Origin of the sequence: Paractinoplanes maris (assembly GCF_023544465.1) — a bacterium.
Classification (GTDB): domain Bacteria; phylum Actinomycetota; class Actinomycetes; order Mycobacteriales; family Micromonosporaceae; genus Actinoplanes; species Actinoplanes maris.
In genome coordinates, this window is sequence record NZ_JALPVL010000001.1 from 227,141 (window position 1) to 682,779 (window position 455,639).

Genomic DNA, 455,639 nt, shown 5'->3' on the forward strand with positions numbered 1-455,639 from the left:
CGCGACCTCGACGCCCACCCCGACCCCGACCGAGTCCACCCCGGGTGAGGGTGGCGGCCTCCCCGTCACCGGTCCGGTCGCCGGCAGCATCGCCGGTGGCGCGGCCCTCCTGCTGGCCGCCGGGGCCGTGCTCTTCATCCTGGCCCGTCGCCGCAAGGTGAAGTTCACCGCCTGATAGCAGCAAACGAGAAAGGCGCGCCGGCTCCGGTCGGCGCGCCTTTTCTTTTGTGTCCGGGTGCTCAGAGCCGCGGCGGTGCGAACGAGCCGTCCGGCTCGGGGCGGTATTCCTTGATCGCCGCCACCGCGTCGAGCGGGAGGGGCGCGTACAGGTGGGGGAAGGGGCTGCCGTCGGCGGCCGGTGGATCGCCCTGCTCCCAGGTGATCGGGACCGGCAGGCGGGACTCGTCGATCACCAGCAGCAGGAGGTCGTCGCGGCCCCGGAAGAGAGCCGTGGCGGGCAGGTGGGCCTGGTGCTCGGTGGAGCAGTGGATGAAGCCCTGGGTGGCCAGGGTGTCGCCCTCGTAGACGCCGGCTTGCTGCGCGGCCTCCCAGGTGGCGCGGGGAACGATGTGCAGGATCAACCCTTCTCCAGGTATTCGGCTCGCTCTTCGTCGACCAGGGCGGCCACGGAGGCGGCGAGGGCGGGGTATTTCGTCAGATCGGGATCGTCACCGACCAGCTCGCCGGCCTCGGCGCGAGCCTCGGTGATCAGTTTCGAGTCGGTGATCAGGGACAGCAGGCGCAGGTGCGAGTTCTTGCCGGACTGGGAGGCGCCCAGCACGTCACCCTCCCGGCGCTGCTCGAGGTCGATCTCGCTGAGCTTGAAGCCGTCGGTCGTCGACGCCACGGCGGCCAGGCGCTCGCGGGCCGCGGTGCCCTCGACCGACTCGGTGACCAGCAGGCAGATGCCCGCCGCGGAACCCCGGCCGACCCGGCCCCGCAGCTGGTGCAGCTGGGAGACACCGAACCGGTCGGCGTCCATGATGACCATGACGGTGGAATTGGGCACATCGACGCCGACCTCGATCACCGTGGTCGCCACCAGCACGTCGAGGTCGCCGGCGGCGAACTTGCGCATCACCGCGTCCTTCTCGTCGGCCGGCAGCTTGCCGTGCAGGATGCCGATGCGCAGGCCGTGCAGCGGACCCTCCTCGAGGATCGGCGCGACCTCGAGCACGGCCAGGGGCGGGCGCCGGGCCGGCTCGTTGTCGCCCGGTGGCTCCTCCTCGTCACCCTCGGCCGTGCCGATGCGCGGACAGACCACGTACGCCTGATGGCCGGCCTGGACCTCCTCGCGCAACCGGCGCCAGGCCCGGTCGAGGAAGGCCGGCTTCTCGGGCGGCACGACGTGCGACGCGATCGGTGAGCGGCCCCGCGGGAGCTGCGACAACACGGACGTCTCGAGGTCGCCGTAGACGGTCATGGCGACCGTCCGGGGAATCGGGGTGGCCGTCATGACCAGGACGTGCGGCGGTTGGGCGGCCTTGGCCCGCAGGGCGTCCCGCTGCTCGACGCCGAACCGGTGCTGCTCGTCGACGACCACCAGGCCCAGATCGTGGAAGTCGACGCCCTCGTAGAGCAGGGCGTGCGTGCCGATGACGATGCCGGCCGTGCCGTCGGCCACCTTGGCCAGCGCGGCCCGCCGAGCGGCGGCACCGAGCGAGCCGGTGACCAGGGTGAGCTGGGTGCCGGCCGGGTCGCCGTCGATCTCACCGGCCCGGCCCAGGGCGCCGAGCTGCGCGCCGATGCTGCGGTAATGCTGTGTGGCCAGGACCTCGGTGGGAGCGAGCAGGGCGGCCTGGCCCCCCGAGTCGACAACCTGGAGCATTGCCCGCACCGAGACGAGGGTCTTGCCGGAACCGACCTCACCCTGCAGGAGGCGGTGCATCGGGTGCGGCTGGGCCAGATCGGCGGCGATCTCCGCGCCGACCGTGGCCTGGCCCTCGGTCAACTCGTACGGAAGGCCGGCGTCGAACTTGGCCAGGATGCCGCCGTCGACCCGCGGACGGGCGCGGCCGGGAGCGGCGGCGGCCCGGGCGCGGCGCTGCACCAGGGTCAGCTGGACGGCGAAGGCCTCGTCCCACTTGAGGCGGTATTTCGCCCATCGGAGGGCTTCCTCGGTGCTCGGCCGGTGGATCTCGCGCAGCGCCGAGCCGATGCCGACGAGATTGCGTTTGGCCCGGACGGTGGCCGGCAGCGGATCAGCCGGCGGGTCGAACCTCTCGAGCAGCGTGCGGACACAGCGGGCGATGACCCACGTCGGCACGGCCTGCGACGCCGGATAGACCGGGATCAGCGCGCCCGCGAACTCCTCGATCTCCTCGGCCGCCTCGTCCTGCGTGGCGTCGACGCTGAGCAGCTGATAGGACGGACTGACCAGCTGGAGCTTGCCGCGGAAGTCGGACACCTTGCCGGCGAACAGGCCCCAGCGGCCGCGCTTGAGCTCGCGCTCGCGCCACGCCTGGCCGAAGAAGGTGCAGGTGAGAGTGGCGCCCGAGTCGTCGCCGAGGATGAGCTCGAGGATGTTGCCCCGGCGCTGGCGCATCGGCTTGACGGTGACCGCCTGGACCTGGGCCAGCACGGTGGCCTGCTCGCCGATCTCCAGGCCGTGGATGGCTGTCTCCTCACCCCGCTTGTCGTAGCGGCGCGGGAAGTGGTAGATCAGGTCGCCCGCCGTGTGCAGGTCGAGGTGGGTCGCGAGCGCCTTGGCCTCGTTCTTCTTGAGCACCTTGTCGAGCGGGGTGTCCGTCGTGATCCTGGTCTCGGTCTCGATCTCGGTCATTCCACTCCAACCAGCAGGTGGTAGCGCGGTTGCCCGCCCGTGTAGCAGTGCAGCTCGACGAACGGCCACAAGCGGCCGACGTGCGCACGGAGGGCTTCCTCGAGCGCGGGCGGGGCGTCGGCCCCGAGGACGAGGGTGGCCAGCTCGCCGCCGCCGCCGAGCATGCGGTCGAGCAGGTGGGCGCTGACCTCGGCCAGGTCGTCGCCGATCACGTGCACCTCGCCGTCGACCAGCCCGAGCAGGTCGCCGGCCCGGCACGGCCCGGCGACGGTGAGCGAGTCGCGGCGGGCGGTGCAGACCTCGCCGTAACGGCAGGCGCCGGCCGCCTCGGCCATGGCGATCACATCGTCGGCGAACGGGCGCTGGGGATCGCGGACGGCCAGGGCGGCCAGCGCCTGGACCGGGGAACGGGTCGGCACCACGCTGACCCGCAGGCCGGCGGTCTCGGCCTCACGGGCGGCGGTGACGGCGACGGCCTGGGTGTTGGCGTCGTTGGGCAGGAGCACGACGGAGCCGGCCCCGGAGGCGTGGACGGCCTCGAGCATCTCGCGGGTGGACGGGTTGCGGCCGACGACGAGGGCGCCCTCGGCTTCGAAGATCGCGGTCAGCCCGTCACCCGCGGCCACCACGACAGCGGCGCGCTCGCTTTGCGCGGCGGTGCGCTCGCGTTGCCGGGCGGTGTGCTCGCGTTGCGGGGCGGTGTGCTCGCGTTGCGGGGCGGTGTGCTCGCGTTGCGGGGCGGTGTGCTCGCGTTGCGGGGCGGCGTGCTCGTCCGGCGGGTGATCGTGCTGGTGGTCGTCGAGCGGGGTGACGGTGATGGCGTGCGGGCGCCCGGCCCGGATGCCGGCCTCCATCGCGGGACCGATGGCCGCCGCCGCGACGTGGACGTGCACATTCCAGGTGGCCAGGCCCGGGTCGCCGGTGCCGACCACGACCAGCGAGTCACCGAGGGCGGCCAGATCGGCCCGGAGCCGCTCGACCGCCGGGGCCTCGGCGTCGAGCAGGTATTGGACCTCGTAACCCCAGAGGCCCTCCCGCTCGCGTGCCGGGCTGATTTCGCCGTCTGGGCGCGGGGCGTCGGACCCGGCCGCGGGAAGGGGGCGGCCGGTCGTCGGGGACAGGGCCTCGACCAGAGCCTCCAGCAGGACGACCAGGCCGCGGCCGCCGGCGTCGACCACCCCGGCCCGGGCCAGAGCGGGCAACTGCTGCGGGGTGCGGGCCAGAGCCTCGGCGGCGGCCCGGGCGGCCGCGCGGGCCACGGCGACCAGGTCGTCGGACTTGAGGCGGGCCGCGGCGTCGGCGGCAGCCGCGGCGACGGTCAGGACCGTGCCCTCGACCGGGCGGGCGACCGCGGCATAGGCCGCCTCGGAGGCGGAACGCAACGCCCGGGCCAGCTCGGCACCCCGGACGGCGGCCACGGCGCCGACGCTGTCGGCCATGCCCCGCAGAATCTGCGAGACGATCACGCCGGAGTTGCCCCGGGCGCCGAGCAGGGCCCCCCGGGCCATGCGACGCAAGGCATTCGCCGGGGCGGCCGCCTCGGCCGTGCTCGCCCCGGTCGACGCCGGGTCGAGGTCGGGCCGCTCGAGAGCCTCCTGGGCCGAAGTGAGGGTGAGCACCAGGTTGGTGCCGGTGTCGCCGTCGGGCACGGGATAGACGTTCAGCTCGTCGATCTCGCGCTGATGAGCCCGCAACGCCACCAGCCCGCCACCGCACCAGCGGCGGACGGCTGCGGCGTCCAGCGTCTCGAGCACGCGAAAATCGTACTAACCAACACTGACAACTTCTCGGTACGAACACCGGACCGCGCTGTCGTACCTGCGGACAACAGGCCTCGGCGGGGGGTGTGCGGGGGCGATTCGCTGTTCGGGGCCGGCATCGGGTAACCTTGCCGGGTTGCCTGCGCGGCGGTGTTCGCTGGGCGCCTTCAGTTTCGTTTCGACCCAGGAGTTATCCCGTGGCTAGCGTGTGCGACGTCTGTGGCAAGGGACCGGGCTTCGGCCACAACGTGTCCCACTCGCACCGGCGGACCAACCGCCGCTGGAATCCCAATATCCAGTCGGTGCGCACCCCCGCCGGTGGTGGCACGACCAAGAAGCTCAAGGTTTGCACTTCGTGCATCAAGGGCGGCAAGGTCGTCCGCGCCTGATTCAGGCTTTTTGACCAACCCCCTCGGCCGCCTGGCCGAGGGGGTTGGTTCTGTTGCGGCCGCTTGTCAGACCGGCTTGGCGTAGGACAGGACGCCCTCCTGGCCCCGGTAGTAGCCGAAATCCTCGATGCGGACGTAGCCGGCCGATTCGTAGAGCGCGATCGCCTCGGGCTGCTTGTCGCCGGTCTCCAGGATCACCCGGGGGCAGCCGGCGGCTCGGGCCGACTCCTCGATGGCCGCCAGCATGCGGCGGCCCAGGCCCTGACCGCGGACGGCCCGGGCGGTGAACATGCGCTTCAGCTCCGCGTCGCCCTGGTGGCGGCGCCAACCGGCACACGCCACCAGACGCTCGCCGTCGTCGGCGACGAGGAAAGCGCCGTTCGGCGGGGTGAAGTCGTCGTCGGCGATGGGCGTGTCGTCCCCGGAGCCGCCGTAGCGCTCCGCGAGCTCGGCGAACACATCAACCAGCAGCGCCCGGACGGCCGGATCGGCGTAGTCGGCCTGCCTGATCTTGATTTCTGGCACGACAGACAAGACTAATCAGCGGAAGTGGTCCCAGCCCAGCGGGCCGCTCCACGGCTTGCGGTCGACGGTGACGCCGGTGCCCTCGTGGACCACGCCGATCGCCTGCCAGCCCTCCGGAAGCTCGACGCCGGACGGGAACGTCGCCACCAGCGCGTGATCGTCGCCACCGCCAAGGATCCACTGCAACGGGTCGACGCCGAGAGCGGTCGCGGCGTCGCGCATCTGCTGGGACACCTCGAACGCCTCGGTGCTGACGTCCACGCCGACCACGCTGGCCGTCGCGATGTGCCCCAGGTCCTGCAGCAGGCCGTCGGAGACGTCGATCATCGCGGTCGCGCCCGCGCGGGAGGCGGCCGGCCCGGCGGCGTACGGGACGGAGGGGCGCCGATACGCCTCGACCAGCGCCTTCGGCGTACGGAAACCGCGGGACAGCACCGTGTAGCCCGCCGCCGCGTGACCGAGACGCCCGGCCAAGGCGATCACGTCACCGGGCTCGGCCCCGCTGCGCAGGACGGGCTTGCGGCCGCCGAGATCGCCCAGGGCGGTCACGGCGATGGTCAGGGTGGGGCTGGACGACATGTCCCCGCCGACGACGCTCGCGCCGACCAGGGACGCCTCGGCCGCGAGACCGTCGGCCAGATCCTCGGCCCAGCTCACGTCGAGATCGGCCGGCGCGCACAGGCCGACGAGCAGGGCGGTCGGCGTCGCCCCCATGGCCGCTATGTCGGCCAGGTTGGCGCCGGCCGCCCGGTGGCCCACGTCGGCCCCGGAGGACCAGTCGCGGCGGAAATGGTGGCCCTCGACGAGGACATCGGTGGAGGCCACGATCCGTCCGTCGGGCGCGGCGACGATGGCGCTGTCGTCACCGGGACCCAGCAATGTCGTCGGACCATTCTCCAGCCGGGCGATCACCCGGGCGATCAGCCCGAACTCCCCGGCCTCGGCGATGCTCACTTGTGTGGCCTTTCGTTCCGGATGCGTCCCGCTGTCGGACGGATTCTTACGGTAGTTTCACGTTCGGGTTACGGCGGAGGCGGAATGGAGTCGGAGCGTGGTACAGGCATACATCCTGATCCAGACCGGGGTCGGAAAGGCCCATGACGTGGCCGCCGCGATCGGCAAAATTCCTGGTGTGGTGCGCGTCGACGCTGTCACCGGACCCTATGACGTGGTGGTTCTGGCCGAGGCGCACACCGTCGACGACCTCGGTGGCCTCATTGTGAGCAAGGTCCAGTACGTACCGGGCATCATGCGGACGCTCACCTGCTCCGTGGTAAACCTCTGAGCATGGTCGACGTGGAGACTCCCCCGGCGAACGCCAAGAAACCGGATCCGGCGACGCGCAGCGCGGCCCTGTGGGCCACTCTGGTCGCCGTTCCGGTGGCCGTGATCGTGGGTCTCGTGGCGTTCTGGCAAATCACCCCGGAGGACGCCGGGACGCAGGCCACGCCGTCGGCCTCGGCGCCGGCCGCGGTGCCGTCCACGCCCGTACGGATGGCCGCACCCAAGCTCGACGAGCGCACGACCCAGGTGTGCCTCGCGGTGACCTCGCAGCTGCCGACCGAGTTGCGGGGGCTGGCCGGTCGTAAGGTGACCGCCGGCCCCGAGCAGAACGCGGCCTGGGGTGAACCGCCGATCACCCTCGCCTGTGGTGTGACGCAACCGACGATGTGCGAGCGGATCGACGGCGGCCACGACGGTTGCGTGCCGCTCGACTCCACGATGCTCGCGATGGACGGCGTCTGCTGGTGGGCCGCGGACGGCCCGGCCACCGACGTCTTCACCACGATGGACCGTGAGGTCGCCGTGCAGGTGAGCGTGCCGGGCAGTTACGACCAGACCGGGCAGTGGGCCAACGAATTCTCCGAGCCGGTGGTCAAGACCGTCAAGTCCACCACCAAGGGCGTCCCGTCCGGCTGTAAGGGCTAGGAGCTTTCTCCCTGGCGCTTGGTCCCTGGCGCTTCGTCTCTAGTGCAGGCCTGAACCGCGACGCAGGGCGGTGCGGATCAGGCGGTCGACCACCTTGGGGTATTCGAGGCCGGTGGCCGCCCACATCAACGGGAACATCGACGTCGGGGTCATGCCGGGCATCGTGTTGATCTCGTTGAGGTAGACCTGATGGTCGGCGGTGACGAAGAAGTCGACCCGGGCCAGGCCGGCGCAGTCGAGCGCGGTGAAGGTGCGGCGCGCGTACTCCTGCACCTGGCGGGTCACCTCGGCGGGCAGGTCGGCCGGGATGTCGTAGCGGCCGCCGCCCAGGTACTTAGCCTCGAAGTCGTACCAGTCGTGGTCGCCGACGTGGATCTCGGCCAGCAGGGACGCCTCCGGCGTGCCGCCGGCCTCGCCCTCGAGCACACCGCACTCGATCTCGCGGCCGACGATCGCGGCCTCGACGAGCACCTTGGGGTCGATCCGGCGGGCGGTGGCCACCGCGTCGTCGAGGTCGGCCCAGTCGGAGACCTTGGTGATGCCGTGCGACGAGCCGGCCCGGGACGGCTTCACGAAGACGGGCAGGCCCAGGCGCTCCTTGTCGGCCTCGCTCAGGGAGACGCCGGCGCGCAGCACAGCGTACGGGCCCACCGGGATGCCCTCGGCGAGCGCGAGCTTCTTGGTGAACTCCTTGTCCATGGCCGCCGCCGAGGCGAAGACGTTGGCGCCCACATAGGGCAAGCCGGCCATTTCGAGCAGGCCCTGGATGGTGCCGTCCTCGCCGTAGGCGCCGTGCAGCACCGGGAAGACCACGTCGACCCCGGCCAGCGACGAGAAGCCGTCGGTGGGCTCGCGGACGATCAGCTCGGTGGCCGTCGGGTCGGCGGCGAGCACGACCCCGCTGCCGCTGGCCGCGGTGATCTCGGGCAGCGTCCGGCCGGTGATGGCGAAGGTGGACGGGTCGTCCCCGGAGAGCACCCATCGGCCCTCACGGGTGATGCCGACCGGGAGCACCTCGTACTGGTCCGGGTCGAGCGCGCGCAGGATGCTGCCGGCGCTCACACACGAGATCGCGTGCTCGCTGCTGCGACCGCCGAAGACGATCGCGACGCGGATTTTTCGAGGGGTCGTCACTTTCTTTGGGCCTCTCGCTAGCGGGCTTGCCGGGGGGAACCCTACTCTGCGTTAGCCACTCGCGGGATCACCCGGCCTCGGGGCCGGGACAGGGGAACGGGCAGTTCATGAGAGCAGCACTCCACGTGATCGCCGGGCCGGGGCCCGGGCAACTCGCGACCATCGCGCACCCGCGCGCGGACGCCTGGCCGGTCGAGCATTTCGGTGCTCTCGCCCGCGCCGGGGTGAACGTCCTCGTCTCGGCGCTGACCGCGAACGAGCAGTACCGGCTGGGCTTCGGCGACACCGCCACGGCGGCCGCCGCGTACGGCCTCGAGTTCGTCTCGTTCCCGGTGCCGGACGGCGGCGTCCCGCGCGACGAGGCGGTCCAGGTGGTCGCCCTGGCGAGCAAGCTGGCCGGCGAGGTGCGGTCAGGCCGGTTCGTCGTGACCCAGTGCTTCGGCGGGATAGGCCGATCGACGCTGCTGGCGTGCACCACCTTGGTGCTGCTCGGCATCGCCCCGGGCGAGGCCCTGAGCCGCGTCACCGGCGGCACCGAGATGCCAGTGACCCAGGACTGGCTGTACGACTTCGCCGCCACCCACCCCTCCCTCCTCGCCGACTCCGCCTGAACCAGCCGCCCCTCAACCGGCGACCGGCTCAACCGGCCGCGGCTCAACCGGCCGCGGCTTCACCGGCCGCGGCTCACCGGCCGCGGCTCAACCGGCGGCGGCTCAACCGGCGGCGGCTCAACCGGTCGCTCGGCGGATGGCGACGTCTCGCATGAGGCGGTGGGTGGCGAGGCCGCCGGCGACTGTGGCCGCAAGCGAAATCGTCAGCGCGATCGCGAGCGGCAGCCGCTGCGTCAGGTGGCCGAACTCGTCAATCTTGATCAGCCCCTCGGCGACGCCGGCCGGCACCGCCCCGGGGATGATCAACAGCACGCCGGTCCACGGCCGGAAACGGTAGAACCCGGCCGCGATCAGGATGCCCGACGTGAGATACCCCGCCGTGCCCGGCAGCACGTGGAAGAACTCGGACGCCGCCTCGCCGAAGCGGAACACGGGATAGCCGTCACCCCGCTGGTCGAGCAGACCCAGCACGACGCTCTCGGCGGCATGCCCCAGAACCACCAGGGCCGCCACCACGAAGATGATGCCGAGCCAGAAGACCGCCAGCCCGCGGAGAAACTCGTGGCGGGTGATCCCGTTGGACGCGAAAAGCCGGAAATACATGCTGACGAGCAGGATCCCGGCGACGAGCGGCCAGTATTTCGCCGCCGCGCCGAAGACGACCAGCCAGAAGCTGAACTTGATCGGTCCGACCGACAGGATCGCGACCACGGCGATGACCTCGACCGCGGTCAGGATGGCCAGCACCCAGAGCACGATGGGCTTGAAGAGCCGGAGCAGGACAGCGGTGACGCTCATCGCGACGCCTCCAGGGGCTGCTGCGAGGTGAGGTGGACGAACAGGTCCTGCAGGCCGAGCGGGCCGAACGTGAGGCCCTCGCGCTCGCCGAGCAGGATGTCGCCGGGGTCGAGCCGGCCGTCGAGTGTCAGGGCCCGGACGCCGCCCAGACTCTGCTCCCCCAGCACGGTGTGCCCGGCCGCGAAAGCGGTGACCCGTTCGGCCTGCCCGGTCACGGTGACACCCCGGCCGCGCAGGGAATCGGTTTCGTCGTGCAGCAGGATCCGGCCGCGGTCCATGATGATGACCCGCTCGAAGAGGTCGGCCACCTCGTCGATCAGGTGAGTGGAGAGGACGATCGTCCGCGGGTGGGCCAGATAGTCGGCCAGCAGCTCGCGGTAGAAGAGGGTGCGGGCCACAGCGTCCATGCCCAGGTAACTCTCGTCCAGGATGGTCAGTGCCGCCCGGGACGCGAGACCGAGCACCACGCCGAGCATCGAGCGCTGGCCGCGGGAGAGGCTCGAGACGCGTTTGCGGGTGTCGAGCTGAAAGACGTCGACCAGCTTCGCCGCATAGTCCGCGTCCCACGTCGGTCGCAGCCAGGAGGCGATGTCGAGCGCGGTCCGGACGCGGTCGGAGTCGTTGAGATCGAGGGTGTCGCGGATGAAGCTCGTCTGCCGCACCACGCGCGGGTTCTCGAAGGCCGGCTCGCCATCCACGAAGACCGCGCCGGCCGACGGCTTGCGGTAGGACGCGAGAGCGCTGAGCAGGCTGGTCTTACCCGACCCGTTGCGGCCGAGCAGTCCGTAGATCTTGCCCGGCGGCAGCTCGAGATCGATCGCGTCGACCGCCACGGTTTCGCCGTAGCGGACGGTCACCCCGCGCAACTCGATCATCGACGGCTCCCCAGGTAGTGCGTGATCTCGTCGGTGCTGATGCCCACCCGTTCCGCCTCGTCGAGCATCGGCTCGACCACCTCGGCGAAGAACCGCTCGCGTCGGGCCGCTCGCAACTTGCCGCGGGCGTCGGGGCTCACGAACATGCCGATCCCCCGCTTCTTGTAGAGGACCCCCTCGTCGACGAGCTGGGCGAAGCCCTTGGCCGCGGTGGCGGGGTTGATCCGGTAGAAGGCCGCGTACTGATTGGTGGACATGACCTGCTCGTCCTCCTCGAGTGAGCCGCCGAGGATGTCGTTCTTGATGCCGTCGGCGATCTGCACATAGATCGGGCTCCGGTCGTGAAACACCCGAGCCTCCCTACTTAGGGGGTTCATTACTCATGCAATGAACCGTAGGACCTTCGGAGTCAGGGCGTCAAGCCTTCGTGCAGCCCTCGAAGCCTGAGTTCAGATGGTGGATGTCGATCTCCTCGGCCGCTGCCGTGGGCCAAAAATGTCGTACGTGTGTTCGAAGATGGTCCCCATGTTGGTCGACGTGCAGCAGCTCGGTGAAGACGCGGCGAAGCTCGCCGCGGCTTCGGTGTGGCCGCTGGCCGACGACGAGCTGACCGGCACGCTGCGAGCGGCCTACCGCCTCGAGCAGGCCGCCGCAGCCCTGCAGGTGCGACTGGTGCAAGAGGTGACCGCCCGCGATCTGCCTGCCGCGCACGGCCACCGCGGCACGGCCCGATGGCTGCGCAGTCTGCTCACCCTCGATCCGCAGCCGGCGCGGGAGCTGGCCGACCGCGCCGCCACCCTCGACCGGCATCCCACCGTGCAGCAGGCGGTTCTGGACGGCCGCACCGATCTGCGGCAGGCCACCGTGATCGCGGCGACCATCCATGACCTGCCCGAGGCCCTCGCCGAGATCGACGAGATCAGCCTGGCCGACGCCGCCGCGCTCGCCCGGCAGGCCGAGGACACGATGATCGAGATGGCCGGCCGCTTGTCGGCCTTCCAGCTGCGCCGGGTCGGTGAGCGGATCGTCGCGCACGTGGCCCCCGCTCTGGCCGAGCGGGTCGATCAGGTTGCGCTGGCCCGGCAGGAGACCCGCGCCCGCCGGCACCGTGGCCTCACCCTGTCGCTGCCGGTCGACGGCCTGGTGCGGCTGTCCGGGATGCTCACCGTGGAGGACGCGGCCACAGTGCAGGCTGCTCTGCACCCGTTGTGCGGACCGATGCCCGCCGACGACCGATCACCGGCGCAGCGCCGCGCCGACGCCCTGACCGACATCTGCCGGTTGGCCTTGAGCACCGCGACCCTGCCCGCCGACGGTGGCGAATTGCCGCAGCTGGCGATCACGGTCGCGTACGACCCACTCACGCGCACCCTCGGCACCGCCACCACCGACACAGGTGTCCGGTTGCCGGCCGAGGCTGCCCGCCGGTTGGCCTGTGACGCCCGGATCCTGCCGATCGTGCTCGGTGGCGCCGGGCAGATCCTCGACGCCGGCCGCACCCGCCGACTCGCCGGCGGTCCGCTGCGACGGGCCCTGCACATCCGTGACCGCGGCTGCGCTTTCCCCGACTGCGATCGGCCGCCCCGATGGACCGACGCGCATCACATCACCGCCTGGACCGACGGCGGCCCGACGAGCTTGGACAACCTGGTCCTGCTCTGCCGCCACCACCACCGCGTGGTTCACCATCCCACCGCCGGCTGGCGGATCCGCCTGGGCGAGGACAGCCTCCCCGACTTCATCCCTCCGCCCACGATCGATCCTGAGCAACTCGCCCGCCGCAACCTGTTCCACCGACGCCAATGACAACCACGCCGACCGCACCCGTTCGCCGCAGCGCCCGTTCACCACCCGGATGCCGGCTACCCGGATGCCAGTACCCGGCCGAACCAGCACCGGCCAACCCCGCATGGTTTCCGGGATCAGGCGGCGAAGGTCTGGGGCAGGACGCCGTCGTCCCAGAGGGTGTCCAGATGGTCCAGGAATCCGACCAGGCTGCGTTCGAGCTCGCGGCGCTCGCCGGCCGGCAGGGCGGCCAGCGGGTCGCTGAAGACGAGGCCCTCCGGGTGTTTGGCCCGGGTGCCGACGAACTTGCGGCACGACGAGCACCAGACGTAGCTCACCAGGGTGGGCCGGCGGGCGTTCTCGGGGGCGTTGACGTAGGCCCGCAGGGTCTTCTCGCCGCACGCGGGGCACTCGCGCTCGCCGGGGGACGCGAAGAAGCTCTCGCCCTGCGTCATGGCCGCCACCTGGTCACCGGAGAAGCTGTCCCAACTCACCCCGGCACCGTATCCCGCCGGGGACGGCATGGGGGTCAGGCCTGGTCCAGTGCCGCGGTCAGGTCGGCCAGGAGGTCCACCGTGTCCTCGATTCCGCAGGACAGGCGGACGAAGCCGGGTGAGGTGTCGTCGCCCCACTGGGCCCGGCGGTCGGCCGTCGTGTGGACGCCGCCGAACGACGTGGCCGCGAAGACGAGGGCGGCCGCGGTCAGGAAGCGGGCCACCCGCTGGGCGTCGCCCAGGTCGAACGAGACGACCCCGGGGATGCGGCGCATCTGGCGGGACGCCACGTCGTACGACGGATCCGAGTGCAGGCCGGGCCAGCGCACTCCGGTCACGTCCGGGCGACCGCTCAGGAGGGCGGCCACGGCGGCCGCGTTCTGGCTCTGGCGGGCCAGGCGCAGGTCGAGGGTGGCGATCGAGCGGTGGGCCAGCCACGCGTCGAAGGCGCCGGGGACGGCCCCGGTGTGCTTGCGCCAGGTCTCGATCTTGTCGTACACCGCGTCGTCGTTGGTCGAGACGTAGCCCAGGAGCACGTCGGAGTGGCCGGTCAGCGCCTTGGTGCCGGAGGCGACGACCAGGTCGGCCCCGAGGGCCAGCGGGTTCTGTCCCAGTGGCGTGGCGGTGGTGTTGTCCACGGCGACCAGCGCGCCGGCCGCGTGCGCGGCCGCGGCCACCGCGGTGATGTCGCAGACGTCGAGGCCGGGGTTGGCCGGGGTTTCGAGCAGCACCAGACGTACGCCGGTGAAGTCCGGATACGGTCCGGCGGTGGGGGCCACGACTGTGGTCACCCCGAGGTCGCGCAGGGTGCTCTCGGCGAAGCTGCGCACCGTGAAGTATCCGTCGGAGGGCAGGACCACGGTGTCGCCACTGCGCAGCACCGAGAGCAACAGGGCGGTGATCGCCGCCTGGCCGCTCGCGAAGGCCAGCGTACGGCCGCCTTCGAGCTCGCCGATGGCCGACTCGAGCAGGCGGCGGGTCGGGTTGTCCGGACGCCCGTACCCGTTGTCGCCGATCTGCCCCTGCTCGGGGTCGAGGTGATAGGGCGCCGCGAAGACCGGCCCGGGCAGGAACGGATCCCCCGCCTCGGCCTCCGGCAGTCCGGCGTGCACAACCCGCGTTCCGTCCGAGTAGCTCATCTTGTTCTCCGTAAAAGGAACGGGCCGAGGCTCATTCCGGCTTGATCTCGCGGCCCATCAGCAGTTTGACGGCCACCCGCGGGTCCACTCCCTCGTGGCACACGCGCTCGACCTGCTCGGTGATCGGCACCTCGACCGCGTGGGCGCGGGCCAGATCGCGGATCGCCAAGCAGCTCTTGACTCCCTCGGCGGTCTGCCGGGCGGCCGCCTGAGCCTGCTCCAGAGTCTTACCCAGGCCCAGTTGCTCGCCGAACGTGCGGTTGCGCGACAGTGGCGACGAACACGTGGCGACCAGGTCGCCCAGCCCGGCCAGACCGGCGAAGGTGAGCGGGTCGGCACCGAGTGCCACGCCCAGACGGGCGGTCTCGGCCAGGCCGCGGGTGATCAGGGACGCTTTTGTGTTGTCGCCCAGTCCCATGGCGGCGGCCATCCCGTACGCGAGGGCGATCACGTTCTTGACGGCGCCACCCAGTTCGCAGCCGACCACGTCCTCGCTCGTGTAGGGACGCATGTAGGGCAGCGCGATCGCGTGCTGCACGGCCCGGCACCGGTCGTGGTCGGTGCCGGCCACCACGGTTGCGGCGGGCTGCTCGGCGGCGATCTCGGGCGCCAGGTTGGGGCCCGAGACGACCACCACCCGGCTGGCGTCGACCCGGGCGGTCTCGACGATCACCTGGCTCATCCGCTTGGTGGTGCCGAGCTCGATGCCCTTCATCAGCGAGACGATCGTCGAGCCGGGCTCGAAGGCGCCCGCCCACTCGGCGAGGTTGCCGCGCAGAGTCTGTGACGGCACCGCGATGGCCACGATCTCGGCCCCGGCCACCGCCTCGGCGACGTCGCCGGTGGCGGTGATGCGCTCGGGCAGTTTGAGCCCGGGCAGCGCGCCCTCGTTGAGGTGGTGGTCGCGGATCGAGGCGACGACGGCCTCGCGCCGGGCCCACATCGTGACCTCGGCCCCGGCCTCGGCCAGCATCTTGGCGAAGGCCGTGCCCCAGGCACCGGCCCCGATCACCGCGGCCCGGCTCATCCGAGGTCCTCGGTGCGCGACAGGCCCTCGGTGCGCGAGATCGGGCGGCGCGGCCGGTCGTAGAGGACGGCCGGCGGCTTCTCGCCGCGCAGGTCGCCGAGGAGGACGCTGATGTCCTGCATGATCGCGTCGGTCATCTGCTCGAGCACGGCCCGGGTCGGGGTGGCCCCGGCCCACTGGCTCAGGTCCACCGGCCGGCCGGTGGTGACGGTCACCTGCGTACGCCGGAAACGCAGTTTGCTCGTCCGCGGGTCGAAGATCTGCTCCGCTCCCCAGTTGGCCATCGGGATCACCGGAGCTCCGGTGACCAGGGCCAAGCGGGCCGCCCCGGTCTTGCCGCGCATCGGCCACAGGTCGGGCTCGCGGGTGGTCGTGCCCTCGGGGTAGATGACCACGACACCGCCCTGCTGGAGGGCGTCGACGAGCACGTCGAGGGACTTCACCGCCTCGACACTGCCGCGTTCGACGGGGATCTGCTGGACCTTGCGGAGAAAGCCGCCGAGCAACGGCACCTTCCACAGGCTGGCCTTGCCCAGGAAGCGGGGCCAGCGGCCGGCACTGAAGATGTAGTAGCCGACGACGACCGGGTCGAAGTGTGACACGTGGTTGGGCGCGATGATGACGCCGCCGGACGGCGGGATGTTCTCCTTGTTGAGCCACGTCCGCTTGGTCCAGACCTTCAGCGTCGGGATCACCAGGAACGCCGCGAAACGTCGCCAGAATCCGAGCCTGCGGTGTGCCACGGCTCCCCCTGCCCCCTGCTCGGGCGGCGTGTCCCCGCCACTCCGTCGTCGTACCTGCGACGAAATCATGCCTGCTCGAAGCCTGCGGTACCAGGCAGGGGTCCTTACCGAGGGCGGCCGGGCCCAGCAGGCCAGGGCCGCACGAGCAGGCCAAGTAGGCTCGGCGCAATGAGGCGGGACTGGACGGCAGTCATGCCGGTCAAGCGGCTGGGTGTGGCGAAGAGCCGGCTGCGGGGTGCGGTGCCGGCCGCCCGGCACAGCGACCTGGCGCTGGCGATGGTGCGCGACACCGCCACCGCGGTGCTGGCCGCCCGCGCGGTGGCCGAACTGCTGGTGGTGACCGACGACCCGGTCACCGCCGCGGCGGTGACAGCCCTGGGCGCCCGCGTCGTGCCGGACCGCCCGGCGGCCGGGTTGCCGCCGGACCGCCCGGCGGCCGGGTTGCCGCCGGACCGCCCGGCGGCCGGGTTGAACGCAGCCATGCGGTACGGCGCGGACGAGGTGGCCGGCACCGGCCGCCACCGCTTCGTGCTGGCCGGCGATCTGCCCGCCCTGCGCGCCGAGCAGCTCGACGCGGCCCTGGCCGGAGCTGAGGCGCCGGCTGAGGCGCCGGCCGAGGCGGGCCGCAGTTTCGTGGCGGACGCCGCCGGCAGCGGCACCGTGTTGCTCGCGGTGGCGCCCGGCGGGCCGCTCGACCCGCACTTCGGCGTCGGCTCGGCGGCGGCGCACGCGGCCTCCGGCGCGCACCCGCTGGACGGCGACTGGCCGGGCCTGCGGCAGGACGTCGACACCCCGGCCGACCTGCTCACCGTCCTCGGGTTGGGGGCCGGACCGCACACTTGCGCGCTTCTGCGTGATGTGGGACTCAAGGTGGCCTGCGTCTCGGCCGCGTGACCGGTAGCGTCGGGGTATGCAGGGAACCATCGCGACCTTCGACCCGGGCTCCCGCAGCGGCACACTGCTGCTCGACGACGGCACTGAGCTGGCCTTCGACGCCCCCGCCTTCGACGGCTCCGGGCTGCGGAAACTCCGCCTCGGCCAGCGGGTGGACATCGACGGCGGCGAGGACGGCCAGGTCCGCCAGGTGAGAATTCCGGGGGTCCGCTGAATCGCGTGAGCCGTGCTCGTTTCACGTTTCGCGGAAAACGGCAATGATGGTGCGATGCAGACCTCGCCCCGGAGCCCGGAGACCCGCCGGCGTGGCCCGAACGGCCGCTTTCTTCCTCGCCCGACCCCCGACAATCCGGCCGATCCGGCGCCCGTGAGCGAGAACGTGGTGGCCGCAACGGAAGATCTGATACCGACGGAGCCAGTGGTGACCACCAGCATCGAGACACCCGACCTGATCGAGCAGCCCGAGCGGCCGGAGCTGCCCGAGGACCGCTTCCTCAACCGGGAGCTCTCCTGGCTCGACTTCAACGCCCGCGTGCTGACGCTGGCCGAGGACCCGGGGACCCCGTTGCTCGAGCGGGCCAAGTTCCTGGCCATCTTCGCCAGCAACCTGGACGAGTTCTACATGGTGCGGGTGGCCGGCCTGAAGCGGCGGCTCAACGCCGGCCTGCCGATGCGCGGCGGTGACCGCTCCTCGCTGCGCAACCAGCTCGAGATGATCTCGCAGCGCACCGCGGATCTGGTGACCCGGCACTCGGCCTGCTTCTCCGACGAGGTGCGGCCGAAGCTGTCGGCCGAGGGCATCGAGATCGTGACGTGGGCCGACCTCGACGCCCCGGAGCGCGAGCGCCAGCGCACCTATTTCCGTGAGCAGGTCTTCCCGGTGCTGACGCCGCTCGCGGTCGACCCGGCGCACCCGTTCCCGTACATCTCGAACCGGTCCTTGAACCTGGCGGTCGTGCTGCGGGACCCGGACGACGCCGGGGGCGAGTTGTTCGCCCGGATAAAGGTTCCCAACAACGTGCCGCGGTTCGTGACCGTGCAGAACGACAGCCGGGCGGCCCGTTTCCTGCCCGTCGAGGAGCTCATCGCGGTCCACCTCGACCAGCTCTTCCCGGGCATGCAGCTGCAGGAGTGGCACCTGTTCCGGGTCACCCGCAACGCCGAGCTCGAGGTCGACGAGGACCGCGACGAGGACCTGCTGCAGGCGCTGGAGCGCGAGTTGGCCCAGCGCCGCTTCGGTCCGCCGGTGCGCCTCGAGGTGGCCGCCTCGATCAGCGACCACGTTCTCGACCTGCTCGTGCGCGAGCTCGACGTGGTCGGCTCGGACGTGCAGCGCGTGCCCGGCCTGCTCGACATGTCGGCCCTCTGGCAGGTTTTCGGGGAGTGTGACCGCGATGACCTCAAGGACCGCCCTTTCGTCCCGGCGACCCATCCGCAGCTGGCCGACGGCGAGGTGCCGCGGAGCGTATTCAACCGGCTGCGCGAGAGTGACATCCTGGTCCACCACCCCTACCACTCGTTCTCGACGAGCGTTCAGCGCTTCATCGAGCAGGCCGCGGCCGACCCCAACGTGCTGGCCATCAAGCAGACGCTCTACCGCACCTCGGGCGACTCGCCGATAGTGGACGCGCTAGTCGACGCGGCCGCCGCCGGCAAGCAGGTGGTGGTGCTGGTCGAGGTGAAGGCGCGCTTCGACGAGGTGGCCAACATCGCCTGGGCGCGGACGCTGGAGCGGGCCGGCTGCCACGTCGTCTACGGCCTGGTGGGTCTCAAGACCCACTGCAAGACCGCTCTGGTCGTACGCCAGGAGGGCAACCAGATCCGGCGCTACTGCCACATCGGCACCGGCAACTACCACCCCAAGACCGCCCGGCTCTACGAGGACTTCGGCATGCTGACCGCCGATCCCGAGGTCGGCGCCGACGTCACCGACCTGTTCAACGTCCTCACCGGCTACAGCCGTCAGCGGTCCTACCGCCGTCTGCTGGTGGCCCCGCACGGCGTACGCCAGGGTCTGATCGAGCGGATCGAGGAGCAGGCCCGCGTCGCCCGGGAGGGCGGCCCGGCGCTGGTGCAGATCAAGGTGAACTCGCTGGTCGACGAGGAGACCATCGACGCGCTTTACCGGGCCTCGCAGGACGGCGTCAAGGTCGACCTGATCATCCGCGGCATGTGCGCGCTGCGGCCCGGCGTGAGCGGCCTGTCGGACAACATCCGGGTCCGCTCGATCGTCGGCCGCTTCCTCGAGCACTCGCGGGTGTTCCGGTTCGGCGCCGGGGACGACGCGGAGTACTGGATCGGCTCGGCCGACATGATGCACCGTAACCTCGACCGCCGGGTCGAGGCGCTGGTGCGGGTGACCCTGCCGACCGCGCGCGAGGAGTTGCGCTATGTTCTCGACCTGTCGATGAGCGACGGCACCGAGGGCTTCGACCTGGCCGGTGACGGCACCTGGCACCGCAACCCGGGCAACCTCACCGACCCGCACGTCCACCTGCAGGAAGCCCTGCTGCGCCGGGTCATCGGCAAGCCGGTCAAGTGAGCCTGGGAGATCGAGTGACCGACACCGTCCGAGCCGCCGGCGGCGTGCTGATCCGCGACGACCGGGTGTGTCTCGTGCACCGTCCGCGCTACGACGACTGGGCGCTGCCCAAGGGCAAGCTCGACGGCGACGAGCACCCGATTCTCGGCGCCGTGCGAGAGGTGCGGGAGGAGACGGGCTGGAACGCCCGGGTGCGGGCCGCGCTGCCCCTGGTGGCTTACACGCTGCCCGACGGCCGCCGCAAGACGGTCGACTACTGGCTGATGGAAGCGGTCGGCGAGGGCGGACCGGTGCTGGACACCGACGAGGTCGACCGGGTCGAGTGGCTGCCGTTCGACGAGGCCGCGGCCCGGCTCAGCTACGACGACGAGCGGGCCGTGCTCCAGCACGCCGCCGCCCTGCCCGCGATCACCTCGGTGGTGGTGCTGGTGCGGCACGCGCACGCCGGCGAGCGCAAGAAGTGGTCGGGCAACGACGCGCTGCGCCCGATCGACGCGCAAGGGCAGTCCGAGGCCGAGTTGTTCGCCGCGCTGTGCGGCCCGATCGGCCCCGAGCGGCTCGTCTCGGCGACGCCGTTGCGGTGCAAGCAGACCCTGGAACCGCTCGCCGCAGCGCGCGGCAACCTGCCGATCGTGGTGGACGGCGCCTTCGCCGAGCCGGCCGAGGCCGACGAGGCCCCGGCCAAGGCCAAGCTGGCCGCGCAGCGCCTGCTCGATCTGCGTTCCGGCGGCCTGCCGGCGATCTGCAGCCAGGGCAAGATGATCCCGCACCTGATCGCCGCCCTGCTCGACGAGGCCGACGAGACGCCCTACAAGACGGCCAAGGGCGAGTCCTGGTTGCTCACCTGGGCCGGCGAGCGGCTGCTCGAGCCGGCTCGGCTCTGACCACCGGGACCGGGTCGGCCCGCCAGTAGCCGAGCAGGTCGCCGGTGAGCCACCGGGCCCGCCAGAGCTCGTCCTCGCGCGGCTCCCAGTCGCGCAGGGGCAGCAACGACAGCCGCCAGCCGAGCACACAGACCAGATACCAGTTGTAGAGCGGGATCAGACCCAGCCACGCGTCCCGCCGCCGGTACGAGGTCCACGGTGCCAGGACCCGCACGGCGAGTGCGGCCCAGGCCCCGGTCACCAGCCAGTCGAGCAGAGGCGACCCGGTGTACCGCTCGGCCAGCCCGCCGAGCGTCCAGCCCGGCACCACCGCGGCCGCGAAGACCAGCGCGGCGATCAGTGACCGGCCGACCAGCCCACGCGGCGATGCGTCACGCCCCATGTCCGCAGACGCTAGGCGGGCCACGGCATCCATGACCGGCACACGCGAAAGGCGTCCACCGTTCGGGTGGACGCCTTATCGGCCGTGCATGGAGCTCTCCAGGGGGATCTAGCGGGACTTACGGGCCGTGCTCGTGGCACGAGCCCGAGCCGGAGTCGCAGCGGTCGCCGCGGTGGTGGTCTTGCGGGCGGTCGTCTTCTTGGCAGCCGCCGTCTTGGTGGCGGTGCTCTTGGCCGGAGCCGCCTTGGTCGCGGCCGTCTTCTTGGCGGCCGTCGCCTTGGTGGCGGTGGTGGCCTTGGCGGCCGTCGCCTTCGTGGCGGTGCTCTTGGCCGGAGCGGCCTTGGTCGCCGCCGTCTTCTTGGCCGCCGTCGCCTTGGTGGCGGTGGTGGCCTTGGTGGCGGTGCTCTTGGCCGGGGCGGCCTTGGTGGCCGTCGTCTTCTTGGCCGCCGTCGTCGTCTTGGCGGCGGTGCTCTTGGCCGGAGCTGCTTTGGTCGCGGCCGTCTTCTTCGCTGCGGTCGACTTCGCCGCGGGGGTGGTGGTGCTCTTGGCCGGAGCCGCCTTGGTCGCGGCCGTCTTCCGCGCCGTGGTCGCCTTGGCGGCGGGCGCGGTGGCGGTGGCGGTGGCGGTGGCCTTGGTGGCCGTAGCCTTCTTGGCCGGGGCGGCGGCCTTGGCGACCTTGCCACTCGCGACCATCTCGCGGAAGGCCGTGCCGGGCTTGAAGGCCGGCACAGACGTTTTCTTCACTTTCACCGGCTCGCCGGTGCGCGGATTACGTGCCGTCCGCGCATTGCGTGCCCGCTTCTCGAAGACGCCGAAGCCGGTGATGGCCACTCGGTCGCCCTTGGTGACTGCGTTCTCCACCTCGCTGATGACAGCTTCAAGAGCGGCCGTAGCCGTCTTGCGGTCACCCAGTCGGGCTGCGAGCGCCTCGATGAGCTCGGCCTTGTTCACGATTTTCCTCCCGAACGTGAGAACTGAGGCTCGTAGGGGTCTTCTCCGTCGATTCGAGCCCCACTGGCCCAATGCGAGCCATTCTGCGCGCACCGTATGCCCTCTGACCAGCGGACACAAACATTCGTGTCAAAAAACCCCTTGTGTTGCAACGAATTCGCCCCCACCGGGGACCCGGTGGGGGCGAAAAAGCCTGTTCTGGCTTGGGAATCGAGGATCAGGCGACAACCGGCTTGTAGGACGGACGACCCTTCTCGTACGTGGTGATGGCGCTCTCGTGGCGCAGCGTCAGTCCGATGTCGTCGAGGCCCTCCATGAGGCGCCAGCGGCTGAAATCGTCGATGGGGAACGACCAGGAGGCGTCGTCGGCGACCACTCGGCGGCCTTCGAGGTCCACCGTGATCTGCTTTTCCGGCTCGCTTTCGGCCAGATCCCAGAGCGCCTCGACGGCCTTCTGATCGAGCTGGACCGGCAGCAGGCCCTCCTTGAGGGCGTTGCCCCGGAAAATGTCGCCGAAGCGGGCCGCGATGACCACCTTGAAGCCCCAGTCACGCAGCGCCCAGACGGCGTGCTGACGCGACGATCCGGTGCCGAAATTGGGGCCGGCGACCAGGATCGTGGAGCCCGCGTGAGCCGGGTTGTGAAGCACGAATCCGGGATCCTCGCGCCAGGCGCTGAACAGACCGTCCTCGAATCCGGTGCGGGTGACCCGCTTCAGATACACGGCCGGAATGATCTGGTCGGTGTCCACATCAGAACGGCGCAGCGGCATCACTTTGCCGCTGTGGCTGACGAACTTGTCCATCTCTCGTCCCTCGATCTAGAGGTCGGCCGGGGCGGCCAGCTTGCCCACCACGGCGGTGGCGGCGGCAACCTGCGGCGAGACCAGGTGGGTACGCCCGCCCTTGCCCTGCCGGCCCTCGAAGTTGCGGTTGGAGGTCGACGCGGCGCGCTCGCCGGGGCTGAGCGTGTCCGGGTTCATGCCCAGGCACATCGAGCAGCCCGCGAACCGCCACTCGGCGCCCGCCTCCGTGAAGATCTTGTCGAGCCCCTCGGCCTCGGCCGCCTCGCGCACCTTGTAGGACCCGGGCACGATCATCATGCGGACGCCGTCGTGCACCTTGTGACCGCGGATCACGTCGGCCGCAGCCCGCAGGTCCTCGATGCGGCCGTTGGTGCAGGAGCCCACGAAGACCACGTCGACCGCCACGTCCTTGAACGGCGTGCCGGGCTCGAGGGCCATGTATTCGAGCGCGCGGCGGGCGGCGCTGCGGTCGGTCTCCTCGACGAACTCCTCGGGATCGGGCACCACGCTGTCGAGCGGCGCGCCCTGCCCCGGGTTGGTGCCCCAGGTGATGAAGGGGCTGATGGCCGAGGCGTCCAGCACGATCTCGGTGTCGAACTCGGCGTCCTCGTCGGTCACCAGCGTCTGCCAGTAGGCCACGGCGGCGTCCCAGTCCGCACCCTGGGGCGCGTGCTCGCGGCCCTTGAGGTAGGCGAACGTGGTCTCGTCGGGCGCGATCATGCCGGCCTTGGCGCCCCACTCGATGCTCATGTTGCAGATGGTCATCCGGCCCTCCATGGAGAGCTTGCGGATGGCCTCGCCGCGATACTCCACGATGTGGCCGTTGCCGCCGCCGGTGCCGGTCTGCGTGATGAGCGCGAGGATCAGGTCCTTGGCGCTCACGCCCGGGCCCAGCTCGCCCACCACGGTGACCGCCATCGTCTTGGGCTTGGCCTGCGGCAGCGTCTGGGTGGCCAGCACGTGCTCGACCTCGCTGGTGCCGATGCCGAAGGCGAGCGCGCCGAACGCGCCGTGGGTCGCGGTGTGCGAGTCGCCGCAGACGATCGTCAGGCCGGGCTGGGTCAGGCCCAGCTGCGGGCCGATCACGTGCACGATGCCCTGATTGACGTCGCCCAGCGGGCGGATCTGGACACCGAACTCCGCGCAGTTCTTGCGCAACGTCTCGATCTGCGTGCGCGAGGTCGTGTCGGCGATCGTGAAGAGCTCGCCGCGCCGGGTGTTGAACGCCGGGTCGGCGTAACCGGTCGGCGTGTTGTGATCCTCGGTCGCGAGCGTGAGATCGGTGCGGCGCACCGGGCGGCCGGCCTGACGCAGGCCGTCGAAGGCCTGCGGGCTGGTCACCTCGTGCAGCAGGTGCAGGTCGATGTAGAGCAGATCAGGCTCACCCTCGGCAGCACGCACGACATGGTCGTCCCAGACCTTCTCGGCCAGGGTCCTCGGAGTGACTCCCACCATCTGGACATCCTAAATTCTGGGAGGTATGTTTCGGCTTGTGGGACACAGTATGAGCGGTGTCGGCGTTCTCGACAAGGCAGTGGTCATCCTGGCGGCCTGTGTCGACGGCGCCAGCCTGGCCGAACTCGTCGACCGTACGAAGCTGCCCCGGGCGACCGCACATCGCCTGGCCCAGGCCCTGGAGATCCATCGGATGCTGGTGCGCGACACCCAGGGCCGCTGGCGTCCGGGCCCGCGCCTGGGCGAGCTGGCCAACGCGGCGCCGGACGTGCTGCTGACCGCGGCCGAGCCCCTGCTTTCCGCATTGCGGGACGCGACCGGGGAGAGCGCGCAGCTCTACTTGCGCCGGGCCGACGAGCGCATCTGCGTGGCCGCGGCCGAGCGGGCCAGCGGTCTGCGCGACACCGTCCCGGTCGGTTCGGTGCTGCCCATGGTGGCCGGTTCGGCCGCCCAGATCCTGCTCGCCTGGGAGCCGCCCGAGGCGGTCATGCCGCTGCTGCCCCGGTGCAAGTTCACCGGCCGGACGCTGGCCGAGGTGCGCCGGCGCGGCTGGGCCCAGAGCGTGGCCGAGCGCGAGCCCGGTGTGGCCAGTGTCTCCGCCCCGATCCGGGACCGGACGGGCCGGGTGATCGCCTCCATCTCGATAAGCGGTCCGATAGAGCGTCTCGGCCGCCGTCCCGGTGAGCGTCACGCGATGGCCGTGGTGCGCGCGGGGCAGCGTCTGTCCGGCCTCTGACGCCGATCCCCGCGGCGTGCCGGCCGGTCTTTCGCGCACCTGATACGGCTTTTCGCGCAGGCTGATCGGCTCTCTGTGCACCCGCTCCGGCCCTGACTGCAGGCCGGTCCGCAGCCCGTGACCCACGGCCCCGGCGCCGATATGGTCGCCGCGTGCGGTTGATCGGCCGGGAGAACGAGTGCGCCACGCTCGACGCCATGCTGGCGAAGGCGCGACGCTCCTGGAGCGCGAGCCTCGTTCTGCGGGGCGATGCCGGGGTGGGCAAGACCGCGCTTCTGGCGTACGCCATCCGTGCCGCACCGGAGGCGCTGAGCCTGCGCGGCATCGAGTCCGAAGCGACCTTCCCGTTCGCCGCCCTGCACCGGTTGCTCATTCCCCTGCTGCCGCAGCGGGACCGGCTGCCGGCCGGCCAGCGCGCGGCCCTCGAGGTGGCGTGCGGCCTGGCCGACGGCCCCCCGCCCGATCTCTATCTGGTCAGCCTGGCCGCCCTCACGCTGCTGGCCGCCTCGCCCCGGCTGTGCGTGGTGGACGACGCCCAGTGGCTCGACCAGGAATCGTTGCGGTCGCTGGCCTTCGTGGCCCGACGCCTGCACGCCGAGGGCGTGGTGCTGCTGTTCGGCCTGCGCGGGGCCGGGCATCCCGATCTGACCGGCGTCCCGGCGCTCGACATTCCGGGGCTGGGCCGCGACGCCGGTGTGACGCTGCTGGGTGAGGTGGTCGGTGGGCCGCTGGACCGGCTGGTGGCCGTCTCGATCGTCGACGCGACCGGCGGCAACCCGCTGGCGCTGACCGATCTCGGTCGGGAACTGACCACCGGCGAACTCGTCGGGGGCACCCCGCTGCCCGACCCGATGCCGATCGGCAGCCGGCTGGAGGCGACCTATCTGGCTCGCGTGAACGGTCTCCCGGCGGCCACCCGCACCTGGCTGTTGCTGGCCGCGGCCGAGCCGCCCGGCGACCCCGGCCGCCTGACCGCGGCGGCCGCCGCCCTGGGCCTCTCCCCCGACGACGCCGAACCGGCCGAGTACGACCGTCTCGTGGTGGTGGGTCGCTCCGTCTCGTTCCGCCACCCGCTGGTGCGTTCGGCCGTCTACAACGGCGCCTCCGCCGCCGAACGCCGCCGGGTGCATGCCGCCCTGGCCGCGGTGACGATCGATCCGCAGGACGCCGATCAGCGGGCGTGGCACCGGGCCGCCGCGGCGACCGGACCGGACGAGCAGACGGCCACGGAACTGGCCCGCGTCGCCGACCGGGCCGGCGCCCGCGGCGGACATGCCGCCCGCGCCTCGTTCCTGGTGCGCGCGGCCGAACTGACCGGCTCGCCGGGCGCCCGGGCGGGACGGCTGCTGGCCGCGGCCGGTGCGGCGTTGCTGGCCGGTTCGCCGGTGCGGACCCTGGCCCTGCTCGACACGGCCGACGGCACGGTGCTCGGACCGGTCGGCCGGGGCGAGGCGCTGCTGCTCCGGGCCGTCGCCGGGACGAGCACCGGCGATCCGCAGGCGACGCGGGAGGCCTCGGCGATGTGCCTGGCCGCCGCCGCGTCGTTCGGGGCCGAGGCCCCCGTGCGGGTTCGCGATGCCGTGCTGCAGGCGGCGGACCACTCGATCGCGGTGGAGTCGTCCCTGCGGGGCACCACCCAGCGCGAGATCGCCGTGGCCGCCCGGGCCGTGCCCGCGGCTGACCCGCCGTCGGTGCCGGATCTGCTCCTGTCGGCGTACGCGAACTTCTTCGACGGCGGCTACCGGCAGGCCGGGCCGCACCTGCGGCGCGCGGCCGAGGCGCTGGCCGGCGCCGAGGCCGACGACGCCGAGGTGGTGCGGCACCTTACGCTCGGCGTGACGTTCTGCATGCTCACGTGGGACGACGTCAACCGTCTGACCATCCTGCGGCGGGCCGAGGCCCACGCCCGGGCCACCGGTGCTCTGCAGATGCTCGACCTGGTGATGTTCCTGACCGCGATGACCGAGACCTCGTTCGGCCGGCTGCTCGAGGCCGACCGGTTCGAAGCGACCGGCCGCCGTGTGCGCGAATCCATCGGGTCGACCACGGATCAGGAACAGATCTGGCGGCACCCGGAGCTGCTGGCCTGGCGGGCCGGTGACGGCGTGCACGAGGCCCTCCAGGGGATCCTGCCGGCCGCCGAGGCCCTCGGCTTCGGCTCGATGGTCTCGATCATGCGACAGAGCCTGGCCCTGATCGCCGTCGGTCGCGGCGACTACGCCGGTGCGATGGACGAGCTGGGCCGGCTGGTCGATCTGGGCACCCCCGGGCTGTACGCGCGGGTTCTGCCCGACCTGATCGAGTGCGCCCTGCGGGCCGGTGACCGGCGGATCGCCAAGCTGGCCGCCGCCGACCTCGAGGTGGCCGTGCGGTGCAGCGGGACACCGTGGGCGAAAGGTCTGCTGGCCCGGTCGCGGGCGCTGCTGGCGGCCGGGGACGCGGCTGAACCGCTCTACCGGGAAGCCGTGGAGCTGCTCTCCGACACGCTGGCGGTGGGCGATCTGGCCCGGGCCCACCTGCTCTACGGCGAATGGCTGCGCCGCCGCCGGCGCCGGGGTGACGCGCGGGTCCAGCTCGCGGCGGCGCTGCGCATCTTCGAGGCGGAGCGGGCCGGCGCGTTCGTCGAGCGGGCGTGCCGGGAGCTGGACGCGCTCGGCGGGAGCGTGCGGATCCCCGTACGAGAAAACGAAACGGCCCTGACCCCGCAGGAGGCCGCCGTGGCCCGCCTGGCCCGGGCCGGAGGCACCAACGCCGAGATCGCGGCGCACCTCTATCTGAGCGCCAGCACCGTGGATTACCACCTGCGCAAGGTCTACCGGAAGCTCGGTGTGCGCTCCCGGCGGCAGCTCCGCGAAAGTCTGCACGACTGACTACGCGCCGCACGGGATGCGCGGATGGGTGCGCTCCCAGAACGATCGGCGCATGGCCTTCGTGAGAGCCGCCGACGGTGCGGAGATCTTCTACAAGGACTGGGGGGCCGGACGGCCGGTCGTGCTCAGCCACGGCTGGCCGCTCAACGCCGACAGCTGGGAGTCGCAGCAGCGTTTCCTGGCCCGGCACGGATACCGCGCGATCGCGCACGACCGCCGCGGGCACGGGCGGTCCAGCCAGACGTGGCACGGCAACGAGATGGACACGTACGCCGACGATCTGGCCACGCTGATCGACACACTCGATCTGCGGCGGGTCACGCTGATCGGCTTCTCGACCGGGGGCGGCGAGGTGGCCCGCTATGTGGGGCGGCACGGCACCGCGCGGGTCGCTCAGGTGGTGCTCGTCTCGGCGGTGCCACCGTTCATGCTGCGGACGCCGGGCAATCCGGGCGGGCTGCCGGTCGAGATCTTCGACAGCCTCCGGGCCGGCTCCTTGGCCGATCGCTCGCAGCAGTACCGGGATCTGGCCGACGGGCCGTTCTTCGGCTACAACCGGCCGGGCGCCGACGTGTCGTCCGGCATCCGCCACGCCTTCTGGCTGCAGGCGCTGCAATCGGGGCACCACAACGCGTACGAGTGCATCGCGGCCTTCTCGGGCACCGATTTCCGCGCCGATCTGGACGCGATCGACGTGCCCGTTCTGGTCATTCACGGCGACGACGACCAAGTGGTGCCGTTCGCCGTCGGCGGGCAGGCCTCGGCCGCCCGCCTCAGATACGCGCGGCTGACCGTCTATCCGGCGGCGCCGCACGGCATCACCGACACCCATCGAGACCGACTCGGCTCGGATCTTCTCGCTTTCCTGAAGGAGTACGGCACATGACGCCCATCGTCCTGGTCCACGGTTTCTGGGTGACCCCGCGCAGCTGGGAGAACTGGAAGGCACACTACGAGGCCAAGGGTCATCAGGTCATCGCCCCGGCCTACCCCGGTTTCGAGGTCGAGGTGGAGGCGCTGAACGCCGACCCGACACCGATCGTGAACGTCACCGTGCCGCAGATCATCGCGCACGTCGAGGAGGCCATCCGCGCGCTGCCCGAGGCGCCGATCATCATCGGGCACTCGGCCGGCGGCGCGTTCACCCAGATTCTGCTCGATCACGGGTACGGGGTCTCGGGTGTGGCGCTCAACTCGGCGCCCACCGAAGGCGTACGGGTCGTGCCGCTTTCGCAGTTGAAGTCGACCTTCCCGGTCCTCAAGACGCCGGCCAACCGGCACAAGGCCATCCCGCTCACCTTCGAGGAGTGGAAATACGCCTTCACCAACACGTTCCCCGAGGACGAGGCGCGGGCCCTCTACGAGCGCTACGCGATCCCGGCCAGCGGCGGCATCCTGTGGGGCGGCGTGCTGGCCAACTTCCAGCCCGGCCACCAGGACACGTGGGTCGATTACCACAACGACAACCGGGCCCCGCTGCTGTTCGTCTCGGGCTCGGAGGATCACATCATGCCGCCGGCCATCCAGGAGTCGAACGCCAAGCACTACAAGTCCGCGACGATCACCGAGCGCCGCCAGTACGAGGGCTACGCCCACCTGTTGCCGGCCCAGAAGGGCTGGGAGCAGATCGCCGACGAGGTCCTCGACTGGGCCCTGACCCACGCTGTCGCCCGGCCGGCACAATGACCGCGCTGACCATCACGCACATCGGCGGACCGACGACCCTGGTCGAGCTGGGCGGGGTGCGGCTGCTGGTCGATCCGACCTTCGACGCCCCCGGCCGGCGATACTCGTTCGGCTGGGGCACGTCGTCGCGCAAGACCACCGGCCCGGCCGTGCCGGCCGCTTCGCTCGGGCGGATCGACGGTGTGCTGCTCACCCACGACCAGCACGCCGACAACCTGGACGACGCCGGCCGCGCGCTGCTGCCGTCGGTGCCGGTGGTGGTGACCACCGTGGCGGCCGGGCGGAAGCTCGGCGCGACCGGCCTGGCTCCCTGGGAGACCACGAAGATCGACAGCTTGGAGGTCACCGCCACCCCGTCCCGGCACGGTCCATCGTGGAGCGTACCGATCGTCGGCCCGACAACCGGTTTCGCCCTGCGAGTGCCCGGCTCCCCCTCGGTGGTCTGGATCTCGGGCGACACCGTGCTCTTCCCCGGCGTGCTGGAGGTGGCCGACCGCTTCACCGTCGACACCGCGATCCTGCACCTGGGCAAGGTTCAGTTCGGCCTGACCGGCCCGGCCCGCTTCACCATGACCGGCCGCGACGCGGTGGCCCTGTGCGATCGCGTCAAACCGCGCCGGGTGGTGCCCGTGCACTACGAGGGCTGGTCGCACTTCCACGAGGGACGGCCGCAGATCGAGGCCGCCTTCCCGCCGGGCACGCTGACCTGGCTCACTCCGGGGGAACCGACAACCCTGGCCTGAGCCGCTGGGCCCGGCTCAACAGGTATTGCCGCTCCACCGTGTCGGCGGTCAGTCCGGCCGCCGCACGGTAGAGCCGCGCCGCGGGCCGTACGCCCGGGCCACCGCGACCGAGATCGGTGCCCTCCCGGATCAGTCGCCCCGGTCGAGACGGTCGCCGCTGATGGCGATGTAACCCTCGTTGAAGACGAGATAGAGCGCCCGCCGGACCGTGTCCGTCCGGGCCGCCCGATCGGCGTCCACCGGCGGTGTGAAACGGGCGCCGGCGCTGAGCAATCGCTGCTTGGCCCGGCTGATCCGGGCGCTCGTGGTGTTCTCGCCGATGCCGTACGCGTGGGCGATCTCGGCGGTGGTGAGCCCGCCCACGGCGCGCAGGGTCAGGGCCACCTGGGCGTCGGCGGCGAGCGCGGGGTGGCAGCAGAGAAGCAGGAGGGTGACGCTGTCGTCCACGGTGGACACCGGTCCGGGCGGCCCCGCCGTGGCCGCCTCGTGCTCCCGTCGCCGCCGGGCCTGGTCGGAGCGCAGCAGATCGACCAGACGGCGGTAGCCGATCCGGGGCGAGCATCTGGACGAGGCACGAGATCACGAAGAAGGGTCCGGCCCTCAGGAGGGTGTCCAGACCGCGTTGTCGTGGGCGAAGAAGATCTGCTTCGGGTCGAAGGCGAGCAGCCGGTCGAGCCAGGCGGGCTGCGCCCCGACTTCGGCGTGCCGCCCCAGCACGTCGCCGGTGAAGAGCGTGGCGTTGTCATGGCTCTGACCGGCCACGATCACCGTGCCGTCGCCGCGCCGCACCACCAGCGACTGGTGTCCCGCGGTGTGCCCCGGCGTGGGCACGATGTGCACACCCGGCGCGATCTCGGCGTCCCCGTCCAGCTCCTCGATCCGAGCCCCCGGGTGGTCGACCAACTCGGGCAGGGTGTGGCTCTCGACGGCCCGGGCCAGTGCGAGTTCGGCCCGCTGCGCGAAGACCGGCCGCCCGGTCAGCTCCACGTTCCCTCCACAGTGATCAAAGTGGAGGTGGCAGTTCATCACCGCCCGAACATCGCTGACCTCGGCCCCCGCGGTCTTGAGGGCGGCGCTGAGAGCAATCCGTTTCGGCCGATACCAGGCGTCGACCTCCTCGTTGCCGCCCATACCGGTATCAACCAGGATCAGCCCGGCCGACGGATGCTCCACGAGATACCCCAGAGTCGGCTCGACGCGAGCCATCCCGGTCCCTGTCTCGTCGGACGGCCGAACGAAGTAGCCGTAGTTGATCCGCCGCACAGTCGCATAGCTCACACCGCCAAGCTATCCCGCCACATCCACGGTCATCCGCGGGCCCGCCCGGTCGGCATTCACCAGGAGACGAGCTCGGTCAATGTGGCGTTGAAGCCCCCCACCCACCAGCGGCACCCAACGGCACCCAACGGCACCCAACGGCACCGTGATAGCCGGAAGGTTCGGCCGCGCCAGCGGCCGGAAACATGCGCACCCACCCACCAGCAGTTACCAACCGCACCGTGGGGGTCTGGGGGCTCGGCCCCCAGGCAGAATGCGAAATGACCCCGTTCGCGCTTTCTGCGAACGGGGTCACCCGGAATGTAGCCCCGAAGGGATTCGAACCCTCGCTACCGCCTTGAGAGGGCGGCGTCCTAGGCCGCTAGACGACGGGGCCAGGACTTGCTTTGTACTACTTTGTGCTTCCGCTCTCGCGTTTGCGACGGGCCGAACTCTATCAGAAGTCCAGCGCCGCCCCTCGCGGGAGTGGTAGCGCTGGGGTACCAGGACTCGAACCTAGACTAGCTGAACCAGAATCAGCCGGGCTGCCAATTACCCCATACCCCATTCGGCCCGGTTCCCCGTGCCGAGAGAGAACTTTACCTGACGCCCTGGGGGCAACCAAATCGGGTTACCTCATCGGAAGAGGGCGGCGTGGGTGCGGGCCCACTGCTCGTACGTCGTGGCGGGCCGTCCGAGCAGGTCGGCGACCGTGGTGAGGGCCGCTTGCGGATGCTCGGCCAGCAGCGCCGCGCCCTCCAGGTACCACTCGGCGTACTCGCCCATGACCGGCCGCAACTGCTCGACCGCCTCGGCGGGGCCGAGTTCTACGTAGCGCAGTTCCCGACCCAGCGCGCGTCCGATGGCCTCGACCTTCTGCCGCCGGGTCAGCGACTCGGGGCCGGTGAGCTCATACGACTTGCCCTCGTGCCCCGGTTCGACGATCACCCGGGCCGCGACGGCCGCGATGTCCTCCTGGGCGATGGCCGCGTTGGCCGAGTCGGCGTAGCCGTCCCGCACGTCGTCACCGGCGCGGATCTGGGCGGCCCAGAGGGTGGAGTTGGCCATGAACTCGCCCGGTTCGAGGTGGGTCCAGGGCACACCGGAGGCTTCGACGCCGTCCTCGATCGCCTGCCAGTGGTCGCCTTTGGCCCCGGCCAGGTCGACGATGCGCCCGACGCCCGCTTCGGCGGCCAGCCGGCACGCTTCGAAGACTGTCGGCACGTGCGGCGCGAGATACATCACGTCGACCCCATCCAGGGCCGGCCGGAGGGTCGAGGGACGGCCGACGAAGCCGCGCACCACCTCGACCTCGTCGGGCAGTGCCGCCTTCGCCGGGTCGACAGTGAGGGCACGGACATCCGTCGCGCCCAGCGACAGCAGCTCGTCGACGACCATCCGCCCCACGTTGCCGGTGGCTCCGGTCACCAGGATCTTCATTCCCGTACCCCCAAAGGAAAGACTTCCCGTAGGGTATACGGAATAATGGAGGAGTTCAGCCCCCGGATTCTGCCGTTGCTGTGGCGGCGGTCGGTCCCGGCTCGCCGGGCGGTCGGCCGGCCGCCCCGGCTCAGCGTCGACATCGTGGTCACCACGGCGATCCGCCTGGCCGACACGGAGGGGCTCGAGGCGGCCTCGATGGCGCGCGTGGCGGCCGAGCTCTCAGTGGCGACGATGAGCCTTTACACGTACGTTCCGTCCCGCCCCGAACTGGTCGACCTCATGGTCGACGAGGTGCTCTGGGCGCGCGGCCTGACCAGCGACGGCACCTTCCGCGAGCGGGTGCTGCTCTACGCCGAGCGCACCTTCGCCATGTACCGGGCCCATCCGTGGCTGGCCGAGGTCCCCCGCGCTCGTCCACCGGTCGGGCCCGGGATGCTCGCCGAGCAGGAGTACGTGCTCGCGGCGGTGGCCACGCTCGGCCTGCCGGTGCGGGAGCTCAACCGCGCCGCCGCCGGCATCACGACCTGGGTCACCTCGGCCGCCCGGCACGAGGCGGAGAGCGCCCTGTTGCGCCGCACCACCGGGCTCAGCTCGGACGAGTGGTGGCAGCAGCGCGGCGAGCTGTGGGAGAACTGGTTCGACGTCGGCTCGCACCCCACGATGACCATGATCTGGAACGCCGGCGCCTTCGACCGGGGCGCCGACCAACAGGCCCAGGACGCGTACGAATACGGCCTGGGCCTGCTGCTGGCGGGGATCGAGCGGTCAGTCGAGGGAGACGACCGGGTTCCGTAGCTCGCCGATGCCCTGGACGCTCACCGACACGGTGTCGCCGGGGGTGATCTGGCTGACCCCGGCCGGCGTGCCGGTCAGGATGATGTCGCCCGGCAGCAGGGTCATGACGTGCGACACGTAGGACACCAGGGTCGGGACGTCGAAGACCATGTCCTTGGTCCGGCCGAGCTGCACGGTCTCCAGCGCCTCGGGGTTGCGGCCCACCTCGGCGCGGATCTCGAGGTCGCTGACGTCGAGGCCGGTGACGATCCACGGACCGATCGGGCAGAACGAGTCGAAGCCCTTGGCCCGGGTCCACTGCGGGTCACTGCGCTGCAGGTCACGCGCGGTCACGTCGTTGCCGATGGTGTAGCCGAAGATCGCCTTCTCGGCGCCGGCCCGGTCGACGCGGCGGGCGCCGGTCGCGCCGATCACCACGGCCAGCTCGCCCTCCTCCTCGACCCGCTGCGACTGCGGGGGCAGCCGGATCGCGTCGTTCGGCCCGATCACCGAGGTGGAGGGCTTGATGAAGATCAGCGGCTCCTTGGGCACCTCGTTGCCGTGCTCAGCGGCGTGGTCGGCGTAGTTGCGGCCGACCCCGATGACCTTGCTGGAGAAGATCGGGGCGAGCAGGCGGACGTCGGCCAGCGCCCAGCGCTGACCGGTGAACCGGACCTCCTCGAACGGCAGCGAGCTGATCTCGGCGACGGTCAGGCCCGACGCGTCACCCTCGACGACACCGAAAGACACTCCTCCGGCATGAACAAAACGGGCGAATCGCACGGCTAATCCCCTCTTCACGGCTGACAGCTCTCGGCAGGAAATCTACGCCGAGCCAGCGGGCCGGCCCCAGTGACGTACGGCAGACCGGCGCACCGATCAAGCCGGGCCGCCGCCGTTGGCCGCCGCGCCGTTCGCGGTCGCTCCCAGCCGGGGGAAGGGATCGAGCGAGAAGATCACCTCGACCGGCACCTCGAAGTAGCGGCTCAGGCGCAGGGCGAGATGCAGGCTCGGGCTGAACTCCCCGCGCTCCAGGTAGCCCACCGTCTGGTAGTGCACACCCAGGGCGTCGGCGAGTTCCCGCCGCGAGATGCCACGTTCGGCCCGGAGCATCGCGATCCGGTTGTAGGTGACCTCGCCGTTGCTCATCTGCTCTCTCTCACGCGACTCCTTCTCCGGCGGCCTAGCGCACCACGCTGGTCAGGGCCCGCTCGCGCCGGGCGGCGACCGCGGAGCCGGACTCGCGCCGCGCCATCCGCCGAAGCAGCACCGGGGCCAGCGCCAGCCCGGCGATCGCCCAGACCGCGAGCACGCCGAATGTGGCTAAGTGGCGCCAGGAGCCGCCCAGCTCGACCGCCGCAAGCGAGTCGGGCAGGAACGCCGACCGCATGCCCAACCCTAACCAGTAGATCGGGAAGAGCTGCCCGATCCCCTGCAGCCACCCCGGCATCGCGCTGAGCGGATAGAAGATGCCGGAGATCGCCACGACGCCGAAGATCGGCAACATGATCAGGCCGAAGCTGCGCGGGTTGTCGAAGAGGGAGCCGATCGCCGCGCCGATCGGCACGGTGGCCACGACCGCGAGCGGGAGCAGCCAGAGCAGTGTCAGAGTCCCACCGAGGTCGACCGCCAGACCGTCCACCAGAAACAGACCGGGCACCAGCACGACCAGTACGGAAGCGAGCGTCATGCCACCGACGCCGACCACCTTGCCGATCAGATAGCCGTTCATGCCGTTCGGCGTCGCCTTCGCCCGCAACAGCGTGCCGTCCTCGCGGTCGACGATCAGGTATTGAGCGATGGTGATCAGGCCACCGAAGGCCACCAGCATGCCGATCGAGCTCGGCAGCGTGCTGGCACCGAGCGAGAAATCGGTGCCCGGCACGCGGGCGTCGTCCATGAAGAACAACGTGACGAGCAGCCCGATCGACGGGAAGAGGTAACCCCACAGGTCCATCGCATTGGTCAGGGTGTGGCGGAACTCGATGAGGCCACGGGCGACGCCGACCCGCAGTGTCTCGATCATTTCGGGCCTCCCTCGAAGTCGTGCACCAGGCGCATGTATGTGTCCTCCAGACTGTTGCGCCGCACCTCGAGGTCGGCGATGTCGTCGCCGTACTGCTGGAGCAGCTCGCGCAGGTGGGGAACCGGGTCGGCCGCGGAGTGCACGAACCGCTGCCCGTCGCGGGTCCAGCGGATCTCGCTCTCGCCGGCCACCCGGCGCGACAGCTCGTCGGCCGAGCCGTCGGCGATGATGCGACCACCGGACAGGATGAGGATGCGGTCGGCCAGCTTCTCGGCCTCGTCGAGGTCGTGCGTGGTGAGCAGGATCGTGGTGTCGTCCACATCGGTCAGCCGGTGGACCAGGTCGTGGAAGTCGCGCCGGGCCTCGGGGTCGAACCCGACCGTGGGCTCGTCGAGGAAGAGCAGGTCGGGGCGGCCGACGATGCCGATCGCCACGTCGAGCCGGCGGCGCTGCCCGCCGGACAGCCGGAGGACCCGCTTGTCGGCCGAGGCGGTCAGGCCGACGACGTCGAGCAGGTCGTCGACGGGCCAGGGGCGGACCCGGGCCTCGGTGGAGTAGCGCCCGTAGTAAGCGCCGAGGTGGCCGAGCAACTCACGGACCCGCCACTTGCCGTGGTCGCGCCAGGACTGGAGCACCACGCCGATCCGAGCCCGCCACGCCTCGCCGGCCGACGCCGGGTCGGCGCCCAGCACCGTCACCTCGCCCGAGGACCGGACGCGAAAGCCCTCGAGGATCTCGATCGTGGTCGTCTTGCCCGCACCGTTCGGCCCGAGCAGGGCGAGCACCTGCCCGCGCCGCGCGGCGAAGGTCACACCTTGCAGCACGTCCTTGGCGCCATAACGCATGCGCAGGTCACGGACGTCGATGACCCGCTCGGCGGGCGGCACCTCGGTGCCGGCCTCGAGCGCCGGAGTCAGAGTCATTCCTTCCATGTCGTGCACGCTATCAAGGATGTAGTAGGTGTACTACATACTTAAGTAGGTGTTCGGCATTCGACAAAGTCCGGTCGAAATGGAGGTAAATGCCGGGAACGAGCGCGACGCCGATGCATTCGCGCCCCACGGTGATCGTGTTGATCGCTTCGGCTGGATACGCTGGGCCCATGGGGATCAAGCAGGTGAGGGCACTCACCACCACGCTGCCCTCGGTCACCTGGATTCCCCTGGCCCGGGCGCACGCCGAGCGGGCCGACGAGATGACCGCGGGCCACCGCGTCCGGCGCGCCTCCGGCGAGAAGCATGCCATCGAGGATTTTCTCTACGACTACTACGGCACCCGGCCCTCGGTGCTACGGCGCTGGCACCCCGGCGTCGGCACCGGACTGTCGCCCGCGCCCGACGGGCTGGCCGAGCACTCGGCGTGGAAGTTCTACATGACCTATCCCGACGGTGTGGTCACCCTCGACCAGGATGCCTACCTGCACGCCCGCGGTGAGAGCGTGCGCTACATCCACGGGCTGCTCACCGCGACGGCGTCCCGCCCCGTCTTCTCGGGCTGTTTCGGCCTGCACGAGTGGGCGATGGTCTATCGCGACCCTGAGCACCGCCACCCCCTGCCGCTGCGCCTCGGCCAGGCCGAGACCGACCGGGTGGTCGAGCAGAACCCGATCCGCTGCACCCACTTCGACGCGTTCCGCTTCTTCACCCCCGAGGCGGTGGGGCTCAACCGGTTGCAGCCCACCCGGGCCACCCAGGTCGACCTCGACCAGCCCGGCTGCCTGCACGCCGCGATGGACGTGCACAAGTGGGCGACCAAGCTCGGCCCCGCCGTGCCGGGCGCGCTGGCCCTCGACTGCTTCGCGCTGGCCATCGACATCCGCCTGCTCGACATGCAGGCCAGCCCGTACGATCTGAGTTCCTACGGCCACCCGCCGGTGAAGATCGAGACGCCCGAGGGCAAGGCGGAGTATGTGGCCCGCCAGCGCGAGTTCGCCCGCCGGGCGGCCGGCCTGCGGGCCCGCCTGATCCGTGTCTGCGAGGAGTTGCTCGGCTCCGAGAACGCCGCGCAGAACCGTGAAGCCGTGGCTCCTTTCAACCACCGCTGACAAAGTCGACGACCAACCGGGCCGTCTCCTCCGGAGCGTCCAGGTGCACGTCGTGCCCCGCGCCCGGCACGACGACCTGGCGGGCGGCGGTCATCCGGCCGGCCTCCTCGGCCGGGATCGAGCCGTGCTCCCCCAGGATCTGCAGCACCGGCACGGTCAGGCTGTGCCACTCGGTCCACCGGGCCTCGGCGGCCACCCCGGCGATCGCCGCTTTCATGACGTCCGGGTCGAACCGCGGCCACAGTCCGTCGTCCCGGCGGTCCAGGTCGGCGATCCAGGCCTCGGTGATCGTGCGCTCGCCCAGAAAGGCCCGGGCCGCGTCCGCGTCGGCGAAGGGCAACGGCCACGAGGCGAACCAGGCTCGCAGCCGTTCCGGGTAGTCGTCGGTCGAGCCGCCCACACCGCCCTCGATCATCACCAGGCCCCGGACCATGCCGGGCCGGGCCGCGGCGGCCAGCATCGCGGTGTGCGCCCCCATCGACTGACCCACGAGCCAGGCCGGCTCCCCGGTCAGGGCGAGCACATCACCCACGTACGCCGCCCGGGACACCTCAGCCGGTCGGCGCTCGCTGTGCCCGTGGCCGCGCTGGTCGGGCACGACGACCCGGTGACCCGCGGCGATCAGGGCCTCGGCCAGGGGCGCCATCTCGGCCGCGCTCCCGGCCAGCCCGTGCAGCAGCACCACCAGTTCGCCGGCCGCGCCGCCGTGCAACACGGAGAGCCCGGCCCGGACGGAACGCTCCAGCATCAGTCGCCGGGATCCGGGCGGCGGTTGCGCTTGGTCTGACCGCGGCGCTTCTTCTCGGCGATGCGGCGTTCGACCGAGCCTCGCGAGGGGCGGGTGGCTCGTCGCCCGCGTGGCGGTGCCGCGATCGCCGAGGCGACCAGACCGGCCAGGCGGGCGGCCGCGGCCTCACGGTTGCGCAGCTGCGAGCGGTGCTCCGAGGCGGTGACGGTGAGCACACCCTGGACGAGGCGGTGACCCAGCCGATCGGCCGCCCGCTCCTTGAGCATCGGCGGCAGCAGCGCGCTGCCGCCCAGGTCCCAGGAGAGCTCGACCCGGGAATCCGTGGTGTTCACGCCCTGACCGCCGGGGCCGCTGGAGCGCGAGAACCGCCAGGCGAGCTCGGCCGCCGGAATGATCAGGCGCTCATTGACCCGCACATCGTCCACCACGCCGCCCATCCTGGCATGCCGGCAAGGCAGTATGGACGGGTGACGTCACCCAGCGCGCCGGTCGTCGAGACCGGCTATCCGTGGCCCATCGAAACGACGCGCCTCGACAACGGCCTCCGGGTCGTGGTCAGTGAGGACAGGACCGCCCCGGTGGTCTGCGTCAATCTCTGGTACGACGTCGGCTCGCGCCACGAACCAGCCGGGCAGACCGGGTTCGCGCACCTCTTCGAGCACCTGATGTTCGAGGGCTCGCAGCATGTGGCCAAGACCGAGCACATGCGGCTGGTGCAGGGCAACGGCGGCTCGCTCAACGCGACCACCAACCCCGACCGCACCAACTACTTCGAGACCATGCCGGCCGAGCACCTGGAGCTGGCGCTCTGGCTCGAGGCCGACCGGATGGGCGGCCTGGTGCCCGCCCTCACCCAGGAGACGCTGGACAACCAGCGCGAGGTCGTCAAGAACGAGCGCCGCCAGCGCTACGAGAACGTGCCCTACGGCGACGCCTGGCTGCGCCTGCTGGCCCTGCTCTACCCCGAGGGCCACCCCTATCACCACGCCACGATCGGCTCGATGGAAGACCTCAACGCCGCGAGCCTGGAGACGTTCAAGGCGTTCCATCAGCGCTACTACGCGCCCAACAACGCCGTGCTGACCGTGGCCGGCGACACCTCACCGGCCGAGGTGTTCGCGCTCGCCGAGAAGTACTTCGGCGTGATCGAGCCGGTCGCCGAGATCCCGCCCGCGCCCAAGAGCCACCTGGCCGGCCCGGCCACCTCGCCGGTCCGCGAGACGGTCACCGCGGACGTCCCGGCGCCGCGCCTCTATCTGTCGCACCGCACCCACCCGTTCGGCACGGCGGGGTACGACGCGATCACCGTGCTCGCCGCGGTGCTCGGCAACGGCCGCGGCAGCCGGCTCTACCAGCGCCTGGCCGACGGCTCGCGGATCGCCCAGCCCGACTTCATCGGGGCCTACGGCGTCGACCTGGCCCACGCCCCGGCTCCGCTGATCATCACCGCCACGGCCAAGGACGGCGTGTCGATCGAGACGCTCGAGGAGGGCGTGTCCGAGGTGATCGCCGGTCTGACCACCGAGCCGGTGACCGAGGAGGAGCTGTCGCGGGCCAAGGCGCTGCTGACCACCGCGTGGTGGCGGCAGGTGTCCACGGTGGGCGGCCGGGCCGACACCCTGGGCCGGTACGCCACCCAGTTCGGCGACCCGGCGACCGCGGCCTACCGCCTGCCGCAGTGGCTCGCGGTCACCGCCGACGACGTGACCGAGGCCGCCCGGTATGCCCTCCAGCCCGAGTCCCGGGTCACGCTGACCTACCTGCCCGAGGCCCAGAACGGGGAATCCGCATGACGCTCATCGCCACCCGCCCCGATCCGGGCGAGGCCCGTCCCTACACGTTCCCCGACCTGCAGCGGGTCACCGTGGCCGGCGGCACGGTGATCGCCGCCCACCTGCCGGGGCAGGCCCTGGCCAGCGCCATGCTGCTGCTCGACGCGGGCGCCGCCCGGGAGACGTCCGGCCGCGAGGGCACGGCCACCGTGCTGGCCAAGTCGCTGGAGGAGGGCACGGCCGAGCGCGACTCGGCCGCGTACGCCCTCGCTCTGGAGAGCCTCGGGGCCGAGCTGTCCCCCGGCATCGACTGGGACACGTTCCGGGTCGGCGTCTCGGCGCCGGTCCCGCAGCTGCTGGGTGCCGTGCGGCTGGCCGCCGAGGCGACGCGCACCCCGCGGCTCGACCGGGACGACGTCAACCGGGTGCGCGACGACGAGGTCACCGCGCTGCGGATGGACTGGGCCCAGCCCGGGCCGCGGGCCGACGCCGCCCTGCGGGCCGACCTGTTCGGGGCGGCCGAGCGGTTCGGCCGTCCGATGCACGGCGACCCGGCCTCGGTGGCCGCCGTCTCCGTCGACGACGTGCTCGCCTTCCACCAGGCCTGGCTCCGCCGCCCGGGTGTGCTGCTGGTCGCCGGCGACCTGGACACGCTCGACCTCGAGGCGCTGGGTGAGGCCGCGTTCGCCGGCACCGGGGGCGAGCCGCTGGCCGTCGAGCCGCCGCTGGGCGTGCCGGTGCGCGACCAGCGCCGGATCCTGCTGGTCGACCGGCCCGGCTCGGTGCAGTCCACGCTGCGCCTCGGGCACCGCGCGCCCGAGCGGGCCACACCCGACTACGTGTCGATGACACTGGCCGCCACGGTGCTGGGCGGCGCCTTCACCTCTCGCCTCAACCACCTCATCCGCGAGGTCAAGGGCTACACGTACGGCATTCGCGGCTCCTACGCGATGAGCCGGCGCTTCGGCCGCTTCGAGGTGGCCGCGGGCGTGCAGACCGCGGTGACCGTCCCGGCCATCGTCGACACGCTGGGCGAGATCGACCGCACCCAGGAGTTCGGGGTGACCGAGGACGAGCTGGCCGTGGCCCGGTCGTGGCGGGCCGGGCAGCTGTCGGTCGAGATGCAGACGCCGGGCTCGATCGTCGGCGCGCTGAGCACGCTGGTCGTGCACGGCCTGCCCGACGATTACTACGCGACGCTGCGCCGGCAATACCTGGAGACCCCGCTGGCCGAGGTGTCGGCGGCGGCCGCGGCCCACCTGCGGCCGCACGGGCTGACCCTGGTCGTCGAGGGTGACGCGGCGATCATCCGGGACGAGCTGGTGGCGGCCGGGATCGGCGACGTGGTCGACGCGGAGATCTGAATCACCCGGAGTTCCCAGAGTGCGGCCAGGTGGGACCGATAGCTTTGCCGCCATGACGATCACCACGACGCCGGGCGAGGTCCGGCCGGGCCGGCGGGTGCGGCGCACTGTGCTGCTTCTGCTGCTGGCCCTGCCGGGCCTAGCCTGGGCGGCGGTCCGGCTCCTCGGCGCCGAGCGCGGCGTCCTGGTCCAGCTGGTCGCCTTCACGCCGTACGCGGGTCTGTGGTCCTTGATCGTGTTGATCATCACACTGTGGGCCCGCCGGTGGCTGGTCGCGGCGGTGGCCGGCCTGGCCGCCGTGATGTTCGCCGTCGCCGTGCTGCCCCGGGCCCTGCCCGACGCCGACCGGGGGCCGGCCGGCGGGATCCCGATGACGGTCATGACGGTCAACATGTTCATCGGCGCGGCCGACCCGGCGGCGGTCGTGCGCCTGGTCCGGGAGCACGACGTCGCGGTGCTGGCGGTGCAGGAGTTCACGCCCGAGTCGGCCGCCGGGCTGAGCGCGGCCGGCCTCGACGACCTGCTGCCCTTCCACGCGCTGGCCGACGAGATCGGCACCACCGGGTCGGGGCTCTACTCCCGCTATCCGATGACCGATCAGGCCTCGCGGCGCGGCGACGGGGGCGGGCTGCAGGACGGCAATCTCCAGGCGTACGCGACGATTCAGCCGCCCGGGGCGGGCCCGGTCTTCGTCGAGTCGGCCCACCCGCTCGCGCCGTACGCCCTGCGGGCCGAGGACGCCTGGCGGAGCGACCTGGCCGCATTGCCGCGGGCCGACCAGAGCGGGGTGCCGAGGCTGATCCTCGGTGACTTCAACTCGACGCTCGACCACGCCCCGCTGCGTGAGGTCATCGCGCACGGTTACCGCGACGCGGCCGACGCGGCCGGCCGGGGGCTGATCGGCACCTGGGGCCCGTACGCCGGTCTGCCGATCCCACCGGTGACGCTCGACCACGTGCTGGCCGACCGGCGGATCGGAGTGCGGGAGGTCTCGGTGCACGGGGTTTCCGGTAGTGACCATCGCGCGCTTGTCGCTTCGGTCACCCTTCCGCCCGCGTCATAGTTGGTCTGGCGCAGGGTCGCTAGCCTCGCCGCCATGACGATCACCAGCGCGCCGCGCGCCGGTCGCGAGACCGGCCCCCGACGACGACGAAAGGCCGCGCTGACCGTGCTGTTCTGGCTGTTGATCCTGCCGTTCCTGGCCTGGGCCGTGATCCGCCTCGGTGGGTGGGAACGGGGCCCGGTGGTCCAGTTGTTCGCGTTCACCCCCTATGTCGCGGCGGCCGCCTGGGTCCCGGCGCTCCTGGCCCTGGCCACCCGCCGGTGGACCGTGGGCGCGGTGGCCGTGATCGTCGCCATCCTGCTGGCCTCGGCCGTGCTGCCCCGGGCGATCCCGAGCCGCGACAAAGGCCCCCGGCTCGGCGTCCAGCTGAACGTGATGACCTCGAACATGCTCTTCGGCGGGGCCGACGCGGCCACGATCGTCAAGCTGATCAGCGAGCACGACGTCGCCGTGCTGGCGGTGCAGGAGTTCACCACCGAGGGCCGGCAGGCGCTGGCCGACGCCGGGCTGGGCGCCCTCCTGCCGTATTCGTCGCTGGCCGACGAACCCCAGGCGGACGGCTCGGGGCTCTACTCGCGCTACCCGATCACCTCGCCCGGGGCCGACCGCAACGGCGGGGGGTTCATGCAGGCGTACGCGACCGTGCAGGTGCCCGGGGCCGGGCCGGTCATCGCCGAGTCGGCGCACCCGCTCGCGCCGTACGCCCGCTCGGTCCTCAAGCAGTGGCGCACCGACCTGCTGGCCGAGCCGCGGGCCGATCAGAGCGGCACCCCGCGGATCCTGCTCGGCGACTTCAACGCGACGCTCGACCACGCCCCGCTGCGCGAGCTGATCTCACGCGGCTACCGCGACGCGGCCGACACCGCGGGCCAGGGACTGATCGGCACCTGGGGTCCGTACGACGGCGACCCGATCCCGCCGGTGACGATCGACCACGTGCTCGTGGACCGGCGGATCGGCGTCCGCGAGGTGACCGTGCACCCGATCCCCCGCAGCGACCACCGCGCGATCATCGCCCGCCTCACCGTCCCGGCCGAGCGGTGACGACCACCACCAGGCCGATAATCGGATGCTCCCGCGGCGGCAGTGGCCTACCGTCGACGGCATGAGCTTCAGGCAGCTGTGCACGACGACGCCGGGACGTCCCGGCGTGCGTTCGCGCTGACCTGATCAAGCGCTGACACGGCCCCGGGCGGGATGCCCGGGGCCGTTTCGTGTGCCCGGACGTCTCGCCCTCCTCGTCGAAGGAGACCTCCGATGCACATCGACCACCGCAAGCTCGGGCGCGAGCTCGACCTGTTCGACTCCGACCCGCTGATCGGGGCCGGGCTGCCGTTCTGGCTGCCCGCCGGGGCCGCCGCCCGGCACGCGGTCGAGTCCTATCTGTGCGACCTCGAGCGCCGGCACGGATATCAGCACGTGTATTCACCGGCGCTCGGCAAACGGCAGCTCTTCGAGTTGTCGGGGCACTGGCGCAACTTCGCGGACGACATGTTCCCGCCGATGCCGATGGGCGGTGACGACCTCGTGCTGCGGCCGAGCATCTGCCCGCACCACGCACTGATCTACAAGTCGCGCGGGCGGTCGTACCGCGATCTGCCGTTGCGCATCGCCGAGCTCGGCCCGATGTACCGCTCGGAGCGGTCCGGGGTGCTGGGCGGGCTGTCCCGGGTGCGGGCCATCCAGCTCAACGACGCGCACATCTTCTGCGGTGAGGCGCAGGCCGGCGAGGAGGTGGCCGAGGTGCTGCGGCTCATGCGGCAGGCCCACGCGGCGCTCGGCATCGCACCGTCGTCATTTCAGCTCTCGCTGCGGGGTGAGGGCAAGAAGTACGGCGGGGACGCGGCCGGTTGGGCGTCAGCCGAAGGGCTGCTGCGCCAGGCGCTCGACGCGGCCGGCGTGGATTACGCCGAGGCGCCGGGCGAGGCGGCCTTCTACGGCCCCAAGATCGACGTGCAGGTCGCCGATCGGGCCGGCCGGGAGTGGAGCCTGGCCACCATCCAGATCGACTATCACCAGCCGGCCGCGTTCGGGCTCGAGTACGCCGACGCGTCGGGTGGCCGGTCGCGCCCGGTGATGGTGCACCGCAGCCTGGCCGGGTCGATGGAGCGGCTCTTCGCCCATCTGATCGAGGTGCACGAGGGGGCGTTCCCGCTCTGGTACGCCCCGGTGCAGCTCGCCGTGCTGCCGGTCTCGGCGGCCGAGGACGCGGCGGCCGGCGCGCTCCAGCGGGCCGGGCTCGAGGCCGGGCTGCGCGTCGAGGTGCTGCGCGACGGTTCGCTCGGGGCGCGCATCCGCTCGGTGGCGGAGCGCAAGATCCCGTACGCCGGGGTGATCGGAAACCGCGAGGCGCCGGACGGTCTGGTCGCCCTGCGGCATCGCGACGGGCGGCGGCTGGAGCCGATGCCGATCGCCGCCGCCGTGCGGCTGCTCAGCGACGAGGCGCGACCGTAGCGTCGACCTCGATCTCGATGCGCATCCGCGGGTCGGCCAGGCCGCACACCATCATGGTGGCGGCCGGCCGGACCTCGCCGAACGCCCGGCGCAGCACCGGCCAGCACGGCTCGAAGTCGTCCCGGTCGGGCAGCAGGTAGCGGACCCGGACCACGTCGCCCAGCGTGCAGCCGGCCTCGGCCAAGGCCGCCTCGATGTTGCGCAGGCATTGTTCGGCCTGCTCGACCACGCCGTCGGGAATGGTCATCGTGGAGTAGTCGAAGCCCGTGGTGCCGGAGACGAGAACCCGGTCTCCGGCGACCACGGCCCGGGCGTACCCGATCTGCTCCTCGAAGGTCGAACCGCTGTAGATCCTGGTCACTCGGCCAGACCGTAGGTCAGCGCGTCGACCAGGGCGACCCAGGAGGCCTCGACGATGTTCTCGTGGACGCCGACGGTGGTCCAGTCGCGCTCGCCGTCGCCGGTCTCGAGCAGGACGCGGGTGATCGCGTTGGTGCCGTGGCTGCCCTCGAGGATGCGCACCTTGAAGTCGGTCAGCTCGAAGTTCTTGAGCTGCGGGTAGTACTGCGTGAGGGCCGCCCGCAGGGCCTCGTCGAGCGCGTTGACCGGGCCGTTGCCCTCGGCCGTGGCGATCACCCGCTCGCCGCGTACGCGGACCTTGACCGTCGCCTCGCTGACCACCGAGCCGTCCTCGCGGTGCTCGACCTGCACCCGGTAGGACTCCAGGCTGAACGGCCGGGCGAACCCGTGGCCGGGCAGCTCACCCCGGACGAGCAGCTCGAACGAGGCGTCGGCGGCCTCGAACGACCAGCCGCCCGCCTCCAGGTCCTTGACCCGCCGGGTGACCGTGCTGAGGGTGTCGGGGTGGCCGGCCAGGTCGATCCCGAGCTCGCGGCTCTTGAGCTCGATACTGGCCCGGCCGGCCATCTCGGTCACCAGGATCCGCATGTCGTTGCCTACCACCGACGGATCGACGTGGTTGTAGAGCAGCGGATCCACCTTGATCGCGCTCGCGTGCAACCCCGCCTTGTGGGCGAAGGCGGCGGCCCCGACATAGGCCTGGTGGGTGTCGGGGGCGATATTGGCGATCTCGGCGAGCGCGGTCGACACCCGCGTCGCCTTCTCCAGGCAGCCCTCCGGTAGGACCGGCAGCCCGAGCTTGAGTTGCAGATTGCTGACGACGGCGAACAGGTCGGCGTTGCCGGGGCGCTCGCCGTAGCCGTTCGCGGTGCACTGGAAGTGCTTGACCCCGGCCTCGACGGCGGCGACGGTGTTGGCCACGGCGCAGGAGGTGTCGTTCTGGCAGTGGATGCCGAGCCGGTCGGGGGTGACGCCGGTGCGCTCGACCACCTCGTTGATCGCTTTCGTGATCATCGAGGGGAGCATGCCGCCGTTGGTGTCGCACATGACGACCCGCTCGGCGCCGGCGTCGATCGCGGTCTTGACGACCGAGGCGGTGTACGCCGGGTCGTGGCGGAAGCCGTCGAAGAAGTGCTCGCAGTCGACGAAGGCCCGGCGGCCGTTGGCCACCAGATGCCGCACGGTGTCGCGGACCATGGCCAGGTTCTCGTCGCCGGTGGTGCGCAGCGCCCGCTCGACGTGCCGGAGGTCGCTCTTGGCGACCACGCAGACGACCGGGGTCTCGGCGTCGAGCAGGGCCTTGACCTGCTGGTCGGCGGCGACGTCGACGCCCGCCTTGCGGGTGGCGCCGAACGCCACCAGCAGCGCGTTCTTCAGGTCGAGCTCGGTGCGGGCACGGGCGAAGAACTCCGTGTCCTTGGGCATCGCGCCGGGCCACCCGCCTTCGATGAAGCCCACGCCGAACTCGTCCAGCAGCTTCGCGACCGCCAGCTTGTCGGCGACCGAGTAGCTGATCCCCTCCCGCTGCCCGCCGTCGCGCAGCGTGGTGTCGAAGACCTGGTACTCCATGGCGCGTTCCCTTCAGGATTTGGCGTGACCAACAAAAAGACCCCCCGCGGATGCGGGAGGTCGGCACGTCGGCGGAAAGTCAGCCGGCGCGCTAAGTGCGAATAATCAGCACGGAGTGGGTCACGTTCCGAAGCATGCCACGGGTGCGACCGAATGAGACCGGAAATCCACCAGATGAGATACGGTCCCTCGATCGGGTGCCGGCGCGCTGCCCGCTGCGCAAGATCACGTCACAGCGGAAATCGAGCGCGGCGGTTACCTTGGCTGCGTGGCTGTGGAACAACATCCCCGGAATCTCGGCTTCTCGGCGACCTACAACTTCCGCGACGTCGGCGGCTATCCCGGCCTCGACGGGCGCACCGTGCGCTGGCGGCGGCTCTTCCGGGCCGACGCGCTGCACCGGCTGGGCGAGCAGGACACCGCGGCCTTCGCCGCCCTCGGCGTGAAGACCGTGATCGACCTGCGCCGGCCGCACGAGATCGAGAAGTTCGGGCGGGTGGCCGAGCGCTACGGCCTCGACTACCGCAACCTCGTGCTCGAGCACGTCGACTGGGAAGAGGTCGGGCACCCGGAGGAGACGGTGCACGAGCGCTGGCTGGCCGACCGTTACCTCAACTTCGCCGAGGACGGCCGCGCGGCGATCCTGGCCTCGCTGCGGGTGATCGCCGACCCGGCCCAGGCCCCGGTCATCGTGCACTGCATGGCCGGCAAGGACCGGACGGGCACCGTCTGCGCCCTGACCCTGGCCCTGCTGGGGGTGTCCGACGAGGACATCGCGGCCGACTATGCCCTGACCACCGACGCCATGGCCCCGCTGACCGCCCATCTGCTGGAGAAGCACCCGTCGGCCGTCCTGGGCAAGCAGCACATGTGGAACTCGCCGCCGGCCGCCATGCGGATGTTCCTCGACGACCTGCGCGCACTGCACGGTTCGATCGACGGATACACCCGGGAGATCGGCCTGACCGACGCCGAGATCGCCTCGATGCGGGCTCACCTGCTCGAGTAAGCCAGTCGGCCATCCGTCAGCCATGGGCGAGCCGGACCATGCAGGCTGCATGCTTGAGTCATGCAGATTTTGATCGGGATTGCCGAGGGTGGGGCCGACGCGGAGCGGCGCGACTATCTGATCCACGGCGTCCGCTCCGAGCTGTTGCAACTCGACGTGGACGCCGTGGAGCCGATGCCCGGGCCCGGGGGCACCCTGCTGGTGTCGCTCGGCGGTGCGGCCGAGGCGCTCACCCAGGTGATGACCGCGCTGCGCTCTTGGGTGGGGCGCAACCCGGCCCCCCGCGCCGTGGAGATGACCGTCGGCGGCAAGAAGCTGCGGATCTCGGACGCCTCACTCGCCCAGCAGGACCGGATGATCGACGAGTTCGTCCGAGCTGTCCGCGTGCCCTAGAGAACCCGGTGGACCCAGCCGAACGGGTCCTCGGCCCGCCCTCGCTGGATGTCGACCAGCTGCTTGCGCAGCTCGGTGGTGACCGGACCGGTGCCGCCGTCGGCGATCACGAACTCGCCGTCGGCGCTGCGCACCTGCCCGATCGGCGTGATGACGGCCGCGGTGCCGCAGGCGAAGGCCTCGCGGATGCGACCGGAGGCGGAGTCGGTCCGCCATTCCTCGAGGCTCACCGGGCGCTCCTCGACCTTGCGGCCGGCCCGCTCGGCCAGCTTGATCACCGAGTCGCGGGTGATGCCGGGCAGGATCGTGCCGGTCAGCGGCGGCGTCACCAGCGTGTCGTCGTCGAGGACGAAGAACACGTTCATGCCGCCGAGCTCGTCGATGTATTTGCGCTCGATCGCGTCGAGGTAGACGACCTGGTCGCAGCCGTGCTCGATCGCCTCGGCCTGGGCCGACAGCCCGGCCGCGTAGTTGCCACCGCACTTGGCCGCACCGGTGCCGCCCGGGGCGGCCCGCGTGTAGTCGGGGGTCACCCACACCGAGACCGGCTTGACGCCACCGGAGAAATACGGCCCGACCGGGGAGGCGATGACCAGATAGAGATACTCCATCGAGGGGCGCACCCCCAGGAAGACCTCGCTGGCATAGGCGAACGGGCGCAGGTAGAGGCTGCCCTCGTCGCTGGTCGGCAGCCAGGCCCGGTCGATCGCGATGATCTCGTGCAGGGACTGCAGGAACGTCTCGACTCCGAGCGGCGGCATGGCCATCCGCTGCGCCGACTGGGCGAAACGGGCGGCGTTGGCGTCGGGACGGAACATCGCCACGCCGCCGTCGGGCAGCGTGTAGGCCTTCAGGCCCTCGAAGATCTCCTGCGCGTAGTGCAGGACGGCGGACGCCGGGTCCATCGGGATCGGGGCCCGCGCCTCGACGCGAGCGTCATACCAGCCCTTGCCGTCGGCGTAACGGATCGTGACCATGTGGTCGGTGAAGATGCGGCCGAAGCCGGGGCTGGCGAGCATGGCCGTGCGCTCGGCGTCGCCCACGGGTGCCGGGTTCGGACGGATCTCGAACTCGAGGTTGTCACCACCGCTCATGACAAGTGGACCTACTTTCTGGCAAGACGAATGGAGGCATGCGGAAGCACCCGTAGTGCTTCATGAACTTACCCGAACGGTCGTTCAATCCCCAGACCGAACCGGGTGAAGAGAGCCCCCGCCGCGGGTCTAGAGCGCGGCGGCGACGCGGTCGCCGACCTCGGCGGTACGCAGCGGGGCGCCCGTCGTGCGGGACGCCACCTCGGCCGCGACCGCCTCGGATACTCGGCGGGCCTCGTCGTGGTGGCCCAGGTGCTCGAGCAGCAGCGAAGCGGAGAGAATGGCGGCCGCCGGGTCGGCGATGCCCTGACCGGCGATGTCGGGCGCCGAGCCGTGCACCGGCTCGAACGTCGACGGGTACTTGCGCTCCGGGTTGACGGAGCCGCTGGCCGCCATGCCGATGCCGCCGGTAACGGCAGCGGCGATGTCGGTGAGGATGTCACCGAAGAGGTTGTCGGTCACGACGACGTCGTACCGCTGAGGGTTGCTGACCATGAACATGCTGGCCGCGTCGATGTGCTGGTATTCCGTCGTGACCTCGGGGAACTCGGCCGCGACGGCGGCGAACGTGCGCGCCCACAGGCCGCCGGCCTTGGTCAGCACATTGGTCTTGTGCACCATCGTCAGGTGGCGGCGGTCGCGGCGCTGGGCCCGGGCGAAGCCGTCCCGGATGACCCGCTCGACGCCGAACCGGGTGTTCAGGCTCTCCTCGGTCGCGATCTCGGCGGGGGTGTCCTGGTGCAGGACGCCGCCGGCGCCGACGTAGAGGCCCTCGACACCCTCGCGCACCACGACCATGTCGATCTCGCCGGGCTTGACGCCGGCCAGCGGGCTGGTGGTGCCGGGATAGAGCTTGGAGGGGCGCAGGTTGACGTACTGGTCGAAGTCGAACCGCAGCTTGAGCAGCAGACCACGCTCGAGCACGCCGGGCGGGACGCTGGGGTCGCCGATGGCGCCGAGCAGGATCGCGTCGTGCAGCGCGAGCTCGTCCTGGATGGCCTGGGGCAGGACCTCGCCGGTGCGGTTGTAGAACCGGGCCCCGAGGTCGTAGTCGTCGAACTCGGTGCCGGGAAGCACGGCCTCGATGACCTTGCGAGCCTGGGCGGTAACTTCGGTTCCGATGCCGTCGCCGGCCACGACCGCGATACGCGCCACGCTCACGTCTGCTCCTTCAGGGTTGAATGTCCGCGCCTCAGGCTAGCGCGCCCTTCCCGATCTTCGGTACAGCGGTCCCACGTACTGAACGGTTGATAAGTCCCCAGTAGGCGAACAGCCCCCGGATCGCGGCAAACGATCGCGGGGGCTGTTGCGACGAAGACGCGTGGCTCGGTCCCGCCGGAATACTTCGCCGGCTGCGGAACGAAGGCAGACTCGTCACCCGAAGACAAGCCCACCGGCGGTCCGCGCGGCAGGGACAACGCTAGCGATGCGGACTAAAGACGCGCAAGACGCATCCCCCGCGTGTCGGCGCCGATGTTCCGGCCCGCATGGCACCATGCGCCGGTGAGTTTCGACCTCGTGGTGTGGGCCATGGACAAGACGGACCTGCCGGACGCCGTGCGGGCCGCCAACGCGCGGTGCGCGCGCGGTGAGCACCCGCAGCGCCCGGCCGATCCGCGCGTCGTCGCCTTCTATGACGCCCTGACCAGTGAGTATCCCGACCGGGGGCCGCGCTCCTCGGTGCCCGGCTCGCCGTGGGCGCACGCCCCGCTGCACGCGGCGGCCGATCACATCCAGATGCGGCTCGACGAGAACTGCCCGGACGAGGTGCTCGAGACGATCGAGCGCCTGGCCGGCGAGCTCAACCTCGATCTGCTGGATCTGCAGGACGGGACGGTCTACCCGCCACCGGTGCGGGCTGCCCGTTGATCCTGAGGTCGACCGCGCTGCCCCGCTCGGCCCCGATCTCGGCCGCGACCGTGGAGAGCAGCTCGGCGCCGACCGACGAGTCGACGGTGAGCGTCATCAGCGCCTCGCCGCCGGCCTCCCGCCGGGCCACCTGCATGGCGGCGATGTTGACCCCGGCCTCGCCGAGCAGGGTGCCGATCGCGCCGACGACGCCCGGCCGGTCGCTGTAGCGGAAGAACAGCAGCACCCCGTCGGCGTTGAGGTCGAGGTCGAAGTCGTCGAGACCGGTCAGCTTGGCGACCTCGCGGGTGCCGTGGACGGCGAGGGTGCCGGCCACGCTGACCGACCGGCCGTCGGGCAGGGCGCCGCGCACGGTCACCAGGTTGTGATCGGCCGGCTCCTCACTGACCACGAGCTCGACCTCGACCCCCCGCTCGGCGGCCAGGCGCGGGGCGTTCACGTACGTCACCCGCTCGTCGACCACCGAGGCGAAGAGCCCCTTGGTGGTGGCCAGCCGCAGCACACCCACGTCGTGCGACACGATCTCGCCGCGCACCTCCACCGTCACGTTCGCCGCCACATGCCCGGCCAGCGCGGTGAAGACCTTGCCCAGTTTCTCGGCCAGCGCCAGCAGCGGCCGCACGTCCTCGTCGACCACGCCGCCGGCCTGCACGTTCACCGCGTCGGGGACGAACTCGCCGTCCAGGGCCAGTTTCACGCTGCGGGCCACCGACAGGCCGGCCTTGTCCTGCGCCTCGGCCGTGGACGCACCCAGATGGGGAGTGACCACGACGTTGTCGAAGGCGAAGAGCGGTGACTCGGTGATCGGCTCGGTGACGAACACGTCCAGCCCGGCGCCGGCCACCCGGCCCTCGCGCAGGGCCGCGGCCAGTGCGTCCTCGTCGATCAGCCCCCCGCGGGCCGCGTTCACGATGCGTACGCCGGGCCGGACCAGGCCCAGCTCCTTCTCGCCGATCAAACCCACGGTCTCCGGCGTACGAGGCATGTGCACCGAGATGAAGTCGGACTCCCGCAGCAGCTCGTCCAGGCCGACCAGCCGCACGCCGAGCTGGGCCGCCCGGGCCGGTTGCACGTACGGGTCGTAGGCGATCAGCCGGGTGCCGAAGGCAGCCATCCGCTGAGCGAAGAGCACGCCGATGCGGCCCAGCCCGACCACCCCGACCGTCTTGCCCTGCAGCTCGACGCCGACGAACCGCGACCGCTGCCACCGGCCGCTCTTGAGCGAGGCCGAGGCCGTCGCCGTGTGCCGGGCGGTCGCGAGCAGCAGCGCGATCGCCTGCTCGGCGGCCGACACGATGTTACTGGTCGGCGCGTTGACCACGAGGACGCCGCGGGCGGTCGCGGCGGCGAGGTCGACGTTGTCGAGGCCCACCCCGGCTCGGGCCACCACCCGCAGGTGCGGGCCGGCCGCGAGGACCTCGGCGTCGACCCGGGTCACGCTGCGCACGATCAGGGCGTCGGCCTCGGCCACCTGGGCCAGCAGTGCCTCCCGATCACCCCCGTCGACCTGGCGGACCTCGTAGTCGTAGGCGAGAACGTCGATGGCGGACGGCGCCAACGGCTCGGCGATCAGGACGACGGACGTCACGCGGCACCCTCCGGGGATCGCTGTCGATCGATGCGATCGTAAGCGGCCCCGGTGGCTCCCGTCACTCCCTCAGCGGGTCGGGATCGTCGCCCGGTCGATCCGGACAGCACTCGGCCCGCTCTCCCAGCTCGAGCCGGGAAGCGGGCCGAGGGAAAAATCAGGCAGTCTCGGTGATCGGGCGGTCGACCCAGCTCATCATGTCGCGCAGCTTCTTGCCGGTGACCTCGATCGGGTGCTGGGCACCCTGCTCGCGGTACTTGGCCAGCAGCGGGCCGCCATTCTCGTCGTCCTCGATCAGCTGGCGGGTGAACTCGCCGGACTGGATGTCGGCCAGGATCCGCTTCATCTCGGCCTTGGTCCCGGCGTTGATGACCCGCGGGCCGCTGACGTAGTCACCGAACTCGGCGGTGTCCGACACGCTGTAGCGCATGCGGGAGATGCCACCCTCGTACATGAGGTCGACGATCAGCTTGAGCTCGTGCAGGCACTCGAAGTACGCGATCTCGGGCGCGTAGCCGGCCTCGGTGAGCACCTCGAAGCCGGTCTGCACCAGCGCCGCCGTGCCACCGCAGAGCACCGCCTGCTCGCCGAAGAGGTCGGTCTCGGTCTCCTCCTTGAAGGTGGTCTTGATGACGCCCGCGCGGGCCCCACCGATCGCCTTCGCGTAGGAGAGGGCGAGCGCCAGGCCCTCGCCGGTCGGGTCCTGCTCGACGGCGACCAGGCAGGGCACGCCCTTGCCGTCGACGTACTGCCGGCGGACCAGGTGGCCCGGACCCTTGGGGGCGACCATGGCCACGGTCACGTCGGCCGGGGGCTTGATGAGCTCGAACCGGATGTTGAGGCCGTGACCGAAGAAGAGGGCCTTGCCCGCCGACAGGTTCGGCGCGATCGACTCGGCGTAGATCTTGCGCTGCGCGGTGTCCGGCGCCAGCACCATGATCACGTCGGCCCAGGCCGACGCCTCGGCCGGCGTCTTGACCTCGAGGCCCTGCTCCTCGGCCTTGGCCCGGCTCTTCGAGCCCTCCTTGAGGCCCACGACCACCTCGACGCCCGAGTCGCGCAGCGACAGCGAGTGGGCGTGGCCCTGGCTGCCGTAGCCGATCACGGCGACCTTCTTGCCCTGGATGATGCTCAGGTCGGCGTCGTCGTCGTAGAAAACTTCCGCGGTCATTGAAATCCTTGAGTCTTTAGTCCGGTTAAGGGCGGTGGTGGGGAGGTCGGACGGGCTTTCCGGTAGTGCTGAGCGCCGTCTCAAGCGGCGCGGAGCGCCGGGCCGGTCGTGATGGAGCGGGAGCCGCGGCCGATGGCCACGAGGCCCGACTGGACCATCTCCTTGATGCCGTACGGCTCGAGGTCGCGCAGCAACGCGTCCAGCTTGTCGGGGTTCCCGGTGGCCTCGATCGTGAGGGTGTCCGGAGCGACGTCGATCACCTTCGCCCGGAACAGCTCGACCGTCTCGAGCACCTGGCTGCGCTGCGCACGATCGGCGCGCACCTTGACCAGCAGGAGCTCGCGCTGCACCGACTGCTGCGGGTCCAGCTCGACGATCTTCAGGACGTTCACCAGCTTGTTGAGCTGCTTGGTCACCTGCTCCAGGGGTGAGGAGTCGGCGTTGACCACGATCGTGATGCGGGAGACGTCCGGGTTCTCCGTCTCGCCCACCGCCAGCGAGTCGATGTTGAAGCCGCGCCGGGAGAACAGGCCGCTGACCCGAGCGAGCACACTCGGCTTGTTCTCGACCAGCACAGACAAGGTGTGCTTGTTCATCAGAGGTCATCCTCTTCGAATTCGGGACGCACGTCCCGGGCGAACATGATCTCGTCGTTGCTGGTGCCGGCCGCGACCATGGGCCACACCATGGCGTCCTGGCCGACCGTGAAGTCGATGACCACCGGCGCGTCGTTGATCTCCATGGCCTGCTTGATGATCTTGTCGACGTCGTCCTTGGACTCGCACCGCAGGCCGATGCAGCCGAGCGCCTCGGCCAGCTTCACGAAGTCGGGGATGCGGTGCTTGTGCGTGCCCAGGTTGGTGTTGGAGTAGCGGCCCTCGTAGAACAGGGTCTGCCACTGCCGGACCATGCCCAGGTTGCCGTTGTTGATGATGGCGATCTTGACCGGGATGCCCTCCAGGGCGCAGGTCGCCAGCTCCTGGTTGGTCATCTGGAAGCAGCCGTCACCGTCGATCGCCCACACCGCCGTGTCGGGCCGGCCCACCTTGGCCCCCATCGCGGCCGGGACGGCGTAGCCCATCGTGCCGGCGCCGCCCGAGTTGAGCCACGTGCCCGGCTTCTCGTAGCTGATGAACTGCGAGGCCCACATCTGATGCTGGCCGACGCCGGCCACGTAGATCGCGTCCGGACCGACCAGCTCACCGATCCGCTGGATCACGTACTGCGGGGCCAGGCTGCCGTCGGTCGGCTCGTCGTAGCCCAGCGGGTAGCGCTCGCGCAGCTCGTTGAGCGTGGACCACCACGGCTCGTACTGCCCGGCGCCCTCGGCCGAGGCGGAGACGGCGGCGATCAGCTCGTCGATCACGTGCCGGGCGTCGCCGACGATCGGGACGTCGGCGTGCCGGTTCTTGCCGATCTCGGCCGGGTCGATGTCGGCGTGCACCACCTTGGCGTCCGGCGCGAACGAGTCGAGCTGGCCGGTGACCCGGTCGTCGAAGCGCGCGCCGAGCGTGATCAGCAGGTCGGATTTCTGCAGCGCGTAGACCGCCGGGACGGTGCCGTGCATGCCCGGCATGCCCAGGTGCTGCGGGTGCGAGTCGGGGAACGCGCCGAGCGCCATCAGCGTGGTGACGACCGGGATGCCGGTGGTCTCGGCCAGCTTGCGCAGCCCGTCGGTGGCGCCGGCCTTGAGCACGCCGCCGCCGACGTAGAGCACCGGGCGCTTGGCCGCGGCGATCAGCCGGGCCGCCTCGCGGATCTGCTTGCCGTGCGGGTGCAGGGTCGGCCGGTAGCCGGGCAGGTCGAGGACGGGCGGCCAGGAGAACGTGGTCGGCGCCTGCTGCACGTCCTTCGGGATGTCGACCAGGACCGGGCCGGGGCGGCCGGTGGAGGCCAGGTGGAACGCCTCGGCGAGCACCCGGGGCAGCTCCTCGGGCGTCTGCACCAGGAAGTTGTGCTTGGTGACCGGGAGCGTGATGCCCTGGATGTCAGCTTCCTGGAAGGCGTCCGTGCCGATCGCCGGCCGGGAGACCTGACCGGTGATCGCGACGATCGGCACCGAGTCCATGTAGGCGTCGGCGATCGCGGTGACCAGGTTGGTCGCGCCCGGCCCGCTGGTCGCGATGCAGACTCCGACCTTGCCGGTGGCCTGCGCATAGCCGGTGGCGGCGTGGCCGGCGCCCTGCTCGTGCCGGACCAGGATGTGGCGCACCTTCGAGTCGAACAGCGGATCGTACGCCGGCAGGATCGTGCCGCCGGGGATGCCGAACGCGACCTCGACGCCGAGTGCCTCGAGCGACCGCACGAGCGCGCCGGCGCCCGTGGTGGAAACCGGAGAGACTACTGCCGGGGCCTGGTTGGCGGCCGCCGCGACAGTGGCCGGGTTGGCTCGATGGGCGAGAGTCTCGGGAGTGGGTCTCGTCATGGCACTTCATACCTTTTCGGGTTGGGCGTTCCGTTACTTGAGCAACAAAAAAGGCCCACGTGCCGGGAAGCACGGGACCTGGCGCACTCTCGCCGCTATCGGTGCGGCTGGAGTGCGCTCACATAAGTACTCGGGACGCGAAGCACATGCTGCCAACCTTGCCCCATCCCAGGCGGTGAGTCAACTGATCCCACATTTTGATCACTGGTCCCGTTCACCCTTAGGAGCACCGAAGCCGGGGTCGCTCGGCAGCAGCGCCCTGAGCTGCCGCATCCCGGGTCCGAGCATGACCACCTGGCTGCGCGGAGCGGCGTCGACCGGCGGGGTCGAGCGCGGCGCGGGCAGGGGCCGGGAGGTGCCCAGGCGCAGGGTCTGCAGCTGGGCCTCGAGGTGCTCGGCGGGCACCCCCCAGCCGAACAGCGAGCCCTGGCCCAGCCGGCAGCCCGCCTCCTCGACCACCGCCCGCTGCGCCGGGGTGCCGATGCCCTCGGCCAGGACCTCCAGCCCGAGCCGGTGGCCCAGCCGCACCACGACATCCACCAGGGGCGCGGCCGTCCCGGTACGGGACTCGGGCTCGGCCACCAGCGCGTGATCGATCTTGAGGATGTCGACCGGGAGCGTCCGCAGCTGACCGAGTGACGAATAGCCCGCGCCGAAGTCGTCCAGCGCGATCCGGACGCCGGTCGCCCGCAGCTCGGCGAGGCGGCTGATCAACTCCTCCATGTCGGTGGCGACGGCGTGCTCGGTCACCTCGAGGACCAGGCGCTGGGGCGGGACACCGTGCCGCTCGAGCACGTCGGCCACCTGGCCCGCGTAGTCGGCGGCGTGCAGCTCCTTGGGCGAGAGGTTGACCGACACCCAGACGTCGTGGCCCCGGGAGAGCCACGCGGCGAGCTGGACGCAGGCCTGCTCGAGCACCCACGAGCCGATCCGGTTGATCAGCCCGGACTCCTCGGCGACCGGGATGAACTCGTCGGGCCGCACCGCGCCGAGCGTGGGGTGGGTCCAGCGCAGCAGCGCCTCGGCGCCGACCGGCCGCATCGAGGGCAGCGCCACCACGGGCTGGAAGACGAGCCGCAGCTGGTCGCGGTCGATCGCGTGGCGCAGCTCGTTCTCCAGCGTGCCCCGGCGGCGCAGCAGCTCGTCGTAGCGCTGCTGATAGCGCTCCACCCGGTTTTTGCCACGCTGCTTGGCATAGCGCAGGGCCAGGTCGGCGTCGCGGATGATGTCGCCGGTGTCGGCCGGGTCGGGCCCGGTGTAGGCCACGCCCAGGCTGGCCGACAGGAACACCGAGCCACCGTCGACCTCGTACGGCTCGCCGAGGACGGCCAGCAGCCGGTGCGCGGTCAGCATCGCCTCGTCGGCCGTGCCCCGCATGAGGATCGCGAACTCGTCGCCGCCGAGGCGCGCGGCCACGTCGCCGTCGAGCAGGTTGCGCCGCAGCCGCTCGCCGACCTCCTTGAGCACCGCGTCGCCGACGTCGTGCCCGCGCATGTCGTTGACCGTCTTGAAACCGTCGAGGTCGATGCCGACCAGCACCAGCGGCTCACCGTCAGCCCGCAGCGCCCGCTGCAGGCCGCGCCGGTTGGCCAGGCCGGTCAGCGGGTCGGTGTGCGCCAGCTCGCGGAAATGGGCCTCCCGCGACCGGAGCTCGAGGGTGTAGCGCCGGACGTCGCGCAGCGCCAGGTATTGCCGGCCGACCAGCGCGAAGCCCTCGACGGCGGCGCCGGCGAAACCGTAGAGGTCGAAGGTGCCGCCGCGGGCGAGGTGATAGCCCAGGGCGGCGACCATGGCGACCATCGGGACCACCGCGTAGGCCGTGCTGCGGTCGGTGACGTCGCCGACCACCGTCACCGGGCGGTCGGCCACCTTGACGGCCCGCGCGATGACGAACAGGCCGACCGGCAGCAGCAGGGCGCCGGTCAGGGTGGCACCGTCCCAGTCCTGGCAGATGCCGCCGGCCAGCGCGACCGCGGCCCCGGCGACCAGGGTCACCCCGCCGGCCACCCGCACGGTGGTCAGCCGGGGCCGGTGGGCGTGCAGGGCGAGCACGATGGTGAGCCCCAGCGAGATCACCGCGAGGCCGGTCGGGATCAGCACCGACGGGCAGGCCATCGGGGTGGCGTCGCCCAGCAGGCGGGTCGGCTCGGTGATCAGCACCCAGCCGACGAACCAGATCGCGGCCGCGATGACCAGGCCGTCGAGCAGGTGGCGGAGGGCGGCCCCGGGATTTTCGGCCGCGCCCGGCAGCATGGCCGTGCCGACCAGCAGGATCAGGATGCCGATGGCCGTGCCGGCGGCGACCGCGCTGCCCAGCGCCATGCGGGGTGGCTCGACCGTGGTGATCAGCACACTGAGCATGCCGGCCAGGGCGGCCCCGGTGGCGATGGCGCCGCCCGCGGCCAGCGCCAGGTGCGCCCGGCGGGCCGCGCCCGTGTGCCGGCGCCCGGAATTGCCCAGCACGGCGACGGCCGGGACCGCGACGAGCAGGCTCGCGAGGCCGGCCAGCTCCACGCCGGACGGTGATTGCACGAGGACACTCTGCCCGATGCCGATCTATTTAAGTAGCCCTCAAATCCCGGCTTGTGGACAGACTTGGCGGTCCTTACCGGCTGCGGTGGCACACTGAGGGAATGCCTGACCTGCGTTCCCGGACCTCGACCCACGGTCGGACCATGGCCGGCGCGCGTGCCCTTTGGCGCGCCACCGGGATGACCGACGACGACTTCGGCAAGCCCATCGTGGCGATTGCCAACAGCTACACCCAGTTCGTACCGGGTCATGTGCACCTCAAGGACATGGGTGGCCTGGTCGCCGAGTCGATCGCCGAGGCCGGCGGGGTCGGGCGCGAGTTCAACACGATCGCGGTCGACGACGGCATCGCGATGGGCCACGGCGGCATGCTCTATTCGCTGCCCAGCCGCGAGCTGATCGCCGACGCGGTGGAGTACATGGTGAACGCGCACTGCGCCGACGCCCTGGTCTGCATCTCGAACTGCGACAAGATCACCCCCGGCATGCTGATCGCCGCGCTGCGGCTCAACATCCCGACGGTCTTCGTCTCGGGCGGCCCGATGGAGGCCGGCAAGACGGTGGCCATCGAGGGCATCGTGCACGAGAAGCTCGACCTGGTCGACGCGATGAGCGCCTCGGCCAACGAGAACGTGACCGACGCCCAGCTCGACACGATCGAGCGGTCGGCCTGCCCGACCTGCGGTTCCTGCTCCGGCATGTTCACCGCCAACTCGATGAACTGCCTGACCGAGGCGATCGGCCTGGCCCTGCCGGGCAACGGCTCGACGCTCGCCACCCACGCCTCCCGCAAGGCGCTGTTCGAGAAGGCCGGCGAGCTGATCGTCGGCATCGCCAAGCAGTATTACGAGAACGACGACGAGTCGGTGCTGCCGCGCAGCATCGCCAGCCGGGACGCCTTCGAGAACGCGGTCGCCCTCGACGTGGCGATGGGCGGCTCGACCAACACGGTGCTGCACCTGCTGGCCGCCGCGCGCGAGGCCGAGCTCGACTTCAGCGTGGCCGACATCGACGCGATCTCGCGCCGGGTGCCCTGCTTGTCCAAGGTCGCGCCCAACAGTCCGAAATACCACATGGAGGACGTGCATCGCGCCGGTGGCATCCCGGCCCTGATGGGCGAGCTCCACCGGGGCGGCTCACTCAAGACGAATGTCCGCTCGGTGCACTCCCCCGATCTCGAGTCGTGGCTCGGCGAGTGGGACATCCGGGGTGGCTCACCGTCCGAGGCGGCGCTCGAGCTGTTCCACGCGGCCCCGGGTGGCGTGCGCACCACCCAGCCGTTCTCCACCGAGAACCGCTGGGCGACGCTCGACACCGACGGCGAGAAGGGCTGCATCCGCTCGGTCGAGCACGCTTACACGGTCGACGGCGGCCTGGCGATCCTCTTCGGCAACCTGGCGCCCGACGGCTGCGTGGTCAAGACGGCCGGCGTCGACGAGTCGATCTGGAAGTTCACCGGCCCGGCCCGGGTCTTCGAGTCGCAGGACGACGCGGTCGACGGCATCCTGGCCAAGCGGGTGGTCGAGGGCGACGTGGTGGTCATCCGCTACGAGGGTCCCAAGGGCGGGCCGGGCATGCAGGAGATGCTCTATCCGACGAGCTTCCTCAAGGGCCGGGGCCTGGGCAAGGCGTGCGCGCTGATCACCGACGGCCGCTTCTCGGGCGGCACGAGCGGGCTGTCCATCGGCCACGTCTCCCCCGAGGCGGCCGCGGGCGGGCTGATCTCGCTCGTCGAGACGGGTGACGAGATCACCATCGACATCCCGGGCCGGAGCATCTCGCTGAACGTCAGCGACGAGGACCTGGCTCAGCGCCGGCACGAGCAGGAGCGGCGGGCCAAGCCGTATTCGCCGGTCGACCGGCAGCGCCCGGTGTCGGCGGCCCTGCGCGCGTACGCGTCGATGGCCACCAGCGCGAGCGACGGCGCGTACCGCAAGGTCCCCGAGTAGGTCGCTGCGAGACGAGGCCGCGCACCCACCGGGTGCGCGGCCTTTTTGATCTTTCCCGGAGGGCAACTTCGGAGGGGATGCGTCGTTGGTCGATACGTGATGGACACTGCTCAGCTGACCGACGACCCCGAGACCGCCGCGGCCGGCCGCGGTGAGGCGATCGTCCGCGGCCGCATCGACGGCCCGGGCGGGCTGCCGCTGCCCGGCGCCACCCTGACCATCACCGACTTCGACGGGAAGCAGCTGGCCCGGGCGGTGACCGGCGAGGACGGCACCTACCGGATGGTGATGCACGCCGGCGGCTCGTTCCTGCTGATCTGCGCGGCCGACCGCCACCAGCCCGCCGCCGCGGTGATAAATGTGGCCGCCGGCGAGATCCGCCGGGTGCTGTCGCTGGCCGGCGCCGGCCAGATCACCGGCCGGGTCACCGACCGGGGCGGCCGCGGCCTGCCGGGCGCCACGCTGACCCTCACCGACCACCGTGGCGAGGTCGTCGCGACCACCACCGCGGGCCCCGACGGCCGCTATCAGCTGCCCGGGCTCGACGGCCCCGAATACACGCTGACGGCCACCGCCCCGCACGCGCGCCCGGCGTCTCGTACGGTCTCCCCCAACGAGCCGGGTCCGGTCGACCTGGCCCTGACCGTGGGCGGCACGCTCACCGGCAGCGTCCGGGCGGCCGGCTCCGGACACCCGATCCCGCAGGCGTCGGTCGTGGCCGTCGACCGCACCGGCCGGGTCGCGGGCGCCGCCACGACCGACCACGAGGGACGCTACGAGCTCCGCGACCTGCCCCCGGGCGTCTACACCGTTGCCGCCAGCGGCCACGCCCCGGTCGCCACCCGCGTCGAACTGACCGGCGACCACGCCGCCCACGACATCACCCTGGGCACCCTGGCCACGGCAGCCACACTGCACTGAGTCAGACGAGGTCGTTGACGCAGCGCAGGACCGGACGTGTGGTCAAGGCCGTCGCGTCGAGCGCTTGTCCGGAGTGGACGGTGAACGTGACCGAAGCGCCGGGCAGGACGGTCACCGCGGCGCGGTCCGGCTCGGCGGCCGGGTCCAGTCGGTCGGGGAAGAGGGTCAGGGAGCGCAGCAGCGAGTTCGCCCGCACGGTGACGCGTGTGGTGGTGCCGTCGCGCTCGGCGGTCGCGGTGTAGTCGGCGGCCGGCCACGGGATGTCCTTGTCCAGCGACCAGAACCACGTGGTGCCGGTGTCGGTGGCGAGGAACTCGGTGGCCGGGTCGCCCGGGGTGGACAGCTCGGCGGGCAGGGTGAGGGTGGCGTTCCGGCCGGGGGCCACCGTCGTGGTCAGCTCGGCCTCGGCCAGGACCTTGCCGGTCAGGTCGCGGCGGGTCACGGTGGTCGACACGACCCAGGGCGTACGGCTGTCGTTGGCCGCCACCAGGGCCGGTGCGCCGTCGGGCGGGACGACCGCGCCGGGCTCGAGGCCGGTGCGCGGGCCGCCGGCGGTCAGCGGGGATTCCGTACGCGGCTGGAAGGTCAGCAGTCGGTCGGCGTAGGCGTCCCGCATCGCGAACCAGAGGGGTTTCTTCCGCCCGTCGCCGTCGATCGCCGCCCACGAGGTGACCGGCCAGCAGTCGTTGAGCTGCCACATGATCGTGCCCTGGCACAGCGGGCGCAACGACCGGAAGTGCTCGATGCCGAAGGCCACCGCGCGCGCCTGGTTGAGCTGGGTCAGGAAATGCCAGTCGTCGAAGTCGCGGGGCGCGGGCAGGTGGTTGGCCAGACCGCGCTCGAGTTTCTGGTCGCCGCCGATGGCCTTCTGGTGGTGGGCCATGCCGGGCGAGTCGGGGGCCAGCCGGTCGTCCGAGACCGAGCGGCGCAGCGTCGAGAACGTGGGCGGGGCCTGGAAGCCGAACTCGGAGACGAAGCGCGGGCGGTAGGCGGCGTATTTCGTGTAGTCGTCGGTGTTCCACACGTCCCAGATGTGCGTGGTGCCGAATACCGGGTCGTTCGGGTAGTGGCCGGGCGAGCCGGAATACGGGCTGCCGGGCCAGTAGGGACGGGACGGGTCGAGCTCGCCGACGATGCGGGGCAGCAGGTCGTAGTAGAAGCCCGAGCCCCAGGTCCGACCGTTCAGCTCGGACTTCCAGCCCCAGTCCTCGTAGCCCCAGAGGTTCTCGTTGTTGCCGGTCCAGATCACCAGGCTGGGGTGCGAGGCCAGCCGCACCACGTTCTCGCGGGCCTCGGCCTCGATCTCGGAGCGGAACGGCTCCTCCTCGGGGTAGGCGGCGCAGGCGAACAGGAAGTCCTGGCCGACCAGGAAGCCCATCTCGTCGGCCAGGTCGTAGAAGTCGAACGACTCGTACCGGCCGCCGCCCCAGATGCGCAGGTAGTTGACGTTGGCGTCGGCCGCCTGGCGGAACCGGGCGGCCAGCCGGTCGCGGGTGACCCGGTCGGCGAAGACGTCGTCGGGGATCCAGTTGATGCCGCGGACGAACACCGGGACGTCGTTGACGACCACCGTGTAGCCGCCGCCGGTGGTGTCGATCCGGACGCTCCGGAACCCGATCCGGCGGTTCCAGGTGTCCTGGGTCGCGCCGCCGGCCGAGGTGAGCGTCACCGACAGGTCGTATCGGGCCTGGTCGCCGAACCCGCGCGGCCACCACAGCTCGGGGTCGTCGACGGTGAGGATGAGCAGCGCCTCGATGCCGTCGACGGTCGCCTGGGCGCGGCGGCCGGCGACCTCGGCGGTGATGGTCACCGGCTCGTCGGCCGCGCGGTCGAGGCGTACGCGAAGCTCGACCCGCCCGGTGCCGCGCCCGACCGTCACCTGGGGCCGCACCTCGGCCAGCCGGGCCACCGACCAGGTCTCGAGGCCGATCGGTTGCCAGATGCCGGCCGTCACCAGCGTCGGGCCCCAGTCCCAGCCGAAGTTGCAGGCCTGCTTGCGGATGAAGTTGAACGGCTCCGGGTACGCGTTGGGGCGGTTGCCCAGGCGCTGCTGCTGCGCCTCGGCGTACGCGTACGCGCTCCGGAACTTGACCTTGAGTTCGTTGGTGCCGTCGCGAAGCAGCGAGCCGACGTCGAAGCGGTAGCCGCGGTGCATGTTGGCCGTCTCGCCGACGAGCGAGCCGTTGAGCTCGATCGCGGCGACGGTGTCGAGGCCGGCGCAGACCAGGTCGGTGCGATGGCCCGGCGTGGCGGTGAAGGTGGTCTCGTACTCCCAGTCGGTGCGCCCGATCCAAGCGAGCTTGGTCTCGTTCTCATCCAGGTACGGGTCCTCGATGCGACCGGCCCGGAGCAGGTCGGTGTGCACACACCCGGGCACGGTGGCCGGCAGGCCGCTCACGTCGGCTCCCGAAACGGTCCAGCCCTCGTGGAGCGATTGGTACGAGCTCACTGTTCTCCTTCGTCGCCACGCCGGTCCCCGGTCAGGACTTGACGGCGCCTTCCATAATCCCCCGGACGATCTGCCGGCCGCCGATCAACAGCAGGACGATCAGCGGAACAGTGGCCAGGAACGCGCCGGCCAGCACCCGCCGATAGATCACGTAGTTGCCGCTGGCCAGGTCGGACAGAGCGACCATCGAGGTCGGGAAGTCGGTGCCGTTGAGCTGGATCAGCGGCCACTGGAAGTCGTTCCAAGCCATCACGAAGGTCAGCAGACCGAGCACGGCCAGCGCCGGGCGGATCGCCGGCAGCACGATGTTCCAGTAGACCCGCAGGGTCAGCGCGCCGTCGATGCGGGCCGCCTCGACCAGTTCGTCCGGTACGGCGTGCGCGATGAACTGCCGCATGTAGAAGACGCCGAACGCGCTGACCAGGCCGGGTGCGATGACCGCGAGCAAGGTGTTGTTCCAGCCGATCTTGCCCATCACGATGTAGAGCGCGACGATGCCGAGCTGGTTGGGCACGGTCAGGGTCAGGATGACCACGACCATCAGCGCGTTGCGGCCCTTGAAGCGCAGCTTGGCGAAAGCGAACCCGGCCAGCGAGCAGAAGAACAGCGTCGCCGCGGTGATGATGCCGGCCACGAGCACGCTGTTGATCAGGGACGCCGCGAAGTACACCTCGTTGAGGGTGAAGACCTCGCGCACGTTGACCAGGAACTGCGAGCCCGGGAGCAGGGCGGGCGGCGACGCGGCGACCGCTTCGTCGGTGCTCGTCGAGATGACGAACATCCAGTACACGGGGAAGGCCGAGAACAGCAGGACGAGCGAGAGACCCAGGTAGGTCATCCAGGTGCCCCGGGTGTCTTGCGGGGCTCGATTCGCGTACGTGGTCATCGGCCACCTCCGATGCGCCGGGTCAGGGCGAAGTTGATCCCGGCCACGACCAGGATGATCAGGAACAGGGCCCAGGACATCGACGCGGCGTACCCGAGATCGAGGTCCTTCCAGCCGACCTTGTAGATCAGCTGCGCGATGGTCTGGAACTGGTGGTCGGAGCCGCCGCCGGCCGACTGCGGGTTCTCGTCGAACATCATCGGCTCGTTGAACAGTTGCAGCCCCCCGATGGTCGACAGGATCACGGTGAACACCACGACCGGCTGGATCATGGGCACGGTGATCTGCCACAACTGCCGCCACGGGCCGGCACCGTCGACCGCCGCCGCCTCATAGACGTCCTTGGGGATCGACTGCATCGCCGACAGGTAGAGCAGCGCGTTGTAGCCGATCCACTTCCAGTTCACCATCGTCGCGATGGCGATCCAGGCGCTCCACTTCTGCGCCCGCCAGTCGAGCGGGGTCTCCTGGCCGAAGCCGACCAGCGACAGGAACCAGTTGGCCAGCCCGTTGTCCCGCGAGAAGAAGATCGCGAAGACCAGGGTCGAGGCGACGACCGGGGTCAGGTACGGCAGCAGGATGCCGATCCGCCAGTACGTGGTCCCCCGCAGCTTGCGGTTGAGCAGGTTGGCGATGATCAGCGCGGCCAGCAGCTGCGGCACCGAGGAGAGGATGAAGATGCCGAACGTGTTGCCCAGCGCGTTCCAGAAGTCCTCGTCGGTGAACAGCCGCTCGAAGTTGGCGAAGCCCGCCCAGCCGGTCAGCGTCGGGTCGTCGAGCCGCCAGTTCCGCAGCGCGACAACCCCGTTGAAGATCAGCGGGAAGACGCCGAAGATCGCGAAGAGGATGAAGAAGGGCGAGATGAAGATGTACGGGATGGTCTTGGTGTCGAACCGGTAGAGCCAGTGCTTGGTCTTGCCCGGGCCCGGCGGCGGGGCCTGCCGATGCGAAGCCGGGCGGAGCTCGGTGAGGGACACGGCCACTCCTAAAAGGAGGCGGGGCGGCCCACGAACCGCCCCGCCATCGAATGGGTCAGGCCTTACCGGTCTTCGCGACCTTCTCGGCCTGCTTGACCGCCTCGGCCCAGGCCGCGTCCGACTTGAGCCCGCCCTGCTGCACGCGGGTGATCACGTTCTCCACGGCCACCCGGGTGGGGCCGTTCTTCTTGCCCAGGTACTGCGGCTTGAGGCTCTCCGCGGTGGCCGCGAAGATCTGGCCGGTGGGCGCGTCGCTCATGAACTCCTTCTTGTAGTCGAGCACCGCCGGGTCCTTGTAGAGGGCGGGCTGCGACGGCAGGTTGCCGACGGTCTTGAAGACCTCGATCTGCTGCTCCGGCTGGACCATCCACTTCACGAAGTCGGCCGCGGCGTCGACGTTCTTGCCCTGCGACGGGATGGTCCACCAGGAACCGCCCCAGTTGCCGCCGCCGCCCGGGATCGCGGCGATGTCCCACTTGCCCTTCTGGTCGGGCGCGGTCTCCTGGATGTGGCCGAGCATCCACGCCGGGCAGGCCAGCACGGCGAACTGGTCCTTCTTGAAGCCCTGGTTCCAGTTGGGCTGGAAGCTGGCCAGGTTGGCCGAGATGCCGGCGTCGATCGCCTTCATGCTCACGTCGAACGCGACCTTGGGGCCGCCGTTCATCTGCAGCTGCTCCTGCTCGTCGTAGAAGCCGACGGGCTGCTGGGCGAGCACCGGGTTGAACATGTTGGTGCCGGAGTCGATGAACTTCTTGCCGGTCTTGGCGGTGTACTGCTTGCCGACGTTGATGAAGTCGTCCCAGTTCGTCCACAGCTTGGAGACGGCGTCGCGGTCCTTGGGCAGACCGGCCTTCTGGAACAGGTCGCTGCGGTAGCACATGGCCAGGCCGCCGACGTCGGTGCCGAGGCCGATCTGCTTGCCGTCGGCCGACATGGACGCCTTCCACTTCCAGTCCAGGTACTTCGACTGGAAGTCGGCGCCGCCCTTGTCGAGCAGGTTGACGAACTTGTCGGACTGGTTGCGGAACTGGACGATGAAGCCCTCGTCGACCGCCGAGATGTCGGGGGCGCCCGAGCCGGCCACCAGCTTCTTCTGCAGGTCCTCGTGCTGGGCGTTGAACTCGCCCGTGTTGAGGGCGATCTTGATGTTCGGGTGTTCCTTCTCGTATTTGGCCTTGAGCGCGTCCAGGCCCATGTCACCCCAGAAGTTGACCTTCAGGGTGATCTGCTCGCCACTCGCGCCGTTGCTCGTGTCGTCTTTGCCCTCGAGGCTCTGCCCACTGCAGCCCGCGATCAACAGCGTCGCCGCCACACCGGCGACAGCCGCCCGCACAGTCCGTCTCATGACGCCTCCATGGAGGAGAGAAATTTACTGAACCGGATAAGTTGTGGAGACGCTATGACGGGTCTTGATGACTGTCAATACCGTGTTACAAGGTTGATCTGGCATCGTTGTCAGTACTCGTAAAGCCGGAGAATTTGGACTTTCCCGGTCATCGTTGTTTACAAAGCGTGGTGTGTCCGCCGACACTTAACCGTTCAATGAGCACCGTCGCCGACTGTTCATCTCAGCCAAGATCCGTGTGAGAGCGCTCTACCGATTCCGGCACCGGTAAACTCCGCCGGTAGGCTCGGCGGGAACAGAGGAGACCGAGTGAAGCGGCCCACGATCGCCGACATCGCGCGGCGGGCGGGCGTGTCGAAAGGCGCCGTGTCGTACGCGCTGAACGGCCAGCCCGGCGTCTCGGAGGCGACCCGTCAGCGGATCGTGGCCATCGCCCAGGAGATCGGCTTCAATCCCAACAGCGCCGCCCGGGCGTTGTCCGGGGCGAGCGCCCGGGCCGTCGGCCTCACCCTGAGCCGGCCGGCGCGCATCCTCAGCATCGAGCCGTTCTTCATGGGCCTGATCAGCGGCTTCGAGGCCGAGCTGGCCGCCCGCTCGTACGCTCTGACGCTGCAGGTCGTCGCCACCCCGGAGCAGGAGATCGACGTCTACCGCCGCTGGTGGGGCGAGCGCCGGATCGACGGCGTGATCGTCACCGACCTGCGGGAGGACGACGTCCGCATCCCGGTCCTCCAGCAGCTGCAGCTGCCCGCGGTCGTGATCGGCGGGCCCGGTGACACCGGCAAGATCGCCCAGGTCTGGTCGGACGACGCCGGTGCGATCACCGAGACGGTGCGCTACCTGGTCGCGCTCGGCCATCGCCGGATCGCCCGGGTCGGCGGCCTGCCCGACCTGCTGCACACCCAGACCAGGACCAGGGCGTTCAACGACGTCTGCACCGCGCTCGGGCTCAACGAGGCGGTCACCATGCCGTCCGACTACACCGGCGAGGAGGGCGGCCGGGCCACCCGCCGGCTCCTGATCGGGGCCGACCGGCCCACGGCGATCATCTACGACAACGACGTGATGGCGGTGGCCGGCCTGGCCGTGGCGCAGGAGATGGGTCTCGCCGTGCCCGGCGACCTGTCCATCGTGGCCTGGGACGACTCCCCACTGTGCAGCCTGGTGCACCCGCCGCTGACCGCCCTGTCGCGCGACATCGCCGAATACGGCGCCCACGCCGCCCGCGAGCTGCTGGCCGCCATCGACGGCAAACAGGTCAACAACGTCGAGGCGGGCACGGCGCACCTGACGCCCCGAGGGAGCACCGCCCCGCCTCGCTAAGCGCGGTGGCTCTCGAGGTAGGCCTCGATGCGCTCGGCCGGGCCCGGGCGGCCCAGCACGAAACCCTGGCCGTAGAGGCAACCGGCCTTGGCCGCCCGCTCGCACTGCTCGGTCGTCTCGAGTCCCTTCGCGACGATCTCCAGGCCGAGGCGGCGGCCCAGGCTGACCACGACGTCGATCACCGCCGGGCCGCCGCCGGCCGTGGACCCGGACGACGTGTTGGCCAGCGAGGCGTGCAGCTTGAGCATGTCGACCGGGAGGCGCCGCAGGTGCGACAGCGAGGCCTGGCCGGCGCCGAAGTCGTCCAGGGCCGCGCGTACGCCGAGTTTGCGCAGGCCGGCCAGGGAGGCCACGATCGCCGGCACGTCCTCGGCGATCCACTCCTCGGCCACCTCGACCACCAGGCGCTCGGGCGCGATGCCATACCGCTCGAGGGTCGACGCCACCCGGTCGGGGAAACGCGCGGTCAGCAGCTCCCGCGGCGAGACGTTGACCGAGACCCAGAAGCCGTTGTCGCCGCCCGTCCAGGCCGACAGGTGCTTGCACGCGGCGTCCAGCACCCACTCGTCGAGCTCGGCCGAGATGCCCACGGCCCGGGCGATCGGCAGCAGCTCGTTCGGCAGGATCGTGCCGAGCTGCGGATGCCGCCAGCGCAGCAGCGCCTCGACCCCCACCGGCTGGTTGTCGCGCAGGTCGACCACCGGCTGGAAGACCAGGTCGAGCTGGCCCCGGTCGGCCGCGCCGAGCAGCTCACGCTCGAGATCCATCCGGCGGTTGAGCTTCATCTCGACGTCGGGGTCGTACCACTCCACCCGGTCCAGGCCGAGCTGGCGGGCCCGGCGGCGGGCCAGGTCGGCGTGCCGCAGCACCTCGGTCGAGTCCTCGCCGCCGGCCAGCTCGGCCAGCCCGATGCTGGTGTGCAGCTCGACGATCGTGCCGGGCAGTTGCAGCGGCTCGGCCACCGCGGTGGCGATGCGGGTGGCCAGCGCGTACGCCAGCACGGCACCGTCGGCGGTGAGGACCGCGAACTCGTCACCGCCGAGCCGGGCCGGCAGGTCCTCCTCGGTCAGCAGGTTGCGCAGGCGGCGGCCCACCTCGATCAGCACGGCGTCACCGGTCTCGCGGCCCCGGCTGTCGTTGATCTCGGCCAGGCCGTGCAGGTCGATCACCAGCAGGGTGCCCTGCTGCCCGGCGCGGCGGCGATGGGCCAGCAGGTCGCGCATCAGAGCGCGCCGGTTGGCCAGGCCGGTGAGCTGATCGGTGGACGACATCTTGTGCAGCGCCTTCTCCAGATGCCGCCGGTCACCGATGTCGCGCACGTGCACCACCAGCGCGGCCACCTCGGGAACGGCGCGCTGGTCGGAGATGGTCGACTCGGTGTCGCGCCACAACGCGGCGCCGTCGCGCAGCCGGGCGGTGACCAGCGCGGGCGGCCCGTCGGCGTCCTCCCCGGCCAGCACCACGTCGATCACCTCACGGGCGTCCTCGACGTCGTCGGGGTGGATCAGGTCGGTGAAGGCGCGGCCCACCACCTCGTCGTCGGTGAGCCCGAACAGGCGCGACGCGGCCGGCGACTGCCAGGCGATCCGCAGATCCTGATCGAGCACCAGGGTGAGGTCGGTGGCCCCGGCGACCAGGGACCGGAAGTGGGCCTCGGCGGTCTGCAACTGGCCCGCATACCGCCGGATGTCGTGCACGACGAGCAGCTCACGCATCGCCAGCACGGCGACCATCGCGATGCCCAGGATGATGCTGGTCGAGTCGAACTCCCGGACCACGATCAGGTGCCAGACCGCGGCCACCACGCCCACCCCGGCCGGCACCGCGAGCAGCGGATAGCTGGCCAGATACTGGTCGGGGTTGCGCGGCTCGAGCGGCGGCGCGGGCAGATCGCGCCGGGTGCCGCCCTCCACGGTCAGGGCCAGGCCGGCCACGATCGGCAGTCCGGCCAGCGCCACGGCGGCCCCGCTCACGCCGATCGCGAGCGCACCCAGCCCGACCAGCACCAGCATCGCGCCGATGCCGCAGCGGACGGCGGCCCGGCGGACCGGGCGGCCCCGCAGCATCGCGACCAGGATGATGGCGGCACCGGTGGCCCCGATGGAGATGACCGGGAGGGCGCCGGGACGGGCCACGTCGGCCGGCGTGAGCAGATAGCCGGCGAAGGCCAGGCTGACGCCCAGGCCGAGGCCGTCGAACGCCCGCCGTGAGTGCACCATCCATCCCGTACCGGTCGAGGGCAGCAGCAAGGTGCCGGTCGCGTAGCAGGCGGCGGCGAGTCCGAAGGCGATCGTCACCCACACGCCCTCGGCCGGCGGTGAGAGCAGAGTGAGCAGCACCGCGGCCACCGAGGCCAGCGCACCCAGGCCGACGAAGCCGGCGCCGCGGCAGGCCACGAAGGACTGGTCGGCGTGGTGGATCGAGAGCGCGGCCCGCACCAGCTGGAAGGTGGCCCAGAGGCCGCAGCCGCCGGCGCCCACGGCCAGCGCGAGCGGGGGCGAGACCAGACCGGTCAGGCCGGCCAGCAGCACCACGATCGCGGCCGCGGGCACGCCGAGCGTCATGGCCCGGCGGCGAGGCCGGGCCTGGTGCGTGCGCGTGGGGGGCGGCACTGCCACGTCGACGGATCCTCCGGGATTCTCGTCGGATCAGGGGTCTCGCGGGGTTGATGGGGGTCGTTGCATCGGACAACGACCGTCCCTCGAACAGGTTACGGCTGGGTAATGCTCCTCCGCACGTCCGGACCGTCGGCTATGGACGCCACTCGGTCATAGTCAGTCATGGTCAGCCGCCGGCCACTGAGGGCAGGACCTGGATCTCGGAGGTCGGTGCGACCGCGGTCTCGAGGCCGGCCTGCTCGCCGTCCACAAAGACATTCACGTAGCGGCGGACCGCGCCCTGCTCGTCGCGGATGCGCCGGGCCAGCATCGGCCAGCGCTCCCCCACCTCGGTCAGCACAGCGCCGAGCGTGCCGGCCGCGGTGACCTCGAGCCGGGACGCGCCGCCGGCCTCGGCCCGCAGCACACCGGGCACCAGCACGACCGGCATCAGACCGGCACCGCCCGGACCGAGAGCACATCGGGCAGATGTGCGGCCACCGTCATCCAGCTCTCGCCCTCGTCGTTGGTGGCGAAGACCTCGCCGGCCCGGGTGCCGAAATAGACGCCGGCCGGATCGAGACGGTCGGTGCACATCGCGTCGCGCAGCACGACCGGGTAATAGGGGCCGTCGGGCAGGCCCACGTGCTGCGGCTCCCACCGGTCACCGGCGTCGGTCGAGCGGTAGACGCGGCAGCGCAGCTCGGTCGGGTGGCGCTCGCTGTCGGCGGTGAGCGGGAAATTCCAGATCGTGCCGGAGCGGCTCGGATGGGCGACGATCGGGAAGCCGAAATCGGAGGGCAGGGTGGCGGCGATCGACTGCCAGCTGTCGCCGCCGTCGGTCGAGCGGTAGACGCCGTGGTGATTCTGCGCGTAGAGCTGGTCGGGATCGCCGGCGTCGCGGGTCACCCGGTGCACACACTGGCCGAACTCGGGCCACGGATCGGGGAAGAAGTAGGCCTTGATGCCCTTGTTGGCCGGTGACCAGGTCTCGCCGCCGTCGCCGGACCGGTAGACCCCGCCGGTCGACATCGCCACCAGCAGACGGGACGGGTCGTCGGGGTGGGGCAGGATCGTGTGGATCGCCTGACCGCCGAAGCCGGCGCCCCACTGCGGGCGGTGCGGGTGATCCCACAACCCGCGGACCAGCTCGAACGATCGGCCGCCATCGGTCGAGCGGAAAAGCGCGGAGGGCTGGGAGCCCGCGTAGACCACGCCGGGCTCGGCGGCCGTGCCGGGCACGATCTGCCACACCCGCTCGACCGCCGCCCCCGCATCCTCGGGGAAGGCGATGGGCGCCGTCTCGGGCTCCTGCCAGGTCTCGCCCAGATCGTCGCTCACCGCGACGCTCGGGCCGAAATGGGAGCTGTCGACAGCGGCCAGCAACCGGGGGCGGGGACCGCGAGTGTCCACACCGATCGTGTAGACCGCCGTGCCGGGGAAGTGAGCCGGGCCGACCTGCCAGGTCCGGCGCTCGTCGTCGCCGGCGGCCAGAAACAGGCCTTTCTGCGTGCCGATCGCGAGAAGCACTGTCATGGCCCTGAGTATGCGCCCGGGGTCCGACAGAAACGACGCACAGAGCGGGTGGGAGGATGGGCACGTGCGTTCGAAACCCCTGCTCCGCGTCCGGAAGTCCGGCGGTCTGATGGTCGCCGCCGTGCTCGGTTTCGTCAGCGGTGTTCCGCTCGCCAGTGTGTCGTGGGCCTGGGCCCTGATCCTGTTGATCCCGATCGCGTTCTTCCTCTGGGCCTGGCGGGCCGGCACCGACGTCTACGCCGACCAGCTGCGGGTGCGGGCCCTGCTGGGCAGCACCGAGGTGCTCTGGGACCGGATCGACGAGCTCGCCCCGGACTCCAGCGGGCAGATCTCCGCGCTGCTCGACAACGGCAACGTCATCCGCCTGACCGCGGTCACCACCGACAATCTGCCGAGGGTGCTGGCCGCCGGTGGGCAGGAGATCGGCCACTCCGACTGATTCCCAGCTGATCTCGCTACCCTGGGGTGCGTCGAATCTCGAGGAGGTCGAGTGATCGTGCGTTCCCGCCGGGCCCGGGCCGCCACCCTGGCGCTCGCCGCCGTGCTGGGGCTCGCCTCGGCGTGCAGCTTCGGCCCGCCCGATCCCGATCAGCAGGGTGCTCCGCCCAACCTGCCCACCCCGTCGGCCGACGAGCCCTCCGCGGGCCCCGAGGACCCGAGCGGCGGCAGCCAGGAGGTCGCGATCACCGTCCTGGCCAAGGACCTGGACGTGCCGTGGGGCATGGCCTTCCTGCCCGACGGGTCGGGTCTGGTCACCGAGCGCGACACCGGCCGCATCCTCAAGGTCGGCCCCGAGTCCGACGCCGACGGGCTGACCGTCACCGAGGCGCAGCGGCTGGCCGAGGTGCAGGCGTCCGGCGACGGCGGCCTGCTCGGCATCGCGGTCTCCCCGCAATACAAGACCACCAAGACGGTGTACGTGTATTACTCCACCGCCAAGGACAACCGCATCGGCAAGCTGGTGCTCGGCGGCAAGCTCCAGCCGATCCTGACCGGCATCCCGCGCTCGAGCGACTTCAACGGCGGCGCGCTCGCCTTCGGTCCCGACGGCTTCCTGTACGCGGGCACCGGCGACGGCACGACGAACGGGGCGCAGGCGCAGAACCCGAAAAGCCTGGGCGGCAAGATCCTCCGGATGACCGTGGCCGGCAAGCCCGCCCCCGGCAACCCGGTCAAGACCAGCCTGGTCTGGAGCTCCGGCCACCGTAACGTTCAGGGCCTGGCCTGGGACAAGACCAAGCGGATGTACGCCAGTGAGAGCGGCCAGACCAAGTCGGGCGAGCTCAACGTGATCACCAAAGGTAAGAACTACGGCTGGCCCAAGGCCGACGGCGCGGGCACCGACACCAAGCTGACCGATCCGATGTTCAGCTGGCCGGCCGCCGAGTCCGGCTGCGCCGGGGTGGCCGTGCTCGAGCAGACGATCGCCACCGCGTGCCTGCTCGGCAAGCGGGTCTATCTGCTCGACGTGACCGGCAACGGGACCGTGCTGGGCACCCCGCAATCCGTGCTGACCGGCGAGTACGGCCGGCTGCGGAGCCTGGTGACCGCGCCCGACGGGTCGTTGTGGGCCGGCACCTCCAACCAGGAGGACGCGGGCGACCCCGGCCCCGAGGACGACCGGATCATTCGGCTGGTCTTCTCGGACGGCGGCGCCGGCCGCAGTTGAGAAAGTGCCACTCTTCTCGGGCGGCGCCGCCGCGGCTGAGGGCCACGGTGGGAGGGCACACGGTTTGACGCACAACGGGGCAGGGCAGGTGAGGCGGCGATGACCTCGATAACCTCGACGGCTCGCCGCTGGTTCGGTGCGGTCCGCGGCAGCCGGTGGACCCGCCGCTCCCTGGTCGGGGCGATGATCGCTCTGGTCAGCGTGGCCGGCGCGGTGATCGGCACGATGCTCTTCGCCCACGCCAACGTCGCCGTCGGGCCGTTCCGAGCCGAGATGTCGATCAGCCCGTCGGTCTTCGGCGGCACCGAGGTCGACCTGCCGCCACTCGGGTCGCTGCACCTCGACAGCCACGACGGCCCGCTCCACCTCAAGGTCAACCTGGCCGCCCTCGACCAGAGCCGCACCGAGGCCCTGATCGACGACCCCACCGCGATCAGCCGGGCCGGCGAGAACGCGGTCGACGACGTCCGCGACGGCGTGATCCGGCTCGGCGTGCGCACCCTGGGCATCGCGGTGCTGAGCGCGATCGTGCTCAGCGCGCTGATCTTCCGCAACGTCCGCCGGGTGGCCGCCTCGGGCCTGACGGCGCTGGTGGTCACCGGCGGGAGCCTGGGGCTGGCGGCGGCCACGCTGCGACCCGACTCGATCGCCGAGCCGCGGTACGAGGGCCTGCTGGTCAACGCGCCCGCCGTGGTCGGTGACGCGCGCCGGATCGCCGACAACTACGGCCGCTACTCCGAGCAGCTGCAGCAGATCGTCAGCAATGTGAGCCGGCTCTACACAACCGTGTCGTCCCTGCCCGTGTATGAGCCCGAGGCCAATACGACCCGCATCCTGCACGTCTCCGACCTGCACCTGAGCCCGCAGGCGTTCGGTCTGATCCGCACGGTGGTGCAGACGTTCGAGATCGACGCCGTGATCGACACCGGCGACCTGGTCGACTGGGGCAGCACCGCCGAGACCGGATACGCCTCGTCGATCCCCTCGGTCGGCGTCCCCTACATCTGGGTCCGCGGCAACCACGACTCGGCCTCGATCCAAACGGCGGTGGCCCGCCAGCGCAACGCGGTCGTCCTCGACAACAAGATCACCACGGTCGACGGCCTGACCATCGCGGGCATCGGCGACCCGGAGTTCACCCCGGACAAGAAGGAGACGCCGGCGGCGAACCCGGACGACCCGGCGCAGTCGCCGCTGCTGCGGGCCGGTGGCCAGCTGGCCGAAACGATCCGAACCTCCGGCAAACCCGTCGACATCGCCCTGGTCCACGACCCGGCGATGGCGCCGCCGCTCTCCGGGGTGGTGCCGCTGGTGCTGGCCGGTCACAAGCACCAGCGTGAGGTGAGCCTGCTGCCCGCGCCGGCCCCGGCTCCTTCGGCGTCACCCACGCCGGCCCCGTCGGCCGCCGGCGACGAGCCGCCCGTGGCGACCCGCCTGATGGTCGAGGGCTCGACCGGCGGTGCGGGCCTGCGCGGGCTCGAAAAGGAGGAGCCCACGCCGCTGAGCTTGTCGGTCCTCTACTTCGACGAGAACAGGCAGCTCAAGGCCTACGACGACATCCAGCTGGGCGGCACCGGCCAATCCAATGTGGAGATGCAGCGCAACGTCGTCGGCGCCGAGCCGGAGGAGACACCGTCACCCTCCGGCTCACCGACGCCGCAGTCCGAGCCCAGCCGCTGAGCTCAGGCTTCGTGCTTCGTCAGCTGAGGCGCTCGAGGATCAGGTCGCGGACGGTCTTGGCGTCGGCCTGGCCCCGGGTGGTCTTCATGACCGCACCGACCAGCGCGCCGGCCGCGGCCACCTTGCCGTCGCGGATCTTGGCGGCGATGTCGGGGTTGGCGGCGATCGCCTCGTCGACCGCGGCGGTCAGCGCGCCCGTGTCGGAGACGACGCCGAGCCCCCGGGCGGCCATGACCGCCTCAGGGTCGCCCTCGCCGGCCACGACGCCCTCGAGCACCTGGCGGGCGAGCTTGTCGTTCAGCTTGCCGCCGTCGACCAGTTTCTGCAGTGCGGCGACCTGGGCCGGGGTGACCCCGACGGCCGACAGCTCGACGCCGGTCTCGTTGGCCCGGCGGGCCAGCTCGCCCATCCACCACTTGCGCGCGCCCGCGGGCGAGGCCCCGGCCGCGATGGTCTCCTCGATCAGCTCGACGGCACCGGCGTTGGCCACCGACTGCATGTCGAGCGCGCTGATGCCCCAGTCCTCGGCCAGCCGGGCGCGCTTGACGCTCGGCCGCTCGGGCAGGGCGGCCTTGAGCTCGGCGACCCAGGACGCCTCGGGCGCGATCGGCACGAGGTCGGGCTCGGGGAAGTAGCGGTAGTCGGTCGCCGTCTCCTTGGACCGGCCGGGCCGGGTGTCGCCGGTGGTCTCCTGGAAGTGACGCGTCTCCTGGAAGATGCGGACACCCTCGTCGAGCAGGCTGGTCTGCCGGATGATCTCGGAGCGGACCGCGCGCTCGACCGAGCGCAGCGAGTTCACGTTCTTGGTCTCGGTGCGGGTGCCCCACTCCTCGCCGGCCTTGTTGAGCGACGTGTTGACGTCGCAGCGCAGCGAGCCCTGCTCCATGCGCACGTCGGAGACGCCGAGCGAGCGGATGATGTCGCGCAGCTCGGCCACGTAGGCCTTCGCCACCTCAGGCGCGAGCGCGCCCAGGCCGGGCACCGGCTTGGTGACGATCTCGACCAACGGGATGCCGGCGCGGTTGTAGTCGACCAGCGACTCGGTCGCGCCATGGATGCGGCCGGTCGCGCCACCCACGTGCAGCGACTTGCCGGTGTCCTCCTCGAGGTGCACCCGCTCGATGCCGATCCGGTATTCCTTGCCGTCGACCTCGACGTCGACATAGCCCTCGACGCAGAGCGGCTCGTCATACTGCGAGGTCTGGAAGTTCTTCGGCATGTCGGGATAGAAGTAGTTCTTCCGCGCCATGCGGCACCACGAGGCGATGTCACAGTTGAGCGCGAGGCCGATCCGGATCGTCGCCTCGATCGCCGCCCGGTTGGACACCGGCAGCGCGCCCGGCAGGCCCAGGCAGACCGGGCACACCTGAGTGTTCGGCTCGGCGCCGAACTCGGTGCGGCAGCCACAGAACATCTTGGTGGCCGTGCCCAGCTCGACGTGGGTCTCGAGGCCGATCACCGGCTCGTAGCGCGAGACGGCGTCCTCGTAGGTGGGCAGCGCGGTGGTGGTCATGGCACAAGAATAGTGGGCCCGGCGATCAGAATTTCGGTGACCCACAGCCCCCCGGAGTTATCCACAGGCGCCCCCACAGCTGAAGATCGTTCGGATACGGTCCCCGCCATGCACCGCGCACTCCTCGTCGTCGCCGCCCTCGCCGCGACCACCTCCATCGCAGCTTGCGACGACTCCCCGTCCACCGAGACTCCCCCGACGGCCTCGGCGGCGCCCGCCGCCCCCGCCGTCGACTACACGGCCTGGCAGGCCGGCAGCTCCAAGCCGGTGGCCGACAAGCTCTATCCCAAACACGGCACCGCCACCCTCGACGTCCTGCACTACAACCTCGTGCTCGCCTGGCAGCCGTCGGCCAAGACCCTCAAGGGCACCGCCACGCTGCGCATCCGGCCCACGGCCGATGCCACCCAGCTCAAGCTCGACTTCAAGCCCTACACGCTGGACAAGGTCACCGTGGACGGCAAGGCAGTCCAGGCGACCGTCACCGGCGAGAAACTGGTCGTTCCGGCTCCCGTCGTCGCCGACCAGCCGGTCACGCTGGTGGTCGCCTATCACGGCAAGCCGGCCACCACACCCATGCCGTCGCACCGCTCCGACGTCGAGCCGCTCGGCCTGACGATCACCAAGGAGGGCGGCCTGTGGACCATGCAGGAGCCCTTCGGCGCCTATACGTGGTATCCGGCGAACGATCAGCCGTCCGACAAGGCGCTCTACGACGTCGCGGTCACCGTGCCGACCGGCTGGTCGGCCATCGCCGCCGGCAGCTATCTGGGTCAGCGGGGCTCGACGTTCCGCTTCCGCAGCACCGACCCGATGGCCAGCTATCTGCAGACCCTCGCCGTCGGCAAATACAAGAAGGTCGTGGCCAAGGGTCCCCGTGGCATCCCGCTGACCTACTGGTATCGCCCCGGCCGGGACGAGAGGTTCCTGCCCTCGCTCAAGAAGTCGCCGGCCATGCTCAGCTTCCTCGAGAAGCGGTTCGGGCCCTACCCGTTCCCCAGCGGCGGCGCGGTCATGGTCGAGTCGGAGTCGGCCATGGAGACCCAGCAGATGATCACGATGGGCGGCAAGAAGAAGAAGTTCGACAAGGCGCTCTTCGAGGAAGACCTGCTGCACGAGTATTCGCACCACTGGTTCGGCGACACGGTCACCCCGTCGACCTGGACCGACCTGTGGCTCAGCGAGGGCTGGGCGACCTACGTGCAGTTCCTCTACTCGCAGTCGGTGCTGAAATACAGCGACAAGGAGCTGGAGGACTACCTGCGCCGGGCCGACGCCGACCTGCGCAAGAAGCTGGGACCGCCCGGCAAGCCGAAGGCCGGCAACTTCGCCGAGAGCAACGTCTATCTCTGCCCGGCGGCCATGCTCAAGGAACTGCACGACGCACTCGGTGACGAGAAGTTCTTCGCCCTCGGTAAGGCGTGGGTGCAGACGCAGAAGAACACCCAGCAGACCCGGGCGTCCTTCACCGCCTTCGTCAACAAGCAGACCGGCCGCGACTTCACCAAGCTGATCAACAGCTGGCTGGACTCGAAGTCCACGCCGCGGCCGGCATAGCTCTCGCTCGTTACAGGGCCGGCGGCGTCAGGGTCCCCACCGAGGACTCCAGCGCCGCCGCCACCCGGTACATCCGGTCGTCGGCCAGCGTCGGGGCCATCACCTGGAAACCGACGGGCAGACCCTCGGACAGCCCGCACGGCACCGAGATCGCCGGACCGCCGTACAGGTTGGTCGGGATCGTGAAGAGGTCGGCCAGATACATCTGGTAGGGATCCGAGGTGCGCGACCCGAACGGGAAGGCCACGAACGGCGTGGTCGGTGAGACGAGCACGTCGACCCGCTCGAAAGCCGCCTCGAAGTCCCGCGTGATCAGCGTGCGGACCTTCTGAGCCTGACCGTAATAGGCGTCGTAGTAGCCGCTGGACAGCGCGTAGGTGCCCAGGATGATGCGCCGCTTGACCTCGGGGCCGAAGCCGGCCTCGCGGGTCAGCGACATGACCTCCTCCAGCGAGCGGTTGCCGTCGTCGCCGACACGCAGGCCGTAACGCACACCGTCGAAGCGCGCCAGGTTGGACGACGCCTCGCTGGGGGCGATCAGATAGTAGGCCGGAAGCGCGTACTGGAAGTGCGGGCAGGAGACCTCGACGATCTCGGCGCCCAGCTTGACCAGCGCCTCGAGCGACTCGTGGAAGGCGCTCAGCACGCCCGGCTCGGACCCGTCGCCCGCGAACTCCTTGACGACGCCCAGCTTGACGCCGCTGAGGTCGCCGGTGGCGCCGAGCCGCGCCGCGCCGACCACGTCGGGCACCGGCTGCGGGATCGAGGTGGAGTCCCGCCAGTCGTGGCCGGCGATCGCCGCGTGCAGCAGCGCCGCGTCCTCGACGTTGCGGGCGCACGGGCCCGGGGTGTCGAGCGACGACGAGAACGCGATCAGGCCGTAACGCGAGGTGCCGCCGTACGTCGGCTTGGCCCCGACCGTGCCGGTGACCGCACCCGGCTGGCGGATCGAGCCGCCGGTGTCGGTGCCGATGGCCAGCGGCGCCTCGTAGGCGGCGATGGCGGCGGCGCTGCCGCCACCCGAGCCGCCCGGGATGCGACCGAGATCCCACGGGTTGTTGGTCGCACCGTAGGCGGAGTACTCGGTGGACGAGCCCATCGCGAACTCGTCCATGTTGGTCTTGCCGAGCATCACCGTGCCGGCCGCGCGCAGCCGCTCGACGATCGTCGCGTCGTACGGCGGGCGCCAGCCCTCGAGGATCTTGGAAGCGGCCGTGGTCGGCACGCCCTTGGTGGCGATCACGTCCTTGACGGCGACCGGCACACCGGCCAGCGGGCCGGTCACCTCGCCGGCGTCGACCGCGGCGGCGGCGGCCAGCGCGCCCTCCCGGTCGACGTGCAGGAAGGCGTGCACCCGCTCGTCGACGGCGTCGATCCGGTCGAGGTGAGCCTGGGCGACCTCGACCGCCGAAGCCTCTTTGCCGGCGATCGCCTTGGCGAGCTGAGCCGCCGACATCTTCGTCAGGTCAGACACGGCGTCAGTCCTCCTCGTCCAGGATGCGCGGCACGCGGAACCGGCCCTCGAACGCGTCCGGAGCGCCCGAGAGCGCCTCCTCCTGCGTGAGGCACGGCACGGGCACGTCGTCGCGATAAACGTTGGTCAGCGGAACGGAGTGCGAGGTGGGCGGGATGTCGTCGGCCGCCACCTCGCCGACCCGGGCCACGGACTGCAGGATCACGTCGAGCTGCCCCGCGAACCGGTCCAGTTCCTCCTCGGTCACGGCGAGCCGCGACAGGCGCGCCAGATGCGCGACCTCTTCGCGGGTGATGGCGGCCATCCTGTCCTACTTTCTCGAATGCGACTCGGACCCGACGAGTCTATTTCGCCCTCGCCCGACCCCGATCGCCGGGCGACGATTGTGCCCGTCCCCCTCGGACACCGGGTGCCGGGTGTCAGCGGGAGTGTCCCTCGGACGGTGGAATTCGGGTTCAATGCGCGACTGAAGGCTTATGCCGATTTGATAACGGCAAAGATGTTTTGCGGTGGAATGACCATGTGGATCTATCGTGGGAACGGTCGGTTGATCGAGGCCCTGGTGGAGGTCGCATGGACGCCGCACGGCAGGACCTGCGACGGCGACGGGCACTGTTCGTCACCGGGGTTGTGGTGGCCTCGGTCGACGGGCTGTTGTGGGCGGTGCAGCACGAGACGTTCGGCGAGCTTCCGAGCGCGTACTGGTTGATGGGCTTTCTGGCCGTGGTGGTCGACGCGCGGCCCTATGTGGTGGCCAACCGCCGCGCCAGCTCGGTCATCCTGCCGTCCATCTGCTTCACCTTCGCGATCGCCCTGGCCTGGGGATTCGGGCCGGCGCTGGCGGTTCAGCTGATCGCGGTCACGGTGGCCGGCATCCGGATGCGGCACACCGCCCGGCGGACGCTGCACCTGGCCGTGCAGCACGCGGTCGCGCTGGGGGCGGCCGCCCTGGTGACCTCGCTGGTCTCGCTGCGGGTCGGGCCCGGGCTCGACTGGGGGGACGCACTTCTGACGGTGGCGGCGGCCGGGGCCTGGATCCTGGCCCGCTACGGCCTGGCGGCGGTAGTCGCGCGCTCGATGGCCGACCGGCCGGGACCCCGGCTGCGGCGTCTCCAGCGGCTCCGGCGGCTGCGCCGGGCCGGGGTCGAAGTGCTGGCCACCGGCGCATTGCTGCTGCTCGGGCCGGTGGTGCTGGCAACCGCGCAGGTCGGACTGGCCTTTGTGCCACTGGTGTTGCTGGCGCTGCACGCCGTCCATCGGATGGTCCGCTCGGCCGGCGAGTTCGAGCGCGCCGCCCGCGTGGACGCGCTGACCGGACTGCCGAACCGGCGCGCTCTGCACGCGGCCGTGCTGTCCCAGGCCAAAGGGCGGCGGCTGGCGCTCCTGGTCCTCGATCTCGACCGATTCCGTACGGTGAACGACGCGCTCGGCGACGGCGTCGGCGACCGGCTGCTGGCCGAGGTCGGCCACCGCCTGGCCGAGGTGGTGCCGGCCCACGACCTGGTGGTCCGGCTCGGCGGCGACGAGTTCGCGGTGCTCGCCACCCGGGTCGACGGCGCGCCCGCGGCCCGCCGCGTCGCCGACCACCTGGCCGAGGCACTGAACCACCCGTTCGCCCTCGACGGCATGCCGGTGGACGTCACTGCCTCGATCGGGATCGCCCTGCAACGCGAACCCGGTGGCGATGGCGCGACCCTGCTGCGCGAGGCGGAGGCGGCCATGTACGACGCCAAGCAGCGCGGCGACCAGGTCTCGCTCTACAGCCCCGACGCCCCGCACCACACCCCGGACCGCCTGACGCTGCTGGCCGACCTGCGGCAGGCGCTGCACGAGGACTCGCCCGACGACGGGATCACGCTCTTCTACCAGCCGCAGATCGCCATCGCGACCGGCGAGGTGGTCGGCGTGGAGGCGCTGCTGCGCTGGCGGCACCCCGAGCGCGGTCTGGTCGGCCCCGAGGAGCTGATCCGGGTGGCCGAGCCGACCCCGGTGATGCGCCTGCTCACCAGCCGGGTGCTGCACGAGGTGATCGCCCAGCTGGCCGCGTGGCGCGACGCCGGCCGCCCGTTGCGCGCGGCGGTCAACGTCAGCGTCCGCGACCTGCACGCCGGCGACATCGCCGACCGGGTCGACGGGCTCCTGCGCGAGTACGACGTGCCGCCCGACCTGCTCCAGCTCGAGATCACCGAGAGCGCCCTGATGGCCGACCCGCACCGCGTCCTCAGCACGATCACCCGCCTGGACCGCATGGGCATCGCCATCTCGCTGGACGACTTCGGCACCGGATACTCCTCGCTGCAGCACCTGCGCCGCCTCCCGCTGGCCGAGGTGAAGATCGACCGCTCCTTCGTCCTGGGCATGGCCACCGACCGTGGCGACGCCGCCATCGTCCGCTCGGTGATCGACCTGGCCGAGGCCCTGGGCCTGCGCGCGGTCGCCGAAGGCGTCGAGGACGAACGCACCTGGCGCCTCCTGGCCGAAGCCGGCTGCCACGCGGCCCAGGGCTGGTTCCACGCCCGCCCCATGCCCGCCCCCGACCTGGCCGACTGGCTCTCCCGCTACCGCCCCGTCCGCCCCGCGGCGCTCCGCTAGCCGCCCGGCACTCCACGCCCGGCCCCCGCTCGGGCTCCACGCCGGCCCCGCCCGCGCTCCACGTCCGGTTCCGCTCGGGCTCCACGTCCGGTTCCGCTCGGGCTCCACGCCCGCCCGCGTCGTCAGCCGGCGTCCGAGCCGATCTCGGCGACCTCTCGGGCGGCGTCGGGGCCGTCGGAGAGCAGGACGGCGAAGCCCTGCTCGTCGAGCACCGGGACCTTGAGCGCCAAGGCCTTGTCGTACTTGCTACCGGGGTTGTCGCCGACCACGACAAAGGCCGTCTTTTTCGAGACCGAGCCGCTCACTTTGCCGCCGCGGGACGTCACGGCCTCGGTGGCCTGGTCACGTGAGTGGGAGGCCAGCGTGCCGGTGACCACCAGCGTCAGACCCTCCAGCGGGCGCGGGCCGTCGTCGACGCGCTCGTCGGCCATGCGGACGCCGGACTCACGCCACTTGCGGACGATGTCGCGATGCCAGTCGACGGCGAACCACTCGCGCAGACTCTCCGCGATGATCGGGCCGACACCCTCCACAGTCGACAAGACGTCCGGCGCCGCCTTGGCCTTTTTCCCCGAAGCGGCGGCGTCGACGGAAGCCGCGGCGGTGTCAGCGGAAACGCCGGCGTCAGCGGAAACGCCGGCGTCAGCCGTAGCGGCGCCGTCGGGGGAATCGGCGCTGTCGGACGGGGCGGTGTCGGGTGAGACTTGGGCGGCCAGGACGTCGGCGGCGGCGGAGACGACTGAGCTGTCCAAGGCGGCGGCCTCGACCGCTGCGGCCTCCTCGGCACTGCCGGGTGGGGCGGCGACGATGGCCTCGATGGCCTCCATCGAGCCGAACTGGCGGGCCAGTGCCTCGGCGGCCGTCGGGCCCACGTGGCGGATCGAGAGGCCGATGAGCACCCGGGCCAGCGGGCGCTCCTTGGCCGTCTCCAGGTTTTCCAGCAATTTGACGGCATTGCTGCCCAGGCTGCCGTCCTGGTTGACGAAGAACGGCGACCGGCGCAGATCATCCTCGGTGAGAGCGAAGAGGTCACCCTCGTCGGTGATCACCTGGGAGTCGAGCAGGGCCTGACCGGCCTTGTAACCCAGGCCCTCGATGTCGAACCCCGAGCGGCCGGCCAGGTGGAAGACCCGCTCGCGCAACTGCGCGGGGCACGACCGCGTGTTGGGGCAGCGGATGTCGATGTCGCTTTCCTTGGCCGGCGCCAGCGGGGTGCCGCAAGCCGGGCAGTGAGTCGGCATCACGAAGGGGTGCGCGTCGTCGGGGCGCAGGTCGATGACCGGGCCGAGCACCTCGGGGATCACGTCGCCCGCCTTGCGCAGCACGATCGTGTCGCCGATCCACACACCCTTGCGCTCCACCTCACGCGCGTTGTGCAGAGTGGCCAGCGCGACCGTCGACCCGGCCACCTTGACCGGCTCGAGCACCGCGAACGGGGTGACCCGGCCGGTGCGGCCGACATTCACGTCGATGTCGAGGAGCTTGGTCGTCACCTCCTCGGGCGGGTATTTGAAGGCGATCGCCCAGCGCGGCGCGCGGGACGTGGAGCCCAGCCGGCCCTGGATCGCCACCGAGTCGACCTTGATCACCACGCCGTCGATCTCGTGCTCGACGTCGTGGCGGTGCTCGCCGTAATACTCGATGTAGTCGTGCACGCCGGCGATGTCGTCGACCAGCTTCCACCGCGAGCTGGTCGGCAGGCCCCAGGCCTTCAACGCTTCGTAGGCGTGGGACTGGGACGTGGGCGTGAACCCCTGCCGCGCGCCGATGCCGTGCACGACCATGCGCAGACCCCGCGAGGCGGTGATGCGCGGGTCTTTCTGCCGCAGGCTGCCCGCGGCCGCGTTGCGCGGGTTGGCGAACGGCGCCTTGCCCTGCTCGACCAGCGACGCGTTGAGATCGGCGAACGCGGACACCGGGAAGTAGATCTCGCCGCGCACCTCGAGCAGCTCGGGCACATCGTCGCCGGCCAGCCGCTCGGGGATCTCGCGGATCGTGCGGACGTTGGGGGTCACGTCCTCCCCCGTGCGGCCGTCGCCCCGGGTGGCCCCCCGGACGAGGCGACCCTTCTCATACGTCAGGTTGATCGCCAGACCGTCGACCTTGAGCTCGCAGATGAACTCGACGGGACCGCCGGCGTCGCGCACCGTGCGCTCGACCCAGGCGCCGAGCTCCTCGTCGTCGAAGACGTTGTCGAGCGAGAGCATGCGCTCGGCGTGCTCGACCGGGGTGAACTGGGTGGAGAAGGTGCCGCCGACATTCTGCGTCGGGGAATCGGGCGTGCGCAGCGCGGGGAACTGCGTCTCGAGCGCCTCGAGCTCGCGCAGCAGCCGGTCGAAGTCGGCGTCGGAGATGGTGGGTGAGTCGAGCACGTAATAGCGGTATTGGTGACCGCGCAGCTCGTCGCTCAGCTCGGCGTGCCGCTGGCTCGCCTCGGGCGTCGGATCCTGGCCGGCGGCCGCCTCCTGCTCGGCGGTGGGCTGGGCGTCGACGACATCGTCGCGCTCGGTCTGCTGAGACTCCGCCTTCTTGGACACCGCCACCTCCGTGCTCGAGAACTAGGACGAACGGTAGTCGTCACCCCTGACATTTTCGGCCCTGGCGCGCCTGGGCGGCCGTCGTCCACAATTCGGAGTTGTCCACAGGGCCGGTCGCGGGAACCTGCGGGTCTTGCCACACTTATGGCAGTGGCGGGGGACCCCCTGGGGAGGGCGGGCCCTGCGTTGTGGCGGGGGGCGAGGGGCGAGGGCGGGGGCGGCGTTCTTCGCTCGGCCTGCGTTGCTGTGGTGTGGCCGGGGTTGTGGTGTGGCTCAGACCTCGGCGAGTCGGCGGGCGGCCTCGTGGCAGGCGGTCAGGACTGCGCGGGCGTAGGACGGCGATGCGCCGGCCAAGCCGCAAGCCGGAGTGATCACCACTTGCTGCGGGAGTTGCGCTGCGGGGAAGGCGAGCCGCTTCCACATCGTCGAGACGCGGTCGGCGACCATTTTGCCGTTGATCCGGCCGTCCGGTGGCGGGGTCGTCGGCGCGGCGCCGGCGAACAGGCCCAGCCCCGCCTCGATCGCCTCGCCCAGTGGGTCGAGGTCTTTGAGCAGCGACAGGTCGAGCGCCACCGCCGCCACCCGCGCGTCGCGGAAGACTTGGAGCGGCACGTCCGCGGCGCAGCAGTGTGCGATGACCGGCACCCCCACCGCCTCCACCACCGTGCGCAGGGCCGTCGCCGCGTCGGGGCCGGGGATCGTGCGGTAGACGCTGAATCCGCTTTCCGTCGAGATCCGACCGGCCAGGACGGCCGGCAGTGACGGCTCGTCGAGCTGGAGCAGCACCTCGGCCCGCGGCAGCCGTTTGCGGACCTCGTCCACGTGCCGCCGCAGCCCCTCGGCCAGCGAGTCGGTCAGGTCGCGGACGGCGCCCGGGTCGCGCAGCAGCCGCCCGCCGATCGGCCGGTCGATGTTCGCCGCCAGCGTCCACGGGCCGGCCGACTGCAGTTTGAGCGGGCCGGCGTAGTTCTGACCCTGCTCGGTGAGCTGGTCGAGATCGCGTTCCAGCAGGTCGGCTGTGCGGCGCATGTCCTTGCCGGGGCGGGGCGCCACCTGCCAGCGGCCGGTGTAGACCTGCACCGGCAGCTCGACCAGGAAGCCGGCGCCGCGGCCGATGAGGTCGGCTCCCGGCCCGCGCGCGGGCAGCTCGGCCAGGTGGGGCAGGGTGGGCAGCTCGCCGAAGACGACGCGCTGGGCCTCGGCGATGTCGGTGCCGGGCAGTGACCCGATGCCGGTGGCCGAGCCGGCCGCCCAGGGGAAGTCAGGCACGCGCCGCCACCAGGGCCTCGGATGCCACACCGGCCGTCATGGTGGCCGAGCCGAGCACGATGTCACCGTCGGCCGAGCGCTGGTAGGCCACGATCGCCTGACCCGCCGCGACGCCCCGGGCCGGGGTCGCCAGCCGCGCGGTCAGCGTCTCGCCCTCGACGGTCACCACCGCCGGCACGACCTCGCCGTGGGCCCGCAGCTGCACGTCGCACTCGACCGGGGTCGGCGTGCCGTGCCAGATCACCCGGGACGCGGTCACCGTGTCGACCTCGAGGTCTTCCTTGGGGCCGACGGTCACGGTGTTGGTCACCGGGGTGATCGACAGGACGTAGCGCGGGCGGCCGTCGGCGGCCGGCACGCGCAGGTCGAGGCCCTTGCGCTGGCCGATCGTGTAGCCGTAGGCCCCGTTGTGGCCGCCCAGCCGCTCGCCGGTGCGGCCGTCGACGATGTCGCCCGGGGCGTCACCGAGCTGCCGCTGCAGGAAGCCCTGGGTGTCCCCGTCGGCGATGAAGCAGATGTCGTGCGAGTCGGGCTTGTCGGCCACCGCGAGCCCGCGGCGGGCCGCCTCCTCGCGCACCTGGGCCTTGGTCGAGTCGCCGAGCGGGAAGACGGCGCGGTCGAGCTGCTCGCGGGTGAGCACGGCCAGAACGTACGACTGGTCCTTGCCGTGGTCGACGCTGCGGCGCAGCCGGCCGTCGGCGCCGAGGCGCGCGTGGTGACCGGTGACCACGGCGTCGAAGCCGAGCGCGACGGCCCGGTCGAGGACCGCCTCGAACTTGATCTTTTCGTTGCAGCGCAGGCAGGGGTTGGGCGTGCGGCCGGCCGCATACTCCGCGACGAAGTCGTCGACGACGTCGGCGTGGAACTGCTCGGCCATGTCCCACACGTAGAAGGGGATGCCGATCACGTCGGCGGCCCGGCGCGCATCGCGGGAGTCTTCCAGCGTGCAGCAACCGCGCGCACCGGTGCGGAAGGTCTGGGGGTTACGCGCCAGCGCCAGATGCACCCCGGTGACGTCGTGGCCGGCGTCGTGGGCGCGCGCGGCGGCGACGGCGGAATCGACCCCGCCCGACATGGCCGCAAGAACTCGCATGGGTCCAGCCTATCCGGGGTCAGCGCGGGGTTTTCCAGGCCGTGGCCCGGCGGGCCCGCTCGACCGCACCGGGCAGCGCGGCCAGCAGCTCGTCGACGTCGCCGAGGGTGCTGGTGTGGCCGAGGGTGAAGCGCAGCGAGGAGCGAGCGCGGTCGTCGTCGGCGCCCATCGCGATCAGCACGTGGCTGGGCTGGGCGACCCCGGCTGAGCAGGCCGAACCGGTCGAGCAGCAGACGCCCTGGGCGTCCAGGAGCAGCAGCAACGCGTCACCCTCGCAGCCGGGGAAGCTGAAGTGCGCGTTGCCGGGGAGCCGGTCGGCCGGGTCGCCGTTGAGGATCGCGTCGGGCACCGCGGCCCGGACCCGGGCCACGAGCTCGTCGCGCAGGTCGCCGACCCGCTGGGCGGACGCCGCCTGGCTGCTGACCGCGGTCTCGACGGCCACGGCGAAGGCCGCCACCCCGGCCGTGTCGAGGGTGCCCGAGCGCACATCGCGCTCCTGACCGCCGCCGTGCAGCAGCGGGGTGCAGCTCACCTCGCGGCCGAGCAGCAGTGCGCCGACCCCGACCGGGCCACCGACCTTGTGCCCGGTGATCGTCATGGCGGCGGCGCCGCTGGCCGCGAAGTCGACCGGCACCTGCCCGAGGGCCTGCACCGCGTCGGTGTGGAAGGGGATGCCCGCGCCGGCGGCCAGCCGGGCCAGCTCGGCCACGGGTTGCACCGTCCCGACCTCGTTGTTGGCCCACTGCACGCTGACGACGGCGACTTCTTCGGCGTACGTCTCGAGGACCGTCGCCAGTGAGGCCGGGTCGACCCGGCCCGCGCTGTCGACCGGCAGCCAGCTCAGCTGGGCCCCCTCGTGCGCGCCGAGCCAGTCGGCCGAATCCATCACGGCGTGGTGCTCGACCGCGGAGGTGACCACCCGGCTGCGGTTGAGCGAGCCGGCCCGCCGCGCCCAGAACAGGCCCTTGACGGCGAGGTTGTCGCTCTCGGTGCCGCCGCTGGTGAAGATCACCTCGGAGGGCCGGGCGCCGACGGCCGCCGCGATCCGCTCGCGCGACTCCTCGACCAGGCGCCGGGCCCGCCGCCCGGCCGCGTGCAGGGACGAGGGGTTACCGACCTCGCGGGCCGCCGCAACATATGCCGCCAGGGCCTCGTCGAGCATCGGCGTGGTCGCAGCGTGATCCAAGTAGGCCATCAGTGCCCAAGCTTATGCCTCGCACCGGAAACGCCGAACGGCCCGGCGCCGGGGCACCGAGCCGTTCGTCACACCAGCGGAGTTACTTGCGCTTGCGGATCTCGTCGGCCGCCTGGGGTACGACCTTGAACAGGTCGCCCACCACGCCGTAGTCGGCCAGCTCGAAGATCGGCGCCTCGGCGTCCTTGTTGACCGCGACGATCGTCTTCGAGGTCTGCATGCCGGCCCGGTGCTGGATGGCGCCCGAGATGCCGAGGGCCACGTAGAGCTGGGGCGACACCGTCTTGCCGGTCTGGCCCACCTGGAACTGGTGGGGGTAGAAGCCGGAGTCGACCGCGGCGCGGGACGCGCCCACCGCCGCGCCGAGCAGGTCGGCCAGCTCCTCGACCAGCTTGAAGTTGTCGGCGTTGCCGACCCCACGGCCACCGGAGACCACGATCGAGGCCTCGGTGAGCTCGGGGCGGGAGCCCTTCTGCTCGGACACCCGCTCGACGACCTTGGTCAGCTTGTCGCTCTCGGAGACCGTGACGGCCAGCGGCTCGATCGCGGGCGTGGCCGGGGCCGGCTCGGGCGTCGTCGAGTTGGGGCGGATCGTCACGATCGGCAGGCCACGGGTGACCTTCGACTTCACGATGCCGGCGCCGGCGAAGACGACCTGGGTGGCGGTGCCGTCGGCGGCCACGTCGACCGCGTCGGTCAGCAGCCCGTTGTCGAGCTTGACGGCGAGCCGGCCGGCGATCTCCTTGCCCTCCTGGGTGGAGGCCAGCAGCACCGCGGCCGGCTGCACCTGCTGGACGAGCGCGGCGACCGCGGTGGCCTTGGGGGCCACCAGGTAGTTCTCGACGTCGTCGCCGGTGGCGTTGTAGATCTTCTCGGCGCCGTACTCGGCCAGCTTGTCGGTGAGCGCGGCGGCGTCACCGAAGACGACCGCGCTGGGCGAGCCGATCGTACGGGCGATGGTCAGCATCTCGAGGGTGACCTTCTTGACGCCGGCAGCCGGCGAGGCCTCGACGACGACCAGGACTTCAGCCATGTCTCTCTGTCCCCTCAGACGAATTTCTCGGTGGTGAGGTAGGCGACCAGCTGCGCGCCGCCCTCGCCCTCATCGGTGATCTTGGTGCCGGCCGAGCGCGGCGGGCGCTTCGAGTACTCGAGCACCTCGCTGGTCGCGCCGGCCGCGCCGACCGAGGAGGCGTCGATGCCCAGGTCGGACAGCGAGAGCGCCTGCACCGGCTTCTTCTTGGCGGCCATGATGCCCTTGAAGGACGGGTAGCGCGGCTCGTTGATGGTGTCCCACACGCTGACCACGGCCGGGGTGGGCGCGGTGACGACCTCGTAGCCCTCGTCGGTCTGCCGCTCGGCGGTCAGCTGCGAGCCCTCCACGGTGAGCTTGCGCGCGCCGGTCAGCGCGGCGATGCCCAGGCGCTCGGCCAGCATGTGCGGCATGACCTGCACCCGGCCGTCGGTCGACTCGGCGCCGCAGAGCACCAGGTCGGCGTTGAGCGTGCCGAGAGCGGCGGCCAGCACCTTGGACGTGGCGACGGCGCACGAGCCGTGCAGGGCGTCGTCCTGCACGTGGACGGCCTTGTCGGGGCCCATCGAGAGCGCCTTGCGGATCGACTCGGTCGCGCCCGCCGGGCCCATCGTCAGCACGGTGACCTCGCCACCATGCGCTTCCTTGATCTTCAACGCCTCTTCGATGGCGTACTCGTCCATCTCGTTGATGACGTTGCTGGCCGAGGCACGCTCGACCGTGTTGTCCGAAGAGCTCAGGGTGCGCTCGGCACCGGAGTCGGGCACCTGCTTGACCAGTACGACGATATTCATCGAGCTCCTACGACCTCCTGTTGTCAACGCACCGTTGCGGCCGGACGCCTCCCGACAGGTTACCCGTCGGTAGCTTTCGCGTGCCGGCCACCCAGAGTGACTCACCTCACCCGTCGCGACTGCTCACTGGCTACAGTCGATACCAGGAGGTGTACGAAATGTCCGGCTCAATCGCTCCGGTGGCCGACGGGTTTTCCCCGTCCGCCTCACATCGTCTACCACGCGGACCCGCCCCCGCGCTGAAGACCCATGGCCGGGTGAGCGCCGACTCGCCCTATTGCCGCTGCGGACGGCCTCGCGAGGCGTGCGTGAGTGACGAAGTCCGCTTCCTGTGGGCCCGCCATCTTGACCGAACCGGTCGATAATCGCTGGGTGTTCGGCGCGCTGCGGTTGTGGATCGACCCGGAGAAGACTCCGACGGTCGGCCGCACCCCCGACTACCGTTTCTCGCTGGCCAACGAGCGCACCTTCCTGGCCTGGATCCGCACCGGCCTGGCGCTGATCGCGGGCGGACTCGGGGTCGCCCAATTTTTGCCGCCCCTGCCCGTCCCGCACCTGCGCGAGATCATGGCCATCGTCCTGCTCGTGCTGGGCGGACTGGTCGCGTTGCGCGCGGTCGACCACTGGGCCCGCACGGAGCGTGCCATGCGCCTGGGCCAGGAGCTGCCGGGCTCGCGGTTCCCGGCCGTGCTGGCCGTCGCGGTCGCCCTGGGCGCGGTCGCGCTGATCGTCGCGGTGCTGATCCAGGCGGCCGGATGACTGAGCCACCGGATGACTGAGCTGTGGACACCCGACCACGGGGCGGCCGCCGAGCGGACCCGGCTCGCCTGGCGGCGTACGGTCCTGTCGGCCTCGGTCGTCGGCCTGCTCGCCGCCCGCCCGGCTTTCCATCCCGACGCCGGCCCCCGAGAGTGGGTCACCGCGGCGCTCAGTGCGCTCGGCTGGACGGTGCTGGTCGCGCTCGCCTACCGCCGTGCCCGCGGCCTGGGCCGGCGTCCGCCGCACCCCGGTCGGCGCACGATCGCGGCCTACGCGCTGACCACCATCGCCCTCGCCGTGCTCGCCAGTTCGGTTGTCATGCTCTGATCGTCGCCGGATCGCTCGGCGCGCGTCATCATTGCCACATGGTCCGGTTGTTCATCCTTCTCGCTGCCGTGCAGCTGGTGCTCTTCGTGCTGTCGCTGATCAGCTGCCTGTCGGCCGCCCGCGTGCGTAACGCGCCGCGTCTGGTGTGGGTGCTGGTGATCCTTCTCATCCCGCTGCTGGGCCCACTCGCTTACTTCCTGTGGGGCCGTCCGCTGCCCGCGCCCGAGGAGGGCACGGTGCCGCGCCGGCGCCGCGCTCCGGCCGCGCCGGACGACGACCCCGACTTCCTGCGCTCGGTCGACACCGAGCAGTCCCGCCGTGACCGCGAGACCCTGGCCCAGTGGGAGAAGGATCTCAACAACAACCAGGAGCCGGACAAGCCCTGATCGACAAGCGCTGACCGGCCGGCTCAGGCGAGGTTCGAGGAGCGGGGATAGGCGTCGCCCGGGTCGGTCAGCACGTTGACCAGATAGGGCACCCCGGCGGCGAAGGCACGCTCGAGGGCCGGGCCGATCTCGGCCGCCTTCTCCACGGTCTCCCCCGCGCCGCCCAGCGCCTTGACCACGTCGTCGTACCGGAGCCCGGGCTGCAGGTCGGCCGCGACGTCATAGCCGTACATGGCCCGCATGGGGTGTTTCTCGAGCCCCCAGATGCCGTTGTTGCCGACCACCATGACGACCGGGAGCCCCTGCCGGACCAGGGATTCCGCGTCCATCAGCGAGAAGCCGGCGGCCCCGTCACCGAGGAGCACGCAGATCTGGCGATCGGGGTAGGTGACCCGGGCCCCCATCGCGTAGCCCATGCCGGTGCCCAGACATCCGTACGGCCCCGGGTCGAGCCAGGTGCCGGGCTGAGCCGGCTCCAGGAACCGTCCCGCGTACGAGACGAAGTCACCGCCGTCGCCGATGGTCACCGCGTCCGGTGCGAGCACCTTGCGCAGCTCGCCATAGATGCGGGCCGGCTTGATCAGGTCGGTCTCGGCCGCCATGGCCTCGGCGTCGCGCGCCTTGCCCGCGTCCTCGGCCGACCGCAGCCCGGCGATCCACTCCGTGTGGTCGGCCCGGTCACCCGGGTGCTCGGCGATGGCGGCCAGGATCCGGCGCAGGTCACCGGCGGGCGACACCGCCGTCTCGACGTGGGTCGCGCGCTGAGTCGGCGCGTCGACGATGTGCACGACCTGGGCCTCCCCGAACTCGCCGAAGCCGAGCCGGAAGTCGAGCGGGGTGCCGATCACGCAGACCACGTCGGCCTCGTTGAGCGCGGGCCGGCGCGCCTTGGCGAAGGCCAGCGGATGGGTCGGCGGCAGCGCGCCGCGACCCATCCCGTTGGTGAAGACCGGCACCTGCAGCGCCTCGGCGGCCGCCCGCAGCTCGGCGATCGCGTCGCCGCCCCACACGTCCGACCCCGCGATGATGACCGGTCGCTGAGCCGAGGCGAGCAGGCCGGCGGCCCGGGACACCTCGTCGGGGTCGGCCTCGAGCACGGGCACGGCCGGCTCGCCGGGGGCGGACGCCTCACCGGTCGAGAAGACGACCTCGAGCGGCAGGTCGAGGAAGGCCGGACCGCGGTGGGCGGTGAGCGCGGCGGTCAGGGCGGCCCGGACCTCGCCCGGGATGGCGTCGGTGTCGCCGACCGTGGCCGCGTACTTGGTGACCGGGGCGACCAGCGGCACGTGGTCGAACTCCTGCAGGCTGCCCGAGCCCCAGCGGAACGCGGGCGCCCGGCCGCCGAGCACGAGCACCGGTGAAGCGTTGAAGAACGCGCTGGTCAGACCGGAGATGCCGTTGGTCACACCGGGGCCGGCGGTGAGCACCGCGAGGCCGGGCCGGCGCTGCAACTTGGCGACCGCCTCGGCCGCGAAGACCGCGGTCTGCTCGTGCCGGACGTCGTAGATCGGAAAGCCGCTCTTGTGCGCCGCGTCGTAGAGCGGGAACACGTGCCCGCCGGAGAGGGTGAACATCTCGTCGACCCCGAAGGCGCGCAGCGCCGCCAGTGCCAGCTCGCCGCCGTGTCCCTCGACCACCTCGGTCATGCCACTTGCTCCCCTCGCCCGCGCCTGCCGGTGTAGGCACGCTACCCGGCACGACCGGAAAGATGAATGGCTCTCAGATCCCTAGCAGCTCGCCGATGTCCCGGATCAGGTTCTCCGCGTCCTGCTGGACCGAGGAGCCGTTGCCGTAGCCGTACGCCAGGAGCAGCGCGAGCAGCGGCACCGCGATCATCATCAGGATGCTGACCAGGATCTGCAGCGTGCGCAGGAATCTGTTCGGGCGGCGCTTGGTGCGCCGGACGGCCTGCGAGACCTGGGTCGGCGGGCGATAGGTCGTCGGCGAGGCGGAGACCGGCCGGGGCGTGTGCTGGGGCGGGGAGACCGGTCGCGACGAGACCGGCGACGGCGTGAACACCGGTTTCGGGGTTGGCACGGTCGCGTGCGGGTCGGCCACCCAGTTGCTGTGGTCGGCGTCGGGCCAGGGGTCGACCGGCGGTTGCAGGCCGGTGGTGCCCGGCACCCGCACGGAGGCGGTGGCGACGCGTACGGTGGCCGACTCGGCCCGCCCGGTCGACACCAGCCGGAGCTCGGAGGTGGGGCCGGGCGCCCCGGCCCCGGTCGCCAGCATCGCCGCGTCGGCCAGGATGCTGCCCTCGGCCACCACCAGCTCGGGCTGCTCGATCACCACCGGGGCCTCGCCCAGCTCGCGGTGCAGCAGGGTGGCCACCAGCGGGATGCGGCTCGCCCCGCCGACCAGGAAGACCCCGGCCAGCCGCCCGTCGGGCAGGTCGGCCCAGTCGAGCAGGCCCTTGGTGACCCGGACGGTCTGCTCGAGCACCGGCCGGGCCAGTTTCTCCAGCTCGTCGCGGGTCAGGTGCACCTCGGTGTCGAGCAGCGGCACCACGAAATCGGCCGACTGGGCGCGGGACAGGCGCTCCTTGGCCACCCGCACCTCCTCCCACAGCTGGCGCTGGGCGCGTCGCTCCTGGGCGGTGGTCGGCTCGAGCAGCCGCTGCCACTCGCTCGTGCGCAGATGCTCGACGATGGCCGCGTCCACGTCGAGGCCGCCGATGTCGTCGCGGCCGTCGACCGCCATCACCTCGAAGCCGGACGCCGTGCGGGCCACCACGCTCGCGTCGAAGGTGCCGGCGCCGAAGTCGTGCACCACCACGACCGAGCCGATCGGCACGTCGCGCCCCAGCACCTCGGCGAAGTAGGTGGCCGCGGCGACCGGCTCGGCGACCAGCCGGGCGCCGGTCAGCCCGGCCCGGGCGGCGGCGTCGGCCAGCATCGAGCGGCGGGCCGCACCCCAGGTGGCCGGGCAGGTCAGGGTCACGTCGGGAGTGACCTGACCCACCGCGCGCCGCCACTCCTCGGCCACCCGGGCCAGGACGGCCGAGATCAGCTCGACCACCGGGAACTCCCGCTCGCCCAGCAGGACCAGCCCGTCGTCGATGCGGCGTTTGGGGTTGGGCTCGAAACGCACCGGATCGATGCGGGCACTGTGCACCGCGTCCCGGCCGACCACCAATGTGCCGTCGAGCTCGGCGAAGACGGCCGAGGGCAGCAGCGGCGATCCGTCGAGCAGGATCGGCCGCGCGCGACCGTCCGGCCAGCGCGCCACCGCGACGGTGTTCGAGGTGCCGAAGTCCACTCCCAGGGCGTGCTTCGGCTCACCTTGGTCGATGGCCATCCCCTGAGTCTAGGGGGTGCCGGTGGCTACACGATCTTCCAGCGCGGCCGCTGACCCCACTCGCGCAGGCAGCGCACCAGCTCGCCCTTCAGGGTTCGTCCGTAAGCACCCGCGGGGCGGCATTCGTCCCCCACGCGGACGGGCTGTTGCACCGGCGCGGACGACGTGCTGGGCACCGGGGTGGCCGTCGTGGTGATCGGCGACGGCTCGGTCGACGGGGCCGGCGGCACGGGAGGCGGCGGCGGGATGACGATCGCCACGGGATCGGGCTGGGCCGGGGTTGTCGAGGGCGGCGTCGTCGGATCGGGCGATCGGGACGCGGCGGTGGTCGTGGCGGCCGGGGGCCGGCGCGGAGCCGTCCGGGTCGTGGCCGGCACCGGCTTGCGGGCCTGCGCCGTCGACGCGGCCGGCGTGGTGGCGGCGCGTGAGGTGGGCGCCGCCGGAGCGATCAGCGGCGGCGCCGCCAGCTGGTCGACCACGGCGGAACCGGGGGCGCGGGTCGGCTCGGACCGGCCCGGGCCGAGAGTCAGCCAGCCGATCACCGCGCACAACATCGCCTGGCCGACGACCAGGGCGACGGCCATGCGCACGATGCGTCGCACCTTACGCGTGACCGGAACCGGTTCCACCTGTCGGACTTTATGGCAAGTGGTCGATGTGGTCGAGAGCTAACGCCCCGTAAATGTGGGCTTACGCTTCTCCACAAAAGCGGTGGTGCCTTCGATCCGGTCGTCGGTGGCGAACAGACCAGCGAAGAGCTGCGACTCCAGGGCCAGACCGGAGGCCAGATCGGTGTTGAGGCCACCGTCCACGGCCAGCTTGGCGGCCCGCAAGGCCAGGGAGGGTCCGGACACGTACGGGTGAACGAGCGCGACCGCCGCCTGATGGACCTCGGCCGCGGGCACCACCCGGTCGGCCAGTCCGATGCGCAGCGCCTCCTCGGCGTCGACCATGCGGCCCGAGAAGATCAGATCCTTGGCCCGGGCCGGGCCGATCAGCCGCGCGAGCCGCTGGGTGCCGCCCGCGCCCGGGATGATGCCCAGCTTGATCTCGGGCTGGCCGAGCTTGGCGTCCTGCGCGACCACCCGCCAGTCGCAGGCCAGGGCCAGCTCGCAACCGCCGCCCAGGGCGTACCCGGTGATCGCGGCCACGACCGGCTTGGGGATGCGGGCCACGGCGTCGAACGCACTCGACAGGGCCGCCGCCCGGACGGCCATCTCCGGATAGCCGACCTGGGTGAACTCGGTGATGTCGGCCCCGGCCGCGAAGACCTTCTCCCCGCCGTACACGATCACGGCCTTGATCTGCTCGTCGCCGGCCGCGGAATGCGCGGCCGCCCGCAGCTCTTCTTGAAGCTGGGTGTTCAGAGCGTTCATCGGCGGCCGGTCCAGCCGGATCATGCCGATGCCGTCAGTGGTCTCCAGCGTCACGAACTCGCCCACGCACGCCTCCCTGAGTGTTGGTTCAGGTCAGCCTACGACGGGTACAACAATGACGATGACCACGTACTACCGGGACCCGGACGTACAGATCACCTCGGCCGGCGTCCGGATCAACGGCCGTGAGCTGCGCCTGGGTGAGCTGCTCCAGGTGTGGCACACGCGTGGCCGGCGGTCGTGGGGCACGATCGCCGGGCGCGGCGCCGTCGGCCTGGCCATCCTCACCCCCGTCGTCGTCGGGCTGCTGGCCGTCGGGATCGCGCTGATCATCGACGCCTCCACCGCCACCACGATCGCCCTGATCGGCGGCGGGGTGCTGGTCGGCCTGGGGGTGGCCCCGCTGGCCGACGTGCTGCTCGAGCGGGTCGACCGCTCCTATGACCGCGGCTCCCGGGTCCGCGAGATCTGGGCCCGGACCCCCACCGGCGACCTGCTCCTGCTGAGCACGCCCGACGCGGCCCGGTTCGGCCGCATCTACCGGGCCCTCCAGCGCGCGCTCGAGCCGGCTACCCGCCGGTAGGCTTCGCCGATGAAGAAGGACGCCGCCGCACTGGCCGGGATGCTCGCGACCATGGGGGTGCTGCACTTCGCCGTGCCCCGCCCGTTCGACTCGATCGTGCCGCGGTCGTTGCCGGGCCGCCCCCGCACCTGGACCTATCTGAGCGGGGCAGCCGAGCTGGCCGTCGCCGCCGCGATCGTCCACCCGCGGACCCGCCGGGCCGGCGCCCTGGCCGCGGCCGGGCTCTTCGTCGGCGTCTTCCCGGCCAACGTCAAGATGGCCGTGGACTCGCGGCGGGCACCCGGGGCGCGGCGCGCGATGGCTTACGGACGGCTGCCGCTGCAGGTGCCGCTTGTGCTGTGGGCCCGCCGGGTCGCGCGCTGAAGCCCGGGGCCTAGCCGGCCCGGAAGACCTCGTCGATCTCGTCGCGGGTGGGCAGCGCGTTGGAGGCACCGACCCGGCGTACGCAGGCCGCCCCGGCCGCATTGGCCCAGCGCACCGCCTCGACCAGGTCACGGCCCTCGCCCCAGGCCACGGCGAGCGCTCCGGTGAAGGCGTCGCCGGCCGCGGTGGTGTCGGTGACCTCGACCGGGAAGGCGGGCACCGTCTCGTCCCGGCCCTCGCGATCGGCGTACCGCGAACCGGCGCCGCCGAGAGTGAGCACCACCCGCGGCACGAGCGAGAGCAGCTTGGGCACGTCGATCGTGTCGCCGCCGGCCACCATCAGCGCCTCGACCTCGTTCACCACCAGCAGGTCGACGTTCTCCAGCAGCTCGCCCGGCAGCTCGCGGGCCGGTGCCGCGTTGAGGATCATGCGGGTGCCGCCGGCGCGGGCCGTGCGGGCCGCCGTCACCACCGTCTCGACCGGGATCTCCTGCTGGCACAACAGCACGTCACCGGCGGCGATGGCGGCCTGCTCGGCCTCGGTCAGGCCGACGAAGGTGTTGTTGGCGCCCGGCGCGACCAGGATCGAGTTCTCCCCGTCACGGTCGACCATGATCACCGCGACCCCGGACGGGCCGTAGCTGGTGCGCACGTGCTGCATGTCGACGCCGGCCCCGTTGAGCCGGGCGTTCAGGTTGACGCCGAACGCGTCGGAGCCGATGGCACCGAGGAAGACTGTCTGACCACCGGCCCGGGCGGCGGCGATCGCCTGGTTGGCCCCCTTGCCGCCGGCCATCATCACGAAGTCGTCGCCGAGCACCGTCTCGCCCGGCCGGGGCAGACGCGGGGCCAGCCCGACCAGGTCCATGTTGGCGCTGCCGACGACCACGATCCGCGGTGCCATGGCGTCAGGCCGCCCGCGCCGCGTAACGGTCGCCGAACCGGTCGACGACCAGCGGCAGACCGAACGTCTTGCTGAGATTTTCGGCCGTCATCACCTCACCCAGCAGCCCGGACGCGACGATCGTGCCCTCGCGCAGCAGCAGGCCGTGGGTGAAGCCGGGCGGGATCTCCTCGACGTGATGGGTGACCAGCACCATGGCCGGCGAGTCGGGGTCGAGGGCGAGCTCGGTGAGCCGGGCGATCAGATCCTCGCGGCCACCCAGGTCGAGCCCGGCGCCGGGCTCGTCGAGCAGCATCAGCTCGGGGTCGGTCATCAGCGCCCGGGCGATCAGTGTGCGCTTGCGCTCGCCCTCGCTCAGCGTGGTGAAGTCGCGCTCGGCCAGCGGGCCCATGCCGAGCTGCTCGAGCAGCTGGCGGGCGCGGGCCTCGTCCTGCGGATCGTACGACTCCCGCCAGCGCCCGACCACCGACCAGGCAGCGGTGACCACGACGTCGAGCACCCGCTCGCCCGCCGGCACCCGCTCGGCGAACTGACCGGTGGCGAGGCCGATGCGGGTGCGCAGCTCGTTGATGTCGGTGCGGCCGAGTCGCTCGCCGAGCACCCAGGCCGTGCCGCGGGACGGGTGCAGACGACCCGACGCCAGGTTGAGCAGCGTGGTCTTGCCGGCGCCGTTCGGCCCCAGGACCACCCAGCGCTCGTCCAGCTCGACCTGCCACGACAGGCTGCGGACCAGATGGCTCCCGCCACGGATCACGCTGACCCGGTCGAAGGCGATCACGGTGTCGTCGTCGGGCTGTGTCACGGCAGGCTCTGGCACGCGTCCATCCAACCACGCACCGCCGCCGGTCTCAGCCGGTGGTCGAACCAAACACCTCATCGCGTACGGCGGCGAGCGCGGTGTGCAGAGCTCCGTGCAACACCGGTTCCGCCGCCACGCCGGTGATGACCACTTTGGGATTGACCAGCGTGATGGTGGCCACCTCGTTCTCGACCCGGGCGGCCAGCGCCGGGCCACCGGCCTGGGACACCTCACCGGCCAGCACGACCAGCGGTGGGTCGAGGACCACGCAGGTGGCCGCCACGCCGAGGGCCAGCCGGCCGGCCAGTTCGTCGAGCACCGGCTCGCCGGCCGGTCCCGCCTCGACGGCGTTACGGACCACGTCGGACGCCTCGGCGCCGCGGAAGCCGTACTTCTTGCCGATCGCCTTGACCGCGTCGGCGCCTGCGATGCTCTGGAAGGCCCCGCGCACCCCGCCCTTGGAGGCCTTGCGGGCCAGATGCCGCGGCACCTCGGCCCCGGCCACCGGCAGATAGCCGATCTCACCGGCGGCACCCGTGTGGCCCTGGTGCAGGCGGCCGTCGATGACGCTGGCCAGACCGACGCCGCGGCCGGCCCAGATCAGCACGAAATCGGTGACCCCGGCGGCGGCGCCGGTGCTCGACTCGGCCACGGCCGCCATGTTGACGTCGTTGCCGAACACGACCGGGGTGTGCAGGTCACGGCGCAGGTCGTCGAGCAGGCCGCGGTGCCAGCGGGGCAGGTCCCAGGCGAACGAGATCTCGCCGCTGGTCGGGTCGACCAGGCCGGGGGTGCCGAGCACGACCCGGCGTACGGAGGACATGTCGGTGCCGGCGTCGGTGGCCGCCTGGACCACCGCGTTGTGCACCACGCCGACCGGGTCGTCGGTGTCCTTGGTGGACTGCTCGACCCGGCCGATGATGGATCCGGTGATGTCGGCGCAGGCCGCGACCACCCGATCGGGGCCGACGTCGACGCCGATGACGTGGGCGCTGCCGGGCGTCACCGCGTACAACTGGGCGTTGGGGCCGCGGCCACCCGCCTGCTCACCGACCCGGCGCACCAGACCCCGCTGCTCGAGACGCTCCACCAGCTGGGACGCGGTGACCTTGCTCAGCCCGGTCATCTCGCCGAGCTGGGCCCGGGTCAGCGGACCACGGTTGAGCAGCAGTTCCAGCGCCGCGCGATCGTTGAGCGCGCGCAGCAGCCGGGGTGTGCCGGGAAGGCGGGTGGAGGCCATGGCAGGTTCCCCTAGTATTTAGGATTGTTTCCTATTAGGTTAGCGGCGCCCGTAACGGAACCGGCACCGAGCGATCATGGCAGCTCGCGGGGTGTACAGACCAGACTTACGTCACCGGAAGGACACCATGGCGATCGACCCCGGACTCCGCCGCCTCGCCCTCGGGACCCTGCTGGCCGCCTTCCCGGGTGGCACCGCACCCGATTGGGCGGTCACGCTGCTCACTGAGGGTTTGGCCGGTCACACGCTGTTCGGCACTAATGTGACCGACCCCGCGCAGGTCGCCCGGCTCACCGCCCGGCTGCGCGAGGGCCGTCCGGACGCGCTGATCGCGATCGACGAGGAGGGCGGGGATGTCACCCGGCTCGCCCATCGCACGGGTAGCCCGTACCCGGGGAACGCGGCCCTGGGGGCGGTGGACGACGAGGATCTCACCCGCGCGGTGTACGCGGCGATCGGCGCCGACCTGGTCGCGGCGGGCATCAACCTCGACCTCGCCCCGACCGTCGACGTCAACACGGCCGAGGACAACCCGATCATCGGCACCCGCTCCTTCGGCGCCGACCCGCGGCTGGTCGCCCGGCACGCCCGCGCCGCCGTCGAGGGCCTGCAGTCGACCGGCGTGGCCGCCTGCGTCAAGCACTTCCCCGGCCACGGCGCGACCGTCAGCGACTCCCACCTGTCACTGCCGACCGTCGACGCCTCGCTCGACGTGCTGCGCGGCCGCGACCTGCCGCCGTTCGCCGCGGTGGCCGCCACGGCCCAGGCCGTGATGTCGGCCCACATCCGGGTGCCCGCCCTGACCGGGGACGACCCGGCCACGTTCAGCCGCGCGGCACTGCACGGCCTGCTGCGCGAGGAGTTCGGCTTCCGGGGCGCGATCGTCACCGACGCGCTGGAGATGGCCGGTGCCGCGGCCTCGGCCGGGGGCATCCCGCAGGCGGCGGTCCGGGCCCTGACGGCCGGGGCCGACCTGCTGTGCATCGGCGCCCAGGTCGACGCGGCGCTGGTCGAGGCGGTCGTGGCCGGGATCGTCGCCGGTGTTCCCCGGCCCCGCCTGGAGGAGGCGGTCTCCCGTACGGCTGCACTGGCTGCCTGGACCGCCGAGCACCGCACCCTGCTGAGCTACGACGACGAGCTCGGGCTGGTCGCCGCCCGCCGGGCGGTACGGGTCGAGGGGTCGCTCACCGAGCTGTCGTCGCCGCTGGTGGTGCAGCTGGTGTCGGGCTATTCGATCGCCGAGGGGCGGGTGCCGTGGGGGCTGGCGCCGCACCTGGACGGTGTCGAGCAGGTCGAGATCGTCGCCGACGACGCCTCGGCGGCGGATCTGGCCGCCCACGCCGGGGCCCGGCCGATCGTGATCGTCGGGCGGCACACCCACCGCAAGCCGGCCAGCCGCGCGCTGGTCGAGCAGCTCGCCGCGGACCGCGCGGTGGGCCTGGTCGAGATGGGCTGGCCGTCGGACTGGCGGCCGGCCCGGGCCCGGGCGTTCGTCGTGACCCACGGCGCGAGCCTGGCCAACGGGCGCGCCGCGGCCGAGGCGCTCGGGCTCACCCCCGCGTAGCCGGCTTCGCTCACCACGGCCGGTCCGCTCAGCGCGGGCCGGCCGTTCTTGTCACACCACTTGAACATGTTCAACTAGCAGGCCTAGTCTGGGGAGACAAAGTTGAACACGTTCAGAAAGGTGGTCCGATGGACCCGAAGGTGTGGATGTACCTGGTGTATCTGACGGTCAGCGTCGGGCTCACCGTGTGGGTGGCGACGACGCTGTCCCGCAACGGGCTGCTCTTCCTGGCCGACGTCTTCGCCGACGAGAAGCTGGCCCGGGCGATCAACCAGCTGCTGGTGATGGGCTTCTACCTGCTCAACCTCGGCTACGTGACGGTGACCATGCGGTCGAGCCAGACGGTCACCGACACCAGCCAGGCCCTGGAGACGCTGTCCGGCAAGGTCGGCCTGGTGCTGCTCGTGCTGGGCGTCCTGCACTTCCTCAACGTGTTCTTCCTGGGTCGCTACCGGCGTGGTCGCCTGCGCCAGCAGCAGCCGGTACCGCCGATGCCGCCGGCCGGTCGGCTGCCGTTCCACCCGCAGCAGCCGCCACCGCCGGCCCGGGCATGACCGAGGGGCACGCTCCATCCGTCCGGCCGATCACCGGCTTCACCGTTCTCTACGACGCGGGGTGCCCGATCTGCCGGGCGGCGCGCCGCTGGCTGGAGGGGCGGGCTCAACTCGTACCGCTGGAATTCGTCCCGTCCGGGTCCGAGGCGGCCCGGCGGAGGTTCCCGGGGCTCGATCACCGGGCGACACTGCGGGACGTGACCGTGATCGGGGACGACGGGTCGGTCTATGTGGGGGACGGCGCGTGGGTGGCCTGCCTGTGGGCGCTCGCGGACTACCGCGGGATGGCCGAGCGGATCAGCTCACCCGCGCTGCTGCCGACGGCCCGGCGGTTCATCGCGGCGGCGTCGGCGGTCCGGGAGCGTACGCGGTCGACCGGGTTTGACGAGGGCGCCGCCGAGCCGGGGTACTACGGTGACGGGTGTGACGACCGCTGCCGCTGAACCCGCCGAGCCGCAGCCGGGCGCGCCCGCGGAGAAGCCTCGCCGGGCGCGCGGGGAGCAGACGCGGCAACTGATCCTCGAGACCGCGCTGCGGCTGTTCCGCGAGCGGGGGTACGCCGAGACGACCATGCGGGCGATCGCCAAGGAGGCCGGGGTCGCGGTCGGCAACGCGTATTACTACTTCGACTCCAAGGAACACCTGATCCAGGGGTTCTACGACCGCAACCAGACCATCCACCGCGCCGCCGCCGAGCAGATCCTGGCCGGCGAGAAGGACCTGGCGCCCCGGCTGCGCGGGGTGTTGCACGCGGGCATCGACGTCAACGCGCCCTACCACTCTTTCGCGGCGACGTTCTTCAAGACGGCGGCCGAGCCGTCCTCGCCGCTCAGCCCGTTCTCGCGGGAGTCGTCGCCGGCCCGGGAGGCGGCCATCGCGATCTTCCGCGACGTGGTCGACGGCTCGACCGCGAAGCTCGACCCGGAGCTGCGCAAGGAGCTTCCCGAGCTGCTCTGGCTCGGGTGGATGGGTGTGATCCTGTTCTGGGTCTACGACAAATCACCCGGGCAGCGGCGCACCCGGCGGCTGATCGACGGGGCGGTTCCGCTGATCGACCGGCTGGTGTCGCTCTCCCGGCTGCGGGTGTTGCGGCCGGCGCTGCGGCAGGTGCTCGCCCTGATCGAAACCGTCCGCAAGGATGACTGATCACGGTTGGTAATGCATGGTCAACGTTACGCTGAGTAGTTGCTTGTTGGGCTTTATGCCTCTGTGTCCGGGAAAAACCGGATCTGTCGCCCGATCGGTGCTACCCGAACGGCCATTTCGCTCACCGGAATCTTCCACCGTCCGCCTGCCGGCACGTAGCGTCATGTCCGCAGGTGGGTCTGGGGACGTCGCGAATCGACTCGGCCTTCGGGACCAGTTCGAGTCCTCGCGACGCAGACAGTGAGCCGGGCGCGGCACAGGATTTCGGGAGCAATCCGCCGCGACCCGGCTCACGCTGCGTTCCGCCCGGTCGGGCGTTCAGGCGTTCAGGCGTTCAGGCGTTCGGCCGCCCGGAAGCTTCGCAGGCGCAGGCTGTTGAGCACGACGAAGACCGAGCTGAAAGCCATCGCCCCGCCCGCGATCATCGGGTTGAGCAGGCCGGCCGCGGCCAGCGGCAGACCGGCCACGTTGTAGGCGAACGCCCAGAACAGATTCCCGCGGATGATCCCGAGAGTGCGCCGGGACAGCCGGACGGCGTCCACCGCGGCGGTCAGATCCCCGCGGACGAGCGTCAGGTCGGAGGCCTGGATGGCGACGTCGGTGCCCGCGCCCATCGCGAGCCCGAGATCGGCCTGGGCCAGCGCCGCCGCGTCGTTGACACCGTCGCCGACCATGGCCACCGAGCGCCCCCGGGCCTGCAACTGCTTGACCACGTCGACCTTGCCCGACGGCAGCACCCCGGCCTCGACCTCGGTGATCCCGACCTCGGCCGCCACGTGCGCCGCCACCGCCGGGGAATCCCCCGTGACGAGCATCGGCGTGAGCCCGAGGCGGCGCAGGGCGGCCACCGCGGCCTTGCTCGTCGGCCGCACCGAGTCGGCCAGCGCGATCCACCCGAGCACCTGCCCGTCCGCGCTCACCGAGACCCAGGTCGCCGCGTCGTCCGTGCCCTCCGGGGCGCCCGCCGCCACCGCGATCCGGCGCCCCTCGACCATCCCGTGCACCCCGACCCCGGCCGTGGCCCGGAAGTCCTGGACGGCCGGGAGCGATGGCGCCGGCACGGCGGCGGCGATGGCCCGGCCGATCGGATGCTCCGACGCCGCCTCGACCGCCGCCGCCAGTCGCAGCAGCTCCGCCTCCGACGTCCCGGCGGCGGTGGCCGGCACGACCGACGACACCGACATCTGCCCGGTCGTCACCGTGCCCGTCTTGTCGAGCACGATCGTGTCGACCTTGCGGGTCGACTCCAGCGCCTCGACCCCGCGGATCAGGATGCCCATCTGGGCCCCGCGCCCGGTCCCGACCAGCAGCGCGGTCGGCGTGGCGAGCCCCAGAGCACACGGGCAGGCGATGATCAGCACGGCGACCGCGGCGGTGAACGCGTTCGTCGCGCCGCCGCCCGTGCCGAGCCAGTAGCCGAGCGTCCCGAGGGCCAGTGCGATCACGATCGGCACGAAGACACCCGAGACGCGGTCGGCCAGGCGCTGCACGGCCGCCTTGCCGTTCTGCGCCTCCTCGACCAGCCGGGCCATCTGCGCCAGCTGGGTGTCGGCGCCGACCCGGGTGGCCCGCACGAGCAGCCGCCCGCCGGCGTTGATGGTGGCCCCGGTGACCGGGTCACCCGGGCGTACCTCCACCGGCACCGACTCGCCGGTCAGCAGGCTGACGTCCAGGGCCGACGCGCCCTCCTCGACCACACCGTCCGTGGCGACCTTCTCCCCCGGGCGTACGAGGAAAAGCGCACCCGGCGTGAGATCGCCCGCGGGGACGACCCGCTCGATGCCGTTCTCGACAACCGTGACGTGTTTGGCCCCCAGCTCGAGCAGCGACCGCAGGGCGTCGCCCGCGTGCCGCTTGGCCCGGGCCTCCAGATAGCGCCCGGCCAGCAGGAACGTGGTGACACCGGCGGCCGCCTCGAGATAGATGGCGTCGCCCTGGCGCGCGGTCAGCGAGAACGGGTGCGTCATGCCGGGCATGCCCGCGTCGCCCAGGAACAGCGCCCACACCGACCAGCCGAACGCGGCCAGCGTGCCCATCGAGACGAGCGTGTCCATGGTCGCCGCGCCGTGCCGCAGGTTGACGAAGGCCGACCGGTGGAAAGGCCAGCCGCCGTAGACGACAACCGGCGCGGCCAACGTCAGGGACAGCCACTGCCAATAGTCGAACTGCCAGGCGGGCACCATCGCCAGCACGATGACGGGCACACTGAGCGCCGCCGAGATCAGCAACCGGTCGCGAAGCGTGTCCCGCCCCGGCGCGGCGGCGGTCTCGGCCGGCTCGGGCATCGGCTCAGCCGCCGTGTATCCGGTCTTCTCCACCACCGCGATCAGGTCAGCGGCGCCGAGCGCGGCCGGGACGGTCGCGCGGGCCTTCTCGGTCGCGTAGTTCACCGTCGCGGTGACCCCGTCGATCCGGTTCAGCTTCTTCTCGATGCGATTGGCGCAAGCCGCACACGTCATCCCACCGATCTCCAGCTCAATCACCCGCTCCATACCCCTACCCTATACCCCTTGGGGGTACCTGCCGAGCAGACGGGTGGGGATCGGCCAGAAAGACGGCGATCGCCTGGGCAACCTCGGTGGGGGCGGTGCGTTCGGCGGTGGCCCTGGCGGGGCAGGACCACGCGGCTCGCCCGCGGCAGCACCCGCGCCAGCGCGTCGAGTCGTTCGTGCAGGTGTTGTGGGCTGCGTTCGCCCTCGAGCAGCAGGACTGGCACCGCGATTTTCCCGTACGCCTCCAGCCGGCACCCGAGCGCGTCGATGGCGTCGTTGTCGTCGAGTTGCCGCTCCACCAGCGGCCCGACCCGGTCGCCCTGCCGGTTCATGACGAACTTCGCCATCCCCACCATCGGCGACCGCAGACCGGCCACCTCCCGCAGGAAGATGGCGAACGCCGTGCCCGGCTTGCCGGCCTCGATCGCCACCCGCGCCCGCCCCATGCTCTCCCCGCCCAGCGGCGAGTCGAGCACGATCGGCGGCTCGTAGAGCACCGCCGCCGAGTAAAGCTCCGGATCGGCGACCAGCGCCTCGAGCGCCAGCACCCCACCCGACGAATGGCCCACCAGCACCGGCCGGTCGAGGACCGCCGCGACCTCGCGCACCGCGGCGACCTCCTGCGCCATGGTGACCCGGCCCGGCTCGTCCAGCCGGTATTGCCGCCGGAGGAGCCGAGCGACCCGGAACCGGTCGTGCAGCCGGTCGGTCACCCGGGCCCAGCTGTCCAGATCTCCCATCCCGCCGTGCAGCACCAGAATCGACCGACCTGAACCCTCGACCACGACATTGCCCACGCTTCGCCGCACAGTGCGCCTCCTTAGCAGTCCCTGCTTTCGCACCGCGACGGCGCCCGCCTGATCACCTCGGCCCGGCGCGCACCCGGGGCCCTGCACGGCTTCGAGGAGGAACTGGCGGCCATGGTCACACTGGGCTTCACGCCGGCCCAGGCGCTGCACACGATCATGACCATCGGCGACTACACCAACGGCTTCGTCCTGCAGGAGCAGGCCACCATCGGGCCGCCCACCGAGGCCGAGGAGAAAGCCCTCCCGCACCTGCCGACCCTGCTCGCCGCCCTGGCCGAGAGCAACGGCTACCGGGACCCGGACGAGGCTTTCCACCACGGCATCCGGGTCCTGGTGGCCGGCACCCGCTCCCTCCTGGGCCTGCGCTGAGAGGGCCGCCCGGGGGCGGCCCTCCCGGCGTCAGGCGGCTGAGGTCTTGACCAGGGTGCGGATCTGGCGGAGCAGGACCGACAGGGCGGCCAGCTCGGCCGGGGTGTCGGCCACGTCACCCATGGCGTTGGCGGCCCGGGCGATCGAGGCGGCGTTGACGCGTTCCCACTCGGAGACCCGTTCGTCGGCCGTGGCGTTCGACGGGGTCGACTGGAGCACCTCGGCGGTCAGGGCGGCCAGGGCCGCGTACAGGTCGTAGCGCAACGCCATGCGGGCCAGCGTCTGCCAGCGGTCGCCCCGCGGCAGCTGCGAGATGTGCGACAGCAGCTGATCGATGTGGAAGCGCTCGGACAGGGCGAAATAGACGTTGGCCACCTCGAGCGGGGGCCGGCCGGTCAGGGCGCCGGTCTCCAGGATGTCGAGCAGGCCGAAGCCGTAGTTGCACCAGGTCACCCGCTCGGCCAGCTCCATCGGCACGCCCTTGTCGACCAGCGTGGCGATGTGCTCGTCCATCGACCGGCGCTCGAAGCCCAGCAGCACCTCGGGCAACCGCGGGAGCAGCGACTGCACACCCTCGCGCAGCTTGGCGATCTCGGCCGCCACGTCGATCGGTGAGCGGCGGGTGCTGACCAGCCAGCGCACCGCCCGGTCGAGCAGCCGCCGGGACTCCAGGAAGACCAGCGTCTGGGCCTCGGTCGGGACCTTGTTGTCGAGACCCTCGGCCGCCGCCCAGATGCCGGCCAGACCGTACGCCTCGCGGACCACCGTGAAGGCCCGGATCACGTCGGCCGCCGAGGCGCCGCTCTCCTCCATGGCGCGGAAGACGAACGACGTGCCGCCGCGGTTGACCACCTCGTTGACCAGCGACGTCGTGATGATCTCGCGGCGCAGCCGGTGGCCGGTCATGCGGCCCGCGCACCGCTCGCGCAGCGGGGTCGGGAAGTAGCGGGACAGCACCTCGTTGGTCCACGCCTCGTCCACGATCTCGTCGGCCAGCACCTCCCGTTCGAGGCTGATCTTGACGTAGGCCAGCAGGACCGCGAACTCGGGTGCGGTGAGCCCCTCGCCCGCCTCGTGCCGCGCGGCCAGCTCGGCATCGGTGGGCAGCGCCTCCAGCTCGCGGTTGAGCCGGCCGCCCGCCTCGAGTTCGTTGAGCATCCGCCGGTGCACCGGCAGCAACGAGTAGGCCTGGGCCCGGGCACTGCCCAGCGCCGTGGCCTGCTCATAGTTGTCGCGCAGGACGAGCGCGGCCACCTCGTCGGTCATCCGGGCGAGCAACTCGTCACGCTCGGGCCGGCTCATCTCGCCGTCGGCCACCGCGCCGCCCAGCAGGATCTTGATGTTGACCTCGTGGTCGGAGCAGTCGACCCCGGCCGAGTTGTCGATGAAGTCGGTGAACACGCGGCCGCCCGCTCGCGCGAACTCGATGCGGCCGCGCTGGGTGAGCCCCAGGTTGCCACCCTCGCCGACCACCCGGCACCGCAGCTGGGAGCCGTTGAGCCGGATGGCGTCGCTGGCCTTGTCGCCCACCTCGGCGTGCGTCTCGGTGGCCGCCTTGACATAGGTGCCGATGCCGCCGTTGAACAGCAGGTCGACCGGCGCCCCGAGAATCGCCCGCATCAGCTCGACCGGGCTGACCGTGGTCGCCGGCCCCAGGTCGAGGGCCGCGCGGACCTCGGGCGACACCGGGATCGATTTCGCCGTCCGCGGATAGATCCCGCCCCCGGCGCTGATCAGCGACCGGTCGTAGTCGTCCCACGACGAGCGGGGCAGCTCGAACAGCCGGCGACGCTCCGCATAGGAGGACGCGGAGTCGGGCGTCGGGTCGAGGAAGATGTGCCGGTGGTCGAACGCGGCGACCAGGCGGATGTGCTGGGAGAGCAGCATGCCGTTGCCGAACACGTCACCCGACATGTCACCCACGCCGACCACGGTGAAGTCCTGCGTCTGGGTGTCGACGCCCAGGTCGCGGAAGTGCTTCTTGACCGACTCCCAGGCTCCGCGGGCGGTGATGCCCATCTTCTTGTGGTCGTAGCCGGCCGAGCCGCCGCTGGCGAACGCGTCACCCAGCCAGAAGTCCTTGGACACCGAGATCTCGTTGGCGATGTCGCTGAACGTCGCCGTGCCCTTGTCCGCCGCGACCACCAGGTAGGGGTCGTCGCCGTCGTGGCGCACCACGTCCCGCGGCGGCACGATCTTGCCGCTGAGGATGTTGTCGGTGACGTCGAGCAGCGCCGTGATGAAGCGCTTGTAACACTCCACCGCCTCGTCCCGGTCGCCCGGTTTCTGCTTGAGGACGAAGCCGCCCTTGGCACCGACCGGCACGATCACCGCGTTCTTGACCTCCTGCGCCTTGACCAGGCCGAGCACCTCGGTGCGGAAGTCCTCCCGCCGGTCGGACCAGCGCAGACCACCGCGGGCCACGGCGCCGAACCGCAGGTGCACGCCCTCGAAGCGCGGCGAGTACACGAAGATCTCGTATTTCGGCCGGGGCTGCGGCAGGTCGGGGATGGCCTGCGGGTCGAGCTTGAAGGCCACGTACGACTTGGGGCGCCCGTCGGCCCCGCGCTGGAAGAAGCTGGTGCGCAGGGTGGCCTGGATCAGGGTCAGGTAGGAGCGCAGGATCCGGTCCTGGTCGAGGCTCTCCACGTCGTCGAGCAGCGAGGTGATCCGCTCGACGAGCTCGGTGGCGATGCGGCCGCGCTCGGTCTCGCCGGCCTCGAGCCGGGGCGAGAAACGGGTCTCGAACAACCGGACGAGCAGGCGGGCGATCTCGGGATAGGCGATGAAGGTCGATTCGAGATACCGCTGGGAGAACACCGACCCGGCCTGGCGCTGATATTTCGCGTACGCCCGGAGCACCACCACCTGACGCCAGGTGAGCCCGGCCCGGAGCACCAGCTCGTTGAACCCGTCGACCTCGGCCTCGCCACGCCAGGCGGCCGCGAAGGCGTTTTCCACCTGGGGACGGACCTCGGCCAGCTCATGGTGCGACTCCGGCGGCTGCAGCCCGAAGTCGTAGAGGTAGATCCGGCCGTCGCTGCGGCGGATCTCGTACGGCCGCTCGTCGACCACCTGGACGCCGAGCGAGTGCAGCACCGGCAGCACCGCCGAGAGCACCATCGGCTCGCCGTACCGATAGACCTTGAACCGGACGTCGTGATCGTCGGGTTCGCGTTGCCCGGTGCGCCCGAGCCGCCGCTTGCGGTAGAGGTGCATCTCGAGCTGCCCCTCCTCCTCGAGGAGCTCCAGCTTCGACAGGTCCTGCATTCCCTCGTACGGGGTGTGACCGTCCTTGTAGCTCTCGGGGTAGGCCGTCGCGTACCGGGCGAAGAGGTCACGCGCCGCCTCCTCCCCCAGCTTGCGCTCGAGCACCAGCGAGAAGTCGTCGTCCCACATGCGGGTGGCGTCGGCCAGCATCTCGGCCAGCGCGTTGGGGTCGACCTGGCCCGGCGGGTCGGCCGGGTCGGTGCGCACGATGAAGTGCACCCGGGCCAGCATCCGCTCGGTCACCCGGGTCGTGTAGTCGACACCCACCCCGTTGAGCTCGCGCAGCAGGATCTCCTGCATGCGCAGCCGGTTGCCGGTGGTGAACCGGTCGCGGGGCAGATAGATCAGGCACGAGATGAACCGGCCGTATCCGTCGCGCCGCAGGAACAGGCGGAGCTGGCGGCGCCCGGCCATCCGCAGGACACCGATCACCGCCTCGTACAGGTCGTCGGTCTTGATCTGGAACAGCTCGTCGCGCGGGTAGGTCTCGAGGATCTGGAGCAGGTCCTTGCCCGAGTGACCGCGGGGCGAGAGACCGGAGCGGTCGAGCACCTCGCGGACCTTGCGCTTGACCACCGGCAGCTCGCGCACGCTGGTGCGGTAGGCCGACGAGCTGAACAGGCCCAGGAACCGGCGCTCGCCGATCACCTCGCCCGCCTCGTCGAAGAGCTTGACGCCGATGTAGTCGAGATAGGCCGACCGGTGCACGGTGGCCCGCGAGTTGGCCTTGGTGATGACCAGCAGACGCTTCTCGAGGGCGCGCTGGAACGCCTCGTCGGTCATCGTGGACAGCTGGCGCGGCTTGCTGTCGCCGCGCAGGATGCCCAGACCCGAGCCGGCCACGCCGGTGAGCACGTCACCGTCGAGCCGGTACTCCCGGTAGCCCAGGAACGTGAAGTGGTCGTGGGCCAGCCACTTGAGCAGCTCGATCGAGTCGGTGACGTCCTTGTCGGGCACCGGCAGCCGGCGGTCGGAGCCGCGATGGGCGGCCAGCTCGTCGGCGATCACCAGCGCCCGCTGGCGCATGCGGGGCCAGTCCTCGACCGCGTCGCGCACGTCGGTCAGCACCCGGCGCACCTCGTTGAGCAGCTGCTCACGAGCCTCGCCGTTGCGGATCGGGTCGATCTCGATGCGGATCCAGCTCTCCACCAGATCGCCGTCGATCGCGTCGTCGGGCTCGACGTCGGCGGCCAGCTCGGCCAGCGCGCCCAGCGGTTCCCGGCGCACCACGATCAGCGGGTGCACCAGCAGGTGGACCGTCTGCTGGTGGGCGGAGAGCAGGGCGATCACCGAGTCGACCAGGAACGGCATGTCGTCGGTGACGATCTGCAGGATGGTGTGGCACTGCGAGCCGATCGGCGGGGTGATCGCGAGCTTGAGCTCCCCGGGCAGTCTCGTCGCGGCCAGCTCACGGTGGCTGATCGCGGCGTCGTACATCTCCTGCGGGGTCAGCCCCACCAGCTCTTCGTCCGGCGCGAACCTCCAGAAACGCCCGACCAGCAGGGCAGTGGCGTGGTCGTCGCCCGCCACCTCCACCGCCTGGGCGATCAGCCGCTCCCCGTTGGGAAGCGTCTCGTCGAGCTCACCCTCCTCGGCGCTGGCGCCGAGCCGGCCGGTCAGGGCGAGGCCCGGTCCGGCGATGAGATCGTGCTCGGCCTCGGATTCGTTCGCTGCCTCATCGGCGACAGCCATGGCTCTGGCGCTCCCCTCACCCACGACACTGTGGGTTCGAACGTGTCGAGGACAGACTAGAACCCCGCCGGGGGCGCTAGGACAGGCGCGGTACGAACGGACCGTTGGGCGGCAGTTCCGACCTGACCCGCCGGGTCCGGGTCAGCAGAACGTGCATTCGTTCACTACCGTCTCCTACGCTTCATGCGATACCCGGCGAAAGGGGTTCCCATGCACCGCGGTCCGTACCGGTCCGTGCGCCGCGCGACTGCGGCTGCCGCCACGTTGGCGCTGATGACAGGCGTTCTGGCGGGGTGTTCGGGCGACGGTCCCGACGGCACGCTGGACGACTTCCTGGCCGGGTGGCGCGGGGGTGACCTGAGCAAGGTCGGATTTGTCGGCGCCGATGGTGGCAAGATCGCCGCGTCCGAGGTGCTCCAGCAGATCAAGACGGTCTCCGGCGACCTCGCCCAGCAACCGCTCACGGTCACCGCCGAGGGTGAGCCCAAGACCACCGGCGACGACGCGACCAGCGCGGTCAAACTCGACTGGACCCTGCCCGGCGACGCCAAATGGTCCTATCCGAGCACCGTACGGCTGACCAAGCGCAACGCCGACGGCTGGCGGGTGGTGTGGGAGCCGACGATCCTGCACAGCGACCTGGAAAGTGGCAACAAGCTGGGCGTACGGCGATTGGCGGCGGACCGGGCGAGCATCCTCGACGCCGCCGGCAAGCCGATCGTCACACCGCGCACGGTGATCACCATCGGGGTCGAGCCGCAGAAGGTCACCGACCTGGCCAAGCTGCGCACCGGGCTGGCCGCCCAGTTCAAGAAGATCGGCGTCACGGTCGACACGGCCAATCTGGGCGACCGCATCAAGAACGCCGACCCGCAGTCCTTCCTCGAGCTGATCACCCTGCGCGAGCCCGACTACAACAAGATCCGTCCGGGCCTGCAGGCGCTCGACGGCACCGTCTTCAACAAGCAGCAGCGGCCGCTGGCCCCCTCCCGCGTGTTCGCCCGGGCCCTGCTCGGCACGGTCGACGAGGCCACCGCTGAGGACCTCGAGAAGAACCCGCAGACGCTGGTCCAGGGCGACACCGTCGGGCACGGCGGGCTGCAGCAGAAGTACGACGCCACGCTGCGCGGCACGGCCGGGGTCTCCGTCGTGATCACCGGCGGCACCGCCGAGACCACCGAGGGCGAGGTCGCCCAGCCTCGCGAACTGTTCAAGACGGCGCCGGTGGCCGGTAAGCCGGTCAAGACCACGCTCGACGTGCCGGCCCAGCTCGCGGCCGACCAGGCGCTGGCGGCCGAGAAGCAGGCCAGCTCACTGGTCGCCATCAAGGTGAGCGACGGCTCGGTGCTGGCGGTGGCCAACGGTCCCGAGGGCGGCACGGTCAACACCGCGCTGACCGGCAAGGTGGCGCCCGGCTCGACCTTCAAGGCCGTCTCGGCGTACGGCATCCTGCAGAAGAAGGTGGCGACGGCCGACACCCCGGTGAACTGCCCCAAGACCGCGGCGGTGGCCGGTCGCTCGTTCAAGAACTCGCACGACGAGGCGCTCGGGTCGGTGCCGTTCCACGTCGACTTCGCCAAGTCGTGCAACACGGCGTTCGTCGGGCTGTCCGGCAAGCTGGGCGCCGACGGCCTGCGCTCGGCCTCCGAGGCGCTCGGGCTGGGCGGCACGTGGGATCTGGGCGTGGACGCGTTCAGCGGCAAGCTGTCCCCGGCCGACACGCCGACCGAGCTGGCCGCCGCGACGTTCGGCCAGGGCGCGACCGCGGTCAGCCCGCTAGCCATGGCCAGTGCCACGTCGGCGATCGCCCGCGGCCAGTTCAAGCAGCCGAAACTGGTGACCGACCCGGCCCCGGCCGCGCCGGCCGCCGACGGCGCCAAGCTCGACCCGGCGGCCGTCACCGCGCTCCGCACGATGATGCGCGAGGTGGTCACGGCGGGCACGGCGACGGCCCTGCGGGACGTGCCGGGCGGCGCGGTCCACGGCAAGACCGGCACGGCCGAGTTCAGCGAGAACACCGAGGACACCCACTCCTGGTTCATCGGCTACCAGGGCGAGGTCGCCTTCGCCGTGATGGTCCAGAAGGGCGGCGCGGGCTCCGAGGCCGCGGTGCCGGTGGTCAAGCGCTTCCTGCAGAACCTGGCCAAGAACTAAAGCCGCGTTTTATGACTGGGCCTCGGCGCAGGTCGGGGCCAGTCATGAAACGCACCCCTAGGCGATGTCGGCCGGCTCGTCGGAGCCGAGTTCGAACGCGGGCCGCTGGATCGGGAGGCTGAAGCTCTCCCGATCGTCGGCGGCGCGGGGACGAAGCATGCCGGGCCGGGTCGCCGGCAGCGGCTCGGAGTCGAGCATCGGCGCCTGACCGAGCGGACGCGGCACCCTGGCCGCTGTCTCCTCCTCGGAGCTCGCCGCGGCCACACCCGAATCCAGGAAAGCGTCGCGGGCTGCTTCACCGTCGTCGGCGTCGGCCCCATCGGCGTCATCCGGGTCGGTCCACGCGGCGTCCGCGTCATCCGGGTCGGCCCATGCGGCGTCCGCGTCCTCCGGGTCGGCCCGAGTGGCGTCCGCGTCCTCTCGGTCTGCTTGCGGGAATTTCGCGTCCTGTCCGCCGGGCTGCTCGGCGGGCACCTCGTCCGCTTCCTCGACCCCGAGCAGGGTGGAGGCGGGGATCGCGACCTCGTCCGGGGTGCCGGGCAGGCCGTCGGACATGCCCGCGGCGGCGAGCGTCACGCTCTCGGCGTCCGCCGTGGCCCGCCGGCGCTCCCACTCCCGTTCGTGAGCCTCCCGGCCGTGGGCTTCCCTGTCCCGCGCTTCATCGTCGTCGCCGACGGACGAGAGGTGCCGATTCAGACGGGCTGCCGGCTCCGGGCGGTTAAGTCCCCCTGGAAGGCCAGAACGTTTCAAGCCGTCGGCCAGGCCGCCCCGGTTGAGCCCCCCGGCCGGCTCAGCCCGATTCAGACCGTCAACCCGCTCAGCGCGGTCCACATCGCCAACCGGCTCAGCGCGATTCAAGCCGCCAACCCGCTCAGCGCGGTTCGGATCATCGTCGGGGTCGGGCCGATTCAGCCCGGAGGATGTCGAGCGGTTGAGGCCGGCGGCGGACCCCGAGCGGTTGAGGCCGGCGGCGGACCCCGGGCGTTTGAAGCCGGCGGTGAGGTCCAGATCGTTCAGGCGGTCCGCGAGCCGGGGCCGGTTCAGGCCTCCGACGGCCCGCGGGCGAGCGGCGGGCTGGGGCTCCTCGACGTCATCGTCGTCGACGGTCGGCGCGGGGACTTCGTCGAGCGATTCGGACACGTCGGCGTCGTCGAGGTCGGCGGCGGGCTGCTCGGGCTCACCAGCGGAACGAGCCGGATCAGCGGGATCAGCCGGATCAGCGGGGTAGGCACCCTCGGCGGAGTAGGCGGGCTCGACGGAGTGAGCCGGCTCGGCGGAGTCGTCTGGCTCGAAGGGCCCCGCGTCGTCGGGGGCGAAGGGAGCACCATCGGCCGGGTCGAAGGGAGCAGCGTCGGCCGGGTGGGCGCGGGTGAAGGGGGCTGCGCCTTCGGGGCGGGCGAGGTCGGCTCGGGCCGCGATCAGGTCGGGGCGGGCGGTCACCGTGTGGGCGGCGGCCAGGCCGGCGGTCACCGCGCTGACGATCTCGGCCGCGTAGGAGCCGTCCGTGTCGTAGTCGGGATCGAAGACTGTGATCTCGACGCCCAGGCAGTGCGGCGACTCGACCAGCCCGGCCAGCAGGATCTCGAGCTCGGGGAACGCGATGCCCCCGGGTGACGGCGCGTCGACCGCCGGCATCACGGCCGGGTCGAGGACGTCCACGTCGACGTGCACCCAGTAGCCCGCGCAGTCGACCAGCTGGTCGCGGGCCCACTGGGCGCTGCGGGCCGCACCCTCGGCGCGCAGGGCCGGCACCGGGCGGGTGACGATGCCCGCGGCCTGCAGGTCGAGGCGGTACTCGTCCTGGGCCCGGATGCCCATCACCACCACGTCGATGTCGCGGAAGTAGGGCCGGCGGCCCTCGATCGCCGCCAGGTCGGCCTGGCCGCGGCCGGTGACCAGGGCCAGGTCCTCGCCGGCGGCCGCGCCCACATACGAGGCGTTACCGGGGTGCCGGAAATCGGAGTGGCCGTCCACGAAGACCAGGCCGATGCGACCGCCCACCGCCTCGCCCAGCCTGTTCATGGCCAGGCCGGAGCCGAGCACGATGGAGCAGTCGCCGCCGAGCACGACCGGGAACTCGCCGGCGTCGAGGATGGCGCCGATCCGGTCGGCCAGCGCCCGCGAGTAGGCCGCGATCTGGGGTGCCATGGCCACCCCGTCGCCCGGTCGCCAGTCCCCGGCGTCGTAGCGCGGCGGGGTCAGGCAGCCGGCGTCGCGGGCGTTGAGCTTGGCGATCAGGCCGTGGTCACGCAGGGCCCCGGGCGCCTTGGCACACCCCGGCACCGATGTCACGGTCGGCGGGCGCAGACCGAGATTGGACGGTGCGTCGAGGACGGCTATGCGGCGCACGGGGCGGCTCCCTGACTAGAAGAGGGCGCTGGCCAGGGCGCGTCGGGCTCCGGCCACCGCGGGATCGTCGGGGCCGGCCACGCTGAACAGCGAGAGCAGGTGCTTGCGCACGGCTTCCCGCTCGTCGCCCGCGGTCCGCCGGACCAGGGCGACCAGCCGGGCGTACGCCTTGTCGGCCTCGCCGCTGAGCACCTCGACGTCGGCCGCGAGCCGCTGGGCGTCGATGTCGTCGGGCGAGGCGTCGGCCTTGGCCACCGCGGTGGCGGCATCGGCGCCACCGATGCGGCGGTAGAGCTCGACCTGGGCCAGGCCGGACTCGGCGGCCGCGTCGGCCGGGTGCTCGGCCAGGATCTTGCGGTAGGCCGCCTCGGCCTCGTCGAGGTCGCCGACCATCAGCGCGTCGTCGGCCGCATCCAGGCGCGGGTCCTCGGGGGCCTCGACGGTGAGGCCGCCGGCCTTGAGCACCGCGTCGACATATTGCTTGACCTGGGCCTCGGGCAGCACGCCGGTGAAGCCCTCGACCAGCTGGCCGTTGACCACGGCGACGACCATCGGGATGCCCTGCACCCGCAGCGCCTGGGCGAGACGCGGGTTGGCGTCCACATCGACCTTGCCGAGCACCCACGAGCCGCCGCCGGCCTCAGCCAGCCGCTCGAGGATCGGCGACAGCTGCTTGCACGGCTCGCACCAGTCGGCCCAGAAATCGATGATGACCGGGGTGCTGAGCGAGCGCTCGAGCACGGTCGTCTGGAAGTTGGCCTCGGTGACCTCGATGATCGTCTCGGGGCCGGCACCGCCGGGCAGGCCGCCGGGGATGCTGGCGGACGGGCCGTCGTCGGCCTTGCGCGAGGCACTGGTGTCGGCAGCCGGGGACGACGGGGCCGGGGCGCGCAGCGCGCTGAGATCGACCGCGCCGCGGGTGAAGATCGACGGAGTGGTCCGTGGGTCGCTCATGGTTACCTAGTCTCGCACGCTGACGAGGCGCGCCGCCGCGCCGCGGGGCAGCTCATATCGGACGTCACAGGAGCATGTTCCGCTGATCCTCGACGGCGGCGCGCGGTTACGCAAGGCCCGGCCACCGACCTGCGGTAAACGGGCCAGTTCATCCCCTTCGGGAAGCTGAGCGCCCTAGAACCGGGCGGGCTCGCGATAGATCCCCCACTCGGCCTTGAGCGCGTCGCAGATCTCCCCCAGCGTCGCCTCGGCGCGGGCGGCGTCGAGCATGGCGGGAATCATGTTCCCGCCGGAGCGGGCGACCTCGATCATGCGGTCGAGACAGGCCTTCACGCGTACGGGATCACGCCCGCTGCGCCGTGAGCCGAGCACCCGGTTCTGCTCGATCTCGACCTCGTGCGACACCCGCATGATCTCGAGTTCCTTGGCCACCGTGCCGGTGTGGGCGTTGACCCCGACGGTGCGTTTCTCGCCCTTCTCGACCGCCTGCTGATAGACGAAGGCCGCCTCGGCGATGTGGGCCGTGAACCACCCGTCCTCGATGCCGCGCAGGATGCCCGCGGTGATGCTGCCGTCCTCGCCGAGCTCCCGGATGCGGGCGAAGATCTCCTCCGCCTCGGCCTCGATGCGGTCGGTCAGCTCCTCGAGATACCACGAGCCGCCGAGCGGGTCGGCCACGTTGACCACGCCGGTCTCCTCCATCAGCACCTGCTGGGTACGCAGGGCGATCTCGGCCGACTCGTCGGTGGGCAGCGCCAGCGTCTCGTCGAGGGCGTTGGTGTGCAGCGAGTTGGTACCGCCGAGCACCGCGGCGAGTGCCTCGACAGCCGTCCGGACGACGTTGTTGACCGGCTGCTGGGCGGTGAGCGAGACGCCGGCGGTCTGGGTGTGGAATTTCAGCCACAACGCCTTCTCACTGGTCGCGCCGTAGTCGTCGCGCAGGTGCCGGGCCCAGATGCGGCGGGCCGCGCGGAACTTGGCGATCTCTTCGAAGAAGTCGATGTGGGCGTCGAAGAAGAAGCTCAGCCCGGGCGCGAACTCGTTGACGTCGAGCCCCCGGGACAGGCCGAGCTCGACGTAGCCGAACCCGTCGGCCAGCGTGTAGGCCAGCTCCTGAGCGGCGGTCGAGCCGGCCTCGCGGATGTGGTAGCCGCTGACCGACAACGGCTTGTAGCGCGGGATCTCGCGCGCGCAGTACTCCATCAGGTCGCCGATCAGGCGCAGGTGCGGCTCGGGCCGGAAGAGCCACTCCTTCTGCGCGATGTACTCCTTGAAGATGTCGGTCTGCAGCGTGCCGTCAAGCTTGTGCAGGTCGGCGCCCTGCCGCTCGGCGGCCACGAGATACATGCAGAAGACCGGCACGGCCGGGCCCGAGATGGTCATGCTGGTCGTGGTCTGCTCGAGGTCGATGCCGTCGAAGAGCACGTCCATGTCGGCCGCCGAGTCGATCGCGACCCCGCAGTGGCCGACCTCGCCGATCGACTGCGGGTCGTCGGAGTCGCGGCCCATCAGCGTCGGCATGTCGAACGCGACGCTCAGCCCGCCCCCGCCGGCGGCCAGGATCATCTTGTAGCGCTCGTTGGTCTGCCGCGCGTTGCCGAATCCGGCGAACTGCCGGATGGTCCAGGTCCGGCCGCGATAGCCGGTGGGATAGAGACCTCTGGTGTACGGGAACTCGCCGGGCCAGCCGATGCGGTCGAACCCGGGATAGCCGGCCCCGTCGGGTGGCCCATACACGGGCTCGACCGTCGCACCGGAGAGAGTCGTGAAGTCGGCGTCCCGCTTGCGCGCGGCGTCGTAGCGCCGCTGCCAGCGCTCCCGCCCGGCCGCGATGTCGGCTGCGTCCATGCCCGACATCCTAGAGGCATTCCCTGAACGATCGCTAAGGTCAATCCCGCTGGATCTGACCGAACTCCTCGAGCGTGTCCTGAACCAGCCGGAGGTCCCAGGTCAGCGTGCCCGAGTCCAGATCGGCGACCACCCCGCGCAACCAGGCGATCTCCGCCGTGAGCACGGCCGTGCGGTATTCGTCCTCGATCAGGAACAGCCTCGGCAGGCCCGGCGGCGCCGTCGCCCGGATGGCCGCGACCTTTTCGGTGAGCGCCGCGGCCCGGCGGTCGAGCAGGTCGCGGACCTCACCGGGGGCCAGCACGGCGAGGAAGGCCAGCGCGGCCGGGAACTCGGGGAACTCGCGGGCCGGCGTGGGCAGGGCGCTCGCCAGCCAGCTCTTCATGACCGCCGCGCCCTCGTCAGTGATCTCGTAGACCGTCCGCTCCGGGCGACCGGCCTCCCGGACGGTGCTCGCCCGGCGGGCCAGCCCGTCCCGCTCCAGGCGGTCCAGCGCCTGATAGACGCTGTTGCGCTGAGCCACGTTGACCAGCTCGTCCTGACCTCTTTCCTTGATCATCTGCTGCATCCGGTAGGGGTGCATGGGCGCCTCGATGAGCAGCGCCAGCAGCAGCATGCCCAGCGTCGAGCGCCGAGGTTCGGAGGAGGCCACCGAGCCAGCCTAAGGGGTTGACGGGCCATAGTCATGAGATGGATAGTCATGTCATGACTAAGCCCATCGCACTCATCGCCGGCGGCGGCATCGCCGGTACCGTCGCCGCCCTGGCTCTGCATCGAGCCGGCTGGGCGCCCCGCGTCTTCGAGGCCCGCGCCCCCGGCGCCGAGGAGCAGGGCGCCTGGCTCACCGTGGCCGTCAACGGCCTGGCCGCCCTGCGTGCTCTCGACCTCGACCCGGCCGCCGTCACCGCGGCCGGATTCCCGACCCCCCGGCTGACGATGGTCAACGGCGCCGGGCGCGAGCTGGCCGTGCTGCCGCTGGGCGGCCCGGCGGCGGACGGCACGACGACCACCACGATCAAGCGGTCCGATCTCTTCGCGGCCCTGCGCGCGGCGGCCGTCGAGCGCGGCATCCCGATCGAGTACGGCAAGCCGCTGAGCGACTTCACCGAGCAGCCCGGCGCGGTGGCGGTCACCTTCGCCGACGGGTCCACCGCCGAGGGTGAGCTCCTGGTCGGGGCGGACGGGATCCGATCGCGTACGCGGGAACGGCTGGACCCCGACGGCCCGGCGCCGAAATATCTGGGCCTGCTCAACGCGGGCGGCTTCACCGACGGACCCGTCGCGGCGGCCGCGGGCCAGGCGCCCGGCATGGTCCACATGGCGTTCGGCCGGCGGGCGTTCTTCGGCTGGACCACGGCACCGGACGGCTCGGTGTGGTGGTTCGCCAACCCGCCCCGCAAACAGCCGGTGCGGCCGGGCGAGTTCACCGCAGAGTCCTGGCGGGCCCATCTCGTCGAGCTCTTCGCCGGCGACGCCACTCCGGCCGCGGCCATCATCCGGGCCACCCCCGAGGTGCTCGGCCCGTGGAACACCGACGATCTGCGACGGGTGCCGGTCTGGCGGACCCGGCGGGCCGTGCTGATCGGCGACGCGGCGCACGCGGTCGCTCCGTCGTCGGGTCAGGGCGCCTCGATGGCGTTCGAGGACGCGGTCACCCTCGGCCGGTGCCTCGATCCCGGCGCCGATCCGGCCGACGGGCTGGCCCGGTACGAGCAGCGGCGCCGCCGCCGGGTCGAGCGCATCGTCGCGGCCGGCCGGCGCAACGGCAGCGGCAAGACGGCCGGGCCGGTCGGGGCGGCGATCCGCGACGCGATGTTCCCGCTGGTCATGAAGCTGGCCTACCGCAAGGGCGACCCGCAGGCCTGGATCCTCGAGCATCGGATCTCTTGAGACTTTTTCGGTCACTCTTGGTGAGATTTCGACCGACGGCCGTTCCGGTGGCCCGGAGACCCCCGTTCACCCGGTCGGCAACCGCCCGGCAACGCCCTAAGCTGGGAACACGTCATCAGCACGAGAGGAGGGGCAACATGGTCAACCCCATCACGTTCCCCCGGGCGACCGGCACTACGGCCACCTATCTTCACCCTCTGTTGCAGTCGACGGTGCTGCAATCGACGGCACTCGCGGCCGCGGTGAAGCCGTCCGAGGCCGCGCCGAGCGTGGCGCAGACGCAGCCGCCCGCGGTGCCGGCGGTGGCCGCGGTGCAACCGACCGCGGCGTACGCCGAAAGCCTCGCGCGGGACGCGGCGACCGCGGTCCGCACGGCGACGATGACCGTCAAGACCACGCGCCGCAGCGAGCAGCCGGCCGAGGCCGACCCGTTCGCCGACCTGGCCCGCCAGGCCGTGCTCGACCGCACCTCGTCCCAGGTCGGCATGCTGCTGACCCGGGCCGCGGCCGAGCGCCGGGTCGCGGTGACCTCGGGCCTGCCGGCGGCCCGCCTGGCGCAGATCGACACGACCACGTCGCGCCTCTACCACGCCCTGGACGTCCTGGTCTGAGGCGGCGTCAGAGTCCCTTGACCAGCTCGTCGGCCGCCGCGTAAGGGTCGAGCTCACCGGTCGCGACGGCGGCCGCGAGCGTGGTCAGGGCGGAACCTTGGCGCAGGTCGCCGATGCGGGCGCGCAAGGTGCCGAGGGCGATCGCCTCGACCTCGACGGCGGCCCGCCGCTCGCGCCGGGTGGCCAGGCGCCCCGACGACTCGAGCCACTCGCGGTGCTTGCCGATCGCGGCCACCACGTCGTCGATGCCCTCGCCCTGGACCGCCGTGGCCCGCACGACCTGGGGCCGCCAGTCGCCCGGGGCGCGCTCGCCGAGGCCGAGCATGCCCTGGATGTCGCGGTAGGTGGCGTCGGCGCCGGGCCGGTCGGCCTTGTTGATCACGAATACGTCGGCCACCTCGAGCACGCCGGCCTTGACCGCCTGGATGGCGTCGCCCATGCCCGGCGCGAGCAGCACCAGGGTGGTGTCGGCCAAGGACGCGATCTCGACCTCGGCCTGACCCACGCCGACCGTCTCGACCAGGATCACCTCGCAGCCGGCGCCCTCCAGAACCCGGACGGCCTGGGGGGTCGCGGCCGCGAGACCGCCCAGTTGACCGCGGCTGGACATCGAGCGGATGTAGACGCCGGGATCGGTGGTGTGATCCTGCATCCGGATGCGGTCGCCGAGGATGGCGCCGCCGGTGAACGGGCTGGACGGGTCGACCGCGAGCACCCCGACCCGCCGGCCGGCCGCCCGCAGCGTGCGCACGAGCTCGTTGGTGGTGGTCGACTTGCCCACGCCGGGCGAGCCGGTCAGACCGACGACCTGCGCGTGACCGGCGTACGGGGCGAGCGCCGCGGCCACCTCGGGCAGCGCCGGGTCGCCGTTCTCGACCAGGCTGATCAGCCGGGCCACCGACCGGGCGTCCCCGCCCCGCGCCTTGGTCACCAGCGTGGCGACATCGGGCCGCCGGCGTGCTCGCGGCGCCCCGGGCCGGGAGTCGCCGCCGGCCGCGACCGGAGAACTCCCGGTCACGCCGAGGCGGCCTTGATGATCAGGGCGTCACCCTGCCCGCCGCCGCCACAGAGCCCGGCCGCGCCGTAGACGCCGCCGCGGCGCCGCAGCTCCAGGGCGAGGGTCAGCACGAGCCGGGCGCCGGACATGCCGATCGGGTGGCCCAGCGCGATCGCCCCGCCGTTGACGTTGACGATCTCCTCGTCGACCTTGAGCTCGCGCATCGACTGCAGCACGACCTGGGCGAACGCCTCGTTCATCTCGATCAGGTCGAGGTCGTCGACGGTCAGCTCGGTCTTGCCGAGCGCGTGCTTGATGGCATTGGCCGGCTGCGACTGCAGCGAGTTGTCGGGGCCGGCCACGTTGCCGTGGGCGACGATCTCGGCCAGCCAGCTCAACCCGAGCGCCTCGGCCCGCTCCTTGCTCATCACGACGACCGCGGCCGCGCCGTCCGAGATCGGCGACGAGCTGCCCGCGGTGATCGTGCCGCCGGGGGTGAACGCCGGCCGCAGCTTGGACAGCGACTCGGCCGACGCGTCGGGACGCACCCCCTCGTCGGTGTCGACGACCGCGTCCTCCGCCCGCTGACCGGCCTTGACCGGCACGATCTCCTCGGCGAAGCGGCCCTCGCGCTGGGCGGCCGCGGCCCGCCGGTGGCTGAGCGCGGCGAACGCGTCCTGCTCGGCCCGGGTGATGCCCAGGTGGACGCCGCTGCGCTCGGTCGACTCACCCATCGAGGTGCCGTCCCACGGGTCGATCAGCCCGTCGTACGCCGTGTGGTCGCGCACCAGCACGTCGCCGAACTTGATGCCCTGCCGCTGGGTCATCAGCAGGTGGGGAGCGTTGGTCATCGACTCCATGCCGCCGGCCACGATCACGTCGAACTCGCCGGCCCGGATCAGCTGGTCGGCCAGCGCGATCGCGTCGAGGCCGGACAGGCACACCTTGTTGACCGTGAGCGCCGGGGTGGTCATCGGGATGCCGGCCGCGACCGCCGCCTGGCGCGCCGTGATCTGCCCGCCACCGGCCTGCAGCACCTGGCCCATGATGACGTATTGCACCTGGTCGGGGCGGATGCCGCCGCGCTCGAGGGCGGCCTCGATGGCGTAGCCGCCGAGAGCGGTGGCCGGCAGGTTCTTGAGGTTGCCGAGCAAGCGGCCCATGGGGGTGCGGGCGCCGCTCACGATCACCGAGCTGACCACGGTCTTCGCTTCCGATCTGCCGGGGCGGGCGAGGGACGTCGGGGGGACCCCTCGATGGCCTTAACGGCCGTTTAGGCAAGACTAATAGGATGAGCGAGCTTCCACCTAGTGCCCGTACCCCCGAGAATCTCACATCCGGCGAGGTAGGGCTGCTGCGCGTTGATCACGTCGGCGTCGCCGTGCCCGATCTGGACGAGGCGATCCGGTTCTACGCCGACACGTTCGGCCTGCGGGTCGTGCACGAGGAGACCAACGAGGAGCAAGGCGTACGGGAGGCCATGCTCGCGGTCGGCGACGGCGACGGTCCCCGCATCCAGCTGCTGGCGCCGGCCCGGCCGGACTCGGCGATCGCCAAGTTCCTCGACCGCGCCGGCCCCGGTCTGCAACAGCTGGCCTACACAGTGGCCGACATCGAGGCGACCTCGGCTGCCCTGCGCGCCCGCGGCCTGCGGCTGCTCTACGACACCCCGCGCCGGGGCACGGCCGGCTCCCGGATCAACTTCGTCCACCCCAAGGACGCCGGTGGCGTTCTGGTGGAATTGGTGGAGTTGGCCGGTTTTCATGCCCCTAAAGGATGAATCATCCTGACGCGGCGGCGGCAGGCTGGCAGGATCGCGGAGCAGAGCGGGCCGCGCCGGCGGTCCTCGTGCGACGATCATCTGCCGGACCCCGGATACAGCAGGTGACGACGGGCCGAACCCGGGCCGCCGCCCGGGTGGCGTGCTCCGGCCGAACGGGGGACCCGCACCGTCGCGGGCCTGCTCAAAGCTGATCTACGTGTCTTTTCCGATGCACGCCCGGTCTTGCGTGGCTCGGGCGTCTTCGCCAGGATGGCCCAATGCCCCAGCAGCAGGATCAGAATCTGGCGTTCTTCGACACCGCGAACTCCCAGCACGACTTCACCGTTGTGCTCCGCGGGTACGACCGCGGGCAGGTGGACGCCCACCTCGGCCGCCTGGTCGCCGCGCTCAACCAGTCCGAGCAGGCTCGTGGCGAGGCCGAGCAGCGGATGAACGACGCACAACGCCGGCTGCGCCAGGCCGAGCAGCGGCTCAACGCGGTGGAGCAGAAGCTCGCCGACAGCAACAAGCTGCTCGAGGAGAACAATCGGCCGACGCTCTCCGGGCTGGGCACCCGGGTCGAGCAGATCCTGCGGCTGGCTGAGGAACAGGCGAACGATCACCGGAGCGAGGCGAAGCGAGAGTCCGAGGGCATCCTCTCCGCCGCCCGCCTGGAGGCTCGCGAGATCACCGACAAGGCGCGCGCCGAGGCCGCCGCGATGAAGGCCACCGCCGAGCGCGAGGCCGGCCAGGTGCGCACCCACGCCGAGCGGGAGGCGGCCGAGGCCCGGGTGCAGGCCCGCCGCGAGGCCGACACGCTGCGCTCCGACGCCGACCGGGAGACCAAGCAGTTGCGCACGGTCACCGCGCACGAGGTGGCGGAGCTCAAGTCGACTGTCGAGCGCGAGGTGGCGTCGCTGCGCAACACGGCCGAGCGCGAGATCACCCAGCAGCGGGCCAAGGCCTCCCGCGAGGCCGAGGAGAAGCGGGCCGAGGCGACCAAGCTGCTGACCGACGCCCGCGACAAGCGCGAGAAGGATCTGCAGGCCCTCGCGCTCGAGATCGCCGAGCGCCGCGAGAAGGCCGAGCGCGAGGAATCCCAGCGCCACGCCGCCCAGGTCAACGCCACGCAGAAGATGGTGGCCGAGGCCGAGGAGCGCGCCCGCGCCGCCGAGGACCGGTCCAAGGAGATCTCGCAGCGCGCCGAGCAGCGTCGCGTCGAGTCCGAGCGCAGTGCGGCCGAGACGACCGACAAGGCCCGCGCCCTGTCGGAGAAGACGATCGGTGAGGCCCGCGCCGAGGCGCAGCGCCTGCTCACCGAGGCCCGCTCCGAGGCCGAGCACGCCACCCAGACCGCCCGCCGCGAGGTCGAGGACCTGACCCGGCAGAAGGACGCGGTCACCAACCAGCTCGGCCAGATGCTCTCCGGCCTCTCCGGTCTGGTCCCCGGCGTCGGCCCGGCCAAGGCGGCCGAGGCTGTGGCGAAGGCGACTGAGGCTCCCGCCCCGCGGGCCGCCGAGCAGCCGAAGCCCGAGGCAGACGGCAAGCCGGTGCCGGCGAAGACGAATTCCTGACCTTCCGGCCGCGACGTCTGCGGTTGCGACCTTCTGCCGGGTGCGCGACCGTAGTTGTCGGCCGGCAGTCTGACTATCGATGCGGGCCGTATCGGAGTTTCTCCGGTGCGGCCTGACTCGTTCACGCTTCGCAACCCGGGTCAGACAAATCACAACTAGCCGCATACTCCGCTCGGAGGGTGTGTATCCCCCCGAGGCCGGACACTGCGTATGTGAGGATGGACAGCATGTCGCACGGCGGTGAGATCCTTGGCCTTGGCGGAGACGCGGCCACCGAACCCAGCTTCGACATTGCTATACGGGGTTACGAGAAAAAGCAGGTCGAGCGTTACGTCGCCCGGGCCGAGAACGAGATCGCCGCGCTCGCCACCGAGCGCGAGCAGGCGTATTCGCAGATGCAGGCCATGAACGCGCAGATCGAGCGCCTCCAGCAGGAGGTCGTCCAGGTCCGCAAGCAGAACGGATTGGGTGCCGAGGTCTCGTTCCGTCACCTGGGTCCGCGGGTCGAGCAGATCCTCGCGCTGGCCGAGGAGCAGGCCGAGGCGATCAAGGCGTCGGCCACCGACGACATCGCCGGCCGTCTGGCCGAGGCCGAGCGGGTGCGGGCCGAGGCCGAGGCGCACGCGCACAACGGCATCCGCGACTTCGAGATCGCGCTGGCCGCCCGCCGGGCCGAGGAGGAGCGGGCCGACGCCGCCAAGCGCGCCGCCTCCGAGAAGGCGCTGGCCGCCGCGCGCCAGTCGGCCGAGCAGATGCGCACCGAGGCCGAGAACACTCTGGTGCGCGCCCGGGCCGACGCCCAGCAGCTCACCGACCAGACCGCGCAGCAGGCCATGCGGGCCCGGGCCGAGGCCGACGGCTACGTGAAATCGACCCGCATGCAGGCCGAGCAGGAGATCAAGGCGCTGCGCGACAAGACCCAGCAGGAGATCAACGCCCAGCGCGCCGCGGCCGAGCGCGAGCACGCCAAGCAGAGGGCCGCCATCGAGCAGGATCTGGCCCAGAAGCGTCAGGCCGCCGCGCAGGAGCTGGCCCAGATGCGGGCCGGCGTCGAGAAGCAGTGCTCCGACCTGCGCAGCGAGGCCGACCGCTACGCCGAGGAGGTGCTGCGCCGCTCCGACGAGCAGGCCACCGCGGCCCGCAACCAGATCGCCGGCCAGCAGGAGAAGATCGCCGAGGCCGCCCGCCGGCTCGAGGCGGCCCAGGCCCAGGTGGCCGACGCCGAGCGCGACCTGGCCGCCGCCCAGGGCCGTGCCCGGGCCGGCGCCGACGAGGCCGACGAGGTGCAGAAACGCCTCGCCACGACGCGCCAGGAGCTGGAGATCGAGCAGGCCCGGCTGATCGAGGCCAAGAAGGCCGGCGAGGCCGCCGAGCGGCACGCCACCGACGTCCGCCGCCAGGTGCAGCGCGAGGCCAAGCGGGTGGCCGAGCTGGCCGCGGCCGCGGTGATGGCCGCCGCCGCCTCGCCCGAGGACGACGAGCCGGACGACGAGGCCGGCACCGACGGCCCGGTCGGCGCCCACGCGGCCGACAAGCCGGCCGCCCAGCCCACCGGCCAGCCCACCGGCCAGCCCGCCCAGCCCACCGGCCAGCACGCCGCCGCTCCGGGCAAAGTCACCGCGTCGGCCAAGGTGACCGTTCCCCCGGCGTCGCGAGTGGGCGTCGAAGCGGAGTAGGGCCGGCGTGCGATAGCGTCGCCGCCGAGACTGTGCGGCCGGCGGTGAATACACCGGCTCCCACCCCTGTGGAGGAACCGGTGGCGAGGGACGAGGATCTGCCGGTGGAGACGCCGGAGCCGGACGACGACACCCTCGGCGACGTCGCCGAGGATCACCTGGAGGGTCGTTTCGGTCGCCCCGGGCCGCCCCTCGACCGGCGCAACCCATTCATGATCGGCCTGCTCGGCGGGCTGGGCGTCATCCTGGCCTACGCGCTCTTCCTGGGTCTGCGGAACGCGGCGTCGATCCTCGTCCTGATCTTCATCGCGCTCTTCCTGGCGATCGGGCTCAACCCGGCGGTGGTCCGCCTGCGCACCTGGGGCATCCCGCGCGGGTTCGCCGTGGCGATCGTCGCGCTGGCCGTGGTCGGGCTGCTCGCGGGCGGCATCATCGCGCTGGTCCCGCCGCTGATCAGCCAGACCACCGAGCTGATCCAGAACGTGCCCGGCTACATCCAGAGCCTGCAGCGCAGCGAGACGATCAACGAGCTGGTCCAGCGGTACGACGTCGTCAACCGGGTGACCAGCGCGCTCAACGCGGGCACGGTCGGCGGCGCCGTCGGCGGTGTGGTGGGCGTCGGCCGGATGCTCGCCGGCACGGTGTTCAACCTGCTCACCGTGCTGGTGCTGACCATCTATTTCATGGCGTCGTTCGACCGCATCCGGGAGACCGGCTACTCACTCGTGCCGGCCTCCCGACGGGTGCGGGTGCGGCTGCTCACCGACGAGATCCTGACCAAGGTCGGGGCGTACATGGTCGGGGCGATCTCGATCGCCGTGCTGGCCGGGGCCAGCACCTGGCTGCTGGCCGTCATCCTCGGCCTGGCCTACCCGTTCGCGCTGGCCGTGGTCGTGGCCGTCACCGACCTCATCCCGCAGATCGGCGCCACGCTGGGCGCGGTCATCGTGAGCCTGGTCGGGTTCGCCTCGTCGCTGACCGACGGCATCGTCTGCGCCGTCTTCTTCCTGCTGTACCAGCAGATCGAGAACTACCTGATCTATCCGAACGTGATGCGCCGCTCGGTCAAGGTCAGCGACGTGGCGGCCGTGGTCGCGGCGCTGCTCGGGGTCGCCCTCTTCGGGGTGGTGGGCGCGCTGGTGGCGATCCCGATGGTGGCCGCCATCCAGCTGATCATGCGCGAGGTCGTGGTGCCCAGCCAGGAGGCGCGTTAGTCGGCGCGGGGCATGGGGACGTCGGCGAAGGCGGCGGTCGTGCGGTTGGCGTAGGCGTTCATGTCGCCCGTCTCCATCGGACCGTCCCAGGTGCGCGGCAACGGCACCTCGACCGACGGTGCGACCCGGCTCACGATCTCGTCCAGCACCTTTTCGGCGTCGCCGACCCAGAGGTGCTTGCCGCCGGCGATCGGCACCACCTCGGCGTGCGGCACGGCGGCGAACCGCTCGGTGGCCTCGGCCGGGCGCAGATAGTCGTCGAACTCGGGCACGATCGCGGTCAGCGGCTTGCCCTCGGTGGCCCACGCGGCCAGGTGCTCGGGCTGGGAGAAACGCAGCGGCGGGGAGAGCAGGATCGCCCCCGCCACGGCCGGGTCGAGGCCGTGCATCAGGGTCAGGTCGGTCCCGAACGACCAGCCGAGCAGCCAGACGTGGGGCAGGTCGGTGAACTCGGCGTACTCGATCGCGGCGGCCACGTCGAACTTCTCGTCGACCCCGCTGGAGAACGCGCCCTCGCTGGTGCCGCGCACGCTGGACGTGCCGCGGGTGTTGAAGCGCAGCACGGCCAGGCCGGCCAGCGCGGGCAACCGCCACGCGGCCTTGCGGAAGACGTGACTGTCCATCATGCCGCCGTGGGTGGGCAGCGGGTGCAGGCAGACCAGCGTGGCGACCGGCTCGCGGTCGATCGGGCGGGCCAGCTCACCGACGAGGGTGAGCCCGTCGGCGGTCTGCAGCTCGATGTCCTCGCGCCGGGCGGGCAGGATCGAGTTCGCTCGGATGGGGTTGCTCGGCATGGAGGCCTTCAGTCCTTCTTCGGGTGGGACGGTCGGACGGCGTTACCCATAGCGTGGCGCGTTGCGGGAGCGCTCCACCCCTGGACCGCGACGATCGCGCGCCTTCCAGCAGCCGGTGTGCCAGTGGCGGCGGTCGGTCTCGTCACCCCGGCCGTCGATCGGCCACGCCACCACGTGGGCCACGCCGGGGCGGATCTCCTGCATGCACCCGGGGCACCGGTACGTCTTCGAGGCCGCGCCGCCGAAGATCGAGCGCACCATCCACTCGCCGTCCTGCCACTGCTGGACGCCCTCGATGCCCTTGCGGACCCGCTCGTCGGTCAGCGCCCGGAGCGGCTCGGGGCCGCCCCGGCGGCGTGCGTGGTTGCGGCGGGGACTCACATTTACCAGCGTACGGGTAACCCCGATCACGCCTGGCTGGTGACTCCCGGGTAACAAGCGAATTAGACTCGCGTTCATGACCGCCACCCGAGCGCCTGGCCAGCCGGTTGTCGAAGACGGCGTCCTGATCTCCACCAACCCCGCCTCGGGCGCGGAGGCCGGCCGGGTGCCGGTGGCCGGCGCCGAGGCGGTGAACGAGACCGTCCGCCGCGCGCGGGAGGCCGCCCTGTGGTGGCAGGCGCTCGGTTACGACGGCCGCCGCGAGCGGCTCCTGCGCTGGCGCTCGCTGATCGTGCGCCGCATCGAGGAACTGGCCCGGCTGACCACCCTGGAGACCGGCAAGCCGGACGCCGACGCCGTCGTCGAGGCGACCGCCGCGGTCGAGCACCTCGACTGGGCGGCCCGCAACGCCAAGCGGGTGCTCGGCCCGCGCAAGGTGCGCACCCGGCTGCTGCTGGCCGAGCACTCCGGCCACTTGGAATACCAGCCGTACGGCGTGGTCGGCGTGATCGGCCCGTGGAACTACCCCATCGTCACGCCGGTCGGCCCGATCAGCGGCGCGCTCGCGGCCGGCAACGCCGTGGTCTTCAAGCCCAGCGAATACACCCCGATCGTCGGCCAGTGGCTGGTCGACACGTTCGCCGAGGTGGTGCCCGAGCAGCCGGTGCTGCAGGCGGTGCACGGCCTGGGCGACACCGGGGCCGCGCTGTGCCGCTCGGGCGTCGGCAAGGTCTCGTTCACCGGCTCGACCGCCACCGCCAAGAAGGTGCTGGCCGCGTGTGCCGAAAACCTGGTCCCCGCGGTCATCGAGGCCGGCGGCAAGGACGCGCTGATCGTCGACGCCGACGCCGACATCCCGGCCGCGGCCGAGGCGGCGGTCTGGGGCTCGATGACCAACGCCGGGCAGACCTGCATCGGCATCGAGCGGGTCTACGCGGTCGCCCCGATCTACGACGCCTTCGTCAGCGCGGTGGTGGAGAAGGCGGGCAAGCTGCGGACGGGCGAGGAGATCGGGCCGATCACCATGCCCGGCCAGCTCGACATCATCCGTGACCACATCGACGACGCGCTGGCCAAGGGGGGCACGGCGGTGCTCGGCGGATCCGGTGCGGTGCAACCTCCGTACGTCTCGCCGACCGTCCTGGTCGAGGTGCCGGCCGACTCCCGGGAGATGCGGGACGAGACCTTCGGGCCGACGCTGACCATCACCAAGGTGGCCGACGCCGACGAGGCCGTGCAGAAGGCCAACGACACACCGTACGGCTTGGGGGGTGCCGTCTTCGGCAAGAGGAACGCGCTGCGCATCGCCCGCCGGCTGCGCTCGGGCATGGTGGCCGTCAACTCGACGCTGACCTTCGTCGGCATGGGCAACCTGCCGTTCGGCGGCGTGGGCGACTCCGGTTTCGGGCGCATCCACGGCGAGGACGGGCTGCGCGAGTTCAGCCGGGCCAAGTCGATCACCGTACGCCGGGGTCCCTCGCTCCTGCCCGCGATGACCTTCGAGCGCACCCCGGCCCAGGTGGCCAACATCGTCAAGACCTTGCGGGTTTTGTACGGCCGTAAGTGAGCCCCCGGAACCCGGCTGCTAGCGTCCGTGAAGTGGTGGATCACCCCGCTGTCGAGGTCGACGGCCTGCATGTCGGTTACGGCTCCACGCCCGTCCTGCTGGGGGTCGACCTGACCGTGCCGGCCGGCACGGGCGTCTGCGTGGTCGGCGAGAACGGGATCGGCAAGTCGACCCTGCTGCGCTGCGTGAGCGGCCTGCAGCAGCCCGACCAGGGCACCATCCACGTCTTCGGCGGTGATCCCGGCGCCACCCCCGAGTTCTGGCGGGCCGTGGTGACCACGGTCGAGCCGCCGACCTGGTATCCCGGGCTCACCGCCCGCGAGCACGCCGAGCTGGTCTGCCGCGCGCACGGCCAGGATCCGGAGGAGGCCGGGGTCGACGAGGCCCTCGAGCGGTTCGGCCTGGCCGGGCACCTCGACGCCATCCCGCCGTCGCTCTCGTCCGGTCAGAAACAACGGCTCGTGCTGGCCATCGCCCTGCTGCGGCCCAGCTCGCTGCTGATCCTCGACGAGCCCGAGCAGCGCCTCGACCGCGAGGGCCGGGCCGACGTGGCCTCGCTGCTGGCCGACTACGTCGCCGGCGGTGGCTCGCTGCTGATGGCCAGCCACGACGACGGCTTCGCGGCCGCCTCGGGCGCGGCGATCACCACCATGGAGTCGCTCAGCTCGGTCGCGCCGTGACCGCCGTCCCGCTCGCTCCCGTCCGGCGCTGGATCAGCCGCACCCAGTCGTCGCACCGCGAGCGCGGCGCCACGCTGAACAGCCTGTACATCGGCGTCCTGACCGTCGCCATCATCGGCGGGATGCTGCACCGCCAGCTCGCGAGGATCTTCTGGCCGGCCGCGCCCGACGCGTCCGCGCTCGCCGCGGGCTCGCTGGTCGCCGTCTGCTACGGGTTGCTCTATCTGGCCCTGCGCCGGTTCGGCCCGCTCGCGCTGAGCCGCCCGGCGGCCTCCTGGCTGCTGCCGGCCCCGGTCAGCCGGCGCCGGCTGCTGCTGCCTTCGCTGCGCATCGCCGGCCTCGTCGCCGCGGTCATCGGCGCCCTGGCCGGGCTGGCCATCGTCGGCCACGCCGCGCCCCGGGCCGAGGCCGGTGACGAGGTGGCGCTGCTGGTCGCCGGGGGTGGGCTGGCCGGGCTGGCCCTGCTGCTGGTCGCCACGGCGGCCCAGGCGGGCGGACCGTGGGGCACCGCGCTCGACCGGCTGGCCGGGCTGATCTTCGCGGCCGGGCTGGCCGGGCTGGTCACCAGCACGACGCTCGACCGCCCGCTGACCATCGAGCAGTGGCCCGCGGTCACCACGCTGACCCCGATCGTGGGCGCCTTGGCCGCGCTCGTGGTGGTCGCGCTGGCCCTGGTCGTCCGCGGGCTCGCGGCCACGCCGAGCGACCGCATCCTGGAGGCCTCGCGCACGGCCGGCACGCTCTTCGACACGGCTTTCGGCATCGAGCCGTCGTTCCTGACCGACATGATCGAGCGCCGTTACTGGGCCCGCCGGCGCCTGCGCTCGACCCGCCTGTTCCCCCGGCTGCCCGTGCTGGTCGCGCAAGACCTGCTGCTGGCGCTGCGCCGCCGCAGCCGGCTGATGTGGCTGGTGCTCGGGGCCGCGCTGCCGGTGCTGCTCGGCGGGGCTCCGGGCTGGGTGCTGGGCGCCGCCGTCCTGCTCGGCTGCCTGATCGCCGGCATGACGGCCGGCGGCAACGTGAAGACCGACGCCGGCAACCCGGTGCTCCTGCGGCTGCTCGGGCTGTCGTCCCGGCAGGCCGTCTTCCAGCGGCTGTGGGTCCCGGGCGTGCTGGCCGGTCTGTGGGCCGCCCTCGCGCTGACCGCGCTCGACGTCCTGGGCGACCTGCCGGCCGGACCGTGGTGGGCGCTGGGCCTGGTGCTCGGCCCGATCGGGGCGGCCGCCGCGGTGCACCGCGCCCGGGTCGGCTTCGTCCGCAACGAACTGCTGCCGCTGGACACCCCGATGGGCACGCTGTCGACCGGCCCCCTGGTCAACGCGGTGATGGGGCCCGACCTCCTGCTGCTCGGCATCCCGGCCTGGATCGCCATCGCCCAGGGCACGCTCTCCTGGACGACGGTGCTGCTGCAGGCGATCATCGGCGTGGCCGGCGCCCGCTTCTATCTGTCCGGCACCACCGGGGACGACCGCACCGAGCTATCGCACTAGAAGAGGGTCAGCTCGTCGCGTTCCATGCCGCGCAGCTTGTCGTAGTCGACGACCAGGCAGCGGATGCCCCGGTCGGTGGCGAGCACGCGGGCCTGGGGCTTGATCTCCTGGGCGGCGAAGACACCCCGCACCGGGGCCAGCAGCGGGTCGCGGTTCATCAGCTCGAGGTAGCGGGTGAGCTGCTCGACGCCGTCGATGTCGCCTCGGCGCTTCACCTCGACGGCCACCGAGCCGTGGGTGGCGTCCTTGAGCAGCAGGTCGACCGGGCCGATGGCGGTCATGAACTCGCGGCGCACCAGGGTCCAGCCCTCGCCGAACGTCTCGGGGTGGGCGGCCAGCAGCTCCTGCAGGTGCGCCTCGACGCCATCCTTGACCAGGCCGGGATCGATGCCCAACTCGTACGACGTGTCCTGGAAGATCTCCTCCAGGGTGATCCGGAGCTCCTCGCCGGCCTTGTTGACCACCTTCCAGACGCCCGGCGCCTCCTGCAGCTTGCAGGGCGGGCTCATCCAGTTGAGCGGCTTGTAGGCCCGGTCGTCGGCGTGAATCGAGACCGAGCCGTCGGCCTTGACCATCACCAGCCGGACGGCGGTGGGCAGGTGGGCGGACAACCGGCCGACATAATCGACCGAGCACTTCGCGATGACCAGGCGCACCGGACGACAGTACCGTCACGCCGGACGCGCGAGCCAAGCGGCGTTCGCAGGGGTTTGTCATCCTGGAGCCGTGCTCGAAGCGCTCACCGGCACCGGCCTGGCCGCATCCGCCGGGCTCAATGCCTACATCCCCCTGCTCACCATGGGCCTGCTGGCCCGCTACACCGACACGATCGACCTGCCGACCGGTTGGAGCTGGCTGTCCAACGGCTGGACCCTGCTGATCCTGGCCCTGCTGCTGGCCGTCGAGGTCGTCGCGGACAAGGTGCCGGTGGTCGACCACGTCAACGACGTGGTGCAGACCGTCGTCCGGCCGACCGCGGGCGGCCTCGCCTTCGGGGCCGGGTCGTCCTCCGAGACGGTCACGGTCAGCGACCCCGGCTCGTTCTTCGGGTCGCACCAGTGGATCCCGATCGCCGCCGGGGTGGTGATCGCGCTCGTGGTGCACGGGGTCAAGGCGACCTCCCGGCCCGTGGTGAACGCCACAACGGCCGGGTTCGGCGCCCCGGTGGCCAGCACGGCGGAAGACATTGGCAGCGTCGTGATGTCCGTTCTGGCCATCCTGTTGCCGGTGTTGGTCCTGGTCGGACTCGTGGTGATGGTGCTGGCCGGGTTCTGGGTGGTGCGCCGGCGCCGGCGGCGCAAGGCACTGTCGGGTTCCGGCGCGCCGCAGCTGTTTGGTTGACTCTCCGGGTGCCCGCGATCGCCGTACCCGCCTTCGCCCTGACGTGGTGGGCCGCCTGTTACCTGGCCGGCCGCGATCCGGCCCGGCCCGCCGCGGTACGGGCAGCAGGGGCACTGCTGGCCTACGCCGCCGGGGTAACACTGTGGACGGTCGACCCCGACGGCACCGCCACCCAGGTCCTGCTCTGCGTCCCGGCCCTGCTCTGGGCCGGGGCCGCGGTCGCGTTGCTGCCCTCCTCGGTGGCCGAGCGGCGCCAGATCAACCTCGGCTGGATGGTGCTGACCGGCGTCCTGCTGGCGATCACGATCGTGCTCCCGGCGGCCGGCCGGCTGGTCGTCCTGGCCCCGCTCCTGGGCGGCCTGGTGCTGCTCGGCCGGTTCCGCGACCAGGTCCGGCCGCCGATGCTGACCGCGGCGCTGGCGGTCGCGGCCACCCTCTACGCCCTCGCCCTGGCCGCCCTGCTGCTGCCGATCGACCTCGGGGCCTCCGGCCTGGTGGTGGGGGCGATCGGGGTCGATCTGCTGATGCTGGGCTTCCTGGTCGCGGTGTCGGACGCGATCGACGTCGGCGAGCGGCTGCGGCCCGATCTGGTCCGCTCGGCCACCGCCGCCGCCGTGGTGACCGTGCTGGTGGGCGGTCCGGTCGCGGTCACGCTGATCGCGGTCGACGACGAACCGGTCCTCACGTTCCTGCAGTTCGGCCTGCTCGCCGTGGTGATGACGATGACCGGGCTGGCCGGTCCGGTGCGCCGCGGGCTCGACCTGCTGGCCGTCCGCGACGAGCGGCTGCGCCGGAGCCGGTCGGCGCTGTCGCTGCTGGCCGACGCGCTCCCCCGGCATCAGTCGCGCCGCCGTCTGCGCACCACCGCCGAGGAGGACTTCCTCCGGTACGCGCGGCAGGCGCTGGACAACTACGGCAACCTGGGCCGGCTGATGCGCAGCCCGCTCACCGACCTGCCCGCGGTCGACCGGCGGCTGACCGGGGCGCTCGACCAGCCGCTCGAAAGGGCGACCGAGCTACGCGCGGTGCTGCGCGACAGCGTCGACAGCCTGCGCCCGGCCGGCTCCTTCGAGACCAGCGACGAGTGGCGGCACTACAACACGTTGCACTTCGGCACGGTGCTCGGCCTCAACCCGTACGCGCGACGGCTGCGCACGGACGGGCTCGAGCGCGACGCCCGGCAGGCGGTCGAGTGGATGCGAGGTTACGTGCCGCGCGGGACGCTGCGGCGGTGGCACAACGAGGGCGCCGACCTGGTCGCGGCCCGGCTGTGGGCCGAGTTGACCAGCACCGACGCGCGCGGCGTGGCCCGTCCCCGGGGTAACCGGACCGCGCCGACACGCAGCACATAATCGGCCGATACGGGCGCAAATCAGTAAAATCCCCCATCGTGCGATACGGGGGTTCGAGTGGGTAGCCATCGCAACGCGCTGGTGGCCGCCGTCCGGCAGGAATTGGCCGAGGCGCGCGGGGCGGCCCGGGCCGTGCTGGCCGAGGCGGAGTCGGCCCGGGGTGAGACGCAGAATCGGCGGCGGCTCGTCCGGGACGCGTACTCGACGTGCCTCAACCAGCTCGCCGAGGCCCGCGACGCGGCCCGTCGCGACGTGCAGCGCCGCTTCCAGTTCGAGTCGTCCCGGCTCGCCGGCAACGTCCGCCACCTGGCCGCGCTGAGCGCGAGCGGGGCGGCCGGGCTGCCCTGGCGCATGTGGTCGCCGACCGAACCGGAACCGGGCACCCGTCCCGGCCTGCTGCGGATCGGGACGCTCACGGTGGACGACACCGCCGCCCTGCCGGCCCTCGTCCCGTTCCTCGACGCGGCCCACCTCAACGTGTCCGGCCCGGCGGCCGAGGCCGACGCGGTGATCACCGGACTGCTGCTGCGCGCGCTCGGCACGACCCGGCCCGGGGACGTGCAACTCACCGTCTACGACCCCGAGCACCTGGGCGGCACGCTGGCGTCGTTCGCGCCGCTGGGCATCTCGTTCATCGGGCCGGGCAGCCTCGGCGCGACGCTGGACGAGCTGGTCGAGCACATCTGCCGGGTCAACGAGACGGTGCTGGCCGGCGAGCACCAGTCGCTGGCCGACCTGACCGCGGCCACGGCCGGGCCGCGCGCCGAGCCGTGGCGGGTGGTCGTGATGCTGGCCGACGCCGCGACCGCGGGCGAGCTGACCAACGCCCAGCGCGCCCAGCTCGACCGGATCGTGCGCACCGGCGTCTCGTGCGGGGTCCACCTCGTCGTCCGCGGTCTGGACCTGGCCGAGCACCCGAGCGTGCGCCGCCTCGAGGTGCGCGACCGCACCGCCACCTGCGACCTCACCGGCGACCTGGAGATCCGGCTCGACCCGCCGCCACCGGCCGAGCGGGTGACGGCCTTCTGCCGCGGCGCCGCCGAACGGCTGCGGGCCGGACCACCCCCGGCCCGGCTGTCCGACCTGGAGCCGCGTGAGCTGTGGGCCGAGTCGTCGGCGCACGGGCTGGTCGCGCCGATCGGGGACAGCACCGACGGCTCGTTCGTCGAGGTGCCGCTTGGCGACGACCCGCCGCACGCGCTGATCGGCGGGCCGTCCGGCTCGGGCAAGACCAACCTGATCTACGCGTGGCTGGCCGGCCTGGCCACCCGGTACGGGCCCGACGAGCTTGCCCTCTACCTGCTCGACTTCAAGGAGGGCGTGTCGTTCGCCCGCTTCGTGCCGGGTCCGCGCGACCCCGGCTGGCTGCCCCAGGTGCGGCTGGCCGGCATCAACGTCAACGGGGACCGCGAGTTCGGCCTGGCCATGCTTCGCCACCTGAGCGAGGAGCTGCGGACCCGGGCGCAGGCGGCCAAGCGGTTCGACGCGTCGAAGCTGGCCGAGCTGCGGGCCGAGGACCCGACCGGGCACTGGCCGCGGATCGTCGCGGTGATCGACGAGTTCCAGGTGCTGCTGTCCGGCCGGGACGCGGTGGCCGACGAGGCGGTCACCCTGCTCGAGGATCTGGCCCGCCGCGGCCGCTCGCAGGGCATCCACCTCATCCTGGCCTCGCAGGACGTCTCCGGCATCGAGGCGCTGTGGGGCCGCTCCGGCCTGATCGGACAGTTCACGCTGCGGATCGCCCTGCCCAAGGCCCGCCGCATCCTGGCCGACGACAATCTGGCCGCCGCGGTCATCCCCCGCTTCCACGCGGTGGTCAACACCCAGTCCGGCGCGTCCGGCGCCAACCAGATCGTGCGGCTGCCCGACGCGGGCGACCGCCTGGTCTGGCGCAGCCTGCAGCGGCGCCTGTGGCGTGACCGGCCCGACGGCTGCGAGCCGCCCCGGCTCTTCGACGGCGACGCGGTGCCGCGGCTGCCCGAGACATGCCGCCCGTCCGGTCCGGTGCCCACCGCCGCCACCCCGGTCGGCTCGTCGCCCGGCGCCGTGCTCGGTGAGCGGATCGACGTCGCCGCCCGCCCGGCCCGGCTGCGCCTGGGACGCATGCCCGGCCGCAACCTGGCCGTGCTCGGCACCCGCACCGACGAGGCGTGCGACGTGCTCGCGGCGGCGGCGCTGTCGCTGGCCGCGCAGGGCCCGGCCCACTTCAGCCTGGTCTGCCTCGACGCCGACGCGGCCCACCCGGCGGCGCGGCTGATGGCCGAGCTGCCGTCGGCCGACTGGTGCGACTCGCTGCCGCCGCTGACCGACAGCACGATCCCGCACTACGTGATCGGCTACGCCCTCGACGCCACGGCGGACGTCTCGCTGCGGTCGCTGCTGGCCGAGGGCCCCGAGCGGCGCACCCACGTCCTCGGGTGGTGGCGCTCGGTCAGCCGGCTGCGCGACTCGCTGGGCGGGATCGGCGCCCGCCTCGACCCGATCGGCGCCTGGGTGGCCCTCGACGTGCAGGGGGCCGACCTGGCCCCGCTCCATCCCCAGCCCGGCGGCCCGGTCTGGTATCCGCGCACCCGGCGGGCCCTGTTCTTCGACCGCTCGGTGCACCGCACCCCGGAAGTCATCGTCCCGTACGAGGTGAACAGTGACCACACGTGACCGCCAGCCGATCGGCCGCGACTACCAGTTGATGGTCAGCGCCCTGGCCGAGGCGACCCGGCGCCGCGACGCCGCCCTGGGCCACGCCGAACAGGCCTACCAGGAGAACGCCGCTCAGGCGGCCGGCGAGCTGGCCCGGGCCGAGGGCGACGCGCTGTCGGCCGACCGGTGGGCCGGGGCCGCGGCCGCGCAGGTGCTCGAAGTGGACCGGGAGGCCGCCCGGCTGTGGGACCAGCTGCGCCGGGCGCGGGGGATGCGGGTGGGCCGGTCACTGGGCGACCTGCCCGAACCGGTGCCGGTGGAGTCGCTGCCGCGGGCTCTGCCGAGTGCCGGGGCGTCGTCGAGCCCGTCGGCTCCGCGGCAGTCGCCCCGGGTGCTGCTGGCCCAGGCGGCCGAGCGCATCGACTACACGATCCGGCCGGCCGGGCGGCGGTCGCTGCCGCGCTGGGCGCTGCCGCTGCTGCCGCTGCTGGGAGCGCTGATCGCCGCGCTGGCCGGTCTGGTCGGCTCGGGCCTGGTGACCTTCGGCAGTACGGGGGTGTGGGGCGGCCCGGCGATCCGGATCATGGGCTGGCTGGCGTTCCTGGTGGCGCCGTCGGCGGGGGTGCCGGTGGCGGCGTTCTTCGCGCATCGGCGGTTGCAGGCCCGGCTGGACATCGGCGGCATCGGGCTGACGTTGCTGGGCGGCATGATCGCGGCGACGCTGATGTCGCTGGCTTTCGCGTCGAGTCGCTGAGGTCGTCCGCGGACAGCGTGATCCGGACCGGGCATCTACGGTCGTACCCATGGAATCGGCGATCCGGGTGCGAGGCCTGCGTAAGACCTACGACGGGGCTGTGGCCGTCGACGGGGTCGACCTCGACGTCGCGCCCGGTGAGATCTTCGCGCTGCTGGGACCCAACGGTGCGGGCAAGACGACCACGGTGGAGATTCTCGAGGGCTATCGCAAGCGCGACTCCGGTGAGGTCAGCGTCCTGGGTGTCGACCCGGCCGTGGCCAACGGCGGCCGCGGCACCGGCGTGCTCCAGGAGGCGCAGCGGTGGCGCAACCGCGTCGGCATCGTGCTGCAGGGCACCGGCGAGTTCGACGAGCTGACCGTCGGTGAGGTCGTCCGCCACTTCGCCCGCTTCTATCCCGGGCCCGACGACCCGGTGTCGGTGATCGAGCGGGTCGGGCTCAAGGACAAGGCCAAGGCCCGCACCCACACGCTCTCCGGTGGACAGAAGCGCCGCCTCGACGTCGCGCTCGGCATCATCGGGCGGCCCGAGGTGCTCTTCCTCGACGAGCCGACCACCGGCTTCGACCCCGAGGCGCGGCGCGAGTTCTGGCAGCTGATCCGCGACCTGCAGACCGGCGGCACCACGATCGTGCTGACCACGCATTACCTGGAGGAGGCCGAGGCGCTGGCCGACCGGGTCGGGGTGATCGCCCGGGGCCGGCTCATCGCGGTCGACCCGCCGGCCACGCTCGGTCATCGCGAGTCGGCCCAGGCCACAGTCTCCTGGCGTACGGCGGAAGGGGTCCTGAAAAGCACCCGGACCGCCACCCCGACGCAGGTGGTGAACGAGCTGGCCGGCGAATACGGCGGCGAGGTGCCGGCGCTGACCGTGGCCCGCCCGACGCTGGAGGACGTCTACCTCGAGATGATCGGAGACGTGGCGTGACCTCGCTCGGCTACCACCAGGGCGTCCTGGAGGTCAAGCAGTTCCTGCGCAGCCGCGAGCAGGTGGTCTTCACGCTCGCGTTCCCGGCCATCATGATCGTGGTCTTCGGCTCGATCTTCACCGGGGACATCGGCGCCGGTGTCGGCTTCACGCAGTATTTCGTGACCGGCATGATCGGCACCGGGCTGATGACCGCCGGTTTCCAGGCCCTGGCCATCCAGATCCCGGCCGAGCGCGACCGCGGGGTGCTCAAGCGCTTCCTCGGCACCCCGATGCCCAAGTGGGTGTATTTCGGCGGCAAGGTGCTGATGGTCGGCTTCATCGCCGTGCTGGAGACGGTGATCCTGCTCACCGTGGCCACCCTCTTCTTCGGCCTCGACCTGCCCAGCTCCGGCGCCAAGTGGCTGACCTTCCTGTGGGTCTCGGCGCTCGGCATCACCGCCTGCACGCTGTGCGGGGTCGCCTTCTCGTCGGTCGCCCGTACGGGCCGCAGCGCCCCCGCCGTGGTCACTCCGGTCGCGCTGATCCTGCAGTTCATCTCCGGCGTGTTCTTCGTCTTCACGAGCCTGCCCGGCTGGATGCAGACGGTGGCCGGACTCTTCCCGCTCAAGTGGCTCTGCCAGGGTCTACGCTCGGTGTTCCTGCCGGAGTCGTTCGGCGCGCAGGAGCCCGGCGGCTCGTTCGACCTGCCGAGGGTCGCGATCGTGCTCGGTGTCTGGTGCGTGCTCGCGCTGGTCCTCTGTCTGATGACGTTCAAGTGGACCACCAAGCGCGACGGCTGAGCCGGGCAGGCTTGACCGCACCCCTTTTCGGGTAGAACGGGCGGGATCCTCAATCGCAGAAGGAGTTGGTCGCCGCCATGGGCGGATATGGCTGGCAGATCGTCCTCGTCGTCGTCCTGGTGCTGCTCAACGCGGCCTTCTCGGGCAGCGAGATGGCGCTGATCTCGCTGCGGGACAGCCAGCTGCAACGGCTCGAGCGGCAGTCCCGCACCGGTCGCACGCTCGCCAAGCTGGCCCGCGACCCCAACCGATTCCTGGCCACCATCCAGATCGGCATCACGCTGGCCGGCTTCCTGGCCTCCGCCTCGGCCGCGGTGTCGCTGGCCAAGCCGCTGACCGGCCCGCTGGGGTTCCTCGGCAGTGCCGCCAACCCGGTGGCGATCGTGCTCGTGACCATAGTGCTGACCTTCTTCACCCTGGTCATCGGCGAGCTCGCCCCCAAGCGCGTCGCGATGCAGCGCTCCGAGGGCTGGGCCATGGCCGTCGCCCGTCCGCTGGACATGCTGGCGTCACTCTCCCGCCCGGCGGTCTGGCTGCTCGGCAAGTCGACCGACCTGGTCGTCCGCGTCACCGGCAACGACCCGCAGGCCGGCCGCGAGGAGGTGACCACGGAGGAGATCCGCGACCTGGTCACCCAGCAGCAGGAGTTCACCCCCGAGCAGCGCACGATCATCAGCGGCGCGTTCGAGATCGCCGACCGGATCCTGCGCGAGATCCTCGTCCCGCGCCGGGACGTCCTGGTCGTCTCGGCCGAGGCCGAGTCGCGCGACGCCCTGCACGAGCTCATCACCGGCCGGCACTCGCGGGCGCCGGTCACCGGGCCGATGGGTCTGGACGACGTGCTCGGCGTGGTCCACCTGCGCGACCTGGTGGACGCCGAGGGCCCCGTGCGCAACCACATGTACGCGCCGCTGTTCCTGCCCGAGACGCTCAAGGTGTCGGACGCGATGCGTCAGATGCGCGTGCAGCGCCAGCAGCTGGCCCTGGTGGTCGACGAGCGGGGCGCGATCGACGGCATCATCACGATGGAGGACCTGGTCGAGGAGGTCGTCGGCGAGATCTACGACGAGACCGACCGCGACGTGCAGTCGGTCGTCCGCGAGCCGGACGGCGCGATGCTGCTGCCCGGCACCTTCCCCATCCACGACCTGCCCGACATCGGCGTCGACGTGGAGCGCCTGGACGAGGGTGACTACACCACGGTCGCCGGCCTGGTGCTGGCCCACCTCGGGCACATCCCGACCGAGGCCGGCGAGCAGGTGGAGATCGACGGGCACACCGCCGAGGTCGCCGAGGTCACCGGCCGCGCGATCACCCAGGTGCGGCTGCGGGTAGCCGAGCGCGACCGCGAGGAGCAGGAGCAGAGCTCCTAGCCGGCGTCGTTGTAGGCCACCGACAGGACGGCGTGCGCGACCAGCACGGCCTGGTCCATCGACTCGTACGGACCGACGCGCAGCTCGACGGTGTGGGTGCCGAAGACGGCGCGCACGGTCCAGCTGTTGGGGTGCCGGTCGTCCTCCCGGCTGTGGTTGACAACGACCTGGGTGGCCGACCGCACGTTGATGGCCGACCACCGATCCTCCGTCGTGCCCCACGACCGGAACCAGCCCGGGGCGACGGCCAGGGCAGCCTTGCTGGCCTCGGCCAGCGCCCACTGCATGTCCTCCGGCGCCGGAGCAACCCGTGTCGTCATCCCCACCCCCATGCCCGAATTGTCGCTAAAGGCATGGTAGAGCAGGTCAGTACGTGTAGAAGCCCTTGCCGCTTTTACGACCGAGGTCACCGGCCTGCACCATGCGCTGCAGCAGCTCCGGCGGGAAGAACTTCTCGTCCGCGGTGTCGCGGTAGATATTGGTGGCCGCGTTGAGCATCACGTCGAGACCGGTCAGGTCGACCGTGGCCAGCGGGCCCATCGCGTGGCCGAAGCCCAGCTTCATCACCGTGTCGAGGTCGGCCGCGCTGACCACGCCCGACTCGACCAGCTGGATCGCCTCGACCAGGATGGCCGAGAAGAGCCGGTTGGAGACGAAGCCGGCGACATCCCGCTTGACCTCGACACAGGTTTTGCCGACCTCCTCGGCGTAGGCGCGGGCCGCGGCCAGCGTCTCGTCGGAGGTCTGGTAACCGCGGACCAGCTCGACCAGCTTCATCATCGGCACCGGCGAGAAGAAGTGGATGCCGACGACCGACTCGGGCCGCGCGGTGACCGTGGCGATCTGGGTGATCGGGATGGCCGAGGTGTTGGTGCCGAGCACCGCGCCGGACTTGCAGATCTTGTCGAGCGTGCGGAAGACCTCGTGCTTGGCCTCCAGCTTCTCGTAGATGGCCTCGACCACCACGTCGGCCTCGGCGGCGGCGTCGAGGTCGGTGGTGGGAGTGATCCGGGCGAGGGTGGACTCGGCCTCCTCCTCGGTGATCTTGCCCTTGGCCGCGAACCGGCTCAGGGAGTCGCGGATCGCCGCCATGCCGCGGCCGGTCGCCGCGTCGTCCACGTCGCGCATGGTGACCTGCCAGCCCGCCTGGGCCGAGACCTGCGCGATGCCGGAACCCATGAGTCCGGAGCCGATGACCGCCAAACGACCCGCCATGAAAGTGCACCCCTTTGTGACGCCGGAAACAACAGGTTCACCCTAGCGGGGCTCCTGAACGGAGACTCAGGCCAGGGGTGTGACCCGATCGGGGCAATTCCACGGAAAAAGGTCATGCCCCGATGCGAGACTGTGCCCATGGCGTCAGGTAACGGCTGGTACCTCGTCGGGCCGCTGATCGCCGTCGGCCTGGTCGGCTTCCTCGGTGCGATTTTCTGGCGGATGGGCCTGCAGTGGACAACCGCGCGCGAGCCCGACGTCGCCGGGCTCTCCATTTTCAGCGAACCGGAGTACGGCGACCACGCCGACTACGGTCTGCTCTGCCCGGCCGCCGTGACCGCCGACGCCGAGATCGCCGGCGACATCCGCCGGCGGCTGGGTGACGCCGGGATCAGAGCCACCCAGACGTACGACCGGGACGGGCGCACCGTCGTGCTGGTCTTCGCCGAGCAGCTGGAAGAAGCGCGGCGACTGGCTCTCTAGAAGTCGAAGGTCGGCTCGGGCACGTCGGCCCGCTCCACCTCGACCCCCAACCCGGCCAGGTCGGAGACGAAGTCGGGATAGCCGCGGTCGATGTGGTGCACCTCGCCGACCTCGGTGACCCCCTCGGCGCACAACCCGGCGATGACGAGCCCGGCCCCGGCCCGGATGTCGGTCGCGCGTACGGGAGCCCCGGAAAGCCGGTCCCGACCGTTCACCACCGCGTGGTGGCCGTCGGTGCGGATGTCGGCGCCCAGGCGCACCATCTCGTTCACGAACATGAAGCGGCCGTCGAAGATGTTCTCGGTGACCAGCGACGAGCCCTCGGCCACCGACGCCAGGCCGAGCGCCATCGGCAGCAGGTCGGTCGCGAAACCGGGGAACGGCAGAGTCACGATGTCGACCGCCTTGGGACGGTCGCTCATCCGTACGCGGAACTGGTTGTCGCCCGGCTCGACGGTGGCCCCGGCGGTGACCAGCTTGTCGAGCGCGATGTCGAGGAACTCGGCCCGCACCCCCTGCACGGTCACGTCGCCCCGGGTCATCGCCGAGGCGAACGCCCAGGTGCCGCCCACGATCCGGTCGCCGATGGTGCGGTGCCGCACCGGGTGCAGCTCGTCGACGCCCTCGATGGTCAGCGTGGAGGTGCCGGCGCCGTCGATCTTGGCACCCATCGCGGCCAGCATGTCGCAGATGTCGACGATCTCGGGCTCACGGGCCGCGTTGTCGATCTCGGTGACGCCCTTGGCCAGGACGGCCGCCATCAACAGGTTCTCGGTGGCGCCGACGCTCGGGAAGTCCAGCCAGATCTTGCTGCCGCGCAGGCCGCCCGGGGCCGAGGCGATGACGAAACCGTGCTCGCCGGAGATCTGCGCGCCCATCCGGGCCAGGCCGGACACGTGCATGTCGAGGCCGCGCGAGCCGATCATGTCGCCGCCGGGGAGGGCGACCCGGACATATCCCGTACGCGCGAGGAGCGGGCCCAGCACGCAGATGGACGCCCGCAGCCGCCGGACCAGGTCGTAGTCGGCCTCACTGCCCGGCGCCTCGGGCACGTCGATCGTCGCCTGACCACCCTCGAGAGTGACCTGGCAGCCCAGCCGCCGCAGCACCTCAGCCATGATCGCGATGTCGGTGATGCGCGGAACGTTCTCGACGACGCTGCGGCCGGGCGCGAGCAGCGCCACCGCCATCAGCTTGAGCGCCGAGTTCTTCGCACCGCCCACAGCGACCGCACCGGTCAGCGGCGTGCCGCCCTTCACCCTGATCACATCCACGCGGGCCATGGTATTGGCCTGGCTTCCTCGGTGCCCGCCTAGGGTGTCTTCATGGCCGTTCACCTCACCCGCATCTACACCCGTGCCGGCGACGCCGGGCAGACCCGCCTCGGCAACAACGAGGTCGCCGACAAGACCGATCCGCGCATCGTCGCCTATGCCGACACTGACGAGTGCAACGCGGCGCTGGGCGTGGCGCTGGCCCTCGGTGACCTGCCCGCCGACCTCCGGAAGGTGCTCACCGCCCTCCAGAACGATCTCTTCGACGTCGGGGCCGACCTCTGCAACCCCGAGACCGAGAACCCGCCGTACCCCCCGCTGCGGATCACCGAGGACTACGTGACCCGCCTCGAGGGCTGGTGCGACGAGTTCAACGAGCGCCTGGCCGCCCTCGACAGCTTCGTCCTCCCGGGTGGCACCCCGGGGGCCGCGCTGCTCCACGTGGCCCGCACCGTGGCCCGCCGGGCCGAGCGCTCCACCTGGACGCTGCTGCGCGCCGACCCCGGCCGGACCAGCGACCTGCCCGCGAAATACCTGAACCGCCTCTCCGACCTGCTCTTCATCCTCTCCCGCGTCGCCAACCCGGGCGGCGACGTGAAGTGGGTTCCTGGCGGCGGCGCGGCCTGATGCTGAAACCCCGATGACGTACGCCGCCAGAGGTGCCACCATCGACGCATGACCTCACGCGCAGTCGTCTTCACCCGGCCCCTTCCGGCGGCCGGCTGACCTTCGCGTCCGAGTTTCACGGCCGTCCCACCGGGGCGGCCGTTCTCGTTCCGGCTTCCCCCTGACCTCCAGGAGCAAGCCGATGTCCCTCGCATCCGACCTCGCTGTCCGCGACCTCACCGACCCGGCCCAGGGCCCGCACGCGATCCAGGCGATCGTCCGGGCCGTGCTCGACGCCGCGACCACCCGATGGCCCGGCGCCGAACTGATCGTCCACCGCGGCGACCGCATCGTCGACGTGGCCGACAACTACGACCGGCTCGGCTACTCCGCCGAGGCAGCGACCCGCGACGGCCGCTACAGCCGCTACGTCGACGAGCGGCGGATGTTGCGCTCCCAGACGTCGGCGCTGATCCCGGGTGCCCTGCGCGCGCTGAGCGCCCCGGACGCCCTGATCGCGTGCCCCGGCGTCGTCTACCGCCGCGACTCCATCGACCGCCTGCACACCGGCACACCCCACCAGCTCGACCTGTGGCACATCGCCCGCGCCACCAGGCCGGACCAAGACCGTGACGGCCCGCCCGCACTGACCAGGCCGCGGCGCGACAGTGGCGGGCCGACCTCGTTGATCGACCTGGTCGCGACCGCGGTGGCGGCCGCCCTGCCCGGCACGGCCTGGCGGACCCGCCCGGCCTCCCACCCCTACACGACCGACGGGCTCGAGATCGAGGCGTGGTCCGGCGACGCGTGGGTGGAGATCGGCGAGTGCGGGGTCGCCGCGGTCCCCGTGATCGGCCCGGACCGGCGCGGGCTGGCCCTGGGGCTGGGCCTCGACCGCCTGCTGATGCTGCGCAAGGGCATCGACGACATCCGGCTGCTGCGCTCGGCCGAGCCGCGCATCCGGCAGCAGATGACCGACCTGACGCCGTACCGCCCGGTGTCCGCGCAGCCGGCCGCCCGCCGTGACCTGTCAGTGGCTCTGCCCGCGGACGTGACCGCCGAGGACCTGGGCGACCGGGTCCGCTCCCTGCTCGGCCCGGACGCCGCCCTCGTCGAGGAGGTGACCATCAAGTCGGCGACACCACCGGACGCCCTGCCCGCAGCCTCACGGGCCCGGCTGGCCATCCGCGACGGCGAGGTGAACGTCCTGCTCCGCGTCGTCCTGCGCGACCTGCACCGCCCACTCCCCCCGCGAGCGAGCCAACGCCCTCCGCGACCGCCTCCACGACGGCCTGATGGAACGGAGGGTTACACCAGCAGAGAGCCGTCGATCACCGTGACCGCCTGGCCGGTCAGATGGGCGCGGTCGCCGCGCAGGGACACCCGCACGAAGCCGCCGCGGGCCGAGGCCTGGTAGCCGACGAGTTCGGTGCGGCCGCCCAGCTTTTCCGACCAGAACGGGGCCAGCGCGGTGTGCGCGCTGCCGGTCACCGGGTCCTCCCCCACCCCGGCCGCCGCGCCGAAGAAGCGGGACACGAAGTCGTAGCCGCCGTCCGGGTCGTCGGCCCGGGCGGTGACGATCACGCCGCGTTGCTCATAGCCGGCCAGCGCTCTCAGGTCGGGTGTCAGATCCCGTACGGCGGTCTCGTCGAGCAGCTCGAGCAGGAAGTCGTCGGTGTTGGGGCCGGTGTGGTGCACCGATACCGCTTCGGCGCCGAGCACGTCGAGCAGCTCGGGGTCGGCCGCCACGGGAGCCAGCGGCGCGGTCGGGAAGTCGAGCGTGAACCAGCCCTTGTCACCGGCGGTCGCGGTCAGCACGCCGCTGCGGGTGGCGAACCGCACCGTGCCGTCGACCGCCAGCACGTGTGCGGTGGCCAGCGTGGCGTGCCCACACAAGTTGACCTCGACCGCCGGGGTGAACCAGCGCAGCGCGTAATCGGCCTCGCCACCGGGCGGAAGCGGGTGGACGAAGGCGGTCTCGGAGAGGTTGACCTCGGTCGCGACCCGGCTCATCCACTGCTCGCCGGGGAACTCTGGCTGGTCGAGCACGACCACTCCGGCCGGGTTGCCGGCGAACGGCTGGTCGGTGAAGGCGTCGACGATTCGGATGCGCATGCCCCGACGGTAGGAGACCGAGCCTTACCGGGCGAGAGCCAATCGGCGCCGGGCGGCTGTCACTGCTCGATCGGGTCGGGACGGATGGCCGGGCGGGGCGCGACACTGCCCGGCTGGCCCGGCGGCGCGGCCTCGAGCCAGGAGAGGAAGCCGGTCACGGTCGACTCGGCCATCGCGATCTCTAGCTCGTCGAGGGTGGTGGCCAGGCGCAGGATGACCCAGTGGCCGGGCATGGTGAGCCGCTCGGGCCCCTCGGGATCGCGGCGGCCCTCGACCGTGGTCGTCGCGCGGTCGAGAATGCGTTTGGGGCGGAAGGCGAAGCTGAACATGCGGTGGATCCGGAGCTCGCCGCCGGCGAACTGACCGATCGCCGGGGACCAGCCGCGGCCCGGCACGAGGGTGCTGACCCGGATCTGCAACCGGATCGTGCCGCCGCCGAATTTGAGCACCCGGCGGCGGAAGAAGACCAGTAACAGGAGCACGAGCAGCGCGACGACGCAGATTCCGAAGATTTCCAGAACCCGCATCGCCGGCGTCAGCGGGACTCGGGGGTGGCGGGCGTGGCGCTCTCGGCCAGGACGGTCACACCGTCGGCGTCGATCGAGAGGAAACCGCCGGTCACGTCATAGGTCAGCTGCTCACCACCGGCGAGCTTGACCCGCACCTGCGACGGCTCCTTGAGCAGGCCCAGAAGCGGCGAGTGACCCGGCAGCACACCGATCTCACCCTCGGTGGTGCGCGCGACGAGCATTTCGGCCTCGCCGGACCAGACACGCTCCTCGACGGCGACGACCTTGACGGGCAGCTGGTTGGCCACGCTGTCTCCCTGTTCAGGCTGCTTCAACTATTGGGTGAAGTCTAGACGGAGCCCCTCCCGGCCGTGGCCGGGGGTGGTGACCGCCACGTGATCAGCTGTTCGTGTTGATGTATTGCGGGTTGCGGAAGATGAAGGTACGCACCTGGTCCTGCCGCACCGAGGCGAAGAAGTCCTTCGCGGTCGAGTCGAGCTCCTCGCCGCGGTAGTCGCCGTTGACGATGACCGAGCTGCCGGGCAGCTTGATCAGGGTCATGTCGTCGGAGCGCAGGTTCTTCATCGCGAAGGCCCAGTCGACCACGCTGTGCCCGCCGCCGTCGAAGATGAGCGCCTTGCCGGCCGCCTTGAGCACCGCGTCGAGTTTGGCCGGGTTGGTCACCACGTTCTTGCTCAGCGCCTGCTTGGCCATCGCCTTGATGAATTGCTGCTGGTGGCGCTGCCGGTCGTAGTCGCCGCGGGGCAGGCCGTAACGCTGCCGCACGAAGTCGAGCGCCTGCCACGCCTGGAGGTGGTAGGTGCCCTTCTTGTATTGCGCCTGCGGACCGTAATAGGGGTGCGCGCAGGAGTTGTCGGCGCAGCGGGAGAGACGCGGGCGGGGCTTGCCGCTGGGCTGCAGGTGCTCCGATTTCACGTTCTGGTCGATCGTCATCGTGACGCCGCCCATGGCCTCGACGATCGCCTTGAAGCCGTTGAAGTTGATGATCGCGCCGGCGTCGAATTTCTGGATGCCGGTGAGCCGGCCGACCGTCTTGGCCAGCAGGTCGAAGCCCTGCACCACGTCGTGCTTGCCGTTGCCGACGGCGCTGCCGTAGCCCATCGCGGCATTGATCTTGGAGCGGCCGCCCTTGAAGCCGGTCTTGGCGAACGGCGGGATGTCGACGATCAGGTCGCGCGGGATCGAGAAGAGGTACGCCTGGCTCAGGTCCCGGGGGATGTGGGCCACGATGATCGAGTCGGACAGCGGGGTCTGCTCGTCGGAGCGCGGGTCGATGCCGACCAGCAGGATGTTGAGCGGTCCCTTGATGTCCGAGACCTTCTCGGGCGCGCCGGCCACGGCCGGGTCGCCGAAGAGGTTCTGCGTCTCGACGGCGCCGGCGTAGCGCGACACCAGCACCTGCTGGGTCACCAGGGCACCACCGGCGATCACCATGAGGACGCAGCCGAAGAGCGCGCAGAGCCGCGCCCACAGCGGCGTCCGCTTGGAAGACTTCGCCACGCGCTCCCCTTAGTCGGCGGATCAAGAGCAGGATCGATGGTCAAGAGTAACCAGTGCCGACCGGCCCCGCTCGGCACTACCCACACAAAACGGACAAAGCTGGCGGGAGAAACGGCGAAGCCGCGCCTACCTTTACGGTCGGCGCGGCTTCGGCAACGTTGAGGCGATGGGGGGCTCGAATCAGCCCTTCATCAGCTCGTGCGCGTTCTTCTCGAGGTCCTCGAGGCCACCGCACATGAAGAAGGCCTGCTCGGGGAAGTTGTCGTACTCGCCCTCGCTGATCTTCTTGAACGCCTCGATGGTCTCCTTGAGCGGGACCGTCGAGCCGGGAACGCCGGTGAACTGCTCGGCGGCGTACGTGTTCTGCGAGAGGAAGCGCTCGATGCGGCGAGCCCGCTGCACCGTGACCTTGTCCTCCTCGGAGAGCTCGTCCATACCGAGGATGGCGATGATGTCCTGCAGGTCCTTGTACTTCTGCAGGATCCGCTGCACCTCACGGGCGACCGCGTAGTGCTCGGCCCCGACGAACTCGGGCGCCAGGATCCGCGAGCTGGAGGCCAGCGGGTCCACGGCGGGGTAGATGCCCTTGTCGGAGATCGACCGCTCGAGGTTCGTGGTCGCGTCCAGGTGGGCGAACGTGGTGGCCGGCGCCGGGTCGGTGTAGTCGTCGGCGGGCACGTAGATCGCCTGCAGCGAGGTGATCGCCTTGCCCCGGACCGAGGTGATCCGCTCCTGCAGCTCGCCCATCTCGTCGGCCAGCGTGGGCTGGTAACCCACGGCCGACGGCATGCGGCCGAGCAGGGTGGAGACCTCGGAACCGGCCTGGGTGAACCGGAAGATGTTGTCGATGAAGAGCAGCACCTCCTGGTTCTGCACGTCACGGAAGTACTCCGCCATGGTCAGCGCGGAGAGGGCGACGCGCAGGCGGGTGCCCGGCGGCTCGTCCATCTGGCCGAAGACGAGGGCGGTCTTGTCGAGAACGCCACCCTCCTCCATCTCCAGGATGAGGTCGTTGCCCTCACGGGTGCGCTCACCGACGCCGGCGAACACCGACGTACCACCGAAGTTGCGGGCGACTCGGATGATCATCTCCTGGATGAGCACCGTCTTGCCCACGCCCGCGCCACCGAACAGGCCGATCTTGCCACCGCGCACGTACGGCGCGAGCAGGTCGAGCACCTTGATGCCGGTCTCCAGCATCTCGGTCTTCGGCTCGAGGTCGGCGAACGCCGGCGGCTTGCGGTGGATCGACCAGCGCTCCTGGATGTCCAGGGTCGACGGGTCGGCGTTGAGCACCTCGCCGAGGGCGTTGAACACGTGGCCCTTGGTCACGTCACCGACGGGCACCGAGATCGGCGAACCGGTGTCGGTGACCTCGGCGCCCCGGATCAGGCCGTCGGTCGGCTGCATCGAGATGGCGCGGACGATGTTGTCACCCAGGTGCTGGGCGACCTCCAGCGTCAGCACCTTGGTGCCCTCGGACAGGGTCACCGAGACGTGCAGCGCGTTGAAGATGTCGGGCATGGCGTCGCGGGGGAACTCGGCGTCGACGACCGGGCCGATGACCCGGACGACGCGGCCGACGCCCGTCGCCTCTGCCCTGGTGGGCTCAGCTACAGCAGTCATCACATATCACTTCCTGCCGAGGACAGCGCCTCGACGCCGCCGACGATCTCACTGATTTCCTGGGTGATCGCGGCCTGCCGCGCGGAGTTCATCTCCCGCGTGTACCGCTTGAGCAGGTCGTCCGCGTTGTCGGACGCGCTCTTCATCGCCCGCCGGCGCGACGCCGACTCGCTCGCCGCCGAGGACAGCAACGCCGCGTAGATCCGCGTGTTGAGGTACTTCGGCAGGAGCGCGTCGAGCAGCTCGTCGGCGTCCGGCTCGAACTCGTAGGCCGGACGAAGACCGGGCTCGACCTCACGCTCCTCGACCTGCATCGGCGCCAGGAAGTGCGCCTCGGCGCTCTGCGTCATCAGCGACTTGAACTGCGTGCTGACGATGTGCAGCTCGTCGACGCCCTGGATGCCGTCCGGGCCGTAGGTCGACTCGGTGTCGTCCGCGCCGGCGACGAACGCCTCCAGCAACGCGTCACCGATCGCCTTGGCGTCGGTGAACGACGGCCGCTCGGAGAAGCCCGTCCAGCTGGCCTCGATCGGCCGGTTGCGGAACCGGTAGTAGCCGACGCCCTTGCGGCCGACGACATACAGCACCGTCTCCTTGCCGTCCGCCTTCAACCGCGAGATCAACTGCTCGGCGGTACGGATCGCGTTGGCGTTGTAGGCGCCGGCGAGGCCGCGGTCGCTGGTGATGAGCAGGACACCCGCCCGCCGGACCCGCTCACGCGGGACCAGCAGGGGGTTGTCGATCGACGCGTTGGACGCCAGGGCGGTCAGGACCTGGGTGATCGCCTCGGCGTACGGCTTGGAGGCGTTGACCCGCTCCTGAGCCTTGGCGATGCGGCTGGTGGCCACCAGCTCCTGCGCCTTAGCGATCTTCTTGGTCGACTTGACGGTGCGGATGCGCCGCCGGAGAGCCTGTACCTGACCGGCCATGGCTACTGGCCTTCGGCCGGACGGGGAACCTCGCGGGTCACCGTCTCACGCGTCTGGCGGCCGTCCTCGAGCGGCTCGGCCGGGTCCTCGTTGACCGAGGAGCCGGTCTCGCCGCGCTTGAAGAGCTCCTTGAACTCGGTCACGCCGCTCTTCAGGTTCTCCACGTCGTCGTCCGACAGCAAGCCGGTCGAGTCGATCGCCGTGTAGGTGTCGCTGCGGTGCCGCTTGACCCAGCCCAGGAAGTCCTGCTCGAAGCGGCGGACGTCGCCGACCGGGATGTCGTCGAGCTGGCCGGTGGTGCCGGCCCAGATCACGATGACCTCGTCGACCACCGAGTACGGCGAGTACTGCGGCTGCTTGAGCAGCTCGACCAGGCGGACGCCCTTCTCGAGCTGAGCCCGCGACGCGCGGTCCAGGTCGGAGGCGAAGGCCGAGAAGGCCTCCAGCTCACGGAACTGGGCCAGGTCGAGGCGGAGGCGGCCGGAGACCGAGCGCATCGCCTTGACCTGCGCCGAACCGCCGACCCGGGACACCGAGGTGCCGACGTTGATCGCCGGGCGGACACCCGAGGCGAACAGGTCGGTCTCCAGGAAGATCTGGCCGTCGGTGATCGAGATGACGTTCGTCGGGATGTAGGCCGAGATGTCGTTGGCCTTCGTCTCGATGATCGGCAGACCGGTCATCGAGCCCGCACCCAGCTCGTCGGAGAGCTTGGCGCAGCGCTCGAGCAGGCGGGAGTGCAGGTAGAAGACGTCACCCGGGTAGGCCTCACGGCCCGGCGGGCGGCGCAGCAGCAGCGAGACCGCGCGGTAGGCCTCGGCCTGCTTCGTCAGGTCGTCGAAGACGATCAGGACGTGCTTGCCGTTGTACATCCAGTGCTGTCCGATGGACGAGCCGGTGTACGGGGCGATGTACTTGAAGCCGGCCGGGTCGGACGCCGGGGCCGCGACGATCGTCGTGTACTCCAGCGCGCCGTTCTGCTCCAGCGTGCCCCGGATGGAGGCGATGGTGGTCGCCTTCTGCCCGATGGCGACGTAGATGCAGCGGACCTGCTTGGCCGGGTCGCCGGACTCCCAGTTCGCCCGCTGGTTGATGATCGTGTCGATCGCGACCGTGGTCTTGCCGGTCTTACGGTCGCCGATGATCAGCTGGCGCTGGCCACGGCCGATCGGCGTCATGGCGTCGATCGCCTTGATGCCGGTCTGCAGCGGCTGCTTCACCGGCTGGCGGTTCATCACGTTGGGTGCCTGGAGCTCGAGCTCGCGGAAGCCCTCGTTGGCGATCTCGCCCCGGTCGTCGATGGGCCGGCCCAGCGGGTCGACCACCCGACCGAGGAAGGCGTCGCCGACCGGGACCGAAAGGACGCGCCCGGTCCGCTTGACCTGCTGGCCCTCCTCGATGCCGGTGAAGTCACCGAGGACCACGACGCCGATCTCGCGGACGTCGAGGTTCAGCGCGACACCGAGGGTGCCGTCCTCGAATTCGAGCAGTTCGTTCGCCATCGCCGAGGGCAGGCCCTCGACGTGGGCGATGCCGTCGCCCGCATCGGAGACGATGCCGACCTCTTCGCGGGTGACCTCATTGGTAGCGGACGAGACGTAGCGCTCTAGCGCCCCCCGGATCTCGTCCGAGGAGATGGTCAGCTCGGCCATCCTCTGCCTTCTCTGTCTAGCTCGGGACGTTCCCGCCACCGAGGGGCCTGCTCGATCCGCGTCGCCGCCGGACCGAGTTCAAAACTTCATCGCAGTACGGCGAAGCCGTTTTGGCAGCTCAGTAAAGCTACTTCGCGAATGCCTGCTTGGCGGCGTTGAGCCGGCGCAGGATCGTGCCGTCGTACAGGTCGGAGCCGACCCGGACACTGACGCCGCCGATGATCGCGGGATCGACGTCGATCTTCAGCGAGACCGACCGGCCGTAGATGTCGGACAACTTGGCAGCCAGCGCCTGCTCGTCGGCGTCGGTCAGCGGCCGGGCAACCGTCACGTACGCGACCTCACGGTCCCGCTTGGCTGCGGTCAGCTCGACCAACCGGATCAACGACGCCTCGAAGCCACGACCGCCGAAGCCCTCGAGAGCGATCTCGGCGAGCCGCAGCGTGGCCGGCTGGGTCTTGCCCTTGAGCAAGTCCTGCACCAGCTTAACGCGGCGTTCGATCGGCGCACCTGGATCGCTCAGCGTGGTCGCGAGCCGGCCGTTGCCCGAGACGATCTGCCCGAAGCGGAACAGCTCGTCCTCGACCTCGGCCAGCTTGTCGTCCTTGGCCGCCGAGTCCAGCAGGGCGTCCGCGCCCAGCCGCTCGACGCTGTCGAGCACCTGGGAGGGCCGGGAGAACCGGCCCGCGACCAGGGTCGCGAGAGTGTCGAGGACGACCGGGGAAACCTTGCCGGACAGCAGCGAGCGAACCAGTCCGCCCCGGTCGGCGCCGGAGCGCGACGGGTCGGTCAGCGCCCGGCGGAGCCGCGGCTGAGCCCGGAGCAGGCCGGCCACCGACAGGATCTCGTCGGCGGCCGTGGCGACCTGCGCGGCCGAGGCCGTGGAGGTGCCGGCGGCGAACTTCTCGCTCGCCTCGGCCTGCGCCTGCTGGCTGACGCTCGACGCCATCAGCGCCGCCCGCCCGCCGAGCCGGCCGGGCCGAGCTCGTTGATGAAGCGCTCGACGGTGCCCCGGCTGCGCGCCTCGTCGGCGAGGCTCTCGCCGACGATCTTGCTGGCCAGGTCGACCGCGAGCGTGCCGACCTCGGCGCGGAGCTCACGCACGATGCTCTCGCGCTGTGCGGCGAGCTGCTCCTGGCCGGCGCCGATGATGCGGTCCGACTCCTCGCGCGCCTTGGCCAGGACATCCTGACGGATGCCCTCGGCGTCGGCCCGGGCCTCGTCGCGGATGCGCGCGGCCTCGGTACGAGCCTCGGCCAACTGGGCCTTGTACTGCTCGAGGAGCTGATTGGCCTCGGCCTGAGCGGCCTCGGCACGCTTGATGCCGCCCTCGATCGCGTCCACCCGCGCCGCGAAGGTCTTCTCCATCATGGGGAAGACGAACTTCATCAGCACGAAGCAGAGGATCGAGAAGGCGATCAGGCCGAGGACGACCTCCTGCCAGAGCGGGATGATCGGGTTGTGCTCCGTGGCGCCCTCTTCGGCGGCGACGGTCAGAATCTCGGTGATCATGGACACCTCCTAACGAGGCTGCACGTCAGAGTTCGCCGGCCCAGATGAAGCCGAAGGCGATGCCCAGGAGGGCGAGCGCCTCGATAACGGCGAAGCCGATCCAGACGTACGGCAGGGTCAGGCGGGAAGACTCCGGCTGACGAGCGGTCGACTGGATGTAGGCCGAGAAGACCAGACCAACACCGATGCCGGGGCCGATGGCGGCGAGGCCGTAACCGATGGCAGCGGTGCTACCGACAACTTCGGCGAAAAGCATTTCAGGATCCTCCTGGTATCTCGCGTGACTATCACGCGGGACGACAAACGGGGTGAAGCGGGTTGGTGCGGGGAACAGCTCAGTGCTCGTCGGCGAGCGCGCCCTGGACGTAGCTCGCGGTCAGCACCGTGAAGACGTAGGCCTGGAGGCAGATGACCAGGAACTCCAGGAAGGTCAGCGCGATGGTCATCACCCAGGAGACGAGCGAGAACGGCGCGAACCAGAGGTTGGCGTTCAGCATCGCGAAGCCGCCCAGCGTGAACACCAGCAGCAGCATGTGCCCGGCGAACATGTTCGCGAAGAGACGGACGGCGAGCGAGAACGGCCGCACGAGGAAGGTCGAGAAGAACTCGATCGGGATCAGCAGCGGCAGGATGAACCACGGCGCCGGCGGGATCAGCGCGTGCTTGAAGTACTTCAAGCCGCCGTGGTGCTTCATGCCGATGTAGATGAACATCACGTAGCTGATCACCGCGAGGATCGCGGGGAAGGCGATGTGCGAGTTCGGCGAGATCTGCGCGAACGGCACGATGGCCCAGAAGTTCATCAGCAGGATGAAGACGAACAACGTGGTGAGGTACGGCGCGAAGTTCACGCCACGCTTGCCGAGCATGTCGACCGCGATGTTGTTGCGCACGAAGCCGTAGATGCTCTCGGCCAGCCACTGCTTCTTGGTCGGCACCAGCTGCGGCTTCCGGTACGTGACCAGGAAGAAGATGATGATCGCCGCCACCGAGACCCACATCAGAGCGGTGATCTTGGTGAACCAGTAGCTGTCGTGCGCGCCCCACGGCACGATGCTGGGCAGATAGAAGTCCTCGACGCTCGGGGGGAATGGAACTTCCGAGGCGAGGACCAACGACTGACCGATCACCGTAGCCCTTTCCTGTCAGGCGCCGAGACGGCGCACGATGAGGTAGACACCGCCGCCGACACCGACAACCGCACCGATTCCGGTGAAGATGCCTGACGTGCCGACCCAGTGATCAACCAGCCAACCGATCGCTCCCCACACCAACATGCCCGAAATGAGGTAAGCGACCGCAGTCATACCCATGCCCGTGTCGGGTGGGGGCTGGTCGTCGTCGTTACCGCTGGGTTTCCTGGGAGGTTCTTGACCGGTCATGACGGCCCGAACGATATCAGCAGGAAAGACGAGGCTAAGCGGGACCCCCCGCACAACCGAAGCTGTTCAGGCGTCAGGGGTCTCGCAACTGGAAGGACACGGTACTCCCCCTTCGCCATAACCCAGCAAGCCATAAGCGTTCACGTCACCGTTTCGTGGTCAACAAACCACGAATAGTGCGCTGACGAGGCGAAACGGCTACTAGACGATCAGTTCGGGCGACTCAGTTTGTGCAACCACCACGCCTGGACGGAGGTCCAGACCACGACGCCGGAGACGATTCCCCACCCGAGCGCGTTCTTACCCGCCCAATCCGTCGAGACCCCGAATGCCAGGACGACGCCGAGCGCGCTGTATTTCAGGACGTAGGTGAACAATGCCAGCGGCATCAACAGGGCCGGCCGCACAGTATCGGCCCAGGCAATGACGAGCGTCGACATCGTATAGCTGACCGTCACGATGAGCACGCCGGAAGCGGCGCCGAGTGCCGCCGGTGCTCCCCCGCTGAGGAAGCCGGCCGACGCGGCGCACAGCAGCAGCGCGAACGACACGGCGGTGAGGAAGGGCAGATGGGCCACCCGCCACCGCGGGTCGGCCGGCAGCGGCGGCAGATCGGGCAGCGGACGGTCGTCGTCGTCGTCCTTCGCCTGCTCCCGCTGGAACTCCAGCGCGCGCAGCCGCTCCCGCTCGAACTCGTCGACCTCGGTACTCAAGCCATCACCTCCTGCCGCCCGTACGCCGGGAACCGCCGCACCAGTGCGGCCACCTCGTCCGCGGCATCGGCCAGGCGGGACGCCCCGGCCACCGTGTCCGGATCGCACCGCACGGCGAGGCCGATGAGACCGGCGATCTGCCGCATCTCGCCCTCGCGCATGCCCTGGGTGGTCACGCTCGGCGAGCCCACCCGGATGCCCGAGGCCACCGCGGGTCGCTCAGGATCGTACGGGATGGCATTTTTGTTGAGAGTGATGCGGGCCAGGTCGCAGCGCGCCTCGGCGTCGCGCCCCGACACCGCGAGGTCGCGCAGGTCGGCCAGGACCAGGTGGGTGTCGGTGCCGCCGGAAACCGGCCGCAGCCCCTCGGCGGTCAGACCCGCGGCCAGCGCCTGCGCGTTCTTGACGACCTGACGGGCGTACGTCCGGAAACCCGGCAGCGAGGCCTCACGCAGAGCCACCGCCTTGGCCGCGATGGCATGCATCATCGGGCCACCCTGGCTGAACGGGAAGACCGCCTTGTCGATGCGCTGGGCGAGCTCGGCCCGGCACAGGATCAGACCGCCGCGGGGACCGCGCAGCACCTTGTGGGTGGTGCAGGTGACGACGTCGGCGTGCGGCACCGGCGACGGGATGGCCCGGCCGGCCACCAGCCCGATGAAGTGCGCGGCGTCGACCACCAGATAGGCGCCCACCTCGTCGGCGATCTCGCGGAAGAGGGCGAAGTCGATCAGTCGGGGATACGCCGTGGCGCCGCAGACGATCATCTTGGGCCGGTGGGCCAGCGCCAGGTCGCGGACCTCGTCGTAGTCGATCTGCTCGGTGTCGGCCCGGACCCGGTAGCCGATCGGGTGGAACCACTTGCCGCTGAAGTTGACCCGGCTGCCATGGGTCAGATGGCCGCCGTGCGAGAGCTCCATCGTGAGCACCGGGTCGCCCGGCTCGGCCAGGGCCGCGTACGCTGCGAGGTTGGCCGCCGTGCCCGAGTGCGGCTGCACGTTGGCGTGATCGGCGCCGAACAGCTCCTTGGCCCGCTCGACGGCCAGCAGCTCGGCCCGGTCGGCCTCGAGGCAGCCACCGTAGTAGCGCTCGCCCGGATAGCCCTCGGCGTACTTGTTGGCCAGGGTCGAGCCGAGCGCGGCCAGCACCGAGGACGAGGTGAAATTCTCGCTCGCGATCAGCTGGAGCCCGCCGGCCTGACGCTCGACCTCGGCCAATAGGACATGGGCGATCTCCGGATCGGCACGCTCGAGCGCCCGGAAATCCGGCCCCCAGAAGGTGTCCACGTGCCCTCCCCGAGTAGGCAACGTCGCCGGATTCGAGCATATGGCTTATGAGGGGCTCTCCGGGGGCACAGTCTGCGTTTATGCGGTGCTTGGTGACCGGTGCGACCGGATACATCGGCGGGCGGCTCGCGCCCCGCCTGCTCGAGGGCGGCCACGAGGTGCGGTGTCTGACCCGTGGTGCCGGCCGTCTGCGCGACGTGCCCTGGGCGCCTCAGGTCGAGGTGGCCGAGGGCGATCTGAACAAACCGGAGACGCTGACCGCGGCCTTCGAGGGCATCGACGTGGCCTATTTCCTGATGCACTCGCTGGGCCGCAAGGACTTCGAGCAGCTGGACCGGCAAGCCGCGGAGAACTTCGCGACGGCGGCCAAGGCGGCCGGCGTCTCGCGGATCGTCTATCTGGGTGGCCCGGAGCCGCCGCCCGACGAGCACCCCTCCCCGCACCTGCGCTCGCGGGCCGAGGTGGCCCGGATCCTGCTGGCCTCCGGGGTGCCGACAACCGTGCTGCGCGCCCCGGTCATCATCGGTTCCGGGTCGGCCTCGTTCGAGATGCTCCGCTATCTCACCGAGCGCCTGCCGGTCATGGTCACCCCGCGCTGGGTCAGCAACCGGATCCAGCCCATCGCCGTCCGCGACGTGCTGCGCTACCTGATCGCCGCGGCCGAGATGCCGCCGGAGGTCAACCGCGGGTTCGACGTGGGTGGCCGGGACGTCCTGACCTACGCCCAGATGATGCAGGGCTACGCCCACGTGGCCGGACTGCGGCGGCGGGTCGTCCTGCCGTTGCGCCCGCTGAGCCCCTGGTTGTCGGCCCACTGGGTCGGCCTGGTCACCCCGGTGCCCAACGCGATCGCCCGGCCGCTGGTGGCCAGCCTGATCCACGAGGCCGTGGCGCACGAGAACGACATCGCCGAGTACTCGCCGGAGGAACCGCTCGGCTTCGAGCAGGCCGTCCGGGTCGCGCTGGGCAAGGTCCGCGACGCGAACGTCGAGACCCGCTGGTCGAACGCGGCCGGCCGGGACGCGGCGGCCGAACCGCTGCCGTCGGACCCGGACTGGTCCGGCGGCAGCATCTATGTCGACGAGCGCACCCGCGAGGTGAAGGCGCCGGCCGACGCGCTGTGGCGGGTCATCGAGGGCGTGGGCGGCGAGAACGGCTGGTATTCGTTCCCGCTGGCCTGGTCGGTCCGCGGCTGGCTGGACCGGCTGGTCGGCGGGGTCGGGCTGCGCCGGGGCCGGCGCGACCGCCACCACCTGCGGGTCGGTGAGGCCCTGGACTGGTGGCGGGTCGAGGAGATCGAGCCCGGCCGGACGCTGCGGCTGCGGGCCGAGATGCGGGTGCCGGGGCGGGCCTGGCTCGAGATGCGCGCCGTCCCGGACGGCAACGGCGGCAGCGTCTATCGCCAGCGGGCCATCTTCCTGCCCCGCGGGCTGGCCGGGCACGCGTACTGGGCCTCGCTGGTGCCGTTCCACGGCGTGATCTTCAACGGCATGGCGCGCAACATCGCCCGCGGCGCCGAGACCCCGGCTACTTAGTGGCCGCGCGAGCCAGACGATCCCGGACGGCCAGCCAGTCCTCGGTCGGTGGCGGTTCCCGCACCAGGATCGTCGCCACTCCGGCGTCGTCGAGGCGGTGCAGGGCGGCGTAGAGGTCGGCCGCGTACTCCCGGGGGTCGGCCGAGAGGACCTCGGCCCCCTCGACGGCGGCCGTCTCGTAGGTCAGCACGCCGACCGAATCGTCGCGGTCGGCGTCTCGTACGTCCTCGACCAGCACCACCGTCGCGCGCGGCGCATAGTGCCGGCGGCTCATGCCGGGTGACGCCCGGACCGCGCCGTCGGCCGGGCCCTCGCCGGGCAACGTGATCGGGCCGGCCACGTCGCGCAGGGCCCGCAGGGACAGCGCGCCCGGGCGCAGCAGCCGCACCCCGGAGCCGGTCAGGTCGACCACGGTCGACTCGATGCCCCAGGACGCCGGACCGCCGTCGAGCACCAGCGGCACGTCGGGCAGGCTGCGCAGCACGTGCTCGGCAGTGGTCGGCGAGATGCCCTCGGAGCGGTTGGCGCTGGGCGCGGCGAGCGCGAGCCCGGACGCCTCGAGCAGTCTCAGCGCGACCTCGTGGGCCGGGATGCGGATGGCGATGGTGTCGTTGCTCGCGCCGACCCCGTCGAGATGGCGGGCCCGGGGCAGCACCAGGGTCAGCGGTCCGGGCCAGAACTGGGCGGCCAGCTCGTTGGCCTCGTCGGGCCACGACTCGGTGAGCTCGCGGGCGGCTTCGACGTTGGCCACGTGCACGATCAGCGGGTTCCAGGACGGCCGGTTCTTGAGCCGGTAGATCTCGCCCACCGCCTTCTCGGAGAACGCGTTGGCGCCCAGGCCGTAGACGGTCTCGGTGGGGAAGGCGACAACCGAGTCGGCTCGCAGCACCTCGACGGCGCGGCGGAACCCGTCGGCGTCGGGCCGGACGATCGTCACGGGAGCAGGAGCACGGCGAACGGGACGGTGGTGTCCTCGATCTCGTCGCCGATGCGCTGGAACGTCTGGTCGCCGCGGCCCCACGGGTCGTCGAGGTCGTCGGCCGGCCGCGGACCGGAATCACCGCGCAGCCGGCGCACGGCCTCGACGATGGCCGCCCCGCGGGCGCGCACCGCGTCGGGCTTGGGCTCGCCCGGGGGGAGCTCGCTCGCGTCGACGCCGCTCAGCAGTCGCCCGAACTCACCGGTGACGAACGTGCGGCCGGCCGCGTCGGGACGCAGCGCGACCACGTAGTCGAACTGGTCGGCGGTCGCGGTGAGGATCAGGTCGGCCTCGTCGATGAAGTCGCCGCGCAGCTTGCGGGCCTCGAAGCCGTCGTCCGAGCCGCCCCGGGCGAGCACCTGCCGGGCCGCCGGCGGGTTCATCTGCTCACCCTCGTGCCAGCCGCCGGTGCCCGCGCTGACGCTGCGCACCAGCTGCTCGGACTGCTCGCCGGCCCGGTCGCGGACCGCGCGGGCCAGCAGCCGCTCGGCCATCGGCGACCGGCAGATGTTTCCCATGCAGATGTGCAGGACGGTGAAGGGCGCCACCTCAGGCCTCCGCGGCCAGGATCTCGGGGACGACGTCGCGCAGTTTCTCCAGCGAGACGGCGCCGGCCCGCAGCAGCTGAGGCACCTCGCCGCTGACGTCGACGATCGTGCTCGGGGCCGGGTCGTGCGCCTCGCCGGCCTCCAGGTAGACGCGAACCGCGTACTCCAGCTGGTCGCGGGCCGCCTCGGCGGTGGCCGGGGCGGGCTGACCGGCCTTGTTGGCCGTGGTGACCGCCATCGGGCCGACCGCGCGCAGCACCTCGAGTGCCACCGGATGCAGCGGCATGCGCACGGCCACCCGGCCGCCGGTCTCCCCCAGATCCCACTGCAGGCTGGGGGAATGCTCGACGTAGAGGGTCAGTGCGCCCGGCCAGAAGGCGTCGGCCAGCTCGCGCGCCGCCTTGGGCAGCGAATAGACCAGCCCGTCGAGTGTGTGGCGGGAGCCGACCAGCACGGGCGGCGGAACGGGATCGGTCACGCTTCGCGCATGGTGCAGCGAGGTGATCGCGTGCGCGGTGAACGCGTCGGCCCCGACGCCATACACCGTGTCGGTCGGCATGACGACCAGCTCACCGCTCTTGACGGCCTCGACGGCGGCGGCGATGCCGCGATCACGGTCGGCGGTGGTCCGGCAGTCATAGAGCATCACATCGTGCAGTCTGCCATGCGGCGCGCCGTATCGATCAGGTGCGGCGGGCGGTCGCATAGCGGGGGCGACCGGTGAGGTCGTCATGGGCCGTCACCGCGGTGAACCGGCCGTCGGCCCGCAGCAGCGCCGGGACCGCCTCGCCGTGCCCGTCGTCGTGCTCGATGCCGACCACCCCGCCCGGCCGGAGCAGGGCCGCGGCCAGCGCGACGACCGGCCGGATAACGGTGAGCCCGTCGCCGCCGCCGAAGACCGCCTCGGCCGGGTCGTGCCCGGCCACCTCGGGCGGCACCGGCGTCCCGTCGGGCACGTAGGGCGGGTTGCACAGCACCACGTCGGCCTGCCCGCGCAGGCCGGCCAGCAGGCCGGGGTCGGTGACGTCGCCCTCGGTCACCTCGACCGCCGGGAACCCGGCGGCGTTGCGGCGCAGATAGGCCAGCGCGGCCGGCGACCGCTCGACCGCGACGACCCGGCCCGGCTCGGCCTCGTCGGCCACGGCGAGCGCGATCGCGCCCGAGCCGCTGCACAGGTCGACCACTGTCGCGCCGGGCGCGGTGTGCTCGATCCCCCAGCCGGCGAGGAGCTCCGTCTCGGGTCGTGGGACGAAGACGCCCGTCCCGACCTGAAGTTCGAGATGCCGGAAGGCGGCCGTGCCCAGCAGGTGCTGCAACGGGATCCGTCTCGCCCGCGCGGCCACCAGCTCGGTGAACCGGCTCAGCTCATCGGGCCGCATCGAGTCCACGAGCAACAACCGCCCACGTGGGATGCCCAGCGCGTGGGCGGCCAGCCACTCCGCATCGACCCGGGGCGATGGCAGCCCGGCCGCGGCGAGATCGGCTACCGCGCCGGCGAGCGCCCGGCTCAACGACGATGATCGGGAGGTGTTTTCCAAGTCGGGCACGGCATAATCATCGGACGTCACGTGCGACGTCGACCGGCCGGGTCGGCGGTCCGACGCGCGGCACGGGTGGGAGGCGCCTGGTGAGTTGGTTGGACCGACTCGCGGAGAACGTCGACGAGCTGCGCCGGGCCGGACGCCTTCAGCAGCACGGCCGCTCGGCCGAGGCGCTGCCGATCCTGGACGGCGTGCTGGCCGTGGCGACCGATCCCACCACCCGGGCCTACGCTCTGGTCCAGCGTTTCGGCGTGCTCATCAACCTGGGCCGGGCGGCCGATTTCGCGGCCGCCATGACCAATGCCGACAACGCGGTGCGCGAGATCCCCGACCCCTACCTGCGCGGCCAGATGCACGCCTTCGCGGCCCTCGGCGCCCACCTCGAGCGCAATCTGGACCGGGGCGTGACCCATCTGGTGCAGGCGTCGCGGGCCCTGGCCGCGGTGCGCGAGCACGACTCCGAGACCGCCTGGGGCTGGCACGACCTCGCGATGGCCTATTCCTATCTGGGTTTTCACGGGCACGCGCTGACCGCGATCGAGCAGGCCCGGCAGGTCGGCCTGGCGGTCGGCATCGCTCCCGAGATCTTCGCGGCACCGGGCATCCGGCTGCGCAACGCGGTCTCGCTCGACCACCAGGGCGACACCGACGGCTGTCTGCGCGTGCTGCGGGACATCGACGCCGAGCTGGTCCGATATGTAGCGATCGGCGCCGAGCACCTGCGCCCGGGCAGCCGCGCGGCCTACGGCTACTCACTGGCCCGGCGGGCGGCCCTGGGCGAGGAGACCGGGGCCGACGCGGCCGGGTGGCTCACCGGTGGGGGCGACAGCATCCGCACCCGCGACCTGCGCCACCTCGGCACCGTCTGCCTGACCCTGGCCACCGGCAAGCCCGAGCTCGCACTGTCCATGCTCGACTCCGTACCGGTCTCGGCCGAGATCCTGGGCGCGGCCGAGCCGGCCCGGTTGCGCAGCATCTGCCACGCGGCCGCAGGCGATCACGCCGCCGCGCACGCCGCCGATCGCTACGCGTTCCGCCTCGCCGCCCAGCGCATCGACCGGCTCCGGGACGGCTATCTGGACGGTGTCGCGGCCCGGCTCGACGCGCAGGAGACCCAGCGGGACGCCGGCCGCTACGGCGACGAGACCCTGACCGACCCGCTGACCGGCCTGCCCAACCGTCGCCAGCTCGAGCGTTACGTGGCCACGATGCTGGCCCGGGGCGAGCGCGCGGCCATCGGGGTCTGCGACCTGGTCGGCTTCACCGAGGTCAACGCCCGGCACGGCCGGCACTGCGGCGACCTGGTGCTGCAGCGGATTGCCGGGGTGCTGAGCCGGGTGATGCGTCGCGGCGACTTCGTGGCCCGGTTCGCCGGTGACGAGTTCGTGGTGGTGCTGCCGGGAGCGGCGGCGGCCCAGGCGGCCGAGGTGTCGCGTCGCATCACCGCCGCCACCAAGGCCGAGAACTGGCAGATCCTGGTGCCGGGGACCCCGATCAGCCTGGCCGCGGGATGGTCCGAGGTGGGCGCCAACGGACGTACGCTGAGTGCCGCGCTCGCCGCCGCCGCGGCGGCCCGGCTGCCCAGCCGGCCCCTCACCGAGATGATCTGACCATTGTCATGAGCACCATCGAGCTCGGCGAGATACCCACGGCCGACGGCGAGCAGCCGGCGCCCGCGAGCTCGGTCCGGCTCGACCGCCGGCTTCTCCGCCAGGTCGCTCTCGCCCTGACCGTGGTGCTCTGTGCGGTCGGTCTGACCGGCTCGATCGTGCCCCGGGCCCACGGTATCCGTCCGCTGTGGAGCGTTCCGCTGGCTGAGGCGCAGGGCACCGCGATCAGCCGCGACGGTCTCTTCGTGCACCGCACGACCGGTACCACGACCACGATCACGGCCTACGAGCTGGCCACCGGCGCGGTCCGGTGGCGGCGGAACCTCGACGGGGCCATCGGCTACGTGCAGTCGGCCGATCAGGCCGGGCTGCTGCTGATCCCCGTGCAGGCCCAGCTGCTCACGTTGCCGTCGGCCGACGACGGATCGGCCTTCCAGGCCGAGGTCCACGAGAAGACCGTCGCGATCTCGGCGGCGACCGGGGCCGAGGTCTGGCGCACCACCGGCGAGCCCTACCTGATAACCGGCGACACCGCGCTGCTCACCGAGTACACCTCCTCGGCCGGGCTGGCCCGGATGCGGCTGATCCGGCTCAGCGACCAGGGCACGATCTGGAGCCACGACACCCCCGGCGTCCGGAGCCAGGTCGCCATCCCGTCCGACGGCCCGCCCGAGAACATCGTCACCGCCACCGACACGGGCGAGATCAAGGTCTTCGCGTACGACTCGGGTGCGCTCGTCACCGCGGCCCGGATCCCGTGGGTGACGCCGCGTCCCGAGGAGGGCTTCTTCAACGATCTGTTCGGGATGTCCGACGTCGTGGTGGTCAACCGGTCACAGGCCAACGTCTTCGACATGAGCGTCTACCGCACCGGGACGATGGCCGAGCTCTGGAAGGCGTCCGACACCGACGGCTACGCGTCGCCGTGCGGTGTCCTGATCTGCATCAACAACACGCGCGGCGTCGAGGCCTACGACCCGGCCACCGGCACCCGGCGCTGGCAGGTGGCCGGCGTGACCAACGCCTGGTCGCTCAGCCGCGATCGGGTGGTGCTCAGCGACGGCACCGAGGAGGGCAGCCTGCGGCTGGTCGACGCGGGCACCGGCCGGCCGGTCGGCGAGCCGGCCGAGGGCAATCTGGCCTGGGACGAGAAGCAGACCGGCTCGGCCATCGTGTTGCGCGGGACCCGGTCGCCGGCCGGCCGCACCGCGGTGACCCGGTGGGATCTGCGGACCGGCCACCAGTGGTTGCTGGGCACGATCGCGCCCGTGGCCGGGCCACCCTGCTCGGTCCGGGCCCCGTTCCTGGCCTGCATCCGCGGCGACAGCTACGAGATCGTCGCCCTCAGCTGAGGCAGGGCCGGCGCTACGGCCGGCGGCTGATCTCCGACCCGCCGGCCAGGCGGGCCGCCCGGTCGGCCTCAGCCAGCGCGTCGAGCACGGCGTCGAGCTCGCCGCCGAGCACCAGGTCGAGGTTGTAGGCGGTGTAGCCGATGCGGTGGTCGGTGATGCGGTTCTGCGGGAAGTTGTAGGTGCGGATCCGCTCGGAGCGGTCGACCGTGCGCACCTGGGCCTTGCGCGAGTCGGAGGCGGCCGCGTTGGCCTCCTCCTGCGCCATCGCCAGCAGCCGGGAGCGCAGGATGCGCAGCGCCGACTCCTTGTTCTGCAGCTGGCTCTTCTCGTTCTGGCAACTCACCACGGTGCCGGTGGGCAGGTGCGTGATGCGGACGGCGGAGTCGGTGGTGTTGACCGACTGACCACCGGGCCCGGACGACCGGAACACGTCGATCCGCAGGTCGTTCGGCGCGATCTCGACGTCGACGTCCTCGGCCTCGGGCAGCACCAGCACGCCGGCCGCCGAGGTGTGGATGCGGCCCTGCGACTCGGTGACCGGGACGCGCTGCACCCGGTGCACGCCACCCTCCCACTTCATCCGGGACCAGACGCCGTGACCGCCCTCGGGCACACCCTTGGTCTTGACCGCCACCGAGATGTCCTTGACGCCGCCCAGGTCCGACTCCTGGGAGTCGATCACCTCGACGATCCAGCCGTGCCGCTCGGCGTAGCGGGTGTACATCCGCAGCAGGTCGCCGGCGAAGAGCGCGGACTCCTGGCCACCCTCACCCGCCTTGATCTCGACGATCACGTCCTTGGCGTCGTGCGGGTCGCGCGGGATCAGCATCTCGCCGAGCTTCTCCTCGAGCGGCGCCAGCAGGGCCGCGACCGCCTCGACCTCGGAGGCGAAGGCCGGGTCCTCGGCCGCGAGCTCCTTGGCCGCGACCAGGTCGGCCCGGGCCGCCTCGAGCTCGGCGTTGGCGGCATAGAGGGGGGCCAGCTCGGCGAAGCGCCGGCCGACCCGGCGCACGAGGGCCTGGTCCGAGTGGATGGAGGGGTCCTCCATCCGCTTCTCGAGATCGGCGTACTCCTCGAGAAGGGTGGTCAGCCGATCCGTGCTCATTTCTTCTCCCGGCTGGTGAAGGCGGACACACATGCGAACGGCGCCCGCCCCCGGAAAGCCGGGTGCGGGCGCCGTTGGAGCAGTTACTTCTTCTTCGCGGCGTTGATCTTGGCGTACTTCGCCTGGAACTTCGCGACCCGGCCCGCGGTGTCGAGGACGCGCTGCTTGCCGGTGTAGAACGGGTGGCAGGCGCTGCAGGTCTCGACGCGGATCTCGTCGCCCTTGGCGGTGCTGCGGGTGGTGAAGGTGCTGCCGCAGGAGCAGATGACCTCGGTGGTCGTGTACTCCGGGTGAATGCCGCTCTTCATGAGAACTCGGTCCCTCTCGATAAAAATGGTCGCCGGGTCGCTGTCAGCACCGCGCCGCCCCGCCAGGGCGGTGAGCTCGGGCGTGAACCGGAACCTTCTGGCCGATGTACCAGTCTGCCATGCCGCCTCGTCCAGACGAAATCGGCGTGACCTGAGCTCCAACAAGACGCCCCAACCGGGCATTCCCGCGACTTTACGACCGTTTTGACCGAGATCATTATGGCGCCGCGCCCCGGTATTGTCTGCTCGGGGGCGCGGAGACATGACGAGACTGCTGATCACGCGGGGACTGCCGGCGTATCTCGCGGGCCGTATGCTTCCGCTGCCCGTCCCGGGCGCCGCACCCATCCCGTACGGCGATCCCCTCCCGTACGGCGATTTCCTCCTGTACGCCGAGACCGGAGACCCCGAGCGGTGACGTACCCGCGCACCCACCACCTGCCCGGCTCGCCCGGGGCCACCGGCGACGATCCGGTGCAGTCCGATCTGTCGTGGTTGGACCGGGAGCTGGTGGTCACCGAGAAGCTCGACGGGGGCAACCTCACCTTCACCCGGGACGCGATGTACGGGCGGTCACCCGGCGCCGAATCGCAGCCCTGGGCGCTCCCGGCCAAGGCGTTGTGGGCCATGACGGCGTACCGGATCCCGGACGACTGGCGGGTCTGCGGCGAGTCGATGTGGGCGCGGCGCAGCATCGCCTACTGCGACCTGCCCGGCGTCTTCATGCTCTTCGGCATCTGGGACGAGACCGACACCCTGCTGGGCTGGGACGACACGGTCGACTGGGCGCAACGGCTGGAGCTGCCGGTGGTGCCGGTCCTCTACCGCGGTGGCAGCCTCTCCGAGGCCTGCGCGGCCTGGGCCACCCAGCGCACCGCGCAGACCTCCGAGGGCTATGTCGTGCGCGCCGCCGGCCGCATCCCGGCCGCCGAGTTCGCCGTCAAGGTGCTGGCCTGGGTCCGGGCCGGGCACACCCGGGTCCCGGCCGGCTGGCACGAGCGCGACGACTTCGGCGTCAACGAGTTCGCCTGACCGGGCAGCCCTCCCGGGCCAGCAGAGCGGCTTCCTGGTCGAGATAGAAGGCCGGCCGCAGATCCATCTCGTCGTAGTAGCGGTGGAAGACCGGGGTGATCCCGCCCGACATCGGCGGCACGATCCACGTCCAGTCGGCGGGCACCCGGCGGCCGGCCCTCTCCTCGTTGCTGAGGTGCTTGAGGAAGCGGTGCGATTCCGTGTGGTGGTCGCTCATCTTGATGCCGGCCCCCTCGAACGAGTGCAGCACCGCCCGGTTGAGCTCGACCAGCGCCCGGTCGCGCCACAGCGTCGACTCCCGGCTCATGTCCAGGCCCATCCGCGCCGCCACCGTGGGCAGCATGTCGTAGCGGTCGGTGTCGGCCAGGTTGCGCGCGCCGATCTCGGTCCCGAGGTACCAGCCGTTGAACGGGGCCAGCGGGTAGTGCACGCCGCCGATGGTGAGCCGCATGTTCGAGATCGCCGGGACGGCATGCCACCGCAGGCCGAGCTCGGCGAACCAGCCGTACTCGGGGTGGGTCAGCGGGACCTCGCGGATGGCCCGTTCGGGCAGCTCGTAAAGGCGTACACCCTCGGCCGGGGTCTCGATCGCGAGCGGGAGAACGTCGAACTGGTCACCCTTGCCACGCCACCCGTAGCCCCGCATCGCTTCGGTGAACCGCTCCTGCCGCGGGTCGCCCATCGAACTGCCGTCGGCCCCGCGATAACCCGCGTACCGGATGAGCTGCTCGTTCCAGACCCGGGCGTACGGCTGGCCGGGCTGAGCCGGGGCGAAGACGCTGATCACCGGGCGCAGCGGGCCGTCACCGGCCGTCTGCAGATGGTTGACCAGCAGCGAGAAGATGTCGTCGGCGGTCCTCGCCCGGCGGCGGTCGAGGACGACCAGGCTGCGCCAGTAGAGGCGGCCGATGCACCGGCTCGCGTTGCGCCAGGCCAGCTTGGCGCCGTAGGCGAGCTCCTCGGTGGTGTGCACATAGGTGCCGGTGGCGGCGATCTGGGCCCGGACGATCGCCAGGCGCGGCTCGACCGGCCCGAGCCGCAGGTTCTCGGTGTAGCACTGCCGCAGGAAATCCTCGGCCTCACCGGGATCGGCGGGCGCGGCCGGGTCCCACGATTCGATCGGTATATCCCGATATCCGGGCACGTTCATCAAGCGCCTCCCACGATCCGGCCAGGTAAGAATGGGAGGTTCGCACGGCGATGACCGGTATCGGACACACAGTTTGTGCGAGAAAACGGCGCGGTCCCTCGTTGCCGAGGGGCCGCGCCGTCGTCTGGCTTTACTCGCCGGGCGTGGACTTCGCGATCTGCATCAGGAACTCCACGTTCGTCCGGGTCTGCTTGAGCCGGTCGAGCAGCAGGTCGAGGGCGGCACCCGAGTCGAGCGAGTGCAGCACCTTGCGCAGCTTGTGGATGATCGCCAGCTCTTCCTTGCCGAGCAGGATCTCTTCCTTGCGCGTACCGGACGGGTCGATGTCGATGGCCGGGAAGACCCGCTTGTCGGCGATCTTGCGGTCGAGCTTGAGCTCGGCGTTACCCGTGCCCTTGAACTCCTCGAAGATCACCGTGTCCATCATCGAGCCGGTCTCGACCAGCGCGGTCGCGAGAATGGTGAGCGAGCCACCGTTCTCGATGTTGCGCGCCGCGCCCAGGAACCGCTTCGGCGGGTAGAGCGCCGTCGAATCGATACCACCCGACATGATGCGGCCGGAGGCCGGCGCGGCCAGGTTGTAGGACCGGCCGAGACGGGTCACCGAGTCGAGGAGCACGACCACGTCGTGGCCCAGCTCGACCAGGCGCTTGGCCCGCTCGATGGCCAGCTCGGCGACCGTGGTGTGGTCCTGCGGCGGCCGGTCGAACGTGGCCGCGATGACCTCGCCCTTGACCGAGCGCTGCATGTCGGTGACCTCTTCGGGCCGCTCGTCGACCAGCACGACCATCAGGTGGCACTCGGGGTTGTTCTCGGTGATCGCGTTGGCGATCGCCTGGAGCACCATCGTCTTGCCGGCCTTGGGCGGCGAGACGATGAGCGCCCGCTGCCCCTTGCCGAGCGGCATCACCAGGTCGATGACGCGCGTGGTGAGGATGTGCGGCTCGGTCTCGAGACGCAGCCTCTCCTGCGGATAGAGCGGGGTCAGCTTGTAGAACTCCGGCCGGCGCCGGGCCTCGTCCGGTTCCATCCCGTTGATGGTGTCGAGCCGCACGAGCGGGTTGTACTTGTCCCGCCGCTGGTCGCCGGTGCTCTCGCGGGCAGCGGCCCGCACCGCACCGGTGACCGCGTCGCCGCGGCGCAGCCCGTGCTTCTTGACCTGCGACATCGACACGTACACGTCGTTCGGGCCGGACAGGTAGCCGGTGGTCCGGACGAACGCGTAGTTGTCGAGCACATCGAGGATGCCGGCCACGGGGACGAGCACGTCGTCCTCGTTGACGTGCGGCTCCCGGCCGCTGTCGCGACCGCCGTCACGCTGGCCACCCGTCTCGTTGCCGTCCCGGTCACGGCCGCGGCGACGGTCACGGAAACGGCTGCGCCGGCTGCGCCGGCCGCCGTCGCTGTCGTCGTCCTCGTCGTCGGTGGTGTTGTTGCGGCCCTGGTCGTTGCGACCCTCGTTACGACCGTCGTTGCGCTGGTCGTTGCGACCACCACGGTCGTCACGGGGGCCACGGTCGTCACGGGGGCCACGGTCGTCACGGGGGCCACGGTCGTCACGGGGGCCACGGTCGTCACGGGGGCCACGGTCCTCGCGGGGGCCACGGTCCTCGCGGGGCCCCCGGTCCTCGCGGGGCCCACGGTCGCCGCGGTCGTCGCGGGGGCCGCGGTCGTCGCGCTGGCGGTCGGTGCGCTGGCGGTCGCGGTTGCGCTCGCCCCGCTCCGGACGCTCGGTGCGCTCGGCCGTCTCCGGCTCGACGGCCGGAGTGACCGGGGCCACTGTGGTGGCGGCCGGGGCAGTCGCCGTCTCGCGGGACTCACGGGGCTCGCGAGCCTCCCGGGACACACTGTCACGGTCCCGGCCGCGGCTGCGGCGGTTGGTGCCACCCTCGGTGGCCGGAGCCGTCTCGGGCTGCGCGGCAGCGGTCTGCGGCACCTCGATCGGCCCGGTCGGCGCCTCGGACGGCGCCGCCGCGGCGGGCGCCTCGACCTTGGCCGTCGCGACCACGGGAGCCGTGGCGACGACCGGTGCCGGGGCCTCGGCCTTCGCCTCGGCGGCGGCCTGGCTGCGCGGACGCGGCGCGCTCTCGGCGGATGCGCCGCCGCTCTGACGCTCGGTGATCGCGGTGATCAGTTCGCCCTTGCGCATCCGGGCGGTGCCGGAGATGCCCAGGGACGCGGCGAGGCTTTGCAGCTCGGGCAGCAGCATCGCCGACAGCCCGGTACCGCCTCGGCGGCGCTTCGTGGCGGTCGCGGTGGTGCCGGCGCCGGCGTCAGCGACGTCAGAAACACCCGACGTCACGTCGGTGGTGTCGCTCAATGGATTCCTTCCGTCGGAAAAAGCCCGGGACTCCCGGTTCTGCAGCCTGGTGGCCGGGTGTCGCGGTACCCGCCTCGCATGAGCAACGCGGGAGTTTGTGCAGCACGGCAGCTCGACGGTGTCCCTGCTCGTCAAGGGGATGACGAGTAGGTCTCGGCGAGTGCAGCGACCTTACGGTTGCCGCTCGGCGTGTGCCTTTGAGGAGGTGAGACGGCCAGAAGGCCACAGGGGTCTCGGGGGTGCGCGCCGAACCGCAGAAATCGCCTTGCGGCTGTGTGCTTGGTCGCTTCGCGGCTGTGTGCTCGGTCTTGAGCCTAATCAACTCGTGCGACCTGCGGCAACAGGGCCCCGCTAGGCGTGTTCCACCATACTCCCTTTGACAAGAGCACCGCCGCCATCCACGCCCAACGACTCGGCGCGCCATGCTGTTCCCGGATGGAAATCGGCTGGGACCTCGGTCAATGCCAGCACCGACGGCCCGGCCCCACTGACCACGGCGGCCACACCGACCGAGCGCAGCGAGGCCACGAGCGACGCCGTGCCCGGCATCGCCTCGGCCCGGTAACCCTGGTGCAGCCTGTCCTCGGTGGCCGGGAAGAGCAGACTCGGGTCGCTGGTCAGCGCATGGGTGAGGAGAGACGCGCGGCCGGCGTTGAACGACGCGTCGGCGTGCGGCACGGCCGACGGCAGAGCCGCGCGGGCCGACGCGGTGTAGCCCCGCTCGGCCGGGACGAAGACTGTCGGACGCACGGCCTCGGCGACCGGCAGCCGCACCGCGCGGGCCCCCGTGCCCTCGGTCCAGGCGATGGTGAAACCGCCGAGCAGGCAGGGCGCGACGTTGTCGGGGTGCCCCTCGAGCCGGGCCGCGATGCGCAGCGCCTCGTCGTCGCCCAGCTCGTGGCCGGACAGGCCGCGGGCCAGTTGCACGCCACCGACGATCGCGGCCGACGACGAGCCGAGGCCGCGCGCCTGCGGGATGCGGTTGACACACTCCACGGCCAGGCCGGGCGGCCGCTCGCCGAGCTCGTCGAAGGTGGCCAGCATCGCGCGCAGCACGAGGTGCGACTCGTCACCGGGCAGCTCGCCCGCGCCCTCACCGGTCACCGTCACGGTGAACCCACCGCCGGTGACCCGGGCGGTGAGATCGTCGTGGAGCGTCAGCGCGAGGCCCAGGGCGTCGAACCCGGGACCGAGGTTGGCGCTGGTGGCCGGGGTGCGAACGGACACCGGCCCGGAGGCGAAGGTCAAGCCCATCGCCACATGCTAGGCCTTGATCATGCGCCGGTGGCCGGTAGGTTCGGCGGCGTGATTGCCTTGGGCTCGTTCCTCAGTTTCTTCGTGGTGCAGATCCCGGTCCTCGCCGTGCTGGTCACCGGCCTGGTCCTGCTGTCGTCACCGGCTCGGCGGCTGCCCGGGCGCAGCCATCTGCTGGCCCGGGCCGGCCTGGTGGTTCTAGTGGCCGAGACGCTGACGTCCGTCGCCTGGAACATCGCGTTCACCCAGCTCATCGCCCGGTCGGGTTTCTCGGCCACGCAGTTCGGCCTGGCCGGCAGCATCGTCGGATTCATGCTGGCCGTTCTGTTCGCGGCCGGCCTCGGCCTGCTGGTCGCCGCCTTCGCCACCGTACGGTCGTTCAGCGCCGATCGGTGAGGGCCTCAACCGCCGCGTCGCGACCCGCCAGACGACGGCATAGACCACGGTGACGAACCCGCAGCCGGCCAGGATCACCCGCTCGTCGACGATGTCGACCACCGCGGTCGCGCCGAGCTGGCTGAGCGCGATGGCCAGCGTCGCCAGCATCAGGTCGGTGGAGAAGACGCGCCCTCGCAGCCGGTCGGGGACCTCACCCTGGAGCGCGTAGTTGGACAGCACCCAGTTGGCCCCGCCGGCCAGGTGGGCCACGAAGACGAGCAGGACCACCGCCGGGAACCACGGCGTCACCGACACGCCGAGATAGCCGACGCCGTAGAGGGCCATCGAGAGCGCCAGCCCCGGAAAGAGCCACGATCGGCGGCGGATCACCGGCCCCAGCACGAACGGCCCGGCCAGCGCGCCGGCGCCGCGCACTGCGAAGAGCAACCCGGCCCCGAGCACCCCGGCGCCGTGCAGACCGGCGATCAGCGGAAAGACGGTGAGCACGCCGTTGCCGAGCCCGGCGGCCATCTTGACGGTCACCAGCGCCCGGATCCGGGGATTGGCGCGCAGGTAGCCGAACGACTCGCGCAGCGCGTGCCGGGTGCGGGGCGCGGGCACCCCGGCTTCGCGGCCGGCCTGCAGCGGGCGGCGGATCGTGGCGGTCAGCGCCGCGCCGAGCAGCAGCAGCCCGGCGGTTACCCCGAAACAGACGTACGGCCCGAAAGCCGCACCCACCACACCGCCGAGCGACGAGCCGACGATCGTCATCGTGCCCCAGGCCGAGCCCGAGACCGTGTTGGCCGCGGCCAGATCCGGCGGGTCGACCACGTTGGGCAGCGCGGCCGAGGCGGCCGGTGAATAGAAGGCCTTCGCGATGGCGACCGCACCGATGGCGACCAGGGCCAGTGGTGCGGTCGCGGCCGACCGGACGGTGAACAGCAGCAGCACCGCCGCGAAGGCCGCGAGATTGGCGATGATCAGGATCTTCCGCCGGTCGAACCGGTCGGCGATCGTGCCCGTGTAGGGCAGCAGCAGCGCGTTGATGCCGGTGTCGGCGGCCAGCACGAGGCCGCCCCAGACGCCGCTGCCGGTGAGCTCGGGCAGCAGCACCAGCAACGGAACCATGACAAACCAGTCGGCTCCGAAGACGACCAGCTCGGCCGCGAAGAGCCGCCGGAAATCACGGTTACGGGTAACGACCGAGAACGCTGTTGCCACGTACCCGGACGTTACTGCCCGGGCGACCGGTGGCGGCCGGCCGCCCGGGCAGTTCGCGTCATTCCTTGGCCGTCTCCGGGCCCTTGGGCAACTTCAGCACCTCGAACTGATCGGTGTAGCCGCGCAGAGCACCGCTCGGCTGCGGCTGCGGCCCGTCCTCGGGCACGTCGTCCGCCTCGGGCTCCGGCGGCGGCGGCGAAGCCACCTCGCCGCGCTTGGCCAGGCGCTTCTGGCGGCGCTTCTCCTTGCTGTTCTCGACCATGGTGTAGAGCGTCGGCACCAGCACCAGGGTGAGCAGCGTCGAGCTGACCAGACCGCCGATGACCACAATGGCCAGTGGCTGCGAGATGAAGCCGCCCTCGCCGGTCAGGCCCAGGGCCATCGGGATCAGCGCGAAGATGGTCGCGATGGCGGTCATCAGGATCGGCCGCAGACGGTGCCGGCCGCCCTCGATCACCGCCTCCTGCACACCCATGCCACCGGCCCGGTAGTGGTTGATCAGGTCCATCAACACGATGGCATTGGTCACCACGATGCCCACCAGCATCAGCACACCGATCAGGGCGGGCACGCCGAGCGGGGTCCCGGTGATCAGCAGCAGGCCGATCGCGCCGGTCGCCGCGAACGGGATGGAGACCAGCAGGATCACCGGCTGGATGAGGCTGCGGAACGTCGCCACCATGATGATGAAGACGATCGCGATGGCCGCCAGCACGGCCAGGCCCAGCTGCTGGAACGCCTCGGCCTGGTCGGCGCTGGTGCCGCCGATGGTCGCCGTGGCACCGGCCGGCAGGGTCAGCGCGTCGAGCTTCTTCTGCAGGTCGCGGGTGGCCGCACCCAGGTCGGAGCCGGTGTTGGTGCCGGTCACGGTGACGGTGCGGTCACCGTCGACCCGGGTGACCTCCTCGGGGCCGTTGACCTCCTTGACGTCGGCCACGGTGCTCAGCGGCACCGGGCCGCGGGCCGTGGTGAGCGGCAGCGCCCGCAGTGCGGCCGGGTCGGCCGGCGGGGTACCGAAGGAGATCACCACGTCCTGGCTGGCGTCGTCGACCGTCATGCGGCCGGCCGGCGCCGCGCGGAACGCGCCCGCGACACTCTGCGCGATGGCCGCCTCGGTCAGTCCGGCCCGGGCCGCGGCCTCCCGCTTCACGACCACGTCGAGGCGTGGGACGCTGGCCGCCAGCGAGCTGCTGACCTCGACCAGGCCCATCCCGGTCATCGTCTTCAGCACCTGCTCGGAGGCGTTGCTGAGCGACTCCGCGTCGGCCGATTTGACCTGCACCGAGAGTTCGTTGCCGCCGCCCAGCCCGGACGAGTCGGCCCCGATGCTGACCTCACCGATGCCGTTCATCGCGGCGAACTCGTCGCGCAGCTCGTCGGTGATCTTCACGGCGTCGGCGTCCTCGTCGAGGCCCACGTTGAAGCTGGCGGTGCTGGCGCCCCCGCCGCCCACGAACGGGTTGAAGTCGCCGCCGCTGCCCAGCGACACCTGGTAGGTCTTGACCCCCTCGGTGTCGGCCAGCACGCCCTCGACCTGCTTGGCGGCCGCGTTCGTGGCCTGCAGATCGGTGCCGACCGGGAGTTCCTGGGTGATGCTGAGCGAGTCCTGGCCCGACTGGTCGAGGAAGTTGGTCTCGAGCCGGGTGGAGAGGCCGAGCGTGCCGATCAGCACGACCAGGCCGATGGTCAGCGTGGTCCAGCGCCGCTTGGTCGCGAACCGGATCACCGGCAGATAGCCGCGCTGCAGCCGGCTGCGCCGCTCCTTGGCGTCGGCCGCCTGGCGGATCTCCTCGGTGTCGGCGTCCGCGGGCGGCGGCTTGAGGAACCAGTACGCCAGCACGGGCACCACGGTCAGCGCCACGAACAGCGACGCCAGCAGGGCCACCGTCACGGTGATCGCGAAGGACGAGAAGATCTGGCCGACGAACCCGCCGACCAGGGCGATCGGGGCGAAGACGGCGACCGTGGTCAGGGTCGAGGCGGTCACCGCGCCGGACACCTCGCGGACGGCCGCGATGATGGCCTGGCGCTTCGGTTCGCCGTATTCGAGATGTCTCTTGATGTTCTCCAGGACGACGATCGAGTCGTCCACCACCCGGCCGACGGCGATGGTCAGCGCGCCCAGGGTGAGCAGGTTGAGCGTGTAGTCGCCGACCCACAGCGCGATCAGGGCGATCAGCACCGACAGCGGGATCGACACGGCGGTGACCAGCGTCGAGCGGATCGAGAGCAGGAAGACCAGGATGACGATCACGGCCATGACCAGGCCCAGCAGGCCCTCGGTGGTGAGGCTCTCGATCGACCGCTCGACGAACGGGGCCTGGTCGACCACGACGGTCAGCTTGGCGCCGGACGCCTTCTCCAGGTCGGCCAGCTGATCCCGGACGGCGTGGGAGATGTCCACCGGGTTGCCGTCGGGCCGGGCGGTGACCGCGATGCCCAGGCTGTCGACGCCGTCGGTGCGCGTGTACGACGTGGCGGCGGGAAGCTTGCTCTCGACCGTGGCTACCGAGCCGAGCTGCACCGGGCCCTTGCTGCCGGCGAGATAGACCTGCTTGAGCTGGTCGATCGAGGTGAGCGCGCTGCCCACCTGCACGGTCAGCGACCGGCTGCCCTCGGTGACCGCGCCGGCCGGCACCGAGATGCCGTTCTGCTGGAGCACCGTGGTGATGGCCTGCGGGCTGACCCCGGCCGCGGTGAGCTTGGGCAGGTTCGGCGTGATCACGACCTGCGCCGCGCGGGCGCCGGTGATCTGGGTGTCGCGCACACCGTCGATGGCGTTGAGCTCGGGTACGACCGTGTCGTTGAGCTGGTCGAGCAGTGCGCTCTCGTCGCCACCGCCCGACGCGGCGAGCACGATCGCCGGGATGTCGTCGGTACCACCCGCGAAGATCGTCGGGGTGACGTCGTCGGGCAGGGTGGGCTGCACCCGGTTGACGGCGGTCGTGAGCTGGTTGACCGCGGCGTCGATGTCGGTGCCGAAGACGAAGGCGACGGTCACCGTGGCCACACCCTCACGGGTGGTCGAGGTGACGCTGTCGATGCCGTCGAGACCCTTCGCCGCGTCCTCGAGCGGTTCGGTGATCTGGTCCTGGATGACCTCCGGGCCGGCGCCCGGCAGGGTCGCGGTCACGAAGGCCGCGGGGAACTCGATCGACGGGAACAACTGCTGCTTGAGAGACGGAATGGCGACGATGCCGAAGCCGGTGATGACGATGGCGATCAGGGCGACGAGGCCTCTGTTGGCTAGGCTCAGCCGGGTCAGGAAGGACATGGGCGCTCCCCCGGTAAAGTTTCGTCCTGCACTGATAGTTTGCCTGACGCGAACAAATGGTTTTCTGCTGGGGCGCTCGGGTACGGTCCGTCATCAGATGGACGCGGAATGGCCATCAGCGCGTCACAGAGAAAGGGACCGCGATGGCCGACGAAAGTTCGCCCGGCAAAGCACGACTCATCGCGGACATTATGGGCGCGCAGAAGCGGCTGCAGGACCTGATCGCCGAGGACCGGGCCGACCCGCTCTTCTCCTCGCACCTGACGTTGTCGCAGCTCAAGATCCTCATGCTGCTGGCCCGGCACGGCTCGGTCTCGGGCAGTGAGCTGGCCGGCATGCTCGGGATCGGGGCGGCCACGCTGACCGGCATGATCGACCGGCTCGTGGTCCAGGACCTGGTGGCCCGCGCGGAGGACCCGCACGACCGGCGGGTTCGCCGGATCGCGCTGACGCGTGCGGGCCGTGATCTCATCGGGAGCATCTTCAATGCCGGCGAGGCCCGGATGCGTACGCTCCTCAGCCGTCTCTCAGCCGAGGAGCTCGACCTGATCGCTCAGGCCACGACGCTGATCATCAAGGCCGCCGAGTCCAGCGAGGCTTGATCTGGCCGGCCTGGATCAGGCCCGGCTGGATCAGGCGAGGCCCAGCTCCCGCGCGGCGATCAGCACGTCGTTCTGGATGGTGGTCGGGGACGGGGCGGTGGAGATCGCCCACTCCGGGTCCTTGAGACCGTGCCCGGTGACCGTGCAGACCACTGTCGAACCAGCCGGGATCTTGCCCTCGGCCGCCTGCTGGAGCAGGCCGGCCACGCTGGCCGCGCTGCCCAGCTCGACGAAGACACCGACCTCGCGGGCGAGCAGCCGGTAGGCCGTGAGGATCTCGCGGTCGGTCACGGCGGCGATCAGGCCATCGGAGGAGTCGCGCGCGTCCAGCGCCTTGGTCCAGCTGGCCGGGTTGCCGATGCGGATCGCGGTGGCGATGGTGGACGGCTCGGGCACGACCTGACCGGTCACGATCGGCGCGGCACCCGACGCCTGGAAGCCGAACATGCGCGGCAGACGGGTGCTGTTGCCCGCCTCCTTGTCCTCCTGATAACCCATCCAGTACGCCGAGATGTTGCCGGCGTTGCCGACCGGCAGGCAGTGGATGTCGGGCGCGTCACCGAGCGCCTCGACGATCTCGAAGGACGCCGTCTTCTGCCCGTGCAGGCGGAAGATGTTGACCGAGTTGACCAGCGAGACCGGGAAATCCTGGGAGAGTTTCGAGGCGAGCGCCAGGCAGTCGTCGAAGTTGCCGTTGACCTGCAGCAGCTTGGCCCCGTGGACGAGGGCCTGGGCCAGCTTGCCGAGCGCGATCTTGCCCTGCGGCACGAGCACCGCGCAGGTGACGCCGGCGCGGGCCGCGTAGGCGGCGGCCGAGGCGCTGGTGTTGCCGGTGGACGCGCAGATGATCGCTTTCGCGCCCTCCTCGACGGCCTTGGACACCGCCATGGTCATGCCGCGGTCCTTGAACGAGCCGGTCGGGTTGGCCCCCTCGACCTTCAGGTAGACCTCCGCACCCGTACGCGAGGACAGCGCCGGCGCCGGCACGAGCGGCGTGTTGCCCTCGTGCAGCGTGACCACCGGGGTCTGGTCGGTGACCGGCAGACGGTCCCGATACGCCTCGATGAGACCCCGATACATGACTGCGCTCCTCTACCTTGTGCCGACCCGGCTCAGCGTGCCGCAGATTGCCGAATCTTGAGACCGGATGTCCATTGACTGGGACTTCAGGCGCCGCCCTCGACGCGCAGCACGCTGGCGATGGACCGGACGATGTCCAGCCCCGACAAGTCTTCGACCGTGGCCGCCAGGTTCGCGTCCGGCGCGCCGTGGGTGACGATCACCAGCTTGGCGTCCTCCTCGCGGCCGGACTGGCGGACCGTCGCGATCGACACCTCGTGCTGGGCGAAGACCCCGGCCACGGTGGCCAGCACACCCGGGCGCTCGGCCACGTCGAGGCTGATGTGGTATCGCGTCATGGCCGCGCCGATCGGCCGGATCGGCAGGTGGGCGTAGTTGCTCTCGCTCGGCGCCCGGGTGCCCGAGAGCCGGTTGCGAGCCGCCGCCACGATGTCGCCGAGCACCGCGCTGGCCGTGGGCATGCCACCCGCGCCCCGGCCGTAGAACATGAGCTGCCCGGCCGCGTCGGCCTCGACGAAGACGGCGTTGAAGGCGTCGCCCACGCCGGCCAGCGGGTGGCTGCGCGGGATCATCGCCGGGTGCACGCGGACGCTGACCGACTCCTGACCGGAGGCGTCCGGGCCGCGCTCGGCGATGCACAGCAGCTTGATCGTGCAGCCCATCTCCTTCGCGCTGGCCATGTCGCCCGCCGTCACGCCGGTCATGCCCTCGCGGAAGACGTCGGCCGCGGTGACCCGGCTGTGGAAGGCCAGTGAGGCCAGGATGGCCGCCTTGGCCGCGGCGTCGAAGCCCTCGACGTCAGCCGTGGGATCGGCCTCGGCATAGCCCAGCTCGGTGGCCTCGTCGAGGGCCTCGCTGAAGCCGGCCCCGGTCGAGTCCATCGACGACAGGATGAAGTTGGTCGTGCCGTTCACGATGCCGGTGACCCGGGTGACCCGGTCGCCGTGCAGTGACTCCCGCAGCGGGCGCAGCAGCGGGATGGCGCCGGCCACGGAGGCCTCGTAATAGAGGTCGGCGTTGCCCTCGGCGGCCGCGTCGTGCAGCGCCGCGCCGTCCTCGGCCAGCAGCGCCTTGTTGGCCGTGACGACGCTCTTGCCGGCCCGCAGTGCCTCGACCAGCCAGGAGCGGGCCGGCTCGATGCCACCCACCACCTCGATCACCACGTCGATGTCGTCCCGCTTGACCAGGCCGAGCGCGTCGGTGGTGAACAGGTCCGGGTCGACCGGCAGATCGCCGCGCTCGCGGCCCATCCGGCGCACCGCGATCCCGGCGATCTCGAGCGGGGCGCCGATCCGGGCGGTCAGGTCCTCGGCCTGGGCGTGCAGCAGGCGTACGACTTCGGACCCGACCGTGCCGCAGCCGAGCAGGGCCAGGCGGATCGCCTTGTGTGACGTCATCCAACATCCAATGCGAGCAGGTCGTCCTCGGTCTCCCGCCGCACGATCACGCGCGAGGCGCCATCGCGCACCGCCACCACGGGTGGCCGAGGGACGTGGTTGTAGTTGCTGGCCATGCTCCGGCAGTAGGCGCCGGTGCCGGGCACGGCGAGAAGATCTCCGGGCTGCACGTCGGCGGGCAGGAATTCATCCTTCACGACGATGTCCCCGGATTCACAATGCTTTCCCACCACGCGGGCCAGAATCGGCTCGGCGGCGCTGGCCCGGCCGGCGATCGTGGCCGAGTAGGAGGCGTCGTAGAGCGCCGTACGGATGTTGTCGCTCATCCCGCCGTCGACGCTGACATATGTCCGGATGCCGTCGACGTCCTTGACCGTGCCGATCTCGTAGAGCGTCAGCACCGACGGCCCGACGATCGCCCGGCCCGGCTCGATCGAGAGCTTCGGCTTGCGCAGCGACGCCAGCTCGCACTCCGACTCGACGATCTTGTTGATGCGCTTGGCCAGGTCGCCGGCACTGCTCGGATCGTCCTGGGTGGTGTAGGCGATGCCGAAGCCGCCACCCAGGTCGAGGTCGGGCAGCTCGACGCCGCGCGCGTCCCGGATCTGCGCCTGCAGCTCCAGCACCCGGCGCGCGGCGACCTCGAAGCCGTTGGTGTCGAAGATCTGCGAGCCGATGTGCGAGTGCAGGCCGCGCAGCTCGAGGACGTCCTCGTCGAGAATCTTGATGGCGGCCTGGAACGCCGCGCCGCCGGCCAGCGAGAAGCCGAACTTCTGGTCCTCGTGGGCGGTCGCGATGAACTCGTGGGTGTGCGCCTCGACCCCGACCGTCACCCGGACGAGAACTTGCGGCTTTTGTTGTTTTTCGGCGGCCAGCGCGGTCAGCCGGTCGATCTCCTGGAACGAGTCGACGATGATCCGGCCCACCCCGGCGTCGAGCGCCCGGGTCAGCTCGCTCACCGACTTGTTGTTGCCGTGGAAACCCATCCGCTCGGCCGGGAAACCGGCCGCCAGTGCCACCGCCAGCTCACCGCCCGAGCAGACATCGAGGAAGAGGCCCTCCTCCTCGATGACCCGGACCACGGCCTTGCAGAGGAACGACTTGCCCGCGTAGAAGACATCGGCCTCGGCGAACGCCGACACGAAGTCGCGGCAGCGGGACCGCAGGTCGTCCTCGTCGAGCAGGTAGGCCGGAGTGCCGTACTGCTCGGCCAGAGCGGCGACGCTCACCCCGCCGATCTCCAGGTGGCCGGCCTCGGCCCGGGACACCGTGCGCGGCCAGAGCTGCGGCACGAGGGCGTTCACGTCGTGGGGCGTGCGCAACCAGGCCGGCCCCCGCTGTCCGAGGTCGCCGTGCAGCGCCCCGGCCTCATGAGCTCGCATCCCTACATCCTTTCGGGCGCCGAGACGCCGAGCAGGCCCAAACCATTGGCGATCACCGTACGGGTGGCGTCGTTCAGCCAGAGGCGGGCGCGATGGACATCGGTGATCGGCTCGTCGCCCATCGGCAGCACCCGGCAGTTGTCGTAGAAGCGGTGGAAGTTCGCCGCCACGTCCTCCTCCAGGTAACGCGCGACGTGGTGCGGCTCGCGCAGCGCGGCCGAGCGGGCCACCACCGCCGGGAACTCGCCCAGCGCCCGGAGCAGGTCGTTCTCCTTCTCGTGGGTGAGCAGCTCGGGGTGGAAGTCGCCGGGCTCACCCCGGGTCAGCCCCACCTCGGCCGCGTTGCGGGCCACGCCGGCGGTGCGGGCCGCCACGTACTGCACGTAATAGACCTTGTTGTCCTTGGTCGCCCGGGTCCACTCGTCGATGTCGATGTCGATCGGCGAGTCGGACGAGTAGCGGGCCAGCGCGTAACGGGTGGCGTCGACCCCGATGGCGTCGACGAAGTCCTCCAGGGTGATGACCGTGCCGGCCCGCTTGCTCATCCGCATCGGCTCGCCGTCGCGCACCAGGTTGACCAGCTGGCCGATCAGAATCTCGAGGTTGACGGCCGGGTCGTCGCCGAAGCAGGCCGCCATTGCCTTCATCCGGCCGATGTAGCCGTGGTGGTCGGCGCCCAGCATGATCACGACCCGGTCGAAGCCGCGCTTGCGCTTGTCGAGGTAATAGGCGCAGTCGGCCGCGAAGTAGGTCCAGTCGCCGTCGGACTTGCGGAGCACCCGGTCCTTGTCGTCACCGAACTCGGTCGTCCGCAGCCAGGTCGCGCCGTCGGCCTCGTAGACGTGGCCCTGCTCGCGCAGCCGGTCGAGAGCCTCCTGCAGCTCGCCCCGGTCGTGCAGGTCCTTCTCGTTGAAGTACGTGTCGAACTCGACGCCGAACTCGGTGAGCGACTGCTTGATCTCGGCGAACATCAGCTCGACGCCGACCCGCCGGAACGTCTCGAGCGCCTCGGGCTCGCCGATCTTGAGTACATCGGGGGCCTCGGCGGTCACGGCCGTGGCGATCTCGGCGATGTAGGCGCCGCCGTAGCCGTCGTCGGGGGCGGGCTCGCCCTTGGCGCTGGCGTAGAGCGACCGGGCGAACCGGTCGATCTGGGAGCCGGCGTCATTGAAGTAGTACTCCGTGCCGACCGTCGCCCCGGACGCCCGCAGCAGGCGGGACAGCGCGTCACCGACCGCGGCCCACCGGACGCCGCCGACGTGCACCGGGCCGGTCGGGTTGGCCGAGACGAACTCGAGGTTGATCCGCTCGCCGGTCAGGGTGGCAGTGTGCCCGTACGCGGGACCGGCCAGCACGATGTCGCGAGCCAGCACACCGGCGGCAGCCGCGTCGAGCCGGATGTTGAGGAAGCCCGGCCCGGCGATCTCCACCGACTTGACGCCCGGCTGCCGGCCCAGCTCCTCGGCCAGCGCGGCGGCCAGCTCACGCGGCGGGACGCCGGCCTTCTTACCGAGCTGCAGCGCCAGCGTGGACGCGTAGTCACCGTGCTCCGGGCTGCGGGGTCGCTCGACCGTCGTGGTGGCGGGCAGGGCCGAGAGGTCGAGGCCGCGGGTCTCGAACACGGCACGAGCAGCTGAGAGAACGGTGGCAGCAAGCTTGGCGGGAGTCACTCAACCATGCTATCGGGGGTAGACTTCGACGCTCGGCGGCCACCCGAGCCCCGCCATCCTTCTCCCCAAGAATCGACGAGGCACGATGAGCATGAGTTCGCCGGGTCCCGAACGGGTCCCGTCCTCCGTCAAGGTCAGCAAGACCTCCGGCCAGGGCAAACCCCCCACCGCCGCCAAAAAGGCGACGGCCGGTGGTGCGGCCGGCAAAGGCGCGGCGGGCAAGGGCAGCGGCAAGGGCCGCAAGCAGATCACGCCGGTCAAGGTCGCGGGCAGCCGCAACTGGGGGCCCATCGCGGTCGCCGGCGTGGTCGTGCTGATCGCCGTCGGCATCATCGGCTACGGCGTGTTCGCCGCCGTCCAGGGGTCGCGCGGATGGGAGGACAAGGTCGCCGACATCGCGGGCGTGACCAACTACCGCGAGCAGAAGAACGCGGCGATCGACGCCCGCGACCACAAAGACGGCCCCCAGACCTACGTGACGAGCCCGCCCGTCGGCGGCGCCCACAACAGCACCTGGCAGAACTGCATGGGTGACGTCTACGACCAGCCCATCGCCAACGAGCACGCGGTGCACAGCCTCGAGCACGGTGCCGTCTGGGTGACGTACAAGCAGGGTCTGGCCGCCGACCAGGTCACCAAGCTCAAGGAGAAGGTGCAGGGCAAGGAGTACACGCTCATGTCGCCCTACGCGGGCCTCGACAAGAACGTGTCCGTCCAGGTCTGGGGCTACCAGCTCAAGACCGACGACGTCAACGACCCCCGCATCGACCAGTTCATCCAGGACACCCGCCTGGTCTCCAGCATGGAGCCCGGCGCCGCCTGCTCCAGCGGCAACACGTCCACCGGCCCGCTGGCCGCCGCCGGCGCCACGCCCCCCAGCGGCAGCTGATGCCGGTCACCACCAACCCGGGAGCGGCGGCCACGGTCGCCGCCCCGGGCGGGGGCACCACGGGCCACAGCAAACGGTCCTGGCTGGCGGCCGCCGCCCTGATCCTCGGCCTGGCCCTGGGCGTCGCCGCCGGCCTGGTCATCCCCCGCTTCACCCACCCCGGCACCGACTCGGTCGAGGCCGGCTTCCTGCGCGACATGTCGACCCACCACGCCCAGGCCGTGGAGATGTCGATGCTGGCCCACGCCAACTCGGCCAACCCCCGCATCGTCACCCTGGCCGGTGACATCGCCCTGACCCAGCACGGCCAGATCGGCTACATGCAGGCCTGGCTGCGCGACTGGGACCTGAGCCCCACCGGCACCGAGGCCCCCATGGCCTGGATGCCCAACTCAGCCGGCTCGATCGTCAACGGCCTGATGCCCGGCATGGCGACCCCCGAGCAGCTCGACAGCCTGCGCAAGGCCTCCGGAAACGCCCTGGACATCCAGTTCCTGACGCTGATGAGGGCCCACCACCTGGGCGGCATCCACATGGCCCAGGAGGCCCTCAACCTCTCCGACGACAAGAACATCGACTGGCTGGCCCAGACGATGGTGTCCGGCCAGCAGAGCGAGCTAGGCCTGATCGACACCCTGCTCAAAGAGATCCCGCCGGCGTAGGTGCCCGCCCCTCGCGACGGCGGGGGCGCCCCGGATACCGGTTGGCGGTCGCTCTTGGGGGCCTGCTAGGCTCTGAAACCACTGAGCCCCCGTAGCTCAGGGGATAGAGCGTCGCCCTCCGGAGGCGAAAGCGCAGGTTCGAATCCTGCCGGGGGCACGATGTGATGTCTCAGGACATCGGAATAGCCTGAACCTGCGTTTCGCAGGTTCAGGCTTTCTGTTTTTTGGGCGTTGGGCCGGGTGGTCGGCCGGTGGGCTGGTAGTCGCGTCGTGGGTCGATGGTCAGTTCGCGGAGGAGTTCACCGGTGGCGGCGTTGATGACGCGGACGTGCAGGTCCTGGACGAGGAGTAGGACGTAGGTTCCGGCGTAGGTTCGGCCGATGCCGATGTGGCGGAGCCGGCCGTGGACGCGCAGCGTGACGCTGCCGGTTTTGCTGATGGTGTCGTGGCGGACCCGGTCGTGGGTGTCGCCGGTGCGGTCGGTGCTAGGGCCGGCTTTCGGCCGGGTCTGGTAGGCGGTGGCCGGGGTGGCCCGCTGGGGCAGCGACCGGTGTGGTCGGCGGTGGTTGTACTCGTCGGTGAAGGCGTCGATCAGGGCTTGCAGCTGGGTGATGGTGTGCGGCTGGCGGGGTTGGGCGTGGAGCCATTTCTTCATCGTTTGCTGGAAGCGTTCGACCTTGCCGCAGGTAGTTGGATGGTTGGGTCGGGAGTTCTTCTGCGCGATGTTCTGCCGGCGGAGTTCGGCTTCGAGTTTGGTGCGCCCGCCGCGGCCGCCGGCGAAGCGGGCGGTGTAGACCAGGCCGTTGTCGGTGAGCGTAGAGGCGGGGTATCCGTGCAGTTCGGCGGCTTCCTGGAAGGTGGCGTGGGCGATGGCGCCGGTGATTCGGGGATGCGCTGAGATGTGCAGGGCGTAGCGGGAGTGGTCGTCGAGCCAGGTGATGATCTCGACGTCGAGGCCGGACCGGGCGTCAGCTCGGGTGAGCCGGTAGTGGGTGAAATCGGATTGCCAGGTCTCGTTGGGCTGCTCGGCTTGGAAGCGGATGTAGGAGCTCTTCGGCCGTTTCGATGGCTCTGGGACTACCTGTCCGGCGCGGGTCAGGATCCGGTTGATCGTCGCCCGTGACAACGTGACCCGGTGGTGGTGTTGCAGGTGCCAGCCGATGGTGTCGGCGCCGGCGTCCAGGCCGGCTTCGCCGAATTGTTTACGTAGCCGCAGAACGAGGTCGACGGTCGCTGGGGCGGTGGCACCGGGACGGGTGTTCGGGGCGCGGGAGCGGGCCTCGAACGCGGCCTCGCCCTCGACGTTGTAGCGGGTCATGAGCCGGCTGATCCAGCCTTGCGAGACGCCGTACGTGCGGGCGGTCTCGGCCTGCGACGCGCCGCTCAGCACGGCGGTGATGACGAGTCGACGTGTGGACACGCCGCAGCCTGCAACCAGCCGGACGAGCCGCTACGATGCCATGCCGATGTCGTGAGACATGCCTATTCCGATGACGCGAGACACCCTATTCCGATGTGCTGAGCCAGGACACTGCCGGGGGCACGAGCCGGAGCCCTCTGTCCGCTGATGAGCGCGGACCGGGGGCTCGTGCGTTTCTCCTGGGGCCCGAGCCCCAGACCCCACGCCGGGGACACCCCGGACCCCATGCGGTGGTTGCGGTTGGCGACTTGGTGGCGCTTTCGGGGGTACGGGCTTTGGGCTGGCTCTTTGAGAGCGGATGACCATTATCGTGGAAGACAACCCGGATGGGTGACCACGTGAATGTTGGTCGAGACGTTGGGGTCAGCATGTTCCACGTTGAGCGTGACGGTTAAGTCCTGGGCCTCCGCATAACAGCGCCGTGACGGCTTTTCTCGGGTTACAGCCGCCGCCGTCAGCATCGGTGAGCAGCCTGGCTTGGGAGGCTGTAGGGGATCGCCGCGATCCAGGCGTCCAGTGCGGTGGTGAGCCGCATCTGACCTACAACGCCCACTTTGGACGAGCGTGGCTAGCCGTTCGGAGTGAGCTCCGGCGGCGAGGTCGCTCCGCTTCTGGTGTAGTCGGGTCAGTTCGCACTGGAACAGCCGAACACGCCATTCTTACGAGGCCGCGGAGGGCGTGGCGACTGGAATCCGTTGCGCGGCAAGGGGATCGATGAGTCGGAGATCAGCCGTGTCGAGCAAGCTCAGAGCCACCATCCATGCGGCACGTCTGCGGTGATCGGACGGAACCGTCAGGTGGTGGGTGGGAGTGGGTTTCCGGCGGCGGACAGCAGGGCTTCGGCTATGGGGGTGCGGGCGTTCAGGATGGCTCGGCCCTGGCGGTGTGCTGTTACCAAGCCGGCGGCGCGCAGCGTGGTCAAGTGGTGGGAGACGCCGCCGGGGGTAATGCCGGTGCGGTGGGCCAACTGGGTGGTGGACAGGGGCGACGTCAGTTCGGTCAGCAGGCGGGCCCGGCCTCGGCCGACCAGGGCGGTCAGTGCGCTCGGCGGCTGGGTGGGTTGCTCCCAGAGCGTCGCCACTCCGCGGGCCGGGTAGGCCAACTGCGGGATCGGGCCGGCTGAGACGGTCATGACCGTCGGCCAGATGAAGACCGACGGGATCAGGATCAGGCCGGTGCCGGTGGGGACGTCTGCTGCTGTGCAGTGGGGCTGGTTGATGTGCAGGATGCCGTCCTGCCAGACGACCTGGGGGTGCAGGTCGGCCAGGACGCCGGCGGTGCCGTCCTCGGCCAGGCGGCGGGCCCGGCGTTGAACCTCGGCGTCCAGCAGGGATTTCATGCGGGGCCAGTCGGGGGCCACCGTGGTCGACCAGAAGGACTCGATCTCTTCGCACAGTTGGGCCAGGCCGGTGGGCGGGTCGGCGTACAGCTGGGCCGGCGCGCCGCGCCGGGGGGCGGGCATCAGATCCAGGTGGTCGCGGACCACGCCGGGTGGGGTGGCGCGTAAGGCTGCCAGTTCGGTGGTGAGGTCGGCGACCAGGCCCACCGGAGGCGGGGTCAGGAAATCGGGTGTGTAGCTGCCGGTGGGGGCCACCAGGGCGGCCAGCAAGCCGTCCGGCGGCAGGTGAGCCTCGGCAGCCCAACCGCGGTAGAGGGCGGGCACGCCGGGGCTGCGCAGGAGGCGGGCGGCGGCCAGGACCTCCCACAGGGCCGAGACGGCGAATCGGATGTGGGTGGCTGAGGTCGCCGTGAGGGCTATCGAGACCAAGGTCGGCTCCATGGATTTAGCTGCGGCTCAAACTTTACGGGTCGCCCGGCCCGGCGCGGAGACTGAGCGGGTGACGAACAAAGCTGAGGTCTTTCGCTCGCTGCACGTGCCGGGGAAGCCGCTTGTGCTGGTCAACGCCTGGGACGCGGTGAGTGCCCGGATCGCCGAGCAGGCGGGGTCCCGGGCGGTTGCCACCACGAGTGCGGGGGTGGCCTGGAGTCTGGGGGCGCCGGACGGCGACGTGCTGGGGCGTGACGATGCCATCGCGCTGGTGCGGCGGGTCGTCGCGGCGGTCGGGGTGCCGGTGACCGCGGACATCGAGTCGGGCTACGGGGTGACCCCGGACGAGGTGGCGGCGACCGTGCGGATGCTGACCGCGACGGGGGCGGCCGGCGTCAACATCGAGGACGGGGTTCGCGGCGTCGAGGAGCAGTGTGCCCGGCTGTCGGCGGCTCGCGCGGCGGCCGGGGACGGCTTGTTCATCAACGCGCGGCTCGACGCCTACCTGCGCGGCTCGGGGGAGGTGGCCGAGGTGGTGGCTCGGGCCGAGGCCTTCCTCGAGGCGGGGGCCGACGGCATCTTTGTGCCGGGCGTGAGCGACCCGGCGGTCATCGGGGAGCTGGCAGCCAAGATCCCGGCGCCGCTCAACGTCATGGCCGGGCCGGGGGCCCCGGACGTGCGGGAGCTGGCCCGGGTCGGGGTGGCGCGGGTCAGTCTGGGATCGGCGGTCGCGCAGGCGGCGTACGCGGTGGTCAAGCGCGCCGCGGAGGAGGCGCTGACCGCGGGGACGTACGCCGCCGTCGATGATGCTCTGGACTACGGGTGGATCAACGGGCTCATGACTCGGCGTAGCGCGTAGGCGGGAACGGGTTGTCCGCGCTGAGCGGGACGTTCTCGCCCTCGGCCTCCTGGCGGGCGGTGACACTCTCGATGTCCTGCTCGTCGTTGTCGGCCTGCGGGTCGAACGGCACCGGGTCGTCCGTCGCCGCCGGGATGTCGCCCGCGTCGTAGTCGGTGACCCCGGCGTCGGCCCTCTCCTCCTCGGTGCGGCGAGCCAGCTCGTCGTCGTCGAGGTGTGCGGGGGCGCCGCCGTGGAACCGGCGATCGCGGTGTCCCTCGGCCGCCTCGGTGTTCACGTTGTCGTCAGCCATCTCGCTTCCCTTCCCTCCGGGCTCGTGCCCGCGCCTGTCCTACCCGGGCCCGCGTCGTGGTTAACCGAAGCGTGCGCTGGATCGCACCCCGACGCCAGAGCGTGCCGGTGCGGATGGCCGCGACACAGTGGATCGCCGCGACATGCCAGATTCCGACACGCGCTGTGCCGACTTGCCACCCGGAGCGTTACGCCGTAGTCATTCTGGGGTAGTCGGGCCGCCCCACGCGGCAGCGAAAGGGAACCAAGTCATGGCACTCATCGCAAGACCGGAACGGATCGACGTGCGGACCCGCGACCGCGAGGTCGCCGCCGAAGCGATCAACCGGATCGCCGCGCACCGCGCCCGCATCTCGTTCAGCGACCCGGCCGGGGTCGACCTGCGGGTGCACGAGAGCCGGTACGGCGACATCGACACCGCGCTCATCCGGTTCGGCGGGGTGCGATACCACGCCGACGCCGAGCCGATGACCAGCCTGCTGGCCGGGTTCGTGGCCGAGGGTGCCGCGCGCGTCGTCGTCCACGGCGAGACCGTCGAGCTGCCCCGCATGCAGGGCATGCTCTTCCCGTTCGGCACCCGCACCTCCGGGGAGTACGGGGACTCGGTGTTCGTCCTCTTGCGACTGCCGTTCGGTGTCGCGGCCGAGGTGGCCGAGGCGACCACCGGCCTGCCCGCCGAGAAACTGCGCTTCGACGGCATGACACCGGTGTCCGAGGAGTCGCGCCGGCTCTGGGTGCAGACCGCCGATTTCGTCTGGCGGCAGCTGAGCACGCCCGGCGCCGAGCCTCCGCCGTTGGTGACGGACCAGCTCGTACGATTGATCGCCTCCACGTTGATCGCGGTCTTCCCCAACACCGCGATGACCGAGATGCGGTCGGGCGCCGGCGGTTTCGTCGCCCCGGCCGTGCTCCGGCGGGCGACCACCTTCATCGAGCAATACCCGGAGAGCCCGCTCACGGTCGGCGAGATCGCGGAAGCGGCGGGTGTCGGCATCCGCGCCTTGCAGACCGCGTTCCGCCGCCACTTGGACGTCACGCCGATGACCTACCTGCGACAGGTACGCCTCGACCGGGTGCACCGCGACCTGCTGGCCGGCGACCCGCACGGCGGCGTGACCGTGCAGGAGACGGCCCGGCGCTGGGGTTTCGCCAACCTGGGCCGGTTCGCGGCCGAATACCGCGCCGAATACGGCCAGTCCCCCAGCCGGACCCTGCGGGGCTGATCAGAGCGGCAGGACGACGGGGGTCGGGGTCTGCCCGACGCAGGTCACGGCCATCCGGTATTTCGACCGGGCGCCGAGGAAGAGCACCCGGGCGGTGATCGCGGGCCCCGGCTCGAGGGTCTCGGCCGTGAAGCCGTCGGCCGGCTCGGTGCCGGTCAGCGACACCCGGCCCCGGTCACACGTCGCGAAGGCCACCCCGCCGGGCGACTCGAGCCGCCGGCCGGCGGGCGGGGCCACCGACGGTGACGCCGGCGGCTCACTCGACGTGCTCGGCTCGACCGGCTCGCTCACGCTGGGCGGGACCGAGTGCGCCGCGGAGGGTGCGATGGTCGGCGCCGGCCCGCTGCCGACGATCACTCCGGGGGCGGGCGCGCGAGTGACCGCCCCTACACCCGGGACCTCCCGGACCGGGGCGCCCGCCGAGGGACGGGCGGGGGCACTGGTCACGGTGGGGGCGACCGAGGCGGGGGCGTCGGCGATCCGCTGCCGTTCCTCGGTCTCCGGGTCGGGGAGCAGGAACCAGGTCACCAGCGCGGCGACGGCAACGGCGGCGACGGCGCCACCGGCCACGAGATACTTCTTCCGGACGCCGGGGCTGCCCGAGGCCTCCTCGGGACGCCGTCGCGAGGAGTGGGCCGGCCGGTCGAGCGCCGTGGCCGGCCAGACCGAGTTGGGCGGCCGGTCGAACCGGGACGACTCCCCCAGATTGCCGCGGGGCGCCGGGGCACCGGCCACGATCGGCCGGTCGTTCGGCCGGGCCACGACGGTCGGCTGGGCCAGGTAGCGGGGCGCTTCCACCGGCGGTGCGGGCCTGGGCACCCGGGTCCCCGTCGGTTCGTCATCGCGTACGGCATCGGCCTCGGCCGCCTCGGCCGCGTCACCCAGCGTGGCCGAAACCTCGCTCGCGGTCGGTCGCGCGGCCGGATCCTTGACCAGGCAACGGTTGATCAGATCGGCCACCGGGCCGGGCACGCCCGGCAGCTCGGGCAGCGGAGCCGGATCGACGTAGACGTGGGCCTCGAGCATCTGGGTCGTGCTCTCGACACTCCAGGGTGACTCGTGGGCCAGCAACCGATAGAGCAGGACCCCGAGCGCGTAGACGTCCGACGCGGCCACCACCGCGTCGCCGGTCAGCCGCTCGGGGGCCAGGTAGGCCGGGGTGCCGACCAGCCTGTCCTCGGGGGCGGCGGGACCGGCCGCGGCCGCGATGCCGAAGTCGACCACCTTGACGCCGGCCGGGGTCACCATGATGTTGGCCATCTTGATGTCGCGGTGGACCAGGCCGTCCTCGTGCGCGGCGGCCAGCGCGGCGGCCACCTCACCGCAGATCCGGAAGATCGTGCGCGGCGGCAGCGGCGAGGACGACACCCGTTGCTGCAGGGTCGGCCCGTTCACCAGCTCCATCACCACGTACGGAAGGGGGTTGCCCTCCTCGTCGGCCTCGCCGTAGTCGTAGACCTGCGCGATGTTGGGGTGCGAGAGGGTCGCCGCCGATCGGGCCTCGTCGCGGATGCGGGCACGGGACTGTGGATCACCGGCGAATCCGCGGGCGAGCACCTTTACCGCGACCGGCCGGCCGAGCACCTCGTCGCGGGCACGCCAGACGACAGCCATGCCCCCTCGGCCGAGCTCGCTGAGCAAGGTGTAGCGGCCGCCGAGGGCCTGCCGGACTTCCACCGTGGCAGTGTGCCTGTCCGGCCGGAAATTCGCACATCCGAGTAAGCCTCGAATAGCGCTCGCTTTCGCATTACGCCTATGGTTTTCGCGGCACCGGAAAAATTGATCTTCCCGGCGCCGGCACATCGATCAAGGAGCGACATGGCGAACTCGATCCGGCAGCGAATCGCCGATGCCACGCTCGGCCGGCTGCTGCGGCAGGGCGCGGCGGTCAACGACTACGTGGTGGCGGCGGTCCGCACGCCGATGCGGGACGGCGTGGTGCTGCTGGGCGATCACTTCGCGCCGGTCACCGCCCGGCCGCGGGGCACAGTCCTGATCCGTACGCCGTACGGACGCGGTTTTCCCTCGTCGGCGCTGAACGGGCGGATGTTCGCCGCGCGCGGTTACCACGTGCTGATCCAGAGCGTGCGGGGCACGTTCGGGTCGGGCGGCCGGTTCGAGCCGATGGCGCAGGAGACCGCGGACGGCCACGACACCGTCGCCTGGCTGCGGGAACAGTCATGGTTCGACGGGCGGCTGGCCACCCTCGGGGCGTCCTACCTCGGGTGGGCACAGTGGACGCTGATGCAGGATCCACCGCCGGAATTGCGGGCGGCCGTCGTTTATGTCGCTCCGCACGACTTCCGCGAGGCGGTGTTCGGCACCGGCGCCTTCACCGTCGGCGACTTCCTCGGCTGGAGCGACATGATCGCCCATCAGGAGGACGGCGGGTTGCTCCGCCGCGGGGTCAACGAGGCCTCGGCGACGCGGCGGCTGCGGCCCGCCCTGCACGGTCTGCCGCTGCCCGAGGCGGCCGACCCGGTGCTGCGCGGCCGGGCGCCCTGGTATCGCGACTGGCTCTCCCACCCCGACGGCGACGATCCCTGGTGGGAGCCGTACCGGGCGGGCGAGGCGCTGCGCCGCGTGGAGGCGCCGGTCCTGCTGATCGGCGGCTGGCAGGATCTTTTCCTCGAGCAGACCCTTCAGCAGTACGAGGCCCTGAGCGCCCGCGGGGTCGAGGTGGGCCTGACCGTCGGCGGCTGGACCCACCTGTCGATCGGCATCCAGGGCGCGGCGACCGTGGCCCGCGAGAGCCTGGCCTGGCTCGATCAGCACCTGGCGGGCAGCCCGCGGGCCCGCCGGTCGCCGGTTCACGTCTTCCGCACCGGCGAGCGCCGCTGGCACGGCCTGGCGTCCTGGCCGCCGCCCTCGGCCCCGGCCGTCTTCCAGCTGCACGCCGACCGCACGCTGACGCTCTCGGCCACACCCCGGCCGGCCACCGGTGCTCCGCCCGCCCCACCGGCTGCCGCGCCGCCGCTGCCCGCCACCGGCGAGACCGTGAGCTTCCGCTACGACCCGGCCGATCCGACCCCGACGGTCGGCGGGCGCACGCTCACCGGCTCGATGGGGGTCAAGGACAACCGGGCGCTCGAGGCCCGGCCGGACGTGCTCGTCTTCACGACCGATCCGCTGCCCACGGCCGTCGACGTGATCGGGTCACCCGTACTGGAACTGGCCCTCGGGGTGGAACCGGCACACGCGGACGTCTTTGTGCGGCTCTGCGACGTCGACCAGCGCGGCCACTCGCGCAACTTCTCGGATCGGCTGCTGCGCCTCGACCCCACTGTGCCCGCCGGTCAGGTGCAGCGGCTGTCGCTCACGCTCGACCCGTGTTTCCACCGGCTGGCGGCCGGGCACCGCCTGCGGCTGCAGATCTCGGGCGGTTCGTTCCCGCGGTTCGCCCGCAATCTCGGCACGCCGGGCGACCCGGCCGTGGCGCACACGCTGCGGCCGCAGGAGCACACCGTCCACTGTGCGGAATCGCGCCTCACCGTCCCCGTCGCGGCCGAATGATCATTTTTCACCGGGGTGTTTCATCCACCACTCGGTGAATTGACGAGCCTGGCCGGAATTGTCGAGCCGGAGCACCCACAAATTGCTGTACGTGTCGTCGGGATAGGTCGTTGTCGCCTCGATGATCGCCAGATCCTCGGTGACGATCAGCGGGTGCCACTCGAATGTCGTGCTGCCCGGATCGTCCTTGATCTTCAACCACTGTTCGACGATGGTGTCGCGGCCGAGCCACGGTTGGGCGAACGGCTCGGTGAAGTAGGCCGCGTCCTCGGCGAAGAGGCCGGCGATGTGCCGCGGATCGTTGGACTCCCACGCTTGGCGATAGTTGGCGATCCACGCCGTCACCGCGTCGAGACTGGTCATCATGCCTCCCCAGGCCTTATTTCGCGTACGCCAGCTTGCTGAGCTCGGGCAGAGCCCCGTTCCACAACAGGTCGCTGACCTGGCTCAGCACGATGAAGATCAGCCCCTCCCGCGGGTCGTTGAACCAGTCGGTGCCGAAGCCGCCCGCCCAGCCGTAGCGCCCGGGCCCGCCCACCTCGTCGTCGGCCACGGTGACGGCCATCCCGTAGCCCCAGCCGGAACCGTCGAGGAAGACGCCGCCGGCCGCGATCTGCTCGTCGGTGAGGTGATTGGTGGTCATCGCGGCCACCGATTTCTCGGAGAGCAGCCGGGTGCCGCCGTGCACGCCGCCGTCGAGCAGCAGGCGGGCGAAGGCCAGGTAGTCGTCGGCCGTGGAGAGCAGCCCGGCCGAGCCGTTGGGGAACACCGGCGGCCGGGACCACACGTCGAGCGGCTCGATCTCGGAGCGGCTCAGCCGGCCGGTGGCACCGTCGGTCTGGTAGTGGGCCGGCAGCCCGGTCAGCCGCTCGGCGGGCAGCCAGAACCCGGTGTCCCCCATGCCCAGCGGGGCGAAGAGGCGCTCGTGCAGCAGATCGCCCAGCGACGAGCCGGACGCCCGGGCGAGCAGCACGCCGAGGACCGTCGTGCCCGCGTTGTACATCCACTTCTCGCCCGGCTGGTGGATCAGCGGCAGCGACCCGAACCGGCGGATCCACTCGTCGGGCCCGAGCCGGGTGCGCGGCTCGGGCTCGGCCAGCTGCAGGTCGAGCTCGCGCCAGGCCCGCACGATCGGGTACGGCGGATTGAACTCGCCCTCCGCGTCGACCACGAAGCCGAACCCGAGCGTGAAGGTCAGCAGATCCTCCACAGTGACCGGCCGCTCGGGCCGGACCGTCTCGTCGAGCGGCGCGTCGGGGCGGGCGAGCACCTGCTGGCCGGCCAGCTCGGGCAGGAAGTGGGCGACCGGCTGCTCGAGGTCGAGCACGTCGTCCTCGGCCAGCATCATCGTGACCGCCGCCAGCACCGGCTTGGTCATCGACGTGATGCGGAACGGGGTGTCCCGCCGCATCGGCACGTCGCCACCGAACTCGGTGACCCCGGCCGTCTCGACCCGCACGTCGTCGCCCCGCGCCACCAGGGTCACGAGACCGGGAAAGTCACCGCGCTCGACGCGCGCGGCCATGGCTTGCTCGAGTTGACTCGACATGGGTCCCAGACTGCCAGTTCTTGTCGGTGGCCGCCGATAGGGTCGTCGCATGATTCACCACTGGCGGCATCTGCCGGCCCCGGCCCGGCCGATCGCGGCCGCCGCCTCGGCCGCCGTGGCCGCGGCCCAGGCGCATGACCGCGAGGCGCTCGACGCGGCGACCGCCGAGCTCACCGCCCTCGACGCGGCCCAGACCGGTCTGGTCCTCGGCACGGCCACCCGTCTGCTCCTCGAGCAGGCCCACCCCGACGGGCTCGACAGCGACGCCGTGCGCGAGGTGCTGGCCCACTGTGTGCGCTCGGCCGCCGCCTGGCATCCCGACGTCGACCCGCAGGTGGTGCTCTATCTGCTGGCCGCCGCGCTCGGTGTGCTCGACGAGCAGACGCCGGCCCCCGACCCGGGCGTGCTGGCCCGCCACACCGCCCTGCTGCTGGCCGATCAGCTCGGCTCGCGGCCGCCCCGCGAGATCCTCACCGCCGCCCTGACCGAGATAGAGCACACCCAGCTCAACGATTGAGTCGTTGAGCCTCGGGCGAGAGGGAGGAGGCGGCGATGACACCAACGGACCCGAGGCTGCTGCTTCGCCCGATGCTGCACGTGGACGATCTGACCGCGTCGATCGCGTTCTACCGGCAGCTGGGCGGCGAGGTCATCCACGGCGGCGAGGACAGCGACTGGGTGCTCATGCAGCTCGGCACCATCCAGATCGGCCTGCTCGCCCGGCCGCCCGACCGCACCCGGGGCGAGGACACGGTCGAGCTGACCTTCGACGCGTCGATGCCGCTGGCCGAGCTCGAGTCCCACCTGCACCGGGCCGGCATCCCGGTCGACGAGGTCGGCACCGACCGCGACTTCGGCGAGCAGCTCCACGTGCGTACCCCCGAGGGCCTGCTCCTGAAGATCAGCAGAAGCCCCTAGCCCGGGTGCTGCGCGGCCCAGCGACAGATCGCGGCCAGCGGCTCCTCGAGCGTGCGCCCGAGGGCGGTCAGCTCGTATTCGACGTGCTGGGGAGCCGACTCCTTGAGCACCCGCCGCTCGACCAGGCCGTCGGCCTCCATGCCGCGCAGGGTCTCGGTCAGCATCTTCTGCGTGATGCCGGGCACACGCCGCCGCAGCTCGGCCGGGCGGCGCGGGCCGGGCAGCAGCGAATAGACCAGCAGCACCCGCCATTTCGCGGCCAGCCGCTCCAGCGCCTGCCGGGTGGTGCAACTCTCCTCGAGCACGTCGGGCACGACCAGATCCACGGACTCCCCCGCCTATGGGTACGCGGAAGTGCCTTCTGTCCCCTCCGCCCGGTCGCAGCCTAACGTCGCCCCGTGACCGAACGCGTGACCATCCACAGCGAGGGCCTCGCCCTCTCCGGCGTCCTCCACCGCTCCCCGGGCCCGCGGGCGATCGTCCTCACCGGACCCTTCACCGGCGTCAAGGAGCAGGTGACCGGCCTCTACGCCGAGCGCCTGGCGGCCGAGGGCTTCACCGTGCTGGCTTTCGACCACCGCGGCTTCGGCGAGAGCGAGGGCCGCCCGCAGCACGAGGACAGCCAGGGCAAACTCGCCGATCTGCGAGCCGCGGTGACCCTGCTCGCCGACTACCGGGTGGCCCTGGTCGGCATCTGTCTGGGCGGCGGCTACGCGATGCGCGCGGCCGCCGCCGATCCCCGGGTCGTGGCCGTCGCGGGCATCGCGGGCGCCTACAACAGCCCGCGCTGGTTCGCCGAGCGGATGGGCGCCGCGACCTACCGGAAGTCCCTGGCCGACCTGATCGAACGCTACGACGAGTTCCTGCCCGCCGTGTCCCGCGACGGGGAGGCCGCGATGCCGGGCGAGGAGCCCTGGTCCTATTACTCGGCGCACCCGGCCAACTGGACCAACCGGGTCACCCGGGGCTCGCTGCACAGTCTGCTGACCCTCGACGTCCTCGGCGTGCGGCCGTTGCTGCCGCCGAGCCTGGTCGTGCACGGCCGCCGCGACGACTACTGCTCCCCCGAACTGGCCGAGGCGATGGCCGCTGACCAGACCGTCTGGCTCGACGGTGAGCGCCACACGGACCTCTACGACGTCGACCCGTACGTCTCGGCCGCTGTGACCTCGACAGCAGAGTTCCTCCGCCGGTTCTGAGCGTCCGGCACCATTGGCGGTATGGCGTCGGTCGCGATTTTCCACTCCCTCCACGGGCTGCGACCGTCCGTGCTGACCGCGGCCGAGCGTCTGCGGGCGGCCGGGCACACCGTCGTGACCCCCGATCTGTACGGCCTGCCGTGCGCCTCCTCGGTCGAGGAGGTGCCGCGCTGGCCGACAAGGTGGGCTGGCCCAAGATCGTCGACCGGGGACGGGCCGCGCTCCGCGATCTGCCCGCGCGCACGGTGCTGGCCGGCTTCTCCCTGGGTACGGGCGTGGCCGACGCGCTGCTGCCGGAGCGCCCGGATACCGCCGGGCTGTTGCTGCTGGCCGGCGCCCCGATCACGGTCGCCCGGATCCGGCCCGGCCTGCGCGCCCAGCTGCACGTGGCCGACCCCGATCCCGAGTTCGTGCCGGCCGCGGCCGTCGAGCGCTGGACCGACGGCATGGAGTCGGCGGGCGCGATCTTCGAGGTCTACCGCTACCCCGCCGTGAGTCACCTGTGGATGGACGAGGACCTGCCCGATCACGACCCCCTGGCCGCCGAGCTGGTCTGGGACCGCTGCGCGGAGTTCCTCCGCTTCTCGTAACCCTCATCACTGCAGTCAGTAAAAGTTTGCAGCGGCTGCAAGTACGGCTCTAACCTGCCGGTGTGGTGGAGACCGAAGCCGCGGCGCCGACCCGCCGCGATCGCAAGAAACAACAGACCCGGGCCGCGCTGATGGCGGCCGCCCTGCGTCTGGTCGACGAGCGCGGCCTCGACCATGTCACCGTCGAGGACATCAGCGAGGCGGCCGACGTCTCCCCGCGGACGTTCTTCAACTACTTCGCCACCAAGGACGACGCCCTGCTCGGCGGCCCGCTGCCGCACGGGCCGTCGATGCACGACCGGCTGCTGGCCGTGCCGTCCGGCGTAGCGCTGGTCCCGGCGCTGCTCGAGGCGATCAGCGCCGACATCGCCGAGATCCAGGATCAGCGCGACTTCTGGCTGCTCCGCCTCCGGGTGATCAAGGACAACCCGTCGCTGGTGTCGATGCTGGTGGCCCGGGGCGAGTGCGCTGAGGCCGAGACGATCGTCGCCGTCGCCGCCCGCACCGGGCTGCCCGCCGACGACCTCTTCCCCCAGCTCGCCGCGACCCTGACCGGCGCCGCGTTCCGCACCGCGATGATGCGCTGGGCCACCGCCGGCGACGGCCGCGACCTCCTCGACCTCGTCCGCGAGGCCTTCGCCGTCCTGGCCGAGGGCCTGGCCCGCTCCGCACCCCCCGCACCTACCCACGACGCAACCCCCGCACCTACCCACGAGAAAGTCCTGCGATGACACTCACCAGCCCGTCCGACCGACCGGATCCGGCGCTCTCCGCCGAGGCCACCGTCGCCGAGGACGCCGTGGCCCTCGGCGGTTCGCCGGTCGCCGCGGAAGCGGTCGACCAGGCCGTGGCCACCGGCGGGGACTCCGGCCGGATGTCGCGCGGCGAGGTCCTCCAGGCCCTGTCCGGCCTCATGCTCGGCATGTTCGTGGCGATCCTGGCCTCGACCGTCGTCTCCAACGCGCTCCCCCGGATCATCGCCGACCTCGACGGCAGCCAGTCCGTCTACACCTGGATCGTCACCACCGAGCTGCTCGCGATGACGGCCACCGTCCCGCTCTGGGGCAAGCTGGCCGACCTCTACAACAAGAAGCTGCTCATCCAGATCTCGCTGCTGCTGTTCGTGGCGGGTTCGCTGATCGCCGGCTTCACACCGGACGTCGGCGTGCTGATCGTCAGCCGCGTCGTGCAGGGCATCGGCGCCGGCGGCATGACCGCGCTGGCCACCATCGTGCTGGCCGCGATCATCCCGCCGCGCGAAATGGGCCGTTACTCCGGCATGTTCGGCGCGGTCTTCGGCGTCGCGACCATTGCCGGCCCGCTGATCGGCGGCGTCATGGTCGACACCGCCTGGCTCGGCTGGCGCTGGTGCTTCTTCATCGGCGTGCCGTTCTCGGTGGCCGCCATCGCGCTCCTGCAGAAGACGCTCCACCTTCCCTCCGTACGCCGGGCCGGGGTCAAGATCGACTGGCTGGGGGCCTTCCTCATCACGGCCGGTGTCAGCACCCTGCTGATCTGGTCGACTCTCGCCGGGCAGCACTTCGACTGGGCCTCCTGGGAGACCGTGGCGTTCGTGGCCGGTGGCGTGGTGCTGCTGGCGCTCGCGGTGTGGGTCGAGTCCCGCGCCGAGGAGCCGATCATCCCGCTGCGCATCTTCCGCAACCGCACCGTCACTCTGACGATCGTGGCCAGCGTGCTGGTCGGCGTGGCGATGTTCGGCGGCACGGTGTTCCTGTCGCAGTACTTCCAGGTCGCGCTGGGCAAGTCGCCGACGGTGGCGGGCCTGATGAGCCTGCCGATGATCTTCGGTCTGCTCGTCTCCTCGGTGGTGGCCGGAGCGCTCATCACCAAGACCGGCCGGTGGAAGATCTACCTGGTCGCCGGGGCCATCATCATGACGATCGGCATGCTGCTGTTGAGCACGATCGGCGCGAACACGAGCGTCGTGGTGATCTCGGTGCACATGGCGGTGCTGGGCATCGGCGTCGGCATGCTGATGCAGAACCTGGTGCTGGCCGCGCAGAACGACGTCCCCGCGGCCGAGCTGGGCGCCGCCACCTCGACGCTGACGTTCTTCCGCAGCATGGGTGGCGCGATCGGCGTCAGCGCGCTGGGTGCGGTCCTGGCCAGCAAGGTGACGTCGGGCTTCGCCGAGAAGTTCGGGGCCGCGGCCGGCGGCAGCGGCACGGCCGAGGTGCCCGACGTGAGCACGCTGCCTCCGCAGGTGCTCGCCGTCGTCAAGGACATCTACGGCACCGCGACCGCCGAGCTGTTCCTGATCGGCGCCCCGATCGCCGCCCTGGCCGTGATCGCGGTGCTCTTCATCAAGGAGAAGCCGCTGTCGAACCTGAGCGGCGACGAGCGCCGGGCCCAGGAAGAAGCTGCCGCCACCGGCATCCCGCTGCACTGACCGCCCGCCGGCCGGGGTCGTCCCCACCGGGGCGGCCCCGGCCCGCGTTCACCCAGCGACGGGACCGACGACAAGCGGCGAAAGCGGCGCAGAGCCGACGACGACCGGCAACAGCGCCGCGCAAAACGGCGACAGAGCCGACGACAAGCGGCAAACGGGACCGCGTACGGCGACAGAGCCGACGACAAGCGGCGACAGGGCCGCGTGAGAACGGTGACGGCGCGGCCGTCAGGACGGGCGCAGGCCGACCGACGTGCGTGGTGAGGGCGGCTCGGCGCACCCCAGCAGACCGACCAGGCCGGAGACCCAGAGCTGCCGGTAAACCGTGGGGCTCGGGTGGCTGACAACCAGCTTTATGCCGCTGGCGGCGGCCGTATGGAAGCAGGCCACCAGGATGCCGATGCCGATGCTGTCGATCAGCATCACCCGTTGGAGATCGAGGCAGATCTTGCCCGGCGTGGAGGTGGTCAGCACGTCGTTGACGGCGTCCCGCATCACGTGGGCATTGTCGAGATCGATCTCGCCACTGGGTGCGATCTCGACGGTGCCATCAGCCAACTGGCGCGTGGTGATCGGCAGATACACGGCTGCCCTCTTCCTGGCATCGAGCGGGCCGACGCCGACCTTCCGCGTGGAGGGCGCTCCGCCGGCCACAAATAGCCTTGGTGGGCGTCGGACGCCTCGCCCGAGCGCCGCTCTCCGACCGCGTTGCTTCAACAATCCGCTGGTCTGCAAGTTACGCCACGTAGGCGCGGAACGCCAGAGTAGTTCATATGGCCTGAATGTGCTGGAACGGTCACTGCGTGGCGCCAACGTTGACGTTCAGCGTGCCGGGTCGAATACTCACCGTATGCATTGGGACAAACTTCGGCATGGCTGACCGCCACTCGAAGTCCGTCCACGTTTTCCCGGAAATGCCCGAAGTAGCCCACTTAAATAGGGCGGATATCGACGAAGCACGGCGGGTGCTAAACCGTTTTTACTATCCCGTGGCCGTCGGCATGCCGGAGGACGTGGCTGACTTTCAGCTAGGTGTGGGAGTGATCCAACTCGGACCTCTGACGGTCGGACAATTACGTTTCGCCAGCCCCGTCACGCTGCTGGTGGCCGAGTTGGACGCCTATCACGTCACCATGCCGACCTTGGGCCGCCTGCACGCGCGGCACGCCGGGCACGAGGTGTTCGCCGGCCCGTCGTCGGGGGTGATCTTCGGCCCGGGCAGTCCGGTCTACACGTCCCGGGAGGCCAATTCCGCCGAGCTGGCCGTGAAGGTGGAGCGGAGGGCTCTCGAGGAGGAACTGGCCGGACTGCTGGGTCACCCGATCGAGGGACCCCTGCAGCTCCCTCCGGAGGTGGACCTTTCCACCGGACCGGGTGACAGCTGGCGCAAATTGATCCGGCTGCTGTGCGACGAGCTCGTCTACGACAGCAGCCTCTTCTACGAGCCGCTGATCGCCGAGCAACTGCGCAGCACCGTCCTCAACGGGCTGCTGCTGAGCCTGCCCCACCGCTACCACGACGAGCTGACCGGTCCGATCAGTGCCAGTCCGCCCCGGGCGGTCCGCCGGGTGATCGAAGCCATCCAGAACGAGCCCGAGCGGCCGTTCACGGTCACCGAGCTGGCCCGCGTGGCCAACATGAGTGTCCGCTCGCTCCAAGAGGGCTTTCGGCGCCACCTCGGCATGGCCCCCATGACCTACCTGCAAGACGTACGCCTGGGCCGAGCCCACGAGGCTCTGCGGCAAGCCGACCCCGCACGGGTGACGGTCGCGGCCGTGGCGCACCGGTGGGGATTCGCCCACCTGGGCCGTTTCGCCTCGTCCTATCGGAGCCGTTTCGGGGAGTCGCCGTCGGAGACCCTGCGATCCCCGCGGTGACCTCAGCGGCATCACTCGCCCGGGTCGCTCCGGCGGGGCTGCGGAACCTCGTTCGGAGCGGCGGGGCGCGCGGGAGCCAGGCCGAAGATGTGGCCGCGCGGAGGCACCCACTCGCGCCACGGGCCCAGCCGCATCGGAACCATGGCCAGGTCACCGTCGCCGGCTCCCCGCTGGGTACGCAGATAGGCCAGCACGCGAGCGGCGGCCTCGCCGCCGTCCTCGGCCAGGCTGAGCAGCAGACGGCGAGCGTCGTCGGCCGCGGGGTCACCCGGGTCGACTCCCGGCACGTCCGCGACGGAACGGCGGAGCAGCGCGGCCAGGCCGGCCAAGGCCTGCATCACGTCACACGCGTCCCGTTCGGCATCGGACAGGCTGGTCACGACCGCCCTCCCCGACTGTCGGTCATGCGTTTCCCCCTTACAGGCCCGTACGGGCGAAGACCCGGCATACCCCAACCGGACCGCCCTGAACGGGAAGTCAGCCGAAAATGTATTCGGCCCACTACTAAGCGTCCATCCGTAACGCGCAGGTCCTGTCCAGTTCGCGCTCAGTTCGACCGATGGACAGCATGATCGTCCCTTTCGGCACCCCGGCCGACCGGCGGAGACGGGCCGATCCAGTCCGATTCGCGCGGCGCCCTCCGGTCCGCGCGGCGGATACTCCAGCCGGGACGCACGCCACACAATCGGTCGGAACGCGCATCGACGGGGTACACGGTCGATCAGCCGACAATTGTGGGAGGACATCATGAGCGACGACGAGATTCGTCAGCCCCTGGAGGAGACGCCGGAGGTTGCCGACGCCATCGAGGACGACGTCGCGGTCGACGCGTTCATCACCGGGGGCGGCGCCGACCGTGACACCCCCGAGTTCCTGCAGCCGGGTGAGGAGCCGGTCGTGCGCACCGGCGCCGACCAGCCGTGGGACCCGGAGGACCTGGCCGTCGCCGAGGGCCGCGACCCGACCCCCGAGAACGTCGAGCGGGCCCGGCAGGAGCTGGAGCGCGACGGCGCCGCGGCCATCGAGCGCACCGTCCCGTAAAGAGCGGGACTAGGCGACCGTCACGCTGATCGTGTGCCACCCCGTGGCTCCGCTGGGGAACGGGGTGGCCCGGTCCTGCGTCTGCACGGCCCCGGTCCGATCCGTCGCCCGTACGGCGATCGAGTGCGGCCCAGCCCCGGCGCGCCACGAATATCGCCACTGCACCCACGTGTCCACCGATGGCACCGGCAGCAACTCGGCCGGCGCCCACGGTCCGTCGTCGATCCGCACCTCGACCGTCTTGATCCCCCGCCGCTGCGCCCAGGCCACGCCGGCCACGGTCACGACACCCGCCTCGAGCCGGGTGAACGGCTTGGGGCGGTCGACCCGCGACCCGGTCTTGACCGGCGCCTCGGCCGCCCAGCCGCGCTCGACCCAGTACGGATCGAACCGGTCGAACGTCGTCAGCTCCAGCGAGTCCAGCCACTTGCACGAACCCGCGTAGCCGTACACCCCCGGGGTCAGCATGCGCACCGGGAACCCGTGCTCCAGGGGCAGCGGCTCCCCGTTCATGCCGACCGCCAGCATCGCGTCGCGGCCGTCCAGCAGGGTCTCGACCGGCGTGCCGATCGTCATCCCCTCGACCGAGCGGGCCACGAGCTGCTCGGCGCCGGGCTTGATGCCGAGCGAGCGCAGCAGCGGCGCCAGCGGCACCCCCAGCCACTTGGCCGTCCCCATGTAGGGTCCGCCGATCTCGTTGGACACGCAGGTCATGGTGACCGGCCGCTCGATCAGCGGCATGTCGAGCAGATCCTCGAACGAGACCCGCAGCTCGCGGTCGACCATCCCGTGCACCCGCAGCGACCAGCTGTCGAGGTCGATCCGCGGCACGGTGAGCGCGGTGTCCACCCGATAGAAGTCCTTGTTCGCGGTGAGGAGCCCGGCGTCGACGGCCGGTCCGGTGTCGGCCGCGGCCGGCAGGCTCACCGAGGCCCGCGCCCGGGCTCGCGCTCCGCCGGCCGAACGCCGGACGACCACGGCCCCGGCCGAGGCCGCGACCGCTCCCCCGGCCACCAGGGCCGCGGCTCGCAGAAAGCTCCGGCGATCCACCTGTACGTCCGGTGAGCCGGCCCGGGAACGCAGCAACCACCACAGCGCCAGCCCGGCCAGCGCCGCCCCGACCAGGGACGGCACCACGTCGTAGGCCTCGGCGGCCGGACGCGACAAGGCCGCTCCCGCTCCCATCAGGCCGAGCAGGGCCGGCCCGCCCACCGCGACCACCCGCCGCCGCCGGCCGGCGATACCGGCCGTCGCGGCCAGCGCCGCCACCACCAGCCCGATCACCCCGAGGAGCACGGGCTTGTCGGACGTTCCGAGCTCGCGTACCGCGAACTCCTTCACCGCTGTCGGCGTCGCGTCGATGACCGCACCGCCGACCGCGACCAGCGGCCCGGCCGCGGGTCGGGTGGCGGCCGCCAGCACCTCGGCCACCGCCACCCCGAAACCCGCGGAAACCAGTCCGGCGACCGCCCCCGCCAGGGCTTTCATCAGCTCTTCGGCATCAGGACGGAGTCGATGATGTAGACGGTCGCGTTGGCCGTCTGCACGTTGCCGCAGATCACCGACGCGGCGCCGTTCACCTTGAAGTCCTCGCCGCTGCCGCTGACGGTGAGCTCGTCACCCTGCAGCGTCTTGTGGGCACCGGCCAGCGCCTCGGGAGCGAGCTTCCCGGGCACCACGTGGTAGGTCAGGATGCTGGTCAGCGTCTTCTTGTCGGCCAGCACCTTGTCCAGGTCAGCCTTCGGGATCTTGCCGAACGCGTCGTTGGTGGGCGCGAAGACGGTGATCCCGTCGGCCGAGTTGAGCGAGTCGACCAGGCCGGCCTTCTTGACCGCGGTCACCAGCGTCGACAGCAGCGGGTTGCCCGAGGCGGCAGTGGCCACCGGCACCTGCGCCATGGCCTGGAAGCTGCCCGGGTTGGACGCGTCGGTCGGTACGGCCGAGCAGCCGGCGCCGAAGGTCGTCATCATGTCGGCCGGCGCCGAGCTGGCCGGGGCGGCGCTGGTGGCCATGGTGGTCGGGGCCGCCGCCGAGCCGGAGTCACCGTCCGACGAGTCACTGCCGCAAGCGGCCAGCGAGATCGAGAAGAGGGCGGCGGCGGTGAGTGCCGTGAGCTTCGTTGCACGCATGATTCGTCCCTTACTAGGATTTTGTACCTTCAATCCTGATTCGGGGCGAACCATGCGGCGGATTGGTCGAATCTCAGACGAGTTTGACGTCGGCGATCATCGGCAGTGTCGGTGTCACCGAACCGTTCGGCGGCTCGACGGTCAGACCGACGTCGGTCGCTCCGGGCAGGCCTTCGACCACTACGACATCGGCCGCCTGGCCCTCGTGCAGCACCCCGGCGCTCTGCGGCGCACCGCCGGGCCGGATGGTCCACAGCTGATAGACCCGATCGGTCGGCGCGCGGTCGGCCGAGAGCATCACGACCCCCGCGTTGTGCAGGCGCGAGCTGGCCACCGTGACCCGGCCACCGGTCGAGACCTCCTGCTTGCGCAGCACCACGTCGGGCGACGAGAGGATCGCCCGGACGCGCACCTCCTCGGCCCGGGCCGCCTCGGCGACCTTCTGCTGCTCGCGTACGCGCTGGTCCTGGACCACATAGACGGCCGAGCCGGCGCCGATCGCCGCGACCACCGCAGCCGCCGCGGCCGTGAAGCGCCACCGGCGCGGGGTCGTCCGGGTCGCCGTGGTGGCTTCGGTCGTCAGCGGCAACTGCCGGGTGCGCCCGATCTCGTTCAGGACGTTCTCGCGGAGCCACGGCGGCGGCACCGACCAGGTGTTGTCAGCCAGCCGGGCCGCTGTCTCACTCAGCTCGCCGACCTCCACGCGACACGCGTCGCACTCGCGCAGGTGCCGCTCGAACGTGGCCCGTTCGATGTCGTCCACCGCGTCGAGCACATAGGCGCCGACCAAGGTATGGATCTCCGTGGTCATGCCGACACCCCCGTTCCCATGCAGTCGCGCAGGCGGATCAGCCCGTCGCGCATCCTCGTCTTCACCGTCGGCAGGGGCGTATCGAGCAGCTCGGCCACCCGCGGATACGAGTGGCCCTGGTAATAGGCCAACGTCACGGCCTGGCGCTGCAGTTCGGTCAGATCGTCCAGGCACCGGCGCACCTGCTGGCGCTCGAGCTTGCCGTGGACCTCGTCCGCCACCGCGTCGTAGGGCGTGTCGACCGACGCGATTCCCGCCTTGATCGTCCGCTCGGTGGCCGCCTGCTCGGAGCGCACCCGGTCGACCGCCCGCCGGTGCGCGATCGTGAAGATCCAGGAGGTGGCCGAGCCGCGGGCCGGGTCGAAGCGGGCCGCCATCCGCCACACCTCGACGAGAGCCTCCTGGGTGACCTCCTCGGCCTGGGCCGGGTCGCGCAGCACCCGCCGGATCAACCCGTAGACCCGGGGTGCGACGAGGTCGTAGAGCTTGCCGAACGCCTTCTCGTCACCCCGCGCCACCTCGCGCAGCAGGTCACTCGCCTCCGCCGGGGGCGGTCCTGTGCTCGGGACCGCCGCCAGATGCTCCGGGCGTCGGCCGATACCGCGCTCCGCCATGGATCCGCCTTTCGCCGTTGCAGCCATTCAAACCCGGATTCGGTACGCCGGGAGGGCCGGACTGGTCACGCGGTTCAAAATTCCTCTACAACCTCGGACGAGAAGCCCGCGTCTATTGATGGACGACAGGACGGAGCGGGGATGAACGACGATTCGGATGCCGGCTACCTCGAGTACGTCTCCGGGCGGATTCCGGCGCTGCGGCGGGTGGCCTTCCTGCTCGGCGGCGACGAACACCAGGCGGACGACCTGGTGCAGGAGACGATCACCAAGCTGTACGCGAAGTGGCCGCGGATCGCCAAGGTCGAGAACGTCGACGCCTATGTGCACACGATGCTCGTGCGCGCGTTCCTCGACGAGAAGCGCCGGGGCTGGTGGCGGGTGAGCCTGCGGGACAAGCCACCCGAAAGACCGGCTCCGGCCGACGCGTCGGAGGAGAAGGCGGTGTTGCGGGCCGCCCTGGACCGGATCCCCGCCCGCCAGCAGGCCGTGCTGGTGCTGCGCTTCCTGTGCGACCGCTCGGTGGCCGACGTGGCCCAGCTGCTCGGTTGTTCGGAAGGCACCGTCAAGAGCCAGACCTCGCACGGGCTGACCGCCCTGCGCCGGATCCTGGGTGACCGCGTCGGAGGTGCGCTGTGAACGACGACGACTACGTCACCGCGCTGCTGCGCCCGCTGGCCGGCGAACCGTCCGGCCCGCCCCGGATCGATGTCGTGAAGGCGATGCGCGACGGCCGGCGCCGCCGCCGGCGCTGGTGGGCGACCGGCTCGCTGGCCGCGGTGGCCGTCACCGCGGTCACCGGCGGGGTGCTGGTGGCGGCCCGGCCACCGGCCCCGCGCCCGCTGCCCGACCTGCCGCCCGACCCGGTCGTGCCGGCGTCGTGCACGGCCGCCCCGCTGCCGGCCAAGAGCTACCGCAGCGCCGAGGTGACCGCGGGTGACTCGTCCGGCCGCTGGCTGATCGGCCGGGCCGAACCCGACGTGGGCACGCCGTCGATCTCGAAGTCGCACCTCGTATGGCACGACGGCAAGCTGGTCGCGGACGTCGTGCCTCCGGTCGGCGGGATGACGATGACCGACATCAACGCGTCGGGCGTCGCGGTCGGCATCAGCGACAGCCGGGCCGACCACCCCTGGACCTACCGGGACGGGACGTTCACCCGGCTGAAGGGCGGCACCGGCTTCGCGGTCGCGATCAACGACAGCGGGGTGGTCGCCGGCCAGCTGGGCCGCGACCAGAAGGAGAAGCCGGTGCGCTGGTCGTCCCCGGCAGCCGCTCCCGAGCCGCTGGCGGCGCCCGACGGCGTCCGGGCCGAGGTGCGCGACATCGCCCCGGACGGCACGATCGCCGGTGTCATCGGCGACTTCCAGGGCTATCTGTGGCTCCCGGACGGCACCGCCCGGCCGATCCCGGCGCCTCATGTCGACGGAAAGCCGGCGCTCGGTTTCGAACCGCTGGTCTTCCGGTACGGCTGGCTCTACGGCACCGTCGCCTTCCCGGTCACCGGCGGCCCCGGCTCCGAGCAGATCGACTACCGGTACGAGCCCCGCACCGGCACCTGGCAGGAGGTCGGCGCTCTGGCGATGAAGACTCAGGTCGCCGGGCCCGGCCGGTGGCGGTTCGGCCAGGACAACCCCGAGATCTACGTCGGGCCCAGGACGCTGTCGTTGCCGGCCTACCTGCCCGCCGTGGACGCCTATCTGGGTTCGTTCGTCGTCGAGGGGATCAGCGACGACGCGCACGTGGTCAGCGGGATCGCGATGAGCGGGCCCGCCGACCTCACGCTGCCGATTCAGCCGCTCATCTGGCGCTGTCGATAGACACCGTACGACCCGAGGTGATCGCCTCCTGCGCGGCGACCAGGACGGCGGTCACCTCGGCGCCGAAGCGGACGTCGAGCTCGACCGGCGGGCCGCCGGCGGCCGCGGCGATCAGCTGGTCGATCGCCCGGCCCAGGGCCTCGGTCGGCGACCACGGCGCGTCCGGCACGGGGCGGACGCCGGCCTCACCGGCGAACTGGGCGTCCTCGCGCTCGGCGGCGGCCGGGGCATCCACCGAGAGGGTGAGGTTGCTGATCGTGCCGCTCGCGTGCCGCAGCAGCAGGTGGGTCATGTCCCGGGGACCGGCCAGACCGGCCACCTCGGTCACCGCGCCCAGCACCGGCAGCACCAGCGCCAGCGCGTGCGGGCCGACGTCCCAGAGGCCGCCGCTCTGCTTGCGCCAGGCCGAGGCGCCGAACGGGTTGTCCTCGGTGAAGATCGAGCCGAGGTGGTCGACCCGGGCCTCGGTCCAGCCGCCGGTGGCCGCCGCGTCCGCGACGAACTCGGCGATCTGCGGGAACAGCCGGCGGGTGAAGAAGACCACCGAGGCCAGGTTGCGCTCGGTGACCGCGGCGACGATCTCGGCCGCCTGCTCGTTGGTGAAGGCGATCGGCTTGTCGAGCAGCAGGTGCTTGCCCTGCCGGGCGGCCCGCAGCGCGAGCGGGGCCTGCACGTCGGGCGGCAGGGCGATGGCCACGGCATCGACCTCGGCCAGCAGCTCGTCCTGGTCGGTGCAGGCCCGGACGCCGTACTCCCCGGCCAGCTCGGCGGCCTTGCCGGCATTGCGGCCCCAGACGCCGACGAACTCGGCCTCCGGATGGGCGGCCAGCGCCGGAGCGTGCGCCAGATGCGCCCAGGGTCCCGTGCCGAACAGTCCGAAGCGCATATTGTCGCCTGCCTCTCTGGAGAATCAAGGCGCAAGCTACCAGGCCGACGTCGATCAGTACGCTGTGCCGAGTGAACGGTCCTCTGTCGGTGGCGACCATCATCGCCGCCCTGGTGCTGGCGGTGTGGTATCTGCTGCGCACCGCCCTCAACCGCGCGCCCAGCCGATACGACCTGCTGGCCGCCGCGGTGCTCAGCGCGCTAATCGTGGTCCTGGTCGTGGTCGCGGTGATCGGTCTCTTCGACGGCTCCCGCCCGAGCGACACGGCCACCTTCGCCGGCTATCTGATCACGACGATCGCCTTCGTCCCGGTGGCCGGCTATCTGGCCCGGCTCGAGCCGACCCGGTGGGGCAGCCTCATCCTCGGCGTCGCCTGCCTGGTGATTCCGGTTCTCGTGCTGCGGCTGCAGCAGATTGCGTCGGTGACCGGTGCCTGAGTCCTCGACCCGCCCCCGCGACGCCGCGCTCGGCACCGGCCTCGGCCGGGTGTTGCTGCTGGTCTACGGCGTCTTCGCGCTCTCGGCCAGCGCCCGCGCGCTGGTGCAGATCACCACACACTTCGGCGAGGCGCCGCTGGCCTATCTGCTGTCGGCGTTCGCCGGCCTGGTCTACCTCTCGGCGACCGTGGGCCTGGCGATCGGGGGCACCCGGGGCCGGCTGATCGCGCTGGTCAGCTGCAGCATCGAGCTGATCGGCGTGCTCGTGGTGGGCTTTCTGACCCTGGCCGACGCGGGCGACTTCCCCGACGACACGGTGTGGTCGCACTTCGGCAGCGGCTACGGCTATGTGCCGCTCGTGCTGCCGTTCATCGGCCTCTGGTGGATCTGGCGCCACCGCCCGCGCCCCGGGGATGCGGTTTAGTCGTCCGCCTCGATGGTGTGCGGCACGAAGAAGCTGGTGTCGTTGGTCACCAGACCCTGGGTGCCGAGACCCTCGCGGATGCCCATGCCGGCCGGCTCGCCGTCGATCAGCCATGAGCCGATCACCGGGTGGACTGTGCCCTCGAGGCCCTCGAAGGACGGCAGCTCGCACAACTCCTGCACGATGAAGCGCCCGTCCGATCCGTACTCGGAAGGGTTTTCGACGATCGTCTGCCCGTCGCGCACCAGGGTGACCGAACCGCCCTCGCGGCCCCAGATCGGCTTCTTGGCGTAGCTGGTCAGCGAGGCGGCCTTGGAGGACTCGGCGAAGTAGGCCGGGAGCAGGTATTTGCTGCGCTCGGGGTGGTCACCGAAGAGCATCCACAGCACCGGCAGCAGGGCTTTGTTGCCGAGCAGCGCGGCTTTGTAGGGCGGCTCGATCCAGACCGTGCCGTGCTTGGTGGGGTCGGCCATGTTGCGGAAGAAGGCTTTGCCGCCCTCCTCCGACCAGAACCACTCCCAGGGATAGAGCATGAAGATGATGTCGATCGGCTCGGCCTGGTGCTCCTTGCCCGGGGCGGGCACGAAGACCACCCGGTCGCCGGCCACGTCCCAGCCGATCTGGCTCATCGCGATCAGCTCGACCGGGTAACCGGCCTCCTCGGCCGTGGCCATCAGGTAGGCGACGTTCATCCGGTCCTCGCCGGTGCGCTCGGACGTCTCGTAGGCGAAGAAGATCTTCGGCTTCTCGGGCAGCCAGGTGCGGGCCTCGCGCAGCTTGCCGATGTTGCGCCGCCAGGCGCCCGGGTCGCCGGGCTCGCCGGGAGCCGCGGGCCAGCCGGCCAGGCGGTCGTGGATCGAGTTCCACTGGCGCCACGGGTGCTTGGTCAGGTTGGTCTGGTCGGCCCAGTGCCACTGGATGACCGCGCTCTCGACCAGGGCGGTGGGCGTCTGCGCGTTGAACTCGAGAAGCTTGGGCGTGCTGCCGGCGCCGTTGTACCAGAGGTCGAAACGGCCGTAGACGCTCGGTGAGTAGTCCGGCGTCTCCATCGGCAGACGCATCTCGGGGTCTTTGTCGTAGTGCGTCCACGTCTCGGCGTCACCGTCGAACCAGGTCCGGATGATCTGCTCGTGGGCGAACTCCGGGATGCCGATCTTGGCGAGGTAACACGTCGAGGGGTTGCAGACGGACGCGAAATAGCCGTCCTTGCGGCCCTGGACCGTGTGGCGCGGGCACTGCTTCACCATCCAGTCGCCGGCCTCGAGGCTCATCTCGAAGAGCGCCGCCGTGGCCGTCTCGAGCTCCTCGATCTCGGCTGCGGTGAAGTCGTAGAACGGCCCCTCCTGCCAGTACGACACCATCGTGCCGTCGGGCAGCTCGGTGTCGTTGTAGGTCAGCCCGAGACTGAAGTTGGTGAGCTTCCAGCCGTCGCGGATCGGACCGTGCGGGATACGGCGCACGCTCAGCCGCCCGAGCTCTTGCCGGAACCGCGGGCGGCACCGCCCTTACCCACCACGCTGGTCTTCACCGTGCCGTTGCTGATCTTGCCGGAGGCGGGCAGCCCGAAGGACTGCCGCGCGGCCCGGTCGTTGTAGGCGAACCTGTTGCCCCCGGCCGGCAGCACGCTGCCGACCGGGTAGCCCGGCCGGAAGGCCGACGAATACCAGATGAAGAAGGGCAGAGCGCCGAGACCGGAGCCGCCGTTGTTGTCGTTGTCGTCGCAGTAATCCTCGTCGACGACCGTGCCGTTGGCGTCGGCGCAGTAAAAACTGGCGTCCTGGTAGTCGTCGTCGTTGTCGCACGCCGCCGCACCGCCCGCCGCCAGGAGCAAGAACGTGCTGGTCAGCGACACACTGCGCGAGCTCATGCGTCGGTTCATCATCATATATTTGTAGCGCCTCCCAGCAACCACCGGCTACGCCCGGGGCCCTCCAGCAACATAGATGACCTGACCCGAGACGAAGCCGGCACCCTCGCTGACGAGGAAGGATACGGTGTTGGCGACGTCCTCGGGGCGACCCGCCCGGCCAACGGGAATCTGAGCGACCGCGGCCTTCTCGAACTGGGCGAAATCGACACCGACCCGGGCCGCCGTGGCCGCCGTCATGTCGGTGACGATGAAACCGGGAGCGACCGCGTTGGCCGTGATGCCGAACCGGCCCAGCTCGATCGCCAGGGTCTTGGTGAAGCCCTGGAGACCCGCCTTGGCCGCCGCGTAGTTGGCCTGACCGCGGTTGCCGAGTGCGGAGGTGCTGGAGAGGCTGACGATGCGGCCCCAGCCGGCGTCGACCATGTGCTTCTGCACCGCGCGGCTGAACAGGAACGCGCCGCGCAGGTGGACCGCCATCACGGTCTCCCAGTCGTCGTCGGTCATCTTGAAGAGCAGGTTGTCGCGCAGGACGCCGGCGTTGTTGACCAGCACGGTCGGCGCGCCCAGCTCGGCCGCGACCCGATCGATGGCGGTGTTGACCTGGATCGCGTCGGAGACGTCCGCCCCCACCGCGAGGGCGGTGCCGCCCGCGTCGTGGATCGCGGTCACCGTGTTGGCGCAAGCACCCTCGTCGAGGTCGACGACCGCCACGGCCATGCCGTCGGCGGCGAGCTTGCGGGCGGTGGCCTCACCGATGCCGCGGGCGGCTCCGGTGACGATGGCTACGCGGGTGGGGGCGGACTGCGACACTACGGCCTCCGGCTGAGTTAACTAACGGCGTAAGTTTTAGGCTCGGAGTGCACAATAACCCGCGATCACGGCGTACGCCGCAGGCGGATCCACCGGTATCCGTAACCGGCCACCTCGACCTTGCCGAAATCGCCCAACTCCGGATATTCCTGGTCGGCCAGGACATCGTTGGGCAGATCCGCCTCGGCGGCGAGCGAACTGAGATCGAGGGTGACCGTCTCGGTGCCCAGGTTGTGCACGAAGACCATCGTGCCGGTCTCGCCGTCCGCCCGGTGGACCAACACACTGGTCGGGGCCGGAATATCGACATGCGTGCAGCTGCCGGTGCCGACCTCGGGGGCCTCGCGGAGGGTCCGGATCATGCGCTCGAACCAGGACAGCAGCGACTGCGGGTTGTGCCGCTGGTGGGTGACGTTGACCGTCTCCCAGCCGTAGTCGCCGCCGGTGATCGCCGGGCGCACCAGGTCGCCGGCCTTGGCGCTGGAGAAGCCGCCGTTGGGCTGCAGCGACCACTGCATGGGCGTCCGGATCGCGTTGCGCCCCTTCTGGGTGAGGTCGTCACCCATGCCGATCTCCTCGCCGTACCGCAGCACCGGAGTGCCCCGCAGGGTGAACTGCAAGGAGTAGGCCAGCTCGATGTGCCGGCGGTCGTTGCCGAGCATCGGAGCCAGCCGCCGCCGGATGCCCCGGCTGTAGAGCTGCATGTCTTCATCGGGCCCGAACTTGGCGAACACCTCGGAGCGCTGCTCGGCGGTCAGCCGGGACAGGTCGATCTCGTCGTGGTTGCGCAGGAAGGTGGCCCACTGGCCGCCCGGGGGCAGCTTGGGGGTGTCCTTCAGGCCGTCGATGATCGGCTCGGCGTCCTCGCGGGCCAGGGCCAGGATCAGCCGGCCGTTGAGCATGAAGTCGAACAGCATGTGGATGCGGTTGTTCGACCCACCACCGTCGCCGAAGAACTTCACCAGCTCATCGGGCTCGACGTTCGCCTCGGCCAGCAGCACCGCGTCGGCCTTGCGCCACTGCACGTGCTGCCGCAGGTCGGTGAGGAAGTCGAGGTCCTTGGGCGAGTTGGGGTTGCCCGGCTCGGTCTGCTCGATGATGAACGGCACCGCGTCCATGCGGAACCCGGAGACGCCCAGCTGCAGCCAGAACGCGCAGATCTTCTTGATCTCCTCGCGGACGGCCGGATTGTTGATGTTGAGGTCGGGCTGGAACTTGTAGAACCGGTGGTAATACCAGGATTTCGCCGTGCGGTCGTAGGTCCAGGTCTCGTCCTGCTCGCCGGGGAAGACCATGCCCTGCTTGCGGTCGGCGGGCTCGGTGTCGGACCAGACATACCAGTCACGGTATGGCGAATCGGGTGACGACCGGGCCGACTGGAACCACGGGTGCTGGTCGGAGGTGTGGTTGACAACCAGGTCGATGATCACCTTGATGCCCAGGTTTCCCGCCTGGTGCAGCAGCTCGGCGACGTCACCGAGGTTGCCGAAGCGCGGGTCGACGTTGTAGAAGTCGGTCACGTCGTAACCGTCGTCCCGGTCGGGCGTCGGGTGGATGGGGTTGAGCCACAAGCAGTTCACCCCGAGCCGGGCCAGATAGTCGAGCCTTCCGATCAGCCCGCGAATGTCACCGCACCCGTCGCCGTTCGAGTCGGCGAACGTGTCGATGTCGGCGCAATAAACAACGGCTTTCCGATACCACCGGTCAGTCATGTCCCTCTACTTCACCGTGGCCTCGCCGGGCCAAACCGCCGATCAGCGCGTCGCCGCCGCCGTCACCCGGCCGCGGCGGTCGAGAACGGACGCTCCCACGAAGGCCATCGCCGGCACCAGCACGAGCACCGCCCACTGCAGCGGGCTGATCATGCGGGTGGACTCGGGGTGACCCATGTTGTAGACGATGAGCTCGCCGAAACCGAACTCGACCACCGGCACCGTCGCGATCACCGGGGCCGCCCAGCACAGGAGCCGGGCACGCAGTCGCGGCTCCTGCCGGAAAATGGCCACCGCCGCCAGCACCGCCGCGAACAGGACCAGGATCCACTGCAGGTCATAGGCTCCGAACTGACTGACGGGGGCCAGCACCGTCCCCAGGACAAGAACCACCCCGCCGGCCACGACCCACAGCGAGCCTTTCGGCCGGACGGCACCCCGATCGGCGATCAGTCCGGCGATCAGCACCAGGGCCGCGGAGACGATCAGCCAGTAGGCATACAACACCGTGGCCGGAGTGTCCACGTAGGAACGCGCCGGCACCAGGATCTCGCCGGCCAGCCCGGCCGCGGCGCCGGCCACACCGAGCAGGCGCCGGCCGAGGAGGGCGGCCACCAGCACGACACCCCAGGCCGCCAACCGCAGCGAGCTGGTCACCTCGAGGTATTGCCAGCCGACCTCGTCGAAGTGGCGGACCGTGACGAACAGCTCGCCGGTGACACGGCGCAGCGCGACCGCGAAGAGCAGGATCGCCCCGAAGATCTGCACCACCCGGGCGGCCCGGCTCTCCCCGGCCCACAAGCCGCGGAAGTGCGCGGCGACCGCGCCGCGGGCGACGTCGGCCACCTGGGTGAGGCCGGGACGTGGGTCGGCCATCAGGACGCCGAGCATCTCCTCGCCATACTCCTGGCGGAAGTCGCGCGGGTAGAGCGCGAGCAGGCGGCGATAGCGGATCTCGGTCACGCGGTGGCTCCCCCGAAGTCGGCGCGGCGGGCACGCAGCCGCCGCTCAGCGATGGTGGCCTGCTCCCGCAGGCGGTCGGTCTCGGTCGCGAGGCTCTGCTCGCCGGCCGCGGTGAGCCGGTAGTAACGCCGCAGGCGGGACTGGACGACCTCTTCCCGATCGACCTCGATCAGGCCCTCACCCCGCAGCCGGTCGAGCGCGGCATAGAGCGTGCCGGCCCGCAGACGGACCCGCCCGCCGGTGATCCGCTCGACGTCCTCGATCACGGCATAACCGTGCTGGGACTCACCGGCGAGCGCGGTGAGGATCAGGAAGGTCGGCTCATTCACGCCGGAAGCATATACCGACGGTCGGCATATTCAAGGCCGCGCTTCAGGTTGGTTTCAGATTCGCCGGGTAGGAAGGGGCGATGGCAGAGTCGGGTCTGAGTCAGCAAGGCGGGCTGACAGGGTGGGTGGCGTCCGTCATCGAGTCGCTGGGCGAGCTCGGCGTCGGCCTGCTCGTCGCCCTGGAAAACGTGATTCCGCCGATCCCCAGCGAGATCGTGCTGTCCCTGGGTGGTTATCTGGCGAGCGAGGGCCGGGTCAACCTGGCTCTGGTCTTCGTCGCCGCCACCGCCGGCTCGGTCGGCGGCGCGTTGTTGCTCTACTGGCTCGGCTACGGCCTGGGCGAGGAAAGGCTGCGGCGCTGGCTCGACCGCATCCCCCTGGTCGACGCCGACGACCTCGACAAGGCCGACACCTGGTTCGAGCGGCACGCCAAAGCGGCGGTCCTGTTCGGGCGGTGCGCGCCGGTCGTCCGCAGCCTGATCTCGATCCCGGCCGGCGCCAACCACATGCCGCTCGGCCAGTTCGCGATCTTCACCACGATCGGCAGCGGTGTCTGGAACGCCATCTTTGTCGGCGGCGGCTACGCGCTCGGCTCGCGCTGGCAGGACCTGGAGAAATACAGCCAATACTTCGACTACGCGATCTGGGCGCTGCTCGTGCTCTCGATCGGCAGCTGGGTCGTCAAAAAGGTGCGCAAAAGGCGACGCGCGGCCGCTGGACGGAGCGGCCGCGCGTCTAGTGAGCGATAGATCTTCTAGAAACCGGCGCTGATCCTCGTGAAAGCCCAGTCGGCCTGCGCGATGCCGGAGCAGTTGGAGACCACGCCGCCACCGGCGCAGCCGCGGTCGCGGTTGACCGCCCAGAAGGTGAAGCGCGACAGGTTCTTGCTCTTCGCGTAATCGCGGATCCGGGTCCACGTCTCCACGCTGGTGAGCTCCTGCTGGTCGGAGAGACCGTTCATGCCCGAGATGCCGACGTGGGAGTAGGCCTGCGCGTCGGTGTAGCCGAAGGTGGTCTTCAGCAGGTTCTTCAGGCCCTCGGTGGCGCCCACGGTCGAGCCGTACATGTCGGCACCGCCGCTGAAGTCGAACGGCATCTGGGTGAAGATGTCGATGTTCGCGTTGAGCGCCTTGGCCTGCTGCACGAGCCGGGTGCCGTAGTAGTTCGGGCCGGTCGGCGAGGTGCCGAAGGTCAGGATCGTCTTCACCGACGGGTTCTTCTGCTTGACGATCTTCAGCGCGTTCAGCACCCGGTCCTGCACGACGGTGTTCTCGAACTCGTCGGAGTTCTCGATGTCGATGTCGATGGACTTCAGCTGGAACGCGTCGATGATCTTCTGGTACGCGCCGGCCAGCGCCTCGGGCGTCGAGCAGTTCGGGCCGAGCTTGTTGCCGCTCCACCCGCCGACCGACGGCACGATGTCGATGCCGGCCGCCCGGGCCTGGGCGATGTAGCTGGCGTGCACGCCGCCGGTCAGGCCGCTCTCGCCGTCCCAGGCCGGGTTGCAGCCGTTGCCGGCGAGCACGAAGGCGATGGTGAACGCCTTGACGCCGGTGCCGGCGAGCGCCGACGGGGCCGGCGGGTTGCCCCAGCCCGGGTAGACGTACGGCGCGGACACCATCTTGGTGCCGGTCGACGGCGGCGTGGTCGGGGGGTTGGTCGGCGGCGTGGTGGTGGGCGGGTTCGTCGGCGGCGTGGTGGTGGGCGGCGTGGTGCCACCGCAGACACCGCCGTCGGCCCAGACGTCCCACTGTCCACTGTGGGTAGCCGGTGCCTCGTTCTGGGTCCACCACTTGGCGGTGTAGTTGTGGCCGTTCTGCGAGGCGCTGTTGTCCTTGACGTAGACGGCGCTCGAGCTCCACGCGGGGGCACAGGCGGCGGCCGCGTTCGAGGTGGCCATCGGCAGCACCGCGGCAGCCGTACCGGCGGCGGCGACCGTGCCGAGGATGAGCAACTTCCTGCTCAGTTTCACGGGGGATTCTCCTGCTGAGGGGGGTGGGGGTGGATCAGGGGAGGGTGGCGAGGTGCGGCTTGACGGTGTTCGCGAAGCCGTTGCCGTTGGTGACGTCCCAGTTGATCGACCAGGTCATCGCGCCCCGGATGCCCGGGTAGGTGGCCGGCGGCCGGAAGGAGCCGCAGTTGGTCGCCTTGGCCAGGCAGTCGAGCGCGTTGTTGACCACGGCCGGGGCCACGTAACCGCCGCCGGCGGCGCGGGTGCTGGCCGGCAGGCCGAGCGCGACCTGGTCGGGTCGCAGCCCACCCTGGGTCTGGATGCAGGCCAGCGCGGTCAGGAAGTTCACCGTGCCCTGGCTGTACGCGGCGTTGTTGTCGCAGCCGAGCATCGAGCCCGAGTTGTAGAACTGGGTGAACACCACGGTCAGGATGTCTTTGATGCTCAGCGCCAGCGCGAAGTAGGACGACTGCGGCGACTGCATGTCGATGGTCTGCGGGGCCATCGTGATGATCAGATTGGCCCCGGCCTTGGCCCGCAGGCTGCGCAACGCCTGCGCCATGAAGGTGGCGTTGAGGCCGTTCTCCAGGTCGATGTCGACCCCGTCGAAGCCGTACGTGGTCATCAGGCGATACACCGAGTCGGCGAACGCCGTGGCGGCCGAGCTGCTGCTGACGCCGACCGTGCCCTTCTCACCGCCGACCGAGATGACGACCTTCTTGCCGCGTGAGTGCAGGGTCGCGATGTCCGCCTTGAACTGCGCGTCGGTGTAGCCGCCGACCGCAGCGGCCAGGCCGGGGTCGAGGTTGAAGGTGACCGCTCCCGGCGTCGAGGTGGCGTCGGCGAAGGCGACCGCGATGAGGTCATAGTTGTTCGGGACCGCGGCGAGCTTCAGCGGGGCGGCGCCGTTGTCGAAGTTCTGCCAGTAGCCGGTCAGGAAGTGCTTGGGCAGCTGCCCGTTCGACGGCGGGGTCGTCGGCGGCGCGGTGGTGGTGGGCGGGGTCGTCGGCGGCGTGGTGGTGGCGGGCGGCGTGGTCGGCGGCGCGGTGGTGGCGGGAGGCGTGGCCGGCGGAGTGGTCGGCGGCGTCGTGCCGCACGCGCCGTCGCTCTTCCAGACGTCCCATTGTCCACTGTGGGTGGCCGGCGACTCGTTCTGTGTCCACCACTTGGCGCTGTAGTTGGTGCCGTTCTGCGAGGCGGTGTTGCCACCCACGTAGACCTGCGAGGCGCTCCACGCCGGCGCGCAGGCCGCGGCGGCCGAGGCCGAGCCGGTGAAGTAGGTCGCCGCGCCACCCGCGACGAGTGCCGTGACGGTAGCCAGGATTACCGATCTGGAGCGCCTCATGGCTCTCCCCTCCACCCGAACCCAATGAGATGTATCAATCATTAGGACTGTTAACAGTAAAAGTCCAGAGGGCCGGACCTTAAACATCCTTAAAGGTCCGGCCCCCGGGTCCCGGGTCGAGTCAGCGACGGAACTGGATCCAGTTGACGTTGGCGAAGTCCGCCGGCTGACCGCTGGCGAAGGTCAGGAAGACGGTGTGGGTGCCGGTCACGTTCGACACGTTGCCGGGAATCGACTGCCAGTTCTGCCAGCCACCGGTGCTGCCGAACGCGAAGCTGCCGATCGGCGCGCTGGTGCGGCTGTCGACGCGTACCTCGATGAGGCCACTGACCCCGGAGCCGGCGCCCGAAGCGACCCGGGCGACGAAGTCGCGCACGCCGCCCGTACCGAAGTTGACGTTGTTGAATTGCAGCCAGTCGCCGTTACCGATGTAGCCGACGTCCTGGCCACCCTCGGAACACGCCTCGACCTGCACGCCGGCCGACGAGTTGAACGACTCGGCCTCGATCCGCGAGAAGGCGTCCCGCGTGCCGCCCGGCGGCGTGGTGGTGGGCGGCGTGGTGGTCGGCGGCGGCGTGGTGCTGCCGCCGCCCCCGCCCTGCCAGACGGCCACGTAGTCGACGAGCATCGGGACGCCGGGCTGGGTGGCCGCGGTCGGGCCGCCGCCGAAGGCCGCCGGGAACCCGCCACCGATGGCCACGTTGAGGATCACGAACATGCCGTGGTGGGTGGCGTTGTTCCAGGTGGTGGCGTCGACCGCGGTCGAGCTGAGCGTGAAGTAGTTGTTGCCGTCCAGATACCACCGCAGCTGCTCGGGCGACGTGCTGCGGTCGTACTCGATCGCGTACGTGTGGAAGCCGGTCTTGCAACCACTGCAGGCCCGCTCACCGCTGCCGATGCCGGTGGTCTCGTTGCAAGGCCCGCCCGGGTTGGTGCCGCAGTGCAGGGCGGCGAACACCGATTCACGGCCGTTGATGTTCTCCATGATGTCCCACTCGCCGATGCTCGGCCAGTTCGTCGCGCCGACCGGGCGGGCGGCCGCACCGAGGGCCCAGAACGCCGGCCAGTAACCGGCGGCGGCCGCCCCGCTGACGTTGGGCTGCTGGATCCGCGCCTCGATGCGCACCTTGCCGCCGGCGGGCGCGGCGAAGTCGGTGCGCTGGGTCTCGACCCGGCCCGAGGTCCAGTTGCCGGCCGAGTCGCGCAGCGGCTTGATCACCAGGTTGCCGCCGCCGTCCTGGTAGACGTTGCTGGTCGAATCGGTCATGTACTCGACCTCGCCGGTGCCCCAGTTCGACGCGCCGCCGGGGTAGCCGTGTCCGATGTCGTAGAGCCAGTTCGACCGGTTCAGCCCGGTTCCGGCGCCGCCGGTGAAGTCGTCGCTGAAGACCAGCGACATGCCGGGCGGGGCACTCGGAACGGCTGCGTTAGCGTTAACAGCGAAGAGAGTAGTGGCCGTGACTGCGAGCATGGCGGCCGCCGCCGCAAATGCTCCGCGTATCCGTCGAGACATTGTGCGCCTTCCTTCGGGGGTAGGTGAGAGCGCTCTCACGGATTTCACGCTTGTTGACAACTCGCTGTCAACATGGACAGCCATCAATTGCCCGTCCATACCAGCAGTTTCCGTGCGGCAACTACCGGGTAAGGCGCGCGCATGGACACCGCGGACTCGACGACCATTGACCCGGAACTGGCCCGGAGGGCCGAGTCGAACGATCTGCTCACCCTCGGCGTCGAGGAGGAATACCTGCTGGTCGACGCGGTGGAGCCGCGCGCTGTGGAGTCCGTCGAGGAGGTCTTCGACCACATCCCGGCCGAGATGCGCGAGGTCGTCCAGCACGAGTTGATGCGCAGCCAGATCGAGGTGGCCAGCCCGCCCCAGCTGGAGCTGGCCGCGCTGGCCGAGGCGCTGAGCGGGCTCCGCGCGACAGTGGCCGAGGCGGCCGAGGCGGCCGGGGCGCGTCTGATCGCGATGGGCACCGGGCCGGCCGCCGGGCCGCAGATCCGGTTCGTCGACAAGCCGCGCTACCACCGCATGCGGGAGCGCTTCGGCGACCTCTCCCCCGGCCCGGGCATGTGCGGCACCCACGTGCACGTCAGCGTGCCGGACGACGAGACCGGCGTGCAGGTCCTCAACCACCTGCGGCCCTGGCTGCCGATCTTCCACGCGGCCACGACCAACTCGCCGCTGGCCGTCGGGCGCGACACCGGCTACGCCAGCTGGCGATCGCTGCTCTGGGAGCGCTGGCCCACCGTGGGGCCCACGCCCTATCTGCGGTCCTTCGACGAATACCAGACGCTGATCGCCGACCTCGAGGCGAGCGGCGCGATGCTCGACGAGGGAATGCTCTACTGGTACGCCCGGCTCTCGGCCAACTACCCCACCGTCGAGCTGCGGATGGGCGACGTGATGCCGACCGCCGACGACGCGGTGCTGATGGCCGCGCTGGCCCGGGCTCTGGTCGCCACCCTGCTGGGCGAGATCGGGGAGGGCAAGCCGGCCCCCGACGTGCCGCACCCGCTGCTGATGGCCGCGCACTGGCGGGCCGCGCACGACGGTCTCGAGGGCGTCAACATCGACATGGCCACCCGCGAGCCGCGTCCGGCCTGGCGGCTGATGCGCCAGCTCTTCGACTACGTGCGGCCCGAGCTCGAGCGGCACGGCGACCTCGAGATGGCCACCACGCTGATGGGCCGGCTGCGGGCGCACGGCACCGGGGCCGCGCGGCAGCGGGCGATCCTGGCCCAGGGTGGCTCGGTCTCCGACGTGGTCGACCGTTTCGCTCAGCTCACTCGCGGCGGGCCGGCGGAAAAGTAGGCTGGGAGCCGTGAAGCTGGTGGTCATCGGCGGTGACGCCGCCGGGATGTCGGCCGCCTCCCAGGCCCGCAAGCGCCTCGGCCAGGGCGAGCTGGACATCGTCGTGTTCGAGCGGGGCGACTTCACGTCGTACTCGGCCTGTGGCATTCCCTACTGGATCGGCGGCACCGTCGAGGACCGGGACGCACTCGTCGCCCGAACTCCCGAGGAGCACCGCAAGGCCGGCATCGACGTGCGGCTGCGCCACGAGGTGGTCGGCATCGACCTCGACCGCCGCGAGGTGCTGGCCCACGACCTCGACGGCGGTGGCGAGGTGCGCGAGCCGTTCGACCACCTCGTCTACGCCACCGGTGCGGTCCCGTTCATGCCGGAGTGGGCGCGGGTCCGCGACGAGGGTGTCTTCGGCGTGCAGACGCTCGGTGACGGCGAGGCCATCCACGCCTGGCTCGACCGTGCGCCCGAGCCCCGCACCGCGGTGGTGATCGGCGGCGGCTACATCGGCGTCGAGATGGCCGAGGCGATGGTGCACCGCGGGCTGCGGGTCACCTTGCTCGAGAAGTCGCCCCAGCCGATGGGCAAGACCGTCGACCCCGACATGGGCGCGCTGGTGCTGCGGGCCATGCGGGGCATGGACATCGAGGTCGTCACCGACGCGCACGTCGAGCGCCTGGAGACCGCGAACGGCCGGGTGCGGGCGGTGGTCACCCCGCGCGGTGTGGTGCCGGCTGACATCGTGGTGCTGGGTCTGGGCGTACGCCCGAACACCGCGCTCGCCCGGGAGGCCGGCCTGCCCGTGGGCCCGACCGGCGGCGTCCGCACCGATCTGCGCATGCGGGTCGAGGGGCTGGAGGGCATTTGGGCGGCCGGTGACTGTGTCGAGACGCGTCACCTGCTCACCGGGCAGCCGGTGCACGTGCCGCTCGGCACCCACGCCAACAAGCAGGGCCGGGTGGCCGGCATCAACATCGGCGGCGGTTACGCCACGTTCCCCGGCGTGATCGGCACCGCGGTCACCAAGGTCTGCGACCTCGAGGTGGCCCGCACGGGGCTCACCTCCCAGGAGGCCCGGCTGGCCGGCTACTCCTTCGTGACGGCCACGGTGGACTCGACGAGCCGGGCCGGCTATTACCCCGGTGCCGAGCTCATGACGGTCAAGCTGATCGCCGAGCGCCGCACCGGCCTGCTGCTCGGGGCCCAGATCGTGGGCCGGGCCGAGGCGGCCAAGCGGATCGACGCCCTCGCCGTGGCCGCCTGGAACAAGATGACGGTCGAGGAGATGACGGCACTCGACCTCAGTTACGCGCCGCCGTTCGCCCCGGTGTGGGATCCGGTCCTGATCGCTGCCCGAAAGGCCACCGAGGCGGTACACGCCAGCCTTTGACCGTATTTGTGGTTTCGAGGTGACAGAGCGCTGCCAGCGACTATCGCTCTGAGTAGCTCGACAACCACCATTTCGGTCTCGCGCACGATCATGGGGCACGGTAGGCATGCAGGATGTCGCCGCAATCGCCCCGTATTCCGACGCAGGGTCATGCTTCGGCGATCACCTCCAGCGGACGGCACCGCCGGCCCGAGTCGCTGGCCGACGTCAGTGTGCGCAGCGGGCCGCGGGTCGCGATGACTTCGCTCGCAGACACCCCGCTCGCCGACACGCCCCTCCCGGCGCCCCGCTCGGCCCGTCACTCGCGTCCGGCCCGCGGCGGCCGGCACGCCGCCGTCCGCCCGCCCGCGGGCCGCCCACCGGCCACCGGCACCCATCGCGCGCCGGGCACGCTGCCGATCGAGTCGTGGCTGCTCATGGGCAAGACCCGGCAGGGCGCGCTGCTGGCCTCGCTGGTCGCGATCGGCATCGTGCTGCTGGCCATGCCGGCCGAGCAGCGCCGCGACGGCTTCGACGCGGTGAACGCAGCCGCGCAGGCGGTCGCGGGCGTCCAGACCGAGGCGCCCCGCCGCGCGGCCCCGCCTCCGGCGTCCAAGGACGACGAGGACGACGAGGCGGCGGCGACCCCGGCCGGCGACAAGGCGCCGGAGAAGGCTGAGCCGGCCCCGGCCAAGCCCGCGGCCTCGCCGTCGGCCCCCGCGGCCGAGGCGACCGAAGCCGCGCGCAAGGACCAGCCCGGCGCCGGGCCCGGCAAGTCGCTTCGCACCACGGGCAGCGAGGTGGTCGCGCTGACCTTCGACGACGGTCCCGACCCGGTGCAGACGCCGAAGATCCTCGACCTGCTCGAGGAGTACCAGGTGAAGGCCACGTTCTGCCTGGTCGGCGCGCAGGTGGTGCGGCACCCCGACATCGTCCGCCAGATCGTCGCGGCCGGGCACACGCTCTGCAACCACACGTGGGACCACAGCCTGACGATCGGTAAGGACGAGCCGGCCGAGATCAAGGCCGACCTGGACCGGACGAACGCGGCGATCCTGACCGCGGTGCCGACCGCGAAGATCCCGTTCTTCCGGGCGCCGGGTGGCAACTTCACCGAGCGCCTGGTCGGGGTGGCCGGCGGCTCCGGGATGACCTCGCTCTATTGGCAGGTCGACCCGCGCGACTGGGAACACCCCGAGAAGGAGACCGAGCCGCAGCACATCGCTCGGGTCATCAAGGACGTGCGCGACCAGGTGCGACCGGGCTCGATCGTGCTGTCGCACGACTTCAACCAGCCCGCCACCATCGTCGCGTACGAGAAGCTCCTGCCCTGGCTGACCGAGAACTTCACGCTGGGCATCCCGGCCGAGGAACCGGCCGACCGGCCCGTCACCCCGCCGGCCGCGGAGCCCACGCCGACCGACACACCGGCGCCGGACGCCGTCGACCCGGCGGCGACGGTCAAGCCGCCGGCTGACAGCTAGGGCACCAGTAGAGGTTGCGCCCGGCCATCGGACCCCGGGCCACCTCGGTGCCGCAGACCAGGCACGGCTGCCCCGGCCGGCGATAGACGTAGACCTCGCCGCCGTGCCGGTCGACGCGCGGCGCCCGCCGCATCGCCTCGGGCGTGTGCCGCGTGTGCACGGTGTCGATGCGGCCGCGCACCACGCCCTCCTTCATCAGCGCGCGCAGATCGGTCCAGAGCTCGTCCCAGCAGTCCGCGCTGATCGACCGCCCCGGCGTGCCCGGCGCGAGACCGGCCCGGAAGAGCACTTCGTTGGCATAGATGAGCCCGCATCCGGCCACGATCGACTGATCGAGCAGCAGCGCGAAGATCGCCTTGGTGCTCGCCCGCACCCGCTCCCCGGCCCACCGGCTGTCCGCGTCGTCGCGCAGCGGATCGGCCCCCAGCCGGTCGCGCAGCAGCTGTGCCTGAGCCGGGTCGAACACCTCGCAGGCGGTGGGCCCGCGCAGGTCGAGCCAGTGCGCGTCGCCGACCAGGCGCATCCGCACCTGCCCGATCGGCTCGGGCACCGGCACCAGCCCGTCGGTGAACTTGCCGTACAGCCCGAGATGGACGTGCACGCTGAGGTCGCCCTCATAGAGATGGAACAGATGCTTCCCGTACGCCTCGGTGTCGACCAGCCGCCGCCCGTCCACCGTGGCGGCGCCGCCCGCGAAGCGCCCCTGAGGGCTGCCGACCCGCAGAACCTGCCCCGCGAAGAGCTCCCGATGCCGAACCGCAAGCCGATGAATGGTGTGTCCCTCTGGCACGGTGAGCAACGGTACCCAGCCATCGAAGGATCCACGCCATCCCAGCGGGTGAGCGGCTCGGACATCTCGCTCGGCCGAAGCGCGTCACTTCTGGCGTCAGAGCGGGTTGGCCCGTCCTCCGGGCAGGACGCCGCAGATCCGGCAGGCCCGGAGCGGTCGGCGGTCCTCGTCGCCGCAGACCAGGCACCGTCCGGCCGGGTCGATCTCCTCGGCACCCGCATCGAGCACCCGGCCCACCACGACGGGGAGCGGCTCAACCGGATGCTTGTCCGGATCGGGACAGTAGGCGATGGCGTGGCAACCCCACGAATCCCACGGGTGCGACGTCGCCGGAACGCGTCGCCGGCCTTCGCGCTTCTGCCGGCGCCGCTGGGCAGCGAAGGCGACTGCCCTCGGCAGCACCAGAGCGCGGGCCGTCTCGAGTTCGTCGAGGGCACGATCCAGCGAGGAGGGATCAGCCTCGATGCGCCTCGGGATGCGGTGGGCGGTAGCCAAGTGATGCCAGGTGGCGGGGAAACCGTAGGGCGCGAAGTCGTGGAGGCAGTTCCGCAGACTCACCCGGCGCCGGCGGGGATCGAGGGTCTCGTCACGAACCCGGCGAGCGTGCGCGGGGAAGCTGGTCACCCCGGCATGATCACAGAGCCGGCGCCCGCCGCCCATCGAGTTTGCGCCGGCCGGCGCCCGCGCCTGCGGCAGGCCGGCGAAGGCCGACGGCGCGGCGACGCTTGGGCGGGCCGGGCCCGGGCACGAGGATGGAGCAGGACAGGGTGCGGTTCCGCCGTGAGCGGATTCGCCCTCAGGGGAATCGCTGGGAGCTGCGGGCTCGCCTGGGGAGACTGGGGTACGTCGAATGGCCGGTCGGGTGACAGGTCCCGCGGCGGATGCGAGAGGGTGTTGTCATGAGTGTTGACGAGTTGACGATGCGGGGCGGTGGCGCATCCTTCGATGACCAGGTGTTCGAGCGGTTGCTCCGGGAGCGGATCATCTTCCTCGGCAGTGAGGTCAACGACGAGGTGACCAACCGCATCTGTGCCCAGATGCTGCTGCTGGCCTCGGCCGACAGTGAGAAGGACATCGCGCTCTACATCAACTCGCCCGGCGGCTCCATCAGCGCCGGCATGGCGGTGTACGACACGATGCAGTACATCAAGAACGACGTGGCGACGATCGCGATGGGCATGGCCGCGTCGATGGGTCAGTTCCTGCTCTGCGCCGGCGCCCCCGGCAAGCGGTATGCGCTGCCTCACGCGCGGATCATGATGCACCAGCTCTCCGGCGGCATCGGCGGCACCGCGGCCGACATCGCCATCCAGGCCGAGAGCATGCTGCACATCAAGAACGTGATGAACGAGCGGATCGCCTTCCACTCGGGCCACACGCCCCAGGAGATCGAGGCCGACTCCGACCGTGACCGCTGGTTCACTGCTGAGCAGGCCCGCGACTACGGCCTGGTCGACCACGTGATCAGCCGGGCCAACCAGGTCACCAACACGACGTCGCTGGTCTGAGCAGCGTCGATACCCGTTGGAGCACGGGCGCGTGGGGCTTCCCACGCGCCCGTTGTGTCGTTCTGGTGTGTTCGGGGTAACACGAGGGCATCCCCCGAATCTGCCAAGGAGGTGCTGACGTGAGGCTCCCGACGTTCTCCCGCCAGTCCACGAGCGATACCGCGGAGACGCCCGAGCGCCCGGCCCCGGCCAGTTCGGTCGCCCGGCCCCGCGAGGACAACACCACCGAGGTTCGCCCCGGTCCCGTGCGCGCACGTCGCGACGAGGCCGACACGCTGACCGACCTGCCGCCCGCCCCCAAGCACGCGGGCCGCACCGACCCGCCGCCCCCGCCACCGGCCGCCCGGCCGCTCACCACCGACCGCCCGACTGGATCGGCCACCGACCGCCCGACGGGATCGGCCACCGACCGCCCGACGGGCTCGGCTGCCGACCGCCCGACGGGCTCGGCTGCCGACCGCTCGACCGGTTCGGCCACCGTCGACCGCCCGGCCGACCGCGACGCGGTTACCCCGGCCGGCCGGAAGCCGCGCGCCAGCCTGCTCGCCACCCTCGGCCTGATCCTCGGTGTGGCCTCGGTGCTGCTCGTGCTCTCCGGCCCGCTCATGGGTTACGGCCTCGGCGTGGCCGGCGTGGCCCTCATCCTGTCGCTGAGCGGCATCCACGCCACCGGCAAGCGCCACGTCGCGGGCAAGACCGACGCCCTGCTCGGCATGATCCTCTCGCTGGGCGCGATCGTGCTCGGCGTGCTGGCGCTGACCGGCTCGCTCAACTGGCTGGGCACCGACGTGCCGGCCGTGAACAATCTTCGCGAGTGGCTCGACACACGGTTTATCGATCGGTTCTGACGGGTATCTGACATTCGCCGACGGCGATGCGCCCGAGGCACTGATCGGAACCGGGAACGGCTCACCCCGCTCCCGCCCCGGAACTGCCCGGCGGTTCGCCGGCAACCACTTCGCGTCGAGGGTGGCCTGGTTCAGGCCACCCTCGAGGTCTGTTTGCAACGAATCTTCGCCGCGGGCCCTGAGCACGCAATGATCGAAAGCACCTTGCACGGTTGAACTGAAGCTTTCGCCGGTCCGGCACGCCTAGCGTTTCAGCCATGACGACCACGGCTTCGCCGCGCCGCTACCTCATGTGCCGGCCCACCCATTTCGCGGTGACCTATCGCATCAATCCGTGGATGGATCCCACGGCGCCCTACGACAACGCGCTCGCCGTCCGCCAGTGGGAATCCCTGCGCCAGACATATCTCGACCTGGGCCACACCGTCGAGCTGATCGAGCCGCTGCCCGGGCTGCCCGACATGGTCTTCGCCGCCAACGGCGCCACCGTGGTCGACGGCCGCGTGCTGGCCGTCCAGTTCCGCGACGCCGAGCGGGCCGACGAGGCCCCGGCCTACGCGGCCTGGTTCCGCGAGCGCGGCTTCGACGTGACCGAGCCCAAGCACACCAACGAGGGCGAGGGCGACATCCTGCTCGCCGGCGACGTGCTGCTGGCCGGCACCGGTTTCCGCACCGCGCACGCCTCGCACGCCGAGACCCAGGAGGCGTTGCGCCGCCCGGTGATCTCGTTGCAGCTCGTCGACCCGGCTTATTACCACCTCGACACCGCGCTGTGCGTTCTCGACGAGACGAACGTGGCCTATCTGCCGTCCGCCTTCTCCCCCGGCTCCCAGGCCGTCCTGCGGCAGCTCTTCCCGCACGCGGTGATCGCCGACGAGCAGGACGCCGCGGTGCTCGGCCTCAACGCGGTCAGCGACGGCCGTACGGTGGTCCTGCCTGTCCAGGCCCCTCATCTCGCCGCCGAGCTGAAGAACGCGGGTTACCAGACCGTCGGGGTCGACGTCTCCGAGCTCCGCAAGGCCGGGGGCGGACCCAAGTGCTGCACGCTGGAGGTGCGTTCGTGACCACCGTGGACCTGAAGACGGCCGGTGAGCTGGCCGAGGCCGAGCGTTACACCGCCCACAACTATCACCCGCTGCCGGTGGTGATCACCGAGGGCGAGGGCGCCTGGGTGACCGACATCGACGGCCGCCGCTACCTCGACTTCCTGGCCGGCTACTCGGCGTTGAACTTCGGGCATCGGCACCCCGGGCTGATCGCCGCCGCGCACGCCCAGCTCGACAAGATCACGCTGACCAGCCGGGCCTTCGTGCACGACCAGTTCGCCGAGTTCTGCCGGTCGCTGGCCGCGCTCTGCGGCAAGGAGCTGGTGCTGCCGATGAACACCGGCGCCGAGGCCGTCGAGACCGCGATCAAGGTGTCCCGCAAGTGGGGATACCAGGTCAAGGGCGTGCCGGACGGCCAGGCCGAGATCATCGTCGCGGCCGGCAACTTCCACGGGCGGACGACGACGATCGTCAGCTTCTCGACCGACCCCGACGCCAAGGCCGATTTCGGGCCCTACACGCCGGGCTTCACCATCGTCCCGTACGGCGATGAGGCCGCACTGCGGGAGGCGATCACCCCGAACACGGTCGCGGTCCTGATGGAGCCGATCCAGGGCGAAGCGGGCGTGCTCGTGCCGCCGGCCGGCTATTTCGCCGCCGTGCGGGCGCTGTGCGACGAGCACAACGTGCTGATGGTGGCCGACGAGATCCAGTCCGGTCTGGGCCGCACCGGCCGCACGTTCGCCATCGAGCACGAGGGCGTCGTCCCCGACATGTATGTGCTGGGCAAGGCGCTGGGCGGCGGCATCGTGCCGGTCTCGGCGGTCGCGGCCGACCGGGACGTGCTCGGCGTGCTCAAGCCGGGCGAGCACGGCTCGACCTTCGGCGGCAACCCGCTGGCCTGCGCGGTCGGCGGTGAGGTGGTCCGGCTGCTGGCCACCGGCGACTTCCAGCGGCGCTCGGCCGAGCTGGGCGAGCACCTGCACGCCCGGCTGACCGCGCTGATCGGCCGGGGTGTGGTGGCCGTGCGCGGCCGCGGCCTGTGGGCCGGCGTCGACATCGACCCGGCCCTGCTCACCGGCCGTCAGGCGTGCGAGCGGCTCGCCGAGCGCGGCGTCCTGGCCAAGGACACCCACGGCTCGACGATCCGCCTGGCGCCGCCGCTGGTGGTCACGGCCGAGGAGATCGACCACGCGGTCGACCAGCTGGCGGCGATCCTGGCGGTCTAGAACGCGCCTTGGTCGCGCTCGAATTTCCGGAGGGCCATCGTCGGCGCCTCGGCCATCACCGACTCGGGTTGGACGACGCCGCCGGTGGCCCACATCTTCGCGCGGCCCACGTTGACGCCGCCGTAGAGCTCGACCACATCGGTCGGGGCCAGGGTGCGGCTCTCGTTGCGGTGCAGGGTGAGCCGCTCGTCGTCGTTCGTCGAGCCGCCCGGCCGCACGCCGCTGCCGTTGGTGCTGATGTCCTGCACCGTGAGGTTGCCGTCGGTGCGCAGCGTGAACTGCACGTGGCCGCGGCTGATCCACTTGCGGGCGTCGTCGGTCAGCCACTGGCCGAGCATGACGCCCTGGCCGCCCTCGGGCGCGCGGCCGACCACGACCGGCTCGTCGGTCGAGACCACGAACCGCCGCCGGATCACGCCGTCGATCCGGACGGAGAGGACCTCGACGGCCGCGCGCTGGCCGGCGTCGCGCAGCTGGGTGCCGTGCCGGGGGCAGGTCGGCACCCCGTTACGCAGCGACGGCGGCGGCTGGGAGACCGGGCTGGTGTAGGTGCGCATGTCGGCGAACGGGCTGTCCGGGTCACCGCCGGAGCCGAAACTCGTGCAGTTGGGCTCGGGGCAGCTCCACACCCGGGCCAGCAGCCGCTCGCCCAGCGCGGAACGCTCGGCCTGCTGCGGGGGCTCACCGCGGCCGACCCGGGCCATCAGCACCGTGCTGCCGCCCTCGCCGGCCACCGCGGCCAGCAGGCGGCCCGGCTCGTCGACCCACGGGTGGCGGTCGCTGTTGCCCCGGGTGCGGGTGAGCACCGGCAGGCCGAGCAGCTCGGCCACCTCGAAGACCCGGTCGTCGACCTGCGGGACGACCTCGACCTTGCCGTCGTCGGCCCAGCGGCGGATGACCATGCGCTCGTTCGAGGTCAGGTCGGTGTCGGAGAGCAGGCCGCGCGGGGCCACCACGAAGACCGGCACGTTCTCCTCGGCGACGCGCCGGCCCAGGGCGTCGACGACCAGGCCGAGCCGCACCGAGCTGGCCGGCCGGCCGCCGTCCAGATCGGCGTAGCGCACGATCTCCGACAGGTCGACCACCGCCCGGGCGAGCGCCGGATCGGTGGTGAGGCGGGCCTCGATGGCATCGAGGACCTTGCTGACCTCGAATCTCACGGGTCCTCCCGATGGTCCGCGGGTGAATGGGCAACGGCAATCATGCCGTGCGGGCCGGTGACGTGGCTATCGCACCCCTCAGTGACGGTCCGGTTGTCCGTCGTGTCCGTTTGCCGTTCCCGGCCACCGGGAATTGACGGGGATCACGAGAGCCGGCCCCAGCGAGGGGCCGGCCGGGCTGAAGGGACGGACATGCGGACACCACGGCTCGCGGGGCTGGGTATCGCGACAATGGCAACGGCCGCGATGGCGCTGGCCGGTTGCGACGCCGGCACCCCGTCCGGCTCGGCCTCGGCCCCGGCGTCCGCCGCGGGCTCGGCACCGGCCTCGGCGCCGGCCTCGGCCAGTGCGGCCGACCCGGCCGCGGTCGACGCCCTCACCAAGGCGACCTCCCAGCTCGGCACCACCAGCTTCAAGATGACCGCCACCTCGGGCGCGGGCTTCAAGCTGACCGGCGCGGTCGACCCGGCCCAGAGCGTGGGCACGGCCGAGCTCAACGCGAGCGGCCCCAACGCCCAGCTCAGCATCAAGACGCTGCTGGCCGGCCAGGACCTTTACCTGCAGGTTCCCGGCTTCACCAAGGCCGGCACGTGGACCCACGTCGACGTCGCCCGGCTGCCCGAGGGCGTGAACGTCGGTCTGCGCCCCGGTCAGCTCGACCCGGTGAACACCTCGAAGCTGCTCAGCTCGGCCACGGACGTGCGCTCCACCGGGACCGGCGCCTATGCCGGGACGCTCGACCTGACCAAGGCGGTCGGGCTGGCCGGCGTCTCGCAGGTGACCATCGACGAGTCCGGCGCGCAGGCCCAGAAGGTGCCGTTCACCGCCACCACCGACGACCAGGGCCGGCTCTCCGAGCTGACCATCGAGATCCCGGCCGTCAACGGGCAGGCCGCCCAGCCGCTGAAGGTGCTCTACAGCGACTACGGCGTGCCGGTCAGCGTGACCAAGCCGACCGCGGCCGAGGTGACCGAGGCTCCGGACAGCCTCTACAAGTCGCTCGGCAGCTGATCCCTCGCTGGTGACAGGCCCGGTCGTCACGGCCGGGCCTTTCGCTTGCGCTCATTTCCCCGTACGGGGGTCAGACGTCGGCCGGCGATCGGCGGGCCGTCCAGTCGGTGCCGAGGGGGCGGAACGCCGGGCGGTGCTCCTCGATCCACGCGTCGATCCGGGCCCACCAGTCGTACAGCCAGGCGATCCGTTCCTCCTCGCCGGCCGGGATGTCCTCGGGCGGCACACTCCAGAACTTCATCACCAGCCGCTTGTCCATCGGCAGCTCCTGCCAGATGTCGGCGACCGTCACCATCCGGTCCAGGCCGGTGTGGGCCACGAAGATGACCCCGGCGTCGGGGGCCGCGTCGATCGCCGCGAAGAGACCGCCCGGCTTCGGCGGCAGCACGTGCCGCATGTTCTCGGCCCGGTCGGCCGCGTCGTCCAGACCGCGAGCCTTCAACCGGGCGATCGCGCTGGTGCGCCGGCGCGGCGTGAAGTTACCGCCCTCGGGGAAGATCACGAAGGCGTCGTTGTCGTCGAGGCCGGTGGCCGTCTCCCCGATCTGCTGCTCGAGCGTCGTGGTGCCGGTGCGGCCGGGCGAGATGAACCGGTTGGGCAGGCGGTTGAGCAGCACGTCGACCGCCGGATCCCACTGCAGGGTGGCCTTGAGGACGATCCGCGGCTCGCGGTCGAACCAGTTGGTCAGCGCGTGGATCAGGACGAACGAGTCGCCCGGCCCGGCGTGCCGGCTCACCACGACCTCGGGACGGCCGGGCAGCGCGGTGTCCGGGTCGGTGCCGACCACGTCGATCGTCAGGTGCAGCGCCCACTTGGCGAACCAGAACAGGATGGCCAGGAAGCGGCCGGTGACCACGTAGTGCGCGCGCTGAAATCCGGGGCTGCGGATGTTGCGGCCGAAGCCGGAGGCGACCCAGAGCGCCGCCAGCACGACCAGGGCGGTCGCGTCCCACAGCAGGTAGAGGATGCCGGTCAGGACGAGCCGGGGCACCCGCAGGTGACCGGGGACCAGCGGCGACGTGATGAGCGCGAGCACCAGCCAGATGGGCAGCGTGGTGACCAGCGCGACGGCCAGCACCACGACGACCGGGGCGATGACCAGGCGGCGGACCCAGATCGGAGGGAGCGGCATCAGGACGCGTCCGGCGTGGGTTGCGACAGCACATTGGCGGCCAGGTAGCGGCGGGACGCGGTGTAGGCACGGCTGATGCGGCGTCCCACGGCGGCCATGTCGCGATAGGCCCAGGGGCTGTCGTCCCGGCTCTCGCTGCCGCCGGTGGGAAGGACATGCACCCGTACATCGTCGGGCAGTGACGCAAGCTCCCGGGCGAACCGATGTCGCCGCGCGATCTCGAAGGCCACCTGGGCCACCTCCCACGGCCGGCGCGGAACGGCCAGCGGACGCTCGACCCGGCCCACCTGCAGGACGAAGATCAGCTTGGCGCCGACCCGGACCGCCTCGCCGATCGGGATCGAGTTGACGATCCCACCGTCCACATAGTGCTCCCCGCCGATCTCCATGGGGGGCAGCAGACCGGGCACGGCCGACGAGGCGAGGACGGCGTCGACCAGCGGGCCGCTGTCGAACCAGTGCTCGGCCGCCCGCTCGATGCTGGCCGCGCAGCAGTGGAACGGGACCTTCAGGTCGGCGAACGTCGACGTCTCACCGAGCTCGCTCTCGAGCAGCCGGCGCAACGGCAGCGGCGAGTGCAGGTGGGTGCGGGCCGCGAACCGGCGCAGCTGCCGGCCGATCGAGTCGCCGTAGACGGTGGCCGCCTCGGGCGAGGTCCAGAGCCGGACGAGCCGGTCGGTGACCGCCTCGTTCGGGTCCGAGGCGACCAGGGCGCCGTTGACCGCGCCGATCGAGGTGCCGATCACCGCGTCGGGCCGGAACCCGGCCCGGAACAGGGCGCGCAGCATGCCCACCTCGACGGCGCCGAGCACGCCACCCCCACCGAGCACGAACGCCACCGGACCGTTGACCATGGCTTCATCGTGGCACGCCCCGCGCTCAGCGGTTGAGCAGCGGCAGCCAGATCTCGTCCACGATCTCGATGATCGCCTCGTCCGGCACCGGCCGCATCGTCATCAGCATGTCGTGGCGCAGCAGGTCGAACGGCACGTTGATCACCCGGGCCGGGCGCGGGTGATCGGGTAGCTCGCCGCGCGCGACGGCCCGGGCCACGATCGTCTCCAGACTGTTCGGCCGCCCCTGTCCGCGGAGCTTGTCGCGCAGCTCGCTGAAGCTGCTGCCGGTGTCGCGGAAATAGTCCATGAGCTGGACGCTGAGCAGCGTGAACAGGTGTGACCGGGCCGCGTCGGCGTTGCGCAGGAAGCCGATCGCGTCGTCCCGGAAGGTGCCGGTGTCGGGCACCTCGATCGGCTGTGACCACCAGTACTTCGTGAACGTGGCCAGCAGCAGGTCGTCGCGCTGGGGCCAGCGCCGGTAGAGGACGGGCCGGCTGGTGCCGGCGCGAGCGGCCACGGCCTCGTACGTGAACCCGGGGTAGCCCTGCTCGACCAGCACCTCCCAGGCGGCGTCGAGGATCGCGTCCTCGAGCTCGGCTCCGCGACGGCGGGTCTTGTCAAGATGCACGGGTGTATCTTAACGTAGGCAATGTTAGATACACCTCCGTATCTTAAGGTGGTTCCGATGTCCTTGGATCGCACCGCTCTGCGCACCTCGATCGCGGTGCTCGTGGGCGGCATCACAGTCATCCTCGACTCCACGATCGTCAGCGTGGCGCTGCACGAGCTCGCGGCCGACCTGCACACCGGCGTCAGCACCATCCAGTGGGTCAGCACGGCCTATCTGCTGGCCCTGGGCGTCGTGATCCCGGTCGTCGGCTGGCTGCAGAGCCGGCTCGGCGCGAAGCGGCTCTGGATGGCCGCCCTGACCGTCTTCCTGCTCGGCTCGGTGCTCTGCTCGCTGGCCTGGGACTCGTCGAGCCTCATCTGGTTCCGCGTGGTGCAGGGTGCGGGCGGTGGCGCGATGCTGCCGCTGATGACCACGATGGTCATGCAGGCGGCCAAACCCGGTGATCGCGCGCGGCTGATGTCGGTCGTCGCCCTGCCGGCCGCGGTCGGCCCCATCCTGGGCCCGGTGATCGGCGGCCTGATCCTCGGCGCGGGCGACTGGCGCTGGCTGTTCCTGGTCAACGTGCCGTTGTGCCTGACCGGGCTGTTCCTCGCCGGGCGGCTGATCCCGGCCGACCAGCCCGGCCGCCGGGTCCGGCTCGATGTCGTGGGGCTCGTCCTGCTGTCGCCCGCGCTGGTCGCGCTGCTGTGGGGCCTGTCCAACGTGTCCGGCGCCGGCGGCTTCTCCCGGGCCGACGTCCTCGTCCCGATGATCGGCGGCGCGGTGCTGCTGGCCGCGTTCGTGCTGTGGGCGGTGCGCCGGCGGGGTGCGGCCCTGGTCGACCTCGAGGTGCTGCGGTCCCGTCCGACCTGGGCCGCGACCGCGCTGATGTTCCTCTCCGGAGCCGCCCTCTACGGCGCGATGCTGCTGCTCCCGCTCTATTGGCAGGAGGTTCGCGGTACGGACGCGCTCGGCGCCGGCCTGCTGCTGATCCCGCAGGGCGTCGGCTCGCTGCTGAGCCGCGGGGTCGCCGCGCGCCTGCTCGACCGTCTCACCGCGCGCTGGGTGGCGATCCTGGGGTTCGCGCTGGTCGGGCTGGCCACCGTGCCGTTCGCGCTGGCCGGCCCCGGCACGGCCATCTGGACGCTGATGGTGGCGCTCTTCGTCCGCGGCCTCGGCCTCGGCCTGGTCGTGATCCCGCTGATGACCGTCGCGTTCCAGGGCCTCACCCACGACCAGGTGCCGCACGCCAGCATCGTCACCCGCATAGCCCAGCAGATCGGCGGCTCAGCCGGCGTAGCCCTGCTCGCCGTCATCCTCGCCACAACAAGCTTCGAAACCGCCTTCTGGTGGACCGTCGGCTTCACCACCACCGCAGTCCTCCTGTCCTTCGTCCTACCAGGACAACCCACCCCCGCCCCCGATCCCGCCCCGTCGCCGAACACGAACCCAGCAACAGGGACCAGCCCAGCGACGGGGACAGCGACCAGCCCGGGAACGGGGACGGAGACAGCGGTCACGACGCCGGTTTGAGCCAGCCGCCGCAGTTGTGGTTCGAGCGCAACCACTCACGCAGGTCGCCCGGCCGGGGTGAGCGTTCCGGGCGCGCCAGCGCCCTGCTCACCCCGGCCGGGCCCTCGGCGGGAGCGACGGTCCGAACCCACCACCCCGCTACGACATCCCGCCTTTGACTTCGACCCTGCTCTCGATCTTTACGAGAGCGCCTTCAGGTACGCCCCGTTCTGATTCTGGAATTCGTAGTTGTAGAACTTGTCCCAATTGATCGACCAGGTCATCAGTCCGCGGAAGTTCGGGTTGGTGCCGCTGCGCACGCTGTACGAGCCGCAGTTCGTCCCCCGCACCAGACAGCCGACCGCCTGCTGGACCGCCGCCGGGGCGACATACCCATTCCCCGCACTGACCGACGACGGCGCACCGAAGGCGATCTGGTCCTCCCGCAGCGCCGGGAAGACGTTGGCCGTGTTCCCCGCGACCGGGAAGCCGGCGAGCAGCATGTCGGTCATCGCGATGTGGAAGTCGGCCCCGCCCATCGAGTGGTACTGGTTGTCCAGCCCCATGATCGAGCCGGAGTTGTAGTCCTGGACGTGCAGCACCGTGAGGTCGTTGCGCAGAGCGTGGATGACCGGCAGGTACGAGCCGGCGCGCGGGTCCTGCCCGCCCCACGGCCCGGAGCCGTAGTACTGGTAGCCGAGCTGCACAAAGAACGTCTCGGGGGCCATGCTGAGCACGAAGCCCGCGCCGTACCGGGCTTTGAGGCTCTTCAGCGCGGCGATCAGGTTGACGATGACCGGCGTGGTGGGGTTCTTGAAGTCGGTGTCGCCGGTGTTCAGTGACAGCGAGTGGCCCTCGAAGTCGACGTCGACGCCGTCCAGGCCGTATTTGTCGATGATCGCGCTGACCGAGCTGACGAACTTGTCCCGGGCGGCGGTGGTGGTGAGCTGCACCTGGCCGTTCTGGCCGCCGATCGAGAGCAGCACCTTTTTGCCGGCGGTGCGCTTGGCCTTGATGGCCGCGATGAAGGCGGCTTCGCTCTCGACGCCGGGGCACTCGGTGGCCGGGCAGAGATTGAACCGGATGTCGCCCGAGGTGGCCGTGGTGGGCTCGCCGAAGGCCAGGTTGATGACGTCCCAGTTGGCCGGCACGTCAGCCATCCGCAGGTAGCCGGATCCGTTGGCGAAGCTGGCGTGCAGGTAGCCGATCAGCGCCCGCTTGGGCAGGCCGGTGGCCGGCGGCTGAGTGGTCGGCGGCGGCGTGGTGGGCGGTGTGGTGGTGGGCGGTGTGGTGGTGGGCGGCGGAGTCGTCGGTGGGGTGGTCGTCGGTGGGGTGGTCGTGGGCGGCGGAGTTGTCGGCGGCGTGGTGCCACCGCAGACGCCGTTGTCGATCCAGACGTCCCACTGTCCGCTGTGGGTGGAGGGCGACTCGTTCTGCGTCCACCACTTCGCGGTGTAGTTGCGGCCGCTCTGCGAGGCCACGTTGTCTTTCACATAGACGGAGGTGGCACTCCACGCCGGCCCGCACGCTGCCGCGGCGCTGGCGGAGGAAGCGACGTAGACGGAGCCACCGCCGGCCGCGAGCACCACGGCCATCCCAAAGATCATCGATCGGCGCATAGCCAAGTATGAATACTGTTAAGTTTATTTGTAAATAGCTCGGCGACGGCTCAGCTGCCGTCTTGCAGCCACTCGACCCGGTCGAGGAAGCCGTCGCCGTCGTCGTCGAACATGCGCTTCTCGAAGACGCCGTCGCGGTCCTTGTCGTAGGCGGCGTAGTCGACCCGGTTGTCGAGGTCGGTGTCGGTGCCGACGAAGTCGACCTGGCCGTCGTCGTTCACGTCGACCAGGATGTCGACGCCGCCACCGGCGTGGCCCAGATAGGTCGCCTCGTCGAGGGTGCCGTCCCCGTCCGCGTCGACCTGGTTGTGGTAGCCCTCGGGCGGTGCGAGATCGGCCGCGACCTGGGCCACCGTGGCCCCGAAGCCGGTGTCGAGGCCGACCTCGGGCAGGCCGTCGAGATCGGGCCGGTCGCCGAAGCCGGTCTGAGCGTCACCGGTCAGGTGCTCGGCCTCACGGGCGGCGACCATGCCGGACACCGTGCCGAACTCCGACCAGGCACCCAGGTCGTTGTCGCCGTCGTGTCGAGCCATGACCCGACGGTACGGCCCTCAGTCCAGTTCCGGCATCGCCACCGCGTGTGGTCGTGGCCGGCAGGTGCCGCACTGCACCGCGTCATCCACCACCAGCGCCTCGGCCCGCCGGCGGGTCTCGGACCGGCTCACCTGGAGCAGGTAGGGCCCGAACCGGGCGTGTTCGGCGCAGACACCACGGCCGCAGAAGCGGCAGCTCGCCCGCGCGGACTCGGCGCAGAACCAGCAGAGCATCGAACCTCCTGACGATGGGGGGCACCGCGACGGCGCCCCCCACGTCAGTCCTCGCCGGTCGGCGTCGACTCGGGCTGGGACGGCGGATCCGTCTCGGTCTCCGTCGGGGTGGGCTGCGCCGTCGTGGGCGGCGGCGTGTTCGGCGAATCGGTCGTGGGCGCGGGCGGCGGCGGGCGCGTCGTCGTCGGGGCGGTGGTCGGCCGGGTCGTCGTGGGCGGCGGATTGGTCGTCGGCCGGGTGGTGATGGTGCGCGTCGGCTCGACGTTCGGCTCGTCGTCGTTCGGATCAGCGGTCTGTGACGGTGTGACTACACTATCGCTCGTCGGCGCCGGGCTGCTCGGGGCGATCGACGGATTGATCGATGGCAGGTCGGACGGTAGGGGCTCGAGGCTCTCCTCCGGCTCGGGGCTGCTCGACGCCGGGGCCTCGATCGGGACGCCGTCGGCGCAGGCGAGCCGGCCGCCGGTCGCCGCACTGGCCGCACCGTCGACCGCGACCGTCCCCCGCGAGACGGTCAACGAGGCCGGCTCGACCGAATACCAGGCCGCACCCGAGCTGGTGACCTGTCCTCCGCTGCGGTCCACAGTGAGCGCCAGCGGCTTGTAGGCGCCGCTCGTGCTGCCCGTGCCGGCCAGCACCCGGCCGCTCTGCAGCGAGATGGTCGCCTTCGGAGCCTGCTCACGGCCGCCGCCGGTGCTGAGGTTGCCGATGCCGAGCCGGGTGTTCGCGCAGAGCAGCGTCGTGGCCCCGCCGGGGAAGGTCAGCGTGGCCGACGCCCGGGACGGCACCTCGATCACCTCGCCCTGGTCGAGGTAGCGCCGGGAGCCGCCCTCCAGGTTGGCCGGGGCGCCGTCGAAGGTCGCGGTCACCAGACCCTCGTCGATCGAGAGCAGGACCCGGTCGGCCGGCATCTCGGCCCACGCGGGCCCGGGGCGGAACGACAGGCCGGTGAGGAAGAGCCCCGTGGCCAGCACCCCGACGACCAACCAGATCAGGCCGCGCTCGAAGCGACTGTCCACCTCGGGGTTGCCACTGCCGTCGGGCGGACCGGGCGGCACGTTGAGCGGCGGATAGGAGCCGCCACCGGGCACTCCGGGCCGCAGTGCGCCCTTGGCCGTGACGACCGGCATCGGGGAGCCGGGCCGGTGGGTCGCGCCGACCAATGGCGGCAGGTCGGAGGCGTCGGGCAGGACCCACAGACGTACGGGGGTGATGGTCTGGGCGACCATGCCGGGGCTGCCGTCGCCGACCGGGCCGACCAGGGTGCCCCGACGCAGCTCGACGCCGTCGGGCAACGCGATCACGCCGGACTCGACGACCACCGCGTGGGTGGGGCCGGGCAGGATGACCGGCGCGCCCGGGTCGAGGTCGACCGGGTGCGCCGAGGCGATCAGGGCGAGGCGCTGGTCGACCGCGAGCCCGGCCAGCGCCGGGGTGTCGGCGAAGAGCGCCTCGGCCTCGGCCCGGTCGTGCGGCGGCGGACCGGGCAGCGGGCCGACCACGGTGGCCACCGTCGCGGTCGGGATCGAGAGCAGCGTGGTGCCGGCGGTGTGCCAGTCGAGCTGGGTGGACCGGCCGGTGATCGCGTTGACCAGGCCGACGACCGCACCCGGGCCGACGTGGTGGCGGATCGTGCCCGGCGGGTCGCCGGGCCGGCGGGCCTCGAGGGCGCCCTCGACGACCACGAGGACGGCCTGCTGAGCGCCGCCGGCCGAGACGACCTGCCGGCCGGTCGGCGGGTGCACCCAGCGTGCCCGGGAGGCCAGGCCCTGCAGCGCCGGCTCGGGCAGGCCACCCAGGTCGGAGGCGCGCAGCGCGGCCAGGCGGCGCGGGCTGTCGGCCTCGCGGTCGTTCTCGGCCCGGCGCAACCGGGCGGTGACCCACCACCGGCTGAACCGGCCGACCAGGAAATACACGACCGGGGCGGCCAGGCCGAGCACGATCGCGAACAGCAGCAGCACGCCGGCCGGCCCGCTGTGCCACAGCCCGGTGGCCAGGCCGGAGAGTCTGTCCTCCCACAGCCGGACGGCCACGTTGACGGCGACCACGAGCCAGCAGACGGCCAGGAACCCGTAGAGCGCGATGAGCCGGCCCTCGCGGTCGAGCGTGCCCCAGCGCGGCGGCTGCCCGCGCAGCCGGCCGCTCACCCAGGCCAGCGCCCGGTTGCGCACCTGCGGCACCTCGAGCCAGTTCATCAGCAGGTACTGCCCGTCGAGCGGCAGCAGCGGGCTGAGGTGGACGAACGCGCTCAGATAGCAGAGGAAGGCCAGCTTGAAGGACAGATCGGCGACCGGCGGCAGGGCCAGGCCGGCCAGTTGGGCCAGCCCGCCGAGCAGCAGCGCGCTCAGCGGCCCGGCCGCCGACACCAGCAGCCGGGCCCGGCGGCCGGCCATCCAGACGTCACTGGTGTCGACGAAGAGCGAGGGCAGGCCGAACCAGACCAGGAACCCGGCGGCCGGCACCTCGCGGCCGGAATGCTTGGCCGCCATCGCCCGGGCATACTCGCGGACGCCGACCACGACCAGGTTGAGCAGCACCAGGGTGAGGGCGCCGATCAGGTACGAGTCGGCGGTGAGGAACAACGAGCGGCTCCCGCGCGACCAGGTCACCGTGAACAGGCCGAGGCCGGCGACGGCCAGCACCGCCGCGACGATCCCGGCCGCCTTGGTGAAGAGCAGCCGGCCGCCGGCCCGGTAGAGCGTCGTGACCAGCCCGTCGACGTTGAGCAGAAGCATGCGGCGGCCGCGGGCGGCGGCGAGCAGCGAGTTGCCGACGCGCTCGGACAGCGGGCGCCCCAGCTCCTGCAGCGGCCGGAAGGCGTCCATCGGCAGCTCGTCGAGCATGCGGTTGCCGGCCAGGTCGGCCACCACCCGGCGCACCTGGTCGGGGGCGAGCCGGCCGGCGATGCGGGCGAACTCGGCGACCAGCCGGGCCACCGTGTGCTCGCCGTCCATCAGGAGCGCGAGCTCCCACTCCTCGCCGGTGAGCCGCAGGTAGCTGGCCCGTTCGCCGTCGTCGGGCGAGCGCAGCATGATGTAGTCGCCGCCGCGGGCGTCGGTGAGCTGGACGTATTCCACCCCGGCGCGCAGCACGGGACGCGCGCTCGTCGGGTTGAGGCGGTCGACCACCGCGCCCCACAGCCCGGGATCCGCCGGGCCGGACGGCTCACCGGGGGCGCGGCCGGCCAGCGCCTCCCAGACGTTCATCCTGGTCTCGACGTACGTCAACGGGCATGCCTCTCACTGCCGGGGGGAACCGCGATGGCGAATGGCAGATTAGGCGCTCGACAAGCCCGATGGCGAGTCCTCCGCGCCGAAATGACCCGTTTCATCCGGAAGTCGGAGATTAGCGCCCGGCCAAAGATACGGCGGGTGGTGTGACGACCCCCTCGTCACACCACCCGCCGTAGCGGAAGGGAAAAGCTCTACTTGGCCTCGGCCAGGGTCACCGTGATCTGCTTCTTCTCGCCGCCACGGGTGTAGTCGAGGGTCATCTTGGCGCCGACCGTGCCGGACTGGACCGCCGCGACCAGGTCGTCGGAGTCGCTGATGGTCTTGCCGTCGGCCGAGGTGATCACGTCGCCCTGCTGGAGGCCGGCCGTGGCCGCCGCGCTGCCGCTGGTGACGTTGCTGACCAGGGCGCCACCGTTCTCGGCGTCGGCCACGCTGACGCCCAGCGCCGGGTGGCTGACCTTCTTACCGGCCATCAGGTCGTCGGCCACCTGCTTGGCCTTGTCGCTGGGGATCGCGAAGCCCAGGCCGATGTTGCCGGTGCTGCCGGACGTGGCGATCGCCGAGTTGATGCCGATGACCTCGCCGTTGGTGTTGACCAGGGCGCCGCCGGAGTTGCCGGGGTTGATCGGCGCGTCGGTCTGGAGCAGGCCGGACATCGTGGTCGAGGCGCCCTGCTGCTGCTGGTTGTTGCCGAACGGGCTCTGCTGCTCGCCGCCCTCGCCGCTGGACTGGATCGTGCGGTCCTTGGCGCTGATGATGCCGGCGGTGACCGAGCCCTCCAGGCCGAGCGGGCTGCCGATGGCCAGGACCGTGTCGCCGACCTGCATCTTGGCACTGCTGCCGAACGTGGACGCCTTGAGGTCGGACAGACCCGACGTCTTGATCACGGCGAGGTCGGTGCGCTCGTCGGTGCCGACGATGGTGGCGTTCGCCTTCTTGCCGTCGGCGAAGATCACGGTGACCGTGTCGCCCTGGGCGGTGGCCACCACGTGGTTGTTGGTGACGATGTAACCGTCGGTGGAGATCACCACGCCCGAGCCCTCGCCGCTGCCGGTGGTGATCGACACGACGCTGTCCTGCACGGCGGCGGCGATCTGGGCCAGCGACGAGCGGTCGACGACCCGGGTGACCGACGAGTTGCCGGTCTGCACCGAGGGGGACGAGCCGTCGTCGTCGAAGGCGAGCGCCGCGGCGGCGCCGACGCCACCCGCGCCGAGCGCGATCAGCACGGCGGCCGCGCCCGCCACGAAGACCTTGCGGCCGCGCCCGGTGCCCCGGGGCTGCTGCTGGTCGACCGGCGCGGCCCAGGCCGGCTGCCCCTCGGTGCCCGGAGTCCAGGCCTGGCCCTCGCCCCAGGCCTGACCCTCACTGCCGGGGAGCGGCTGCGTCTGGGTCTGCGTCGTGCCGCCCGCCCAGCCGGCGGCCGGGTAACCGGGCTGCTGACCGTAAGGCTGCTGGTGGCCCGGGTGCGCCTGCTGGCCGAAACCCGGGTGGTAAGGCTGCTGATAGCCGGCCGGCTGCTGCCACGGGGACTGCTGCCACTGGGGGGCGCCGGACTGGGGAGCAGGAGCGCTCGACACCGGCTGGCCCCACGGCGGAGCCTGCGGCGGCGCGGGCTGCTGGGGGGCAACGGGCTGCGCGGCGGTCGGCTCCTCAGACTGTCCCCGCTGCGGGCTGCTGCTCTCGGAGGAGGCGTCCGCGGGTCGCGGGTCGGTCTCGTTCTCGTTCATGCCACCACCTTGCCCCGTCGGGCTCGTACTGACCTGTGCTAGGCCTGGATGTTTTCTGAAAGCTCTTTGTCGGCATTTAGCGTAGGCAAAGTAACCCGGAACGTCGCTCCGTGCCCCGGTTCACTGATCACCTCGACGTTTCCTCCATGGGACCTGACTATCGCCGCGACGATGGCCAGGCCCAGACCGGTGCCGGTGGCGGCCCGGTCGGTGTGCCGGGTGCGGGCCTCGTCGGCGCGGTAGAACCGCTCGAAGACGTGCGCCTTCTGCTGGTCGGACAGGCCCGGCCCGGTGTCCGACACCTCGACCACGGCCTGGTCGCCCTCGCCGGCGTAGAGCCGCAGGGTCACGGTCGCCTCGGGCGGGGTGTGGACCAGCGCGTTGGTCATCAGGTTGCCGATCACCTGCCGCAGCCGGGCGTCGTCGCCCCGGGCCACGAGCCGGTCCGGCTGGTCACGGATGTCGAGCTCGATGGTGCGCTCGGGGGCCATCGCCTCGGCCGCCTGCACCGCGTCGAGGGCGAGCACGGGCAGCTCCACCGGGCCCAGCTCGAGCGGGCGCTCGCGGTCGAGCCGGGCCAGCAGCAGCAGATCCTCGACGAGCAGGCCCATCCGGGCGGCCTCGTCCTCGATCCGGCGCACGAGCCGGGCCACATCGCCGGGGTCGGTGACGGCACCCTGGCGGTAGAGCTCGGCGAAGCCCCGGATGGTGGTCAGCGGCGTGCGCAGCTCGTGCGAGGCGTCCGCCACGAACTGCCGCATCTTGCCCTCGGAGCGCACCGCCCGGGCCTCGGAGAGCAGGGCCGCGTCGGCCGCCTCGACCGCGGACGCCTCGGCCGCGCGGGCTGCCGCCTCGCTCTGGGCACGCGCGCTGAACGCGGCCTCGATCTGGGCCAGCATCGCGTTGAGCGCCTTGGCCAGCCGGCCCAGCTCGGTGGTCGGCTCGCCCTCCCGCGACTCGGGATCGGGCACCCGCTGGGTGAGGTCACCGGCCGCGATCGCCGCCGCCGTGCGCTCGATCTGCAACAGCGGCACCAGGCTCTGGCGCACTATCGCGGCGCCGATCGAGGCCAGCGCGATCAGCACGCCCACGCCGACCAGCAGATCGACCCAGACCATCTGGTTGACCGCCAGGCCGATCACCGAGAGTTTCTCGGCGACCTGCACCACCTGGCTGTTCTCGTCGATGATGACCACCACGCGCCAGTGCACCTGGCCGCTGGGCGACCGCACGGTGTAGGGCTCGTTGAGCACCGCGTTGAGCTGGTCGAGCCCCTTGACCAGCGGCGGCAGGTCGGCCGGGTCGAGGTCGCGGTCACCGATCCAGGGGCCGTCGGAGCGCACGCCGCCGACCGACGAGGTGGAGACGTAGAAGTCGCCCGGCACCGGGATCTGGGAGCCGGGCCGGGCGCGGGCGATCGTCTCGGCATAGATCTTGAGCGAGGTGTCGAGCCGGTCGAGCAGGTAGTTGTGCAACGCGTAGGTGCTGGCCGCGCTGATGGCGGTGAGCGCGGCGAACACCAGGACCAGGACCGACGCCACCAGCTTGATGCGCAGCGACACCTTGCGCAGGCTGGGTTGCGGCGGGATCGAGTTGCGAACCCGCTCGGTGAGCGTCGAGGTCACGGCAGGCTCAGACGGCGGGTTTGCGCAGCACGTAGCCGACGCCGCGGAGAGTGTGGATGAGGCGCGGCTGCACGTTGTCGACCTTGCGGCGCAGGTAGGAGATGTAGGACTCGACGATGTTGTCGTCGCCGCGGAAGTCGTATTTCCAGACGTGGTCGAGGATCTGCGCCTTGGACAGCACCCGGTTGGCGTTGAGCATCAGGTAGCGCAGGAGCTTGAACTCGGTCGGTGACAGCTGGACGCGCTGGCCGGCCCGGTAGACCTCGTGGGTCTCCTCGTCGAGCTCGAGGTCGGCGAAGACCAGGCGCGACGGCTCCTCGTCGCCCTGCGTCGTGCGGCGCAGCACCGCCCGGATGCGGGCGGTGAGCTCCTCGAGGCTGAACGGCTTGGTCACGTAGTCGTCGCCGCCCAGGGTCAGGCCGCGGATCTTGTCGTCGGTGCCGTCGCGGGCGGTCAGGAAGACCACCGGCGTGCGCTGGCCGCCCTCGCGCATGAGCCGGATGACCTCGAACCCGTCGAGGTCGGGCAGCATGACGTCGAGGACGACGAGGTCGGGCGTGGTGTTTTTCGCCGCGCTGACCGCCGCGCTGCCGCTCGTCGCGGTGCTCACGTCGAAGCCGGCGAAGCGGAGACTGGCGGAGAGGAGCTCGAGGATGTTTGCGTCGTCCTCGACGACGAGCAGTTTCGCCTCACTCTGCTTGGGCTGGGTCTGAGCGGCCATGGCACCCATTGTTTATCAGCGCGCTGTCTCTTGCCTGCACGCTGCCTGAAAGTTTTCTGTAAGCCTGCTCGGGGCGTTCAGGCGGCGAGACGGTAGGCCGAGCCGCCCATCGAGGCCTGCGCGGCACGGGCGAGCATGCGGCGGTCGGCACCGGGCTCGGGGCGCAACGCGGGGGCGGTCACCAGCGTCACCGTCAGCGACCGTAGCGCGGCGACCCGGCGTACGGAATCGACCAGGGTGTCGTCACCGATGAACGCGGCCGCAGTGGAGTCATACCGGATCGAGGCCGGCACCACCGGAGCGCCCGCGTCGATCGCGGCCTGGAACAACGCCGGCCGGAAACGACCCTGGCTGGTGCCGCAGAACGTCGTGCCCTCGGGGAACGCGGCGACCGTCCGGCCCGAGCGCAGCGCCCCGGCCACCTCGGCCACCGTCGCCGGCAGCGCCTTGGGCCGCGACCGGTCGATGAAGATGGCGCCGGACAGCCCGGCCAGCGAGCCGATGCCCGGCCACGCCCCGACCTCACCCTTGGCCACCAGCCGCACCGGTGCGACCGCCATCAGCACCAGGATGTCGAGCCAGGAGACGTGGTTCGCGACCAGCAGGCTGCCCGGCCGCAGCGCCGGGCCGCGCCGGACGACCCGGATGCCCAGGACGGCGAGCATGCCGCGGGCGATCCCCCGCAGAGCGAGACCGCGCAGCAGCGGCGCGAGCACCAGGCCGCCGACGAGCACGGCGCCGAGCGCGATCATGCGCAGCGTGGTCACTCCGGGGAACGCGGACCGGCCGGCCGCGTCCCGGCAGTGGTCACCGCAGCCGGAGACCGGTTGCCACATCGCCGCGATCATCGGGTGGCTCCCAGGAAGTGCCGGCGGTAACGCGGGTCCATCCGGTCCATCGAGAACAGCACGTAGAAGTCGGCGCAGTTGAAGTCGGGGTCGTAGGCGGGCTCGCCGCAGACCCAGCTGCCGAGCCGCAGATATCCCTTGAGCAGCGCCGGTGGCTGCGTTCTGGGGTCGCCGGCCAGGTCGGTCTCGGCCAGCCAGTTGCGGCGCGGCCGCACCCGCATGGCGGGCGGGGCGAGGTGCTTGGCCTGCACCCGGGCCCAGACGCCGGCCGCCAGCGCACCGCCGTCGTCCAGCGGCACCGAGGCGCAGCCGGCCAGCCAGCGCAGGTTGTTCAGGTGCAGGTAGCGGGCGATCCCGGCCCACATCAGGTTGATCACCGAACCGCTGCGGTGGTCGGGGTGCACGCAGGAGCGGCCGGTCTCGACCAGCTGGTCCCGCAGGGGGTGCAGCCGGCTCAGGTCGAACTCGCCGTCGCCGTAGCGCCGGCCGGCCCGCTCGGCGGCCCTGGGGGGAAGCATCCGGTAGGTGCCGACCACCGCGCCGGTCGCGTCGTCGCGCACGATCAGGTGGTCGCAGAAGTCGTCGAACTCGTCGACGTCACGCCCGTCGGCGGTGGCGGGCAGGGTGGCGCCGAGCTCACCGGCGAAGACCTCGTGGCGCAGCCGCTGGGCGGCGGCCACATCGCCGGCGTCCTCGGCCAGGAGCAGGGTGTAGCCGCTGGTCCCGGTGGGGGCGGCGGCAGTCAGCAGAACAGCCATGTGATGTGTGTAAGGGTGACACCTGCCGATGGAATGTCGCCCCAGGAGGCGATTCATGGCCGTGAAATGAACGGCTTGTGCGAGCCTTCCTCGCATGAGGATTTCTCGGCGGTTCAATGGGCCGCCCACGTCCGGCAACGGCGGGTGGTCGGCCGGGGCTTTCGCGATCGCGGCGGGCGCGCGGGTCGGCGGACCGGCGCTTGAAGTGACCCTGCGAGTGCCTCCCCCGCTCGAGACCGAGCTGACCTACGCCGATGGCTCGGTCCACCACGGCGAGACCCTCGTGGCGACCGTGACCGAGGCGGCGGGCGAGATCTCGTACGTCGCTCCGGTCGATCTGCCCACGGCCGAGTCGGCCGCCGCGGACTATCCCGGCTTCACCAGCCACCCCTTCCCCACCTGCTATGTGTGCGGGACGGAACGGCCGGACGGGCTGCGCGTCTTCCCCGGACCGCTGCCCGACGGGCGTACGGCCGCGCCCTGGACCGTCCCGGCCGAGGTGGATCTGCCGGTCGTGTGGGCCGCCCTCGACTGCCCCGGCGGCTGGACCGCGCTGCGCAACGGGCGCACCTACGTGCTGGGCCGCATCGCGGTCACCACCAGCGCGCTGCCCGAGCCGGGGTCGGCCTGTGTGGTCGTCGGCGAGGCGACCGCGTTCTCCGGGCGCAAGGCGATGGTGCTCTCGACGATCTATGCGCCCGGCGGCGAGCGACTGGCCACCGCCCGGGCCACATGGATCGCCCCGACCTAGTAAGTTGACCTCTTCATCCGGGGGAAGGAATCGCGTCGATGAGTGCGCCAGGCACCGACGAGATCGTCGTCGACCATCTGACCAAGCAGTACAAGAAGCTGCGCGCCGTGGACGATCTCTCGTTCCGGGTGCGGTCGGGGCGGGTCACCGGCTTCCTCGGGCCCAACGGCGCGGGCAAGACGACCACGCTGCGCATGCTGCTCGGCCTGGTCGCACCGACCGCCGGCACCGCGACCTTCGGCGACCAGCGTTACGCCGACCTGCACGACCCGGTGCGCCGGGTCGGTGCGGTCCTCGAGGCCTCCAGCGCCCACCGCGGCCGCACCGGCCGCAACCACCTGCGGATGATCTGCCGCGCGGCCGGCCTGCCCGACACCCGGTCCGACGAGGTGCTCGAGATGGTCGGCCTGACCCCGGCCGCCAACCGCAAGTTCAAGGGCTACTCGCTGGGCATGAAGCAGCGGCTGGGCATCGCCGCGGCCATGCTCGGCGACCCGCGGGTGCTGATCCTCGACGAGCCGGCCAACGGACTCGACCCCGAGGGCATCCGCTGGATGCGTGACCTGCTCAAGGCCCTGGCCGGCCAGGGCCGCACGGTGCTGGTCTCGAGCCACCTGCTGGGCGAGATGCAGCTGCTGGCCGACGACGTGGTGATCGTGGCGGCGGGCAAGCTGATCCGGCAGGGCCCGGTCGACCAGGTGCTGGGCGACATGAGCGGCGGCGTCGTGGTGCGGGTGCGCACCCCGCAGACCGAGGCGCTGACCACCGCGCTCTCCGAGCTCAGCGCGACCGTGACCCCGGGTCCGGAGGGCAGCCTGCTGGTGCACGGCGCCGAGGCGGCCGCGGTCGGCCACGCGGCCTTCACGGCGGGGGTCGAGCTGCACGAGCTGGCCACCGAACGCGGCGATCTCGAACAGGTCTTCCTGCAGCTCACGGCCGGAAAGGCGGGCATCCGATGAGTCTGGTCAACGCTGAGCTGTTCAAGGTCCGCACCACCTCGCTGTGGTGGATCATGGGCCTCGTCCTGCTTCCCCTGTACGCGGCGAGCGTGCTGGTCAACTGGGCGAACTCCAACGTCACCACGCCCCCGGACGACGCCGGGGTGACCGATACCCAGAGCGCGCAGATCGAGGCCGCGCTCGAGCCGATCAATGTGGCCACCAACCTCTACACGAGTGGGCAGTTCTTCGGCATCCTGATCGTGCTGTTGCTGTCGGCGATCATCGTGACCAGTGAGTTCTTCCACCTCACGGCGACGACCACGTTCCTGACGACGCCCCGTCGCGAGTCCGTCATCCTGGCCAAGTTCGGCGCCGCCGTCGTCATCGGCCTGGCCGTCTGGCTGATCACGACGGTGCTCAACCTGATCGTGGTGCCGCCGATCATGAACAATCTCGAGCTCGGCAGCCAGCTCGGCGAGCCGGCCGTGTGGCGCGCGATCGGGCTCAACGCCCTGGCCTTCGTCCTCTGGGGTGTCCTCGGGGTGGGCGCGGGCGTACTGATCCGCAGCCAGATCGCGGCGACGCTGATCCTGGCCATCACCTACGTGGTCGGCTCGGCCGCGGTGAGCCTGATCTTCTTCCTGCTGAGCGAGTACGTGGCCGAGTGGATCAGCAATCTGCAGGTGCTCGTGCCGACCAGCGCCTCCCAGCTGATGATCTCCGGCACCGATCTGCCCGGCTCACCCCCACGCTGGGTCGGCGCCGTGGTCCTGATCGGGTACGCGATCGTCACCGGCTTCCTCGGCACGTGGCTGACCAAGCGGCGCGACATCTCCTGACGCGGCCTGAGTTCGTTCTCACACACGGCGTAGCCTGGACGGCGAATCCTTCCCGTCCCATGTGACGCCGATCAAAAGGTGAAAGAGGCGAACACGGAAGTGTCGACCCAGCAGACTTCGCACGAGAACCCGCTCGCGGATTTCGGTCCCAACGAGTGGATCGTCGACGAGATGTACCAGCGTTACCTGGCCGACCCCGCGAGCGTCGACCCGGCCTGGCACGATTTCTTCGCCGATTACAAGCCCGCGATGGCCACGGGTTCGATCGTGACGCCGGACGAGGCGAAGGCGGCCAACGCGACCGCCTCCGCCGCCCGGGCCGGCACGGACGCACCGGCCGCGGCCACCGTCGCGCCGGTGAAGCCGACAGTTCCCGCCGCCCCCGCCCCTGAGTCCGCACCGAAGCCCGCCGCCAAGCCGGCGCCCAAGCCGGCCGCTTCGTCGGGCAACGGGAAGGCTCCGGAGGGGGCCAAGGTCACCACGCTGCGCGGAGTCGCCGCCCGCATCGTGCAGAACATGGACGCCTCGCTGGAGGTGCCCACCGCCACCTCGGTGCGCGCCGTCCCGGCCAAGCTCATGGTCGACAACCGCATCGTGATCAACAACCACCTCGCCCGCGGGCGGGGCGGCAAGGTCAGCTTCACCCACCTGATCGGCTGGGCGCTGGTCCGCGCGGTCGTGCAGCACCGCGAGATGAACAACTCGTTCGCCGAGGTGGACGGCAAGCCCGCGCTGGTCCAGCCCGAGCACATCAACCTCGGCATCGCCATCGACCTCGCCAAGAAGGACGGCTCGCGCGCGCTCGTCGTGCCGTCGATCAAGAACTGCGAGACGATGGACTTCCGCAAGTTCTGGCAGGCCTACGAGGACGTGGTCCGCCGGGCCCGCCGCAACGAGCTGACCATGGACGACTACGCGGGCACGACGATCTCGCTCACCAACCCGGGCGGCATCGGCACGGTCCACTCCATCCCGCGCCTGATGGCCGGTCAGAGCGCGATCATCGGTGTCGGCGCGATGGAGTACCCCGCGCCCTACGCCGGCATGAGCGACGAGACCCTGTCCGAGCACGGCATCAGCAAGGTCACCACGCTGACCAGCACCTATGACCACCGGGTCATCCAGGGCGCGCAGTCCGGCGAGTTCCTCAAGGCGATGCACGAGTTCCTGCTCGGCGAGCACGACTTCTACGACGAGATCTTCACCTCGCTGCGGATCCCGTACGAGCCGGTCCGCTGGGTGCGCGACGTCGCCCGCACCAGCGAGGGCCAGATCGACAAGGCGGCCCGGGTCGTCGAGCTGATCCACGCCTACCGGGTGCGCGGCCACCTGATGGCCGACACCGACCCGCTCGAGTTCGAGATCCGCCGCCACCCCGACCTCGACGTGCTCCAGCACGGCCTCACGCTGTGGGACCTCGACCGCACGTTCCCGGTCGGCGGCTTCGCCGGCAAGCAGCGGATGAAGCTGCGCGAGGTGCTGGGCGTCCTGCGCGACACCTACTGCCGCCGGGTCGGCATCGAGTACATGCACATCCAGGGCCCCGAGGAGCGGCGCTGGATCCAGGACCGCATCGAGATCAAATACACCAAGCCCGACTCCGACGAGCAGAAGCACATCCTCAACCGGCTGAACGCGGCCGAGGCCTTCGAGACGTTCCTGCAGACCAAGTACGTCGGTCAGAAGCGCTTCTCGCTGGAGGGTGGCGAGTCGCTGATCCCGCTGCTCGACGCCGTCCTGGAGTCGTCGGCCGAGGCCGGTCTGGACGAGATGGTCATCGGCATGGCCCACCGCGGCCGGCTCAACGTGCTGGCCAACATCGTCGCCAAGCCGTACGAGAAGATCTTCAACGAGTTCGAGGGTCAGATGGACCCGAAGTCGGCGCACGGCTCGGGCGACGTCAAATACCACCTGGGTCAGACCGGCAAATACACGACGCCGGACGGCGAGCACGCGACCACGGTCAGCGTGGTGGCCAACCCGTCCCACCTCGAGGCGGTCGACCCCGTCCTCGAGGGCATCGTCCGGGCCAAGCAGGACCGCCTCGACCTCGGCCTGCACGGCTACACGGTGCTCCCGCTGCTGGTGCACGGCGACGCCGCGTTCGCCGGCCAGGGCGTGGTGGCCGAGACGCTCAACCTCTCCCAGCTGCGCGGCTACCGCACCGGCGGCACGGTCCACGTGATCGTCAACAACCAGGTCGGCTTCACCACCGCCCCCGAGTACAGCCGCTCGTCGATGTATTCGACCGACGTGGCCCGGATGATCCAGGCCCCGATCTTCCACGTGAACGGCGACGACCCCGAGGCCGTCGTGCGGGTGGCCAAGCTCGCCTTCGAGTACCGCCAGGCGTTCAACAAGGACGTCGTGATCGACCTGGTCTGCTACCGCCGCCGCGGTCACAACGAGGGCGACGACCCGTCGATGACCAACCCCCGGATGTACGAGATCATCGACACCAAGCGCTCGGTGCGCAAGCTTTACACCGAGGAGCTGATCGGCCGGGGCGACATCACCGTGGACGACGCCCAGGAGCAGCTGCGCGACTACCAGTCCCAGCTCGAGCAGGTCTTCAAGGCGACCCGGGACGCGGCCGGCACGCCGCCGCGGCCGCGGGTCATCTCCGAGGAGCCCGAGCCCGAGGTCGAGACCGCGGTCGACGCGGCCGCCGTACGCGCGGTCGGCCAGGCCCACGTCGAGCTGCCCGAGGGCTTCACCCCGCACAAGCGGGTTCAGCAGCTGCTCGAGCGCCGGGCCAAGATGTCGGCCGACGGTGGCATCGACTGGGGCTTCGGCGAGCTGGTCGCGTTCGGCACGCTGCTGCAGCAGGGTGTCACGGTCCGGCTGGCCGGACAGGACTCGCGTCGCGGCACGTTCGTCTCGCGGCACGCGTCGGTCGTCGACGCCAAGACCGGCAAGGACTTCCTCCCGCTGTCCACGCTGGCCACCGGCTCGGCCCGCTTCTTCGTCCACGACTCGCTGCTGAGCGAGTACGCGGCGATGGGCTTCGAATACGGCTACTCGGTCGAGAACACCGAGGCGCTGGTGCTGTGGGAGGCGCAGTTCGGCGACTTCGTCAACGGCGCCCAGTCGATCGTGGACGAGTTCATCTCGTCCGGCGAGGTGAAGTGGGGCCAGCAGTCGTCGCTGGTGCTGCTGCTCCCGCACGGCCAGGAGGGCCAGGGTCCCGACCACTCGTCGGGCCGGCCCGAGCGGTTCCTGCAGCTCTGCGCGCAGGACAACATGCGGGTGGCCAACCCGACCACCCCGGCCAACTACTTCCACCTGCTGCGCCGCCAGGCCCTGTCGGGCAAGCGCAAGCCGCTGGTCGTCTTCTCGCCCAAGTCACTGCTGCGCCACAAGCTCGCGGTGTCGTCGGTCGCCGACTTCACCCAGGGCACGTTCCAGCCGGTCATCGCCGACGCCGGCGTGAACGGCAAGCCGCTGGACGCCAACGGGGTCAAGCGGGTGCTGCTCTGCTCGGGCAAGGTCTATTACGACCTCTTCCAGGCCCGGGCCGAGCGGGGCATCACCGACACCGCGATCCTGCGGATGGAGCAGATCTACCCGCTGCCGGTGGAGGAGCTCAAGGCGATCCTGGCCCAGTTCCCGCAGGCCGAGGACTTCGTCTGGGTGCAGGAGGAGCCGGCCAACCAGGGTGCCTGGTCGTTCGTCGCGCTCAACCTGCTCGAGCACCTCGAGGGCGTCCGGCTGCGGCGCATCTCGCGCCCGGCCGCCGCGGCGCCCGCGGTGGGCTCGGCCAAGATGCACGAGGCCGAGCAGGCCGCGCTGATCGAGGCCGCGCTGCCGCGTCCGTAACAGCTGAGGACTGGGGGCGCTCCGCTGCGGCGGGGCGCCCCCTTTTACTATCCGGTCATGTATTTCACCGACCGTGGCATCGAGGAACTCGTCGAACGGCGTGGCGAGGAAACCGTGACGCTGGAGTGGCTGGCCGCGCAGTTGCAATCCTTCGTCGACCAGAACCCCGAGTTCGAGACCCCGATCGAGCGCTTCGCGACGTGGCTCGCCCGGGACGACGAGGATGAGGAGTAGCGGTCTCGAGTCGCGACCGATCCGGCGGGTCGAGCTCGACGCCGCCGCCGAGGTCGACCGGGCCGCCTGGTGGGCGAAGATTCCGGCCGTACGCGCGCTCCTCGAGCACGGCCTGAACATTCCGGCCGGCGTGACATTCCTCGTCGGCGAGAACGGCTCGGGCAAGTCGACGCTGGTCGAGGCGCTGGCCGCGGCGCACGGGCTCAACCCGGAGGGCGGTTCGCGGGGCGCGATGCACTCGACCCGGGTCACCGAGTCGCCGCTGGGCTCGGCGTTGCGGGTGATCCGCACGCCCGGGCGCCGGGTCAACGCGTACTTCCTGCGCGCCGAGACCACGCACGGGCTCTACACCTATCTGGAGAGCCTGCCCGGCGACAATCCCGATCACGGGCTGCACGAACAGAGCCACGGCGAGGGCTTCCTCGAACTTCTGGAGCGCAAATTCCGGGGGTACGGCTTCTACCTCATGGACGAGCCCGAGGCGCCGCTGTCCTTCACGTCCACGCTGGGTTTGCTCAGCCGCCTCGAGGACCTGCGCGCCGACGGGTCGCAGGTCGTCGTGGCCACGCACTCGCCGCTGCTCACCGCCCTGCCCGGCGCCACGATCCTCGAACTCGGCGCGCACGGCATCCGCCGCACCGCATGGGCCGACCTCGACATCGTGGCCAACTGGCGCGGTTTCCTCGACGCACCCGAGGCGTACCTTCGTCACCTGCGCGCCTGATCGTCGAGCGCAAGCACTCACGCACGTCGCTCGGGCGGGATGAGCGCATCGGGGGTCAAGCTCGACGATCAAAAGCTGGATGTCGTAGCTGGGATGGTGGTGCGGACCGCTGCTCACGCCGAGGGCCCAGACGTGCTGAGCAGGCCGCTGGCGCGTCCTGAACGCTCAGCGCGCCCGGGCGACGTGAGTGAGTGGCCGGGCTCAAACCCAGAACGCACGTGCCCGACTACGCCCCGCCGCCACCCAGCGGCACCACCGCACAGCCCGCGACCCGCCCGACCTGCCTAGGCGGTGACCGCATTCCGCCCGAGCTGGCCGCCGCGTGGGGTTGATCTTCGGGGTCAGCGCAACCACTTACGCACGTCGCCCGGGTGGGTCGAGCGCCCTGGGCGCGCCAGCGCCCTGCTCGGGCCGCCCGGGCCCTCGGCGTGAGCAGCGGTCCGCATCACCCACCCGGCTACGACATTTGTCCCTGGCTCTTGATCCGTCCTTCGACACGTCTGGTGTCATCCACAGTTGGAACTCGGCCGGGCGGGGGCGCGTGGCGGCCGGTACGTTGAAGTCGTGGCACGAAGCGTTTATGTGGCGGGTCTGGGCCCGGGTGTCGGCAAGGGCACGGTGGCGCTCGGTCTGGTCGAGTTGCTGTCGCGGCAGGTCGCGCGGATCGGGGTGTTCCGGCCGCTGGTCTCCGGCGACGGGGACGACTCGCTGCTCACGCTGCTGACCAAGCGCTACCCGGTCGTGGCGCCCTATGCGGAGTCCTACGGCGTCACCATGGCCGAGGCGAGTGCGCTGGTCGCCGATGGCAAGTGGGAGGAGCTGATCTCCCGGATCGTCGAGCGTTACCGCGAGGTCGAGCGGCAGTCGGCGTCGGTGGTGGTGATCGGCAGCGACTTCGCGCCGGCCGCCAAGGAACGCGACGAGATGCCGCGCGAGCTGGGCTTCAACGCCCGGCTGGCCACCGAGTTCGGCAGTGTTGTGGTGCCCGTGATCAGCGGTGCTGGGCGTAACGCCGAGTCGCTCGTGGCCTCGGCTCGCAGCGCCTATCACTCGCTGGTCGACCTCGACGCCACCGTGATCGCCGTGATCGCGAACCGGGTGCCGGCCGATCTCGGCGCGCTGCCGGCCGACGCGCTGCCGGCCGACGCGCTGCCGGTGCCGATGTGGTCGATTCCCGAGATCGCCACGCTGGCCGCGCCCACGGTGGCCGAGGTGGCGGAGGCGCTCGACGCGACGATCGTGTCCGGTGGTGAGGGCGCTCTCGATCGTGACGTGCTCGACTACGTGGTCGGCGCGGCCCATGTGCCCGCCGTGCTCGAGCACCTGACCGACGGCGCGCTGATGATCACCCCGGGCGACCGGGCCGACCTGCTGCTCGCGGCCAGCGCCGCGCACGCCGCGGGCAACGTCACGCTGGCCGGTCTGGTGCTGACCCTGGGCGAGCGCCCCGACCCGCGCGTGGTCCGGGTCATCGAGCGGCTCAACACCGGCCTGGCCATGCTGGTCGTCGACGCCGACAGCTACCACACCATCGCCTCGGCCAGCCGCATCCAGGCCGGCCTCGGCACGGGCACCCCGCGCAAGGTCGAGGCCGCCCTCGGCGCGTTCGAGGAATATGTGGACACCGCGGCCCTGACCCGCGTGCTCGACGTGGCCCGCTCGAGCCGGGTCACGCCGCTGATGTTCGAGAACGATCTGATCGACCGGGCCCGGGCCGAGCGGCGTCACCTGGTGCTGCCCGAGGGCACCGACGAGCGCATCCTGCGGGCCACCGAGACCCTGTTGCGCCGGGGCGTCGCCGACCTCACGCTGCTCGGTGACCCGGCCGAGATCACCCGGCGGGCCCGGGAGCTGGGCGTCGACATCGGCTCGGCCCGCCTGGTCGACCCCGAGACCAGCCCGTGGCGGGACGACTTCGCCGAGCGCTACGCCGAGCTGCGCAAACACCGGGCGGTGACGCTCGACCTGGCCTACGACGTGGTGCGCGACGTCAACTATTTCGGCACGATGATGGTGGCCGAGGGGCTGGCCGACGGCATGGTCTCCGGGGCCAACCACACCACGGCGGCGACCATCCGCCCCGCGTTCGAGATCATCAAGACGGTGCCCGACGTGTCGGTGGCGTCCAGTGTGTTCTTCATGCTGCTGGCCGACCGCGTGCTGGTCTACGGCGACTGCGCGGTCAACCCCGACCCCGACGCGGCCCAGCTGGCCGACATCGCGCTCTCCTCCGCGCGGACGGCGGCGGCCTTCGGCATCGAGCCGCGGGTCGCGATGCTGTCGTACTCCACGGGCAAATCCGGCTCCGGGGCCGACGTCGAAAAGGTCGCCGCGGCCACCGCCCTGGTCCGCGACCGGCAACCCGACCTGCCGGTCGAGGGCCCGATCCAGTACGACGCGGCCATCGACCCCGCGGTGGCGGCGACCAAGCTGCCCGAGAGCACGGTGGCCGGCAAGGCGACGGTCTTCGTCTTCCCCGACCTCAACACGGGCAACAACACCTACAAGGCGGTTCAGCGCTCGGCCAACGCGGTCGCGGTCGGACCGGTGATGCAGGGCCTGCGGCGGCCGGTCAACGACCTGTCCCGTGGGGCCACGGTCAAGGACATCGTCAACACGGTGGCGATCACGGCGATCCAGGCGGCGGTGCGATGACTCGGGTGCTCGTTCTCAACAGCGGCTCGTCCTCGGTGAAATACCGGCTCTTCGACGGCGCCGGCACCGTGGCCAAGGGCCTGGTCGAACGCATCGGTGAGAGCGGTGGCGAGGTGGCCGACCACCGGGCCGCGCTGCAGGGGATCATGGACGAGGTCGATCTGGCCGGCCTGGCCGTGGTCGGTCACCGGGTGGTGCACGGCGGCCCCGAGTTCACCGGCCCGACGGTCATCGACGACGACGTGGTGGCGCGGGTCGAGGCCCTCGTGCCGCTCGCCCCGCTGCACAACCCGGCCGCGCTGACCGGCATCGAGGTGGCCCGCAAGCTGCTGCCCGACGTGCCGCAGGTGGCCGTCTTCGACACGGCGTTCCACGCGACCATCCCGCCCGAGGGCGTGACCTGGGCGATCGACCGGTCACTGGCCGAGCGGTGGCAGATCCGGCGGTACGGGTTCCACGGCACCTCCCACGCGTACGTCTCCCGCCGCACCGCCCAGGTGCTGGGCCGCGATCCCGCCTCGACAAACGTGATCACCCTGCATCTGGGCAACGGCGCGAGTGCCTGCGCGGTCGAGGGCGGTCGCAGCGTCGCCACCTCGATGGGCATGTCCCCGCTGCCCGGCCTGGTGATGGGCACCCGGAGCGGCGACATCGACCCGACGGTGATCTTCCACCTGCACCGGGTGGCCGGCCTGCCGCTGGACGAGATCGAGAACTCGCTGACCCGCCACGCCGGCCTGCAGGGCCTGGCCGGGGTGAACGACGTGCGCTCGGTGCTGGAGAAGCGCTCGCAGGGCGACCCCGACGCGACGCTGGCCTTCGACGTCTACTGCCGCCGCATCCGCGAATACGTGGGCGCCTACCTGGCCGTGCTCGGCCGGGTCGACGCCATCACGTTCACCGCCGGCGTGGGCGAGAACGCCGCCGCGGTGCGGGCCGCCGCACTGTCCGGACTCGAGCCGCTGGGCATCGAGATCGACCCGCACCGCAACGAGCGCCGTGACGAGATCATCTCCCCGCCCGGCGCCCGCATCCCCGTCTGTGTGATCGCCACCGACGAGGAACTGGAGATAGCCGACCAGTCCCGGGCGGCCTTGTCCCTGCCGCGCTGACGGTTCGACGGCCGACGGTTCGCTGTCTTGTGGTCTGCGGGAGTCAGCCTTGTGGTCAGCGGGCGTCAGCGCATCGCCGGCTCAGAGAGCCAGCCAGGCGATGAGGACGATCAGCACAACGGCCACGGCGATGCCGCCGATGATCAGCGGGGTCTTCGAGGCCGCTTTCGGCTCCTGCGGGGTGCTCTGAGTGAAGGCCCGGAACGCTTCGGTGTTGCCGCTCGGGTCGACGCTGTTGTCAGACATGCGCAAGACCATAGCGAAACGACGCACGCCCCGCCGTACCCCACCACCGCCCTACCAGGACAAACATCATGCGTACGGCGATTTCACCCCATCGTGGGAGCGCCGCCCGCTGTCCTTGATCGCCTTCCGACCGAGCGAGGTGCCGGGGGCCCGCGCGCTCATCCCATGCCCACCGATGACGGGCACGTCAGCGCTGACACCGCCCCGGCTCCGTCAGCAACGAGATCAGCCACACCGCCGACAAACCAGGTCAGCTACCCCGCCGGCAAAATAAGATCAGCCACCCCGCCGGCGAACGGTATCGGGAAACGCCGACGCACAATGGGACGGGTGCATCGCCGTCCCGTCGCCCTCGCCCTTGCCGTCGCGGTTCTGTCGACCACGCTCGTGGCGTGTTCCTCGGAGCAGCCCTCCGAGAGCTCGCCGACCGCACTGCCCTCAGCCGCGAGCATTCCGCCGGCACCGGGCGCCGCGACTACACCCGGCGCTCCTGGCGCCACGGCCGTTCCAGGTGCCACCACCGCTCCCGGCGCGACGTCAGCGCCCACGGGGTCGTTCGCGGTCGAGACCCGCACACTCAAGCTCCAGCGCGACGACCGGGCCCTGCCGACCACCGTCTGGCAGCCGAAGGGCACCGGCCCCTTCCCGCTGATCCTTTTCAGTCACGGGCTCGGCGGCAAGCCGTCCGACTACCGTGAGCTGCTCACCACCTGGGCCCGGGCCGGTTTCGTGGTCGCGGCACCGGCCTATCCGCACACCTCCGCCTCGGCCACCGAGTTCAACGTGCTCGACGTCCTCAACCAGCCCACCGACGCCAGCTATGTGATCACCGAAGCGCTCGCCGAACTGGGCCCGGTCGTCGACCAGAACCGGATCGCCGCCGCCGGCCACTCAGCCGGCGGTGTGACCACGCTGGGCCTGTTCAGCGGCAGCCGGGACGAGCGCCTCCGAGCCGGCGTGGTCCTGGCCGGTCGGCAGGTGCTTCCCCAGCCGTTCATCGGCCGCGCGGCCCCGCTGCTTTTTGTGCACGGCCGCAAGGATGCCACCGTGGCATACGCCGACGGTCGCGCCGCCTACAACGCCGTGACCTGGCCGAAGGCCTTCCTCAGCGTGACCGAGGGCGGTCATGTGGCCAGTGGCCGTTCCCTCGACGTGATCGCCGCGACAAGCACCGATTTCTGGCGCTGGACCCTTTACGGCGACGCCAAAGCCCGCACCCGCCTCCAGAAGGACGCCACCCGCGGCGGCCTGGCCACCCTCACCAACAGCCTGTAGCAAGCACGCTCACCCGGGCACCGGCACCGGCACCGGCACCGGCACCGGCGAGTCTCGGGAACCGCGGGTCAGTGCAGGAAGTCGATCGCCACCTTTCCGAAGATCTCGCCGGACTCGAGGCGGGCGAAGGCGTCGGCCACGGCGCTGAAGCCGTAGGTGGAGTCGATGACGGGGCGCACGTCCTTCTCGACCAGGAAGGCCAGCAGGGCGGCCAGCTCGGGGCCGGTGCCCATCGTGCTGCCGAGGACGTCGAGCCGCATCGCGAAGACCCGGCGCAGGTCGACCGTGGCCAGATGGCCGCCGGTCGCGCCGCACACCACGATGCGGGCGCCGGGCGCGCTGCACTTCATCGAGTGGTCGAAGGTGGGCGCGCCGACCGACTCGATCACCACGTCGACGCGCTCGGGCAGGCGGGCGCCGGGCTCGACGGCCGTGGCGCCCAGCTCGGCGATGCGCTCCCGCTTCCCGGGGTCGCGGCTGGTGACATAGACCCGCTTGCCCATGGCCACCGCGAGCGCGACAGCGGCCGTGGCCACCCCACCGCCGGCGCCCTGCACCAGCACCGCGGAGGCCTCCTCGACCCGGCCGCGCGTGGTCAGCATGTGGAAGGCGGTCAGCCAAGCCGTGGGCAGGCAGGCGGCATCGAGGAACGACAGGCCGGCCGGCTTGGGGATGAGGTTGCCGCGCGGCACCGCGACATGCTCGGCGAGCGTGCCGGGGTGCCGCTCGGACAGCAGCGAGAGACCGCGCGGGTCGGCATCGTCGGGGACGACCGGATAGACGACCACCTCGTTACCGTCCTGATCGACGCCGGCGGCGTCGCAGCCCAGGATCATCGGCAAGCGGTCGGCCCGCAGACCGACCCCGCGCAGCGACCAGATGTCGTGCTGGTTGAGCGAGGCCGCCCGCACGTCGACCGTGGCCCAGCCGTCGGGCGGGGTGGGGTCGGGCAGGTCGGCCACACGCAGGGCGGAAAGGGGAGTCGTCGGGTCAGAGGCTATGGCGTAGGCGGCGCGCATAGGCACAGACCATAGTGGCCGGTGACGATCACCCGTGCGTTTTCCACACTCGCGCGTTGTCCACAGGCCGCCGGCTCCGCCTCAGCACGATCTTGCGGCTTCCCGCGATGATGACCGGGTCCCCAGCCGCGACGGCTGGGCACCCCAACCGGGATGCCCAGCCGTCAGCCGGGCAGTGGCGCGGAGCGCTGGATCGGTGCGACCGGAGCCGATCGGCGGGCCACTCCATCGGCCTCGGCCGCCGCGGTCACTGCGGCCGCCACCGCCGGTGCCACGCGCGGGTCCAGCGGCGACGGCACGATCGCGTCGGCGCGCAGGTCGTCCGACACCACGTCGGCGATGGCTGACGCGGCCGCCACCTTCATCCGCTCGGTGATGGTGCTCGCCCGCACGTCCAGCGCGCCCCGGAAGATGCCCGGGAAGGCCAGCACGTTGTTGATCTGGTTGGGGAAGTCGCTGCGCCCGGTCGCGACGATCGCCGCGTATTTGTGAGCGACGTCGGGGTGCACCTCGGGTGTCGGGTTGGCCATCGCGAAGATGATGCCGCCGGGCGCCATGCCGGCCACGGCGCTCTCCTCGATGTGCCCGCCGGAGACCCCGATCAGCACGTCCGCCCCGATCAGGGCTTCGGCGATCCCACCCGTACGCCCGGAGAGGTTGGTCGTCGCGGCCAGCGACGCCTTGACCGGGGTGAGGTCGCCGCGCTCGGCGTGGATGATGCCGCGCGAGTCGCAGATGATGACGTTGGCCCCGTCCACGCCCGCGGCGATGAGCATCCGGGTGATCGCCACCCCGGCCGCGCCCGCTCCGCTGATCACCACGCGCAGGTCCCCGAGGTCGCGCCCGAGCAGCTTGGCCGCGTTACGCAGCGCGGCCAGCGTGACCACCGCGGTGCCGTGCTGGTCGTCGTGGAAGACCGGGATGTCGAGCTCGGCGTCGAGGCGGCGCTCGATCTCGAAGCAGCGCGGGGCGCTGATGTCCTCGAGGTTGATGCCGCCGAAGGACGGGGCCATCGCCTTGATCGCCGCGATGATCCCCTCGACGTCCTGCGTGTCGAGGCAGATCGGGATCGAGTCGACGCCGCCGAACTTCTTGAACAGGATCGACTTGCCCTCCATGACCGGCATCGCGGCCTTGGCGCCGATGTTGCCGAGGCCGAGCACGGCCGAGCCGTCGGTGACCACGGCGACCGTGTTGGCCGTCCACGTGTAGTCGGCGTAGAGCGCCGGGTCGTCGGCGATGGCCTCGCAGACCCGGGCCACGCCGGGCGTGTAGGCCAGGGAGAGGTGGTCGCGGCTGGCCAGCGGGACGGTCAGGCTGATCTCCATCTTGCCGCGTTTGTGCAGCTCGAAGACCGGATCGGCGGCGAGGGCGGGGTCGAGCTCGAAACTGAAGAAGGACACGGGGACTCCAACCGGCATCGGGACATAGGTCAGCGAGGCGGTCGCGACGGCGAGTAGTGCGCCGGACCGGAACGCGATGCGGGGATCACCCGGGAGACAACAACCGCGAGGCGCGAGTGTGCGCCGCGGTGCTGCGACATTAACCTAGCCGACCGAGCCTCGGGTAGTAGCGGAACAACACCCGGCCGATGACATCCGCCACGCCGTATTTCCGGCTGTCGTCCTCGATCAGCTGGTTGTCGCCCTGTATCCACCACCCGCCGTCCTCAGGCCTTACCGTGCGCTTCACGACCAGCAGGTCGGGCCGGCTGCGGAATCTGGCGACCACCACATCCCCCGCGCGCACGCGCGCGCCGCGTCGCACGATCAGGGCGTCGCCGTCGCGCAGGACGGGCACCATCGACGGTCCCCGGACGAGTACCGCGAACAGTGGTTGTTGCCACCTCACGGCATCAGTCCTCCAACGCTTTAAGTCCACCGTGTAAGGGGTAGTGTCAACCACGGATCATCGCAAACTCATATGGAGGAGTCCTGATGCGACTTCCGCGTTTCCTCATGCCTCGAACCGTGGTCACCGCCCACTGCGACCTTCCGTGTGGCGTCTACGACCCGGCGCAGGCCCGGATCGAGGCCGAGTCGGTCAAGGCCATCGCCGAGAAGTACCAGGCGAACACCGACCCCGAGTTCCGCACGCGCGCCATCATCATCAAGGAGCAGCGGGCCGAGCTGGTCAAGCACCACCTGTGGGTGCTGTGGACCGACTACTTCAAGCCCCCGCACTTCGAGAAGTACCCGAACCTGCACCAGCTGTTCAACGAGGCCACCAAGCTCGCCGGCGCGTCCGGCGCCAAGGGCTCGGTCGACCCCGCTGTCGCCGACCAGCTCCTCGGCAAGATCGAGGAGATCTCCAAGATCTTCTGGGAGACCAAGCAGGCCTGATCAGGCCGACAGAGCAAGGCCGATCGCGGCCGGTACGCCCACCGGGGTGTACCGGCCGCGTCTGCTCAGTGACCGGCTTGCGCGAAGCGCTGTAAAGTCTGCTGGCGTCAGGAGGAGAATCGGTGAACCAGGTGACGGAACGTAATCCGGACCCGGCGGTGGGCGACGACGTCGTGCTGCTGACCGTGCCCGCCGACGGTGGCTACCTGGGCGTCCTCCGGACGGCGACGGCCGGTCTGGCCGCCCGGCTGCACTTCGCGCTGGACGAGATCGAGGATCTGCGGATCGCCGTCGACGAGGCGTGCGCGATGCTGCTGGCGATCGCGACCCGCGGCGCCGAGCTCGACTGCCGGTTCGCCGTCACCGAGGACGCTCTGACGGTCGAGGTCACGGTCACGACCGTACGAGGGGCGAAGCTGCCGGCCGAGTCGTCCTTCGCGTGGAAGGTGCTGACCGCCCTCACCACGTCGGCCGCCGCCGAGGCGACCGGCCAGCGAGCGACGATCCGCCTGGTCACCCGCCGCACCGGCGCCTGACCAGAGAGACCGAGGCCCGCCGCTGGGCTAGTGCAGCACCGCGGAGATGTAGTCCAGGTGTTGCGCCGCGGCCCGGGTCGCCGACTCCGCGTCCCGCATGATCAGGCAGTCCAGGATCAGCCGGTGGTCGGCGTCGATCTGCCGCCAGTATCCGGGTGGCAGGTTCTCCGTGACGTCCTCGCCGAAACTCGCGAAGTAGAGCGGGCGCACGATGAGGTCGTAGAGCGGGTTCATGGTCGCCTTGGCCACGGCCAGATGGAACGCCGCATGCGCCGCCAGCATCGTCTCGAGGTCGTCGACCGCCGGGTCGAAGAACGCACCGCGCATCTCGGCCAGGTGGTCGTCGTCGCGGCGGATCGCGGCCAGGCCCGCGGCCGGCACTTCGAGCGCCCGGCGCAGCTCGAGCAGGTCGGTCAAGCCGACCCCGGCCGAATTCGACAACAGTGTGAAACCGGTGGCCAGCCCCTCGGCCAGCTGCTCGGCGTCGGGGTGGGCGACGAAGCTGCCGCCGGTGACGCCGCGGGTCGTGACGATCAGGTGCTGGCTGGCCAGCAGCCGCAGGGCTTCCCGGACGGTGCTGCGGCTGACGCCCGTCTTGACACACAGCTCCGGCTCGGGTGGCAGCCGCTCGCCGGGTTGCAGCCGCCCCGAGGTGATGTCTGCTCGTAACTCATCCGCCAGCAGTTGATATGCGGGCGGGCGCACCGTTGATCCCGTCACATCTCTCAGGGTAGGCCCTGGCCCGGCGAATGAGGGCAATTAATCGATGCCCAACGCTCTGGTGCTGGGCGGGAGCACGATCAACAGACCCACGAGCAGGCCGAGTGCCATCAGCACCAGGCCCAGCCAGACCGGGCCGACCTGCAACAGGAATCCACCGGCGGCGATGGTGAAGAGCTGGATCACGATGGCCGGCCCCCGGGCGCCGCGCTGCCGTCGGCCGAGCCCCCGGGCGACGAAGAACACGGCCGCCACGCCGAGCGCGGTGAAAACGGTCAGGGCCACCGCCATGCCGACATTCACCGAGGGGCTCGTCACATCGAGCACGATGAGGTAGACGGTGAGCCCAGCCAGGGCCGCACACTCCAGGTAAAGCAGCCGCACCGCCCACACCAGCGTCGCGGGCTTGTCAACGACTGACTTCTCACCGGTCACTGGAGCACCATACCGACAGTGTTTCGGGCGGCTCTTGGGTACAGTGCCGCGCATGCGAGCGTTACTGCTGGTCAACCCCAAGGCCACGACCACCAGCGAGCGCACCCGAGACGTCCTGGTCCGAGCCCTGCGCAGCGCGGTCGAGCTGTCCGTGGAATACACGACCCGCCGCGGCCACGCCGCGACGCTGGCCCGGGCCGCGGCCGAGAGCGGGGTCGACGTCGTCGTCACGCTGGGCGGGGACGGCACGGTCAACGAGGCGGTCAACGGTCTGATGACCGCCGAGGCCGTGCTGAGCGGGCTGACCGGCCCGCGCGCCCGGGTGCTGCCGGCCCTGGCGGTCGTGCCGGGCGGTTCGACCAACGTCTTCGCCCGGGCGCTCGGCCTTCCCCGCGACTGGGTCGAGGGCACCAGCGTGATCCTCGACGGCCTGCGTGACGGGCGGCACCGGGTGATCGGTCTCGGTCGCGCCGACGACCGCTACTTCACCTTCGCGGCCGGCATGGGTCTCGACGCCGCCGTGGTGCGCCGCGTCGAGCAGGCCCGGCTGCGCGGCCGCACGTCCACACCCGGGCTCTACTTCCGGTCGATCGTCGGCCAGATGATCACCGGTGAGGACCGCAAGTCTCCCCCGCTGTCCCTCGAGCGCCCCGGCGAGCCGGCCGAGCCCGACCTCGGCACCGTCATCATTCAGAACACCGCGCCCTGGACCTATGTCGGCGACCGGCCGATCAACCCGAGCCCGGGGGCCTCGTTCGACCGCGGCCTCGACGTGATGGCCCTGCGTGGCCTGGCCGTCACCGGCACCACCCGTACGCTGGCCCAGCTCGCCACGCGCAAGGGCGACCCGTCCGGCAAGCATGTCCTGCATCTGCACGACCAGGACGAGTTCACGGTCATCGCTTCCCGCCCCCAGCCGTTCCAGCTCGACGGCGACTATCTGGGCGAGCGCCAGAAGGTGCACTTCGTGTCCGTTCCCGAAGCACTACGTGTGATCTGCTGACGATTGGGTAGTCGACCTCACGATCCGTTACAGAAACACGGTCAAAAGGTCGGCATTGGGCCCGGGACCGTACTACATTGATGGGAGCGTTGGTCACCGGGCTCTGGCGCAAGCCTCAGATCCGGACAAAGAGGGCGTGAGCCAGCTCACCCGCCCGGAGAAACTTCGGGCGCTACCCTTGACATCGCGAGAGTTCGTGAAAGCATTCACAAGCGATAAGAAGTAACCGGTTGCTGGTTGCGCGCGTTTCTAATCCAGAAGCGCCGAGCAGCATCCCGCAACAACAAAAGCTTGCTACGCACGGCGAGCAGACGGGCACTCAGACGTCAGCCGCCATCGCGACGCATAGGTAAACCAGCAACGCCATTCATTACCCCAGCCAGAAACAAGGAGTGTTGCCGCCATGGACTGGCGTCACGATGCGATCTGCCGCGACGAGGACCCGGAGCTGTTCTTCCCGATCGGGACGTCCGGCCCCGCACTCCTGCAGGTCGAGCAGGCCAAGGCCGTGTGCCGGCGGTGTCCGGTGACTTCGGACTGCCTCACGTGGGCACTCGAGTCGGGACAGGATGCCGGCGTCTGGGGCGGAATGAGCGAAGATGAGCGGCGCGCCGTAAAGCGTCGTGGCGGCCTCCGGGTCGGCGCTCCTACCGCCTGAACCAATCCCCCACAGCATTTGCGCCCCGGGCCGTTCGGCACCGGGGCGTCTTGCTGTTTCCGATCGATTACTGAGCGCGCCGAATCCTGAGAGCTTCCCGAGAGGTTCGCCGAACGCGCTATTGCGATCACGTTCGGTTTCATCGAGATTCCGCGAAATGATCTCGAAATTGCGGCCGCGACGAATGGTCGATATTCCGCTCACCGTCGGTCAGTCCTCTGCGGAGCGCGGCGGGCACACAACTGTTGGTAACGGTGTGTCGCGGAAATGAGGCGACCCTTACCTCGGGCGGCTCACAACCCGCGGATGCCGGTCGGGTGGTGCGAAACACGCGCCGGCTCAGGCCGCGGCCGGGAGCGAGCGGCCGACGGCGGCCACGACCCGCGACGCCACCAGACGGACGAGTTCCGGGGCGTCGCCCAGCGGGTCGGCCACGGCGACCACGCCGGCCTCCCGGGCCGAGCGCACGGCCGCGTCGTAGAGAAAGCCCGGAGCCAGGAAATAACCGGCCAGGCCGACCCGGGCCGCGCCGGCCGCCCGCAGACGGCGCACAGCGGTTCCGGCGTCCGGCGGGGAGGCCGAGGCATAGGCGGCGACACACGGGACGCTCAGACGGGCGCTGAGGGCGTCCGCCGCCCAGGTGATCGTCTCTCGCGCGGCGGCATCGCGTGTTCCAGCCGCCGAGAGCACAACAGCATCCAGGCCACCGGCGACGGGCAGACCCGCAGCAGGCACGGCGGCGGACAGACCAGCACCAGGCACGGCGGCGGGCAGACCGGCAGCGGACAGGCGACGCACCAGCCCGTCGACGAGAGCGGCCGGCACCCCCCGACCGGCCGACGGCCCGAGCACGTCGGCCAGGCTGACCTCGACCGGCAGCGACTTCGCGTCGTCGAGAATCGCCGGGACGTCCACCCGGCCGTGATAAGCCGCCGTCAGCAGCAGCGGAACCAGCACGGCCCGCCGCCCCGGCAGGGCCGCCAGCACGTCCAGGGGACGCGGGCCGGCGTGGTCGAGGTAGGCGGCGTGCACCTCCCACGACGGGTGAGCGCGGCGCACCGCCCGGGCCAGCGCCTCGGTCGAAGCCGCGGCCCGCGGGTCACGGCTCCCGTGGGCCACCAGGACGACGGCTAGACGTGCAGGCCGCATTCGGTCTTCTCGAACATCGCCCAGCGACCCGCCCGCGGGTCCTCGCCGGCCTTCGTGCGCCGGGTGCAGGGCCAGCAGCCGATCGACCCGTACCCCTTCTTGAAGAGCTCGTTGACCGGCACGTTCCACCGGCTGATGTAGCGGTTCACGTCGGCCTCGGTCCAGGCCGCGATCGGGTTGACCTTGACCTTGCCCTTCTTGGTGTCGAACGCCACCATCGGCGTGCCGGCCCGGGTCGGCGACTCGTCGCGGCGCAGGCCGGTGGCCCAGGAGTCGTAGTCGCTGAGGGCGCGCTCGAGTGGCTCGACCTTGCGCAGGAAGCAGCACTCGTCGGGGCTGCGGGCGAACAGCCTCGGCCCGTACTCGCCGTCCTGCTGGCCGACCGTCTTGCGCGGGCGGATCGAACGGACGTTGACGTCCATGGTGGCGGCCACGAGGTCGCGCACCTTGAGCGTCTCCGGGAAGTGCAGCCCGGTGTCGAGGAACACCACGTCGACGCCGGGCGAGACCCGGGAGAAGAGGTGCGCGACGACGGCGTCGGCCATCGAACTGGTGACGCAGAACCGGTCGCGGAAGGTGTCGGTCGCCCACTTGGCGATCACCTCGGCCGGCGCGCCTTCGAGCTCGCGGCCGGCCTCGCGGGCCAGCGCCTCGAGCTCGTCCCGGGAGCGTCGGGCCGGGTCCTGGGCAACCGGGGCAACGCCGCCGAGGTTGACCAGATTCAGAGAAGTTGCGGCCACGACTGTCATCGGTTGACTCCCTTGGAAAGCAGACCGTTGAACTTGACCGTGAAGACTCGGGCGCAGGAGTGGCACTCCCACGCGCCGTGCGATGCCTCGTTGGGGAACAGGTCCTCTTCGCCGCAGTACGGGCAGTACAGCGGGGCGGAGCGGGCGTCGCTCATTTGAGAAGCTCCTCGTCGGCGCGCACGACCCAGTCGGCGAACGTCTCGTCCTTCGAGGTGCGTCCGTCGAGGTAGTGGCGGGCCAGCTTCTCGACGTACGCGGGAAGCTCCTCCGCCGTGGCCTTGAGCCCGCGCAGCTTGCGCCCGAAGCCGGACGTCTGCCCCTGGGCCATGCCGAGGCCGCCGCCCAGGTGGACCTGGAACCCTTCGACCTGCTCGCCGTGCTCGTTCATGACCAGCTGGCCCTTGAGGCCGATGTCGGCCACCTGGGTGCGGGCGCAGGCGTTGGGGCAGCCGTTGATGTGGATCGAGATCTCGGCGTCGAAGTCCCGGAGCCGCTCCTCGAGCCGGGCGACCAGCTCCTCGCCGCGGGCCTTGGTCTCGACGATCGCCAGCTTGCAGTACTCGATGCCGGTGCAGGCCATCGTGCCCCGCCGCCAGGCCGACGGCCGGGCCTCGAGGCCGATCGCCCGCATCCCGGCGATCAACGGCTCCACCTTGTCGTCGGCCACGTCCAGGACCAGGAGCTTCTGGTACGCGGTGAGACGCACCCGGTCGGAGCCGTGCGCCTCGACCAGGTCGGCCAGCTTGCCCAGCTGCACCCCGGAGGACCGGCCGACCACCGGCGCCGCGCCGATGTAGTGACGACCGTCGACCTGCTTGTGCACTCCGATGTGGTCGATCGGCTTGGCCGGCAGGTCGGGCGCCGGGCCGTCGATCAGCGCGCGCTCCAGGTACTCCTTCTCGAGCACCTCGCGGAACTTGGCCACACCCCAGTCGGCCAGCAGGAACTTCAGCCGGGCCCGGTTGCGCAGCCGGCGGTAGCCGTAGTCGCGGAAGATCCCGACCACGCCCTCCCAGACGTCCGGGATCTCGTCGATGGGCACCCAGACGCCCAGCCGCTCGGCCAGCCGCGGGTTGGTGGAGAGGCCGCCGCCGATCCAGAGGTCGAAGCCGGGGCCGTGCTGGGGGTGGACGACGCCGACGAACGAGATGTCGTTGGTCTCGTAGGGACCGTCGGGCAGCCAGGAGATCTGCGACTTGAACTTGCGCGGCAGGTTCGAGTAGCGCGGGTCGCCGATGTAGCGCTTGAGGATCTCGTCGATCGCCGGCGTCCCGTCGAGCACCTCGTCGACCGACACCCCGGCCACCGGCGAGCCCAGCACGACGCGCGGGCAGTCACCGCAGGCCTCGGTCGTCTCCAGGCCCACGGCCTCGAGGCGGCGCCAGATCTCGGGCATGTCCTCGATCCGGATCCAGTGCAGCTGGATGTTCTGCCGGTCGGTGATGTCCGCCGAGTCGCGGCCGAACTCCTGGGAGATCTGCGCGATGGTGCGCAGCTGGGCCACGCTCAGCGCGCCGCCGTCGATGCGGACGCGCAGCATGAAGTACTCGTCCTCGAGCTCGTGCGGCTCCAGCACAGCGGTGCGGCCGCCGTCGATCCCGGCCTTGCGCTGGGTGTAGAGCCCCCACCAGCGGAACCGGCCCCGCAGGTCCTGCGGGTCGATCGAGGCGAAGCCGGTGTGCGCGTAGATGTTCTCGATGCGGTCGCGCACGTTGAGCGGGTTGTCGTCCTTTTTGATCCGCTCGTTGGGGTTGAGCGGCTCGCGGTGTCCGAGCGCCCACTGGCCCTCGCCGCGCGCCTTGCGGGGGCGGGCGGTCGGCGTAGCGGGGGTGCTGCTGGGCGCCATGTCGGCGGTCCTCCGGGAATCGTGGGCGCGATCAGACGCTCACGGCTCAGCTCCGGAAGGTTCAGGGAGGCTCGCGACATCAGTGTCAGGAGTGGCCGGCGCGTCTCGCGCGCCCGAAAAATAATTCGGACGGCGTCAGGAAGCCGGACACATCGCGCTGCGGACGCGGCCGTAATCAACGTGGCGGCGAGCCACGAAGCGGCGGTCCAGAGCAGCGGTCATGTGGGCAAGCCTCTCACGCCGCGGCCTTCTGGGCCAGGCTGGTCCAGATTCCGGGAGTGTGGTACGTAGCACCCCGCACATGTTCTGTTAACACAATGCGGTCAGGACAGCGGCCGCCGGTTCGCGTCGCCGATCCGCATCCCCCGCTGGTCGAGCTCCTCCATCACCCAGCCCGCGCCGTGCTCCTTCTTGAGGTCGATCTCCGATTCGAAGATCGGCATCGCCCGCAGGAACTGCACGTGCGCACGCCGGCTGACCAGCGGCGGAAGGTAGTCGTCGACCTCCGGGATGATCAGGTACGCCCGGAAGTCGCTGCCCGGCCAGAGCGGCCCGCCGAGGGTGACGGTGTCGCCCTTGTCGATCTCGCCGGCCAGCGCCGGGAAGGAGCCCAGACCGGCCAGGGACTCGGCCACGTCGACCTCCGAGGTGAGCCCGAGGATGAACTCGACCCGGTGCCGGCCGGCCATCCGCGCCGCACTGGCCCCGACGGTGGCATAAAGCTCGACGCCCTCGTCGGTGTCGGCCGCGCGCCAGTGGTGCACCTGCACGCGTACGCCGTGCCCACCGAAGTTCAGCTTGCGGCCGGGCCGGCCCCAGAGCGACCGGTAGTGCCGGGCGACGGCACGCCGCATCAGCGCTTGCCCAGCGGGACGACGAGGACGGCCTCGGTGCCGCCGCCGGCCCGGTTACGCAGCTCGATGCTGCCGCGCAGCTCGCCGGTGGCCAGCGCCCGCACGATCTGCAGGCCGAGCCGCTGGGTGTCGTCGGCCCGGAAATCCGCCGGCAGCCCCTGACCGTTGTCGGCCACCGTCACGTGCAGCTGCTTGCGGAAGCGGTGGGCCGAGACCACCACCTCACCGCTCTCGTCGGCCGCCGGCTCGGGAGCGTCGTCGTCCTCCGAGGCGCCGAAGCCGTGCTCGACCGCGTTGATCAGCAACTCGTTCAGCACCATCACCAGCGAGGTGGCGATCTCGGCGGGCAGCACCCCGAACGTGCCCTCGCGCCGCATCTTGACCGGGATGCTGGTCGCCGCGACCTCGGTGGCGGCGGTGGCCACCCGGTCGACGATGCCGTCGAACTCGACCGCCTCGTCGCTCGACATCGACAGCGTCTCGTGCACCAGGGCGATCGACGCGACCCGGCGCACCGACTCCTGCAGCGCGTGCCGGGCCTCGGGCGCGTCGACCCGGCGGGCCTGCAGGCGCAGCAGCGCGGCCACCGTCTGCAGGTTGTTCTTGACCCGGTGGTGGATCTCGCGGATCGTCGCGTCCTTGGTCATCAGGGCGCGGTCGCGGCGGCGCACCTCGGTGACGTCGCGCACGAGCACCAGTGCGCCGATCGGCACCCCGGCCGGCAGCAGCGGCAGCGCCCGGATCAGCACGGTCGCGCCGCGGGCCTCCATCTCCTGCCGGGGCGGCGACTCACCGCGCAGGGCCGACAGGATGCGCTCGGCGGCGTCGTTGCCCTCCAGCGGGTCGGCGGCCAGCCGGCTGGTGAGCGCCGACAGCTCCTCGCCGACCAGGTGGGCGTTGAAGCCGAGCCGGCGGTAGGCCGACTGGGCGTTCGGGCTGGCATAGGTGACCTTGCCGCCGGCGTCGAGCCGGATCAGGCCGTCGCCGACCCGGGGCGCCGAGGTGGTCTCGCCCGGGTGCCGCGGCGGCGGGAAGGTGCCGTCGGCGACCATCTGGGCCAGGTCGTCGGCGGTGGTCAGATAGTTGAGCTCGAGCTGGCTGGGGGTCCGCGCGGTGGAGAGGTTGGTGTCGCGGCCGATCACCGCGATCACCTCGCTGTAGCCCTCTTCGTGGTCGTTGGGGTCCCGCAGGCGGACCGGAATGGCCTCGTGCCGGGCCGGGGTGTCGCCATACCAGACCGGGTCGCCCTCACGCCAGATGCGCTCCTGGGCGAAGGCGATGTCGAGGTGGGCCACCTCGGGACCACCGACGATCTTGCCGACCTGGTCGTCCTGATAGGCGGTCGGGGCCGTGGTCGGCCGCACCTGCGCGACACAGAGATACTCGCGCGGCTGCCCGTCCGCCCGCCGCACCGGCACCCACATGAGCAGGTCGGCGAACGAGAGGTCGGACAGCAGCTGCCAGTCACCGGCGATGCGGTGCAGGTGGTCGATGTCGGCCGGCTCGAGGCCGGTGTGCTCCTCGGCCAGATCACGCAACGTTGACACGCAGCAAGCGTGCCACGCCCCTGTTACCGGGCCGAGACGGCTTCGCCCTACCGCCGGAAATGTCTAGAGCGTGCTCGTGACCTTCTTGAGGCCCCGAGGCGCGTCGGGGTCCTCGCCGCGGGCCAGTGCCAGTGCCAGTGCCAGCTTCTGGAGCGGCAGGATGTCGAGCAGCGCGCTGTAACGCTCGTCGCTCACCGGGGGCACGGAGAGCCGCCCGGCGGCCCCGGGCACGTCGGTCGCGCCGATCGTCACCACGTCGGCCCGCCGCTCGCCGAGCCGGGTCACCACGTCCCGCATCGACTGGCCGCCCGGCCCGTCGCCGACGACCGCGAGCACCGGCACGTCCGGGTCGGTCATGGCCAGCGGCCCGTGCAGCAGGTCGGCCCCCGAGAAGGACAGCGCCGGCAGGTACGACGTCTCCATGAGCTTGAGGGCGGCCTCGCGGGCGGTCGGGTAGGCGTATCCACGCCCGGTCGTCACCAGGCGCGAGGCGAACCGGTAACGCTGGGCGAGGTCGTCCGCCGTACGGTCGGCCAGCGCGTCCTCGGCGAGCTGGGGCAACTTGTCGAGGGCCGCCCGCTCCTCGGCCGGCAGGCTGCCGTCGCCCGACCGGATGCCCTCGATCAGCAGCAGCAGGGCGAGCAGCTCGGCGGTGTACGTCTTGGTGGCCGCGACCGCCCGCTCGTGCCCGGCCGCGACGTCGATCGACAGCTCGGCCGCCCGGGCCAGCGGCGAATCCGGGTTGTTGGTGACGGCCAGGGTCAGCCCGCCGGTCTCCCGGGCCACCTGCAGCACGGCCGTCAGGTCGGGCGAGCCGCCGCTCTGGCTGACCCCGACGACCAGCGTGCCGGTGAAATCGGGCCGCGCGCCGAAAAGCGTGATCGCGCTCGGCGAGGCGCTGGCCACCGGCAGCCCGAGCCGGATCTCGGTGAGGTAGGCCCCGTAGAGCGCCGCGTGATCGGAGGTGCCCCGAGCCACGAACACGACATTGCGCGGCCGCCGGCGGGCCACCTCGGCGGCCACCTGGGCGATGGCGCCGCCCTGCTCGGCGTCGAGCAGCCGGGCGAATCCCTCCGGTTGTTCCGCGATGTCCGCGGCCATCCCCTGGCCTCGCTGTGTCACGTGTTCCTCCCCTGATGAGCATTCCGGCGCGCGTTTGATGCGCAGTCTTGCAAGAATGAGCTTACAGAGTCAACGTTTCGAGCATTAACGCGCAGGAGATGAGCTACTGACATAAAGGGTTCTTTCCCCTACTGTCTTGCATCGTGGACTTACGCCGCGCCGCCGACCGCGCTCTCGAACAGGCGAGATCCGCCCTGGCGACCGACGAGCCGGAGAAGGCCGCCGATCATCTGGCCGCCGCGCTGGCCCACGCCCCCACTCTGCCCGAAGTGCACGAACTGCTCGGCCGGTTGGCCGCCCGACCGGCCGGCGGTCTCGACCTCTTCCGCGCCGGACCGCACACCTCACCCGGCCGGCTCGCCGCGCGGGCCCACCTGCTCGCCGCGGCCGGTCGCCCGGAGGACGGGCTTCCCCTGCTGGCGGCGGCCAGCGGCCAGGCGCCCGCGGCCGACTGGGCCGGCGTGCCCTGGGTCGCCGAGCCCACTCTCGGCGTCCGCATCGAGCCCGGCCTGCTGGCCCAGGTGCTCATGCGGCTGTGCACCCGGGTGCCCGAGCCGGCTCCGCCGACCCTGCGCCCCTATCTGTCCGTCGTCCGGCACGCGCTGTCCGCCTATCCCGAGCACGCCATGCTGCTCGGCGCCGGCTCCGCGCTGGCCCGCCGGGTCGGCGAGCACGAGATGGCCGTCGACTGGGCCTCCCGCGGCGCCCGGGTCCGCCCGTCCAAGCTCGGCGAGATCTGGCTCGGCTACGCGTACCGCAGCTCCGGCCGCCTGCCCGAGGCGCTCGCGGCCCTGCGGCGCGCGGTGGCCCACGACCCCGACGACCTCTCCGTCTATGCCGACATCGCCGGCACCCTGGCCGACAACGACCGCCTGGACGACGCCCTGAGCTGGGTCGACCGTGCCCTCGAACGCGACCCCGAATACGACTGCGCGGTGCACACCGCCCACCGGCTGCGCCACCGCGCCGACGGCGACCTCATGCACCTGGTGCGGCTGGCCGACTACATCCGCGACCACCCCGACGAGTCGCACGAGCACACCGACCTGGCCGACTGCTGCCGCGACACGCCCTGGCTGAGCGGCGCCCCGGCGACCGCCCCCCTGCCCGGCGGTCACGCCCCCGCGTCCGAGGAACCCACGGCCGAGGCGGTGCGCCGGCTGCGCCAGGTCGCCGCGCTCTCGTGGGCCCACCCGCCCGCCGCCTACGACGCGGCCGTCCCGCTGATCCTGCTCACCCCGGCCGACCTGATGGCGTTGCTCGCCCACCCACCGGCCGACGTGGCCGCCCCGGAGATCTGGGCCTGCCTGGGTCTGCTGCACCACCGCTCCGAACAGGCCTGGCTCGACTCGGAGCGCCGGCGGATCCTGCTCGGGCTGACCGACGGCGGCCTCGACCGGGTGACCGAGGCGGCGCTGTTCGCGCTCATCGTGGCGGCCTGGGTCGACCCGTCGGCGCGCGCGGACGTGGCCGGGGTGGTCACCGCCCGGCTGACCGAGGTGGCGCCGCGGGCCGGGGCGCGCTCGTTCGCCGAGCTGGCGCTGGCCGCACCCGATCTCGACCAGTCGACCCGGCAGCTGGCCACGGCGATGACCCGGGCGCCGGCCGTGCCGCGCCAGCGCGGGCGCAGCCGGTTGCTGCTGCGCTGGCGCCGCGGCTGATCTCAGCCCTGGATGATGGCGATGAGGTCGCCCTCCTGGACGACGTCACCCTCGTGCACGGCCAGCTCGGCCACGGTGCCCTCGGTCTCGGCGACGACCGGGATCTCCATCTTCATCGACTCGAGGATCACCAGCGTGTCCCCCTCGGCGACGGTGTCGCCGGTCGAGGCGACGACCTTCCACACGTTGGCCACCATCTCGGCCCGGATCTCGTCGGCCATCGATGAATCCTCCTGGGTTGAGTGTGTCGGACCGGGTCATCAAACCACGGATCCCCCTTGGGCGAGTCCGGCGCGCGCGGATGCGCCGACTACCATCGGCCCGGGAATACGGCACGAACAAGGAGTCACCTATGGCGAAGAAGTCCCGCAAGAAGAAGGCTCGTAAGAAGAGCGCCGCGAACCACGGCAAGCGGCCCAACAGCTGACATGCGAAAAGGGCCCCGCGATGCGGGGCCCTTTTCGTTGCACGACTTACGGGAGATACTCCCGGGTCTCGACCTGAACCTCGAGCTGGTCGAGTTTGATCCGCAGCCGCTCGCGCAGCTCCCTCGGCGCCTTCTCGTCGCCGCAGCAGCGGGACACCAGCGCCTTCACCTCGTGCTCGATGCCGTACTCGCGCAGGCACCCGTCACAGTCGTCCAGATGCTTCTGGATCAACGAGCGGCGGTCCTCACTGCACTCCAGATCGAGGTAGAGGTAGACCTCGCTGATCACTATGCCGCAGTCGGTCTCGTGATCCTCACCGTTCAGCCCGCTCATGACGCGTCACGCCTCCTGCGGTTCCGAAGCGGTCCGGGTGATGCCCCGGTCGACGGCGTACTGCTCCAGGGTCTTGCGCAGGTTGCGCCGGCCGCGGTGCAGGCGGGACATGACGGTGCCGATCGGCGTGCCCATGATGTCGGCGATCTCCTTGTACGAGAAACCCTCGACATCAGCGAGGTAGACGGCCAGGCGGAAGTCCTCGGGCAGAGCCTGCAGGGCTTCCTTGATGTCACTGTCGGGCAGCCGGTCGAGCGCCTCGGTCTCGGCCGACTTGAGGCCGACGGAGGTGTGCGACTCGGACGAGGCGAGCTGCCAGTCGGTGATCTCCTCGGTCGGAGCCTGCACCGGCTGGCGCTGCTTGCGCCGATACGAGTTGATATAAGTGTTCGTGAGGATGCGGTACAGCCACGCCTTGAGGTTGGTGCCCTCCTCGAACTGGTGGAACGCGGAGAACGCCTTGAGATACGTCTCCTGCACCAGGTCCTCGGCGTCGGCCGGGTTACGCGTCATCCGCAGACCAGCCGCATACAGCTGATCCACAAAAGGCAACGCGTCCCGCTCGAAGCGCGCTCTGCGCTCCTCGGTCCGTTCTGTCTGGGCCACCCTGAGCTCTCCCCTCGACCGCCCCGCCGAGGATACGGGTAGTGCCCCGTCAACGGTCTGGAAAACCACCGGTGTGCTGACACTCACCGATGGCGTGACGGGCTTCTCGGTCGCCGGCCACTCGGGGGAACCCAGCAGGTCCCGCACCCGATCGACCTCTCGGCCGCCGCGCTCCAGGTACTCCGTTCCGGCTCGCACCTGACAAACCCCTTCCGACATTCATGCTCCCGGGGTCTACAACCACGAGGGTGCGACGGGCATTCCTCACCGGGCCCACCCGTGCCGCCGGAGCCAGGCAACCGCCAGATCGGCGGTGCCTTTGACGTCTTTGCGCAGGTCATGAGTCGCCCCCGGCCGGACCATGACCTCGATCTCACCGGAGCCGGCGGGCATCCCGAAGGCATCCCGGTCGCCGTTGAGCACGAGCGTCGGGATCCCGGCCGGCAACTCACCGGCCCGGCTGCGGTCGGGCTTACCCGGCGGATGAAGCGGAAACGCCAGAGCGAGCACACCCGAGGCCCCGAGATCGGCGGCCGTCCGGCACGCCACCCGCGCTCCGCTCGACCGCCCACCGACGATCAGAGGCACATCCCGTACGCCGAGCAGCCGCACCACAGCCGACCAGGCCTCATCGAGCTGGCCCGCCGGTGCCGGCGCCCGCCGGCCCGCCACCCGATAGGGCTGGGTGACCAGCACCACCTCGACACCACCGGCGACGGCCGCGTCGTGCACCGCCCGGAGATCGGGCGCGTCGACCCCGCCGCCGGCCCCGTGGCCCAGGACCAGCCGGCTCGCGGCTCCACCCTCGGGCGCACTGATCCGGACGCGGGCCGGGCCGCGCGGTGTCTCGATCTCACGCTCATCCACGGGACCCATGTAAGCAGCCCCGGGCGGCAATCGTCCGCGAAGAGCGAACGCCGCGACACGCCACCCAGCCGGCGACCTCGTTGTCGCCCGCTGGGTGGCTCAGCTGTGTCCGGCGTCGATCAGCGGCTGACCGGCGTCAGGTCGAGCAGGCGACGGTCTTCCTCGTCGGTGTCGTCGTCGATGGGTTCACCACCCGGGCCGACGCGTTCGCGCCAGGCCACGAGCATCGCCCGGCGCTCGCGGGGTGTCGTGCCACCCCAGACGCCGTGGCAATCGCCCACCTGCAGTGCCCAGGCCAGGCATGGTCCTTGCACCGTGCAGGTGCCGCAGAGCGAGACCGCACTCTCGGACGGTTCGTTCGGCGCCGGAAAGAACGTCTCCGGATCGACCGTGCGGCATGCACCGCGGGTCCGCCAAGCCTCGTCCGTGCGTCGGTCACGAATGGCCTCGAGCAGCCGTGGATCGCGTCGTGCGATGGCTACCTCATGTGGACGCGGCATACGAGCCCGTGTCATCAGCCCACCTCCCCCGTGGGACCGGTACTGCGTGTGGCAACGGGCGCGCACCGTGCGAACTCGCACCACTCCGGCGCAGTTTTGTATCGCAGGGTAGGAGATCAGAACAAGGGTCTTATCTATCTTGAAACAAAGTTGCCAATGAAAAATGCGGACAACTATCGACAAAACTCAAAGATGATCATGTGGCACTCAGCGAATTGCCAGCGAAGTGACCGCAATGGACAGTGCCAAGGCCGAGCGCCAGGAAAGTAGCAGAGCGGACATCGGCGCGCTGCCCCGATCAGCCTGCCGTCGCGACGGCACCAGCGGCGCCGGTCCGTCCGATCAGAACAGGGTCGCGGGCTCGGCCGCCGGGCTGGGCGGCTGCTGCTGTGGCGGCGGCTCGAGCAGATGCGGGCCGTTGTTGCGAACGTTGCCGACATCCGGGCGTACGGGACGCACGTCGATCTGGTCGAGCTCGGCCGGGGAGAGCGGCGTCAGGAGCTCATCGGCATCGCCGCCACCGGCCAGCCAGGCCGGCCACCGGTCACGCGGCAGGATGAGCGGCATGCGGTCGTGGACCCGGGCCAGGCCACCCAGCGCCGCCGTGGTCAGCACACTGCAGGTCAGCACCTTGTCGGGGCCCCACGACGTCCACAGGCCGGCGAACGCGAGCGGCGAACCGTCGGCCGGAGTCATGTAGAACGCCTGGCGCTGCTTGCCGTCGCGGACCCACTCGAACCAGCCGTCGGCCGGGACCAGGCAGCGGCGGCGGGCGAACGACGGCGCGAAGGCCGGTGAGGTCGCCACCGTCTCGGAGCGGGCATTGATCATGCGGGCGCCGGCCCGCAGGTCCTTGGCCCACGGCGGCACGAGACCCCAGCGGGCGGTGTCGAGCACGCGCGCGTCGTGCGACTGCGAGACGCGGACGACCGGGACGGGGTCGGTGGGCGCCACGTTCCAACTGGGCCCGACCTCGTCGACCACGCTGACGGCCTCGAACAGATCCTGGAGATCGGCCTCGGTCCTGGTCGTCGCATACCGCCCGCACATGTCCCCGAACGGTACACGCGTCCCGTGGTGCGGGAACGCTCCACGAAACTGTCGGTCCACCCCGGCACAATGGGCCGCGTGACAGCACAACCTCGTCCCTGGTCCGCTCCGGCCGCGTCCGGTCCGGTCACCGCCTCGGTGCGGCTGCCGGGCTCCAAGTCGATGACGGCCCGCGCCCTGGTGCTGGCCGCGCTGGCGGGCGGGCCGTCGGTGATCGAGCGGCCGCTGCGCGCCCGCGACACCGAGCTGATGGCCGCGGGTCTGCGCGCGCTCGGGGTGGGGCTCGACGCGCGCGCCGACGATCGGTGGACGGTCGAGCCGGGGCCGCTGCGCGGCCCGGCCCGGGTCGACGTGGGCCTGGCCGGCACGATCATGCGCTTCCTGCCGCCGGCCGCGGCGCTGGCCGAGGGCACCGTCGAGTTCGACGGCGACCCGCACGCGCGCAACCGGCCGCTGCGCCCGATCGTCGAGGCGTTGCGGTCGCTCGGCGTGTCGATCGACGCGTCCGAGATCGGCGGGCTGCCGCTCACCGTGCGGGGCGCCGGCCTGGTCGAGGGCGGCGAGACCGTGATCGACGCGTCGGCCTCCAGCCAGTTCGTCTCCGGGCTGCTGCTGTCGGCGCCGCGGTTCACCAAGGGCCTGGTGCTGCGGCACGAGGGCCCGCCTGTGCCGTCCGCTCCGCATCTGCGGATGACGACGCACATGCTGCGCGCCGCCGGGGCGGTGGTCGACGAGTCGGTGCCCGACGTCTGGGCGGTCGAGCCGGGCGAGCTCCAGGGGCGGGTGTGGGTGATCGAGCCCGACCTCTCCGGGGCCGTGCCGTTCTTCGCCGCCGCCATGGTCACCGGCGGGGCGGTGACCCTCAGCGGATGGCCGGCCGAGAGCTGGCAGCCGGTCGGCCGGCTCACCGAGCTGCTCACCGCCCTCGGCGCCGAGGTCACCCAGTCGGCTGACGGGCTCACCGTGCGCGGCACCGGCCGGCTGCACGGCATCACCGCCGACCTGTCCGAGGTCAGCGAGCTCACCCCGGTGGTGGCCGCGCTGGCCGCGCTGGCCGACGGGCCGTCCGAGCTGCGCGGGGTCGAGCACATCCGCGGGCACGAGACCGACCGGATCGCCGCGCTCGCCACCGAGCTGGGCAAGGTCGGCGCCGGGATCACCGAGTTCCGCGACGGCCTGCACATCGTGCCCGGGCCGTTGCACGGGGCCGAGTTCGAGACCTATGCCGACCACCGGATGGCCCACGCGGCCGCGGTTATCGGACTCGCCGTGCAGGGCGTGACCCTGACCGACGTAGCGTGTACGTCGAAGACGTTGCCCGAGTTCCCGGAACTCTGGGCCGGACTCGTGGCGAGGAGTTAGACCTGCCAGGCCGCAAACGGGAGTACGACGAGGACGACGTCCGGGTCAGACCGGGCCGTTCGTCGCGCCCCCGCACCCGCACCCGACCCAAGCACGACGACGCCATCGACGCGCTGGTGATCACCGTCGACCGGGGCCGCTACGGCTGCGTCCGCGAGGAGGCGCCGATCGACGCCCCTGTGATCACCGCGATGCGCGCCCGCGAGCTGGGCCGTAAATCGGTCGTCGTGGGTGACCGGGTGGCGCTGGTCGGTGACGTCACCGGAGACGACGGCGCGCTGGCCCGCATCGTCCGGATCGGCGAGCGCACCTCGGTCCTGCGCCGCACCGCGGACGACGACGACACCACCCCCGAGGGCCGCCTCGAACGCGTCGTGGTGGCCAACGCCGACCAGCTCGTGATCGTCAGCGCGCTGGCCGACCCCCAGCCGCGCACCGGCTTCATCGACCGCTGCCTGGTGGCGGCGTACGACGCCGGCATCGAGCCGCTGCTGTGCCTGACCAAAGCCGACCTGGCCGGTCCGGAGGCGGTGCTCGACTACTACGCGGAGCTGGACCTGCCGTACGTGCTGGTCCGCCCGGACAGCGACCTGAGCGACCTGCGCAAGCGCCTGGCCGGTCACATCTCGGTCATGGTCGGGCACTCCGGCGTGGGGAAGTCGACGCTGGTCAACCGTCTGGTGCCGGACGCGCTGCGAGCGGTGGGCGTGGTCAGCGCGATCGGCAAAGGCCGGCACACGTCGACCAGCGCGGTGGCCCTGCGGCTGCCCCCGGTGGGCCGGTCGCGCGAGGATCCCGGCTGGATCATCGACACGCCGGGGATCCGGAGCTTCGGGCTCGCCCACGTCAGTGCCGAGAGCCTGCTGCACGGCTTCCCCGACCTGGTCGAGGGCACGCTGGAGGACCAGCCGAACTGCGGGCACAGCGTCAACGACGTCGAGTGCCGGCTGGACGCCTGGGTGGCCGCGGGAAACGCCGATCCACGCCGGCTGGAGTCCTACCGGCGGCTGCTGGCCTCGCGGGCCGGGGAGGGCGACCCCCGGGAGACGCCACCGGACGAGGGCCGGCCGGGATAGTCGCGGGTGGGGTTCATGTTGCCCATGGCGACGCGCGGGGTGGATCATCCGCTAGCGTGCGGGCATGGCTGGTTATGCCGACGACCTCTCGCTTGCTCACCTGCTGGCGGACACCGCCGACTCGATCTCGATGAGCCGGTTCCGGGCGCTCGATCTCCAGGTCGAGTCCAAGCCCGACCTCACCCCGGTCTCCGACGCCGACACCGCGGTGGAGCAGGCCATCCGGTCGACGCTGGCACGCGCCCGCCCGCGCGACGGGGTGCTGGGGGAAGAGTTCGGGCTCACCCACGCCGCCGCCGGGCCGGGCAGCCGGCGATGGGTGATCGACCCGATCGACGGGACCAAGAACTTCGTGCGCGGGGTGCCCATCTGGGGCACCCTGATCGCGCTCCTCGAGGGAGACGTCCCGGTGGCCGGGCTGGTGAGCGCGCCCGCCCTGGGCCGGCGGTGGTGGGCGGCGCGCGGGCATGGCGCGTACGCCGGGAAGCACCAGCACGCGGCCACCCGCATCCGGGTGTCGGGCGTGGGGCGGATCAGCGACGCCAGTCTGAGCTACGCCAGCCTCGACGGATGGCACCAGATCGGGCGGCTGCAGCAGATCGTCGACCTCAGCCTGGCCGTCTGGCGCAGCCGGGCCTACGGCGACTTCTACGGCTACATGCTGCTGGCCGAGGGCGCGGTGGACACGATGGTCGAGCCGGAGCTGTCGCTGTGGGACATGGCCGCGCTGATCCCGATCGTCCAGGAGGCCGGAGGCACGATCACCGACCTGGCCGGACGCGCGCCGGCCGACAAGTCGTCGGTCATCGCCACCAATGGATCGCTGCACGAAACGGTACTTACCGCGCTGTCCCGATAAACGGACATTGAGCCTGAAAAAGGTGGCTCTGTGTAACGCCCCGGGCACCCCGCGCTGAGAGTGTCCCCCGAAGCGCTGATGCGGCGCCGGGGCTGGTCTATCGTGCGTCACGTGGTGTCCTCGGGCTGGTGCTTCCTCGCCGCCATGATCCTGGCGTACGGGGTGGCTAACCTGCTGCAGTCGGCGGCCGCGGCCCGCACGACCGTGCACCACACCTTCGACCCCGGGCTGCTGGTGCGGCTCGCCGGGCAGCGGATCTATCTGCTCGGCCTCGGCTGTCAGGTGCTCGGCTTCGTGCTCGCCTTCCTGGCCCGTGAGGACCTGCCGCTCTTCCTCGTGCAGGCCAGCGTGGCGGCGGGGCTGGGCGTGACCGCCATTCTCGGCGTCGTGCTGCTCAAGTGGTCGCTGCCGGCCGCCGAGGTGGTGCTGCTGGTCCTGCTCATGATCGGCATCGCGGGTCTGGTCAACGCGGCTCAACCGGCCCACGCGCGACCGCTGGGAACGGCCGCCGTGGCCGGCCTGGCCGTCGCTGTGCTGGTCATCGCGGGGCTGGGCTTCTTCGCCGTACGCCTGCAAGGAGCCCTCGGCTCGGTCGTGCTCGGCTCGCTGGCCGGTGTCGGGTTCAGCGCGGCCGCCATCGCCGCCCGGCCGCTGGCCAACGAGCACTCCGCCGCCGGCTTCTTCGCCAACCCGCTGCTCTATCTGCTGATCGTGCACTCGCTCGTCGGCCAGCTCCTGCTGGGGCTGGCCATGCAGCGCGGCTCGACCACGGCCGCGGTCGCCGCGATGGACGCGGCGGGGGCCGTCCCGGCCGCGATCGTCGGCCTGCTGCTGCTGGGCGACCGCATCCAGCCCGGCAAGGAGTGGCTGGCCGCGCTCGGCTTCGTGGTCACCCTGGCCGCGGTGATCGGCCTGACCCGATACGCCGAACCCCAGCACCACCACGCCCCGGCCCCGCCACCACGCAGGCCCGAGCCGGCCCCGCTGCGCCCCGCCCCGACCAGCCGCTGACCTGCTGCTCGAAGCCGGGCCGGCCCGCCGCGACGACCAGCGGCTGAGCTGCCACTACCGGAACGAGGCCGTTCCCAAAAGTGGACGGAAGCAATTTCATCACTGAGTTGCATGAGTCTTCCCCCGCCGGGTACATGCTGACCAAGCCTGTCAGGAGGTTATGTCCCGTTTGATGCCGTACCGCCTTCGACGGAGGGTGGTTTCGGTCCCCACACTCGCCGGAAATGCGAAAAGGGGACACGTTATGCACAATGGAGCGATCATGGCGAGCGAGGTGCAGCACCTGGTGGATCGCGGGGCGGAGTACCCCCTGGTCCGGCTGACCGGTGTGCTCGACGCCGCGGCGGCCGGCACAGTGCGCTCCGCGCTGCTCAGCGTCCTGGCCGAGCAGCCCGAGGCGGTGCTGGTCGACGTCGGTGAGCTCGCCGTCCCGGCCCCCGATACGGCGGCCATGCTGCGCGAGATCCGCCTCGAGACGGCAGATTGGCCCGGCGCCCATCTGGCGCTGTGCGACCCCCGCGGGGCCACCGCCTGGCCCGGGGCGGGCTGGCCGGTCTGGCCGGACGCCCGGGCGGCGGTCGCCGAGCTGGGCAAACCCGACCCCGACCAGCGGCTCAGCCTCGACCTGGAGCCCGCGGTGGGCGCCGCCCGCCGCTCGCGCGAGCTGATCACCGAGGCCTGCGGGCGCTGGGACCGGCGCGATCTGGCCGGGCCGGCGTGCATCGTCGTGACCGAGCTCGTCAACAATGTGGTCGTCCACGCCCGCACCCCGATGGCCGTGCTCGTCGCGACGCACGGCAGCGGCATCAGCGTGGCGGTGCGCGACCACTCGACGCACATCCCGACCTTCACCGGCACGCCGGTGCCCGCCACCTCCTACGGCGGCCGGGGCATGCTGCTCATCGACTCGGTGTCGGCCCGGTGGGGCAACCTGCGCCTCGACGACGGCAAAGTGGTCTGGGCGCTGCTGGACGCCGAGGCGTGAACCCGGGCGTGAGGTCGCCTAGAACGAGGCGCAGAGCACGAGCATGACCGGCCCCGCACGCGGGTAGATTGCGGGGATGCGAGACAACGACTACCCCGCCGAGGTGTCCGACCCCGAGGCTTCCGGTCTGCCCGACACCGCGGATGACGATTCGACCGCGTACGACCAGGTGGAGAGCCCCCGCTGGGCGGACGGGCCCGACCCGGCGGCCCTCGCGGGTGTCGGCCCCGGCGGTTCCAACCGCTTCGGCGACACCGCCGCGGAGCAGCACGCGGGCGAGGGCCTCGACCGCCGCCTCCGTCAGGAGGAGCCCGACTTCGGCGCCGAGGACCAGATCCCGGTCCGGCACGACCCGATCGACGAGACCGTCGACAGCTCCGAGCAGCGCAACTTCGACGCCGATGTGTGGGGCGAGAGCCCGACCTCCGACCCGAAATCGCAGATCTCGCTCTACGACGACGGTCAGCTCGACGACGACAACCCCGAGACGGTGGGCCGCCTGGTGGCCACCGACGAGGGCTACGGCTTCGACAACGAGGGTGACAGCGTGGCCTACGACGCGGGCGCGGCCGGCGGCGGCGCGAGCGCCGAGGAGCTCGCCATCCACGAGACGAACGCCCCGAAATACGAGTGACCCCGCGTAGGTCGAGGCTGCGCCGGCGGATCCTGCCCGTCGGTGTCGAGGGCGTCGAAAACGGCGAGGCGGAGCCGACGTCGTTTCGCCGTCCTCGACACCGGTCTCAGGGGGCAGGATCCTCGCCGAGCGGAGCGAGGCCATTCTGCAACGCGTAGCGGGTTAGTTCTACGCGGTTGTGCAGCTGGAGCTTGCCCAGCGTGTTCTGCACGTGGTTCTGCACCGTGCGGTGGCTGAGCACGAGTCGTTCGGCGATCTGCCGGTACGACAAGCCCTTGGCCACCAGGCGCAGCACCTCGGTCTCGCGCTCGGTGAGCTTCGGCGCGTCCGCCCGCGGATCGGCCGGCTCGGTCACGGCCAGCCGGCGGAACTCGCCCAGCACCAGCCCGGCCAGCCCGGGGGTGAAGACGGTGTCACCGGCCGCCGTCCGGCTCACCGCGTCGAGGAAGTCGGTCAGGCCGGCCGACTTCAGCAGGTAGCCGGTCGCGCCGGCCTTCATCGCGTCGAGCACGTCCTGCTGCTCGCCGCTGGCCGAGAGCATCAGGACCCGTACGCCGGGGACCTCGGTCTGCAGGCCGTTGATCACCTCCACCCCGGAGACATCCGGCAGCTGGAGGTCGAGGATCACGACGTCGGGCCGGGCCGCGGCCGCGATGCGCACCGCCTGCCGCCCCTCGCCGCTCGTCGCGACCACGTCGTAACCGGCCGCGGCCAGGTCGCGGCTGACGCCCTCGCGCCACATCGGGTGGTCGTCGACCACCATCACCCGGATCGCAGCGCTCATGGCAGTCACGATATCGGGACGCGGCGCACGACCATCTCGACCTCGGTGCCCTCGCCCGGCGCGGAGATGATCCGCACCCGGCCGCCGAGGTCGGCGACCCGCCCGCGGATCGACTGGACGACGCCGAGCCGCCCCTGGGCCTCGGCCTGGGCCAGCCGGTCGGGCTCGATGCCGCAGCCGTCGTCGCGGACGGTCACGATCACCTCGTCCGGCTCGTCCTCGACGAACAGGTAGACCTTGGTGCCGGGGACGCAGTGCTTCTCCACGTTGTCCACCGCGGCGGCCACGGCGGCGCGCAGCTCGTGGGCGATGCGGGCGGGCAGCCGGACGGCGCCGGCCGGGCCCGAGACGGTCACCACCGGTGAGGCGTACGGCTCGAGCAGCGCCATCAGATCGAGCTCGTCGGCGACCGGGTCGCTCACCTGGCGAGCCGCCACCAGGCTGCGCAGCGCCGCCTCCTGTTCGCCGGCCAGCCGGGCCAGCTCTCCGGCCTCGCCGTCCAGCCCGGCGCCACGCCGTTTCACCAGCGCCAGCACCTGCAGCACGGAGTCGTGGATGTCGCGGGCCAGCCGCTCCCGCTCGCGGGTGGTCGCCTCGAGCTCGATCGCGCGCTCGAGCCGCTGCTGACCCACCTCGGCGATCCGCACCAGATTGCCCACCGCGATCGCGGCCAGCAGCATCAGCACCGCGCCGGTGAACGCCGCCTGGTCGTAGTGGGCCCGGACGATCAGATCGGTCGCCCCCATGGCCAGCGCGGCCGCGATGCCGCCACGCCGTCCGCCGGCCACCGCCCAGCAGATCACCGGCGCGACGTGCCAGGCGACCGCGAGGGTGGGCAGGCCGGCCTCCAGCCCGGACCGGCCGACCACCCAGATGCTGGCGGTCAGGACGGCGATGGTGACCAGCAGGTCGGCCACGAGCAGCGGCGGGCGGCGGCGGGCCGGATCGGCGTACGCATAGGTCGTGACCACCGTCCACGCGGCCATCAGGGCCAATGTGGGCCACGCGAGCATCGGCCGGACGTAGGCGCCGACATTGCTGACGACCAGGAACGCGGCATAGGCGAGGGCGGCCAGGCGGTAGATGGCGATGGCCCGCCACAGCGGCGCCTGGAGACCGCTGTCGCGTGCGTCGGCCATGGCCCGACCATCCCACACGACGGCACCGACCGGCGGCCCGCCCTGCGGGAAGATCAGGCGTGCCCTACGGTCGGAGTCATCGGCACCACAGTTCTGCTTTCCGAGACGTTCGACCGGAGCGCCATCACCGCGCTCCGGCACTCCGTCGCGTCCTGTGCCGGGACGGCCGGGCTGACCGGTGACCGCCTCGACGACTTCGTGGTCGCGGTCAACGAGCTGCTGACCAACGCCGTGCGCCACGGCGGTGGTGTCGGCCGGGTCCGGCTGTGGGCCGAGAACGATGCCGTGGTGTGCGAGGTGAGCGACTCCGGCGGCGGGCTGCCGGCGGTACGACCGGCGCCGGTGACGCGGCCGGCGGCCGACACGCCGGGCGGCTGGGGGCTGTGGCTGGCCGAGGAGCTGACCGACACATTCGAGCTGATCACTGGCGGCGAGGGGACCACGGTCCGGGTGTCCAGCCGCTCTTCCTTAAGCCAGCCTTAAAACTCCTCGCCGATCTTGCGAGGAGCTCTCACTTTCGTCAAGGTCTGCTGCTGTGGATGCACGGCACCGTTCGGGATCAAGACGATGGCTGATCCGCCCGCGCGCGCTGCTCGCGCTGGGCGTGGCGGGCGCCGGCCTGGTGGGCGCCATCGCCGTCACCGGGCAGGGCGACGTGGCGGTCGCGTCGGAGCACCGTCCGGTCTTCGACGACGACTTCGGCGGCGGTCGCGGTGCCGACCTCGACCCGTCGAAGTGGCTGCTCGACGGGGACGCGCGCAACGGCCGCCAGGACGGCGAGGGCCGTCTGGTGGTGGATCGGCTGATCAGCACCCGCAAGGCGTTCGCGGAGCCGTTCGGGCACGCCGAGGCGCGGATCAAGGTGCGGCGCGCGGACGGTCCGTGGCGGGCCTTCGGCGTGGTCGACAAGTACGGCCGGGTGCTGCGCGGCGATGTCGAGACGCTCGACCGGGAGGCCGACCCCACTTCGGGGCGGCAGTTCCACACGTACGCGATCGACTGGTCCCCCACCGCGGTGGTGTGGTCGGTCGACGGGCGGCCCAGCCTCAAGCTGACCCCGGCCGAGCCCGGCCTGCCGATCGCGCTGGTGCTCAACCTGGCGACCGACGGGCGGCGCCCGGCCCGCATGGTCGTCGACTTCGTGAAGGTGACGGCGGGCGCCAAGCCGATGCCCATCCCCACCACGGCGTCCCCCACCTCCGCCGGCCCCACTTCCGCCGCCCCCGCGACGACACCGCCGCCGCCACCGGTCAAGAAGCCCGCCGCGGCGGCGTGGAAGGCTTACACCGATTACGACGCCGGCGACCTGGTCACCTACAAGGGCGTGACCTACAAGGTCAAGGAAGCGCACACCGCGCTGCCCGGCTGGGAGCCCTCCGAGTTGCCCAACCTTTTCACGAAGGTGTAAGAAAAGGCCTCATCCGGGGTTCCGGAACCAGTCTCCATTGACTCAATGTGGTCAATCTTTAAAGACTGTTTTCGATACGCACCTCTTCCCCCGGAGGCACCCCCATGCGTAAGACAAGAGTCCTGCTCGCCGCGGCTCTGATCGCGGCGACCCTCACCACGAGCCTCGTAGCCGGCTCCCGCAACGACGCCGCCGAGGCCGCCGTCGGCCCGGTCGTCTGGTCGGACGAGTTCAACGGCGCGGCCGGCCCGATCGACTCCAGCAAGTGGAAGTTCGACATCGGCGGCAGCGGCTGGGGCAACAACGAGCAGCAGTACTACACCAACTCGACGAACAACGTCCGGGTCAACGGCGCGGGACAGCTCGAGATCACCGCCCGTCGCGAGAACCCGGCCGGCTACCAGTGCCACTACGGCACCTGCCAGTACACGTCGGGCCGGATCCTGACCGCGGACAAGTTCTCGCAGACGTACGGCCGCTTCGAGGCCCGCATCAAGATCCCCAAGACGCAGGGCATCTGGCCGGCGTTCTGGATGCTCGGCGGCAACAACTGGCCGACCACCGGCGAGATCGACATCATGGAGAACGTCGGCAAGGAGCCGAACACCGTCTACGGCACGGTGCACGGCCCCGGCTACTCCGGCGGCAGCTCGATCGGCGGCAACCGCACCATCGGCACCCCGCTCGGCAACGACTTCCACAACTACGCGGTGGAGTGGTCGCCCAACCTGATCGTCTGGTTCCTCGACGGCTCGGAGTTCTTCCGTGTGACGCCGGCCAGCCTCGGCGGGCGGCAGTGGGTCTTCGACCACAACCACTTCATGATCCTGAACGTGGCGGTCGGCGGTTACTGGCCCGGCTATCCGGACGGCAGCACCGTTCTGCCGCAGTCCATGCTGGTCGACTGGGTGCGCGTCTCCTCGTGGACCGACGGCGGCACCACCCCGCCGCCCGCGGGCGGATCGGCTCTGCGCAGCAATTTCAGCAACCGGTGCATCGACATCCCCGGAGCCAACCCGGTCGACGGGGCACGGCTTCAGATGTACGACTGCAACGGCACCGCGGCTCAGTCGTGGAGCTTCAACGGTGACGGCACGCTGCGCTCGATGGGCAAGTGCATGGACCCGGCCGGTGGCGCGCTGACCAACGGCACGCCGATCCAGCTGGTCACCTGCAACGGCAACCCGGTGCAACGGTTCACCCTGTCGGGGGCCGGCGACCTGGTCAACATCTCGGCCGACAAGTGCGTCGACATCAACGCCTGGAACAGCGCGAACGGCGCTCAGCTCGTGCTCTGGGACTGCACTGGCGGCGCCAACCAGAAGTGGGTCCGCGCCTGACACCGGTGGGCTGATCCGGGGCCCGGGTCAGCCCGTCAGGCGGTACGAGTCGCCGTAGACCTGCCAGGTCAGCGGCGCGGTCAGGTCGAGGTTGCTGCGGCGCAGGAACAGGCGCTGGGCGGTCTCGACCCGGCTGACGTCGGTGTGGGCCGCCTCGGTGCGCATCTCGGCCACGCGGGCGTTGAGGAAGGCATTCAGGTAGGTGAGCTCGTCGCCGCCCTGGGCCGGCGTTTTCGCCGTACGCAGGGTGGCGGCCCGGATCGCCCGGAGCCCCGAGACGCCGTGCATGACAGCCGCGTCGAAATAGGCGAACTGGCCCAGCGCCCGCAGGCCGTCGTCGCGGGCGATGCGCATGGACGGGTTGAAGTAGTACGCGTCCCGCGCGTCCTCCTGCACCTTCTGGAAGACCGGGTCCTTGGCCGCCGCCCGCCACGCCGCCGGATAGCCCGGGTCGAGCCCGGCGTGCGAGTCGGAACCGTTCACCGCACGCAGCGCGGGCAGGTATCTCTGCAGCACATTGCCGGGCTTGCGCTTCGCGTACGCGGTGACGACGGCCAGCATGTCGGCCGTGCCCGAGGTGAAGCCGACGACTCCGCCCGTGTAGCCGCGGCCGTCGCCGATGTCCTCGATATAGCCGAACTGCCCGCGCCAGCCGAGCGTCGAGTTCTCCGCGCTCGACACCAGCGACAGCGCCCGTTCCTTCTTGCGGCGGTCCTCCAGCCCCGAGGCCGGCGAGCCGGTCGCCGGCGCGGTCACCGGCAGCGCCTTGGACGCCGGACCCCAGACACGCACGTCGGCCAGCGCATAGCCGCCGGTCGGGCGGGCCCGCTGGGTGGCCAGCACCCGCAGGTAACGGCCGGTGCCGTTGAGCTGCTTGAGGTCGTCCGCGCCGCCGTTACCGGCGCTGGTCGCATAGAGGCCGGCCCAGTTGGAGCCGTCGATCGAGGCCTGCACGCGATAGGTCTTCGCGTAGGTGCCCGACCACTGCAGCCGCACCCGCTCGATGCGCTGGGCCGAACCGAGGTCGACCCGCACCCACTGGGTGCCCGGCCCGGCGACGCTGGCCCAGCGGGTGACTGTGCTGGCGTCGTTGGCCCGGGCCGCCACGTCGCTGCCGGTCACCGAGGACGCCACCGCTGGGCGGCCCCGGCTGATCAGCACCGTGGTGTTGCCGGAGGCGGCCACCGAAATGGCCAGCGGGACGCACAGCACGACCCCCACCCCACCGGCCAGCGCGAGCGTCCGGACGTTGTTCGCACGGATCCGCATCCCTCAACGCTAGGTCGGACCCCGGCAAGATCACCGGGATTCGGCCGGACTCAGGGCTGGCGGGGATCCTTGGGCTTCCTGCGGTTACGCAGGATCAGCACGATGACCAGCACGATCGCGGCCACCACGAAGAGACAACAGAGACCGCCGAAAAGACCGAAGAAGCCGAACCCGCCACGACGCCGGCGGGACCGCGCCGCCTCGATCATCACGGTGTCCAGGCCATTGCTCGCGGCCCAGGCGTGCACCGGCACGACCAGCGCGAGCGTCGCCCCGGTCACCGCCGCGGCCAGACGCGACCAGAACTTCACTACTGCAGACATGTGTTCCATCTTGACCGATTGCCGCAAGAGGTGCTCTCGCGACTACCCCTCATCGAGAGGTTCTCCCGCGACTACCCCCTCATCAGGCAGGGTAGAAGGCAACGGCAGCGAGGAGAGGGGATCGGATGGACGCCGACCTGACGGCATTGGCGACGGCACACGGGGTGGCCACGTGGTATGAGGACTGGCACCGCGAGCGCAAGGACGTCGCCGACGCGTCGGTGGTGGGTGTGCTGGGCCTGCTCGGCGTGGACGCGACGACGCCCGAGGCGATCCGGGCCGGGCTCGAGGCCGTCCGCGAGCGGGACCGGCTGGGCCGCATGCCCGGCACCGTGGTCGTCCGAGCCGGCGAGACCCGGGAGCTGCCCGGGCCGGCCACCATCGTGCTCGAGGACGGCACCGAGCGCGAGGGCGACCAGGTGCCCGGTGACCTGCCGCTCGGCTGGCACCGGCTGCACACCGCCGATCAGGAGGTCACCCTGGTCGTGGTGCCCGGCGAGCTGCCCGAGCCGCCGCAGACCTGGGGCTGGATGCTCCAGCTGTACGCGTTGCACTCGGCCCGCTCGTGGGGCATGGGCGACCTCGGGGATCTGCGCGAGTTCCTGGGCAATTCCGGTGGCCCGGGGCTGGTGCTGCTCAACCCACTGCACGCGATCACCCCGACACTGCCGGTGCCGGCGTCGCCCTATTCGCCGTCCAGCCGCCGTTTCGCCAATCCGCTCTATCTGCGGATCGCCGACACCGAGGAGTATCGCCGGGCCGATCCCCCGCTGCGAGCCTCGGTCGACGCGCTCAAGCCGGTCCCGACGGCCGACGGGCTGATCGACTACTCCGCGGTGTGGCAGGCCAAGCGGGCCGCCCTCGAGCTGTTGTGGCCGCTGGCCGGCGAGGTCGACCTCGAGAGCGATCCCGGCCTGACCGACTACGCCCGGTTCTGCGCACTGGCCGAGCGGCACGGCGCCAACTGGCAGGAGTGGCCCGAGGAGCTGCGCCGGCCCGACTCCCCCGCGGTCCGCGAGTTCCACAGCGACCGCGTCGCCTTCCACGCCTGGCTCCAGCGCCTGCTGAACAAGCAGCTGGGGGAGGTCAACGACGCGGCCCGGGCGAGCGGCATGCCGGTCGGCGTGGTGCACGACCTGGCGGTCGGGATCGACCCGGCCGGGGCCGACGGCTGGCTGCTGCAGGACGTGCTGGCCGCGGGGGTACACGCGGGCGCCCCGCCGGACGCGTTCAACCAGCTCGGTCAGGACTGGGGACTGGCCGCGTGGCGACCGGACCAGCTGATCGCCACCGGGTACGCGGCCTACCGCGACATGCTCCGGCGGATCTTCCGGCACGCCGGCGGTCTGCGCGTCGATCATGTGGCTGGGCTGTGGCGGCTGTGGTGGGTGCCGCCGGGCATGGGTCCGGCCGAGGGGACCTACGTGCACTACGACCCCGAGGCGATGCTCGGCATCCTGGCCCTCGAGGCCCAGCGGGCCGGGGCCGTGGTGATCGGCGAGGACCTCGGCACGGTGCTGCCCGAGATGACCGAGGGCCTGGAGCAGCGCAACATGCTCGGCTCGGCGGTGCTCTGGTTCACCCGCGACTGGGACGACCCGGAGGACGTCTTCTATCCGCCCGCCGACTACAAGCGCAACGCGCTGGCCTCGATCTCGACGCACGATCTGCCGACCGCGGCCGGTTTCCTGACCGGCGAGCAGGTGCGGGTCCGCGCCGAGCTGGGTCAGCTGGCCGGGCCGGTCGAGCAGGAGCGGCGCAACGCCGAGCGCGACCGCGACCAGTTGCTCAAGGCGCTGCGAGCCGAGGGACTGGTCGACGAGGACAGCTCGATCGACGACATCATCCTGGCGATGCACGAGTTCCTGGCCCGGACGCCGTGCCGTTTTGTCACCGCGTCGCTTTATGACGTGCTGGGAGAGCTCGCGCAGCCCAATCTTCCGGGCACTATGGACGAGTACCCGAACTGGCGGATGCCGTTGTCCGCCGGTCTCGAGGAGATCGCCGACGATCCGCGGGTCCACGCGGTCGCGGCGATCCTGAGCCAGCGGAAGACCGCCCAGCGAAAGGCACCCCGATGAGCTTCCTCAACAAGGCCAAGGACTTCCTCGACAAGCACGACAAGCAGGTGGATCAGGCGCTCGACAAGATCGGCGACGAGGTCGACAAGCGCACCGGCCACAAGCACACCTCGAAGATCGACAAGGCGGTCGACGAGGCCCAGAAACGCACCGGTCAGGGCGACACGACCCGTCCCTGACGTTTCCGGCGGCCGTGGCCGGGAACCCCTCTCTTGTTTCCCCCAGCACATCGGAGGAGTTGAGATGGGTTTCATGGACAAGGCCAAGGACTTCGCCGACAAGCACGACGAGCAGGTCGACCAGGGCATCGAGAAGGCCGGCGACCAGGTGGACCAGCGCACCGGCAACAAGTACGACTCGCAGGTCGACAAGGCGCAGGACGCCGCTCAGCAGCGCACCGGCACGGGCGACACCCAGCAGCAGTGACGCCGGCCGCCACCCCGCCGCTCAGTTCGAGAGCGGCGGGGGCGGCGGATCGTCGTCGACGGCGTAGAGCATCGGGTGTGGCGGCAGATAGGCGTCGCGCTGCTTGCACAGCATCGGCGGCAACAGCGACGAGCGGTGCTCCGGGTGCTCGGCGCAGTGCCGGGTGGCCCGGTTGATCGCGTCGGAGTGGTGCCGGCCACCGCCGTACTCGCCGCAGTTGGCACAGTCCCAGCGCCAGAACGCCGGACCGTCCTCGGCGAGGAACCGCCGGATCTTGAGCGGCGGGCCGGCTTCTTCCTGGGCGGCGGCCAGGATCGCGGGCATGTCATCGGCCATCGGCGGCGTCATCGGACGGCGCGACTGGTCGGCGATCAGATGCGCCAATACGTTGCTCGTGGACACCCGAACAGTCTCCGGCGGCCGACCAGCCGAAATGTGACGCTTTTACCGAAATAACCCCAACGAGGCCGGCCGCATGCCCGGGAAGACCGCCGCGGTGTCGCTTACCCCGCAGCGTGTCCGCAGGGTCTCGGCGATCACCGAACGGTAATCGGTGGTGACCGCCAGATCCCCACCGACCAGCTTGGCCGGCACCAGCCCGGGCCAGCGCCCGTGCACCCGGCCGCCGTTCACGTGACCGCCGAGCAGGAACATCGCGTTGCCGTAGCCGTGGTCGAGCCCACCCGACCCGTTCTCGGCCACCCGCCGCCCGAACTCGCTGATCGTGACCAGCGTGACCCGGCCCAGACCGTCCGGCCCGAGATCGGTGGCGAAGGCGGCCAGCGCCGCGGCGAAGTCGGCCAGCTGCACGGGCATCTTGCGGCCCAGGTTCTCGTGCATGTCCCAGTCGCCCACGTCGACCGTCGCGGTCATCAAAGAAACGTCCGACTTGATCAGCCGGGCCACGTCGCGCAGCGCCTTGCCGAGCTCGGTGTCCGGATAGGCCGCACCGTTGGCGGGGGTGTAGCCGGCCGCCTGCAGGCCGCTGGCCGTGCCGAGGGCGCCGAGCAGCTGGGACGCGGTGCCGCCGAGCGCGGCGGGCGCGTCCGCATAGAGCGCGGCCATCGTGGCCGCGATCGGCTTGGCGTCGGACTCGCCGTTGAGCACGAACGCGTCGACCGAGCTCAGCCCGACGTTGGGGGCCGGGCCGTCGAGCACCCGGGCCGGGCGGGCCTGGCCGACCGAGACCGCGTTGAAGGGGTCGGTGCCGCCCAGACCGCCGACCATGCGGTCGAGCCACCCGGTCCTCGTCGAGGTGCCGGGCGCGGCCCGCTCGAGTTCCTCCATGGCGGCGAAGTGCGAGCGGTTCGGCGCCGGCAGGCCCACGGCGTGCACCGCGCCCAGGTGGCCGGACTTCCAGAACGGCAGCAGCGGCGCGAGCGCGGGGTGCAGCCCGAAGTAGCGGTCACCACCGATCAGCCGGGCCTTGGGCACGGCGATGCCGGGACGCGCTTTGTAGTACGCGGCGTCACCGGCCGGCACCACGGCCGAGAGACCGTCGAATCCGCCCCGCAGCGAGAGCAGGACGAGGACGTCGCCGTCGTGGGTGCGGTCGGCGGCGAAGGCCAGCTTGGTCGACAGCAGGGCGCCGGTCAGGCCGGCCAGGGCGCCGCCGAGCAGGGTCCGTCGCTTGCAGTCACAGTTGAGCATCGTCACCTCAGGGCGAAGGACGGCGAGTTGAGCAGCATCGCCATCAGGTAGGGGAACTTCCAGCCGACCGCCGGGTCGGTCGGCTTGAGCGGGGCGGACGCGGTCTTGTCGAAGAAGCGGGCCAGCGCCTCGACCGACGAGCGGGGAAGGGTGCCGCCGATCAGCCGCCTCGACACCGCGTCGATCAAGGCGCCGTGGGTGGCCGGCAACGGCCCGGCGAACTCCTGGACCAGTGAATCGGGGCGCACGAGGGTGGTCGGCCACCAGCCGGCGGCCAGGCTCAGATGCAGGTTCCAGCGCACCAGCAGGCTCGACGTCGACGCCCAGGCGCTCGCCACGTCCGGGTAGCCGTTCGGCGGCGCCCAGGCCAGCGGTGCCTGGCCGGCGTTGCGGCACATCGAGTACAGGCTCTCGATGGCCGCGGTGCCGGTCGGCTCGGGGCCCAGACCCAGGATGCGCACCGTCGCCACGACGTCCTCGAACGGTGTCCGCGTCTTGGCGCCGAGCGACTCCGCGAACTCGGGCGAGGTGAACAGGGCCCGCAGCACGGGGACGATCGCCGTGCGGTTGTCGAGGTAGACCTTGACCAGCCGGGTGATCAGGCCGGCGGGCGGCTGGTCGGCGACGAACCGTACGCAGAGCTTGGTCACGACGCGGCGGGCGGTCGCGGTGTGCATGGCCAGGTAGTCGAGCAGCGCCAGCGACGCCTTCTCGCCGCCGGCCGCGGTCGCGTTGGCGTGGCGGAAGCCGAGGACCTTCACCGCGCCGGCCGCGTGCTTCTTCCCGTCGTACAGGTAATAGCCGGTGTCGCTGACGGTGAGCCCGGTGAGCAGGCGGGCGGCGTTCTTGACGTCCGCCTCGGTGTAGGCCAGCCCGACGGTGTGCAGTTCGAGCAGCTCGCGCCCGTAGTTCTCGTTCGGCGCGGCCCTGGTCGACCAGCGGTTGTCCAGATAGGTGAGCATCGCCGGGTGCCGGGCCGAGGCCTTCAGCAGGTCGGCGAAGCGGCCCAGGGCGTATCGGCGGATCACGTTGTGGTCGTAGTCGGCCCGGCTCTGCCACACGTCACCGGTCGGGCAGGTGACGTTGAGGTGGTTCGACCAGAAGCCGGCCATCACCTCGAACAGCTGCCGCTCACTCCAGACGGCGCGGGCCACCGTGGCCTGGCTGACCTGCCACATCGGCTTCCAGTCGTACTTCTTCAGCCGGCCGGTGGCGATCTTCTGCCGTACGCCGGAGATCGTGGTCCGGGCGTGCGGGAACCGGGAGTCGAGCTCGGCGCCGACCGGGTCGGCGATCGTGGACGGCTGAAGCTGGCGCTCGAGCCAGGCCGGGGCGCCCAGCCGCCGGATCTCGGCGATCGAGGCCGGCGAGGGCCCGAAGGTCGCCCGGCGCAGCAGGTGCAGCAGCGGGTCGGCGGGCAAAAGGTCAGACGGGGTCACACCGTCGAAGTCGGCCGGGACCCGCACCGGCGTCGCGGTTCCGCCGCGAAGCTCCCGGATCGCACCCGGGGATACTGGTGATGTGGCGCAGCGCAGAAGGTCCGGACAGGTCGAGACGGTCGGCTCAGGGGTGGCCGAGTTGCAGCCCGACCCCGACCGCGACACGGCGTACACGCTGCTGCTCGACGGCGCGCCGCAGTCCCACGTCGACCTGGCCGACCCGACCCACCTGCAATTCGAGTACGTGCGCCGGATGGCCGCCGCGATCGACCTGCTGGCCCCGCCCGGGCAGCCCCTGCGCGCGCTGCACCTGGGCGGCGGGGCGCTGACGATCCCGCGCTACATCGCCACCACCCGGTCCGGCTCGGCGCAGCGCGTGATCGAGATCGACGGCCCGCTGATCGAGTTCGTGCGCCGGGCTCTGCCGCTTCCGGCCAAGGCCAACATCCGGGTACGCGTGGCGGACGCGCGGGCCGCGGTCGAGGGCATGCGCGACGCCGGGTACGACCTGATCGTGCTCGACGTCTTCGCCGGCGCGCGCACCCCGGCCCACCTCACCTCGGTCGAGTTCGCCCACGAGGTGGCCCGGGTGCTCGACCCGGCCGGGCACCTGATCGTCAACATCACCGACGGGCCGCCGCTGCGCCATGCCAAGGCCCAGGTCGCCACGATCCGGGCCGCGCTGCCCGAGGCCTGCCTGATCGCCGACGCGTCGGTGCTGCGCGGCCGCCGCTTCGGCAACCTGGTGGTCATCGCCGGTCGCACCCCGCCGCCGGTGGCCGGGCTGACCCGCCGGGCCGCCGGTGACTGGTTTCCGGGGCGGCTCGAGACCGACCTCGACCGTTTTGCCGGCGGGGCGGCGCCCGTCACGGACAGTGTTGCTGTCGCCTCGCCAACTCCTCCGGCGGCTCTGTTCGGTAACCGTACGTAACAGATCGTCGACCGAAGAGGCAAGTATTTCCGGCCTGTCGTGTTGCCGTCAGGAAATCTCGTGTGATTCGCGCTTGCCGACTTGTTTGCATCCGTGCACGCAGCTGTAATCGGTAGGCCGCGTGTGTCCCGGGCGCGGCGCGCACTGGGGGGAAGTACGCATGTCCGAGCAGAACTACGCGCGCGACGCGGACTTATCCGCGCCGCCCTTCGTGCTGGGCGCCGACGAGCGGGCACTCTGGAGCGGCCATTGTGCCGTGGCCGAGTACGCCTTCGACGAGCCGGCCTCGCTTCCGCGCTGGACCCTGCCCGAGGAGACCGAGGTCGTCGTCACCGACCAGCGTGTCCTCTATCGCGGACCCGGCGCCCCCGACAGCGGCGAACTGCGCTGGCCCTGGCCGCAGCACCTGCGCGTGCAGCCCGGCAGCCGCGACACCGGCCGGCAGGCCACCGTCACCCAGATCCAGCTCGTCTGCGCCGGCCCGGGTGGCAGCTTCCCCGCGCTGGTCTTCGCGGGCGGTGAGCTCGAGGCGGTGCGCGACGCCGACCGGTTCGCCAACACGTTGCGCCAGGCCATCGCGCGCTACCGGGTGGAGAACGCGTCCCAGCTCGGCATCCCGGCGCCCCAGGTGCGCATGCTGTCCCGGCTCGTGATCGGTCCGGAGTTCAGCAACTACCAGGGTGGCGAGGGGCAGACCGTCTCGCTGATCGGCGCCGTGTCGGTCGATTCGTATGCGGCACCCGCGCACGCTGCCGCCCCCGGTTACGCACCGGTCATCGACACGCTGGACGAGCCGGTCGTGGTCGCGCCCCCGGCCTTCGAAGCGCCTGTCGTCGCCGCCCGGCCGGCCTTCGAGCCGCCTGTCGTCGCCGCCCAGCCGCCTGTCATCGCCGCCCAGCCGCCTGTCGTCGCCGCCCAGCCAGCCTTCGAGCTGCCCGTCGTCGCCGGTTCTGAGCAGCCGGTGGGCCGCTCCTACGAGCGCACCGCGCGCATCCCGGTCACGCCGCAGCGCGAGACCTGGTCGGCCCGGCCGGCTGACGCCGGCACCCTGAACGGGCACCCCGACCTCGACGCCCGCGCCGCCGACCTGGCCGCCCGGGTGGCCAGTCTGGTCGCCGGGGGCGACGCCCCGCTCGGCGGCCGCCCGGTCGATCCGGACAATCAAGCCAATCTCTCTGCCTATCTCGACGTCCCGCCGGCCACCGCTCCCCGGCCGCGGGACGCCTCGGACGACGGGGTCGACGAGTCCAGCGGCCGGGCCGAATCGGTCCGCCGCACCGCTGCCCGGTTCGCCGGCAACGCGGCCCGTGGGCGCGGGAGTGCCCCGCGCTACGACGGCGAAGTGGGCAGCAGCGGGCGGGGCAGCCACCGCCAGGGCTGAAGTCGACCGGGCCGTCTCGGGGCGGCCCGGTCTTCCGCTGCTTGCCTTACTGCTGCTCGGCGCTCTTCAAGGGTGACTTGGTGGCCAGCGGGGCGCCGGCCGGGACGAAGCACGTGCCGTTGGCCACCCGCTCGTCGTGCAGCTTGTGCGCCCGGCCCAGCAGCCCCATCAGCTCGTCCTCGGCCCGGATCCGGGCCCGGTATTTCGCGGGCAGGCTCTTGAGGCGCGCCTCCTCGACCAAGAGGCGGTGGAAGATCTCGTCGCAATACGCCGGGTCGGTCTCGATGTCGAGGAACTCGTTGGCGTGCCGGCGAGCCGCGGCGATGTAGGTCTGGGCCCGCCCCTTGGGGCTGAGCAGGGACGCCACCACGGTGATGAAGAGAATCCCGATGATCAGCGAGAGCGACACCGCGGTGGAGAGCTCGACGACGTCGATGTGCTCGCCGCCGTTGATGAACGGCACGTTGTTCTCGTGCATGGCGTGCAGGATCAGCTTGACACCGATCAGCGCCAGGATCGCGGCCAGACCGTACGACAGATAGACCAGCCGGTCGAGCAGGCCGTCGATCAGGAAGTAGAGCTGGCGCAGGCCGAGCAGTGAGAACGCGGTCGCGGTGAAGACCAGGTAGACGTTCTGAGTCAGGCCGAAGATGGCCGGGATCGAGTCGAGTGCGAACAGGATGTCGGTACCGCCGATCGCCACCATGACCAGCAGCATCGGCGTGAGCACGCGCTTGCCGTCTTCATAGGTGAACAGCTTGTCGCCGTCGTAGCGGTCGGACGTGCGCAGCAGGCGGCGGGCCAGCTTGATGACGAAGTTGTCGGGCGCCTCGTCGTCGTTGCGTTGCTCCCGCAGCAGGTTGCCCGCCGTGATCAGCAGGATCAGCCCGAACAGGTAGAACACCCAGGCGAAGGAGTTGATCAGCGCCGAGCCGACGAAGATGAAGCCGGTGCGCGCGATCAGCGACACGACGATGCCGACGAGCAGCACCTTCTGCTGGTCGGCGCGGGGCACCTTGAAGCTGGAGAAGAGCAGCAGGAAGACGAAGAGGTTGTCGACCGACAGCGCCTTCTCGGTGACGTAGCCGGCGAAGTACTCGGCGCCCATGTCGCTGCCGCCGAAGATCCACACCCCGACGCCGAAGAGCACGGCGATCGAGACGTAGACCGCCGTCCAGCGGGTCGCCTCGCCGAGCGACGGGATGTGCGCCTTGCGCACGTGGAAAAAGAAGTCGTAGAGCAACAGCGCGATGATGCCGAGAACAGTCAGCAGCCACACCACACCCGACACATCCTGCATCAGGTCATCCTAAGGCTCACAAGTTTCTATCTGCTTGACGTGACCGCTGCTCGACGTTGCGATTCAGTGAGGAAGAGCACGCCGGTCAGGTCGGCGCCGCGCAGGTCCGCCCCCCGCAGATCGGCCCCGGTGAAGTCGGCGCGGCGCAGATCGGCGTCACGCAGGTCGGCCCCGATCAGCAGCGCGCCGCGGAAGCTGGCCCCGCGCAGGTCGGCACCGCGCATCTTGCGGCCGATCAGCTGGGCGCCGCGGTGGTCCTGGCGTCCCTTGATCCCGGCGCGGGCCAGTTCGCTGGCCCGTTGCAGCAACGGGTTGACCCGGCGCCGCTGGGCATCGAGGTCGAGTGCTCGCAAATCCGCCGGCGAGCCGGCGGCGAGGTGGTCGATCGAGGCGAGGGCGTCGCGCAGCTTCCCGTGTACGGAGTGTGCCTCGTCGAGCCGGAGCGCCTCAGTGAGCAGCCACATCAGCTCGTGGAGCTGGCGCATGATCGGCAGCAGCTCCAGCATCTCCGGCTTCGCCGACCGGTCGCTGCCACCGAACGTCTCCTGGGTGAGGCGCTGGCCCGCGCCGAAGCAGTCGAAGACGACGCAGCCGTGGAAGCCGCTGGCGTCGAGGCGCTCGTGGATCGTGCAGCGGTTGCCGCTGAGGTTGCGGCACGGGGTGCCGGCCGGCTTGTTGATCGCGAAGTCCGACGATTTGGCGAAGGCTGGGGCGACGCAGCAGAGGGCCTCGCAGCGCGAGCAGTCGGCGTGAAGTTCTCGTTCAGACATCTACTCCACTGTCTCAGACGCCAAGTCCCGGATCCGAGGCGGCGCCGACCATTCCCGTGGCCATTACTATTACCTTGCTCACTCCCCAAACCGCGCCTTTGGGGACAATGACGCAGATTGAGCGCCGACTTGCGTGACCATGGAATTACCTACCGCTGTCCCCGGCCGCTCAGTGCTCCGACGTGGCGAAATGGGGCCCGGATAAATCGCCCGAACGGCGCCGGACGGCACCACCGAAAGGCGCCGGTTCCGGTGTCCTGACGGTTGTCCGTAATTGTCCTACCGGGCCATCCCCGGGTAGTCCAAGGTCACTACACTGCTGCGAATGATCTCCAGGCTCGTGACTAAGGGCGTCGTAATCGGGGTCGCGGCGACCTTTGCCATCGCCGCCCCCGCTTCGGCTGCCGCTCCCCTGACACTCGATGGTCCGGAACAGGTTGTCGGCTACAGCCAGTTCGAAATGACCGGCACCGCCGACCCCCTCTCGACCGTCGAACTGTGGGAAACCGCCATCGGCTGGAACGACATGCAGCCGGCCAAGGACTGGGAGGGCAGCGGCGGCACCGTCACCGCGAAGGCCGACGCCTCCGGCAAGTTCAAGATCAACCGCTGGCTCGACTCGGGCTTCTACTTCGAGGTCCACCAGGGCAGCGTCAAGTCGCCGAAGATCACCGTCTACAGCAAGCTGAAGGTCGGCTTCTGGCTCAACGCGGACGAGGCCGTGGCCGGCAAGCTGACCGTGAACGGTGACGCCCTCCCGGCGCAGCCCGGTCTGCCGGTGACGATCGAGCGCAAGAGCGGCAGCACCTGGACGAAGGTGACGACCACGGAGACCGCCGGCGACACCGCCGCCTTCAGCAAGGTGGTCACCGGCCAGCCGGGTGGCGACCAGACCTACCGGGCCGTCTTCAGCGGCGACAGCACGCAGGGCGTGCGGGGCACCACCTCGAGCGAGGTGACCGTCTGGATCGCGGGCAGCACCACCACCCCGCCGACGACCACTCCGCCCACGACGCCGACGACGCCGCCCACCAAGCCGACGACGCCGCCGACGACCAAGCCCCCGACAACTCCGCCGACAACTCCGCCGACGACCACGCCGCCGCCGGCGACCGTCGCGCCGATCCAGTTCACCCGCATCCAGTACGACCCGCCGGGCACCGACTCGGGCAGCAACGGCAGCCTGAACAACGAGTACTTCAAGATCACGAACATGACGAAGAAGGCCATCAACATCAACGGCTGGACCGTCCGGGACGGCAAGGGCATCACCTACAAGTTCCCGAGCATCAACATCAACGTCGGCCAGTCCTACCTGGTGCGCACGGGCAAGGGCACCAACTCGGGCTCGATCCGCTTCTGGGGCCGCGCCGGCAAGTCCGGTTTCGTCTGGGACAACCTCGGCGACATCGCCTACCTGCGCAACCCGGCCGGCGGCAACGTCGACATCTGCAAGTGGACCAAGCTGGGCGCGGGTTACACCACCTGCTGACCCACCCCACCGCGCCGACTCGAGGCCCGGCTCTCCCCACCGCGGGAGGGCCGGGCCTTCTCAGTCCCCGGCGGCCGCCAGTTTCGTTCGGCAGTGCGGCGCAGGTGCAGGTTTTCTCGTCGGGGTGGATTTTGACGTAGGCCAGCCGGGTGTGGTCGTCGATCGGGGCGTGCACGTATTCGTCGCCGACCCGGGTGCCGGCGCGGGCCCGGCGGCGTTCGAGGCTGTTGCGGCCGTGGACCCGCCAGCCGCCGCCGTCGCGGAGCCGGGCGATCCCCCTTGACGTCGCCGTGGATGAGTTCGCCGGGCCGGTCCCGTTCGTAGCGGAGGATCGGTTGGCCGGGGGCCGGTCGAGGCAATCCAGGCGGTGCAGACCGCGACGGATGAGCACGGCGTGGATCGTGGAAGCGGGCATACCCAGCAGCGGCACCAGCCGACGTGGCCCGCGTCAGAGCTCGGTTCGTAGCGCACACACGCGGGCCTCGGTCTCGGGTGCGGTCTTGCCGGGCAGCCGATGTGCGCTGCTCGGCCGGGGCCGCCCCTTGGGGAGGCGGGCCCCTGATCAGCTGTTGGGGAGGCCGGCGGCGTCGAGCAGGATCTCGGCCATCCGGATCGCCTGGCCGTGCACGCCCTCGTTGTGCATCACGGCCCACGAGCTGGCCCCGTCGAAGGTCATGACCAGTTGCTGGGCCAGCTGATCGGGGTCGGCTGCGCCGCCGGCGACGGCCTCGCGGCGGAAGAAGCCGGCCAGCCCGTCCTTGTGGCGGAGAGCCACCGCCCGCGCGGGGTGCCCGGCGTCCTTGATCTCGACCGAGGTGGCCAGGAACGGGCAGCCGTAGAACCCCGGCTGGGTGGCGACCTCCTCGATCACCCGGAAGACGTGCAGGATCCGCTCGCGCGGCGTCCCGTCCTCACCGTCGGGCAGCAGGCTCGCGTCGAAGCCAGGAGCCAGGCGCTCGAGACTGGCCGCCAGCACCTCGTCCTTGCTGCCGAAAAGCTGGTACATCGAGCGCTTGGAGACGCCCGCGGCCTTGGTCAGCGCCTCGACGCCGACGTTGACACCCTCGCGGTAGAACAGATCCGCCGCCGCGTCGAGCAGGCGATCACGCGTGTCAGTCACCGGACGAGCCTACCTCGCCTGAAAACCGATCGGTTTCACGGATCACATCTGCTTGCCGCTGGAAACCGATCGGTTTACGGTCGAGAAAACCGATCAGTTTCCTCCCTCGGAAGGGCATCTCATGACTGCGATCAAGGATTCCGTCGTCCTCGTCACCGGCGGCAACCGCGGCATCGGCCAAGCCCTGGTCGACGAGCTGTTCCGGCGAGGAGCGGCCAAGGTGTACGCCACTGCCCGCGACCCGCGCACGGTGAGCCACCCGGACGCCGTCGCGCTGCGGCTGGACGTCACCGACGAGGCCTCGATCGCCGAGGCGGCCCGGCAGGCGTCCGACGTCACGATCCTGATCAACAACGCCGGCATCGCGAGCGGTGCCTCATACCTCGACTCGCCGCTGGACGAGGTGAAGCGCGACCTGGACACCAACTTCTACGGCCCACTGCTGGTCACCCGGGCCTTCGTACCGGTGATCGAGGCCAACGGAGGCGGCCACCTGCTCAACGTGCACTCGGTGCTGTCGTGGTTCGCCGACGGCGGCCCCTACAGCGCCTCCAAGGCCGCGCTGTGGTCCCAGACCAACTCCCTGCGCCTGCACCTTCGCCCGCGTGGCATCGAGGTCACCGGCCTGCACGTCGCCTATGTCGACACCGACATGGCCGCAAAGATCGACGCCCCCAAGTCAAGCGCCACCGACGTAGCCGCGGCCGCACTGGACGGCGTAGAGACCAACGCCTTCGAGGTACTGGCCGACGAGGTGACCCGAGGCGTGAAGTCAGCCCTGTCCGGCGACCTCACACTCCTCTACCCCCAGTTGACCGCCTGACAACCGCAAGGCGCCCCCAGCCCACCACCAGCTCGCCGGCTCGCCGTTGTCAGCCCCACCCCCATGACGATCACCCAGAAGCAGACACCTTCGCGGCCCAACCCCATCTCCCACGCACCTGACCAGGGCATCAGCGCTCTCAGGCACCCCAGTTTGGAGTCCGGGACAGCACAGGCTAGGCTTTAGTTACCGACGCGGGGTGGAGCAGCTCGGTAGCTCGCTGGGCTCATAACCCAGAGGTCGCAGGTTCAAATCCTGTCCCCGCTACAAACGAAAGGCCCTGTCCACCCGGACAGGGCCTTTCTGCATGCCTGCCCCGCGCAGCCCCACCTTCACGCACCCGCCGCCCGCCGATCCAGCCCGTGCGGCCCACTCCGGTGCCCCCAACCCGAGCCAACACAAACGAGCTCGCACGCCCGTGCACGCGACGGCGCGAGCCCATCGAAGCGAACACAATGAAAGTCCCACAGGCGGGGGCACGGACGCGACTCAGGCCGGCGCCGATGCAAACACCAACGCCAGACCCCCAGCATCCACCGCAAAGGCCTCAAAGCCCGGCAGCAGAGCGCCAACGCAGTCCGGCGACGCCCCAGGGCCAAAGCGGCCAGCAAGACCAAGGTGACCCACCCAGCTTCGCCACCAGCTGGACGGGTCAGGTGCCGCTCTGGCGTGCCTCGAAGTCAGCTGACGGCAGCGAGGCGCCGCCGCCGCACAGGCGCCCCCAACACGCCCCCGGCCCAGCGAGGGCCCACCAGGCCCCAACACACCCCCCCGGCCCAGCGAGGGGGCCGCCAGGCCCCAACACGCCCCCGGCCCAGCGAGGGGCCGCCAGGCCCCAACGCGGCCACAAACTCACCCACCGGCACCACCGCACCGTGGGGTCTGGGGGCTCGGCCCCCAAGCAGAAATGCGAAGAGGCCCCGGTCCGCGCTTTCCGCGGACAAGGGCCTCTTGACTCGTAGCGGGGACAGGATTTGAACCTGCGACCTCTGGGTTATGAGCCCAGCGAGCTACCGAGCTGCTCCACCCCGCGTCGACTCGCTAACACTAGCGCAACCCGGGCGTTGGCTGCAAAACAGGTCCCGGTGACCCACCACACGTGGCTCACCGGGACCTGTTGTGGTCAGCCGCTTGGTGTCGGGGACGGGTTTCCTGAGGGGTTCGCCGGCGGGGTCGCCGACGAGGACGGGTTGGCCGAGGCGCCGGGAGTGGGCGTGCCGGTGGCCGCGTTCCGGGCGTTCTCGAAGTTGTCCATCGCGGTTTCCAGCGCCTGCAGCGCCGCGCCGTACTTGGCGAAGTCGCCGGACTCCTGGGCCGTCCGGACGTCGTTGATCGCCTTGTCGACGGCGGCGGCCGCGGTCGCCAGTTCACCGGTCAGAGCCGGCGGCGGCGCGTTGTTGTTGTTGTTGTTGCCGTTGTTGTTGTTGTTCCCGCTGTTGTTGTTGCCGCTGTTGTTGTCGGTCTGGGCCTGTTTGCCCTGCGTGACCAACTGGTCCAAGCCCTGTTTGAGGTTGTCGGCGAGCACGACGTAGGTACCGCCGTCCCCGTACGACATCAGGACCTTCTGCAGCAGCGGGGCCGCGTTCTCCTGGTTGCCGGTCTTGACGTAGACCGGTTCGACGTAGAGGACGCCGCCCTCGACGGGCAGGGAGATCAGGTTGCCGTAGAGCACCTGACTCTGCGCGTTGTTGGAGAGCAGGTTGAGCTGTTGCCGGACCGAGGCGTTGTTGGTCATCTTCTGATGGACCTGGACCGGTCCGGGGATGACCGTCTGATCAGGTAGTTCGAGGACCTGGAGCACCGGTTTGTTGTCCACGTACGAGCCGGAGATGAAGGCCGCCAGGTTCTCGCGGTTGGCCGGTGTCACGCCGGCTGTCAGCTGGAACCTGGTCTGCTCCTGCTCGGGCAGCTGCACGTTCAGATAGAACGGCGGCTGCTTCTGGTTGCTGGACGGCGCGTCCGGCGCGTTCGGCACCTGCCAGAAGTCCTGGCCGGAGAAGAACGCCTGCGGGTCGGTCACGTGGAACCGGGTGAGCAGGTTGCGCTGGACCTTGAACAGGTCCTGCGGGTAGCGGAAGTGCGCCTCGAGCGAGGCCGGGGTGTCCGCCTTCGGGATGATCAGGTCACCGCCGAAGGCTTTGTTCCAGGCCTTGAGGACCGGGTCGTTGTCGTCGAACTCGTACAGCTTGACCGTGCCGTCGTACGCGTCGACGGTCGCCTTGACCGAGTTGCGCATGTAGTTGACGTCGTCGCGGGCCAGCGCGAACTGCCCCTGACCGGTCAGCTCGTCCTGCGTCTCGGTGGCCAGGTTGATCTTCTGCGCGTACGGGTAGGACGCCGACGTGGTGTAGCCGTCGAGGATCCAGGTGATCCGGCCGTCGACCACGGCCGGGTACGGGTCGCCGTCGATCGTCAGGAACGGCGCGACCTTTTCGACGCGGTCCCGCGGCTCGCGGATGTACATGAGCCGGGAGTCGCCGTTGACCGCGTCGGAGAGCAGGAAGTTGCTCTCGGTGTTCTTGATCGCGAAGACGAGCCGGCGGAAGAACGAGCCGATCTCGACACCACCCTGACCGGAGTAGGTGTAGAGCTCCTCGGCGTTCTTGTTCTCCTCCTGCGGACGGTCGAACTCGACCTTGCGGGCCGGGTCCTCCTGACCGACGATCGCGTACTCGGAGGACTGCTCGCCGAAGTAGATGCGCGGCTGATCGACCTTGATCTCTTCGGTCGCGGCGGAACAGCCCGGCGGGCGGTCGTCGCCGAGGAAGCCGGAGACGAAGAACGGCAGACCACCACAGACGACCTGGTTGGCCGGCGCCGCCACCAGGCCGTAGCCGTGGGTGTAGACGGTGTGCCGGTTGAGCCAGTTGCGCTGCTGCGGAGTCAGCTTGTCGTCGTTGATCTCGCGCGCGCCGACGACGTAGTCGGCGGTCCGGTTGTCGATCGAGTACCGGTCGACGTCCAGCTTCTTACCGAAGTCGTAGAAGCCACGGGACTGCTGCGACTGGGTGAAGGCCTGCGAGACCAGTTGGGGGTCTATCAACCGCGCGTTCTGAGCGCTGCTGTCGGCAGCCAGCCCGCTCGGTGGGACGACGTTGTTGGCCCGGTAGGCCTCCATCTGGGTGCCCTCGAGACCGAAAGCCGCCCTCGTCGCGTTGATCGAGCGCTGGATGTACGGCGCTTCCTTCTCGCTCAGGCTGGGCTTGACCGAGAAGTTCTGCACGGCCAGCGGGTAGATGCCGCCGATGGCCACCGCCGAGATGGCCAGCAGGGCCAGCGAAACGCCCGGCCAGACGAGATTGCGCATCCAGGCGTTGGAGAACACGATGATCGCGATCGCCACCACGATCGAGATGTAGGCCAGGATCTCCTTGGCCGGCAACAACGCGTTGACGTCGGTGTAGCCGGCGCCGTAAAGCCCGGGCGACACGTGCTGCTCGAGCAGCAGGGCCCGCCGGTCGAGCACGTACGCCACCGCCTTGAGCAGGACGAAGAGCGCGACCAGCGAGGTCAGGTGAGCCCGCGCGGCGGTGGTCATCCGGTCGCCGACGCCTTGCAGGCGCACGCCGCCGAAGATGTAGTGCACGGCGAGCGCGCCGAGCACCGAGAGCACCACCGCGGTGAAGGCGACACCCAGCGCGTAGCGCAGCATCGGGTAGTCGAAGATGTACCACCCGACATCGACGCCGTGCTCCGGGTCCTTGACCCCGAAGCTGCCACCGTTCCGGAAGAGCATCCAGTCCTTCCACCGGCCTTGTGCGGACAGGCCGGCGAAGAAGCCGATGATCACCGTGAGCACGGTGATCCAGGTGCCGAGCCGCGGCGCGATGATCATGCGGTAGCGCTCGAGCGTCGCTTGCTCGGCCGAGTGCGGCCGCAGCAGCGGGCGCAGACGGTAGGCCAGATAGAGGTTGCCGGCGATGATCAGCGCGACGAGCACACCGACGGACAGGAAGAGGAGGAGGCGGGTGAGGAGAACACCGGAGAAGACGTTGACGAAGTCGACCTCGTTGAACCAGAGGTAATCGGTGTACGCGTCGATACCCCACCCGAGCAGCGTGAAAAGAAGGAAGACCCCGACCAGGACGCCGACGGTGACGCGACCGCGCCGGCTCATCCTTGGTAGAGGGCTGTTACGCATAACCAACGGAGGCTCCACATATCAGTCGGGCCGGTGTCTCACCGTACGTCATCTGTCACTCAGCCGAGCACGGCTTGGGAGTGCCGCCCCCGGTGAACGTCTTGAGTGCGGTCAGCGCGTCGTCCACCGTGGCCACCTCGGCCATCGGCAGCCCGTCGACCGCGTTGCGCAACGCCTCGGCGCAATTGCCCTTGGGCACGAGGAACACCTGGGCCCCGGCCTTCTTGGCGCCGACCAGCTTCTGCGGGATCCCGCCGATCGGGCCCACGTTGCCGTCGTTGTCGATGGTCCCGGTGCCCGCAATCACCTTGCCGCCGGTCAGGTCCTCGGGCTCCAGCTTGTCCATGATGCCGAGAGTGAACATCAGCCCCGCGCTCGGCCCGCCGATCTTGTCGAGGTCGATCGAGACCTTGAACGGCGCGTTCTGCTTCGTGCCGATCTCGATGCCCAGGCGCGGCACCTTGTCCTCCGCCGCCTTGGTGGTGACCTGGGCCGTGGCGGCTTTACCGGCTCGTGTGTAGGCGATGGTCAGCGCCGTGCCGGCCGGTTTGGCCCGGACCAGCTCGGTCAGTCGCGACGGATCGGTGACCTTGGCCCCGTCGACTGTGGTGATCACGTCGCCCGCCTCGAGGATGCCGGTCGCGGCGCTGCCGGCGCTGACCTTCTGCACCACGGTCTGCACCGGGTAGCCCAGCTTGGTCAGGGCGACCGTGATCGCGCTGTCCTGCGACTCGGTCCACTCCTCGGCGTTCTGCTGCTCGACCTGTTTCTCGGTGCGGTCGGGCGGATAGATCAGCTCGCGGGGCACCACCGCGTCGGAGGAGCTGAGCCAGCTGCTCACGGCCCACACCAGCTCGACCTGCGACTGCACGTTCACGGTGGTCAGCCGCAACTGGCCGGCCGACGTCGTGGTCTTCGCATCCGTCACCTGGATCACCTCGGCGCCGTTGTCCGAGCCGAGTGTGTTCACCGTCGGACCGGGCTTCAGCACGACGTACGGCAGGGGTGCGGCCATCACACCGACTGCCAGCAGAGCGGTGATCAGGGCGCCGAGGATTACGGTGACACCACGACGTCTCATGCGCGAGAGACTATCGCCCCTGCCTGAGTTCTCTCTGAGCTGACACCGCGACGGGTCCCGAGCGGGCTTTTCGCGCGTACCGTTGGCTACGTGCCTGATATCCCGTTCGGATTCTCCTTGCCGGGTGCCCAGCCGCCCGATCCCTCCGATCCGCAGCAGATGCAGCAGTTCATGGCGCAACTGCAGCAGATGTTCGCCGGCCCCGGCAGTGGCCCGGTGAACTGGGACCTGGCCCGGCAGGTCGCCGCCAGCCAGCTGTCCGCCGCCGGCGACCCCGCGGTGAACATGTTCGAGCGCCACCAGGTCGAGGAGTCGCTGCGCCTCGCCGACCTGTGGCTCGACCCGGCCTCCGCGCTACCCAGCGGCATCCGCACGGCCGCCGCGTGGAACCGCAACGAGTGGATCTACAACACCCTCGAGGTGTGGAAGAAGCTGTGCGACCCGATCGCCGGCCGCATGGTCGGCGCCATGGGCGACCTGGTGCCCGACGAGGCCAAGGCTCAGCTCGGCCCGATGCAGTCGATGGTCGCGACGCTCGGCGGCGCGCTCTTCGGCGGGCAGCTCGGCCAGGCGCTGGGTCAGCTCGCGGCCGAGGTGCTCTCGGCGGGCGACATCGGCCTGCCGCTCGGCCCGACCGGCACCGCCGCGCTCGTCCCGGCCAACATCAAGGCGTACGGCGAGGGCCTGGAGATCCCGGAGGATCAGGTCCGCCTCTACGTGGCTCTGCGCGAGGCCGCCCACCAGCGCCTCTTCGGCCACGTGCCGTGGCTGCGGGCGCACGTGCTGAGCGCCGTCGAGACGTACGCGAACGGCATCACTGTCAATCGGGAGGCGATCGAGGAGGCGATGAGCCGCGTCGACCCCGCCGACCCCGAGTCGATGCAGGCGATGGCGCTCGAGGGCATCTTCACCCCCGAGGACACCCCGCAGCAGAAGGCCAGCCTGGCCCGCCTCGAGACGGCGCTCGCGCTGATCGAGGGCTGGGTCGGTCACGTGGTCGACAGCGCCGCCGGCGACCGGTTGCCGTCCGTGGTCCAGCTCGGTGAGGCCTTCCGCCGCCGCCGGGCCGCCGGTGGTCCGGCCGAGCAGACGTTCGCCGCACTCGTCGGCCTCGAGCTGCGCCCCCGCCGTCTGCGCGAGGCGGGTGTCTTGTGGTCCGCGGTCGCCGAGCAGCGCGGGGTCCAGGGGCGCGACGCTCTGTGGGGCCACCCCGACCTGCTGCCCACCGACGAGGACTTCGCCAACCCGCAGGCCTTCGCCCAGGGCAGCTCCGACTGGGACATCAGCGAGCTCGACAACCTGGGCCCGGGCACTGACGAGGGCGACGCCAAGCAGAGCTGAGCGGATCAGCCGCCGAGCAGCGCCCGAGTGTTCTCCCAGCCCTCCAGAGCCGGGTCGAGACTCGCCAGCTCGGCGGCTCCGCGCAGCCGCCGCCACTCCGGTGTCGATGACACGTCACCGGGCCGGGGCGCGTCCCGGCGGATGATCTGCGCGCCGGCCGTGTCGAGATCGTAATCGGCCAGCCAGGCGGGCGCCGGCAGCGCCGTGGCCAGCCCGAAGAGCCCGTTCCCGGGGCCGCCGGCGGAGACCGCGACAGCCTTGTTCTCGAGCGGGCGCAGCAGCTTGCCGAGGATCATGCCGGGCACGTCGGGCGCGTCGGCTGCGATCACCGCCGCCTGATCGAAGCCGTCCTCGGTGGCCGCGGTCAGCACCGGCAGATAGCTCGCGGTCGGGATCTCGTAGATCCGCATGCCCGGCCAGGCGATCTCCTTGGCCAGAGGCAGGTCGTCGGCGGTCGCGGCGACGGCCGCCTCGGCCTGGGCGAGCCGGGCCAGCAGGTCGACCACGTCCTCGGCCAGCGCCGCCCGCCAGGCCGTCAGATCAACACCGGGCGGACTCCATCGCACCGGCACCAGCAGCGCAGCAACCACCCGTCGGACCACGCGTCCACCCTATCGGCGGCCGGGCCGGTGCTCCGAGCCTGTGGACAACAGACTCAGTCGTCCGCGAGCACCAGACCGGTGGCCGCCGAGATGCCCTCGAGGTAGCCGCGGGCCCGTTCGGCCTTGGGGAAGCGGCTGACCAGTTCCCAGAACCGGGCGCTGTGGCTGGGGACGATCAGGTGCGCCAGCTCGTGCAGCAGAACGTAGTCGATCACCCAGTCGGGCATCTCCTGGATCCGGTGCGAGATGCGGATCGTGCCGTCATCGGGGGTGCAGGAGCCCCAGCGGCCGTTCTGGTTGGTCACCCAGCGCACGCTGGCCGGTTGCACGCGGGCGACGTGATCGGCGAGGTAGCGGCTGGTCAGGCGACGGGCCCGGCTGAGGAGCTCGTCGTCGGTGCGCTGAATGCGCTCCTCGCGCGCGGCCAGGCGCGCCAGCATCCGCTCGACCCACTCGGTCTCCTCGGCGCGCGAGAACCGGTCGGGAATGAGCACGACAACGCGCTCTCCATCGCGGTACGCGGACACTGTGCGACGCCGGCGCTGGCTGCGCCGCACTTCCACGACAGGCTTGCGCGTCCGGGCCATTACCGGCTCGCGCGGCCCAGATTCGGGTTCACGTTGAGACGCTAATCCGTGAGACCCATGTCACCGCAAGAGTACGCGCGATAACACACGCGCGATATGTGCGCTTCGTCCGCGAATAGCCGAAAAATTTTCCACGGCGGCAACATCGGGCGCGCCGTCGGCGGCCGATCGCCCAACCTAGCCCACCGGTGGAACCCACCGCCATCGTGCTCGCCGTCCCGTTTCGGCCCGTTTGAAGGCAACTTCCGGCGTGTTGCGGCACAACATCCCAAAAAGGGCGATTCGGACGGGCACACTCACCTCGTCGGTGACACCGCCGACGCCGCGCTGACATGGAACTGGCCTGACCTGGGTAGTGGTCGCCCCGACGGGTGGCCACATCTACGTGGTCTCGGAGCGGTCCAGCGCCGAACACAGGTCGCGGCCTGCTACCGCGAGCAGGCATCGGGCCGACCCGGCCGACAACATGACGAGGAGGAACCGTGGCCGACAACACGTACAACGGCTACTGCGTGAAGTGCAAGGAGAAGCGCGACTTCCAGGGCACTGTCGAGGTCTCGAAGACCGGCATGAACATGGCCAAGGGCAAGTGCCCGGTCTGCGGGACGACCGTGAACCGCATTCTGGGCAAGGCCAAGGCCTGATCCGGACGACCCCGCGGGCTTGGCCCCACTAGGCCTTCGTCGAGCCCGCGGCAAGGTCGTTCACCCACCCGGGGAGGGCACGTCGCCCTCCCCGGTGCTTTTCTCCGCCAGCGCGCACCCCCCTCCCGCGAGGCACGTTGAGTGAGGTTGTGGATAAGCCCCGCAGCCTGTGGATAACTCGCTGAGGTCTGTGGACAACCCGCGTGCCGGGCCGTCGCGGCCTGTGGACAACTTTGTCGCTCCGCATCCTTGCGGTGACATCCTGTGACACATGAACCGTCCTCTGCTCATCCCCGGTCTTCCCCGCGTCTGGCGTGACGGAGGCGAACTGCAGCTCGGCTCGGACCCGTCCCGGGCGGTCGTGCTGCGACTCCCCCATCCGCGCACCGCGCTGGTGCTCGACCTTCTCGACGGCAGCCGGCCCGAGCGGGTGGTGCTGCTGCACGCCGCCCGCAAGGGCATCCCACCCGCCGACACCCAGGCCGTGGTCGACAATCTGCGCGCCGCCGGGCTCGCCGTGCCGGCCGCGTCGCTGCTGCCACCGTCGATCCCGGCCGTTCACCGGCTCACCGGTGAGGCGTCGGTGCTCGCGTTGCGCGGTGACACCTCACGCACCCCCGCGACCCGATTGCGCCGGCGTCATGCCGCGCGGGTGGTGATCGACGGGCGGGGCCGCCTGGGCGCCCCGATCGCGGTGGCGCTGGCCGAGGCGGGCGTCGGGCACGTGCGTCCCGAGCTGCCGGGGCTGGTTCATCCGGGCGAGCTGGCCGCCGGTCCGCTGCGCGGGTCCGACGTCGGCAAGACCCGCGACCTGGCGGTGACCGACGCTCTGACCCGCGCGGTGCCCGAGACCGAGACCGGCGCCGTACGCGGTGCCGCCACCCTGATCGTGCAGCTCGACTCCGACATGCCGGTCACCCTGCTGGCCGCCGCCCACGCGCAGCGGCAGCAGCCGCATCTGGCCGTGACCATCCGCGACGGCGCGGTGGTGGTCGGCCCGCTCGTCCCCGCCTCCGGTGGGCCCTGTCTGGCCTGCCTCGACCTGCACCGCCGCGATCGCGACGCCGGGTGGCCCGGTCTGCCCCGGCGCACCGGCCCGGAGCCGTGCACCGTGGCCACCCTGCTGGCCGCCACGGCCTACGCCGTCGAGGAGGTTCTGACCTTCATCGACGGCGGCAGCCCGGAGACTCTGGGCGCCTCGGCCGAGCTGACCTCGCCGTCCCGCCTGCGCCGCCGCACCTGGCTGCCCCACCCGGGCTGCGCCTGTTCCCGGCCGCCGCGCCGCTCCAGCCGGTCGAATCCCGTGTGATAGGGGCAATCATTGATGGACTTTTCTTCTGCTAGCGGACAATTGGTGTCCAGCCGGGCGGTCGGACCGCCCGACGTCGGTCACAATGATCTGGTGAGCGACATTCCGCGGCGTGCGGCGGCCCGCACCGCCAAGCTGGCCGCGCTTCCGCTGGGCTTCGCGGGGCGCACGGCACTGGGCTTCGGCAAGCGTGCTGTCGGGATCGCCACCGACGTGATCTCGGAGGACATCCAGCGGCGCACCGCCGAGCAGCTGTTCAGCGTCCTGGGCCAGCTCAAGGGCGGGGCCATGAAATTCGGGCAGGCGCTGTCGGTCTTCGAGGCCGCCCTGCCCGAGGAGATGGCCGGCCCCTACCGCCAGGCCCTGACCAAGCTGCAGGAGGCCGCGCCCCCGATGCCGGTGGCCAGCCTGCACAAGGCGCTGGCCGAGCAGCTCGGCCCCGACTGGCGTGACCTGTTCGCCGAGTTCGACGACAGCCCGGCCGCCGCGGCCAGCATCGGCCAGGTGCACCGGGCGGTCTGGAAACTGCCGCCCGCCCGTAAGAACGCCAAGCCCAAGACCGTGCCGGTCGCGGTCAAGGTGCAATACCCGGGCGCCGGCGAGGCCCTGATCGCCGATCTCAAGCAGCTCTCCCGGCTGGCCGGCATGTTCAAGATCATCCAGCCCGGCATGGACATCAAGCCGCTGCTGGCCGAGCTCCGGGAGCGCATCACCGAGGAGCTCGACTACGCGATGGAGGCCGAGACCCAGACGGCCTTCGCCGAGGCCTTCGCCGGCGACGACGAGATCTATGTGCCCAAGGTGATCGCCTCGGCGCCCAAGGTGCTCGTCACCGAATGGGTCGACGGCACCCCGCTGGCCAAGATCATTTCGGACGGCACGGTCGAGGAGCGCGACGAGGCCGGCCGCCTGATGGCGATCCTGCACTTCTCGGCGCCCGCCCGGTCCGGCCTGCTGCACGCCGACCCCCACCCGGGCAACTTCCGCATCCTGCCCGACGGCCGCCTCGGCGTGATCGACTTCGGCGCGGTGGCCCGGCTGCCCGGCGGCCATCCCGAGTCGATCGGCCGGCTGGTGCGGCTGGCCCTCGACGGCGACGCCCAGGGGGTCGCCGACGGGCTGCGCGAGGAGGGCTTCGTCAAACAGGACGACGAGATCGACGCCCAGGGCCTGCTCGACTTCCTGCGCCCGATGATCGAGCCGGTCGCCGTCGACCGCTTCCGGTTCACCCGCGCGTGGCTGCGCGGCGAGGCCACCCGGCTCAGCAGCCCACGCTCCCCGGCCTATCAGCTGAGCCGCAAGCTCAACCTACCGCCGTCCTACCTGCTGATCCACCGGGTGACGCTGGGCTCGATCGGCGTTCTCAGCCAGCTCGAAGCCGAGGCTCCTTATCGCGCGATCCTCGAGAAGTGGCTGCCCGGCTTCGCGCCAGTGCCGTGACGGCTGAAGCGGGCGCGGGGCCGGGAGGGCTGAGTAAGCAGCAAGTCGGCGGGCCGAGTGAGCAAGCCGGCCGGCGGGCTGAGTGAGCCGGTCGGCGGACCGAGCAGCAAGCCGGTCAGCGCGCCCAGTGAGCAAGCCGGCCGGCGGACCGAGCAGCAAGCCGGTCAGCGGGCTGAGTGAGCAACCGGTCGGCGGGTCGATCGGTGACCGCCCATGATCTGATGGGCTACATGGATGCGTCTGCCCACATCGACGACCTGGCCGCTTTCGTCTCGGCCTCGCCAAGCTCCTATCACGCGGCCGCCGAGGTGGCCCGCCGCTTGAGTGAGGCCGGTTACGAGACGCTTGACGAGACGGCCGACTGGAGCGATGCCGTCCATCCGGGCGCACGGCTCACGATCGTCCGGGACGGCTCGGTCATCGCGCTGGCGGTGCCCGCGACGGCCGGCCGTGGCACCCCGTTCCGCATCCTCGGCGCCCACACCGACTCGCCCGGCTTCAAGCTCAAACCCCGGCCGTCGACGGTCGCCTACGGCTGGTTGCAGGCCGGCGTCGAGGTGTACGGCGGGCCTGTCGTCCCCTCCTGGTTCGATCGCGAGCTCGAGTTCGCCGGCCGCCTCGTGCACCGCGACGGCACGGCGCACCTGGTGCGGACCGGCCCGTTCGCCCGCATCCCGCACCTCGCGATCCACCTCGATCGCGCGGTCAACGACTCGTTCGCCCCCGACAAGCAGCGTGAGCTCCAGCCGATCTGGGGAGTGGGTGGCCCCGAGAACGCCGACATCGTCGCCCATCTGGCCGGCTTGGCCGGGATGACCGGCACCGACGTGGGCGGCTACGACATCATCACCGCCGACTCCGCGGCTCCCGCCCGGTTCGGCGCCGGCCGGACACTCTTTGCGTCGGGCCGCCTCGACAACCTGTCGTCGGTCCACGCCGGACTGGCCGCCCTGCTGACCGCCGAGCCCGGCGACGCGATCGCGGTGCTGGCCGCCTTCGACCACGAAGAAGTCGGCTCGGAGACCCGCTCCGGCGCGGCCGGCCCGTTCCTGGCCGACGTGGTGGAACGCGTCTCGATCGCCCTGGGCGGCGACCGCTCCGATCTGGCCCGCGCGATCGCGGGCTCGTGGTGCCTCTCGTCCGACGCCGGTCACGCCGTGCACCCGAACCGGTCCGACCGCCACGATCCGATCAACCGCCCGGTCCCCGGCGGCGGTCCCCTGCTGAAGATCAACGCCAATCAGCGCTACACGACCGACGGCACCGGTGCCGCCCTCTGGAGCCGCGTCTGCGCCACCGCGAACGTGCCCTACCAGGAGTTCGTCTCGAACAACACGGTGCCCTGCGGTTCGACGATCGGCCCGATCACCGCCGCCCGCCTCGGCATCCCGACGCTTGACGTGGGCGTTCCGCTGCTCTCTATGCACTCGGCCCGCGAGCTCTGCCACGTCGACGACCCGGCCTACCTGAGCGCCGCGATCAGAGTCTTCCTGTCGGATGCCGACTGAGTCCCCCGCGACACCAACATCTGAGCGGCGCGACAAAAGTCCGCTGTCGACTGAGGCCTGCGCCAAAACGAATGAACGCCACGATCCGGTTGTCCTGTCGACTGCCGACTGAGCCGTCCCCGCGACACCAATACCTGAGCGGCGCGACAAAGCCCGCTGTCGACTGAGCTGGCCTGCGGCAACGACGAATGAGCGCCGCGATTAAAGCGTCCTGTCGACTCCCGACTGAGCCGGCCCCGCTACAGCACCCCTGAGCGCTGCGATCAGAGTCGTCCTGTCGACTGAGGACAGAGCCGCCGGCACGGCAGTAACACCTGCGCGCCGCGATCAGAGCCTTCCGGTCGGCTGAGGACTGGGCCGGCGGCGCGGTAGCAGCAGGGGTGTGATCAGCAGGAGCACTCCGGCCAGGCCGATTGCTGCCCGGGCGCCGGTGACATCGGCGATCACTCCCCACAGCGCGGTGACGACGGCGATCGCCCCCGTGGTGGTCACCGTCCAGGCGGTCAGTGCTCGTCCGATCTGCTGGTCGGGCAGCCGCTGCAGCCGCTCGGTGGCGAGCAGCGGGTTGAACACGCCCATGCCGGTGATCACGGCGAGCTCCACGACCACGACCAGCAGCAGCCCGCCGGCGCCCGGCCCCGCGAAGGCCAGTCCGACCGGGCTGAGAACGCGCACAACGCCGGCCACGGTCAATACGCGGCTCCGCCCGTAACGCGCCTCGAGCCGTCCGGCGAGATGTGCCCCGGCCAGGCCGCCGGCACAGGGCAACCCGAAGGCGAGGCCGAATTGCCAGGCCGGCCACCCGAGATCCCCGAGCAGCAGAACGGCCAGCAACGGCTCGGTCGCCATGATCAGCGCGTTCACGGCGATGGTGTTGTGGAACAGCGCTCGCAGTGAACGGTCGGCATTGATGAACCGCCACCCGTCGATCAGGCCCGACGTCCGCATCCGCTCCGCCGGATCCGGCCGTACGATCGGCTCCCGGATCACCGCGAGCGCCGCCGCGGAGATCAGGAAGCCGGCGACGGTCGCCTGCACCGTGATCACCGGCCCGAGCAGGCTGACCGCCGCGCCGCCCAGCACGGGCCCGAGTGCGATGGCCGTCCACGCGGTCGACTCGAAACGAGCGTTGGCCCGCACCAAGTGCTCCGGCTTCACCACCTGCTTGAGGTAGGCGCCGCCGGCTGCGGTGAAGGCGATGTTGGCCGCCGCGGCGATCACCGAGACGACTACCAGTTGGGCGTAACTGAGCAGACCGAGTCCGTGGCCGATCGGCACGCTGAGCAGCGCCAGACCCCGTACGACATCGGCCGCGACCATGACCGGCCTCACGCGCCGCTGCTCAACCCACGGCCCGAGCGGCACCGCCAGCAGCGCCCCCACGGCCAGGCCGACCGCGGCCAACGCGGACACTGCCGCCGGCCCCGAGCCGAGCACCTGGATCGTGATGAGCGGGAACGCGCCGAAGCCCAGCCAGGTCCCTGCCGTGGACGCGGCGAACGCGATCCACAACCACCGGAATGCTTTCCCCATGGGCCGGAATTCGATCAGACCTCACAACCTGGGGTCCAACAATAATCCTTCCGGCGTGGTACAACCGCTGGTTGTGGACATCGAGGCGGTACGGACGTTCATCGCGGTCGCGGACACCGGACAGTTCCAGGAGGCGGCCGACGAACTGCACCTGACCCAGCAGGCCGTCTCCAAGCGGATCGCCCGCCTCGAGCACAGCCTCGGCACGACTTTGTTCGCCCGCACCCACCGAGGCGCCCGCCTCACTTTGGACGGTCGCGCGTTCCTGCCGCACGCGCACGAGGTGCTGCACGCGGTGAACCGTGCCGCCGCCTCGGTCCGCCCGGGTGAGCGCGCCTTGCGCGTCGACGTCGTGCACCTTCGCATCTCTCCCGCTCAGGCAATTCGTGCCTTCCACCGGGCGAACCCCGACCTCGACCTCGACGTGGTGACGCTGCCCGGTGCGACGGTGAGCACTGCCGTGGAAGCATTGCTGACGGGCGAGATCGATGCGACCTTCCGCGCGGTGCCCAGCGCGCTACCCGCGGGAGTCACGGCCGTGCCCGTGCTGAACGAACCGTTACAGCTGCTGACCGGACCGGCTCATCCGCTGGCCGCGGCGGCGGCTCTGCGACCGGCCGAGCTGACCGGGCACCGCATCTGGATTCCGGGCATCAAGCCGGGCAGCGAGTGGGCGGCGTTCTATCGCGAGCTGGCCGCCGCCTTCGGTCTGAGCATCGACCGGATCGGCCCGAACTTCGGCACCGAGGCGCTGATGGATGCCGTCGCCGAGTCGGCGCAGCTGGCTACGCTGATCGGCGCCGGTGACCGATACGTCTGGCCGGCCGGTCACGACCTGCGCCGCATTCCGCTCACCGGGCCCACGCCGATCTATCCGCATGTCCTGCTGTTCCGCTCGGACAACCGGCACCCCAGCCTGGCCGCTCTCCGCCGCCACCTGTCCGCGACCCGCAGCCCGGATCCGGACGACCGCTGGGTTCCAGACGGGTGGCGAGCATGAGCGAGAGGCCCGTCCGCGGAAGCGGGCGGGCCTCTCGGCTATTCATCGGTTCTCAGTGAGTCGCGGGATCAGAAGGGCCGGCCGCCGAGTTCACGTGAGGCGGTGTGACGCGCCTCCATGGCTACCTGGCGAGCGGGACGGTGGGCCTCAGGTGTGTAGTCACTCTGAGGCCGACGCATTCGGGCCCTGCTCAACGCCTCTTGGAGAAGTCTCATCTTGGTTGCTCCGCTCGCGTACATGTCAGTTGTCTGCTTTCGGTTGAAGGGGACGGGGACGGTGGTCATCTCAGGCCGCCAGGCCTACGGTCTTGCGGGACTCGAGTCCGTTCGCGGCGAGCCGCTCCTCGACCTCGTGGGCCAGCTCGGCGTCACGCGCCACGTCAGCCTTACGGGGACGGCCACGCGGCCGCTTGCGCGGAACCACGGCACCGCGCTCGAAGATCTCGCCACCCCAGACACCCCAGGGCTCGTTCCGCTCGACCGCGCCGGCCAGGCACTCGACGCGCAGCGGGCAGTCCCCGCAGAGCGACTTGGCCAGTTCCAGCTGGGCCGGGGAGTCCGAGAACCACAGGTCCGGGTCGAACTTCCGACAGGGCAGGTTTGCCTCGATCTCGACGCTCACGTCGAGTGGGGCCAGCGCCAGACTCATAAAGCCCGGTCACCTCTCTCTTCTTCTCGATCTTCTGGATCGCCGTACAGGTCGTGCGTCCGGCCGGTGAGCCGGCAAAAAAGTAAGGCCGCGGATCCCAGTTACGGGTTCCGCGGCCTCGAGGTGAGCCGGAGGTCTGTTGATCAGACCGGCCTTCCTCGAGGCGGGACACCGCTGCCACCATCCGTGTAGCGCTTGCTGATGGAGACATTGCTGCCCTCGAACCCAGTGGTGCCATTGGTGCTGTCGATCTGCGGGAGTTTCGGTGCCACGCCCAGCTCGGCCTGGACGGAGGCCTGGTGCACCCGCGAAACCGGAGCCCGCTCGGCAGCCAGAACCGGCACCCACGCGGGGGCCGGAGCAACCAGCAGCGAAGCGGACGGAGCGCAGGCACGGGTCAGCGGCATCGACAGCTGCATCGTCATCGTGTAGATCTCCATCGTTGCCACCTCCTCCATTTGCGTTGCACTCGTTGTTGTGAACCAGCCGAACAGTGCTGCTCGGCGCGTTGTGATCTGAGGCTATGCCTGGCGTAGCAGGGGAGGCAAACGAATTAACGGACTAGTTTTCAAAGTTTTTTCGAGCGACCTCGTCGGGCGCCGCGCCGCCCACGAGAGCGAACACCGCCTCGCCGTACAGCCCGAGCTTGCGGGGCCCGATCCCGGCGATCGCCAGCAGCTCGGCCGGCGACGACGGGCGCCGCTCGGCCATGGCCACGATCGTGGCGTCGGTGAACACCACGTAAGCAGGCACTTTGAGTTCCGAAGCGGTGGCCGCCCGCCACGTCTGCAGGCGCTCGAAGAGCTCCTCGTCGAGGTCGGACGGACAGGTCGGGCAGCGGCCCAGCTTGCGGTCGGCCCCGGCCAGCAGAGTCGCCCCGCAGATGCGGCACGAGGACACCTGGGGGCGCCTTCGGTCGGGTTTCCGACTGCTGCCGCCGGCGCGCTCGGTGGCCGAGGTGCGCTCGAGCTGGGGCAGGAACCGGCACGGACGTCGCGCCCGGCCGCCTGGTGAGCGCGACTGCCCGTACGAGAGCCACAGCCACTGCCGGGCCCGGGTCACCCCCACATAGAGCAGCCGGCGCTCCTCCTCGAGCTGGTCCGGCGTCTTCGCGTACGTGGTCGGGAGCGTGCCGTCGGCCAGGCCGACCAGGAAGACCGCGTCCCACTCGAGGCCCTTGGCCGAGTGCAGCGACGCCAGGGTGACACCGGCGACGGTGGGCGCGTGCTGCTGCTCGGCCCGCCGCAACAGCTCATCGTTGAAGGCGGTCAGCGTGATGTCGCGCTGCACCGCCCCGGCCTGCCCGATCGGCTCCACCGCCGGCAGGCGCGCATAGTCCTCGGCCAGGGCGACCAGCGCGGCCAGCGCCTCCCACTGCTCGCGCGCCGCGCCACCCGGTGGCGGCTGCTCGCGCTGCCAGCCGGTGGCCGCGAGCGCGTCGACGACCGCCTGCACCAGCGGCGTCTCGCCGGGCGTGGACCGGACGGCGGCCCGCATGGCGATCATGGCCTGCCGGATCTCGGGCCGCTCGAAGAAGCGCTCGGCCCCGCGGACGACATAGGGCACCTCCGCCTCGGCCAGTGCCTTCTCGTACGCCTCGGACTGCGCGTTCGTCCGGAAGAGCACCGCCATCTCACTCGCCGGCGTGCCCGAGGCGATCAGATCGCGGCACCGGCGCGCCACCGCGACCGCCTCACCCGCCTCGTCCGGAAAGATCTTGAGCTCGGGCTCGGCCCCGGGCGGGCGCTGACCGACCAGCTCGAGCCGCAGCCGGGCCTCACTGCCGCGGGCCTGCCGGATCACCGCGTTGGCCAGGCCGACCACCTGCGGTGTGGAGCGGTAGTCACGGACCAGCCGGACCACCACGGCGTCGCGGCGCACCCGGGGGAAGTCGATCAGGTAGGACGACGTGGCACCGGTGAACGAGTAGATCGTCTGGCTCGCGTCGCCGACCACGGTCAGGTCGTCCCGGCCGCCCAGCCAGGAGTCGAGCAGGCGCTGCTGGAGCGGGTTGACGTCCTGGTACTCGTCCACCACGAAGTGCCGGTACTGAGCCCGGATCTGCTCGCCCACGTCCGGGTGCTCCTCGATGCCCCAGACCGCGGCGCGCAGCATGTCCTCGAAATCGATCACACCCTGGCGGCGCTTGAGAGACTCGTACGCGGCGAACACCTCGGCGACCTTGGCCGGCTCGAAGGGCGGCTCGCGCAGCGCCTTCTTGGCCGCGACCGCGTACTCGTCCGGCTCGACGAGCGACGACTTCGCCCACTCGATCTCGCTCGCCAGGTCCCGCGCACCCGTACGGTCGGCCCGCACCCCGGCCCGGGCCGCGGCCAGCCCGACCATGCGCGCCTTGCTCTCCAGCAGCTCGGGCATGGCCCGCCCCTCGAGCAGCCGGGGCGCGAAGTAGCGCACCTGACGCAGCGCCGCGGCGTGGAACGTCCGAGCCTGGACGCCGGCGGCACCGAGCTCGGTGAGCCGGGACCGCATCTCGGCCGCCGCCCGCGCCGTGAAGGTCACCGCGAGGATGTGCCGCGGGCTCACCTCGCCGGTCAACGTTCGGTAGGCGATCCGGTGGGTAATAGCTCGTGTCTTACCGGTCCCCGCGCCCGCCAGGATGCAGACCGGACCGGCTGGGGCGGTCACCGCCGTCCGCTGCTCGGGGTCCAGCCCCGCCAGCACCGCATCAGTCCGCACGGTAGGGAATCATGGCACCCGGGTCGGACGTTGTGCCGGAAGGCGCTGTGCCATGTGACCCATCCGAAGGAGTTCCGACCGATGTTGACCATGTACTCGACGTCCTGGTGCGGCTATTGCCACCGACTCAAGTCGCAACTCGACCGGGAGGGCATCGCCTACGAGGTGGTGGACATCGAGCAGCAGCCGGAGGCCGCCGACTTCGTGATGAGCGTCAACGGCGGCAACCAGACCGTCCCGACTCTCAAGTTCGACGACGGCTCGGCGCTGACCAACCCGTCGATCGTTCAGGTCAAGGAGCATCTGTCGGCTCTGGCCGCAGGCTGATCCCGGACTCGGCGGCGAGCTCCTCGGCCCGGGCGATCAGGCCCTCGAGTTCGCCGTCGGTGAGGGCCATCTCGTCCACCAGACGGGCGAAGAGCAGCAGGTGCGCACGGATCCGCACGCTGTCGTCGATCTCGTCCACCGGCACCTTCTCGCCGAGGGCGTCGCGCACCAGCATCTCGGCCTCGAGCGTGGGCAGTCCCGCGGCCACGGTGCGCCGGATCTCGGCCAGCGGGCTGTCCGGATCGAAACGACGACGGGCCGCGAGTCCGAAAGCGATCTCCCACAGCCGGCGCGCGTCGGCGTCCGGCGCGTCGCCCGGCGGGGGTGTTTCCTCCGTCGTCATCAGCTGCAGATAGCGGCCGGCCTCGGTGCGCACGCCGAGGGCGGGCGAGAACATCGGGCTCACCAGCGGGCCGCCCGCTTCTCGGCCTGGCCGATCAGCGCCAGCAGCTCGTCGGCGGGGACGCCCGGCGGTCGCGCGAGGTCGCCGACCACCAAGCAGATGATCTCGGAACGACGCAGGGCCGGGATCGCCAGCGCCAGCTCGGGCTCGCCCAAGGCCGATCGGATGACGGCCTCGGCCTGACGCGCGAGCTGTCCGTCGCCCGGCAGCGCTTGATAGTCGAGCAGGTCCCGGATGTAGCCGGTGACGTCGCGGGGGTCACGCCCGACGAAGCTCCGGCGCACCGCCACCGTGAAGAGCTCGTGCAGGAGCCGCGCGGCCCGCGGCGAACCGCCCACACGCGACAGCGACCGCGCCGGGCTCTCCTCCCCCAGTGCATCGAGGAGGAGGCGGCCCGCCGCGGTCGCCGCTATGCCTATTGTCCCGCTTTGCCCCACGTACGTAGGGTATCGGGATGTCAGCTGTTACGGGATGAGAGCCGGGATGCTCGAGTCGAGCAGGCCCCGCTCCTTGAGCGCGCCGTAGAGCGGCGTCGTCTCGGGGAAGTGACCCCAGGCGTGGTCACCGGTGCCGTCGCCGGCGCCGCCGAGCAGCTGCTTCTGCACGTCGTTGAAGCCGGCCCACTCCGGGCGGTTGGGCAGGTCGGCGACCTCGTCGCGGCCGGCGATCCACCGGTACGTGTAACCGAAGAACGCGCCGACGCGGGTGATGTCCGAGTAGTTGTCGGACCGCGCGTGCCACAGGCGGCGGTCGAAGACGACCAGGTCGCCGGGGTTCGCGGTGATCTGCAGCGCACCCTCGGGCTCAGGCCACGGGACGCCCCGGCTGGGCGGGCCGGGCAGCCAGTTGGTCTTGTGGCTGCCGGGCAGGACGGTGAAGTTGCCCCGGCCGGTCTCGCTGACGTCGGAGAGCCAGTAGGCCAGCTTGACCGACATCTGCGGGCGCGGGTCGGTCTCGAGCTCCCGGTTCTGGCGGCCACCGTCCTGGTGCCAGTGCCACCACTCTTTCTGCCGCTCGTGGATCTGCGGGTGCACGTCGATGTGGGAGTGGTAGACGTGCACATTCCACCCGAGCAGCGACCAGATGTAGCGGAACGCCACCGGGTGGTCGAGCAGGAACGCCAGCTCCGGCAGGGACGTCACCGCGGAGAGCTGATGCAGCGCACCGGTGGCGCCCAAGCCGTGTCCGCCCGGCTGCCCGGCCCGCTCGTAAGCGCCGAGAACAGCGTTGCGCGCGAGCGCGATCTCGCTCTCGGTGAGGACCCCGCGCACCACGAGAAAGCCGTCCCGATCGAACTGGGTCCGCTCGTCCGCGGTCATCGGGGCCCAAACGGGCGCTTGCACCTGCGTCATCAAATCCACCTCTCGGTCTTTTAAACCGAGACGCGGCCGAGCCCTCTTTTGGTTACTCCGGAACGAGAAAACTTCTCTGATTAGACGAAGTTGATTCCGTTATCGGGCCAAACCGCCCAGCCACTGCTCAATGAGATAGAACGCGATGGAAGAGGGCATCGGCAGACCCATCGGGACACCACTCGCGGGATGGTGGTAATCACCGGCGATCATCTTGGCGATCTCGTCGCGGGTGAACCAGTGCGCCTCGTCGATCTCGGCCGGGTCGAGCCGGATCGGCTGCTCCGGGTCGGCGGTCGCGTGGTAGCCCAGCATCAGCGAGCCCGGGAAGGGCCAGGACTGGCTGCCGGCGTAGTGCAGCGACGTGAGGTCGAGGCCGACCTCCTCGCCGACCTCGCGGGCGACGCTGGCCTCGGCCGACTCGCCGGGCTCGACATAGCCGGCCAGGCACGAGAAGCGCAGCCCCCCGTCGCCGGCCCGCCCCCAGGTGGCGTTGTGCCCGAGCAGGCAGCGACCCTCGGGGCCGGCGACCCCGTCGTGCACCAGCACGATCATGGCCGGGTCGGTGCGCGGCCACATCATGTTGCCCTCGGAGTCCTTGCGCGCCCAGCCTGCCTCGACCACCGTCGTCGGCAGGCCGGTGCGCGGCGAGAACTTGTGGCTGCGGTGCCAGTTGCCCAGGGCCACGGCCGTCGTGAAGATGCCGGCGTCGCGGTCGTCGAGCAGGTGGCCGACGTCGCGCAACGTCGCCGGCCGCGCGCCCTCGGACTCGGGCAGGGACGCGTCGATCGTCCACAGCGGGGTGCCGTCGGTGTCGAGACCGAGGAACCAGTGGTCGCCCTCGGGGGCATCGGCCGACGGCAGCAGCACCAGCCGGTCGTCGGCCACCAGCGCCCGGCCCCCCTGGCTCAGGTCGACGACGACGACCAGGCCCCGGCCCCACGCGGCGGCCAGCCACTCGTCGTCGGTGCGGTGCTCCGCCGCCCGGTCGAGGGTGCTGCGGGCCAGCGGAGGCGCGTCGATCAGCCCGCTGGGTTGTTCCCGGACATCAGGCTCCTCGGGCGCGCTCACCCGGCACTTCGCTCGACCGTGGCGAGCGCGGACAGCGGGCCCTCGACCTTGGCCGCGTCACCGAGCACCACAGTGACGGCGTTGGTCGGCGCGAGGAAGCGGGTGGCCACCTCGGCCACCTGCTCACGGGTCGCGGTGGCCAGCGAGGCCGAGTATTGCCGCAGGTGGTCCAGGCGCAGGCCGAAGCTGGCGTACATGCTGGCCAGGCCGGCCAGGCCGGCCTGGGTCGACATGCCCAGCCGCAGAGTGCCCAGCGCGTAGCGGCGGGCCTGCTCGAGCTCCTCCTCGCCGGGGGCCAGGCTGGCGATGCGGCCCAGCTCGTAAAGCGTCTCGAGCAGGGACGGACCGGTCACCTCGGTGGCCACCTCGGCCGAGACCAGCAGTGCCGAGCCGGCCAGGTAGTGCTCGATGCCGGTGTGCGGGCCGTAGGTGTAGCCCTTGTCCTCGCGCATGTTCTCGACCCAGCGGGACGAGAAGTAGCCGCCGAAGACGAGGTTGGCGAGTTGCAGAGCGGCGTAATCGGGGTCGGTGCGCTCCAGGGCGGGCAGCGCCATCCGCAGCGAGGACTGCACCGCGCCGGGCCGGTCGACCAGCAGCAGCGGGCCCGGCTCCAGGACCGGGGTGGGCGGCACGACGACCGACTTGGCCGGGCCGGTCCAGCTGCCGAGCGCCTTCTCGGCGGCGTCGATCGCCTTCTCCGGGTTGAGGTCGCCGACCAGCACGAGCACCGCACCCTCGGGGCGGACCCGCTCGGCGTGCAGGGTGCGCAGCTGAGCCGGGCGGACCGCGCGCACCTGCTCGGGCTCGGGCGTCTGGATCGCGTACGGGTGGTTGCCGAACATCCGCTTGAGCAGCGCCGTGCGGGCCAGGTGGGCGGGCTGGCTCAGCGCGACCTGGATGTGGTCGACCAGGCGGTCGCGCTCGGTCGCCACCTCGTCGTTCGGATACGCCGGGTCGGTGAGCACGGCGGCCAGGATCTCGAGCATCCGGTCGAGACCCGAGGCCAGCGAGTTGCCGGTGACCAGCAGCCGGTCGGGGTCGAGCCCGGCCGACAGCCCGCCGCCCACCGCCTGCAGCTCGGCCGCGATGTCGACGCTGGTCATCGTGCCGGTGCCGGTGAACAGGGCCTGGGAGAGCACCGTGGCCCGGGGCAGCGGAGCCCGGCCGAACGGCACCCGCAGCCGCAGCTCGACCAGGGGCACCGAGGTCCGCCGGATGGCGATCACCGTCAGGCCGCCGGCCAGCGTGCGCTCGGCCTCCTTGGGCAGCTTGAGCTTCGCGTCCGGGATCAGATCGGGGAGAGTGTGGTTCATGCGACAGCTCCGGGGACGACCTCGACAGTGGCGCGCCGCTCGGGACGCAGGGTGGCGGCCGCGGCGACGATCTGCGCCTCGGTGACCTCGCCGACCAGTTTCGGCAGTTCGTTGAGCATCTCGGGACGGCCGCGCTGCAGCTCGAGCACGGCCATCGGCAGCGCCCGGCCGAGCACCGCGTCGGTGTCCCGCAGCAGGTGGGTGGCGATGCGGGCCTGGACCCGCTCGAGCTCGCCCGGGGCCAGCCCGTCGGCTGACAACCGGTCGAGCTCCTCGTCGACCGTGCGCAGCACCTTTTCGGCGTCGCCGCCGGGCGGCATGTGGGCCTGGATCAGCATGGCCGTGGGGTTGCGCACCTGGAACTCGTCGCCCATGAAGCCGATGTAGCCGCCGATGCTGGTGACCGTGCGGTCGCGCTGCACCAGACGCTCGACCAGCCGGGACGCGTCGCCGTCGGTGAGCACCTCGGCCAGCACCACGAACGGCAGGTAGTTGTCGAAGTCGCCGATCGGGTCCGGCACCCGCCAGGCGCTGGCCACGCCGGGCAACGGGGCCAGCCGGTCGGTGTAGGCGTCGCGTTTCTCGCTGGTCAGGTCGGGCTCGGCGAAATCGGGCAGCGGCGGGGCCGGGCGGGCCGGCACGTCACCGAAGTGGCGCTGGATCATCTCGGTCGCCGTCGCCACGTCGAAGTCGCCGGCCACCGCCAGGGTCGCGTTGCCACAGGCGTAGTAGCGGTCGAAGAAGGCCTGCGCGTCCGCGACGGTGGCGCTGTCGAGGTCGCCGAACGAGCCGTAGCCGTCGTGCGCGTTGGGGAAGGTCGAGAACATCACCGGCGGCAGGCGGAGCCAGGGGAACCCGCCGTAGGGCCGGTTCAGCACGTTGACCCGGATCTCTTCCTTGACCACGTCGATCTGGTTGAGCAGATTCTCCTCGGTCAGCCGCGGCCCGCGCATGCGGTCGGCCTCGAGGAAGAGTGCCCGCTCGAGCGCGCCCGCGGGCAGCACCTCGAAATAGTCGGTGTAATCGAGGTGGGTGGACCCGTTGAAGGTGCCCCCGGCGCCCTGCACGTGCCGGAAGTGGGCCAGCTTCTCCAGGTTTTCCGAGCCCTGGAACATCAGGTGCTCGAAGAGGTGGGCGAATCCCGTGCGCCCCTCGGGCTCGGACCGGATGCCGACGTCGTAGACCACCGCGACCCCGACGACCGGGGCGCTGCGGTCGGGGGTGAGCACCACCCGCAATCCGTTGGCCAGGGTGAATCGCTCCACCGGGTACTTCGTCGCCGGGATCTTGATTCTGCGCGCCACAAAATGACATTAGCGCCTTCTCCGGCCAGCGTCGCGACTGCATGTCACCACTCGGCCACCGGGCGGCATCACGACCGTGGGACGAGGGTTGACGCCAATCCCTACTTGGACCATCATTCCTATCCACTAGATAGGTGAACGCGGGAATGGCGACGGGGGGCCACGTGTACGTCTCGGCGCGCACCGACTACGCCGTGAGAGCCATGCTCTCGGTGACGGCGGAACACCCCCGTCTGGTCAAGGCCGCCGCGCTGGCCGCCGGCCAGGACATCCCGCTCAGCTTCCTGCAGGGCATCCTGCTCGACCTGCGCCGGGCCGGTCTGCTGCACAGCCATCGCGGGGTCGACGGCGGCTACGCACTCGCCCGTCCGGCCGACCAGATCACCGTCGGCGACGTCGTCCGCGCCGTCGGGGGCGCGCTCGCCACGGTCCGCGGCCTGCCCACCACCCATGCGACCTACCACGGCGCGGCCTTCGGGCTCCACGACGTGTGGGTCGCGGTCGAGGAAGCCATCGAGGGCGTCGTCGACCACAAGACCCTGGCTGAACTCTCCATCATCAAGGAGTCCGCATGAGCTCCCGCACCATACGTGTGCTCGCCGTCGCCGCCACCGCCCTGCTGTCCACATCGCTGCTGGCCGCGTGCGGTGGCGACGACGAAGCGGCCGGCGCCGGGGGTGAGGCTTCGTCCATCCGCCTGGGCTACTTCCCCAACATCACCCACACGCCCGCCCTGATCGGTGTCAACAAGGGCTACTTCCAGACCGCGCTGGGCACCACCAAGCTCGAGACGAAGACGTTCAACGCCGGCCCGGCCGCCATCGAGGCGCTGTTCTCGGGGGCGATCGACGCCACGTACATCGGGCCGAACCCGGCCATCAACGGCTGGGCCCAGTCCAAGGGCACCGGCCTGAAGATCATCGCCGGGAGCACCTCGGGCGGCGCCGGCCTGGTGGTCAAGGAGGGCATCACCAGCCCGGCCGACCTCAAGGGCAAGAAGATCGCCACCCCGCAGCTCGGCAACACGCAGGACGTCGCGCTGCGGGCCTGGCTCAAGGAGAACGGTCTCAACGCCGACCAGCAGGGCGGCGGCGACGTGTCGGTGCTCCCGCAGGACAACGCGACCGCGCTGCAGGCCTTCGCCCAGGGCGCGATCGACGGCGCCTGGGTGCCCGAGCCCAACCTCAGCCGGCTGGTCCTCGAGTCGAAGGGCAAGGTCCTGGTCAACGAGAAGGACCTGTGGCCGAGCGGGCTGTTCGTCACCACCCACCTGATCGTGACCCAGGAGTTCCTCAAGAAGAACCCGGCCACGGTCAAGAAGCTGCTGCAGGGTCACCTCGAGGCGCTCGACTACATCGAGAAGAACAACGCCGAGGCCCAGACCGCGGCCAACGCCCAGCTCAAGGCGCTCAGTGGCAAGCCACTGAAGGACGACGTGCTGGCCGCGTCGTTCAAGAACCTCACCTTCACCGCCGACCCGGTCGCCTCGTCGCTGTACACCAGCGCGAAGCACGCCGAGGACGTCGGCCTGCTCAAGCCCGTCGACCTCAAGGGCATCTACGACCTCGGCCCGCTCAACGAGCAGCTGAAGGCCGCGGGCAAGCCCGAGGTCAGCGACGCCGCCGCCTGAAAGGCCCTTCGCACATGAGCCTCCTGGATCAGAAAACCGAAGCAGTCGTACGCCTGGAGAGTGTCTCCAAGAGCTACGGCGATCTGCTGGCCCTCGACCGGGTCTCGCTGACCGTGCGCCAGGGCGAGTTCGTCTGCCTGCTCGGCGCGTCCGGCTGCGGCAAGAGCACCCTGCTCTCGCTGGTCGCCGGGCTGGACGGAATCACCGGCGGCACGCTCGACATCGGCGGTCGCAAGGTGTCGTTGATGTTCCAGGAGGCCGCGCTGTTCCCGTGGCTCTCGGTCCGGGGCAACGTCGAGCTGCCGCTGCGGCTGCAAGGCGTGTCCCGGCCCGAGCGCCGCAAGCGCGCCGAGGAGCTGCTCGACATCGTCCGGCTGCGCGACTTCGGCGACAAGCGCCCGCACGAGCTCTCCGGCGGCATGCGCCAGCGCGTGGCCCTGGCCCGCGCGCTGGCCCAGGACGCCGACATCCTGCTGATGGACGAGCCGTTCGGCGCGCTGGACGCGATGACCCGCGACATCCTGCACGACGAGCTCGAGCGGATCTGGCGTGAGCAGGATCTGACCGTCCTGTTCGTCACGCACAACGTGCGCGAGGCGGTGCGGCTGGGCGACCGGGTGATCCTGCTCAGCAGCCGTCCGGGCCGGGTGATCGAGGACTACCCGATCGCCCACGAGCGCCCCCGGCGCATCGACTCCCCCGAGGTGTCCGGCCAGGCCGCCGAGATCACCGACCGTCTGCGCGCGGAGGTCGCCCGCCATGCCCATTAAGTACCCGTCGGCCCGCGCCGGACTCGACGGCGCGAGCGGTGACACCACGGCCCCGGTCGCGGACAAGCCCGGCGTGAATCCGGAGTCGGCCGAGGTGGCCGGCCTCGACGCGCTCGAGCTCGGGCCCCGGCGCGACAAGGGTGCGCTGGGCAAGCGCGTCTGGCGCAGCGCCTGGCCGAAGTTCCTGGCCATCGCGATCGTGCTGCTCATCTGGCAGATCGCGGTCTGGTCCGAGTGGAAGCCGATCTACGTCCTGCCGTCACCCGCCACGGTCTTCACCGACCTGGGCAACGTGATCACCACCGGCGATTTCTGGGACGGCGTACGGGTGACCATGACCCGCGCTTTCACCGGCTTCCTGCTGGCGGTGGTCATCGGCACGGTCATCGGCGCGCTCGTCTCGCAGTTCGCACCGCTGCGGGCGGCCATCGGCTCGCTGATCACCGGCCTGCAGACGATGCCCTCGATCATGTGGTTCCCGCTGGCCATCCTGCTCTTCCAGCTCAGCGAGAGCGCCATTCTCTTCGTCGTCGTGCTGGGGGCCGCGCCGTCGGTGGCCAACGGGCTGATCAGCGGCATCGACTACGTGCCGCGCACCTGGCTGCGGGTCGGGCAGGTGCTGGGCATGCGGGGCTTCGCGAAATACCGGCACCTGATCCTGCCGGCGTCGCTGCCCTCGTTCATCTCGGGCCTCAAGCAGGGCTGGGCGTTCTCGTGGCGCAGCCTGATGGCCGGCGAACTGCTGGTCATCGTGCCCGGTGCGCTCTCCATCGGCGTACGCATGCAGCAGGCCCGCGACCTGAGCGACTCCAGCCTGGTGATCTGCTACATCATCGTCGTCCTGGTGATCGGCATCCTGATCGACGTGCTCTTCAACGCGGCCGACAACCAGCTGCGCAAACGCTGGGGCCTGCTGAGCTGACCGCTACACCGGGCGCACCGAGGCGAGCACGTCCTCGATGATGTAGTCCCACTGCTTGTGGGTGCCGGGGACCGAGATGTACAGGACGGCCGCGGTCGTCTTGCCGACGTCGATGACCGCCACCGCGGAGAGCTCCTCGGTGGCGGTCAGCCCCGGCGCCGCGAAGTGCAGGCGGAACTCGCTCACCCAGGCCGGCCGCCCGCCCAGCTTGGTCAGCTCGTCGCGGAGCGGATCCATCGTGTTGGGCTGCGGGTAATACTCGGCGCGCACGTCCGCCGCCACCTGCCGGCCCACACACTCGAGGTTGAGCGTCACCGCGTCGTTGTCGGCCGCCGGCACCGCGGCCGACAGGATCGAGGCGTGGTAGCTGCCGCCGCTGTATTGCTCGGTGACGAAGTGCTGCCCCACCCGGTAGGGCACCTCCAGCGTGCCGGCCCGCCACACGTCGGTCCACGGCACCCAGGGTGCCCCGTAGGCCTTGTACGAGATGCCGGCCTCGTCGTCGGTCGTGCGCGCGCCGGTCGGGGCCGGCGGCGCGCTGGGCGCCTGGGTCGGGGCCGCGCTCGGTGAGGCCGTCGGCGCCGGGCACGCCTGGGCCAACGGCGGACGGACGTCGGTCGGCGCCGACTCCGTCGACCGGAACGGATTGCCCTCGGACGAGAACACCAGGAGCAGCACCACGGTCAGGCCGATCGCCAGGATCGCCCCGGCGATGCCCCCGAAGATCAGCATCTGCCGGCGGCGGCGCTGGGGACCGTCCGGCGACGGCGGCTCAGGCTTCGGCGACTCCGGGGGCGGGGGCGGTGGTGCGCCCGGCGCGGTGGTGACCAGCCCGGAGCCGAATCGGCCGCCCGGCTGCTGCCAGGAAAACGACTCCGGAGTCTGCTCGGACATGAAACCCAGTGAACACCACGCGGATGGCGATCACGTCACGGCGTCGGCGTGACGTTTCCCCCGGCCGCTCCGCCGGCCTCGCCGAACACGGCGCTCACCTGCTGCCAGAGCGTGGGGCTGACCTCGGTGGTGCTGCCGACCGCCGGATACCACGGCGCGAAGGCGACCACGATCACGAGCGCGACGCCGAAGACGGCGAGCGCGAGCACAAATCCGAACTCCCGGCGGGCGGATGGTCCGCGCATGCCGGTACCTCCAAAGTCACGTCCGAGAGAAAAGGGCCGATAATACTTAGACGCGTAAACGGGCCCTCACGTTGCAGTCGTCCCAGGAGAAGTTCAGCGACTTCCGCTACCGTCTTGCCATGGAACTCGTGTATCCGCCGGTAGTCGCCCTTGCCAAGACGATGTTCCGGGTCCTCGACATGAAGATCGAGATCGACGGCGCCGAGCACATCCCGTCCACCGGCGGTGCCGTGCTCGCCAGTAACCACGTGAGCTACCTCGACTTCATCTTCTGCGGTCTGGGTGCTCAACCGGCCAAGCGCCTGGTGCGCTTCATGGCCAAGGATGCCGTTTTCCGCCACAAGATCAGCGGCCCGCTCATGCGCGGCATGCGCCACATCCCGGTCGACCGGGACGCGGGGGCCGCCTCCTTCCGCGCGGCCACCGAGGCGCTGCGCAACGGGGAGGTCGTCGGCGTCTTCCCCGAGGCGACGATCAGCGAGTCGTTCACGGTCAAGGAGCTGAAGTCGGGCGCTGTCCGGCTGGCCCGCACGGCCAAGGTGCCGCTGATCCCGATGGCCGTCTGGGGTCCGCACCGCCTCTGGACCAAAGGCCACAAGAAAGAGCTGACCAAGCGGCACGTGCCGGTGCTCATCAAGATCGGCGAGGCGATCGAGATGCCCAAGGGCACCTCACCCGACGCGCTGACCGCGATCCTCAAGGAGCGCCTGAGCGGCCTGCTCGACGCGGCCCAGCGCGCCTACCCCGACAAGCCCTCGGGCCCGGACGACCGCTGGTGGTTGCCGGCCCACCTGGGCGGCACGGCCCCGCTGCCGGAGACCGCGGCCGCCTGACACGCGAAAGCGCCGCATCCCTCGCGGGATGCGGCGCTCGTTTGCCGTGCTATCTGATCAGGAAGATCAGAGCGGGCGGATGTTCGCGGCCTGCGGGCCCTTCTGGCCCTGGGTCACCTCGAACTCAACACGCTGGTTCTCGTCCAGGCTGCGGTAGCCGGAAGACTGGATAGCGGAGAAGTGGGCGAAGACGTCGGCGCCGCCGTCGTCCGGGGTGATGAACCCGAAGCCCTTGTCCGCGTTGAACCACTTCACAACGCCGGTAACCATGATCGTCTCCTCGACGGTCGATCGTTCTCACCCAACATGGGCGGAACGAGGTAATAAGACCCCACACTTCGTGGGACTCGTGTCGTCGTACTGATCGCCCGTACCGGAGGAATCCGGGTTACGACAAAGAGCGCCTGGGGCAAAATTCCCCACAGGCGCTCCTAAGTACTTGGGAACCAAACTGACAACGCGGAGAGCTTAACACGTTCAAGGAGGTTCGCCGGTGATCGGCGTTGAACTGGCACAGCAGCTCAGACAGGCCGGGCTGGCCTGGAAGCCCACACTCGGGGACCGCTTCGCCATCCCGGACCGGGATCTCGACGAAGAGACCTTCGTGCTCAGCAACATGACGATCGAGGTGCACACCATGCCGGAGGGCCGGGTGATCGGCTTCAACGGCACCACCGAGTGGGCCATCGATGACGTGGAACTCGACGAGACCGTCTGGCTGCCCCGCGAGGACCAGCTGCGCGAGCTGCTCGGGGGCACGTTCCGCACGCTGCGGCGGGGACCGGCCGGATACGAGGTGCTGATCGACCTGCTCGGGGAGGAGCGCTCCTTCGCCGACAGCGCGGTCGAGGGTGCGTACGCCGCGGCACTGCTGCACCTGCTGGCCGCGGCGGGAGCGGAGGCCTAGGCCGCCCGCTCGGGCAGTCGCTCGATCAGGGCGGCCAGCTCAGCGGCATCGAGCAGGTCGACCGGGCGTACGGTGACCTGCTCGCGGACGTAGTGGAAGCCGGCCCGCACCCGGTTGAGCGGCACCCCGGCCAGTGACGCCCAGGCCAGCCGGTAGGCCGCCAGCTGCACCGCGGCCGCGTCGGCGTCCGGCCCCTCGGGTCGCCGGCCCGTCTTCCAGTCGATGACGTCGAAGCGGTTGGCCGTGTCGGCGTAGACCGCGTCCATCCGCCCGCGCACGACCACCCCGGCGATCGTGGTCGCGAACGGGACCTCCACCTCGACCGGCGTGCGCTCGGCCCACTCCCCGGCCAGGAACGCCTCCTGCAGAGCGACCAGCTCCTCGTCGCCGGCCGCGTCCTCGTCGGCCGCCCCGGGCAGCTCGTCGATGTCGATCAGCCGGACGGCACCGAACCGCTGCTCGAGCCAGGCGTGGAACGCCGTGCCCCTTCGGGCATGAGGCAGGGGACGATGGGGCAACGGCCGGCGCAGCGAGCGGGCCAGGGCCTGCGGGTCGCGGCGCAGCACCACCAGCTGCGAGACCGACAGGTGGCCGGGCAGCGCCACCTCGATCGGCCCGTCCCGGCGGGCCCGCTCGTCCCGCTCGGCCAGCAACAAGCCGGCCTCGAGACGCCAGCGGGCGATGTCCGGGTCCTTATCGGCGGGCAGGCCGACCAGCTCGGCGGCCAGTCCGGCCCGGGCCGCGACCTCGGGCTCGGCCTCGGCCAGGTCGGCGAACGCCTCGGCCGCCTCCGGGTCGGGGGCGGCGATCATGCGGCGGATCAGGTCGGCCGCGGTGGCCATGGCCGGGCGGCGCAGGCCCAGCGGGTCGAACGGCCACTGCGCGGAGACCACCGCCTCGGCGGCCGGGTTGGTCGCGTCCGGGGCCGGCTCGGGCGTCCACACGTCGACCACGCCGGCCCCCTCGTCGCAGGTCGCGCGGATCTCCTCGAGGAAGACCGACGGGCCGCGCGGACGCTTCACGCCGTCACCCCACCAGTAGCCCGAGGCGAGCAGCAGCCGGCGGGGGCGGGTCACGGCGACGTACGCCAGCCGGCGCTCCTCCCGCTCGTCGTGGTCGCGCCAAGCGGCGCCGAACGCACTGACCGCGTTGAGCACGCCCTTCTGGTCGGTTGCCGCGGAGAGGTCGAGCCGCGGCAGACCGTCGGAGTCGCCGCGCAGCGGGAACGGCAGCACGCCGATGCCCATCAGGTAGTGGTCGGTATTGCGGACGAGGCCGGGCCAGACACCCTTGCTCAGCCCGGCCACCGACACGACGTCCCACTCCAGGCCCTTGGCGGCGTGCGCGGTGAGGATCTGGACGGCCCCCTCGACCACGTCGACCTGGCCCGGTTCGAGACCGCGCTCCTCCTCCTCGGCCGCGGTCAGGAAGGCCAGGAAGCCGGCCAGCGTGCCACCGTCGGTCTCGGCCGCATAGCGGGCGGCCGTTTCGGCCAGCGCGTCCAGGTGGCCCCGGGCCAGACCGGCGTCGCCGGCGGCCCAGCCGCGCACGGCCACCTCCACATCCAGGCCGATGGTGCGCTCGATGTCGGCCACCAGGTCGGGCAGAGGCTGGTCGAGGCGCTGCCGCAGGGCGCTCAGTTCCCGGCTGTACGCGTGCAGTCGCGCATAGCCCTCGGCCGAGTACTGCTGCGGCGCGCCCAGGTCGGCCATCGCCTCGACCAGCGTCGCGTCGTCGAGTCGGTCGGACACCACGTCGTCGGGCTCGGCCCCGGCCACCACGGCGGCCCGGGCCGCGGCCAGCCCGCGGGCGCGGCGGTGCAGGGCCACCAGGTCGCGCGGGCCGAGCCGCCAGCGGGCCCCGGTGAGCAGGCGCAACAGCGACGCCCCGTCGGTCGGGTCGGCCAGCACCCGCAGCGAGCAGACGACGTCGCGGACCTCGGGGGTGTCGAGCAGACCACCCAGGCCGACCACCTCGACCGGCAGGCCGCGGGCCCGCAACGCCTCCTCGATGGCCGGGATCTGACTGCGGACGCGAACCAGGACGGCACTGGTCGGACGCTTCTCGACCGGGATCTCGCCGGGCAGCGCCTCGGGCAGGCCGGCGGTGATCCGCCAGGCGGTCAGCATCGAGTCGCCGATCCAGGCCGCCTCGTCGGCGAAGGTGGGCAGCAGCGCGCAGGCCACCGTGCGGCCACCGACGGCGCCGGAGACCCGTTCCGCGGCCCGCAGCTCGGTGACGCGGGCGCCGAACGCGCGGAGCGGGGCGGAGAGCGTGTTGGCGACGCGCAGGATCTCGGGGCGGTTGCGCCAGCTGCGGGTCAGACCGCCCACCCGGGCCGGCTCGCCGTCGGGCCGGACGAACTCGTCGGGGAACCGGTCGAGGGTGCCGGCCGACGCACCGCGCCACCCATAGATGGACTGGCACGGGTCGCCGACCGCGGTGACCGGGTGACCGCCGCCGAACAGCGCGTTGAGCATGGTCACCTGGGCGTGGCTGGTGTCCTGGTACTCGTCCAGCAGCACGATCTTGAAGCGGCCGCGCTCGATCTCGCCGACCTCCGGATGGTCGCGGGCGACCAGCGCGCCACGGGCCATCTGGTCGCCGAAGTCCATCGCCTCCAGGTCGAGCTTGCGCTGCTCGTAGAGGCGCACCAGGGGCAGCAGGGTGAGCCGCTGGCGCTGCCGGGTCAGCACGTCGTTGACGTCCTTGTAGACCTTGCCCGGCCGTTCCTGCACCTCGGCGAAGAAGCGGCCCGTCCAGGCGGCCAGGTCGTCCGCCGAGACCAGGTGCTCGGCCAGCTCACCGGCCAGCGCCAGCACGTCGTCGGTGACCGTGCCGGGGGCGCGGTTCACGCCGGTCATCTCGCCGGTGTACGAACGGACCAGCGAGTCGACGATCTGCCAGCGCGCGGCCTCGGTGAGCAGGCGGGCCGACGGCTCGAAGCCGGCCCGCAGGCCGTGCTCGGTGACAACCCGGGCCGCGTACGAGTGATAGGTCGAAATGGTGGCCTCGCCGGCCAGCGCGTCGTCGCGGCCGAGCCGGCGCACGAGCTGACCGAGCCGGGTTCGCACCCGGTGGGCGAGCTCACCGGCGGCCTTGCGGGTGAAGGTCAGGCCGAGGATCTCGTCGGGGTGGGCGTAGCTGTTGGCGACCAGCCAGACCACCCGCGACGCCATCGTCTCGGTCTTGCCCGAGCCGGCCCCGGCCACCACCAGCAACGGCTCGACCGGGGCGGAGATGATCTCGGACTGCTCGGCCGTGGGCCGGGGCAGGTGCAGCAGCCGGGCCAGTTCCTCCGGCGTGTATCGCGGCCCGGAATCGGCACGGCGGCGGGGCGCCGCCGGCTCGTCGGCGAACAGGCTGGGCTGGGTCACTGGCCCTGCTCCACAACTTGGCGTCCCTTGCCCGAGACCGGGCAGCTGGTGCGCACCGGGCAGACCCGGCACCGGCTGTTGGCGACGGCCGAGAAGGTGGCCGCGGCCATCGTGTCGGCCGTGCGGCGGACCATCTCGTAGGCCCACTGCGGGTCGGTCGCGTCGGCCAGCGGAAGCTGCATCTGCTCGCGCGCCTGCTTGCCCGGGCCGAGCTGCACCAGGGCGGCGCCACCGCTCTCGTCGCCGTAATCGGCGAAGGCGCCGGCCTGCACCGCGGTCTGATACCCGGCGAGCTGGGCGTGCTCCTCGACCTCGGCCGCGGCGACGGCGGTGCTCTTGCCGGTCTTGAGGTCGATGACGACCAGGCGCCCGTCCTCGTCGATCTCGAGCCGGTCGACCCGGCCGGTGAGCTGGATCGGGCGGGTCGGATCCTCCAGGCGGACGCTGAACTCGTGCTCGATGGCCAGCAGCCGCCGCGGGTTGACGGCCAGCCAGCGCAGCAACTTGTCGACCATGCCCTGGGCGCGCTCCTGCTCGGGCCCGGCGAGCCAGCGGGCGGCCAGCTCGATCGCCTCGAACCGGGCGCTGACGTACTCGACCAGTTTCTCGCGGTCGGCGTTGGCGTCCTCGGCCAGCATGGCGGCCGCGTGCACCAGGTTGCCGACTCCCTGGGCGGGCCCGGGCGGGGCGGCGCCGCCGTGGCGTTCGAGCAGCCAGCGAAGGCTGCAGCGCAGGGCACTCTCCATCGAGGAGGGGGTGACCTTGACGGCCTCGCCCTCGTCGACGAGCGGCCGGTCGTCGGACAGCGGGCGCAGGCCCCACCACTCGTCGGGGTGGGCGCCCGGCACGCCCGCCGCGGCCAGCCGGGCGAGCTCCACGGCCGCGGCCCGCCGCCGGCTGGGCGTCTGGTCACTGCCCACCACGACCGTACGCAGCTCGGCCACCAGCGCCGACAGCGTCAGGGCGCGCGGCGGCCGCCCCATCGGAATCTCCTCCGGACCGTCCACCACCACGGCCTCATCGGGCTCCTCGTCCGGCGGCTCCTCAGCCGGCCAGTCCTCCTCGTCGTCGCCTTCAGCTGCGGCAACGCCATCTTTGCCCACGGCTCCAGATCCGGCGGCGCTCCCAGAACCGGCGGCGCTCCCAGAACCGGCGGCGCTCCCAGAACCGGCGGCGCTCCCAAAACCAGCGGCGCTCCCAGAACCAGCGGCCTCGGAGTCGCGCGGGTCGTGGGGAGCGGCGGCGGCGGAGTCGCGTGGGCCCTGGGGGTCGGTGTCCCACAGATCTGGGCCGGGCGGAGTGGGGTCGGCCGGGGGCGGCGGCTCGGGGGGTGGGGTCGGGCCGGGGCCCTCGTCGGCGAGGCCGAGCTCGGTGAGGAAGCGGCTGGGCTGCTCCTCGCCCTCGGAGCCACCCACACCGGCCGAGGCGATCGCGGTGACGATGAGCTTGTGGCGGGCCCGGGTGGTGGCCACATAGAACAGTCGCCGCTCCTCGTCGAGCAGGGCGGACGTCTCACCGACGACGGCGGCCTGCCCCGAGGCGGCGCGGCCCGCGAGCACGTCGACCAGTCGCTCCGAGCCGAGCAGGCTGCCGCGCAGCCGCAGGTCGGGCCAGATGCCTTCCTGTACGCCGGCCAGCACGACGACATCCCACTCGAGGCCCTTGGCGGCGTGCGCGGTGAGCAGGCGCACCGACTCGCCCCGGTCGGCACTGGGCGCGATCGAGTCGGCCGGCAGGTCCTGCCCGAGCACGTGATCGAGGAACACCTCGACGCGCGCCCCCGGCAGCCGGTCGACGAATCGGGCCGCCGCGTCGAACAGGACCACCATCGAGTCCAGGTCGCGGTCGGCCGCCTCGGCCCGCCATTGCCGGGCGCGGCCGGCGTCGGCGTTCTCGGGGGCGGGGCCGGAGCGGGTGCTCATCGCATACCACCGGTCGGCCAGCCCGCTGGCCCGCCAGACCGTCCACAACACCTGCTCGGCGGTGGCTCCCGGCGCCGCGGCGGCCTCCCGTGCGGTGGCCAGCAGACGGGCGACATTTTGCGCGGGAAGGGCCCAGCGCCGCTCCACCATGTCGAGCCCGGCCGGGTCGCGAACCGCGTCGACCAGCAGCTCGCCGGACGGACGCCGGTCCCCCGCGGCCAGTGCCAGTGCCCGCAGCCCCTGCCGGAGCCGCCGCTCGGCCAGCGGATCGGCCCCGCCCAGCGACGAGTGCAGCAGCGCGACGGCCGTCTCCTCGTTCAGCGCCTCGGCGTCGAGCGCGCACCGCAGGAGGAGCAGGAACGGGGCCACCGCGGGCTGCAGGTGCAGCGGCAGGTCTTCGGCGTGGGTGACTGTCGGCACGCCCGCCGCGGCCAGCGCCCGCTGCAACGACGGCAGCTGCAACGACGTGCTCCGCACCATCACCGCCATCCGGGACCACGGCACCCCGTGCAGCAGGTGCGCCTCGCGCAGGCAGTGGGCCACGTAGGCAGCCTCGGCGGTGGCCGCCCGGAAGATCCGGACCACCGTCTCCGGGGCAAGTGCGCCGTGGCCGGCTGACGAGGACGAGCCGGGAGAAGGCGGCGCCGTGCCAGAGCTTGGCGCGGCAGCCGACGGCACACCGGCGGAACCCGGCGCGGAAACCGACGGCACAGCGGCAGAGCTCGGGGTGGCCGCCGACGGCACAGCGGCAGAGCTCGGGGCCGCCGAAGGCACGGCGGCGGAGCCTGGGGTGGCGGCGGGTGGGATGGGGGCCTGGGCCGGCCGGGCCGCGGGTGGGGGCTCGGGGCCGAGCAGCGGCGGGGGCGGGTGCATGGGGCGGTGCTTGATCGGGCCGCGCATGCGACGGGACACCCGGGACGTGGCGGAGAGCAGAGGGGGCTCGGCGCGGTAGTTGGTGTGGAACGTCAGCGTCTCGGCCAGGGCGCCCGAGGCCGTCCGGAACTTGGCCGGGAAGCCGGCCACCGCGCCCGGGTCGGCGCCGCGGAAGCCGTAGATCGAGGAATCCGGGTCACCGAAGGCGACCAGGGGCTTGCCGCCCCCGGCGACCAGGACGAGCAGCTCGATCTGGGCCGGGTCGGTGTCGGCCAGCTCGTCGACGTAGACGTAGGCCAGGCGGCGGCGCTCGGCCTCGAGCAGGTCGGGGTTGTCGGTCAGCAGGCCCGAGGCCGCCCGCACCAGCTCGGCCGGGTCGAACGCCGATGAGCCGCGCGTGGTGACGTCGCGCAGGGCGAGCACCGCGACGTACTCCCGGAGGAAGCGGGCGGCGGCCGGCCAGTCGTCGCGGCCCAGGCGCTCGCCCAGGCGGGCCAGCTCGACCGGGCCGATCCCCCGCTCGGCGGCCCGCTGCATCAGGTCACGCAGTTGCTGGGCGAACGCCCGGGTGGGCAGGGCGGGGCGCAGCGCGGCCGGCCAGCCGATCGGGTCGGGCTCGTCGATGTCGCCCGAGGCCTCGAGCAGCTCGCGGATGATCAGGTCTTGCTCGGGGCCGGTGAGCAGGCGCGGGGACGGTTCGCCGCGGTCGGCCGCGGCCCGGCGGAGCAGACCGAACGCGTACGCGTGGAAGGTCCTGACCAGTGGCTCGTGCACGATCCGGCCGGGGTCGCCGGCGATCCGCGCCTCGATGCGGTCACGCAGGGCCGAGGCGCCGCGCCGCCCGAACGTGAGGACCAGGATGCGCTCCGGATCGACGCCGTCGGCGATGCGCGCGGCCACCGACTCGACCAGCGTGGCCGTCTTGCCGGTGCCGGGGCCACCGACCACCAGAAGCGGGCCGTCGACGTGCGAGGACACATAAGTCTGCAAGGGGTCGTCGATCAGCGGCGGCAGGGCTGTGGGGGGACGCCGGACCAAGCGGTACGCCGGACGGCGGACCGCGGCGGACGAGGAGGCCGGCGTGCTCACGGCAACAAGGAAACCACGAGGGTCCGACGTTAACTAACGGACGGTTTCCCGGTCGACGCGCGCCGGCGGACCGGCATCGGCACCCGGTGCACGAGCGGGCCGGACTCCGGGCCGAGCAGCCTCTCGACCGCCTCCCAGCCGAGCTGGTAGTGCGGCAGCGAAATGCTGGTCAGCTGGGGCCGCAGCCAGGCGGCCAGCTCCGAGTCGTCGAACGAGATCACCGACACGTCGTCCGGGATCACCTGGCCGGCCTCGCGCAGGGCCTGATAGGTGCCGAGCGCGATCCGGTCGTTGAGGCAGATCAGCGCCTGCGGCCGCAGACCCTCGGCCAGGGCCCGGCTCACCGCGTCGTACGCCGAGTCGGGCCACCAGTCGCAGTCGATCATCCCCGCCAGGCGGGTGTCGGCCGAGCTCAGCCCCTCGCGGATGCCGGCCAGCCGCTCACGCCCGGCGAAGACGTGCTCGTCGGCGTTGCCGACCAGATGGATCCCGCCGCGGTGGCCGGCCTCGAGCAGGGTGACGGCCGCGTTCCAGCCGGCCGTCAGCTCGTCGGGGATGATCTGGTGCTGCGCCGGCTCGGCCCCGCGGGTCAGACAGTTGAGCAGCACGACCGGGTGCCCCTTGAGCTGCTTGGGGAGCCGCACATAGCGGGTGAACATGCTCGCGTAGACGAACGCGTCGACCTGCCGGTCGATGAGGTCGGAGACGAGCTTCTCCTCGACCACGGGGTCGCCCTCGGTCTCGCCGATGAAGAGCAGACGACCGTGGGCGACGGCCGCCGCCAGGGCACCCTGGATCGCCTTGCCCGCATAGGGATCGGAGGCCAGCGTGTCGGAGACCAGCGCGATGGTGCGGGTCACCTTGGTGCGCAGGCTCCGCGCCATGAGGTTGGGCCGATAGTCCAGCTCCTGGGCCGCCCGGAGCACCCGGCGGCGGGCGTCTTCCGAGATCCTCATGTCCAGATGGCGTCCAGCCAGGACGAAGGAGGCCGTGCTGCGGGACACGCCGGCCCGCTGTGCGACCTGGAGGAGTGTCGCCCGTTGCGGGGCCATGCCGGAAGTCTTCCACGAGTGCCGCGAAACGGGCACCATGCGTACGTTCGCAATTGCTCCGTTGACGCCCGGCGATCCGCCGTTGCACTGTCGGCTCAACCGATCCAGCGCGTGCCCCGGCGGGCGCGACGCCGCCGGGCGGCCGGAGCGTGTGCACCGACGTGTCCCGGTGAGAGCGCGCTCGGCGCGCCCCTGAGCCGCCCGGCGGGCCCGCCGAGGCCCCTGGTCACGCCGGGTGGGTGTGGTGACACCCACCCGGCGTGACACCTTCAGCCCGGGGTTACCCGTTCCTCGATGGCGTCCAACGCCGAGCTGATCGACTTGGCCACGATCACCCGGTCGAGCGCCGAGGTCCGCACGAACGCCGTGTCGGCGAGCTGGTCGAGCCAGCCCAGCAGGCCGTCGTAGAAGCCCTCGGGATCGAGCAGCACGATCGGCTTGCGGTGCAGGTCGAGGGTGGCCGTGGTCCACACCTCGAAGAGCTCGTCGAGCGTGCCGAGCCCGCCGGGCAGGGTGATGAAGGCGTCCGACCGCTCGATCATGATGTTTTTGCGGGCGCCCATGTCGTCGGTCACGATCAGCTCGTCGGAGGCCAGATCGGCCACCTCGAGGTCGACCAGCGACTGCGGGATCACGCCGAGCGTGTGGCCGCCGCCGGCCCGGGTGCCGTCGGCCACCGCGCCCATCATGCCGACGCAGCCACCGCCCGAGACCAGCGAGTGCCCGCGCGCCGCGAGCTCCTGGCCGGTGCGGGTGGCCAGGTCGAGCCACTTCTGCTCGAGGGTGCTGGAGGAGGCGCAGAAAACGCCGATGGCGGCCACGTCACCGCTGTCCGTGGGTGTCAGCGAGCGCCGCGTCGGCGTCCACGATGAGCTGGACCGCTTCGTCGACGTCGTCGGTGAGCTGGATCAGATCGAGGTCGCTTTCGCTGATCTTGCCGTCGGCCAGCAGGGTGCCCTTCATCCAGTCGAACAGGCCCGACCAGTACGCCGTGCCCATCAGGATCACCGGGAAGCGGGTCACCTTCTTGGTCTGCACCAGCGTGATCGCCTCGAACAGCTCGTCGAGCGTGCCGAAGCCGCCGGGCAGGACCACGAACGCCTGGGCGTACTTGACGAACATGGTCTTGCGGACGAAGAAGTAGCGGAAATCGATGCCGATGTCGACCCAGTCGTTGAGGCCCTGCTCGAAGGGGAGCTCGATGCCGAGCCCGACCGACATGCCGCCGGCCTCGGTCGCCCCGCGGTTGGCCGCCTCCATCACGCCGGGCCCGCCGCCGGTGATCACCGCGTAGCCGGCCTCGGCCAGCGCGGCGCCCAGAGCCGCGGCGAGCTCGCACTCCGGGCTGTCCGGCCGGCTGCGCGCCGAGCCGAAGACACTCACCGCCGGCGGCAGGTCGGCCAGGGTGTCGAAGCCCTCGACAAACTCGGAGAGGATGCGCAAGGCCCGCCAGGCGTCTTTGGTCTTCCACTCCCGCCGGTGGTGCGAATCGAGGAGTTTCTCGTCGGCCGTGCTCGGCGGGATCGACTCGCGGCGAAGCGTCACCGCGCCGCGATGACGCTCCGGCGCACCGTCACGTCGTCCGTTGGTGCTGTCCGTCATGTCTAAAAGGTAGTGCGGACGGTCAGTTACCCGGTGAACAACCGGGTGGGTTTCGGCAAGAGGATTGCGGGTGCGCGACCTTTTTGCCAGATTGAAGCAACGGACGGTAGCTCTGGAGCGTCTTCTCAGTTACCAACTCGCGGCACGCACGCACTGCGCCTGGCATGGCGGCCGGGCTTAAGGAGCCACCGTGACGACCAGATACGAGCGATTGAAGATGCAGCGTCGCATGCAGCGGCGCATCCGCCTGGTGGTCGAGGAACGCCGGATGGCGTTCGGCGCCCGGCCCCCGGCCGGCGGCGAGGTGCCGGCCGACCCGGAGGCCACGATGGAGATCCAGCCGCTGACCGTCCGGGCGATCGGGCGGGTGGCGGTCCGCCCGGCTTAGGAGGCCAGCCAGCGGTGCAGCGTGGCCGCGCCGTCGCGGATCTTGCCGATCTCGACATGCTCGTCGGGGGCGTGGGCCAGCAGCGGGTCACCGGGTCCGTAGTTGAGGGCCGGGATGCCCAGCGCCGCGAACCGGGCCACGTCGGTCCAGCCCAGCTTGGCCGCCGGCTCGGCCCCGACCGCGGTGAGGAACTCGCGGGCCGGCGCGGCCGAGAGACCGGGCAGGGCGCCGGGCGCCGAGTCGGTCAGCTCGACCTCGTAGCCCTCGAACACCTCATGGACGTGCTCGAGAGCCTGCTTCTCGGTGCGGTCGGGCGCGAAGCGCATGTTGACCTCGATCACACAGGCGTCCGGGACGACATTTCCGGCCACCCCACCGTGGATCTTGACCGCGCTGAGGCCCTCGCGATACGTACAGCCGTCGATCGTGACCGTCCGCGGCCGATAGTCCGTGAGCCGCCGCAGCAGCTCGCCCGCGGCGTGGATCGCGTTGACCCCGCGCCAGGCGCGGGCGGTGTGGGCCCGGCGGCCGGTCGTGCGGACCAGCGCCCGCAGGGTGCCCTGGCAGCCCGCCTCGACCACCCCGTACGTCGGCTCGAGCAGCACCGCGAAGTCGGCCAGCAGCCACTCGGGGTGCGCCTCGGCCACCAGGTGCAGGCCGTTGTACTTCGACTCGATCTCCTCGGCCTCGTAGAAGAGGAACGTGAGGTCGTAGCGCGGATCGGGCAGCGTGGCCGCCAGGTGCAGGGCCAGCGCGACCCCGCTCTTCATGTCGGACGTGCCGCAGCCGTAGATGAGGTCGTCGACGACGGTGGACGGGAAGTTGTCGTTGATCGGCACGGTGTCCAGGTGGCCGGCGAGCACCACTCGCTGGTCGCGCCCCAGATCCGTGCGGGCCATGACGGTGTTGCCGAGCCGGTCGACGCTGAGGTGGGACGCCTGCCGGAGCACTTCCTCCACGTGGTCGGCGATCGCCTGCTCGTGGCGGGAGACGGACTCGATGTCGACCAGGGTGCGGGTGAGCTCCACCGGGTCGACCAACACGTCCGGGGTAAGCGGGTTGGCCATAGGCCGCACGATACCGCCCGATGGTGAATCACGACCGGGCTCAGGGTTTTAGTAGGGTTCGGGCCGTGGATACTGCGATCTCGACCTCCCCCGCCTGGGGCATCGGCCTCGCCACCGTCACCGCCGAGGGGCAGGTGCTCGACACCTGGTTCCCGGCGGGCTTGCTCGGGCTGGGCGAGACGCCGGCCGAGGCGCCGGTGCTGCCGGCCGGGCTGACCGGGCCCAAGGCGCTGCCCGGCCTGTCGACGGTCGAGGTCCGCGTCACGATCGCCTCGCTGGCCGATCCGATCAAGGACGCCTCCGACGCGTACCTGCGGCTGCACCTGCTGTCGCACCGCTTCGTCGTGCCCAACTCGGTCAACCTCGACGGCATCTTCGGCGCGCTGGCCAACGTGGCCTGGACGTCGGCCGGCCCGTGCCCGCCCGACCGGGTCGACGAGCTGCGCTTCCTGGAGCGCGCCGCGGGCCGCCACCTGGCCGTCTTCGGCGTCGACAAGTTCCCGCGGATGACCGATTACGTGGTGCCCTCGGGCGTCCGGATCGCCGACGCCGACCGGGTGCGCCTCGGCGCCCACCTGGCCTCGGGCACGACGGTCATGCATGAGGGCTTCACCAACTTCAACGCCGGCACGCTGGGCACGTCGATGGTCGAGGGCCGCATCGTGCAGGGCGTCGTGGTCGGTGACAGCTCCGACATCGGCGCCGGGTCGTCCATCATGGGCACGCTCTCGGGCGGCGGCAAGGACAAGGTGCGCATCGGCGAGCGCAGCCTGCTGGGGGCCAACGCGGGCATCGGCATCTCGCTCGGCGACGACTGCGTGGTCGAGGCGGGCTGCTACATCACGGCCGGTTCCAAGATCACGCTGCCGGACGGCCGGGTGGTCAAGGCGCGCGAGCTCTCCGGGGTCGACGGCCTGCTCTTCTGGCGCAACTCGGTGACCGGCGCGCTGGAGGCCAAGCCGCGCAAGGGCACCGGCATCGAGCTGAACGCGGCCCTGCACGCGAACTCCTAGCGGAGGTACGGAGCGGCCGCCGCTTTCACGGCGGCGGTCAGCTCGTCCAGCACCTCGGAGCCGATCCGCCAGTACTGCCAGTGGAGTGGCACGTCGAGGTGCCGGCCGGGCTCGAGATCGGCGTAGCGACCGGCGGCGATGTCGTCCCGGGCGATCCACTCGGGCACCAGCCCCCAGCCCAGCCCGAGGCGGATCGCCTCGATGAACGCCGAGGCCGACGGCACGAAGTGCTCCGGCATGTCGGCCTGGTCCGGTCGGAGCCGGTGCTGCAGGCGATCCTTCCGGTCGTACCGGATCATCGCCCGGTCGTCGGGCCGGCCGACCGCGAGATAGCGCATCGCACCCAGCCGCTCGATCCGGCAGCCCTGCACCGCGGTGTCGTCGGCGGTGACTGCGGCCATGGCCGTCCCGGAGCGCAGCAGGTCGGCCGTGTAGAACTCGTCGTCGGTGTGCAGCTCGTACTGCGGGCCGGGCACGGCGGCCAGCGCCGGCAGGAACCACGTGTGCAGCGAGTCGGCGTTCACCACGATCGACACCCGGGTGCCGTCGCGCGCCTGGCCGATCGCCTCCCGTTCGAGCAGCGCCACCTGCCCGGCGAACCGCACCAGGGCCTCACCGGCCGGGGTCGCCACACACGGCTTGGCCCGGCGGACCAGCACCTGACCGACCGAGCGCTCCAACGCCTTGATCCGCTGGCTCACCGCCGAGGGCGTGACGTGCAGCTCACGCGCCGCGGCGTCGAAGCTCCCCGACTCGATGACGGCCTGGAAGGTGGCCAGCTGCGCGAAGTCCACATAAGCGATGCTAATGCAACGTCAAAATCTTTAGTTTGAGTACGACCGGCTGTCCGCTTAGCGTCGAATCCGTGCTCACCTCCGTCGTCGCCGGCTTCTTCGCGTCCGCCGTGCTCATCATCGCCATCGGCGCGCAGAACGCCTTCGTGCTCCGCCAGGGCCTGCGCCGCGAACACGTGCTCGCGGTCGTGCTCGTCTGCGCCTTCTCCGACCTGTTCCTGATCCTGGCCGGCATCGGCGGGCTGGGCGCGGTGGTCACGGCCCGGCCCGACTGGGTCACGGTGATCAAGTGGGTCGGCGCGGCCTTCCTCCTCACGTACGCCGTGCTGGCCGCCCGCCGGGCCCTGCGCCCGGCCGGACTGCAGGCCGCCGAGCGGGCGCCGGCCACCCTCGGCGCGACGCTGCTCACCTGCCTGGCGCTGACCTATCTCAACCCGCACGTCTATCTCGACACCGTGCTGCTGCTCGGCTCGGTCGCCCAGCAGCACCCACACCGCTGGTTTTTCGGGGCCGGGGCGGCGGCGGCCAGTCTGGTCTGGTTCACCGCCCTCGGCGCCGGCGCCCACCGGCTCGCGCCGCTGCTGGCCCGGCCCTCGGCCTGGCGGGTGCTGGACGGCCTGATCGCCGTGGTCATGCTGGCCGTCGCGGCCCTGCTCCTGCTCGGTTAGCTTGACCCTCTACCTGGTCGAGGCCACAGGGTCGGGGTGTGCGAGGAGACATGCGGGGTATCGGTGAGGTCGCGCGGGCCAGTGGGCTCAGCGTCAGCGCGCTGCGGTTCTACGACAGTGCGGGCGTGCTGGTGCCGGCCGAGGTCGACGCGGCCACGGGCTATCGCCGCTACCACGACGATCAGCTGCGGGCGGCCCGGCTGATCGCGGGGCTGCGCCGCGTCGGCATGCCGGTGGCCGAGATCGCCGAGGCCGTCCGCGACCTGGCCGACCCGTCCGCCCTGCGCCGCCGGCTCGACCGTCACCGGCAGCGTCTCGAGGACGGGCTGGCCGACGCCCGGCGGGAGCTCCTCCACATCCACACCCTGCTCGACCTGGAGGAGAAGCTCATGACCCGAGTCAGCCTGCCCGCCGCCCATCTGGCCGCGGCGATCGACGCCGTCCGCTTCGCCGCGGGCACCGATCCCGCGCTCCCGATGCTGCGGTGCGTGCTGCTCGACGTGACCGGCGGCGTGCTCACGCTGGTCGCGACCGACCGCTTCCGGATGGCTGTCGCGTCGGCCGACGCCGAGGTCGAGGGGCCGCCGATCCGGGCGGTGCTCCCGCTCGCCTTCGTCGACGCGTTGCGCCCGGCACTCACCGGCCACCGGGCCGTTCTCGATCTCACCCCCGATTCCGTACGGGCCGAGCCGGGCCCGCCGGCGGTCGAGCCCCTCGACATCGACTACCCCGACCACCGCCGCCTGCTCGCCGGGCTGGCCGCGCCCACCACCCGGGTCACGATCGACACGGCCGCCCTGCGCGACCGGGTGGCCGCCGCGCCGGTCGTGACGCGGGTGCATGACGGAACGCCGTACGAGATCGCGGTCCTGGCCGTTGACCCGGCGGGCGCGGTCAGCCTGGTCCCGGAGGATGCGTGGAACGGCGAAGCACACCTCGCGGTGAACCGGGAGTTCCTGTTGCAGGCGCTCGACGCGGGCGGCGCGGGCCAGCTCGTGCTGGAGCTCGACGGCCCGATCAAGCCACTCGCCGTGCGCGTCCCGGGCGACGACTCCCGCTTCTCGATCCTGATGCCGGTCCGCTCCTGACCGGCCGTGACCGGCCCGGACCGCAGCGCCGGGCCCAGGTCGCGGCGGCGTAACAATTTACGTTCTCGTCACGCGATAGGGCTTGAGTCACGTCACACCGGTGTACCAGGCACAGGAGCACTGGCTACGGTCGTCGGGTGCGCATCGGGCAGCAGTACGAGGAATCAGCCGGCGAGCGCGCCACCGGCTGGGAGTTCGCCTGGCTGGACGGGCGCGACGTGGGCTCCGAGCCCTCCTGGTCCTATCCCGCCATGGCCCGCACGCTGCTGCGACGTGCCACCTCGGCCCTCGACCTGGACACCGGCAACGGCGAGCTGCTGGCCGAGCTGGCCCCGCTGCCGCAACACACCGTCGCGGTCGAGAGCTGGGCTCGCAACACGCCCGTGGCCCGCGACCGCCTGGCCCCGCTGGCCGTCGAGGTCCGCACCGAACTGCCCGGCGGCGAGGACGAGTTCGACGTCGTCCTGAGCCGGCACGGCCGGCTCCCGGCCGACGACATCGTGCGCCTGCTGCGCCGCGACGGCACCGTGCTGAGCCAGCAGGTGGGCAGCGACGACCTGGCCGAGCTGAACGTGGCGCTGGGGGCGCCACCGGCTCACCGCGCACCCTGGAACGCCGACGTCGCGGTCTCGGCGCTGACCGCCGCCGGCCTCGAGGTCACCGACGTCCGCGAGGAACGGCCGCCGGTCACGTTCCACGACGTCGGTGCCGTGGTGCGCCAGCTTCGGGACCTGCCCTGGCAGATCCGCGACTTCTCGCCGAGGCTCTATCAGAGCGCCCTCGAACGCCTCGAGACGTTCATCCGCCTGCGGGGCGGTTTCACCGTCGCCGCCCACCGTTTCCTGGTCGAAGCCGTCCGTCCCTGAACACGACACCCCCGCACCACCACCCCCGCACCACCACCCCCGCGAGAAAGATCGGCCCATGCGCTCGTTGGTCATCGCCGTAGCCCAGCCGCCCGTCCACGCGCTTGATATCGCCGCCAACGCGGCCCGGCACGCCGCAGCGGTGCGCGCGTCCGCGGCCCGGCTGGTCGTCTTCCCCGAGATGTCGCTCACCGGTTACGACCTGGACGCCCCTCTGGTCTCGCCGGACGACCCGCGGCTGCACCCGCTGATCGAGGCGTGCGCCGCCACCGACACGATCGCGCTGGCCGGTGCGCCGGTCGCCGGTCCGCACATCGCAACCCTGCTGATCGACGGCGACGGCGCCCGGGTGGCCTATCGCAAGCTCAACCCGCACCACACCGAGTCTCGTTTCGCCCCCGGGCCGGGACCCGAGGTGATCGAGGTGGACGGCTGGCGTCTCGGCCTCGGCATCTGCCGCGACACCGGCATCGAGGAGCACGCGGCGACCCTGGCCGCGCTGGGCATCGACGCCTACGTCGCCGGGGTGGTCGACGAGCCGGCCGACGATGTCGTGCACGCCGAGCGGGCCCGGCGGATCAGTCAGGCGTACGGGGTCTGGGTGGCCATCGCCTCGGCCGCCGGCGCGACCGGCCCGGCCTATCCGGAGACCGCGGGCCGGTCGGGCATCTGGGCGCCGGACGGCAAGGTGGCCGCGCGGGCCGGCCGGGCGGTCGGCGAGATGGCGCGGGCCACCCTGTTCGCCGAGCGGCTGGCCCGCGTCTAGATTTTCCGGGCCAGCACGAGGCTCGTCCGCAGCTCCAGGTGCACCGAGCCGTCCAGCGCCGCGTCCAGGCCTTCCAGGGTGCGACGCTGTTCGTCGGGCGGGTGGCGGCGAAACGGTGAGAAGGTCTGCATCAGCTCCAGATAGCGCTGCTTGGCCAAGATCGGGTACGTGGTGAAGCGGCGCTCGTCCACCCCGGACCACAGACCGGCGGCGAGCACGTCGTCGCGCACCCAGTGCTCGGCGCGGTCGGCCACGGTCGGGTCGACCCCGCGGAGCACGTCGCTGATGGCCTTGGCCTGCCCGGGGTCGGCGTAGGCGTACTTGTGGCCGAAGACGGCGAGCGTGCCGCCCGGGGCGAGCGCGTCGAAGGCCCGGCGGTTGCGCGTCTGAGGATCCATCCAGTGCCAGGCCAGCGCGCAGGCGATCAGGCTGGGCCGCCGGTCCGGCGGCGTCCACTCCTCGAATGTCGTCACCACCACGTCGACCTGCGGGAACTTGGCTCGCAGGACGGCGGCCATGCGGGGGTCGGGCTCCAAGGCGGTCACCGGCCCGTACGCGACGAGCAGCTCGGTGCCCTTGCCGGTGCCGGCGCCGAGCTCGACGATGCCGGTGGGCGGGCCGCCGTAGTCGAGGATCGCCTGCCGCACCTCGTCCGGGTAACCGGGCCGGACTTCGTCGTAGAGCGCCGCGACCTCGCCGAAGAGCTGCCCCATGGGCCCGACGGTAACCATTAGGCTCGATCCGTGCAGCACCACACCCGGCCCGCGGGGTCGCCGCCGGCCAACGGATACAGCCATGCCGTGTCCTTCACCGGCCCGACAATCATGGTGTCGGGGCAGGTGCCGCTCGACGCGGACGGCCGGCTGGTCGGCGAGGACGACGCACTCGCGCAAACCCGCCAGGTGTTCCGGAACATCGCGGTGGCCCTGGACGCGGCCGGGGCGCGGATGTCCGACGTGGTCAAGCTGACGATCTTCCTGACCAGTCTCGCCGACCTGCCGGCCTTCCGGGCCGCCCGCGACGAGGTCATCGACCCCTCCCGGCCGCCGGCCAGCTCGCTGGTGCAGGTGGCCGGCCTGGTGCACCCGGACTTCCGGGTCGAGATCGAGGCCGTCGCGGTGCTGCCTGCCGAGTGAGACCGGTCCATCCGCACGACAGAGGTATCGCCGACAAGCCTCTTTCAGGTGAATGGCCGTCGAATTCGCCTGACCCATTGGGGGAAAGCTGCTGTTGCAGGTAGGCAAGCATCGCGATTGATGCTCGCTTTTCCCGCGCGTGGCCGCCTCCTTCCGGGGTTGCGGCCCGCCTGGGACCGTCCGGCCGCTTGAGCGGGTGGCGCGCGGCTGATAGCCGGTCGTTGTGGCTGCCTGGCGCCTCGACCAGCGCGTATGGGTGATCGCCGGCGTGCGGCGTGCGCTCGATGGCTGGGGGTCGCCGTCAGCCCTGCGGATTAGTCCGATCATCGGCAATCGGCTGACCTGCCGTTCCGGATAGGACGGTCGGAAACACGATCGCCCTCGCCCGTCGCATCGGCCATCTTTGTCGCAGCGCCGGAACGCTTCGAGCCCCGGCCACACCGGGCACCGAACAATTGACCATCGCGTCCAGGAGGCTCATCTGATGAACCGGCGCCGACCACGGACTCCGTGACCGAGCCGGTAACCCAGGGCCCGTCCGGTCACCGGGGTCGGCCTGCGGCGCGGTCCAGCTGCACCCCGCCCGCGTCCTCACCCGCGGAGCGGGAGCCTGATCCGACGGCACTGGAACCGTCCGCCAGCGGTTCGGCCGGCGAAGGCATTCCGAAATAGGTGGGGTAATGATCGAGCCCGCGGCGGGGTCCCACGCCGCGGGCTCGATCGCTGTGTGCCCCGGACGGGTTAGGCGGAAGACACGAATGCCGTCGACATTCGGTGGATGGGGATCTGGGCGCAGCGTACGGAATGCATCGGGCGCGGACATCGTGGAAACCCCTCCGGAGTGGCCGCGGGTTGGGCTCCCGGCGGCGTTACCGCAGGTCAGAGCCATGAACTGAGGGGGACGCGGGCTTACCTCTTTGGGATTAGGCCGGACAGTCGCACCTGTGCGATTTATGCGCGTAGAACCGCGGACGGAATCCCGATCACACGACCCCGGGTCGTCGGCGACCGTTATCTGACAAGAGTCCCCACCTGTCGCTGAAGAGAAAGGCGCCGCATGTGTACGAAGAAGGCACGGTCGTGATGCGGCGTGAAGCTCTGACCCGGCTTCGGGAGGGTGGTGGTTTGAACGACGGCGGCCACGAGGGCAACAGGATCTCCGACATGCACATCGAACTGGATCCGGCCGACCACGAGGAGCCCACGTGGGAGGTCCGGCACCCGGCCACTCCGCGCCGCAAGAAGGGCTGGGACCGCCGTACGAGGATGATCCTGGGCATTGCCGCGCTGCTCGCCGTCGTGGTCAACGCGGGCGCGGCCTGGTCCTACTGGCAGATCACCGGCTCGGAGGTGGCGCAGTCGACGGACGGCGCGCCGGTCGAGCTGACACTGCCGGCGCGCTCCGACTGGAACAAGACGCTGCAGCCGGGCGCGACCGGCGACCTGGTCGTCGCGGTCACCAACGACAACGGGTTCCCCATCAAGATCACGTCGTTGGCTCCGGGTGGGCGGGTGGTCGCCGACCCCCAGCACGAGAAGGCGGGGTGCCGGATCACCGGCGTACGGCTGAGTGAGCCCACCTTCGAGGTGCTGTGGGAGGTGGGCCGCAACTCGATCGGGGCCTACAACGTGCCGGGCGGGCTGACCATGCGGCGGGGGGCCGACGCGGCCTGCAAGGGCGCCACCTTCACGGTTCCGGTGCGGGTCACCGGCGTCCGCACCGACGGCTGACCGGCCCCCGGCTTCTCTTCGCCGGTTCGCGTCGACGGCTGACCGGCCCGGGATTGTCTTCGCCGGTTCGCGGCTACGGCTGACCGGCTACGGCTTGTCCGGACCGGTGTCCGCCGCGGTCGGGCGGAGATGCCGGGCGCGGTGGCCGCCGAGCAGTTCGGCGTGCACGGGCCGGTGGTGCCGGCCGGGGTGCGCGGTCAGCTCGCGGATCTCGGCCGGGACGACCACCGACGTACGCAGAACTGCGCTGGCCCGCTCGGCCGAGTCGCGCACCACGTCCTCGTCGTGGCTGGCCGTCTCGATGCCGTCGGCCACCACCCGCGCCATCGCCGCCCCATAGGTGCGGGCGTCCTGGATCTCGCGCTCGTGGATGAGGGCGGCCTCGTGCTCGCAGCGGCGGGCGATGCGGGCCTCGTTGCGTTCGTAGCCGTTGCCGCGGGAGGCGAACTTCAGGCCCACGGCGGCGCAGTCGAGCGCCACCAGCAGCAGCGTGATGCCCAGATAGAAGACGCCGACGCCCCAGAAGTCGCCGGTCACCAGGTGCCACATCGCGGCCGTCCGCGCTCCGAAGCCGGCGTCCGCCTCGACCGCCTTCTCGTTGGCCTCGCGCTGTTCGTTGATCTGCCGGGTCAGGCCGGCCTTCTCGTCGGCGCGGGCCTCGCGGGCCCGGCGCTGGGTGTCGAGCAGCCGGCCGGCTCGCACGTCGAGCGCGGCCGCCTCGTCGTCGAGCGCCCGCGACCGCCGTACGAGTTGGTCGCAGGACCCACCCGCCGGGCAGCCCGCCGCCCGGGTCACGCCGTCGCCGGCCGAGTCGTCGACCGCCTGCCGGTAGAGCTCACGGGCATCCGCACGTTTCTGCGCGGCCTGGTCGGTGAGCTGCCGCACGACGGCGTCGTCCCCGGCCGTCTCGCGGTCGAGCTGACCGAGCCGGGCCGTCCACGTGCCGACCACGCCGGTCCGGTCGATGCGGCTGAGCTGCTGGTTGTGCACCTCGTTGAGCCGGGCGTCGATCTCACCTTGATAGCGGGCGAGCATCAGCGGCTCGGTGATGAGCACCGCGAACAGCAGGGCCAGCCCGAGCCGCCCGGCGTACAGGCCGATCGTCGGCTTGCGGAGCAGGTGTCGGGGGTCGGTGGAGTCCAGCTCCTCATAGCTGATGGCGACCCGCCCGACCACCGCCCGGTCGTACGCGATCACGCCCGCCGCCACCAGCGGCCCGACCAGCCAGCGATACCAGGGGTGCTCGTAGTTGGCACTGGCGTCGATGAAGGCAGCGCCGCCGAGCGTGGCGTAGACGAAGTAGAGCAGGACGAAGACGCCGATCGCCGAATACAGCACCCGATCGGTGTGGGTGGTCACGCTGGCCGGGTTGACGTTCGCCACCCGCAGCAGCACGTCTCGGCGGCCCTTCGGCATGCAGCCGAGTCTGGCCGATCAGGAGCTGCGGCGCGCCCGAAACGGACTTTTCGGCGGGACGGACCCTATGGCGTCAGCTCGGGCTCGGTGATGGTCACCCGGACCGTGACCGAGGCCTGCACCGTCTGCGGTTGCGGGTCGATCTCGAATCCGGCCGACTCCGGCGCCCCCGCGTCGAACGCCATCGCGCGCATCATCGGCCCTGACCCACCGCCGCCCACACCCTCGTCGGCGATCTCGACCAGCTTGTCGATGCGGGCACCGACGGCCGCCGCATACTCCCGGGCGCGGGACAGCGCGTCGGTGATGGCCTCTCGCCGCACGTCGGCGCCGGCCCGGCTGCCCGGCCGCAGCTGCCACCACGGCCCGGACACCGCTGCGTGCTCGAGCGCGGCCAGCCGGAGCAGGAGCTGACCGAGCGGTTCGAAATCGGTCACGGTCACCGTCGTGGCGACGCTTCCGGTGTACGCCACCACGCGCTCACTGCCCCGCTTGAGCTCCGGGAACACCCGGACGCCGCCGGTCTCGCGCCGCTCGATCGCGTCACCCGCCTCGGCCAGCAGAGCGTGCAGCTCGGTGGAGCGCTCGAGCAACCGGGACACCACCGTGTCGCGGTCACGGTCGCGCGCCGACAGGGTGACGGAGAGAACCGCCTGCTCGGGCGGCACCTCGCGGAACGCCTCACCGCGGACGGCGATCGTGGGTTGCTCAGGCATGCCCTGACGCTACCCGGCGGGGGCACACTCCGCGTCGGCCGCGGGCCGGGCCAGCTCGGCCAGGGCATCGCGGGCGTCGGCGCTGAGCCGCTCGGTGTCGGCCGGGGTGAGCGGACCGGTCTCGGCGCTGTCGATGCGGCCACCCCGCGCATGCAGGCGGAACAGGCCTCGTGGGCCGATGATCACCCGAAGGGCCGGCTGCTCGCGGCCCTCATCGATCAGCCGATAGGCCTCGGTGATGCGGCTCCAGGCAGTGTCGAAGAGGTCGCCCCGCTCGACCAGCGGCGCCGTTGCCGCCTGCATCCGGGCGGACTCGAGTGCCTCGAGAAGGCCCGCGGCGACCCGGGCCGGGCCCAGCGCCGGCCACCAGCCGGGACGCAGGCCTATGTCGACGAATCGCCCGACCGGATCGACGACCGCGAAGGCCGTCCCGGTCCGGTCGGATCCGGTTATCCGATTTGCTGGATATGAATTCACCGGCGCTCCCCCGATCTCCGGTACGACCGAGAGTAGCGCACATCTTCGATCGCCAGAGTGCCGGATCGAGCCGGGCGAACCCCTGCTGATCAGGAACTACGGCGTGCCCGAAGCACCATGAGGACGGCGAGACCGGCGATCAGCACGAGCACTCCGACCGCCACGATCAGCAACGGTGACGGCGCGGTGTCCGGGGTGGACCGGGCGGCAGCCGGGGCGGCGACCGGAGCCCGGGACGGTGCGGGGCTCGTCTTCTTCGCGGCCCGGGGCGCGGTCAGCGCGGCGATCAAGTTCAGCTGGCCGGCGCCGTAACGGTCGTCGCGACCCTTCGGGCCCCGGTCGGTCGCGGTCGACATCAGACGGTCGACCACCTCGGGGGCCGTCATGTCGGGATAGCGGGCCCGGATCAACGCCACCGCGCCCGCGACCAGGGCGGACGAGACGCTGGTGCCGTTCGTGACGTCGTACTTGTTGCCGGGCCGGGCCACCGGGATGCCGACCCCATAGGTGACCAGGTCGACCTGGGGTCCGCGGTTGGAGAACGACGCGACGCGGTTGTCGCGCCCCACCGAGCCGACGGCGATCACGTGGGGAAAGGCGCCGGGCTCGACCACCGGGCCGCCACCGTTGCCGGCCGAGGCGACGAATACGACGTCCTTCGCGTACGCCTCGGCGATGGCGTCCGCGAGCACCCGGTCGCTGGGCAGGTTGAACGACATGTTGACAACCGTGGCGCCGTGCTCGACCGCCCACCGGATGCCGTTGGAGATCAGCAGGTCGTCGTTGACCGGGCGGATCGGCATGACCTTGCTGCGCGGGGCGACCCCGAGCAGACCGGCGCCGTCGCCGTGCCCGCGACCGGCGACAAGAGCCGCCATGCCGGTGCCGTGCGGGCCGGTGTCCACATTGTTGGTGGGTTCCTCGCGGGTCACCACCCAGCCGCCGACGGTGGCGCCGCGCAGGTCGCGGTGACTGCTGTCGACCCCCGTGTCGATCACCGCCACGGTTACCCCGGCGCCGCCCCGGCCGAGTTGCTGAGCCCGATCGAGGCGCATCGGACCGAAATACCACTGCCGGTCGCGCCAGGTGTCGGCCCGCGCGGGAACCCCGGTGAGCAGCACGACGAGCAGGGCGGCGAAGAACGCCGCGCCGGCCCGCCGTGCCGCCCCGATCATCCGCGCCGGCCGATCACGTTGGGGCCGGGGTCGTGCCAGTCGTCGTCCACCCCGGGACTGATCACGGGAGTGACGCCCTCGGCGACCTGCCACAGGTTGTCGGGCTGGAACCCAGCCGGCTCGTTGCCGGGACCCGATCGCCCGGCGCCTCGGCTGGCCGCCGCGAGGTGCCGGTCGGGTCCGACCGGGTCGTCGGGAAGCCAGTCCGGCCGGGGCGCCCGCGCGCCTCCACGCGCTCGGACACCGCCGGTCCCGCCACCCGTCGGGCCACCGCCTCTCCCGCCACCTGTGAGACCGCTTCCGCCGCCCGTCAGGCTGCTCACGCCACCTGTCAGCCCGCTTCCGCCGCCCGTCCGGCCACCGGGCGGGCCGCCGATGGCTCCCACTGCGCCCACACCGGCTCCGCCCGCAAAACCCTCCACCGAGGAACCCGAGCGCAGGTCGTCGCGGTCGTCGCCCGTTCCCCGCCGGCCGTCCCGACCACGCGCGGCCCCCGGGCCCCGCAGGCCACCGGCTGCCCCCCGGCCGACACCGGCTCCGGGTCCACCGACGCCACCCAGCTGGGGACCTCCGGCACCCCGCCCGGCACCGCCACGGCTCGGCTCGCTCTCGATGGAGCCCGCGCCAGGACGAGACGCGGCACCGCCACGACCCAATCCTCCGGCACCGCGACCACCCACAGCACCCGGTCCACCCGCACCTCGGCCACCCACCGCGCCGGGCCCACCGACACCGCGACCGACGCCCGAGCCAGAATCCCCGACACCACGGCCCACGCCCGGACTACCGACCCCACGACCCGCGCCCACGCCAGGATCCTCGACGCCACGGCCCGCGCCCGGACTGCCGATCCCACGGCCCGCGCCCGGACTACCGATCCCACGGCCCGCGCCCGCGCCTGGAGTGCCGACCCCACGACCCGCGCCCGCACCACGACCCGCGCCCGGACTGCCAACACCACGACCCGAGCCCGCGACCGGACTGCCGACACCGCGACCGGCGCCCGCGCCCGGACTACCGACCCCACGACCCGCGACCGGACTGCCGACACCGCGACCCGCGCCGGCACTGCCGACACCGCGGCTTGCGCCGGGGCTCCGGCCGATGCCCGTGCCGGGCGCTCCGATAGATCCCGGACCGCCGATGACAGCGCCGGAGGGCAGCACCCGGCTGGTGCCGGGCCCACGGCCAGTCGCGCCGAGGGCCGGCGGTCGCCCCGCACCACTGCCGGCCACCGGACCGCCGCCCGGGAAGACTCCCGGGACGGCCGGCGGCACGCCGGTCAGGGGTGGAGGCGGCGTTGGCCCGCTGGGCAGCGGACCGGCACCGCCATCACCGAATCCAGGACCGGGAAGCGTCGTAGGTGGATTGATCACTCCGGCCAGATCAGGGCCGCCGGGACGAACCCCAGCGCCGGACCCGCCGATCACGCCCGGATCAGGACCGCCGATCACGCCCGGACCAGGCACGCCGATCACGCCGGGACCAGGCACGCCGGCAGCGCCCGGATCAGGCGCGCCGATGTCGGACCCGGAAGAGCCGGGCGCGTCCGGCGCGATCGGGTCCTGCCCCGGCAATGGTGGCACCGGGTTGTGCGGCACGGTCGTGCTGATCCCGCCCCCGCCGAGTTGTCCCGAGCCCGGCCCCGTGCGCGGTGGCCACTCTTCCGGCCCCTCGACCTCGAACTGGAAAGCCTCGGGCACCTTGAGGTCGGCCACCGCGTCGGACACCGCCCGCTCCATGGCCATCATGTGCCCGCGGGCCTCTTCGTCGATCTCGTCCTCGGCGCTGTCGAACCAGCGCGGGACCAGGTCGTCACTCTTGTCCTTGTATTTCTCCCAGAGCGGCTCGACCGCTTTCTTCGCCCCGTCGAGAGCGTTCAGGATCCGGTCGAGGCCGGTCGCCGTGGTGTCGGCGTCGGTCGAAGCCGCCTCGAGCCGCACCATCAGGCGGTCGAGCTCGCTGAGGAACGCCTCGGAGGACGCATTCTCCTCCGGCGGCCAGGCGGCCACCAGCTCGGCCTTGGCCGCGGTGAGCGCCTGGTGCTGGCCGCGGATCGACGACGCCAGCCGCCGCCAGCCGAGCACCTGCTCGCGGGCCAGCTCGTCGTCCTCGTTCATGACCATCGACCAGATCCGCGGCGTGTTGAACGCGTTCCACGCCGTGCAGTAGCTGCTGGTCAGGACCGGCTCGGTCATATCGCACGCGCCGTTCCCGGCGCGATCCGCCGCTCGGCGGCCAGCCGGCGCTCCTGCGCCTCGCGGGCGGCCGCGGCCAGGGCCCCGGTGACCCAGTCGGTGCGCTCGGCCGAGCGGCTGTCCGAGGCGTCGAGCGCCGCGGCGACTTTGGCCGCCGCGTCGGCCAGGACGCGGGCCGCGGCCATGTATTCCTCGACGTTGGCCGTCGAGGCCTCCACACTGGCCGCATAACGAGCCTTTGCGGCGTGCACGCTGCCGCTGGCGTTGTTCACTCCGAAGCGCACGCCTGTCCCGAGGGACACCCGCGCGTCGGAATAGCCGGGTCCGAGCGTGCGGGACGTGTCGTCCCGCACCGTCTCGGAGAACTTGTTCAGCCCATCGGTGTCGACCCGAATGCCGTCACTCACGACCGCCTCCCCGTAGCTACGTCGTCTCGCAACGCACCGAGGGTACTGACCGCTGTCGAATTGATGAAGCCGTGAGCTACCGCATGATCACTTATTGTCCAAGGCCTGTCCTGTCGATCACGTGGGAGTGAGGCGAGGTCCAGGTGGTGGCTGGCGGCGGCCGCAGAGCGGTCGCATACCGGGGTTGTATGCGGACGTCGTCAGGCGCCGCCTGGGCCACGCCGCAGCCCCGCGTGATCGACAGGACAGGCCTTAGGTCAGACGGGCGACCGCGGCCGCCACTCTTTCGTCGGTGGCGGTCAACGCGATGCGCACCCGCCGCTCCGCCGCAGGGCCGTAGAAAGCGCCCGGAGCAGCCAGAATGCCGCGGTCGGCGAGCCAGTCGACGGTCTTCCAGCTGTCCTCGCCGCGCGACGACCACAGGTAGAGCCCGGCCTCGGAGTGGCTGATCTCGAAGCCGGCCCCGGTCAGCGCGGTGCGCAGCTGCTCGCGTCGCGCTGCGTAGAGAGCGCGCTGGGCCGTCACGTGCTCCTCGTCGCCGAGCGCGGCGATCATCGCGGCCTGCACCGGCGCCGGCACGATCATGCCGGCGTGTTTGCGGACCGCCAGCAGCTCGCGGATCAGCGCGGGGTCGCCGCCGACAAAACCCGCGCGGTAGCCGGCCAGGTTGGAGCGCTTGGAGAGCGAGTGCACCGCGAGCACGCCCGTGTAATCACCGCCGGTGACCGCGTCGTCGAGGATCGAGACCGGCTCGGTCTCCCAGCCCAGGGCCAGGTAGCACTCGTCGCTGACGACTGTCACGTTCCGCTCGCGGGCCCAGGCGACCACCTTGCGCAGGTGCTCGACCGGCAGCACCTGGCCCGTGGGGTTCGAGGGTGAGTTGATCCAGAGCAGCCGTACGCGGGAATCGGGGCCCACGGCGGTCAGCGAGTCGGACCGGACAGCCGTGCCGCCGGCCAGCCGCACCCCGACCTCATAGGTCGGGTAGCAGACCGACGGGATCACGACCTTGTCACCGGGGCCGACGCCGAGCAGCGTGGGCAGCCAGGCGACCAGCTCCTTGGAGCCGATCGTGGGCAGCACGCCGAGCTCGCCCGAGGCGTTGCAGGCCCGGGCGAGCCAATCGGCGATCGCCGCCCGCAACGCCGGCGTCCCCGCGGTCTGCGGGTAGCCGGGCGCGTCGGACGCCTCCGCGAGCGCCTGCCGGATCAGCGGCGGCACCGGATCGACGGGAGTGCCGACCGAGAGGTCGACGATCCCGTCCGGGTGTGCGGCGGCCCGGGCCTTGGCCGGCTCCAGCAGATCCCACGGGAAGTCCGGCAGGGCCGCGGAGAGCGCGCTCAGTGTGCGTCACCCCGGGGCGGCTGACCGACGATGAACGGCGTGTCCTTGTCGATCTTGCCAACCTTGGCCGCACCACCGGGCGAACCGAGATCCTCGAAGAACTCGTAGTTCGCGGTGGTGTAGTCCTTCCACTGGTCGGGGACGTCGTCCTCGTAGAAGATCGCCTCGACCGGGCACACCGGCTCACAGGCCCCGCAGTCGACGCACTCATCGGGGTGGATGTAGAGCATCCGATTGCCCTCGTAAATGCAGTCGACCGGGCATTCCTCGATGCATGCCTTGTCGAGCACATCGACGCATGGCTCAGCGATGATGTAGGTCACGGGTCTTTCCCTCCAAAGCCACGCCTGCGGGGACCGCCGGCGACAGTTGCAGAGCCTAGTATCTCCGCCGGAGGAGGTGACACGTGCTCCGTCGGCAGGATGTGGGACACCGGGTGGTGGTACGCCGAATTGTAGGCGTTTCCCAGAATCGGACGCTCTACACGGATGCCCTTGGTGAGCTGGTCGACCTCACCGAGACGGATCTCACCATCGCGACCGACAAGGGCACCGTGCGGGTGCCGCTGCGTGAGGTGCACCGGGCCAAGCGGGTGCCGCCCGCCCGCCGGCCCCCCGCGGCCGAGGTCATCGCCCTCGAGCTGGCCGCGAACGACGCCTGGCCGGCCCCGACACAGGCGCGACTGGGCCGCTGGATCCTGCGCGCGGCCGGGAACTGGACCGGCCGGGCCAACTCGGCTCTCGCCGTGGGCGATCCCGACCGTCCGCTCGAGGCTGCCATCGATGCGGTGGCGGAGTGGTATTCGGCACATGGCCAGCAAGCTTTGATCAACGCTCCGATGCCGCTCGCCGCCCCGGTCAACGCCGCCCTCGACGCCCGCGGCTGGGGCGCCCGGCCGCTCACCCTGGTGCAGACCGCTTCCGTGGCCACGCTGCTCGGTGCGTTGAAGGAGCGGCACGATCTGCCGCCGGTCGAGCTGGCCGACAGCCCCGGCGACGACTGGCTGGCGATGGTGGCCGAGCACAAGGGCACGCTGCCGGCCGCCGCGGCCCGCATCCTCACCGGGCCGGCCGAGGTGACCTTCGCCCAGGTGCACGACGCCGACGGTGAGCTGCTGGCGATCGGCCGGGGCGCGGTCACCGGCCCCGACCGTTGGCTCGGCGTGGCGCTGGTGCAGACAGCCCCGCACGCCCGGCGCCAGGGCATCGCCCAGCACGTGCTGCGGGAGCTGACCCAGTGGGGCTCGCAGCACGGCAGCAGCCGGGTCTATCTGCAGGTCGAGGAGCGCAACGCGGCCGCGGTCGCGCTCTATGGCCGGGTGGGCTTCACGACCCACCACACCTACCTGACCCGGGAGGCGCCGCCCGCTTAGCGGCGGACGATCCGGCGCGGCTTGGCCTGCCGCTGCTGGGTGTAGGCCTGCAGCGACCGCGACCGGTAATCGTGGGCCATGGCCACCGACACCCAGTAGCCGACCAGCGTGCCGCCGCCGGCAAAGGCGAGGTAGAGGGCGAACTGCGCGAAGAAGTTGTCGGAGCCCCCGGCGAACGGCTGGTCGCCGCTCACGAACGGTCCGACCAGGAGGGTCAGCAGCATCGCGCCGCCCACGCCGAGCACCCAGTCGGGGACGAGCCACTCCGACGGCGGCCGGCGATGCGACGCCATGAACGCGTAGACGGCGAGCACCACGCCGATCACCGAGAACATGACGATCGTGGTGCGAGTCTCCGCCGCGTCGTTGTCGTCGAACGCGAACCGGGTGACCAGCCGGGCCACCACATTGATCACGAACAGACCGACCGCGAGCGCCGCGATCGGGAACCAGCGCTGCTGCCTCATATCCCCTCCCGGGGGCTGACCCGGCGGCTCACTCACCGCCGCAGACGAACCGTGGCTCGGGATCGTAGCGCCAAGTGAACTTCTCGCGCTCGATCTCCCGGCCATCCTTGCGGATGACGCGCCACGCGTCCTGGGTGAAGCCTGGCAGTCCGCTGGAAGTTATGCATTTGGGGCCGGCGTCGCGATGCACGGTGGACGGGCTCGTCACGTTGCGCCGGGGACCGTAGACGGTCTTGACGCTGTCGTAGACCTTGGTGCTCCACATCGAGACGGTCACCGAGCGCCCGGTCGTCGCGGTGTCGATCAGAATCCCGTACGGGGTGGTGTTCTTGAATCTGAGGTCGAGCGTCGGATAGAAGATCGTCGACTCGATGACCGACGGGTAGCGCGAGAAGTAGAACGAGTGCGGCTTGTGCTCGACGTCCTCGAGACCCGCGTAGTAGGCGGCGTTGAACAGCGTCGTGGTGAACTGCGACGCACCGCCCCCGACGCCCGGCTCGAGCACACCGTTGACGATCACCGGCGCGTCCTTGTAGCCCTTGGCGTAGTCGCGCTCGCCGGTGTGCCCGTTGAGCGAGAAGGTCGCGCCGGGCCGCACGATCGCGCCGTCCACCGCCTGGGCCACGGTGATGATGTTCTGGCTGCGCGGCGAGCTGCGGCCACCGGTGAAATAGGTGGTGAAGGTGGAGACCCGCTCCTTGATGCCGAGCTTGGTCACGTCGGCCCGGCTGGTGGCGTGCTCGGCCTCGGTGAGCACCCCGGCCACCGCGCGCGGGGCCGGGCCGGTCAGCACGGTGAGCAGCTCGGGAGCCAGCTTGGTGACGTCGACCAGGCGGCCGGGCGCGCCCGCGACGACCTGAGGCCGGCCGTTGGTCAGCCGGACGGTGGCGGGCTGGGCGGCCGTCTCGACCTTGCCGAACTCGGCCCGGCCGGCGGCGCGCAGCTGGGCGCCGTCGATCGCCGGGGTCAGCCGGCCCGCCGCGTCCGAGCGGAAGACCAGTCCCTTGGCCAAGGCCGCCGGGGTGAGCCGGAACGACCTGCCCCCGACGGTGACGGTGACCGGGGCGGCGACGGCCGGCTTGGCGACCTCGGTGATCAGCCCGTCGACCTGGGCGTCGGTCATCGCCGGGGCCCGCGTGGTCAGCGGCACGTCGGCCACCTGAGCGGCCGGCCACGCCCTGGTCACGCGCTCGGCGGCGACGGCACCGTCCAGGTCGAGACCGGCTTTCGGGTACGAGGCCACGGGCGTCACGCCCTGGAAGGTGATCGCCGGTTTCTTCACGGTGACGCGCTCGGGATCCACGAACTTGCGGAGCGCGGCCTCGAGCTTGGCCTGCTCGACGCGTACGACCGGGGTGATGTCTTTGATCCCCCACAGTCGCGGGCCGCCGGTGGCCGCGGCGTCAACGGTCGCCGGCACGTCCAACGCGAGACCGACCGCCTCCGGCTTGACCGTCACGTCCTTGCCGTCGAGGCGGACCCGGGCCGGTTGCGCGGCCCGCGAAGCCACGTGCTCGCCGAGCGCCTTTTCGGCCTCGGCCCTGGTCAGAGCACCCAGATCAAGACCGAGCACCTCAGTGCCCCGCGGGATGTCACCGGCCGTGGCGTAAGCCCCGGCGCCTCCGGCGGCGACCACCAGAAGCCCGGCCACCCCGGCCGCGACCAGCCACTTCCGGCCTGACCGCTCCGGCGCCGGATCGGGCTCGGCCGGTGGCAGCCGCTCCTCGGGCGGGGCGTCGCGCTGGGCCGGCATCACGACGGTTTCCGAGCTCATCGGCAGCGGCACTGTGGCGTCCGCCCCATCGGGGACCACAACGCGGCCGTCCGGTCCCTCGTTGAGGATGACGGTGTCGTCCGGCCTCGCGCCCTCATGCCTGGAAGTCACGTGCTCACCTCACCGCTCGGGGCACCGCTCAGGGGAGACGGCGCTTCAAGATCAGGCGATAGGAGTAGACAGCATAGGTCAGGCTTCCGGCCAGGATCGTTACCAGAGCGACCCAGTTCTCGCCGCCCAGCAGGTAATCGCCCTCGCTCGTGCGCACGCCCGCGGCGAAGAGCATGAGCAGCGTCCACAGCGCCCACGGCGGGGCCAGTGACCAGCGGCGACGGGTCGTGGTGACGGCGAACCAGGAGATGGCGTAATTGAGCACCACGGCCAGCACGACCGACAGCCACAGCAACGGACCGCCACCCGAGCCGATCGGGTCGCCCCGCCACACCGACACCACGTCACCGGCCCGCAGCGTGCTCAGGATGATCTCGAGGAAGCCGGTGACCAGGGCGGCCACGATCGCGATGACGACGCCGGCGACCCGGACGACCTGGTCCCAGCCCGCCCACGGCTCGCGCGCCTTCTCCTCGTACGTCTCGGGGGACGGCTCCTGATGGTGAACGTCGGCGGTCATCGGGAGGCCGCGTCCGATATCGCCGGCTGTTCGAGGTCGAGACCGCCGAACAGGTCGCTCTCCCAGTTGTGCGGGCCCTCGCCCGGACCGCGCGAACCCTTGGCGATGGTGAAGTACTCCACCCCCATGAACTCGCCGCCGAAGTCGCCGGCGATCCCGTAGAGCCAGGAGTCGTCGGGGATCTGGGTGGCGTGCGCCTTCATCGCCGCGACCTTCTGCTGGTAATAGTCGGTGCCGTCGACACGCGCGGCGATCTCGTCGTCCGGGTGACCGAACGGCAGGTCCTCGACCTTCTCCACATCGGCGAACGGGTTGTCGGCGAGCTCGCGGAAGGCCTCCATGCCGTCGCGCAGCACGCTCAGCGGCATCGCCGTCCAGTAGATCTTCTGCGGGGCGTCGTCGCCGGCCAGCTCGGCCGCGCGCATGGCGACCCGGTGGGCCTGGATGTGGTCGGGATGGCCGTAGAAGCCGTTCGGGTCATAGGTGATCATGACCTGGGGCCGGACCTCGCGGATGACCTCGACCAGCAGGGCGGCCGCCGCGTCGACGTCGGCCCGCCAGAACGCGCGCTCGTGGTCGTTGGTGGGCAGGCCCATCATGCCGGAGTCGCGGAACCGGCCGGCGCCGCCGAGGAAGCGGTGGTCGGTGACGCCGAGCGCGGCGCACGCGCGCGACAGCTCGACCAGCCGATAGCCGCCGAGCTGGTCGGCCTGGGCCGCCTCGAGCTGCGCCAGCTCGGGGACGTGGATCTCGCCCTCCTCCCCGAGAGTGCAGGTCACGAGCGTCACGTGGGCGCCGGAGGCGGCGTAGTGGGCCATCGTGGCCCCGGTGCCGGTGACCTCGTCGTCGGGGTGAGCATGCACCAGCAGGAGCCGGCGGGCGGGCAGGGCGTCAGTCACGCGCGCAATGCTACGCGGGATCTTCTGCGGCATTCCGGGACGCCGTGCCCGGTTTGGGGCGCACGAAGCAGGCTTGATCAGCGATGCTGTCCGGGTGGACTTCCCCCGACTCGCGGAGCGCACCGGTAACTTCCGCCACGGCGCGCCGCACGACGTGACCGTCGGAGCGGACGGGCGGCGGGTGGTGTTCCTGCGCTCCACCGGGCCGGAGGACGCGGTTTCCTCGCTCTGGGTGCTCAACGTCGCCACCGCGACCGAGTCCCTGGTGGCGGCGGGGCCCATTCTCTCGTACGCGGTGGATCGCGACGCCCGGGTGGCCGCCTTCACCCGCCAGGGCCGGCTGTTCCGCGCCGAGCTGGCCCGGGGCACGGTGACCGAGGTGCCGACCGGTGAGCCGGCCGAGGATCCGCGGCCCGACCCCGCCGGCGTCACCATCGGCTACCTCAGCCAGGCCGGCGGCTCGCCCTCGCTGCGAGTGGTCGGCCCGGACGGCGACCGGTTGCTCGCGGGCGAGGCGGGGAACGCCTGGCGCGAGCGCGGCGGCATGATCGGCTGGGGCCGGCCGGACGAGACGGCGCGCCGGTTCGGCCGGGACCGCGGCTGGTGGTGGTCGCCCGACGGCAGCCAGATCCTGGCCGCGCGCACGGCCGCGTCGACCAGCCTGCACCTGCTCGACCTCGACTTCGGCTGGGTCGACGTGCACTGGGACCGCGAGACCTATCCGCACGTGGTCGGCGTGCGCTGGGCGGACGGCGGCGGGCCGCTGATCACGGTGCTCCGCCGCATGCAGCAGCACGGCCTCGTGCTGGCGGTCGACCCGCGTACGGGAGAGACCCAGGTGCACGCGGAGCTGGCCGACGCCCGGTGGGTCGAGCCGGTGGCCGGCACGCCGCGTCACCTGCCCGACGGCCGGGTGCTGGTCGGCGGCGAACTGGCCCACGACGGCTTCGACGCCCGGTGCCTGTTCGCCGACGGGAGCCTGCTGACGCCGCCCGGCCTCTACGTGCGGCGGGTGGTCGGCACGTCGGCCCGGCCCGGCTCCCCGGCCCCCGACCTGATCGTCGAAGGTGCCGAGGACGACCCGGCCACCCAATCGGTCTTCCGGGTGCGGACGTCGCTGGGTGGCGGCGGCGCCGAGGCCCGCCCGATCACCGAGACCCCCGGCTGGCACCGCGCGGTGGCCGGCGGCGACGTGCTGGTGATCGACGACGTGGTGTGGCGGGGCACGGCCCGGGTGACGGCGCTGGGCAACCTGTCGGCGCCGCTGCCCTACGTGACCCGGCCGGCCTTCGAGCGCGTCACCGACCGGCGGCTGCCGGCGGCGGTCCTCTACCCGAGCGGTCACGTCACCGGCACCAAGCTCCCGGTGCTGGTCACGCTGGGTGACGGACCCGGCCATCAGCAGGTGGTGAACGACCAGGCGGCCTGGCAGGAGCGGCAGTGGTGGGCCGACGCGGGCTTCGCCGTCGTGTCGGTGGACGGCCGGGGCACGCCCGGGGTCGCGCCGAGCTTCGAAAAGGTGGTGCACCGGCGCCTGGTCGACGTCTCGCTGAGCGATCAGGTGGACGCCCTGCGAGCCCTCGTCGGCAAGCATCCCGACCTGGATCTGTCGTCGGTGGCCGTCCGGGGCACGGGCCTGGGCGGATGGCTGGCCGCCATGGCCGTGCTGCGCCGCCCCGACGTCTTCCACCGCGCCGTGGCCCGCGACCCGATCGTCGACTGGCACGACGCCCCGGCGCCGCTGGCCGAGCGCTACCTGGGTGACCACCGCGACTCAGCCGACATCTACGCCCACCACAACCTCACCGAAACCGACCCCACCGACGCCGTCCTGCTGGTCGGCGCCACGGTCCCCGGCCTGCCCTCGGTCGAGAACGCCACCCTTGACGAGGAGCTAGCCTTCCTCAAGGGACACGGCACGGCTGACCCGTAGCGAAGAGGTAGTCGCGAGGAGAGTTGGCATGAGACTAGTCTTTGTGGGAGAGTCCGACCCCGAAAGCTCGGGAGACGCCATGACCCCTCTGTTCGCCCCGGACAAACCGCCCGTCAGCGCGACGATCTTCCCCGATGGCCGGCCGATGAGCGGCGACGACTATCTGGCCCTCGGCGTCACCTCTCCCCGAGTCGAACTCCTCGACGGGAGCCTGCTCGTGACCCCCGATCCGACCCGCACCCATCAGCGGATCGCCCGGCATCTGGCCAATACCTTCGAGTCGAACGCCGATCCGGCCCGCCTCGAGGTCGACGACGCGGTGAATGTGCAGCTCGGACCCGACCGGATGGTGATCCCGGACGTCGTGGTCTACGCGGCCGACGACCGGGTCGACGATTTGATCATCGACTCGGCGTTCGTTGTCCTCGTCTGCGAGATCCACTCCCCGTCCAACGCCACCACCGACAAGGTGCTCAAGAAGCACTACTACGCGGCGGCCGGGATCCCGTGGTATCTCATGGTCGACCCGACGGCCCGGACGTTCGCCCTCTACGAGCTGGCCGGTTCGGTGTACAAAGAAAACTCGATCACCAAGGCGAACGAAGTCCTGCATCTCACCGAGCCGGTCGTTGTCGATCTCGACCCGGCGACGCTCCTGCCGGACTGAAACTGTCGTACCTGTCGCCTAGGGTCGGGCCATGAGTCACTTCGATGAGGCCTCGGTGGCGGTGCGGGCCGCTCTGGAGGCTGGGGCGCGCTATGCCGACTGCCGGGTCATGGTGCGGCGCACCGAGTCGATGACGGCCCGCGACGGTGACGTCGAGGAGCTCGGCTCGGGTGAGAGTGCCGGCCTGGGCGTGCGTGCTCTCGTGGGGTCGAGCTGGGGTTTCTACGCCCTGCCCGACCTCTCCGACTCCGCCGCCCGCGCCGCCGGGCGCCGCGCGGCCGAGATCGCCGTGGCCAGCGCGACCGTGCCCGGGCCGCCGATCGAGCTGGTGCCCAGCGCGGCGGTCGAGGCCAGCTGGGCCAGTGACTGCGCGGTCGACCCGCTTGGCCTCTCCCTGTCGGTCAAGGGCGACCTGATCGTCGGGGCCACCGCCGCGGCCAAAGAGGCGGGGGCCGACCTGGCCGAGGGCATCTACCAGATCTGGGACACCCGCAAGTGGTTCGTCTCCAGCGAGGGCCACCGCATCGATCAGCACACCCGCGAGTGCGGGGCCGGCATCACGGCCAGCGCGTTCGGCGACGGCGAGATCCAGCGCCGGTCCTGGCCGTCCCACCGCGGGCAATACGGCACGAGTGGCTGGGAGCTGGTCGACAGCCTCGACCTGATCGCCCACGCGCCGCGCATGGCCGAGGAGGCCCGGGCCCTGCTCACCGCACCCCTCTGCCCGACCGGTGAGACCACCCTGGTGCTCGGTGGCGAGCAGCTCGCCCTGCAGATCCACGAGTCGGTCGGGCACGCCATCGAGCTCGACCGCATCCTCGGCTGGGAGGCCGCGTTCGCCGGCACCAGCTGGCTCGACCTCGGCCGGCTGGGCTCGCTGCGCTACGGCTCCGAGCTGATGAACATCACCATCGATCCCGGCATCCCGGGCGCGCTGGGCAGCTTCGGTTATGACGACGAGGGCACCCCGGCCACCAAGCGCGACGCCGTGCGTGACGGCATCTGGGTCGGTGTGCTGGCCGGGCGCGACTCGGCCGCCGTGGCCGGGCTCGATTACGCGGGCAGCGTGCGCTCCGACGGGTGGGCGCGGCTGCCGATGGTCCGGATGACCAATGTGGGCCTGGAGCCGGGCCCGCACACGCTCGACGAGATCATCGCCAACACCGACGACGGCGTGTTCATGGACATCAACCGGTCCTGGTCGATCGACGACCGGCGGCTCAACTTCCAGTTCGGCTGCGAGATCGGCTACGAGATCAAGAACGGCAAGCTCGGCCGCATGCTGCGCAACCCGACCTACACCGGCATCGGTCCCAAGTTCTGGCAGTCGATGGACATGCTCTCCTCCGAGACCGTCGCCTGGGGCACGCCCAACTGTGGCAAGGGCCAGCCCGGCCAGGTCGGTCACACCGGCCATCCGGCCGCTCCGGCCAGGTTCACCGACGTACGTGTGGGGGTGCGGGGATGAGTCTCGAGACCGTCCGATCGGGGGCCGAGCTCGAGCTCGCGGCCCGGGTCGTCGAGCTGGTGCGGCAGGTGGCGGGGCCGACCGCCGAGGCCGAGGTCGTCGTGCGGCACGATGCCGAGGCGCTGACCCGCTTCGCCGTTTCCATGATCCATCAAAACGTGGCCGACGCGGCCACCACCGTGGGCCTGCGGTTGCACCTCGACGGCCGCACGGCGTCGGGAACGACCACTGTGGTCGGCGCCGACGGGCTGCGCGGCCTGGTCGAGCGGACGGTCGCGGCGGCCCGGCTGAGCCCGCCCGACGCCGCCTGGCCCGGCCTCACACCACCGAGCCCGCTGCACCATTCGGCGGCTTACCACGGCTCGGGCGAGCACTCGCGGCTCGACTTCGGCTTCGACGAGGCGACCGCCCGCGCGACCCCGGCCGAGCGAGCCGGACGCGTCCGCGATTTCGTGCGGGCCGCCGAGGGCCTGGAGACGGCCGGCTACTGCCGCACCACCTATACCTCCGCCGCCTTCGCCAACACCGCCGGGCAATCGGTCGAGGGACGCACCGCCGAGGCGGCGATGGACGGCATCGCCCGGCTGGCCGGCGCCGACGGGGTGGCCCGGCTGGCCAGTGGCCGGTTGGCCGACCTCGACGGGGCCGCGCTCGGTGCGCGCGCCGCGGCCAAGGCCCGGGGCGGGCAGGATCCGATCGAGCTGCCGCCCGGGCGTTACGAGGTGGTGCTCGAGCCCGAGGCGGTCGCCGACCTGCTCGACAACCTCGCGATCTTCGGGTTCAACGGCAAGGCGTATGCCCAGAGGCAGTCCTTCGTGGAGCTCGGCGCCGACCAGTTCGACCCGTCGGTGACCCTGGTCGACGAGCCGCTCGGCAGCCGCGACGAACACGCGCCGGGTCTGCCGTTCGACGACGAGGGCACACCGCGCGAGTCGCTGGTGCTGGTGCGCGAGGGCGTGACCAAGGCGGTGGCGCACGACCGCACGTCGGCCGCCGAGGCCGGCGCGGTGTCGACCGGCCATGCCTCGGGCGCGTCCCGCACGTGGGGCCCCTTTCCCACCCACATCCGCCTGGAGGCTTCCCCCGCGGCGTCGCTGCCCGCGGCCGACGCCGTGGGCGCCGTGGCCGAGTCGGCCCGCCCGCTCGTGGCCCGGATGGAGCGCGGCCTGCTGATCACCGACTTCTGGTACACGCGTGTCCTCGACCAGAAAACGCTGGTCATCACCGGCCTGACCCGCAACGGCGTCTGGCTGGTGGAGAACGGCGAGGTGACCGCCGCGGTCGGCAACATGCGCTTCACCCAGTCCTACCCGCAGGCCCTGGGCACCGGCCTGGTGCGCGGCATCGGCCACGAGTCGGTGCTGCTGCCCGACCGCTGGTCCGGCACCCGATACGCGGCCCCCGCCCTGCACCTGGCCAGCTGGAACCTGACCGGCAACGCCTCCGGCTGACCACCGCCCACGGCCACGATTCGCCGGGAGGCGGCGCATTGACCGGCGTGCTTCACTGAGCCGGTGAGCGACACGCCCCGCGACCCTGACCAGGACGACGACGCCACCACGCGTCTGCCGCGATCCGATCGCGCCGGCTCACCCGTGTTCCGGCCGACCGGCGCCACGCCGACCTTCGAGGGCGGCACCGCGGCCGGCGACCCGTCGGCGTTCAGTGCTGCTTCCGGGGGCGGCTCCGACCAGACCGGCGCTGCTTCAGCCGGCTCTGCTTCGACCGGCTCTGTTTCGACCGGCGGGTCCGAGCAGACGGTCGGCGCCGCTTCGGCCGGCGGGTCCGAGCGGGCGGCCGGCGTCGCTTCGGCCGGCGGGTCCGAGCAGACGGTCGGCGTCGCTTCGGCCGGCGGGTCCCAGCGGGCGGCCAGCGGCTCCTGGGAGGCGACCGGTGCGGCGGAAAGTGGTGGCCAGGGTGGGTCTCGGCCGGCGTGGCGGCGATGGGCGGGGCCGGCTGCAGCGCCGGGCACGCCGGCGGCGCGGCAGCGACGTCGGCGGCAGTGGTTTGTGGCGGGTATCTCGATCGGTGCCGCGCTCATCGTGATCGCGCTCTGCGCCGGCGCTCTCGCGGTCGTCGATGCCGTCTCCGACGTGCGGGACAGCGCCTCCGACGCGCGTGAGTCGCGCGAGCTGCGCGATCAGAGCTGCCTCGAACTCGAACGCCGCCTCAACCGCTTGAACCCGCCCGGCGCCGCCGCCAACCCGGCCGCCCGCGCGGTCGCCGTCCGTGACGAGAACGCGGCGGTCCGGATCTACGTCGGCGAGATCAGCAACGCCCGCGCCCAGGACGGCTGGCGCCAGCTCGTCGACGCCCGCGCGGTCTACGCGGATGCCCTCGACCGTCAGTCCAAGTCGCGCAACCCGGCCTTCTACGTGTCCCCGCGCAACGCCGACGGCGAGCCCCTGGCCGAAGACCTCGTGGCCTGGTCTCCCGCGCCCTGTGCCGGGCCGATCCGTCGCCTGGCCGCCCCCGACCTCTGACCGCCTTTTCCCACTTCGCCTCTCCAGCAGCCGGGCGCCGGAACCGCCCCGAGTCGGTGCTGCCTGCCCAGCTGCTTCCTCAACGTCCGTTTTGGATCAGCCGACCCAAGATCCATTAACGGGTGGGAGCATATCGATGTGACGGGGGTCGTGATTTGTGATCCAGACCCCATCCCTGGGCGCGAAACTGTCCGGCCCTCGGCGTAACGTGTGCCCCACATCACGCAAGCATGGCGGCTGCCGGGCTCCCCCCTCGCTCGCCGGCCGGGTCACTGTGACAGGCACGTCAGGAGATCGAATGACGACGACGGCAACGAGGCCGGGCGTGGGACCCTCCGGTCCTGACAGATCACGCGCGGCGATCACGGCCAAAACGCTGCGCACCGACCGGTGGTGGCTCGCCCCGCTCATCACCTTCGTCGGACTGGGGGCGTGGGTTGCCTACGCGACCGTCCGCGTCTTCATGCACAAGTGGTATTTCGTCGAGGCCTACCACTACCTCACGCCGTTCTACTCGCCGTGCCTGACCGACCGGTGCGTCGAGGGCTCGGCGCTGTTCGGCACCCCGCTACCCAGCTTCTGGCTGCTCCCCGAGGCGGCCCTCACGCTGCCGTTCCTGCTGCTCTTCCGCTTGACCTGCTATTACTACCGCAAGGCCTACTACCGGGCCTTCTGGCTCTCGCCGCCGGCCTGCGCGGTCCCCGACGGTCACGCGAAATACACCGGCGAGACCCGGTTCCCGCTGATCTTCCAGAACGCTCACCGCTACGCGTTCTACGCCGCGATGATCATCTCGCTGATCAACACGTACGACGCGATCATCGCGTTCCGCAGTGGCGACTCGTTCGGCTTCGGCCTCGGCAACATCATCCTGGTCGGCAACGTGGTCATGCTCTGGCTCTACACGCTGTCGTGCCACTCGTGCCGCCACATCACCGGCGGCCGGCTCAAGCACTTCTCCAAGCACCCCGTGCGCTATCGCATCTGGACCTTCGTGTCGAAACTCAACGTCCGCCACATGCAACTGGCCTGGATCACCCTCGGCACCCTGGCCCTGACCGACTTCTACGTCATGGCGCTGTCGGCCGGCTGGTTCTCCGATCTTCGGTTCGTCGGCTAGGGGGCGGCGCACACCATGACCACTGCAAGAATCGAACGACACCACTACGACGTCGTCGTGATCGGGGCCGGCGGCGCCGGTCTGCGCGCGGCGATCGAGGCCCGGCTGGCCGGCAAACGTACGGCGATCATCTCGAAGTCGCTGTTCGGCAAGGCCCACACGGTGATGGCCGAGGGCGGCGCCGCGGCCGCGATGGGCAACGTCAACTCGCGCGACAACTGGATGGTCCACTACCGCGACACCATGCGCGGCGGCAAGTTCCTCAACAACTTCCGCATGGCTGAGCTGCACGCCAAGGAAGCACCGGAGCGCATCTGGGAGCTCGAGACCTATGGCGCGCTCTTCGACCGTACGAAAGACGGCAAGATCTCTCAGCGGAACTTCGGCGGGCACGAGTATCCCCGGCTCGCGCACGTCGGCGACCGCACCGGCCTCGAGCTGATCCGCACCCTGCAGCAAAAGATCGTCTCGTTGCAGCAGGAGGACTTCGCCGAGACCGGCAACTACGACGCCCGCATCCGGGTCTTCTCCGAGACCACGATCACGGAGCTGCTGCTCGACGGCAACAAGGTCGCCGGCGCGTTCGGCTATTACCGCGAGTCCGGCGAGTTCCTCCTGCTCGAGGCGCCCGCCGTGATCCTGGCGACCGGCGGCGTCGGCCGCAGTTACAAGGTCACCTCGAACTCGTGGGAGTACACCGGTGACGGCCACGCCCTGGCCCTGCGGGCCGGCGCGACGCTGATCAACATGGAGTTCCTCCAGTTCCACCCGACCGGCATGGTCTGGCCGCCCAGCGTCAAGGGCATCCTGGTCACCGAGTCGGTCCGGGGCGACGGTGGCGTGCTGCGCAACAGCGAGGGCAAGCGCTTCATGTTCGACTACGTCCCCGACGTGTTCCGCAAGCAGTACGCGGACACCGAGGAGGAGGCGGACCGCTGGTACGACGACCCCGACAACAACCGCCGCCCACCCGAGCTGCTGCCGCGTGACGAGGTCGCCCGCGCGATCAACTCCGAGGTCAAGGCGGGCCGGGGCACCAAGGCGGGCGGCGTCCTGCTCGACGTCTCCACCCGCATGCCGGCCGAGACGATCACCAAGCGGCTCCCGTCGATGTATCACCAGTTCAAGGAGCTGGCCGACGTCGACATCACCAAGGAGCCGATGGAGGTCGGGCCGACCTGTCACTACGTGATGGGCGGGGTCGAGGTCGAGCCCGACAGCGCCGCCGCGATGGGCACGGTCGAGGGCCTGTTCGCCGCGGGTGAGGTGTCCGGCGGCATGCACGGCTCCAACCGGCTCGGCGGCAACTCGTTGTCCGACCTGCTGGTCTTCGGCAAGCGGGCCGGCGAGCACGCCGCGGCCTACACCGACTCGCTGACCAAGCGGCCCAAGGTCACCACGTCCGACGTGGAATCCGCGGTGCTCACGGCCCTCGCGCCCCTGGAGCGGCCGGGCGGCGAGAATCCGTACACCCTGCAGCAGGACCTTCAAGCCGTGATGGGTGACCTGGTCGGCATCATCCGGCGCGAGGGCGAGCTGACCGACGCGCTCAAGCGGCTCCAGCAGCTCAAGCTGCGCGTGGCCCAGGTCGGGGCGATCGGCGGCCGGCGTTACAACCCGGGCTGGCACCTCGCGCTCGACCTGCGCAACATGCTGATCGTCTCGGAGTGCACGGCCAAGGCGGCGCTCGAGCGTGAGGAGTCCCGCGGCGGTCACACCCGCGAGGACTTCCCGCAGATGAACCCGCAGTGGCGGCTCATCAACCTGGTCTGCTCGCTCGATCGTTCCGGCGATGTGCATCTCGAGCGTAAGCCCGTGCCGCGCATGCGGGACGAGCTGATCCAGCTGTTCGAGCGCACCGAGCTGTCGAAATACCTGACCGAGGACGAGATGTCCCAGTTCGACGCGATCGAGGGCCCGACGGGCGACGCCGCCATCCCCGGCGTGCGCACCGACGCGAAGAGCAAGACGGAGGCGAAGTAATGGGCACCAAGCGTCACTTCCGCGTCTGGCGGGGCGATTCGGCCGGCGGCGACATCGAGGACTTCGACGTCGAGGTCAACGACGGTGAGGTCGTGCTCGACATCATCCACCGGTTGCAGGCGACCCAGACGCCCGATCTGGCCTGCCGGTGGAACTGCAAGGCCGGCAAATGCGGTTCGTGCTCGATGGAGATCAACGGCAAGCCGCGCCTGGGCTGCATGACCCGCATGTCGACGTTCGAAGAGGACGAGACGGTCACGATCACGCCGCTGCGCACGTTCCCGGTCATCCGCGACCTGGTCACCGACGTGAGCTTCAACTACGACAAGGCCCGCGAGACCCCGGCCTTCGCGCCGCCGCCCGGGGTGGCCCCGGGCGACTACCGCATGCAGCAGATCGACGTCGAGCGGAGCCAGGAGTTCCGCAAGTGCATCGAGTGCTTCCTCTGCCAGAACACGTGTCACGTCGTGCGCGACCACGAGGAGAACAAGGCCGCGTTCTCCGGTCCGCGCTATTTCATCCGCGCCGCCGAGCTCGACATGCACCCGCTCGACGACCGGGAGGACCGCAAGGAGTACGCGCAGTCCCACCAGGGCATGGGCTTCTGCAACATCACCAAGTGCTGCACCGAGGTCTGCCCCGAGCACATCAAGATCACCGACAACGCGATCATCCCGATGAAGGAACGCGTCGTCGACCGCCGCTACGACCCGCTGGTCTGGCTCGGCCGCAAGATCTTCCGCCGCGACCAGCTCGACGACTCCGAGTCGATGGCCCCGAGCACCTCGGTCGGCGTCACCGATGTGGCCAAGGGCGCGCCGTTCACCCACACCCGGGGTCCCGAGGGTCCCGAGGTGCGCGAGGACGGCCGGATGGACGTCTCCGAGATCTCACTGCCCACCCAGGGCGGTCCGTCGCCGTTCGGCGACCAGGAGTTCCCGATGCCGCCCGGCCGCGTGGCCTATCAGCAGCCCGCGCCGCAATACCCCCACCACGGTGAGGACGGCGACCACAGCACCGACGGCCGCCACAGCACCGAGACCCACTGACGCTGATCGCCCGGCCGCCGGCCCCTCGCCGGCGGCCGGCGCTCAGACCGCGGGCGGCTCGGCGCCGCTCTTCGTGAGCCACAGCTCCAGCCCGTCGAGCAGACGGTCCAAACCGAAGGCGTACGTCTCCTCGAGCACCCGCTCGGGATCGTTCCGCAATGGTCCGGTCTCCTTCCGCCACTTCTCGTAGTTCGGGTTGTCGGGCGCGAGCCGCTCCAGGTAGGGCTCGACGTCCTCGGCGACCTCTTCCCAGGTCTTGCCGGTGCGCTTGAGGGCCGACTTGATCGCCGCCTCGGAAGTCGCCGACCCGATCGCGTGCGCGTTGAGCGTCGCGGTCGCGTGGGACAACGGCATGCCGCTGAAGCCGGCCGCCGTGAAGAGCGCCACGAGCCGCTCACCCAGGCGCATCGCATTGGGTCCGAGCGTGGGGTGCAGACCCAGCAGGCCGATCACCCACGGATGCCGCAGCAGGGCCGACCGCATGCCGTTGGCGCTGATCGACGCGCCGACCCGCCAGTGGGTGTCACCCGGCTCGGGCACGTAGATCTCGCCGAACACCTCGTCGACGGCCAGCTCCAGCAGTTCGTCCTTGTTCGCCACGTGCCAATAGAGCGAGGTCGCCCCCGACCCGAGCTTTGCGCCCAGCCTGCGCATGCTGAGCCCGGCCGGCCCCTCCGCGTCGAGCAACTCGATCGCCGCCCGGACGATCTGCTCCCGGCTCAGGCTCGGCTGACCGGTCTGCGCGCGCGGCGGCCGCAACCAGACCGAACCGGTGAACGAATCGGACGTAGACGGCATGCAACTTCCCTTCGACCTGGCCATTCTAAAGCCACCCGAACAGTGTTCGAGCCGACTGGTACGGTGTGCGAGCCAATCGCACACCGTACGAGAGAGGCTGTCATGACTGAGCGCAATCCTCGGCGCTGGTTGATTCTCGGCGTGCTCTGCTTGAGCCTGCTGGTGGTCGTTGTCGACAACATGGTGCTGAACATCGCGATCCCGTCGCTCATCCGCGACCTCGGCGCGAGCACCGCGCAAATTCAGTGGATCATCGACGCGTACATCCTCGTCTTCGCCGGCCTGCTGCTAACGGCGGGCAGCCTCTCGGACCGCCACGGCCGCCGCCGCGGCCTGGTCATCGGGCTGGTTGTCTTCGGCGGCGCCTCGGTGCTGGCCACCCTCAGCCGGACCCCGGAGCAGCTCATCGCGACCCGCGGGCTGATGGGGATCGGCGCCGCCTTCCTGATGCCGGGCACCCTCTCGATCCTGACCACGGTCTTCGCCGAGGACGAGCGCAAGAAGGCGATCGCCATCTGGAGCTCGGTGCTCATGCTCGGCGCCCTGGGCGGGCCGAGCCTGGGCGGCCTGCTGCTCGAGCATTTCTGGTGGGGCTCGATCTTCCTGCTCAACGTGCCGATCGCCATTCTCGGCATCGTGGCCGCGCTCGCCGTCATCCCGGAATCGCGCGGGCACGCCAACCGGCCCGACCTGCTCGGTGCCCTGCTCTCCATGATCGGCATGACCGCCCTGGTCTGGGGCGTCATCAACTCGGCCCAGCACGGCTGGGACTCGGCGTCCACACTCGGCGGCTTCATCGTGGCCGCGATCGGGCTCACCGCCTTTGTGCTGTGGGAGCGCACGGTCGCCGAGCCGATGCTGCCGTTGAAGCTCTTCCGCGACCGCAACTTCGCGGGAGCCAGCCTGTCCATCGTTCTCCTCTCCTTCTCCGCCGGCGGGGTACTGCTCGCCCTGACGCAGTACTTGCAGTTCGTACTCGGCTACGAGCCCCTGAAGGCGGGCACTGCCTTCATCCCGATGCTCGTCACCGCCATGGTCTTCAACGGCGTGGGCGTCCTCGTCGACAAGAAGTTCGGCACGCGCACGGCCCTGGCGGCCGGTCTGCTGCTCATGGCCGGCGGCTTCGGGATCCTCTCCTCGCTCACTCCCTCGGACGGTTATCTCAAGCTGGCGTTCGCCCTGGTCGTGATGGGCATGGGCAGCGGCACGGCCGGGCCTGCCGCCTACGGCACCCTGATGAGTGCCCTCCCACCGGAGCGGGTCGGCGTCGGCTCCGCGGTGAACGACACCGTGCAGCAGGTCGGCACGGCATTGAGCGTCGCCGTGCTTGGCAGCGTGCTCACGGCCACCTATCGCGCGGCCATGCCGGCCGAGGTGACCGGCCAGGCCCGCGACTCGATCGGCGACGCGTTGCGCATCGCGGCGTCGACCGGGGACGCGGCCCTCGCCCGGGTCGCGCAGGACTCCTTCGTCTCGGCTATCGCGTCAACCTCCCTGATCGGCGTCGTCGGCGGCCTCGCCGCGGCGGTGGTGGCGGTGGCCGTCCTGCGTCCGAAGCCGCCGGTGGCCGCCTCCGAAGATGCCGCCACCGAGCCGGAGTCGCAACTGGCCGGCTGAGCCCTGTGGACAACTCGCCACCGGAACAAATCGGGCTGTGGACAACGGAACGATCTTCGAACAGCCGTACTAACATGGCGGCATGACCAGCACCTATCAACCGTCGATGTTCGATCTGCCCGGTGATGCCGGCGGCGGCCCAGCCTCCGGCATCAGCGAGCTCGCCGGTCACGTCACCCGGCATCACCTCACGGCCGGCGCCTGGGTCGACGTGCTGCCGGGCTGGCTGCACGGCTCGGATGAGGTCTTCGAGACCCTGCTGGGCATCGACTGGCGGGCCGACCGCCGCCAGATGTATGACTCCGTCGTCGACGTGCCGCGCCTGCTGCGCTGGTTCGGCGGCGACGAGGAGCTGCCCCACCCCACGCTGACCGAGGCCAAGGCCTCGCTCAACGCCCACTACGCCGACGAGCTCGGCGAGGAGTTCGTCAGCGCCGGCATGTGCCTTTACCGCGACGGCCGCGACAGCGTCGCCTGGCACGGCGACACACTGGGCCGCTCGGCCCGCCACGACACGATGGTCGCCATCGTCTCGGTCGGCTCGCCCCGCCACCTCTCCCTGCGCCCACGGGCGGGCGGCCACGACACGCTCCGCTTCCCCCTCGGCCACGGCGACCTGATCGTCATGGGCGGCTCGTGCCAGCGCACGTGGGAGCACGCCATCCTCAAGACCGCCAAGCCCGTGGGCCCGCGCATCAGCATCCAGTTCCGCCCGGCCGGCGTCGCCTGACCGCCCGAGGCCGAGCCTGCACCGGCGCGGCCACTGCCACCTCGACGTCCGGTTCCGCGCTCTTTGCACAGCGGGCCACGAGATGCCCCACGCTGCCCGCCATCGTGCGATAAACACCGATGGAAACAACTTGGAAACAGGCGGTTGACGTGCACGGAGAGAAAGTTACACTGCGAGTGTAAATAGTTGACCTTCATGCTCCACTGAGGACGGGCTGTGCCGTTCGGCGCTTCCGTTCGTCCGGCCACTCCGCCGCTCCGAGCCGAGGTGACCAATGTCAACGGATCCGCGAACCGACCCCGCCGACACCACCGATCAGGGCCTGGCCCTGCACCACATCACTGTTCGCTTCGGTGGGCTGCTCGCCCTCGACGACGTCTCCCTGCGGATCACGCCGGGCCACATCGTCGGGATCATCGGGCCCAACGGCGCGGGCAAGACCACCCTCTTCAACGTGATCTGCGGTTTCGTCACGCCGCAGTCCGGCGCCCTGAGCCTGGACGGAAAGCCCTTCAGCCCCCGGCCGCACCACCTCAACCGGCGCGGCATCGCCCGGACGCTGCAGGGTGTCGGGCAGTTCGGTGGCATGACCGTCCTGGAAAACGTGCTGGTCGGCGCCCGCTCGCGCAAACCCGAGGCCGACGCCTGGGAGGCTCTGGAGCGCTGCGGCGTCGCCGAGCACGCCCGCGCCCTGCCGGGGTCGCTGCCTTACGCCAAACGTAAACGGGTCGAGCTGGCCCGCGCCCTGGCCGCGAAGCCGCGCATCCTCATGCTCGACGAACCGGCCGGCGGCCTCGACGCCGACGAGATCCGCTGGCTGGCCGACCTGATCCAGGACGCGAAGACCACCGTCCTGCTGGTCGAGCACCACATGGAGCTGGTCATGTCGGTCTGCGACGAGATCCTCGTCCTCGACTTCGGCAAGCCGATCGCGCTCGGCACCCCGGCCGAGATCCGCACGAACGACAAGGTCGCCGAGGCCTACCTGGGAGCCGCCGCATGACCGCCCTCCTCGAGGTCGAGGGGCTGACGGCGGGATACGGCGCCGCCCCCGTGCTGCACGACATCACCCTCACCGTCCAACCCGGACAGATTGTCGCCGTCCTCGGGGCCAACGGCGCGGGCAAGTCCACGCTCCTGCGAACCCTGTCCGGCCTGCTGCCCGCCACCAGCGGCCGCATGCTCTTCGACGGCACCGACCTGCGGGGCATCAAGGTCGAGCGGATGGTGCATCACGGCATCGCCCACGTCCCCGAGGGCCGCGGCGTCGTCACCGAGCTGACCGTCGAGGAAAACCTGCGCCTGGGCGGTCTCTGGCGCAAACCGCAGCCCTCGCTGGAGCCGATCTACGAGCTGTTCCCCCGGCTCGCCGAGCGCAAGGGCCACCTCGGCCATCAGCTCTCGGGCGGCGAACGCCAGATGCTCGCGCTCGGCCGCGCCCTGGCCGCGCAGCCCCGGCTTCTGCTGCTCGACGAGCCCTCCCTCGGCCTCGCCCCCAAGATCACCGCTCAGATCATGGCGCTGCTGCGTGACCTGCGCGACCGCACCGGGCTGGCCGTCCTGCTGGTCGAGCAGAACGTCCGCAGCGCGCTCTCGATCGCCGACCAGGGGGTCGTGCTGTCGCTGGGCCGCATCGTGACCCGCCACGACGCCGCGACACTCGTCGACGACGCCGACCTCCGGCACGCCTACCTGGGGTTCTGACATGGACCGTTTTCTCTTCCTCACCTTCGACGGGCTCAGCCGGGGCGCCGTCTACGCGGCGTTCGCGCTGGCCCTGGTGCTGATCTGGCGGGCCACGCGCATCGTCAACTTCGCGCAGGGCGCGATGGCGGTCGCGACGGCGTACGTGGCCTATTCGGTGGCCGACGCGACCGGCTCCTACTGGCTGGGGTTCATCGTCGCGCTGCTGGCCGGCCTGCTGCTCGGGGCGGGTGTCGAGCGGGTCGTCATGCGCTTCGTCGACCACTCGTCGCCGCTCAACGGGGTCGTCGTCGCACTCGGGCTCGTGCTGATCATCCAGGGCGTGCTCGGCATGATCTACGGCAACGAGTTCCGGCCGGCCACGGCGCCGTTCAGCCGGGACGCGTTCGAGATCGGCGGGGTCGCCCTGCTCTCGCGCTACGACCTGTTCGTGTTCGCCGCGGTGGGTGCGGTGGTCGTCCTGCTGACGCTGCTCTTCACCCGTACGCCCACCGGTCTGCGCATGCGGGCGGCGGCCTTCGCCCCCGACGTGTCGAGACTGCTCGGTGTCCCGGTGGGCGGCATGCTGACACTGGGCTGGGCGCTCGCCGCCGCCGTGGGCTCGCTCGCCGGCATGCTCGTGCTTCCGACCGAGCTGGGCCTCAATCCGACGGCCATGGACATCGTCTTCATCTCCGCATTCACCGCGGCCGTGGTCGGTGGCCTGGACAGCCCGATCGGCTCGGTGCTCGGCGGCCTGATCGTCGGGCTTCTGCTCTCGTACATCAGCGGTTATCTCGGCGCCACGGTCGCCCCGATGGCCGTCCTGGCCCTGCTCGTGGTCGTCCTTCTGAGCCGGCCGGATGGTCTCTTCTCCCGATCGTCGAAAGCGAGAACGGCATGACTGACTGCACCGGAGTCAGCGAAGCGTCCGTAGGGCCAGCAAGGCAAGCCGAGGGAGGCTCAGCGTGACGGTCGTCCGGGATCGGGTCACCACCAGACTGGCTGTGCCGACCATGCGTAAGCAGAGTCCGCTGATCATCCTGGTGCTCGGGGCGATCGCGGTGGTCGCGCTGACGTACACGTTGCCGCCGTTCCGCACCTATCAGCTGGCCACCGTCGGGGCCTATCTGTGTGTCACCGCCGGCCTGACCGTCCTCACCGGACTGAACGGTCAGCTGTCGCTGGGTCACGGCGCACTGATGGCCACCGGCGCCTACACGCTGGCGCTCTGGCAGAACAAGTTCAACCTGCTCGTCGTGGGCATCATCGTGGCGATCCTGGTGACCACGGCCGTCGGCGCCGTCATCGGTCTGGCCGCCGCGCGACTGCGCGGGCCCTATCTGGCCGGCCTCACCCTGGCCGTCGCGGTGGTCGTGCCCTCGATCACCAGCACGTTCGACGGGACGTTCAACAGCGACCAGGGCCTGTCGGTCGTTCTCAACCCGCCCCCCGAGTCGATGACCGTCGAGCAGTGGCAGGCCTGGGTCTGCTGGGGTGGCGCTCTGCTCACCGTGTTCACGCTGGCCCTGCTGACCCGGGGCCGGTTCGGGCGCGACATGCGGGCCGTCCGCGACGACGAGACAGCAGCCCGTCTCGCCGGCATCAGCGTGGCCCGCACCCAGGTCACCGCGTTCGTCGTCTCGGCCGCCTGCGCCGGTCTGGCCGGTGCCCTGTTCGCGGTGATCGCGCAGAGCGTCTCCCCCGGCGCCTTCCCGCTCACCCTGTCGCTGTTCCTGCTGATGGCGATCGTCATCGGCGGTCTCGGGCGGCTCACCGGCGCTCTGATCGGCGCCCTCCTGCTGGTCGCCCTGCCCGCGGTGGCCCACGAGATCGGCGAGGCGGCCGGCTCGCAGCGGCTGGAGGGCAACCTCGCGCTCACGTTCTTCGGCGTCGTCCTCGTCGTCGTCATGCTCGCCGCCCCCGGCGGTCTCGCTTCGCTGCGAATTCCCCTCAAGAAGAAGGGCCAACGATGAAACGTACAGCGACCGTTCTCGCCGCGGTGCTGCTGGCCGCGGCCGGCTGCAGCAACTCCGGCGGCAGCAGTGGTGGTGGCAGCAGTGCCGACACGCCGGGGGTGACCGACTCCGAGATCGTGGTGGGCACACACATGCCGCTCACCGGTCCGGCCGCCGCCGGCTATTCCAAGATCGCTCCGGCCACCAAAGCCTACTTCGACTACGTGAACGCGAACGGCGGCGTGCACGGCCGCAAGATCACCTACAAGATCATGGACGACGGCTACAACCCGGCCAACACCCAGCAGGTCGTGCGCCAGCTGGTGCTGCAGGACAAGGTCTTCGCCATCCTCAACGGCCTGGGCACACCCACGCACAGCGGCGTGCTCGACTTCCTCAAGACCAACCGGGTGCCCGACCTCTTCGTGGCCAGCGGCAGCCGCAGCTGGAACCAGCCCGACAAATATCCCGGCACGTTCGGCTTCAACCCCGACTACACCGTCGAGGGCAAGATCCTGGCCACCCACGTGAAGACCGAGCACGCCGGCAAGAAGGTGTGCTTCCTCGGCCAGGACGACGACTTCGGGCGCGACAGCCTGGCCGGCATCGAGAAGGTGCTCGGCCCGGTCGCGGCCAAGCAGTCGTACGTGACCAGCAACCCGAATGTCGGGCCGCAGATGGGCGCGCTCAAGGCGGCCGGCTGCCAGGTCGTCATGCTGGCGACCGTGCCCGGTTTCACCGCGCTGTCGATCGGCACCGGTGCCAAGATCGGGTTCAAGCCGCAGTTCGTGGTGAGCAACGTCGGCTCCGACCCGGCCACCCTGGCCAAGACGCTGGGTGCGGCCGCGCCGCTTCTCGAGGGGGTCGTGGCGGCGAACTACCTGCCGCTGGTGAACGACACCGCGAACCCGTGGATCCAGCTGTATTCCAAGGTCAACAAGGAGTACAACGCCGGCGCCGAGATGGACAACAACACCGTTTACGGTATGTCCGTCGCCTACCTGTTCGTCCAGGCGCTGCAGTCCGCGGGCAAGGATCTGACCCGCGACGGCATCATCGAGGCGGTCAAGAAGGGCGGCTTCACCGGCCCCGGCCTGGTGCCGGTCCGCTATTCGGCGAGCGACCACTCGGGGTACGCAGGCGAGCAGCTCACCACCATCGAGGGCGGCAAGGCCAAGTACCTCGGCAAGCCGTTCCGCACCGATGACGCGGACGGCGCGGTCGAGGTTTACGAGCAGGCCGCGGTGGCCCCGCCAGCGAACGGCATCCCCGCTGCCTAAGGTTGGCTTCGGGACTCAATGATCAGGACGAGTGAGGGAGCGGCGATGGCAGACCAAGTGGCGATCGTGACGGGAGCCAGCAGAGGGATCGGTTTTGCCATCGCGCAGCGCTTCGTGGCCGACGGATTCAAGGTCTGCATCACCGGCCGGGACGCGGCCGCGCTCGACTCGGCGGCCAAGGACCTGGGTGGCGCCGACGTGGCGATCGCGGTGGCCGGCAAGGGTGACGATCCCGATCACCGGGCCGCCGTCGTCGACACCGTGCTCGGCCAGTTCGGCCCGGTGACCGCGCTGGTCAACAACATCGGCATCAACCCGGTCTACGGGCCGCTGGGCTCGATCGACCTGGGTGCGGCCCGCAAGATCTTCGAGGTGAACGTCGTCGGCACGCTGGGCTGGGTGCAGGAGGCTCTGCGCGGCGGGCTGGCCGACGGCGGCTCGATCGTCAACATCTCGTCGGTCTCGGGTGTGCGTCCGGCGCCCGGCATCGGCTTCTACGGGGTCACCAAGGCCGCGCTGATCCACCTGACCGAGGAGCTGGCCATCGAGCTGGCGCCCAAGGTCCGGGTCAACGCGGTCGCCCCGGCCGTGGTCAAGACCCGCTTCGCCTCCGCCCTGTTCGAGGGGCGTGAGGAACAGGTCTCGGCCGGCTATCCGCTGGCCCGGCTCGGCGTCCCCGAGGACGTGGCCGGCGCGGTCGCGTTCCTCAGCTCGGCCGACGCGGGCTGGATCACCGGGCAGACCATCGTCGTCGACGGCGGCGTCACCCTGACCGGGAAGATGCAGTGAAACGGGTCGTCGTCACCGGCGCCGGCGGCGGGATCGGCGCGGCTCTGGCCCGCCGGTTCGCCGCCGAGGGGGCCGAGGTCATCGTCAACGACGTCGACCCGGCGGCGGCCGAGGCGGTGGCCAGCGACATCGGCGGGCTGCCGGTGCCGGGTGATGCGGCGAACGAGGCGGACACCCGCCGCCTGATCGACACGGCCTGGGCCGAGCTGGGCGGGATCGACCTGTTCTGCGCCAACGCCGGCACACTGACGGCCGGCGACGAGAACACGCCGGATGACGTGTGGACCCGCGACTGGAACGTCAACGTGATGTCCCACGTCTACGTCACCCGCGCGCTGCTCCCCCGTTGGCTGGCGGACGAGCAGCCCAAGCGGCTCGTCATGACGGTCAGCGCGGCCGGGCTGCTCACCCTGCTGGGCAGCGCGCCCTACGCGGTGACCAAGCACGCCGCCCTCGCGTACGCCGAATGGCTGCGCGCCACCTACCACCACCGCGGCATCACCGTGCAGGCGCTGTGCCCGCAGGGCGTCCGCACCGACATGCTGACCCGGGGCAGCGAACGCGGCAGTGCGAGCGCCGCCCTGCTGGCCGAGACCGCCCTCGAACCCGACGTGGTCGCGGCCAAGGTCGGCGAGGCCCTGCTGGGTGAGAGCTTCCTGATCCTGCCGCACCCCGAGGTGGCCGAGTTCTATCGGCTGCGCGCGGCCGAGCCCGACCGCTGGCTGGGTGGCATGAACAAGATGCAGCGCGCCTTCGAGGCCGGTGCCCGGTGAAGGGGCTCGACCTCGAGCGGCTCCAGGGCTATCTGGGCTCGGTCCGGCCGTTGACCGGGAGCATGTTCGCGGGTGGCCGCTCGAATCTGACGTACGCGATCACCGACGGCGAGCAGCGCTGGGTGCTGCGCCGCCCGCCGCTCGGCCACGTGCTGCCCACCGCCCACGACATGACGCGCGAGCACCGCGTACTCGAAGCTCTGGCCAAGGCCGGCTTCCCGTCGCCGCGCCCGGTGCTGCTCTGCACCGACACCGACGTCATCGGGGCGCCGTTCTATCTGATGGAGCACGTCGACGGGAAGATCTACCGCGACATCGGCGAGCTGCAGGCGCTCGGGCCCGACGCGATGCGCGCCCTCAGCCTGTCGCTGGTGGACACTCTGGCCGACCTGCACGCGCTCGACCCGGCGGCGATCGGGCTGGCCGACTTCGGTCGTCCCGAGGGCTTCAACCAGCGGCAGGTCAGCCGGTGGAAGAAGCAGCTGGACGCGTCCCGCAGCCGCGACGTGGCCGGCATCGAGGAGCTGCACGCCCGGCTCGCCGTCGACATCCCGGCCGGCGGCCCGGGCACGGTGGTGCACGGCGACTTCCGCCTCGACAACGTGCTGATCGGCGAGCAGTTGCAGGTCAACGCGGTGCTCGACTGGGAGATGTCGACGCTGGGCGACCCACTCAGCGATGTCGCCCTGATGTTCGTCTACGCCGGTCTCCCGCTCAACGTCGCCGCCGACGGCAAGCCCACCGCGCCCCTGCGGGTGCCCGGGCATCCGAGCCTGGCCGAGCTGGGCGCCCGGTATGCCGAGCGCAGCCGGCGGGACGTCAGCGATCTGCACTGGTACGTGGCCTTCGCCGCGTTCAAGCTCGCAGTCATCCTCGAAGGCGTGCACTACCGCTACGTTCAGGGCCAGACCGTCGGCGGCGGCTTCGAGACGATCGGCACGATGGTCGGCCCGCTGGTCATGCGCGGCCACGAGGCGCTGGAGGGACACTGATGGACTTCGCGTTCGACGAGCGGACCGAGGACTACCGCAAGCGGCTTCTGTCCTTCATGGACGAATACGTCTATCCGGCCGAGGACGGCTTCCACGGCGAGGGCTGGGAACCGCCACCGATCGTCGCCCGGCTCCAGGCGCAGGCGAAACAGGCCGGCCTGTGGAATCTCTTCCTGCCCGGTGAGCACGGCGCCGGCCTGACCAACCTCCAGTACGCGCCCCTGGCCGAGATCACCGGCCGCAGTCCGCACATCGCGCCGCCCGCGCTCAACTGCGCCGCGCCCGACACCGGCAACATGGAGGTGCTGGCCGAGTTCGGCAGCGACGAGCAGAAGCGGCAGTGGTTGGAGCCGCTGCTCGACGGCACGATCCGCTCGGCCTTCGCGATGACCGAGCCACAGGTCGCCTCGTCCGACGCGACCAACATCGGCACCCGCATCGAGCGGGACGGCGACGACTACGTCATCACGGGCCGCAAGTTCTACATCACCGGCGCCATGAACCCGAACTGCCGCATCTTCATCGTCATGGGCAAGACCGACCCCGACGCACCGCGGCACGTGCAGCAGAGCATGGTGCTGGTCCCCCGGGACACGCCGGGTGTGACCGTCAAGCGGGGCATGACGGTGTTCGGCTACACCGACGGCGATCACGGCGGCCACGCCGAGGTGCTGTTCGACAACGTACGGGTGCCGGCGGCCAACCTGATCGGCCAGGAGGGCGGCGGTTTCGCGATCTCGCAGGCTCGCCTCGGCCCGGGTCGCATCCACCACTGCATGCGGCTGATCGGGATGGCCGAGCGCGCCCTCGAGCTCATGTGCACCCGGGCGCTGAGCCGCACCCCGTTCGGCAAGCCGCTGGCCGAGCAGGGCGTGGTGCAGGACTGGATCGCCGAGTCGCGGGTGCGCATCGAGCAGGCCCGTCTGCTCGTGCTCAAGGCCGCCTGGCTGATGGACACCGTCGGCAACAAGGGCGCGCACACCGAGATCCAGGCGATCAAGATCATCGTGCCGGCGACGGTCGAGTGGATCGCCGACAAGGCCATTCAGACCCACGGCGCCGCGGGAGTCGGGCAGGACACTCCGCTGGCTGCTTTGTGGGCTGCGGCGCGTACGCTCCGGCTCGCCGACGGTCCGGACGAGGTGCACAAGCGCTCGCTGGCCCGGCGGGAGTTGAACCGCTATCGGAGCGCAGCCTCGTGACCCCAGCCAAACAGCGTGTCGACGGGCGCACCGCGCGGTCTGAGCGCACCCGCACCGCCATCGTCGACGCCCACCTGCAGCTGATCGGCCAGGGTGACCTGCGCCCGACCGCCGACCGCATCGCCAAGACGGCCGGGGTCTCGCTGCGCGCGTTGTGGAGCCACTTCGCCGACATGGAGGCGCTGTTCACCGCGAGCGGCAAGCGGGTGCTCGAACTGCGCGACGCCTCGCACCGGCCGATCTCACCCGAGCTGCCGCTGCCCGAGCGCATCGACGCCTACTGCCGGCAGCGCGCCCGCCTGCTCGAACAGATAGGCCCGACGGCCAAGGCGGCCGCCATAAAGGAGCCGTTCTCCGAGACGCTGCGCCGCTATCGGCGGATGCACGTCCACCGCGTGCGGGAGGAACTGGCCACGCTCTTCGCGGCCGAGGTCGCGGGCAACGACGAGTTGCTCGACGCGCTGACCGCGGTCAGCATGTGGCCCACCTGGGCAACGTGGCGCGAGAACATGGATCTGCCGGTGGCTGCGGCCCGGGCGACGCTGTCCCGCACGATCACGGCGTTGCTGGCCTCGGCCTAGCGTTGCCCAGGCGGATGCCGCTGTGGCCGAGCGTGCTGCCGACCACCTCGTCCCAGAACGGCCACAGGTTGCCGAGCACCCGCAGCTGAATCCCGGCCGCGGCGTGGCAGGCGAGCAGGTCGCCGACCTCGTCGGCCGGGCCCAGCGGCTCGACCGGCTCGGTGGCGACCATCGCGTGCGGCTCGGAGCCGGGCGAGGCGATCGGCCGGAACGGAGCGGCCGGCAACCGGTAGGCGTAGAGCCGGGTCGTGCGCAGAGCTTCCAGCCACCCGTACTCGATGGCGTGGACCCGGACCCCGCTGCCCGCCCCGATGATGCGGTCGCGGTCCACATGGGACGTGCCGTCGACCACCCAGGCCATGGCGCGCGGGCACTGGCGGGGAAACCAGTAGTCGGGGGCTCGCCGCTCATCGACCGCCCACACGTAGGCCTCGGTCTCCACCGAGGTCGGCGCGACGTGCGGCACGAAACGCTCGATGGTCGGGTCCTCGCTGAAGTGCAGCACCTCGCCGGGCCGTGGACGCATCCCTCGGTTCTACACCACGCCGGAGCTCAGCCGAACTGAGTTCGGGTGACCCGCTCGTCCCCGTCCAGCCACGCGTGGACGACGCCGTCCAACAGCCGCGGCTGGTAATTCTCGGGCACGAAACGGAGGCGAGCGTGCCCGATGCCCTGGGGTTGCAGTTCGGCGATCGTCCGGCCGGCCACGTCAGCGGCCAGCAGGCGTGCTTGCCGGCGCAGCTTCCGGCGCGCGGTCGCTATGTGGCGCAGGGCCAGGTCGTCGAGCGAGTCCGGCGTTTCGATGCGCTTCTCGGTGAGCCAACCGCATCGCCACATGCCATACGGGGTGCCCCACCAGTCCATCGAGCCGTCGGGCCCACCGCCGGGAGGCGGGTGCGGGTTGGGCTCCAAGGGCGCACCGGCGTGAGCCGCGTCGCGGCCGTCGCAGAACTCGCACGTCTCCTCGGCGTTGTGCATGGGCTCCGGCCACTCGGCGAGGGCCAGGTGCACCAGCCGAGTCCGTACCCACTTCCGGGAGTCGGCGGCCTGCTGGGCCTCCTCCCGTGAGGCGTACAAGGGCAGGGCGTCCCCCTGGTCCACGGACTGCGGCTGACTCATGGCGGCATGGAGGGACGGGCTGAACACCGGCTTGACCCGGTAGTTGGCCAGGTAGCGAGTGTTCATGACGAGCCGGATGAGACTGCGGCCCCCGGTGCGACGGCGGGTGCCGACCACATATCGCTGGTCGCCGCCGTCGCCCCACATGATCGGGAGCACCCAGACCTTCGCACCGGGCACGAAATAACGGGTGCCGGGCCGTTGCGTGTCGCCGCGCTGCGTCGTGAAAGCCTCCCGGCTGACGGTGGCGACGACTCCCCAGGTGAGTGGGACGGCCTCCTCGGTCATCCGGTGATTACACCAGGGTCACCACCGAGCGGGCGCCCTCGCCCCGGGCCATCCGGTCGAAGGCGTCGGGCACCTCGGCCAGCGTGATGCGGTCGGTGATCAGGTGGTCGAGCGACAGGCGGCCGGCGAGCACGTCGTCGGCCAGGGCCGGGATCTCGACGTCGAAATCGGCCGAGCCGTAGACCGAGGACCGCAGGATGCGCGCCGACGAGAAGATGTCCAATGCGGACAGCGACACCTGGTCGTCGTTCGAGCCCATGCCGACCACGGTGACCCGCCCGCCCCGGCGGGTGGCCCGCCAGGCCGCCCGGATCGTCGTGGCCCGGCCCACACATTCGAAGGCGTGGTCGGCCCCGCGGCCCGACGTGCGCCCACGGATCTCCTTGGACAAGGCGTCCGACGAGACCACGAAGTCGGTGGCCCCGGCCGCCTCGGCCAGGCCCTTCTTCGCCTCGGTGACGTCGACCGCGATCACGTCGGAGGCACCGGCGGCCCGGGCCGCGGCGACCACCGATAGGCCCACACCGCCGAGCCCGATCACCACCACCGACTCGCCGGTCTGCACCTGAGCCGTATTGCGCACCGCGCCCGCACCGGTCAGCACGCCGCAGCTGAGCAGCGCCGCGACCTCGAACTCGAGCGCCGACGGCACCTTGATCACGGCATTTTCCGGTGCGACGACCTGGTCGGCGAACGCGCCCAGACCGAGCGCCACGTGCACCGGCGCACCGTCGAGGGTCACGCCGTTCTCCAGCGAGGCCACGCCGGACGACGTCGAGCACAGCCACGGCTCGCCGTTGTCGCAGAACCAGCAGTTGCGGCACGCGGGCTGCCAGTTGAGCACCACGTGGTCGCCGACCGCGGCTCGCGTCACATGGTCACCGACCTCGACCACCTCGCCCGCGGCCTCGTGCCCCAGCACCAACGGGTACGACGGCCGGATGGTGCCGTTCACCATGGACAGATCGGAGTGGCACACGCCGGCCGCGCGCACCTTGACGCGCACCTGGCCGGGGCCCACCTCGGGCCGGTGCAGCTCGGCCACCTCGGGCCGCGCACCGGGCGAGAGGAGGACCAGGCCGTTGAAGAAAGCAGTCATCGCTGGATCGCCTTCACTTGCTGGAACTCGGCCAGACCGAACTCGCCCAGCTCGCGCCCGACGCCGGACTGCTTGTAACCGCCGAAGGGCGCGGCCGGGTTGAAAGAGCCACCGTTGACGTCGACCTGACCGGTGCGCAGCCGCCGCGCCACGGCGAGGGCGCGCTCGTCGGAGCCCCAGACGCCGCCGGCCAGCCCGTACTTCGAGTTGTTGGCGATCGCCACCGCCTCGTCGTCCGACGAGAACGGGATGATCGACAGCACCGGGCCGAAGATCTCCTCCTGGGCGAGCTCGCTGGACGGGTCGACGTCGGCGAAGACGGTGGGCGCGACGAAATGCCCCTTGTCGGGGAGCGGGCGCTCGCCGGTGACGCGCCGGGCGGTGGCCCGCTCGATGAACCCGGTCACCCGATCTCGCTGCGCCCGGGAGACCAGCGGACCGAGCCGGGTCTCCGCGTCGAAGGGATCGCCCACCGTGTAGCCATCCGCGGTCTTGGCGGCCAGGGCCACCGCCTCGTCGTAATGGCTGCGGTGAACCAGCATCCTGGTCCAAGCCGTGCACGTCTGCCCGGAATTGAGGAAGGCGTTGCCCACCCCCACTTTGACGGCGCGCGGGAGATCGGCGTCCTCGAGGATGACGTTGGCCGACTTGCCGCCCAGCTCGAGCGCGACCTTGGCGATGCGGTCGGCGGCGGCGTGGGTGACGGCCCGCCCGGTCGCCGTCGAGCCGGTGAAGGACACCATGTCGACGTCGGGGTGCCCGGCGATGGCCGCACCGACCACCGGGCCCGTGCCGGTCACCACATTGAGCACACCGGCCGGGACGCCCGCCTCCTCGGCCGCGTCGACCAGCAGGAACGCGACGAGCGGGGTCAGCTCGCTCGGCTTGAGCACGACCGTGCACCCGGCCGCCATCGCCGCGGCCACCTTGGCCACCACCTGATGCAGCGGGTAATTCCACGGTGTGATCGCGCCGACCACACCGACCGGCTCGTGCTCGATGAGCGAATTGCCGATGGTGCGCTCGGAGGCCGGCTGCGCGGCCAGATCGGCGTACGAGCGAAGGACCGCAAGCGGAAGGCCGGCCTGGACCGCCTTGGCGATCTTGAGCGGCGCCCCCAGCTCGAGCCCCACGGTCCGGGCGATGTCACCGGCACGGGCGGCCAGCGCGGTGTGCAGCCGGTCGAGCACTGCGGCCCGCGGGGCGCCGGCCCACGAGTCGAACGCCGCGCGCGCCGCGGCGACCGCACGATCGACATCGGCCGCCGTGCCGGCCGGCACGTGACCCAGCACCTCCTCGGTGGCCGGATTCTCCACCGCGATGGTCTCGGTGGAGGCGGGTGCGACCCACTCCCCACCGATGTAGAGGTGTGGCCGGTCGAACGATGTCATCAGCGGGTCCCCATCTCGTATCGGGCCGTCAGGCCGGTGATCAGCAGGTCCAGTCCGAGTTCGAAGGCGCCCTCGTCCACGGCTTCATGATGCTCCGCCAGACGGGGTGCTTGGTGCAGGTGTGGATAACGTTCGTAAAGCTGTGGATCGGCGTCGAAGCCGAGCGCGAAGGAGCCGAGCGCCGAGCCGGTGACCAGGTATCGCATGAGCGCGCCGATATGGGTGGCCCGCGCATAGGACCAGCCGGCGTCGACCAGAGCCCCGTAGACCGCCTCGGCCATGGCCAGACCGCCCGGCCGGCGACCGGGGCCCTGGGCGAGCACCGGAACGACGTTCGGGTGGGCGACGAGCACCGCGCGATAGGAGAAGGCCCAGTGCCGCAGCGCCTCGTCCCACTTGTGCAGGGCGAAGGCCGACACGTCGACCTGCGCGATCACCGCGTCGGCGACCGCGTCCACGATCTCGGCCTTCGTCGCGAAGTGGTTGTAGAGCGAGGGTCCCTGGACGCCGAGCTCGGTGGCGAGCCGGCGCATCGACAGCGCGTCGAGCCCCTCGGCGTCGACCAGCGCCGAGGCCGCCTCGACGATCCGCTGACGTGTGAGCAGCGTCTGCCGGGGCCGAGCCATACGCACCCCCCGCGAAAAGAAGTACTGGACGGGTAAAAACTTACACCGCTAGTTTAACGGCATGGACTTCTCGCTCACCGACGAGGAACGCGCGATTCGCGACACCGCCCGCCAGTTCATCACCCGCGAGGTCATGCCGCTCGAACAGGAGGCGCTGCTGCGCGAGCGCCGGCACGAGCCCGGCCTCGACCGCAGCGAACTGCGCGAGCTCCAACAGAAGGCCAAGAAGTTCGGCTTCTGGGGTCTGTCCACACCGGAGGAGTACGGCGGGATGGACCTGCCGGCCGTGCTGCAGTCACTGATCTGGACCGAGGTGGGCCGCACCTTCGTGCAGTTCAAGTTCGGTGGCGAGGCCGACAACATCCTCTACTACGCCAATGACCAGCAGAAGGCGGAGTTCCTGGTCCCCACGATCGAGGGCGACCGGATCTCCTGCTTCGCGATCACCGAACCCGGTGCCGGCTCCGACGCGGCCAACATCAAGCTGAGCGCCCGCCAGGACGGTGACGACTGGATCCTCAACGGCGAGAAGACCTTCATCACCAACGGCAACGACGCCGACTTCGTCATCGTCGTCGCGGTCACCGATCGGGAGAAGGGTGTGCGCGGCGGCGGCACCACGGCGTTCCTGGTCGACCGGGCGATGGGCTGGCGCTCCGAGTTCATCCAGACCATGGGCGAGGGCGGCCCGGCCGCGCTGATCTTCGAGGACGTGCGGGTGCCGGCCCGCAACATCCTGGGCGAGATCGGGCAGGGCTTCGAGCTGGGGATGAAATGGATCGGCAAGGGCCGCTACCTGATCCCGTCCAACGCTCTGGGCATCGCCGAGCGGTCGCTGGGCATGGCGATCGAGTACGCGAACACCCGCGAGACCTTCGGCCGCAAGATCGGTGAGAACCAGGCCATCCAGTGGATGATCGCCGATTCCGAGGTCGAGCTCGAGGCGGCCCGCTGGCTGATCCTGCGCGCGGCCTGGACGGTCGACCAGGGCGAGGACCCGCGGCACGCGTCCTCCATGGCCAAGCTCTACGGCGCTCAGATGGTCAACAACGTGGTCGACCGGGTCATGCAGATCCACGGCGGGATGGGATACACCCGCGAGCTTCCGATCGAACGGTGGTACCGCCAGGTGCGACTTATGCGTATCTATGAAGGTACCGATGAGATGCAGCGCCTGATCATCTCTCGCGACCTGCTCCGTGGATACACCAAGATCGGAGGGCACCTGGCATGACCATGTTGTCGCTGGCCACCGTCCTGGCCGAGGCAGCCCGGAAACATCCCGACAAAATCGCGGTGATCGACAGCCTGACCACCGAACGCATCACCTACCGCGACCTCTGGCAACAGACCCTCGCGTACGCCGGAGGTCTGCGCCAACTCGGCGTCGAGCCAGGCGACGTCGTGGCGATCCAGATCCCCAACCTCGCCGACTTCCCCCGGGTCTATTACGCGGTGCTGGCGGCCGGTGCCACGATCGTCCCGATGCACCTCCTGCTGACCCCGGAGGAGAACGCGTACGTCCTGCGGGACAGCGGGGCGAAACTGCTGGTGGCCCACTCCAGTCAGCTGGAGAACGCGGCGGCCGCGGCCAAGATGGCCGGCATTCCGGTCGCCTCGGTCGGTCCGGCGGTGCCGGGGATCACCCGGCTGGAGGAGGCCGGCGGCAAGCCTCTCCGGACGTACGAGAGCCGCGAGGCCGAGGACGTGGCGGTCGTCTTCTATACGAGCGGCACCACCGGCAAGCCCAAGGGCGCCCTGCTCACCCACCTCAACCTCGTGATGAACACGATGGTCAACGTCTTCGACATCCACGGCCTGAGCGACGAAGACATCGTGATGGGCTGTCTGCCGCTGTTCCACACGTTCGGCCAGACCGTGGGCATGAACGGCACGTTCCGCCTGGGCGGCACGATCGTCCTGATGGCCCGTTTCACCGGCGAGGCCGCGATCCAGCTCATGGTCCGTGAGAACGTGACGATCTTCCACGGCGTGCCGACGATGTACATCGGCCTGCTCGAGGCCGCAGCCAAGGCCGACAAGCTGCCCAGCCTGCGCCTCTGCGTCTCGGGCGGCGCGTCCCTGCCGGTCGCGGTGCTCGAGCGGTTCAACGAGATCTTCCAGGCGACGATCTACGAGGGGTACGGCCTGTCCGAGACCTCGCCGACGGCGACCACCAACCAGCCCGCGTTCGGTGCCCGGCCGGGCACGGTCGGCCATCCGATCTGGGGCGTCGACGTCGAGATCGCCCGGCCCGAGATCGACGAGCGGATCGAGCTGATGGACGACGGCGAACTGGGCGAGATCGTCATCCGCGGGCACAACGTCTTCGCCGGCTACCTCAACAACCCGTCGGCGACGGCCGAGGCGGTCGTGGACGGGTGGTTCCGTACCGGAGACCTCGGCACCAAGGACGCCGAGGGCTTCATCACGATCGTCGACCGCAAGAAGGACCTGGTGATCCGGGGCGGCTTCAACGTCTATCCGCGCGAGGTCGAGGAGGCACTGGCCCGCCACCCCGCTGTGCTGCAGGTGGCGGTGATCGGCGTGCCCGACCCGGTGCACGGCGAGGAGATCTGCGCGGTGGTGGTGCCCGACCCGGGTGGCATCACCGCCGACGAGCTGATCGAGTGGTCACGCGAGAAGCTCGGCAAGCACAAGTACCCGCGTCAGATCCGGTTCGCCGAGCAGCTGCCGCTCGGACCGAGCTTCAAGGTGCTCAAGCGGGAACTGCGCAAGACGTACGGCTCAGAGCAGTAACGCCGGGAGCTCCGCGACGATCGGCTTGTCCGCGGGCAACCAGTGCACACTGTCCAGCTCGTCGGGGGCGAGCCAGCGCATGGACGTGTGCTCCAGGGCCCGCGGCACGTCGCCCTCCAGCAGGCGTACGGCGAACACCCGCAGCACAGCCCGGCCGTGCGCCAGCGGAACGTCGGGACCGACCCGGGCCCCCACCTCGACGCGGACGCCCAGCTCCTCGGCGCACTCGCGGGCCAGCGCCTGCTCGTCGGTCTCACCCGGCTCGACCTTGCCGCCGGGGAACTCCCAGCGCCCGGCCACCTCCACCGGCGCCGACCGCTCGCAGGCCAGGACCCGCCCATCGGTGATGATCACCGCAGCCACGATTACTTTGCGTGACCGCGTGTCCTTGACATGCTGTTTCGGCGGCATGAATCAAGAGCTTCCCACAAAACTTTACCGTTCAGGTTGCCCGAGGCGTCCTGATCGTCACGCAAACACGGATATGTGGGCGTGGACATGATTGCCGCGGGAAGCAACACTTGACGCACCGACCATGACGACACGGCGACAGTTTGGCCACAAGCCGGCAACGACGCCTAGGGGGTGCGGCGATGCGGGCCAGAAGGCAACGGGTGAAACAGTCCGACTACCTCAGTGACGCGCTGACTCTGCTGAACGGCTGGACGCGTGACGGCGTACAGCTCAAGCGCGAGCTGGCATGCGACGACAGTCAGCATGCCGCATTGACGGAACGGATCAAGGTGGCGGCGGACACACTGCGCATACGCCCCAGCATCCGGCGGACTGACGGTCACACTCAGATCTGTCTGGGTGATCGGGACGGCGATACCCTCACCGACGGTGAGGTCGCCCTCGCCGCCCGGATCGAGGACTTCTACCGCACGGTGACGGCTCCGCATAGCTCGTGATCGCTACGCTCGACGCATGAGCGAAGTGATCTACGACAGCAAGGGCCAGCTCCAGCAGGTTGAGAGCGGCCTGCTGGACGGTGAGCAGATCATCGCCGTCTACGACGCGGTGGGCGCGGGCACGGGCTTCATCGGGCTGACCAACCGGCGCGTCATCATCCAGGACAAGTCCTTCGTCGGGAAGCGCGTCGCGCTCACCAGCATCCCGTATTCGAAGGTCAGCAGCGTCAGCGTGGTGAGCAACAAGAGCTGGGCCGGCCAGTTCTTCTCGACCGGCGTCATCGCGATCACGGTCGGCCAGCACATCTACGAGGTGGAGTTCCGCGGGTCCGAGAAGACCCACCACGTCCACAACGTGATCCTGCACTACGCCAGCTAGAGCACCCGCGTGGCCAGCGGCGTCTCGGTCACTGTGCCGTCGGCCGCGCGCTCGAGCCGGTAACCCAGCGAGCCGGGCCGGTCGGCCACCACCTCGGCCAGCGTGGTGCCGTGGTAGATCAGGCCGGCGCCTTCGTCGGTCGCGTAGCCGTCGCCGAGCGTGCCGTCGCCGATCAGCTCGTGCATCTTGGGCCGCCGCTGGTCCTCGGCGTCGTAGTGCACCCCGTTGCTGTAGGGCAGCCAGCCCAGCCCGTCGGTGAAGGCCCGCAGGTCGGGTCCGAAGCTGTCAGTGGTGCCGCCCTGGTGCCAGCAGATCGAGCCGGCCGAGACGCCGCTGAGCACCACGCCCGCCTGCCACGCCTCGTGCAGGATGCGATCGACGCCGTGCACCCGCCACACCGCGCACAGGTTGGCCACGCTGCCGCCGTGCACCCAGATGATGTCCTGCTCGAGCAGGTGAGCCCGGATGTCGGCGACGTTCGGCATCGGGAAGAGCTGCAGGTGGGACACCACGAACTCGCTGCCGGCGAAGGCCCGGTAATGCGCGCCGATGAGCTCCTCGGGGTCGCCGGTGGCCTGGGTCAGCACGCAGACGCGCGGCTTGGCCGTGGCGTTCGCGAGCTCGGCGGCGAGCCGATGGATCTTGCCGGGGCGCAGATCGTAGCGGCCGCGCCGGCCGACCTCGAAGAACGCACTGGTGGCCAGGATGGTGGGCTGGTCGGCGGTCACCGCACCATCATGGTGCACGCGTCGGTCGTGTCCAGCACGAGGTCGGCGGCGATGTCGATGGCCAGGCGCAACCGCAGTGGCTCACCCTCCAGCGCGGCGAAGGCCTGGTCGACCCGCTCGGCGAAACGCTCGGGCGCGCCGGGAAGGGCGGCGGTCGCGGCCACGGCGCCCTTCTCGTTGATCAGCCAGCGGCCGGCCGCGCCGTGCAGGGCGTGCGCGCACACGCCGACCAGCCGGAACAGGCAGCCGGCGACGAAGGCGGTGTCGAGCCGCGGAATCCCCTTGCGGGCGAGCGCCACCAAGAAGTCGGCCTCCCACAGCCCCGCGATCAGTGCTTCGGACAGCGCGGGCGGGTAGGTCCGCAGGCTGTCGCGCAGCGTGCCGAGCTCGCCGGTCGGGTCGGTCAGGATCCGGCCCAGAGCCAGTTCCCCCGCATACGCGTGATCGGCGAACCCGAGCGGATGGCCGCCCTGCTGATGGAAGGCGTAGGTCCCCCGCTCGAGGTCGGCGCACACCCCGCGTACGCGATCGAGGTCTCGATAAATGAAATCCAGCGCGCCGCCGTCGACCTCGAGCCACCCGCCGCCGTCGACCCACGGCCCCCAGCCGCCGGGCGTGGTGACCTGTGCCGACGGACCGGCGAACGCGCGGGCCACCGCACCCAGGCGATCGACGTCGAGTGGCGCGCGGTAATAGAGGCCCAGGTCGGTGTCGGACTCCGGGGTGTGGGTGCCCCGGGCGCGGCTGCCGCCCAGCACGACGCCGATCACGCCGGGGACGCGGACGACCTCGGCGGCGATCTCGGCGAGCCGGGCGTCACTCAGGCCCATCGGCGGGCCTCGATCAACACGCGGGTGGCGTACGAGACGAACATGCCCTTCACGGTGATCTCCTCGTGGACCGCCCGCAACCGGTCGCGGTATTTCCCGATCGTGAAACCGGGCACGGTCCAGACGACCTTGCGCAGGAAGTGCGCCACCGCGGCGATGTCGTAGAACTCGGCGCGCAGGCGCTCCCCGCGTACGCGAAGGACCTCGAACCCGGCGGCCTCGGCCGCCGCCGCGATCTGCTCGGGGTGCTGATGCTCCGGCGGCGGCAGCGGGCCCAGCATCGCCTCGGACAGCTCACGGTTGCTGCCGGGCCCGATCTGCTGGGACAGAAAGGTGCCGCGCCGCGTGAGGACGCGGGCGATCTCGGTCCAGACCGTGGTGACCGGGTGCCGGCTCACCACCAGGTCGAAGACACCGTCGCGGAACGGCAGGCCGTCCGCCTCGACGACGTGGCCCAGCCGCGACCGGGCGACGGGCAGGTTCGGCGGCCAGGCCTCCGTGGCGACATGCGTTCCCGTGGACCCGGACTTCGCGATCGCGGACGCGAAGACCTCGCCTCCGCCGGTCTGCAGGTCCAGGGCGGCGCGGGCGTGGGTCAGCCGCTCGGCCACCAGGTCGGCGTAACCCCACGAGGGCCGCTGCTCGATCGCCCGGCCCTCGAACCACGAGAAGTCCCAGCCCTCGAGCGGAACGGAGGCGGCCTCGTCGAGCAGGGTGTCGAAGTCCTTCACTGCGGCAGTTTGGGCAGTTCCAGCTCCGGGTCGCAATCCATTTCCGGCAGCTCGACCTCGGGCAGCTCGACCTCCACCTCGAGGTCGAGCAGTTCCACCTGGTCATCCGGGCAGTACGGCCGGGCGGCCTGGCGGCCCAGCAGGCACAGGTCGAGCTTCTTGCCCCGGCAACCCTCGCCCCCGCCCCGGCCGCCGCCGAACGTCCGGTCGAAGCCGCGCCGGGAGCCGAACACGATCACGCGGTGCTGCGGCTCGCGGGTGACCGTGATGTCCATCAGCTTGCGCTCCGTCTCCTGGCCTCCGGTCACGGTCACGAGGTAGCGCAGGGTCTCCTCACCGGGCACCCCGGCCACCCGCACCTTGCGGAAGCCGCGCGGCAGGGACGGGTCGCGCACGAACTGGGTCTGGAACGGGACCTCGCGCTTCTCGTAATCGGTGCGCGTGGTGACGTCCGGCGTGTTCTTCGGCGGCACGACCGGGGCGGCCGGCTTCGCGGGCACGGTGGCCGGCTTACGCGGGGGTTGCGGCTGGGCCGGGACCGGGCCTCGGACTCCCGGGCCTCGAGTTCCCGCGCCTCGAGCTTGCGGGCGGGTCTGGCCCCGGGCCGGCGGCTTGGCCTGAGCTTGCGGGTTGACCTGCGCCCGCGGGTTGACCTGGGCCTGCGGGGCGGTTTGAAGCGGGGGGTGAATCGAACCCGGCTCATACGGACCGCGCGGGCCGGTGCGGTCGGCCTGATCGGTCGTCCGGGAGAGCGTCGCGGCCGGATCCAAGCCGAGGGGGGCCGGCACGTGCGCGGGTGGCTCCGGCGGCACAGCGTCCATGCCGGTTTTCGGGTCGGCCTGGCCGACGGCGGTCACGATCCGCGGGGCGTCCGGGCCGTCCTTGGCCAGGACGGCCACGCCGACCACGGCACCGCCGATCGCGAGGAGCAGCGCGCCGGTGCCGGCCGTCATCCGTACGCCGAAGGGCAGCCGGGCCCACCAAGACTTTCGTGGCATTTCGAGCAATTGCTGTAATGAGTCACTAGTTGTCTGGTTTTGCACCTATGCATTGTGCGGCGCGAGGCCCCGGACACCAACATCCGGGGCCTCGTGGCGTTTTTGATCAAATGAACCCTCAGGCGGCCTGGCGAACCGTCTCGAGAGCCCTGCTCCAGGTCACGGTCTGGTCGAGGACCGCGGCCAGGGCCTGCTCCTGGCGCTCGCTGGGCAGGAACTTGCTGTAGTTCTCGAAGTCGGTCGCGAGCGACAGCAGCACCTGGGCGCGCACGTCGGCCAGCATGAGCTCGCCGGCGATCAGGCGCAGGTGCTCGACGGCGCGGGCGCCACCGACCGAGCCGTAGCCGACGAAACCGACGGCCTTGTTGTTCCACTCCTTGAAGAGGAAGTCGATCGCGTTCTTCAGCGCGCCCGACGTGGAGTGGTTGTACTCCGGGGTCACCATGATGAAGCCGTCGAACGAGTCGATCTTCTTGGCCCACTCGATGGTGTGCGGCTTGGTGTACTGGCCCATCGACGGCGGGATCGCCTCGTCGAGGTGGGGCAGGTTGAAGTCGAGAAGGTCGACGAGCTCGAACTCGGCGTCGGTGCGCTTGGCAGCGACGTCGTACACCCACTTGGCCACAGCCTCGCCGTTGCGGCCCGGGCGGGTGCTGCCGAGGATAATTCCGATCTTGGTCATCGCTTTTACTTCCTTAGCCTGGCGCTGGTCGGTGTGTCCTCGCGCTCTAACTTGCTGCGTCAAGCAACTATTCCTGGTTCACAGGCTTACGATCAACCTCATGTCCGCCACATCACCCGATCCGGGCCTGCCGCCGGATCTCACCGCACTCTCCGAGAAGGAGGAGGCGGTCATGCGGGCGCTCGGCCGGATCCTGCTCGTGCTGCCCCGGGCCATGAATGCCGACCTCGAGAACGAGCAGCGCATGACGGCCAGCGAATACAACGTCCTGCGGCACCTCTCCGAGTCTCCCCACAGCCGCATGCGGATGAGCGAGCTTGCCCAGAGCTGTGACATGTCCCTCAGCGGGATGACCCGCCTGGCCGCCAAGCTGGAATCCCTCGGCTACCTGAACCGCGTCAAATGCGACGAGGACGCCCGCGGCTGGAACGCCGTCCTGACCGCGGACGGCCTGGCCCGCCTGCGGGAGGCCTGGCCCACCCACCTGGCCAGCGTCCGCCGCCACATCTTCGACCACCTGGGCGAGATCGACCTGGACGACCTGGCCACCGCCCTCAACAAGATGGCCACCGACGCGGACCTGCGATGACGACGATCGAGGAACGCCCCTGGGACGACCCGGCCGGCGCCGCCCTGCGCGAGGCCCAGCGGGCCGAGCTCGACGCCCGCTACGGCAGTGGCGATCACGAGCCCGGCGCCGCCCCGTCGGCCGCCGACATCGACCTGTTCCTGGTCGCCCTGGCCCCCGACGGCACCGCGCTGGCCTGCGGCGCCCTCCGTCGCCTGGACGCCACCAGCGCCGAGATCAAGCGCATGTATGTGGTCCCCACCAGCCGCGGCCAGGGCCTGGCCACGGCGGTGCTGCGCGCCCTGGAGTCAGCCGCGGTCACCCGGGGCTGGACCACCCTGCGCCTGGAGACGGGCACCGAGCAGCCGGAGGCGATCCGCTTTTACGAGCGCGAGGGCTACACCGAGATCCCGCTCTTCGGCCCCTACGCCGGCTCGGACCTCTCGGTTTGCTATGAGCGGACGCTCTGACAACGAATGTTACCGTGACGGCATGACTGCGGTGCCCGAGTGGATGCGGCCGCCTCGCCCTGAGGGTTGGTATTCCGATGACCTCGACGAGCTCGCCGAAGCACCGCGCCACACCGAACTGATCGATGGAGCGCTCGTCTTCATGATGTCTCCTCAGCGGGTGTGGCACGCCCGGATGATCACCGCGCTGGTGAATTCCCTGACGGAACAGGCACCGACAGGCGTCGAGGTCGATCGGGAAATTACGATCCGACTCGATAAGTGGAATCGCCCTGAGCCTGACCTCCTGGTCACAACGGCACCCTACGATCCCTCCCGCACTTTCTACACTCCGGAAGAGACCGTGCTGGTCGTTGAGGTTGTCTCCCCGGAGTCGGCCCACCGTGACCGTAATGTCAAGGTGCGCAAGTACGCAGAGGCCGGCATCGCGAACTACTGGCGCGTCGAGGACGAGGACGGGTCACCGGTGGTTCACACCTATGAAATCGATGGGCCCACCCGGTCGTACGTGCCGACCGGTATTCATCGACGTGAGCTGCGCACCACAGTGCCATTCACGATTGATCTGAATCTGAATGAGCTGGTACCGGGTCGCAAGGGCGCCAGCTGACTCAGCCTTTTCCTAGACGTTGAAGCGGAACTCGACGACGTCGCCGTCCTTCATGATGTAGTCCTTGCCCTCCATGCGGACCTTGCCGGCCGCCTTGGCGGCGGACATCGAGCCGGCCGCCATCAGGTCGTCGTAGCTGACGATCTCGGCCTTGATGAAGCCTCGCTGGAAGTCGCTGTGGATCACGCCGGCGGCCTCGGGGGCGGTGGCGCCGACCGGGATCACCCAGGCGCGAGCCTCCTTGGGACCGGCGGTCAGGTAGGTCTGCAGGCCCAGCGTGTTGAAGCCGACGCGGATCAGCTGGTTGAGGCCGGGCTCGGTCTGGCCGGTCGACTCGAGCAGCTCCTGCGCCTCATCCGCCGGCAGGTCGATGAGCTCGGACTCGATCTTCGCGTCCATGAAGACGGCCTCGGCCGGGGCGACCAGGGCGCGCAGCTCGTCGAGGAACGCCGCGTTGCCCAGCTCGTCCTCGTCGACGTTGAAGACGTAGAGGAACGGCTTGGTGGTCAGCAGGTGCAGCTCACCCAGCAGCTCGACGTCGATGCCGGCCGCCTTGGCGCCGGAGTGCAGCGTGACGCCGTCGTTGAGCAGCTTGAACGCGGCCTCGGCGGCCGCCACCGCGGGGGCGCGGTCCTTCTTGAGCTTGGCTTCCTTCTGCAGGCGGGGCAGCGCCTTCTCCACCGTCTGCAGGTCGGCCAGGATCAGCTCGGTGTTGATCGTCTCGATGTCGTCGGCGGGCGAGATCTTGCCGTCGACGTGCAGCACGTTGGGGTCGCTGAACGCGCGCACGACCTGGCAGATCGCCGAGGCGTCCCGGATGTTGGCGAGGAACGCGTTGCCGCGGCCCTGCCCCTTCGACGCGCCGCGCACCAGACCGGCGATGTCGACGAAGCTCACCGGGGCGGGGATCGTCTTCTCGCTGTCGAACAGCTCGGCGAGTTTCTCCAGCCGCTCGTCGGGCAGGCCGACCACGCCGACGTTCGGCTCGATCGTCGCGAACGGATAGTTCGCGGCGAGCACGTCGTTCTTGGTCAGGGCGTTGAACAGTGTGCTCTTGCCGACGTTGGGCAGGCCGACGATTCCGATGGTGAGGCTCACGGAACGTCAGTCTACGCAGCGGTCACCGGAAGAACTTCCGCAGTTCCGCCGCGACGCGTTCGGGCTTGCCGCTGTTGTCGGCGGCCACGTGGCCGACCCCGTCGAGCGTGACCCGTCGCACCCGCGGCAGCACGGGTTCCAGCCCGGTCAAAACCCCGTTCAGGTACGCCGGGGAGCGCTCGCCACCGAGTAGGAGCGTCTCGGCGGTGACCGCCGCATAACGGCTCAGCGGCCCGCTCGCCTGCTCCACCACGGCCGCGTCACCGCGCATCGTGGGCACCAGATCCCGGACGGCCGGGTCGGACCGCATCCACAGGCGCAACAGGGGCGAGACCGCGAGCCTCGGCACGTGCCGGAAATCGCCGGTGCCCTTGGACGCGGTGATCAGGGCGGCCACCGGGCGACCGGCGGCCAGTTCCTTCTCGTAGCGCGGCAGCCAGGCGATCGGATCGACCTCGCCGTACCGCAGTGGCGGCTCGTAGAGCGCCAGCCGCTCGATCCGCGGCAGTTCCAGGGCGCCGTGCAGGGCGACGACCGCGCCCGAGCTCAGCCCGAAGACGTTGCCGGCGCCGGTCTCGTCGAGCAGTGCCGCCAGATCGTCGATCTCGGACCGCAGACCACCCCGGCGGCGGTCCAGCACATAAACGGTGAACGTGCCGGCCAGCGCGGCGGCGAGCCGGGTGAAGCTGGCCGAGCTCTGCATCCCGCCGTGCAGCAGCACAACTTTGGGGCCGCCCGAGCCGAAGGTGCGATAGCTGATGTCTGATGCTGTCTTCGTCTCCATGTGTCAACCGTAGTTGACGAATGTCTCCGCGTCAACCAAGGTTGACACGACACGGCGATGTCCGAATCCCGCCAGCCACGGCGCCACCCGCAGGAGCAGACTCCAGGGCATGGAACTGGACTTCGAGCGGTGCTATCGCGCCGTGGACAGCCGGGACCAGCGCTTCGACGGCTGGTTCTGCACCGCGGTGACCAGCACTGGCATCTACTGCCGGCCGTCCTGCCCGGCGATGACTCCGAAGCGGGAGAACGTCAGCTTCTATCCGAGCGCGGCCGCCGCCCAGCGCGCCGGTTTCCGCGCCTGCAAGCGATGCCGGCCGGACGCGGCGCCCGGCTCCCCCGAGTGGGACGTGCGAGCCGATTTGGTCGGGCGGGCGATGCGGCTGATCGGCGACGGCATCGTCGACCGCGAGGGCGTGCCGGGACTGGCCGGCCGGCTCGGATACACCGAGCGGCACCTCAACCGGCTGCTCACCGCGGAGCTCGGCGCCGGGCCGCTGGCTCTGGCCCGGGCGCAGCGCGCGCAGACCGCCCGCATCCTGATCGAGACCACCGACCTGGGCTTGGCCGAGATCGCCTTCGCGGCCGGTTTCGGCAGCGTGCGGCAGTTCAACGACACGATCCAGGAGGTCTATGCCCAAGCGCCGAGCGGGCTGCGCGAGCGCCGGCCGGTCGCCCTCGGCGAAGCCGGCACGATCAACCTCCGGCTCGCCTACCGCTCCCCCCTGCACGCGCCGGCGCTGCTCGATTTCCTCGAGACCCGGGCTCTGCCCGGCGTGGAGAAGCGCGAGGGAAATACGTACGGCCGGGGTCTGACCCTGCCGCACGGGAGCGCGACCGTCTCGCTCACCCCGGCCGACCGCTGGGTCTCGGCGACGCTGCGGCTCAGCGACGTGCGCGACCTGGCCCCGGCCGTCGCCCGCTGCCGTCGCCTTTTCGACCTCGACGCCGACCCCGAGGCGGTCGACGCGACGCTGGGCGAGGACCCGGCCCTGGCCGCGATGGTGCGGGCCGAGCCGGGGGTGCGCGTGCCGCGGTCGGTGGACGGCTTCGAGATGACGGTGCGGGCGATCGTCGGACAACAGGTCAGTGTTTCGGGTGCGCGGACGACTGTGACTCGCATGATTCGTCCCTTCCTGCGGGCGGGTGAGCTGGTCGGGTTTCCGTCGGCGGCCCAGGTCGCCGACCTGCCGGACAGCGCGTTCGGCATGCCGGTGGCCCGGCGCGAGACCATCCGGCACCTGGCCGACGCGGTGGCCGACGGGAAGGTCGATCTGGACCCCGGTGCCGATCGCGAGGAGACGCTAGCGCGCCTGACCGACATTCCCGGGATAGGCCTGTGGACAGCCGGCTACGTCGCGATGCGCGCGATCGGCGATCCCGATGTCTTTCTGCCGACCGACCTCGCCGTGCGCCGGGGCGCCCGCGCTTTGGGCCTTCCGGACCAGGTCAAGACCCTTTCCGCGTACGCCGAAGGGTGGCGGCCGTGGCGAAGCTACGCCCTCGTCCGGCTCTGGCGCGCGGCTTAGTTGTCCACAGCCGACCAAGATCTTTTCCACGGCCGCCCCGGACGGGCCAGGCTGTGTCGCAACCCCTGGAGGACGTGATGTTGAAATACCGCACTCTCGAGACCGACGCCGGCCCGCTCACCGTCGTCGTGACCGGCACCGGCGCCGTCCGCGCGGCCGGTTTCACCGACCAGGTCGGTGAGCTCACCGAGCTGATCCATCTCCGGCTGCGCGAGCCGGTCGAGCCGGCCGACGACGTGGGCCCGGTCACCGGCCACGTGCGGGCCTATTTCGACGGTGACCGCACGGCCCTCGACGCCGTCGTGGTCGAGCAATACAGCGGCGGCGACTACATGCGCCACGCGTGGCAGATCATGCGCGAGATCAAGCCGGGCGCCCCGGTCACCTATTCGGACTTCGCGCGGCTCAGCGGCCGGCCCGCGGCGATCCGGGCGGCGGCGTCGGCCTGCGCGCGCAACCCGGTCGCCCTCTTCACCCCGTGTCACCGCGTGCTGCGGCTCGACGGATCGCTCGGCGGCTATCGCTGGGGGCTGCCGGTCAAGCGGTTCCTGCTCGACCACGAGGCGGCGGCGTGAGCGTTATTGGCGGGTCGTCACCGGCACGCCGCCGTAGCATTCAGCCATGACTGATACGGGAACGACCGGGCGCGCCGGTCTCCCCGAGCGACCGTCGCTGGACGGGCTCGAGGACAAGTGGGCGCGCACCTGGCAGGAGGAGGGCACGTATGCGTTCGACCGCTCGAAGGAGCGCTCGGATGTATACGCGATCGACACGCCTCCGCCGACCGTATCGGGCGAGCTGCACATGGGGCACGTCTTCTCCTACACCCATACCGATACGGTCGCGCGGTTCCAGCGCATGCGCGGCAAGACCGTCTTCTACCCGATGGGCTGGGACGACAACGGCCTGCCGACCGAGCGGCGGGTTCAAAACGTGTACGGCGTCCGGTGCGACCCGGCGCTGCCCTTCGACCCGCAGTGGGAGCCGCCGGCCACCGCACCCAAACAGGCGGTTTCGATCTCGCGGCGCAACTTCGTCGAGCTGTGCGGGCGGCTGACCGCCGAGGACGAAAAGGTGTTCGAGGCGCTGTGGCGCCGGCTCGGGCTCTCGGTCGACTGGGGTCTGCAATACACGACGATCGGGCGGCGGTCCCAGGCCGTCTCCCAGCGAGCCTTCCTCAACAACCTGGCCCGCGGTGAGGCCTACACGGCCGAAGCGCCGACGCTGTGGGACATCGGCTTCCGCACCGCGGTCGCGCAGGCCGAGCTGGAGGATCGAGAGCGCCCCGGCGCCTATCACCGGCTGCGCTTCCACGGTCCCGACGGGCCGGTCGAGGTCGACACCACGCGACCGGAGCTGCTGCCGGCCTGCGTCGCGCTGGTCTACCACCCGGGCGACGAGCGCTACGAGGGACTGACCTCGGTCCGCACGCCGTATTTCGACGTCGAGGTCCCGGTCCGGGCCCACCCGATGGCCGCCCAGGACAAAGGCACCGGCATCGCGATGGTCTGCACGTTCGGCGACGTCACCGACGTCACCTGGTGGCGCGACCTGCAGCTGCCGACGCGGGTCGTGCTCGGGCGCGACGGCCGGTTCCTGCCCGACCGCCCGGCCGATGTCTCCGACGCGGCCTACCGGGACTTCGCCGGCCTGACTGTCAACGCGGCCCGGCGGGAGATCGTCCGGATCCTCACCGAGACCGGCGACCTGCTGGGCGAGCCGAAACCGATCACCCATCCGGTCAAGTTCTACGAGCGGGGCGACTCGCCGCTCGAGATCGTCACCAGCCGGCAGTGGTTCATCCGCAACGGCGGCCGGGAGCCCGAGCTGCGGGAGCGGCTGATCGCTCGCGGCCGTGAGCTGCGGTGGATCCCCGAGCACATGCGGCACCGTTACGAGCACTGGGTCAATGGGCTGACCGGCGACTGGCTGGTGAGCCGGCAGCGGTTCTTCGGCGTGCCCATCCCGGTGTGGTACCGGCTCGACAACGCTGGCGAACCGGACTACGACAAGCTTCTCATACCGGACGAAGCCGCCCTGCCGGTCGACCCGTCCTCGGAGTGTCCGCCGGGCTTCGACGAGTCGCAGCGCGACACCCCGGGCGGCTTCACGGCCGACCCCGACGTCATGGACACCTGGGCCACGTCGTCACTGACGCCGCAGATCGTCGGCGGCTGGCAGGGCGACGACGACCTGTTCGGGCGGGTCTTTCCGATGGACCTGCGACCCCAGGGCCAAGAGATCATCCGCACCTGGCTGTTCTCCACCGTGCTGCGCGCCGACCTCGAGAGCGACGTGCTGCCATGGCGGACGGCGGTCCTCTCGGGCTGGATCCTCGACCCCGACCGCAAAAAGATGTCGAAGTCCAAGGGCAACGTCGTCACCCCGATGGATCTGCTGGTGCAGAACGGCTCCGACGCCGTCCGCTACTGGGCGGCCAACGGGCGGCCCGGCGCCGACCTGGCCTTCGACCCGGCCCAGATCAAGGTCGGCCGGCGACTGGCGACCAAGATCCTCAACGCGTCGAAGTTCGCGCTCGGCCTGGGCGCGGCCGACGCGCTGGGGCAGCCGGTCACCGAGCCGCTCGACCGGGCGATGCTGGCCCGGCTGGCGACGGTGGTGAGTGCCGCGACCGAGGCGTTCGACCGCTACGACCACACCGACGCGTTGCAGGCGACCGAGCAGTTCTTCTGGACGTTCTGCGACGACTACATCGAGCTGGTCAAGGAGCGGGCGTACGCGCAAGGGCCGGCGGCCGACTCGGCGCGGGCGGCCCTGGCGGCCGGTCTCTCGGTGCTGCTGCGGTTGTTCGCGCCGTTCGTGCCTTATGTCACGGAGGAGGTCTGGTCGTGGTGGCGGTCCGGGTCGGTGCACCAGGCGACCTGGCCGACGACTCAGGAGCTGACCCAGGTCGCGGGTGAGGGCGATCCTTCGCTGCTCGATCTGGCCGGTGAGGCGCTGCGGCAGGTCCGGCGGGCCAAATCCGACCGCAAGCTGTCGATGAAGGCGGAGGTGGCGCTGGCCGAGGCGCTGGGTCCGGCCGACCTGCTCGAACGGCTCGCCCTCGTCGAGGGCGACCTCAAGGCGGCCGGCCGCATCGTCAAGCTCGACGCCCGGCCCGGCCCTTCTCCGGAGCTGGTCATCACCTGCGCCTTCTGACCACGACCGCCCCGGCTCCGGCCCCGGCTCTGGCTACGGCTCTGGCTCTGGCTTCGGCTCTGGCTCTGGCTCTGGCGAAAAGCCGGAGCCGGGGCCGCCGGCAGGGCAGCATGAAGGGCATGTCGATCGCGCCCGAGCAGGTCGAGGCGCCCGCCCGCGACGCCGTGCTGTTCAAGTCGTCGCCGGTGCGGACGTTCGTCGCGCTCTTTCTGCTGTTGATGGCCTCGTTCGCCCTGGTGTCGCCGATCGTCGCGATGCTCGGTGAAAGCGGCGCCGGGAACCGGTGGTGGCAGACCGCCGCCCAGGCCGTGGTGGTCGCCGCTCTCGCGTCGGGGGCCTATGCCTACTCGACCCGGGGCTCACTGCGGACGTGGGTGCGGGTCTCCTCCGGCGGGCTGGAGCTCGCGGCTCAGGAGAGTGACCCGATCATGCTCGACTGGGCCGACATCAAGCACGTGACGGTGCGCCGGCAGGGCTTCAAAAACCTGCTCGAAGTGACCCCGATCGACATGGACCGGGTGCACCCGGTGCAGGGCGAAGAGGCGGGGCCGCCGCCTCTGGCCGAGACACCGGACGGCCAGTCGTTCACCGCCGACCTCAGTGAGGTCTGGCCCAGCCCCCGCCGCCTGCGCCGCGAGCTGGCCAAACATCTCCCGCCCGACGACGCGTCCGCCGCGGAAACACGCTAAAGACTGGGCCGGGCGAGGCGAGGGCCAGGCCAAGCCGGGGCCAGGCCAAGCCAAGCCAAGCCAAGCCGGGGCCAGACCACGCCAAGCCGGGGCCAAGCCGCGCCAAGCCGGGGCCAGGCCGCGTCAAGCTGGACCGAGCCGATCCCGGCCGAGCCGAACGGGGACGAGCCGGCCCGAGCAAGCCGGGTCAGAAGTCGAAGTCGCCGCCGCCCCAGCCGCCCATGTCGCCGCCACCCATGTCGCCGCCGCCCATGTCTCCGCCGCCCATGTCGCCACCTGCGTCGCCGCCGAAGTCCTGTGCGGCGTCGGCGTAGCCGTCGGAGAAGCCGTCGCCGTAACCCATGTCGCCGAAGCCGGGTGACAGCAGCGCGTCGAAGATCAGCATGCCGCCGAGCACGCCGGCGCCGGCGCCGAGCGCCGTCTTCCAGACCGGCGTCGAATACCAGCCCGAAGGCACCGGGCGACCCTGCACGCGGCCACCGGGGTAGTAATAGGGCGTCTCGGGGCCGGGCTGCGGGCCGGCCTTGTAACTGTGGCCCTGCACGCTGACCTCGCGCTCCTTGGTCAGCTGGCCGGCGCCCTGGGCCGCGGCGAGCGCGGGCAGGTCGGGACCGGGGTCGATGCCCATCGCAACCCGCGCGGCCCGCACATATTGCAGGCCCTCGAGCGCGGACTCGCGGGCCAGCTCGTACTGCCGCACGGTGTTGGCCTGCTGCAACTGGCCGCCGGCGGCGTTGTAACGCTCGCCCGCGTCGGAGAGGGCCTGCCGCGCGGCCTCGTCGTTGCCGTGCAGGTTCATCAGCTGGCCGCCGAGTCGCTCATACCACCGCTGAGCCTCGGCCCGCGCGTCCTCGAGACGGGTCTGCTGGGACGCGGCGCCGCTGCGCCGGGCCAGGATGATCACGAGAAGGACGACGATGACGATGCCCAGAATCAGCAACACGCTCATGTTTCAACGGTACCCGCGCGGCTCCCGAAGTCCCGGTCTGGCAACCTCCGGTATGTGACTGTTTCGACGTTGGTCGTGGTGCTTGTCTGCCTGGCCGTCGGGGGCGCCCTCGGCTGGCTCACAGCTCGGTTGCGGGCGTCCGCCGACATCGCCCGTCTCGAGGCGACCGTGCAGGCTCGGGCTGACGGGGAGGAACGCCTCGAGCAGTCGCTGCGCGCCCTGTCGTACGAGTCGACCGCCCAGTCGCAGGAAGCGGTGGCGCGGGCCGTGGCGCCGCTGCACGAGACGCTCCGCCGATACGAGGAAAGGGTTACTGAGCTGGAGCGGGAGCGCATCGACGCGTACGCCGAACTGCGCGAGCAGGTGCGAGCGATGGCCACCGTCTCGGGCGAGCTGCGGACCGAGACCAAGCAATTGGTCGCCGCTCTGCGGACGCCGCAGACGCGGGGTCGCTGGGGTGAGCATCAGCTGCGCCGCATCGTCGAAGCGGCCGGCCTGCTGGAACACTGTGACTTTGCTGAACAGGTCACGGCGTCGACGGACAATTCCGGCGTACGCCCCGATCTGATCGTTCGTCTGCACGGCGGCCGCACGGTCGTCGTCGACGCCAAGGCACCCCTCGAGGCCTACCTGTCGGCGCTGGAGGCCCGCGATGAGCGCAGCCGGGACGGCTTCCTCGATCAGCACGCCCGGCACCTGCGCTCGCACATCGACGCGCTGGCGGCCAAGCAGTACTGGACGGCGTTCGAGTCGTCGCCGGACTTCGTGGTGCTCTTCGTGCCGGCCGACCCGTTCCTCGACGTCGCCCTGCGGCACGACCCGACGCTGATGGAACACGCTTTCCGCCGCAACGTGGTGCTGGCCACGCCGGCCACGCTGATCGCGCTGCTGCGGACGGTGGCCTTCTCGTGGCGGCAGGAGGAGCTGGCCCGCAACGCGGTCGAGGTGCACAGCGTCGCCCGCGAACTCTACGGCCGGCTGGCCACCCTCGGTGACCACGTGGGCAAGCTCGGTGCCTCCCTCGGCGGGGCGGTCACCGCGTACAACAAAGCAGTGGGGTCTTTGGAAGCTCGCGTGCTGGTCAGCGCGCGCAAGCTGGCCGAGATGGGCGTCTCGGACGACGACATCCCCACACCCGTCCAACTCGAGGTCGCCCCCCGGCAACCCCAGGCCCCCGAACTGCTCGAACCCCGTTAGGCCTTGGCGGCCGCCGCAGCCTTCATGTCGCGGCGGAGCTCCTGGGGGAGGGAGAAGGTGAGGCGCTCCTCGGCGGTGGTGAACTCGGTGACCTCGCCGAAGCCGCGGGTGGCCAGGTGGCCCAGAACCTCCATGACCAGGTCCTCGGGCACGCTGGCGCCGGACGAGACGCCGACCGTGGTGGCGCCCTCGAGCCACTCGTCCTGGATCTCGGACGCGTAGTCGACCAGGTGGCCGGCTCGCGCACCGGCGCTGATCGCGACCTCGACCAGGCGGACGGAGTTGGAGGAATTCGTCGAGCCGACGACGATCACGACGTCGCACTCGGGCGCGATCTCCTTGACCACGTGCTGACGGTTCGACGTGGCGTAGCAGATGTCGTCGCTCGGGGGCGACTGCAGCAGCGGGAGCCGGGTCTTGAGACGAGCCACCGTCTCCATCGTCTCGTCGACCGAGAGCGTGGTCTGCGACAGCCAGACGACCTTGGACGGGTCGCGCACGACGACACTGTCGACCGAGTCGGGGCCGTCGACGAGCTGGATGTGCGCGGGCGCCTCACCGGACGTGCCGACGACCTCCTCGTGGCCCTCGTGGCCGATGAGCAGGATGTCGTAGTCGTCGGCGGCGAACCGCTTGGCCTCGTGGTGCACCTTGGTCACCAGCGGGCAGGTGGCGTCGATGGCCTTGAGATTGCGGGCCTTGGCCTGCTCGTGCACCTCGGGAGCGACGCCGTGGGCCGAGAAGACGACGGTCGAGCCCTCGGGCACCTCTTCGTTCTCCTCCACGAAGATCGCGCCACGAGCCTCGAGCGTGGTGACCACGTGCTTGTTGTGCACGATCTGCTTGCGCACGTAGACCGGGGCGCCGTAGAGCTTCAGCGCTTCCTCGACGGTCTGCACCGCGCGGTCGACGCCCGCGCAGTAGCCGCGCGGCTTGGCCAGCAGGACACGCTTCCGAGGTTCACTCACCCGGCCATGGTACGTGGCAGCCACCCGCGGACGCCCGGTCGCGCACAGTGCCGTTGTCCACAGGGGGGCTCGACCCGACCGGCCCCGATCGGGATACTCGTCGGGTGCTGGACGAGGAGACGCGGACGACGCAAGCGACCGGATCGACGCCCTGGTGGGTCGTTCCCGGGCGGGCCCTGAGGTTCCTGGTGGGTGCGTTGTCGCTGGTCGGCGGACTGACCTGGGTCCTGCTCAACCTGCACGTCTCGACCGCGGTGCTCGACGCGGTGGTCGGCACGGTGCTCGCCGCGGGCGGCCTGGTGCTGCTCATGCCCCACCGCATCCAACTGCCCCGGCTGGTCACCGCGGCCGTGATGACCGGCTTCGCGCTGGCCGGCACGGTCGCCGGCCTGTTCGTCGAGACGTCCCGGGAGTGCTGCGAGTTCGCTTATGTGACCGAGCGCGGCTGGCCCTTCCACTGGCTCGGCCGCGGTGCCGTCGCCGCCGACCCCGACACCGCGTTCCGGCTGGCCCAGTCGGCCGGCTGGAGCGCCGACGTCATCTCGCTCGTGGCCGACCTGGTGCTCTTCTCCTACTCAGGCCTGCTGCTCGTGGTGATCGCCGTGCTGGTCCGCCGCGCGAGGCAGCGATCCGGCAGCTGACGCGCGAGGCACCGACCCGGCAGCTGACGCGCGAGGCAGCGAGGCAGCGACCCGACCGGTGAGGAAGAAGCCGAATCACCGGTGACCTGCCCGATTTGTCGAGATACTCGGACGCATGCCGGAGGCTGTGGAGGACGACGAACCAGGCTTTCTCGCCTCGGCGGGGGCAACGCTCCGGCTGATCGTGGGCTGGGCCTGCGTCGCGCTCGGCGTGCTGGACCTGGCCATGGGTCTCGACGACCCGTCGTATGTGATCTTCCACGTCGTGCTGCTGGTCACCGGCGTGCTGCTGCTGGCCGGCGACCGGATCGGCCGGCGGCTGACCGTCACCGCCTGGACGGTGGGCGGGCTGGTGGCGGCGCTGGGACTGGCGATCACCGCGATTCCCTCGCTGGCCGTGGCCTGCTGCTCGCGGGACTACGCCGTACGGCACGGCTTCCCGTTCACGATGCTGGCCCGCGACCCGGGCGGGTGGCGGTTCGACCTCTACCGATCGATCGCCGACCTGCTCTTCTGGCTCTGCGCCGGGCTCATCGCCCTGACCGTCGTCGCCTGGGTTCGTCCGGCCCGGCCCGCGCCGCAGCGGGACGAGGCGGCGCCACCGAGCCACGCTCCGACCCACGCCGAGGAACGCGCCCACCACCACGAGGCCACCGGGGAACGCCACCTTCAGGGGTAGCCGCCTTCGGGCCGCGACGGAATTGTCGTACGGCTTCCGTAGTCTGGCCGGGTGAGTGAGCCCCAGCCGAGTGCGGCACCGCCGAAGAGCTCCGCCGAGGAGCCGTGGCCGGTCCGTGTCGTCAGTCAAAAGGTCGGGGCCTGGATCGCCAAGCTGGGCTGGGTCTGGGTCGACGGGCAGGTCGCCCAGATCAGCCGCCGGCCGGGCTCGACGGTGGTGTTCCTGACCCTGCGCGACCCGTCGGCCGATCTGAGCCTCACCGTCACGGCCCACCGCGACGTGCTCGACGCCGGTGCCCCCGAGCTCGCCGAGGGGGCCCGGGTCACGCTGCACGCCAAGCCCGAGTTCTATCCCGCCCGCGGCACCCTCAGCCTGCGGGCCGACGAGATCCGCCAGGTCGGGCTGGGCGAGCTCCTGGCCCGGCTCGAGAGGTTGAAGAAGCACCTGGCCGCCGAGGGCCTGTTCGCCCGCGAGCGCAAGCGGCGGCTGCCGTTCCTGCCTCAGCGCATCGGCCTGATCACCGGCCGGGCCAGCGCGGCCGAGCGGGATGTGCTGATGAATACCCGCCGCCGCTGGCCCGCGGTCGACTTCCGGGTGGTCAACGTGCCGGTCCAGGGCCCGACCGCGGTCCCCCAGATCATCGACGCGCTCAAGGTGCTCGACAACGACGACACCATCGACGTCATCGTGATCGCCCGCGGCGGCGGCAGCGTGGAGGATCTGCTGCCGTTCTCCGACGAGGCGCTCTGCCGGGCGGTCTTCGGCACCCGGACCCCGGTGGTCAGCGCGATCGGCCACGAGACCGACGCGCCGCTGCTCGACTACGTGGCCGATCTGCGGGCCTCCACGCCGACCGACGCGGCCAAGCGCCTCGTCCCCGACCTGGGCGAGGAGACGCAGCTGATCGAGGTGGCCCGCCGCCGGCTCGAGCGCGCGGTGCTCACGCTGGTCGAGCGGGAGACCCATCGCCTCGAGTCCTGGCGGTCCCGGCCCGTCCTGGCCCGCCCCGAGCTGCTGGTCGACCAGCGCGCGGCCGAGATGACCGCGCTGCGCGACCGGGCCGTCCGCAGCCTCGACCACCGCCTGCGCCGCGCCGACGACGAGCTGCGCCACACGGTGGCCCGCTTGCGGGCGCTCTCCCCCGCGGCGACGCTCCAGCGGGGTTACGCGATCGTGCAGCGCGCCGACGGCCACGTCGTGCGGGCCGCCGATGAGGCCAAGACCGACGACATCCTCCGGTTGCGGCTCGCCGAGGGCGAGCTCCGAGCAGTGGTACGGGAGAACGAGTGAGCGACGAGAAGCTGAGTTACGAGCAGGCCCGCACCGAGCTGGCCGGCGTGGTCGAGCGACTGGAGCAGGGCGGCAGTTCGCTCGAGGAGTCGCTGGCGCTGTGGGAGCGCGGTGAGAAACTGGCCGACGTCTGCCAGCACTGGCTCGACGGCGCGCGGGAGCGCATCGACGCGGCCCGGGCCGCCCGCGCCGACGGTTAGCGCAACGAGCCGGCCAGCGCCTCGAGGTTGTCGTCGTCCGTCTTGCCGACGATGACGACCGTGCGGGTCTGGTCGGCCAGCACCAGCGCGCGCTCGCCGGGCCGGCCGTTGTAGAGGCGCCACACGCCCGTCCCGGCGCGGAAGTTGCCGACCGGCTCGGCGTCCTTGGAGAGCTCGATCGGCAGCAGGGTCGCCGAGGGCACGCTGCTCTGCACGAGCTGGATCGGGTCCTTGTCCGGGTCGACGTATCCGATCCGCAGGGTCGCGCCGTTCTCGGCCCGGCGGAAGGTCGCGCTCGAGGTGTGCCAGTCGTCGCCCAGCCCCTGGGGCAGCAACACGGTGAAGGCCTTGGCCTGCTGCGCCTCCTGGATCGTCGGCGCCGGGTCGACCGCGACCGGCTTGTCACCGTCGAGGACGAGGCGGTAGAAGGTCAGCAGCAGCGCGATCGGGATCAGCAGGACAGCCAGCGACATCGCCATGTCCTTGGGCGACCGCTCCTGACCACGAGCGAGCCGCGCCGGCGGCTGCCCCTGAGGCTGCTGACCCGCGACGGTCGCAGCCGGCGCCGCGGCGGCGGCCGGTGCGGCAGCGGCCGGTGCGGCAGCGGCCGGTGCGGCAGCGGCCGGTGCGGCAGCGGCGGCGGGCGCGGGGGTGGCAGCGGTGTCGGGGGCCGGGTCGGCGGGCGCGGGCGATGCGGGTTCCACCCACCCATTGTTAACCATGTCGCTGAGCCGAGACTTCGCGCGTCCGCGCATGTGAGGATCGGTGGACCTGTAGGCCGGGTCCCGGCCTACGCCCCGCAACGTCGCGAGGAGGCGCCCATGCCCGCACGGGTCCCGCAGGATCTCGACCGCAACATCGCCCTCGATCTGGTCCGCGTCACGGAGGCCGCCGCGATGGCGGCCGGCCGCTGGGTCGGGCGCGGCGACAAGAACGGCGGTGACGGTGCCGCCGTCGATGCCATGCGCAAGCTGATCAATTCGATTCAGATGCGCGGCACCGTGGTGATCGGTGAGGGCGAGAAGGACGAGGCGCCCATGCTCTTCAACGGGGAGCGGGTCGGCGACGGCACCGGCCCCGAGGTCGACGTGGCCGTGGACCCGATCGACGGCACGACGCTGATGAGCAAGGGCATGCCCGGTGCGGTCGCGGTGCTGGCGGTGGCCGAGCGCGGCGCGATGTTCGACCCGAGTGCCGTCTTCTACATGGAGAAGATCGCCGTCGGCCCGGACTGCGCCGACGTGATCGACATCAACGCCGGCACCAAGGAGAATCTGCGCCGCATCGCTCAGGCCAAGCGGTCCAGCATCTCCGACGTGACCGTCTGCATCCTCGACCGCCCGCGGCACGCCGCCCTGGTCGACGAGGTGCGCCAGGCCGGCGCGAACATCAAGTTCATCTCCGACGGTGACATCGCGGGCGCGATCTCGGCGGCCCGGTCGGAGTCCGACGTGGACGTCCTGATGGGCATCGGCGGCACCCCCGAGGGCATCACCGCGGCCTGCGCGCTCAAATGCCTGGGCGGCATGATCCAGGCCAAGCTGTGGCCGCAGGACGCCGCCGAGCGCGAGAAGGCGCTGGCCGCCGGGCACGACCTCGACCGGGTGCTGACCACCGACGACCTGGTCACCGGGGACAACTGCTTCTTCGTGGCCACCGGCGTCACCTCGGGTGACCTGCTCAAGGGGGTCCGATACCGGGCGGGCGGGGCACACACCCAGTCGATCGTGATGCGGTCCAAGAGCGGCACGATCCGGGTGATCGACTCCTATCACCGGCTGGAGAAGCTGGCCCTCTATTCGGCCATCGACTTCGACGGCCACCTGCCGACCGTGCCGCTGGGCGACAGTGACCCGGTTATCTGAGAACTAGCTGATGGCAGGGCCCGCCCCTTGGCGGGCCTTGCTGTTGCCTGGAACTATCGAATGATGAGTTACGGGGCGCAAGCTCGCGCGGACGCTGAGGCGAAGTTCGGCACGGATGCTTTCTACGCGTCCCTGGGCCGGGCCTTCGTGACCATGTGCGCCGTCATTCCGGTGTTGTTCCTGGTTGAGGCGATCGACGTCGGCATCGGCGCGGGCCAGCTCGACGTGGCCGGCGGCATCATCCCGCGCCGCATCGAGGGCCTCGACGGCGTGCTGTTCAGCCCGTTCCTGCACGCGGGGTGGGAGCACCTCTACGGCAACGCCGTCCCGCTCATCCTGGTGGGCACGTTCGCGCTGGCCGGCGGCACCAAGCGGTTCATCTGGTCGACGTTCGTGATCATCTTGGTGAGCGGCCTGGGCGTCTGGTTCGTGGGCGACCCCAACAGCGTCGTCGTGGGGGCCAGCGGCGTCGTCTTCGGCTATCTCGGCCTGCTGCTCACCCGCGGCCTGGTCGAGCGCTCGTGGTGGAATCTGGGCGTGGCCGCGTTCATCGGCCTGCTGTATTGGTACCAGCTGTACAACATCCTGCCGACCGATCAGCCGGTCTCCTGGCAGGGCCACCTGCTGGGCCTGGTCGGCGGCGCGATCGCGGCGATCATCTTCCGCCGCAAACGGCTGCGCCCGGCCACCACCGACACGACGCTGAACTTCTGACGATCAAAGACGCAGTCTCCGTACGGCGTCCTTGATCGCCGGGCGGAAGGTGGACAGCTGGGTGTAGACGCCGGGGAATCCGTCCCGCGCGCAGCCCAGCCCCCAGCTCACGATCCCCACCTGCACCCACTCCCCGTGCCGCCCGTGGCCCACCATCGGCCCGCCGCTGTCGCCCTGACACGTGTCAGCGGTGGTCGACCCGGCACAGAGCTGCTCGTCCGGCACCAACGCGACGGCGGCCTTCTGGTACGCCGCCGCACACTTCTCATCCGGCACGATCGGCACGCTCGCGTAGTGCAGGCGCTCCTCCTGCTCGATCGAGGCCTCGCGGGTCTGACCCCAGCCCATCACCACGAACTGCCCCGCACCGATCGCGTCCTTGGCCAGCGCCACGGTCGGCAGACGCAGCGGCCTGTCCAGGCGGACGACCGCCCAGTCGTCCCCCCGCGTCTCGTCGATGAAGCCCTCGGCCCGGATCACCCGCACCGAGCGGGCGGTCTGGGCGCGGCGGGACTTCAGGTCGGTGACGCCCGCGGTGACCCGGATGCTGTCGGACTGACCGGTGCCGTCGACGCAGTGCCCGGCGGTCAGCACGACCCGCGGTTCGATCAACGTCCCGCCGCAGCCCATCGAGAGCCGCACGGCCCAGGGGAACATGCCCTGCGGCGCCACCAGCCCGCCGATCACGTCGCGGGCCGCCCGCCGATCACTGCCGGCCTCGGCGGGCTGCCCCAGCAGAACAACGACGGTCAGAGCCAACAAAGCGGCTTTTCGGACCATACGGACATTGGATCACAAGCAAAACGGGCCGCGCGGTTCGCCGCGCGGCCCGTCACAACGCTTGTCTACTTAGTACCAGCCCACGTCCTGCGAGTGCCCCCAGGCGCTGCACGGGGTGCCGTAGCGACCCTCGATGTAGCCCAGGCCCCACTCGATCTGGGTGGCCGGGTTCGACCTCCAGTCACTGCCGGCCGACTTCATCTTGCCGCCCGGCAGGGCCTGCGGGATGCCGTACGCGCCCGAGCTGGGGTTGCTGGCCTTGTGGTTCCAGCCGCTTTCCTTCTTCCACAGCTTCTCGAGGCAGGAGAACTGCGAGATCTTGAAGCCCGCGTCGAGCATCAGCGAGCAGCCGATCGCGCGGTTCCCGCTGAACTCGTTGCACGAGGCCGGGATGTCACCGCTGAACTCCGGCGTGCTGCCCGACTCCGAGTCCGAGTCGGAATCCGCGTCGGCCTTCTCCTGGGCCTTCTTCTTCGCAGCAGCCTCGGCGGCGGCCTTGGCCGCGGCCTTCTTCTGCGCGATCACCTTCTGCTCGGCCTGATGCGCCTTGGTGGCGGCGGCCTTGGCGGCGGTGGCGGCCTCGGCGGCGGCGTCACTGGCGGCCTCGCGCTGGAACGCGCGGGCGGCGGCGTGCTCGGACTGACGTTGTTTCAGCAGCTGCGAGTTGTCCACCGCGACCTGCGCGACGACGCTCGCTTCGGCGCTCTGCTGCTGGACTTCCTGGTCCTGTCCGAGGTAGATGCCGGTGGCCGCGCCCGCCAGAAGCAGGCTGACCGAGGCAACTCGTACTCCGACCCGGCTCCAGAGCCGATTCACGAAGTTTCCCTTCGTCGGGGGCAATGACGCGGCACCCCGCCACCGGACAACAGTGGCGAAACACGCCGCGAGCACCCCAGCCCGACTCGGGCCGGCGCGCGGACTAAGTCGATCTCCGACCTCGTGCCCGTGCGTGGTGCTCGTCAGACACCATGGCCCACCGTGAAGAGGATGTGAAATGACGACGCGGTCTTGTTAAATTGCTCACAACAATTTCACGCTCAAACCGGGTGAAATACCGCAGAAATCGCGTCACTCCGAAGGGGAATCCGTGATCACACCACGGATTCCCCTCCTCACTCAGAGTGGAATCTCCTCCAGCAGGTCGGTGACCACCTCGGCGATGGGCGACCGCTCGGAACGGGTCAGCGTGACGTGGGCGAAGATCGGGTGGCCCTTGAGCGCCTCGATCACCGCCGTGACGCCGTCGTGCCGGCCGACCCGCAGGTTGTCGCGCTGGGCCACGTCGTGGGTGAGAACGACCCGCGAGCCCTGCCCGATACGGGAGAGCACGGTGAGCAGGACGTTGCGTTCGAGCGACTGGGCCTCGTCGACGATCACGAAAGCGTCGTGCAGGCTGCGGCCGCGGATGTGGGTCAGCGGCAGCACCTCGAGCAGACCGCGGGCCATGACCTCCTCGACCACGTTGGCGTGCGCCACGGCGCCCAGCGTGTCGAAGACGGCCTGCGCCCAGGGCGACATCTTCTCGTGCTCGCTGCCGGGCAGATAGCCGAGCTCCTGGCCGCCGACGGCGTAGAGCGGGCGGAACACGATGACCTTCTTGTGGCGGTTGCGTTCCATGGTGGCCTCGAGTCCCGCGCAGAGCGCGAGCGCCGACTTGCCCGTGCCGGCCCGGCCGCCGAGCGAGACGATGCCGATCGACTCGTCGAGCAGGATGTCGAGGGCGACCCGCTGCTCGGCTGACCGTCCGCGCAGACCGAACGCTTCCCGGTCACCCCGGACCAGCCGTACGGTCTTGTCGGGGTTGACCCGGCCGAGCGCCGATCCGCGCGCCGAGTGCACCACCAGACCGGTGTGGCAGGGCAGGTTCTCGACCTCGTCGAGCTCCAGCTCCTCGCCGCCGTAGAGCGCGTTGACCTGGTCCTCGCCGAGCTTCAGGTCGGCCATGCCGGTCCAGGTCGGGTCGCTGGCCTGGCCGTGGCGGTACTCGTCGGCGGTGAGACCGACCGACGCCGCCTTGACCCGCAGCGGCATGTCCTTGCTGACCAGCGTCACCTCGCGCCCCTCGGCGGCCAGCCCGAGGGCGACCGAGAGGATGCGGGTGTCGTTCGAGTCGTTGCGGAAGCCCTGCGGCAGCACGCTCTGGTCGGCGTGGTTGAGCTCGACCCGCAGTGTGCCGCCCTCGTCGTTGCAGAGGACCGGCTGGTCGAGCCGGCCGAACTTGACCCGCAGGTCGTCGAGGTAACGCAACGACTGCCGGGCGAACCACCCGAGCTCGGGGTGGTGACGCTTGCCCTCCAGCTCCGAGATGACCACGAGGGGAATGATCACCTCATGATCGGTGAAGCGGCGGAACGCCGCCGGGTCGGACAGCAGAACCGAAGTGTCCAGAACGAAAACGCGGCCCGAAGGGGCCGGTTCAGCGTCCGCGTGCCTGTCCCGGGACCTACGCCCCGCGCGGGCTTTGTTCGTGGAGACTTCGACGGCCGGGTCGAGAGCGACGTCGGCGTCTGATCGGCGAGATGTCACAGGCCTGCTCCAGCGGCGGGCGTGCAACCCGGGACGCCCGCGGTCCGCCACCTCCGGCGCCCGTCTCTTATGCACGGGGTCGGATTGCGGGGCCCCGTGGCGCACTTGTCGCAGGTCCGGGCCGGCCGGCTGGCCCGGGATGACCCCGTGCCATGACTCAAACGCTAGCGGTCAACTCGGCTACGCGGTAGTACGCAAAAACGGGTGACGGACGACGTCCAGGCAAATTTCTCTCGCATGAAACGTCATCTCCGGCGGGTAATCTGACGACGTGGCACAGACTCCGCGTCCGACCCATCCGCTGAGCATCGACGAGGCATGGGCCTTCACCGCCGGCAACGCCTCGGCGACCACCTTCTTCTTCGACTTCGACGGCGTGCTCTCACCCGTCACCGACGACCCCGACGCCTCGCAACCGGTGCCGGCCGTCCTCGGGGTACTGGAAAGGCTCGCCGAGTCGGTCCAGCGGGTGGCCATCGTGTCGGCCCGGCCGGTCAGCTTCCTGCGCTCGCGCTTCTCCTCGCTCGAGCGGGTCGACCTCTACGGTCTCTACGGCCTCGAGGTCTGGCACGAGGGCGAGGTCGTCACCAACCCGGCCGCCGAGCCGTGGGTGCCGACGATGGCCGAGCTGGCCGAGCGGGCCAAGGCCGAGCTGCCCGCGTCGACGCTGGTCGAATACAAGCGTCTTTCGGTGGCCCTGCACTACCGCACCGCCCCGCACGAGGCGCCTGCGGTCGAGCGCTGGGGTCACGAGCAGGCCGAGCAGCTCGGTCTGCGCATCCAGGCGGGCCGCATGGTGGTCGAGCTCAAGCCGCCGGTCGACCAGGACAAGGGCATGGTCATCACCGAGGGCGTCCGCGAGGCCGGCTGCGCGTGGTATTTCGGGGATGACATGTCCGACATCAAGGCGTTCGACGCGTTGCGGGCCCGCGAGGCCGTCGACCCGTCGTTCTTCGGTGTCGCGGTCGCCGTGGCCAACCCCGAGACGGGGGCCGAGGTGTCCAGCGCGGCCGACCTCACCCTCGAGTCGCCCGACGCCGTCGCCGCGTTCCTGACCGACGGGCTCACCAGGTTTTAGGCGCCGTATCGGCGCTGGCGGCTTCCGTAGGAGCGGAGGGCGCGCAGGAAGTCGATACGGCGGAAGTCGGGCCAGTTGGCGTCGTGGAAATAGAACTCCGAGTGCGCCGACTGCCACAGCAGGAACCCGGAGAGGCGCTGCTCCCCGCTGGTCCGGATGACCAGGTCGGGATCGGGCTGACCGCGGGTGTAGAGGTGCTCGGCGATGTGCTCGACGTCGAGGATCTCGGCCATCTCCTCGATCGTGCGCCCGGCCGCGGCCTGCTCGTGCAGCAGGGAGCGCACCGCGTCGGCGATCTCGCGCCGGCCGCCGTAACCGACGGCCATGTTGACCTCGACGCCGATCGTGCGGTTGCGGGTCTTCTCCTGCGCGGCTTTGAGGGTCGCGGCGGTCGCGGCGGGCAGCACGTCGAGCGCGCCGACCATGCGCAGCCGCCACGGGTTGCCGTCCTCGGCCAGCTCGGTCGCCAGATCTTCGATGATCTTGACCAGCGGGTCGAGCTCGGCCGACGGGCGGCGCAGGTTGTCGGTGGCCAGCAGATAGAGCGTGACGTGCTTGATGCCGGCCTGGTCACACCAGCCGAGCAGCTCCTTGATGCGGGCGGCGCCGACACGATGACCGTCGTTCGGGTCGACGAAGCCCATCTCGCGGGCCCAGCGGCGGTTGCCGTCGCACATGACGCCGACGTGCTGGGGCACGGGTTTGCCGGCCAGCTTGCCGGCCAGCCGACGTTCATACACGCGGTAGAACGGAGTGGAGATCAACGACCGCAGACTCATCGCTTGAAACCCTAGCCCTCATCGGTAGCGACTCAAGGGGCGGCCGGGTGACGCCGGCCCAACCGGGAGGCGATGCGTCCGATCGTGCGAAGGTCGAAAACCCCGTCACCGAGGCCGAGGTCCACCATCCGGTCGAAGACCTCCGCGTCTCGGGCAGCCGCGCTCACCGCGGCGTCGACCACCGACGACCGGCGGGTGAGCCGGGCCGCGAAGCCGGAATGCCGCAGGTGACGGCCGAGCCGGTGACCAAGCGCACGCCCGTAACGCTGGGCGACCCCCGACGGCCCGGCCGCGGCCGCCGCACCGGCCAGCGCCCCGGAGAGAACGGCATAGAAGATGCCCTCCCCGGTGAACGGGTTGATCAGCGAGAGGGCGTCGCCGGCGAGCAGCACCCGGCCGCGCGCGGGGGGCGGGCGACGGGTCGACAACGGCAGGTGGTGCCCGCGAACGCCGGTCGGCTCGCTGCCGGGCAGCAGGTGGCTGAGGCGTTCCAGGAGGTACGCCCGGGAGAGCGGCGCCCCGCGCAGGACCTCGCCGTAACCGATGTTGGCGGTGCCGTCGCCCAGCGGGAACTCCCACGCGTACGCCGGCCAGCGCTGCCGGGTCGTGACGATGATCTGCTCGTTCGTGTTGGTGGTCGGCGCGTACCCACGGATCGCGACCGCGAGGTGACCGGGCGGATTCACCGGGAAGCCGAGCGCACGACGCACCACCGACCCCGCGCCGTCGGCCCCGATGAGCACACCGGCTCGAAACCGCGAGTCGATCATGATGCCGTCTCCGGTCGCGCGAACTGACCGTACGGTGTGCCGGCGCAGCTCCGCGCCGGCCTCGACCGCCGCCCGCACCAGCCGCTCGTCGAACACCCGCCGCGGCACGGTGTAGGCCGCGCGCGGCAGCGGCCGCGCGACCGCCGAACCGCCCGGCCCGACCAGCCGCAGCCGCTCGATCGCCGGATAGCCGTCGGTGACCCCGCGCACGCCGAGTCCACTCAGGACGGCGATGGCCTCGGCCGCGATGCCGTCGCCACAGACCTTGTCGCGCGGGAAATCGGCCCGATCGAGCAGCAGGACGCTCTTGCCGGCGCGGCCGGCCGCCAGGGCCGCCGCCAGGGCCGCCGCCGAGCCCGCCGGCCCCGCGCCGACGATCGCCACATCAAAATTTCGCAAGCCGTGCCTCGCCCGCCATCCCTAACCCCCACCCGCCTCGGGGGGATCGGATTTGAACTTACGCGCTGTCAAGGCCAGGGAGCCGAGTTGTCCACAGGGAGCCCGCCGCGACCTCCGCCATCCACAGCCCGGGGACCGGAGTGGATCCCGCGCGATCGATTTCACGCGGCGCCGGCCGGTCGCGCCAGATCGTCCGCCGCTTCCCCCAGGCGGACGTCGAGCCGGCCTGCCCGATGCAGCGCGTACCAGGTCAGCCCGGCCGCGGCCACCAGCGGGGCACCGTCGCGGATCAGCCCGTCGACGCCCAGCAGGAAGTAGCACAGCGGCAGGTCCCAGGCCAGGACGAACAGGGTGAGCCAGCCCAGATAGCGCCGCGCCCCCGCCTTGCCGCGGAGCAGGAAGAACGTGCCCAGCAGCACCGCGTAGCTGACCCCGATGCCCAGCGCCAGCCAGACCAGCACCGCGAGCAGCCACTCCGGACGGTCCCGCAGCTCACCGAACGCGATCAGGCACGGCACGAGCATCAGCGGGCTGTAGGTGAACGCCGCGATGCGGGCCGTCAGCAGCCAGCCCGTCACCGGTGCCCGACGGGGCGCCGCCTCCTGCAACCGCACGCCCTCACGGGTGAACACGAGACGCTGGGGATGGCGGACCAGACGTTCCCGGACCACCGGATGCCGGTAGAGCATCACGACCACGGCGACACACAGGAGGAGCAGCACCGCGAAGCCCAGCACACCGGGCAGGACCGGCAGCCCGGACCGGGGGACGATCAGGCGCCCGACGGCGAAGATCGTGGTGACGGCGAGGATCAGGCCCAGCGGCCGGGCGACGGCCCGGTCGCGGCGCACCTGCCGGATGAGGATCAGCCAGCCCACCGTACGCAGCAACGCCCACCCGGTGCGCACCGCCAGCCCGAAACCGTGCTCCGGCGCGTACCAGTAGTTGAGGACCTCGACCACGACGGTCGCCGCGGCCGTGGCAACCAGCAGGGCGGTCAGCGCGCGCAGAGCGCGCGGCCGCACCGTTTCGTCAGTTGCCACGGCCGGAGCGTTACCCGGTCCGGCGGTGTCCTACGCGCTCAGGCGGGCCTTCAGCGCGTCCAGCTCGGACCAGAGGACGGCCGGCAGCTTGTCGCCGAACTTCGTGAACCACTCGGTGATCTGCGGAATCTCGGCCAGCCACTCGTCCCGGTCGACGCGCAGCACGGCTTCCAGGTCGGCGTCGTCCAGGTCGAGACCCGTACGGTCGATGGCCGCCACCGTCGGCACGTGGCCGATCGCGGTCTCGACCGCCTCGCCCCGGCCGTCCAGCCGCTCGACGATCCACTTCAGGACCCGGCTGTTCTCGCCGAAGCCGGGCCAGAGGAACCCGCCGTCCTCGTCGCGGCGGAACCAGTTGACGTAGAAGATCTTGGGCAGCTGGGCCGCGTCGCCCGGCGCGCCCTTGGCCATGTCGATCCAGTGCTGGAAGTAGTCGCCGGCGTGGTAGCCGATGAACGGCAGCATGGCCATCGGGTCGCGGCGGACGACACCGACCTGTCCGACCGCGGCCGCCGTCGTCTCGCTGGAGAGCGTCGCACCCAGGTAGACGCCGTGCACCCAATCCCGGGCCTCGGCGACCAGCGGGATCGTCGTCTTGCGGCGGCCGCCGAACAGGATCGCGTCGATCGGCACGCCCCGGGGGTCGTGGTATTCGTCGGCGAGGATCGGGCACTGCTCGATGGGGGTGCAGAAACGGCTGTTGGGGTGGCTCGACGGCGTCGGTGAGTCGGGGGTCCAGTCCTCGCCGCGCCAGGAACGCAGGTGCGCCGGGGGCCGTCCCATGCCCTCCCACCAGATGTCCCCGTCGTCGGTCAGGGCGACATTGGTGAAGACCGAGTTGCCGCGGGCCAGGGTGCGCATCGCGTTGGGGTTGGTGTGGAAGTCGGTGCCGGGGGCGACGCCGAACAGCCCGTACTCGGGGTTGGTGGCCCAGAGCCGGCCATCCTCGCCGAAGCGCATCCAGGCGATGTCGTCGCCGACGGTCTCGACCTTCCAGCCGGGGATGGTGGGCTCAAGCATCGCCAGGTTGGTCTTGCCGCAGGCCGACGGGAACGCACCGGCGATATAGCGGACCTGCCCCTCGGGCGAGGTCAGCTTCATGATCAGCATGTGCTCGGCCAGCCAGCCCTCGTCGCGGGCGGCCACGCTGGCGATCCGCAGCGCGTAACACTTCTTGCCGAGCAGCGAGTTGCCCCCGTACCCGGAGCCGAACGACCAGATCTCCCGGGTCTCGGGGAAGTGCGAGATGTACTTGGTCTCGTTGCACGGCCAGGCCACGTCCTCCTGACCCGGCTCGAGCGGCGCGCCCACCGAGTGCAGCGCGGGCACAAAATCGGCGTCCTCGCCCATCGCCTCGAGCACCGCCGTGCCCATCCGGGTCATGATCCGCATGCTCGCCACGACATAGGGACTGTCCGTGAGCTCCACGCCGAACATGGGTTGCTCGGCGTCGAGCGGGCCCATGCAGAACGGCACCACGTACATCGTCCGGCCGCGCATGCATCCCCGGTAGAGCCCGGTCATCACCGATCTCATCTCGGCCGGGTCCGTCCAGTTGTTGGTCGGGCCGGCGTCGGCCTCGTCGACCGAGCAGATGAACGTGCGCTCCTCGACCCGGGCCACGTCGCCGGGGTCGGTGCGGGCCCAGAAGGAGTTCGGCTTCTTGGCGGGGTCCAGGCGGACCAGGGCGCCCGACTCGACCAGCGTGTCGGTGATCGCCGACCACTCCTCGTCGGAGCCGTCGCACCACACGATGCGGTCGGGGGTGGTCAGGGCGGCCACTTCGTCGATCCAGGCGGCCAGGCGGGCGTGTTTCAGGGGCTGGCTCAAGACGTTCTCCTTCGGTCGGCATTGACCAATGACCACAGGGGCCGGTGGCGCCGGCCCGGGGTCCTGGGGAAGTTGGCTCAGCCTAAGCTGCGGACACGGTGAGTTCATCGGCCGTTGCTGTGGATAACCGCACAATCCTCGGCCCAGATGCTCGTACGCGATCGATCCTTCACCGAAGGGTGCAGATCCGCGCAGCATCACCGGAACGCCCAGGCACGCCCGCCCCGAGGTCGACTTTCACAAAAGGTGCGTAAGCGCCTAAGCTGGTTTGTATCGGGCTTTCCTCTTACTCCCGCCGCAGGAGGCAGGAATGACGATCCCGGGCAGTCCGCCGGACGGCAGTCCCGACCCGCCGGACACCGACCTGCTGGCCGCCGTCCGGGCGGGGGACACCGCGGCGTACGGGACGCTCTACGAACGGCACCGGGCGGCCGCCCGCCAGCTGGCATGGGGGCTGACCAGTGACCCGGCCGACGTCGACGACCTGGTGGCCGAGACGTTCGCCAAGGTGTTCGCCTCGTTGCGGGCCGGCCGGGGCCCCCTGGTCGCCTTTCGTGCCTACCTGCACACGACCATGCGGCACGTCTGCTACCACCGGGCGCGGCGCGACCGCCGCCTGGAGTTCACCGACGACCTGACCCGGTACGACGAGGGCCAGCCGTACACCGACCCGGCGCTCGACCGGCTGGAGCGCTCGTACGCCGCGGCCGCCTTCCGGCAGCTGCCCGAGCGGTGGCGGGACGTGCTCTGGCAGACCGCCGTCGAGGGGAACAGCCCGGCCGAGGTGGCCGGGATGCTGGGCATGACCCCCAACGCGGTGGCCGTGCTGGCCCACCGCGCCCGGGAGGGCCTGCGCAGCCTGTACCTGCAACAGCACGTGGCGACCGCCGATCACCCGGAGTGCCGGTGGGCCGGTGACCGGCTCGGCGTCCACCTGCGGGGCCGGCTCGCACCCCGGGACGGCAACCGGATGCGTGCCCATCTGGGCTGGTGTGCCGAATGCCGGAAGAGAGTGGCCGAGATTGCCGAGATCAGTGAGATCAACCCACCGTATCGACAGCGTCACCATGCGGGATCCAGCGGTTAAGACTCGCCAACGAAAACAGCGGTCCGTGACTGCCCCCGGTACTCTCGGGACCGTGCCCGACACCTCACCGCCGCAGCCCCCCGGCCTGCGCTCCCGGTTGAGGCTTCGCTACCAGGCACTCATCCGCGAGCTCGGGAAGTTCGGCACGGTGGGTGGCATCTCGTTCGCCATCGACGTCGTGATCTTCAACGTGCTGCTGCAGGCCGGCTTCGAGACGCTGATCGCCAAGACCATCTCCACCGTGATCGCGACCACGTTCGCCTTCGCGGGCAACCGGTTCTGGACCTGGCGTGACCGTGCCCACACCAATATGGCCCGGCAGTACACGGTGTTCTTCGTGCTCAACGCCATCGGGCTGGGCATCGGCCTCGCCTGCCTGGCGATCAGTCACTACGGTCTGGGACAGCTCTCACCGGTCTTCCAGACCCAGCTCGCGGACAACATCTCGGGCCAGCTGGTCGGCACCGCGGCCGGCTCGCTGTTCCGTTTCTGGTCGTATCGCCGGTTCGTCTTCCCGGCCGCGACCCCGCCGGGCACGCCACCACGACAGGAGTCCCGAGCGGCGGGCACGACCCCACCGCCTTCGCCCGTTCGTGACACGGCGTAACCCGCCCCCTCTCCCGTAAGGTTGACCAATGCCCTCAGCTCGTGCGCTGACGGAACACTTGCGCCGTCTTGCCCCCGAAGTGCTGGCGTTCGGCGTCATCGGTGCCGGAAACACGCTGCTCTACCTGGTGATCACGTGGGTCGCGCTGCCGATCGGCGCCGTCAAGGCCTCCGTCATCGCCACTGTGGTGACGACCACGCTGGCCTACATCGCCAACCGGTACTGGACCTACCGCAACCACAGCCGGACGGCGCTGCGCCGGGAGTACACGCTGTTCTTCGGCTTCAACCTGATCGGCATGGTCATCCAGTCCGGGTCGATCGCCATCGGCAAGTACGGCTTCGGGCTGACCGAGGCGGACGACGCGCACGCGTTCATGGCCGTCACCGCGATCGGCATCGTGGTCGCCACGGTGTTCCGCTTCTGGGCCTACCGCACCTTCGTCTTCCTCAAGCCGCCGGTCGACGGTCACGAGTCCGATCTCACCGAGCTCGACGCGGTGGCCGGCCTGGCCGAGCTGAGCGCCGAGGACGAGCCGGGCAGTGTCGCGCAGCTCGACGCCCGGCGCTAGCGGCGCTGCTTCCGGAAAAGACCCTTTCGCTGTACGGGGATCTCGGGCTCGTCCTCGTCCTCGTCGTCGGGCCGCAGCAGGCGGTCCTGCTCGATCACCTCGTAGAGCAGCGTCTGCACCTGCTGAGCCCGGGGCACGGCGGTCAGCTGGACGGCCTGCTCACCGATCGAGTCGATCTTGAGCGTGCCGGTGCCGAAGACGCGGTCGAGCACCGACTGGGTGACGACGTGGTCGTTGACGCGGTTGAGCGGCAGATCCCGCCGCTCCCGGGCGATCACGCCGTCCTGCAGCAGGATCCGCTCGTCGGTCAGCACCCAATGAGTGCACCGCCAGCTCACCAGCGGCGCCACGCCGTACCGCACACCCTGGTAGAGCATGATGGCGGCGATCACCAGGAAGGCGATGCGACCGCCCTCGGTGCTGGGGAGCATCACCCACGACCCGGCGATCACGACCACCGCGAGCAGCACCAGCAGGCCGGGTCGCAGGGCCGTCCGCCAGTGCGGACGCAGGTGGAGGACGAGTTCCTCCTGTTCGGCGAGGACTTCAGCGGGGAACGCCACGCGGTCAGCGTACGTGCACCACGTCACCCGCCGAGACACGATGCTCGGCACCGTCCGCCGTCCGGACGACCAATTGGCCGGCTCCGTCCACCTCGGTCGCCTCACCGGTGAGCGTCTCGCCCGCCGGCAGCATCACCCGCACCTGCTGCCCGATGGTGGAGCAGCCCCGGCGGTAGGCGGCCAGCAGCCCGGACATCTCGGCGTCCCCGCCGGCCTCGCGCCAGCCCGCATACCAGGAGGCGAAGCCCCGCAGCAGCGCCCGCACCAGCGGGTCGCGGTCGGTCACGGCGGCGCCCGCGACGCGCAGTGAGGTCGCGGGCAGGCCGGTGGTCTCGGGCAGCTCCTCGGAGCGGGTCGTCACGTTGAGCCCGATACCCACCACGACCGCGTCGCCGGACACCTCGGCCAGGATGCCGGCGCACTTCCGCTCGCCCACCAGCAGATCATTCGGCCACTTCAGAGCGGCGTCGACCTCGGCCACGCGCTCGACCGCGCCCAGCAGCGCCACCCCGGCCAGCAGGGGCAGCCAGGCGAACGACGAGGGCGGCAAGGCGAGCCAGTCGCGCTCGCGGTCGGCCTGCCCCGGTCGCAACAGGACACTCAGCGTGAGACCGGCCCGGGGCGGCGAGGTCCACCGGCGGTCACGCCGGCCGCGCCCGGCCGTCTGCTGCTCGGCCACCACGACCAGCCCCTCGGGCCGGCCCCGGGCGGCCGCGGCGGCCACGTCGGCGTTGGTGGAGGCGGTCTCGGCCACGACCTCGATGTGCGACCACAGGCTGCCCGGGGTGACCAGCGCGCGTTCGAGCGAGCGCGGGGACAGCGGAGGTCGGTCGAGATCGGTGAACGGCGAAGCCATTGGCCGAGCGTAGCGGCCAGGGCGCGTTTTATGACTGGGGTCGGCCTGCGGTGCGGTCCAGATTTCGTCTGCGTGCGGCCCGTGGAAGGCCGGCTACCGGTGTTGTAACCGGCCTTCCACGGGACGTGCGCAGACGGAATCTGGGCCTCGGCGCAGGCCGGGTCCAGTCATAAAACACGACCTAGCGCGGTGGCGGCTCGGCGGCGTGACGGCTGACATAGACCCGGGTGCTGCGGTCGGGCGGCTCGACCGACGGACGGGGGCGCGGGCGGGGACGGCGGCGGGTCGTGGGCGGCGGGTCGTCGGTCGCCGAGGCGAACAGCTGCGTGGTCGGCAGGGACTCGTTCTCGATGCGCCATTCCCGTCGCTCGCGCCGGACCTCGCGCTTCTCGTTGCGGGTGGCCCAGTTGCGCGGCTGCCGCACGCGGCGCTCGTCGGCCAGGGAGGTCACCACCTCGGTCGGTTCGGGCTCGACGGGCAGCAGGTCGAAGCCGGTGGCGGGCTCGTAGTCGGGGACCGAGGGCAGGCGCTCGACCGGGGACGGCCAGCCGTAACCCTTGGCCGAGGGCTCGGGGTCGGGATCCAGATCGACGGGGATGGGGGTCCAGTACTCGCCGGACGGGGGCTCCTCGCGGACCTGGCGATATTCGGGGCGTACCCAGCCCGCGATGCGGTGGCCGTAGCGGTCGCCGGGGGCCGGCTCGCGCTCGAAGCCTGTCCGGGCTTCGTCCACGCCCGGTTCGGGCTCGAGGTCGGGGACGAGTTCGAGGCCGACCAGTTCGCCGGGCTCGGGCGCGTACTCACCGGGCTCGGGCTCGTAGCCGGCCGGCTCGGGCTCGTACGCCGCCGGCTCGGGCTCGTACTCGGCGGCGTCCGGCTCGTACGCGACAGGCTCGGGCTCGTACGCGGACGGCTCGTACGCGGAGACCTCGTACGCGGAGGCCTCGTAGGCAGCTGCCTCGTAGGCGGCGGGCTCCGGAAGGAAGTCGACGGGCTCGGGCAGGAAGTCGGCCGGATCCGCCGCGTACTCGTCGTGCTCCGGGTCGTCGGTGGGGTCGTCACCCTCGTACGGGAAAAGCTCCTCCTCCTCGGCCCGGCCGATCATCGCCGGCCCCGGGCGCGGACCGTCCTCGACCGGCGGCACCACCGCCGGCTCCTTTCCCCGGCGGCGACTTCCACGCACGGGCCGCTTCGGCTGGACGGCGGCGGCCTCGATTGCGCGCTCCTGTCGCCCGGCCCGTCGACCCTCCCGGCCGAAGATCACGGAGCGGAAGCAGATCAGGGTGGCGATCCCGCCGGCGATGAGGGCGATGCCGGCCGCGGTCATCCAGTTGGTCACGCCGTGGGTAACGAATGGGGCATTGAGTGCGAAACGCACCCGTAGCGGCGCGGCGCCTGCTAGCTCGGATCCACGCGATCCACGGGAGCCGACCTCGCGCACTACGATCATTACCGACGAGTATTTCCCGCGGAGAGCGTTAGGGATCACCGTGACGATCGAGCAGGACGATGCGGTCCAGGCGGACATTCACACCACTGCGGGCAAGCTCGCTGATCTCGCCCAGCGCACCGACGAGGCCGTGCACGCCGCCTCGGCCCGGGCGGTCGAAAAGCAGCACGCCCGGGGCAAGAAGACGGCCCGCGAACGCATCGAGATGCTGCTCGACGAGGGCTCGTTCGTGGAGCTCGACGAGCTGGCCCGGCACCGCTCGACCGCCTTCGGCCTCGAGAAGAACCGCCCGTACGGCGACGGGGTGGTCACCGGCTACGGCACCGTCAACGGCCGGCAGGTGTGCGTGTTCTCCCAGGACTTCACGATCTTCGGCGGTTCGCTGGGTGAGGTGTTCGGCGAGAAGATCGTCAAGGTGCTCGACCTGGCCATGAAGGTCGGCTGCCCGATCATCGGGATCAACGACTCGGGCGGCGCCCGCATCCAGGAAGGCGTGGTCGCCCTCGGGCTCTACGCCGACATCTTCTTCCGCAACGTGCGGGCCAGCGGCGTCATCCCGCAGATCTCCCTGATCATGGGGCCGTGCGCGGGCGGCGCGGTCTACTCCCCCGCGATCACCGACTTCACCGTGATGGTCGACCAGACCTCGCACATGTTCATCACCGGCCCCGACGTGATCAAAACGGTGACCGGCGAAGAGGTCGGGATGGAGGAGCTGGGCGGCGCCCGCACGCACAACAGCCGCAGCGGGAACGCGCACTACCTGGCCTCCGATGAGGACGACGCGATCGACTACGTGCGCGCGCTGCTGTCCTACCTCCCGTCGAACAACCTGGACGAGCCGGTGACCTTCGACGGGCCGGCCGATCTCTCGCCCGCACCGGCGGATCTCGCGCTGGACTCGCTCATCCCCGACTCGGCCAACCAGCCGTACGACATCAAAACGGTCGTCGAGACGGTGGTCGAGGACTTCCTCGAGGTGCAGCCGCTCTACGCGCAGAACATCGTGGTCGGCTTCGGCCGCGTCGAAGGGCGGCCGGTCGGCGTGGTCGCCAACCAGCCTTTGCACCTGGCGGGCACCCTCGACATCGCAGCTTCCGAGAAGGCGGCTCGCTTCGTGCGTACGTGTGACGCCTTCAACATTCCGGTCGTCACTTTCGTCGACGTGCCCGGCTTCCTGCCCGGCACCTCGCAGGAGTGGGACGGCATCATCCGCCGCGGGGCGAAACTGATCTACGCGTACGCCGAGGCGACCGTCCCCAAGGTGACGGTGATCACGCGCAAGGCGTACGGGGGTGCCTACGACGTGATGGGCTCGAAGCACCTGGGCGCCGACCTCAACTTCGCCTGGCCCACGGCGCAGATCGCGGTGATGGGCGCGCAGGGCGCGGTCAACATCCTCTACCGCGGGGAGCTGGCCGCGGCCGACGATCCCGCCACCCGCCGCTCCGAGCTGATCCAGGAGTACGAGGACACGCTGGCCAACCCCTACATCGCGGCCGAACGCGGCTATGTGGACGCGGTGATCATGCCGTCGCAGACCCGGATCCAGATCACCCGCGCGCTGCGCACTCTGCGCACCAAGCGCGAGACCCTGCCACCCAAGAAGCACGGCAACATCCCGCTCTGACCGATCAGGCCGGCAGCGGGTTCCTGAGCAGCAGGACACCGCCGTAGATCAGGGCGGCCATCGAGCCGAGCCAGAAGAACGCGACGAAGAACGCGGTGGACAGGCCGGTCGCCTTGGCCAGCGATCCGGTGTCCGCCTCGGGGCCCCTCTTCCAGTTGCCGTACAGCTCGGGGATCTGCCGCGTGCCGCCCATCAGCAAAAACCAGATCCAGATGTACGTGAACACGAGCTGGACGTCCTCGCCGGCGCGCATGGCCACGGCCCAGACGAGCGCGCCGGTCACCGGGACCGCGATGAAGCCGAAGAAGTTGCGCACCATGACCAGCAGCAGCGCCATCAGGAGCAGGGTCATGAGCAGGATCGACCGGGGGCTGATGCCCCGCACCAGCATCCAGGCGCCGGCCAAGCCGAAGATCGACGGGCCCAGGTAACCGGCCAGCCCGGCCGCCAGGGCCTGCAGGACGTTCCACTTCTCCTGGCGATAGGCGGTGGCACCGGCCCCGCCCGGCTGCACGAGGATCTTGGTGACGAACAAGCCGGTGAGCGAGCCGAACATGGCGTGGCCGCCCTCGTGCGCGATGGTGATCGCGTGGGTGGTGAAACGCCACAGCGGCACGGCGGCCACGAAGGCGAGGACCGCCGTCGTCCAGGCCAGGCTGGGGCTTCCCATGCCCCGGAAGCTATCGCCGCCCGTGCACCCCACCCATCGGCCGTTGGTACGACTGCGTCACCCAATAGTGACGCGTAGTCGCACTCCGGCCGCCGATCGTCAGGAGGTGCCGACCGGCAGCCACTGCCCGGCGAGCAGGAACGCGCCCACGACCAGCGCGACCAGGTTGACGATCAGGAAGAAGCCGACCCAGAAGATGGCGGGCACGTGCGAGGCGCGAGCCAGCTGGTCGGCGTCGGAATCGGGCATCCGGCCCCGGCCGCGCAGACTCTGCAGCTCGAAGACCGGGCGGACCCCGCCGAACAGCAGGAACCACACCCCGGCGTACGCGAAAACGGCCTGGACCTGCGGCGACGCGTACCAGGAAACGGCGAACACGATCGCCCCGGTAACCACCAGCGAGAGCACGCCGAACAGGTTCCGGATGTTGATCAGCATGAGCAGCAGGAGCACTACGGCCAGCCAGAGCAGCAGCGTGATCCGGTTGCCGCCGAGCAGCCAGGCGCCGAGCAGGCCGACCAGCGACGGCGCGATGTACCCACCGAGCAGGGTGAGCATCATGCCCGGCCCGGTCGGGCGACCCGACGACAACGTCAGGCCGGAGGTGTCGAACTCCAGCCGGATGCCGCGCAGCCGACGGCCGGTGAGCAGGGCGAACAGCGCGTGCCCGCCCTCATGGGCGATCGTCACGGCGTTGCGGGCGACCCGCCAGACCGGACGGAACGCCACCGCGAGCAAGCCGGCCAGGGCGGTGAGCAGCACCAGGAGACCGGGCGGGTCCGGTTGCGCACCGAGCAGCTTGTCCCAGAAGTCAGTAACACCGTCGATCGACACAGCGCGGAACTGTATCCGATCTCGCTAAGTGGATCCTGTTACGCGCCTCAGGCGCGACGGCGCAGCACCATGTCGGAGCGGGCCGGGGCAGCACGCTTCGTGAGCAGCAGCCGGGCGGCGAGGACGGCGCCGGCGAGCACCGTCAGCGAGGCGACGATCGAGAACATGACCATCGGACCGGCCGCTGCGGCCAGAAGCACCAGGTCAGCGACGGCCACGAGCATCCAAAGCGCCAGCGCGGGCCTGCGTCCGTGCGGTCGGCCAGTCATGTCGTACCTCCGTATCGTGATGCGAGATGACTTACCCATTCACTCGCGTCATCACTCATCGGAGTTACTTCTTGGGCTGGAATCCCTGGTAGATGAGCTTCAAATCGGCCTGCGAGGCGTTCCAGTCATCGGGTGAGACATACCAGGAGATCGAGTACGCCTGGTCGTCGCTCACGATGATGTTGCGCTTGACGGCGTGCTGCTCGTTGCCGGTGCTGGTGGTGTAGAAGAACTCCCAGTCGGCGGCCTGCTTGAAGTAGTTGCTGACGGACTGCAGCCGGACCTTGTTGTAATTCCGGTAGTCGCGTCCGGCCCGGTCCCGCTCCTGCTGCTGCCAGTCGGCGAGCGCGTCGGGCTTCGGGTCGTCGCTCTGGTCGATGAGCAGCAGGCGGTTGTTCCAGCGAATGCGGGTCTCACTGCCGTCCTGCGAGATGTCGGCGCTCTTGGGCAGCGGCACCTTGTAACCCGAGCCGTCCGAATAGACCCGCCAGGTGGTCGGCAGGGTCAGACCGGCCGGGCTCGACGGAGGGGCCGACGACGGCTTGGGCGACGGAGTGGAGCTGGTGGCCGGGGCCTTGCCGGGCTGCTGCGAGGGGCCACCGGCCGAGGCGGGCGGGGCGACGGGCTGCCGGGCCTGGTTGCCGTTGTCCTGGTCACCGTCATTGTTCAGTACGCCGATGAGGACAACCACGAGGACGACGATGAGCAGCAGGATGCCGCCGGCGACGGCAGCCTGGCCGTACGTGAGCCGAGTGCCGAAAACGGTGACGCCGGGTGACTGGCGCACGGGCATGGGCGTCCACGCCGGTCGCGACGACCGGTTGAAGGCCGGCATCGGCTCGGGGTCATGCTCGGCGGGCACGAGGACGGTGGCGTCGGTCGCGCCCCGCCTCATGGCGGTCGTCTTGGCGGGCGCGTCGTCGGTTACGGACTTGCCGGGTTTGGCCTTGTCGTCGACCCTCTTGGGCTGGGCCGGCAGTTTCTTGGCGGGGCTGACGACCTGAGTCGCGTCCACTACGGCCGGCTTCCCAGTCTTACCGGCCCCGTCGTGCCGCGTGGTGTTGGTGCTCGCGTTGTCCGACACGGAGTTCTCGACTGCGGCGCTCGCAGCCGTGCTCCCACCGGCCCGGATGCCCCCAGCGTCGGCGCTCCCAGCCTCACCGCCCCCAGCTCCGGCGCTCCCAGCCTCGGCGGTCCCAGCCTTAGCGCTCCCAGCCTCGGCGGACCCAGCCTCACCGCTCCGAGCCTTAGCGGTCCCAGCCGCGGCGGACCCAGCGTTGGCGGACCCAGCCTTAGCGCTCCCAGCCTTAGCGGTCCCAGCCGCGGCGGACCCAGCGTTGGCGGACCCAGCGTTGGCGCTCCCAGCCTTAGCGGTCTCACTCTCGGCGGTCCCAGCCGCGGCGGACCCAGCGTTGGCGGACCCAGCCTCAGTGGACCCAGCCTCGCCGCTCCCAGCCTCGGCGATCCCAGCCTCGACGGCCCCGGCCTCGACGGCCCCGGCCTCAGTCCCAGCGTTGGCAACCCCAGCGTTGGCGCTCCCAGCCCCGGCAGTCCCAGCGTTGGCGCTCCTAGCCTTGGCGCTCCCATCCCCTGCAGTCCCAGCGTTGGCAGTCCCAGCGTTGGCAGTCCCAGCGTTGGCAGCCCCAGCCTCGGCAGTCCCAGCGTTGGCAGCCCCAGCCTCGGCAGTCCCAGCGTTGGCAGCCCCAGCCTCGGCAGTCCCAGCGTTGGCAGCCCCAGCCTCGGCAGTCCCATCGTTGGCAGCCCCAGCCTCGGCAGTCCCAGCCTCGGCAGCCCCAGCGTTGGTGGTCCCAGCCTCGACGCTCCGGGCCTGAACACTTCCAGGCTGGGCGCTCTTGACTTCTGCGTTCTCGGCCTTAGCGCTTTCACTCTTGGCGCTCTCCGCCTTGGCGGGCGCTGATTCTGCGCGCTCAGCCTTGGCGGGCGTTGCGTTCGCGGGCTTGGCCGGCTCCGGCTTCGTCGCCGGCTCGGGGATCCTGGTGGTCCGGTCGGCCGGCGGCTCGGAGATCTTGGTGGTCTTGTCGACCGGCGCCGGGCTCTTGGCGGGGCGGGCGACGGGCGTCGCGATCCTTGTGGTCTTGTCGACCGGCTCCGAGATCTTGGTCGTCTGGTCGACCGGCGGCGCCTTCGGTTCCTTGGCCGGCGAGATCTTGGTGGTCGGGTCGGGCTGCTCGCCGGGCTTGACGCGCGGGAGCAGGGCGGTGGCGTCGGCCAGGGACTTCTCGTGCTCGGGGGCAGCCGTGCCCCGGCGGTTGGCCGCGACGTCGGCGGCCGTGAAGCCGGCTTGGCCGCCCCGACTCGTACGGGAAAGCCCGCCGCTCGCGTGGGGGCCGGACCGCGGCGAATCAGGAGTGGAGGTCTGGCCGGGCGGGGTGGGGGCGCCGGAACGCGTACCGAAAACCGTCGTCCGGTCGTCCTGAACCGGGGGGCCGTCGACCCGGGTGGCATCGATCTTGGGACCGTCGACGCGGGTGGCATCCAGGCGCGGAGTGTCGACCTTGGGAGTGTCGACGCGGGTCGGGGTGTCGGCGGCGGGACGGCCGACCTGAGCCTTGCCCGGCGTGAACCGCGGCCGGCCCTCACCAGCCGACGGACGACCGGGGGTGACCGGCGGCTGCGACGGGCCCGCCGGACGGCCGGGAGCCGGAGTCACCGTGCGACCGGACGGACGCGCGACCGGCGGGCGCGGGCCGGGCACAACCGGAGCCGAAGAGGTGCCGCTGGTGAGCGCCGAACGATCACGGCCCACCCCCGGACGACGCATCGTCGGGCTCATCGGGAAGCTCAGCTTGGACCGCCGGCCGGCCGCGCGCAGCAGCAGCCGCTCGGCCTCCTCGGCGTTGATGCGGTGCGTCGGATCCTTGCGGAGCAGGCCGTTGAGCACCGGCTTCATCGGGCCGGCGTTGCGCGCGGGCGGCGGGTTCTCGGTGGCCAGCGCGGCCAGTGTGGCGATGGCCGACGGGCGGGCGAACGGCGAGGCACCCTCGACCGCGGCGTAGAGCGTGGCGCCCAGCGACCAGAGGTCGGCGGCCGGGCCGGCTGAGCCGTCCCGCGCCCGCTCGGGAGCGATATAGGCCGGCGAGCCGAGCACCAGACCCGTACGCGTGACGTTGGGGTCGCCCGGCACGGTGGCCAGCCCGAAGTCGGTGAGCACGACCCGGCCGTCCGCGCCGATGAGCACATTGCCCGGCTTGACGTCGCGGTGGACGACGCCGGCCCGGTGGGCAGCGCGCAGCGCGTTGAGCACGCCCAGGCCGATCTCGGCGGTGCGCACCGGACTGTACGGCCCGTCGGCGGCCAGCGTGTCCTGCAGCGAGCGGGACGGCACGTACTCCATGCCGATCCACGGGTCGGCGTCGGTGCGCAGCACGTCGAAGACGCGGACCACGTTGATGTTGTTGAGCCGGGCGATCGCGCGCGCCTCGCGCAGCGACCGCTCCCGCATCTCCTGCCGCTCGCCCGCGGTCAGGCCCGGCGGCGGCACCAGCTCCTTGATGGCGACCTCACGGTGCAGGACGACATCGGTCGCCCGCCAGACACGACCCATCCCGCCCTGACCGAGCGGCGCGACAAGCCGGTAACGGTCAGCGACTACGAGCGGGGGAGAGGAAGACATCACGGAGAAAATACCCGGTCATGTCGAGCGACAGCGAATCGATCAGCCGAGTGTGGGATGCGTGTCACCGGATCTTCGGTGCGACGTCGTACGCTCGGTCGATGAATACGGAACTGCTGGTCAGCGTCGTGCGTGGCGAGCCGACCGACCGGGAGCTGGCCGCGCTGGTCACAGTGCTGCTGGCGGCATCCAGCAAAGCTGATGCTCCGGCCCATCCGGCACCCGTCTCCACCTGGGCCAGATCCGCACGCCCATCGATGTCCCCGGGCTCATGGAAGGCCTCTGGCCTGCCCCGATAGATCATCATCCGTCACTGTCCACAGGGGCCCCCGATGCTGGCAGTGACCGACTACTCTCACAATCGCTCGACCGCTCAGCTTGTGAGATTCGTCAGTCCGGGGAGGCTTGGATGATTCCGGAGGAGGATCGCGGTCCCGCCTGGCTGCGTGACTACGGCACCACCGATTTCGGCGCCATCGAGGCCGACATCCAGGCCATGGAACAGTTCGCCGCCCAGCTGGCCGCGAACGTCAAAGACAGCTACGCCCCTCACATGTCGTCGGTCAGCGATTCGATGCTCACTCGCCTGCCTGACCCGCCGGCTGCGTTCGCCGAGCTCTACTCGTTCCTGACGGCGCACAACGAGGCGCAGAACGTCACCCACCAGAACGTCTACAACTACGCGAACGGCACAGCGGGCTTCGCCAGCGCGGCCGCCGACATCAGCAAGCAGTACAGCGGCTCCGACGCGTTCGCCCGCGCGAGGGTCAGCGATGTCGACAAGGCGTTCGACAAAGTGGGTATCCCTGAGGCCAGCACGACGGTCACTCCCACCACTGGCGAGGGAGACGTCTGATGCTCGTCGCAGGAGGCGGCGGCGGGGCCGGAGGCACTCCCTGGGGCATGTTGACCATTCAGGGGATGCAGGAGCTCATCCAGAACCCGGACACGGAGCGGCACTACGAGCTACTGACCGGCTGGAAGCGATCGGCTGACCTGCTTGTCGAACACCAGTGGCAGGTGCGGAACTACCGCGACAACTTGGCTGCAGCTTGGCCCCCGGAGAAGAACGCCGCCTCGGCCGCTTACATAGCCCGTCTCGATGAACTAATCACCAACCTCACCGAGACGTACGAGGCCGCACTCTCCAACCACGACGCCTTCGCCGCTGCGACGCTGTCCATCAGCCTGGCGCAGAAGGAAATGAACGAGCTGGCCCGCGAGTACCAGTCGAACGAGCTGATGCTGGCCGACTTCACCGCCAAGCAACAGAACGCAAGCGGCCAGCCCCAGCCCACGCCAAGCCCCAGCGGCGAACAGCCCCCAGTCGCGCCTGGCCGGCAGCAAGAGCTGTACCAAAAAGCTGTAACGCTCCTGAGCGGAGTAAGCGCCGATTTGGCACAAGCTCAAGTCAGGATCAGCACGCCTCGCCCATACACCCCCGAGAACCGCCGCGACGATCCGGTTGGCGGCGAGGGCGGCACCTACATAGCTCCGGCCATCCCGCCAATCTCACCCAGCTATTCTTCGGAGGCTTCAACTCCGGCCAGCTCTTCTCGCTCAGCGGTCACCTTCCCATCTTCTGGCAGCGCCACTACGCCACCTGCTCCTCAGCAGCCGGCTCCACAGCCCGGCCTCATCCTCGGCGGAGCGAGCCCTCCACCCGCTGCGATTCCAGCTTCGGGAATCGTCCCAGCTTTGCCGAGTTCCCCAGTGGGCCCAATCGGACTGACCCCACCTCCCGGACCCTTTGCTCCGACCCCTCGTAACTTCACGCCCGGCGGGAGGACACTCGCCCCTCCCCCGATGGGCCCAATCGGACGAAATGTAGGTCCTCCCCACGAAGGCGTTATTCGCCCTGGTGGCCCTCCTCCGGGGAGCGCCCGCGCGATGCCACCTGGCGGATTGATTGGAGGTGCGCCTGGCGTAGGCATTGCTCCACCTGGATCCGCGAGGACAGCTTCTCAACGAGTCAATCCCGTCGGCGGAGTTATCGGTAGTACCTCGCCTTCCGGCGGCAAGAGCGCTTCGGCCAGCACCTCCGGCCAACACTCAGGCAGCGGAGGACCTTACGGTCAAGGCGGTCGGGGAATTTCAAAACGGGACCAAGAAGAACAATCTCGTTGGGATCCCGACAATCCATGGCACACAGCGTCCGGTGTAGATCCAGTCGTGCTACCTCCACGAGATCAACGCATCGATCCGGGACCCGCGATTGGTCTCAGTTGAAAATTCCAACGAAAATTCTCTCCGTTTTTATTGTAGGCTTCATAACCGTCCCCATCACTCCGGCGGGCCCCGCGTCTGCAGACGCTGTCCGCGACCGCCAGTGGTATTTGAAAAGCCTTCAGATCTCGCAGGCTCGGACGGTTACTGCTGGATCCGGAGTGACGGTTGCGGTCCTAGACTCGGGCATCTATCCGCATCCCGACATTAAGAAAAATTTACTCGCCGGAAGCGACCAGGCTTCTCGCAGCAATAAGGACGGCAGGTCCGACACCGACGGTCACGGAACCCGAATGGCCGCACTCATCGCCGGGCATGGGCGCGGCTCAAACCAGGGGATCCAAGGGATCGCGCCAGCAGCCAAGGTCCTGCCGGTAATCATTACCAGTGACGGAAGAGGCCATGCAGACATCATGGCCAGAGGAGTGGCCTGGGCGTCCAGCCAAAAGGCACAGATCATCAATATTTCCGGGGTAGCCGGTCCTGGATTCGAACTTCAGGATGCAGTCGAAACAGCACTCGCCGCTGATATTGTCATAGTGGCCGCCGCAGGCAATACTTCATCCGACGCGATTATTAATTACCCAGCTGCATTTGATGGCGTTCTGGCCGTAGGCGCGACTGGACGTAATGGAAAATACTCGCCCAGTTCCGTCAAAGATGAAAAGGTGCAAATTTGCGCACCCGGCGTCGATATCATCTCGGCTCAGCCTCCGAATGATTACGGGTCTGCAACCGGCACTTCTGATTCCACAGCTATCGTATCCGGCGCTGCTGCGCTGATACGTGCCCAGTTCCCCCAACTCTCCGCAAGAGACGTGGTTCATCGACTAACTGCGACTGCAGATGACATTGGTCCGCCGGGGCGGGATAATGAATGTGGGTTTGGCCGGCTCAATATCGTTAGAGCTTTGACTGCTAAAGTATCGCCGATTGAAGATGACCAGGCTGCGCCGGAAAAACCCACCGCAACTACTAGCGCGCCAAGTGTCATTCGCCCTGAAATAGTGGTGCCTAGTTCGCCGCCTCAGGCGGAAGGGAAGCCTGCGAGTAACACCACATTCCTTCTCTTTGGTGGACTCGCAGGAGCTGTGGCCATCGCTGGCGCCCTCGTAGCGTTTGCGCTGCGTCAGCGCAGGCGCCCCTAATAAATTAGCAAGCCTCGGGCCGCTTGCTTGGGATCCGTTCTATCCGCGCCCATAGCTTAGATAGACGCTCAAGGAAATAAGCAGAACTTCTGCACCGTTCCCAGCTAACTCTCCGCGGCCGTCCCGTGTTCCTGCTGCGATCTAACGATCAGCTGGTCTCATCTGGGCTCAAACGCCAGGTTGTGTGCTCCTTGGGGCTAGTGGGGCTTGTAGCCTCGGGGGCGTGGAGAAGGACATTGTGTACCGGTTGATTCTTGCTTCGGCTAGTCCTGCTCGGCGGGGGCTGCTCAGTTCGGCGGGGATTGAGGCTGAGGTGATGGTCAGCGGCGTGGATGAGTCGACTGTTGGGGCTGAGGATGCCTACACGCTCTGCTTGGCGCTGGCTCGGATGAAGGCACGCACCATCGCGGCTCAGTTGAACGCTGATCCGGGGGTTGTGGTGCTCGGCTGTGACTCCGTACTGGCCTTTGACGGGGAAGTGTTCGGCAAGCCGGCCAATGCCGAGGAAGCGACCAAGCGCTGGATGCGCATGCGCGGGCGGTCCGGTGTCCTGCACACCGGCCACCACGTCACCAGCCTGGTCACCGGCAAGCAGGCCGAGGCGGTCGGGATGACCACGGTGCACTTCGCCGACGTCAGTGATGAGGAGATCGCGGCCTACGTGGCCAGCGGTGAGCCGCTTCAGGTGGCCGGCTCGTTCACCCTCGATGGGCGTGGGAGCGCCTTCGTGGAACGCATCGAGGGTGATCCGGGCAATGTGATCGGGCTTTCCCTGCCCTTGCTCCGCAAGCTGCTGGCCGAGATGGGCGTTCCCTACATCGCCTTGTGGAACAAGTAACGAGCGGTCAGCGGACGCTTCGGGCGAACTCCCTCGCTGCCCAGGCCACGGCCACGACAGCAAGCACAGCCATGATGAGCAGGCCCTGCCACACGTCCGGGGCACCCAGGTCACCCCGGAACAAAGCTCTGGTGCCGTTCACCGCCCAGGAGAACGGGTTCCAGTCGGCGATTCCCTGCAGCCAGCCGGGGGCGTACGTCAACGGCAGCAGGATGCCGCTGAGCAGGAGGACCGGCTGGGCGACCGTGTTCATCAGCGGGGCCAGGGCGTCCTCGCTCTTCACGACCAGGGCCACGCCGTAGGAGACCGCGGACGTCATCAGTGAGATCAGCGCCAGCATCAGGTAGGCCAGCAGCAGGTTGGGCACGAAGACCCGCAGGTCGAAGACCAGCGCCAGCAGCGTGATGATGATGGCCTGGGCGATCAGCGAGACCACGTCGCGCAGGGAGCGGCCCAGCAGCAGCGCCACGCGGCTGACCGGGGTCACCCGGGACCTTTCGATCACGCCGGCGCGCAGTTCGGCGATCAGGCCGAAACCCTGGAACAGGCCGCCGAAGATGGCCAGCAGCACCAGCAGGCCGGGGACGAAGATCTCGTACGCCTCGGCGTTGGTCCGCACCTGCAGGGCCGGCTTCAGCAGGGGGGCGAAGAGCAGCAGGTACATCACCGGCTGGAAGACGCCCACGAAGATCCAGATGGGGTTGCGCAGCAGCAGCTGCATCTGGCGGTTGAAGATCAGGGAGGTGTCGCGCAGCAGTTTCATGGCTCAGCTCTCCCGCAGGGATCGGCCGGTCTTGGTGAGGAACACGTCGTCGAGGCTGGGGCGGTGGAGCTCGACCGTGCCCAGTGGGACGCCTGCCGCGTCGAGTGCGCGCAGGATCTGGGGGATGGCCACCGCGCCGTCCTCGACGTTCAGGCGCACGTGATCGTCGTACGTCTCGATCTTGTAGGAACTGAGGGCCTGGACCGCCGCCGGGATCGCGTCGACCGGGAGGCCCACGCGGACGACGTCTCCCGAGATCTCGCGTTTGAGGCCGGCCGGTGTGCCGGAGGCGACGATCTCGCCGTTGTCCATGATGGAGATGCGGTCGCAGAGTGCGTCCGCCTCGTCGAGGTAGTGGGTCGTGATGAAGACGGTCATGCCCTCCGCGCGCAGCCGTCTGATCTCGTCCCACATGTGGGCCCGGCTCTGCGGGTCCAGGCCGGTGGTCGGCTCGTCCAGGAAGACGACCTTGGGCTCGTGGATGATGCCGAGCGCGATGTCGACCCGCCGGCGCTGGCCGCCCGAGTAGGTCTTGCACTTGCGGTCCGCGTACTCGGAGAGCTGGAATCCTTCGAGCACCCGCGCGGCCCGGGCCAGCGCGTCGCTTTTCGACGCGCCGTAGAGGCGCGCCTGGAGGACGAGTTCCTCCCGCGCGGTGGAGTCGTCCCAGGTGCTGCCGCCCTGGGCGACGTAGCCGATGCGGCGGCGCACCTCACCGGGGTCGGAGCGCAGATCGGCGCCGGCGATCGTGGCGGTGCCGTCGTCCGGTTCGATCAGGGTGGCCAGCATGCGGAGGGTGGTGGTCTTGCCGGCCCCGTTGGGACCGAGGAAGCCGAAGATCTCACCCTCGGCGACGTCGAGGTCGACACCGCGTACGGCTTCGACCTTCTTCTTTTCGCGCCCCTGACGCGAGGCGAACGACTTGCGCAGCCCGCGAGTCTCAATCATGCGAGCAGACTACGACGGTCAACTTTTACTAGTCAAACTTGATTAAGTGGCTTCCACGTGTCGTCGGTCGTCTCGATGCGTCGCGCGGTCCGCTCGCACCAGGCGATCTCGGCCTCGGCCATGACGATGCTGCGCTCCCACATCCAGGACACGAAGACCGGCTTGTTGTCGGCCCAGTCGGCTTTGGTCGCCGCCTCCAACTGCTGGACACCGGCCCGCAACTGGGTCGCGCGGTTGCGCAGGGCGGCCGCGGACTCCTCACGGGGCAGCGCGGGCAGGAAGGAGAAGGCGGCCATGAACGGGTCAGCCCCGGGCGTCAGATTCCACCAGCCGTTACGCAGCAGCGCCTGGAACTCGGCTTTCCCCTTCTCGGTGATCTCGTACGTCGTCCGCGCGGGACGGGAGCCGACCTGCTCGGTGGCGACCTCGTGCAGCAGGCCTTCCTCGGTCAGCTTGCGCAGAGCGTGATAGATCGAGCCGGGCTGCACGTTGGCCCATTTGTCGGCACTCCAGCTCAACAGCTCCCGGCGAACGTCGTAGCCGTGCACCGGCTCCAGCCACTGGACCAGGCCGAGAATCATCATGCGGGTCGCGGACACTCTCTCAGCGTAAATCTGTCGGCCGCTGGCGCTAGGCTCAGCCCGTGCGCAAGGTATTGATCGCCAACCGCGGCGAGATCGCTGTCCGGGTCATCCGGGCCTGCCAGGACGCCGGCCTGACCAGCGTCGCCGTCTATGCCGGCAGCGATCGCGACGCGCCGCACGCCCGGCTGGCCGACGAGGCGTACGCGTTGGAGGGTGAGACCGCGGCCGATACCTATCTGCGCATCGACAAGCTGCTGGCGGTCGCCGCGCGCAGTGGGGCCGACGCCGTCCACCCGGGCTACGGCTTCCTGTCGGAGAACGCCGACTTCGCCCAGGCGGTGCTCGACGCCGATCTGACCTGGATCGGGCCGACCCCGCAGGCGATCCGCGACCTGGGTGACAAGGTGACCGCGCGGCACATCGCCCAGCGGGCCGGGGCGCCCCTGGTGCCGGGCACGGCTGAGCCGGTGGCCGACGCCTCCGAGATCATCGCGTTCGCCGAGCAGCACGGGTTGCCGGTGGCGATCAAGGCGGCGTTCGGCGGTGGCGGGCGCGGGCTCAAGGTGGCCCGCACGCTCGAGGAGATCCCGGCGCTGTTCGAGAGTGCGACGCGGGAGGCGGTGGCCGCGTTCGGGCGCGGCGAGTGCTTCGTCGAGCGTTATCTCGACCGGCCGCGGCACGTCGAGGCGCAGGTGCTGGCCGACACGCACGGCACCGTGATCGTGGTCGGCACGCGTGACTGCTCCCTGCAGCGCCGGCATCAGAAGCTGGTGGAAGAGGCGCCCGCGCCGTTCCTGAGCGACGAGCAGCGCGCGTCGATCCACGAGAGCGCCAAGGCGATCTGCCGCGAGGCGGGCTACCACGGGGCCGGCACGGTGGAATACCTGGTCGGCCAGGACGGGACGATCTCGTTCCTCGAGGTGAACACCCGCCTGCAGGTGGAGCACCCGGTGAGCGAGGAGACGGCCGGGCTCGATCTTGTCCGCGAGCAGTTCCGCATCGCCGACGGCGAGGCCCTGGAGCTGACGAGCGACCCGGTGCCGCGCGGCCACTCGATCGAGTTCCGCATCAACGGCGAGGATCCGGGACGCAACTTCCTGCCCGCGCCGGGCGCTGTCGAGACGCTGGTGTGGCCGCTCGGGCCAGGCGTCCGGGTCGACGCGGGGGTCGAGGCGGGCAGCGTCGTCGGCGGCAACTTCGACTCGCTGCTGGCCAAGATCATTGTTTCCGGGCGTACGCGGGAGGAGGCGCTGGAGCGGTCCCGCCGGGTTCTCGACGAGACGGTGATCACCGGTCTGGCCACCGTGCTGCCGTTCCACCGGGCGGTGGTGCGCGATCCGGCCTTCACGTCGGAGCCGTTCACGGTGCACACCCGGTGGATCGAGACGGAATGGGCGGGCGGCGTCGAGCCGTTCACCGGCGGGACGCCGGGCGAGGCGGGAGCGGACCAGCGCGAGACGGTCGTGGTCGAGGTGGGCGGCAAGCGCCTCGAGGTGACGGTGCCCGCCGAGCTGCTGCAGGCCGCACCGGCTAAGGGGCAGCCGACGGCCCGGCCGGCCACGCGCCGCAGCGGCGGCGGCACCCAGGCTCAGGCCGGTGGCGCCGCGCTGACGGCGCCCATGCAGGGCACCGTCGTCAAGGTGGCCGTGGCCGACGGCGACAGCGTGTCCGAAGGGGACGTGATCGTCGTCGTCGAGGCCATGAAGATGGAGCAGCCGCTGACCGCCCACAAGTCCGGGACGGTCTCCGGGCTGGCGGTGCGGGTCGGCGAGTCGGTCACCGCCGGGTCGGTCGTCTGCAGCATCGACTGACGTCCGGCTCGACGGCCCCGCCCGCTGCCGGCTCGGCGCTGAACCGGCCGTGTCGGAGCTGGGGCGGAAAGGCGCCGCGCGCGTGACCGGGCGGGCCCGCCGTCAAACGGTGTCGAGCCAGAAGCGGAGCTTCTCGTCCCGGCGACCGGCCGCGACACCGCCGTTGCGCTCGATCGTGCGGCGTGACGGCTCGTTGTCGACGTCGCAGGTGATGAGCACCTTGGGCAGGCCGACGGCGGCGGCCAGGGGACGGGCCGCGGCCAGCATGGCGGTGGCGTGACCTTTGCGCCGGGCCGAGGGGCGCACGTCGTAGCCGATATGTCCGTTGCGCTGGCCGGCCAGTCCCGGGGCCAGACGATGCCGGATGTTGAGCCGGCCCAGGTATTCGGGCCCGTCGAGCCACCACAGGACCGTGGTCGGGACGAAGCCGGGCGGCCGGGGGCTCTCCTCGAGACGCTGTGCCCGCAGAAACTCGACAAAACTCCGGAAGCCCGCCGGGGTCGACCAGGTCGGCCCGTACGCCCGGAAATCGGCCCCGATATTGCTGAAGTCGTCGAGGCCACCACGCCCCTCGGCGCGGTATTCGTCCATGGCGACCAGGAACGACATGTGGACGT

At 70.9% G+C, this 455,639-nt stretch carries 434 protein-coding genes, 5 tRNA genes and 4 pseudogenes (2 of these 443 running past the window's edge); 199 read left to right on the forward strand and 244 right to left on the reverse strand.

Translation table 11 applies throughout. The features are described from left to right. Positions 1-175: the end of a cell wall anchor protein gene (locus NAG42_RS01065; protein ID WP_250027312.1), read on the forward strand. 983 nt of this gene lie to the left of the window's left edge; the window shows 175 of its 1,158 coding nt (coding positions 984-1,158); the start codon falls outside the window, past its left edge; the stop codon is at positions 173-175. Between the two features lie 64 nt (positions 176-239). Here the strand turns inward: NAG42_RS01065 and NAG42_RS01070 are convergent, their stop codons facing one another. From NAG42_RS01070 to NAG42_RS01080, 3 genes are read right to left on the reverse strand one after another with little or no spacing between them, the layout of a single operon-like run. Next, positions 240-581: a DUF952 domain-containing protein gene (locus NAG42_RS01070; protein WP_250027313.1), complete on the reverse strand. Its 342-nt coding sequence runs from the start codon at positions 579-581 to the stop codon at positions 240-242. Next, the gene (gene recG / locus NAG42_RS01075; protein ID WP_250027314.1) at positions 578-2,782 is read right to left on the reverse strand and encodes an ATP-dependent DNA helicase RecG; all 2,205 of its coding nucleotides are present in this window, start codon (positions 2,780-2,782) and stop codon (positions 578-580) included. The genes NAG42_RS01070 and recG overlap by 4 nt, the downstream gene beginning before the upstream one ends. Beyond that, positions 2,779-4,536 (reverse strand): DAK2 domain-containing protein, encoded by a 1,758-nt coding sequence (locus NAG42_RS01080; protein WP_250027315.1) that lies wholly within the window; start codon positions 4,534-4,536, stop codon positions 2,779-2,781. The genes recG and NAG42_RS01080 overlap by 4 nt, the downstream gene beginning before the upstream one ends. 203 nt (positions 4,537-4,739) lie before the next feature. Here NAG42_RS01080 and rpmB point away from each other — a divergent pair, with 203 nt between their 5' ends. Beyond that, entirely contained in the window at positions 4,740-4,931 is a 192-nt protein-coding gene (rpmB, locus tag NAG42_RS01085; RefSeq protein WP_250027316.1) for a 50S ribosomal protein L28, read from the forward strand. A 66-nt stretch (positions 4,932-4,997) separates the two neighbouring features. On the opposite strand, the gene NAG42_RS01090 is transcribed toward rpmB, so the two are convergent. Then, positions 4,998-5,456 (reverse strand): GNAT family N-acetyltransferase, encoded by a 459-nt coding sequence (locus NAG42_RS01090; protein WP_250027317.1) that lies wholly within the window; start codon positions 5,454-5,456, stop codon positions 4,998-5,000. A gap of 15 nt (positions 5,457-5,471) precedes the next feature. Next, entirely contained in the window at positions 5,472-6,410 is a 939-nt protein-coding gene (locus tag NAG42_RS01095; RefSeq protein WP_250027318.1) for a thiamine-phosphate kinase, read from the reverse strand. A gap of 97 nt (positions 6,411-6,507) precedes the next feature. On the opposite strand from NAG42_RS01095, the gene NAG42_RS01100 reads away from it, so the two are divergent. Beyond that, positions 6,508-6,741, forward strand: a complete 234-nt coding sequence (locus NAG42_RS01100; protein WP_250027319.1) for an Lrp/AsnC ligand binding domain-containing protein — start codon at positions 6,508-6,510, stop codon at positions 6,739-6,741. A gap of 2 nt (positions 6,742-6,743) precedes the next feature. Then, positions 6,744-7,385 (forward strand): DUF3515 family protein, encoded by a 642-nt coding sequence (locus tag NAG42_RS01105; protein WP_250027320.1) that lies wholly within the window; start codon positions 6,744-6,746, stop codon positions 7,383-7,385. 39 nt (positions 7,386-7,424) lie between these two features. Here the strand turns inward: NAG42_RS01105 and NAG42_RS01110 are convergent, their stop codons facing one another. Further along, on the reverse strand, positions 7,425-8,519 hold the full coding sequence (locus tag NAG42_RS01110; protein WP_250027321.1) for a D-alanine--D-alanine ligase family protein: 1,095 nt from the start codon (positions 8,517-8,519) through the stop codon (positions 7,425-7,427). 107 nt (positions 8,520-8,626) lie between these two features. On the opposite strand from NAG42_RS01110, the gene NAG42_RS01115 reads away from it, so the two are divergent. Next, a complete protein-coding gene (locus NAG42_RS01115; protein ID WP_250027322.1) occupies positions 8,627-9,130 on the forward strand; it encodes a protein-tyrosine phosphatase family protein in 504 nt (167 codons plus the stop codon). A 117-nt stretch (positions 9,131-9,247) separates the two neighbouring features. On the opposite strand, the gene NAG42_RS01120 is transcribed toward NAG42_RS01115, so the two are convergent. Genes NAG42_RS01120 through NAG42_RS01130 form a run of 3 tightly spaced genes read right to left on the reverse strand, consistent with a single transcriptional unit; the run spans position 9,248 to position 11,153 of the window. After that, positions 9,248-9,928 carry a hypothetical protein gene (locus tag NAG42_RS01120; RefSeq protein WP_250027323.1) on the reverse strand — a complete coding sequence of 227 codons (681 nt, stop codon included), beginning with the start codon at positions 9,926-9,928 and terminating at the stop codon, positions 9,248-9,250. Continuing rightward, complete coding sequence (locus tag NAG42_RS01125; RefSeq protein WP_250027324.1) at positions 9,925-10,803, reverse strand: ABC transporter ATP-binding protein; 879 nt, start codon at positions 10,801-10,803, stop codon at positions 9,925-9,927. Before NAG42_RS01125 ends, NAG42_RS01120 begins: the two co-directional genes overlap by 4 nt. Next, positions 10,800-11,153: a GntR family transcriptional regulator gene (locus tag NAG42_RS01130; protein ID WP_250027325.1), complete on the reverse strand. Its 354-nt coding sequence runs from the start codon at positions 11,151-11,153 to the stop codon at positions 10,800-10,802. The genes NAG42_RS01125 and NAG42_RS01130 overlap by 4 nt, the downstream gene beginning before the upstream one ends. A gap of 175 nt (positions 11,154-11,328) precedes the next feature. Between NAG42_RS01130 and NAG42_RS01135 the strand changes: the two genes are divergently transcribed. Beyond that, positions 11,329-12,609, forward strand: a complete 1,281-nt coding sequence (locus tag NAG42_RS01135; RefSeq protein WP_250027326.1) for an HNH endonuclease signature motif containing protein — start codon at positions 11,329-11,331, stop codon at positions 12,607-12,609. 116 nt (positions 12,610-12,725) lie between these two features. On the opposite strand, the gene NAG42_RS01140 is transcribed toward NAG42_RS01135, so the two are convergent. Genes NAG42_RS01140 through NAG42_RS01155 form a run of 4 tightly spaced genes read right to left on the reverse strand, consistent with a single transcriptional unit; the run spans position 12,726 to position 15,991 of the window. Beyond that, positions 12,726-13,082 (reverse strand): hypothetical protein, encoded by a 357-nt coding sequence (locus tag NAG42_RS01140; protein ID WP_250027327.1) that lies wholly within the window; start codon positions 13,080-13,082, stop codon positions 12,726-12,728. A gap of 35 nt (positions 13,083-13,117) precedes the next feature. Next, positions 13,118-14,221 (reverse strand): cystathionine gamma-lyase, encoded by a 1,104-nt coding sequence (locus NAG42_RS01145; protein ID WP_250027328.1) that lies wholly within the window; start codon positions 14,219-14,221, stop codon positions 13,118-13,120. Between the two features lie 31 nt (positions 14,222-14,252). Next, positions 14,253-15,248: an NAD(P)H-dependent glycerol-3-phosphate dehydrogenase gene (locus NAG42_RS01150; protein ID WP_250027329.1), complete on the reverse strand. Its 996-nt coding sequence runs from the start codon at positions 15,246-15,248 to the stop codon at positions 14,253-14,255. Next, positions 15,245-15,991 (reverse strand): lysophospholipid acyltransferase family protein, encoded by a 747-nt coding sequence (locus tag NAG42_RS01155; RefSeq protein WP_250027330.1) that lies wholly within the window; start codon positions 15,989-15,991, stop codon positions 15,245-15,247. Before NAG42_RS01155 ends, NAG42_RS01150 begins: the two co-directional genes overlap by 4 nt. A 168-nt stretch (positions 15,992-16,159) precedes the next feature. On the opposite strand from NAG42_RS01155, the gene cofC reads away from it, so the two are divergent. The 4 genes from cofC to NAG42_RS01175 are packed head-to-tail and all read left to right on the forward strand — an operon-like array spanning position 16,160 to position 20,311. Then, the gene (gene cofC / locus NAG42_RS01160; RefSeq protein WP_250027331.1) at positions 16,160-16,885 is read left to right on the forward strand and encodes a 2-phospho-L-lactate guanylyltransferase; all 726 of its coding nucleotides are present in this window, start codon (positions 16,160-16,162) and stop codon (positions 16,883-16,885) included. 16 nt (positions 16,886-16,901) lie between these two features. Then, positions 16,902-17,099 (forward strand): cold-shock protein, encoded by a 198-nt coding sequence (locus NAG42_RS01165; RefSeq protein WP_250027332.1) that lies wholly within the window; start codon positions 16,902-16,904, stop codon positions 17,097-17,099. Between the two features lie 54 nt (positions 17,100-17,153). Beyond that, on the forward strand, positions 17,154-19,427 hold the full coding sequence (locus NAG42_RS01170; protein WP_250027333.1) for an RNA degradosome polyphosphate kinase: 2,274 nt from the start codon (positions 17,154-17,156) through the stop codon (positions 19,425-19,427). A 14-nt stretch (positions 19,428-19,441) separates the two neighbouring features. Further along, complete coding sequence (locus NAG42_RS01175; RefSeq protein ID WP_250027334.1) at positions 19,442-20,311, forward strand: NUDIX hydrolase; 870 nt, start codon at positions 19,442-19,444, stop codon at positions 20,309-20,311. Here NAG42_RS01175 and NAG42_RS01180 read toward each other — a convergent pair. The 4 genes from NAG42_RS01180 to leuC form a co-directional block, all read right to left on the reverse strand. Then, positions 20,268-20,693, reverse strand: coding sequence for a hypothetical protein (locus NAG42_RS01180; RefSeq protein WP_250027335.1), 426 nt, complete (start codon positions 20,691-20,693; stop codon positions 20,268-20,270). The genes NAG42_RS01175 and NAG42_RS01180 overlap by 44 nt on opposite strands. Before the next feature lie 108 nt (positions 20,694-20,801). Continuing rightward, on the reverse strand, positions 20,802-21,644 hold the full coding sequence (locus NAG42_RS01185) for an HU family DNA-binding protein (protein WP_250027336.1): 843 nt from the start codon (positions 21,642-21,644) through the stop codon (positions 20,802-20,804). 217 nt (positions 21,645-21,861) lie between these two features. Next, complete coding sequence (leuD, locus tag NAG42_RS01190) at positions 21,862-22,449, reverse strand: 3-isopropylmalate dehydratase small subunit (RefSeq protein WP_250027337.1); 588 nt, start codon at positions 22,447-22,449, stop codon at positions 21,862-21,864. Between the two features lie 15 nt (positions 22,450-22,464). Next, complete coding sequence (gene leuC, locus NAG42_RS01195; RefSeq protein WP_250027338.1) at positions 22,465-23,904, reverse strand: 3-isopropylmalate dehydratase large subunit; 1,440 nt, start codon at positions 23,902-23,904, stop codon at positions 22,465-22,467. Between the two features lie 49 nt (positions 23,905-23,953). Here leuC and NAG42_RS01200 point away from each other — a divergent pair, with 49 nt between their 5' ends. The 5 genes from NAG42_RS01200 (at position 23,954) to NAG42_RS01220 (ending at position 29,939) form a co-directional block, all read left to right on the forward strand. After that, positions 23,954-24,640, forward strand: coding sequence for an IclR family transcriptional regulator (locus NAG42_RS01200; RefSeq protein ID WP_023561932.1), 687 nt, complete (start codon positions 23,954-23,956; stop codon positions 24,638-24,640). A 152-nt stretch (positions 24,641-24,792) separates the two neighbouring features. Further along, a complete protein-coding gene (locus tag NAG42_RS01205; protein WP_250027339.1) occupies positions 24,793-27,510 on the forward strand; it encodes an AAA family ATPase in 2,718 nt (905 codons plus the stop codon). 52 nt (positions 27,511-27,562) lie between these two features. Continuing rightward, positions 27,563-28,396, forward strand: coding sequence for an alpha/beta fold hydrolase (locus NAG42_RS01210; RefSeq protein WP_250027340.1), 834 nt, complete (start codon positions 27,563-27,565; stop codon positions 28,394-28,396). Continuing rightward, positions 28,393-29,196 (forward strand): alpha/beta hydrolase, encoded by an 804-nt coding sequence (locus tag NAG42_RS01215; protein ID WP_250027341.1) that lies wholly within the window; start codon positions 28,393-28,395, stop codon positions 29,194-29,196. The genes NAG42_RS01210 and NAG42_RS01215 overlap by 4 nt, the downstream gene beginning before the upstream one ends. Beyond that, the gene (locus tag NAG42_RS01220) at positions 29,193-29,939 is read left to right on the forward strand and encodes an MBL fold metallo-hydrolase (RefSeq protein WP_250027342.1); all 747 of its coding nucleotides are present in this window, start codon (positions 29,193-29,195) and stop codon (positions 29,937-29,939) included. The genes NAG42_RS01215 and NAG42_RS01220 overlap by 4 nt, the downstream gene beginning before the upstream one ends. Before the next feature lie 129 nt (positions 29,940-30,068). Here the strand turns inward: NAG42_RS01220 and NAG42_RS01225 are convergent, their stop codons facing one another. From NAG42_RS01225 to NAG42_RS01245, 5 genes are all read right to left on the reverse strand, one after another. Continuing rightward, entirely contained in the window at positions 30,069-30,386 is a 318-nt protein-coding gene (locus tag NAG42_RS01225; protein ID WP_250027343.1) for a sigma factor-like helix-turn-helix DNA-binding protein, read from the reverse strand. 153 nt (positions 30,387-30,539) lie between these two features. Continuing rightward, positions 30,540-31,217: an N-acyl homoserine lactonase family protein gene (locus tag NAG42_RS01230; protein ID WP_250027344.1), complete on the reverse strand. Its 678-nt coding sequence runs from the start codon at positions 31,215-31,217 to the stop codon at positions 30,540-30,542. A 303-nt stretch (positions 31,218-31,520) separates the two neighbouring features. Further along, positions 31,521-31,593 (reverse strand) — tRNA-Glu (locus tag NAG42_RS01235). Positions 31,594-31,691: 98 nt separating this feature from the next. Continuing rightward, positions 31,692-31,763, reverse strand: a tRNA-Gln gene (locus NAG42_RS01240). Between the two features lie 69 nt (positions 31,764-31,832). Beyond that, a complete protein-coding gene (locus NAG42_RS01245; protein WP_250027345.1) occupies positions 31,833-32,636 on the reverse strand; it encodes an NAD(P)H-binding protein in 804 nt (267 codons plus the stop codon). 45 nt (positions 32,637-32,681) lie between these two features. Here NAG42_RS01245 and NAG42_RS01250 point away from each other — a divergent pair, with 45 nt between their 5' ends. Then, on the forward strand, positions 32,682-33,434 hold the full coding sequence (locus tag NAG42_RS01250; protein WP_250027346.1) for a TetR/AcrR family transcriptional regulator: 753 nt from the start codon (positions 32,682-32,684) through the stop codon (positions 33,432-33,434). On the opposite strand, the gene NAG42_RS01255 is transcribed toward NAG42_RS01250, so the two are convergent. From NAG42_RS01255 to NAG42_RS01270, 4 genes are all read right to left on the reverse strand, one after another. Next, positions 33,405-34,196 (reverse strand): fumarylacetoacetate hydrolase family protein, encoded by a 792-nt coding sequence (locus tag NAG42_RS01255; protein WP_250027347.1) that lies wholly within the window; start codon positions 34,194-34,196, stop codon positions 33,405-33,407. The two genes, NAG42_RS01250 and NAG42_RS01255, sit on opposite strands and share 30 nt — an antisense overlap. 96 nt (positions 34,197-34,292) lie before the next feature. After that, a complete protein-coding gene (locus tag NAG42_RS01260; protein WP_250027348.1) occupies positions 34,293-34,562 on the reverse strand; it encodes a helix-turn-helix transcriptional regulator in 270 nt (89 codons plus the stop codon). A gap of 34 nt (positions 34,563-34,596) precedes the next feature. Further along, entirely contained in the window at positions 34,597-35,439 is an 843-nt protein-coding gene (locus NAG42_RS01265) for an ABC transporter permease (RefSeq protein WP_250027349.1), read from the reverse strand. Continuing rightward, positions 35,436-36,362, reverse strand: coding sequence for an ABC transporter ATP-binding protein (locus NAG42_RS01270; RefSeq protein ID WP_438872356.1), 927 nt, complete (start codon positions 36,360-36,362; stop codon positions 35,436-35,438). The genes NAG42_RS01265 and NAG42_RS01270 overlap by 4 nt, the downstream gene beginning before the upstream one ends. A 179-nt stretch (positions 36,363-36,541) precedes the next feature. On the opposite strand from NAG42_RS01270, the gene NAG42_RS01275 reads away from it, so the two are divergent. Further along, complete coding sequence (locus tag NAG42_RS01275; protein ID WP_250027351.1) at positions 36,542-37,483, forward strand: 3-methyladenine DNA glycosylase; 942 nt, start codon at positions 36,542-36,544, stop codon at positions 37,481-37,483. Here NAG42_RS01275 and NAG42_RS01280 read toward each other — a convergent pair. Then, positions 37,470-38,231, reverse strand: a complete 762-nt coding sequence (locus NAG42_RS01280) for an alpha/beta fold hydrolase (RefSeq protein WP_250027352.1) — start codon at positions 38,229-38,231, stop codon at positions 37,470-37,472. The genes NAG42_RS01275 and NAG42_RS01280 overlap by 14 nt on opposite strands. Beyond that, on the reverse strand, positions 38,231-38,659 hold the full coding sequence (gene arfB / locus NAG42_RS01285) for an alternative ribosome rescue aminoacyl-tRNA hydrolase ArfB (RefSeq protein WP_250027353.1): 429 nt from the start codon (positions 38,657-38,659) through the stop codon (positions 38,231-38,233). Before arfB ends, NAG42_RS01280 begins: the two co-directional genes overlap by 1 nt. Before the next feature lie 15 nt (positions 38,660-38,674). Between arfB and NAG42_RS01290 the strand changes: the two genes are divergently transcribed. The 5 genes from NAG42_RS01290 (at position 38,675) to thrS (ending at position 44,884) form a co-directional block, all read left to right on the forward strand. Further along, the gene (locus NAG42_RS01290; RefSeq protein ID WP_250027354.1) at positions 38,675-40,024 is read left to right on the forward strand and encodes a M16 family metallopeptidase; all 1,350 of its coding nucleotides are present in this window, start codon (positions 38,675-38,677) and stop codon (positions 40,022-40,024) included. After that, positions 40,021-41,367 (forward strand): M16 family metallopeptidase, encoded by a 1,347-nt coding sequence (locus NAG42_RS01295; RefSeq protein WP_250027355.1) that lies wholly within the window; start codon positions 40,021-40,023, stop codon positions 41,365-41,367. Before NAG42_RS01290 ends, NAG42_RS01295 begins: the two co-directional genes overlap by 4 nt. A 52-nt stretch (positions 41,368-41,419) precedes the next feature. Beyond that, positions 41,420-42,430, forward strand: a complete 1,011-nt coding sequence (locus NAG42_RS01300; RefSeq protein ID WP_250027356.1) for an endonuclease/exonuclease/phosphatase family protein — start codon at positions 41,420-41,422, stop codon at positions 42,428-42,430. Between the two features lie 33 nt (positions 42,431-42,463). Further along, on the forward strand, positions 42,464-43,474 hold the full coding sequence (locus NAG42_RS01305; RefSeq protein WP_250027357.1) for an endonuclease/exonuclease/phosphatase family protein: 1,011 nt from the start codon (positions 42,464-42,466) through the stop codon (positions 43,472-43,474). A gap of 213 nt (positions 43,475-43,687) precedes the next feature. Then, the gene (gene thrS, locus NAG42_RS01310) at positions 43,688-44,884 is read left to right on the forward strand and encodes a threonine--tRNA ligase (protein ID WP_250027358.1); all 1,197 of its coding nucleotides are present in this window, start codon (positions 43,688-43,690) and stop codon (positions 44,882-44,884) included. On the opposite strand, the gene NAG42_RS01315 is transcribed toward thrS, so the two are convergent. Next, entirely contained in the window at positions 44,862-45,245 is a 384-nt protein-coding gene (locus tag NAG42_RS01315) for a RidA family protein (protein WP_250027359.1), read from the reverse strand. The genes thrS and NAG42_RS01315 overlap by 23 nt on opposite strands. Next, entirely contained in the window at positions 45,242-46,813 is a 1,572-nt protein-coding gene (cimA, locus tag NAG42_RS01320) for a citramalate synthase (protein WP_250027360.1), read from the reverse strand. The genes NAG42_RS01315 and cimA overlap by 4 nt, the downstream gene beginning before the upstream one ends. A gap of 268 nt (positions 46,814-47,081) precedes the next feature. On the opposite strand from cimA, the gene NAG42_RS01325 reads away from it, so the two are divergent. Together NAG42_RS01325 and NAG42_RS01330 are read left to right on the forward strand one after the other, a co-directional pair. Then, a complete protein-coding gene (locus NAG42_RS01325) occupies positions 47,082-47,822 on the forward strand; it encodes a tyrosine-protein phosphatase (RefSeq protein WP_250027361.1) in 741 nt (246 codons plus the stop codon). A 60-nt stretch (positions 47,823-47,882) separates the two neighbouring features. After that, positions 47,883-48,215: a hypothetical protein gene (locus NAG42_RS01330; RefSeq protein WP_250027362.1), complete on the forward strand. Its 333-nt coding sequence runs from the start codon at positions 47,883-47,885 to the stop codon at positions 48,213-48,215. Here the strand turns inward: NAG42_RS01330 and NAG42_RS01335 are convergent. Together NAG42_RS01335 and NAG42_RS01340 are read right to left on the reverse strand one after the other, a co-directional pair. Continuing rightward, the gene (locus NAG42_RS01335) at positions 48,212-49,309 is read right to left on the reverse strand and encodes a branched-chain amino acid aminotransferase (protein WP_250027363.1); all 1,098 of its coding nucleotides are present in this window, start codon (positions 49,307-49,309) and stop codon (positions 48,212-48,214) included. The two genes, NAG42_RS01330 and NAG42_RS01335, sit on opposite strands and share 4 nt — an antisense overlap. Before the next feature lie 129 nt (positions 49,310-49,438). Continuing rightward, positions 49,439-50,464 carry a 3-isopropylmalate dehydrogenase gene (locus tag NAG42_RS01340; RefSeq protein ID WP_250028301.1) on the reverse strand — a complete coding sequence of 342 codons (1,026 nt, stop codon included), beginning with the start codon at positions 50,462-50,464 and terminating at the stop codon, positions 49,439-49,441. A 348-nt stretch (positions 50,465-50,812) separates the two neighbouring features. On the opposite strand from NAG42_RS01340, the gene NAG42_RS01345 reads away from it, so the two are divergent. Continuing rightward, positions 50,813-51,178, forward strand: a complete 366-nt coding sequence (locus NAG42_RS01345) for a hypothetical protein (protein WP_250027364.1) — start codon at positions 50,813-50,815, stop codon at positions 51,176-51,178. Here the strand turns inward: NAG42_RS01345 and serA are convergent. The 5 genes and pseudogenes from serA to NAG42_RS01370 all read right to left on the reverse strand — a co-directional run. After that, positions 51,174-52,766: pseudogene (serA, locus tag NAG42_RS01350) on the reverse strand (phosphoglycerate dehydrogenase); the annotation flags it as partial. The gene NAG42_RS01345 and the pseudogene serA overlap by 5 nt on opposite strands. A gap of 157 nt (positions 52,767-52,923) precedes the next feature. Beyond that, complete coding sequence (gene ilvC / locus NAG42_RS01355) at positions 52,924-54,021, reverse strand: ketol-acid reductoisomerase (RefSeq protein ID WP_498370586.1); 1,098 nt, start codon at positions 54,019-54,021, stop codon at positions 52,924-52,926. Continuing rightward, the gene (gene ilvN / locus NAG42_RS01360; protein WP_221375924.1) at positions 54,018-54,533 is read right to left on the reverse strand and encodes an acetolactate synthase small subunit; all 516 of its coding nucleotides are present in this window, start codon (positions 54,531-54,533) and stop codon (positions 54,018-54,020) included. The genes ilvC and ilvN overlap by 4 nt, the downstream gene beginning before the upstream one ends. Continuing rightward, on the reverse strand, positions 54,533-56,362 hold the full coding sequence (locus NAG42_RS01365; RefSeq protein ID WP_250027366.1) for an acetolactate synthase large subunit: 1,830 nt from the start codon (positions 56,360-56,362) through the stop codon (positions 54,533-54,535). The genes ilvN and NAG42_RS01365 overlap by 1 nt, the downstream gene beginning before the upstream one ends. Before the next feature lie 201 nt (positions 56,363-56,563). Further along, the gene (locus NAG42_RS01370) at positions 56,564-58,894 is read right to left on the reverse strand and encodes a putative bifunctional diguanylate cyclase/phosphodiesterase (RefSeq protein WP_308201093.1); all 2,331 of its coding nucleotides are present in this window, start codon (positions 58,892-58,894) and stop codon (positions 56,564-56,566) included. Positions 58,895-58,995: 101 nt separating this feature from the next. Here NAG42_RS01370 and ilvD point away from each other — a divergent pair, with 101 nt between their 5' ends. Together ilvD and NAG42_RS01380 are read left to right on the forward strand one after the other, a co-directional pair. Continuing rightward, positions 58,996-60,843: a dihydroxy-acid dehydratase gene (ilvD, locus tag NAG42_RS01375; RefSeq protein ID WP_250027367.1), complete on the forward strand. Its 1,848-nt coding sequence runs from the start codon at positions 58,996-58,998 to the stop codon at positions 60,841-60,843. Positions 60,844-60,942: 99 nt separating this feature from the next. Continuing rightward, positions 60,943-61,764 (forward strand): MSCRAMM family protein, encoded by an 822-nt coding sequence (locus tag NAG42_RS01380; RefSeq protein WP_250027368.1) that lies wholly within the window; start codon positions 60,943-60,945, stop codon positions 61,762-61,764. Between the two features lies 1 nt (position 61,765). On the opposite strand, the gene NAG42_RS01385 is transcribed toward NAG42_RS01380, so the two are convergent. The 4 genes from NAG42_RS01385 to NAG42_RS01400 are packed head-to-tail and all read right to left on the reverse strand — an operon-like array spanning position 61,766 to position 67,421. Then, positions 61,766-64,213: a glycoside hydrolase family 2 protein gene (locus tag NAG42_RS01385; RefSeq protein WP_250027369.1), complete on the reverse strand. Its 2,448-nt coding sequence runs from the start codon at positions 64,211-64,213 to the stop codon at positions 61,766-61,768. Between the two features lie 31 nt (positions 64,214-64,244). Continuing rightward, positions 64,245-65,099, reverse strand: coding sequence for a carbohydrate ABC transporter permease (locus tag NAG42_RS01390; RefSeq protein ID WP_250027370.1), 855 nt, complete (start codon positions 65,097-65,099; stop codon positions 64,245-64,247). After that, positions 65,096-66,076, reverse strand: a complete 981-nt coding sequence (locus NAG42_RS01395; protein WP_250027371.1) for a carbohydrate ABC transporter permease — start codon at positions 66,074-66,076, stop codon at positions 65,096-65,098. Before NAG42_RS01395 ends, NAG42_RS01390 begins: the two co-directional genes overlap by 4 nt. A 55-nt stretch (positions 66,077-66,131) precedes the next feature. Next, positions 66,132-67,421, reverse strand: coding sequence for an ABC transporter substrate-binding protein (locus NAG42_RS01400; protein ID WP_250027372.1), 1,290 nt, complete (start codon positions 67,419-67,421; stop codon positions 66,132-66,134). A 309-nt stretch (positions 67,422-67,730) separates the two neighbouring features. Between NAG42_RS01400 and NAG42_RS01405 the strand changes: the two genes are divergently transcribed. Then, positions 67,731-68,744, forward strand: a complete 1,014-nt coding sequence (locus tag NAG42_RS01405; RefSeq protein WP_250027373.1) for a LacI family DNA-binding transcriptional regulator — start codon at positions 67,731-67,733, stop codon at positions 68,742-68,744. Here NAG42_RS01405 and NAG42_RS01410 read toward each other — a convergent pair. From NAG42_RS01410 to NAG42_RS01420, 3 genes are all read right to left on the reverse strand, one after another. After that, positions 68,741-71,362, reverse strand: coding sequence for a putative bifunctional diguanylate cyclase/phosphodiesterase (locus NAG42_RS01410; protein ID WP_250027374.1), 2,622 nt, complete (start codon positions 71,360-71,362; stop codon positions 68,741-68,743). The two genes, NAG42_RS01405 and NAG42_RS01410, sit on opposite strands and share 4 nt — an antisense overlap. A 166-nt stretch (positions 71,363-71,528) precedes the next feature. Next, positions 71,529-71,792, reverse strand: a complete 264-nt coding sequence (locus NAG42_RS01415; RefSeq protein ID WP_250027375.1) for a MoaD/ThiS family protein — start codon at positions 71,790-71,792, stop codon at positions 71,529-71,531. After that, complete coding sequence (locus NAG42_RS01420) at positions 71,792-72,877, reverse strand: WD40/YVTN/BNR-like repeat-containing protein (RefSeq protein ID WP_250027376.1); 1,086 nt, start codon at positions 72,875-72,877, stop codon at positions 71,792-71,794. The genes NAG42_RS01415 and NAG42_RS01420 overlap by 1 nt, the downstream gene beginning before the upstream one ends. A gap of 64 nt (positions 72,878-72,941) precedes the next feature. Between NAG42_RS01420 and NAG42_RS01425 the strand changes: the two genes are divergently transcribed. The 3 genes from NAG42_RS01425 (at position 72,942) to NAG42_RS01435 (ending at position 76,226) form a co-directional block, all read left to right on the forward strand. Continuing rightward, entirely contained in the window at positions 72,942-73,316 is a 375-nt protein-coding gene (locus tag NAG42_RS01425; protein ID WP_250027377.1) for a PH domain-containing protein, read from the forward strand. Positions 73,317-73,367: 51 nt separating this feature from the next. Further along, positions 73,368-74,546: a PQQ-dependent sugar dehydrogenase gene (locus tag NAG42_RS01430; RefSeq protein ID WP_250027378.1), complete on the forward strand. Its 1,179-nt coding sequence runs from the start codon at positions 73,368-73,370 to the stop codon at positions 74,544-74,546. A gap of 99 nt (positions 74,547-74,645) precedes the next feature. Further along, entirely contained in the window at positions 74,646-76,226 is a 1,581-nt protein-coding gene (locus tag NAG42_RS01435) for a metallophosphoesterase family protein (protein WP_250027379.1), read from the forward strand. A 19-nt stretch (positions 76,227-76,245) separates the two neighbouring features. On the opposite strand, the gene gatB is transcribed toward NAG42_RS01435, so the two are convergent. Next, positions 76,246-77,739: an Asp-tRNA(Asn)/Glu-tRNA(Gln) amidotransferase subunit GatB gene (gatB, locus tag NAG42_RS01440; protein WP_250027380.1), complete on the reverse strand. Its 1,494-nt coding sequence runs from the start codon at positions 77,737-77,739 to the stop codon at positions 76,246-76,248. Positions 77,740-77,847: 108 nt separating this feature from the next. Between gatB and NAG42_RS01445 the strand changes: the two genes are divergently transcribed. Continuing rightward, entirely contained in the window at positions 77,848-79,296 is a 1,449-nt protein-coding gene (locus tag NAG42_RS01445; protein ID WP_250027381.1) for a M1 family metallopeptidase, read from the forward strand. 10 nt (positions 79,297-79,306) lie between these two features. Here the strand turns inward: NAG42_RS01445 and gatA are convergent, their stop codons facing one another. Both gatA and gatC read right to left on the reverse strand, forming a co-directional pair. After that, a complete protein-coding gene (gatA, locus tag NAG42_RS01450) occupies positions 79,307-80,770 on the reverse strand; it encodes an Asp-tRNA(Asn)/Glu-tRNA(Gln) amidotransferase subunit GatA (protein WP_250027382.1) in 1,464 nt (487 codons plus the stop codon). A gap of 4 nt (positions 80,771-80,774) precedes the next feature. Further along, positions 80,775-81,074, reverse strand: coding sequence for an Asp-tRNA(Asn)/Glu-tRNA(Gln) amidotransferase subunit GatC (gene gatC / locus NAG42_RS01455; RefSeq protein WP_250027383.1), 300 nt, complete (start codon positions 81,072-81,074; stop codon positions 80,775-80,777). A 269-nt stretch (positions 81,075-81,343) separates the two neighbouring features. Here gatC and NAG42_RS01460 point away from each other — a divergent pair, with 269 nt between their 5' ends. After that, positions 81,344-83,362, forward strand: coding sequence for a putative bifunctional diguanylate cyclase/phosphodiesterase (locus NAG42_RS01460; protein WP_438872335.1), 2,019 nt, complete (start codon positions 81,344-81,346; stop codon positions 83,360-83,362). 122 nt (positions 83,363-83,484) lie between these two features. Here NAG42_RS01460 and ligA read toward each other — a convergent pair whose 3' ends face one another. From ligA to NAG42_RS01490, 6 genes are all read right to left on the reverse strand, one after another. After that, complete coding sequence (ligA, locus tag NAG42_RS01465; protein WP_308201094.1) at positions 83,485-85,899, reverse strand: NAD-dependent DNA ligase LigA; 2,415 nt, start codon at positions 85,897-85,899, stop codon at positions 83,485-83,487. A 273-nt stretch (positions 85,900-86,172) separates the two neighbouring features. Then, entirely contained in the window at positions 86,173-87,168 is a 996-nt protein-coding gene (locus NAG42_RS01470) for a uroporphyrinogen decarboxylase/cobalamine-independent methonine synthase family protein (RefSeq protein ID WP_250027384.1), read from the reverse strand. Continuing rightward, positions 87,161-88,261, reverse strand: coding sequence for a tRNA 2-thiouridine(34) synthase MnmA (gene mnmA / locus NAG42_RS01475; RefSeq protein ID WP_250027385.1), 1,101 nt, complete (start codon positions 88,259-88,261; stop codon positions 87,161-87,163). The genes NAG42_RS01470 and mnmA overlap by 8 nt, the downstream gene beginning before the upstream one ends. 19 nt (positions 88,262-88,280) lie before the next feature. Then, the gene (locus tag NAG42_RS01480; protein WP_250027386.1) at positions 88,281-89,456 is read right to left on the reverse strand and encodes a cysteine desulfurase family protein; all 1,176 of its coding nucleotides are present in this window, start codon (positions 89,454-89,456) and stop codon (positions 88,281-88,283) included. A gap of 82 nt (positions 89,457-89,538) precedes the next feature. Beyond that, the gene (locus NAG42_RS01485) at positions 89,539-90,489 is read right to left on the reverse strand and encodes an electron transfer flavoprotein subunit alpha/FixB family protein (protein WP_250027387.1); all 951 of its coding nucleotides are present in this window, start codon (positions 90,487-90,489) and stop codon (positions 89,539-89,541) included. Between the two features lie 14 nt (positions 90,490-90,503). Beyond that, complete coding sequence (locus NAG42_RS01490; protein WP_250027388.1) at positions 90,504-91,283, reverse strand: electron transfer flavoprotein subunit beta/FixA family protein; 780 nt, start codon at positions 91,281-91,283, stop codon at positions 90,504-90,506. A gap of 372 nt (positions 91,284-91,655) precedes the next feature. On the opposite strand from NAG42_RS01490, the gene NAG42_RS01495 reads away from it, so the two are divergent. Genes NAG42_RS01495 through NAG42_RS01505 form a run of 3 tightly spaced genes read left to right on the forward strand, consistent with a single transcriptional unit; the run spans position 91,656 to position 92,755 of the window. Further along, complete coding sequence (locus NAG42_RS01495) at positions 91,656-92,042, forward strand: YidH family protein (protein WP_250027389.1); 387 nt, start codon at positions 91,656-91,658, stop codon at positions 92,040-92,042. A gap of 12 nt (positions 92,043-92,054) precedes the next feature. Further along, entirely contained in the window at positions 92,055-92,369 is a 315-nt protein-coding gene (locus NAG42_RS01500; RefSeq protein WP_250027390.1) for a DUF202 domain-containing protein, read from the forward strand. Positions 92,370-92,407: 38 nt separating this feature from the next. Then, entirely contained in the window at positions 92,408-92,755 is a 348-nt protein-coding gene (locus NAG42_RS01505) for a PLDc N-terminal domain-containing protein (RefSeq protein ID WP_250027391.1), read from the forward strand. Positions 92,756-92,778: 23 nt separating this feature from the next. Here the strand turns inward: NAG42_RS01505 and NAG42_RS01510 are convergent, their stop codons facing one another. The 4 genes from NAG42_RS01510 to NAG42_RS01525 all read right to left on the reverse strand — a co-directional run bounded on the left by NAG42_RS01510 (position 92,779) and on the right by NAG42_RS01525 (position 97,494). Continuing rightward, complete coding sequence (locus tag NAG42_RS01510; protein WP_250027392.1) at positions 92,779-94,401, reverse strand: acetolactate synthase; 1,623 nt, start codon at positions 94,399-94,401, stop codon at positions 92,779-92,781. 73 nt (positions 94,402-94,474) lie between these two features. Continuing rightward, positions 94,475-96,052 carry an Hsp70 family protein gene (locus NAG42_RS01515; RefSeq protein ID WP_250027393.1) on the reverse strand — a complete coding sequence of 526 codons (1,578 nt, stop codon included), beginning with the start codon at positions 96,050-96,052 and terminating at the stop codon, positions 94,475-94,477. Between the two features lie 26 nt (positions 96,053-96,078). Continuing rightward, positions 96,079-96,681: a hypothetical protein gene (locus NAG42_RS01520; RefSeq protein WP_250027394.1), complete on the reverse strand. Its 603-nt coding sequence runs from the start codon at positions 96,679-96,681 to the stop codon at positions 96,079-96,081. A gap of 39 nt (positions 96,682-96,720) precedes the next feature. Then, complete coding sequence (locus tag NAG42_RS01525; protein WP_250027395.1) at positions 96,721-97,494, reverse strand: enoyl-CoA hydratase/isomerase family protein; 774 nt, start codon at positions 97,492-97,494, stop codon at positions 96,721-96,723. Positions 97,495-97,549: 55 nt separating this feature from the next. On the opposite strand from NAG42_RS01525, the gene NAG42_RS01530 reads away from it, so the two are divergent. Together NAG42_RS01530 and NAG42_RS01535 are read left to right on the forward strand one after the other, a co-directional pair. Then, the gene (locus tag NAG42_RS01530; protein ID WP_250027396.1) at positions 97,550-98,011 is read left to right on the forward strand and encodes a DUF6232 family protein; all 462 of its coding nucleotides are present in this window, start codon (positions 97,550-97,552) and stop codon (positions 98,009-98,011) included. A gap of 9 nt (positions 98,012-98,020) precedes the next feature. Then, positions 98,021-98,374, forward strand: coding sequence for a DoxX family protein (locus NAG42_RS01535; RefSeq protein WP_250027397.1), 354 nt, complete (start codon positions 98,021-98,023; stop codon positions 98,372-98,374). A 10-nt stretch (positions 98,375-98,384) separates the two neighbouring features. On the opposite strand, the gene NAG42_RS01540 is transcribed toward NAG42_RS01535, so the two are convergent. From NAG42_RS01540 to NAG42_RS01550, 3 genes are read right to left on the reverse strand one after another with little or no spacing between them, the layout of a single operon-like run. Next, on the reverse strand, positions 98,385-99,278 hold the full coding sequence (locus NAG42_RS01540; protein WP_250027398.1) for a ribokinase: 894 nt from the start codon (positions 99,276-99,278) through the stop codon (positions 98,385-98,387). A gap of 4 nt (positions 99,279-99,282) precedes the next feature. Beyond that, positions 99,283-100,155: an ABC transporter ATP-binding protein gene (locus NAG42_RS01545; RefSeq protein ID WP_438872336.1), complete on the reverse strand. Its 873-nt coding sequence runs from the start codon at positions 100,153-100,155 to the stop codon at positions 99,283-99,285. Next, complete coding sequence (locus NAG42_RS01550) at positions 100,127-101,317, reverse strand: ROK family transcriptional regulator (RefSeq protein WP_250027400.1); 1,191 nt, start codon at positions 101,315-101,317, stop codon at positions 100,127-100,129. The genes NAG42_RS01545 and NAG42_RS01550 overlap by 29 nt, the downstream gene beginning before the upstream one ends. A gap of 127 nt (positions 101,318-101,444) precedes the next feature. Between NAG42_RS01550 and NAG42_RS01555 the strand changes: the two genes are divergently transcribed. The 4 genes from NAG42_RS01555 to NAG42_RS01570 all read left to right on the forward strand — a co-directional run bounded on the left by NAG42_RS01555 (position 101,445) and on the right by NAG42_RS01570 (position 104,581). Continuing rightward, the gene (locus tag NAG42_RS01555; protein ID WP_250027401.1) at positions 101,445-102,881 is read left to right on the forward strand and encodes a glycoside hydrolase family 3 protein; all 1,437 of its coding nucleotides are present in this window, start codon (positions 101,445-101,447) and stop codon (positions 102,879-102,881) included. 128 nt (positions 102,882-103,009) lie between these two features. Continuing rightward, positions 103,010-103,435, forward strand: a complete 426-nt coding sequence (locus NAG42_RS01560; protein WP_250027402.1) for a hypothetical protein — start codon at positions 103,010-103,012, stop codon at positions 103,433-103,435. After that, positions 103,432-103,878 (forward strand): thiol-disulfide oxidoreductase DCC family protein, encoded by a 447-nt coding sequence (locus tag NAG42_RS01565; RefSeq protein ID WP_250027403.1) that lies wholly within the window; start codon positions 103,432-103,434, stop codon positions 103,876-103,878. The genes NAG42_RS01560 and NAG42_RS01565 overlap by 4 nt, the downstream gene beginning before the upstream one ends. Continuing rightward, positions 103,859-104,581, forward strand: coding sequence for a TetR/AcrR family transcriptional regulator (locus NAG42_RS01570; RefSeq protein WP_250027404.1), 723 nt, complete (start codon positions 103,859-103,861; stop codon positions 104,579-104,581). The genes NAG42_RS01565 and NAG42_RS01570 overlap by 20 nt, the downstream gene beginning before the upstream one ends. Positions 104,582-104,907: 326 nt before the next feature. Here the strand turns inward: NAG42_RS01570 and NAG42_RS01575 are convergent, their stop codons facing one another. Together NAG42_RS01575 and NAG42_RS01580 are read right to left on the reverse strand one after the other, a co-directional pair. Then, a complete protein-coding gene (locus tag NAG42_RS01575) occupies positions 104,908-107,073 on the reverse strand; it encodes a heavy metal translocating P-type ATPase (protein ID WP_250027405.1) in 2,166 nt (721 codons plus the stop codon). Continuing rightward, a complete protein-coding gene (locus NAG42_RS01580; RefSeq protein WP_250027406.1) occupies positions 107,061-107,882 on the reverse strand; it encodes an alpha/beta fold hydrolase in 822 nt (273 codons plus the stop codon). Before NAG42_RS01580 ends, NAG42_RS01575 begins: the two co-directional genes overlap by 13 nt. Positions 107,883-107,903: 21 nt before the next feature. Between NAG42_RS01580 and NAG42_RS01585 the strand changes: the two genes are divergently transcribed. After that, positions 107,904-108,251, forward strand: coding sequence for a TetR/AcrR family transcriptional regulator C-terminal domain-containing protein (locus tag NAG42_RS01585; RefSeq protein ID WP_284044782.1), 348 nt, complete (start codon positions 107,904-107,906; stop codon positions 108,249-108,251). Between the two features lie 30 nt (positions 108,252-108,281). Here the strand turns inward: NAG42_RS01585 and NAG42_RS01590 are convergent, their stop codons facing one another. Next, positions 108,282-113,213 (reverse strand): NAD-glutamate dehydrogenase, encoded by a 4,932-nt coding sequence (locus NAG42_RS01590; RefSeq protein WP_250027407.1) that lies wholly within the window; start codon positions 113,211-113,213, stop codon positions 108,282-108,284. Positions 113,214-113,486: 273 nt separating this feature from the next. On the opposite strand from NAG42_RS01590, the gene NAG42_RS01595 reads away from it, so the two are divergent. After that, entirely contained in the window at positions 113,487-115,367 is a 1,881-nt protein-coding gene (locus NAG42_RS01595) for a penicillin-binding transpeptidase domain-containing protein (protein ID WP_250027408.1), read from the forward strand. A 1,455-nt stretch (positions 115,368-116,822) separates the two neighbouring features. On the opposite strand, the pseudogene NAG42_RS01600 reads toward NAG42_RS01595, so the two are convergent. The 4 genes and pseudogenes from NAG42_RS01600 to NAG42_RS01615 form a co-directional block, all read right to left on the reverse strand. Next, a pseudogene (locus NAG42_RS01600) lies at positions 116,823-117,716 on the reverse strand (arginase family protein); the annotation flags it as partial. Between the two features lie 15 nt (positions 117,717-117,731). Continuing rightward, a complete protein-coding gene (locus NAG42_RS01605) occupies positions 117,732-118,670 on the reverse strand; it encodes a tetratricopeptide repeat protein (RefSeq protein WP_250027409.1) in 939 nt (312 codons plus the stop codon). Between the two features lie 174 nt (positions 118,671-118,844). Further along, positions 118,845-120,518, reverse strand: a complete 1,674-nt coding sequence (gene icmA / locus NAG42_RS01610) for a coenzyme B12-dependent isobutyryl-CoA mutase large subunit (protein WP_250027410.1) — start codon at positions 120,516-120,518, stop codon at positions 118,845-118,847. Positions 120,519-120,558: 40 nt separating this feature from the next. After that, the gene (locus NAG42_RS01615) at positions 120,559-121,170 is read right to left on the reverse strand and encodes a PadR family transcriptional regulator (protein ID WP_250027411.1); all 612 of its coding nucleotides are present in this window, start codon (positions 121,168-121,170) and stop codon (positions 120,559-120,561) included. A gap of 53 nt (positions 121,171-121,223) precedes the next feature. Here NAG42_RS01615 and NAG42_RS01620 point away from each other — a divergent pair, with 53 nt between their 5' ends. Beyond that, positions 121,224-122,408 carry an FAD-dependent oxidoreductase gene (locus tag NAG42_RS01620; RefSeq protein WP_250027412.1) on the forward strand — a complete coding sequence of 395 codons (1,185 nt, stop codon included), beginning with the start codon at positions 121,224-121,226 and terminating at the stop codon, positions 122,406-122,408. 137 nt (positions 122,409-122,545) lie between these two features. Next, on the forward strand, positions 122,546-123,019 hold the full coding sequence (locus tag NAG42_RS01625; RefSeq protein ID WP_250027413.1) for a hypothetical protein: 474 nt from the start codon (positions 122,546-122,548) through the stop codon (positions 123,017-123,019). A 7-nt stretch (positions 123,020-123,026) separates the two neighbouring features. Here NAG42_RS01625 and meaB read toward each other — a convergent pair whose 3' ends face one another. Next, positions 123,027-124,037, reverse strand: a complete 1,011-nt coding sequence (gene meaB, locus NAG42_RS01630; protein WP_438872337.1) for a methylmalonyl Co-A mutase-associated GTPase MeaB — start codon at positions 124,035-124,037, stop codon at positions 123,027-123,029. Next, complete coding sequence (locus NAG42_RS01635) at positions 124,034-125,218, reverse strand: acetyl-CoA C-acetyltransferase (RefSeq protein ID WP_308201095.1); 1,185 nt, start codon at positions 125,216-125,218, stop codon at positions 124,034-124,036. Before NAG42_RS01635 ends, meaB begins: the two co-directional genes overlap by 4 nt. A gap of 89 nt (positions 125,219-125,307) precedes the next feature. Between NAG42_RS01635 and mce the strand changes: the two genes are divergently transcribed. From mce to NAG42_RS01655, 4 genes are all read left to right on the forward strand, one after another. Further along, a complete protein-coding gene (gene mce / locus NAG42_RS01640; RefSeq protein WP_250027414.1) occupies positions 125,308-125,796 on the forward strand; it encodes a methylmalonyl-CoA epimerase in 489 nt (162 codons plus the stop codon). A gap of 260 nt (positions 125,797-126,056) precedes the next feature. Continuing rightward, positions 126,057-127,352: a DivIVA domain-containing protein gene (locus NAG42_RS01645; protein ID WP_250027415.1), complete on the forward strand. Its 1,296-nt coding sequence runs from the start codon at positions 126,057-126,059 to the stop codon at positions 127,350-127,352. A 218-nt stretch (positions 127,353-127,570) separates the two neighbouring features. After that, positions 127,571-129,028 (forward strand): Laminin subunit beta-1, encoded by a 1,458-nt coding sequence (locus NAG42_RS01650; protein ID WP_250028308.1) that lies wholly within the window; start codon positions 127,571-127,573, stop codon positions 129,026-129,028. Positions 129,029-129,132: 104 nt separating this feature from the next. Continuing rightward, complete coding sequence (locus tag NAG42_RS01655; protein ID WP_250028309.1) at positions 129,133-130,242, forward strand: AI-2E family transporter; 1,110 nt, start codon at positions 129,133-129,135, stop codon at positions 130,240-130,242. Here NAG42_RS01655 and NAG42_RS01660 read toward each other — a convergent pair. Beyond that, on the reverse strand, positions 130,239-131,036 hold the full coding sequence (locus NAG42_RS01660) for an alpha/beta hydrolase (RefSeq protein ID WP_250027416.1): 798 nt from the start codon (positions 131,034-131,036) through the stop codon (positions 130,239-130,241). The two genes, NAG42_RS01655 and NAG42_RS01660, sit on opposite strands and share 4 nt — an antisense overlap. A gap of 42 nt (positions 131,037-131,078) precedes the next feature. Then, the gene (locus NAG42_RS01665; protein ID WP_250028310.1) at positions 131,079-131,360 is read right to left on the reverse strand and encodes an Rv1322 family protein; all 282 of its coding nucleotides are present in this window, start codon (positions 131,358-131,360) and stop codon (positions 131,079-131,081) included. Positions 131,361-131,493: 133 nt separating this feature from the next. Between NAG42_RS01665 and NAG42_RS01670 the strand changes: the two genes are divergently transcribed. The 3 genes from NAG42_RS01670 to NAG42_RS01680 are packed head-to-tail and all read left to right on the forward strand — an operon-like array spanning position 131,494 to position 135,154. After that, a complete protein-coding gene (locus NAG42_RS01670; RefSeq protein ID WP_250027417.1) occupies positions 131,494-132,984 on the forward strand; it encodes an aldehyde dehydrogenase family protein in 1,491 nt (496 codons plus the stop codon). A gap of 32 nt (positions 132,985-133,016) precedes the next feature. Further along, positions 133,017-133,664, forward strand: coding sequence for an ABC transporter ATP-binding protein (locus tag NAG42_RS01675; protein WP_250027418.1), 648 nt, complete (start codon positions 133,017-133,019; stop codon positions 133,662-133,664). Next, positions 133,661-135,154 carry a DUF6297 family protein gene (locus tag NAG42_RS01680; RefSeq protein WP_250027419.1) on the forward strand — a complete coding sequence of 498 codons (1,494 nt, stop codon included), beginning with the start codon at positions 133,661-133,663 and terminating at the stop codon, positions 135,152-135,154. Before NAG42_RS01675 ends, NAG42_RS01680 begins: the two co-directional genes overlap by 4 nt. Here NAG42_RS01680 and nucS read toward each other — a convergent pair. Continuing rightward, positions 135,151-135,810 (reverse strand): endonuclease NucS, encoded by a 660-nt coding sequence (nucS, locus tag NAG42_RS01685; protein ID WP_250027420.1) that lies wholly within the window; start codon positions 135,808-135,810, stop codon positions 135,151-135,153. The genes NAG42_RS01680 and nucS overlap by 4 nt on opposite strands. Positions 135,811-135,880: 70 nt before the next feature. Between nucS and NAG42_RS01690 the strand changes: the two genes are divergently transcribed. The 7 genes from NAG42_RS01690 (at position 135,881) to NAG42_RS01720 (ending at position 144,321) form a co-directional block, all read left to right on the forward strand. Next, entirely contained in the window at positions 135,881-136,495 is a 615-nt protein-coding gene (locus NAG42_RS01690; protein WP_250027421.1) for a DUF4126 domain-containing protein, read from the forward strand. A gap of 8 nt (positions 136,496-136,503) precedes the next feature. Then, the gene (locus tag NAG42_RS01695) at positions 136,504-137,847 is read left to right on the forward strand and encodes a hypothetical protein (RefSeq protein WP_250027422.1); all 1,344 of its coding nucleotides are present in this window, start codon (positions 136,504-136,506) and stop codon (positions 137,845-137,847) included. Between the two features lie 57 nt (positions 137,848-137,904). Further along, complete coding sequence (locus NAG42_RS01700; protein ID WP_250027423.1) at positions 137,905-140,502, forward strand: FtsK/SpoIIIE domain-containing protein; 2,598 nt, start codon at positions 137,905-137,907, stop codon at positions 140,500-140,502. After that, positions 140,489-141,238, forward strand: coding sequence for a hypothetical protein (locus NAG42_RS01705; protein ID WP_250027424.1), 750 nt, complete (start codon positions 140,489-140,491; stop codon positions 141,236-141,238). Before NAG42_RS01700 ends, NAG42_RS01705 begins: the two co-directional genes overlap by 14 nt. A 49-nt stretch (positions 141,239-141,287) precedes the next feature. Beyond that, a complete protein-coding gene (locus NAG42_RS01710; protein WP_250027425.1) occupies positions 141,288-142,166 on the forward strand; it encodes an ABC transporter ATP-binding protein in 879 nt (292 codons plus the stop codon). Then, on the forward strand, positions 142,163-142,948 hold the full coding sequence (locus tag NAG42_RS01715) for an ABC transporter permease (protein ID WP_250027426.1): 786 nt from the start codon (positions 142,163-142,165) through the stop codon (positions 142,946-142,948). Before NAG42_RS01710 ends, NAG42_RS01715 begins: the two co-directional genes overlap by 4 nt. A gap of 77 nt (positions 142,949-143,025) precedes the next feature. Beyond that, positions 143,026-144,321, forward strand: a complete 1,296-nt coding sequence (locus NAG42_RS01720; RefSeq protein ID WP_250027427.1) for a hemolysin family protein — start codon at positions 143,026-143,028, stop codon at positions 144,319-144,321. On the opposite strand, the gene NAG42_RS01725 is transcribed toward NAG42_RS01720, so the two are convergent. Further along, positions 144,318-144,641, reverse strand: coding sequence for a hypothetical protein (locus NAG42_RS01725; protein ID WP_250027428.1), 324 nt, complete (start codon positions 144,639-144,641; stop codon positions 144,318-144,320). The genes NAG42_RS01720 and NAG42_RS01725 overlap by 4 nt on opposite strands. Before the next feature lie 46 nt (positions 144,642-144,687). Continuing rightward, entirely contained in the window at positions 144,688-145,536 is an 849-nt protein-coding gene (locus tag NAG42_RS01730) for a 3-hydroxyacyl-CoA dehydrogenase family protein (protein ID WP_250027429.1), read from the reverse strand. A gap of 138 nt (positions 145,537-145,674) precedes the next feature. Here NAG42_RS01730 and NAG42_RS01735 point away from each other — a divergent pair, with 138 nt between their 5' ends. Next, on the forward strand, positions 145,675-146,019 hold the full coding sequence (locus tag NAG42_RS01735; protein WP_250027430.1) for a hypothetical protein: 345 nt from the start codon (positions 145,675-145,677) through the stop codon (positions 146,017-146,019). Here NAG42_RS01735 and murA read toward each other — a convergent pair. Further along, complete coding sequence (gene murA, locus NAG42_RS01740; RefSeq protein ID WP_250027431.1) at positions 146,016-147,302, reverse strand: UDP-N-acetylglucosamine 1-carboxyvinyltransferase; 1,287 nt, start codon at positions 147,300-147,302, stop codon at positions 146,016-146,018. The two genes, NAG42_RS01735 and murA, sit on opposite strands and share 4 nt — an antisense overlap. 42 nt (positions 147,303-147,344) lie before the next feature. Between murA and NAG42_RS01745 the strand changes: the two genes are divergently transcribed. Beyond that, a complete protein-coding gene (locus NAG42_RS01745) occupies positions 147,345-147,920 on the forward strand; it encodes a cob(I)yrinic acid a,c-diamide adenosyltransferase (RefSeq protein ID WP_250027432.1) in 576 nt (191 codons plus the stop codon). 181 nt (positions 147,921-148,101) lie between these two features. Then, positions 148,102-149,316, forward strand: coding sequence for a PheS-related mystery ligase SrmL (gene srmL, locus NAG42_RS01750; RefSeq protein WP_250027433.1), 1,215 nt, complete (start codon positions 148,102-148,104; stop codon positions 149,314-149,316). Here the strand turns inward: srmL and NAG42_RS01755 are convergent. From NAG42_RS01755 to glyA, 14 genes are all read right to left on the reverse strand, one after another. Continuing rightward, the gene (locus tag NAG42_RS01755; RefSeq protein WP_250027434.1) at positions 149,208-150,014 is read right to left on the reverse strand and encodes a PhzF family phenazine biosynthesis protein; all 807 of its coding nucleotides are present in this window, start codon (positions 150,012-150,014) and stop codon (positions 149,208-149,210) included. The two genes, srmL and NAG42_RS01755, sit on opposite strands and share 109 nt — an antisense overlap. A gap of 59 nt (positions 150,015-150,073) precedes the next feature. Continuing rightward, positions 150,074-150,541 (reverse strand): DUF2550 domain-containing protein, encoded by a 468-nt coding sequence (locus tag NAG42_RS01760; protein ID WP_250027435.1) that lies wholly within the window; start codon positions 150,539-150,541, stop codon positions 150,074-150,076. Positions 150,542-150,549: 8 nt separating this feature from the next. Further along, positions 150,550-150,831 carry a F0F1 ATP synthase subunit epsilon gene (locus tag NAG42_RS01765; RefSeq protein WP_250027436.1) on the reverse strand — a complete coding sequence of 94 codons (282 nt, stop codon included), beginning with the start codon at positions 150,829-150,831 and terminating at the stop codon, positions 150,550-150,552. 91 nt (positions 150,832-150,922) lie between these two features. Further along, positions 150,923-152,044 carry an LCP family protein gene (locus tag NAG42_RS01770; RefSeq protein ID WP_438872338.1) on the reverse strand — a complete coding sequence of 374 codons (1,122 nt, stop codon included), beginning with the start codon at positions 152,042-152,044 and terminating at the stop codon, positions 150,923-150,925. A gap of 180 nt (positions 152,045-152,224) precedes the next feature. Next, complete coding sequence (atpD, locus tag NAG42_RS01775; protein ID WP_438872339.1) at positions 152,225-153,673, reverse strand: F0F1 ATP synthase subunit beta; 1,449 nt, start codon at positions 153,671-153,673, stop codon at positions 152,225-152,227. Next, positions 153,670-154,599: a F0F1 ATP synthase subunit gamma gene (locus tag NAG42_RS01780; protein ID WP_250027438.1), complete on the reverse strand. Its 930-nt coding sequence runs from the start codon at positions 154,597-154,599 to the stop codon at positions 153,670-153,672. The genes atpD and NAG42_RS01780 overlap by 4 nt, the downstream gene beginning before the upstream one ends. 2 nt (positions 154,600-154,601) lie before the next feature. Further along, positions 154,602-156,251 (reverse strand): F0F1 ATP synthase subunit alpha, encoded by a 1,650-nt coding sequence (gene atpA, locus NAG42_RS01785; RefSeq protein ID WP_250027439.1) that lies wholly within the window; start codon positions 156,249-156,251, stop codon positions 154,602-154,604. A gap of 127 nt (positions 156,252-156,378) precedes the next feature. Further along, a complete protein-coding gene (locus NAG42_RS01790; RefSeq protein WP_250027440.1) occupies positions 156,379-157,200 on the reverse strand; it encodes a F0F1 ATP synthase subunit delta in 822 nt (273 codons plus the stop codon). After that, positions 157,200-157,751 (reverse strand): F0F1 ATP synthase subunit B, encoded by a 552-nt coding sequence (locus NAG42_RS01795; RefSeq protein ID WP_250028312.1) that lies wholly within the window; start codon positions 157,749-157,751, stop codon positions 157,200-157,202. The genes NAG42_RS01790 and NAG42_RS01795 overlap by 1 nt, the downstream gene beginning before the upstream one ends. A 37-nt stretch (positions 157,752-157,788) precedes the next feature. Further along, a complete protein-coding gene (locus tag NAG42_RS01800; protein WP_250027441.1) occupies positions 157,789-158,019 on the reverse strand; it encodes an ATP synthase F0 subunit C in 231 nt (76 codons plus the stop codon). Positions 158,020-158,098: 79 nt separating this feature from the next. After that, a complete protein-coding gene (gene atpB, locus NAG42_RS01805) occupies positions 158,099-158,893 on the reverse strand; it encodes a F0F1 ATP synthase subunit A (protein WP_221375848.1) in 795 nt (264 codons plus the stop codon). A gap of 15 nt (positions 158,894-158,908) precedes the next feature. Continuing rightward, the gene (locus NAG42_RS01810; protein ID WP_250027442.1) at positions 158,909-159,145 is read right to left on the reverse strand and encodes an AtpZ/AtpI family protein; all 237 of its coding nucleotides are present in this window, start codon (positions 159,143-159,145) and stop codon (positions 158,909-158,911) included. 209 nt (positions 159,146-159,354) lie between these two features. Beyond that, positions 159,355-159,858 carry a hypothetical protein gene (locus tag NAG42_RS01815; protein ID WP_438872340.1) on the reverse strand — a complete coding sequence of 168 codons (504 nt, stop codon included), beginning with the start codon at positions 159,856-159,858 and terminating at the stop codon, positions 159,355-159,357. Continuing rightward, on the reverse strand, positions 159,855-161,144 hold the full coding sequence (gene glyA, locus NAG42_RS01820; RefSeq protein ID WP_250027443.1) for a serine hydroxymethyltransferase: 1,290 nt from the start codon (positions 161,142-161,144) through the stop codon (positions 159,855-159,857). The genes NAG42_RS01815 and glyA overlap by 4 nt, the downstream gene beginning before the upstream one ends. Positions 161,145-161,224: 80 nt before the next feature. Here glyA and NAG42_RS01825 point away from each other — a divergent pair, with 80 nt between their 5' ends. Next, positions 161,225-162,679, forward strand: a complete 1,455-nt coding sequence (locus NAG42_RS01825) for an SDR family oxidoreductase (RefSeq protein ID WP_250027444.1) — start codon at positions 161,225-161,227, stop codon at positions 162,677-162,679. Here NAG42_RS01825 and NAG42_RS44770 read toward each other — a convergent pair. Genes NAG42_RS44770 through prmC form a run of 4 tightly spaced genes read right to left on the reverse strand, consistent with a single transcriptional unit; the run spans position 162,672 to position 165,744 of the window. Then, positions 162,672-163,616, reverse strand: a complete 945-nt coding sequence (locus NAG42_RS44770) for an L-threonylcarbamoyladenylate synthase (protein WP_250027445.1) — start codon at positions 163,614-163,616, stop codon at positions 162,672-162,674. The genes NAG42_RS01825 and NAG42_RS44770 overlap by 8 nt on opposite strands. Then, positions 163,613-164,206, reverse strand: coding sequence for an arsenate reductase/protein-tyrosine-phosphatase family protein (locus tag NAG42_RS01835; protein WP_250027446.1), 594 nt, complete (start codon positions 164,204-164,206; stop codon positions 163,613-163,615). The genes NAG42_RS44770 and NAG42_RS01835 overlap by 4 nt, the downstream gene beginning before the upstream one ends. A 1-nt stretch (position 164,207) precedes the next feature. Beyond that, positions 164,208-164,912 carry an L-threonylcarbamoyladenylate synthase gene (locus tag NAG42_RS01840; protein ID WP_438872357.1) on the reverse strand — a complete coding sequence of 235 codons (705 nt, stop codon included), beginning with the start codon at positions 164,910-164,912 and terminating at the stop codon, positions 164,208-164,210. Continuing rightward, entirely contained in the window at positions 164,890-165,744 is an 855-nt protein-coding gene (gene prmC / locus NAG42_RS01845) for a peptide chain release factor N(5)-glutamine methyltransferase (protein ID WP_250028315.1), read from the reverse strand. Before prmC ends, NAG42_RS01840 begins: the two co-directional genes overlap by 23 nt. Positions 165,745-165,833: 89 nt before the next feature. Here prmC and NAG42_RS01850 point away from each other — a divergent pair, with 89 nt between their 5' ends. Both NAG42_RS01850 and NAG42_RS01855 read left to right on the forward strand, forming a co-directional pair. After that, positions 165,834-167,357 (forward strand): GGDEF domain-containing protein, encoded by a 1,524-nt coding sequence (locus NAG42_RS01850; RefSeq protein ID WP_250027447.1) that lies wholly within the window; start codon positions 165,834-165,836, stop codon positions 167,355-167,357. Positions 167,358-167,365: 8 nt separating this feature from the next. Then, entirely contained in the window at positions 167,366-168,709 is a 1,344-nt protein-coding gene (locus NAG42_RS01855) for an outer membrane protein assembly factor BamB family protein (RefSeq protein ID WP_250027448.1), read from the forward strand. A gap of 13 nt (positions 168,710-168,722) precedes the next feature. On the opposite strand, the gene prfA is transcribed toward NAG42_RS01855, so the two are convergent. Together prfA and rpmE are read right to left on the reverse strand one after the other, a co-directional pair. After that, on the reverse strand, positions 168,723-169,814 hold the full coding sequence (prfA, locus tag NAG42_RS01860; protein WP_250027449.1) for a peptide chain release factor 1: 1,092 nt from the start codon (positions 169,812-169,814) through the stop codon (positions 168,723-168,725). 83 nt (positions 169,815-169,897) lie between these two features. Then, positions 169,898-170,122, reverse strand: coding sequence for a 50S ribosomal protein L31 (gene rpmE, locus NAG42_RS01865; protein ID WP_250027450.1), 225 nt, complete (start codon positions 170,120-170,122; stop codon positions 169,898-169,900). A gap of 262 nt (positions 170,123-170,384) precedes the next feature. Here rpmE and NAG42_RS01870 point away from each other — a divergent pair, with 262 nt between their 5' ends. Together NAG42_RS01870 and NAG42_RS01875 are read left to right on the forward strand one after the other, a co-directional pair. After that, a complete protein-coding gene (locus tag NAG42_RS01870; protein ID WP_250027451.1) occupies positions 170,385-170,540 on the forward strand; it encodes a hypothetical protein in 156 nt (51 codons plus the stop codon). Then, complete coding sequence (locus NAG42_RS01875) at positions 170,537-171,154, forward strand: RNA ligase family protein (protein ID WP_250027452.1); 618 nt, start codon at positions 170,537-170,539, stop codon at positions 171,152-171,154. Before NAG42_RS01870 ends, NAG42_RS01875 begins: the two co-directional genes overlap by 4 nt. On the opposite strand, the gene NAG42_RS01880 is transcribed toward NAG42_RS01875, so the two are convergent. The 5 genes from NAG42_RS01880 to NAG42_RS01900 form a co-directional block, all read right to left on the reverse strand. After that, entirely contained in the window at positions 171,138-172,304 is a 1,167-nt protein-coding gene (locus NAG42_RS01880; protein WP_250027453.1) for a nitric oxide synthase oxygenase, read from the reverse strand. The two genes, NAG42_RS01875 and NAG42_RS01880, sit on opposite strands and share 17 nt — an antisense overlap. A 130-nt stretch (positions 172,305-172,434) precedes the next feature. Then, positions 172,435-174,624, reverse strand: coding sequence for a transcription termination factor Rho (rho, locus tag NAG42_RS01885; protein ID WP_250027454.1), 2,190 nt, complete (start codon positions 174,622-174,624; stop codon positions 172,435-172,437). A gap of 351 nt (positions 174,625-174,975) precedes the next feature. Continuing rightward, positions 174,976-175,878 carry a homoserine kinase gene (gene thrB, locus NAG42_RS01890; protein ID WP_250027455.1) on the reverse strand — a complete coding sequence of 301 codons (903 nt, stop codon included), beginning with the start codon at positions 175,876-175,878 and terminating at the stop codon, positions 174,976-174,978. Positions 175,879-176,076: 198 nt separating this feature from the next. Beyond that, on the reverse strand, positions 176,077-177,477 hold the full coding sequence (locus tag NAG42_RS01895; protein ID WP_250027456.1) for an MFS transporter: 1,401 nt from the start codon (positions 177,475-177,477) through the stop codon (positions 176,077-176,079). Positions 177,478-177,535: 58 nt separating this feature from the next. Next, the gene (locus NAG42_RS01900; RefSeq protein ID WP_250027457.1) at positions 177,536-180,751 is read right to left on the reverse strand and encodes an efflux RND transporter permease subunit; all 3,216 of its coding nucleotides are present in this window, start codon (positions 180,749-180,751) and stop codon (positions 177,536-177,538) included. A 143-nt stretch (positions 180,752-180,894) separates the two neighbouring features. Between NAG42_RS01900 and NAG42_RS01905 the strand changes: the two genes are divergently transcribed. Next, the gene (locus tag NAG42_RS01905; RefSeq protein WP_250027458.1) at positions 180,895-181,353 is read left to right on the forward strand and encodes a MarR family winged helix-turn-helix transcriptional regulator; all 459 of its coding nucleotides are present in this window, start codon (positions 180,895-180,897) and stop codon (positions 181,351-181,353) included. 30 nt (positions 181,354-181,383) lie between these two features. On the opposite strand, the gene thrC is transcribed toward NAG42_RS01905, so the two are convergent. From thrC to argS, 4 genes are all read right to left on the reverse strand, one after another. Next, the gene (thrC, locus tag NAG42_RS01910) at positions 181,384-182,433 is read right to left on the reverse strand and encodes a threonine synthase (protein ID WP_250027459.1); all 1,050 of its coding nucleotides are present in this window, start codon (positions 182,431-182,433) and stop codon (positions 181,384-181,386) included. Between the two features lie 86 nt (positions 182,434-182,519). Next, positions 182,520-183,830 (reverse strand): homoserine dehydrogenase, encoded by a 1,311-nt coding sequence (locus tag NAG42_RS01915; protein ID WP_250027460.1) that lies wholly within the window; start codon positions 183,828-183,830, stop codon positions 182,520-182,522. Beyond that, the gene (gene lysA / locus NAG42_RS01920) at positions 183,827-185,212 is read right to left on the reverse strand and encodes a diaminopimelate decarboxylase (protein WP_250027461.1); all 1,386 of its coding nucleotides are present in this window, start codon (positions 185,210-185,212) and stop codon (positions 183,827-183,829) included. The genes NAG42_RS01915 and lysA overlap by 4 nt, the downstream gene beginning before the upstream one ends. Positions 185,213-185,214: 2 nt before the next feature. Further along, positions 185,215-186,882: an arginine--tRNA ligase gene (gene argS, locus NAG42_RS01925; RefSeq protein WP_250027462.1), complete on the reverse strand. Its 1,668-nt coding sequence runs from the start codon at positions 186,880-186,882 to the stop codon at positions 185,215-185,217. Between the two features lie 85 nt (positions 186,883-186,967). On the opposite strand from argS, the gene NAG42_RS01930 reads away from it, so the two are divergent. The 3 genes from NAG42_RS01930 to NAG42_RS01940 all read left to right on the forward strand — a co-directional run bounded on the left by NAG42_RS01930 (position 186,968) and on the right by NAG42_RS01940 (position 188,590). Continuing rightward, the gene (locus tag NAG42_RS01930) at positions 186,968-187,771 is read left to right on the forward strand and encodes a thioredoxin-like domain-containing protein (protein ID WP_250027463.1); all 804 of its coding nucleotides are present in this window, start codon (positions 186,968-186,970) and stop codon (positions 187,769-187,771) included. Further along, positions 187,771-188,433, forward strand: coding sequence for a DUF305 domain-containing protein (locus NAG42_RS01935; RefSeq protein ID WP_250027464.1), 663 nt, complete (start codon positions 187,771-187,773; stop codon positions 188,431-188,433). Before NAG42_RS01930 ends, NAG42_RS01935 begins: the two co-directional genes overlap by 1 nt. 85 nt (positions 188,434-188,518) lie before the next feature. Next, positions 188,519-188,590: transfer RNA gene (locus NAG42_RS01940), tRNA-Arg, on the forward strand. A gap of 51 nt (positions 188,591-188,641) precedes the next feature. Here the strand turns inward: NAG42_RS01940 and NAG42_RS01945 are convergent. Together NAG42_RS01945 and NAG42_RS01950 are read right to left on the reverse strand one after the other, a co-directional pair. Further along, positions 188,642-189,853, reverse strand: a complete 1,212-nt coding sequence (locus tag NAG42_RS01945) for an integrase core domain-containing protein (protein ID WP_308201096.1) — start codon at positions 189,851-189,853, stop codon at positions 188,642-188,644. Between the two features lie 793 nt (positions 189,854-190,646). Continuing rightward, positions 190,647-191,633, reverse strand: coding sequence for an ArsR/SmtB family transcription factor (locus NAG42_RS01950; RefSeq protein ID WP_250027466.1), 987 nt, complete (start codon positions 191,631-191,633; stop codon positions 190,647-190,649). A gap of 58 nt (positions 191,634-191,691) precedes the next feature. Here NAG42_RS01950 and NAG42_RS01955 point away from each other — a divergent pair, with 58 nt between their 5' ends. After that, the gene (locus NAG42_RS01955) at positions 191,692-192,480 is read left to right on the forward strand and encodes an isocitrate lyase/PEP mutase family protein (protein ID WP_250027467.1); all 789 of its coding nucleotides are present in this window, start codon (positions 191,692-191,694) and stop codon (positions 192,478-192,480) included. Here the strand turns inward: NAG42_RS01955 and NAG42_RS01960 are convergent. Beyond that, complete coding sequence (locus NAG42_RS01960) at positions 192,458-192,772, reverse strand: hypothetical protein (RefSeq protein WP_250027468.1); 315 nt, start codon at positions 192,770-192,772, stop codon at positions 192,458-192,460. The genes NAG42_RS01955 and NAG42_RS01960 overlap by 23 nt on opposite strands. Positions 192,773-193,022: 250 nt before the next feature. Between NAG42_RS01960 and NAG42_RS01965 the strand changes: the two genes are divergently transcribed. After that, positions 193,023-193,994: a helix-turn-helix transcriptional regulator gene (locus tag NAG42_RS01965; protein ID WP_250027469.1), complete on the forward strand. Its 972-nt coding sequence runs from the start codon at positions 193,023-193,025 to the stop codon at positions 193,992-193,994. On the opposite strand, the gene NAG42_RS01970 is transcribed toward NAG42_RS01965, so the two are convergent. Continuing rightward, a complete protein-coding gene (locus NAG42_RS01970; RefSeq protein WP_250027470.1) occupies positions 193,995-195,671 on the reverse strand; it encodes a serine/threonine-protein kinase in 1,677 nt (558 codons plus the stop codon). It lies immediately after the preceding gene. Between the two features lie 141 nt (positions 195,672-195,812). Between NAG42_RS01970 and NAG42_RS01975 the strand changes: the two genes are divergently transcribed. Then, positions 195,813-197,507, forward strand: coding sequence for a CocE/NonD family hydrolase (locus NAG42_RS01975; protein WP_250027471.1), 1,695 nt, complete (start codon positions 195,813-195,815; stop codon positions 197,505-197,507). Here NAG42_RS01975 and NAG42_RS01980 read toward each other — a convergent pair whose 3' ends face one another. Both NAG42_RS01980 and NAG42_RS01985 read right to left on the reverse strand, forming a co-directional pair. After that, positions 197,508-197,870, reverse strand: coding sequence for a YybH family protein (locus NAG42_RS01980; RefSeq protein ID WP_250027472.1), 363 nt, complete (start codon positions 197,868-197,870; stop codon positions 197,508-197,510). Positions 197,871-197,886: 16 nt separating this feature from the next. After that, on the reverse strand, positions 197,887-199,056 hold the full coding sequence (locus NAG42_RS01985) for a serine hydrolase domain-containing protein (RefSeq protein ID WP_250027473.1): 1,170 nt from the start codon (positions 199,054-199,056) through the stop codon (positions 197,887-197,889). A gap of 49 nt (positions 199,057-199,105) precedes the next feature. Between NAG42_RS01985 and NAG42_RS01990 the strand changes: the two genes are divergently transcribed. Further along, positions 199,106-199,573, forward strand: a complete 468-nt coding sequence (locus NAG42_RS01990) for a hypothetical protein (RefSeq protein WP_250027474.1) — start codon at positions 199,106-199,108, stop codon at positions 199,571-199,573. Between the two features lie 35 nt (positions 199,574-199,608). Then, on the forward strand, positions 199,609-199,974 hold the full coding sequence (locus NAG42_RS01995) for a VOC family protein (RefSeq protein WP_250027475.1): 366 nt from the start codon (positions 199,609-199,611) through the stop codon (positions 199,972-199,974). Here NAG42_RS01995 and NAG42_RS02000 read toward each other — a convergent pair. Beyond that, positions 199,971-200,300, reverse strand: coding sequence for a winged helix-turn-helix transcriptional regulator (locus tag NAG42_RS02000; protein WP_250027476.1), 330 nt, complete (start codon positions 200,298-200,300; stop codon positions 199,971-199,973). The two genes, NAG42_RS01995 and NAG42_RS02000, sit on opposite strands and share 4 nt — an antisense overlap. 72 nt (positions 200,301-200,372) lie before the next feature. Between NAG42_RS02000 and NAG42_RS02005 the strand changes: the two genes are divergently transcribed. From NAG42_RS02005 to NAG42_RS02020, 4 genes are all read left to right on the forward strand, one after another. Beyond that, positions 200,373-201,173: an alpha/beta hydrolase gene (locus NAG42_RS02005; protein WP_250027477.1), complete on the forward strand. Its 801-nt coding sequence runs from the start codon at positions 200,373-200,375 to the stop codon at positions 201,171-201,173. Positions 201,174-201,313: 140 nt separating this feature from the next. Further along, positions 201,314-201,763, forward strand: a complete 450-nt coding sequence (locus NAG42_RS44775; RefSeq protein WP_250027478.1) for a dienelactone hydrolase family protein — start codon at positions 201,314-201,316, stop codon at positions 201,761-201,763. A gap of 62 nt (positions 201,764-201,825) precedes the next feature. Further along, the gene (locus NAG42_RS02015; RefSeq protein WP_250027479.1) at positions 201,826-202,494 is read left to right on the forward strand and encodes an acyl-CoA-like ligand-binding transcription factor; all 669 of its coding nucleotides are present in this window, start codon (positions 201,826-201,828) and stop codon (positions 202,492-202,494) included. Continuing rightward, the gene (locus NAG42_RS02020) at positions 202,491-204,173 is read left to right on the forward strand and encodes an MDR family MFS transporter (protein WP_498370587.1); all 1,683 of its coding nucleotides are present in this window, start codon (positions 202,491-202,493) and stop codon (positions 204,171-204,173) included. The genes NAG42_RS02015 and NAG42_RS02020 overlap by 4 nt, the downstream gene beginning before the upstream one ends. 228 nt (positions 204,174-204,401) lie before the next feature. Here the strand turns inward: NAG42_RS02020 and NAG42_RS02025 are convergent, their stop codons facing one another. Then, on the reverse strand, positions 204,402-204,758 hold the full coding sequence (locus NAG42_RS02025; protein ID WP_250001960.1) for an STAS domain-containing protein: 357 nt from the start codon (positions 204,756-204,758) through the stop codon (positions 204,402-204,404). A gap of 329 nt (positions 204,759-205,087) precedes the next feature. Here NAG42_RS02025 and NAG42_RS02030 point away from each other — a divergent pair, with 329 nt between their 5' ends. Then, entirely contained in the window at positions 205,088-206,050 is a 963-nt protein-coding gene (locus tag NAG42_RS02030) for a helix-turn-helix transcriptional regulator (protein ID WP_250028317.1), read from the forward strand. A gap of 11 nt (positions 206,051-206,061) precedes the next feature. Here NAG42_RS02030 and NAG42_RS02035 read toward each other — a convergent pair whose 3' ends face one another. After that, positions 206,062-206,430, reverse strand: coding sequence for a hypothetical protein (locus tag NAG42_RS02035; protein ID WP_250027480.1), 369 nt, complete (start codon positions 206,428-206,430; stop codon positions 206,062-206,064). 367 nt (positions 206,431-206,797) lie between these two features. Between NAG42_RS02035 and NAG42_RS02040 the strand changes: the two genes are divergently transcribed. Continuing rightward, complete coding sequence (locus NAG42_RS02040) at positions 206,798-207,091, forward strand: hypothetical protein (RefSeq protein ID WP_250027481.1); 294 nt, start codon at positions 206,798-206,800, stop codon at positions 207,089-207,091. Between the two features lie 9 nt (positions 207,092-207,100). Here the strand turns inward: NAG42_RS02040 and NAG42_RS02045 are convergent, their stop codons facing one another. The 4 genes from NAG42_RS02045 to NAG42_RS02060 form a co-directional block, all read right to left on the reverse strand. Beyond that, positions 207,101-208,579 carry a molybdopterin-dependent oxidoreductase gene (locus tag NAG42_RS02045; RefSeq protein ID WP_250027482.1) on the reverse strand — a complete coding sequence of 493 codons (1,479 nt, stop codon included), beginning with the start codon at positions 208,577-208,579 and terminating at the stop codon, positions 207,101-207,103. Further along, the gene (locus NAG42_RS02050) at positions 208,579-209,220 is read right to left on the reverse strand and encodes a fasciclin domain-containing protein (RefSeq protein WP_250027483.1); all 642 of its coding nucleotides are present in this window, start codon (positions 209,218-209,220) and stop codon (positions 208,579-208,581) included. The genes NAG42_RS02045 and NAG42_RS02050 overlap by 1 nt, the downstream gene beginning before the upstream one ends. Before the next feature lie 73 nt (positions 209,221-209,293). Continuing rightward, positions 209,294-210,031 carry an anti-sigma factor gene (locus tag NAG42_RS02055; RefSeq protein WP_250027484.1) on the reverse strand — a complete coding sequence of 246 codons (738 nt, stop codon included), beginning with the start codon at positions 210,029-210,031 and terminating at the stop codon, positions 209,294-209,296. Further along, the gene (locus tag NAG42_RS02060) at positions 210,028-210,645 is read right to left on the reverse strand and encodes a sigma-70 family RNA polymerase sigma factor (RefSeq protein ID WP_250027485.1); all 618 of its coding nucleotides are present in this window, start codon (positions 210,643-210,645) and stop codon (positions 210,028-210,030) included. The genes NAG42_RS02055 and NAG42_RS02060 overlap by 4 nt, the downstream gene beginning before the upstream one ends. Before the next feature lie 141 nt (positions 210,646-210,786). Here NAG42_RS02060 and NAG42_RS02065 point away from each other — a divergent pair, with 141 nt between their 5' ends. Then, entirely contained in the window at positions 210,787-211,284 is a 498-nt protein-coding gene (locus NAG42_RS02065; protein ID WP_250027486.1) for a SigE family RNA polymerase sigma factor, read from the forward strand. Beyond that, the gene (locus NAG42_RS02070) at positions 211,281-212,465 is read left to right on the forward strand and encodes a hypothetical protein (RefSeq protein WP_250027487.1); all 1,185 of its coding nucleotides are present in this window, start codon (positions 211,281-211,283) and stop codon (positions 212,463-212,465) included. Before NAG42_RS02065 ends, NAG42_RS02070 begins: the two co-directional genes overlap by 4 nt. On the opposite strand, the gene NAG42_RS02075 is transcribed toward NAG42_RS02070, so the two are convergent. Further along, entirely contained in the window at positions 212,446-213,351 is a 906-nt protein-coding gene (locus tag NAG42_RS02075) for a Gfo/Idh/MocA family protein (RefSeq protein ID WP_250027488.1), read from the reverse strand. The two genes, NAG42_RS02070 and NAG42_RS02075, sit on opposite strands and share 20 nt — an antisense overlap. Before the next feature lie 71 nt (positions 213,352-213,422). Between NAG42_RS02075 and NAG42_RS02080 the strand changes: the two genes are divergently transcribed. Together NAG42_RS02080 and NAG42_RS02085 are read left to right on the forward strand one after the other, a co-directional pair. Continuing rightward, on the forward strand, positions 213,423-213,788 hold the full coding sequence (locus tag NAG42_RS02080) for a hypothetical protein (protein WP_250027489.1): 366 nt from the start codon (positions 213,423-213,425) through the stop codon (positions 213,786-213,788). Continuing rightward, the gene (locus tag NAG42_RS02085) at positions 213,781-214,212 is read left to right on the forward strand and encodes a hypothetical protein (protein ID WP_250027490.1); all 432 of its coding nucleotides are present in this window, start codon (positions 213,781-213,783) and stop codon (positions 214,210-214,212) included. Before NAG42_RS02080 ends, NAG42_RS02085 begins: the two co-directional genes overlap by 8 nt. On the opposite strand, the gene NAG42_RS02090 is transcribed toward NAG42_RS02085, so the two are convergent. The 6 genes from NAG42_RS02090 to NAG42_RS02115 all read right to left on the reverse strand — a co-directional run bounded on the left by NAG42_RS02090 (position 214,209) and on the right by NAG42_RS02115 (position 219,896). Continuing rightward, positions 214,209-215,672, reverse strand: coding sequence for a glutathionylspermidine synthase family protein (locus tag NAG42_RS02090; protein ID WP_250027491.1), 1,464 nt, complete (start codon positions 215,670-215,672; stop codon positions 214,209-214,211). The genes NAG42_RS02085 and NAG42_RS02090 overlap by 4 nt on opposite strands. 2 nt (positions 215,673-215,674) lie before the next feature. Beyond that, on the reverse strand, positions 215,675-216,079 hold the full coding sequence (locus NAG42_RS02095; protein WP_250027492.1) for a hypothetical protein: 405 nt from the start codon (positions 216,077-216,079) through the stop codon (positions 215,675-215,677). A 48-nt stretch (positions 216,080-216,127) separates the two neighbouring features. Then, positions 216,128-216,892 carry a 3-oxoacyl-ACP reductase FabG gene (fabG, locus tag NAG42_RS02100; RefSeq protein ID WP_250027493.1) on the reverse strand — a complete coding sequence of 255 codons (765 nt, stop codon included), beginning with the start codon at positions 216,890-216,892 and terminating at the stop codon, positions 216,128-216,130. 65 nt (positions 216,893-216,957) lie between these two features. Next, a complete protein-coding gene (locus NAG42_RS02105) occupies positions 216,958-218,604 on the reverse strand; it encodes an alpha-amylase family protein (protein WP_250027494.1) in 1,647 nt (548 codons plus the stop codon). Positions 218,605-218,646: 42 nt separating this feature from the next. Next, positions 218,647-219,567 (reverse strand): hypothetical protein, encoded by a 921-nt coding sequence (locus NAG42_RS02110; protein ID WP_250027495.1) that lies wholly within the window; start codon positions 219,565-219,567, stop codon positions 218,647-218,649. Next, a complete protein-coding gene (locus NAG42_RS02115) occupies positions 219,564-219,896 on the reverse strand; it encodes a PadR family transcriptional regulator (RefSeq protein WP_250027496.1) in 333 nt (110 codons plus the stop codon). Before NAG42_RS02115 ends, NAG42_RS02110 begins: the two co-directional genes overlap by 4 nt. A gap of 80 nt (positions 219,897-219,976) precedes the next feature. Between NAG42_RS02115 and NAG42_RS02120 the strand changes: the two genes are divergently transcribed. Continuing rightward, a complete protein-coding gene (locus NAG42_RS02120; RefSeq protein ID WP_250027497.1) occupies positions 219,977-220,645 on the forward strand; it encodes a DedA family protein in 669 nt (222 codons plus the stop codon). Between the two features lie 5 nt (positions 220,646-220,650). Here NAG42_RS02120 and NAG42_RS02125 read toward each other — a convergent pair whose 3' ends face one another. From NAG42_RS02125 to NAG42_RS02135, 3 genes are all read right to left on the reverse strand, one after another. Beyond that, positions 220,651-221,868, reverse strand: a complete 1,218-nt coding sequence (locus NAG42_RS02125) for a glycosyl hydrolase family 18 protein (protein ID WP_250027498.1) — start codon at positions 221,866-221,868, stop codon at positions 220,651-220,653. Positions 221,869-221,902: 34 nt separating this feature from the next. Continuing rightward, complete coding sequence (locus NAG42_RS02130; RefSeq protein WP_250027499.1) at positions 221,903-223,192, reverse strand: chitinase; 1,290 nt, start codon at positions 223,190-223,192, stop codon at positions 221,903-221,905. A 121-nt stretch (positions 223,193-223,313) separates the two neighbouring features. Then, positions 223,314-224,705, reverse strand: a complete 1,392-nt coding sequence (locus tag NAG42_RS02135; protein ID WP_438872345.1) for a carbohydrate-binding protein — start codon at positions 224,703-224,705, stop codon at positions 223,314-223,316. 141 nt (positions 224,706-224,846) lie between these two features. Between NAG42_RS02135 and NAG42_RS02140 the strand changes: the two genes are divergently transcribed. From NAG42_RS02140 to NAG42_RS02150, 3 genes are all read left to right on the forward strand, one after another. Beyond that, the gene (locus NAG42_RS02140) at positions 224,847-226,010 is read left to right on the forward strand and encodes a carboxylate-amine ligase (protein ID WP_250027501.1); all 1,164 of its coding nucleotides are present in this window, start codon (positions 224,847-224,849) and stop codon (positions 226,008-226,010) included. Between the two features lies 1 nt (position 226,011). Continuing rightward, entirely contained in the window at positions 226,012-227,391 is a 1,380-nt protein-coding gene (locus NAG42_RS02145; RefSeq protein ID WP_284044807.1) for an FAD-dependent oxidoreductase, read from the forward strand. 236 nt (positions 227,392-227,627) lie between these two features. Beyond that, entirely contained in the window at positions 227,628-228,854 is a 1,227-nt protein-coding gene (locus NAG42_RS02150; RefSeq protein ID WP_250027502.1) for a polysaccharide deacetylase family protein, read from the forward strand. On the opposite strand, the gene NAG42_RS02155 is transcribed toward NAG42_RS02150, so the two are convergent. Both NAG42_RS02155 and NAG42_RS02160 read right to left on the reverse strand, forming a co-directional pair. Then, on the reverse strand, positions 228,832-229,644 hold the full coding sequence (locus NAG42_RS02155) for an Fpg/Nei family DNA glycosylase (RefSeq protein ID WP_250027503.1): 813 nt from the start codon (positions 229,642-229,644) through the stop codon (positions 228,832-228,834). The two genes, NAG42_RS02150 and NAG42_RS02155, sit on opposite strands and share 23 nt — an antisense overlap. A gap of 96 nt (positions 229,645-229,740) precedes the next feature. Continuing rightward, entirely contained in the window at positions 229,741-230,268 is a 528-nt protein-coding gene (locus NAG42_RS02160; RefSeq protein WP_250027504.1) for a hypothetical protein, read from the reverse strand. Between the two features lie 275 nt (positions 230,269-230,543). Here NAG42_RS02160 and NAG42_RS02165 point away from each other — a divergent pair, with 275 nt between their 5' ends. The 4 genes from NAG42_RS02165 to rocD all read left to right on the forward strand — a co-directional run bounded on the left by NAG42_RS02165 (position 230,544) and on the right by rocD (position 234,275). Beyond that, a complete protein-coding gene (locus NAG42_RS02165) occupies positions 230,544-231,152 on the forward strand; it encodes an ATP-dependent Clp protease proteolytic subunit (protein ID WP_250027505.1) in 609 nt (202 codons plus the stop codon). Positions 231,153-231,271: 119 nt separating this feature from the next. Then, complete coding sequence (locus NAG42_RS02170) at positions 231,272-232,000, forward strand: hypothetical protein (protein WP_250027506.1); 729 nt, start codon at positions 231,272-231,274, stop codon at positions 231,998-232,000. A 257-nt stretch (positions 232,001-232,257) separates the two neighbouring features. After that, positions 232,258-233,064 (forward strand): dimethylargininase, encoded by an 807-nt coding sequence (ddaH, locus tag NAG42_RS02175; protein ID WP_250027507.1) that lies wholly within the window; start codon positions 232,258-232,260, stop codon positions 233,062-233,064. After that, entirely contained in the window at positions 233,061-234,275 is a 1,215-nt protein-coding gene (gene rocD, locus NAG42_RS02180; protein ID WP_250027508.1) for an ornithine--oxo-acid transaminase, read from the forward strand. The genes ddaH and rocD overlap by 4 nt, the downstream gene beginning before the upstream one ends. Here the strand turns inward: rocD and NAG42_RS02185 are convergent. Then, on the reverse strand, positions 234,272-235,435 hold the full coding sequence (locus NAG42_RS02185; protein WP_250027509.1) for an FHA domain-containing protein: 1,164 nt from the start codon (positions 235,433-235,435) through the stop codon (positions 234,272-234,274). The two genes, rocD and NAG42_RS02185, sit on opposite strands and share 4 nt — an antisense overlap. Positions 235,436-235,627: 192 nt before the next feature. Between NAG42_RS02185 and NAG42_RS02190 the strand changes: the two genes are divergently transcribed. Then, complete coding sequence (locus NAG42_RS02190) at positions 235,628-236,446, forward strand: hypothetical protein (RefSeq protein WP_250027510.1); 819 nt, start codon at positions 235,628-235,630, stop codon at positions 236,444-236,446. Between the two features lie 70 nt (positions 236,447-236,516). On the opposite strand, the gene NAG42_RS02195 is transcribed toward NAG42_RS02190, so the two are convergent. From NAG42_RS02195 to NAG42_RS02205, 3 genes are read right to left on the reverse strand one after another with little or no spacing between them, the layout of a single operon-like run. Further along, positions 236,517-237,578, reverse strand: coding sequence for a 1-acyl-sn-glycerol-3-phosphate acyltransferase (locus NAG42_RS02195; protein WP_250027511.1), 1,062 nt, complete (start codon positions 237,576-237,578; stop codon positions 236,517-236,519). Next, complete coding sequence (locus NAG42_RS02200; RefSeq protein ID WP_250027512.1) at positions 237,578-238,432, reverse strand: patatin-like phospholipase family protein; 855 nt, start codon at positions 238,430-238,432, stop codon at positions 237,578-237,580. The genes NAG42_RS02195 and NAG42_RS02200 overlap by 1 nt, the downstream gene beginning before the upstream one ends. Positions 238,433-238,457: 25 nt before the next feature. Then, entirely contained in the window at positions 238,458-239,042 is a 585-nt protein-coding gene (locus NAG42_RS02205) for a TetR/AcrR family transcriptional regulator (RefSeq protein WP_250027513.1), read from the reverse strand. Between the two features lie 57 nt (positions 239,043-239,099). Between NAG42_RS02205 and NAG42_RS02210 the strand changes: the two genes are divergently transcribed. After that, on the forward strand, positions 239,100-240,557 hold the full coding sequence (locus NAG42_RS02210; protein WP_250027514.1) for a DHA2 family efflux MFS transporter permease subunit: 1,458 nt from the start codon (positions 239,100-239,102) through the stop codon (positions 240,555-240,557). A 179-nt stretch (positions 240,558-240,736) separates the two neighbouring features. Here the strand turns inward: NAG42_RS02210 and NAG42_RS02215 are convergent, their stop codons facing one another. From NAG42_RS02215 to NAG42_RS02255, 9 genes are all read right to left on the reverse strand, one after another. Continuing rightward, positions 240,737-242,155, reverse strand: coding sequence for a chitinase (locus NAG42_RS02215; RefSeq protein ID WP_250028319.1), 1,419 nt, complete (start codon positions 242,153-242,155; stop codon positions 240,737-240,739). A gap of 50 nt (positions 242,156-242,205) precedes the next feature. After that, the gene (locus NAG42_RS02220) at positions 242,206-242,688 is read right to left on the reverse strand and encodes a hypothetical protein (protein WP_250027515.1); all 483 of its coding nucleotides are present in this window, start codon (positions 242,686-242,688) and stop codon (positions 242,206-242,208) included. A gap of 18 nt (positions 242,689-242,706) precedes the next feature. Beyond that, positions 242,707-242,922 carry a hypothetical protein gene (locus NAG42_RS02225; RefSeq protein WP_184955172.1) on the reverse strand — a complete coding sequence of 72 codons (216 nt, stop codon included), beginning with the start codon at positions 242,920-242,922 and terminating at the stop codon, positions 242,707-242,709. A gap of 44 nt (positions 242,923-242,966) precedes the next feature. Continuing rightward, positions 242,967-246,149 carry a cyclic nucleotide-binding protein gene (locus NAG42_RS02230; protein ID WP_250027516.1) on the reverse strand — a complete coding sequence of 1,061 codons (3,183 nt, stop codon included), beginning with the start codon at positions 246,147-246,149 and terminating at the stop codon, positions 242,967-242,969. 197 nt (positions 246,150-246,346) lie between these two features. Then, a complete protein-coding gene (locus tag NAG42_RS02235) occupies positions 246,347-247,885 on the reverse strand; it encodes a S1C family serine protease (protein WP_250027517.1) in 1,539 nt (512 codons plus the stop codon). Positions 247,886-247,923: 38 nt separating this feature from the next. Further along, on the reverse strand, positions 247,924-249,510 hold the full coding sequence (locus tag NAG42_RS02240) for a sensor histidine kinase (RefSeq protein ID WP_250027518.1): 1,587 nt from the start codon (positions 249,508-249,510) through the stop codon (positions 247,924-247,926). 7 nt (positions 249,511-249,517) lie between these two features. Further along, positions 249,518-250,231, reverse strand: a complete 714-nt coding sequence (locus NAG42_RS02245) for a response regulator transcription factor (protein ID WP_221375767.1) — start codon at positions 250,229-250,231, stop codon at positions 249,518-249,520. Positions 250,232-250,308: 77 nt separating this feature from the next. Further along, a complete protein-coding gene (locus tag NAG42_RS02250) occupies positions 250,309-251,079 on the reverse strand; it encodes a lysophospholipid acyltransferase family protein (protein ID WP_250027519.1) in 771 nt (256 codons plus the stop codon). Beyond that, positions 251,076-251,837, reverse strand: coding sequence for a GNAT family N-acetyltransferase (locus NAG42_RS02255; RefSeq protein WP_250027520.1), 762 nt, complete (start codon positions 251,835-251,837; stop codon positions 251,076-251,078). Before NAG42_RS02255 ends, NAG42_RS02250 begins: the two co-directional genes overlap by 4 nt. 94 nt (positions 251,838-251,931) lie before the next feature. Here NAG42_RS02255 and NAG42_RS02260 point away from each other — a divergent pair, with 94 nt between their 5' ends. The 8 genes from NAG42_RS02260 to NAG42_RS02295 all read left to right on the forward strand — a co-directional run bounded on the left by NAG42_RS02260 (position 251,932) and on the right by NAG42_RS02295 (position 262,912). After that, the gene (locus NAG42_RS02260) at positions 251,932-252,588 is read left to right on the forward strand and encodes a hypothetical protein (protein ID WP_250027521.1); all 657 of its coding nucleotides are present in this window, start codon (positions 251,932-251,934) and stop codon (positions 252,586-252,588) included. Positions 252,589-252,626: 38 nt separating this feature from the next. Then, complete coding sequence (locus NAG42_RS02265; RefSeq protein WP_250027522.1) at positions 252,627-253,547, forward strand: ABC transporter ATP-binding protein; 921 nt, start codon at positions 252,627-252,629, stop codon at positions 253,545-253,547. Then, positions 253,544-254,368 carry an ABC transporter permease subunit gene (locus tag NAG42_RS02270; protein ID WP_250027523.1) on the forward strand — a complete coding sequence of 275 codons (825 nt, stop codon included), beginning with the start codon at positions 253,544-253,546 and terminating at the stop codon, positions 254,366-254,368. The genes NAG42_RS02265 and NAG42_RS02270 overlap by 4 nt, the downstream gene beginning before the upstream one ends. 99 nt (positions 254,369-254,467) lie before the next feature. Continuing rightward, positions 254,468-258,187, forward strand: a complete 3,720-nt coding sequence (locus NAG42_RS02275) for a multifunctional oxoglutarate decarboxylase/oxoglutarate dehydrogenase thiamine pyrophosphate-binding subunit/dihydrolipoyllysine-residue succinyltransferase subunit (RefSeq protein ID WP_250027524.1) — start codon at positions 254,468-254,470, stop codon at positions 258,185-258,187. A gap of 57 nt (positions 258,188-258,244) precedes the next feature. Then, positions 258,245-258,421, forward strand: coding sequence for a DUF6104 family protein (locus tag NAG42_RS02280; protein ID WP_250027525.1), 177 nt, complete (start codon positions 258,245-258,247; stop codon positions 258,419-258,421). Continuing rightward, on the forward strand, positions 258,411-259,145 hold the full coding sequence (locus tag NAG42_RS02285; protein ID WP_250027526.1) for an AAA family ATPase: 735 nt from the start codon (positions 258,411-258,413) through the stop codon (positions 259,143-259,145). The genes NAG42_RS02280 and NAG42_RS02285 overlap by 11 nt, the downstream gene beginning before the upstream one ends. A gap of 564 nt (positions 259,146-259,709) precedes the next feature. Then, entirely contained in the window at positions 259,710-261,800 is a 2,091-nt protein-coding gene (gene pta / locus NAG42_RS02290; RefSeq protein ID WP_250027527.1) for a phosphate acetyltransferase, read from the forward strand. Beyond that, positions 261,797-262,912 carry an acetate/propionate family kinase gene (locus tag NAG42_RS02295; RefSeq protein ID WP_250027528.1) on the forward strand — a complete coding sequence of 372 codons (1,116 nt, stop codon included), beginning with the start codon at positions 261,797-261,799 and terminating at the stop codon, positions 262,910-262,912. Before pta ends, NAG42_RS02295 begins: the two co-directional genes overlap by 4 nt. 81 nt (positions 262,913-262,993) lie before the next feature. Here the strand turns inward: NAG42_RS02295 and NAG42_RS02300 are convergent, their stop codons facing one another. Continuing rightward, positions 262,994-263,158 carry a hypothetical protein gene (locus NAG42_RS02300; protein ID WP_250027529.1) on the reverse strand — a complete coding sequence of 55 codons (165 nt, stop codon included), beginning with the start codon at positions 263,156-263,158 and terminating at the stop codon, positions 262,994-262,996. Positions 263,159-263,479: 321 nt separating this feature from the next. On the opposite strand from NAG42_RS02300, the gene NAG42_RS02305 reads away from it, so the two are divergent. Next, on the forward strand, positions 263,480-264,433 hold the full coding sequence (locus tag NAG42_RS02305) for an alpha/beta hydrolase family protein (protein ID WP_250027530.1): 954 nt from the start codon (positions 263,480-263,482) through the stop codon (positions 264,431-264,433). A 68-nt stretch (positions 264,434-264,501) separates the two neighbouring features. On the opposite strand, the gene NAG42_RS02310 is transcribed toward NAG42_RS02305, so the two are convergent. The 3 genes from NAG42_RS02310 to NAG42_RS02320 all read right to left on the reverse strand — a co-directional run bounded on the left by NAG42_RS02310 (position 264,502) and on the right by NAG42_RS02320 (position 267,333). Continuing rightward, positions 264,502-265,452, reverse strand: coding sequence for a zinc-binding dehydrogenase (locus tag NAG42_RS02310; protein WP_284044686.1), 951 nt, complete (start codon positions 265,450-265,452; stop codon positions 264,502-264,504). Positions 265,453-265,616: 164 nt separating this feature from the next. After that, entirely contained in the window at positions 265,617-266,855 is a 1,239-nt protein-coding gene (locus NAG42_RS02315) for an NAD(P)-dependent malic enzyme (protein ID WP_438872346.1), read from the reverse strand. 139 nt (positions 266,856-266,994) lie between these two features. Beyond that, a complete protein-coding gene (locus NAG42_RS02320; RefSeq protein ID WP_308201111.1) occupies positions 266,995-267,333 on the reverse strand; it encodes a S24 family peptidase in 339 nt (112 codons plus the stop codon). A gap of 56 nt (positions 267,334-267,389) precedes the next feature. On the opposite strand from NAG42_RS02320, the gene sodN reads away from it, so the two are divergent. Further along, positions 267,390-267,794: a superoxide dismutase, Ni gene (gene sodN, locus NAG42_RS02325; RefSeq protein WP_250027534.1), complete on the forward strand. Its 405-nt coding sequence runs from the start codon at positions 267,390-267,392 to the stop codon at positions 267,792-267,794. Positions 267,795-267,925: 131 nt separating this feature from the next. Then, positions 267,926-268,330: a trypco2 family protein gene (locus NAG42_RS02330; RefSeq protein WP_438872358.1), complete on the forward strand. Its 405-nt coding sequence runs from the start codon at positions 267,926-267,928 to the stop codon at positions 268,328-268,330. A 27-nt stretch (positions 268,331-268,357) separates the two neighbouring features. Here the strand turns inward: NAG42_RS02330 and NAG42_RS02335 are convergent, their stop codons facing one another. Both NAG42_RS02335 and NAG42_RS02340 read right to left on the reverse strand, forming a co-directional pair. Further along, the gene (locus NAG42_RS02335; protein ID WP_250027536.1) at positions 268,358-269,050 is read right to left on the reverse strand and encodes a FadR/GntR family transcriptional regulator; all 693 of its coding nucleotides are present in this window, start codon (positions 269,048-269,050) and stop codon (positions 268,358-268,360) included. A 39-nt stretch (positions 269,051-269,089) separates the two neighbouring features. Further along, positions 269,090-269,485, reverse strand: a complete 396-nt coding sequence (locus NAG42_RS02340; protein ID WP_250027537.1) for a hypothetical protein — start codon at positions 269,483-269,485, stop codon at positions 269,090-269,092. Positions 269,486-269,537: 52 nt separating this feature from the next. Here NAG42_RS02340 and NAG42_RS02345 point away from each other — a divergent pair, with 52 nt between their 5' ends. Then, positions 269,538-270,488: a diacylglycerol/lipid kinase family protein gene (locus NAG42_RS02345; RefSeq protein WP_250027538.1), complete on the forward strand. Its 951-nt coding sequence runs from the start codon at positions 269,538-269,540 to the stop codon at positions 270,486-270,488. Positions 270,489-270,891: 403 nt separating this feature from the next. Next, positions 270,892-271,146, forward strand: a complete 255-nt coding sequence (locus NAG42_RS02350; RefSeq protein WP_221375748.1) for a WhiB family transcriptional regulator — start codon at positions 270,892-270,894, stop codon at positions 271,144-271,146. 339 nt (positions 271,147-271,485) lie between these two features. Here NAG42_RS02350 and NAG42_RS02355 read toward each other — a convergent pair whose 3' ends face one another. The 6 genes from NAG42_RS02355 to NAG42_RS02380 form a co-directional block, all read right to left on the reverse strand. Then, the gene (locus NAG42_RS02355) at positions 271,486-272,295 is read right to left on the reverse strand and encodes a sirohydrochlorin chelatase (RefSeq protein ID WP_250027539.1); all 810 of its coding nucleotides are present in this window, start codon (positions 272,293-272,295) and stop codon (positions 271,486-271,488) included. Then, positions 272,277-273,044, reverse strand: coding sequence for a phosphoadenylyl-sulfate reductase (locus NAG42_RS02360; protein ID WP_250027540.1), 768 nt, complete (start codon positions 273,042-273,044; stop codon positions 272,277-272,279). Before NAG42_RS02360 ends, NAG42_RS02355 begins: the two co-directional genes overlap by 19 nt. A 151-nt stretch (positions 273,045-273,195) precedes the next feature. Next, positions 273,196-274,890 carry a nitrite/sulfite reductase gene (locus tag NAG42_RS02365; protein WP_250027541.1) on the reverse strand — a complete coding sequence of 565 codons (1,695 nt, stop codon included), beginning with the start codon at positions 274,888-274,890 and terminating at the stop codon, positions 273,196-273,198. A 323-nt stretch (positions 274,891-275,213) separates the two neighbouring features. After that, positions 275,214-275,744, reverse strand: a complete 531-nt coding sequence (locus NAG42_RS02370) for a suppressor of fused domain protein (protein WP_250027542.1) — start codon at positions 275,742-275,744, stop codon at positions 275,214-275,216. After that, positions 275,744-277,291, reverse strand: coding sequence for a sensor histidine kinase (locus NAG42_RS02375; protein ID WP_250027543.1), 1,548 nt, complete (start codon positions 277,289-277,291; stop codon positions 275,744-275,746). The genes NAG42_RS02370 and NAG42_RS02375 overlap by 1 nt, the downstream gene beginning before the upstream one ends. A gap of 63 nt (positions 277,292-277,354) precedes the next feature. Beyond that, positions 277,355-278,392 (reverse strand): SIS domain-containing protein, encoded by a 1,038-nt coding sequence (locus tag NAG42_RS02380; RefSeq protein WP_250028320.1) that lies wholly within the window; start codon positions 278,390-278,392, stop codon positions 277,355-277,357. 164 nt (positions 278,393-278,556) lie between these two features. On the opposite strand from NAG42_RS02380, the gene NAG42_RS02385 reads away from it, so the two are divergent. Next, positions 278,557-280,074: a tetratricopeptide repeat protein gene (locus NAG42_RS02385; RefSeq protein ID WP_438872347.1), complete on the forward strand. Its 1,518-nt coding sequence runs from the start codon at positions 278,557-278,559 to the stop codon at positions 280,072-280,074. Between the two features lie 2 nt (positions 280,075-280,076). On the opposite strand, the gene NAG42_RS02390 is transcribed toward NAG42_RS02385, so the two are convergent. Further along, complete coding sequence (locus tag NAG42_RS02390) at positions 280,077-280,295, reverse strand: biotin/lipoyl-binding carrier protein (RefSeq protein ID WP_250027544.1); 219 nt, start codon at positions 280,293-280,295, stop codon at positions 280,077-280,079. A gap of 131 nt (positions 280,296-280,426) precedes the next feature. On the opposite strand from NAG42_RS02390, the gene NAG42_RS45440 reads away from it, so the two are divergent. Next, positions 280,427-280,501, forward strand: coding sequence for a 50S ribosomal protein bL37 (locus NAG42_RS45440; RefSeq protein ID WP_369814844.1), 75 nt, complete (start codon positions 280,427-280,429; stop codon positions 280,499-280,501). A gap of 46 nt (positions 280,502-280,547) precedes the next feature. Here NAG42_RS45440 and rsrA read toward each other — a convergent pair whose 3' ends face one another. From rsrA to NAG42_RS02415, 5 genes are all read right to left on the reverse strand, one after another. Further along, on the reverse strand, positions 280,548-280,835 hold the full coding sequence (gene rsrA, locus NAG42_RS02395) for a mycothiol system anti-sigma-R factor (RefSeq protein WP_250027545.1): 288 nt from the start codon (positions 280,833-280,835) through the stop codon (positions 280,548-280,550). A gap of 6 nt (positions 280,836-280,841) precedes the next feature. Next, positions 280,842-281,639: a sigma-70 family RNA polymerase sigma factor gene (locus tag NAG42_RS02400; RefSeq protein ID WP_438872348.1), complete on the reverse strand. Its 798-nt coding sequence runs from the start codon at positions 281,637-281,639 to the stop codon at positions 280,842-280,844. A gap of 66 nt (positions 281,640-281,705) precedes the next feature. Next, the gene (locus NAG42_RS02405) at positions 281,706-282,317 is read right to left on the reverse strand and encodes an alpha/beta hydrolase family protein (protein ID WP_250027547.1); all 612 of its coding nucleotides are present in this window, start codon (positions 282,315-282,317) and stop codon (positions 281,706-281,708) included. A 110-nt stretch (positions 282,318-282,427) separates the two neighbouring features. Next, the gene (locus NAG42_RS02410) at positions 282,428-282,823 is read right to left on the reverse strand and encodes a WhiB family transcriptional regulator (protein ID WP_250027548.1); all 396 of its coding nucleotides are present in this window, start codon (positions 282,821-282,823) and stop codon (positions 282,428-282,430) included. Between the two features lie 327 nt (positions 282,824-283,150). Then, positions 283,151-283,858: an SOS response-associated peptidase gene (locus NAG42_RS02415; protein ID WP_250027549.1), complete on the reverse strand. Its 708-nt coding sequence runs from the start codon at positions 283,856-283,858 to the stop codon at positions 283,151-283,153. A 69-nt stretch (positions 283,859-283,927) separates the two neighbouring features. On the opposite strand from NAG42_RS02415, the gene aroA reads away from it, so the two are divergent. From aroA to NAG42_RS02445, 6 genes are all read left to right on the forward strand, one after another. Next, positions 283,928-285,220, forward strand: coding sequence for a 3-phosphoshikimate 1-carboxyvinyltransferase (gene aroA, locus NAG42_RS02420; protein WP_250028322.1), 1,293 nt, complete (start codon positions 283,928-283,930; stop codon positions 285,218-285,220). 2 nt (positions 285,221-285,222) lie between these two features. Next, a complete protein-coding gene (rsgA, locus tag NAG42_RS02425; RefSeq protein WP_250028323.1) occupies positions 285,223-286,296 on the forward strand; it encodes a ribosome small subunit-dependent GTPase A in 1,074 nt (357 codons plus the stop codon). A gap of 64 nt (positions 286,297-286,360) precedes the next feature. Then, the gene (hisN, locus tag NAG42_RS02430) at positions 286,361-287,155 is read left to right on the forward strand and encodes a histidinol-phosphatase (RefSeq protein ID WP_250027550.1); all 795 of its coding nucleotides are present in this window, start codon (positions 286,361-286,363) and stop codon (positions 287,153-287,155) included. 111 nt (positions 287,156-287,266) lie between these two features. Further along, complete coding sequence (locus NAG42_RS02435) at positions 287,267-288,166, forward strand: hypothetical protein (protein WP_250027551.1); 900 nt, start codon at positions 287,267-287,269, stop codon at positions 288,164-288,166. A gap of 262 nt (positions 288,167-288,428) precedes the next feature. Next, complete coding sequence (locus NAG42_RS02440; RefSeq protein ID WP_250027552.1) at positions 288,429-289,151, forward strand: anti-anti-sigma factor; 723 nt, start codon at positions 288,429-288,431, stop codon at positions 289,149-289,151. Positions 289,152-289,227: 76 nt separating this feature from the next. After that, positions 289,228-289,785, forward strand: coding sequence for a DUF5709 domain-containing protein (locus NAG42_RS02445; RefSeq protein ID WP_250027553.1), 558 nt, complete (start codon positions 289,228-289,230; stop codon positions 289,783-289,785). 106 nt (positions 289,786-289,891) lie between these two features. On the opposite strand, the gene NAG42_RS02450 is transcribed toward NAG42_RS02445, so the two are convergent. Together NAG42_RS02450 and macS are read right to left on the reverse strand one after the other, a co-directional pair. Further along, entirely contained in the window at positions 289,892-290,569 is a 678-nt protein-coding gene (locus NAG42_RS02450; RefSeq protein ID WP_250027554.1) for a response regulator, read from the reverse strand. A 5-nt stretch (positions 290,570-290,574) separates the two neighbouring features. Continuing rightward, positions 290,575-291,708, reverse strand: coding sequence for a MacS family sensor histidine kinase (gene macS, locus NAG42_RS02455; protein WP_250027555.1), 1,134 nt, complete (start codon positions 291,706-291,708; stop codon positions 290,575-290,577). Positions 291,709-291,750: 42 nt separating this feature from the next. Between macS and NAG42_RS02460 the strand changes: the two genes are divergently transcribed. The 3 genes from NAG42_RS02460 to NAG42_RS02470 all read left to right on the forward strand — a co-directional run bounded on the left by NAG42_RS02460 (position 291,751) and on the right by NAG42_RS02470 (position 294,456). After that, entirely contained in the window at positions 291,751-292,191 is a 441-nt protein-coding gene (locus NAG42_RS02460; RefSeq protein ID WP_250028324.1) for an ATP-binding protein, read from the forward strand. A gap of 52 nt (positions 292,192-292,243) precedes the next feature. Beyond that, positions 292,244-293,116: a carbohydrate-binding protein gene (locus NAG42_RS02465; protein WP_250027556.1), complete on the forward strand. Its 873-nt coding sequence runs from the start codon at positions 292,244-292,246 to the stop codon at positions 293,114-293,116. A gap of 104 nt (positions 293,117-293,220) precedes the next feature. Beyond that, positions 293,221-294,456, forward strand: coding sequence for a family 16 glycosylhydrolase (locus NAG42_RS02470; RefSeq protein ID WP_250027557.1), 1,236 nt, complete (start codon positions 293,221-293,223; stop codon positions 294,454-294,456). Between the two features lie 27 nt (positions 294,457-294,483). Here the strand turns inward: NAG42_RS02470 and NAG42_RS43880 are convergent, their stop codons facing one another. Together NAG42_RS43880 and NAG42_RS02485 are read right to left on the reverse strand one after the other, a co-directional pair. After that, positions 294,484-295,725 carry a chitosanase gene (locus NAG42_RS43880; RefSeq protein WP_284044687.1) on the reverse strand — a complete coding sequence of 414 codons (1,242 nt, stop codon included), beginning with the start codon at positions 295,723-295,725 and terminating at the stop codon, positions 294,484-294,486. A gap of 50 nt (positions 295,726-295,775) precedes the next feature. After that, a complete protein-coding gene (locus tag NAG42_RS02485; RefSeq protein ID WP_250027558.1) occupies positions 295,776-296,048 on the reverse strand; it encodes a hypothetical protein in 273 nt (90 codons plus the stop codon). A gap of 125 nt (positions 296,049-296,173) precedes the next feature. Between NAG42_RS02485 and malQ the strand changes: the two genes are divergently transcribed. The 3 genes from malQ to NAG42_RS02500 all read left to right on the forward strand — a co-directional run bounded on the left by malQ (position 296,174) and on the right by NAG42_RS02500 (position 298,555). Beyond that, the gene (malQ, locus tag NAG42_RS02490; protein WP_250027559.1) at positions 296,174-298,129 is read left to right on the forward strand and encodes a 4-alpha-glucanotransferase; all 1,956 of its coding nucleotides are present in this window, start codon (positions 296,174-296,176) and stop codon (positions 298,127-298,129) included. After that, positions 298,126-298,308 carry an antitoxin gene (locus NAG42_RS02495; RefSeq protein ID WP_250027560.1) on the forward strand — a complete coding sequence of 61 codons (183 nt, stop codon included), beginning with the start codon at positions 298,126-298,128 and terminating at the stop codon, positions 298,306-298,308. The genes malQ and NAG42_RS02495 overlap by 4 nt, the downstream gene beginning before the upstream one ends. Positions 298,309-298,372: 64 nt before the next feature. Further along, positions 298,373-298,555 carry an antitoxin gene (locus NAG42_RS02500; protein ID WP_250027561.1) on the forward strand — a complete coding sequence of 61 codons (183 nt, stop codon included), beginning with the start codon at positions 298,373-298,375 and terminating at the stop codon, positions 298,553-298,555. A gap of 21 nt (positions 298,556-298,576) precedes the next feature. Here NAG42_RS02500 and NAG42_RS02505 read toward each other — a convergent pair whose 3' ends face one another. The 3 genes from NAG42_RS02505 to NAG42_RS02515 are packed head-to-tail and all read right to left on the reverse strand — an operon-like array spanning position 298,577 to position 301,644. Then, a complete protein-coding gene (locus NAG42_RS02505) occupies positions 298,577-298,957 on the reverse strand; it encodes a hypothetical protein (protein ID WP_250027562.1) in 381 nt (126 codons plus the stop codon). A 42-nt stretch (positions 298,958-298,999) separates the two neighbouring features. Continuing rightward, the gene (locus NAG42_RS02510; RefSeq protein WP_250028327.1) at positions 299,000-300,205 is read right to left on the reverse strand and encodes a DUF1501 domain-containing protein; all 1,206 of its coding nucleotides are present in this window, start codon (positions 300,203-300,205) and stop codon (positions 299,000-299,002) included. Positions 300,206-300,207: 2 nt separating this feature from the next. After that, entirely contained in the window at positions 300,208-301,644 is a 1,437-nt protein-coding gene (locus tag NAG42_RS02515) for a DUF1800 domain-containing protein (RefSeq protein WP_250027563.1), read from the reverse strand. A gap of 82 nt (positions 301,645-301,726) precedes the next feature. On the opposite strand from NAG42_RS02515, the gene NAG42_RS02520 reads away from it, so the two are divergent. Further along, entirely contained in the window at positions 301,727-302,575 is an 849-nt protein-coding gene (locus NAG42_RS02520) for a spermidine synthase (protein WP_250027564.1), read from the forward strand. A 160-nt stretch (positions 302,576-302,735) separates the two neighbouring features. Further along, positions 302,736-303,956 carry a translation initiation factor 2 gene (locus NAG42_RS02525; RefSeq protein ID WP_250027565.1) on the forward strand — a complete coding sequence of 407 codons (1,221 nt, stop codon included), beginning with the start codon at positions 302,736-302,738 and terminating at the stop codon, positions 303,954-303,956. 316 nt (positions 303,957-304,272) lie between these two features. Here the strand turns inward: NAG42_RS02525 and NAG42_RS02530 are convergent. Together NAG42_RS02530 and NAG42_RS02535 are read right to left on the reverse strand one after the other, a co-directional pair. Further along, a pseudogene (locus NAG42_RS02530) lies at positions 304,273-305,247 on the reverse strand (TerC family protein); the annotation flags it as partial. A 35-nt stretch (positions 305,248-305,282) separates the two neighbouring features. After that, positions 305,283-306,026, reverse strand: coding sequence for a pentapeptide repeat-containing protein (locus tag NAG42_RS02535; protein WP_250027567.1), 744 nt, complete (start codon positions 306,024-306,026; stop codon positions 305,283-305,285). Positions 306,027-306,351: 325 nt separating this feature from the next. Between NAG42_RS02535 and NAG42_RS02540 the strand changes: the two genes are divergently transcribed. Then, positions 306,352-307,518, forward strand: coding sequence for a lamin tail domain-containing protein (locus tag NAG42_RS02540; protein WP_250027568.1), 1,167 nt, complete (start codon positions 306,352-306,354; stop codon positions 307,516-307,518). Positions 307,519-307,615: 97 nt separating this feature from the next. On the opposite strand, the pseudogene NAG42_RS45445 reads toward NAG42_RS02540, so the two are convergent. Then, positions 307,616-308,056, reverse strand: a pseudogene (locus NAG42_RS45445) (transposase family protein); the annotation flags it as partial. Between the two features lie 24 nt (positions 308,057-308,080). Continuing rightward, positions 308,081-308,638, reverse strand: coding sequence for a TetR/AcrR family transcriptional regulator (locus NAG42_RS02545; protein WP_250027569.1), 558 nt, complete (start codon positions 308,636-308,638; stop codon positions 308,081-308,083). Between the two features lie 121 nt (positions 308,639-308,759). Here NAG42_RS02545 and NAG42_RS02550 point away from each other — a divergent pair, with 121 nt between their 5' ends. Together NAG42_RS02550 and NAG42_RS02555 are read left to right on the forward strand one after the other, a co-directional pair. Then, positions 308,760-309,461, forward strand: coding sequence for an SDR family oxidoreductase (locus tag NAG42_RS02550; RefSeq protein ID WP_250027570.1), 702 nt, complete (start codon positions 308,760-308,762; stop codon positions 309,459-309,461). 193 nt (positions 309,462-309,654) lie between these two features. Beyond that, positions 309,655-309,728: transfer RNA gene (locus tag NAG42_RS02555), tRNA-Met, on the forward strand. A 692-nt stretch (positions 309,729-310,420) separates the two neighbouring features. On the opposite strand, the gene NAG42_RS02560 is transcribed toward NAG42_RS02555, so the two are convergent. From NAG42_RS02560 to NAG42_RS02570, 3 genes are all read right to left on the reverse strand, one after another. Further along, positions 310,421-310,494 (reverse strand) — tRNA-Met (locus NAG42_RS02560). A gap of 90 nt (positions 310,495-310,584) precedes the next feature. Continuing rightward, on the reverse strand, positions 310,585-313,578 hold the full coding sequence (locus tag NAG42_RS02565; RefSeq protein ID WP_250027571.1) for a UPF0182 family membrane protein: 2,994 nt from the start codon (positions 313,576-313,578) through the stop codon (positions 310,585-310,587). Between the two features lie 79 nt (positions 313,579-313,657). After that, the gene (locus NAG42_RS02570; RefSeq protein WP_250027572.1) at positions 313,658-314,683 is read right to left on the reverse strand and encodes a YlbL family protein; all 1,026 of its coding nucleotides are present in this window, start codon (positions 314,681-314,683) and stop codon (positions 313,658-313,660) included. A 90-nt stretch (positions 314,684-314,773) separates the two neighbouring features. Between NAG42_RS02570 and NAG42_RS02575 the strand changes: the two genes are divergently transcribed. Then, on the forward strand, positions 314,774-316,024 hold the full coding sequence (locus NAG42_RS02575) for a zinc-dependent metalloprotease (RefSeq protein ID WP_250027573.1): 1,251 nt from the start codon (positions 314,774-314,776) through the stop codon (positions 316,022-316,024). A gap of 5 nt (positions 316,025-316,029) precedes the next feature. Here NAG42_RS02575 and NAG42_RS02580 read toward each other — a convergent pair whose 3' ends face one another. Further along, entirely contained in the window at positions 316,030-316,626 is a 597-nt protein-coding gene (locus NAG42_RS02580) for a hypothetical protein (RefSeq protein WP_250027574.1), read from the reverse strand. A 53-nt stretch (positions 316,627-316,679) separates the two neighbouring features. Further along, positions 316,680-317,213, reverse strand: coding sequence for a M48 metallopeptidase family protein (locus NAG42_RS02585; RefSeq protein WP_250027575.1), 534 nt, complete (start codon positions 317,211-317,213; stop codon positions 316,680-316,682). 482 nt (positions 317,214-317,695) lie between these two features. On the opposite strand from NAG42_RS02585, the gene NAG42_RS02590 reads away from it, so the two are divergent. The 4 genes from NAG42_RS02590 to NAG42_RS02605 all read left to right on the forward strand — a co-directional run bounded on the left by NAG42_RS02590 (position 317,696) and on the right by NAG42_RS02605 (position 322,114). Beyond that, on the forward strand, positions 317,696-317,857 hold the full coding sequence (locus tag NAG42_RS02590) for a DUF5679 domain-containing protein (RefSeq protein WP_015625326.1): 162 nt from the start codon (positions 317,696-317,698) through the stop codon (positions 317,855-317,857). 271 nt (positions 317,858-318,128) lie between these two features. After that, on the forward strand, positions 318,129-319,166 hold the full coding sequence (locus tag NAG42_RS02595) for a ThiF family adenylyltransferase (RefSeq protein WP_250027576.1): 1,038 nt from the start codon (positions 318,129-318,131) through the stop codon (positions 319,164-319,166). A 93-nt stretch (positions 319,167-319,259) separates the two neighbouring features. Continuing rightward, the gene (locus tag NAG42_RS02600; RefSeq protein WP_250027577.1) at positions 319,260-320,606 is read left to right on the forward strand and encodes an ABC1 kinase family protein; all 1,347 of its coding nucleotides are present in this window, start codon (positions 319,260-319,262) and stop codon (positions 320,604-320,606) included. Between the two features lie 230 nt (positions 320,607-320,836). Further along, the gene (locus tag NAG42_RS02605) at positions 320,837-322,114 is read left to right on the forward strand and encodes a M18 family aminopeptidase (protein WP_250027578.1); all 1,278 of its coding nucleotides are present in this window, start codon (positions 320,837-320,839) and stop codon (positions 322,112-322,114) included. 327 nt (positions 322,115-322,441) lie between these two features. Here the strand turns inward: NAG42_RS02605 and NAG42_RS02610 are convergent, their stop codons facing one another. After that, complete coding sequence (locus NAG42_RS02610) at positions 322,442-323,647, reverse strand: MFS transporter (RefSeq protein ID WP_250027579.1); 1,206 nt, start codon at positions 323,645-323,647, stop codon at positions 322,442-322,444. A 55-nt stretch (positions 323,648-323,702) separates the two neighbouring features. Between NAG42_RS02610 and NAG42_RS02615 the strand changes: the two genes are divergently transcribed. Continuing rightward, the gene (locus NAG42_RS02615) at positions 323,703-324,647 is read left to right on the forward strand and encodes a LysR family transcriptional regulator (protein ID WP_250027580.1); all 945 of its coding nucleotides are present in this window, start codon (positions 323,703-323,705) and stop codon (positions 324,645-324,647) included. Positions 324,648-324,932: 285 nt separating this feature from the next. Here the strand turns inward: NAG42_RS02615 and NAG42_RS02620 are convergent, their stop codons facing one another. The 3 genes from NAG42_RS02620 to NAG42_RS02630 form a co-directional block, all read right to left on the reverse strand. Beyond that, positions 324,933-325,295 carry a WhiB family transcriptional regulator gene (locus NAG42_RS02620; protein ID WP_221375701.1) on the reverse strand — a complete coding sequence of 121 codons (363 nt, stop codon included), beginning with the start codon at positions 325,293-325,295 and terminating at the stop codon, positions 324,933-324,935. A gap of 143 nt (positions 325,296-325,438) precedes the next feature. Then, entirely contained in the window at positions 325,439-325,735 is a 297-nt protein-coding gene (locus NAG42_RS02625) for a hypothetical protein (protein WP_250027581.1), read from the reverse strand. A gap of 121 nt (positions 325,736-325,856) precedes the next feature. Then, positions 325,857-327,992, reverse strand: a complete 2,136-nt coding sequence (locus NAG42_RS02630) for an ATP-dependent DNA helicase UvrD2 (RefSeq protein WP_250027582.1) — start codon at positions 327,990-327,992, stop codon at positions 325,857-325,859. Between the two features lie 81 nt (positions 327,993-328,073). Between NAG42_RS02630 and NAG42_RS02635 the strand changes: the two genes are divergently transcribed. Beyond that, the gene (locus NAG42_RS02635; RefSeq protein ID WP_250027583.1) at positions 328,074-328,319 is read left to right on the forward strand and encodes a mycoredoxin; all 246 of its coding nucleotides are present in this window, start codon (positions 328,074-328,076) and stop codon (positions 328,317-328,319) included. On the opposite strand, the gene NAG42_RS02640 is transcribed toward NAG42_RS02635, so the two are convergent. The 6 genes from NAG42_RS02640 to NAG42_RS02665 all read right to left on the reverse strand — a co-directional run bounded on the left by NAG42_RS02640 (position 328,285) and on the right by NAG42_RS02665 (position 333,762). Then, positions 328,285-328,716, reverse strand: coding sequence for a hypothetical protein (locus NAG42_RS02640; protein WP_250027584.1), 432 nt, complete (start codon positions 328,714-328,716; stop codon positions 328,285-328,287). The two genes, NAG42_RS02635 and NAG42_RS02640, sit on opposite strands and share 35 nt — an antisense overlap. A 5-nt stretch (positions 328,717-328,721) precedes the next feature. Next, on the reverse strand, positions 328,722-329,060 hold the full coding sequence (locus tag NAG42_RS02645; protein WP_250027585.1) for a hypothetical protein: 339 nt from the start codon (positions 329,058-329,060) through the stop codon (positions 328,722-328,724). A gap of 126 nt (positions 329,061-329,186) precedes the next feature. Continuing rightward, complete coding sequence (locus NAG42_RS02650; RefSeq protein ID WP_250027586.1) at positions 329,187-330,074, reverse strand: phytanoyl-CoA dioxygenase family protein; 888 nt, start codon at positions 330,072-330,074, stop codon at positions 329,187-329,189. A 99-nt stretch (positions 330,075-330,173) separates the two neighbouring features. Then, on the reverse strand, positions 330,174-331,145 hold the full coding sequence (nudC, locus tag NAG42_RS02655) for an NAD(+) diphosphatase (protein ID WP_250027587.1): 972 nt from the start codon (positions 331,143-331,145) through the stop codon (positions 330,174-330,176). Further along, a complete protein-coding gene (locus NAG42_RS02660) occupies positions 331,142-332,458 on the reverse strand; it encodes a M16 family metallopeptidase (protein ID WP_250027588.1) in 1,317 nt (438 codons plus the stop codon). The genes nudC and NAG42_RS02660 overlap by 4 nt, the downstream gene beginning before the upstream one ends. Next, complete coding sequence (locus NAG42_RS02665) at positions 332,455-333,762, reverse strand: M16 family metallopeptidase (RefSeq protein ID WP_250027589.1); 1,308 nt, start codon at positions 333,760-333,762, stop codon at positions 332,455-332,457. Before NAG42_RS02665 ends, NAG42_RS02660 begins: the two co-directional genes overlap by 4 nt. 164 nt (positions 333,763-333,926) lie before the next feature. On the opposite strand from NAG42_RS02665, the gene NAG42_RS02670 reads away from it, so the two are divergent. Genes NAG42_RS02670 through NAG42_RS02685 form a run of 4 tightly spaced genes read left to right on the forward strand, consistent with a single transcriptional unit; the run spans position 333,927 to position 337,084 of the window. After that, positions 333,927-334,337: an RrF2 family transcriptional regulator gene (locus NAG42_RS02670; protein ID WP_250028329.1), complete on the forward strand. Its 411-nt coding sequence runs from the start codon at positions 333,927-333,929 to the stop codon at positions 334,335-334,337. Further along, on the forward strand, positions 334,334-335,392 hold the full coding sequence (locus NAG42_RS02675; RefSeq protein WP_250027590.1) for an ABC transporter substrate-binding protein: 1,059 nt from the start codon (positions 334,334-334,336) through the stop codon (positions 335,390-335,392). Before NAG42_RS02670 ends, NAG42_RS02675 begins: the two co-directional genes overlap by 4 nt. A gap of 14 nt (positions 335,393-335,406) precedes the next feature. Continuing rightward, positions 335,407-336,162 (forward strand): ABC transporter ATP-binding protein, encoded by a 756-nt coding sequence (locus NAG42_RS02680; protein WP_250027591.1) that lies wholly within the window; start codon positions 335,407-335,409, stop codon positions 336,160-336,162. Further along, positions 336,152-337,084 carry an ABC transporter permease gene (locus tag NAG42_RS02685; protein WP_250027592.1) on the forward strand — a complete coding sequence of 311 codons (933 nt, stop codon included), beginning with the start codon at positions 336,152-336,154 and terminating at the stop codon, positions 337,082-337,084. Before NAG42_RS02680 ends, NAG42_RS02685 begins: the two co-directional genes overlap by 11 nt. A 3-nt stretch (positions 337,085-337,087) precedes the next feature. Here the strand turns inward: NAG42_RS02685 and NAG42_RS02690 are convergent, their stop codons facing one another. Both NAG42_RS02690 and NAG42_RS02695 read right to left on the reverse strand, forming a co-directional pair. Continuing rightward, positions 337,088-337,978, reverse strand: a complete 891-nt coding sequence (locus NAG42_RS02690; RefSeq protein WP_250027593.1) for a hypothetical protein — start codon at positions 337,976-337,978, stop codon at positions 337,088-337,090. Between the two features lie 35 nt (positions 337,979-338,013). Further along, positions 338,014-338,223 carry a hypothetical protein gene (locus NAG42_RS02695; protein ID WP_250027594.1) on the reverse strand — a complete coding sequence of 70 codons (210 nt, stop codon included), beginning with the start codon at positions 338,221-338,223 and terminating at the stop codon, positions 338,014-338,016. 119 nt (positions 338,224-338,342) lie between these two features. Between NAG42_RS02695 and NAG42_RS02700 the strand changes: the two genes are divergently transcribed. Beyond that, positions 338,343-339,056, forward strand: a complete 714-nt coding sequence (locus NAG42_RS02700) for a lysophospholipid acyltransferase family protein (protein ID WP_250027595.1) — start codon at positions 338,343-338,345, stop codon at positions 339,054-339,056. A 66-nt stretch (positions 339,057-339,122) separates the two neighbouring features. On the opposite strand, the gene cspE is transcribed toward NAG42_RS02700, so the two are convergent. Beyond that, a complete protein-coding gene (gene cspE, locus NAG42_RS02705) occupies positions 339,123-339,326 on the reverse strand; it encodes a transcription antiterminator/RNA stability regulator CspE (protein WP_225254914.1) in 204 nt (67 codons plus the stop codon). 223 nt (positions 339,327-339,549) lie between these two features. Here cspE and NAG42_RS02710 point away from each other — a divergent pair, with 223 nt between their 5' ends. After that, complete coding sequence (locus NAG42_RS02710) at positions 339,550-339,963, forward strand: pilus assembly protein CpaE (RefSeq protein WP_250027596.1); 414 nt, start codon at positions 339,550-339,552, stop codon at positions 339,961-339,963. On the opposite strand, the gene NAG42_RS02715 is transcribed toward NAG42_RS02710, so the two are convergent. The 5 genes from NAG42_RS02715 to NAG42_RS02735 form a co-directional block, all read right to left on the reverse strand. After that, complete coding sequence (locus NAG42_RS02715) at positions 339,960-343,340, reverse strand: ATP-dependent helicase (protein WP_250027597.1); 3,381 nt, start codon at positions 343,338-343,340, stop codon at positions 339,960-339,962. The two genes, NAG42_RS02710 and NAG42_RS02715, sit on opposite strands and share 4 nt — an antisense overlap. Beyond that, positions 343,337-347,224, reverse strand: coding sequence for an ATP-dependent helicase (locus NAG42_RS02720; RefSeq protein ID WP_250027598.1), 3,888 nt, complete (start codon positions 347,222-347,224; stop codon positions 343,337-343,339). The genes NAG42_RS02715 and NAG42_RS02720 overlap by 4 nt, the downstream gene beginning before the upstream one ends. 29 nt (positions 347,225-347,253) lie before the next feature. Further along, a complete protein-coding gene (locus NAG42_RS02725; protein ID WP_308201099.1) occupies positions 347,254-348,315 on the reverse strand; it encodes a LacI family DNA-binding transcriptional regulator in 1,062 nt (353 codons plus the stop codon). 230 nt (positions 348,316-348,545) lie between these two features. After that, complete coding sequence (locus NAG42_RS02730) at positions 348,546-349,097, reverse strand: LOG family protein (protein ID WP_250027600.1); 552 nt, start codon at positions 349,095-349,097, stop codon at positions 348,546-348,548. 1 nt (position 349,098) lies between these two features. Then, entirely contained in the window at positions 349,099-349,878 is a 780-nt protein-coding gene (locus tag NAG42_RS02735) for an LOG family protein (protein WP_250027601.1), read from the reverse strand. A gap of 190 nt (positions 349,879-350,068) precedes the next feature. Between NAG42_RS02735 and NAG42_RS02740 the strand changes: the two genes are divergently transcribed. Continuing rightward, complete coding sequence (locus NAG42_RS02740; protein WP_250027602.1) at positions 350,069-350,266, forward strand: hypothetical protein; 198 nt, start codon at positions 350,069-350,071, stop codon at positions 350,264-350,266. Here the strand turns inward: NAG42_RS02740 and dapE are convergent. Then, on the reverse strand, positions 350,263-351,333 hold the full coding sequence (gene dapE / locus NAG42_RS02745; RefSeq protein ID WP_250027603.1) for a succinyl-diaminopimelate desuccinylase: 1,071 nt from the start codon (positions 351,331-351,333) through the stop codon (positions 350,263-350,265). The genes NAG42_RS02740 and dapE overlap by 4 nt on opposite strands. Before the next feature lie 20 nt (positions 351,334-351,353). Here dapE and dapD point away from each other — a divergent pair, with 20 nt between their 5' ends. Further along, positions 351,354-352,346, forward strand: coding sequence for a 2,3,4,5-tetrahydropyridine-2,6-dicarboxylate N-succinyltransferase (dapD, locus tag NAG42_RS02750; RefSeq protein WP_438872349.1), 993 nt, complete (start codon positions 351,354-351,356; stop codon positions 352,344-352,346). Here dapD and NAG42_RS02755 read toward each other — a convergent pair. After that, a complete protein-coding gene (locus NAG42_RS02755) occupies positions 352,343-353,140 on the reverse strand; it encodes a LysR family transcriptional regulator ArgP (protein WP_250027605.1) in 798 nt (265 codons plus the stop codon). The genes dapD and NAG42_RS02755 overlap by 4 nt on opposite strands. 71 nt (positions 353,141-353,211) lie before the next feature. Between NAG42_RS02755 and NAG42_RS02760 the strand changes: the two genes are divergently transcribed. The 4 genes from NAG42_RS02760 to NAG42_RS02775 all read left to right on the forward strand — a co-directional run bounded on the left by NAG42_RS02760 (position 353,212) and on the right by NAG42_RS02775 (position 356,528). Further along, entirely contained in the window at positions 353,212-353,808 is a 597-nt protein-coding gene (locus NAG42_RS02760; protein ID WP_250027606.1) for a LysE/ArgO family amino acid transporter, read from the forward strand. Positions 353,809-353,858: 50 nt separating this feature from the next. Next, positions 353,859-354,896, forward strand: a complete 1,038-nt coding sequence (locus NAG42_RS02765; RefSeq protein WP_250027607.1) for a DNA polymerase III subunit beta family protein — start codon at positions 353,859-353,861, stop codon at positions 354,894-354,896. Positions 354,897-355,033: 137 nt separating this feature from the next. Beyond that, entirely contained in the window at positions 355,034-355,762 is a 729-nt protein-coding gene (locus tag NAG42_RS02770; RefSeq protein WP_250027608.1) for a class I SAM-dependent methyltransferase, read from the forward strand. Between the two features lie 58 nt (positions 355,763-355,820). Then, positions 355,821-356,528 carry a carbon-nitrogen hydrolase family protein gene (locus NAG42_RS02775; RefSeq protein ID WP_250027610.1) on the forward strand — a complete coding sequence of 236 codons (708 nt, stop codon included), beginning with the start codon at positions 355,821-355,823 and terminating at the stop codon, positions 356,526-356,528. Here NAG42_RS02775 and NAG42_RS02780 read toward each other — a convergent pair. Next, the gene (locus NAG42_RS02780; protein WP_250027611.1) at positions 356,525-357,241 is read right to left on the reverse strand and encodes a class I SAM-dependent methyltransferase; all 717 of its coding nucleotides are present in this window, start codon (positions 357,239-357,241) and stop codon (positions 356,525-356,527) included. The two genes, NAG42_RS02775 and NAG42_RS02780, sit on opposite strands and share 4 nt — an antisense overlap. A gap of 30 nt (positions 357,242-357,271) precedes the next feature. Here NAG42_RS02780 and NAG42_RS02785 point away from each other — a divergent pair, with 30 nt between their 5' ends. Next, the gene (locus NAG42_RS02785; RefSeq protein WP_250027613.1) at positions 357,272-357,664 is read left to right on the forward strand and encodes a RidA family protein; all 393 of its coding nucleotides are present in this window, start codon (positions 357,272-357,274) and stop codon (positions 357,662-357,664) included. Positions 357,665-358,828: 1,164 nt separating this feature from the next. Continuing rightward, the gene (locus NAG42_RS02790; RefSeq protein WP_250027615.1) at positions 358,829-359,395 is read left to right on the forward strand and encodes a type 2 periplasmic-binding domain-containing protein; all 567 of its coding nucleotides are present in this window, start codon (positions 358,829-358,831) and stop codon (positions 359,393-359,395) included. A gap of 87 nt (positions 359,396-359,482) precedes the next feature. On the opposite strand, the gene NAG42_RS02795 is transcribed toward NAG42_RS02790, so the two are convergent. From NAG42_RS02795 to fdxA, 8 genes are all read right to left on the reverse strand, one after another. Then, entirely contained in the window at positions 359,483-360,811 is a 1,329-nt protein-coding gene (locus NAG42_RS02795; RefSeq protein ID WP_250027617.1) for a DUF4407 domain-containing protein, read from the reverse strand. 65 nt (positions 360,812-360,876) lie between these two features. After that, positions 360,877-361,527, reverse strand: a complete 651-nt coding sequence (locus NAG42_RS02800; protein ID WP_250027619.1) for an SIMPL domain-containing protein — start codon at positions 361,525-361,527, stop codon at positions 360,877-360,879. Positions 361,528-361,536: 9 nt separating this feature from the next. Beyond that, the gene (locus tag NAG42_RS02805; RefSeq protein ID WP_250027621.1) at positions 361,537-362,004 is read right to left on the reverse strand and encodes a hypothetical protein; all 468 of its coding nucleotides are present in this window, start codon (positions 362,002-362,004) and stop codon (positions 361,537-361,539) included. 89 nt (positions 362,005-362,093) lie between these two features. After that, entirely contained in the window at positions 362,094-363,179 is a 1,086-nt protein-coding gene (locus tag NAG42_RS02810; RefSeq protein ID WP_250027623.1) for a S8 family peptidase, read from the reverse strand. After that, positions 363,176-365,377 (reverse strand): hypothetical protein, encoded by a 2,202-nt coding sequence (locus NAG42_RS43885; RefSeq protein WP_284044690.1) that lies wholly within the window; start codon positions 365,375-365,377, stop codon positions 363,176-363,178. The genes NAG42_RS02810 and NAG42_RS43885 overlap by 4 nt, the downstream gene beginning before the upstream one ends. Further along, complete coding sequence (locus tag NAG42_RS02820; RefSeq protein ID WP_250027625.1) at positions 365,374-365,784, reverse strand: hypothetical protein; 411 nt, start codon at positions 365,782-365,784, stop codon at positions 365,374-365,376. The genes NAG42_RS43885 and NAG42_RS02820 overlap by 4 nt, the downstream gene beginning before the upstream one ends. A 252-nt stretch (positions 365,785-366,036) precedes the next feature. Further along, positions 366,037-367,128 carry a succinyldiaminopimelate transaminase gene (gene dapC, locus NAG42_RS02825; RefSeq protein WP_250028331.1) on the reverse strand — a complete coding sequence of 364 codons (1,092 nt, stop codon included), beginning with the start codon at positions 367,126-367,128 and terminating at the stop codon, positions 366,037-366,039. Beyond that, positions 367,125-367,451 carry a ferredoxin gene (fdxA, locus tag NAG42_RS02830; RefSeq protein ID WP_221375661.1) on the reverse strand — a complete coding sequence of 109 codons (327 nt, stop codon included), beginning with the start codon at positions 367,449-367,451 and terminating at the stop codon, positions 367,125-367,127. The genes dapC and fdxA overlap by 4 nt, the downstream gene beginning before the upstream one ends. Positions 367,452-367,534: 83 nt before the next feature. On the opposite strand from fdxA, the gene NAG42_RS02835 reads away from it, so the two are divergent. Next, positions 367,535-368,500, forward strand: coding sequence for a GNAT family N-acetyltransferase (locus NAG42_RS02835; RefSeq protein WP_250027626.1), 966 nt, complete (start codon positions 367,535-367,537; stop codon positions 368,498-368,500). Here the strand turns inward: NAG42_RS02835 and NAG42_RS02840 are convergent. The 4 genes from NAG42_RS02840 to mshB are packed head-to-tail and all read right to left on the reverse strand — an operon-like array spanning position 368,497 to position 372,304. Continuing rightward, a complete protein-coding gene (locus NAG42_RS02840) occupies positions 368,497-368,967 on the reverse strand; it encodes a hypothetical protein (protein ID WP_250027628.1) in 471 nt (156 codons plus the stop codon). The genes NAG42_RS02835 and NAG42_RS02840 overlap by 4 nt on opposite strands. A gap of 28 nt (positions 368,968-368,995) precedes the next feature. Continuing rightward, positions 368,996-370,852 carry a VanW family protein gene (locus NAG42_RS02845; RefSeq protein WP_250027630.1) on the reverse strand — a complete coding sequence of 619 codons (1,857 nt, stop codon included), beginning with the start codon at positions 370,850-370,852 and terminating at the stop codon, positions 368,996-368,998. Between the two features lie 28 nt (positions 370,853-370,880). Continuing rightward, on the reverse strand, positions 370,881-371,372 hold the full coding sequence (locus NAG42_RS02850) for a hypothetical protein (RefSeq protein ID WP_250027632.1): 492 nt from the start codon (positions 371,370-371,372) through the stop codon (positions 370,881-370,883). Then, complete coding sequence (gene mshB, locus NAG42_RS02855) at positions 371,369-372,304, reverse strand: N-acetyl-1-D-myo-inositol-2-amino-2-deoxy-alpha-D-glucopyranoside deacetylase (protein ID WP_250027633.1); 936 nt, start codon at positions 372,302-372,304, stop codon at positions 371,369-371,371. The genes NAG42_RS02850 and mshB overlap by 4 nt, the downstream gene beginning before the upstream one ends. Positions 372,305-372,425: 121 nt before the next feature. Between mshB and NAG42_RS02860 the strand changes: the two genes are divergently transcribed. From NAG42_RS02860 to NAG42_RS02895, 8 genes are all read left to right on the forward strand, one after another. Continuing rightward, complete coding sequence (locus tag NAG42_RS02860) at positions 372,426-374,204, forward strand: prolyl oligopeptidase family serine peptidase (protein WP_438872359.1); 1,779 nt, start codon at positions 372,426-372,428, stop codon at positions 374,202-374,204. A 79-nt stretch (positions 374,205-374,283) separates the two neighbouring features. Beyond that, positions 374,284-374,871 (forward strand): Uma2 family endonuclease, encoded by a 588-nt coding sequence (locus NAG42_RS02865; RefSeq protein ID WP_250027637.1) that lies wholly within the window; start codon positions 374,284-374,286, stop codon positions 374,869-374,871. A gap of 31 nt (positions 374,872-374,902) precedes the next feature. Then, on the forward strand, positions 374,903-376,339 hold the full coding sequence (locus NAG42_RS02870) for a TldD/PmbA family protein (protein WP_250027638.1): 1,437 nt from the start codon (positions 374,903-374,905) through the stop codon (positions 376,337-376,339). Further along, on the forward strand, positions 376,336-377,790 hold the full coding sequence (locus NAG42_RS02875; RefSeq protein ID WP_250027640.1) for a TldD/PmbA family protein: 1,455 nt from the start codon (positions 376,336-376,338) through the stop codon (positions 377,788-377,790). Before NAG42_RS02870 ends, NAG42_RS02875 begins: the two co-directional genes overlap by 4 nt. A 63-nt stretch (positions 377,791-377,853) precedes the next feature. Continuing rightward, positions 377,854-378,822, forward strand: a complete 969-nt coding sequence (locus tag NAG42_RS02880; RefSeq protein ID WP_250027642.1) for a hypothetical protein — start codon at positions 377,854-377,856, stop codon at positions 378,820-378,822. Between the two features lie 298 nt (positions 378,823-379,120). Then, positions 379,121-379,942 carry a succinate dehydrogenase subunit SdhC gene (gene sdhC, locus NAG42_RS02885; protein ID WP_250027644.1) on the forward strand — a complete coding sequence of 274 codons (822 nt, stop codon included), beginning with the start codon at positions 379,121-379,123 and terminating at the stop codon, positions 379,940-379,942. A gap of 15 nt (positions 379,943-379,957) precedes the next feature. After that, entirely contained in the window at positions 379,958-381,925 is a 1,968-nt protein-coding gene (locus tag NAG42_RS02890) for a fumarate reductase/succinate dehydrogenase flavoprotein subunit (protein ID WP_250027646.1), read from the forward strand. After that, positions 381,925-382,974, forward strand: coding sequence for a succinate dehydrogenase/fumarate reductase iron-sulfur subunit (locus NAG42_RS02895; protein ID WP_250027648.1), 1,050 nt, complete (start codon positions 381,925-381,927; stop codon positions 382,972-382,974). Before NAG42_RS02890 ends, NAG42_RS02895 begins: the two co-directional genes overlap by 1 nt. A gap of 42 nt (positions 382,975-383,016) precedes the next feature. Here NAG42_RS02895 and NAG42_RS02900 read toward each other — a convergent pair whose 3' ends face one another. After that, positions 383,017-383,772 carry a TetR/AcrR family transcriptional regulator gene (locus tag NAG42_RS02900; protein WP_250027650.1) on the reverse strand — a complete coding sequence of 252 codons (756 nt, stop codon included), beginning with the start codon at positions 383,770-383,772 and terminating at the stop codon, positions 383,017-383,019. A 102-nt stretch (positions 383,773-383,874) separates the two neighbouring features. On the opposite strand from NAG42_RS02900, the gene NAG42_RS02905 reads away from it, so the two are divergent. The 12 genes from NAG42_RS02905 to NAG42_RS02960 all read left to right on the forward strand — a co-directional run bounded on the left by NAG42_RS02905 (position 383,875) and on the right by NAG42_RS02960 (position 395,377). Continuing rightward, positions 383,875-385,389, forward strand: a complete 1,515-nt coding sequence (locus NAG42_RS02905; protein WP_250027651.1) for an MFS transporter — start codon at positions 383,875-383,877, stop codon at positions 385,387-385,389. 82 nt (positions 385,390-385,471) lie between these two features. Then, positions 385,472-386,119 (forward strand): alpha-ketoglutarate-dependent dioxygenase AlkB, encoded by a 648-nt coding sequence (locus NAG42_RS02910; protein WP_250027652.1) that lies wholly within the window; start codon positions 385,472-385,474, stop codon positions 386,117-386,119. A gap of 274 nt (positions 386,120-386,393) precedes the next feature. Further along, a complete protein-coding gene (locus NAG42_RS02915; protein ID WP_250027653.1) occupies positions 386,394-387,122 on the forward strand; it encodes an ABC transporter ATP-binding protein in 729 nt (242 codons plus the stop codon). Then, the gene (locus tag NAG42_RS02920; protein WP_250027654.1) at positions 387,119-387,823 is read left to right on the forward strand and encodes an ABC transporter ATP-binding protein; all 705 of its coding nucleotides are present in this window, start codon (positions 387,119-387,121) and stop codon (positions 387,821-387,823) included. The genes NAG42_RS02915 and NAG42_RS02920 overlap by 4 nt, the downstream gene beginning before the upstream one ends. A gap of 1 nt (position 387,824) precedes the next feature. Then, positions 387,825-388,706 carry a branched-chain amino acid ABC transporter permease gene (locus NAG42_RS02925; protein WP_250027655.1) on the forward strand — a complete coding sequence of 294 codons (882 nt, stop codon included), beginning with the start codon at positions 387,825-387,827 and terminating at the stop codon, positions 388,704-388,706. Between the two features lie 112 nt (positions 388,707-388,818). Further along, a complete protein-coding gene (locus tag NAG42_RS02930) occupies positions 388,819-389,778 on the forward strand; it encodes a branched-chain amino acid ABC transporter permease (protein ID WP_250028333.1) in 960 nt (319 codons plus the stop codon). Further along, the gene (locus tag NAG42_RS02935) at positions 389,775-391,040 is read left to right on the forward strand and encodes an ABC transporter substrate-binding protein (RefSeq protein WP_250027656.1); all 1,266 of its coding nucleotides are present in this window, start codon (positions 389,775-389,777) and stop codon (positions 391,038-391,040) included. The genes NAG42_RS02930 and NAG42_RS02935 overlap by 4 nt, the downstream gene beginning before the upstream one ends. 45 nt (positions 391,041-391,085) lie before the next feature. Next, positions 391,086-391,829, forward strand: a complete 744-nt coding sequence (locus NAG42_RS02940) for an SDR family oxidoreductase (RefSeq protein WP_250027657.1) — start codon at positions 391,086-391,088, stop codon at positions 391,827-391,829. Further along, positions 391,826-392,602: an SDR family NAD(P)-dependent oxidoreductase gene (locus NAG42_RS02945; protein WP_250027658.1), complete on the forward strand. Its 777-nt coding sequence runs from the start codon at positions 391,826-391,828 to the stop codon at positions 392,600-392,602. Before NAG42_RS02940 ends, NAG42_RS02945 begins: the two co-directional genes overlap by 4 nt. Beyond that, entirely contained in the window at positions 392,599-393,594 is a 996-nt protein-coding gene (locus tag NAG42_RS02950; RefSeq protein ID WP_250027660.1) for a phosphotransferase family protein, read from the forward strand. Before NAG42_RS02945 ends, NAG42_RS02950 begins: the two co-directional genes overlap by 4 nt. Further along, positions 393,594-394,796, forward strand: a complete 1,203-nt coding sequence (locus tag NAG42_RS02955) for an acyl-CoA dehydrogenase family protein (RefSeq protein WP_250027662.1) — start codon at positions 393,594-393,596, stop codon at positions 394,794-394,796. The genes NAG42_RS02950 and NAG42_RS02955 overlap by 1 nt, the downstream gene beginning before the upstream one ends. After that, positions 394,793-395,377, forward strand: a complete 585-nt coding sequence (locus tag NAG42_RS02960) for a TetR/AcrR family transcriptional regulator (protein ID WP_250027663.1) — start codon at positions 394,793-394,795, stop codon at positions 395,375-395,377. The genes NAG42_RS02955 and NAG42_RS02960 overlap by 4 nt, the downstream gene beginning before the upstream one ends. Here NAG42_RS02960 and NAG42_RS02965 read toward each other — a convergent pair. Genes NAG42_RS02965 through NAG42_RS02985 form a run of 5 tightly spaced genes read right to left on the reverse strand, consistent with a single transcriptional unit; the run spans position 395,352 to position 399,900 of the window. After that, positions 395,352-395,903 (reverse strand): DUF6886 family protein, encoded by a 552-nt coding sequence (locus NAG42_RS02965; RefSeq protein WP_250027665.1) that lies wholly within the window; start codon positions 395,901-395,903, stop codon positions 395,352-395,354. The genes NAG42_RS02960 and NAG42_RS02965 overlap by 26 nt on opposite strands. Positions 395,904-395,929: 26 nt before the next feature. Further along, positions 395,930-396,784: a hypothetical protein gene (locus tag NAG42_RS02970; RefSeq protein WP_250027666.1), complete on the reverse strand. Its 855-nt coding sequence runs from the start codon at positions 396,782-396,784 to the stop codon at positions 395,930-395,932. A gap of 7 nt (positions 396,785-396,791) precedes the next feature. Next, on the reverse strand, positions 396,792-397,883 hold the full coding sequence (locus tag NAG42_RS02975; RefSeq protein ID WP_250027668.1) for an alcohol dehydrogenase catalytic domain-containing protein: 1,092 nt from the start codon (positions 397,881-397,883) through the stop codon (positions 396,792-396,794). Continuing rightward, entirely contained in the window at positions 397,880-399,274 is a 1,395-nt protein-coding gene (locus tag NAG42_RS02980; RefSeq protein WP_250027670.1) for an aldehyde dehydrogenase family protein, read from the reverse strand. The genes NAG42_RS02975 and NAG42_RS02980 overlap by 4 nt, the downstream gene beginning before the upstream one ends. Next, positions 399,274-399,900, reverse strand: coding sequence for a TetR/AcrR family transcriptional regulator C-terminal domain-containing protein (locus NAG42_RS02985; protein ID WP_250027671.1), 627 nt, complete (start codon positions 399,898-399,900; stop codon positions 399,274-399,276). The genes NAG42_RS02980 and NAG42_RS02985 overlap by 1 nt, the downstream gene beginning before the upstream one ends. 61 nt (positions 399,901-399,961) lie before the next feature. Here NAG42_RS02985 and NAG42_RS02990 point away from each other — a divergent pair, with 61 nt between their 5' ends. Then, positions 399,962-401,134, forward strand: coding sequence for an acyl-CoA dehydrogenase family protein (locus NAG42_RS02990; protein WP_250027673.1), 1,173 nt, complete (start codon positions 399,962-399,964; stop codon positions 401,132-401,134). Then, positions 401,131-402,660 (forward strand): long-chain-fatty-acid--CoA ligase, encoded by a 1,530-nt coding sequence (locus NAG42_RS02995; RefSeq protein ID WP_250027675.1) that lies wholly within the window; start codon positions 401,131-401,133, stop codon positions 402,658-402,660. The genes NAG42_RS02990 and NAG42_RS02995 overlap by 4 nt, the downstream gene beginning before the upstream one ends. Here NAG42_RS02995 and NAG42_RS03000 read toward each other — a convergent pair. Beyond that, the gene (locus NAG42_RS03000; protein ID WP_250027677.1) at positions 402,649-403,071 is read right to left on the reverse strand and encodes a (deoxy)nucleoside triphosphate pyrophosphohydrolase; all 423 of its coding nucleotides are present in this window, start codon (positions 403,069-403,071) and stop codon (positions 402,649-402,651) included. The two genes, NAG42_RS02995 and NAG42_RS03000, sit on opposite strands and share 12 nt — an antisense overlap. Positions 403,072-403,253: 182 nt before the next feature. Between NAG42_RS03000 and NAG42_RS03005 the strand changes: the two genes are divergently transcribed. Then, entirely contained in the window at positions 403,254-403,571 is a 318-nt protein-coding gene (locus tag NAG42_RS03005; RefSeq protein ID WP_250027679.1) for a 4a-hydroxytetrahydrobiopterin dehydratase, read from the forward strand. A 16-nt stretch (positions 403,572-403,587) separates the two neighbouring features. Then, positions 403,588-403,950 (forward strand): PH domain-containing protein, encoded by a 363-nt coding sequence (locus tag NAG42_RS03010; RefSeq protein ID WP_250027681.1) that lies wholly within the window; start codon positions 403,588-403,590, stop codon positions 403,948-403,950. On the opposite strand, the gene NAG42_RS03015 is transcribed toward NAG42_RS03010, so the two are convergent. The 5 genes from NAG42_RS03015 to NAG42_RS03035 all read right to left on the reverse strand — a co-directional run bounded on the left by NAG42_RS03015 (position 403,947) and on the right by NAG42_RS03035 (position 407,919). Further along, positions 403,947-404,678 (reverse strand): Type 1 glutamine amidotransferase-like domain-containing protein, encoded by a 732-nt coding sequence (locus tag NAG42_RS03015; RefSeq protein WP_250027683.1) that lies wholly within the window; start codon positions 404,676-404,678, stop codon positions 403,947-403,949. The two genes, NAG42_RS03010 and NAG42_RS03015, sit on opposite strands and share 4 nt — an antisense overlap. Further along, complete coding sequence (locus NAG42_RS03020) at positions 404,675-405,508, reverse strand: nucleotidyltransferase domain-containing protein (protein WP_250027684.1); 834 nt, start codon at positions 405,506-405,508, stop codon at positions 404,675-404,677. Before NAG42_RS03020 ends, NAG42_RS03015 begins: the two co-directional genes overlap by 4 nt. Beyond that, positions 405,499-406,239: a methyltransferase domain-containing protein gene (locus NAG42_RS03025; protein WP_250027686.1), complete on the reverse strand. Its 741-nt coding sequence runs from the start codon at positions 406,237-406,239 to the stop codon at positions 405,499-405,501. Before NAG42_RS03025 ends, NAG42_RS03020 begins: the two co-directional genes overlap by 10 nt. Beyond that, on the reverse strand, positions 406,236-407,237 hold the full coding sequence (locus tag NAG42_RS03030) for a G5 domain-containing protein (protein WP_250027688.1): 1,002 nt from the start codon (positions 407,235-407,237) through the stop codon (positions 406,236-406,238). The genes NAG42_RS03025 and NAG42_RS03030 overlap by 4 nt, the downstream gene beginning before the upstream one ends. A 118-nt stretch (positions 407,238-407,355) precedes the next feature. After that, positions 407,356-407,919 (reverse strand): NADPH-dependent FMN reductase, encoded by a 564-nt coding sequence (locus tag NAG42_RS03035; protein ID WP_250027690.1) that lies wholly within the window; start codon positions 407,917-407,919, stop codon positions 407,356-407,358. Positions 407,920-408,019: 100 nt separating this feature from the next. Here NAG42_RS03035 and NAG42_RS03040 point away from each other — a divergent pair, with 100 nt between their 5' ends. The 3 genes from NAG42_RS03040 to NAG42_RS03050 are packed head-to-tail and all read left to right on the forward strand — an operon-like array spanning position 408,020 to position 409,567. Next, a complete protein-coding gene (locus NAG42_RS03040) occupies positions 408,020-408,508 on the forward strand; it encodes a MarR family winged helix-turn-helix transcriptional regulator (RefSeq protein ID WP_250027691.1) in 489 nt (162 codons plus the stop codon). Continuing rightward, positions 408,505-408,957 (forward strand): GNAT family N-acetyltransferase, encoded by a 453-nt coding sequence (locus NAG42_RS03045; protein ID WP_250027692.1) that lies wholly within the window; start codon positions 408,505-408,507, stop codon positions 408,955-408,957. Before NAG42_RS03040 ends, NAG42_RS03045 begins: the two co-directional genes overlap by 4 nt. Positions 408,958-408,979: 22 nt before the next feature. After that, the gene (locus NAG42_RS03050) at positions 408,980-409,567 is read left to right on the forward strand and encodes a Uma2 family endonuclease (RefSeq protein ID WP_250027693.1); all 588 of its coding nucleotides are present in this window, start codon (positions 408,980-408,982) and stop codon (positions 409,565-409,567) included. A gap of 12 nt (positions 409,568-409,579) precedes the next feature. Here NAG42_RS03050 and ychF read toward each other — a convergent pair whose 3' ends face one another. Next, the gene (ychF, locus tag NAG42_RS03055; RefSeq protein WP_250027694.1) at positions 409,580-410,665 is read right to left on the reverse strand and encodes a redox-regulated ATPase YchF; all 1,086 of its coding nucleotides are present in this window, start codon (positions 410,663-410,665) and stop codon (positions 409,580-409,582) included. A gap of 22 nt (positions 410,666-410,687) precedes the next feature. Further along, positions 410,688-411,449, reverse strand: coding sequence for an alpha/beta fold hydrolase (locus tag NAG42_RS03060; RefSeq protein ID WP_250027695.1), 762 nt, complete (start codon positions 411,447-411,449; stop codon positions 410,688-410,690). 109 nt (positions 411,450-411,558) lie between these two features. Between NAG42_RS03060 and NAG42_RS03065 the strand changes: the two genes are divergently transcribed. From NAG42_RS03065 to NAG42_RS03080, 4 genes are all read left to right on the forward strand, one after another. Continuing rightward, positions 411,559-412,977, forward strand: a complete 1,419-nt coding sequence (locus NAG42_RS03065; protein ID WP_250027697.1) for a DNA-3-methyladenine glycosylase 2 family protein — start codon at positions 411,559-411,561, stop codon at positions 412,975-412,977. A gap of 77 nt (positions 412,978-413,054) precedes the next feature. Beyond that, positions 413,055-413,552, forward strand: a complete 498-nt coding sequence (locus NAG42_RS03070) for a methylated-DNA--[protein]-cysteine S-methyltransferase (RefSeq protein ID WP_250028335.1) — start codon at positions 413,055-413,057, stop codon at positions 413,550-413,552. 46 nt (positions 413,553-413,598) lie between these two features. Then, positions 413,599-416,136, forward strand: coding sequence for a valine--tRNA ligase (valS, locus tag NAG42_RS03075; protein WP_250027698.1), 2,538 nt, complete (start codon positions 413,599-413,601; stop codon positions 416,134-416,136). Positions 416,137-416,255: 119 nt separating this feature from the next. Further along, positions 416,256-416,825 carry a hypothetical protein gene (locus tag NAG42_RS03080; RefSeq protein ID WP_250027701.1) on the forward strand — a complete coding sequence of 190 codons (570 nt, stop codon included), beginning with the start codon at positions 416,256-416,258 and terminating at the stop codon, positions 416,823-416,825. 187 nt (positions 416,826-417,012) lie between these two features. Here NAG42_RS03080 and NAG42_RS03085 read toward each other — a convergent pair whose 3' ends face one another. After that, the gene (locus NAG42_RS03085) at positions 417,013-417,774 is read right to left on the reverse strand and encodes a hypothetical protein (RefSeq protein WP_250027703.1); all 762 of its coding nucleotides are present in this window, start codon (positions 417,772-417,774) and stop codon (positions 417,013-417,015) included. A gap of 54 nt (positions 417,775-417,828) precedes the next feature. Between NAG42_RS03085 and NAG42_RS03090 the strand changes: the two genes are divergently transcribed. After that, the gene (locus NAG42_RS03090; RefSeq protein ID WP_250027705.1) at positions 417,829-418,971 is read left to right on the forward strand and encodes a DNA recombination protein RmuC; all 1,143 of its coding nucleotides are present in this window, start codon (positions 417,829-417,831) and stop codon (positions 418,969-418,971) included. Here NAG42_RS03090 and NAG42_RS03095 read toward each other — a convergent pair. After that, complete coding sequence (locus tag NAG42_RS03095; RefSeq protein WP_250027707.1) at positions 418,968-419,939, reverse strand: 4-hydroxy-3-methylbut-2-enyl diphosphate reductase; 972 nt, start codon at positions 419,937-419,939, stop codon at positions 418,968-418,970. The genes NAG42_RS03090 and NAG42_RS03095 overlap by 4 nt on opposite strands. Positions 419,940-420,043: 104 nt before the next feature. Between NAG42_RS03095 and NAG42_RS03100 the strand changes: the two genes are divergently transcribed. The 4 genes from NAG42_RS03100 (at position 420,044) to NAG42_RS03115 (ending at position 422,749) form a co-directional block, all read left to right on the forward strand. Continuing rightward, complete coding sequence (locus NAG42_RS03100) at positions 420,044-420,580, forward strand: hypothetical protein (RefSeq protein ID WP_250027709.1); 537 nt, start codon at positions 420,044-420,046, stop codon at positions 420,578-420,580. A gap of 115 nt (positions 420,581-420,695) precedes the next feature. After that, positions 420,696-421,259 carry a hypothetical protein gene (locus NAG42_RS03105; RefSeq protein ID WP_250027711.1) on the forward strand — a complete coding sequence of 188 codons (564 nt, stop codon included), beginning with the start codon at positions 420,696-420,698 and terminating at the stop codon, positions 421,257-421,259. A 51-nt stretch (positions 421,260-421,310) separates the two neighbouring features. After that, positions 421,311-422,549 (forward strand): exodeoxyribonuclease VII large subunit, encoded by a 1,239-nt coding sequence (gene xseA / locus NAG42_RS03110; RefSeq protein ID WP_250027713.1) that lies wholly within the window; start codon positions 421,311-421,313, stop codon positions 422,547-422,549. Next, complete coding sequence (locus NAG42_RS03115) at positions 422,546-422,749, forward strand: exodeoxyribonuclease VII small subunit (RefSeq protein ID WP_250027715.1); 204 nt, start codon at positions 422,546-422,548, stop codon at positions 422,747-422,749. Before xseA ends, NAG42_RS03115 begins: the two co-directional genes overlap by 4 nt. On the opposite strand, the gene NAG42_RS03120 is transcribed toward NAG42_RS03115, so the two are convergent. Continuing rightward, on the reverse strand, positions 422,746-423,453 hold the full coding sequence (locus NAG42_RS03120; protein ID WP_250027716.1) for a DUF4245 domain-containing protein: 708 nt from the start codon (positions 423,451-423,453) through the stop codon (positions 422,746-422,748). The two genes, NAG42_RS03115 and NAG42_RS03120, sit on opposite strands and share 4 nt — an antisense overlap. Before the next feature lie 117 nt (positions 423,454-423,570). Here NAG42_RS03120 and glpX point away from each other — a divergent pair, with 117 nt between their 5' ends. Further along, positions 423,571-424,614: a class II fructose-bisphosphatase gene (gene glpX, locus NAG42_RS03125; RefSeq protein ID WP_250027718.1), complete on the forward strand. Its 1,044-nt coding sequence runs from the start codon at positions 423,571-423,573 to the stop codon at positions 424,612-424,614. 63 nt (positions 424,615-424,677) lie between these two features. Continuing rightward, positions 424,678-425,328, forward strand: coding sequence for a rhomboid family intramembrane serine protease (locus NAG42_RS03130; protein WP_250027720.1), 651 nt, complete (start codon positions 424,678-424,680; stop codon positions 425,326-425,328). Between the two features lie 3 nt (positions 425,329-425,331). Here NAG42_RS03130 and NAG42_RS03135 read toward each other — a convergent pair whose 3' ends face one another. From NAG42_RS03135 to phoH2, 3 genes are all read right to left on the reverse strand, one after another. Then, entirely contained in the window at positions 425,332-426,108 is a 777-nt protein-coding gene (locus NAG42_RS03135; RefSeq protein ID WP_250027723.1) for a S1 family peptidase, read from the reverse strand. A gap of 69 nt (positions 426,109-426,177) precedes the next feature. Then, positions 426,178-426,924, reverse strand: coding sequence for an aggregation-promoting factor C-terminal-like domain-containing protein (locus NAG42_RS03140; protein ID WP_250027724.1), 747 nt, complete (start codon positions 426,922-426,924; stop codon positions 426,178-426,180). A gap of 300 nt (positions 426,925-427,224) precedes the next feature. Next, positions 427,225-428,634 carry an RNA 5'-3' helicase PhoH2 gene (gene phoH2 / locus NAG42_RS03145; protein ID WP_250027726.1) on the reverse strand — a complete coding sequence of 470 codons (1,410 nt, stop codon included), beginning with the start codon at positions 428,632-428,634 and terminating at the stop codon, positions 427,225-427,227. Between the two features lie 271 nt (positions 428,635-428,905). Here phoH2 and otsB point away from each other — a divergent pair, with 271 nt between their 5' ends. Next, positions 428,906-429,712 carry a trehalose-phosphatase gene (gene otsB / locus NAG42_RS03150; RefSeq protein ID WP_250027728.1) on the forward strand — a complete coding sequence of 269 codons (807 nt, stop codon included), beginning with the start codon at positions 428,906-428,908 and terminating at the stop codon, positions 429,710-429,712. On the opposite strand, the gene NAG42_RS03155 is transcribed toward otsB, so the two are convergent. The 4 genes from NAG42_RS03155 to NAG42_RS03170 form a co-directional block, all read right to left on the reverse strand. Next, positions 429,709-430,491 (reverse strand): isoprenyl transferase, encoded by a 783-nt coding sequence (locus NAG42_RS03155; protein WP_250027731.1) that lies wholly within the window; start codon positions 430,489-430,491, stop codon positions 429,709-429,711. The genes otsB and NAG42_RS03155 overlap by 4 nt on opposite strands. 32 nt (positions 430,492-430,523) lie before the next feature. After that, a complete protein-coding gene (locus NAG42_RS03160) occupies positions 430,524-431,660 on the reverse strand; it encodes an NAD(P)/FAD-dependent oxidoreductase (protein WP_250027733.1) in 1,137 nt (378 codons plus the stop codon). A gap of 161 nt (positions 431,661-431,821) precedes the next feature. Then, positions 431,822-432,703: a hypothetical protein gene (locus tag NAG42_RS03165; protein ID WP_250027735.1), complete on the reverse strand. Its 882-nt coding sequence runs from the start codon at positions 432,701-432,703 to the stop codon at positions 431,822-431,824. Positions 432,704-432,733: 30 nt separating this feature from the next. Continuing rightward, entirely contained in the window at positions 432,734-434,563 is a 1,830-nt protein-coding gene (locus NAG42_RS03170) for a phosphoenolpyruvate carboxykinase (GTP) (RefSeq protein ID WP_438872360.1), read from the reverse strand. 280 nt (positions 434,564-434,843) lie between these two features. Between NAG42_RS03170 and NAG42_RS03175 the strand changes: the two genes are divergently transcribed. The 3 genes from NAG42_RS03175 to NAG42_RS03185 are packed head-to-tail and all read left to right on the forward strand — an operon-like array spanning position 434,844 to position 436,798. Beyond that, the gene (locus NAG42_RS03175) at positions 434,844-435,620 is read left to right on the forward strand and encodes a sigma-70 family RNA polymerase sigma factor (RefSeq protein WP_250027739.1); all 777 of its coding nucleotides are present in this window, start codon (positions 434,844-434,846) and stop codon (positions 435,618-435,620) included. Further along, complete coding sequence (locus NAG42_RS03180) at positions 435,601-436,227, forward strand: GtrA family protein (protein WP_438872350.1); 627 nt, start codon at positions 435,601-435,603, stop codon at positions 436,225-436,227. Before NAG42_RS03175 ends, NAG42_RS03180 begins: the two co-directional genes overlap by 20 nt. A gap of 28 nt (positions 436,228-436,255) precedes the next feature. Next, positions 436,256-436,798, forward strand: a complete 543-nt coding sequence (locus NAG42_RS03185; protein ID WP_250027743.1) for a GtrA family protein — start codon at positions 436,256-436,258, stop codon at positions 436,796-436,798. Here the strand turns inward: NAG42_RS03185 and NAG42_RS03190 are convergent. The 3 genes from NAG42_RS03190 to NAG42_RS03200 form a co-directional block, all read right to left on the reverse strand. After that, positions 436,795-437,361 (reverse strand): PH domain-containing protein, encoded by a 567-nt coding sequence (locus NAG42_RS03190; RefSeq protein WP_250027744.1) that lies wholly within the window; start codon positions 437,359-437,361, stop codon positions 436,795-436,797. The two genes, NAG42_RS03185 and NAG42_RS03190, sit on opposite strands and share 4 nt — an antisense overlap. A 4-nt stretch (positions 437,362-437,365) precedes the next feature. Continuing rightward, a complete protein-coding gene (locus NAG42_RS03195) occupies positions 437,366-438,217 on the reverse strand; it encodes a biotin--[acetyl-CoA-carboxylase] ligase (protein ID WP_250027745.1) in 852 nt (283 codons plus the stop codon). 181 nt (positions 438,218-438,398) lie between these two features. After that, the gene (locus NAG42_RS03200) at positions 438,399-439,556 is read right to left on the reverse strand and encodes a hypothetical protein (RefSeq protein ID WP_250027746.1); all 1,158 of its coding nucleotides are present in this window, start codon (positions 439,554-439,556) and stop codon (positions 438,399-438,401) included. A gap of 157 nt (positions 439,557-439,713) precedes the next feature. On the opposite strand from NAG42_RS03200, the gene NAG42_RS03205 reads away from it, so the two are divergent. Further along, positions 439,714-441,297, forward strand: a complete 1,584-nt coding sequence (locus NAG42_RS03205; protein WP_250028337.1) for an acyl-CoA carboxylase subunit beta — start codon at positions 439,714-439,716, stop codon at positions 441,295-441,297. Positions 441,298-441,301: 4 nt separating this feature from the next. Here the strand turns inward: NAG42_RS03205 and NAG42_RS03210 are convergent, their stop codons facing one another. The 4 genes from NAG42_RS03210 to NAG42_RS45450 all read right to left on the reverse strand — a co-directional run bounded on the left by NAG42_RS03210 (position 441,302) and on the right by NAG42_RS45450 (position 446,704). Continuing rightward, complete coding sequence (locus tag NAG42_RS03210; RefSeq protein ID WP_250027747.1) at positions 441,302-441,967, reverse strand: M50 family metallopeptidase; 666 nt, start codon at positions 441,965-441,967, stop codon at positions 441,302-441,304. A 99-nt stretch (positions 441,968-442,066) separates the two neighbouring features. Next, entirely contained in the window at positions 442,067-442,801 is a 735-nt protein-coding gene (locus NAG42_RS03215; protein WP_250027748.1) for a M50 family metallopeptidase, read from the reverse strand. 47 nt (positions 442,802-442,848) lie between these two features. Further along, positions 442,849-443,070 carry a hypothetical protein gene (locus NAG42_RS03220; RefSeq protein ID WP_250027749.1) on the reverse strand — a complete coding sequence of 74 codons (222 nt, stop codon included), beginning with the start codon at positions 443,068-443,070 and terminating at the stop codon, positions 442,849-442,851. Between the two features lie 64 nt (positions 443,071-443,134). Then, entirely contained in the window at positions 443,135-446,704 is a 3,570-nt protein-coding gene (locus NAG42_RS45450; protein ID WP_438872351.1) for a serine/threonine-protein kinase, read from the reverse strand. A gap of 101 nt (positions 446,705-446,805) precedes the next feature. Between NAG42_RS45450 and NAG42_RS03230 the strand changes: the two genes are divergently transcribed. The 4 genes from NAG42_RS03230 (at position 446,806) to NAG42_RS03245 (ending at position 450,916) form a co-directional block, all read left to right on the forward strand. Next, positions 446,806-447,003 (forward strand): acyl-CoA carboxylase subunit epsilon, encoded by a 198-nt coding sequence (locus tag NAG42_RS03230; RefSeq protein WP_250027750.1) that lies wholly within the window; start codon positions 446,806-446,808, stop codon positions 447,001-447,003. Between the two features lie 110 nt (positions 447,004-447,113). Further along, positions 447,114-447,560, forward strand: a complete 447-nt coding sequence (locus NAG42_RS03235; RefSeq protein WP_250027752.1) for a hypothetical protein — start codon at positions 447,114-447,116, stop codon at positions 447,558-447,560. A 1,531-nt stretch (positions 447,561-449,091) separates the two neighbouring features. Next, positions 449,092-450,078 carry a S8 family serine peptidase gene (locus tag NAG42_RS03240; RefSeq protein ID WP_250027753.1) on the forward strand — a complete coding sequence of 329 codons (987 nt, stop codon included), beginning with the start codon at positions 449,092-449,094 and terminating at the stop codon, positions 450,076-450,078. 223 nt (positions 450,079-450,301) lie between these two features. Beyond that, positions 450,302-450,916: a Maf family protein gene (locus tag NAG42_RS03245; RefSeq protein WP_250027755.1), complete on the forward strand. Its 615-nt coding sequence runs from the start codon at positions 450,302-450,304 to the stop codon at positions 450,914-450,916. A gap of 7 nt (positions 450,917-450,923) precedes the next feature. Here the strand turns inward: NAG42_RS03245 and NAG42_RS03250 are convergent, their stop codons facing one another. The 3 genes from NAG42_RS03250 to NAG42_RS03260 are packed head-to-tail and all read right to left on the reverse strand — an operon-like array spanning position 450,924 to position 453,226. Then, entirely contained in the window at positions 450,924-451,679 is a 756-nt protein-coding gene (locus tag NAG42_RS03250) for an ABC transporter permease (RefSeq protein ID WP_250027757.1), read from the reverse strand. Between the two features lie 3 nt (positions 451,680-451,682). Continuing rightward, entirely contained in the window at positions 451,683-452,627 is a 945-nt protein-coding gene (locus NAG42_RS03255; RefSeq protein WP_250027759.1) for an ATP-binding cassette domain-containing protein, read from the reverse strand. A 32-nt stretch (positions 452,628-452,659) separates the two neighbouring features. Next, the gene (locus NAG42_RS03260; RefSeq protein ID WP_308201101.1) at positions 452,660-453,226 is read right to left on the reverse strand and encodes a PadR family transcriptional regulator; all 567 of its coding nucleotides are present in this window, start codon (positions 453,224-453,226) and stop codon (positions 452,660-452,662) included. A 44-nt stretch (positions 453,227-453,270) separates the two neighbouring features. On the opposite strand from NAG42_RS03260, the gene NAG42_RS03265 reads away from it, so the two are divergent. Further along, positions 453,271-455,022 (forward strand): acetyl/propionyl/methylcrotonyl-CoA carboxylase subunit alpha, encoded by a 1,752-nt coding sequence (locus NAG42_RS03265; protein ID WP_250027761.1) that lies wholly within the window; start codon positions 453,271-453,273, stop codon positions 455,020-455,022. A gap of 102 nt (positions 455,023-455,124) precedes the next feature. Here the strand turns inward: NAG42_RS03265 and NAG42_RS03270 are convergent, their stop codons facing one another. Further along, positions 455,125-455,639, reverse strand: the 3' portion of a protein-coding gene (locus NAG42_RS03270; RefSeq protein ID WP_250027763.1) for a GNAT family N-acetyltransferase. 28 nt of this gene lie beyond the right edge of the window; the window shows 515 of its 543 coding nt (coding positions 29-543); the start codon falls outside the window, past its right edge — the gene reads right to left on this strand; it ends in the stop codon at positions 455,125-455,127.

Coding starts and splice junctions, on each gene's coding strand:
- recG (WP_250027314.1), bottom strand. CDS start 2,782: ATGACCGAGATCGAGACCGAGACCAGGATCACGACGGACACCCCGCTC.
- NAG42_RS01105 (WP_250027320.1), top strand. CDS start 6,744: ATGGTCGACGTGGAGACTCCCCCGGCGAACGCCAAGAAACCGGATCCG.
- NAG42_RS01115 (WP_250027322.1), top strand. CDS start 8,627: ATGAGAGCAGCACTCCACGTGATCGCCGGGCCGGGGCCCGGGCAACTC.
- NAG42_RS01120 (WP_250027323.1), bottom strand. CDS start 9,928: ATGAGCGTCACCGCTGTCCTGCTCCGGCTCTTCAAGCCCATCGTGCTC.
- NAG42_RS01125 (WP_250027324.1), bottom strand. CDS start 10,803: ATGATCGAGTTGCGCGGGGTGACCGTCCGCTACGGCGAAACCGTGGCG.
- NAG42_RS01135 (WP_250027326.1), top strand. CDS start 11,329: ATGTTGGTCGACGTGCAGCAGCTCGGTGAAGACGCGGCGAAGCTCGCC.
- NAG42_RS01145 (WP_250027328.1), bottom strand. CDS start 14,221: ATGAGCTACTCGGACGGAACGCGGGTTGTGCACGCCGGACTGCCGGAG.
- NAG42_RS01150 (WP_250027329.1), bottom strand. CDS start 15,248: ATGAGCCGGGCCGCGGTGATCGGGGCCGGTGCCTGGGGCACGGCCTTC.
- cofC (WP_250027331.1), top strand. CDS start 16,160: ATGAGGCGGGACTGGACGGCAGTCATGCCGGTCAAGCGGCTGGGTGTG.
- NAG42_RS01165 (WP_250027332.1), top strand. CDS start 16,902: ATGCAGGGAACCATCGCGACCTTCGACCCGGGCTCCCGCAGCGGCACA.
- NAG42_RS01170 (WP_250027333.1), top strand. CDS start 17,154: ATGCAGACCTCGCCCCGGAGCCCGGAGACCCGCCGGCGTGGCCCGAAC.
- NAG42_RS01180 (WP_250027335.1), bottom strand. CDS start 20,693: ATGGGGCGTGACGCATCGCCGCGTGGGCTGGTCGGCCGGTCACTGATC.
- leuD (WP_250027337.1), bottom strand. CDS start 22,449: ATGGACAAGTTCGTCAGCCACAGCGGCAAAGTGATGCCGCTGCGCCGT.
- leuC (WP_250027338.1), bottom strand. CDS start 23,904: ATGGTGGGAGTCACTCCGAGGACCCTGGCCGAGAAGGTCTGGGACGAC.
- NAG42_RS01200 (WP_023561932.1), top strand. CDS start 23,954: ATGAGCGGTGTCGGCGTTCTCGACAAGGCAGTGGTCATCCTGGCGGCC.
- NAG42_RS01210 (WP_250027340.1), top strand. CDS start 27,563: ATGGCCTTCGTGAGAGCCGCCGACGGTGCGGAGATCTTCTACAAGGAC.
- NAG42_RS01215 (WP_250027341.1), top strand. CDS start 28,393: ATGACGCCCATCGTCCTGGTCCACGGTTTCTGGGTGACCCCGCGCAGC.
- NAG42_RS01220 (WP_250027342.1), top strand. CDS start 29,193: ATGACCGCGCTGACCATCACGCACATCGGCGGACCGACGACCCTGGTC.
- NAG42_RS01245 (WP_250027345.1), bottom strand. CDS start 32,636: ATGAAGATCCTGGTGACCGGAGCCACCGGCAACGTGGGGCGGATGGTC.
- NAG42_RS01250 (WP_250027346.1), top strand. CDS start 32,682: ATGGAGGAGTTCAGCCCCCGGATTCTGCCGTTGCTGTGGCGGCGGTCG.
- NAG42_RS01260 (WP_250027348.1), bottom strand. CDS start 34,562: ATGAGCAACGGCGAGGTCACCTACAACCGGATCGCGATGCTCCGGGCC.
- NAG42_RS01265 (WP_250027349.1), bottom strand. CDS start 35,439: ATGATCGAGACACTGCGGGTCGGCGTCGCCCGTGGCCTCATCGAGTTC.
- NAG42_RS01270 (WP_438872356.1), bottom strand. CDS start 36,362: ATGACTCTGACTCCGGCGCTCGAGGCCGGCACCGAGGTGCCGCCCGCC.
- NAG42_RS01275 (WP_250027351.1), top strand. CDS start 36,542: ATGGGGATCAAGCAGGTGAGGGCACTCACCACCACGCTGCCCTCGGTC.
- NAG42_RS01280 (WP_250027352.1), bottom strand. CDS start 38,231: ATGCTGGAGCGTTCCGTCCGGGCCGGGCTCTCCGTGTTGCACGGCGGC.
- NAG42_RS01290 (WP_250027354.1), top strand. CDS start 38,675: ATGCCGGCAAGGCAGTATGGACGGGTGACGTCACCCAGCGCGCCGGTC.
- NAG42_RS01295 (WP_250027355.1), top strand. CDS start 40,021: ATGACGCTCATCGCCACCCGCCCCGATCCGGGCGAGGCCCGTCCCTAC.
- NAG42_RS01300 (WP_250027356.1), top strand. CDS start 41,420: ATGACGATCACCACGACGCCGGGCGAGGTCCGGCCGGGCCGGCGGGTG.
- NAG42_RS01305 (WP_250027357.1), top strand. CDS start 42,464: ATGACGATCACCAGCGCGCCGCGCGCCGGTCGCGAGACCGGCCCCCGA.
- thrS (WP_250027358.1), top strand. CDS start 43,688: ATGCACATCGACCACCGCAAGCTCGGGCGCGAGCTCGACCTGTTCGAC.
- cimA (WP_250027360.1), bottom strand. CDS start 46,813: ATGGAGTACCAGGTCTTCGACACCACGCTGCGCGACGGCGGGCAGCGG.
- NAG42_RS01330 (WP_250027362.1), top strand. CDS start 47,883: ATGCAGATTTTGATCGGGATTGCCGAGGGTGGGGCCGACGCGGAGCGG.
- NAG42_RS01335 (WP_250027363.1), bottom strand. CDS start 49,309: ATGAGCGGTGGTGACAACCTCGAGTTCGAGATCCGTCCGAACCCGGCA.
- ilvN (WP_221375924.1), bottom strand. CDS start 54,533: ATGAACAAGCACACCTTGTCTGTGCTGGTCGAGAACAAGCCGAGTGTG.
- NAG42_RS01365 (WP_250027366.1), bottom strand. CDS start 56,362: ATGACGAGACCCACTCCCGAGACTCTCGCCCATCGAGCCAACCCGGCC.
- ilvD (WP_250027367.1), top strand. CDS start 58,996: ATGCCTGACCTGCGTTCCCGGACCTCGACCCACGGTCGGACCATGGCC.
- NAG42_RS01380 (WP_250027368.1), top strand. CDS start 60,943: ATGGACACTGCTCAGCTGACCGACGACCCCGAGACCGCCGCGGCCGGC.
- NAG42_RS01390 (WP_250027370.1), bottom strand. CDS start 65,099: ATGACCACGTACGCGAATCGAGCCCCGCAAGACACCCGGGGCACCTGG.
- NAG42_RS01400 (WP_250027372.1), bottom strand. CDS start 67,421: ATGAGACGGACTGTGCGGGCGGCTGTCGCCGGTGTGGCGGCGACGCTG.
- NAG42_RS01415 (WP_250027375.1), bottom strand. CDS start 71,792: ATGCCGGTCGTGCTGGTGCCCGGTGTGCTGCGGGCCGAGGCCGGCGGC.
- NAG42_RS01420 (WP_250027376.1), bottom strand. CDS start 72,877: ATGACAGTGCTTCTCGCGATCGGCACGCAGAAAGGCCTGTTTCTGGCC.
- NAG42_RS01435 (WP_250027379.1), top strand. CDS start 74,646: ATGACCTCGATAACCTCGACGGCTCGCCGCTGGTTCGGTGCGGTCCGC.
- gatB (WP_250027380.1), bottom strand. CDS start 77,739: ATGACCACCACCGCGCTGCCCACCTACGAGGACGCCGTCTCGCGCTAC.
- NAG42_RS01445 (WP_250027381.1), top strand. CDS start 77,848: ATGCACCGCGCACTCCTCGTCGTCGCCGCCCTCGCCGCGACCACCTCC.
- gatC (WP_250027383.1), bottom strand. CDS start 81,074: ATGGCCGCCATCACCCGCGAAGAGGTCGCGCATCTGGCGCGCCTGTCG.
- NAG42_RS01460 (WP_438872335.1), top strand. CDS start 81,344: ATGGACGCCGCACGGCAGGACCTGCGACGGCGACGGGCACTGTTCGTC.
- mnmA (WP_250027385.1), bottom strand. CDS start 88,261: ATGCGAGTTCTTGCGGCCATGTCGGGCGGGGTCGATTCCGCCGTCGCC.
- NAG42_RS01480 (WP_250027386.1), bottom strand. CDS start 89,456: ATGGCCTACTTGGATCACGCTGCGACCACGCCGATGCTCGACGAGGCC.
- NAG42_RS01485 (WP_250027387.1), bottom strand. CDS start 90,489: ATGGCTGAAGTCCTGGTCGTCGTCGAGGCCTCGCCGGCTGCCGGCGTC.
- NAG42_RS01490 (WP_250027388.1), bottom strand. CDS start 91,283: ATGAATATCGTCGTACTGGTCAAGCAGGTGCCCGACTCCGGTGCCGAG.
- NAG42_RS01500 (WP_250027390.1), top strand. CDS start 92,055: ATGACTGAGCTGTGGACACCCGACCACGGGGCGGCCGCCGAGCGGACC.
- NAG42_RS01505 (WP_250027391.1), top strand. CDS start 92,408: ATGGTCCGGTTGTTCATCCTTCTCGCTGCCGTGCAGCTGGTGCTCTTC.
- NAG42_RS01510 (WP_250027392.1), bottom strand. CDS start 94,401: ATGACCGAGGTGGTCGAGGGACACGGCGGCGAGCTGGCACTGGCGGCG.
- NAG42_RS01515 (WP_250027393.1), bottom strand. CDS start 96,052: ATGGCCATCGACCAAGGTGAGCCGAAGCACGCCCTGGGAGTGGACTTC.
- NAG42_RS01530 (WP_250027396.1), top strand. CDS start 97,550: ATGACCACGTACTACCGGGACCCGGACGTACAGATCACCTCGGCCGGC.
- NAG42_RS01535 (WP_250027397.1), top strand. CDS start 98,021: ATGAAGAAGGACGCCGCCGCACTGGCCGGGATGCTCGCGACCATGGGG.
- NAG42_RS01540 (WP_250027398.1), bottom strand. CDS start 99,278: ATGGCACCGCGGATCGTGGTCGTCGGCAGCGCCAACATGGACCTGGTC.
- NAG42_RS01545 (WP_438872336.1), bottom strand. CDS start 100,155: ATGAGGTGTTTGGTTCGACCACCGGCTGAGACCGGCGGCGGTGCGTGG.
- NAG42_RS01550 (WP_250027400.1), bottom strand. CDS start 101,317: ATGGCCTCCACCCGCCTTCCCGGCACACCCCGGCTGCTGCGCGCGCTC.
- NAG42_RS01555 (WP_250027401.1), top strand. CDS start 101,445: ATGGCGATCGACCCCGGACTCCGCCGCCTCGCCCTCGGGACCCTGCTG.
- NAG42_RS01560 (WP_250027402.1), top strand. CDS start 103,010: ATGGACCCGAAGGTGTGGATGTACCTGGTGTATCTGACGGTCAGCGTC.
- NAG42_RS01565 (WP_250027403.1), top strand. CDS start 103,432: ATGACCGAGGGGCACGCTCCATCCGTCCGGCCGATCACCGGCTTCACC.
- NAG42_RS01575 (WP_250027405.1), bottom strand. CDS start 107,073: ATGGAGCGGGTGATTGAGCTGGAGATCGGTGGGATGACGTGTGCGGCT.
- NAG42_RS01590 (WP_250027407.1), bottom strand. CDS start 113,213: ATGGCTGTCGCCGATGAGGCAGCGAACGAATCCGAGGCCGAGCACGAT.
- NAG42_RS01595 (WP_250027408.1), top strand. CDS start 113,487: ATGACAGGCGTTCTGGCGGGGTGTTCGGGCGACGGTCCCGACGGCACG.
- NAG42_RS01605 (WP_250027409.1), bottom strand. CDS start 118,670: ATGAGCGACCCACGGACCACTCCGTCGATCTTCACCCGCGGCGCGGTC.
- icmA (WP_250027410.1), bottom strand. CDS start 120,518: ATGGACGCAGCCGACATCGCGGCCGGGCGGGAGCGCTGGCAGCGGCGC.
- NAG42_RS01620 (WP_250027412.1), top strand. CDS start 121,224: ATGACTAAGCCCATCGCACTCATCGCCGGCGGCGGCATCGCCGGTACC.
- NAG42_RS01625 (WP_250027413.1), top strand. CDS start 122,546: ATGGTCAACCCCATCACGTTCCCCCGGGCGACCGGCACTACGGCCACC.
- mce (WP_250027414.1), top strand. CDS start 125,308: ATGAGCGAGCTTCCACCTAGTGCCCGTACCCCCGAGAATCTCACATCC.
- NAG42_RS01645 (WP_250027415.1), top strand. CDS start 126,057: ATGCCCCAGCAGCAGGATCAGAATCTGGCGTTCTTCGACACCGCGAAC.
- NAG42_RS01650 (WP_250028308.1), top strand. CDS start 127,571: ATGGACAGCATGTCGCACGGCGGTGAGATCCTTGGCCTTGGCGGAGAC.
- NAG42_RS01660 (WP_250027416.1), bottom strand. CDS start 131,036: ATGCCGAGCAACCCCATCCGAGCGAACTCGATCCTGCCCGCCCGGCGC.
- NAG42_RS01670 (WP_250027417.1), top strand. CDS start 131,494: ATGACCGCCACCCGAGCGCCTGGCCAGCCGGTTGTCGAAGACGGCGTC.
- NAG42_RS01710 (WP_250027425.1), top strand. CDS start 141,288: ATGGAATCGGCGATCCGGGTGCGAGGCCTGCGTAAGACCTACGACGGG.
- NAG42_RS01720 (WP_250027427.1), top strand. CDS start 143,026: ATGGGCGGATATGGCTGGCAGATCGTCCTCGTCGTCGTCCTGGTGCTG.
- NAG42_RS01725 (WP_250027428.1), bottom strand. CDS start 144,641: ATGACGACACGGGTTGCTCCGGCGCCGGAGGACATGCAGTGGGCGCTG.
- NAG42_RS01730 (WP_250027429.1), bottom strand. CDS start 145,536: ATGGCGGGTCGTTTGGCGGTCATCGGCTCCGGACTCATGGGTTCCGGC.
- NAG42_RS01735 (WP_250027430.1), top strand. CDS start 145,675: ATGGCGTCAGGTAACGGCTGGTACCTCGTCGGGCCGCTGATCGCCGTC.
- murA (WP_250027431.1), bottom strand. CDS start 147,302: ATGGCCCGCGTGGATGTGATCAGGGTGAAGGGCGGCACGCCGCTGACC.
- NAG42_RS01745 (WP_250027432.1), top strand. CDS start 147,345: ATGGCCGTTCACCTCACCCGCATCTACACCCGTGCCGGCGACGCCGGG.
- srmL (WP_250027433.1), top strand. CDS start 148,102: ATGTCCCTCGCATCCGACCTCGCTGTCCGCGACCTCACCGACCCGGCC.
- NAG42_RS01755 (WP_250027434.1), bottom strand. CDS start 150,014: ATGCGCATCCGAATCGTCGACGCCTTCACCGACCAGCCGTTCGCCGGC.
- NAG42_RS01760 (WP_250027435.1), bottom strand. CDS start 150,541: ATGCGGGTTCTGGAAATCTTCGGAATCTGCGTCGTCGCGCTGCTCGTG.
- NAG42_RS01780 (WP_250027438.1), bottom strand. CDS start 154,599: ATGGCCGGTCAGGTACAGGCTCTCCGGCGGCGCATCCGCACCGTCAAG.
- atpA (WP_250027439.1), bottom strand. CDS start 156,251: ATGGCCGAGCTGACCATCTCCTCGGACGAGATCCGGGGGGCGCTAGAG.
- NAG42_RS01790 (WP_250027440.1), bottom strand. CDS start 157,200: ATGGCGTCGAGCGTCAGCCAGCAGGCGCAGGCCGAGGCGAGCGAGAAG.
- NAG42_RS01800 (WP_250027441.1), bottom strand. CDS start 158,019: ATGCTTTTCGCCGAAGTTGTCGGTAGCACCGCTGCCATCGGTTACGGC.
- NAG42_RS01810 (WP_250027442.1), bottom strand. CDS start 159,145: ATGACCGGTCAAGAACCTCCCAGGAAACCCAGCGGTAACGACGACGAC.
- NAG42_RS01825 (WP_250027444.1), top strand. CDS start 161,225: ATGCGGTGCTTGGTGACCGGTGCGACCGGATACATCGGCGGGCGGCTC.
- NAG42_RS01840 (WP_438872357.1), bottom strand. CDS start 164,912: ATGCGACCGCCCGCCGCACCTGATCGATACGGCGCGCCGCATGGCAGA.
- NAG42_RS01855 (WP_250027448.1), top strand. CDS start 167,366: ATGAGCACCATCGAGCTCGGCGAGATACCCACGGCCGACGGCGAGCAG.
- prfA (WP_250027449.1), bottom strand. CDS start 169,814: ATGAGCACGGATCGGCTGACCACCCTTCTCGAGGAGTACGCCGATCTC.
- rpmE (WP_250027450.1), bottom strand. CDS start 170,122: ATGAAGAGCGGCATTCACCCGGAGTACACGACCACCGAGGTCATCTGC.
- NAG42_RS01870 (WP_250027451.1), top strand. CDS start 170,385: ATGACGAGACTGCTGATCACGCGGGGACTGCCGGCGTATCTCGCGGGC.
- NAG42_RS01880 (WP_250027453.1), bottom strand. CDS start 172,304: ATGAACGTGCCCGGATATCGGGATATACCGATCGAATCGTGGGACCCG.
- thrB (WP_250027455.1), bottom strand. CDS start 175,878: ATGGGCTTGACCTTCGCCTCCGGGCCGGTGTCCGTTCGCACCCCGGCC.
- NAG42_RS01900 (WP_250027457.1), bottom strand. CDS start 180,751: ATGTCCTTCCTGACCCGGCTGAGCCTAGCCAACAGAGGCCTCGTCGCC.
- NAG42_RS01905 (WP_250027458.1), top strand. CDS start 180,895: ATGGCCGACGAAAGTTCGCCCGGCAAAGCACGACTCATCGCGGACATT.
- thrC (WP_250027459.1), bottom strand. CDS start 182,433: ATGTATCGGGGTCTCATCGAGGCGTATCGGGACCGTCTGCCGGTCACC.
- NAG42_RS01915 (WP_250027460.1), bottom strand. CDS start 183,830: ATGACGTCACACAAGGCGATCCGCCTGGCCCTGCTCGGCTGCGGCACG.
- lysA (WP_250027461.1), bottom strand. CDS start 185,212: ATGCGAGCTCATGAGGCCGGGGCGCTGCACGGCGACCTCGGACAGCGG.
- NAG42_RS01930 (WP_250027463.1), top strand. CDS start 186,968: ATGAGCATGAGTTCGCCGGGTCCCGAACGGGTCCCGTCCTCCGTCAAG.
- NAG42_RS01935 (WP_250027464.1), top strand. CDS start 187,771: ATGCCGGTCACCACCAACCCGGGAGCGGCGGCCACGGTCGCCGCCCCG.
- NAG42_RS01950 (WP_250027466.1), bottom strand. CDS start 191,633: ATGGAGCCGACCTTGGTCTCGATAGCCCTCACGGCGACCTCAGCCACC.
- NAG42_RS01960 (WP_250027468.1), bottom strand. CDS start 192,772: ATGGCTGACGACAACGTGAACACCGAGGCGGCCGAGGGACACCGCGAT.
- NAG42_RS01965 (WP_250027469.1), top strand. CDS start 193,023: ATGGCACTCATCGCAAGACCGGAACGGATCGACGTGCGGACCCGCGAC.
- NAG42_RS01975 (WP_250027471.1), top strand. CDS start 195,813: ATGGCGAACTCGATCCGGCAGCGAATCGCCGATGCCACGCTCGGCCGG.
- NAG42_RS01980 (WP_250027472.1), bottom strand. CDS start 197,870: ATGACCAGTCTCGACGCGGTGACGGCGTGGATCGCCAACTATCGCCAA.
- NAG42_RS01985 (WP_250027473.1), bottom strand. CDS start 199,056: ATGTCGAGTCAACTCGAGCAAGCCATGGCCGCGCGCGTCGAGCGCGGT.
- NAG42_RS01990 (WP_250027474.1), top strand. CDS start 199,106: ATGATTCACCACTGGCGGCATCTGCCGGCCCCGGCCCGGCCGATCGCG.
- NAG42_RS01995 (WP_250027475.1), top strand. CDS start 199,609: ATGACACCAACGGACCCGAGGCTGCTGCTTCGCCCGATGCTGCACGTG.
- NAG42_RS02020 (WP_498370587.1), top strand. CDS start 202,491: ATGACACTCACCAGCCCGTCCGACCGACCGGATCCGGCGCTCTCCGCC.
- NAG42_RS02030 (WP_250028317.1), top strand. CDS start 205,088: ATGCCCGAAGTAGCCCACTTAAATAGGGCGGATATCGACGAAGCACGG.
- NAG42_RS02040 (WP_250027481.1), top strand. CDS start 206,798: ATGAGCGACGACGAGATTCGTCAGCCCCTGGAGGAGACGCCGGAGGTT.
- NAG42_RS02045 (WP_250027482.1), bottom strand. CDS start 208,579: ATGAAAGCCCTGGCGGGGGCGGTCGCCGGACTGGTTTCCGCGGGTTTC.
- NAG42_RS02050 (WP_250027483.1), bottom strand. CDS start 209,220: ATGCGTGCAACGAAGCTCACGGCACTCACCGCCGCCGCCCTCTTCTCG.
- NAG42_RS02055 (WP_250027484.1), bottom strand. CDS start 210,031: ATGACCACGGAGATCCATACCTTGGTCGGCGCCTATGTGCTCGACGCG.
- NAG42_RS02060 (WP_250027485.1), bottom strand. CDS start 210,645: ATGGCGGAGCGCGGTATCGGCCGACGCCCGGAGCATCTGGCGGCGGTC.
- NAG42_RS02065 (WP_250027486.1), top strand. CDS start 210,787: ATGAACGACGATTCGGATGCCGGCTACCTCGAGTACGTCTCCGGGCGG.
- NAG42_RS02075 (WP_250027488.1), bottom strand. CDS start 213,351: ATGCGCTTCGGACTGTTCGGCACGGGACCCTGGGCGCATCTGGCGCAC.
- NAG42_RS02095 (WP_250027492.1), bottom strand. CDS start 216,079: ATGAGCTCGCGCAGTGTGTCGCTGACCAGCACGTTCTTGCTCCTGGCG.
- NAG42_RS02105 (WP_250027494.1), bottom strand. CDS start 218,604: ATGACTGACCGGTGGTATCGGAAAGCCGTTGTTTATTGCGCCGACATC.
- NAG42_RS02120 (WP_250027497.1), top strand. CDS start 219,977: ATGGCAGAGTCGGGTCTGAGTCAGCAAGGCGGGCTGACAGGGTGGGTG.
- NAG42_RS02130 (WP_250027499.1), bottom strand. CDS start 223,192: ATGAGGCGCTCCAGATCGGTAATCCTGGCTACCGTCACGGCACTCGTC.
- NAG42_RS02135 (WP_438872345.1), bottom strand. CDS start 224,705: ATGTCTCGACGGATACGCGGAGCATTTGCGGCGGCGGCCGCCATGCTC.
- NAG42_RS02140 (WP_250027501.1), top strand. CDS start 224,847: ATGGACACCGCGGACTCGACGACCATTGACCCGGAACTGGCCCGGAGG.
- NAG42_RS02150 (WP_250027502.1), top strand. CDS start 227,628: ATGACTTCGCTCGCAGACACCCCGCTCGCCGACACGCCCCTCCCGGCG.
- NAG42_RS02165 (WP_250027505.1), top strand. CDS start 230,544: ATGAGTGTTGACGAGTTGACGATGCGGGGCGGTGGCGCATCCTTCGAT.
- ddaH (WP_250027507.1), top strand. CDS start 232,258: ATGACGACCACGGCTTCGCCGCGCCGCTACCTCATGTGCCGGCCCACC.
- NAG42_RS02190 (WP_250027510.1), top strand. CDS start 235,628: ATGCGGACACCACGGCTCGCGGGGCTGGGTATCGCGACAATGGCAACG.
- NAG42_RS02195 (WP_250027511.1), bottom strand. CDS start 237,578: ATGCCGCTCCCTCCGATCTGGGTCCGCCGCCTGGTCATCGCCCCGGTC.
- NAG42_RS02200 (WP_250027512.1), bottom strand. CDS start 238,432: ATGGTCAACGGTCCGGTGGCGTTCGTGCTCGGTGGGGGTGGCGTGCTC.
- NAG42_RS02210 (WP_250027514.1), top strand. CDS start 239,100: ATGTCCTTGGATCGCACCGCTCTGCGCACCTCGATCGCGGTGCTCGTG.
- NAG42_RS02215 (WP_250028319.1), bottom strand. CDS start 242,155: ATGCGCCGATCGATGATCTTTGGGATGGCCGTGGTGCTCGCGGCCGGC.
- NAG42_RS02220 (WP_250027515.1), bottom strand. CDS start 242,688: ATGGCTCGACACGACGGCGACAACGACCTGGGTGCCTGGTCGGAGTTC.
- NAG42_RS02225 (WP_184955172.1), bottom strand. CDS start 242,922: ATGCTCTGCTGGTTCTGCGCCGAGTCCGCGCGGGCGAGCTGCCGCTTC.
- NAG42_RS02235 (WP_250027517.1), bottom strand. CDS start 247,885: ATGAACGAGAACGAGACCGACCCGCGACCCGCGGACGCCTCCTCCGAG.
- NAG42_RS02245 (WP_221375767.1), bottom strand. CDS start 250,231: ATGGCCGCTCAGACCCAGCCCAAGCAGAGTGAGGCGAAACTGCTCGTC.
- NAG42_RS02250 (WP_250027519.1), bottom strand. CDS start 251,079: ATGATCGCGGCGATGTGGCAACCGGTCTCCGGCTGCGGTGACCACTGC.
- NAG42_RS02255 (WP_250027520.1), bottom strand. CDS start 251,837: ATGGCTGTTCTGCTGACTGCCGCCGCCCCCACCGGGACCAGCGGCTAC.
- NAG42_RS02260 (WP_250027521.1), top strand. CDS start 251,932: ATGAGGATTTCTCGGCGGTTCAATGGGCCGCCCACGTCCGGCAACGGC.
- NAG42_RS02265 (WP_250027522.1), top strand. CDS start 252,627: ATGAGTGCGCCAGGCACCGACGAGATCGTCGTCGACCATCTGACCAAG.
- NAG42_RS02270 (WP_250027523.1), top strand. CDS start 253,544: ATGAGTCTGGTCAACGCTGAGCTGTTCAAGGTCCGCACCACCTCGCTG.
- NAG42_RS02280 (WP_250027525.1), top strand. CDS start 258,245: ATGTATTTCACCGACCGTGGCATCGAGGAACTCGTCGAACGGCGTGGC.
- NAG42_RS02285 (WP_250027526.1), top strand. CDS start 258,411: ATGAGGAGTAGCGGTCTCGAGTCGCGACCGATCCGGCGGGTCGAGCTC.
- NAG42_RS02295 (WP_250027528.1), top strand. CDS start 261,797: ATGACTCGGGTGCTCGTTCTCAACAGCGGCTCGTCCTCGGTGAAATAC.
- NAG42_RS02300 (WP_250027529.1), bottom strand. CDS start 263,158: ATGTCTGACAACAGCGTCGACCCGAGCGGCAACACCGAAGCGTTCCGG.
- NAG42_RS02305 (WP_250027530.1), top strand. CDS start 263,480: ATGGGACGGGTGCATCGCCGTCCCGTCGCCCTCGCCCTTGCCGTCGCG.
- NAG42_RS02310 (WP_284044686.1), bottom strand. CDS start 265,452: ATGCGCGCCGCCTACGCCATAGCCTCTGACCCGACGACTCCCCTTTCC.
- sodN (WP_250027534.1), top strand. CDS start 267,390: ATGCGACTTCCGCGTTTCCTCATGCCTCGAACCGTGGTCACCGCCCAC.
- NAG42_RS02345 (WP_250027538.1), top strand. CDS start 269,538: ATGCGAGCGTTACTGCTGGTCAACCCCAAGGCCACGACCACCAGCGAG.
- NAG42_RS02350 (WP_221375748.1), top strand. CDS start 270,892: ATGGACTGGCGTCACGATGCGATCTGCCGCGACGAGGACCCGGAGCTG.
- NAG42_RS02355 (WP_250027539.1), bottom strand. CDS start 272,295: ATGCGGCCTGCACGTCTAGCCGTCGTCCTGGTGGCCCACGGGAGCCGT.
- NAG42_RS02360 (WP_250027540.1), bottom strand. CDS start 273,044: ATGACAGTCGTGGCCGCAACTTCTCTGAATCTGGTCAACCTCGGCGGC.
- NAG42_RS02365 (WP_250027541.1), bottom strand. CDS start 274,890: ATGGCGCCCAGCAGCACCCCCGCTACGCCGACCGCCCGCCCCCGCAAG.
- NAG42_RS02370 (WP_250027542.1), bottom strand. CDS start 275,744: ATGCGGCGTGCCGTCGCCCGGCACTACCGGTCGCTCTGGGGCCGGCCC.
- NAG42_RS02380 (WP_250028320.1), bottom strand. CDS start 278,392: ATGGCCGCGGACATCGCGGAACAACCGGAGGGATTCGCCCGGCTGCTC.
- NAG42_RS02390 (WP_250027544.1), bottom strand. CDS start 280,295: ATGGCCGACGAGATCCGGGCCGAGATGGTGGCCAACGTGTGGAAGGTC.
- rsrA (WP_250027545.1), bottom strand. CDS start 280,835: ATGAGCGGGCTGAACGGTGAGGATCACGAGACCGACTGCGGCATAGTG.
- NAG42_RS02405 (WP_250027547.1), bottom strand. CDS start 282,317: ATGGGTCCCGTGGATGAGCGTGAGATCGAGACACCGCGCGGCCCGGCC.
- NAG42_RS02410 (WP_250027548.1), bottom strand. CDS start 282,823: ATGACACGGGCTCGTATGCCGCGTCCACATGAGGTAGCCATCGCACGA.
- NAG42_RS02415 (WP_250027549.1), bottom strand. CDS start 283,858: ATGTGCGGGCGGTATGCGACGACCAGGACCGAGGCCGATCTCCAGGAT.
- aroA (WP_250028322.1), top strand. CDS start 283,928: ATGGGCCGCGTGACAGCACAACCTCGTCCCTGGTCCGCTCCGGCCGCG.
- hisN (WP_250027550.1), top strand. CDS start 286,361: ATGGCTGGTTATGCCGACGACCTCTCGCTTGCTCACCTGCTGGCGGAC.
- NAG42_RS02440 (WP_250027552.1), top strand. CDS start 288,429: ATGGCGAGCGAGGTGCAGCACCTGGTGGATCGCGGGGCGGAGTACCCC.
- NAG42_RS02445 (WP_250027553.1), top strand. CDS start 289,228: ATGCGAGACAACGACTACCCCGCCGAGGTGTCCGACCCCGAGGCTTCC.
- NAG42_RS02450 (WP_250027554.1), bottom strand. CDS start 290,569: ATGAGCGCTGCGATCCGGGTGATGGTGGTCGACGACCACCCGATGTGG.
- macS (WP_250027555.1), bottom strand. CDS start 291,708: ATGGCCGACGCACGCGACAGCGGTCTCCAGGCGCCGCTGTGGCGGGCC.
- NAG42_RS02470 (WP_250027557.1), top strand. CDS start 293,221: ATGCGTAAGACAAGAGTCCTGCTCGCCGCGGCTCTGATCGCGGCGACC.
- NAG42_RS43880 (WP_284044687.1), bottom strand. CDS start 295,725: ATGCGGATCCGTGCGAACAACGTCCGGACGCTCGCGCTGGCCGGTGGG.
- NAG42_RS02485 (WP_250027558.1), bottom strand. CDS start 296,048: ATGTCTGCAGTAGTGAAGTTCTGGTCGCGTCTGGCCGCGGCGGTGACC.
- malQ (WP_250027559.1), top strand. CDS start 296,174: ATGGACGCCGACCTGACGGCATTGGCGACGGCACACGGGGTGGCCACG.
- NAG42_RS02495 (WP_250027560.1), top strand. CDS start 298,126: ATGAGCTTCCTCAACAAGGCCAAGGACTTCCTCGACAAGCACGACAAG.
- NAG42_RS02500 (WP_250027561.1), top strand. CDS start 298,373: ATGGGTTTCATGGACAAGGCCAAGGACTTCGCCGACAAGCACGACGAG.
- NAG42_RS02510 (WP_250028327.1), bottom strand. CDS start 300,205: ATGCTCAACTGTGACTGCAAGCGACGGACCCTGCTCGGCGGCGCCCTG.
- NAG42_RS02525 (WP_250027565.1), top strand. CDS start 302,736: ATGTCCGAGCAGAACTACGCGCGCGACGCGGACTTATCCGCGCCGCCC.
- NAG42_RS02535 (WP_250027567.1), bottom strand. CDS start 306,026: ATGTCTGAACGAGAACTTCACGCCGACTGCTCGCGCTGCGAGGCCCTC.
- NAG42_RS02540 (WP_250027568.1), top strand. CDS start 306,352: ATGATCTCCAGGCTCGTGACTAAGGGCGTCGTAATCGGGGTCGCGGCG.
- NAG42_RS02550 (WP_250027570.1), top strand. CDS start 308,760: ATGACTGCGATCAAGGATTCCGTCGTCCTCGTCACCGGCGGCAACCGC.
- NAG42_RS02565 (WP_250027571.1), bottom strand. CDS start 313,578: ATGAGCCGGCGCGGTCGCGTCACCGTCGGCGTCCTGGTCGGGGTCTTC.
- NAG42_RS02570 (WP_250027572.1), bottom strand. CDS start 314,683: ATGAGACGTCGTGGTGTCACCGTAATCCTCGGCGCCCTGATCACCGCT.
- NAG42_RS02585 (WP_250027575.1), bottom strand. CDS start 317,213: ATGGCCCGGACGCGCAAGCCTGTCGTGGAAGTGCGGCGCAGCCAGCGC.
- NAG42_RS02595 (WP_250027576.1), top strand. CDS start 318,129: ATGAACCGTCCTCTGCTCATCCCCGGTCTTCCCCGCGTCTGGCGTGAC.
- NAG42_RS02605 (WP_250027578.1), top strand. CDS start 320,837: ATGGATGCGTCTGCCCACATCGACGACCTGGCCGCTTTCGTCTCGGCC.
- NAG42_RS02610 (WP_250027579.1), bottom strand. CDS start 323,647: ATGGGGAAAGCATTCCGGTGGTTGTGGATCGCGTTCGCCGCGTCCACG.
- NAG42_RS02620 (WP_221375701.1), bottom strand. CDS start 325,295: ATGAGTCTGGCGCTGGCCCCACTCGACGTGAGCGTCGAGATCGAGGCA.
- NAG42_RS02625 (WP_250027581.1), bottom strand. CDS start 325,735: ATGGAGATCTACACGATGACGATGCAGCTGTCGATGCCGCTGACCCGT.
- NAG42_RS02635 (WP_250027583.1), top strand. CDS start 328,074: ATGTTGACCATGTACTCGACGTCCTGGTGCGGCTATTGCCACCGACTC.
- NAG42_RS02640 (WP_250027584.1), bottom strand. CDS start 328,716: ATGTTCTCGCCCGCCCTCGGCGTGCGCACCGAGGCCGGCCGCTATCTG.
- NAG42_RS02650 (WP_250027586.1), bottom strand. CDS start 330,074: ATGACGCAGGTGCAAGCGCCCGTTTGGGCCCCGATGACCGCGGACGAG.
- NAG42_RS02660 (WP_250027588.1), bottom strand. CDS start 332,458: ATGAACCACACTCTCCCCGATCTGATCCCGGACGCGAAGCTCAAGCTG.
- NAG42_RS02675 (WP_250027590.1), top strand. CDS start 334,334: ATGAGCTCCCGCACCATACGTGTGCTCGCCGTCGCCGCCACCGCCCTG.
- NAG42_RS02680 (WP_250027591.1), top strand. CDS start 335,407: ATGAGCCTCCTGGATCAGAAAACCGAAGCAGTCGTACGCCTGGAGAGT.
- NAG42_RS02685 (WP_250027592.1), top strand. CDS start 336,152: ATGCCCATTAAGTACCCGTCGGCCCGCGCCGGACTCGACGGCGCGAGC.
- NAG42_RS02690 (WP_250027593.1), bottom strand. CDS start 337,978: ATGTCCGAGCAGACTCCGGAGTCGTTTTCCTGGCAGCAGCCGGGCGGC.
- NAG42_RS02695 (WP_250027594.1), bottom strand. CDS start 338,223: ATGCGCGGACCATCCGCCCGCCGGGAGTTCGGATTTGTGCTCGCGCTC.
- NAG42_RS02700 (WP_250027595.1), top strand. CDS start 338,343: ATGGAACTCGTGTATCCGCCGGTAGTCGCCCTTGCCAAGACGATGTTC.
- cspE (WP_225254914.1), bottom strand. CDS start 339,326: ATGGTTACCGGCGTTGTGAAGTGGTTCAACGCGGACAAGGGCTTCGGG.
- NAG42_RS02725 (WP_308201099.1), bottom strand. CDS start 348,315: ATGGTGCCCGTTTCGCGGCACTCGTGGAAGACTTCCGGCATGGCCCCG.
- NAG42_RS02735 (WP_250027601.1), bottom strand. CDS start 349,878: ATGACGGACAGCACCAACGGACGACGTGACGGTGCGCCGGAGCGTCAT.
- dapE (WP_250027603.1), bottom strand. CDS start 351,333: ATGGCCAACCCGCTTACCCCGGACGTGTTGGTCGACCCGGTGGAGCTC.
- dapD (WP_438872349.1), top strand. CDS start 351,354: ATGGTGAATCACGACCGGGCTCAGGGTTTTAGTAGGGTTCGGGCCGTG.
- NAG42_RS02765 (WP_250027607.1), top strand. CDS start 353,859: ATGCGGGGTATCGGTGAGGTCGCGCGGGCCAGTGGGCTCAGCGTCAGC.
- NAG42_RS02775 (WP_250027610.1), top strand. CDS start 355,821: ATGCGCTCGTTGGTCATCGCCGTAGCCCAGCCGCCCGTCCACGCGCTT.
- NAG42_RS02780 (WP_250027611.1), bottom strand. CDS start 357,241: ATGGGGCAGCTCTTCGGCGAGGTCGCGGCGCTCTACGACGAAGTCCGG.
- NAG42_RS02790 (WP_250027615.1), top strand. CDS start 358,829: ATGCACATCGAACTGGATCCGGCCGACCACGAGGAGCCCACGTGGGAG.
- NAG42_RS02795 (WP_250027617.1), bottom strand. CDS start 360,811: ATGCCGAAGGGCCGCCGAGACGTGCTGCTGCGGGTGGCGAACGTCAAC.
- NAG42_RS02800 (WP_250027619.1), bottom strand. CDS start 361,527: ATGCCTGAGCAACCCACGATCGCCGTCCGCGGTGAGGCGTTCCGCGAG.
- NAG42_RS02810 (WP_250027623.1), bottom strand. CDS start 363,179: ATGATCGGGGCGGCACGGCGGGCCGGCGCGGCGTTCTTCGCCGCCCTG.
- NAG42_RS43885 (WP_284044690.1), bottom strand. CDS start 365,377: ATGACCGAGCCGGTCCTGACCAGCAGCTACTGCACGGCGTGGAACGCG.
- NAG42_RS02840 (WP_250027628.1), bottom strand. CDS start 368,967: ATGAGGCAGCAGCGCTGGTTCCCGATCGCGGCGCTCGCGGTCGGTCTG.
- NAG42_RS02850 (WP_250027632.1), bottom strand. CDS start 371,372: ATGACCGCCGACGTTCACCATCAGGAGCCGTCCCCCGAGACGTACGAG.
- mshB (WP_250027633.1), bottom strand. CDS start 372,304: ATGCCGCAGAAGATCCCGCGTAGCATTGCGCGCGTGACTGACGCCCTG.
- NAG42_RS02865 (WP_250027637.1), top strand. CDS start 374,284: ATGACCCCTCTGTTCGCCCCGGACAAACCGCCCGTCAGCGCGACGATC.
- NAG42_RS02870 (WP_250027638.1), top strand. CDS start 374,903: ATGAGTCACTTCGATGAGGCCTCGGTGGCGGTGCGGGCCGCTCTGGAG.
- NAG42_RS02875 (WP_250027640.1), top strand. CDS start 376,336: ATGAGTCTCGAGACCGTCCGATCGGGGGCCGAGCTCGAGCTCGCGGCC.
- sdhC (WP_250027644.1), top strand. CDS start 379,121: ATGACGACGACGGCAACGAGGCCGGGCGTGGGACCCTCCGGTCCTGAC.
- NAG42_RS02890 (WP_250027646.1), top strand. CDS start 379,958: ATGACCACTGCAAGAATCGAACGACACCACTACGACGTCGTCGTGATC.
- NAG42_RS02895 (WP_250027648.1), top strand. CDS start 381,925: ATGGGCACCAAGCGTCACTTCCGCGTCTGGCGGGGCGATTCGGCCGGC.
- NAG42_RS02900 (WP_250027650.1), bottom strand. CDS start 383,772: ATGCCGTCTACGTCCGATTCGTTCACCGGTTCGGTCTGGTTGCGGCCG.
- NAG42_RS02905 (WP_250027651.1), top strand. CDS start 383,875: ATGACTGAGCGCAATCCTCGGCGCTGGTTGATTCTCGGCGTGCTCTGC.
- NAG42_RS02910 (WP_250027652.1), top strand. CDS start 385,472: ATGACCAGCACCTATCAACCGTCGATGTTCGATCTGCCCGGTGATGCC.
- NAG42_RS02915 (WP_250027653.1), top strand. CDS start 386,394: ATGTCAACGGATCCGCGAACCGACCCCGCCGACACCACCGATCAGGGC.
- NAG42_RS02920 (WP_250027654.1), top strand. CDS start 387,119: ATGACCGCCCTCCTCGAGGTCGAGGGGCTGACGGCGGGATACGGCGCC.
- NAG42_RS02925 (WP_250027655.1), top strand. CDS start 387,825: ATGGACCGTTTTCTCTTCCTCACCTTCGACGGGCTCAGCCGGGGCGCC.
- NAG42_RS02930 (WP_250028333.1), top strand. CDS start 388,819: ATGCGTAAGCAGAGTCCGCTGATCATCCTGGTGCTCGGGGCGATCGCG.
- NAG42_RS02935 (WP_250027656.1), top strand. CDS start 389,775: ATGAAACGTACAGCGACCGTTCTCGCCGCGGTGCTGCTGGCCGCGGCC.
- NAG42_RS02940 (WP_250027657.1), top strand. CDS start 391,086: ATGGCAGACCAAGTGGCGATCGTGACGGGAGCCAGCAGAGGGATCGGT.
- NAG42_RS02955 (WP_250027662.1), top strand. CDS start 393,594: ATGGACTTCGCGTTCGACGAGCGGACCGAGGACTACCGCAAGCGGCTT.
- NAG42_RS02965 (WP_250027665.1), bottom strand. CDS start 395,903: ATGCGTCCACGGCCCGGCGAGGTGCTGCACTTCAGCGAGGACCCGACC.
- NAG42_RS02970 (WP_250027666.1), bottom strand. CDS start 396,784: ATGACCGAGGAGGCCGTCCCACTCACCTGGGGAGTCGTCGCCACCGTC.
- NAG42_RS02975 (WP_250027668.1), bottom strand. CDS start 397,883: ATGACTGCTTTCTTCAACGGCCTGGTCCTCCTCTCGCCCGGTGCGCGG.
- NAG42_RS02980 (WP_250027670.1), bottom strand. CDS start 399,274: ATGACATCGTTCGACCGGCCACACCTCTACATCGGTGGGGAGTGGGTC.
- NAG42_RS02985 (WP_250027671.1), bottom strand. CDS start 399,900: ATGGCTCGGCCCCGGCAGACGCTGCTCACACGTCAGCGGATCGTCGAG.
- NAG42_RS02990 (WP_250027673.1), top strand. CDS start 399,962: ATGGACTTCTCGCTCACCGACGAGGAACGCGCGATTCGCGACACCGCC.
- NAG42_RS02995 (WP_250027675.1), top strand. CDS start 401,131: ATGACCATGTTGTCGCTGGCCACCGTCCTGGCCGAGGCAGCCCGGAAA.
- NAG42_RS03000 (WP_250027677.1), bottom strand. CDS start 403,071: ATGCCGCCGAAACAGCATGTCAAGGACACGCGGTCACGCAAAGTAATC.
- NAG42_RS03005 (WP_250027679.1), top strand. CDS start 403,254: ATGCGGGCCAGAAGGCAACGGGTGAAACAGTCCGACTACCTCAGTGAC.
- NAG42_RS03010 (WP_250027681.1), top strand. CDS start 403,588: ATGAGCGAAGTGATCTACGACAGCAAGGGCCAGCTCCAGCAGGTTGAG.
- NAG42_RS03020 (WP_250027684.1), bottom strand. CDS start 405,508: ATGGGCCTGAGTGACGCCCGGCTCGCCGAGATCGCCGCCGAGGTCGTC.
- NAG42_RS03030 (WP_250027688.1), bottom strand. CDS start 407,237: ATGCCACGAAAGTCTTGGTGGGCCCGGCTGCCCTTCGGCGTACGGATG.
- NAG42_RS03035 (WP_250027690.1), bottom strand. CDS start 407,919: ATGACCAAGATCGGAATTATCCTCGGCAGCACCCGCCCGGGCCGCAAC.
- NAG42_RS03040 (WP_250027691.1), top strand. CDS start 408,020: ATGTCCGCCACATCACCCGATCCGGGCCTGCCGCCGGATCTCACCGCA.
- NAG42_RS03045 (WP_250027692.1), top strand. CDS start 408,505: ATGACGACGATCGAGGAACGCCCCTGGGACGACCCGGCCGGCGCCGCC.
- NAG42_RS03050 (WP_250027693.1), top strand. CDS start 408,980: ATGACTGCGGTGCCCGAGTGGATGCGGCCGCCTCGCCCTGAGGGTTGG.
- NAG42_RS03060 (WP_250027695.1), bottom strand. CDS start 411,449: ATGGAGACGAAGACAGCATCAGACATCAGCTATCGCACCTTCGGCTCG.
- NAG42_RS03065 (WP_250027697.1), top strand. CDS start 411,559: ATGGAACTGGACTTCGAGCGGTGCTATCGCGCCGTGGACAGCCGGGAC.
- NAG42_RS03070 (WP_250028335.1), top strand. CDS start 413,055: ATGTTGAAATACCGCACTCTCGAGACCGACGCCGGCCCGCTCACCGTC.
- valS (WP_250027698.1), top strand. CDS start 413,599: ATGACTGATACGGGAACGACCGGGCGCGCCGGTCTCCCCGAGCGACCG.
- NAG42_RS03080 (WP_250027701.1), top strand. CDS start 416,256: ATGTCGATCGCGCCCGAGCAGGTCGAGGCGCCCGCCCGCGACGCCGTG.
- NAG42_RS03085 (WP_250027703.1), bottom strand. CDS start 417,774: ATGAGCGTGTTGCTGATTCTGGGCATCGTCATCGTCGTCCTTCTCGTG.
- NAG42_RS03105 (WP_250027711.1), top strand. CDS start 420,696: ATGCCGGAGGCTGTGGAGGACGACGAACCAGGCTTTCTCGCCTCGGCG.
- glpX (WP_250027718.1), top strand. CDS start 423,571: ATGCCCGCACGGGTCCCGCAGGATCTCGACCGCAACATCGCCCTCGAT.
- NAG42_RS03130 (WP_250027720.1), top strand. CDS start 424,678: ATGAGTTACGGGGCGCAAGCTCGCGCGGACGCTGAGGCGAAGTTCGGC.
- NAG42_RS03135 (WP_250027723.1), bottom strand. CDS start 426,108: ATGGTCCGAAAAGCCGCTTTGTTGGCTCTGACCGTCGTTGTTCTGCTG.
- NAG42_RS03155 (WP_250027731.1), bottom strand. CDS start 430,491: ATGAGTCTGCGGTCGTTGATCTCCACTCCGTTCTACCGCGTGTATGAA.
- NAG42_RS03175 (WP_250027739.1), top strand. CDS start 434,844: ATGACGATCCCGGGCAGTCCGCCGGACGGCAGTCCCGACCCGCCGGAC.
- NAG42_RS03180 (WP_438872350.1), top strand. CDS start 435,601: ATGCGGGATCCAGCGGTTAAGACTCGCCAACGAAAACAGCGGTCCGTG.
- NAG42_RS03185 (WP_250027743.1), top strand. CDS start 436,256: ATGCCCTCAGCTCGTGCGCTGACGGAACACTTGCGCCGTCTTGCCCCC.
- NAG42_RS03195 (WP_250027745.1), bottom strand. CDS start 438,217: ATGGCTTCGCCGTTCACCGATCTCGACCGACCTCCGCTGTCCCCGCGC.
- NAG42_RS03210 (WP_250027747.1), bottom strand. CDS start 441,967: ATGGGAAGCCCCAGCCTGGCCTGGACGACGGCGGTCCTCGCCTTCGTG.
- NAG42_RS03220 (WP_250027749.1), bottom strand. CDS start 443,070: ATGACTGGCCGACCGCACGGACGCAGGCCCGCGCTGGCGCTTTGGATG.
- NAG42_RS45450 (WP_438872351.1), bottom strand. CDS start 446,704: ATGTCTTCCTCTCCCCCGCTCGTAGTCGCTGACCGTTACCGGCTTGTC.
- NAG42_RS03230 (WP_250027750.1), top strand. CDS start 446,806: ATGAATACGGAACTGCTGGTCAGCGTCGTGCGTGGCGAGCCGACCGAC.
- NAG42_RS03235 (WP_250027752.1), top strand. CDS start 447,114: ATGATTCCGGAGGAGGATCGCGGTCCCGCCTGGCTGCGTGACTACGGC.
- NAG42_RS03250 (WP_250027757.1), bottom strand. CDS start 451,679: ATGAAACTGCTGCGCGACACCTCCCTGATCTTCAACCGCCAGATGCAG.
- NAG42_RS03255 (WP_250027759.1), bottom strand. CDS start 452,627: ATGATTGAGACTCGCGGGCTGCGCAAGTCGTTCGCCTCGCGTCAGGGG.